General features: G+C 69.0%; 337 protein-coding genes, 3 tRNA genes, 1 other RNA gene and 5 pseudogenes (1 of these 346 cut by a window edge). 166 read left to right on the top strand and 180 right to left on the bottom strand.

Annotation, left to right across the window (positions count from 1 at the left end; translation table 11 throughout):
* Positions 1-523, bottom strand: the 5' end (the start) of a protein-coding gene (locus tag ACSQ2G_RS17945; protein WP_436033182.1) for an acyltransferase family protein. 695 nt of this gene lie to the left of the window's left edge; the window shows 523 of its 1,218 coding nt (coding positions 1-523); it begins with the start codon at positions 521-523; its stop codon lies beyond the left edge, outside the window.
* Positions 524-827: 304 nt separating this feature from the next.
* Positions 828-1,286 carry a hypothetical protein gene (locus tag ACSQ2G_RS17950; protein WP_436033184.1) on the bottom strand — a complete coding sequence of 153 codons (459 nt, stop codon included), beginning with the start codon at positions 1,284-1,286 and terminating at the stop codon, positions 828-830.
* Positions 1,287-1,386: 100 nt separating this feature from the next.
* On the opposite strand from ACSQ2G_RS17950, the gene ACSQ2G_RS17955 reads away from it, so the two are divergent.
* Both ACSQ2G_RS17955 and ACSQ2G_RS17960 read left to right on the top strand, forming a co-directional pair.
* Positions 1,387-2,817: an alpha/beta hydrolase gene (locus ACSQ2G_RS17955; protein ID WP_436033185.1), complete on the top strand. Its 1,431-nt coding sequence runs from the start codon at positions 1,387-1,389 to the stop codon at positions 2,815-2,817.
* 150 nt (positions 2,818-2,967) lie between these two features.
* On the top strand, positions 2,968-3,945 hold the full coding sequence (locus ACSQ2G_RS17960; protein WP_436033186.1) for a sterol desaturase family protein: 978 nt from the start codon (positions 2,968-2,970) through the stop codon (positions 3,943-3,945).
* Here ACSQ2G_RS17960 and ACSQ2G_RS17965 read toward each other — a convergent pair.
* From ACSQ2G_RS17965 to ACSQ2G_RS17975, 3 genes are all read right to left on the bottom strand, one after another.
* Positions 3,942-4,694 (bottom strand): GNAT family N-acetyltransferase, encoded by a 753-nt coding sequence (locus tag ACSQ2G_RS17965; RefSeq protein ID WP_436033187.1) that lies wholly within the window; start codon positions 4,692-4,694, stop codon positions 3,942-3,944. The genes ACSQ2G_RS17960 and ACSQ2G_RS17965 overlap by 4 nt on opposite strands.
* A gap of 99 nt (positions 4,695-4,793) precedes the next feature.
* Positions 4,794-4,997 (bottom strand): cold-shock protein, encoded by a 204-nt coding sequence (locus ACSQ2G_RS17970; protein WP_012287235.1) that lies wholly within the window; start codon positions 4,995-4,997, stop codon positions 4,794-4,796.
* A gap of 189 nt (positions 4,998-5,186) precedes the next feature.
* Complete coding sequence (locus ACSQ2G_RS17975; protein ID WP_310082654.1) at positions 5,187-5,816, bottom strand: TlpA family protein disulfide reductase; 630 nt, start codon at positions 5,814-5,816, stop codon at positions 5,187-5,189.
* On the opposite strand from ACSQ2G_RS17975, the gene argH reads away from it, so the two are divergent.
* The 3 genes from argH to lysA all read left to right on the top strand — a co-directional run bounded on the left by argH (position 5,817) and on the right by lysA (position 8,973).
* Positions 5,817-7,235 carry an argininosuccinate lyase gene (argH, locus tag ACSQ2G_RS17980; RefSeq protein ID WP_436033190.1) on the top strand — a complete coding sequence of 473 codons (1,419 nt, stop codon included), beginning with the start codon at positions 5,817-5,819 and terminating at the stop codon, positions 7,233-7,235. It abuts the gene before it with no gap.
* Positions 7,232-7,543 carry a hypothetical protein gene (locus ACSQ2G_RS17985; protein WP_436033192.1) on the top strand — a complete coding sequence of 104 codons (312 nt, stop codon included), beginning with the start codon at positions 7,232-7,234 and terminating at the stop codon, positions 7,541-7,543. The genes argH and ACSQ2G_RS17985 overlap by 4 nt, the downstream gene beginning before the upstream one ends.
* A 164-nt stretch (positions 7,544-7,707) precedes the next feature.
* On the top strand, positions 7,708-8,973 hold the full coding sequence (gene lysA, locus ACSQ2G_RS17990) for a diaminopimelate decarboxylase (protein WP_436033194.1): 1,266 nt from the start codon (positions 7,708-7,710) through the stop codon (positions 8,971-8,973).
* Positions 8,974-9,101: 128 nt separating this feature from the next.
* On the opposite strand, the gene ACSQ2G_RS17995 is transcribed toward lysA, so the two are convergent.
* Positions 9,102-9,629 carry a phosphoribosyltransferase gene (locus ACSQ2G_RS17995; protein WP_436033196.1) on the bottom strand — a complete coding sequence of 176 codons (528 nt, stop codon included), beginning with the start codon at positions 9,627-9,629 and terminating at the stop codon, positions 9,102-9,104.
* A gap of 15 nt (positions 9,630-9,644) precedes the next feature.
* A complete protein-coding gene (locus ACSQ2G_RS18000) occupies positions 9,645-10,583 on the bottom strand; it encodes an MJ0042-type zinc finger domain-containing protein (protein WP_436033198.1) in 939 nt (312 codons plus the stop codon).
* A gap of 56 nt (positions 10,584-10,639) precedes the next feature.
* On the opposite strand from ACSQ2G_RS18000, the gene ftsE reads away from it, so the two are divergent.
* Genes ftsE through ACSQ2G_RS18020 form a run of 4 tightly spaced genes read left to right on the top strand, consistent with a single transcriptional unit; the run spans position 10,640 to position 13,645 of the window.
* Positions 10,640-11,431 (top strand): cell division ATP-binding protein FtsE, encoded by a 792-nt coding sequence (gene ftsE, locus ACSQ2G_RS18005; RefSeq protein ID WP_436033200.1) that lies wholly within the window; start codon positions 10,640-10,642, stop codon positions 11,429-11,431.
* A complete protein-coding gene (locus ACSQ2G_RS18010; protein ID WP_436033202.1) occupies positions 11,428-12,318 on the top strand; it encodes a cell division protein FtsX in 891 nt (296 codons plus the stop codon). The genes ftsE and ACSQ2G_RS18010 overlap by 4 nt, the downstream gene beginning before the upstream one ends.
* Positions 12,315-12,938, top strand: a complete 624-nt coding sequence (locus ACSQ2G_RS18015) for a YdcF family protein (RefSeq protein ID WP_436033204.1) — start codon at positions 12,315-12,317, stop codon at positions 12,936-12,938. The genes ACSQ2G_RS18010 and ACSQ2G_RS18015 overlap by 4 nt, the downstream gene beginning before the upstream one ends.
* A complete protein-coding gene (locus ACSQ2G_RS18020) occupies positions 12,935-13,645 on the top strand; it encodes a lysophospholipid acyltransferase family protein (protein ID WP_436033206.1) in 711 nt (236 codons plus the stop codon). Before ACSQ2G_RS18015 ends, ACSQ2G_RS18020 begins: the two co-directional genes overlap by 4 nt.
* 167 nt (positions 13,646-13,812) lie before the next feature.
* Here the strand turns inward: ACSQ2G_RS18020 and ACSQ2G_RS18025 are convergent, their stop codons facing one another.
* Positions 13,813-14,394, bottom strand: coding sequence for an aspartyl/asparaginyl beta-hydroxylase domain-containing protein (locus ACSQ2G_RS18025; protein ID WP_436033208.1), 582 nt, complete (start codon positions 14,392-14,394; stop codon positions 13,813-13,815).
* Between the two features lie 77 nt (positions 14,395-14,471).
* Between ACSQ2G_RS18025 and ACSQ2G_RS18030 the strand changes: the two genes are divergently transcribed.
* Positions 14,472-15,629, top strand: a complete 1,158-nt coding sequence (locus ACSQ2G_RS18030; RefSeq protein WP_436033210.1) for an aspartyl beta-hydroxylase — start codon at positions 14,472-14,474, stop codon at positions 15,627-15,629.
* Between the two features lie 16 nt (positions 15,630-15,645).
* Here ACSQ2G_RS18030 and ACSQ2G_RS18035 read toward each other — a convergent pair whose 3' ends face one another.
* Positions 15,646-15,924 carry a type II toxin-antitoxin system YafQ family toxin gene (locus ACSQ2G_RS18035; protein ID WP_436033212.1) on the bottom strand — a complete coding sequence of 93 codons (279 nt, stop codon included), beginning with the start codon at positions 15,922-15,924 and terminating at the stop codon, positions 15,646-15,648.
* Positions 15,925-16,050: 126 nt separating this feature from the next.
* On the opposite strand from ACSQ2G_RS18035, the gene ACSQ2G_RS18040 reads away from it, so the two are divergent.
* Positions 16,051-16,308, top strand: a complete 258-nt coding sequence (locus tag ACSQ2G_RS18040; protein WP_436033214.1) for a type II toxin-antitoxin system RelB/DinJ family antitoxin — start codon at positions 16,051-16,053, stop codon at positions 16,306-16,308.
* Between the two features lie 153 nt (positions 16,309-16,461).
* On the opposite strand, the pseudogene ACSQ2G_RS18045 reads toward ACSQ2G_RS18040, so the two are convergent.
* A pseudogene (locus tag ACSQ2G_RS18045) lies at positions 16,462-16,595 on the bottom strand (hypothetical protein); the annotation flags it as partial.
* 49 nt (positions 16,596-16,644) lie between these two features.
* The gene (locus ACSQ2G_RS18050; RefSeq protein ID WP_436033216.1) at positions 16,645-17,202 is read right to left on the bottom strand and encodes a gamma-glutamylcyclotransferase; all 558 of its coding nucleotides are present in this window, start codon (positions 17,200-17,202) and stop codon (positions 16,645-16,647) included.
* A gap of 28 nt (positions 17,203-17,230) precedes the next feature.
* Here ACSQ2G_RS18050 and ACSQ2G_RS18055 point away from each other — a divergent pair, with 28 nt between their 5' ends.
* Positions 17,231-18,241 (top strand): DUF2125 domain-containing protein, encoded by a 1,011-nt coding sequence (locus tag ACSQ2G_RS18055; RefSeq protein WP_436033218.1) that lies wholly within the window; start codon positions 17,231-17,233, stop codon positions 18,239-18,241.
* Between the two features lie 10 nt (positions 18,242-18,251).
* Here ACSQ2G_RS18055 and ACSQ2G_RS18060 read toward each other — a convergent pair whose 3' ends face one another.
* A complete protein-coding gene (locus tag ACSQ2G_RS18060; protein WP_436033220.1) occupies positions 18,252-18,572 on the bottom strand; it encodes a HigA family addiction module antitoxin in 321 nt (106 codons plus the stop codon).
* 36 nt (positions 18,573-18,608) lie between these two features.
* Positions 18,609-18,896, bottom strand: a complete 288-nt coding sequence (locus ACSQ2G_RS18065) for a type II toxin-antitoxin system RelE/ParE family toxin (protein WP_436033222.1) — start codon at positions 18,894-18,896, stop codon at positions 18,609-18,611.
* A 236-nt stretch (positions 18,897-19,132) separates the two neighbouring features.
* Between ACSQ2G_RS18065 and ACSQ2G_RS18070 the strand changes: the two genes are divergently transcribed.
* The 6 genes from ACSQ2G_RS18070 (at position 19,133) to ACSQ2G_RS18095 (ending at position 23,409) form a co-directional block, all read left to right on the top strand.
* The gene (locus ACSQ2G_RS18070) at positions 19,133-19,933 is read left to right on the top strand and encodes a chorismate mutase (protein WP_310082670.1); all 801 of its coding nucleotides are present in this window, start codon (positions 19,133-19,135) and stop codon (positions 19,931-19,933) included.
* A 32-nt stretch (positions 19,934-19,965) separates the two neighbouring features.
* The gene (hisC, locus tag ACSQ2G_RS18075) at positions 19,966-21,087 is read left to right on the top strand and encodes a histidinol-phosphate transaminase (RefSeq protein WP_436033224.1); all 1,122 of its coding nucleotides are present in this window, start codon (positions 19,966-19,968) and stop codon (positions 21,085-21,087) included.
* On the top strand, positions 21,084-22,022 hold the full coding sequence (locus ACSQ2G_RS18080; RefSeq protein WP_436033226.1) for a prephenate/arogenate dehydrogenase family protein: 939 nt from the start codon (positions 21,084-21,086) through the stop codon (positions 22,020-22,022). The genes hisC and ACSQ2G_RS18080 overlap by 4 nt, the downstream gene beginning before the upstream one ends.
* Positions 22,023-22,025: 3 nt before the next feature.
* Positions 22,026-22,409, top strand: a complete 384-nt coding sequence (locus tag ACSQ2G_RS18085; RefSeq protein WP_436033228.1) for an ExbD/TolR family protein — start codon at positions 22,026-22,028, stop codon at positions 22,407-22,409.
* A gap of 110 nt (positions 22,410-22,519) precedes the next feature.
* A complete protein-coding gene (locus tag ACSQ2G_RS18090; protein ID WP_436033229.1) occupies positions 22,520-22,822 on the top strand; it encodes an EF-hand domain-containing protein in 303 nt (100 codons plus the stop codon).
* Positions 22,823-23,049: 227 nt separating this feature from the next.
* The gene (locus ACSQ2G_RS18095; protein WP_436033230.1) at positions 23,050-23,409 is read left to right on the top strand and encodes a potassium channel family protein; all 360 of its coding nucleotides are present in this window, start codon (positions 23,050-23,052) and stop codon (positions 23,407-23,409) included.
* 42 nt (positions 23,410-23,451) lie between these two features.
* Here the strand turns inward: ACSQ2G_RS18095 and ACSQ2G_RS18100 are convergent, their stop codons facing one another.
* Together ACSQ2G_RS18100 and ACSQ2G_RS18105 are read right to left on the bottom strand one after the other, a co-directional pair.
* Positions 23,452-23,757, bottom strand: a complete 306-nt coding sequence (locus ACSQ2G_RS18100) for a hypothetical protein (protein WP_436033232.1) — start codon at positions 23,755-23,757, stop codon at positions 23,452-23,454.
* A 75-nt stretch (positions 23,758-23,832) separates the two neighbouring features.
* Positions 23,833-24,177: a copper-binding protein gene (locus ACSQ2G_RS18105; protein WP_436033234.1), complete on the bottom strand. Its 345-nt coding sequence runs from the start codon at positions 24,175-24,177 to the stop codon at positions 23,833-23,835.
* Between the two features lie 320 nt (positions 24,178-24,497).
* On the opposite strand from ACSQ2G_RS18105, the gene mdoH reads away from it, so the two are divergent.
* Together mdoH and ACSQ2G_RS18115 are read left to right on the top strand one after the other, a co-directional pair.
* Positions 24,498-26,504, top strand: a complete 2,007-nt coding sequence (gene mdoH / locus ACSQ2G_RS18110; protein WP_436033236.1) for a glucans biosynthesis glucosyltransferase MdoH — start codon at positions 24,498-24,500, stop codon at positions 26,502-26,504.
* Positions 26,505-26,612: 108 nt separating this feature from the next.
* Positions 26,613-27,515: a cobalamin biosynthesis protein CbiG gene (locus tag ACSQ2G_RS18115; protein WP_436033238.1), complete on the top strand. Its 903-nt coding sequence runs from the start codon at positions 26,613-26,615 to the stop codon at positions 27,513-27,515.
* 70 nt (positions 27,516-27,585) lie between these two features.
* Here ACSQ2G_RS18115 and ACSQ2G_RS18120 read toward each other — a convergent pair whose 3' ends face one another.
* Positions 27,586-28,962 (bottom strand): MATE family efflux transporter, encoded by a 1,377-nt coding sequence (locus tag ACSQ2G_RS18120; RefSeq protein WP_436033240.1) that lies wholly within the window; start codon positions 28,960-28,962, stop codon positions 27,586-27,588.
* Between the two features lie 428 nt (positions 28,963-29,390).
* Here ACSQ2G_RS18120 and ACSQ2G_RS18125 point away from each other — a divergent pair, with 428 nt between their 5' ends.
* A complete protein-coding gene (locus tag ACSQ2G_RS18125) occupies positions 29,391-30,224 on the top strand; it encodes a flagellin (protein WP_436033242.1) in 834 nt (277 codons plus the stop codon).
* Positions 30,225-30,330: 106 nt separating this feature from the next.
* On the opposite strand, the gene ACSQ2G_RS18130 is transcribed toward ACSQ2G_RS18125, so the two are convergent.
* Entirely contained in the window at positions 30,331-30,672 is a 342-nt protein-coding gene (locus ACSQ2G_RS18130) for an endonuclease domain-containing protein (protein WP_436029489.1), read from the bottom strand.
* A 260-nt stretch (positions 30,673-30,932) separates the two neighbouring features.
* On the opposite strand from ACSQ2G_RS18130, the gene ACSQ2G_RS18135 reads away from it, so the two are divergent.
* Positions 30,933-32,969: a family 43 glycosylhydrolase gene (locus ACSQ2G_RS18135; RefSeq protein WP_436033244.1), complete on the top strand. Its 2,037-nt coding sequence runs from the start codon at positions 30,933-30,935 to the stop codon at positions 32,967-32,969.
* Positions 32,970-33,978: 1,009 nt separating this feature from the next.
* Here ACSQ2G_RS18135 and ACSQ2G_RS18140 read toward each other — a convergent pair.
* A complete protein-coding gene (locus ACSQ2G_RS18140) occupies positions 33,979-34,521 on the bottom strand; it encodes a hypothetical protein (RefSeq protein WP_436033246.1) in 543 nt (180 codons plus the stop codon).
* Positions 34,522-34,636: 115 nt separating this feature from the next.
* Between ACSQ2G_RS18140 and ACSQ2G_RS18145 the strand changes: the two genes are divergently transcribed.
* From ACSQ2G_RS18145 to ACSQ2G_RS18160, 4 genes are read left to right on the top strand one after another with little or no spacing between them, the layout of a single operon-like run.
* Complete coding sequence (locus ACSQ2G_RS18145) at positions 34,637-34,993, top strand: DUF6152 family protein (protein ID WP_436033247.1); 357 nt, start codon at positions 34,637-34,639, stop codon at positions 34,991-34,993.
* Positions 34,994-35,467, top strand: coding sequence for a hypothetical protein (locus ACSQ2G_RS18150; RefSeq protein WP_436033249.1), 474 nt, complete (start codon positions 34,994-34,996; stop codon positions 35,465-35,467).
* Positions 35,468-35,514: 47 nt separating this feature from the next.
* Positions 35,515-35,910, top strand: coding sequence for a VOC family protein (locus ACSQ2G_RS18155; protein WP_436033251.1), 396 nt, complete (start codon positions 35,515-35,517; stop codon positions 35,908-35,910).
* Positions 35,911-35,916: 6 nt separating this feature from the next.
* Complete coding sequence (locus ACSQ2G_RS18160) at positions 35,917-36,981, top strand: ThuA domain-containing protein (protein ID WP_436033253.1); 1,065 nt, start codon at positions 35,917-35,919, stop codon at positions 36,979-36,981.
* 86 nt (positions 36,982-37,067) lie between these two features.
* Here ACSQ2G_RS18160 and ACSQ2G_RS18165 read toward each other — a convergent pair whose 3' ends face one another.
* Complete coding sequence (locus ACSQ2G_RS18165; RefSeq protein ID WP_436033255.1) at positions 37,068-37,634, bottom strand: DUF2239 family protein; 567 nt, start codon at positions 37,632-37,634, stop codon at positions 37,068-37,070.
* Between the two features lie 8 nt (positions 37,635-37,642).
* Positions 37,643-37,990: a GIY-YIG nuclease family protein gene (locus ACSQ2G_RS18170; protein WP_436033257.1), complete on the bottom strand. Its 348-nt coding sequence runs from the start codon at positions 37,988-37,990 to the stop codon at positions 37,643-37,645.
* A 134-nt stretch (positions 37,991-38,124) separates the two neighbouring features.
* Here ACSQ2G_RS18170 and ACSQ2G_RS18175 point away from each other — a divergent pair, with 134 nt between their 5' ends.
* On the top strand, positions 38,125-38,445 hold the full coding sequence (locus ACSQ2G_RS18175; protein ID WP_436033259.1) for a hypothetical protein: 321 nt from the start codon (positions 38,125-38,127) through the stop codon (positions 38,443-38,445).
* A gap of 3 nt (positions 38,446-38,448) precedes the next feature.
* On the opposite strand, the gene ACSQ2G_RS18180 is transcribed toward ACSQ2G_RS18175, so the two are convergent.
* Complete coding sequence (locus ACSQ2G_RS18180) at positions 38,449-38,895, bottom strand: NUDIX domain-containing protein (RefSeq protein WP_436033261.1); 447 nt, start codon at positions 38,893-38,895, stop codon at positions 38,449-38,451.
* 4 nt (positions 38,896-38,899) lie between these two features.
* Positions 38,900-39,931: a S1/P1 Nuclease gene (locus tag ACSQ2G_RS18185; protein ID WP_436033263.1), complete on the bottom strand. Its 1,032-nt coding sequence runs from the start codon at positions 39,929-39,931 to the stop codon at positions 38,900-38,902.
* Positions 39,932-40,308: 377 nt separating this feature from the next.
* Between ACSQ2G_RS18185 and ACSQ2G_RS18190 the strand changes: the two genes are divergently transcribed.
* Positions 40,309-40,800, top strand: a complete 492-nt coding sequence (locus ACSQ2G_RS18190) for a 3D domain-containing protein (protein WP_436033265.1) — start codon at positions 40,309-40,311, stop codon at positions 40,798-40,800.
* 51 nt (positions 40,801-40,851) lie between these two features.
* Here ACSQ2G_RS18190 and ACSQ2G_RS18195 read toward each other — a convergent pair whose 3' ends face one another.
* The 7 genes from ACSQ2G_RS18195 to cobA all read right to left on the bottom strand — a co-directional run bounded on the left by ACSQ2G_RS18195 (position 40,852) and on the right by cobA (position 46,173).
* A complete protein-coding gene (locus ACSQ2G_RS18195; protein WP_436033267.1) occupies positions 40,852-41,322 on the bottom strand; it encodes a response regulator transcription factor in 471 nt (156 codons plus the stop codon).
* Between the two features lie 34 nt (positions 41,323-41,356).
* A complete protein-coding gene (locus ACSQ2G_RS18200) occupies positions 41,357-41,734 on the bottom strand; it encodes a hypothetical protein (RefSeq protein ID WP_436033746.1) in 378 nt (125 codons plus the stop codon).
* Positions 41,735-41,987: 253 nt separating this feature from the next.
* On the bottom strand, positions 41,988-42,779 hold the full coding sequence (locus ACSQ2G_RS18205) for a phosphoadenylyl-sulfate reductase (protein ID WP_436033269.1): 792 nt from the start codon (positions 42,777-42,779) through the stop codon (positions 41,988-41,990).
* Positions 42,779-43,297, bottom strand: a complete 519-nt coding sequence (locus ACSQ2G_RS18210; protein ID WP_436033271.1) for a DUF934 domain-containing protein — start codon at positions 43,295-43,297, stop codon at positions 42,779-42,781. Before ACSQ2G_RS18210 ends, ACSQ2G_RS18205 begins: the two co-directional genes overlap by 1 nt.
* A complete protein-coding gene (locus tag ACSQ2G_RS18215) occupies positions 43,281-44,939 on the bottom strand; it encodes a nitrite/sulfite reductase (RefSeq protein WP_436033273.1) in 1,659 nt (552 codons plus the stop codon). The genes ACSQ2G_RS18210 and ACSQ2G_RS18215 overlap by 17 nt, the downstream gene beginning before the upstream one ends.
* Positions 44,940-44,944: 5 nt before the next feature.
* Entirely contained in the window at positions 44,945-45,310 is a 366-nt protein-coding gene (locus tag ACSQ2G_RS18220) for a DUF2849 domain-containing protein (protein ID WP_057184028.1), read from the bottom strand.
* Positions 45,307-46,173, bottom strand: coding sequence for a uroporphyrinogen-III C-methyltransferase (cobA, locus tag ACSQ2G_RS18225; RefSeq protein ID WP_436033274.1), 867 nt, complete (start codon positions 46,171-46,173; stop codon positions 45,307-45,309). Before cobA ends, ACSQ2G_RS18220 begins: the two co-directional genes overlap by 4 nt.
* 221 nt (positions 46,174-46,394) lie before the next feature.
* On the opposite strand from cobA, the gene gcvA reads away from it, so the two are divergent.
* A complete protein-coding gene (gene gcvA / locus ACSQ2G_RS18230) occupies positions 46,395-47,351 on the top strand; it encodes a transcriptional regulator GcvA (RefSeq protein WP_310082708.1) in 957 nt (318 codons plus the stop codon).
* 60 nt (positions 47,352-47,411) lie between these two features.
* Positions 47,412-47,744, top strand: a complete 333-nt coding sequence (locus tag ACSQ2G_RS18235; protein ID WP_436033275.1) for a chorismate mutase — start codon at positions 47,412-47,414, stop codon at positions 47,742-47,744.
* A 118-nt stretch (positions 47,745-47,862) separates the two neighbouring features.
* On the opposite strand, the gene ACSQ2G_RS18240 is transcribed toward ACSQ2G_RS18235, so the two are convergent.
* Complete coding sequence (locus ACSQ2G_RS18240) at positions 47,863-48,693, bottom strand: TIGR00266 family protein (RefSeq protein ID WP_436033277.1); 831 nt, start codon at positions 48,691-48,693, stop codon at positions 47,863-47,865.
* Between the two features lie 91 nt (positions 48,694-48,784).
* Complete coding sequence (locus tag ACSQ2G_RS18245) at positions 48,785-49,123, bottom strand: Hpt domain-containing protein (RefSeq protein ID WP_028039954.1); 339 nt, start codon at positions 49,121-49,123, stop codon at positions 48,785-48,787.
* An 81-nt stretch (positions 49,124-49,204) separates the two neighbouring features.
* Here ACSQ2G_RS18245 and ACSQ2G_RS18250 point away from each other — a divergent pair.
* A tRNA-Lys gene (locus ACSQ2G_RS18250) sits at positions 49,205-49,280 on the top strand.
* A gap of 281 nt (positions 49,281-49,561) precedes the next feature.
* On the opposite strand, the gene ACSQ2G_RS18255 is transcribed toward ACSQ2G_RS18250, so the two are convergent.
* On the bottom strand, positions 49,562-49,735 hold the full coding sequence (locus ACSQ2G_RS18255; RefSeq protein ID WP_436033748.1) for a helix-turn-helix domain-containing protein: 174 nt from the start codon (positions 49,733-49,735) through the stop codon (positions 49,562-49,564).
* A gap of 168 nt (positions 49,736-49,903) precedes the next feature.
* Between ACSQ2G_RS18255 and ACSQ2G_RS18260 the strand changes: the two genes are divergently transcribed.
* The 5 genes from ACSQ2G_RS18260 (at position 49,904) to ACSQ2G_RS18280 (ending at position 57,687) form a co-directional block, all read left to right on the top strand.
* Positions 49,904-51,439, top strand: coding sequence for a nucleoside hydrolase-like domain-containing protein (locus ACSQ2G_RS18260; protein WP_436033280.1), 1,536 nt, complete (start codon positions 49,904-49,906; stop codon positions 51,437-51,439).
* Between the two features lie 26 nt (positions 51,440-51,465).
* Positions 51,466-52,854 carry a glycoside hydrolase family 43 protein gene (locus tag ACSQ2G_RS18265; RefSeq protein ID WP_436033282.1) on the top strand — a complete coding sequence of 463 codons (1,389 nt, stop codon included), beginning with the start codon at positions 51,466-51,468 and terminating at the stop codon, positions 52,852-52,854.
* Between the two features lie 304 nt (positions 52,855-53,158).
* Positions 53,159-56,182 carry a TonB-dependent receptor gene (locus tag ACSQ2G_RS18270; protein WP_436033284.1) on the top strand — a complete coding sequence of 1,008 codons (3,024 nt, stop codon included), beginning with the start codon at positions 53,159-53,161 and terminating at the stop codon, positions 56,180-56,182.
* Positions 56,183-56,272: 90 nt separating this feature from the next.
* Positions 56,273-57,208: an alpha/beta fold hydrolase gene (locus ACSQ2G_RS18275; protein WP_436033286.1), complete on the top strand. Its 936-nt coding sequence runs from the start codon at positions 56,273-56,275 to the stop codon at positions 57,206-57,208.
* Entirely contained in the window at positions 57,205-57,687 is a 483-nt protein-coding gene (locus tag ACSQ2G_RS18280) for a cupin domain-containing protein (RefSeq protein ID WP_436033288.1), read from the top strand. The genes ACSQ2G_RS18275 and ACSQ2G_RS18280 overlap by 4 nt, the downstream gene beginning before the upstream one ends.
* 59 nt (positions 57,688-57,746) lie before the next feature.
* Here the strand turns inward: ACSQ2G_RS18280 and ACSQ2G_RS18285 are convergent, their stop codons facing one another.
* The 3 genes from ACSQ2G_RS18285 to ACSQ2G_RS18295 form a co-directional block, all read right to left on the bottom strand.
* On the bottom strand, positions 57,747-58,358 hold the full coding sequence (locus ACSQ2G_RS18285) for a hydrolase (protein ID WP_436033290.1): 612 nt from the start codon (positions 58,356-58,358) through the stop codon (positions 57,747-57,749).
* A gap of 120 nt (positions 58,359-58,478) precedes the next feature.
* On the bottom strand, positions 58,479-59,507 hold the full coding sequence (locus ACSQ2G_RS18290) for a FecR family protein (RefSeq protein WP_436033292.1): 1,029 nt from the start codon (positions 59,505-59,507) through the stop codon (positions 58,479-58,481).
* Positions 59,504-60,031, bottom strand: coding sequence for an RNA polymerase sigma factor (locus ACSQ2G_RS18295; protein ID WP_436033294.1), 528 nt, complete (start codon positions 60,029-60,031; stop codon positions 59,504-59,506). The genes ACSQ2G_RS18290 and ACSQ2G_RS18295 overlap by 4 nt, the downstream gene beginning before the upstream one ends.
* 238 nt (positions 60,032-60,269) lie before the next feature.
* Between ACSQ2G_RS18295 and ACSQ2G_RS18300 the strand changes: the two genes are divergently transcribed.
* The 7 genes from ACSQ2G_RS18300 to ACSQ2G_RS18330 all read left to right on the top strand — a co-directional run bounded on the left by ACSQ2G_RS18300 (position 60,270) and on the right by ACSQ2G_RS18330 (position 65,950).
* Positions 60,270-61,037 (top strand): alpha/beta fold hydrolase, encoded by a 768-nt coding sequence (locus ACSQ2G_RS18300; RefSeq protein ID WP_436033296.1) that lies wholly within the window; start codon positions 60,270-60,272, stop codon positions 61,035-61,037.
* Between the two features lie 264 nt (positions 61,038-61,301).
* A complete protein-coding gene (locus tag ACSQ2G_RS18305) occupies positions 61,302-62,237 on the top strand; it encodes an efflux RND transporter permease subunit (protein ID WP_436033298.1) in 936 nt (311 codons plus the stop codon).
* A complete protein-coding gene (locus tag ACSQ2G_RS18310; RefSeq protein ID WP_436033300.1) occupies positions 62,228-62,401 on the top strand; it encodes a hypothetical protein in 174 nt (57 codons plus the stop codon). Before ACSQ2G_RS18305 ends, ACSQ2G_RS18310 begins: the two co-directional genes overlap by 10 nt.
* 117 nt (positions 62,402-62,518) lie before the next feature.
* Entirely contained in the window at positions 62,519-63,205 is a 687-nt protein-coding gene (locus ACSQ2G_RS18315) for a hypothetical protein (protein WP_436033302.1), read from the top strand.
* Between the two features lie 80 nt (positions 63,206-63,285).
* Positions 63,286-63,918, top strand: coding sequence for a glutathione S-transferase family protein (locus ACSQ2G_RS18320; protein ID WP_436033304.1), 633 nt, complete (start codon positions 63,286-63,288; stop codon positions 63,916-63,918).
* A 41-nt stretch (positions 63,919-63,959) separates the two neighbouring features.
* Complete coding sequence (locus tag ACSQ2G_RS18325; RefSeq protein WP_436033305.1) at positions 63,960-65,411, top strand: acetyl-CoA acetyltransferase; 1,452 nt, start codon at positions 63,960-63,962, stop codon at positions 65,409-65,411.
* Positions 65,412-65,455: 44 nt separating this feature from the next.
* Positions 65,456-65,950, top strand: a complete 495-nt coding sequence (locus ACSQ2G_RS18330; protein ID WP_436033307.1) for a hypothetical protein — start codon at positions 65,456-65,458, stop codon at positions 65,948-65,950.
* A 26-nt stretch (positions 65,951-65,976) separates the two neighbouring features.
* On the opposite strand, the gene ACSQ2G_RS18335 is transcribed toward ACSQ2G_RS18330, so the two are convergent.
* The 7 genes from ACSQ2G_RS18335 to ACSQ2G_RS18365 form a co-directional block, all read right to left on the bottom strand.
* The gene (locus ACSQ2G_RS18335; protein WP_436033309.1) at positions 65,977-66,684 is read right to left on the bottom strand and encodes a glycoside hydrolase family 16 protein; all 708 of its coding nucleotides are present in this window, start codon (positions 66,682-66,684) and stop codon (positions 65,977-65,979) included.
* Between the two features lie 162 nt (positions 66,685-66,846).
* Positions 66,847-68,778, bottom strand: coding sequence for a 1-deoxy-D-xylulose-5-phosphate synthase (dxs, locus tag ACSQ2G_RS18340; protein ID WP_436033311.1), 1,932 nt, complete (start codon positions 68,776-68,778; stop codon positions 66,847-66,849).
* Positions 68,779-68,795: 17 nt separating this feature from the next.
* Positions 68,796-69,680, bottom strand: coding sequence for a polyprenyl synthetase family protein (locus ACSQ2G_RS18345; RefSeq protein WP_028039949.1), 885 nt, complete (start codon positions 69,678-69,680; stop codon positions 68,796-68,798).
* Positions 69,677-70,027: a tRNA-binding protein gene (locus ACSQ2G_RS18350; protein WP_028039948.1), complete on the bottom strand. Its 351-nt coding sequence runs from the start codon at positions 70,025-70,027 to the stop codon at positions 69,677-69,679. Before ACSQ2G_RS18350 ends, ACSQ2G_RS18345 begins: the two co-directional genes overlap by 4 nt.
* The gene (locus tag ACSQ2G_RS18355; RefSeq protein WP_056761797.1) at positions 70,027-70,269 is read right to left on the bottom strand and encodes an exodeoxyribonuclease VII small subunit; all 243 of its coding nucleotides are present in this window, start codon (positions 70,267-70,269) and stop codon (positions 70,027-70,029) included. Before ACSQ2G_RS18355 ends, ACSQ2G_RS18350 begins: the two co-directional genes overlap by 1 nt.
* Positions 70,270-70,390: 121 nt before the next feature.
* Positions 70,391-71,041, bottom strand: a complete 651-nt coding sequence (locus ACSQ2G_RS18360) for a histidine phosphatase family protein (protein WP_436033312.1) — start codon at positions 71,039-71,041, stop codon at positions 70,391-70,393.
* 46 nt (positions 71,042-71,087) lie between these two features.
* The gene (locus ACSQ2G_RS18365) at positions 71,088-72,008 is read right to left on the bottom strand and encodes a histone deacetylase family protein (RefSeq protein WP_436033314.1); all 921 of its coding nucleotides are present in this window, start codon (positions 72,006-72,008) and stop codon (positions 71,088-71,090) included.
* Between ACSQ2G_RS18365 and ACSQ2G_RS18370 the strand changes: the two genes are divergently transcribed.
* The 3 genes from ACSQ2G_RS18370 to ACSQ2G_RS18380 are packed head-to-tail and all read left to right on the top strand — an operon-like array spanning position 72,007 to position 74,553.
* Positions 72,007-72,558 carry an N-acetyltransferase family protein gene (locus tag ACSQ2G_RS18370; protein WP_436033315.1) on the top strand — a complete coding sequence of 184 codons (552 nt, stop codon included), beginning with the start codon at positions 72,007-72,009 and terminating at the stop codon, positions 72,556-72,558. The two genes, ACSQ2G_RS18365 and ACSQ2G_RS18370, sit on opposite strands and share 2 nt — an antisense overlap.
* A 59-nt stretch (positions 72,559-72,617) precedes the next feature.
* Positions 72,618-73,331: a hypothetical protein gene (locus ACSQ2G_RS18375; RefSeq protein ID WP_436033316.1), complete on the top strand. Its 714-nt coding sequence runs from the start codon at positions 72,618-72,620 to the stop codon at positions 73,329-73,331.
* Positions 73,332-73,374: 43 nt separating this feature from the next.
* Complete coding sequence (locus tag ACSQ2G_RS18380; protein ID WP_436033318.1) at positions 73,375-74,553, top strand: vWA domain-containing protein; 1,179 nt, start codon at positions 73,375-73,377, stop codon at positions 74,551-74,553.
* Positions 74,554-74,746: 193 nt separating this feature from the next.
* On the opposite strand, the gene ACSQ2G_RS18385 is transcribed toward ACSQ2G_RS18380, so the two are convergent.
* Positions 74,747-74,890: a hypothetical protein gene (locus ACSQ2G_RS18385; protein ID WP_436033320.1), complete on the bottom strand. Its 144-nt coding sequence runs from the start codon at positions 74,888-74,890 to the stop codon at positions 74,747-74,749.
* A gap of 37 nt (positions 74,891-74,927) precedes the next feature.
* Positions 74,928-75,803: a transglutaminase family protein gene (locus ACSQ2G_RS18390; RefSeq protein ID WP_436033322.1), complete on the bottom strand. Its 876-nt coding sequence runs from the start codon at positions 75,801-75,803 to the stop codon at positions 74,928-74,930.
* A 97-nt stretch (positions 75,804-75,900) separates the two neighbouring features.
* On the opposite strand from ACSQ2G_RS18390, the gene ACSQ2G_RS18395 reads away from it, so the two are divergent.
* Positions 75,901-76,605 carry a UdgX family uracil-DNA binding protein gene (locus ACSQ2G_RS18395; RefSeq protein WP_436033750.1) on the top strand — a complete coding sequence of 235 codons (705 nt, stop codon included), beginning with the start codon at positions 75,901-75,903 and terminating at the stop codon, positions 76,603-76,605.
* Positions 76,606-76,756: 151 nt separating this feature from the next.
* Here the strand turns inward: ACSQ2G_RS18395 and ACSQ2G_RS18400 are convergent, their stop codons facing one another.
* From ACSQ2G_RS18400 to ACSQ2G_RS18415, 4 genes are all read right to left on the bottom strand, one after another.
* On the bottom strand, positions 76,757-78,091 hold the full coding sequence (locus ACSQ2G_RS18400; RefSeq protein ID WP_436033324.1) for a PepSY-associated TM helix domain-containing protein: 1,335 nt from the start codon (positions 78,089-78,091) through the stop codon (positions 76,757-76,759).
* Positions 78,092-78,099: 8 nt separating this feature from the next.
* Entirely contained in the window at positions 78,100-80,193 is a 2,094-nt protein-coding gene (locus tag ACSQ2G_RS18405) for a TonB-dependent siderophore receptor (protein WP_436033326.1), read from the bottom strand.
* A 299-nt stretch (positions 80,194-80,492) separates the two neighbouring features.
* Positions 80,493-81,152, bottom strand: a complete 660-nt coding sequence (locus ACSQ2G_RS18410; protein ID WP_310082868.1) for a TetR/AcrR family transcriptional regulator — start codon at positions 81,150-81,152, stop codon at positions 80,493-80,495.
* Between the two features lie 209 nt (positions 81,153-81,361).
* A complete protein-coding gene (locus ACSQ2G_RS18415; protein WP_310082734.1) occupies positions 81,362-81,565 on the bottom strand; it encodes a UvrB/UvrC motif-containing protein in 204 nt (67 codons plus the stop codon).
* Positions 81,566-81,677: 112 nt separating this feature from the next.
* Between ACSQ2G_RS18415 and ACSQ2G_RS18420 the strand changes: the two genes are divergently transcribed.
* Together ACSQ2G_RS18420 and ACSQ2G_RS18425 are read left to right on the top strand one after the other, a co-directional pair.
* On the top strand, positions 81,678-83,135 hold the full coding sequence (locus ACSQ2G_RS18420) for an MFS transporter (RefSeq protein WP_436033328.1): 1,458 nt from the start codon (positions 81,678-81,680) through the stop codon (positions 83,133-83,135).
* Positions 83,136-83,285: 150 nt separating this feature from the next.
* Positions 83,286-84,518, top strand: coding sequence for a class I SAM-dependent methyltransferase (locus ACSQ2G_RS18425; RefSeq protein ID WP_436033329.1), 1,233 nt, complete (start codon positions 83,286-83,288; stop codon positions 84,516-84,518).
* Positions 84,519-84,595: 77 nt separating this feature from the next.
* Here the strand turns inward: ACSQ2G_RS18425 and ACSQ2G_RS18430 are convergent, their stop codons facing one another.
* The 4 genes from ACSQ2G_RS18430 to ACSQ2G_RS18445 all read right to left on the bottom strand — a co-directional run bounded on the left by ACSQ2G_RS18430 (position 84,596) and on the right by ACSQ2G_RS18445 (position 87,854).
* The gene (locus tag ACSQ2G_RS18430; RefSeq protein WP_436033331.1) at positions 84,596-85,657 is read right to left on the bottom strand and encodes a Leu/Phe/Val dehydrogenase; all 1,062 of its coding nucleotides are present in this window, start codon (positions 85,655-85,657) and stop codon (positions 84,596-84,598) included.
* 221 nt (positions 85,658-85,878) lie between these two features.
* A complete protein-coding gene (locus tag ACSQ2G_RS18435; protein WP_436033333.1) occupies positions 85,879-86,910 on the bottom strand; it encodes a lysophospholipase in 1,032 nt (343 codons plus the stop codon).
* Positions 86,907-87,494, bottom strand: a complete 588-nt coding sequence (locus tag ACSQ2G_RS18440) for a uracil-DNA glycosylase family protein (RefSeq protein ID WP_436033335.1) — start codon at positions 87,492-87,494, stop codon at positions 86,907-86,909. Before ACSQ2G_RS18440 ends, ACSQ2G_RS18435 begins: the two co-directional genes overlap by 4 nt.
* A gap of 51 nt (positions 87,495-87,545) precedes the next feature.
* Positions 87,546-87,854, bottom strand: a complete 309-nt coding sequence (locus ACSQ2G_RS18445) for a DUF3253 domain-containing protein (RefSeq protein ID WP_436033337.1) — start codon at positions 87,852-87,854, stop codon at positions 87,546-87,548.
* A gap of 113 nt (positions 87,855-87,967) precedes the next feature.
* Between ACSQ2G_RS18445 and ACSQ2G_RS18450 the strand changes: the two genes are divergently transcribed.
* On the top strand, positions 87,968-88,417 hold the full coding sequence (locus tag ACSQ2G_RS18450; RefSeq protein ID WP_436033339.1) for a PaaI family thioesterase: 450 nt from the start codon (positions 87,968-87,970) through the stop codon (positions 88,415-88,417).
* A 39-nt stretch (positions 88,418-88,456) separates the two neighbouring features.
* Here the strand turns inward: ACSQ2G_RS18450 and ACSQ2G_RS18455 are convergent, their stop codons facing one another.
* The 3 genes from ACSQ2G_RS18455 to ACSQ2G_RS18465 form a co-directional block, all read right to left on the bottom strand.
* Positions 88,457-89,074, bottom strand: coding sequence for a glutathione S-transferase family protein (locus ACSQ2G_RS18455; protein WP_436033340.1), 618 nt, complete (start codon positions 89,072-89,074; stop codon positions 88,457-88,459).
* A 62-nt stretch (positions 89,075-89,136) separates the two neighbouring features.
* A complete protein-coding gene (locus ACSQ2G_RS18460) occupies positions 89,137-90,417 on the bottom strand; it encodes a NupC/NupG family nucleoside CNT transporter (protein WP_436033752.1) in 1,281 nt (426 codons plus the stop codon).
* A gap of 144 nt (positions 90,418-90,561) precedes the next feature.
* Positions 90,562-91,305 carry an EF-hand domain-containing protein gene (locus ACSQ2G_RS18465; RefSeq protein WP_436033342.1) on the bottom strand — a complete coding sequence of 248 codons (744 nt, stop codon included), beginning with the start codon at positions 91,303-91,305 and terminating at the stop codon, positions 90,562-90,564.
* Between the two features lie 309 nt (positions 91,306-91,614).
* Here ACSQ2G_RS18465 and ACSQ2G_RS18470 point away from each other — a divergent pair, with 309 nt between their 5' ends.
* The 5 genes from ACSQ2G_RS18470 (at position 91,615) to ACSQ2G_RS18490 (ending at position 97,179) form a co-directional block, all read left to right on the top strand.
* Complete coding sequence (locus ACSQ2G_RS18470) at positions 91,615-92,817, top strand: ABC transporter permease (RefSeq protein ID WP_436033343.1); 1,203 nt, start codon at positions 91,615-91,617, stop codon at positions 92,815-92,817.
* Positions 92,814-93,581 (top strand): ABC transporter ATP-binding protein, encoded by a 768-nt coding sequence (locus tag ACSQ2G_RS18475; RefSeq protein ID WP_310082758.1) that lies wholly within the window; start codon positions 92,814-92,816, stop codon positions 93,579-93,581. The genes ACSQ2G_RS18470 and ACSQ2G_RS18475 overlap by 4 nt, the downstream gene beginning before the upstream one ends.
* 19 nt (positions 93,582-93,600) lie before the next feature.
* The gene (locus tag ACSQ2G_RS18480) at positions 93,601-94,605 is read left to right on the top strand and encodes an HlyD family secretion protein (RefSeq protein WP_310082760.1); all 1,005 of its coding nucleotides are present in this window, start codon (positions 93,601-93,603) and stop codon (positions 94,603-94,605) included.
* A 77-nt stretch (positions 94,606-94,682) separates the two neighbouring features.
* Positions 94,683-95,591, top strand: coding sequence for an SDR family NAD(P)-dependent oxidoreductase (locus ACSQ2G_RS18485; protein WP_436033346.1), 909 nt, complete (start codon positions 94,683-94,685; stop codon positions 95,589-95,591).
* Positions 95,592-95,868: 277 nt separating this feature from the next.
* Positions 95,869-97,179 carry an outer membrane protein transport protein gene (locus ACSQ2G_RS18490; RefSeq protein ID WP_436033348.1) on the top strand — a complete coding sequence of 437 codons (1,311 nt, stop codon included), beginning with the start codon at positions 95,869-95,871 and terminating at the stop codon, positions 97,177-97,179.
* Between the two features lie 204 nt (positions 97,180-97,383).
* Here the strand turns inward: ACSQ2G_RS18490 and ACSQ2G_RS18495 are convergent, their stop codons facing one another.
* On the bottom strand, positions 97,384-98,496 hold the full coding sequence (locus ACSQ2G_RS18495; RefSeq protein WP_436033350.1) for an Mrp/NBP35 family ATP-binding protein: 1,113 nt from the start codon (positions 98,494-98,496) through the stop codon (positions 97,384-97,386).
* Between the two features lie 98 nt (positions 98,497-98,594).
* Here ACSQ2G_RS18495 and hflK point away from each other — a divergent pair, with 98 nt between their 5' ends.
* Positions 98,595-99,698 carry an FtsH protease activity modulator HflK gene (gene hflK / locus ACSQ2G_RS18500; protein ID WP_436033352.1) on the top strand — a complete coding sequence of 368 codons (1,104 nt, stop codon included), beginning with the start codon at positions 98,595-98,597 and terminating at the stop codon, positions 99,696-99,698.
* Positions 99,695-100,543: a protease modulator HflC gene (gene hflC / locus ACSQ2G_RS18505; protein ID WP_436033354.1), complete on the top strand. Its 849-nt coding sequence runs from the start codon at positions 99,695-99,697 to the stop codon at positions 100,541-100,543. Before hflK ends, hflC begins: the two co-directional genes overlap by 4 nt.
* Positions 100,544-100,731: 188 nt before the next feature.
* Here hflC and ACSQ2G_RS18510 read toward each other — a convergent pair whose 3' ends face one another.
* From ACSQ2G_RS18510 to ACSQ2G_RS18520, 3 genes are read right to left on the bottom strand one after another with little or no spacing between them, the layout of a single operon-like run.
* Entirely contained in the window at positions 100,732-101,397 is a 666-nt protein-coding gene (locus tag ACSQ2G_RS18510; RefSeq protein WP_436033356.1) for an HAD family hydrolase, read from the bottom strand.
* Complete coding sequence (serB, locus tag ACSQ2G_RS18515) at positions 101,394-102,263, bottom strand: phosphoserine phosphatase SerB (protein ID WP_436033358.1); 870 nt, start codon at positions 102,261-102,263, stop codon at positions 101,394-101,396. The genes ACSQ2G_RS18510 and serB overlap by 4 nt, the downstream gene beginning before the upstream one ends.
* A gap of 56 nt (positions 102,264-102,319) precedes the next feature.
* The gene (locus tag ACSQ2G_RS18520) at positions 102,320-102,793 is read right to left on the bottom strand and encodes a hypothetical protein (protein WP_310082769.1); all 474 of its coding nucleotides are present in this window, start codon (positions 102,791-102,793) and stop codon (positions 102,320-102,322) included.
* A gap of 55 nt (positions 102,794-102,848) precedes the next feature.
* Here ACSQ2G_RS18520 and miaA point away from each other — a divergent pair, with 55 nt between their 5' ends.
* From miaA to ACSQ2G_RS18560, 8 genes are all read left to right on the top strand, one after another.
* Entirely contained in the window at positions 102,849-103,778 is a 930-nt protein-coding gene (gene miaA, locus ACSQ2G_RS18525; RefSeq protein WP_436033360.1) for a tRNA (adenosine(37)-N6)-dimethylallyltransferase MiaA, read from the top strand.
* A gap of 83 nt (positions 103,779-103,861) precedes the next feature.
* Complete coding sequence (locus ACSQ2G_RS18530) at positions 103,862-104,344, top strand: CinA family protein (RefSeq protein WP_436033362.1); 483 nt, start codon at positions 103,862-103,864, stop codon at positions 104,342-104,344.
* A 118-nt stretch (positions 104,345-104,462) separates the two neighbouring features.
* Positions 104,463-104,510, top strand: coding sequence for a hypothetical protein (locus ACSQ2G_RS18535; RefSeq protein WP_369744215.1), 48 nt, complete (start codon positions 104,463-104,465; stop codon positions 104,508-104,510).
* 115 nt (positions 104,511-104,625) lie between these two features.
* Positions 104,626-106,431: an acetolactate synthase 3 large subunit gene (locus ACSQ2G_RS18540; RefSeq protein WP_436033364.1), complete on the top strand. Its 1,806-nt coding sequence runs from the start codon at positions 104,626-104,628 to the stop codon at positions 106,429-106,431.
* A gap of 196 nt (positions 106,432-106,627) precedes the next feature.
* Positions 106,628-106,936 (top strand): GIY-YIG nuclease family protein, encoded by a 309-nt coding sequence (locus ACSQ2G_RS18545; RefSeq protein WP_436033755.1) that lies wholly within the window; start codon positions 106,628-106,630, stop codon positions 106,934-106,936.
* Positions 106,937-107,485, top strand: coding sequence for an acetolactate synthase small subunit (gene ilvN, locus ACSQ2G_RS18550; RefSeq protein WP_056761859.1), 549 nt, complete (start codon positions 106,937-106,939; stop codon positions 107,483-107,485). It begins immediately after the preceding gene.
* A 2-nt stretch (positions 107,486-107,487) separates the two neighbouring features.
* Positions 107,488-108,342, top strand: coding sequence for a hypothetical protein (locus ACSQ2G_RS18555; RefSeq protein ID WP_436033367.1), 855 nt, complete (start codon positions 107,488-107,490; stop codon positions 108,340-108,342).
* Positions 108,343-108,438: 96 nt separating this feature from the next.
* Positions 108,439-108,876: a hypothetical protein gene (locus ACSQ2G_RS18560; RefSeq protein ID WP_436033369.1), complete on the top strand. Its 438-nt coding sequence runs from the start codon at positions 108,439-108,441 to the stop codon at positions 108,874-108,876.
* Positions 108,877-108,926: 50 nt separating this feature from the next.
* Here the strand turns inward: ACSQ2G_RS18560 and ACSQ2G_RS18565 are convergent, their stop codons facing one another.
* Entirely contained in the window at positions 108,927-109,589 is a 663-nt protein-coding gene (locus tag ACSQ2G_RS18565; RefSeq protein ID WP_436033371.1) for an aquaporin, read from the bottom strand.
* A 125-nt stretch (positions 109,590-109,714) separates the two neighbouring features.
* Positions 109,715-110,626 carry an AraC family transcriptional regulator N-terminal domain-containing protein gene (locus ACSQ2G_RS18570; protein WP_436033373.1) on the bottom strand — a complete coding sequence of 304 codons (912 nt, stop codon included), beginning with the start codon at positions 110,624-110,626 and terminating at the stop codon, positions 109,715-109,717.
* Positions 110,627-110,828: 202 nt separating this feature from the next.
* On the opposite strand from ACSQ2G_RS18570, the gene ACSQ2G_RS18575 reads away from it, so the two are divergent.
* The 6 genes from ACSQ2G_RS18575 (at position 110,829) to ACSQ2G_RS18600 (ending at position 115,895) form a co-directional block, all read left to right on the top strand.
* Positions 110,829-111,137 carry an Atu4866 domain-containing protein gene (locus ACSQ2G_RS18575; RefSeq protein WP_436033375.1) on the top strand — a complete coding sequence of 103 codons (309 nt, stop codon included), beginning with the start codon at positions 110,829-110,831 and terminating at the stop codon, positions 111,135-111,137.
* Positions 111,103-111,467: a transfer-messenger RNA gene (gene ssrA, locus ACSQ2G_RS18580) on the top strand. The genes ACSQ2G_RS18575 and ssrA overlap by 35 nt, the downstream gene beginning before the upstream one ends.
* A 319-nt stretch (positions 111,468-111,786) precedes the next feature.
* Positions 111,787-112,272, top strand: a complete 486-nt coding sequence (locus ACSQ2G_RS18585) for an SspB family protein (protein WP_310082780.1) — start codon at positions 111,787-111,789, stop codon at positions 112,270-112,272.
* A 4-nt stretch (positions 112,273-112,276) separates the two neighbouring features.
* Positions 112,277-112,762 carry a PaaI family thioesterase gene (locus ACSQ2G_RS18590; protein ID WP_436033377.1) on the top strand — a complete coding sequence of 162 codons (486 nt, stop codon included), beginning with the start codon at positions 112,277-112,279 and terminating at the stop codon, positions 112,760-112,762.
* Positions 112,763-112,770: 8 nt separating this feature from the next.
* Positions 112,771-113,571 (top strand): C13 family peptidase, encoded by an 801-nt coding sequence (locus ACSQ2G_RS18595; protein ID WP_436033379.1) that lies wholly within the window; start codon positions 112,771-112,773, stop codon positions 113,569-113,571.
* 119 nt (positions 113,572-113,690) lie between these two features.
* On the top strand, positions 113,691-115,895 hold the full coding sequence (locus ACSQ2G_RS18600) for a serine hydrolase domain-containing protein (protein ID WP_436033381.1): 2,205 nt from the start codon (positions 113,691-113,693) through the stop codon (positions 115,893-115,895).
* 45 nt (positions 115,896-115,940) lie between these two features.
* On the opposite strand, the gene ACSQ2G_RS18605 is transcribed toward ACSQ2G_RS18600, so the two are convergent.
* The 4 genes from ACSQ2G_RS18605 to ACSQ2G_RS18620 all read right to left on the bottom strand — a co-directional run bounded on the left by ACSQ2G_RS18605 (position 115,941) and on the right by ACSQ2G_RS18620 (position 118,845).
* Positions 115,941-116,342 (bottom strand): RusA family crossover junction endodeoxyribonuclease, encoded by a 402-nt coding sequence (locus ACSQ2G_RS18605; protein WP_436033383.1) that lies wholly within the window; start codon positions 116,340-116,342, stop codon positions 115,941-115,943.
* Between the two features lie 2 nt (positions 116,343-116,344).
* A complete protein-coding gene (locus ACSQ2G_RS18610) occupies positions 116,345-116,668 on the bottom strand; it encodes a YbjQ family protein (protein ID WP_436033385.1) in 324 nt (107 codons plus the stop codon).
* A 281-nt stretch (positions 116,669-116,949) separates the two neighbouring features.
* Positions 116,950-118,137, bottom strand: a complete 1,188-nt coding sequence (locus ACSQ2G_RS18615) for an acyltransferase family protein (protein WP_436033387.1) — start codon at positions 118,135-118,137, stop codon at positions 116,950-116,952.
* Positions 118,138-118,305: 168 nt separating this feature from the next.
* Positions 118,306-118,845 carry a DUF1697 domain-containing protein gene (locus tag ACSQ2G_RS18620; RefSeq protein WP_436033389.1) on the bottom strand — a complete coding sequence of 180 codons (540 nt, stop codon included), beginning with the start codon at positions 118,843-118,845 and terminating at the stop codon, positions 118,306-118,308.
* A 129-nt stretch (positions 118,846-118,974) separates the two neighbouring features.
* Between ACSQ2G_RS18620 and fumC the strand changes: the two genes are divergently transcribed.
* Positions 118,975-120,366 carry a class II fumarate hydratase gene (gene fumC, locus ACSQ2G_RS18625; RefSeq protein WP_436033391.1) on the top strand — a complete coding sequence of 464 codons (1,392 nt, stop codon included), beginning with the start codon at positions 118,975-118,977 and terminating at the stop codon, positions 120,364-120,366.
* A 68-nt stretch (positions 120,367-120,434) separates the two neighbouring features.
* On the opposite strand, the gene ACSQ2G_RS18630 is transcribed toward fumC, so the two are convergent.
* Positions 120,435-120,680 carry a DUF4926 domain-containing protein gene (locus ACSQ2G_RS18630; protein WP_436033393.1) on the bottom strand — a complete coding sequence of 82 codons (246 nt, stop codon included), beginning with the start codon at positions 120,678-120,680 and terminating at the stop codon, positions 120,435-120,437.
* On the bottom strand, positions 120,677-121,024 hold the full coding sequence (locus ACSQ2G_RS18635) for a DUF6883 domain-containing protein (RefSeq protein WP_436033394.1): 348 nt from the start codon (positions 121,022-121,024) through the stop codon (positions 120,677-120,679). Before ACSQ2G_RS18635 ends, ACSQ2G_RS18630 begins: the two co-directional genes overlap by 4 nt.
* Positions 121,025-121,145: 121 nt before the next feature.
* Between ACSQ2G_RS18635 and ACSQ2G_RS18640 the strand changes: the two genes are divergently transcribed.
* The 3 genes from ACSQ2G_RS18640 to ACSQ2G_RS18650 are packed head-to-tail and all read left to right on the top strand — an operon-like array spanning position 121,146 to position 122,471.
* On the top strand, positions 121,146-121,886 hold the full coding sequence (locus ACSQ2G_RS18640; protein WP_436033396.1) for an AAA family ATPase: 741 nt from the start codon (positions 121,146-121,148) through the stop codon (positions 121,884-121,886).
* A gap of 31 nt (positions 121,887-121,917) precedes the next feature.
* Positions 121,918-122,160 carry a type II toxin-antitoxin system CcdA family antitoxin gene (locus ACSQ2G_RS18645; RefSeq protein WP_436033398.1) on the top strand — a complete coding sequence of 81 codons (243 nt, stop codon included), beginning with the start codon at positions 121,918-121,920 and terminating at the stop codon, positions 122,158-122,160.
* The gene (locus tag ACSQ2G_RS18650) at positions 122,154-122,471 is read left to right on the top strand and encodes a CcdB family protein (protein WP_436033399.1); all 318 of its coding nucleotides are present in this window, start codon (positions 122,154-122,156) and stop codon (positions 122,469-122,471) included. The genes ACSQ2G_RS18645 and ACSQ2G_RS18650 overlap by 7 nt, the downstream gene beginning before the upstream one ends.
* Here ACSQ2G_RS18650 and ACSQ2G_RS18655 read toward each other — a convergent pair.
* Positions 122,468-122,869, bottom strand: coding sequence for a YccF domain-containing protein (locus tag ACSQ2G_RS18655; protein WP_436033400.1), 402 nt, complete (start codon positions 122,867-122,869; stop codon positions 122,468-122,470). The genes ACSQ2G_RS18650 and ACSQ2G_RS18655 overlap by 4 nt on opposite strands.
* Before the next feature lie 166 nt (positions 122,870-123,035).
* Between ACSQ2G_RS18655 and ACSQ2G_RS18660 the strand changes: the two genes are divergently transcribed.
* Positions 123,036-123,887 carry an FkbM family methyltransferase gene (locus ACSQ2G_RS18660; RefSeq protein ID WP_436033402.1) on the top strand — a complete coding sequence of 284 codons (852 nt, stop codon included), beginning with the start codon at positions 123,036-123,038 and terminating at the stop codon, positions 123,885-123,887.
* Between the two features lie 129 nt (positions 123,888-124,016).
* On the opposite strand, the gene ACSQ2G_RS18665 is transcribed toward ACSQ2G_RS18660, so the two are convergent.
* Positions 124,017-124,559 (bottom strand): hypothetical protein, encoded by a 543-nt coding sequence (locus tag ACSQ2G_RS18665; RefSeq protein WP_436033404.1) that lies wholly within the window; start codon positions 124,557-124,559, stop codon positions 124,017-124,019.
* 1 nt (position 124,560) lies between these two features.
* Positions 124,561-125,571 carry a polyprenyl synthetase family protein gene (locus ACSQ2G_RS18670; RefSeq protein WP_436033406.1) on the bottom strand — a complete coding sequence of 337 codons (1,011 nt, stop codon included), beginning with the start codon at positions 125,569-125,571 and terminating at the stop codon, positions 124,561-124,563.
* Between the two features lie 131 nt (positions 125,572-125,702).
* Between ACSQ2G_RS18670 and ACSQ2G_RS18675 the strand changes: the two genes are divergently transcribed.
* Positions 125,703-126,470 (top strand): tRNA1(Val) (adenine(37)-N6)-methyltransferase, encoded by a 768-nt coding sequence (locus ACSQ2G_RS18675; protein WP_436033408.1) that lies wholly within the window; start codon positions 125,703-125,705, stop codon positions 126,468-126,470.
* A 156-nt stretch (positions 126,471-126,626) separates the two neighbouring features.
* Here the strand turns inward: ACSQ2G_RS18675 and ACSQ2G_RS18680 are convergent, their stop codons facing one another.
* A complete protein-coding gene (locus ACSQ2G_RS18680; protein ID WP_436033410.1) occupies positions 126,627-127,190 on the bottom strand; it encodes a nucleoside 2-deoxyribosyltransferase in 564 nt (187 codons plus the stop codon).
* Between the two features lie 140 nt (positions 127,191-127,330).
* Between ACSQ2G_RS18680 and ACSQ2G_RS18685 the strand changes: the two genes are divergently transcribed.
* On the top strand, positions 127,331-128,053 hold the full coding sequence (locus ACSQ2G_RS18685) for a CAP domain-containing protein (protein WP_436033412.1): 723 nt from the start codon (positions 127,331-127,333) through the stop codon (positions 128,051-128,053).
* A gap of 37 nt (positions 128,054-128,090) precedes the next feature.
* Here the strand turns inward: ACSQ2G_RS18685 and ACSQ2G_RS18690 are convergent, their stop codons facing one another.
* Positions 128,091-128,360 (bottom strand): hypothetical protein, encoded by a 270-nt coding sequence (locus ACSQ2G_RS18690; RefSeq protein WP_436033414.1) that lies wholly within the window; start codon positions 128,358-128,360, stop codon positions 128,091-128,093.
* A 147-nt stretch (positions 128,361-128,507) separates the two neighbouring features.
* Entirely contained in the window at positions 128,508-129,527 is a 1,020-nt protein-coding gene (gene ilvC, locus ACSQ2G_RS18695; protein ID WP_028039886.1) for a ketol-acid reductoisomerase, read from the bottom strand.
* Between the two features lie 166 nt (positions 129,528-129,693).
* On the opposite strand from ilvC, the gene ACSQ2G_RS18700 reads away from it, so the two are divergent.
* Positions 129,694-130,629 (top strand): NAD(P)H-dependent oxidoreductase, encoded by a 936-nt coding sequence (locus ACSQ2G_RS18700; RefSeq protein WP_436033416.1) that lies wholly within the window; start codon positions 129,694-129,696, stop codon positions 130,627-130,629.
* 40 nt (positions 130,630-130,669) lie between these two features.
* On the opposite strand, the gene ACSQ2G_RS18705 is transcribed toward ACSQ2G_RS18700, so the two are convergent.
* Positions 130,670-131,560, bottom strand: a complete 891-nt coding sequence (locus ACSQ2G_RS18705; RefSeq protein ID WP_436033417.1) for an RcnB family protein — start codon at positions 131,558-131,560, stop codon at positions 130,670-130,672.
* A gap of 132 nt (positions 131,561-131,692) precedes the next feature.
* Here ACSQ2G_RS18705 and ACSQ2G_RS18710 point away from each other — a divergent pair, with 132 nt between their 5' ends.
* From ACSQ2G_RS18710 to ACSQ2G_RS18745, 8 genes are all read left to right on the top strand, one after another.
* The gene (locus ACSQ2G_RS18710; RefSeq protein ID WP_436033419.1) at positions 131,693-132,247 is read left to right on the top strand and encodes a DUF924 family protein; all 555 of its coding nucleotides are present in this window, start codon (positions 131,693-131,695) and stop codon (positions 132,245-132,247) included.
* Positions 132,248-132,318: 71 nt separating this feature from the next.
* Positions 132,319-133,272, top strand: coding sequence for an SH3 domain-containing protein (locus tag ACSQ2G_RS18715; protein WP_436033420.1), 954 nt, complete (start codon positions 132,319-132,321; stop codon positions 133,270-133,272).
* An 86-nt stretch (positions 133,273-133,358) separates the two neighbouring features.
* On the top strand, positions 133,359-134,201 hold the full coding sequence (locus tag ACSQ2G_RS18720; protein ID WP_436033756.1) for a thymidylate synthase: 843 nt from the start codon (positions 133,359-133,361) through the stop codon (positions 134,199-134,201).
* Entirely contained in the window at positions 134,198-134,626 is a 429-nt protein-coding gene (locus ACSQ2G_RS18725; RefSeq protein ID WP_436033422.1) for a PaaI family thioesterase, read from the top strand. The genes ACSQ2G_RS18720 and ACSQ2G_RS18725 overlap by 4 nt, the downstream gene beginning before the upstream one ends.
* A gap of 70 nt (positions 134,627-134,696) precedes the next feature.
* Positions 134,697-135,212 (top strand): dihydrofolate reductase, encoded by a 516-nt coding sequence (locus ACSQ2G_RS18730; protein ID WP_436033424.1) that lies wholly within the window; start codon positions 134,697-134,699, stop codon positions 135,210-135,212.
* Positions 135,212-135,622 carry a hypothetical protein gene (locus tag ACSQ2G_RS18735; protein WP_436033426.1) on the top strand — a complete coding sequence of 137 codons (411 nt, stop codon included), beginning with the start codon at positions 135,212-135,214 and terminating at the stop codon, positions 135,620-135,622. The genes ACSQ2G_RS18730 and ACSQ2G_RS18735 overlap by 1 nt, the downstream gene beginning before the upstream one ends.
* A 190-nt stretch (positions 135,623-135,812) precedes the next feature.
* Entirely contained in the window at positions 135,813-136,727 is a 915-nt protein-coding gene (locus ACSQ2G_RS18740; protein WP_436033428.1) for an SMP-30/gluconolactonase/LRE family protein, read from the top strand.
* A 113-nt stretch (positions 136,728-136,840) separates the two neighbouring features.
* On the top strand, positions 136,841-137,632 hold the full coding sequence (locus tag ACSQ2G_RS18745; protein ID WP_436033430.1) for an SDR family NAD(P)-dependent oxidoreductase: 792 nt from the start codon (positions 136,841-136,843) through the stop codon (positions 137,630-137,632).
* A 122-nt stretch (positions 137,633-137,754) separates the two neighbouring features.
* On the opposite strand, the gene ACSQ2G_RS18750 is transcribed toward ACSQ2G_RS18745, so the two are convergent.
* From ACSQ2G_RS18750 to ACSQ2G_RS18765, 4 genes are all read right to left on the bottom strand, one after another.
* Positions 137,755-138,846: an NADH:flavin oxidoreductase gene (locus ACSQ2G_RS18750; RefSeq protein ID WP_436033432.1), complete on the bottom strand. Its 1,092-nt coding sequence runs from the start codon at positions 138,844-138,846 to the stop codon at positions 137,755-137,757.
* A gap of 146 nt (positions 138,847-138,992) precedes the next feature.
* A complete protein-coding gene (locus tag ACSQ2G_RS18755) occupies positions 138,993-139,283 on the bottom strand; it encodes a putative quinol monooxygenase (RefSeq protein ID WP_436033434.1) in 291 nt (96 codons plus the stop codon).
* Positions 139,284-139,543: 260 nt separating this feature from the next.
* Complete coding sequence (locus ACSQ2G_RS18760; protein ID WP_028039872.1) at positions 139,544-139,831, bottom strand: hypothetical protein; 288 nt, start codon at positions 139,829-139,831, stop codon at positions 139,544-139,546.
* A 146-nt stretch (positions 139,832-139,977) separates the two neighbouring features.
* Positions 139,978-140,673 (bottom strand): DnaJ family molecular chaperone, encoded by a 696-nt coding sequence (locus ACSQ2G_RS18765; protein ID WP_310082815.1) that lies wholly within the window; start codon positions 140,671-140,673, stop codon positions 139,978-139,980.
* A gap of 370 nt (positions 140,674-141,043) precedes the next feature.
* On the opposite strand from ACSQ2G_RS18765, the gene ACSQ2G_RS18770 reads away from it, so the two are divergent.
* A complete protein-coding gene (locus ACSQ2G_RS18770; protein ID WP_436033437.1) occupies positions 141,044-141,931 on the top strand; it encodes a hypothetical protein in 888 nt (295 codons plus the stop codon).
* Positions 141,932-142,110: 179 nt separating this feature from the next.
* On the opposite strand, the gene ACSQ2G_RS18775 is transcribed toward ACSQ2G_RS18770, so the two are convergent.
* The 4 genes from ACSQ2G_RS18775 to ACSQ2G_RS18790 form a co-directional block, all read right to left on the bottom strand.
* The gene (locus ACSQ2G_RS18775) at positions 142,111-143,559 is read right to left on the bottom strand and encodes a GH1 family beta-glucosidase (RefSeq protein ID WP_436033438.1); all 1,449 of its coding nucleotides are present in this window, start codon (positions 143,557-143,559) and stop codon (positions 142,111-142,113) included.
* Positions 143,560-143,794: 235 nt separating this feature from the next.
* A complete protein-coding gene (locus ACSQ2G_RS18780; RefSeq protein ID WP_436033440.1) occupies positions 143,795-145,627 on the bottom strand; it encodes a DUF885 domain-containing protein in 1,833 nt (610 codons plus the stop codon).
* Positions 145,628-145,704: 77 nt separating this feature from the next.
* Positions 145,705-146,775 carry a YjgN family protein gene (locus tag ACSQ2G_RS18785; protein WP_436033442.1) on the bottom strand — a complete coding sequence of 357 codons (1,071 nt, stop codon included), beginning with the start codon at positions 146,773-146,775 and terminating at the stop codon, positions 145,705-145,707.
* Between the two features lie 159 nt (positions 146,776-146,934).
* Positions 146,935-147,543, bottom strand: coding sequence for an FMN-dependent NADH-azoreductase (locus ACSQ2G_RS18790; RefSeq protein ID WP_436033444.1), 609 nt, complete (start codon positions 147,541-147,543; stop codon positions 146,935-146,937).
* Positions 147,544-147,650: 107 nt separating this feature from the next.
* Between ACSQ2G_RS18790 and ACSQ2G_RS18795 the strand changes: the two genes are divergently transcribed.
* Together ACSQ2G_RS18795 and ACSQ2G_RS18800 are read left to right on the top strand one after the other, a co-directional pair.
* Positions 147,651-148,565: a LysR family transcriptional regulator gene (locus ACSQ2G_RS18795; protein WP_310082821.1), complete on the top strand. Its 915-nt coding sequence runs from the start codon at positions 147,651-147,653 to the stop codon at positions 148,563-148,565.
* A gap of 42 nt (positions 148,566-148,607) precedes the next feature.
* Entirely contained in the window at positions 148,608-149,177 is a 570-nt protein-coding gene (locus ACSQ2G_RS18800; RefSeq protein ID WP_436033446.1) for a Uma2 family endonuclease, read from the top strand.
* A 50-nt stretch (positions 149,178-149,227) separates the two neighbouring features.
* On the opposite strand, the gene metH is transcribed toward ACSQ2G_RS18800, so the two are convergent.
* From metH to ACSQ2G_RS18855, 11 genes are all read right to left on the bottom strand, one after another.
* A complete protein-coding gene (gene metH, locus ACSQ2G_RS18805) occupies positions 149,228-151,897 on the bottom strand; it encodes a methionine synthase (RefSeq protein WP_436033447.1) in 2,670 nt (889 codons plus the stop codon).
* Positions 151,894-152,295, bottom strand: a complete 402-nt coding sequence (locus ACSQ2G_RS18810; RefSeq protein ID WP_436033449.1) for a DUF4259 domain-containing protein — start codon at positions 152,293-152,295, stop codon at positions 151,894-151,896. The genes metH and ACSQ2G_RS18810 overlap by 4 nt, the downstream gene beginning before the upstream one ends.
* Positions 152,296-152,297: 2 nt before the next feature.
* Positions 152,298-153,302, bottom strand: coding sequence for a D-alanine--D-alanine ligase family protein (locus tag ACSQ2G_RS18815; RefSeq protein WP_436033451.1), 1,005 nt, complete (start codon positions 153,300-153,302; stop codon positions 152,298-152,300).
* Positions 153,302-153,751, bottom strand: a complete 450-nt coding sequence (locus ACSQ2G_RS18820; protein ID WP_436033453.1) for a PIN domain-containing protein — start codon at positions 153,749-153,751, stop codon at positions 153,302-153,304. Before ACSQ2G_RS18820 ends, ACSQ2G_RS18815 begins: the two co-directional genes overlap by 1 nt.
* Positions 153,748-154,197, bottom strand: a complete 450-nt coding sequence (locus tag ACSQ2G_RS18825) for a hypothetical protein (protein WP_436033455.1) — start codon at positions 154,195-154,197, stop codon at positions 153,748-153,750. The genes ACSQ2G_RS18820 and ACSQ2G_RS18825 overlap by 4 nt, the downstream gene beginning before the upstream one ends.
* A gap of 65 nt (positions 154,198-154,262) precedes the next feature.
* Positions 154,263-155,339 carry a homocysteine S-methyltransferase family protein gene (locus ACSQ2G_RS18830; protein ID WP_436033457.1) on the bottom strand — a complete coding sequence of 359 codons (1,077 nt, stop codon included), beginning with the start codon at positions 155,337-155,339 and terminating at the stop codon, positions 154,263-154,265.
* A 94-nt stretch (positions 155,340-155,433) separates the two neighbouring features.
* Entirely contained in the window at positions 155,434-156,309 is an 876-nt protein-coding gene (gene blaCAU, locus ACSQ2G_RS18835; RefSeq protein ID WP_436033459.1) for a CAU/MBL1b family subclass B3 metallo-beta-lactamase, read from the bottom strand.
* Positions 156,306-157,262, bottom strand: a complete 957-nt coding sequence (metF, locus tag ACSQ2G_RS18840) for a methylenetetrahydrofolate reductase [NAD(P)H] (protein ID WP_436033461.1) — start codon at positions 157,260-157,262, stop codon at positions 156,306-156,308. Before metF ends, blaCAU begins: the two co-directional genes overlap by 4 nt.
* Entirely contained in the window at positions 157,259-158,248 is a 990-nt protein-coding gene (locus ACSQ2G_RS18845) for an ArsR/SmtB family transcription factor (RefSeq protein WP_436033463.1), read from the bottom strand. The genes metF and ACSQ2G_RS18845 overlap by 4 nt, the downstream gene beginning before the upstream one ends.
* Positions 158,249-158,345: 97 nt before the next feature.
* Complete coding sequence (locus tag ACSQ2G_RS18850) at positions 158,346-158,720, bottom strand: VOC family protein (protein ID WP_436033465.1); 375 nt, start codon at positions 158,718-158,720, stop codon at positions 158,346-158,348.
* Positions 158,721-158,975: 255 nt separating this feature from the next.
* Entirely contained in the window at positions 158,976-159,935 is a 960-nt protein-coding gene (locus ACSQ2G_RS18855; protein WP_436033467.1) for a 2-hydroxyacid dehydrogenase, read from the bottom strand.
* On the opposite strand from ACSQ2G_RS18855, the gene ACSQ2G_RS18860 reads away from it, so the two are divergent.
* Entirely contained in the window at positions 159,934-160,077 is a 144-nt protein-coding gene (locus tag ACSQ2G_RS18860; RefSeq protein ID WP_436033469.1) for a hypothetical protein, read from the top strand. The two genes, ACSQ2G_RS18855 and ACSQ2G_RS18860, sit on opposite strands and share 2 nt — an antisense overlap.
* A gap of 116 nt (positions 160,078-160,193) precedes the next feature.
* On the opposite strand, the gene ACSQ2G_RS18865 is transcribed toward ACSQ2G_RS18860, so the two are convergent.
* Positions 160,194-160,745: a type 1 glutamine amidotransferase domain-containing protein gene (locus ACSQ2G_RS18865; protein ID WP_436033471.1), complete on the bottom strand. Its 552-nt coding sequence runs from the start codon at positions 160,743-160,745 to the stop codon at positions 160,194-160,196.
* 179 nt (positions 160,746-160,924) lie between these two features.
* Between ACSQ2G_RS18865 and ACSQ2G_RS18870 the strand changes: the two genes are divergently transcribed.
* Entirely contained in the window at positions 160,925-161,362 is a 438-nt protein-coding gene (locus ACSQ2G_RS18870) for a hypothetical protein (RefSeq protein ID WP_436033473.1), read from the top strand.
* 75 nt (positions 161,363-161,437) lie between these two features.
* Here the strand turns inward: ACSQ2G_RS18870 and ACSQ2G_RS18875 are convergent, their stop codons facing one another.
* Positions 161,438-165,157 (bottom strand): calcium-binding protein, encoded by a 3,720-nt coding sequence (locus tag ACSQ2G_RS18875; RefSeq protein ID WP_436033475.1) that lies wholly within the window; start codon positions 165,155-165,157, stop codon positions 161,438-161,440.
* Positions 165,158-165,352: 195 nt separating this feature from the next.
* The gene (gene ettA / locus ACSQ2G_RS18880) at positions 165,353-167,020 is read right to left on the bottom strand and encodes an energy-dependent translational throttle protein EttA (protein WP_028039854.1); all 1,668 of its coding nucleotides are present in this window, start codon (positions 167,018-167,020) and stop codon (positions 165,353-165,355) included.
* Positions 167,021-167,115: 95 nt separating this feature from the next.
* Between ettA and ACSQ2G_RS18885 the strand changes: the two are divergent.
* Both ACSQ2G_RS18885 and ACSQ2G_RS18890 read left to right on the top strand, forming a co-directional pair.
* A pseudogene (locus ACSQ2G_RS18885) lies at positions 167,116-167,230 on the top strand (hypothetical protein); the annotation flags it as partial.
* 136 nt (positions 167,231-167,366) lie between these two features.
* Positions 167,367-169,706, top strand: coding sequence for a TonB-dependent receptor (locus ACSQ2G_RS18890; protein ID WP_436033477.1), 2,340 nt, complete (start codon positions 167,367-167,369; stop codon positions 169,704-169,706).
* 301 nt (positions 169,707-170,007) lie between these two features.
* On the opposite strand, the gene ACSQ2G_RS18895 is transcribed toward ACSQ2G_RS18890, so the two are convergent.
* On the bottom strand, positions 170,008-170,286 hold the full coding sequence (locus tag ACSQ2G_RS18895) for a hypothetical protein (protein WP_436033479.1): 279 nt from the start codon (positions 170,284-170,286) through the stop codon (positions 170,008-170,010).
* A gap of 186 nt (positions 170,287-170,472) precedes the next feature.
* On the opposite strand from ACSQ2G_RS18895, the gene ACSQ2G_RS18900 reads away from it, so the two are divergent.
* From ACSQ2G_RS18900 to ACSQ2G_RS18915, 4 genes are all read left to right on the top strand, one after another.
* Entirely contained in the window at positions 170,473-172,701 is a 2,229-nt protein-coding gene (locus ACSQ2G_RS18900; protein ID WP_436033481.1) for a DPP IV N-terminal domain-containing protein, read from the top strand.
* A gap of 1,018 nt (positions 172,702-173,719) precedes the next feature.
* Entirely contained in the window at positions 173,720-174,502 is a 783-nt protein-coding gene (locus ACSQ2G_RS18905; RefSeq protein ID WP_436033483.1) for a thioesterase family protein, read from the top strand.
* Positions 174,503-174,732: 230 nt separating this feature from the next.
* The gene (locus ACSQ2G_RS18910) at positions 174,733-176,148 is read left to right on the top strand and encodes an amidase (protein WP_436033758.1); all 1,416 of its coding nucleotides are present in this window, start codon (positions 174,733-174,735) and stop codon (positions 176,146-176,148) included.
* 98 nt (positions 176,149-176,246) lie between these two features.
* Positions 176,247-178,055 (top strand): vWA domain-containing protein, encoded by a 1,809-nt coding sequence (locus tag ACSQ2G_RS18915; protein WP_436033485.1) that lies wholly within the window; start codon positions 176,247-176,249, stop codon positions 178,053-178,055.
* A gap of 72 nt (positions 178,056-178,127) precedes the next feature.
* Here ACSQ2G_RS18915 and ACSQ2G_RS18920 read toward each other — a convergent pair whose 3' ends face one another.
* Together ACSQ2G_RS18920 and ACSQ2G_RS18925 are read right to left on the bottom strand one after the other, a co-directional pair.
* Positions 178,128-179,351 carry an acyl-CoA dehydrogenase family protein gene (locus tag ACSQ2G_RS18920; RefSeq protein ID WP_436033487.1) on the bottom strand — a complete coding sequence of 408 codons (1,224 nt, stop codon included), beginning with the start codon at positions 179,349-179,351 and terminating at the stop codon, positions 178,128-178,130.
* A gap of 129 nt (positions 179,352-179,480) precedes the next feature.
* The gene (locus ACSQ2G_RS18925) at positions 179,481-180,596 is read right to left on the bottom strand and encodes an acyl-CoA dehydrogenase family protein (protein ID WP_436033489.1); all 1,116 of its coding nucleotides are present in this window, start codon (positions 180,594-180,596) and stop codon (positions 179,481-179,483) included.
* 135 nt (positions 180,597-180,731) lie between these two features.
* Here ACSQ2G_RS18925 and ACSQ2G_RS18930 point away from each other — a divergent pair, with 135 nt between their 5' ends.
* Positions 180,732-181,298: a hypothetical protein gene (locus tag ACSQ2G_RS18930; RefSeq protein WP_436033491.1), complete on the top strand. Its 567-nt coding sequence runs from the start codon at positions 180,732-180,734 to the stop codon at positions 181,296-181,298.
* 4 nt (positions 181,299-181,302) lie between these two features.
* Here ACSQ2G_RS18930 and ACSQ2G_RS18935 read toward each other — a convergent pair whose 3' ends face one another.
* Positions 181,303-182,235 (bottom strand): CPBP family intramembrane glutamic endopeptidase, encoded by a 933-nt coding sequence (locus ACSQ2G_RS18935; RefSeq protein WP_436033493.1) that lies wholly within the window; start codon positions 182,233-182,235, stop codon positions 181,303-181,305.
* Positions 182,236-182,391: 156 nt separating this feature from the next.
* On the opposite strand from ACSQ2G_RS18935, the gene pepN reads away from it, so the two are divergent.
* From pepN to ACSQ2G_RS18950, 3 genes are all read left to right on the top strand, one after another.
* Positions 182,392-184,995, top strand: a complete 2,604-nt coding sequence (gene pepN, locus ACSQ2G_RS18940) for an aminopeptidase N (protein WP_436033495.1) — start codon at positions 182,392-182,394, stop codon at positions 184,993-184,995.
* A 175-nt stretch (positions 184,996-185,170) separates the two neighbouring features.
* Complete coding sequence (pleC, locus tag ACSQ2G_RS18945; protein ID WP_436033497.1) at positions 185,171-187,705, top strand: cell cycle histidine kinase PleC; 2,535 nt, start codon at positions 185,171-185,173, stop codon at positions 187,703-187,705.
* Positions 187,706-187,712: 7 nt separating this feature from the next.
* On the top strand, positions 187,713-188,033 hold the full coding sequence (locus tag ACSQ2G_RS18950) for a low molecular weight protein tyrosine phosphatase family protein (RefSeq protein WP_436033499.1): 321 nt from the start codon (positions 187,713-187,715) through the stop codon (positions 188,031-188,033).
* Here the strand turns inward: ACSQ2G_RS18950 and ACSQ2G_RS18955 are convergent.
* Positions 188,030-188,545 carry a hypothetical protein gene (locus ACSQ2G_RS18955; RefSeq protein ID WP_436033500.1) on the bottom strand — a complete coding sequence of 172 codons (516 nt, stop codon included), beginning with the start codon at positions 188,543-188,545 and terminating at the stop codon, positions 188,030-188,032. The two genes, ACSQ2G_RS18950 and ACSQ2G_RS18955, sit on opposite strands and share 4 nt — an antisense overlap.
* Positions 188,546-188,693: 148 nt before the next feature.
* On the opposite strand from ACSQ2G_RS18955, the gene pelA reads away from it, so the two are divergent.
* From pelA to ACSQ2G_RS18980, 5 genes are all read left to right on the top strand, one after another.
* Positions 188,694-190,010 (top strand): pectate lyase, encoded by a 1,317-nt coding sequence (pelA, locus tag ACSQ2G_RS18960; protein WP_436033502.1) that lies wholly within the window; start codon positions 188,694-188,696, stop codon positions 190,008-190,010.
* Positions 190,011-190,114: 104 nt separating this feature from the next.
* The gene (locus ACSQ2G_RS18965) at positions 190,115-192,535 is read left to right on the top strand and encodes a TonB-dependent receptor (RefSeq protein WP_436033503.1); all 2,421 of its coding nucleotides are present in this window, start codon (positions 190,115-190,117) and stop codon (positions 192,533-192,535) included.
* Between the two features lie 272 nt (positions 192,536-192,807).
* On the top strand, positions 192,808-193,149 hold the full coding sequence (locus ACSQ2G_RS18970; protein ID WP_436033505.1) for an ArsR/SmtB family transcription factor: 342 nt from the start codon (positions 192,808-192,810) through the stop codon (positions 193,147-193,149).
* Between the two features lie 28 nt (positions 193,150-193,177).
* Entirely contained in the window at positions 193,178-193,651 is a 474-nt protein-coding gene (locus tag ACSQ2G_RS18975; RefSeq protein ID WP_436033507.1) for an SRPBCC family protein, read from the top strand.
* A gap of 69 nt (positions 193,652-193,720) precedes the next feature.
* Positions 193,721-194,374, top strand: a complete 654-nt coding sequence (locus ACSQ2G_RS18980) for a glutathione S-transferase family protein (RefSeq protein WP_436033509.1) — start codon at positions 193,721-193,723, stop codon at positions 194,372-194,374.
* Positions 194,375-194,376: 2 nt separating this feature from the next.
* Here the strand turns inward: ACSQ2G_RS18980 and ACSQ2G_RS18985 are convergent, their stop codons facing one another.
* Positions 194,377-195,003, bottom strand: a complete 627-nt coding sequence (locus ACSQ2G_RS18985; RefSeq protein WP_436033511.1) for a glutathione S-transferase family protein — start codon at positions 195,001-195,003, stop codon at positions 194,377-194,379.
* A 93-nt stretch (positions 195,004-195,096) separates the two neighbouring features.
* Entirely contained in the window at positions 195,097-195,276 is a 180-nt protein-coding gene (locus ACSQ2G_RS18990; RefSeq protein WP_436033513.1) for a hypothetical protein, read from the bottom strand.
* Between the two features lie 259 nt (positions 195,277-195,535).
* Here ACSQ2G_RS18990 and ACSQ2G_RS18995 point away from each other — a divergent pair, with 259 nt between their 5' ends.
* The 3 genes from ACSQ2G_RS18995 to ACSQ2G_RS19005 all read left to right on the top strand — a co-directional run bounded on the left by ACSQ2G_RS18995 (position 195,536) and on the right by ACSQ2G_RS19005 (position 199,899).
* The gene (locus ACSQ2G_RS18995) at positions 195,536-197,038 is read left to right on the top strand and encodes a spinster family MFS transporter (protein ID WP_436033760.1); all 1,503 of its coding nucleotides are present in this window, start codon (positions 195,536-195,538) and stop codon (positions 197,036-197,038) included.
* 891 nt (positions 197,039-197,929) lie between these two features.
* The gene (gene purB / locus ACSQ2G_RS19000; protein WP_436033515.1) at positions 197,930-199,240 is read left to right on the top strand and encodes an adenylosuccinate lyase; all 1,311 of its coding nucleotides are present in this window, start codon (positions 197,930-197,932) and stop codon (positions 199,238-199,240) included.
* A gap of 158 nt (positions 199,241-199,398) precedes the next feature.
* Positions 199,399-199,899 (top strand): DNA-deoxyinosine glycosylase, encoded by a 501-nt coding sequence (locus ACSQ2G_RS19005; protein ID WP_436033517.1) that lies wholly within the window; start codon positions 199,399-199,401, stop codon positions 199,897-199,899.
* Here the strand turns inward: ACSQ2G_RS19005 and ACSQ2G_RS19010 are convergent.
* Both ACSQ2G_RS19010 and ACSQ2G_RS19015 read right to left on the bottom strand, forming a co-directional pair.
* The gene (locus ACSQ2G_RS19010) at positions 199,883-200,269 is read right to left on the bottom strand and encodes a type II toxin-antitoxin system VapC family toxin (protein ID WP_436033519.1); all 387 of its coding nucleotides are present in this window, start codon (positions 200,267-200,269) and stop codon (positions 199,883-199,885) included. The genes ACSQ2G_RS19005 and ACSQ2G_RS19010 overlap by 17 nt on opposite strands.
* On the bottom strand, positions 200,266-200,520 hold the full coding sequence (locus ACSQ2G_RS19015; protein ID WP_436033521.1) for a type II toxin-antitoxin system Phd/YefM family antitoxin: 255 nt from the start codon (positions 200,518-200,520) through the stop codon (positions 200,266-200,268). Before ACSQ2G_RS19015 ends, ACSQ2G_RS19010 begins: the two co-directional genes overlap by 4 nt.
* Positions 200,521-200,662: 142 nt before the next feature.
* Here ACSQ2G_RS19015 and ACSQ2G_RS19020 point away from each other — a divergent pair, with 142 nt between their 5' ends.
* Positions 200,663-202,690 (top strand): M13 family metallopeptidase, encoded by a 2,028-nt coding sequence (locus tag ACSQ2G_RS19020; RefSeq protein ID WP_436033523.1) that lies wholly within the window; start codon positions 200,663-200,665, stop codon positions 202,688-202,690.
* A gap of 57 nt (positions 202,691-202,747) precedes the next feature.
* On the opposite strand, the gene ACSQ2G_RS19025 is transcribed toward ACSQ2G_RS19020, so the two are convergent.
* Entirely contained in the window at positions 202,748-203,167 is a 420-nt protein-coding gene (locus ACSQ2G_RS19025) for a DUF1842 domain-containing protein (protein WP_436033525.1), read from the bottom strand.
* Positions 203,168-203,416: 249 nt separating this feature from the next.
* Positions 203,417-203,734: a DUF1476 domain-containing protein gene (locus tag ACSQ2G_RS19030; protein ID WP_028040000.1), complete on the bottom strand. Its 318-nt coding sequence runs from the start codon at positions 203,732-203,734 to the stop codon at positions 203,417-203,419.
* A gap of 290 nt (positions 203,735-204,024) precedes the next feature.
* Here ACSQ2G_RS19030 and purC point away from each other — a divergent pair, with 290 nt between their 5' ends.
* The 4 genes from purC to purQ all read left to right on the top strand — a co-directional run bounded on the left by purC (position 204,025) and on the right by purQ (position 206,685).
* Positions 204,025-204,783, top strand: coding sequence for a phosphoribosylaminoimidazolesuccinocarboxamide synthase (purC, locus tag ACSQ2G_RS19035; protein WP_028040001.1), 759 nt, complete (start codon positions 204,025-204,027; stop codon positions 204,781-204,783).
* Positions 204,784-204,954: 171 nt separating this feature from the next.
* A complete protein-coding gene (gene purS, locus ACSQ2G_RS19040; RefSeq protein WP_056756332.1) occupies positions 204,955-205,194 on the top strand; it encodes a phosphoribosylformylglycinamidine synthase subunit PurS in 240 nt (79 codons plus the stop codon).
* Between the two features lie 153 nt (positions 205,195-205,347).
* Positions 205,348-205,833, top strand: a complete 486-nt coding sequence (locus ACSQ2G_RS19045; RefSeq protein WP_436033527.1) for a DUF3291 domain-containing protein — start codon at positions 205,348-205,350, stop codon at positions 205,831-205,833.
* 189 nt (positions 205,834-206,022) lie between these two features.
* Positions 206,023-206,685 (top strand): phosphoribosylformylglycinamidine synthase subunit PurQ, encoded by a 663-nt coding sequence (purQ, locus tag ACSQ2G_RS19050; protein WP_436033528.1) that lies wholly within the window; start codon positions 206,023-206,025, stop codon positions 206,683-206,685.
* Positions 206,686-206,812: 127 nt separating this feature from the next.
* Here purQ and ACSQ2G_RS19055 read toward each other — a convergent pair whose 3' ends face one another.
* Entirely contained in the window at positions 206,813-207,523 is a 711-nt protein-coding gene (locus ACSQ2G_RS19055) for a hypothetical protein (protein ID WP_436033529.1), read from the bottom strand.
* A 142-nt stretch (positions 207,524-207,665) separates the two neighbouring features.
* On the opposite strand from ACSQ2G_RS19055, the gene ACSQ2G_RS19060 reads away from it, so the two are divergent.
* Positions 207,666-209,576, top strand: a complete 1,911-nt coding sequence (locus ACSQ2G_RS19060) for a CocE/NonD family hydrolase (RefSeq protein ID WP_436033531.1) — start codon at positions 207,666-207,668, stop codon at positions 209,574-209,576.
* Between the two features lie 199 nt (positions 209,577-209,775).
* On the opposite strand, the gene ACSQ2G_RS19065 is transcribed toward ACSQ2G_RS19060, so the two are convergent.
* From ACSQ2G_RS19065 to ACSQ2G_RS19080, 4 genes are all read right to left on the bottom strand, one after another.
* A complete protein-coding gene (locus tag ACSQ2G_RS19065) occupies positions 209,776-209,937 on the bottom strand; it encodes a hypothetical protein (protein ID WP_436033533.1) in 162 nt (53 codons plus the stop codon).
* An 84-nt stretch (positions 209,938-210,021) separates the two neighbouring features.
* Entirely contained in the window at positions 210,022-210,618 is a 597-nt protein-coding gene (locus tag ACSQ2G_RS19070; RefSeq protein WP_436033535.1) for a peptidylprolyl isomerase, read from the bottom strand.
* Complete coding sequence (locus ACSQ2G_RS19075) at positions 210,615-211,010, bottom strand: type II toxin-antitoxin system VapC family toxin (protein ID WP_436033536.1); 396 nt, start codon at positions 211,008-211,010, stop codon at positions 210,615-210,617. Before ACSQ2G_RS19075 ends, ACSQ2G_RS19070 begins: the two co-directional genes overlap by 4 nt.
* A complete protein-coding gene (locus ACSQ2G_RS19080; RefSeq protein WP_436033538.1) occupies positions 211,007-211,279 on the bottom strand; it encodes a type II toxin-antitoxin system VapB family antitoxin in 273 nt (90 codons plus the stop codon). The genes ACSQ2G_RS19075 and ACSQ2G_RS19080 overlap by 4 nt, the downstream gene beginning before the upstream one ends.
* Positions 211,280-211,343: 64 nt before the next feature.
* Here ACSQ2G_RS19080 and purL point away from each other — a divergent pair, with 64 nt between their 5' ends.
* Entirely contained in the window at positions 211,344-213,557 is a 2,214-nt protein-coding gene (gene purL, locus ACSQ2G_RS19085) for a phosphoribosylformylglycinamidine synthase subunit PurL (RefSeq protein WP_436033540.1), read from the top strand.
* A gap of 18 nt (positions 213,558-213,575) precedes the next feature.
* A complete protein-coding gene (locus ACSQ2G_RS19090) occupies positions 213,576-213,923 on the top strand; it encodes a hypothetical protein (RefSeq protein ID WP_436033542.1) in 348 nt (115 codons plus the stop codon).
* 125 nt (positions 213,924-214,048) lie between these two features.
* Here ACSQ2G_RS19090 and ACSQ2G_RS19095 read toward each other — a convergent pair whose 3' ends face one another.
* Complete coding sequence (locus ACSQ2G_RS19095) at positions 214,049-214,189, bottom strand: hypothetical protein (RefSeq protein ID WP_436033544.1); 141 nt, start codon at positions 214,187-214,189, stop codon at positions 214,049-214,051.
* A gap of 102 nt (positions 214,190-214,291) precedes the next feature.
* Complete coding sequence (locus ACSQ2G_RS19100) at positions 214,292-214,795, bottom strand: winged helix-turn-helix transcriptional regulator (RefSeq protein ID WP_436033546.1); 504 nt, start codon at positions 214,793-214,795, stop codon at positions 214,292-214,294.
* Between the two features lie 124 nt (positions 214,796-214,919).
* Between ACSQ2G_RS19100 and ACSQ2G_RS19105 the strand changes: the two genes are divergently transcribed.
* On the top strand, positions 214,920-215,729 hold the full coding sequence (locus ACSQ2G_RS19105) for an SDR family NAD(P)-dependent oxidoreductase (RefSeq protein WP_436033548.1): 810 nt from the start codon (positions 214,920-214,922) through the stop codon (positions 215,727-215,729).
* A 160-nt stretch (positions 215,730-215,889) separates the two neighbouring features.
* Positions 215,890-216,096 carry a hypothetical protein gene (locus ACSQ2G_RS19110; protein ID WP_028040012.1) on the top strand — a complete coding sequence of 69 codons (207 nt, stop codon included), beginning with the start codon at positions 215,890-215,892 and terminating at the stop codon, positions 216,094-216,096.
* A gap of 184 nt (positions 216,097-216,280) precedes the next feature.
* On the opposite strand, the gene ACSQ2G_RS19115 is transcribed toward ACSQ2G_RS19110, so the two are convergent.
* Both ACSQ2G_RS19115 and ACSQ2G_RS19120 read right to left on the bottom strand, forming a co-directional pair.
* Positions 216,281-217,237, bottom strand: a complete 957-nt coding sequence (locus ACSQ2G_RS19115) for a M20/M25/M40 family metallo-hydrolase (RefSeq protein WP_436033550.1) — start codon at positions 217,235-217,237, stop codon at positions 216,281-216,283.
* A 7-nt stretch (positions 217,238-217,244) separates the two neighbouring features.
* Positions 217,245-217,904, bottom strand: a complete 660-nt coding sequence (locus tag ACSQ2G_RS19120) for a hypothetical protein (protein WP_436033552.1) — start codon at positions 217,902-217,904, stop codon at positions 217,245-217,247.
* 185 nt (positions 217,905-218,089) lie between these two features.
* Between ACSQ2G_RS19120 and ACSQ2G_RS19125 the strand changes: the two genes are divergently transcribed.
* From ACSQ2G_RS19125 to ACSQ2G_RS19140, 4 genes are all read left to right on the top strand, one after another.
* On the top strand, positions 218,090-218,326 hold the full coding sequence (locus ACSQ2G_RS19125) for a BolA family transcriptional regulator (RefSeq protein ID WP_310033213.1): 237 nt from the start codon (positions 218,090-218,092) through the stop codon (positions 218,324-218,326).
* A gap of 5 nt (positions 218,327-218,331) precedes the next feature.
* A complete protein-coding gene (locus tag ACSQ2G_RS19130) occupies positions 218,332-219,228 on the top strand; it encodes a hypothetical protein (RefSeq protein ID WP_436033554.1) in 897 nt (298 codons plus the stop codon).
* A 77-nt stretch (positions 219,229-219,305) separates the two neighbouring features.
* Complete coding sequence (gene grxD, locus ACSQ2G_RS19135) at positions 219,306-219,659, top strand: Grx4 family monothiol glutaredoxin (protein WP_436033556.1); 354 nt, start codon at positions 219,306-219,308, stop codon at positions 219,657-219,659.
* Positions 219,656-220,075 carry an acyl-CoA thioesterase gene (locus ACSQ2G_RS19140; protein ID WP_436033558.1) on the top strand — a complete coding sequence of 140 codons (420 nt, stop codon included), beginning with the start codon at positions 219,656-219,658 and terminating at the stop codon, positions 220,073-220,075. Before grxD ends, ACSQ2G_RS19140 begins: the two co-directional genes overlap by 4 nt.
* 12 nt (positions 220,076-220,087) lie before the next feature.
* On the opposite strand, the gene ACSQ2G_RS19145 is transcribed toward ACSQ2G_RS19140, so the two are convergent.
* The 9 genes from ACSQ2G_RS19145 to ACSQ2G_RS19185 form a co-directional block, all read right to left on the bottom strand.
* Complete coding sequence (locus tag ACSQ2G_RS19145; protein ID WP_436033560.1) at positions 220,088-220,453, bottom strand: hypothetical protein; 366 nt, start codon at positions 220,451-220,453, stop codon at positions 220,088-220,090.
* A gap of 115 nt (positions 220,454-220,568) precedes the next feature.
* Positions 220,569-220,913 carry a hypothetical protein gene (locus tag ACSQ2G_RS19150; RefSeq protein ID WP_436033562.1) on the bottom strand — a complete coding sequence of 115 codons (345 nt, stop codon included), beginning with the start codon at positions 220,911-220,913 and terminating at the stop codon, positions 220,569-220,571.
* Between the two features lie 117 nt (positions 220,914-221,030).
* On the bottom strand, positions 221,031-221,972 hold the full coding sequence (gene htpX / locus ACSQ2G_RS19155) for a zinc metalloprotease HtpX (protein WP_436033564.1): 942 nt from the start codon (positions 221,970-221,972) through the stop codon (positions 221,031-221,033).
* 29 nt (positions 221,973-222,001) lie between these two features.
* Positions 222,002-222,304, bottom strand: a complete 303-nt coding sequence (locus ACSQ2G_RS19160; protein ID WP_436033566.1) for a zf-TFIIB domain-containing protein — start codon at positions 222,302-222,304, stop codon at positions 222,002-222,004.
* Between the two features lie 374 nt (positions 222,305-222,678).
* Positions 222,679-223,296, bottom strand: a complete 618-nt coding sequence (rpsD, locus tag ACSQ2G_RS19165) for a 30S ribosomal protein S4 (protein WP_310084743.1) — start codon at positions 223,294-223,296, stop codon at positions 222,679-222,681.
* Positions 223,297-223,460: 164 nt separating this feature from the next.
* Positions 223,461-223,733 carry a type II toxin-antitoxin system RelE/ParE family toxin gene (locus ACSQ2G_RS19170; RefSeq protein ID WP_436033569.1) on the bottom strand — a complete coding sequence of 91 codons (273 nt, stop codon included), beginning with the start codon at positions 223,731-223,733 and terminating at the stop codon, positions 223,461-223,463.
* Positions 223,721-223,900 (bottom strand): antitoxin, encoded by a 180-nt coding sequence (locus tag ACSQ2G_RS19175; protein WP_310084747.1) that lies wholly within the window; start codon positions 223,898-223,900, stop codon positions 223,721-223,723. Before ACSQ2G_RS19175 ends, ACSQ2G_RS19170 begins: the two co-directional genes overlap by 13 nt.
* Before the next feature lie 31 nt (positions 223,901-223,931).
* Positions 223,932-224,774, bottom strand: a complete 843-nt coding sequence (fghA, locus tag ACSQ2G_RS19180; protein ID WP_436033571.1) for an S-formylglutathione hydrolase — start codon at positions 224,772-224,774, stop codon at positions 223,932-223,934.
* 122 nt (positions 224,775-224,896) lie between these two features.
* Positions 224,897-226,021 (bottom strand): S-(hydroxymethyl)glutathione dehydrogenase/class III alcohol dehydrogenase, encoded by a 1,125-nt coding sequence (locus tag ACSQ2G_RS19185; RefSeq protein WP_436033572.1) that lies wholly within the window; start codon positions 226,019-226,021, stop codon positions 224,897-224,899.
* Between the two features lie 89 nt (positions 226,022-226,110).
* Here ACSQ2G_RS19185 and ACSQ2G_RS19190 point away from each other — a divergent pair.
* A pseudogene (locus ACSQ2G_RS19190) lies at positions 226,111-226,239 on the top strand (hypothetical protein); the annotation flags it as partial.
* A 13-nt stretch (positions 226,240-226,252) separates the two neighbouring features.
* Here the strand turns inward: ACSQ2G_RS19190 and ACSQ2G_RS19195 are convergent.
* Together ACSQ2G_RS19195 and ACSQ2G_RS19200 are read right to left on the bottom strand one after the other, a co-directional pair.
* Entirely contained in the window at positions 226,253-227,053 is an 801-nt protein-coding gene (locus ACSQ2G_RS19195; RefSeq protein ID WP_436033574.1) for an RNA methyltransferase, read from the bottom strand.
* Positions 227,054-227,146: 93 nt separating this feature from the next.
* Positions 227,147-229,654, bottom strand: a complete 2,508-nt coding sequence (locus ACSQ2G_RS19200) for an ATP-binding protein (protein WP_436033575.1) — start codon at positions 229,652-229,654, stop codon at positions 227,147-227,149.
* Positions 229,655-229,860: 206 nt separating this feature from the next.
* Here ACSQ2G_RS19200 and ACSQ2G_RS19205 point away from each other — a divergent pair, with 206 nt between their 5' ends.
* Complete coding sequence (locus ACSQ2G_RS19205) at positions 229,861-231,078, top strand: NADP-dependent isocitrate dehydrogenase (RefSeq protein ID WP_436033576.1); 1,218 nt, start codon at positions 229,861-229,863, stop codon at positions 231,076-231,078.
* Positions 231,079-231,253: 175 nt separating this feature from the next.
* Positions 231,254-232,462, top strand: a complete 1,209-nt coding sequence (locus tag ACSQ2G_RS19210; protein WP_436033578.1) for a hypothetical protein — start codon at positions 231,254-231,256, stop codon at positions 232,460-232,462.
* A 98-nt stretch (positions 232,463-232,560) separates the two neighbouring features.
* On the opposite strand, the gene ACSQ2G_RS19215 is transcribed toward ACSQ2G_RS19210, so the two are convergent.
* Complete coding sequence (locus ACSQ2G_RS19215) at positions 232,561-233,520, bottom strand: glucokinase (RefSeq protein WP_436033580.1); 960 nt, start codon at positions 233,518-233,520, stop codon at positions 232,561-232,563.
* A gap of 189 nt (positions 233,521-233,709) precedes the next feature.
* Here ACSQ2G_RS19215 and ACSQ2G_RS19220 point away from each other — a divergent pair, with 189 nt between their 5' ends.
* Both ACSQ2G_RS19220 and ACSQ2G_RS19225 read left to right on the top strand, forming a co-directional pair.
* Positions 233,710-234,282 carry a DUF2939 domain-containing protein gene (locus tag ACSQ2G_RS19220; protein ID WP_436033582.1) on the top strand — a complete coding sequence of 191 codons (573 nt, stop codon included), beginning with the start codon at positions 233,710-233,712 and terminating at the stop codon, positions 234,280-234,282.
* Positions 234,283-234,405: 123 nt separating this feature from the next.
* Positions 234,406-235,389: an AEC family transporter gene (locus ACSQ2G_RS19225; protein WP_436033584.1), complete on the top strand. Its 984-nt coding sequence runs from the start codon at positions 234,406-234,408 to the stop codon at positions 235,387-235,389.
* Here the strand turns inward: ACSQ2G_RS19225 and eutC are convergent.
* Both eutC and ACSQ2G_RS19235 read right to left on the bottom strand, forming a co-directional pair.
* On the bottom strand, positions 235,340-236,146 hold the full coding sequence (gene eutC / locus ACSQ2G_RS19230; protein WP_436033586.1) for an ethanolamine ammonia-lyase subunit EutC: 807 nt from the start codon (positions 236,144-236,146) through the stop codon (positions 235,340-235,342). The two genes, ACSQ2G_RS19225 and eutC, sit on opposite strands and share 50 nt — an antisense overlap.
* Positions 236,147-236,157: 11 nt before the next feature.
* Entirely contained in the window at positions 236,158-237,540 is a 1,383-nt protein-coding gene (locus tag ACSQ2G_RS19235; RefSeq protein ID WP_436033587.1) for an ethanolamine ammonia-lyase subunit EutB, read from the bottom strand.
* Between the two features lie 121 nt (positions 237,541-237,661).
* Here ACSQ2G_RS19235 and ACSQ2G_RS19240 point away from each other — a divergent pair.
* The 3 genes and pseudogenes from ACSQ2G_RS19240 to ACSQ2G_RS19250 all read left to right on the top strand — a co-directional run bounded on the left by ACSQ2G_RS19240 (position 237,662) and on the right by ACSQ2G_RS19250 (position 239,240).
* A pseudogene (locus ACSQ2G_RS19240) lies at positions 237,662-238,615 on the top strand (3-keto-disaccharide hydrolase).
* Between the two features lie 81 nt (positions 238,616-238,696).
* Complete coding sequence (locus tag ACSQ2G_RS19245) at positions 238,697-238,948, top strand: type II toxin-antitoxin system ParD family antitoxin (RefSeq protein WP_436033589.1); 252 nt, start codon at positions 238,697-238,699, stop codon at positions 238,946-238,948.
* Positions 238,938-239,240, top strand: a complete 303-nt coding sequence (locus ACSQ2G_RS19250) for a type II toxin-antitoxin system RelE/ParE family toxin (protein ID WP_436033591.1) — start codon at positions 238,938-238,940, stop codon at positions 239,238-239,240. Before ACSQ2G_RS19245 ends, ACSQ2G_RS19250 begins: the two co-directional genes overlap by 11 nt.
* A 150-nt stretch (positions 239,241-239,390) precedes the next feature.
* Here the strand turns inward: ACSQ2G_RS19250 and ACSQ2G_RS19255 are convergent, their stop codons facing one another.
* Complete coding sequence (locus tag ACSQ2G_RS19255) at positions 239,391-240,092, bottom strand: SHOCT domain-containing protein (protein ID WP_436033593.1); 702 nt, start codon at positions 240,090-240,092, stop codon at positions 239,391-239,393.
* Between the two features lie 183 nt (positions 240,093-240,275).
* Positions 240,276-240,351, bottom strand: a tRNA-Ile gene (locus ACSQ2G_RS19260).
* Positions 240,352-240,553: 202 nt separating this feature from the next.
* On the opposite strand from ACSQ2G_RS19260, the gene ACSQ2G_RS19265 reads away from it, so the two are divergent.
* Positions 240,554-241,309, top strand: a complete 756-nt coding sequence (locus tag ACSQ2G_RS19265) for an SIMPL domain-containing protein (protein WP_436033595.1) — start codon at positions 240,554-240,556, stop codon at positions 241,307-241,309.
* 40 nt (positions 241,310-241,349) lie between these two features.
* Here the strand turns inward: ACSQ2G_RS19265 and ACSQ2G_RS19270 are convergent, their stop codons facing one another.
* The 11 genes from ACSQ2G_RS19270 to glmU all read right to left on the bottom strand — a co-directional run bounded on the left by ACSQ2G_RS19270 (position 241,350) and on the right by glmU (position 253,680).
* On the bottom strand, positions 241,350-241,823 hold the full coding sequence (locus ACSQ2G_RS19270; protein ID WP_436033597.1) for a hypothetical protein: 474 nt from the start codon (positions 241,821-241,823) through the stop codon (positions 241,350-241,352).
* Positions 241,824-241,825: 2 nt separating this feature from the next.
* Entirely contained in the window at positions 241,826-242,182 is a 357-nt protein-coding gene (gene panD / locus ACSQ2G_RS19275) for an aspartate 1-decarboxylase (RefSeq protein ID WP_028040040.1), read from the bottom strand.
* Between the two features lie 174 nt (positions 242,183-242,356).
* Complete coding sequence (locus tag ACSQ2G_RS19280) at positions 242,357-243,052, bottom strand: Hsp20/alpha crystallin family protein (RefSeq protein WP_436033599.1); 696 nt, start codon at positions 243,050-243,052, stop codon at positions 242,357-242,359.
* Positions 243,053-243,221: 169 nt separating this feature from the next.
* Positions 243,222-244,322: a class I SAM-dependent methyltransferase gene (locus tag ACSQ2G_RS19285; RefSeq protein ID WP_436033601.1), complete on the bottom strand. Its 1,101-nt coding sequence runs from the start codon at positions 244,320-244,322 to the stop codon at positions 243,222-243,224.
* A gap of 226 nt (positions 244,323-244,548) precedes the next feature.
* Positions 244,549-246,339 carry a long-chain-acyl-CoA synthetase gene (locus ACSQ2G_RS19290; RefSeq protein WP_436033603.1) on the bottom strand — a complete coding sequence of 597 codons (1,791 nt, stop codon included), beginning with the start codon at positions 246,337-246,339 and terminating at the stop codon, positions 244,549-244,551.
* Positions 246,340-246,385: 46 nt separating this feature from the next.
* The gene (locus ACSQ2G_RS19295) at positions 246,386-247,342 is read right to left on the bottom strand and encodes a retroviral-like aspartic protease family protein (RefSeq protein WP_436033605.1); all 957 of its coding nucleotides are present in this window, start codon (positions 247,340-247,342) and stop codon (positions 246,386-246,388) included.
* Positions 247,343-247,414: 72 nt separating this feature from the next.
* Complete coding sequence (locus ACSQ2G_RS19300) at positions 247,415-248,794, bottom strand: class II 3-deoxy-7-phosphoheptulonate synthase (protein ID WP_310084814.1); 1,380 nt, start codon at positions 248,792-248,794, stop codon at positions 247,415-247,417.
* A gap of 84 nt (positions 248,795-248,878) precedes the next feature.
* The gene (locus ACSQ2G_RS19305) at positions 248,879-250,141 is read right to left on the bottom strand and encodes an O-antigen ligase family protein (RefSeq protein WP_436033607.1); all 1,263 of its coding nucleotides are present in this window, start codon (positions 250,139-250,141) and stop codon (positions 248,879-248,881) included.
* Positions 250,138-251,532 (bottom strand): glutathione-disulfide reductase, encoded by a 1,395-nt coding sequence (gene gor / locus ACSQ2G_RS19310; RefSeq protein WP_436033609.1) that lies wholly within the window; start codon positions 251,530-251,532, stop codon positions 250,138-250,140. Before gor ends, ACSQ2G_RS19305 begins: the two co-directional genes overlap by 4 nt.
* A gap of 73 nt (positions 251,533-251,605) precedes the next feature.
* Complete coding sequence (rpiA, locus tag ACSQ2G_RS19315) at positions 251,606-252,286, bottom strand: ribose-5-phosphate isomerase RpiA (protein ID WP_436033611.1); 681 nt, start codon at positions 252,284-252,286, stop codon at positions 251,606-251,608.
* Positions 252,283-253,680 (bottom strand): bifunctional UDP-N-acetylglucosamine diphosphorylase/glucosamine-1-phosphate N-acetyltransferase GlmU, encoded by a 1,398-nt coding sequence (glmU, locus tag ACSQ2G_RS19320; protein WP_436033613.1) that lies wholly within the window; start codon positions 253,678-253,680, stop codon positions 252,283-252,285. The genes rpiA and glmU overlap by 4 nt, the downstream gene beginning before the upstream one ends.
* A 69-nt stretch (positions 253,681-253,749) precedes the next feature.
* Here glmU and gph point away from each other — a divergent pair, with 69 nt between their 5' ends.
* Entirely contained in the window at positions 253,750-254,481 is a 732-nt protein-coding gene (gene gph, locus ACSQ2G_RS19325; protein WP_436033615.1) for a phosphoglycolate phosphatase, read from the top strand.
* Between the two features lie 69 nt (positions 254,482-254,550).
* On the opposite strand, the gene ACSQ2G_RS19330 is transcribed toward gph, so the two are convergent.
* The gene (locus ACSQ2G_RS19330; RefSeq protein ID WP_436033617.1) at positions 254,551-254,835 is read right to left on the bottom strand and encodes a hypothetical protein; all 285 of its coding nucleotides are present in this window, start codon (positions 254,833-254,835) and stop codon (positions 254,551-254,553) included.
* A gap of 4 nt (positions 254,836-254,839) precedes the next feature.
* Entirely contained in the window at positions 254,840-255,763 is a 924-nt protein-coding gene (locus ACSQ2G_RS19335) for a class I SAM-dependent methyltransferase (RefSeq protein ID WP_436033619.1), read from the bottom strand.
* A gap of 122 nt (positions 255,764-255,885) precedes the next feature.
* Between ACSQ2G_RS19335 and ACSQ2G_RS19340 the strand changes: the two genes are divergently transcribed.
* The 3 genes from ACSQ2G_RS19340 (at position 255,886) to ACSQ2G_RS19350 (ending at position 258,545) form a co-directional block, all read left to right on the top strand.
* Positions 255,886-256,560: a response regulator transcription factor gene (locus tag ACSQ2G_RS19340; protein ID WP_436033621.1), complete on the top strand. Its 675-nt coding sequence runs from the start codon at positions 255,886-255,888 to the stop codon at positions 256,558-256,560.
* Positions 256,557-257,906 carry a sensor histidine kinase gene (locus ACSQ2G_RS19345; protein WP_436033623.1) on the top strand — a complete coding sequence of 450 codons (1,350 nt, stop codon included), beginning with the start codon at positions 256,557-256,559 and terminating at the stop codon, positions 257,904-257,906. The genes ACSQ2G_RS19340 and ACSQ2G_RS19345 overlap by 4 nt, the downstream gene beginning before the upstream one ends.
* Positions 257,907-258,470: 564 nt before the next feature.
* Positions 258,471-258,545: transfer RNA gene (locus ACSQ2G_RS19350), tRNA-Val, on the top strand.
* A gap of 42 nt (positions 258,546-258,587) precedes the next feature.
* Here ACSQ2G_RS19350 and ACSQ2G_RS19355 read toward each other — a convergent pair.
* The 3 genes from ACSQ2G_RS19355 to ACSQ2G_RS19365 form a co-directional block, all read right to left on the bottom strand.
* Positions 258,588-259,061, bottom strand: a complete 474-nt coding sequence (locus ACSQ2G_RS19355) for a mismatch-specific DNA-glycosylase (RefSeq protein ID WP_436033625.1) — start codon at positions 259,059-259,061, stop codon at positions 258,588-258,590.
* 176 nt (positions 259,062-259,237) lie between these two features.
* Positions 259,238-259,639: a helix-turn-helix domain-containing protein gene (locus ACSQ2G_RS19360; RefSeq protein ID WP_310084886.1), complete on the bottom strand. Its 402-nt coding sequence runs from the start codon at positions 259,637-259,639 to the stop codon at positions 259,238-259,240.
* 120 nt (positions 259,640-259,759) lie between these two features.
* Complete coding sequence (locus ACSQ2G_RS19365; RefSeq protein ID WP_436033627.1) at positions 259,760-260,779, bottom strand: saccharopine dehydrogenase family protein; 1,020 nt, start codon at positions 260,777-260,779, stop codon at positions 259,760-259,762.
* A gap of 102 nt (positions 260,780-260,881) precedes the next feature.
* Between ACSQ2G_RS19365 and ACSQ2G_RS19370 the strand changes: the two genes are divergently transcribed.
* Positions 260,882-261,487 carry a TetR/AcrR family transcriptional regulator gene (locus ACSQ2G_RS19370; protein ID WP_436033629.1) on the top strand — a complete coding sequence of 202 codons (606 nt, stop codon included), beginning with the start codon at positions 260,882-260,884 and terminating at the stop codon, positions 261,485-261,487.
* Positions 261,488-261,638: 151 nt separating this feature from the next.
* Positions 261,639-263,597, top strand: a complete 1,959-nt coding sequence (locus ACSQ2G_RS19375) for a PAS domain S-box protein (protein ID WP_436033631.1) — start codon at positions 261,639-261,641, stop codon at positions 263,595-263,597.
* Here the strand turns inward: ACSQ2G_RS19375 and ACSQ2G_RS19380 are convergent.
* The 6 genes from ACSQ2G_RS19380 to ACSQ2G_RS19405 all read right to left on the bottom strand — a co-directional run bounded on the left by ACSQ2G_RS19380 (position 263,585) and on the right by ACSQ2G_RS19405 (position 275,864).
* Entirely contained in the window at positions 263,585-264,826 is a 1,242-nt protein-coding gene (locus ACSQ2G_RS19380; RefSeq protein WP_436033633.1) for a pectate lyase family protein, read from the bottom strand. The genes ACSQ2G_RS19375 and ACSQ2G_RS19380 overlap by 13 nt on opposite strands.
* Before the next feature lie 11 nt (positions 264,827-264,837).
* On the bottom strand, positions 264,838-267,957 hold the full coding sequence (locus ACSQ2G_RS19385) for a sugar-binding domain-containing protein (protein ID WP_436033635.1): 3,120 nt from the start codon (positions 267,955-267,957) through the stop codon (positions 264,838-264,840).
* A gap of 49 nt (positions 267,958-268,006) precedes the next feature.
* Positions 268,007-268,966, bottom strand: coding sequence for a pectinesterase family protein (locus ACSQ2G_RS19390; protein WP_436033636.1), 960 nt, complete (start codon positions 268,964-268,966; stop codon positions 268,007-268,009).
* Entirely contained in the window at positions 268,963-271,335 is a 2,373-nt protein-coding gene (locus ACSQ2G_RS19395; protein WP_436033638.1) for a glycoside hydrolase family 95 protein, read from the bottom strand. The genes ACSQ2G_RS19390 and ACSQ2G_RS19395 overlap by 4 nt, the downstream gene beginning before the upstream one ends.
* A gap of 6 nt (positions 271,336-271,341) precedes the next feature.
* Entirely contained in the window at positions 271,342-272,235 is an 894-nt protein-coding gene (locus tag ACSQ2G_RS19400; protein WP_436033640.1) for a rhamnogalacturonan acetylesterase, read from the bottom strand.
* Positions 272,236-272,381: 146 nt separating this feature from the next.
* Positions 272,382-275,864, bottom strand: coding sequence for a TonB-dependent receptor domain-containing protein (locus ACSQ2G_RS19405; protein WP_436033642.1), 3,483 nt, complete (start codon positions 275,862-275,864; stop codon positions 272,382-272,384).
* Between the two features lie 310 nt (positions 275,865-276,174).
* Here ACSQ2G_RS19405 and ACSQ2G_RS19410 point away from each other — a divergent pair, with 310 nt between their 5' ends.
* The 3 genes from ACSQ2G_RS19410 to ACSQ2G_RS19420 are packed head-to-tail and all read left to right on the top strand — an operon-like array spanning position 276,175 to position 280,889.
* Positions 276,175-276,822, top strand: coding sequence for an RNA polymerase sigma factor (locus ACSQ2G_RS19410; RefSeq protein WP_436033644.1), 648 nt, complete (start codon positions 276,175-276,177; stop codon positions 276,820-276,822).
* Positions 276,800-277,786 carry a FecR family protein gene (locus ACSQ2G_RS19415; protein WP_436033645.1) on the top strand — a complete coding sequence of 329 codons (987 nt, stop codon included), beginning with the start codon at positions 276,800-276,802 and terminating at the stop codon, positions 277,784-277,786. Before ACSQ2G_RS19410 ends, ACSQ2G_RS19415 begins: the two co-directional genes overlap by 23 nt.
* Positions 277,776-280,889 carry a TonB-dependent receptor gene (locus ACSQ2G_RS19420; RefSeq protein ID WP_436033647.1) on the top strand — a complete coding sequence of 1,038 codons (3,114 nt, stop codon included), beginning with the start codon at positions 277,776-277,778 and terminating at the stop codon, positions 280,887-280,889. The genes ACSQ2G_RS19415 and ACSQ2G_RS19420 overlap by 11 nt, the downstream gene beginning before the upstream one ends.
* A gap of 8 nt (positions 280,890-280,897) precedes the next feature.
* Here ACSQ2G_RS19420 and ACSQ2G_RS19425 read toward each other — a convergent pair whose 3' ends face one another.
* The gene (locus ACSQ2G_RS19425; RefSeq protein ID WP_436033649.1) at positions 280,898-281,683 is read right to left on the bottom strand and encodes an IclR family transcriptional regulator; all 786 of its coding nucleotides are present in this window, start codon (positions 281,681-281,683) and stop codon (positions 280,898-280,900) included.
* Between the two features lie 165 nt (positions 281,684-281,848).
* On the opposite strand from ACSQ2G_RS19425, the gene ACSQ2G_RS19430 reads away from it, so the two are divergent.
* Together ACSQ2G_RS19430 and ACSQ2G_RS19435 are read left to right on the top strand one after the other, a co-directional pair.
* Entirely contained in the window at positions 281,849-282,043 is a 195-nt protein-coding gene (locus tag ACSQ2G_RS19430; RefSeq protein ID WP_436033651.1) for a hypothetical protein, read from the top strand.
* A gap of 2 nt (positions 282,044-282,045) precedes the next feature.
* Positions 282,046-282,276 carry a hypothetical protein gene (locus ACSQ2G_RS19435; protein ID WP_436033653.1) on the top strand — a complete coding sequence of 77 codons (231 nt, stop codon included), beginning with the start codon at positions 282,046-282,048 and terminating at the stop codon, positions 282,274-282,276.
* A 55-nt stretch (positions 282,277-282,331) separates the two neighbouring features.
* Here the strand turns inward: ACSQ2G_RS19435 and ACSQ2G_RS19440 are convergent, their stop codons facing one another.
* Positions 282,332-283,057: a glutathione S-transferase family protein gene (locus ACSQ2G_RS19440; RefSeq protein WP_436033655.1), complete on the bottom strand. Its 726-nt coding sequence runs from the start codon at positions 283,055-283,057 to the stop codon at positions 282,332-282,334.
* 118 nt (positions 283,058-283,175) lie between these two features.
* Between ACSQ2G_RS19440 and ACSQ2G_RS19445 the strand changes: the two genes are divergently transcribed.
* The gene (locus tag ACSQ2G_RS19445) at positions 283,176-283,898 is read left to right on the top strand and encodes a helix-turn-helix transcriptional regulator (RefSeq protein WP_436033657.1); all 723 of its coding nucleotides are present in this window, start codon (positions 283,176-283,178) and stop codon (positions 283,896-283,898) included.
* Between the two features lie 48 nt (positions 283,899-283,946).
* Positions 283,947-284,531 carry an arsinothricin resistance N-acetyltransferase ArsN1 family B gene (locus tag ACSQ2G_RS19450; protein ID WP_436033659.1) on the top strand — a complete coding sequence of 195 codons (585 nt, stop codon included), beginning with the start codon at positions 283,947-283,949 and terminating at the stop codon, positions 284,529-284,531.
* A gap of 59 nt (positions 284,532-284,590) precedes the next feature.
* On the opposite strand, the gene ACSQ2G_RS19455 is transcribed toward ACSQ2G_RS19450, so the two are convergent.
* The 3 genes from ACSQ2G_RS19455 to ACSQ2G_RS19465 all read right to left on the bottom strand — a co-directional run bounded on the left by ACSQ2G_RS19455 (position 284,591) and on the right by ACSQ2G_RS19465 (position 287,812).
* Entirely contained in the window at positions 284,591-285,583 is a 993-nt protein-coding gene (locus ACSQ2G_RS19455; RefSeq protein ID WP_436033661.1) for an alpha/beta hydrolase, read from the bottom strand.
* A gap of 79 nt (positions 285,584-285,662) precedes the next feature.
* The gene (locus ACSQ2G_RS19460) at positions 285,663-286,469 is read right to left on the bottom strand and encodes a TrmH family RNA methyltransferase (protein WP_436033663.1); all 807 of its coding nucleotides are present in this window, start codon (positions 286,467-286,469) and stop codon (positions 285,663-285,665) included.
* 71 nt (positions 286,470-286,540) lie between these two features.
* Positions 286,541-287,812 (bottom strand): MFS transporter, encoded by a 1,272-nt coding sequence (locus tag ACSQ2G_RS19465; RefSeq protein WP_436033665.1) that lies wholly within the window; start codon positions 287,810-287,812, stop codon positions 286,541-286,543.
* Here ACSQ2G_RS19465 and ACSQ2G_RS19470 point away from each other — a divergent pair.
* A complete protein-coding gene (locus ACSQ2G_RS19470) occupies positions 287,745-287,984 on the top strand; it encodes a hypothetical protein (protein ID WP_436033764.1) in 240 nt (79 codons plus the stop codon). The genes ACSQ2G_RS19465 and ACSQ2G_RS19470 overlap by 68 nt on opposite strands.
* Positions 287,985-288,027: 43 nt before the next feature.
* On the top strand, positions 288,028-289,083 hold the full coding sequence (locus tag ACSQ2G_RS19475) for a LacI family DNA-binding transcriptional regulator (protein WP_436033667.1): 1,056 nt from the start codon (positions 288,028-288,030) through the stop codon (positions 289,081-289,083).
* Between the two features lie 3 nt (positions 289,084-289,086).
* Here ACSQ2G_RS19475 and ACSQ2G_RS19480 read toward each other — a convergent pair whose 3' ends face one another.
* Positions 289,087-290,547, bottom strand: coding sequence for a TolC family protein (locus tag ACSQ2G_RS19480; RefSeq protein ID WP_436033669.1), 1,461 nt, complete (start codon positions 290,545-290,547; stop codon positions 289,087-289,089).
* 158 nt (positions 290,548-290,705) lie between these two features.
* On the opposite strand from ACSQ2G_RS19480, the gene ACSQ2G_RS19485 reads away from it, so the two are divergent.
* The 3 genes from ACSQ2G_RS19485 (at position 290,706) to ACSQ2G_RS19495 (ending at position 293,976) form a co-directional block, all read left to right on the top strand.
* The gene (locus tag ACSQ2G_RS19485; protein WP_436033671.1) at positions 290,706-291,389 is read left to right on the top strand and encodes an ABC transporter ATP-binding protein; all 684 of its coding nucleotides are present in this window, start codon (positions 290,706-290,708) and stop codon (positions 291,387-291,389) included.
* Positions 291,386-292,597, top strand: a complete 1,212-nt coding sequence (locus ACSQ2G_RS19490; protein WP_436033672.1) for an ABC transporter permease — start codon at positions 291,386-291,388, stop codon at positions 292,595-292,597. The genes ACSQ2G_RS19485 and ACSQ2G_RS19490 overlap by 4 nt, the downstream gene beginning before the upstream one ends.
* A gap of 68 nt (positions 292,598-292,665) precedes the next feature.
* On the top strand, positions 292,666-293,976 hold the full coding sequence (locus ACSQ2G_RS19495) for an HlyD family secretion protein (protein ID WP_436033674.1): 1,311 nt from the start codon (positions 292,666-292,668) through the stop codon (positions 293,974-293,976).
* A gap of 122 nt (positions 293,977-294,098) precedes the next feature.
* Here the strand turns inward: ACSQ2G_RS19495 and ACSQ2G_RS19500 are convergent, their stop codons facing one another.
* From ACSQ2G_RS19500 to ACSQ2G_RS19525, 6 genes and pseudogenes are all read right to left on the bottom strand, one after another.
* Entirely contained in the window at positions 294,099-294,572 is a 474-nt protein-coding gene (locus tag ACSQ2G_RS19500; protein ID WP_436033676.1) for an activator of alkane oxidation, read from the bottom strand.
* 251 nt (positions 294,573-294,823) lie between these two features.
* The gene (locus ACSQ2G_RS19505; RefSeq protein ID WP_436033678.1) at positions 294,824-295,348 is read right to left on the bottom strand and encodes an RNA polymerase sigma factor; all 525 of its coding nucleotides are present in this window, start codon (positions 295,346-295,348) and stop codon (positions 294,824-294,826) included.
* An 80-nt stretch (positions 295,349-295,428) separates the two neighbouring features.
* On the bottom strand, positions 295,429-297,876 hold the full coding sequence (locus tag ACSQ2G_RS19510) for a TonB-dependent receptor domain-containing protein (RefSeq protein ID WP_436033762.1): 2,448 nt from the start codon (positions 297,874-297,876) through the stop codon (positions 295,429-295,431).
* Between the two features lie 26 nt (positions 297,877-297,902).
* Positions 297,903-298,398 (bottom strand): annotated as a pseudogene (locus ACSQ2G_RS19515) (TonB-dependent receptor plug domain-containing protein); the annotation flags it as partial.
* A 155-nt stretch (positions 298,399-298,553) separates the two neighbouring features.
* Positions 298,554-299,090 (bottom strand): TetR/AcrR family transcriptional regulator, encoded by a 537-nt coding sequence (locus tag ACSQ2G_RS19520; RefSeq protein WP_436033680.1) that lies wholly within the window; start codon positions 299,088-299,090, stop codon positions 298,554-298,556.
* A 195-nt stretch (positions 299,091-299,285) separates the two neighbouring features.
* Positions 299,286-299,900, bottom strand: coding sequence for a TetR/AcrR family transcriptional regulator (locus tag ACSQ2G_RS19525; RefSeq protein ID WP_436033682.1), 615 nt, complete (start codon positions 299,898-299,900; stop codon positions 299,286-299,288).
* A gap of 314 nt (positions 299,901-300,214) precedes the next feature.
* Here ACSQ2G_RS19525 and ACSQ2G_RS19530 point away from each other — a divergent pair, with 314 nt between their 5' ends.
* The 6 genes from ACSQ2G_RS19530 (at position 300,215) to ACSQ2G_RS19555 (ending at position 307,509) form a co-directional block, all read left to right on the top strand.
* A complete protein-coding gene (locus tag ACSQ2G_RS19530; protein ID WP_436033684.1) occupies positions 300,215-301,075 on the top strand; it encodes a metal-dependent hydrolase in 861 nt (286 codons plus the stop codon).
* The gene (locus tag ACSQ2G_RS19535) at positions 301,072-301,476 is read left to right on the top strand and encodes a DUF2147 domain-containing protein (protein ID WP_436033686.1); all 405 of its coding nucleotides are present in this window, start codon (positions 301,072-301,074) and stop codon (positions 301,474-301,476) included. Before ACSQ2G_RS19530 ends, ACSQ2G_RS19535 begins: the two co-directional genes overlap by 4 nt.
* 106 nt (positions 301,477-301,582) lie before the next feature.
* Positions 301,583-301,903, top strand: coding sequence for a hypothetical protein (locus ACSQ2G_RS19540; protein WP_436033688.1), 321 nt, complete (start codon positions 301,583-301,585; stop codon positions 301,901-301,903).
* Positions 301,904-301,954: 51 nt separating this feature from the next.
* The gene (locus tag ACSQ2G_RS19545) at positions 301,955-303,193 is read left to right on the top strand and encodes a TolC family protein (protein ID WP_436033690.1); all 1,239 of its coding nucleotides are present in this window, start codon (positions 301,955-301,957) and stop codon (positions 303,191-303,193) included.
* A complete protein-coding gene (locus tag ACSQ2G_RS19550) occupies positions 303,190-304,350 on the top strand; it encodes an efflux RND transporter periplasmic adaptor subunit (protein ID WP_436033692.1) in 1,161 nt (386 codons plus the stop codon). Before ACSQ2G_RS19545 ends, ACSQ2G_RS19550 begins: the two co-directional genes overlap by 4 nt.
* Before the next feature lie 3 nt (positions 304,351-304,353).
* Positions 304,354-307,509 carry an efflux RND transporter permease subunit gene (locus ACSQ2G_RS19555; RefSeq protein ID WP_436033694.1) on the top strand — a complete coding sequence of 1,052 codons (3,156 nt, stop codon included), beginning with the start codon at positions 304,354-304,356 and terminating at the stop codon, positions 307,507-307,509.
* A gap of 58 nt (positions 307,510-307,567) precedes the next feature.
* On the opposite strand, the gene ACSQ2G_RS19560 is transcribed toward ACSQ2G_RS19555, so the two are convergent.
* The 5 genes from ACSQ2G_RS19560 to ACSQ2G_RS19580 all read right to left on the bottom strand — a co-directional run bounded on the left by ACSQ2G_RS19560 (position 307,568) and on the right by ACSQ2G_RS19580 (position 317,373).
* Positions 307,568-310,534 (bottom strand): TonB-dependent receptor, encoded by a 2,967-nt coding sequence (locus ACSQ2G_RS19560; RefSeq protein ID WP_436033696.1) that lies wholly within the window; start codon positions 310,532-310,534, stop codon positions 307,568-307,570.
* Positions 310,535-310,873: 339 nt separating this feature from the next.
* Positions 310,874-312,592, bottom strand: coding sequence for a glycoside hydrolase family 43 protein (locus tag ACSQ2G_RS19565; protein WP_436033698.1), 1,719 nt, complete (start codon positions 312,590-312,592; stop codon positions 310,874-310,876).
* Positions 312,593-312,603: 11 nt separating this feature from the next.
* The gene (locus ACSQ2G_RS19570) at positions 312,604-314,553 is read right to left on the bottom strand and encodes a glycoside hydrolase family 97 catalytic domain-containing protein (RefSeq protein WP_436033700.1); all 1,950 of its coding nucleotides are present in this window, start codon (positions 314,551-314,553) and stop codon (positions 312,604-312,606) included.
* A gap of 222 nt (positions 314,554-314,775) precedes the next feature.
* Positions 314,776-315,807, bottom strand: coding sequence for a LacI family DNA-binding transcriptional regulator (locus tag ACSQ2G_RS19575; protein WP_436033702.1), 1,032 nt, complete (start codon positions 315,805-315,807; stop codon positions 314,776-314,778).
* Positions 315,808-315,915: 108 nt separating this feature from the next.
* The gene (locus ACSQ2G_RS19580) at positions 315,916-317,373 is read right to left on the bottom strand and encodes a glycosyl hydrolase family 28 protein (RefSeq protein WP_436033704.1); all 1,458 of its coding nucleotides are present in this window, start codon (positions 317,371-317,373) and stop codon (positions 315,916-315,918) included.
* Positions 317,374-317,799: 426 nt separating this feature from the next.
* Here ACSQ2G_RS19580 and ACSQ2G_RS19585 point away from each other — a divergent pair, with 426 nt between their 5' ends.
* The 3 genes from ACSQ2G_RS19585 to ACSQ2G_RS19595 all read left to right on the top strand — a co-directional run bounded on the left by ACSQ2G_RS19585 (position 317,800) and on the right by ACSQ2G_RS19595 (position 321,191).
* Positions 317,800-319,056: an oligosaccharide MFS transporter gene (locus tag ACSQ2G_RS19585; protein WP_436033706.1), complete on the top strand. Its 1,257-nt coding sequence runs from the start codon at positions 317,800-317,802 to the stop codon at positions 319,054-319,056.
* A gap of 75 nt (positions 319,057-319,131) precedes the next feature.
* Positions 319,132-320,262: a glycoside hydrolase family 88 protein gene (locus tag ACSQ2G_RS19590; RefSeq protein WP_436033708.1), complete on the top strand. Its 1,131-nt coding sequence runs from the start codon at positions 319,132-319,134 to the stop codon at positions 320,260-320,262.
* Positions 320,259-321,191, top strand: a complete 933-nt coding sequence (locus ACSQ2G_RS19595) for an ROK family protein (RefSeq protein ID WP_436033710.1) — start codon at positions 320,259-320,261, stop codon at positions 321,189-321,191. Before ACSQ2G_RS19590 ends, ACSQ2G_RS19595 begins: the two co-directional genes overlap by 4 nt.
* A gap of 195 nt (positions 321,192-321,386) precedes the next feature.
* On the opposite strand, the gene ACSQ2G_RS19600 is transcribed toward ACSQ2G_RS19595, so the two are convergent.
* The 6 genes from ACSQ2G_RS19600 to ACSQ2G_RS19625 all read right to left on the bottom strand — a co-directional run bounded on the left by ACSQ2G_RS19600 (position 321,387) and on the right by ACSQ2G_RS19625 (position 329,793).
* Positions 321,387-322,505, bottom strand: coding sequence for a LacI family DNA-binding transcriptional regulator (locus tag ACSQ2G_RS19600; RefSeq protein WP_436033712.1), 1,119 nt, complete (start codon positions 322,503-322,505; stop codon positions 321,387-321,389).
* 219 nt (positions 322,506-322,724) lie between these two features.
* On the bottom strand, positions 322,725-325,037 hold the full coding sequence (locus ACSQ2G_RS19605; RefSeq protein WP_436033714.1) for a heparinase II/III domain-containing protein: 2,313 nt from the start codon (positions 325,035-325,037) through the stop codon (positions 322,725-322,727).
* A 55-nt stretch (positions 325,038-325,092) separates the two neighbouring features.
* A complete protein-coding gene (locus ACSQ2G_RS19610) occupies positions 325,093-325,755 on the bottom strand; it encodes a putative 2OG-Fe(II) oxygenase (protein ID WP_436033716.1) in 663 nt (220 codons plus the stop codon).
* A 6-nt stretch (positions 325,756-325,761) separates the two neighbouring features.
* Positions 325,762-328,638: a TonB-dependent receptor plug domain-containing protein gene (locus tag ACSQ2G_RS19615; RefSeq protein ID WP_436033718.1), complete on the bottom strand. Its 2,877-nt coding sequence runs from the start codon at positions 328,636-328,638 to the stop codon at positions 325,762-325,764.
* Between the two features lie 403 nt (positions 328,639-329,041).
* Positions 329,042-329,539, bottom strand: coding sequence for a type II toxin-antitoxin system VapC family toxin (locus ACSQ2G_RS19620; protein WP_310085018.1), 498 nt, complete (start codon positions 329,537-329,539; stop codon positions 329,042-329,044).
* Positions 329,539-329,793 (bottom strand): type II toxin-antitoxin system Phd/YefM family antitoxin, encoded by a 255-nt coding sequence (locus ACSQ2G_RS19625; protein ID WP_436033721.1) that lies wholly within the window; start codon positions 329,791-329,793, stop codon positions 329,539-329,541. Before ACSQ2G_RS19625 ends, ACSQ2G_RS19620 begins: the two co-directional genes overlap by 1 nt.
* Positions 329,794-330,000: 207 nt before the next feature.
* Between ACSQ2G_RS19625 and ACSQ2G_RS19630 the strand changes: the two genes are divergently transcribed.
* Together ACSQ2G_RS19630 and ACSQ2G_RS19635 are read left to right on the top strand one after the other, a co-directional pair.
* Positions 330,001-331,371, top strand: coding sequence for a cation:proton antiporter (locus ACSQ2G_RS19630; RefSeq protein WP_436033722.1), 1,371 nt, complete (start codon positions 330,001-330,003; stop codon positions 331,369-331,371).
* Between the two features lie 151 nt (positions 331,372-331,522).
* Positions 331,523-331,891: a YciI family protein gene (locus ACSQ2G_RS19635; RefSeq protein ID WP_436033724.1), complete on the top strand. Its 369-nt coding sequence runs from the start codon at positions 331,523-331,525 to the stop codon at positions 331,889-331,891.
* Between the two features lie 13 nt (positions 331,892-331,904).
* Here ACSQ2G_RS19635 and ACSQ2G_RS19640 read toward each other — a convergent pair whose 3' ends face one another.
* From ACSQ2G_RS19640 to ACSQ2G_RS19650, 3 genes are all read right to left on the bottom strand, one after another.
* Positions 331,905-333,464, bottom strand: a complete 1,560-nt coding sequence (locus ACSQ2G_RS19640) for a tryptophan halogenase family protein (RefSeq protein WP_436033726.1) — start codon at positions 333,462-333,464, stop codon at positions 331,905-331,907.
* Positions 333,465-333,545: 81 nt separating this feature from the next.
* Complete coding sequence (locus ACSQ2G_RS19645) at positions 333,546-335,066, bottom strand: methyl-accepting chemotaxis protein (protein ID WP_436033728.1); 1,521 nt, start codon at positions 335,064-335,066, stop codon at positions 333,546-333,548.
* Between the two features lie 219 nt (positions 335,067-335,285).
* Entirely contained in the window at positions 335,286-336,854 is a 1,569-nt protein-coding gene (locus ACSQ2G_RS19650) for a glucan biosynthesis protein G (RefSeq protein WP_436033730.1), read from the bottom strand.
* A 225-nt stretch (positions 336,855-337,079) separates the two neighbouring features.
* On the opposite strand from ACSQ2G_RS19650, the gene ACSQ2G_RS19655 reads away from it, so the two are divergent.
* The 4 genes from ACSQ2G_RS19655 to ACSQ2G_RS19670 are packed head-to-tail and all read left to right on the top strand — an operon-like array spanning position 337,080 to position 340,631.
* Positions 337,080-338,195: an MlaE family lipid ABC transporter permease subunit gene (locus ACSQ2G_RS19655; RefSeq protein ID WP_436033732.1), complete on the top strand. Its 1,116-nt coding sequence runs from the start codon at positions 337,080-337,082 to the stop codon at positions 338,193-338,195.
* Complete coding sequence (locus tag ACSQ2G_RS19660; RefSeq protein WP_436033734.1) at positions 338,192-339,058, top strand: ABC transporter ATP-binding protein; 867 nt, start codon at positions 338,192-338,194, stop codon at positions 339,056-339,058. The genes ACSQ2G_RS19655 and ACSQ2G_RS19660 overlap by 4 nt, the downstream gene beginning before the upstream one ends.
* Positions 339,058-339,996, top strand: a complete 939-nt coding sequence (locus ACSQ2G_RS19665; RefSeq protein ID WP_436033736.1) for an MlaD family protein — start codon at positions 339,058-339,060, stop codon at positions 339,994-339,996. Before ACSQ2G_RS19660 ends, ACSQ2G_RS19665 begins: the two co-directional genes overlap by 1 nt.
* On the top strand, positions 339,993-340,631 hold the full coding sequence (locus tag ACSQ2G_RS19670) for an ABC-type transport auxiliary lipoprotein family protein (protein WP_436033738.1): 639 nt from the start codon (positions 339,993-339,995) through the stop codon (positions 340,629-340,631). The genes ACSQ2G_RS19665 and ACSQ2G_RS19670 overlap by 4 nt, the downstream gene beginning before the upstream one ends.
* Positions 340,632-340,935: the final 304 nt, after the last annotated feature.

Here is a 340,935-nt window from a genome sequence, read left to right on the forward strand (position 1 = left end):
CGGCGAAGACCAGCAGCACCCACAGGAACCAGGCCGGGCCGCTGGGCCAGAACGGCAGGTGGGTCCAGGCCTTCGCATAGGCGGCCAGCGACGGCGCGCCGCCCGACTGCAGCCAGGCGGGGTAATAGGCCAGAGGCGCCAGCAGCCCCGCCCCGACCACGAACGGCGCGCCCAGCCGCAGCGCCCGGCCCCGCAGGAACCCGCCCGCGCCCTTGGCCCTCAGGCCGCCGGCGACGAACAGGCCCGAGACCAGGAACATCAGCGACATGAAGAACAGGTCGTTGACCAGGGTCAGCAGGGCGAAGCCCCCGAACTTCTGCGGATCCACGATCGGAAAGGCGGTCCACAGGATCGGCGGGGCGGCGAAGGCCTTCGGGGCCGGCGCGTAGGGGTGGTAGGTCAGCATCGCGTGATGGGCGACGACCAGCAGGGTCAGGAAGGCGCGCACGGCGCCGACCGGCGCGTTGCGGGCCGAGGCGTCCGCCGGGGCGGAGGCTTCGATCGATTTGAGAGGCGCGTGCATGGCCGGGCTCCGTTGCGATGGGCGGACCATGCATCAACTAGTTTGTTTTGTAAACTTGTTGACGAAAACCCCTCCCCCTGTGCAGCGCCACGCGCGACACAGAGCTATCGCCTATGACCCAAACCGGTTGTCATCCCGGACGAGCGCGCAGCGCGAAGATCCGGGACCGGGGCGTGAACTCAGAGCTTCCGGCGGTCCCGGATCTGCGCCCGGCTTCGCCGGGCTTGTCCGGGATGACAGCTTAATTTCGCAGCCAATCCCATAGGCGATAGCCCTGCGCGGCGCGGTCAGGATTGGCCCGTCCCTAGCTGAACTCGGCCAGGATCGCGACCGTCTCGTCGGCGGTCATCAAGCGGATTTCCGGCGGATCGACGCCGACGACGTCGAGGCAATGCCACTCCAGATACAGCCGCCAATGGGTGAGAACGCCCGGATAGTCGTCGGTGGCGAAGGTCGAGGCGCGGACATGGGCGAGGTAGGCCGAGGCGGTCCTCACGGCCAGGGGCGGACCGCCCAGCGCTTCGCCGGGCTCGGCCTGAAAATAGCTCTCGTTCCGAACGTTGTAGGCGACATAGCCGCTCCAGACGATCTCGTAGGCGCGACAGGTCTCGTCGGGCCTGATCGGGGTCGCCAGGCCCAACACCGCCTGGACCGGTTCGCTTGCAGGCTTGGCCTCCATGACCACCACGCGCAGGTCGTTGTTGCGGGGTTCGCCGATGGCGTACATCGACAGGGAGACGTCGTTGGGAAGGCTGTCGCTCATCCAGGCCAGATGCCATGCCGCCCTTCGAACCACAACGCCGCCGCCCTTGCCCCCTTCCCGCCGCCATGCTCACTGCCAGCCTCAGCACCACGGGACTCACATGCGCAAGATGATCTGGGGCGCCGCCCTTTCCGGCGCTTTCGCCGCCTTCGCCCTGGCCGGAACCGCCCAGGCCGCCGAGCCCAAGTTCACGCCTGGCCCGTGCGCCGGCGACTATTCGGGGGTGGCCAACAAGATCCAGTGCGGGACCCTGGTCGTCGACGAGACCCGGGGCGGGCCGAGCACGCGGCGCGTCGCCCTGCCGGTGACCATCGTCAAGGCCAGCGCGCCCAAGCCCGGCGCGGTCCCGGTGATCTTCCTGCACGGCGGTCCCGGCGGCGGGGTGGTCGAGAACCTCGGCCGCAGCCTGCGCGGCGTCTCGGGCCGCGAACTGATCGCCATCGACCAGGACTGGATCTATTTCGACCAGCGCGGCGGCGGGGTGGCCTCGCCGATCCTCGACTGCGGCGAGGCGGCCCTGAACGACGCCGGTCCGCTGAGCGACGCGGCCGCCCAGCAGCTGATCGCCTGCGCCCAGCGCCTGAAGGCCTCCGGCGTCGACCTGTCGCGCTACAACGCCGAGGAGGTGGTCAAGGACATCCAGGACCTGCGCAAGACCCTGGGCCTCAAGCAGGTCGACCTGTTCGGCGTCTCGTACGGCACCCGCATCGCCCTGGCCGTGGTCAAGCACGACCCCTCCGGCGTGCGGGCCGTGGTCCTCGACTCGCCCTGGACGCCGGAGGCCAAGTGGGCGCAGGGCGGGCCGGAGATGATTTCGGACGCGGTCAAGGTGATCTTCAAGCGCTGCGCCGAGGACGCCGCCTGCAACGCCAGATATCCGCATCCGGGCGCCGACCTGGACGGCGTGGCGGTCAAGCTGCTGGCCGGCCCGGTGGTCCAGGACGGCCAGACCTACACCGCCGACCTGCTGGGCGGTTTCCTGATGGACGCCGCCTATAGCGGCCCCGACGCCCGCGCCCTGCCCGCCACGGCGGCCAAGTTCGCGGCCGGCGACCTGTCGGCCCTTGATGGCGCCCGGGCCGGGGCGGGCTATCGCGAGGCCCAGTTCTTCACCCACCTGTGCAAGGAGGAACTGCCGTTCGAGAGCCGGGAGGCGACCCGCAAGGGCGCCCAGCGCGACCCGATCAGCCGTCTGGCTGAGCGGTCGTTCGATCGCCTGTTCCAGGTCTGCCAGGCCTATCCGGTCGGCGCGCCCGATCCCGTCGAGGCCCAGCCGGTCAGCAGCCCGATCCCCACCCTGTTCCTGGCCGCCGAGATCGACCCCGGCTGTCCGCCCGCCGTGGCCAAGGCCGCCGTCGGCCGCTTCCCCAGGGGCCAGCTGAGCATCATCCCCAACACCACCCACGGCGTCTCGCGCGGCAGCGCCTGCGCCCGCAAGATGATCCGCGGCTTCCTGGCCGACCCGACCGCGCCGATCGACCAGAGCTGCCTGCACCCCGAGCACGACCGGTTCGTGTTCGATCTGGACTGACCCGGGCGTCACTGGAGATCAAGCGTTAAAGCCAAATTCACGCGGCTCCGATAGCCAGGAGGCTGGTGATCGGGAGGCGGCCGAATGATCTCTGGCGCGGTGAATCTGTCGGATCTGCCGACCATTGGCGCGAGATTGCTGGCGCCGGTCGTGACGACCCTCCTGTCGCTGGGCTCAAGCTTCTCGCTCGTGGCGCTGCTGAGCGCCCTGGCCATCGGGGCCGCGCACCTCGTCGGGCGGCGACGGGCCAGGGGACGGCGCACGTCCTTGGCGTTGCTCGTACGCCTGCTGTTTCCCAAGTCGATCTGGCGCCACCCTTCCACGAAAGCCGACCTCGGCTTCCTGCTTGTGAATTTCTGGGTGACGGGGATCATCCTGGCCGGCGGCCTATGGTCCGGCTCCAAGATCAGCCTCGTCATCGGAGAGACCCTGCGCCGGTTCCTGGGCGCCGCGCCGCTGAGTGAAACCCCTGCCCTGATCATCGTGGCGGTCGGCACGGTCGCCGGCTATCTCGCCTATGAGCTGGGCTACTGGATCGATCACTATCTCAGCCACAAGGTCCCGGCCTTCTGGGCGATCCACAAGGTCCACCACACCGCCGAAGTCCTGACGCCGCTGACGGTCTTCCGGGTGCATCCGTTGGAAAGCCTGAAGTTCCACAACATCCTGGCGGTCACCGTGGGGACGACCAATGGCGTGGCGCTCTACGTCTTCGGCCCCGGCCCGCACGTCATGATGATCTTCGGCCAGAACGCGATCATGGTCGTCTTCTTCCTGGCGCTGGTGAATCTCCAGCATTCGCACGCCTGGATGACCTTCGGCGGCGGCCTGGGACGCCTGTTCGCCAGCCCGGCCCATCACCAGATCCACCATTCCGCCGACCCTCGCCACTTCGGCAAGAATTTCGGCAGCTTCCTGACGATCTGGGACAAGGTGTTTGGAACCCTGCACACGCCGGACCGCGAGCGGCCGAAGAACCTGAAGTTCGGGGCGCCCGCCCTGGAGCCCCATGGCGTCACCGGCGGGCTGATCACCCCCATGATCGAAGCCCTCGTCGCCCTGAAGCCGTCAGCCCTTCGCCAGGGCGTCGACGCGGGCCCGGCGCGGGACATGACGTCGGCCGCCTAATCCTCCACCGCCCAGTAGCGATATCCATAGGCCGGCAAGAACCCCAGGCCGCTATAGAGCCCGATGGCCGGGGCGTTGTCGGCCTCGACCTGGAGATAGGCCCGGCGGGCGCCCAGTTCCCGGGCCTCGTGCAGCAGGGCCGCCAGGATCCGGCGGGCCAGGCCCTTGCGACGGTGGCCCGGCAGGGTGCGCATGCCGAAGATCCCGGCCCATTCGCCGTCGACCGCCGTCGCGCCCAGGGCCGCGACCTGGCCGCCGACCTCCAGCCGCGCGAATCGAGCCGGCGCGGGGATGCGGCCCAGGGCGTCCAGGCGCTCGCGGGCGTCGGCGGCGTTGCCGGCGGCGCTGGCGGTCAGCACCGCCTCGAAGGCCGGGTCCGGCGCGTCGGACAGGGTGACGGCCGCGTCCGCCGCCCCCGCGACCACGCCCGAGGCCTCGCCCACCATCACCACCGTGCCGTGGGTGGGCCGGTAGCCGCGGGCGCGCAGGTGCTCGGATAGGTTGGCCGGAACCACAGCCCCGTCCGACAGCTTGAAACGGGCGGGCAGGCCGCGGGCGGCGTAGAAGGCCTCGGCCGCGTCGATGGCCTCGTCGATCGGCCGGTCGGGCTCGCCCAGCGGCCAGCAGGCGTTGATCCGCAGCGACCAGCCGTCCGAGGCGTTCAGCCGCCAGCCGCCCAGCGCCCCGCTCTGGCGCGCCGGCCAGGCCCGGTCGGCGACGATTTCGAGAAGGCGGGGATCGACGGTCATGGGTCTTCCATAGCAGACGGGCGCCGGTTCGTTGGAACCGGCGCCCGTCAAATTCGCGCGTCGAGCGAAATCGCCCGAGTTCGCGGGTCGTTCCCGAACCTAGAGCGGCTTGAGATTGTTCGCCGCGATCTTGCCGCGCTCCTCGGCGGTGTCGAAGCTGACCTTCTGGCCTTCGTCCAGGCCGCGCAGGCCCGCGCGTTCGACGGCGCTGATGTGGACGAACACGTCCTTGCCGCCATCATCGGGCTGGATGAAGCCGAAGCCCTTGGTGCCGTTGAACCATTTCACTACGCCGGTCGCCATGGCGTGTCTCCTAGAGATGCCGAGCCAATGCCCGGACAAGCGGGCGGGTAACAATCTCAGTCGTCCGGGTAGCGTTGGCAGCCCAAATCCAGGATTGCAGGCCAGAGTGGACACGCGGTCGTTGAGGGGTCAATTCAAAAAACGGCGATATCCTTAAGCGTGCGTCCCGTTTCTTTTCAGCCGGGGGCGTCAATGCTCGCGCAGCAGGGCCTCGACCAGGGCGCGGGCCTCGGGGCTGGACCAGTCGGCCTCGCCCGACATCCGCGCCCGTTCGCGCCCCTGCTTGTCGTAGATGACCGTGGTCGGATAGCCGGCGGCGCGGGGCTCCAGGTCGAACGACATCTTGTAGTCCTTGTCGCGATAGACCTGCAGCGGCGCGTTGGCGGCCATTTCCGCCTGGACCAGGTTCAGGTCGACGTCCTTGTCGACGCTGATCGGCAGCACCTTCAGCGGCTGGGTCGCGTAGGACGCCTGCAGCTTGGCCAGGGTGGGCATCTCCTTCTTGCAGGGCGCGCACCAGGTGGCCCACAGGTTCATCACCACCACCTGGCCCTTGAAGTCGGCCAGGGTCAGCGCCTTTCCGGCCCCGTCGGCGAACACCGTGGCCGGCGCGGCGCGCGGCTGGGACGGCACGTCCAGCTTCTCTAAGGACGCTTTCTTGAATTCCTTGAGGTCAACGGCGCCTGCGGGTTTGAACGAAGCCTGAGCGATGACGTATAGAACCGCCGCGACGCCGATCAGCAGAACGGCGCCGATCACCCACTTCAGCGGGCCGAGCTTGCGCGCGGCTTCTTCCCTGTCCGACTGGAATTCGCTCATATGACCGACAACGCCTCTGATAAGCCCGCCGCGAACGGCCAGGGCCAAGCCATGTGGGGCGGCAGGTTCTCGGCCAAGCCGGCGGAGCTGATGCAGGCGATCAATGTCAGCATCGGCTTCGACAAGCGCCTGTGGGCGCAGGACTTGGCGGGCTCCCGCGCCCATGCGCGGATGTTGATCAGCCAAGGCGTGATTGCAAGCGGCGACGGCGCGGAAATCCTCAAGGGGCTGGACGTCATCGAGGGCGAGATCACGGCCGGGGCCTTCCCGTTCCGCGACGAATACGAAGACATCCACATGAACATCGAGGCGCGGCTGCGCGAGCTGATCGGCCCGACGGCCGGCCGGCTGCACACCGCCCGCTCGCGCAACGACCAGGTGGCCGTCGACTTCCGCCTGTGGGTGCGCGAGGCCTGCGACCGTTCTGCAACCCAGCTGGAAGCTTTGCAAAAGGCGCTGGTGGCCCAGGCCGAGGCTTACGCCGACGCCCTGATGCCGGGCTTCACCCACCTGCAGCCGGCCCAGCCGGTGACCTTCGGCCACCACCTGATGGCCTATGTCGAGATGTTCGGCCGCGACGCCAGCCGCTTCCGCGACGCCCGCGCCCGGATGAACGAATGCCCGCTGGGCGCGGCGGCCCTGGCCGGCTCGCCCTTCCCGATCGACCGCCACCAGACCGCCGCCAGCCTGGGCTTCGACCGGCCGACCGCCAACTCGCTGGACAGCGTCTCGGCCCGCGACTTCGCCCTGGAGGCCCTGTCGGCCGCCTCGATCGCCGCCACCCACCTGTCGCGCCTGGCCGAGGAGATCGTGCTGTGGACGACGCCGATGTTCGGCTTCGTCAAGCTGACCGACGCCTTCACCACCGGCAGCTCGATCATGCCGCAGAAGAAGAACCCCGACGCCGCCGAGCTGATCCGCGCCAAGGTCGGCCGGATCCTGGGCTCGCTGACCACCCTGACCGTGGTCATGAAGGGCCTGCCGCTGGCCTATTCCAAGGACATGCAGGAGGACAAGGTTCCCACCTTCGAGGCCTTCGACGCCCTGGAGCTTTCCCTGCTGGCCATGGCCGGCATGGTCGCCGACCTGACGCCGAACACCGAAAAGATGGCCGCCGCCGCCGGCGCGGGCTTCTCCACCGCCACGGACCTGGCCGATTGGCTGGTTCGCGAACTGAACATGCCTTTCCGCGACGCCCACCACGTGACAGGCTCGGCCGTGAAGGCGGCGGAGGGCAAGGGCGTGGATCTGGCGGAACTGGCGCTGGCCGACTTGCAAGCGATCGAGCCGCGCATCACTTCTGAAATCTACACCGTGCTCACGCCCGCCGCCTCGGCGGCCAGCCGCATCAGCTATGGCGGGACCGCTCCCGCCCAGGTTCGCGCCCAGATCGCGCGTTGGAAGGAACTGCTCGGATGATCCGCCCCGCCACCCTCTTGACCCTCGCCGCCCTGGCCTTGTCGGGCGCCGGCCTGTCGGCCTGCGGCAAGCAGGCCGAGCTGGAGCGTCCCGCGCCGCTGTGGAACGCCCAGAAGAAGGCCGCCTACGAGGCCGAACGCCGCAAGGGCTCGGCCACCGCCAACCAGCCCGCCCGCGCCAACGGCACGCAAGAGACCATGGACCCGGCGTCGAGCAACCGCACGACCCGCGCCGCGCCGCTGGGCGGCACCCACGACCCGTTCGGCGGCCCCTCCGGCGCCGGCTTCCCCAGCGCGACGGGGAACTGACGGCCGCCGTGCGTCCTTCGAGGCTCGCCCCCAGAAGCAAGCAGGGGCTCGCACCTCAGGATGAGGACTTCAGTACAGCGTTCCTCATCCTGAGGCGCCCTCCGCAGGAGGGCCTCGAAGGACGCAGGGCGCATCGGCGAACAGCCGTCCAGAAAGACACCGACGTGAACCATTTCGAATACGGCCCCGAGGGCCTCGCCTGCGAAGGCGTCCCGCTGGCGCGCATCGCGGCCGAGGTCGGCACGCCGGTCTATGTCTATTCCCGCGCCACCCTGGAGCGGCACTTCACGGTGTTCCACGGCGCCCTGGTCGCCGCCGGGATCGTCGATCCGCTGGTCGCCTATGCGGTCAAGGCCAATTCCAACGTCGCGGTGCTGAAGGTGCTCGGCAACCTCGGGGCCGGGGCCGACACGGTGTCGGAGGGCGAGGTGCGCCGCGCCTTGGCGGCAGGCATCCCCGGCGAGCGCATCGTGTTCTCGGGCGTGGGCAAGAAGCGCGGCGAGATCGCCTTCGCCCTGCGGGCCGGAGTCGCCGAGATCAATGTCGAGTCCGAGCCCGAGCTGAACCTGATCGCGGCCGTCGCCGCCGAGCTGGGCGTCAAGGCCAAGGTCGCGTTCCGGGTCAATCCCGACGTCGCGGCCGGCGGCCACGCCAAGATCGCCACCGGCAAGTCCGAGAACAAGTTCGGGGTGTCGTTCGCCGAGGCCGCCCGCCTCTACGCCAATGCCAGCAACCACGCCCACCTCGAGCCGATCGGCGTGGCCTGCCACATCGGCAGCCAGATCACCGACCTGACGCCGATGCGTCAGGCGTTCGGCAAGATGCGGGGCCTGGTCGAGCAACTGCTGGGCGAGGGCCTGCACGTCGAGCGCCTCGACCTGGGCGGCGGCCTGGGCGTGCCCTATTTCGACATGCCCGAACCGCCCTCGCCGGCCGAGTTCGCGGTGATGGTCGCCGAAGCGGTCCAGGGCCTGCCGGTGAAGCTGGCCTTCGAGCCGGGCCGGGTGATCGCCGCCAACGCCGGGGTGCTGGTCAGCGAGGTGATCCACGTCCACGAGCGGCCGGAGGGCAAGCGCTTCCTGGTCATCGACGCGGCGATGAACGACCTGATCCGCCCGGCCATGTACGACGCCTTCCACGACATCCGCCCGGTGATCCCGCGCGCCGGGGAAACGACCTACGACGTGGTCGGCCCGATCTGCGAGACCGGCGACACGTTTACACGTGAACGTTTGTTGCCGCCGCTGGCGGCAGGCGAGCTGGTGGCCTTCATGTCGGCCGGAGCCTATGGCGCGGCCATGGCCAGCGAGTACAACACCCGGCCTCTGGTCCCCGAGGTGCTGGTCGACGGCGACCGCTTCGCGGTGATCCGGGCGCGGCCGTCTTATGAGGAGATGCTGGGGCGGGATCTGACGCCGGAGTGGGTGTAGCGAACTCAGATCCTCCCCCTGTGGGGGAGGTGTCGGCGCAGCCGACGGAGGGGGAGGTCGCGAGATGGGTCTACTCCCCCCACCGGCGCCTTCGCGCCGCCTCCCCCAAAGGGGGAGGGTCTAAGGTCTTAGTCCAGCGCCCCGATATACGGCAGGCCGCGGCTTTTGCCCTCGTCGTCGAGGCCGTAGCCGACCAGGTAGCGCGCCGGCGCTTCCCAGGCCACGAAGTCGGGCTCGATGCGCGGCTTGTCCCAGGGCTTGCGGGCGAAGACGGCGGTCAGGACTTCGCTGGCGCCGGCGTCCTTGACCAGGCGGGCCGCCTCGCCCAGCGACAGGCCGGTGTCGAGCACGTCGTCCACCACCAGGGCGCGGCGGCCGATCAGCGGGCGCTGCAGGTCGGCGCGGACCTCGCAGCGGCCCGAGCTCTTGCGCTCGTCGTGGTACGAAGCCAGCCACAGGGCGTCGAAGCGCACGTCGCGCCCGGCCCGCCACAGGGCCCGGGTCAGGTCGGCGGCGAACCACAGGCCGCCGGTCAGCAGGCAGACGGCGACGGTGTCGTTGTCGATGCGCGGGGCGATGGCCTTGGCCAGGGCTTCCACCCGCGCGGCGATTTCTTCCTGGGAAATCAGAACTTCGGGGGCGCCGCGATCGGTCATGTCAGGTTTTCTGGGTCAATGATGGTCGGCCGGGGCCGGTTCGACCGCTCCGGTCTCATGACCCGGGGGCTCCTGTCCAGTCTCTTGCGTCTCTTCCACCGCGGGCGCCGCGCCGGCCGCGATCTCGGCCGGCTGGTCCTGGACGCCCCGCAGCGACGGCGCCTCGGGGTTGGAGACCCTGTCGACATGGCCGGCCGGCCCCGCATGCCTGGCCGCGCCCGGTTCCAGGGCAAAGCCGATCTCCAGGGTGTTGGCCGTGCGCGGCGGATCCAGCAGGGTCACCGAGAAGTGCCGGGTCTGGCTGGGCGGGATCAGCGGATCGGCGGCGGCGGCCAGCCTTCCGGCCACCCGCTTCTCATGCTTGTTCAGCAGGGCCACGCGCAGCGGCGGCGTGGTCACGGCGTGGTCGGTGATGTTGCGCAACACGCCGGTGACGGTAATGACGGCGTGGCCGTCCTGCATCGAGGGCTCGGCCTTCAGGTCCTCGACCACCAGGCCGACGGTGTTGACGGGACGGTTTATGAACGCGTAGGCCCCCGCCGTGCCAGGCCACAGCTTGGCGACGTTGATGTTGTTGAGCCACGCCGCGCCCAGCAGCAGAAGCATCACGGCGACCATGCCGCCCCAGACGAGGCCCGTGGTCTTGGCTTCCTTCAGGCGGCGCTCGGCGTCGGCCCGGGCCCGAAACACCTTGGGCAGCTCCTCGCCCGGCAATTGGTCGACGGGCGTCTCGGAATCGTCGGCGGCGGAGTCGGTCGCGCCCCCCAGCGCGGTCAGGTTCGGCTCGCCCGCCAGGTCGGCGGCCGAGGGCTCATCGAACAGGTCCAGGGCGTCTTCGTTGCGGGCCGTCCAGCGCGTCCCGCAGGCCGCGCAACGCACGACACGACCAGCCGCGCCGACCTTGGAGTCATCGACGAAATAGCGGCTGGCGCACTCGGGACAGGTCAGTATCATGGCCGCGAATCGGACGCTCCCCGCTCCTACACACGAGGTCGCCGATTTTGCCAGCCATGTCCACACGACCCAGCGACACACCCTTGCGCACCGATGACGTCCAGGATGGCGGCGCCGTCCCCGTGGTGCGCTTCGAGGGTGTCTCGATGCGGTACGGACGGGGGCCGGAAACGCTCAGCGATCTCAGGTTCACCCTACGCCCAGGGTCTTTCCATTTCCTCACCGGCCCGTCGGGCGCGGGCAAGAGTTCGCTGCTGAAACTGATCTATCTGGCCCACCGTGCGTCACGGGGTCGCGTCGAGCTGTTCGGCCGCGACATCAGCCTGACCCGGCCCGAGGACCTGCCGTTCGTGCGCCGCCGGATCGGGGTGGTGTTCCAGGACTTCCGCCTGCTGGACCACCTGCCGGTGTTCGACAACGCCGCCCTGCCGCTACGCATCGCCGGCCGCAAGCCGGCCAGCTACCGCGAGGACGTGGCCGAGCTGCTGCAGTGGGTGGGGCTGGGCGAGCGCATGCACGCCCTGCCGGCCACCCTGTCGGGCGGCGAGAAGCAGCGCCTGGCCATCGCCCGCGCCGTGGTCGACCGTCCCGACGTGCTGCTGGCCGACGAGCCCACGGGCAATGTCGACCCGGCCATGTCGCTGCGCCTGCTGCGATTGTTCGTCGAGCTGAACCGCCTGGGCACCACGGTGCTGATCGCCACCCACGACGAGGACCTGGTCGCCCGCGCCAACCGCCCGACCCTGCACCTGGAGAACGGCCGCCTGGTCGATGTCGCCGACGCGTCGTCGGACCGGGACTATGGCCCGGGCCATGACGACGAGGACGACGCGGAGGACGAGGCATGAGCGCCTTCTCCGTCGCCCGCTGGAAGCCCGGCCAGCTGCTGCCGCCGCGCGACGCCCGCGACGGCTCGCTGGTGTTCGTCGTCGCGGTGCTGTGCTTCCTGGCCTGCCTGACGGCCCTGGCGGCCCTGGCCTCGACCCGCGCCGCCACCGGCTGGACCGCCCAGCTGACCGGCTCGGCGACGGTGGTCGTCCGCCCCCGCGCCAGCGAAAGCCCCGACAGCGCCGCGGCCCGCGCCGCCGAGACCCTGTCGGGCGTCAAGGGCGTGACCGAGGCCCGCGCCCTGTCCAAGGACAAGGCCGAAGCCCTGCTCGAGCCGTGGATCGGCCGCGAGGCCCTGATCGCCGACCTGCCCGTGCCGCGCCTGGTGACCCTGGACCTGGATCCCAAGGCCCCCGCCACGGCCGCGGTGCTGAACAAGGCCCTCAAGGACGCCAATGTCGACGCCGTGGTCGACGACCACAGCCGCTGGATCGCCGACATCGAGCGCGCGGCGCGCCTGGCCGGCTGGGCCGCCATCGGGGTCTTCGGCCTGATCGCCACGGCGGCGGCGGCCGTGATCGTCTTCGCCACCCGCGCCGCCCTGACCGCCCGCCACGACATCGTCGAGGTGCTGCACCTGTCGGGGGCCGAGGACGGCTTCATCGCCAACCTGTTCCAGAACCGCTTCGCCGGCATGGCCTTCTTCGCCGGCTTGCTGGGCGGGGCGGGCGCGGCCATGATCGGGGCGGCGGCGCGGTTCGTGGGGGGCGGCCAGGGCCTGACGCCGGTCCTGCCGCTGGCCTGGATCGATCTCCTGGCGCCCCTGCCCTGCCCGCTGGTGGCGGCGCTGGTGGCCGGGATCGCGGCCCGCGCCGCGTCCCTGCGCCTGTTGAGAGGCATGCCGTGAAGAGCTTCGCCGCGCTGCTGATCCTGGTGATGGTCTGGTTCGTGGGCCTGCTGGCCTTCACCAGCCGCGTGGACCAGTCCACGCCGGCCCAGGAACCGCCGGTGGCCGACGGGGTGGTGGTGCTGACAGGGGCCTCGAACATCCGGTTGGAGGCGGCGACCAAGCTGCTGGAAGCCGGCAAGGGCAAGCGCCTGCTGATCTCCGGCGTCAACCGCGAGGCGTCCCGGGAAGACGTGCTGGGCGTGACCAAGGCGGTGCGGCCGATCTACGACTGCTGCATCGACCTGGGCTACGCGGCCGCCGACACCATCGGCAACGCCAGCGAAAGCGCCGAGTGGGCCAAGGCCAAGGACTATCACAGCCTGATCGTCGTCACCGCCGACTACCACATGCCCCGCTCGATGCTGGAACTGCACGCGGCCATGCCCGACGTGACCCTGCACCCCTACCCCGTGGTCACCGAGAGCCTGAACGCCCACCGCTGGTGGAAAGGCGGCACGAGCGCCCGGCGGATGATCGTGGAATACTGCAAGTACCTGGCGATCCTGGGCCGTGAGGCGTTCCTCAAGCTGGGTCCGCGGGAAAAGGCCGACCCGAAACCGGCGAAGGAAGCCTCTTGATCTATCTGCGTTCGTTCCTGTTCCAGCTGTTCTTCTGGCCGTGGTCGGTGGTGTGGGCGATCGGCATGATCGTCACCTATCCCCTGCCCCGCCGCGCCAACACATGGTCGCTGTCGACCTGGTCCAAGGGTCTGATCTGGGGCCTGCGCTGGCTGGCCGACATCAAGGTCGAGGTGCGCGGCGAACAGTACCGGCCCACCGGCCCGGCCCTGGTCGCGGCCAAGCACCAGTCGATGTTCGACGTCTTCAGCCAGTTCGCCCTGCTGCCCGACGCCTGCTTCGTGATGAAGAAGGAACTGCTGATGGTGCCGCTGTTCGGCTGGCACGGGCTGAAGGCCCGGATGATCGTCGTCGACCGCCACGGCCATTCGACGGCGCTGAAGAAGCTGGTGCGCGACGCCGTCGACCGCATGAAGGAGACCCGCCAGGTCGTGATCTTCCCGGAGGGCACGCGTGGCGAGGTCGGCGTGCCCGGCGACTACAAGCCCGGCATCGCGGCGCTGTACCGGGAGATGAACCTGCCGGTCACGCCCCTGGCCCTGAACTGCGGCGTCCACTGGCCGCGCGGCTGGCTGCGCCCGCCGGGCACGATCGTGTTCGAATACCTGCCGCCGATCCCCGCCGGCCTGAAGCGCGGCGAGTTCATGCGCGAGCTGCAGACCCGGATCGACAACGCGACCAAGGCGCTGGAGGCCGAGGGGCTGTAGGGCGCGCGCCGTTTGGCTACCCCAACAGTTGTCATCCCGGAAGCCTCGCAGAGGCTGTCCGGGACCCAGGGGACTGGGCGGATGCGGTGCGGCTGTCCTGGGTCCCGGACAAGCGCTGCGCGCTTTCCGGGATGACAACCGTTGGGGATCGAAGCCGAATTCGAGACCTAACTTTCAACAAGCTCGGTCTCGAACACCCCCCGCAGCCAGTCGTCCGCCACCAGGTCCAGCACCAGGTGCACGCGGTCGGTGGTCCCGCGGTTGGCCACCGCGTGCGGGTCGCTGAGGCGCAGGTACCAGGCCTGGCCCGCCGCCATCTCGACGCGCGAGCCGTTGAGCCGGAACTCGACATCGGGGTTGGTGACCACCGGCACGTGGATGCGGGCCGCGCCGGACTCGATGTCCAGGTCCAGGTCCGCGTGCTCCTTGATCACCGAGCCGGCGCCTAGCCGCATCAGGCGCACGCCGCGCACTTCGCAGGCGAAGGCGGCGATGACCTCCCGGAAGGCGGAACAGGCCGCCAGTATCGGCGTGTCGACGAACTGGGTGACGGTCGGATCCGAATAGATCATCCGGATCGGATGGGTCTCGCCCGCCGCGCAGCGCAGCGGGATGACGCTCCAGTCGCCCTCGTAGTTCTGCTGGACGTAGTGGGCGGTCCAGGACGTGGCCGCCAGGGCGTCGAGGTCGCGGGCCAGCCGGGCCGGGTCGAAGCTCAGCGGCAGTTGCAATCTGTCCGGGAACGCCATCCAGTGACGCTATCGGGCCGCGAGCGGCCTCACAAGTCCCGACTGGAGACGCGATGCCAGCCAGACTGGAGACCAGGATGTCCGTTGCGGATCCTCTGACGGCGCTGCGGGCACTGGTCCTGCGCGACGTCGTCCTGCAGGACGCGCTGGGCGAGGTCGAGAACTTCGCGGTGTTCGCCGAGCGCACGGCCGAGGCGGCGCGGGCGCGGGGCGCCGCCATCGACGCCGAGACGGTGCGGAGCCTGCTCTACACGACCTTCCAGCCGCCCCTGATCGACGGGTTCACACCGGGGCCCGGCTGGCTGCCGGCCGAGGTGACGGAGGTGGACGGTCGCGCCGCGATCACCTGGCTGCGCTTCGGCCGGCGGCGGCTGGTCGAGGCTTTCTACGATGACTCGCTGGTCCGCCGGCGCTTCCTGCCGTTCAATCGGCTGTTCGGCGTCCGCACCGCCCTGAGCGATCTGGAGGCCTGGACCGCCGCCCTGCCTGCCCTTCGGCCCGCCGGCCTGATTTTCCACATGTCGCGCTGCGGCTCGACCCTGACGGCCCAGATGCTGGCCGCCTCACCCGCCAACGTGGTGTTGTCCGAGGCCGCGCCGCTCAACGCCGTCACCCGGCGGGGCGACCTGGACGACGGCGCCAAGGTCGCCCTGCTGCGGGCCATGGTCGCCGCCCTGGGCCAGGCGCGGAACGGCGAAAGCCGGCTGTTCCTCAAGCTGGACTGCTGGCACAGCCGCGACCTGCCGCTGTTCCGGCGCGCCTTTCCGGACACGCCCTGGGTGTTCCTCTATCGCGAGCCGATCGAGGTGATGGTCTCGCAGACCCGGCGGCGCGGCGTGCAGATGGTGCCCAGCCTGGTCCCGCCGGCGACCTTCGGCGTCGACCTGGCGGACGGCGTGCCCAACGACGACTACTGCGCGCGGGTGCTGGCGGCGGTGTGCGAAGCCGCCGTGCGGCACTATCCGATCGGCGGCGGCCGACTGGTGAACTATCGCCAGCTGCCCGAGGCGCTGTTCACGGAGATCCTGCCGCACTTCGGGGTGACGCCCTCGGACGTGGAGGCGAGCGCCATGCGCGCCGCCGCGATCCGCGACGCCAAGGCCCCCGAGCAGGCCTTCACGCCCGATGGGCAGGACAAGCGGCAGGCGGCGACACCGGCGCTGCGGGCGATCTGCGAGCGCCGGCTGGACACAGTGTATCGGCGGCTGGAGGCGATGCGGGCGGCGGGAGAGTAGGCGCATCCCTTTGCGCCTAGCCGAACAACTCGCTGTGCGAGCCCAGGCGGACAAGCTCAATAGCGGTGCTGGTCTTGCGATAGATCAGCACCAAGTCCGGCTTTATGTGACAGTCACGATGACCCTTCCACGCGCCCTTGAGCGGGTGGTCCTTATTGACGACAGGCAAGGCCGCTTCGCCTACCAACAGGTCCAAGATCGGCTTCAAGAGATCGTCGAGGTCGTTGGCGTGCCGCCCGGCCTTCTCGCGCTTGTAGTCGCGCTTGAAGATCCCGGTGTAGCTAAGTTCCAACATCACACGATCCCCCGATCGGTCGCGGCGCCTTCGGCAGCGGGCGGCGCGGGCGGCGTCAAAATTTGACCTTGAAAATTTTGTAGCTACATTGTGGCCACAGCCTTCGGGCTCACATAGGAATTCGACATGGCTTCGGTTGAAACAGTGCGGGCGCGGATCGAGCCTGACGTCAAGCGGGATGCGACCGCCGCGCTCGCCGCCATGGGCCTGACCGTCTCTGACGCCATCCGCTTGATGCTTGTCCGGGTCGCTGCGGAAAAGGCGTTGCCTTTCGACGTGCGAACCCCGAACGCGACCACTCGCGCCGCTATGAAGGCCGCCGAGCGAGGCGAAGTGACCAAGGTCGCGAACGTTGACGCGCTCTTTTCGGATCTGAACGACTAGCGCACGCGTGCGCATCCTCTCTGGGGGAACCAGGGGTACTGAGGGCGCTGCATCATGGGCCGGAAGTTCGGTTTCTGGCTGATGCACCGATCCGGCACACTTGCAACGACCTCACCAGGCTCTGTGGACAGTTAGGCGTTTAACGCCGGTGCGCCGCCCTCGTCCTTCGACAGGCTCAGGATGAGGTCTACTGGTCGGGCGGCTCGGTAGAATTCCTCATCCTGAGCCTGTCGAAGGACGAGGAATTCGGCCCAAGAAGTTGAACCGGGCGTCCCCGGTCTGAACAACGAGGCCCGGGATGACGGTGTTTAAAAAGATCCGTCGAGGAACGATCCGCTAGGCCCCTTCCCGCGCCTCAACCATCTTCAGCAGCGTCTCCATGGCGTGGTCGCGCACGCCGTCCTCTCGCAGGTGCATGACCAGGTCGCGCAGATAGTCGATGTTGCGGCCCGACAGGCCCTGGGCGCCGGCGATCAGTTCGGCCTGCTGCTCCAGGGTCAGCGCCCCCGCCCATTGGCCGTGTTTCCTGTCGGAGAGGAACACCAAGGACCTAACCTTGCCGTTCCCATCGATCTTCAGCTCGGACCAGGCCTCGAAATAGGTTTCGGTCGGCTGCTCGCGCTCGCGCAGATAGGCGTAGACCTCGGGCCATTGCGCGGCCGCCACCCGGTAGGCGACGCCACGCACCGCCCCGCCCGGGGCCAGGCCCAGCACCAGGCCCGGCCGCTCGTAGGTGCCCCGGTGGTGGACCGAATAGATGCAGAAGGCGCGCCGGCGCCCATGGAGCACCGCGGTTCTTCGCTCTATGAACGGGAACCCGGGCCGCCACATCAGCGATCCATATCCGAACACCCAGCGGTCTTCGCCGTCCGCCCGCTCGTCCACAACGCTCATCACTGTTCCCGACCGGAGCCGCCCTTTCATGACCCATAACGCCGCCGCTCCGTCCCGCAAGCCCCGGCGTCGCGGTCTGCTGGCGCCTTTCGTCATTCTGGCGATCGTCGCCATCGGCTGGAGCATCGGCTGGCTGTGGCTGCGCGGTCAGGCCGAGCAGCGGATGGACGCCACGGCCCTGTCGCTGAAGTCGCGCGGCTATGACCTGTCGTGGGAGGCCCGCGCCTTCAGCGGCTATCCGTTCCGCATGGACGTGCGGCTGGTCAACGCCCGGGTCGCCGAGCCCTCAGGCTGGGCCCTGCGCGCGCCGGAGCTGAACGGCGAGGCCAACGCCTACGACATCGGCCACTGGGTGATCGTCGCGCCCCGGGGGGTGATCATGACCCGGCCGATCAACGGCGACGTGCAGATCACCGGCCAGGCCCTGCGCGCCAGCTTCGCCGGCTTCAAGCAATATCCGCCGCGCATCTCGGTGGAGGGCGCGAACCTGGTCTTCACGCCCGTGGCCGGCGCCGCGCCGTTCCCGCTGCTGTCGGCGGCGGGCCTGCAGCTGCACTTGCGGCCCGGACCCGACGACCAGGGCGCGATCTTCTTCGAGGCCAAGGGGGCCAAGGCCCGCTTCACCGGCCTGCTGGGCCGCGTCGCCGCCGACCGCACCGCCGACCTGGTCTGGGATTCCAAGATCAGCAAGATCAGCGCCCTGCACGGAGCCAGCTGGGCCGACGCGGTGGGCGACTGGTCCGACGCCGGCGGGACCCTGACCGTCCAGCAAGGCAGGCTGACCGCCGGCGAGGCGCTGCTGGACGCCAAGTCCGGAGCCCTGACCGTCGACGACGACGGCCGCCTGCGGGGCGCGCTGGACGTCACGGTCCGCGAGGTCCCCACGCCCGGCCAGGCGCTGAAGAGCCCGGAAGCCGCCGCCGCCGCGGTCGCCCAGGCCCTGGGCCGCGACCCGACCCTGTCAGCCACGCTGAAGTTCGACAACGGCCGCACGCGCCTGGGCCTGTTCGACACCGGGCCGGCGCCGCGGGTTTACTGAGCCCTCGGCTTCAGGCCGCGGCCTCGATCGGCTCGATCGAGGCGATGTCGTCCGCGAGCGCCCGCTTGGCCGTCTCCAGATCGTAGCGGGTCTGCAGGTTCAGCCAGAACTGGGCGGTCGCGCCGAACAGCTTCTCGAGGCGCAGGGCCGTATCGACCGTCACCGGCGTCTGGCCCCGCACCAACTTCTCGATACGCGGCCGCGCGATGTGCAGACGCCTCGCCGTCTTGCCCGGCGAAAGGCCGAACGGCCTGATGAATTCCTCCAGCAGGATCTCGCCCGGGTGGACCGGGGCGAGCGGATCTGCGGAGGCGGCGATGCTGGCGCTCATCGCGATCTCCTCTCGGTTTGGCTAGGCCGGCGAAGCCTAGTGATAGTCCACGAACTCCACGTCGGCCGGACCGGCCGCCGTCCACCTGAACACCAGCCGGAACTGGTCGTTCACGCGGATCGAATGCTGTCCCGTCCGATCACCCGAAAGGGCCTCCAGCCGGTTGCCCGGCGGAACGCGGAGATCCTCGAGAACGGTCGCCGCCTGCAGCATCTCCAGTTTTCGCTTCGCCGGGCGCAGCAGGTCGGAAGGAAAGCCCTTGCCGGGATTGATACCGTCAAAGATCGCCCTGGCCCGCTGGTCCTTGAAGCTCTGGATCGCCATTCACGTCGTCCGCCCTCGCCGGAGAACGTATCTCGAAGCGACACAGAATTCAATCAAAACGTATCTCGACGCGATACGCGATAAGAAATAGCACGAGCGCCTGATCCAAGCCCCGCCCGCCTGTCCGTCGGGCGCCGACCAATGTTCTTCAAGCGCAACTTTATTCCCACCATCGCGCCCTATTGCGCCCCCGGCGGCAAAGTCTATGGTCCGGCCTCCAATTTCGGGGATAAATCATGGGTAGCGACGCGGGCGATGCGACGCCTTCGCTGGACGAGGTCCGATGGCGTATCGACGCCATCGACGGTGAGCTGCTGGCCCTGCTGGACGAGCGGGCGGGCCTGGCGCGCGCGGTGGCGGCGGCCAAGCAGGCGGCCGGCGACACCGGCTTCGGCCTGCGTCCCGGCCGCGAGGCCCTGATCGTCCGCAAGCTGGTCGAGGCCCCCCGCAAGGCCGCCAGCGACGCCCTGGTCATCCGCGTCTGGCGCGAGCTGATGGCCGACAGCCTGGCCCGCCAGGGTCCCTATCACCTGACCGTCTGGGGCGGCTCCAATCCCGCCCGGGCCGTCGAACTGACCCGCCTGCGGTTCGGCGTCGCCCCGCCGATGACCGTGGCCGCCACCGACAAGGAGGCCCTGGCCGCCGCCAAGACCCCGTGGGGCGTCGGCGTGCTGGGCCTGGTCCCCGACAACGCCTGGTGGGGCCGGCTGCTGGCCGAGCCGCGGCTGAAGATCTTCGCCGCCCTGCCCTGCCTGGAGCGCTGGGGCCCGCAGGTCGCCTTCGCCGTCGCCGAGGTCGAGGTCGAGCCGACCGGCGGCGACCAGACCTTCTGGGTCACCGACAGCCCCAAGGCCGCCGCCGCCATTATCGAAGCCCTGTCCGCCGACGGCGTGGCCGCCGAGCTGGTCGCCGAGGCCGGCGGGCTGAAGCTGTTCGCCCTGCTGGGCTTCTACCAGGCCGACGACGCGCGCCTGGCCCGCGCGCCGGGTTCCCTTACGGGCGTCATCGGGGCTGCGCCCACCCAGTTCGACGTGTAAGAAGACCGCCTCTTCGCTCCCGAGTTCCCTCGATGACCGTTCCGACCACCGACCGCTTCGCCGCGCCGCGCCCCACGCCCAAGCCGGGCATCCTCGACATCGCCGCCTATGTGGGCGGCAAGTCGAAGATCGAGGGCGTCGCCCATCCGGTGAAGCTGTCGAGCAACGAGAACATCCTGGGCAGCAGCGACAAGGCCAAGGCCGCCTATCGCGACGCCGTCGACCGGATGCACATGTACCCGGACGGCAAGGGCTCGGCCCTGCGCGCCGCCATCGCCGCCCACTACCGCCTCGAGGTCGAGCGCATCACCCTGGGCGACGGCTCGGACGAAATCTTCGCCCTGCTGAACCAGGTCTATCTCGAGCCCGGCGACAACATCGTGCAGGGCGAGCACGGCTTCGCCGCCTACGCCATCGGGGCCCGCGCCTGCCAGGGCGAGGTGCGCTTCGCCAAGGAGCCGGGCCAGCGCGTCGCCGTCGACGAGATCGTCAAGTGCGTGGACGAGCGCACCCGCCTGGTGTTCATCGCCAACCCCGCCAATCCGACCGGCACCTGGCTCACGGGCGAGGAGATCCGCGCCCTGCACGCCGCCCTGCCGCCCTCGGTGGTGCTGGTGCTGGACGGGGCCTATGCCGAGTTCTGCACCGACCCGCGCTTCGAGGACGGGCTGGACCTGGCCCGGACGGCCGAGAACGTCATCGTCACCCGCACCTTCTCCAAGCTGCACGGCCTGGCCGCCCTGCGCGTGGGCTGGGGCTATGGCCCGGCCGGGATCATCGAACCGCTGGAGCGCATCCGCCCGCCGTTCAACACCTCGATCCCGGCCCAGGACGCGGCCATCGCCGCCCTGGCCGACCTGGACTTCCAGCAGCGCTCTGTCGCCCTGGTCGAGCAGTGGCGCGCCTGGCTGACCCAGCAGATCGGCGGCCTGGGCCTGGAGGTCACCCCCTCGGCGGCCAATTTCGTGCTGATCAACTTCCCGGCCGCGCCCGGCAAGACCGCGCTTGAGGCCGAGGCGTTCCTGGCCTCGAAGGGCTACCTGGTCCGCGCCGTGGGCAACTACAACCTGCCTAACGCCATCCGCGTCACCGTGGGGCTGGAAGAGCACAACCGGGCCGTGGTCGACCTGCTGCGCGAGTTTGTGTCGCGATGAGCCATCCCGGTATCCTGTACCCCAAGATGACCGTGATCGGCTGCGGCCTGATCGGCGGCTCGATCATCCGCGCGGCCCGCGAGCACGGCGTGGTCGGCCAGGTCACCGTCGTCGACGCCAGTGAGGCCCACCGCGCCCGGGTGGTCGAGCTGGGCATCGCCGACCACGTGACCGGCGACATCGGCGAGGCCGTTCGGGACGCCGACCTGGTGGTCATCGCCACGCCGGTGCTGTCGACGGCCGAGGTCGCCGCCTCCCTGGCCCCGCACCTGAAGCCGGGCGCCACCCTGACCGACGTCGGCTCGACCAAGGCCAATGTCGTCGAGGCGTTCAAGGCGCTCGATCTGTCGAAGGTCTTCGTCATCCCCGGCCACCCGATCGCCGGCACCGAGCAGTCTGGCCCCGACGCCGGCTTCGCCGAGCTGTTCGAGAACCGCTGGACCATCCTGACCCCGGCCGAGAGCGACGACGAGGCCTACGCCGCGGCCGTCGCCCGGCTCAGCGCCTTCTGGCGGGCGTTCGGCGCCCAGGTCGAGCTGATGGACGACAAGCACCACGACCTGGTGCTGGCCGTGGTCAGCCACCTGCCCCACCTGATCGCCTACACCATCGTCGGCAGCGCCGCCGACCTGGAGAACGTCACCGAGAGCGAGGTGATCAAGTTCTCGGCCTCGGGCTTCCGCGACTTCACCCGCATCGCCGCCAGCGACCCGACCATGTGGCGCGACATCTTCGTGGCCAACAAGGACGCGGTGCTGGAGATGCTGGGCCGGTTCACCGAGGACCTGCAGGCCATGAGCCGGGCCATCCGCTGGGGCGACGCCGACACCCTGCACGCCCACTTCACCCGCACCCGCGCCATCCGCCGCGGCATCGTCGCCGCCGGCCAGGAAAGCGCCGAGCCGAACTTCGGCCGCGACCGCGGGAAGCACTAGGCCGTGAGCTGGAAGCGCATCCTGGGCCTGGCGCTGGCGTCGATCGCCCTGGCGCTGGTGGTCTGGGGCCTGTTCCTTCCGTTGACGACGGTGTCGATCAAGGTCGACCTGCCGCCGGCCCGACCGTCCAAACCCGTCGAGCCCAAGGCGGTTGAGATTTTCATCGACGCCAACGGCGCGATCCAGGTCAACGGCCGGCCTTCGAGCCTGGACGCCCTGGCCAGCGATGTCGGCGCCGTCTCCACGGCGCGGGACAAGAACCAGCAGCAGGTGATGATCCGCGCGTCGGAGACCATAAGCTACGATACCTACATGGCGGTGCTTGAACGGCTGCGCGGCGCGGGCTGGCGCAAGGTCGGCCTCATCAACGAGGCCATTGCCAACTGACCTGCCCATCAAGGGCCTGGCAGGCTGCCTCAATGGCGCCCAACGCCGCAATACAGCCGCAACATCCGGCCCTAATGATCGCCACAGGGACGCACCGCCAAGGACACCCCATGCGCCGCAAGATCACCGCCCTCGCCCTGGCCACGCTGGCCGCCTTCGCTGCCGCCGGCTCGGCTCAGGCCCGGATGCCGTCGCCCGAAAAGGTCTTCAAGGCCTGGGACAAGAACGCCGACGGCTCCATCGACAAGGACGAGTGGATCGCCGCCGGCCGCAAGGAAAAGCGCTTCACCCAGGCCGACACGGACGGCGACGGCAAGGTCTCGCTGGAGGAGCTCAGAGCCGGCATGGCCCGCATGAAGACGCACCCGGCCGCGCCGACGACGGGCGAGCAGACCCCGCCCGCCGAACACTAGGCGGATCGATACTCAAGACCGTGCGTGGCCCTCGTCCTTCGACAAGCTCAGGATGAGGACCATTTACAGGCTCAGCAGTCGAAAACCTCATCCTGAACTTGTCGAAGGACGAGGTTTTCGCCCCGAGCCGAAGTTCGATCAGACCCAGGCAAACGACCAGGGATTGAGTTGGCGCTGGACCGGTTCCGGGAGGCTTGGCTAAGGTCGGCCTCTTTCGGGAGGGGTCCATGCTCAAATACGTCGACAGCATCAAGGAACTTCTGGCGCTCTACGCCGTGCTGCTCGTGGCCGGGGCCGGAGCCTACGCCGCCTTCGAGCACAAGCCGTTCGTCGACGCGCTCTGGTGGGCCTGCGTCACCGCCACCACCGTCGGCTACGGCGACATATACCCCGCCACGACCGGCGGCCGCATCGTCGCCGTGGTGCTGATGCACGTGACCCTGCTGTTCATCCTGCCGCTGCTGATCGGCAACATCTGCTCGCGCTGCGTCAAGGACCAGAACGAATTCAGCCACACCGAGCAGGAGGAGCTGAAGGCGGCCCTGCGCCGGCTGGAGGACAAGCTCGACCGGGCGGAACGGGCCTAGGGCGGATCCAAGTTCGGCCTGGAGGCCGCGTTCCGTTCCGCCTCAGGTGATGTGCTTGGCGCTGGGCGGATCGCTGGCCGGGAAGCTTTCCTCCAGGCTCTGGTCGATCAGGGCCTCCTGGCGGTCCTCGGCCTGGTCGACATGCTCGGCCAGGTGGTCGGGCTTCTCGCCCTCCGGCAGCGGCTCGACCTTGCGGCTGGTCGGGGTGTCGGGGGTCTGGAAGGCCTCCTTGACCTCGGTCTCGGAGACGCGATCCTCGGGATGGCCGGGCTGGCCTAGGTCCTGGGCCTGGGAGAAGTCGCCCAGCACCCCGGGGCGCGAGCCTTGCGGCGCGGTGTCGTCAGCCATGGTGATGTCCTTGAAGTTGGACCCGATCAACGGCCGCCTCCGACCGCCGTTCCATGGCTGGGCCGGGGAAACGCCCTAGCGCGCCTTCAATTCGGTCAGTTCCCAGGCGTCGCCGACCTTGTGAAACTTGAAGGCTATCCGCGCCCCGGGCGTCAGCGGCGCCTCGGCCAGGATGTCGCCATAGGCCTGGAAGACGGTGCGCCCCGCCGCCAGTTTCGCCCCGCTCGCGCCCTCGTGATCGAGCGTTACCGCCTGGCCCTCGAGCCCGGCGATAACGCCCGTCGAATCGTATTCCGGGCCCGCCGGAAGCACCGCCGCAACCGTCGCCGGGCCTTCCGACGCGGTTTTCGCCGGCTTGCCCGGACCGCAGGAAGCAAGCGCCACCATCAGGAGGCCGGCCGATATTGCTTTGATTTTCATGGGTTTATCAGTTTTAGAGATTCAGCGGATCAATCCGAACACGTCACTCATACAAGGTTTTTTGCCGCAAGTGCGAAAAGCCCGGCGATTGTGGTAGCGATTTTGTGATCGAAGTTTTACTCTAAGCCCTGCCGACGGCTCTCCACGTCGGCTATCGAGACAGGCCAGACCGTCCGAACCGAGCGCGCCGATCCTAGCGGAGACGATCCCTAGCGACCCCGGCGCGTCCCGTGAAGGCCGGCCTTGCGCCTCTCGAGCCCCCTTCGGAGAGGCCCGGCCCTCGGACCTGTCCGAACCGGACAGCCGAGACGATGGACCTGATGAGCGAACGCGGCGCTTTCTTCGACCTGACCTCCTCGCGGAGCGTCGCCTACGACATGGCGGTCTCCACCAGCGATCGGGTCGAAATCCCCGCCGACGCGCCCCTGGCCATGCCGGTCCAGCCGCTGGCCTTCTGGCAGGGCCAGGCCAAGCCGGTGGCTACGGCTCGCGACAATCTGGTCCTGCGTCGCTGGGGCGTGTTCGTCGCCACCGCGATCATGGCTTTCGCCGGCTGGCGCGCCACCTACGACACCATCGCCCTGGGCGGCGTCACCCGCCTGGAAGCCGTGGTCCTGACCCTGCTGGTCCCGCTGTTCCTGGCCCTGGCCCTGTGGTTCTGCACCGCCGTGGTCGGCTTCGTGGTGCTGCTGGGCAAGCCCCGCGACCCGCTGGGCATCGACGACTCCGCCGCCTCGCCCATGCCGCGGCCCAAGGCCCGCACGGCGATCCTGATGCCGGTGCACAACGAGGACGCCGCCGAGGTGTTCGCCCGCCTGCGCGCCATGGACGCCTCGCTGCACGAGACCGGCGCCAGCCGCGCCTTCGACATCTTCATCCTCAGCGACACCCGCGACGCCGCCGTGGCCCTGGCCGAGCAGGCCTGCTTCGCCCGCTTCCGCCGCGAGGCCAACAGCCACGTCTTCTATCGCAAGCGCACCCAGAACACGGGCCGCAAGGCCGGCAACATCGCCGACTGGGTCGCCCGCTGGGGCGGCGACTACGAGCACATGCTGGTGCTGGACGCCGACAGCCTGATGACCGGCGAGGCCATGGTCCGCCTGGCCGACGCCATGGAGCGCCATCCGCGCGTCGGCCTGATCCAGACCATGCCGATGATCATCAACGGCCAGACGATCTTCGCCCGCACCCTGCAGTTCGCCACCCGCCTTTACGGTAGAGTTGCGTGGACGGGCTTGGCCTGGTGGTCGGGTTCGGAGAGCAGCTTCTGGGGCCACAACGCCATCGTCCGCACCCGCGCCTTCGCCGAGACCTGCGGCCTGCCCAGCCTGGACGGCCCCAAGCCGTTCGGCGGCGAGGTGATGAGCCACGACGCCCTTGAAAGCGCCCTGCTGCGCCGCGGCGGCTGGGGCGTGCACCTGGCCCCCTATCTGGGCGGCTCCTACGAGGAGAGCCCCTCCAACCTGCTGGACTTCGCCACCCGCGACCGCCGCTGGTGCCGGGGCAACGTGCAGCACATCCCGCTGGTCGGCCTGCCCGGCCTGCACTGGATGAGCCGCCTGCACCTGGTGATCGGCGTGCTCAGCTACGTGCTCTCGCCCCTGTGGTTCGTGGCCCTGTCGTCGGGGATCATCTCGCGCATGCTGATGCCCGAGCTGAAGAAGGCCGCCTTCACCATGGCCGATCTGCAGGCCGCGGCCCACGCCCTGATCGACTGGCGCGAGATCCAGGCCACCGCCTGGGCGATGATCATCACCTTCGTCCTGCTGTTCGGCCCCAAGATCCTGGGCTCGATCCTGGTGTTCTCGCGCAAGAACGAGATCAAGGGCTTCGGCGGCCGCCGCAGGATCCTGGCCGGCCTGGGCGTGGAGATGCTGCTCTCGGCCCTGGTCGCTCCGATGCTGATGTTCACGCAGACCCGCGCCCTGGTCGAGATCCTGGCCGGCAAGGTCGGCGGCTGGGCGACCCAGCGCCGCGACGCCGACAAGGTCACCGGCAAGGAGGCCTTCGCGGCCATGGGCTGGATCAGCGTCACCGGCGTGGTGCTGGCCGTGGCCTTCTGGTTCACGCCCGACCTGCTGACCGCCACCCTGCCGATCCTGGCCGGCCTGATCCTGGCCGTGCCGCTGACCATGCTGGGCGCCCACAAGCTGGCCGGCCTGGGCGTCAAGTCCAACGGCCTGTTCATGACCCCGGAGGAGCGCCGCCCGCCGGCCATCGTCCGCGCCGCCCTGGGCCCGGCCTGCGAGCCGCCCGCCCGCTGGTTCAGCCGCCAACCGGCCCCGGTGCTGGTCGCCGAGCCGGCGGCGGAACGGAACGCCGCCTAGGGCCGTATCGGTCCAGCGTCCGATAGCGCCTTTCCCGCCTTAAGGGTGGTCGCCTTCGCCCGACCGGAGTAGAAGCGCGCTTCGTTCAATCCAAACGGAGCGTCCGCCGTGTCGCGCCTCTTCAGCGCCTATGTGATCGTCGACTGGAGCGCGGCGGCCAAGCCGACCACGGGGGCGGATTCCGTGTGGATCGGCGTGATGAAGCGCGACGTGCGCTTCCGCCTGACCTTCGAAAGCTTCAACCCGCCCACCCGCCAGGAGGCCGAGGCCAAGCTGGCGACGATCCTCGACGACCTGAAGAAGCGGGGCGAGCGGGCCCTGGTCGGCTTCGACTTTCCGCTGGGCTTCCCGCGTGGCGTCTCGGCGGCCCTGGCGCTGAAGGGCGACCATCCCTGGCGCGCGGTCTGGGACCAGCTGGCCAAGATGGTCAAGGACAAGGCCGACAACACCAACAATCGCTTCGGCGTCGGTTCGGAGCTGAACCGTCGGCTGACCGGCGGGCCGTTCCCGTTCTGGGGCTGCCCGCCCAAGGACGCCCTGACCACCCTGCAGCCCAAGCGCACCCGCGAGCACGGGCCCGACGACCTGCCGGAGTTCCGCCATGCGGACCTGGCGGCGAAAGGCGCGGCCTCGATCTGGAAGCTCTATTACAACGGCTCGGTCGGCGGCCAGGCGATCGTCGGCATCCCGGCCGCCCGCCGGCTGAAGGACGCCCGCGGCGACGCCGCCCGGGTCTGGCCGTTCGAAACCGGCTTCAAGGCCCTGACCGAGGCCGACCTGGACGGCGTGCAGGTGGTGATCGCCGAGGTCTACCCCTCGCTGGTCAAGGCCACCCCGGCCCCCGGCGAGATCAAGGACGCCGCCCAGGTGCGGGCCCTGGCCGAGCACTTCGCCAAGCTCGACGAGGCCGGCAAGCTGGCCGCCCTGTTCGGGCCGAGCAAGGACGCGCCGGCCGACCTGGTGGTGGACGCGCAGACCGAAGAAGGCTGGATCCTGGGGGCGGCGATCTAAGCCGCGCCCTCCGACGGGGACAGGCACATGTGCCTGTCCCCAGCCGCGCCTGTCCCCAGCCGCGCTGTCGCTACCGCAACTTCAGATCCAGCATCCGATACCGCCCCAGCAGCAGGCCGGCGGCCAGGAAGCTGGTGATGATCACCGACCAGACGATGCCGTTGACCCCCAGCTTCATCGGCAGGGCCAGCCACCAGGCCAGGGGGCCCATGACCAGGGCGTAGCTGATCATGTGGGTGGTGGTCGGGATCCACACCTCGCCCCGCGCCCGCAGGGCCTGGGCGCAGACCACCTGGACGGCGTCGGGGATCAGGAACAGACAGCTCAGCGCCAGGGCCGGCGCGATCAGGGTCAAGGCGGCCGGATCGGTGGTGTAGGCCCCCGCCACCAGGTGACGCAGGGGATAGAGCAGCACCGAGACCAGCAGCGAGAAGGCCGCGGTCACCGCGAACGCGACCCAGCCGGCCCGGCTCATGCCCTTGGAGTCGCGCGCGCCGTAGGCCCGGCCCACCTGCACCGCCGTGGCGGTCGACAGGCCCAGCGGGACCATGAAGATCACCGCCACGACATTGAGCACCACCGCCCAGGCGGCCACCGAATAGCCGCCCAGCCAGCCGGCCACCAGGCTCATGCCGGCGAAGGCCCCGGACTCGAACAGGTTGGAGCCGCCCGCCCCATAGCCGATCCGGCGCTGCTCGCGCGCGGCGGCCAGGTCGGGCGCCGGCCGGTCGAACACGCCCATGGCCCTGGCGTCCTTCAGGCGCACGATGACCACCGCCAGCATCGCCGCGAAGGCCGCCCGCGCCACGAAGGTCGACCAGGCCGCGCCCACCGCGCCTAGGGCCGGCAGGCCGAACGTCCCCGGCACCAGCAGCAGGTTGACGGCCAGGTTGATCAGGTTGGCGATCCACATGGCCACGGTCACCAGGCCCGGCCGCCCCAGGCCCTCGAGCCAGAAGCTCAGCGTCACGCTCAGGGCGAACAGCGGCAGCGACAGGGAAAAGACGACCAGCGGCGCCGTGGCCCCGTTGGCCAGGGCCGTGTCGAGGCCGGCATGGTGCATCAGCGGCGGCCCGGCGATCGCCAGCAAGGCCGCGCCGGCGACGCCCAGCCACAGGGCGTAGACCACGCCGCGCCGCAGCACCGCGCCGGTCTCGTGCGGCTTGCCCGCCCCCGTGGCCCGCGAGGCCATCACCTGCACCCCGACCAGCAGGCCGACCGTCATGGTCACGAACACCGAGGTCGGCGCCCAGGCCATGGCGTGGAAACCCAGCTGCGTCGCCGAGAAGTGGCCGACGACGATGGCGTCGGTCAGGCCCATGACCATGATGCCCAGGCGCGACAGCACCACCGGCCCCGCCAGGCGGAGCAGTTCGATCAGGTCGGAGACAATGACGCCGCCCGGTCCCCCCGAGCGGGGAGTCGGCGCGGCCGCGTCGCGCGGCATGACAGGGCCTTTCAAAGAAGGCCGGGAAAGTGACCGATGGCCGCCGCTTCGGCAACCCCCGGTTTGGCTTGGAACATCTCCGCGCCTGACCGGTTTCGCCGTCTCCAACCCGCAGGTCCGCGAAGGAGACCGCCGTGTCCGACATCGAAAGCCCGGAATTCGAACCCGCCGCCGGTCGCGAAGCCCAGGCCAACCAGACCCTCCCCCGGGAGGCGGTCGCGCAGCGACCGGTGGGAGGAGTTTTCGGAGCGCCCGTCACTCCCCTCCCCGTCGGCTGCGCCGACACCCCTCCCCACAGGGAGGGGACCTCGCGTCCCACCGCCCTTAACCTCGGCCGCTAACGAACGGCTAAGCCTTCTCGCCTAGGTTGACCGTCAGGCGCAAAACGCGCCTTCGGCTTCGCGGCCGATCCTGGAAACGGTCCGTCGATGTCGTTCAACAGCATCAACACCAATGTCGGGGCGATGATCGCCCTGCAGTCGCTGAACGCGATCAACCGCGACCTGTCCGACACCCTGCGCCACATCGCCACCGGCCTGGCGATCTCCAGCCCCAAGGACAATCCCGCCGTCTGGGCCATCGCCCAGAACCAGCGCGCCGAGTCCCACGCCCTGGACGCCGTGCGCGCCTCGCTGCAGCGCGGCCAGTCGATCACCGACGTCGCCCTGGCGGCCGGCGAGACGGTGACCGATCTCCTCACCCAGATGAAGGAGAAGATGCTGGCGGCCTCGGACACCAGCCTCAACACCGCCAGCCGCAAGGCCCTGAACGACGACTACCTGTCGCTGAAGCGGCAGATCGACCGTACCGTGGGCAATGCCGACTTCAACGGAATCAACCTGATCTCCTCGGGCTCGACGGGCCAGGTGCGGGCCCTGGCCAACGCCGACGCCAGCGACACCATCGACGTCGACCATGTGGACCTGTCGACCACCGGCGCGGCCCTGTCGGGGATGCGCGCCGACCTGCTGGGCGCGCCGATCAGCGCCGCCGGGATCAAGGCGATGAGCGGGGCGATCGAGAAGGTCACCTCGGCCCTGTCGAGCCTGGGCACGCGGTCCTACGCCCTCGAAACCCACATGAGCTTCATCGACAAGCTGCAGGACACCCTGGACGCCTCGGTCGGCCGACTGGTCGACGCCGACATGGCCAAGGAGGCCACCAAGCTGCAGGCCCTGCAGATCAAGCAGCAGCTGGCGATCAAGTCGCTGAGCATCGCCAATTCCGCCCCCAGCTACCTGCTGAAGCTGTTCGGCGGCTGACGAACCGGGCGGCTCCGGCGTTCAACCGCGCGCTGAACGCCCGGTTTTCCCTCTCTCTTTGAGAGAGGGAGGGGCCCGCCGCCGCAGGCGGTGGGAGGGTGAGAGGTTACAGCCTCTCGGGTCGAAGCACGGCCAGGATGTCGTCGGCGACCCCGCCCGGATCGGCCAGGACCCGCCCGTTGGGGAACCTCAGGACCATATAGCCAAACAGTTCCAGCACCTGCGTGCGGCGGGCGTCGTAATCCTCCCGTTCCTGGTGAGCGGCGCCGTCCAGTTCGACGATCAGCTTGCCCGCCTCGCAGACGAAGTCGGCGAAATAGCGGTCGATCGAGACCTGTCGCAGAAACTTGAAGCCGCCCAGCCGACGGTTGCGCACCAGCTTCCAGAACGCCTTCTCGGCCAGGGTCTGGTTCTGGCGAAGGCGGCGGGCGTTGGTGGTCGTATCCATGGCGACAGCCTGGAAGCACCGCGAAGACCACGCAACGGAAGGAATCGGGATTTTCCGGCCAGCGGTGAAACCTCTCACCCTCCCACCGCTTCGCGGCGGGCCCCTCCCTCTCTCAAAGAGAGAGGGATTATTTGTCTGACAAAAGTTCTTGTGAACGCCACCTCGGATGCGGTAGCAAAGCGCAAAAGAGGGGAAGCGTCATGCCGCATGGGTCGAAATTACCCGGAGTTATTCTGTCCGGCCTGGCGGCGTGCGCGGTCTTGACGCTGAATCTCGGCGCGACGCCGGCATCCGCGCTGGATCGAGGCGCGGCCAGCGCGTCGAAGGGCCTGTCCACCGCGACCTGGACGCCGGACAACGGCGACGGCACCTTCACCAATCCCTTGTTTTATGACGAATTCTCGGATCCGGACCTGATCCGCGTCGGCGACTGGTTCTACCTGACCGGCACCACCATGCACACCATGCCGGGCCTGCCGATCCTGCGCTCGAAAGACCTGGTCAACTGGGAATTCGTCGCCTACGCCCTGGACAAGCTTGACCTCGGTCCCGCCTACCGGCTGGAGGACGGTCAGAACGTCTATGGTCAGGGTATTTGGGCGCCGTCCTTCCGCTACCATGACGGCAAGTTCTACATCTTCTCGAACGTCAACCACCAGACGACCCAGATGTTCACGGCTGCCGATCCGAAAGGGCCGTGGACGCGCACCTCGATGAAGCGCAGCTTTCACGACCTGTCGGTCCTGTTCGACGACGACGGCAAGGCCTATGTCGTCTGGGATCACCAGGCGATGCATCTGGCCCAGCTGACGGACGACCTGACCGACATCGTTCCGGGCACCGAACGCGTCCTGTTCGCCAAGGACGCCGGGATGGGCGAAGGCGCGCACTTCTACAAGATCGACGGCAAGTACTACATCATCAGCGCCAATTATGCCGGCGGCTTCCGGATGCCGGCGGCGCGGGCGGATCACGTGCTGGGCCCCTACGAGGTCAATCAGGCGATCAGCCTGCACGAGGACTTCGGCATGGCGTCGAGCAAGCGCACGGGCTCGCCCAAGCCGCCGTTCACGTTCTGGGGGCCTAGCCCCGCCGCCAAACATGACCTGGCGCTGCACCAGGGGGGCGTTGTCCAGACGCCGGCGGGTGAATGGTGGGGCTTTTCGATGATGGATTTCAATTCCGTCGGTCGCCTGCTCGGCCTGTCTCCGATCACCTGGAAGGACGGCTGGCCCTATTTCGGCCTGCCGGGCAACCTGACGCGCACGCCGCGGACCTGGGTCAAGCCGAAGACCGCCACGCCGCAGCCGGTGCGCGTCCCCTTCCGGCGCAGCGACGATTTCTCGGCGCCGAAGCTCCAGCCTCTCTGGCAGTGGAACCATGTCCCTGTCGACGGCAAGTGGTCGCTGTCGGAACGGCCGGGTTTCCTGCGGCTTCACGCCCTGCCGGCGACCACGTTCTACGACGCGCGCAACACCCTGACCCAGCGGGCGATCGGGCCGATGTCGACGCCGACCGTCCTGCTCGACGCGTCGAACCTGAAGCCGGGCGACACGGCCGGCCTGGGGCTGCTCAACCTGCCCTATGCGACCCTGGGCGTCGAAAAACGCGCCGACGGGCTCGACGTCGTCCTTTACGACCAGCACCCCGACAAGACGGTACGGGTGAAGATGGCCGGGACGCGCGTCTGGCTGCGGGCCGACTGCAACTTTCTCACCGAGCGGGCGCGCTTCAGCTATTCGTTCGACGGCGTGACCTTCACCCCGATCGGCGACGCGGTCGAGCTGTTCTACCAGACCTTCACCTTCCAGGGCGTTCGCTACGGATTGTTCAACTACAACACGACCGGCGCCGAAGGCGGTTTCGCTGATTTCGACAGTATCGACGTCCATCAGCCCCATACCCACGGCCTGATGCGGCCCATTCCCTATGGCCGCTCGGTCCAGCTGACATCGTTCCACGCGACGACCGGACTGGCGGCCGGCGGTGGAGGCCTGGCTTCGGGCGCCCCGACGCGGTTCGAGGTCGTCGACCGCCGCCTGGGCCGCGTGGCGCTGCGGTCGGGCGGCCGCTATGTCACGGTCGGCAAGGATGGCGCGGTGACGCTTGTGGCCGGCCCGTCGGGCCCGGCGCAGACCTTCCAATGGATTGAAACGCCGACGGGCGAACTGGTGCTGATGTCCTTGGCCACCAACCGCTTCCTGCGCCTCGATCCGAAGACCGGGGACATCCGGGCCGACAGCCCCGGCCCCATGCCGGACAACAGCGACGGCGCACGGTTCATCTGGTCGGAATAGAAGGGGCCGCCTTGAACCCTCTCCCAGAGGGAGAGGGAGGGGCCCGCGCCGCAGGCGTGGGAGGGAGAGGGGTTACACCCTCACAAGTCACACCGACGCCCTGCCGGCACGCCGGCCAGCGGTGAAACCTCTCACCCTCCCACCGCTTCGCGGCGGGCCCATCCCTCTCTCAAAGAGAGAGGGGTTCAGGGGGATAGACGGCGCTCAATCCCCGCTGGCGGCACGAAGAACCCCAGCTTTTTCAACGCCCTGAAAAATAATCAGCGTCACGAACGCGCCAGTCCTCGAACCTCCCGCACAATCAGGGCTGTCCCTATCGCGGGGGAGGGCTCTTGGTACCGGCCCAAGCGGGCGATGGGGATGGAACCGAGCGGGGCCGCCTGGGCCTGGCGATCGGACCGCGGCGGGCGGCGGGGCTCAGAAGGCTCCAAGGCCCGGCGGGGGCGATGGCGGGACAGGCGGGTTGACGGGGCCGGGAGTTCAAACCGGCCTGTTCGAGGATCAGTCGGAGTCGCCGACGGCCCCTTCCGGGCGACCTGATCCTGCCCGTCCGAGGGGGAACGCCGACCGGGATGAAACAAGCCCTCAGTCTGCGTCCCTCGAGACAAACGGTTTCGCGGAGCGGTCAGGTCTAGCCGAAACGCAAACTCTAAACCCACGGTCACCCGGGCCAGGCCCGGACCGCTCCGCGCCTCCCCATCCTCCTCGCCCGCGAAGGGCCGAGGTCGAAGAGCCGTGGCTGGGGACAGGCGCATGCGCCTGTCCCCGTCCGCGATCCAGATCCTCCCCCCGTGGACAGGGCTATTGCATGTGGCCAAAAGCGGTTGTCATCCCGGACGAGCGCGTAGCGCGAAGATCCGGGACCGGGGCGTGAACTCAGCGCTTGCGACGGTCCCGGCTCGGCGCTCGGCTTCGCCAAGCTTGCCCGGGATGACAGGTCTTTTTGAGAGCAAATCCATATGCGATAGCCCCGCCCGCAAGGGGGAAGAGTCTTGGAACGTCGCCCCCCCTAATGCGGCCACGTCTCCGTCAGCACCTTGGCCTTGCCGCCCTTCCAGCTGACCTCCAGGGCCGGGGTCTTGGGCTGGCCCGCGGCGAACAGCTCGTAGATCACCTGGCCGTCGGCCTGGGTGCTCTCGATCACCCGGACAGGCGCGACCTTGGGAGCGGCCTTGACGGCGGCGTCACGCACCGCCTGGGGCGTGGCGGTCCAGGCGATGTCGCGCTGGGTCTCGACGATCTTCCACTTGCCGCCAGCTTCCAGCAGGTCGAACTCAATCTCGCCGCCGTCCGGCAGGGCCCCCTCGACGTCGTAATAGCGGCGGTCCTCGCGGACCTTCAACTCGGCGGCCTTGATCTTCAGGCCCGGCGCGGCGGCGGTGACGACGGCGACCACGGCCGGCGGCAGGTCGGCGGCCTCGACGGGGGTGATCTTGGTCTCGGGGGCCTGGGCCAGGGCCGTCCCGGCCGTCATCAGGGTCAGAGCGAAGGCCGGGGCGAGGGTCGAGCGCAGAAACACGGTGGCGTCCTCCAGGTTCGTCGTCTTTGCCATGGTCGGCATGCCCCAGGCCAATATGCCCCAATCGAAGGGGAAGATTGAACCCATCATGATCTTGGTCTCAAATCGCCGACGGGGTGGGCGCCAACTGCAGGAAGGAGCCATTCCGATGACGCTGCACAAGAGCCTGGCGGGCGCGCTCGCCCTGGCGGTCCTGATCCCCGGCGCGGCCCTGGCCCACCACGGCTGGAGTTCCTACGACGCTGAAAAGACCCTGACGGTCACCGGCCCCCTGACCGACGTCGCCTGGCGCAACCCGCATGGCGAGGCGAAGATCAAGCACGCCGGCAAGACCTGGGCCGTCGTCCTGGCGCCGGTCGCCCGCATGGAGGCCCGCGGCCTGACCCAGGCGATGATCTCGGGCGGCAAGCCAGTCACGCTGGTGGGCTATCCGCGCAAGGACGGCGTGACCGAGATGCGCATCGAGCGGATCACCGTCGACGGCAAGACGGTCGAGCTGCGCTAGGTGGAGGCGCTGGCCGCCGGGCTGGAAGCCTCGCCGCTGGGGACCTGGGCGCGCGGATCTAACCTGGCCTATCCCGTGGCCAACCTGGTCCACCTGCTGGGCCTGGTGATGCTGATCGGCGGGATCGGCGTGCTGGACCTGCGCCTGGCGGGCGCGTTTCGCCGGCTGCCGGTCGAGGCGCTGTGGCGATGCCTGCCGCCGCTGGCGATCGCCGGCCTGGCGCTGCTGGTCCCCGCCGGCCTGGTGATGTTCGCGGCCGACGCCTCCAGCCTGGTGGTCTCGACGGCGTTTCGCTGGAAGGTCGTCCTGATCGTCCTGGCCCTGGCCAACGCCGGGGCCTACCATCTGCTCTGGCGGCGACGGCTGGCGCGATGGGACGTCGATCCGCCGCTGGGCGGGCGCGTCATGGCCGCCGGATCGCTGGCCCTGTGGCTGGTGGTCGCCGGACTGGGCCGATGGATCGCCTACGCCTGACGGGCCGCGCCGCCGTGCTAAGCAGGGACATCACCGAGTGAGTCTCCATGGCCCAGCACCTCGCCCTCCTGTCCCTGCTCGTGCGCGACTACGACGAGGCCCTGGCCTTCTATGTCGGCAAGATGGGGTTTTCCGTCGTCGAGGACAGCGACCTGGGCGGCGGCAAGCGCTGGGTCGTGGTCGCGCCGGGTCCGGCCGGCACGCGCTTCCTGCTGGCCAAGGCCGCCGACGACCAACAGAAGGCCCTGGTCGGCGGCCAGGGCGGCGGCCGGGTCTGGCTGTTCCTGCACACCGACGCCTTCGAGACCGACCATGCCCGGCTTAGCGCGGCGGGCGTGAACTTCCTCGAGGCGCCCCGCCACGAGGTCTATGGCAGCGTGGCCGTGTTCGAAGACCTCTACGGCAACCGCTGGGACCTGCTGAAACCCAAGACCAAGGCCTGATCTCTCATGCTCCCCTCTCTGCGTCGCCGCCTCGCCCCCCTGCTGGTCGTCCCCCTGGTGGCGTTCGCGGCCTTGTTCGCCCTCCCCGCCCTGGCCAAGCCGGCGCCGCTGCGGGTGCTCTATCTGGACCAGTCGGTCGGCTGGAAGCACGCCCCGGTCGCCCGTCCCGACGGCGGCGGCCTAGCCCCGTCCGAGACGGCGATGAAGGCCATCGGCCAGGAGAGCGGGGCCTTCACCGCCGAGGTGACCCAGGACGCCCGCGAGATCACCCCGGAGCGGCTGGCGACCATCGACGTGCTGGTGTTCTACACCACCGGCGCCCTGCCCCTGTCGCCGCAGGCCTGGGCCGCGGTCCAGCAGCGGGTGGCGGCCGGCAAGCTGGGCTTCGTCGGGGTGCACAGCGCCACCGACACCGGCTGGCCCTATGACGGTCCCGGCCAGACCTATACCGGCTTCATCAACGGCAAGTTCGCCGGCCATCCCTGGACCCAGGGCACGCCGATCCGCGTCGAGACCCTGGACCCCGACCTGGCCCTGGTCGGCATGTGGCCGGTCAATTTCGACTATGCCGAAGAGATCTACCAGCACAGCGACTTCGACCCGGCCAAGGTGCGGGTCCTGCAGACGATGGACTTCGCCGGCACGGCCCTGAAGCGGCCCTACGCCGTGCCAATCGCCTGGGCACGGCGGATCGGCCAGGGCCGATTGTTCTTCACCAACCTGGGTCACACCCTGTCGACCTGGGACGACCCGCGGTTCCGCAAGCAGATCGTCGAGGCGGTGAAATGGACGGGCCGGCGCACCGACGGCGGGGCCAGCCCCGACACGCTGCGCCAGTTCCTGTGGCAGGTGAAGGCGCTGCTGGCCTATGAGCCGGCCCCCGGCCGCGACGACCAGGCGATCCTCGGCCGCCTGCTGAAGATGGATCCGACCTGGCAGGCCGCCACCGCCCGACGCATCGCCGACCTGCGGACGGTCTACCCCGCCAAGCCCGACAGCGACCGCGCCTCGTTCGACGCGGCCTACAAGGCGGTGCTGGCGGACGTGCTGGCCCGGGGCGGGGCGAAGTAAGGCGGCGGCGGACGCGATCGGGGGACACGATCGGGGACAGGCACATGTGCCTGTCCCCAGCCGTTACCTGTCCCTGCCGTTGCGCGTCAGGTTTCGAACGCCTCGGCCGCCAGGGCCCGCAAATGCTCGGCGACATCGCTCGGCCAGTCGGCGATCCTGGCCGCGACCCCCTCGGCGTCTCCGGCGAACAGCGCCCGGCTCATGGCCTCGAAGCCCGGCCGGTCGCCGGCCATCACCGACGCGAAGCGGTAGGTCGCATCGCGGGCGGCGCGGCGCCGGTCGGGGCCCTCGCTCTCGCGGCGCGCCGCCTCGACCAGCTTGCGCAGGGCCACCGACGCCCCGCCGGGCTGAGCGGCCAGCCACTCCCAGTGACGCGGCAGCAGGGTCACCTCGCGGGCCGTAACGCCCAGCTTCGGCCGTCCGCGGCCACGTGGGGCGGGATCGTCCTGGCCGCCCTGTTCCTCGCCAAGCCGCAGCGCGATGTCCCAGGGGCCGCCGCGCAGGTCGAAGTCCACCTGGCGGCCCTCGGGGTCGAAGATCAGCAGGCAGGCGTCCGGCGCCTGCGCCAGCCGCGCCTGGGCGGCCACCGCCACATCAAGCTTGGAACCGGCCGCCAGCCGCCGCTCGCCCTCGAACACGACGTAGGCGATCATGGGACCGCTCATCGCCGCAGCCCCTCGGCGTGTAGGCTCGCGCGCCAGTGCTCGCGGCGCTCGACCAGCAGCGAGGCCCGGCCCAGCCGTTCCAAGCCCTTGTCGTCGAGGACCTCCAGCACCTCGAAGCCGAAGGCCGCCTCGCCGTGGGCGTTCCAGGCCTGCTGCAAGGTCGGGCTGGTGTGGCCGCCCGTGCGCAGGGCGAACCAGACGCCGTTCTGCCGCGTGGACAGGTCGGGCGTGCCGCCGATCCAGACCTCGCCGTCCGCTGCAGGGCGACCGGCGTAGATCCCCGCCTGGATCTCGCGGTCCTTGTAGTCGCGCACCAGGGCGCGTCGGTCGTTCGTTGTTTCCATGAGCAGCTTTTTACCCGGGTATTTTGTGGAGTCAATATTATCCGGGTGTATTTGTCCGCAAGCGCCCCGCCTTCGCCCGCTGGCTCGCGGGACCCAAAGGCGGTAGAGACCCCGCTCCTAGTTTGGAGGCCGACATGGTCCGCAATCTCAAGGGCAAGCTGGTCGCTCCAGCCGTCGACCCGATCGCCCAGGCCGACATCGCCTGGTTCGAGGCGCACGAGGGCCGCACGTTCCGCCTGCGCGATCCCGCGCCGCTGGAGTTCAAGGACCCGCTGGGCGATCCCGGCGACGGCTTTTCGTGGCGCGTCCTCGTGGCCAGGCTGGCCGACGGCGGCCGGCTGAAGCTGCCCGTGTCGCTGGCCTGGGACCTGCACAACGACCACGCCAAGGACGCGCACCTGAAGATGATCTTCGACCAGGTCGCGCCGGAAAAAGCCAAGGCGCTGCTGAAGTAGGCCTTAGCCCCGCCGCAGCCAGGCCGCCACCGCCCAGGCGTGGGCGTCGTGCCTCAGGGCCACGACCGCGTCGCGGGGGTCCAGCCAGACCAGGGTGTGGTCGTCCTCGACCTTCAGCTCGGGACGTTGGCCAACAACGCGGACGACATAGATGCCGCCGTTGTTGCACACCGGCTGGCCATTGGACTTCAGGAACGGCTGGCTGACCTCGATCACCCGCCGCCCCACCTCGACGACGAGGCCGGTCTCCTCGCCGAACTCGCGCACGACCGCGGCGTGCTCGTCCTCGTCGCCGTCGACCGCCCCGCCCGGCAAGTCGAAATAGGGCGCGCGGCCCGGTTTGCGGACCTCGACCAGGGCGATCGTCCCGTCGGCGCCCTCGGCGATGCCGAAGGCGGCCCAGCGATGCTTGTACTCCAGGCCCGGCTCGGGCGCGTCGAACGCCTGCACCGGATCAGTCCTTGCCGTACAGGTCGTTCCACGGGTCGGCCTTGCCGGACACGACGTCCTCGACGGTGATCTCCGGACGATAGCCGATCTTGCCCGTGGCGCTGGCCTTCCAGGCATCGACGACCATGTCGCGCAGCTGGGTCGCCCCGGCCGCCAGGCGTTCGTCGACGAAGGCCTTGGCGCGGGGGTCGGTCGCGACCAGTCCGCCCTCCTTCTCCAGCTTGTACAGCGGCTCGACGAAGCCGACCGTGGTGCTCAGATAGGCCACGGTCCGCGCCTCGATCGTGCAGCCGCAGTCCTGATAGGCCGGCACCAGCGCCTTGACGTCGGCGTCGACGGCCACGGCCTTGACCAGCGGCCCCTCGAAATTGCCGTGCGTGGCCCGGCTCTGGGTGTAGCCGTTCGGGTTGGGATAATCGCCCCAGCCGTTGTAGTGCACGCTCAGATGCAGCGGCTGGCTGGCGTCGCCGACATAGTGGGCCCAGACGCCGAGATCGCGGACCAGCAGCTCTTCGCGCCGCTTCAGGTCGGCGACGTAGTAGGCCTTGCGGGTCGCGTCCTTCTCGGTCGCGGAGACCGCCTGCAGGATGCGCCAGTAGGTGAAGTCCTTCACCAGCTGCTGGTAGCCGTCGATGATCGAGTAAGGCAGGTAGCCGGCGTTCCAGCTGTCATGGCCGACCGCGGCCAGGGCCTTCTCGTAGTCGGCGCGGGTGGGCGGCAGGGTTTCCAGCGTGAACTTCGGACCGCCGTACATCCGCCCCTCGTCATCGATGTCGAGGAAGTGGGCGGCGTCGCGGTCGGTGTCGTGGACCTTGCCCGAGCCCTTCCAGCGGTCCGGCTCGCGGGCGTATTCGCCGATCGCGGCCACCGCCTCCGGGGTGCGCAGGAAGGCCGGCAGGTCGCTGGGCAGACTTTCGGCGGCGACGACCCCGACCATGCGGTGCCCCCAGGCGCCCCAGGCCAGGGCCGAGCTGGCCGGAGCGGCCAGGGCGACGACCAGGGCGAGCCCCGTGAACAGGCGAACAGACGGCTTCATGCGCGCTCCAACCAACTGACAGCCCAACGATCTGATAGCCTTTTGGGGCCGGACGATGGCCGCGACTCGGCCGGTCCCCCGGACCCGCCCAAGACGCGTGCACCGCCAAAAAGCCGTGGACGACTCCGGTTTATGCCACCCCGTCGTCGATCGCCAGAGCGCGCCGCGCGAACCGCCAAGCGTCAGCATGCAACTCCTTGCCAGGATTGGATTACCACTCGCCCTGGAACCAAACGCGCGCTCGAACGATGGCGCCGAACGCCACCGTCAAGGGTGCGGCGCGGCATCGGGTCGCCTCCTGGTGGGTTGTCACGCGGCTGTGATCTTAGTAATCAGGCCGCCGACCGACACTCTACGCCGATAAGAGGAACCCCTCGATGCGACGCACGTTTGCGGGATTTCTGGCCGTTGTGGCCATGTCCACCGCCCTCCCCGCCCTTGCCGCCGACTCGGACTCCAAGCCCGATCCGCTGGGCGACCTGATCACCGGCGCCCTGACGGGCACGATGCCTGGGTCGGTCGAATACAAGATGAAGGCCACGCTCTACCACGCCGGCGCCAAGGGCATCCGCGCCCTCGACAGCCTGGGCTGCAAGGTGGTGGCCATGCGCACCCTGGCGGTCGACAAGACCGTGATCCCGCGGCGCACGGTGGTGTTCATCAAGGAAACCGTCGGCCTGCCGATGCCCAATGGCGACAAGCACGACGGCTACTGGTACGCCTCCGACATCGGCGGGGCGATCAAGGGCAACAAGCTGGACCTGTTCAGCGGCCAGGGCGCGTCCTCGATGAAGCCGCTGATGGGCCTCAACCTCTCCACGCTCTCGGTGACCAAGGTCGGCGAGTTCAAGGGCTGCCCGCCGGAATAGGCGCGCCGCCTGTCGGCAAGGCGCCGAGCCGAGCCGCCGCTACAATCCTCTCTAGATGAAGACGTCGCTGGACGACGAAGGCCTGGCCGCTGGCGCGATCCGCGATCCGAACCCATTGGCTGGCGGGCGCTCGGGCGAAACCGGCTTCAGCATCTTGCCCACGCGCTCGACCAGGTCGGCGCCGCTGAACGGCTTGAGCATGCAGGCCCGGACGCCCAGGCTGGCCCCGCGCTTGACCTCCTCGACCCCCAGCCGCTTGCCGACCAGCAGGACTTGTCCGCAGGGATGCGAGACGTCGCGTTGCAGCGCCGCCAGCACGTCGAAGGCGGTCATTTCGGTGATCGCCAGGTCCAGCACCAGCAGGGCCGGACGCATGTTGTGCGCCATTTCCAGCGCCGCCGGACCGCTCCGCGCCGCCAAGGCGTGATAGCCGGCCAGATCCAGGCGGATCTGCAGCATTTCCAGGACCGCGCGATCACTGTCGGCGACCAGAATCCGAGTGCCGGGTTGAACCATGTTCATGGGCGCCCCCGCAGTTTGTGTCGGCGGCGCGTCATCAGAAGAGATCCAGGTCGCCGGCGTCGTCGCCGTCGTTGATGCCGGCTTCGTCGCCGCCGAACGACGAGGTCATCCGATCAGCCAGGGCGCCGAGCGTGACGCTCTGCAGGGCGGCGCCGACCTCGATCTGCTCGGGCGCGGCCACGGTCTGGCTGAGGCTCCGAGCGAAGGTCGACAGGCCGGTCAGGTGCTGGCTGAGCAGGTCCACGGCCTGGATGCCTTCGATCAGCTGTTCGCGCTGCTCGGGCGCCACGGTCCCCAGCAGCTTGCCGATCAGCGTGTCGAGGAAGATGCAGCGGGCGCCGGCCAGCTCCAGTTCCCACGACAGCACGTCGAACGTCGCCGCGACATCCGACCGAAGCTCCCCCGCGACCATCGACAAGATCTTTTCTCCCGAACCCAGGCCGACGCTACGAGGCGAGGCCTAACGGCGATTTAACCTTGGAGATGTGTCCGGCCTGGTCCCCTGCGTCGAAACCGCGCGCCCAGGCGCTGGAAAGTCCGGCCTGGCAAAGGCTACAGGGTCCAGCCAAACCTCCGCCGGCAGGTCCGCCGTGCGGCCGTCGCGCAGGAAGTCGTAGACCTTGGCCGCCGGGCGGCGAGCTCCCGCCGTCAAGCGTTGAGCGGCCCTAGATCCCCTCGCCGACGTTCGGTGCGGCGCCGGGGGCCCGGGCGACATGGATGCCGCACTCGGTCTTGTCCTGGCCCGCCCAGCGGCCGGCGCGGACGTCGGCGTTGGGGTCCTCCACCGGCTTGGTGCAGGGCCAGCAGCCCACCGACGGGAAGCCCTGGGCGACCAGCGGATGGGCCGGCAGGTCATGCTGGGCGACATAGGCGTCCAGCTCGGCTTTGCCCCAGTTGGCCAGGGGATTGAACTTGATCTGGCCCTCGGACTCCTCGACGACCCGCAGACGCAGGCGGTCACCGCCGTGGAAGCGCTTGCGGCCCGTGGTCCAGGCGGCGAACCCACCCAGGGCGCGGTCCAGCGGCAGCACCTTGCGGATGTGGCAGCAGGCGTCGGTGTCGGTGCGCCACAGGTCGGACTTGGGATCGGTGACGGCCAGGTCGGTATAGGCCGGGCGCAGGTCGCGCACATCGGTCAGGCCCAGCCTGGCGGCCAGCGCCTTGCGGTAGTCCAGCGTCTGGCCAAACAGCATGCCGGTGTCGAGGAACAGCACCGGGATGTCCTTCGACACCTGGCTGGCCAGGTGCAGCAGCACCGCCGATTCCGCGCCGAACGAACTGACCAGGGCCAGCTTGTCGCCGAAGGTCTCGTAGGCCTTGCGCAGGACGGTCAGCGGATGGGCGTCGCGCAGCTCGGCGTCCAGCCGCGCCGCCAGGTCGGCGGCCCCGTTTGACGAAACGCGGGAGGGCGTCGCGGCGGTCGGTTTCACCTCGGTCGCGGTCTGGTCGTAGGCCATCAGACAGCCCCTTCCTCGAAGGCTTGGCGTTCCTCAAAGGCGGGTGGGCGGTTGTCCGCGGCCCGCTGATAGACGTGGCGGTAGCGGTGGGCGGCCTTGGTCCAGGCCTCCGGCGTGGCCCCGTCGGCGGGTTCGAAGGCGTCGAAGCCGCAGCGGACCATGAAGCCGGCCTGTTCCTGCAGCACGTCGCCGACCGCCCTCACCTCGCCGGTGAAGCCCAGGCGCTCGCGCAACAGGCGGGCCGAGGTATAGGCGCGGCCGTCGCGGTATTTCGGGAAGGCCAGGGCCACCACCGACAGGCGCGGCAGGTCGTAGGCCAGGGCCTCGACCTCCTGGTCCGCCTCGACGCGCACGCCGACGCGGCGGCTGTTGGACAACAGGATCTCGCCCTCGGCCTGGAAGCGGGCCAGGGACAGGATCACGTCGCCTTCGGGCAGGACGTCGTCGTCGCCGACGTGGGTGAAGATGTCCTCGGCCCACTCGGCCACATCACCGGCCAGCTTAATCAGCTTGGGCATAGACCGCCTCCTTGAAGGGCTCGAGGCCGACGCGGCGATAGGTGTCGAGGAAGCGCTCGTCGCCGGCGCGGATGTTCAGATAGGCGTCGACCAGGGCATCGATGGCCGGGGCGACCTTGTCGGCCGACAGGCCCGGGCCGAGGATCCGGCCGATGCTGGCGTCCTCCGCCCCCGAGCCGCCGAGCGAGAGCTGGTAGAATTCCTCGCCCTTCTTGTCGACGCCCAGGATGCCGATGTGGGCCACGTGGTGGTGGCCGCAGGCGTTGATGCAGCCGCTGATCTTGATCTTCAGCTCGCCGACCTTCTCGGCGCGATCCGGATCGGCGAACTTCCTGGCGATGTCCTGGGCGATCGGAATGGCCCGCGCATTCGCCAGGGCGCAGTAGTCCAGGCCCGGGCAGGCGATGATGTCGCTGGCTAGGTCGATATTGGCGGTGGCTAGGCCCGCGGCCTCCAGCGCCGCGTGCACGGTCGGCAGGTCGTCCAGCCTGACGTGCGGCAGGACCAGATTCTGGGCGTGGGTCACGCGCAGGTCGTCCAGGCTGTAGCGCTCGGCCAGGTCGGCGACGACCTCCAGCTGCTCGGCCGTGGCGTCGCCCGGCGTCTGGCCGATGGCTTTCAGCGACACCTCGACGATGGCGTAGCCGCTCTGCTTGTGCGGCTTGACGTTGTTGCGGACGAAGCGCTGCAGGGTCGGGCTGGCGGCGCGGGCGGCCTCGAAGACGTCGGACACGGCCGGCAGGGTCTCGAAGCGGGTCTGGGCGAAGGCGGCGCGGACGCGGGCCAGTTCGCTGGCCGGCAGGTTGGCGCGCGCGGCGTCGATCTTGCCCCACTCCTCCTCGACCTGGCGGGCGAACTCCTCGGCGCCCAGGGCGGCGACCAGGATCTTGATCCGGGCCTTGTAGATGTTGTCGCGACGGCCATGGCGGTTGTAGACGCGCAGGATCGCCTCGACATAGCTGAGCAGGTGCTCGGCCGGCAGGTACGACCGAATGGTCGGGCCGACATAGGGCGTTCGCCCCTGGCCGCCGCCGACGATCACCTCGAAGCCGATGGCGCCGTCACGACCCTTTCGCAGGATCAGGCCGATGTCGTGCACCTTGACCGCCGCGCGGTCGGTCAGGGCGCCGGTGATGGCGATCTTGAACTTGCGCGGCAGGAAGCTGAACTCGGGATGCAGGGTCGACCACTGGCGCAGGACTTCCGACCACACGCGCGGGTCGTCGATCTCCTCGGCCGTGGCGCCGGCATAGGGGTCGGCGGTGACGTTGCGGATGCAGTTGCCGCTGGTCTGGATGGCGTGCAGGTCCACCTCGGCCAGGGCGTCCAGGATGTCGGGCGCGTCCTTCAACTTGATCCAGTTGAACTGGATGTTCTGGCGCGTGGTGAAGTGGCCGTAGCCCTTGTCATAGGTGCGGGCGATCCAGGCCAGGCGGCGGGCCTGGCGGGCGTTCAGCGAGCCGTACGGAATGGCGATCCGCAGCATGTAGGCGTGCAGCTGCAGGTACAGGCCGTTCATCAGCCGCAGCGGCTTGAACTGGTCCTCGGTCAGCTCGCCGGCCAGGCGGCGCGCCACCTGATGGCGGAACTCGTTGGAGCGGTCGGTCAGGAACTCGCGGTCGATGGGATCGTACAGGTACATGAGGCCTACTTCCTGCGGATCAGGTCGACGCGACCGGTGGAGCGGGCCGCGCCCGCCGCGTGGCGCAGCGCCTCGATCACCTCGCCGCCGACGGCCTGCTTGCCGTGGGTGGGTTCGTTGGTGGGCCCCAGGGCCCGAATGCGTTCGCGATAGCTGATCGGGGCCAGGCCGCCGTCAACCGGGGCCAGGTCGATCGGATAGACGTCGACCACCACCGTCGGCTGGGCCTTGCCGTTGGCCACCACGGCCTCGACCTCGGCGTCCTGGCCCTCGCCGAACAGCTGGGCGTCGCCGAAGCCCTCGACCCAGGCGCCGGCTTTCCAGAACACGACCTCGCCGTCGATCAGGCGATTGGCGGTGATGGCTTTCATTGACCGGGGCTCACGCGTTGGACGTTGGGAACGGCCTCATCCTTGGCAAGGCTGAGATCTTCGGATGTAGCGATTTCCGCCATGGCCATCGCCTCGCCGACCATCAGCAGCGCCGGGCCCTTCAGGCCCTCGGCGGCGAGCGCCAGACCGGCCAGGGTGGTCAGGAGGCGGCGCTCGTCGGCGCGGCTGGCGTTCTCGATGATCAGGGCCGGAGTCGCGCCGGACCGGCCGGCCGCCGTCAGGCGCTCGGCGATCAGGCCGGCGGTCGAGACGCCCATATAGACGACGACGGTCTGGTTCGGACGCGCCAGGGCGGTCCAGTCCAGATCCGGCTCTCCATGCGCGGCGTGGCCGGTGACGAAGGTCACGGCCTGGGCGGCGCCGCGATGGGTCAGGGGCGCGCCGGCGCCGGCCGAAGCGGCCAGGGCGGCGGTGATTCCAGGCACGACGGCGCAGTCGACGCCGGCCTGGCGGCAGGCCGAAAGCTCCTCGCCGCCGCGACCGAACAGGAACGGGTCGCCGCCCTTCAGCCGCACGACGGTCAGGCCCTCCAGGGCCAGGGCGACCAGCAGCTGGTTGATGTCGTCCTGCGGCAGGGTGTGGCGCGACTTGCGCTTGGCGACATTGATCCGCCGCGCCTTAGCCGGCGCCAGGTCGAGGATCTCGTCGGAGACCAGGCCGTCATGGACCACCACCTCGGCGGCCTGCAAAGCCTTCAGCGCCTTGATCGTCAGCAGCTCGGGATCGCCGGGACCCGCGCCCACCAGGGTCACCCGGCCCGGCGCGCGCGCCCGCGTCCCGCCGCCGAGGGCGACAAGACCGGCTTTCGACCGGGAAGCGGATCGGACCGTTGGCCGAGCCATGTGATTCAGGTCCTCTATAAGCCAGCTACCATTGGCGACACGCCGGACCGGCGAGTTCGCCAAACCGGTGCGCTTCAAAGCATTGCGGGGCGAACCCTAGGGTCCGCCCCGCTCGCGTTCACCGAGGAAAAGGGCCATCTCCATCAGCGAACGCTTGCAAATTGGTCGCGACCGGGCCACTTCGCAAACAAGGTCTTCTGCCGGGGCGTTCAGTAAAACTCATGGAAAGACAGTCCGAACGTCGGAGGCTTCCGCCCTTGAACGCCCTGCGCGCGTTCGAGGCGGCCGCGCGTCACCTGAACTTCAGCCGCGCCGCCGACGAGCTGTCGGTGACCCCGGGCGCGGTCAGCCAGCAGATCCAGAACCTGGAGGACTATGTCGGCGCCGCCCTGTTCAAGCGCACGCCCAAGGGCCTGCTGCTGACCGACGCCGCCCAGACCGCCCTGCCCGCCCTGCGCGAAGCCTTCGACCGCCTGGCCGAGGCCGCGTCCCTGCTGACCGCCGCCGTCGACGGCCGCCGCCTGACCCTGACCGCCGCCCCGTCCTTCGCCGCCAAGTGGCTGGTGCCGCGCCTGGGTAAGTTCGAGCAGGCCCAGCCCCAGGTCGACGTCTGGCTGTCGGCCGGCATGGAGGTCGTCGATTTCGCCGCAGGCGAGGTCGACCTGGCCATCCGCTACGGCTCGGGCCGCTATCCGGGGCTGGAAGTGATCCGCCTGCTCAGCGAGACGGTCATCCCGGTCGCCAGCCCCGAGCTTCTGGCCTCCAATCCCCTGGAATCGCCCGAGGACCTGGCCCGCCACATCCTGCTGCACGACGGCTCGCCCGACGCCGACGACAGCTGCCCGGACTGGGCCATGTGGCTGGCCGCCCGGGGCATCAAGTCGGTCGACGGGGCGCGCGGCCCACGCTTCAACCAGTCCAGCCTGGTGATCGAGGCGGCCGCCAACGGCCGCGGCGTCGCCCTGGCCAAGCAGACCCTGGCCCAGGCCGACCTGGACGCCGGCCGGCTGGTGATTCCGTTCGAAATCCCGACCGCCGTCGACTTCGCCTATTACGTCGTCCACCCCAAGGCCAAGGGCCGCCTGCCGCAGGTCAAGGCCTTCGTGGCCTGGCTCAGGGAAGAGGCCGCCGCCCACGAGGCGGCCCTGCTGACCATGGACAACGGCGCGGGCATCTAGACGGCTGTTACGGTCAGGTTTGGGATGGTCCCAGCCACTCAAAACGGCTTAAAGGGGCGCATGATCAAGACGACTCTCAACGTCGACGAGCGCCTCGCCCCCGCCGACTGCCAGACGATGCTCGACGTCCGCCAGGGCGTCGACGCCCTGGACCGGGCGCTGGTGGCGCTGCTGACCGAGCGCCAGGGCTACATGGACGCCGCCGCCCGCATCAAGGCCGACCGCGCCAAGGTGTTCGACCGCGCGCGCATCGAGGACGTGGTCGACAAGGTCAAGGCCGCCGCCCGCGAGTCGGGCCTGTCGGAAGCCATCGCCGAGCCCGTCTGGCGCACGCTGATCGACCGCTGCATCGCCTATGAGTACGACAGCTGGGATCGGACGAAGGGGGCGTAAGACCCCCTCCGGCCCTCCGGGCCACCTCCCCCAGAGGGGGAGGATCTTGGTCGACGCCGCGTTAGATGCTCCCCCTCTGGGGGAGCTGTCGCGAAGCGACTGAGGGGGTTTTCGCCCCCTACCGATTCCCGCCGATCAGGTCCCCAAGCTCCCCCAGGATCGAACCCTCGCCGCGATTGCCGCCCTGGCCGCCGGCCGCCGCCATCATTCGTCCCGCCAGGCGCGAGAACGGCAGGGACTGGATCCACACCTTGCCCGGTCCGCGCAGGCGGGCGAAGAACAGGCCCTCGCCGCCGAACAGCACACTGCGCACGCCGCCGGCCGTGACCAGGTCGAAGTCGACACCCGGCGTGTAGGCGGCCAGGCAGCCGGTATCGACGTGCAGCTCCTCGCCGGCCTTAAGCTCGCGCTCGACCAGCGTGCCGCCCATCTGGACGAACACCCAGCCGTCGCCGTCCAGGCGCTGCATGATGAAGCCCTCGCCGCCGAACAGGCCGGTCATGATCCGCTTCTGGAAATGGACGCCGATCGACACGCCCCGCGCCGCGGCCAGGAAGCTGTCCTTCTGGCAGATCAGGCTCCCGCCCAGCTGGCCCAGGTTCAGCGGCAGGATCGAACCGGGCGTCGGCGAGGCGAAGGCCACGCGCGCCTTGCCCGAACCGGTGTGCGTAAAAACGGTGGTGAACAGGCTCTCGCCGGTGACCAGGCGCTTGCCCGCCCCCAGCAGCTTGCCCATGAAGCCGCCGCCCGTGTCGCCCGAGCCGTCGCCAAACACCGTGGTCATCTGGACACTGGCGTCCTTCCAGACGAACGACCCGGCCTCGGCCACGGCGCTCTCGCCGGGATCGAGCTCGATCTCCAGGAACTGCAGCTCCTGGCCCTTGATCTCGAAATCGACGTCGTCGGCGACGCTGGCGCTGCGCTGGTGCGACCAGGGGCTGTTGGTCATGGTCGAAGGGTCTCCTGTTGAGGCGTCCGCAGCCTAGGCGAGCGCCGCGTGGCAAGCCAATTACAGGTTCGTAAGCTGGCGGCCGAGGCGGCTACCCCTTCAACGACCGCAACGCCCGCTCGTGGGCGTAGGCGGCGATGTCCAGCAGCGCCGCGTCCAGGGCGTTGCGCACCTCGCCCAAGCTCCTGGTCCCGGCCTCGGCCTCGGCGCAGACGTCACCCAAGGCGAAGGCTCCCACGCCCCGCGCCGCGCCCTTCACCGTATGGACCGCGTCCATCCAGCCCGGATGGCTCTTGTCGAGCATCGGCGTCCACAGCGCGGCCTGTTCCCGGAACAGCGCCAGCACCTCGTCGATGACCGTGGAATCATCCAGCGCGAACCCTTCCAGATAGGCGAAATCCACGGCTCCGCTGATATCTCGTCTGGCCAAAAAATAGTCCCTTGCGTTCCAAGATTCTTTGCGTATGTTCCGCGCCTCGCCGCCGAGGCAAACCACCGCTTCGGGCCGCGCGGGCGCATAGCTCAGTTGGTAGAGCAGCTGACTCTTAATCAGCGGGTCGTAGGTTCGAATCCTACTGCGCCCACCATTTCCCAAGTATTTTCAGCAGCTTGCTTTTTTGTAGCTTCTGGAAATGCTCGGTGTGGATTTGCCATCCACAACTCGGCGTTCCCAATGATTTCAGCATCGCTTCGCGGTCTCCGTTTGGCGCCAGTCCGTGGCGTTCGCACCATGGCGCATGAATGGGCACGCGAGCATTCCGCCTGAACTGCCTCCAAAGTTCCCTCGAAACCTAGTTTGCCGAGAATAGAGAGTTCACCTTTTTGACGGGACAGGCGCTCAGGCGATTGGGGACCTGAAGCCCCCTCCCTAAAGCGCGAGCCCATCGACCGCCAACACCTTCGCAAACTTCTCGACCATGGCCAACCTTGGATTGCGTGTCCCACGCTCGATCTGTCCGACATAGGTATGGGCAAGCCAACCTCCTCGCCCAGCGCCTCTAAGGCTCTTCGGCTGGGAAGGTTCACCATGTGCGTCCCGCATTTTGCCCAGCGATGGAATCACGCTTCGCGTTGATCGATGGTTGCGGTACCAATAGTCAGACAAAAGCGATAAGACGTTAGGGGGTTCAATGATTGGCCGCTGCTGCACTCGCGACGCTCGCCAGGCCTCGGTGATCGCCAAATCCAACGACCAGCGCGTAGCGGCCAAATGAAAGGCGCGACGGATCTATTCGCGGTCGGGCGGACGCCTGGCGCCGACGCCCAAGCCGGCCAGGACGGACGACAGGACAAACGCCCTCGCAAACTGACGAGGCTGCTTGCGATCGCCGCCACCCTCGCCGCCTTCGCCTGGCCCGTGGCCGCTCAGGCGCCGCTTCCGGCGCCACCGGAACGCCAGCGCATGATCGTGCTGAGCGACATCGAGGCCGATCCCGACGACACCCAATCCTTCGTGCGGCTCATGCTCTACGCCAACCAGATCGACCTGGAAGGGCTGGTGGCCACGACATCGATCCACATGAAGACCTCGACGCATCCGGAGTCGATCCGCCGCATCATCCAGGCCTATGCCAAGGTCCGCCCGAACCTGGCCAAGCACGAGGCCGGTTTCCCGACGCCCGACCGGCTCGCCGCGCTCGTGAGCGAGGGGCAACCAGGCTACGGCATGGCCGCGGTCGGGACGGGCAAGGACACCGTCGGGTCGCGGCTGATCATCCAGGCGCTGGAGCGCGACGATCCACGCCCGCTCTGGATCTCGGTATGGGGCGGCGTCAACACACTGGCCCAGGCCCTCCACACGATCCGCGAGACGCGCCCGCCCGAAGCGGCCCGCCGCCTGATCGCCAAGCTACGGGTCTATACGATCTCGGACCAGGACGATGGCGGGCCCTGGATCCGGCGGAACTTTCCCGAGATCTTCTATGTCGTCAGCCCCGGCGGCTATGGCGCGGGAACCTGGACCGGCATTCACACGGTCATCGACGGAGCCGACAACCGCACGGTCAGCAACAGTTGGCTGCGCGACAACATCCAGCAGGGCCATGGACCGCTGGGCGCGACCTACCCTGACGTCTCCTATGGCATGGAAGGCGACACGCCGGCCTTCCTGTCGCTGATCCCCAACGGTTTGAGCGATCCCGAACACCCCGATTGGGGCGGATGGGGCGGCCGCTACGAGCTCTATACGCCGGCCGTCGCCACCACCGATCCGAGCGGTTTCAGCGGGGTGACCATCGAGCCGGAGACCCGGCCGATCTGGACCAATGCGATCGATACGTTCGCGCCTCAGGTCGCCCAGGACTTTGGCCGCGCTCACGCGACGGCGGAGCGAGCGAAGGACTTCCGCGCCGGAATCTGGCGCTGGCGCGACGATTTCCAGAACGATTTCGCCGCGCGGATGGATTGGACGACGCAGCCGTTCGCACAGGCCAATCACCCGCCGGAGGTGAGACTCGCGCACCCCGACCGATTGACCGTGAAATCGGGCCAGCGCTTCGTCCTGAGCGCGGTCGACAGCACCGATCCCGATGGCGACAGCCTGAGCTTCCAATGGCTGCACTATCAGGAGGTCGGCCACTGGCAGTCGGTGATCCCCAACGGCATCGCCGCCAACATCCATACGGTCGATTTCACCGCGCCCACCGTCACCGCGCCGCGTGAGGCCCACTTCATCGTTCGGGTCACCGACAAGGGCGCCCCGCCCCTCACGCGCTACAAGCGGGTGATCGTGACCATCACGCCCTGAACCAACGCCAGCCTGGATCACCGTCTATGCTCTTGAGACCTGTCCTTTTCGCGCTTGCCGTGCTGGCGATCGGCCTGCCCGCCGCCAAGGCGCGGGCCGACAATCCGATCATCCAGACGCGCTTTACCGCCGATCCGGCGCCGCTGGTGCATGACGGCGTCGTCTATCTCTACACCAGCCATGACGAGGACGACGCCGAGGGCTTCAAGATGCTCGACTGGCGGCTCTATAGCTCGACGGACATGGTCAACTGGACCGACCGGGGCGCCGTGGCCTCGCTCAAGACCTTCCCCTGGGCGGTGCAGACTAACGACGCCTGGGCGCCGCAGGTGATCGCCCGCGACGGCAAGTTCTATCTCTACGTGCCGATCAGCGTCGCCGGATCGCCCAAGAACGTCATCGCCGTGGCGGTGGCGGACAATCCCGCGGGACCGTTCAAGGACGCGCTCGGCAAGCCGCTGATCGGGCCGGGTCGCGACAACATCGATCCCACCGCGTGGATCGACGACGACGGCCAAGCCTATCTCTACTGGGGCAATCCGAACCTTTGGCACGTCAAGCTGAACAAGGACATGGTGTCCTATTCCGGACCCATCACCAAGATCGAGCCTGGTATCGGCGACTATCAGGAGGGACCGTGGTTCTATAAGCGCCAGGGCCGCTACTACATGGCCTTCGCCTCGGCCTGCTGCCCGGAGGGAATAGGCTATGCGATGCGCGACAAGCCGACAGGGCCCTGGACCTACAAGGGTCCGATCATGGACCATGACCCGCGCGCGACCGGCAATCATCCGGGCGTCATCGACTATAAGGGCGGTTCCTACCTCTTCGGCTTCAGCTACGAGCACAATTTCGCGCTGACGCCGATCCATCACGAGCGCCGATCCGTGTCGGTGGCCAAGTTCGACTACAACGCCGACGGGACCATTCCGAACCTGGGCTGGTGGGACAAGACCAGCGCGCCGCAGGTCGGCACGCTGAACCCCTACAGGCGGGTCGAGGCCGAGACGATCGCCTGGACCTCCCGCCTCAAGCGCGATCGTGACCGGTCGTACGCCTGGGCGCCGGGCGTGACAACGGCGCAGGACGATCGCGCGGGGGTGTATGTCACGCGGATCACCGACCGCACCTACATCAAGGTCGCCGGCGTCGATTTTGGCCAGGCCGGCGCCAAGACCTTTGTCGCCAGCCTGGCCAACGAACGGCCCGGCGGGGCCATCGAGCTAAGGCTCGACAGGGTCGACGGCCCGATGATCGGCACGGTGCAGGTCGGAGCGACCGGCGCGGCGGGCCGATGGCATGAGCGGAGCACCCCCGTCTCGGCGGCGACGGGCGTGCGTGACCTGTTCCTGGTGTTCAAGGGCTCGGGCGACAACGCGATGTTCGATTTCGACTACTGGCGCTTCGAGCAGTGATGACCACGCGACGGCAGGACAGGTGAAGGCGCATTGGACAATTGCAGCGGCGATCGCCCTGTTCGCGGCCGCCCCTGCATTCGCGGGGCAGCCGTCGCGCAATGGTCAAGCTCGAGTCGCCCTTCGGCGTCGCAAAGCCGATAAGGGCACGCCATTGCCGGACGCCGAAAATTGCGCGACCTAGGATCCTTGACCGCGTAGCCTGAAGGAAGGCCCGTCGGCTCCTGCGCCTTTGGGGGAAGGTATGCGCTCGCATCGACATCGACGTCGACACTGGGCGAACGCTGGCGCTTTGCTGGTCGCGATGACGGCATGCGTCGCCCAGGCCGCGCCGATCCTCGTCGATGTTCGCGCCGGCCCCCTGCAGGACGCCCTGGCCGAGCTCGCGCGAGAGAACCACGCGGACGTTCTCTATTCGGCCGACCTGGTCCGGGGCCGGCGGACCCCGGCCGTCAAGGGCAGGCTCACCGCCGAACAGGCCGTCGCGCTCCTGCTGAACGGGTCCGGCGTCGGCTATCGGATCACGCCCGACGGCGTCTTCGTGCTTTTCGAACTGCCCAAGCGCGAGATCGCCGACCCGGGCGATGGCGCGATCTCAGAAGTGCTGGTGATCGGCCGACGCACCCAGAACGCCGATATCCGGCGCACCGAGAACGACATTCAGCCCTACCAAGTCGCGGGGCCACGCGACCTGGCTGTCGCGGTGCAGGACAATGTCGACCAGTATCTGCGGGAGCGTCTGCCGAGCAACGGCCGGGTGGTCTCGCCGGGTCAGCAGGTCAACAACACCGGCGCGCCCAATTCGGCGATCGACCTTCGCGGCGTCGGCTTGCAGAGAACCCTGGTGCTGGTCGACGGGCGGCGCCTGCCCAGCCTGCCGACTCAGATGACCGGGCTGGAACAGAGCGACATCAACGCCATCCCCCTCGGCGCGATCGAACGTATCGAGACCCTGACCGCCACGGCCGGCGGCATCCATGGCCCCACCGCCATCGGCGGGGTCGTCAATGTCGTCCTGAAACGCGACTACCGCGGCGCCGACCTGGCCGTGATCTCAGGCATGTCCAGTCGCGGCGACGCGGCCCGCGGGCGCCTCGAGGCTCGCCTGGGCTTCACGCCCGACCATGGAAGCACGGACGTGATGCTGTCGGCCTCCTACTCGGCGGCCGAGCGGCTCACCGTCGGCCAGCGTGATTACGCCCGGCGATCCCTGGAACTGCAGGCCAGGAACAATCCGGCCGAGTTCCTGCTGCAGACCCGGGCCGTCAACGCGATCACCGTCCGCAGCGCCCAGGGTGAGCCGCTGCGGCTGGACGCCGTCTATGGCGGAGCCGTCCTGGGCGGCAGCTACACCTTCCTGCCGATCGGCTTCCGGGGGACGGACCAGGAGAAGGCGGCCGTCCTGGCCGCCAACGCCGGGCGCCTGCCCACCGACCCAGCCTATGGCGACACCTCGCTGATCGCCGCGCCCGAGACCTATTCCATCCTGTTCAGCGCCCGTCGCCGGATCAGCGACCGGGTCGAAGCGTTCGTGGACGGTTTCGATCTCCACCAGCACGGACGCGTCGTCACGCCGAATCCCTACAATTCTCGAAGCATCAGCGCCGCCGACGCGCCCGGCAACCTGTTCGCCAACCCGGTCAGTTTCTACTTTCCTCTGCCGGACCTGGTCGAAGAAAAGACGACCACCACCGACGTCCGCCGCCTCACTGGAGGCCTGATCGCCACCCTGCCCCGAGGCTGGCGGGCGTCCGCCGACTATACGGTGGGCCGCGCGCTGCTGGACTCCCGGCGCGAGGGCCTGACCATGAGCTTCCGCATCGACGGCGCGCTGCGCAACGGCCTCGCTGGGGCGCGAGGCCAACCCCCGATCGTTCCGCTCGGCGACTTCGCCGCCCTGCAGTCGGCGGCCATGGCCTACACCGTTCCGACCGGCGCCTACGGCCGGTTCACCACCCAGTTCAGCAACGGGGTCGCACGCGCGGCGGGCCCTCTGGTCGCCCTCCCAGGCGGCCCCCTCACGGCCACGCTGCTGGCCGAGGTGCGACGCGAACGCATGCCTCAGACGGAGTATAGGCAGGTCAACGAAGTCTCGACGATCATCAGCGCCTCGCCAGACAGGGTTCAGCGGGTGACGTCCGGCTATGTCGAGCTGCGCGCGCCCTTGCTGTCGCGCGAGACCCCGATCGTCCCGGCGCGCGGCCTGGAGCTGCAGCTGGCCTTGCGGCGAGACGACATCAGGACGACCTTCCCCGACATCACCCAGACCGGCTTCGCCACCGTCCGGGTCATGACCGCCGTTCGCCACGAGGCGGACGTGTTCACCCTGGGCCTGCGCGCCTTTCCGGCCGACTGGCTGATGCTGCGCGCCAGCACGGCGACGGGCGAGTCGCCGCCGGACATGACCCATCTCCAGGAAATGGTCTTCGTGGCCCGAAATCCGGCCATCTATCCCTATACCGATCCCAAGCGCGGCGGGCGGCTGCTGGTGGCCGACGGCCCGTTTCTGTGGGGCCGCAGCGGGTGGCACGACATCGGCCAGGAGAAGGGCCTGACGCGATCGTTCGGGATGGTTTTCAACCCATCCGGCCGGACGGGGCCGCGCCTTTCGGTCGATGTGTCCCGTGTCGAGATCCGCGACGAGATCGGGCTGACCCTCCTCAGCGCCCAGCAGGTGCTCAACGCCGAAGAGCAGTATCCCAACCGCGTCGTCCGCGAACCCCTATCGGCGGCCGACGCCGCCCTCGGCTACACCGCCGGTCGGGTCACCGCCCTCTATACCGGGCTGGGGAACGTCGGGCGGACCGAGGCTGAAACGGTCGACGCGCAGTTGGACTGGACGCTGCCTCCGGTGCTCGACGGCGACACACGGCTTTACGGCGCCGCCACCTGGCAGCCGACGTTGCGAACCCGGCGCAGGCCGGACACGCCCTGGCTGGACCGCGTCGGCTATCGCGACGGTCCTTTGGCGTGGCGCGGCGACGCGGGCGTCCAGTGGGAGCGCGGGCCGCTGCTGGTGGACCTGAACATCCAGTATCTGGGGCGCTCGAGCCCGCTGTGGTCGGCCTATAGCGGGATCATCCAGACGACATCCCGGAACCAGGGACGGACCTATATTCCGTCGCGCGCCTATCTGGACCTCATCGCCCGCCGCCGGTTCGATTTCATGGCCGACCATGGGTTGCGGTCGTTCGATGTCCGCCTCTCCGTGCAGAACCTGTTTGACACCAGTCCGCCGATCGTCGCCGACCCCAATCACATGGGCTACGACTATCGGGGCGACCCACGTCGGCGGCGTTTCGAGCTCAGCCTCGCCGGCCGGTTCTGACATCGACGCTCGATGAGGGTTCTGCGCGAACCTGCGTTCCCCTTTGGTGAAGGCGTTCCACCGGACGCCCGGCACTCCGGAGGACAGCCCGTGTTCAAGTTCGCCCCTGTCGCCTTGGCGGCGTTGTTGCTTTCGACCTCCGTCCCAGTCTCCACGGCTTGGGCGCAGGTCAAACCGTTCCCCGCCGACTTCAGGACCCAGGAGATCGCGACCAACGGCGCAACGATCCATGTTCGGGTCGGCGGCCAGGGACCGGCCGTCGTGCTGCTGCACGGCTATGGCGAGACCGGCGACATGTGGGAGCCGATGGCCGTCGAGCTCGCCAAGGACCACACCGTCGTCGTGCCCGACCTGCGCGGCCTTGGCCTGTCGTCCAAGCCCCCTTCGGGCGGCTACGACAAGAAGACCCAAGGCGAGGACGTGGCTGGCGTGCTCGACGCCTTGAAGATCGCCAAGGTTGACCTGGTCACCCACGACATCGGCAACATGGTCGGCTACGCCTTCGCCGCTGAACACCGCGACCGTGTGAACCGTTTCGTGCTGATCGACGCGCCGCTGCCGGGCGTGGGGCCCTGGGAGGAGATCCTCAAGAACCCGCTGCTGTGGCACTTCCGGTTCGGCGGCCCCGACATGGAGCGCCTGGTGGCCGGCCGTGAGCGCATCTATCTCGACCGCTTCTGGAACGAGTTCTCGGCCACGCCCGCCCGCTTCACAGAAGCTTCGCGCCAACACTACGCCAAGCTCTACGCCCTGCCCGGCGCCATGCATGGCGGCTTCTCGCAGTTCGCCGCCTTCGACCAGGACGCCGTCGACAACAAGGCCTTCGTCGCTCAGGGCAAGCTGAACATGCCCGTCCTGGCCTTGGGCGGCGAGAAGTCGTTCGGGCCGATGATGGCCACGGTGATGCGCTATGCCGCCACCGACGTCACCGAAGGCGTGGTCCCCGATTCCGGCCACTGGATCATGGAAGAAAACCCCAAGGCGACCGTGGCGATGGTCCGCGACTTCCTGGACGCCAAGCCATGAGCCGCCGCCTCGCCTCCGCCGGCGCCGCGCTCCTGCTGATCGCCTGCGCCGGCCTCGCCTCGGCCCAGGAGCGCCTGCTGCGCCTCACCCCGTCGGACATCGAAGGCCTGGTCCAGGGCGGAGCCACGGCCGGAACCTCAGGCGTGGCCGGTATCCGCACGACGGTCCTCTTCGGTAACCCGACGAAGGCTGGTCCCTACACGATCGCGCTGCGGGCGCCGCCCAATGTCCGCATCGCCGCCCACAGCCATCGTGACGAGCGCACCGCCGTAGTCGTCGCGGGCCTCTGGCGGTTCGGCTATGGGCGCAAGGCGGACGAGAGCCTGGTCAAGATCCTCCCGCCCGGCAGCTTCTACAGCGAGCCGGCCGGGGTCGAGCACTTCGCCATGACCGGACCGGAAGGGGCGACGATCTACATCTCGGGCTACGGCCCCACGAGCACCGACTATGTCGAGGCGGCCAACGCGCCCAAGCCCTGACACCTAGCCTCGACGAGACTGGAAGCAAGGCCGCGAAGCCTTGCTCCCCTTCCGTTGGCTCAGTGGCCGACCGCGCGCAGGACGATGTCGGCGAAGCCCTCGGCGGTCGCCTTGCGGTTCCAGTCGCGCTGCAGCTCGCAGGCCACCTGGATCCAGCTGACCGGTTTGCCGCCGGCCTGGACGACGCGATCGAGACCCGCGCGGTGGGCCAGCTCCGAGGTGCCGCCGACCGCGTCCACCACCGCGAAAACCTCGAAGCCCTCGGCCAAGGCGTCCAGGGCCGGGAACGCCAGGCAGACCTCGGTCCAGAGCGCGACCATGATCAGCTTGTTGCGCCCCGTGGCCTTTACGGCCGCCACGAAGTCCTCGTCCTCCCAGGCGTTGATGGCGGTGCGATCGATCGGCCTCGCCTGCGGCAGGACGTCGGTGATGGCGGTGATGGTCGGGGTGTTCAGGCCCGTGGCCACGTTCACCGTGGTGAGCACGACCGGCAGGTCGAAGAGCCTGGCGGTCTTGGCCAGGTTCGTGACGTTGGCGATCAGCAGGCGCTTCTCCATCGTGACGATGGACGACACCTGGACCGGCTGGAAGTCGATGATCACCAGCGCCGCGTTCTGGGGCGTCAGCAGAGGGTCGACCAATGGGTCGCGGATAGTCTGGGGCGATGTCATGTCGGATCCTCGCTCATGGGTTTCGAGCGACGAAAGATGTCGGCGAGGGAGACCCCCAGGCCCGCGGCGCTCTACTAAGGAGAACGCAGCGTTTTCAAAAGTCCCCAGGAGAGACAGCACCTAGCGCCGCATCGAGACCAACTCATAGGTGTCGGCGTCGCGGGCGACCATTCTCACCGGCAGGACCTGCGATACCGAACGCCCGAACCGCTTGATGTCGCCGGTCTTGAAGACGCCGGTGATGCGCAAGGCCGCGACCTTGGGATCCTTGATGACGATCTGGGCCCGCGTGTAGCGATTCAGCACGCCGACCGCCTCGGACAGCGGCTGGTCGCGAAACTCCACCACGCCCTGCTTCCAGGCCAGGGCCTCGTCCAGATTGGCCGGCGTCACCTTGCCCTCCCCGCCCGCCTGGGCGGAGAAGGCTTGGCCGGGCGACAGTTTAGTTGGCGAGCCTCCGGGGGCCGAGCTCACTGATACGCTTCCCTCGGCCAGCACGACCCGCAAGACGCCCGACATCAGCCGCACGTCGAACTGGGTTCCCAGCGCGGTGACCTCCCGGCCGGCGGCCTGCACAGCGAAAGGGTGGGCGCGATCGTGGGCGACGTCGAAGAAGGCGTGGCCCTTCAGCAGGCGCACGTCGCGCCGGCCGCCGGCGAAGGCGACGTCGACCGCGCTGTCGGCGTCCAGGGTGACACGCGTGCCATCCGGCAGGTCGACAATGGATCTCTGTCCCCCGCCGGTGAGGTAGTCGGCGCGGCCGACGGCCGTCAGAGAGGCGGCCTCGTTGACGGCGACCTGGGTCGGCTTGGCGGCGTGGTCGAACCAGCCTTGCTGGGCGCCAAAGAACAAGGTCGCCGACACCGCTGCGACAGCGATCGAGGCCGCGACGAGCCGGGACCAGAACGGCTTGGCGGCGGGCTCGGGCCCGGCCTTCCTGGCCGCCCGCGCCATGGCGGCGATCAGGTCGCTGTCGTCGGCGTCGTCGAAGACGTCCCACATCTCGTCCGCCTGGGTCCAGGCGTCGCGGTTCTCCTGGCTCTCCTCCAGCCAGGCCGCGAACTGCTCGCGCTGGGGCGACTGGTCGAGGTCGTCGCGGGCCAGCCATCGGGCCGCGGCCTGGGCCGGGGTCAGGACTTCGCGGGTCATCGGACGCCTCCCGCATGGGCCATCAGATGCTCGATGGCGCGAACCATGTGCTTTTCGACCGCGCTGACCGACAGCCCAAGCTGGTTGGCGATGGCCTGGTGGCGAAGGCCGTCGATCCGGCGGAGCAGGAAGATTGTCCGCGTGCGTTCGGGCATGGTCATCAGGGCGGCGGCGGCGGCGTTCAAGGCCTGTTTGCCGGCATAGATGCGGGCGGGATCGAAATCCTGCTCGGCCTGAAGGTCGGGGTCCAGCGCCACATGCTGGTCGGCGTGCCTGACCGTGCGGCGGCGATGGCGGTCGGCCAGCACGCTGGCGGCGATCTGGAAGATGTAGGCGCTGGCGTGGTCGGCATGGTCGGGCGTGCCGCGCACCGTCAGGCGCAGAAAGACCTCCTGCACCAGATCCTCCACCTCGCCGGCGTTGCGGATCCGGCGGCGGAAATAGGCGGCCAGGGGGCCGCGCATCGCCGCGGCCTGCCGGGCGAAGGCGTCCGCGCGCGCGGCGGCGTCGGAAACGTCGCTCATGGGCCCCTCTCGCGCCATTCCCATCAGAGACTCCGCCTTCTGTCCAACGACCAAGGGGCATCGGTTGTCGGGAAGGCAGAACGCAGCCCCGGTCGAAGTCCTCACCTTCGCGGCCCTCGGCGGGTGAGGATTTTTCGGCGACCTGCGTTCGACCCAGACAGGACGAGGCCAATACGGCCGTCCGCTGGAGCCGCAACCGCCGACGAGCGCTCTTCCCGCTCTCTCAAGGACATAGCCCATGACCCAGAAAGTGTTCGCCTTCGCCCTGGCCCTCGGCCTGGCGAGCCTCGCCACCGCTCATGCCCAGACCAAGCCGACGGTGGTCCTGGTCCATGGTGCCTTCGCCGACAGCAGCAGTTGGAACGGCGTCGTCGCCGACCTGACCCGCGACGGCTATCCGGTCGTGGCCGCCGCCAATCCCCTGCGCGGTCTTGCCAGCGACGCGGCCGCCGTGCGGACGGTGCTCGACGCAATCCCCGGCCCGGTGATCCTGGTCGGCCATTCCTATGGCGGCGCGGTGATCTCGGCCGCCAGCGACGGCGCGGCCAACGTCAAGGCCCTGGTCTATGTCGCGGCCTTCGCCCCCGAGGTCGGCGAGAGCATCTTCGACCTCTCCGGGAAGTTCCCGGGCGGCACCCTGCCCGATGCGCTGGACAGGCCTGTCGATCTGCCCGGCGGCGCCCACGACCTCTACATCCGGCAAGACAAATTTCCGGTCCAATTCGCCGCCGATGTCCCCCTGGCCCAAGCCAAGCTGATGGCCGTGGCCCAGCGGCCGCTGACCGACGCAGCCGGAGCTGAAAAGGCCGTAGCGACCGGCTGGAAGGCCATCCCTTCGTGGTGGACCTATGGCGAAGCCGACCGCAACATCCCGCCGGCCGCCATGAAATGGATGGCCGAGCGCGCCCGCGCCAAACAGGTCGTCGTCGTGCCCGGAGCCTCGCACGTCGTGATGATCTCCCACCCCCATGAGGTCGCCAGGCTGATCGAAGCGGCTTCGCATTGATCCGACGCGCGTTGGAAGGCGCGCCGCTTGAACGCTGCTGGCGGCATGCATCACCTGACACCAGCCAGTTGGCGGCCGGGCCGTCGCGGCGTCGCTCGCATGGGCGTCGGTGACCGAGGCTGACGGAACGAGCGGCGGCGGCGGTCTGACCAGCTTTGGCCCTGGCGTGGCGATCCGGCGCCTTGCCGGCGTCGCCGTCGCGGCGATGATGGACGCGCGCTCACCTTGGATCGGACTGAAAGGTCCGTGGCAGGTTTATCGCGCATGACGATCACGCCGGGCGCGCATCCTTTCGTCGCGCCGGTCGAGGAGGACCCGATGCGCCATCGCGTCAGAAGCCGGCATGCCGAGGCGTCCCGCCAGGAGGGCGGCGCTTCCCTGCTCTGGCTGTTGTTTCCCTCGGTGATCCTCGTCGTGGCCGCCGTCTTCATGGTCATCCAGCTCTTCGACCCCAACAGGACGGGACTGGCGTTCGCCGAGCACGTGGACCTCGCCCGCCTGGGTCGGGAGGCGAGCGACAACCTGCCCTGGCTTCTCATCCTGATGGGAATGATGATGGTGGGCATTCTGGCGGCGCTGCATCTGGGCTTGTGGCCCCTGCGCCAGATCTCCGAACGCGCCGGCGACATCGGTCCCGCCACGATCAACGAACTCCGGGGTGTCCGCGGCCTGTCGAACGTCACCTCGACGGCGAGCTTGGAGCAGCCGGAAATCGTCATCCGCCCCGACTTCCAGCGCGCCGCCGAACGCGGCGTGACCACCGAAGCTATCGGCGAGGCCGTGCGCATCGCCACGAGCGGCGATTTCGACTCCCAGGTGGCGCGCCTCAACCTCGACAATCGGCAGATCTTCATTCGAACCCGGATCGCCGACGCGACGCGCCGCGACCCATCCGCCATCGGCGCTCTCCGCGTCACCGGCCGTGACGGCCTCGTGCCGTTGGCCAGCGTGGACGATATCGCGTTCGAGAGCGGGCCCTCGCAGATCGATCGCTACGACCGCAGGCGTCACGTCGCGGTGTCCGCGGGACAGGGCGACATGCCGCTCGGCCAGGCCATGGCCAAGGTCCAGGCCCTTGAGGTCATTCGCACCCTGCCGCCAAGCGTCTCGCTGGTTCCCGCCGGCGGCGCCGAAATGGGCGAGGAGTCGGGCGCCGGATTTGTCACGGCGATGATCGCCGGCGTTCTTAGGTGGCGATGATCGCGGGCATGGCGCCGATCGCCCTGGGCCTTGGCGCCGTCGAAGCTTGGCTGGTGACCCACAGACTGACCGGTCGTCGGCCGGGCGAGTTCGACGAACTTGGCCTGGAGCCCGAATTTCCGGAGATTGCACACAGCCCAGCAATCGCGCTAGAGGCGTATTGAACCGCATCCGGGATCGGTATCCGCTCCACGTTCGCCGACACGGAAGACACCTTGCGACACCCTGGTCCCTTCGAACCCCGTCCACGCCTTCGCCCCGAGCGGGCCACGGCCTGGGTTGTGAGCTTCTGGATCCTCGCGCCGCTCAGCTCAGCTGGTTTGGCGGCGACTGTCGGGAGCCTGCCTCTCTCGACATGGTGGCAAGAAGCCATCGTTTGGACCTTCGTCAGCGTCGTGACCGTCGCGGCCCTGGCGCTGTCGATCTGGGGAACGGCGATCATTAAGACCTGGCTGAGGGAGCTGCCGGTATCGGGCTCCATCGTTTTTGGTCTTCCTCTCGTCGCGGTAAGCACTATCGCGACAGCCCAGTACATCGCCAGAACGCTGCCCACCGGCCCTGGCAACGGGATGACGCCCACCAACACGCAGACCGTCTCGACCTTTCTCGGCGTCTGGACCGTTCTGGTCGCCTACCAGGGAAAGTTCTTCTGGGACCGCGCGGTAGAGGCCTGGGAGAAGGATGGCCTGCGCAGCATCATTCCGGGGTTGAAACGCTTCAACCCGTTGTCCAAACACTTGGCGCGCGGGCGGCTAGCCGATCGGCAGGCGCACGCCTGGCTGGCTCTCAGAGCCGCCGGCCCGCTCGATGACGACGAGCGCAAGCGCTATCGGCGTTGGCGACGAGTAGGGCGCAACCGACGGGCGCTCGAAATGCGCGGCGACATGCGCGGCCCCCTAATAAAGGTCGCGATTTGCCTGACCATCCTGGTCGCCATCTGGATCCTGACACGGTTTCGCCACGGCTAAGAGACGGACGTAAGGGCACGATGGCTTCCGCGTCCGATCCGTCGGATGGTTCGCCGAACACGGCTTGGGAGGCAGCCAGGATGATCACCCTCTATCACTGTGTCGGCGCACGCTCGTTCCGGGCGCTGTGGGCCCTGGAAGAACTGGGCCTGCCCTACGCGCTGAAGCTGACGCCCTTCCCGCCGCGGTTCCGCGAGCCGGGCTACCTTGACCTCAACCCGCTGGGCACCACGCCGACCCTGATCGACGGCGACACCCTGATGAGCGAGTCGGCGGCGATCGGCGAGTACCTGGCCCGTCGTCACGGTCCCAGCGACCTGACCGTCGCGCCGGAAGAGCCTGGCTTCGGCGCCTATCTGAACTTCCTGCACATGGGCGAGGCCACCCTCACCTTCCCGCAGACCATCCACCTGCGCTACGCCGTATTCGAGCCTGAGGAACGCCGCCTGCCCCAGGCGGCGGCCGACTACGTGCAGTGGTTCCTGTCGCGGCTGAAGGCGGCCGCCAGGCTGCTGGTCGACAGCGGCTACGTCGCCGCCGGCCGTTTCACCATGGCGGACATCTCGGTGGCCTACGCCCTGAAGCTGGGCGAGCGACTGGGCTTTGCCGAAAGCTTTCCCGAAGCCTTCCGGGCTCACCTGGCGCGGATGAAGACCCGCGACGCCTACCAGCGCGCCCTGGTCGCCGAAAGCGCCGGGGAAGCCGTCCTGTGACACCGGACCGCATCCCTGTCATAGTCGGGGTCGGCGAAGCCTTGGATCGTCCCGCCGACCTGTCGCGGGCCCAGGAGCCCCTGGTCCTGATGGAAGCAGCCCTGCGCGCGGCCGACGCCGACGCGGGCGGCGGCTTCCTGGCCAGGATCGCCTCGCTGGACGTCGTCAACCTGCTGAGCTGGCGCTACGCCGACCCGGCGCGCCAGCTGTGCGCTCGCCTCGACATCGCCCCGACCCGCGCGGTCTACGGCCCGGTCGGCGGCGAGAGCCCGGTGCGGTTTCTGCACGAGGCCGCGATCCGCATCGCCCGGGGCGAGGCCGAGGTCTGCGCCGTGGTGGGGGCCGAGGCGCAGTGGAGCGTCACCAAGGCCCGCGCCGCCGGGGTCGATCTGCCCTGGACGCCCAAGCCGCCGGCCACGGGCGACGGACCGCGCATCGACGTCCATCCGCTGGCCCTGAAGCTGGGCGTCTTCCTGCCGGTCAGCGTCTATCCGTTCTATGAGAACGCCGCCGCCCATCACTGGGGCCAGACGCCGGCCCAGGCCCTGGCCGAGTCGGGCGCTCTGTGGTCGGCCTATGCGGCGGTGGCGGCCCGCCAGCCGAACGCCTGGATCCGGACGGCCTTCACGCCGGACCAGATCACCACCCCGCGCCCCGACAACCGCCCGATCGCCTGGCCCTATACCAAGCTGATGGTCGCCAACATGCAGGTGAACCAGGGGGCGGCGGTGATCCTGACCAGCCTGGCCTCCGCCCGGGCCGCGAGCGTCGCCGACGAGCGGCTGGTGTTCGTCTGGGGCGGGGCGGCGGCGCGCGAGCCCGGCGACTACCTGCAACGCGACCATTACCACGGCTCGGTGGCCCAGGAGGCGGTGCTGGAGGCCGCCGCCGGCATGGCGGCATCCAAGAACTCTGGCGGCTTCGACGCCCTGGAGCTCTACAGCTGCTTTCCCTGCGTGCCCAAGATGGCCCGGCGGACCCTGGGCCTCCCGGCGGAGGTGACGCCGACCGTGACCGGCGGCCTGACCTTCTTCGGGGCGCCGATGAACGACTACATGACCCACGCCGCCGTCGCCATGACCCGGCGGCTGCGCGACGGCGGCGTGGGTTTGCTCTACGGCCAGGGCGAGTTCGTCACCAAGCATCACGGCCTGGTGCTGGCCGACCGCCCCGCCATCGACGGCGGCAGGTCGCTGGAGGATGTTAGCGCCCAGGCCGCCGCCGACGCCCGCCGAGGCCCCGTCCCGGCCTTCGTGGAGGACGCGACGGGCAAGGCCGCGCTGGAGACCCACACGGTGCTCTACGACCGCGACGGCGCGCCGGCCCATGGCGTGGCCATCGTCCGCACGACGGACGGCGCCCGGGCCCTGGCGCGGGTCCCGGCCGCCGACGCCGAGACCCTGGCGGCCCTGACCGATCCCGACGCCTTCGCCGTCGGGCGGACCGGAACCCTACGCGCGGGCGGCGACGAGGTGCTGGACTGGCGGCTCTGAACCCGTGAACGCGGGCGGCGTTTCCTCAGGCGAAGGAACCCACCATGCCCCGCCGCATCCTGTCCAGCCGCCTGCTTCCCAACGCCCTGCACCTGGTTCTGACCCTGGGCGGGCTGACGTTGGGCGCCTGCGCCTATGAGCACCCGCCGCCGCCTGGCTACGCCTGGCGCTACATGCCGCCGAACGACGAGGGGCCCAAGTTGGCCTATGGCCGCCCCGACAGCGACGAAGTGCTGATGATGATGGCCTGCGCCCCCGGCGGCCGCGCCGGCCTGACCTTGACGGCGGCGGACCTGAGCGGGGACGAGATCGCCCTGGCCTCCAACGACACGATCACCCGCCTGAAGGCCCGGGTCGTCGCGTCCGAGGTCGTCGGCGGTATCCTGGAGACGCAGACCTCGGTCGACGCCGCGGCGCTGAGCGCCTTCCGCCGCACGGGCGATCTCGATCTGCTGATCGCCGACGGACGCCACAGCCTCGACGCCGCGCCGAGCGACCACCGGGACGTGAAGGCGTTCTTCAAGGCTTGCGGCGTTTGAACGCGCTGATCGGCTGATCCGGCGCCTCAGCGGCCCCGCTGATAGATCCGCACATAGTCCACCTCGAACCGGGCTGGGAAGGCCGCGTCGTCGATCCCCTGCCGGCCGCCCCAGCCGCCGACCGCGAGGTTCAGGATCAGGTACTGCGGCTTGTCGAATGGCCAGGCGCCGACGTCGCCCGGCTGATCATTGTCGATCCGCACGAAGGCGTGGTCGTCCACGCCGATCAGGATGCGGTCCTTGTTCCAATCCAGCTGGTAGCGGTGGAAGGCGCCGCAGACGTTGGACAGCTTGACCGCCCCGCCGCGTGCCGTGTGGGCCGCGTGATTGTACTTCCCGGTGTGCAGCGTGCCGTGCACCGTGCCTTCGTCCCAGCCGACATGCTCCATGATGTCGATCTCGCCGCCCTGCGGCCAGGGCGCCTTCGGGTCGGCGGGCATCATCCAGATCGCCGGCCAGGTCCCACGGCCGCAGGCCAGCTTCGCCCGCACTTCGACGAAGCCGTAAGTCCAGTCGGCCAAGCCTTGGGTCATCAGCTTGGCCGAACTGTAGCCTTGGCCGCCCCAGTCGGCCGGCTTCGGGTCGGGCAGGTCGGCGCGACGAGCCTCGATGATCAGCCGGCCATCCTCCACGCGCACGTTCTCGCGGCGCCCCTCGGCATAGTATTGCAGCTCGTTGTTCCACCAGCCCAGCTTGTTCCGCGACGTGTCGAACCGCCATTTGCGCGGGTCCACCGCGCCGGGACGGTCAAACTCGTCGGCCCAGACAAGGCGGGCCTCGGCCGGACGTCCGGCCGGCTGGTCGACGGTGTAGCGGGTCTCGCCCGTGGGGTCGGCAAGCGCCGGGCCCGCGGTAAGCAGAAGCAGGCCGGCGATGATCCGCTTCAGCTCCGCCTCCTAAGCCCGCCGCCCCGCCGCGCTGACGTTGTCGATGCCCAGAGCCGACAGAGCCCCGCGCAGGATGCCCTCGGCGTCGAGGCCGGCCTGAGCGTACATCAGGTCGGGCTTGTCCTGGTCCTGGAAGACATCGGGCAGCACCAGGGTGCGGATCTTCAGGCCGCGGTCCAGGGCGCCGTGCTGGGCCAGGGCCTGCAGCACGAAGGCGCCGAAGCCGCCCATGGCGCCCTCCTCCACCGTGATGATCGCCTCATGCTCGCGGGCCAGGCGCAGCAGCAGGTCGATGTCCAGCGGCTTGGCGAAGCGGGCGTCGGCGACGGTGGCCGACAGGCCGCGCGCCGCCAGCAGGTCGGCGGCCTTCAGGCATTCGGTCAGGCGCGTGCCCAGCGAGACGATGGCGACGCTGGTCCCCTCGCGCACGACGCGGCCCTTGCCGATCTCGAGCGGCGCGGCCAGGTCGGGAAGGGTCAGGCCCAGGCCCTCGCCGCGCGGATAGCGGAAGGCGCTGGGGCGGTCGTCGATGGCCACGGCGGTGGCGACCATGTGGGCCAGTTCCAGCTCGTCGGCGGCGGCCATCAGCACCATGCCAGGCAGGGCGCCCATGAAGCCGATGTCGAAGGTGCCGGCGTGGGTCGGACCATCAGCTCCCACCAGGCCGGCGCGGTCCATGGCGAAGCGCACCGGCAGGCGCTGGATGGCCACGTCGTGGACCACTTGGTCGTAGCCGCGCTGCAGGAAGGTCGAATAGATCGCCGCGAACGGCTTCATGCCGTCGGCGGCCAGGCCGGCGGCGAAGGTCACCGCGTGCTGCTCGGCGATGCCGACATCGAAGGTGCGTTGCGGATAGGCCTTGCCGAACAGGTCCAGCCCCGTGCCTGAGGGCATGGCCGCGGTGATGGCCACGATCTTGTCGTCGACCGCCGCGTGCTTGATCAGCTCCTGGGCGAAGACCTTGGTGTAGCTGGGCGGGCCGGCGGCCGGCTTCTGCTGCTGGCCGGTGACCACGTCGAACTTGACCACCGCGTGCAGCTTGTCGGCCGCGCCCTCGGCCGGGGCGTAGCCCTTGCCCTTCTGGGTGACGACGTGGACCAGCACCGGCTTCTCGTCAAAGTGCTTGGCGTTGTTGAGCACCGAGACCAGGGCGTCCATGTCGTGGCCGTCGATCGGGCCGACATAGTGGAAGCCCAACTCCTCGAAGAAGGTGCCGCCGGTGACCATGCCGCGGGCGTATTCCTCGGCCTTGCGGGCCGCGTCGCGGATCGGGGTCGGCAGCTTCTCGACCACGGTCTTGCCCAGCTTGCGGACCTTGCGATAGGCGCCGCCGGATACGAGGTTGGCCAGATAGGCGCTCATGCCGCCCACCGGTGGCGCGATCGACATGTCGTTGTCGTTGAGGATGACGATCAGGCGCCTGGTGGTGTCGACCGCGGCGTTCATCGCCTCGTAGGCCATGCCCGCGCTCATCGAGCCGTCGCCGATCACCGCGACGACGCTGTTGTCCTCGCCCTCCCCCAGAGCAAGACGGGCGTCACGCGCGGCGCAGAAGCCCAGGGCCGCCGAGATCGAGGTGGCCGCGTGGGCCGCGCCGAACGGGTCGTATTCGCTCTCGGCCCGCTTGGTGAAGCCCGACAGCCCGCCGCCCTGGCGCAGGGTGCGGATGCGGTCGCGGCGGCCGGTCAGGATCTTGTGCGGATAGGCCTGGTGGCCGACGTCCCAGATGACGATGTCCCTGGGCGTCTCGAACACGTGGTGCAGGGCGACGGTCAGCTCGACCACGCCCAGGCCCGCGCCCAGGTGGCCGCCGGTCACGGACACGGCGTCGATGGTCTCGGCCCGCACCTCGTTCGCCAGCTGCTTCAGTTCGGCCACGCTGAGGCCGCGCGTGTCGGCCGGTGACGAGATGGTGTCGAGGAGAGGGGTCAAAGCAGGCATGTCCGAAGAAAGCGCGGTCAGTTGCGGCGGTCCAGCACGAAATCCACGCTAAGGCGCAGATGTTCGGCCCGTTCGCCGAAAATATCGAGATGTGACCGAGTCTGAGCGGCCAGAAGGTTGACTCGTTCCTTCGCCGCCTCGAGGCCCAGCAGGGTGACGTAGTTGGCCTTGCCCTTGGCGGCGTCCTTGCCGCCGGCCGCCTTGCCGAGCACCGCTTCGTCGCCCTCGGCGTCGAGGATGTCGTCGACGATCTGGTAGGCCAGACCCAGGTCTTGGGCGAATCCCATCAGGGCCGCGCGCTCTTCGGCCTTGGATCGGGCGATGATCAGCGGGATCTCGAAGGCGAAGGCGATCAGGGCGCCGGTCTTCAGGCGTTGCATGCGGGCCACGGCGCCCAGGTCGTCGCGAACGCCCAGCAGATCGATCATCTGGCCGCCGGCCATGCCCTTGGCCCCCGAGGCGATGGCCAGCTTGCGCACCAGCTCGGCGCGGACGTGGCCGTCGTCGTGGGTGTCGGGGTGGGCCATGATCTCGAAGGCGGCGGTCTGCAGGGCGTCGCCGGCCAGGATCGCGGTGGCCTCGTCGTACTGCACGTGCACGGTGGGACGGCCGCGGCGCATGTCGTCGTCGTCCATGGCCGGCAGGTCGTCGTGCACCAGGCTGTAGGCGTGGATGCATTCCAGGGCGCAGGCGGCGCGCAGGACCGGTCGCTCGGGCAGGTCGAACATCTTGCCTGTCTCCAGGGCGAAGAACGGCCGCAGGCGCTTGCCGGGCCCCAGGGCCGCGTAGCGCATGGCTTCGGTCAGGCGGCTCTCAGGCCCGTCGGCGCGGGGCAACAGCTCGTCGAGCGCCACGGTGACGATGTCGGCGGCCTGGACGATGCGCTTTTCGAGGTCGATCAAAACAGCTTCCCCCCGTTGGGAACGTCGCGGTCGACGTCGACCAGCACCACGCCGCCCTCGGCGTCCGGAAAGCCCAGGCACAGGACCTCGGACTTCATCGGGCCGATCTGGCGCGGCGGAAAATTGACCACGGCGGCCACGCGGCGGCCGATCAGCTCGCCCAGGGCGTAGTGCTTGGTCACCTGGGCCGAGGATTTCTTGACGCCGATCTGAGGGCCGAAATCGATGGTCAGCTTGTAGGCCGGCTTGCGCGCCTCCGGAAACGGCGTGGCCTCGATCACCGTGCCGATGCGGATATCGACCCGTTCGAAGTCCTCGTAGCCGATCTGGGGCGAGGCCTGGCCCATCAGTTGAACTCGGCCGCTTCGGCGGTGACGGCGCCGCCCTGCCCCAGCACGATCTTCTCGACCTTCAGGCGCGCCGCCTCCAGCTTCTTCTCGCAATGGGCCTTGAGGGCCGCGCCGTCCTCGTAGATCTCGATCGAGCGCTCGAGCTCGGCCTTGCCGGACTCCAGTTCGCCGACGATCTGCTCCAGACGGGCCAGGGCCTGCTCGAAGCTCATGCCTTCAAGATCTTGCGGACTGATCATTTCTACTCCGGGGGCGAATGGGCGCACCCTAGTGGCGGGTCGCGGTGCGGGCAACGCCGTTGGCGGGGCTTTTGGTGAACAAGGTCAGGGACCTTGGCGCTGCTGACGTTCGCGGAGGCGCCTAGGGCCGCTCGAAGCGCTTCACGCACCAGTACTGGAATCCCTGGTCCAACGTCTTCTTCAAGCCGCGCTTCTGCAGCGACAGGCCGATCATGGTGTTGAAGAAGCCGTGGGCCACCAGCAGCACCTCCTGTCCGTTCTTCGACAGGTCGATCAGCAGGTCGGCGGCCTGGTCGGCGCGAAGCTCGGCCTGGGCCCGGCTCTCCTGGCCGTCGTGGTGGTCGAAGAACCACCACCAGAACCGGGCGAAGAAGCCCCAGTGCTTGGGCGACATCTTGATCCAGCGCGGCCAGGGCGGCGGCGGCAGGGGCGCCTCGATGAACAGCGGGTCGGTGGCGAAGGCCTTGCCCTCGGCCACGGCGGTGGCGGTCTCGATCGAGCGGCGGCGCGTCGAGGCGATCATCACCCCGGCCCGCCTGGCCGTGGCCTTCAGCGAGTCCGGCGGGGTCTGGCCGGGCAGCAGCCCGCCCTCCTCGTAGCGCGCCCACCATTCGCCATAGGCCGGAGCGTTGAAGCGGACCCTGCGCGACAGGGCCGGCTCGCCGTGACGGGCCAGGGTGATCGCGCCGGGGCGCGACGCCGCCGAGGGAGCGGCGGTCGGCTGTCCAGAAGGTTCCCGGGAGGAAAGGTGGTCGGCGGATTCGTCGGCCATAGATCTTGGAGGTCCGGTCTGCCGCCGTGGCGACCTGTCGAACCTCTCACCCCTCCTGCAACGCCTTGACATGCGCCGCCGCCGAGCGGCCGAGCGCCTCTAGGTCGTAGCCGCCCTCGAGCGAGGAAACAATACGCCCGCCGCAACGCCGGTTGGCGACCGAGGCGATCGCCCGCGTCGCCCAGGCGAAATCATCGGCTTCCAGGCTCTGGGCGGCCAGCGGATCGCGGACGTGGGCGTCGAAACCGGCCGAGACCAGGATCAGTTCCGGCGCGAATCCGTCGACCTTGTCCATCAGGCCCTCGAAGCCCCGGCGCCAGGTCTCGCGGGGCGCGTGCGGGGCGACCGTGGCGTTGGCGACGTTGCCGACCCCGGTCTCGGACGGATCGCCGGTGCCGGGATAGAGCGGCGACTGGTGGATCGAGGCGAAGAACACCGTCGGGTCGTGCTCGAACGCCGCCTGGGTGCCGTTGCCGTGGTGGACATCGAAATCGACGATCGCCACCCGCTTGAGGCCGGACGCCTGGGCGACGCGGGCCGCCACGGCGATGTTGGAGAACACGCAGAACCCCATGGCCACTCCCGGCTCGGCGTGGTGGCCCGGCGGTCGCACGGCGCAGAAGGCCCGCGCGCCCTGCCCGTCCGCGATCGCCCGGGTCGCGGCGACCACCGCCCCAGCGGCCCGCCGGGCGGCGGTGAGGCTGCCCGGCGACAGCACGGTGTCCGGGTCCAGGGCCTGGCGGCCACGGCTGGGCGCAGCGGCCAGCACGCCGTCGATGAAGCCTTGGGGATGCACCCGGGCCAGGTCGGCCAGGTCGACCAGCGGCGCGTCGAAGCGCGGCAGGTCGAGCGTCGCGTCGTCATCCAGCGCGTCGACCACCGCCCGCAAGCGCTCCGGCCGCTCGACGTGGTTGTCTCCGGGCCGGTGGTCGAGCATATCCAGGTGGGTATAGAGCGCGACATCCATGCAAGGATCGTATCCGTTGAACACCGCCGCGACCATCCTTCCAGCGACCCTCAGGCGGGCCACGATCGACGACGCCGACACCGTGTCCAGCCTCGGCGCCCGGACCTTCACCGAGACCTTCGCCCACCTCTATCCCGTCGAGGACCTGGAGACCTTCCTGGCCTACGCCTACGGCCTGGAACGCACGCGCCGCGACCTGGCGGATCCGGACACGGCGACCTGGCTGCTGGAACTGGACGACGAGGCCATCGGCTACGCAACGGCCGGCCCCTGCGGCCTGCCCCATCCCGAGGTGAAGCCCGGCGACGGGGAACTGCACCGGATCTACGTGCTCAAGGCGTTTCAAGGCGGCGGTCGCGGCTCGATCCTGCTGAACACCGCGCTGGACTGGCTGGAGAAGGACGGCCCGCGCCCCGTGTGGATCGGCGTGTGGTCCGAGAACTTCGGCGCCCAGAAGCTTTATGGCCGCCTGGGGTTCGAGAAGGTCGGCGAATACCACTTCCCGGTCGGCGAGACGAAGGACCTGGAGTTCATCCTGCGGCGCGGCTAGGGACTAGCCAAACTCGACCGGAGGCTGCAAACTTTCCCCAATCATCGGGGGAGGATCGGATGCGGCGGTTTCTGACGGGGTGCGGCGCGGCTCTGGCCGCCCTGGCGCTGGCGAGCACGGCCTTGGCGCAGACTCCGGCCCCCGACGCGGCGGCCAAGCGCGCCGCGGCAAAGACCGAGGGCGACGCGATCCTGGCCAAGGCCGGCGCCGCGGCGCTGTTCGACAATATCAGCGACCAGCCCGACCAGGACGGCGCGGTGGTGCTGCAGCACAAGGGATCGGGCCTCTACTGCCTGTTCAATCCGGGGCGGACCGACAGCGAGGTCGTGCTGTTCAACCCCAATGGCGACGACGTCGGCTGCCGTAGCGTGACCAGCTTCGACAGCCGCATGGTCTACGCCACCCGCACCAGCCTCACCCTGGACCAGGAGATCGCCGCGGCCGTCATGGCCCTGAAGGTCAAGTATCCGAAGGTCAAGCCCTACAGGGCTGCGGTCAATCCGATGATCGCCAAGATGCTGAACTCGGACAAGGTTCCGCCCAGCCGCACCGAGCGCTTCCTGGTCGAGGGCAACTACGAAAGCGTGTCGGTCACGGTCATCGACGGCTGGGCGATCAAATATCGCCTGAGCGGCGATGCGGGAATGGCCAAGTTCCTGGCCGATGCTGGCGACGGCATCGGCTGGCTGATGTACGTCTTCAAGGCCGATACCTACCATAAGGCCATGACGCCGGGGTCGCCCGCCACGCCGGCTGGACAGCCCGCCTCCTGACGGCCATCCTGGGCTCGAACACTCGTTCGAAAGCTGCCCGCCCATGTTCCTGCGCTTCTTCTCCGAACTCCGCGCCGCCAAGGTGCCGGTCTCCCTGCGCGAATACCTGCTGCTGATGGAGGCCCTGGACAAGGATGTCATCGACCGGCGGATCGAGGACTTCTACTTCCTGTCGCGCGCCAGCCTGGTGAAGGACGAAAAGAACCTCGACAAGTTCGACCGGGTGTTCGGCCATGTGTTCAAAGGGCTGGAGACGGTCGAGGACGGCCTGACCGCCGATATCCCGGCCGAGTGGCTGAAGGCGCTGACCGAGAAGTTCCTGACCGACGAGGAAAAGGCGCAGATCGAGGCCATGGGCGGCTTCGAGAAGCTGATGGAGACCCTGCAGGAGCGCCTGAAGGAGCAGAAGGAGCGCCACGAAGGCGGCTCCAAGTGGATCGGCACTGGAGGAACGAGCCCGTTTGGCGCCAACGGCTACAATCCCGAAGGCGTCCGCATCGGCCAGGACAAGAGCCGCCACGGCCGGGCCGTGAAGGTCTGGGACAAGCGCGAATACAAGAACCTCGACGACAGCGTCGAACTGGGCACCCGCAACATCAAGGTGGCCCTGCGCCGCCTGCGCAAATTCGCCCGCCAGGGGGCGCTGGACGAACTGGACCTGAAGGGCACGATCCAGGGCACGGCCGAGAAGGGCTACCTGGACATCCAGATGCGCCCCGAGCGGCGCAACACCATCAAGGTGCTGCTGTTCTTCGACATCGGCGGTTCGATGGACGGCCATATCAAGCTCTGCGAGGAGCTGTTCAGCGCCGCCAAGACCGAGTTCAAGCACCTGGAATTCTTCTATTTCCACAACTGCCTGTACGAGGCGGTGTGGAAGGACAACCGCCGCCGCCAGGTCGAGAAGATCCCGACCTTCGAGGTGCTCCACAAGTTCCCCCACGACTACAAGGTTATCTTCGTCGGCGACGCCACGATGAGCCCCTACGAGATCACCTATCCGGGCGGCAGCGTCGAGCACTGGAACGAGGAGGCCGGGGCCATCTGGATGAGCCGGGTCACCGACATCTACCAGAGCGCCGTCTGGCTGAACCCCACGCCCGAGCGGCACTGGGACTACACCCAGTCGATCGGGGTGATGAAGCAGCTGATGAACGACCGGATGTTCCCGTTGACGCTGGAGGGGCTGGACAAGGCGATGCGGGAGCTGGTGCGGGGCTAGTCGGCCAGGTCTCTTGCCCCCTACAGGCCTTCGGCCGTCTTCCCCCAAAGGGGGAAGAGCCTTAAGCGCGAGGGCTCCGCCCCCTCTGGGGGCGGACAGACCGCGAAGCGGTCAGGTGGGGGCAAGTGGGCCGCCCCCTTTTTTTCGCGAGCGTTCAACCGCTGGAGCGGCGGCACCCAGGCGACCGCAAGGGCTAATGCGCCGGACGCGGCTCGAACAAGCGCTTTTCCGGCGTCTTCAGGCACTCGGCGTCGGGCTTCTGGCCATGCTGCGGCTTGGGCTCGGGGTGCGGCAGGTGGCCGGCGCCGAGGGGAGCCTGTTGTTGGAACGCTTTCATCATCGCCTCATCCTCCCGAAATCTTTTGTCGTTCTTGTCACGCCGCCTCATCGAGGGCGTCCAGCAGGCGCACCTCGACGGTGACGCTCAGATGCGCCTCGCCGGGATCGCCGATGATCGTGCCCGACACCGGCCGGGCCTCGCCCGGCGTGCGGGTGGCGGCCACCCGGATCAGGTCAGGCGACTCCGCCAGGCCGTTGGTCGGATCAAACTCGGTCCAGCCCAGGTCGGGCAGGAACACCTCGCACCAGGCGTGGGTCGCTCCCGCGCCACGCACCGTCCCGCCGGGGCTATGGATGTAGCCGGTGGCGAACACCGCTGCATAGCCCAGCCGCCGCAGGGCCTCGACCATCAGCCAGGCGAAGTCCCGGCACGTGCCGTTGCCCAGGGCGATGGTCTCGGCCGGAGACTGGACGCCCGCCTCCTCGCGCGGGTGGTAGCCGAACTGGTCGTGGATCGTGCGGTTCATCCGCAGCAGGAAGTCGACCGCCGGCTCGTCCGGCCGCTCCATCTGGCCGCGCAGCCAGCGCAGCAGCACCCGGTCCTCGTCCTCGGTGGCCGGGGTGATGAAGGGGTTGAGCACCGCCCGGTCCTCGCGGGCGTAGACGATCGGCGAGACGGTGTGCGGGTCGTCGATGCGCAGGCTGGTCAGGGGCGCGGGAAAGCGGTCGATGACCAGGCGGCTGGTGATGGTCAGGCTGTCGGCCTCGCCCCGGGGCGTGAACCAGCAGACGCAGTTGCCGGCGGCGTCGTAGGTCCAGCGCGTCTCGCCCGGCAGCGAGGTCTGCAACGAAGCCTCGCTGATGCGGATGGCGTGACTGTCGCGCGGCCGGATCAGCAGCCTGTGCGCCCCGAAGCCGACCGGCCGGGCGTAGCTGTATCGCGTTTCGTGAAGGATGCCGAGCCGCGCCATGGGGTCAGCATAACCCCATAACATTCGCTTCGTTCCGTCACAGGCGGGTGATCGGTTCGGGCGGAACCTGTCGGAGGCGACATTCATTCCAGACCTGATCGAAGAAGCGCAGAGCCGGACCGAGGCCATGGTCGCCGCCCAACCCGCCAAGCCGTCGGAACGCGCGCCCAAGGCCGCGCTGAAGCACGCGCGCGGAGCGTACGGCGAGCGCGACCTGACCAATCTGGACGCGGTGGCCGCCGGCATCCAGGTCTGCCGCCGCTGCGACCTGTGGCGCCACGCGACCCAGGGAGTTCCTGGCCTTGGTCCGGCCAAGGCGGTCCTGATGATCGTCGGCGAGCAGCCGGGCGACCAGGAGGATCTGCAGGGCGTCCCCTTCGTCGGTCCGGCCGGCCAGCTTCTCGACCGCGCCATGGCCGAGGCCGGCGCGCCGCGCGACCGGGTCTTCGTGACCAACGCCGTCAAGCACTTCAAGCATGAGCCGCGTGGCAAGCGCCGTCTCCACAAGACCCCGGACCGGGGCGAGGTCCAGGCCTGCCGCTGGTGGCTGGACGCCGAACGCCGGCTGGTCCGCCCCAAGGTCGTCCTGGCCCTGGGCGCGACGGCCGTGCAGGCGGTGTTCGGCAAGACCCTGCCGATCGGCAAGACCCGCGGCCAGCAGCTGGCGCTGGACGGAGGCGAACAGGGCTTGGTCAGCTGGCACCCGTCGTTCATGCTGCGCATCCCCGACCGCGACGCCAAGGACCGCGCCTATGCCGAGCTGGTCGCGGACCTGAGGCAGGCGTGGAAGATGGCGGAGTAGATTGTGATCTCCTATTCCTTATCATCCCGGAAGCCTCGCAGAGGCTGTCCGGGACCCAGGTGAACCGCAAGGCCTTCGCCCAGTCCCCTGGATCCCGGACAAGCGCTACGCGCTTTCCGGGATGACAACGCTCAAAGGCGGAGGATGGCGGTCAAGCCGCCCGCGCTCTGCGCCCCACCCTCGCCCGGCGCTTTTTCAACCAGATGACCACGCCGGTCACGCTAAGCGCCGCGACGACCACCCCGGTCAGGGAGATCAGGATCCGTCCCGGAACGCCCAGGATGCGCCCTGAGTGCAAGGGGAACTGGGCCTGGACGAAGATATCGGCGGCCGTGCCCTTCCACGGCTGGCGGGCGCCCAGCAGGGCGCCGGTCTTGCCGTCGTAATAGAGGTAGGGCGGACCGACGCCGGCCGCGCCGTGGTCGCCGCCGGGCTCGTGGAAGGCCACGCCGTAGAGGCCGTATTCCGGCGAGTAGAAGGCGCTGCCCGCCGGCGCGCGCCAGCCGCGCTTGGCCGCCTCGACCCGGGCGCTGTCCAGCACCTGGGCGTAGGTGCGGGTGGCGACGATCGGCGAATGGATGTCGGCCGGCTTGCGCAGGTCGAAGGGGCTCGGCGTCACCTTCGAGACCTTGGACATGACCGGATAGAACACCTCGCTGTAGAGGTTCAGCGAGAAGGCGGTGAAGGCCACGGTGAACAGCACGCCCCACAGCCACAGGCCGAGGGCCCGGTGGACGTCGAAATTGATCCGGTAGGCGCTGGCCGAGGTCTTGATGATCCAGGCCGGCTTCCAGCGCGCCCAGAAGCCCTTGGTCGCCTTGGCGCCGCTCCCGCGCGGCGCGGTCTTCTGGCGCGGCGGCAGGGTCAGGTAGAAGCCGATGAAGCAGTCCAGCGTCCACAGGATCGCCACCCCGCCCAGCAGCCAGACGCCCCAGCGGTCGATGCCCCACATCGCCGGAATGTGCAGGGTGTAGTGCAGCACATAGAGGAACGAGACGAAGGTCTCGCTGGTGATCGGCCAGACCGCGCCCCACTCGCGCCGCCCCTGCTCCGCCCCGGTCGCCGGATCGATGAACACCTGGTTGTAGTGCGGTTCGAACAGCTTGCCGGTGGCCGGGTTGCGCTTGGGCGAGACCCCGAAGGCCAGGGTCCCGCCCGGCTCGGGGGCCAGGGGCACGTAGGTCACCTGCACGCGCGGGTCGCGGACCTCGATCTGCCGGGCCAGGTCCAGCGGCGGCAAGGCCGGACCGCCCTTCGAGCGGGCGAACATCAGGTGCGGATTGAGCACGTCGTCCAGTTCGTGGTCCCACGAGATCACCGCCCCGGTGACGCCGGACACGAACAGGAACCCGGCGATGAACAGCCCCACCCAGCGGTGGAGGAAGGTCAGGGCGGGCCGGAGGCTGGGCGGCGCGAACCGGACAGCGCCCGAACGCGCGGGCGCCGGGCCGGCGTCGGGAACGAGATCCTGGGTTCGCGCGTCCATGGCCATCCTCAGAACGAGTAGGCCAGGCGCAGCGACACGCTGCGCGGCGCGGCGTAGTACGACTGGGTCCACATCAGGCTGGTCAGGTAGGTCTTGTCGGTCGCGTTCTTGACGTTGAGCGTGGCGCGCACCTGGTCGGTCAGGTCGAGGCCGGCCATCAGGTCGACGACGCCGTAGGCCTTCTGCTCGACCGGCGCGATGTCGACCATCGAGACGGCGCTCTGCCACCGCACCGCGCCGCCGATGGTCAGATTGCGCAGCTCGGGGAAGGTGTAGGTGGTGGTAGCCTTGAAGGTCTTGCGCGGCAGGTACTCGCGATCCTGGCCGTCCTGGCCCTCGACCTTCAGCTGGGTCCAGCCGGCGCTGACCGTCCACTGGTCGCTCAGCGCGCCGGTGGCCTCCAGTTCGTAGCCGGTCACCTTGGTGTCGAGGCCCGCATAAACCGTCCGCGTCCCGTTCATGCCGACGGCGAAGGCCAAATCGTCCTGTTGCGACTGGAACACCGCGCCGGTGAGGTAGAGGCGGTGGTCGAACCACTCGCTCTTGACCCCCGCCTCATAGGCCTTGCCATGCGCGGCCGGCAGGTTCCGGTTGTTGATGTCGCGCTCGGACTGCGGATTGAAGATGTCGGTGTAGCTGGCGTAGAGCGAGACGTTGGGGCTGAGGTCGTAGACCGCGCCGACATAGGGGCTGACCTTCTTCTCGTCGCGCGGCGTGTCGGCGCCGTAGGAATAGCCCTTGGACTTCAGCTTCAGGGCGTTGAAGCCTGCCACGACCTTCAAAGCGTCGGTGACGCTGAAATGGGCGGCGGCATAGAAGCGCGACAGGCGGTCAGTCTGGTCCGAGGCCTGGTACGCGCCGGGATAGGTCGGCTCGGCGACCTGCTGCGAGTCCCACAGGCCGACAGCGGGATAGAGGATCGTGTCGCCCGAGAAGTTCTCCCACTCCTTGCCTGTCGACTTGGAGGTCTGGCCGCCGACCACCAGCTGATGCGTGCGCCCGAACAGCTGGAACGGCCCCGAGGCGTAGGCGTCCAGAATGAAGTTCTCGTACTTGGACGGATAGATGCCGCTCATGCCCTTGACGCCCAGGCCGGTGATCGGATCGGGGTTGTCATAGGCGTAGAGCAGCTTGGCGTTCTCGTTGAAGCGCTTGTAGGTGCCGGTGGCCTTGAGCTCCCAGCCGTTGTCGAACCGATAGTCCAGCTCGGTGAAGGCCGTCTGGTCCTTGACGTTCCAGTAGGTCCAGTCGGCCGAGGTGGAGGCCGAGCGCGAATAGTCGACCTTCGTGCCATCCGCATAGAGCAGCGGCAGGGCGCCCCACAGCACGCCGCGCGAGCGGTTGTCCTGCAGCGCATAGCCGGCGGTGGCGGTCAGCTTGGGCGTGACGTCCCAGGCCAGCAGGGCCGAATAGACGTTGCGGTTGACGTGGTAATGATCGAGGTGCGAGCCCCGGTCCTCGTTGGCGTAGATCAGCCGGCCGCGCACCGTGCCCGTCGCGTTCAGCGGCCCCGAGACGTCGGCCTCCAGCCGGTAGTCGTCCCACGAGCCGTACTGCAGGGCCGCGTTGGCCTTGAAGGTGTCGGTCGGACGCTTGCGCACATAGTTGACGGTGGCCGACGGATTGCCGGTGCCGGTCATCATGCTGTTGGCGCCGCGCACCACCTCGACCCGGTCGAACAGCACGGTGTCCAGGTCGCCGAACTGGATGCCCCAGATCAGCGGCAGGCCGATGCCGTCGACCTGGAAATTGGTGATGTCGAAGCCGCGCGAGTTGTAATAGGTGCGGTCGGTCTCGACCTTCTCGACATTGACCCCGGTCACCTGGGCCAGCAGGTCGTTGACGCTGGTCAGGCCGAAGTTCTGGATCCGGGCCTGGTCGAGGATCGTCACCGACTGCGGCGTCTCGCGCAGGCTCATGTCCAGGCCGGTCACCGCCGAGGTGCGGGTGCGCGCCCCGGTGACCACCACGCCGTCCACCTGGTTCTCCACCGCACCGGCGTCGGCGGCGGGCGCGGTCTCTTCAGCCTGGGCGACGGCGGCGGAAGACAGGGCCAGGAGCGCGGCGCCGGCCATCAGCAGGGCGCGCGGGGAGGAAATCATGGACGGTCTCGCTTGCGAACAATAATGAGTCGCAAGTGCAATAGTAGGTAAGGGCGTGACCTGTCAAACCGTCACCCGGCGTTGCACGAGATTTGCGGGGTATTGGGTGCGAGGCGCGGACTCGACGGCCGGACATCGAAAGCCCGGGTTCAGTTCAAGGCGCGTCCAGGCGTCATCCGAAGCGTCGAAGAGGCATCCGCGACCCCGGGCCGGCGCGCTGTGGTAGTTCTGGGTCCCGGCCTTTCGCTTGGCCAGCCGGAACGACGATATCCAGGGGTGTTTCGATCAAGCCCGGAGCGTCAGGCCGAGAACCCCGCCTCGGCGAAGGCCAGCATGCGCTCCAGCAGGGCCTCGACGTCGGCTTCGCTGGTCGCGCCTTCCGACAGCACGTTCAGGCGGTCGAACTCGGCGAAGCGGTTGTTGTGCAGCATGCCCAGGGTGAAGTGCAGCCGCCAATAGATCTCCTCGGACGGCAGGTCCGGGCGGGCCTTGAGCAAGGCGTCGGAGAAGCGGCGCAGGTGGGTGACGTCGGTCTGCAGCACCTTGCGGATCTCGTCGGTGCCCTCGCTGCGGGCCCGGATCAGAAACTGCAGCGAGATGCGGCGTTCGTGGTCCGGCGCCAGCCACTTCAGCGGCGGCGTCAGCAGGGCGGCCAGGATCTCGCGCACCGGCGGACTGCCCTCGTGACGGTCGGTCGCCTCGTGCAGCTTCTTGGCCCGCTCGCGGTTCAGTTCGACCGTGCGCCGACGGAAGATCTCGTACAGCAGCGCGTCCTTGGAGCCGAAGTGATAGTTCACCGACGCCAGGTTCACGCCGGCCGCGGCGGTGATGTCGCGCACCGACACGTTTTGAAAGCCGTGCAGCGCGAACAGGCGCTCGGCGGCGACGAACACCAGGTTCTTGGTGACGGCTTCGTTGTCGGCGCCCTCGACGTCGGTTTCTGGCGCGGTGGTGACGATCGCGCCGTCGCTCTTCGGACTCACTACGGTATCCCCTTTACCTACGGGGAAGTCTTACGACCGTTCGAATTTGGCGCAAGCGTCAAGATGAAACGCCGACGGAGGAATTCTGGGGGCGGCGCCAGGATGGCGGCAAACGCTCTCGATTTCAGCGCCGCGTCCGCGTTTTGCGCGCTGGTCAGGAGTAATCAAGGCCGGCGGCGCGGCGGTCAGCCCGGGCCGGCCTTCTGCGCCTCGCGTTGCCTGAAGTAGGCGGCCTGCGGGCCATCGGCGCCGGGCTGCTCCAGGATCTTCAGATCGCGCCGGATCTGGTCGACCTGGGCGCGCAGGACCGAGGCGGTTTCGAAGTCCTCGGCGGCGACGGCCTGGGCCATCTCCTCCTCCAGTTCGGACAGATGGTTTTCCTGGGTCATCATGGGCTCCGGGCGAGCGCTGGACTCTGAGAACGCGCGAGACGCCGAATCGGAACCGCGGCTTGAGATCGGCGGCTTGAGATCGGCGGCGGGCGAGCGTAAGCCGCCCGTCGTGCCCACCGATCAGCCCGCTCCTTCGCCAGACCCGTCGGTTCTCGGAACCCGACTGATCTCCCTGGCCGTGGCCAGCGCCCTGCTGATGGAATTCATCGACTCCACCGCCCTGTCGACCGCCCTGCCCACCCTGGCGCACGCCTTCCGGGTCGATCCCATCCACCTGAAGCTGGCCCTGACCTCCTACATCCTGGCCCTGGCGGTGTTCACCCCCGCCAGCGGCTGGGCGGCGGAACGGTTCGGGGCGCGGCGGGTGTTCATTACCGCCATGGTCGTGTTCCTGGCCGGCTCGGCGCTGTGCGGACTGTCGCGGAACCTGGAGGCGCTGGTGGCCTCGCGGATCCTTCAGGGGATCGGCGGGGCGATGATGACCCCGGTCGCCCGGCTGATCGTTGTCGGCTCGACGCCCAAGGACAAGCTGATCCGGGCCATGGGCTGGTTCACCATGCCCGCCCTGGTCGGTCCGCTGATCGGCCCGCCCCTCGCCGGCCTGGTGCTCAGCGTCGCCGACTGGCCGTGGATCTTCTACCTGAACCTGCCGATCGGCGTACTGGGCATGACGGCGGTGATGCGCTTCGTGCCCCGGGGCCAGCCGAACAAGGAGATGGGCCGGTTCGACACCCTGGGCTTCCTTCTGTCGGCCCTGGCCATCAGCGGCCTGGTGGTGGTGGCCGAGACGGCGGGCCTATCGCTGCTGCCGTCCTGGGCCCAGGCGAGCGTGCTGGCGCTGTCCGTCGGCGCTGGCTGGCTGTACCTGCGCAAGGCCAAGGTCACGCCCCGGCCGATCCTCGACCTTGGCCTGCTCAAGCACCGCACCTATCGCGCCAGCCTGCTGGGCGGCGCGTTCGTGCGGCTGGGGATCGGGGCCAGTCCGTTCCTGCTGCCCCTGCTGCTGCAGGTCGCCCTGGGCTGGAGTCCCCTGAAAGCCAGCGCCGTCACCCTGGGGACCGGGGTCGGCACCCTGATCGCCCGGCCGTTCGCCGCGGCGGGCCTCAAACGCTTCGGCTTCCGCACCTCGCTGGCGGTGTTCGTGGTCGCCACGGCGATCCTGACCGCGGTTCCCGGCTTCTTCACCCTGGCGACGCCGATGGCGGTGATGGCCGGGGCCCTGTTCCTGGCCGGCTTCGCGCGCTCCAACCAGTTCATCGCCGCCAACACCATCGCCTATGCCGACGTGCCCCAGCCCAGGGTGGCCGCGGCCTCGACCCTGGCGGCTGTGAGCCAGCAGGTGGGCCTGGCCCTGGGGGTCAGCTTCGGCGGCCTGATGCTGCACGTCGCGCGCGGCCACCAGGCCCACCTGACGCCGGACCGGTTCACCTGGCCGTTCGTGGCGATCGGCCTGGTGACGCTGCTGGCCCTGCCGGTCTATCTGCGGCTGGACCGCGACGCGGGGGCGGAGATCTCGGGCCGGGTCCGCGCGACAGACCCCCTCTCCCAAAGGCCTTCAGACCGGTGACATCGGCGACAGGTGTTCTGAGACATCCGTGACGGTCGGGCCCCAGCGCTACTAGACGCGACATCCCGCGAACCTTGGCCACAATCCGGCCGTCATACGGCCGGCTGATGCGACCTTCTCGCCATCGCGCGCCAAGCCGGGAATTGTCTGATGGGGTTAGCCGCCGCCCTCCTGCGCAAGGGACTGGGATCGCTGGTCCGCAGCGGGAACCTGACGCTGGTCCTGCCGGACGGCGAACGCCTGACCTTCGGCGACGGGACAGGCGATCCGGTCGTCGCGCGGCTGACGGACCCGGCCGCGGTCCGCGCCCTGCTGCTGGATCCGGACCTGCGCACCGGCGAGCTCTTCACCGACGGGCGGCTGATCATCGAGACGGGGAACGTCTACGACTTCCTGTCGCTGATCCTGCGCCACGGCGGCGAGACCCCGCCCTCGGCGATCGTCAAGGCCATCGACCGGCTGCGCACCGCCACCCAGCTGTGGCGGCAGAGGAACGATCCGGGCCTAGCCCGTCGTAACGTGTCCCACCACTACGATCTGGGCGACGCGCTCTACGCCCTCTTCCTGGATCCGGACTGGCAGTATTCCTGCGCCTATTTCGAGCACCCAGGCCAGAGCCTGGCCGACGCCCAGTTGGCCAAGAAGCGGCACACCGTCGCCAAGCTGCTGGTCGAGCCGCATCACAAGACCCTGGACATCGGCTGCGGCTGGGGCGGGCTGGCGCTGTACCTGGCCGGCGTCTGCGGCGTGACGGACGTGCTGGGCGTGACGCTCTCCAGCGAGCAGATCGTCCGCGCCCGGCAGCGCGCCTCGACCGCCGAACTGGCCGAGCGCGCCCGCTTCGCCCTGACCGACTATCGCGCCGTGACCGAGACCTTCGACCGCATCGTGTCGGTCGGCATGTTCGAGCACGTGGGCCTGGGCAACTACGACCAGTTCTTCGAGACCTGTTTCGCGCGGCTGGCCGAGGACGGCGTGATGCTGCTGCACACCATCGGCTGCTCGGACGAGCCCAGCGTCACCAATCCCTGGATCACCAAATACATCTTCCCCGGCGGCCACCTGCCCTCGCTGTCCGACATCGCCAAGTCGGCCGAGCGCTCGGGCCTGGTCGTCACCGACATCGAGGTGCTGCGCCTGCACTATGCCGAGACGCTGAAGGCCTGGCGCGAAGCGTTCATGGCCCGCCGCGACGAGGCCGTCCGCCTGTTCGACGAGCGCTTCTGCCGGATGTGGGAATACTACCTGGCCATGTCCGAGACGGCGTTCCGCCACGAGCACGTGGTGGTCTTCCAGCTGCAGCTGGCGCGGCGGCAGGAGAGCGTGCCCCTGACCCGCGACTACATCGCCGCCGCCGAGGCCGCGCTCCGCGCCCGGGAGTAAGCCTGGCGCGGCGTTAGCAGGGGCGATCCCTTAACCTGCCACGCCTCGCGCGGGCCCGTCCTCTCCCAGGGGGCGACTCAGGAACGCGCCGCCGCGATGCGGGCGCGGGCGATCTCGTCGGCGACCAGGTTGGCGGGGCGCTTGTCGACCAGCGAGTGATCCAGCACCTCGCCCAAGGTCTGGGCCAGGCGGTCCAGCTTGGTGGCCACCCAGTCCGGGTCGAAGGCCGCGCCGGCTTCCAGGGCCCGGATCTCGCCGGCCACGTTGATGATGCCGCCGCCGTTGATCACGTAGTCCGGGGCGTAGAGGATGCCGCGCTCGAACACCGCCTCGCCGATGGTCTTGTCGGCCAGCTGGTTGTTGGCTCCGCCGGCGATGACCTTGACCTTCAGGCGCGGCAGGGTCGTGGCCGAGATCGCGCCGCCCAGGGCGCAGGGGGCGAAGACGTCGGCCTCGACGTCGAAGATGGCGTCGGTCGAGACGATCCGGGCGCCGGTCCTGGCCGCCACCTCGTCGAGGGCGTGTTGATTGACGTCGGCGATGACCAGCCTGGCGCCGGCGGCGTGCAGCTTCTCGGCCAGATAGGCCCCGACGTGGCCGACGCCCTGGATGGCGACGGTGACGCCGTTCAGGTCGCGGTTCAGGGCCCGCTGGACGCACAGGCGCACGCCGCGGAACACGCCCTCGGCGGTGACGGGCGACGGGTCGCCCGAGGCGGCCGCGTGGCCTTCCAGGCCGGCGACGTAGCGGGTGGCGCGGCGGGTGGCGACTAGGTCGGCCGGCGAGACACCGACGTCCTCGGCCGTCCAGTAGCGGCCGGCCAGACTGTCGACGGCGCGGCCGAAGGCCTCGAACAGTTCCGGGCTCTTCTGGCTGCGGGCGTCGCCGATGATCACGGCCTTGCCGCCGCCGAAGTCCAGGTCGGCCATGGCGTTCTTGTACGACATGCCCTTCGACAGGCGCAGGGCGTCGGTCACGGCCGCGTCCGCGCTGGCGTAGTCCCACATCCGGCAACCGCCGGCCGCCGGGCCGCGGGCGGTGGAGTGAACGGCGATGATCGACTTAAGGCCGGTTTTTTCGTCAAAGAACGCGTGAACGCCTTCGTGTCCCTCGAAATCCGGGGAATCGAACAAGGTCATGCCGTCAGTCCTGCCCTAGTCAGAAAGTTTGCGCGCGGTGTACGCTGGTGAGGGCTGGGTCACAAGGCCTCAACTCACCACATCCCTAAACCGCTCATCCCGGCGAACGCCGGGACCCAGATCCCAAAGCGGTGTGGAGGATTGGAGGGACTCAGCGTTCCTGGCGTCAACCACGCCGCCATTCCATCTGGGTCCCGGCATTCGCCGGGATGAGCGGATTCTTATTGTCTCGAAGCCTCCGACCGCACCACGTTCGGCGCGGTCGGCGCCCCGGGGATCGGCGGGGCGCCGGACGGCAGGTCGGCCAACGGGTCCTTCAGGAACGAGGCCGCGTCGGTCCACACCACCTGGGCCTGCCGGTCGACCAGCAGCAGGTGCCAGCCGTTGGCGTAATAGGCCGAGCGGTCGTCGGGCTTGAGCCGGCGGGCCGCCTCCATGGTCGGCTCCTTGGGGATGATATGGTCGTTGGCCCCGTAGAAATAGGCGATCGGGACCTGGACCTTGCCCAGCGACGCCCAGGCCTTCTCCATCAGCCCGACCAGGCCGTAGAGGGTGTCGGAGCGCGCGCCCCAGATCATCAACGGGTCGCGGCCCATGCGCCGCAGTTCGTCGATGTTGTCGGTCGGCTGGACGTTCTTGACCAGCCATTCGGGCGGCTTGACCACCCAGCCGCGCGTGGTGTGGGCCGTGATCCACAGGCTGGTCTTGTAGGGCAGCGGCTGGTTCGACCAGCCCCAGACGGCCGGCGCGAACAGCAGCAGGCGGTCGGCGGCCGGCGGCCGGTCCGAGGCCATGGCGACGATGGCCAGCGCCCCGCCCATGCTCTCGCCGGCCAGGGCGACCTTGGCCTCGGGATGGGCCTCGCGGACCAGGGCGACGGCGGTGCGGATATCCTCGATCACCAGGTCCGGCGGCGCCCAGACGCCGCGATCGGGCGAGCGGCCGAAGCCGCGGATGTCGATGGCGTAGGTGGCGATCCCCTGCCCCGCCCAGAATGGCCCGGCCAGGTGGAAGGCGTTCGAATAGTCGTTCATGCCGTGCAGGGCGACGACCACATGGGTGACCGGCTGCCCCTCGGGCGGCAGCCACTTCATCATGCCCAGCTTCTTGCCGTCGAAACTGAACAGGCCGTCTTCGTCCAGCCGGGGCCCGCGATAGCCCAGTTGACCCGGCCCTGGATGCTGGATGACGGGGGCGCAGGCGGCCAGGCCGGCCGCGCAGGTCGCCCCAAGAAGGAGAGTCCGACGGTTCATGTCCCCAGAATGCCCGCCACTCGGCGGCGAAGATAGGGCGTGACCTCGGCCTCGAACCACGGATTGCGCTTGAGCCAGCCGGTGTTGCGCCACGACGGGTGCGGCAGCGGCAGCACGCCCGCCTCGATATGGTCGCGCCAGGCGGCGACGGTGTCGGTCATGTTCGCCTTCATCCGCTCACCCAACGCCCAGGCCTGGGCGTGGCTCCCGACCAGCAGGGTCAGCTCGACCTTGGGCAGGGCCGCCAGCAGCGGCTTGCGCCAGAGCGCGGCGCAGCGCGGCGGCGGCGGATAGTCGCCGCCCTTGGGATTGGTCCCCGGAAAGCAGAAGGCCATGGCCGCCACGCCGATCTCGGGGCGGCCATAGAAGGTCTCGCGGTCGATCCCCATCCAGTCGCGCAGGCGGACGCCGGATGGGTCGTTGAACGGCAGGCCGGTCTCGTGCACCAGCCGCCCCGGCGCCTGGCCGCAGATCAGCAGGCGGGTCTCCGGACTGACCCGCACCACCGGCCTGGGCGTATGCGGCAGGTACGGCGCGCAGGCCCGGCAGGCGGCGATCTCGGCGAGAAGGAGGTCCAGCGGCATGGGGCTCAGGTAGCGCGCTGACGAGGCAAGGCAAGCTTGAGCGCTTGCGGCCTATGCCTCGCCGCCCTCTTCGCTGGCGGCGTCGTCGACGACGTCCTCGAAGCTGGTCGGATCGCCGTCCATCCGCAGGCGCAGCCGGTAGACGCCGCGGAATTTCTCCGGATTCACCGGCTTGTTGTGGCGCAGGATGACGATCTTGCCTTCGCGCGCCAGCTCGATGGCGTTGGTCCGCACATGGCCCAGCACCCGCTGCCAGCGCACGGGCTCGATGGCCTTGGCGACCGACATCGGGTCGATGGACTTGCCGGCGGCCACGGCGGCCAGCTGGGAGAGGATGGTGTCTTGGATCGGGGTGGTCATGGCCGGAGGGATGCCACGAATCCGTCAGCAGCGCGAGGGCGGCCGCTTGCCTCCGGCGCCGCGCCGCCTTAGGCCCTCAAGGACAACGCAAGGCGATGGCGAGGGGACCGACCATGGACGGCGGCAACGAGATCTGGGACGGCCCCAAGCTGGTGACCGACGGCGAGTGGGCCGGCTGGAGCACCTGGGCGGGCATGGACGCCTTCGAGGACCAGACCGGACCCTTCTATTTCAAGGAAGAGAACGGCGTCGTCCGCAGCGCTTTCCGCGCCGAGGCCCGCCACATGAACGGCGGCGGCTTCATGCACGGCGGCTGCATGATGACCTTCGCCGACTATTCGCTGTTCGCCATCTCGTGGGCCCACCTGAAGGACGTGCGGGCCGTCACCGTCAGCTTGAACGGCGAGTTCCTGGGTCCGGCCAGGCCCGGCGACCTGGTGGAGTCGACCGGCGAGGTCACCAAGGCCGGCGGCTCGCTGCTGTTCGTGCGCGGCCTGGTATCGACGGGCGGCGCGCCGATGCTGAACTTCTCAGGCGTGATCAAGAAGATCAGGACGCGATGACAAGATGGGGACAGGCGCATGCGCCTGTCCCCGCCCATACTAAACCCCCGCCTTCGCCGCCGGCCGGGCCATCATGCCCTCCAGCCAGCGCTTGACGTTGACCAGCTCCGGGTCGGGCCGGAAGCGGACCATCCGGGCGAAGTCGAGCGCCGTCGCCGCCAGGATGTCAGCGATAGTCAGCCGCTCGCAGGCGATGAACGGGCTGTCGGCCAGGCGCCGGTCCAGCATCGCCAGACCCTTCTCGGCGGTGGCGCGGCCGTTGGCGGCCAGTTCGGGGATCTGGGTCTCGATGGCCGCCAGGGCCGGATGGGCGTGACGCACCGCCATCATCAGCGGGGTGGCGACCATCATCTCGGCGCGGCGCGACCACATCTCGATGACCGCGACCTCGGCCGGGTCCTCGCCGAACAGGTTGGGCTGGGGATAGCGGCTCTCCAGATAGCGGCAGATGGCCACCGACTCGGTGATGGTCCGGCCGTCGTCCATCTCCAGGGCCGGCACGTTGGGCAGGCCCGCCCTGGCCAGGTATTCGGGCGTGCGGTGCTGGCCGCCGAAGATGTCGACGTCGACGACCTCGATGTCCTCGATCCCCTTCTCGGCCATGAACCAGCGCACGCGGCGGGGATTGGGCGCGCGGCGGCTGTCATAGAGCTTCAAGGCAAATCCTCCCGGCTTGCGACCGGGAGGATGCTTTGGTTCCGCAGAGGAAGGAAAGACCTTTAAAGCCCGAACCAGGCCCGCGGCATCAGGCCGATCAGCGAGCCGGTCAGGCAGGTGGCCAGGAAGCCGGCCATCATCGCCTTCCAGACCAGGCCCAGCACCTCCTGCCGGCGCTGGGGCACCAGCACCGAGAAGCCGGCGACGTTCATGCCCACCGAACCGATGTTGGCGAAGCCGCACAGGGCGTAGGTCATGATGATCCGCGTGCGCGGGTCCAGCAGCTCGGGGCCGGTCTTGGCCATCTGGATGAAGGCGGTGAACTCGGTGAGGATCAGCTTGACCCCCAGCAGGCCGCCGGCGCTGCCGGCTTCCTTCCACGGCACGCCCATGGCCCAGGCCAGGGGCGCGAAGATCACGCCCAGGATGCGGGCGATGCTCAGGTGCTCGCCGCCCACCATCGGCAGGGCGAACAGGATCTTGTCGACCATGGTGGCCAGGGCGATGAACACGATCAGGGTGGCGCCGACGTTCAGGGCGATCTGCAGGCCATCGGTGGTGCCCTTCATGACCGCGTCGATCGAGCTGCCATAGGTCTTGTCCTCCTCGGCCAGGTCCAGGTCGTCGGACTTCTCGCTGGGATCGCCGGGCACCATGATCCGGGCCAGCAGCACGCCGGCCGGGGCCGAGATCAGCGAGGCGGCCAGCACGTGGGCGGCGGCGTTGGGCAGCACGTCGTGCAGGATGGTGGCGTAGGCCACCATGGTCGAGCCGGAGACGCAGGCCATGCCGACCGCGATCAGCATGAACAGCTCCGAGCGGGTCAGGCGCTCCAGATAGGCGCGAATGAAGATCGGCCCTTCGATCTGGCCCATGAAGATGGTGGCGGCGGTGGCCAGGGCCGGCGGGCCGCGCAGGCCCAGGGTCTTCTGGAACAGGAAGCCCAGGCCCTTGGCCAGCCACTTCAGGATGCCCCAGTGCCACAGCAGGGCCGACAGGGCGCAGACCACCAGGATCACCGGCATGACCCGGAAGGCGAACAGGAAGCCGGCCCCCGGATTGGTCTCGGCATAGGGCGGGGTGGTGCCCGACAGGTAGCCGAACACGAAGTTGGTGCCCGCCTGGGTCGACGAGGCCAGGCCCTCGACCGCGCCGTTGACGCCCTGCAGCGCGTCGCGCATGGCTGGCAGCCGGAACAGAACGAAGACCAGGATCAGCTGGATGGCGATCGCGCAGACCGCCAGCACCAGCGGGAAGCGCCTGCGGTTCTCGGACACCAGCCAGCAAAGGCCGAGGATCAGCGCCACGCCCGCCAGGGCCTGGACGTTCTCGGGAAGGAAGATCAAGACGGAAGACCCTAAATGAGCGACGCACCCCCGCGACGCAGCCAAGGGACCAAATGACTATGAATGGGGGGCGCGGCGCAAGCGTAATGCTTGCCAAACCGCGAGGGTCGAGCGATCTGCCCCACCCTCGCGCCAGGCGCTTCACGCCGCCACGTCGACCGACGGCGTCGCCGCGCCGGTGGAACCGGCCAGGCTGCTGGCCAACTGGCTGAGCAGCTTTTGCATCAGGTCCGAAGCGTCGCTGGAGACGTCCGATCCCAATTGGTCCGTCGCCGAGGTCAGGGTCTGGACCAGTTCGTCGGCCGTCACCACCCCGTCGCCGTTCAGGTCGGCCGGGTCGGTCGAGGCGCTGGTGGAGGACCCGCTGGCTTCCGAACCCCCACCGGGCGGCGGGCCGCCAGGTCCGTGCGGACCGCCATGCGGCGGCTTCATCGCCTGGAACTCGTCCAGCGATAGGGTCCCGTCCCCGTCGGCGTCACCACTCGACACCAGGTTGGACGCCATGTCCGCGGCGCTGGGCGCGTCGGTCGGCAGGTCGGACGGGGCGTGGGCGGCCATGGCCGTGGCCAGTTCGTCCTGGGTCACCGTTCCGTCGCCGTCCGCATCGGCGTCGGCGAACATCGAGGCGGCGCGGTCGCTCCGGTCCGTCTGCTGGGCGCCCAGCAGCGACGCCAATGTATCGGCGCCGAAACCCTGGCCGGACGAGGACCAGCCCTGCATCGGCGGCGGCGGACCGTTCCCGCCGCCCGCCGGCACGTTCTGCCCGACCTCGGCGAAAGGGTCATTGGACGCCGACTCGCCGTCCCCGGCCTGGGCCGAAGCGGACGCCCTCGCCTGCAGCAGCTGCTGCAACAGCGAAGAGGACCCAATACTGGAGATGGTCATCTGTCTCTCCTTGGAAGAAGGCGCGTCGGCCCTTGCGCCGACGCCCGCGCCGACAGCCGACGCGACAGGCCAGGTGCGAAAAACATGCCCTGTTTCAGCTTGTTGCGACCTCGACACAGTGAACCAAGCCGGCGAAACCCAGGACGGGATGGGCAAACTTGACCGGACCGCGGAGGACGCCGCGACGGCGAGAAAACAGGCAAGGCGCCGCTTCCGGAGATCGCCGATCGCGCCTTACCCCGATTTAACTTGGCCGCTTGAAGTTCACCGGGCATTGCTGCAACCCTGGATTTGGGGAGCGTTGCGAGCATGTCGTTGGCCTTGGCCACACTGTTGTACGAGTGGCGTCGGTACATGGCGGCCGTGGTCGCGCTGGCCTTCTCGGGTTTGCTGGTGCTGGCCCAGGTCGGCATCTTCGTCGGCATCGGCAAGGGCTTCACCGCCCAGATCGACCGGGCCCGCGCCGACATCATGGTGCTGGGTCCCGGCGCAAAGGCGCTGTTCGGCGGTCCCTCGGGCCTGCCGCGCCGGATGATCCCCCTGGTCTACACCCATCCCGAGGTGCTGCAGGTGGCGCCGCTGGACGGCTCCGGCGGCCGCTTCCAGAACATCCAGTCGCCCGAGGAGCAGGCCAAGGCCGACGCGCGCGCCAAGCAGGCCGGCAAGGGCGGCAAAGGGGGCGGTGGCGGCGGCCGCAAGAGCGAGTTCGTCAACGTCACGGTGATCGACGCGATCCCCGGCTTCGTCACGGTGCCGACCGACTATACGCTGAGCATGGTCGAGGCCCTGCGCCAGCCGTACTCCGTGGCCGTCGACCAGACCGCCCTCAAGCGCCTGGGCGTCAAGAAGGGCGACAAGGCCCTCTACAACGGCAAGACCATCACCATCGGCGTCGTCACCCACGGCTACCCCAACATCATCCAGCCGACCCTGGTGATGTCGCGCGACACCCTGCGGATGCTGGGCGAGGCCGACACCGGCCAGCGCGTCGGGCCGCTGATGGTGCAGATCCGCGATCCGGCTCGCGCCGAGATCGTCGCCGCCCAGCTCAACAAGAAGGGCGACGGCAAGTTCCGCGCCTGGACCCGCCAGGAACTGGCCGACGCCAATTCCGGCGCCATGCTCGACGACCAGATCATCGGCATCATCCTGGGTTTCTCGGCGTTCCTGGGCCTGCTGATCGGCGTAGTGATCACCTGGCAGACCCTGCGCGGCGCGATCATGGCCAACATCAAGGAGTTCGCCAGCCTGCGCGCCCTGGGCGTGTCGATGGGCGACCTGCGCAACATCGTCATGGAGCTCAGCTTCTGGGTCGGGATCGTCGGCGTGATCGCCTCGGCCGCCCTGACCTGGCTGGTCTCGCTGGCGGCCACCGCCGGCGGGGTGCCGATGTCGTTCCCGCCGATGCTGGTGGCCGTGGTCGCCGTGTTCCTGATCGTCATCGCCATGGTGTCGGGTTTCCTGTCGCTGGGCGTCCTCAAGAACAGCCAACCCGCGGATCTCCTGCGATGAACGCTCCCGTCTCGATCAAAAGCCTCCGCAGCTTCACCCATGGCGAAAGCGCCCTCACGGCGAAAGGCCTGGTCAAGCGCTTCAAGACCGGCCGGACGTTCATCGAGGTGCTCAAGGGCGTGGACTTCGACGCCAAGCACGGCGACGTGACCATGGTCATGGGCCCGTCGGGCTCGGGCAAGTCGACCCTGGTGGCGGCCCTGTCGGGGCTGCTCAAGCCCGACGAAGGCAAGGTCAAGGCTCTCGAGGCCGCCGACCTGTGGAAGCTGTCGCCGGGTAAGATCGACAAGTTCCGCCTGGACCACTGCGGCTTCATCTTCCAGGGATTCAACCTGTTCCCGGCCCTGACGGCCAAACAGCAGGTGATGACCGCGCTCAAGTACCAGGGCGTCGGCCCCGGCGAGGCCGGCCGCCGCGCCCAGGCGGCGCTGGAGTCGGTGGGCCTGGGCCCGCGCGTCAACCAGCGCCCGTCCGAGCTGTCGGGCGGCGAGAAGCAGCGCGTGGCCATCGCCCGCGCCCTGGCCAAGAACCCGAACCTGATCTTCGCCGACGAACCGACCTCGGCCCTCGACGGCAAGAGCGGCGAGATCGTCATCCGCCTGCTGCGCCAGGCCGCCACCGAGCGCGGCGCGGCGGTGATCTGCGTGACCCACGACCCGCGGCTGGAGGCCTATGCCGACCGCGTCATCCACATCGAAGACGGTCTGATCCTGGACGACGTGCGCAGGACGCCCGACGCCAATCCGCCGTCGCTCAGCCACTGATTTCTTGGGGAAGTTGTCCATGCCCGCGTTCCTGCGCCGTCCCGCCTTCTGGATCATCATCGCGGTCGTCGTGCTTGGCGGCGGCGGGTTCTTCTTCGTGAAGAGCCAGGCGGCCGAGAAGAAGAAGAAGCTGGAGGCCGCGGCTGTCCAGGAAGAGCCCAGCCCCTACGCGGCCATCGCCAACGGCAAGGCCGACATCGAGGGCGGCATCATCCAGGTGGCCGCGCGCCGCCAGGGCATTGTCCGCGACGTCATGGTCCAGGAGGGGCAGGACGTGGTGACCGGCCAAGCCCTGGCCAAGCAGGAGGACGACGACGCCCGCCTGGCGGCCGAAACCGCCAGCGCCAGCCTGAATTCGGCGCGCGCCCAGCTGGCGCTCTACCAGGTGCAGCTGCGCACCAGCCAGCGCGAGTACAAGCGCCTGCAGAACCTGTCGGCCTCGAACTTCGTGGCCGGCCAGCGCCTCGACGCCGCCCAGGACCAGATCGCCACGGCCACCGCCAACATTCAGGCCCAGCAGGCCGCCATCCAGGTCGCGACCGCCCAGTTGGCCCAGGCGCGCTACAACCAGGAACTGACGGTGATCCGCGCCCCGGCCGACGGCCGCATCGCCCGCCGCTACGCCAATCCCGGCGCCGGCGCCTCGACCCTGAACGTCACCCCGATGTTCGACCTGGAGCCGCGCACCGCCCGCATCGTCCGCGCCGAGATCGTCGAGGCCGACATCCCCAACGTCACCCTCGGCCAGGAAGTCGAGATCCAGCCGGAAGGCGATCCGACCAAGACCTATGTCGGCAAGGTCCTGCGCCGCGCCGCCGTCTACGGCGCCCGCAAGTTGGCTTCGGACGACCCCAGCCAGCGCAGCGACGACCGCGTCGTCGAGGTGGTGGTCAGCGCCGACGGCGCGCCGATCCTGGTGGGCCAGCGCGTGCTGGTGAAGTTCATGAAGCCCGGCCAGAAGGCCGGCGTGAAGCGCGACCAGCCCAAGCCGCCGATCGCGGGCGGCGACAAGAAGAAGGCGTAAGCCTCCTCTCTTGACGCTCCCTCCCCCGCGCCGCACAAACGCGACAAACCAAACGCGCGTTTGAGGGAGATGAGAGCATGGCGGACGAGATCCGGTTCGACGGTCAGGTGGCGATCGTCACGGGGGCCGGCGGCGGCCTGGGCCGGCAGCATGCGCTGGAGCTGGCGCGGCGCGGAGCCAAGGTGGTGGTCAACGACCTGGGCGGCAGCGTCGATGGCTCGGGCGGCTCGTCCGACGCGGCCAAGGCCGTCGTCGCCGAGATCGAAGCCTTCGGCGGCCAGGCCATCGCCCATGGCGCCTCGGTGACCGATGACGCCGGCGTCGCCGACATGGTCAAGACCACGATGGAAAAGTGGGGCCGGATCGACATCCTGGTCGCCAACGCCGGCATCCTGCGCGACCGCACCCTGAGCAAGATGGAGCTGGCCGACTTCGAGGCGGTGATCCAGGTCCACGTGTTCGGCACCTTCAAGCCGATCAAGGCCGTCTGGGACATCATGAAGGCCCAGAACTACGGCCGCATCGTCGTGACGACCTCGTCCTCGGGGATGTACGGCAATTTCGGCCAGAGCAATTACGGCGCGGCCAAGATGGCGGTGCTGGGCCTGATGAACACCCTCAAGCTCGAAGGCGCCAAGAACAACGTCAAGGTCAACGCCATCAGCCCGGTCGCCGCCACGCGCATGACCGAAGGCCTGATGCCGCCGGAGGTGCTGGAGAAGCTGAAGCCGGAATACGTCACCCCGGGCGTGGTCTATCTGGTGTCGGAAGACGCCCCCACCGGAGCCATCCTGACGGCCGGCGCCGGAGCCTTCGCCCTGTCGCGGATCTTCGAGACCGAAGGCGTCTATCTCGGCGAAGGCGGCCTCTCGGCCGAGGAAGTTCGCGACAACTGGGACCGGATCACCGCCGAGCCCGACCAGAAGGCCTATTTCAACGGCGGCGAACAGGGCGCGAAGTTCTTTCGCAAGTTGGCTGGCGGCTAATTTCCCCTGCGAAGCGGAGATCTTGAATTGTGACGCGAAAGAAGGTGGCGTAGATTTCCCTTACGTCAGCTTTTTCGCGTCCTTTTCAGGCAACTTCGAGCGTAACTGACGGAACATCGAAATATAGATCGTGCTCAACGCTGACATTCTTGGACGCTCTGCACAAAATTCACCGTTTTGCGAATAAATAGCAACGGTTTTTGACTGGATGCGTTAGAGCGACGGCAACCGGCGCCACCAAGGGCGCCGGAGCTTCCTCCCCAGAAGGTCGTCTCTCATGTCCATTACGCGTATCTCCCTCGCCGCCGGCGTGGCGCTCGCCGCCCTGGCCGCGGCTTCGCAGGCCTCCGCCGCCGCTTTCTACCTGCAGGAGCAATCGGTGCGCGGCGCCGGCCGGGCCTATTCGGGCGAAGTCGCCGACCGCGGCGCCGCCAGCCTGTGGTGGAACCCCGCCTCGATCGCCGGTCTCGACAAGAACGAGATCTATGGCGGCGTCCACCTGGTCCAGGTCGACTCGCAGGTCAACAACGCCGGCTCGACCCTGACCCGTCCGGTCATCCCGGGCGGCCTGACCACCCCGGTCGGCGGCGAGCCCTATGCCGGCGGCCCGATCAATAACGGCATCGTCCCCAACCTGGCCGGCGCCTTCCGCGTCAACGACAAGCTGGCCGTCGGCCTTTCCGTCGCTGCGCCCTACAACTTCACCACCGACTACAACAGCCGCAGCTGGACGCGCTACGACGCCCTGAAGTCGAACCTGAAGACCATCGACGTCAACGGCGTGGTCGCCTACCGCGTCAACGACATGCTCGACCTGGGCGTGGGCGTTTCGGCCCAGTACACCGACGCCGAACTGTCCTCGGCCCTGCCGAACCTGTCGCCTCTGCTGCCCGACGGCTCCTCTTCGCTGAAGGGCGACGGCAACTGGGACTATGGCTGGAACGTCGGCGCCCAGTTCCACGCCTCGCCGGCCCTGACGATCGGCGCCTCGTACCGCTCGGAGATCAAGCACAAGCTGGACGGCCATGTGGTCGTCTCAGGCCTGCTGGGCCCGCTCGCCGCCGCGAATGTCGATACCGACGGCAAGGCGACGATCACCACCCCGTGGATGGCCAATCTGGGCGCCCGCTGGCAGGTGACGGACAAGACCACCCTGAACGCCTCGGTCTCGCGCATCGGCTGGAGCGAGTTCGAAAAGATCGTCATCACCTATCCGAACGGCGGCACGGTCAGCCAGCAGAACTACAAGGACACAACGACCGTGGCCGTCGGCGTCGACCACGACGTCAACGACAAGCTGACCCTGCGGGCCGGCGTGCAGTACGACCCGACCCCGACCCCCGACATCGGCCGCACCGCTCGCGTGCCGGACGGCGACCGCATGCTCTACGCCGTCGGCTCGACCTGGAAGGCGACCGACAGCATCCAATGGGACGCGGCCCTGTCGTACATCAGCTTCGACGACACCAAGATCAACCGCACCGAGACGATCTATCCCGGCACCGCGGCGGCGACGACCCTGAACCTCAAGGGCGACGTCGGAGGCTCGGCCGTGGTCCTGTCGACGGGCCTGCGCTGGAGCTTCTAAGCTTCGGCATGAGTTGATGAAGAAGAGGCCGTCCGGAGCGATCCGGGCGGCCTTTATTCTGATCCTCCCCCTGTGGGGGAGGTGTCGGCGAAGCCGACGGAGGGGGGACTTATAGGAGAGGGGTCGATCCCGGATCGACGATCCGAAGACTCCCCCCCACCGGCCTTCGGCCGCCTCCCCCACAGGGGGAGGTCCTATGACGAATTACCCCTTCACCCCGCCCCACAGCGCCTTCGCCGCGCCCGTGAACGCCTTGGCCGCGGCGCTGTCCGGCGCGCGCAGCACCACGGGCGTTCCGGCGTCGCCGGCCTCGCGCACGGCGATCTCGATCGGAACCTGGGCCAGGACCGGAACGCCCAGGGCCTGCGCCTCGGCCACCCCGCCGCCTGCCCCGAAGATCGGGATCGGGGCGCCCGTGGCCGGATCGGCGAAGAAGGCCATGTTCTCGATCAGGCCCAGGATCGGGGTCGCCGTCTTGCCGAACATCGCCGCCGCGCGTCGCGCGTCGATCAGGGCGATCTCCTGCGGCGTGGTCACCAGCACCACGCCGTCGATCCGCAGCTTCTGGACCAGGGTCAGCTGGATGTCGCCGGTGCCGGGCGGCAGGTCGACGACCAGCACGTCCAGCGGCGCGGCTTGCGAGCCCCAGGCCACGTCGTGGATCATCTGGCGCACGGCGGACGAGGCCATGGGGCCGCGCCAGATCATCGCCTTGCCTTCGTCGACCAGGAAGCCGATCGACATCAGTTTGATGCCGTGAGCCTCCAGCGGCTGCAGCTTGCCGTCCTCGAAGCTGGGCTCGCCGTCGATCCCCATCATCCGCGGCGCCGAGGGACCGTAGACGTCGGCGTCCAGCAGCCCGACCCGCAGGCCTTGGGCCGCGAAAGCGCAGGCCAGGTTGGTGGCCACTGTGGACTTGCCCACCCCGCCCTTGCCCGAGGCTACGGCGATAACGTGCTTCACATGGGCCGGTTTCTCGGCCTCCGGGGGCGGAACCAGCTTGGCCTGGCCGTCTTCGGAAACCTTGGCCCCCTTACGCACTCGCGTCGCGCCCTCGGCGGCCTGGGCGGTCAGCACCACCTGGGCGACCTCGACGCCCGGCAGGCCGGCCAGCACCTTTTCGGCCGCCTCGCGCACCGGAGCGTACGTCGCGGCCTGGGACGCGGGCACCTCCAGCATGAAGCCGGCGCGGCCGGCGCGCACGACCAGGCCCTGCACTAGGCCGGCCGTCACCAGCCCCTCGCCGGAGACCGGATCGACGACGAGATCCAGCGCCGCGCGGGCGTCGTCCAGGGTGGCGGGGGAAGCTGCGGTCACGGGATTGTCTTGCCTTGTTCTGCGGGGGCTTTCATATCCGCGTGCAGGGGTCGTTTTACAACCCCGCCAATGCTGTGACCGGGAAGACCAAGCCGCCCATGCCCTGGAACGACAACGCCGGCCCCGGACCTTGGGGATCCCCGCCGCCGAACGACGGCAAGAAGGACGGAGATCGGCCAAGAGGCGAGGAGTCGCCCCCCGGCGGTCCCAGCGACCCGCCGCCGGCCCTCGACCTCAACGCCCTGATCGAGCGGCTGTCCAACCGCCTGCGCCAGACCTTCGGCGGCCCCAGCCGGTCGCGCGCGCTCGGTGGCGCCGCCCTGGGCGTGATCGCGCTGTGGGCCCTGTCCGGCTGCTACGTGGTCCAGCCCAAGGAGCAGGCGGTGGTCACCACCTTCGGCGCCTACAGCCGCACCGCCCAGCCCGGCCTGCGCTACCACCTGCCCTGGCCGATCGAGCACGCCGAGCTGGTGCCCGTCACCTCGATCCAGACCCTCGACATCGGCGGCACGGTCAGCCAGCCGCTGCCGGACGAGCGCCTGATGCTGACCGGCGACGAGAACATCGTCGACCTCAGCTTCACCGTGCAGTGGAAGGTGTCCGACGCGGCCAAGTACGCCTTCAACGTCCGCGAACCCGACACCGTGATCAAGGACGTGGCCGAAAGCGCCATGCGCGAGGTGGTCGGCCGCACCGCCCTGACCCCGATCCTGACCACCGGCCGCGGCCAGGTGCAGGACCAGACCGAGCAGCTGATGCAGCGCATCCTCGACCGCTACGATGTCGGGGTGTCGGTCCAGAGCGTCAACATCCAGGCGGCCACCACGCCGGGTCCGGTGCTGGAAGCCTATCGCGACGTGCAGCGCGCCGCCCAGAACGCCGAATCCGCCGCCAACAACGCCCGGGGCGAGGCGGCCCAGATCAAGCAGGCGGCCCTGGGTTATCGCGAGCAGGTCGTGCGCGAGGCGGCCGGCGACGCCGACCGCTTCAACCAGGTCTACGCCCAGTACAAGCTGGCCCCCGCCGTCACCCGCGAGCGTCTCTATATCGAGACCATGCAGCGGGTGCTGGAGCGGTCCAACAAGGTGATCATCGACAACAAGGGCGCCACCGCCCCCGTGATCCTGCCGCCCGACGCGTTCCGGCCCAAGGGCCCGTCCGTGTCGGCCGCCGTTTCCGGCAGCGAGGGAGCCGTCCGATGAACCGCCTCAATCGACCTGTCGTCGCCACGGGCGTCGGCGCGCTGTTCCTGCTGATCCTGGCCAACTTCACGCTGTTCCAGGTGAACCAGCGACAGCAGGCCCTGCTGGTGCGGCTGGGCGATCCGGTGCGCGTGGTCAGCACGCCGGGCCTGCACCTGAAGAGCCCGTTCGACACCGTCATCCGGTTCGACAAGCGCAATATCGAGATGATCAACGCCCAGCCGGAAGAGGTCACCGCCGCCGACCAGGAGCGGCTGGTGGTCGACGCCTTCGTCCGCTACCGCATCACCGACCCGCGCCAGTTCTACCGGACCCTGGGCCAGGAGAGCGTCGCCACCGACCGTCTGGACCGCATCGTCAACGCCGCCCTGCGCGAGGAGATCGGCCGCTCGACGTCGGAAGAGGTGATCGCCGGCAAGCGCGCCCAGGTGATGGCCGCCATCCGCGACCGCGTCGCCCGCCAGGTGGCCGCGTCCAACCTGGGCGTCCAGATCATCGACGTGCGCATCAAGCGCGCCGACCTGCCGCCGACCAACGAGCAGGCCGTGTTCGAGCGGATGCAGACGGCCCGCAAGCAGGAGGCCGCCGAGCTGCGGGCCATCGGCGAGCAGAAGCGCCGCGAGATCGTCGCCACCGCCTATGAGGAGGCCGAGAAGATCCGCGGCGACGCCGACGCCCAGCGCGCCCAACTGTTCGCCGAAAGCTTCGGTCGCGATCCGGGTTTCGCCGCTTTCTACCGCTCGATGTCGGCCTACGAGAAGGCGCTGGGCCAGGGCGACACCACCCTGGTCCTCTCGCCCGACAGCGCCTTCTTCAAGTACTTCGAGAAGGGCCCGGCGGGCTGACCTGAATATGGAAAAGGCCGGCGGAGCGATCCGCCGGCCCTCTCTTTCGCTTTTCGTTGTCATCCCGGACAAGGCCCGAAGGGCCGCCGATCCGGGACCGCCGGAAGTGCTGAGCTCACGCGTCGGTCCCGGATCTTCGCGCTACGCGCTCGTCCGGGATGACAGCGCCGTTTTAGGGGAACGCGCCCCTAAGCCGCCGCCTTCAGCAGGTCCATGACCACGTGCAGGCTCTCGGCGATGTGCACGCACTTGTCGTGCATCTCCTCATTCGGATCGAGAATGTCCGGCACCATGATCGTCATCATCCCCGCCGCATGGGCCGCGCGGACGCCGGGGTGGGAGTCCTCGAGCGCCAGGCATAGGGTCGGGTGCACGTTCAGCCGGCGGGCGGCCTCCAGATAGGGGTCCGGATGCGGCTTGTGGCGGACGACATCGGCGTTGGCGACCACCGCGTGGAAGCGCTTGACCAGGTCGAAGCGGCCCAGATAGCGGTCCACCGCCTGGCGACTGTTGGAGGTGGCGATGGCGCGCGGCACGCCCAGGGCGTCCAGGTAGTCCAGGATCTCCATCACCCCGGTCTTCAGTCGCACCTCGGCCTCAAGGATCGCCTCGACGTCGCTCCAGGTGCGGGCGAAGTAGTCCTCGACGGGGAAGCCGGCGCCATAGAGCTCGCGCAGCATCACGCCGCATTCCGGATTGGTCTTGCCGACCATGGAGCGGTAGGTGGCGGCCGTGAAGTCGACGCCGAACGCCTGGCCGGCCTCGATCATCGCCGCCTGGTAGACCGTCTCGGTGTCCAGCAGCAGGCCGTCCATGTCGAACACCACCGCCTGAACGCCGCGCGGGAAGGTCACGAGACGAATTCCGCGGTGGTGTAGCCCTGGAAGTAGAGCAAGGCCGTGAGGTCGGCGTGGTCGACCTTGGCGTGGGCCTGGGCGGCAACGATCGGCTTGGCGCGGTAGGCGACGCCCAGGCCGGCGACCTCGATCATCGCCAGGTCGTTGGCGCCGTCGCCAACCGCCAGGGCGTCGGCCGGGGTCAGGCCCAGGGCCGCGGTCTCTTCCCGCAGCGCCGCCAGCTTGGCCTCCTTGCCCAGGATCGGCTCGCCGACCGTTCCGGTCAGCCGGCCAGCGTCCTCGATCAGGGTGTTGGCGCGGTTCAGGTGGAAGCCGGCGGCTTCCGCGACCCGCGAGGTGAAGAAGGTGAAGCCGCCCGAGACCAGGGCGCAGCGGGCGCCGTGCGCGGCCATGGTCCGCACCAGGATCCGCGCCCCGGGATTGAGCTTCACGCGGTCGTCATAGCAGGCCTGCAGGGCGTCGACCGATAGGCCCTTGAGCATGCCGACCCGCTCGCGCAGCGCGCCCTCGAAGGCCAGCTCGCCGCGCATCGCCCGTTCGGTGATCTCCGAGACCTTGTCCTTGACCCCGGCGAAGTCGGCCAGCTCGTCCAGGCACTCCACATTGATGATCGTGGAGTCCATGTCGGCGATCAGCAGCCGCTTGCGGCGGTTCTCGATCGGCTGGACCGCGAAGTCGACCGGCAGGTCGCCGACGGCGGCCTTCACCGCCTGGTGGGTCTCGACCGGTGGCAGGTCGGCCAGCAGGTCCAGCGCGCCCTGCCCCAGCGGAACTTCCGACGAGATCGCTAGGACGGCGCGCACGGCGGCAGCGGCCTGCGCCAGGGCGGCAGGGTCGGGCGAGACGAGTGTGATCGCGAGCATGACGGGGCGGCTATTGGAGGAAGCCGCCCGCGTCAACCTTCAAGCGCTGCGGAAGGTCAGGATTGGGGCGCGGCCACCGACATGCAGCGGCTGAACACCGCCATGGCCTGGTCCTTGCCGCCGCCGTCCTGGTTGATCTTGGCCGACAGCGCGGCCACGCCCCGGCGGTACAGGGTCGAGGGCGTCGAGCCCTGGGCCACGCCCTCGGCATAGGCCTTGTCCAGCACCTGGCCGCCGCTGACGCCCAGCAGCTTGAACATCGGGACCATCGCGGCTCCGGCGCCGTTGCCCTGCGAGAACTTCGCCGCCAGTTGCGGATTGCGCTGCAGCACCTCGTCGATCGTCACCAGCATCACGCCGCAGCCCAGGCGCTCATCCAGGGTGGCGGGCCCTTGGGCCTCGGGCGTCGTCTCGGTTGGCGCTTGGACCGGCGCCTTGGCCGGCGTGGTGCGGTCGGCCGAAGCGGCCAGGACCGGCGACGCGGCCAAGACAAGAACGCCGGCCAGGATGGCGCCGAAGGTGGTTTTCATGGTTTGTCCCCGATAACGCGAACCCCTCGAGACCGGAAAAGGACTCGACCCGAGATTGCCTGATACAAAGATCGTCCTTATCGCCGGGCCAACAGCCAGCGGCAAGTCCGCCCTGGCCCTGAAGATGGCGCGCGAGACCGGCGGCGAGATCGTCAACGCCGACTCCATGCAGATCTATGCTGGTCTGCGGGTGCTGACGGCCGGGCCGTCGCCCGACGAACTGGCCGAGGCGCCGCACCACCTGTTCGGCGTCGCCGACGCCGAGGACGGCTGGTCGGTGGGGCGCTGGTTGGCGGCGGCGACGCAAAGCCTGGCCGAGATCGCCGCCCGCGGCCGCCCCGCCATCGTGGTCGGCGGCACGGGCCTCTATTTCCGCGCCCTGACCCACGGCCTGGCCGACGTGCCGCCGGTGCCCGAGACCCAGCGCGAGATCTCGGCCCTGCTCTACGCCGCTCAAGGCGAGCCCGAGTTCCGCGATGTGCTGGCCACGCTCGACCCTCAGGCCGAGGCGCGCATCGAGGTCGGCGACCGCCAGCGCCTGGTTCGCGCCCACGCCGTGGCCGTGGCCACCGGCAAGTCGCTGACCGCCTGGCAGACCGACACCCGCCCGGCCCTGGCCGCGGGGACCTGGCGCGGCGTCGTGCTCGATCCGCCTCGCGCCGAACTCTACGATCGCTGCGACGCTCGTCTGGGTTTGATGGTCGATCACGGCGCGCTGGACGAGGTGGCGGCGATGGAGGCGCGAGGCCTGGATTCGTCCCTGCCCGCGTTGAAGGCTGTCGGCTACCGAGAACTGGCCGCCCACCTGCGGGGCGAGACGTCCCTGGAGCAGGCCTTGGAGGCGGCGCGGCAGGAGACGCGGCGCTACGCCAAGCGCCAGATGACTTGGTTTCGGAACCAGACGCCGGACTGGGAGCGGGTTGAAACACTTGCCCCCTACGGATCGCTTCGCGATCGCCTTCCCCCGGAGGGGGAAGAGCCTTAGAGCGAGCGCTCCGCCCCTATGGGGGCGGACAGGCGGCGAAGTCGCCAGGTGGGGGCAAGGTCCCCGGTATACAGGACGCAACCATGACCGAACTCGCCCGCCTCGCCGCCGCCGTCGCCGCTCGCCTGACCGAGCGGGGTGAAACCCTCGCCGTGGCCGAATCCTCGACCGGCGGCCTGATCTCGGCGGCCCTGCTGGCCGTGCCCGGCGCGTCGAAGTTCTATGTCGGCGGCGCCGTGGTCTACACCGCCCGCGCCCGGCTCACCCTGCTGGACATCCCGCAGAAGGCCATGGACGGCCTGCGCTCGGCCAGCGAGCCCTATGCCGTGCTGCTGGCCCGGGTGGCGGGCAAGAACCTGAAGGCGACCTGGGGCCTGTCGGAAACCGGCGCGGCCGGGCCGGACGGCAACCGCTATGGCGACGCGGCGGGTCACAGCTGCGCCGCCGTGGTCGGGCCGGACACCGAGGTCAGTCTTACCGTCGAGACGGGCCTGGACGACCGCGAGGCGAACATGCGACGCTTCGCCGAGCACGCCCTTGCCCTGTTGCTGCAGCGCCTGGGTTGAATTTCGCCTGACGGAACGCCGTTGCGCCGGCGCAACGGGTTGTTTCTTGCGTCAAAGCGCGCCTTGACGGCCCTCGGCGAGCATGGCATTCCCCGATCATCCATTTGGAGCAACACTCGTGCGCAACACCATGATCGTACTTATGGAGCGGCCGTTCACGGCGTGACCTCGAAGTCACGCTGATAGATCGGTCGCGCGCACAAAAGGTCCTTCGGGGCCTTTTTTCTTTTCCGCTTCCCCGCCTCCCGCCGCCCAGTTTCCCAACCCCAGGGATCACCGCCATGACCGCCCACCAGACCATCGAGAGCTCGACCCCCGTCGACACCGCCTCCCGCGCCATGACCGGCGCCGAGATCGTGGTCCGCGGCCTCGTGGACCAGGGCGTCGAGGTGCTGTTCGGCTATCCGGGCGGCGCGGTCCTGCCGATCTATGACGCCCTGTTCCACGAGCCGCGCCTGCAGCACATCCTGGTCCGCCATGAGCAGGGCGCGACCCACGCCGCCGAGGGCTACGCCCGCAGTTCGGGCAAGCCGGGCGTCGTCCTGGTCACCTCGGGCCCGGGCGCGACCAACGCCATCACCGGCATCATGGACGCCCTGATGGACTCCATCCCGATGGTCGTCATCACCGGCCAGGTCCCCACCCACCTGATCGGCACCGACGCCTTCCAGGAGGCCGACACGGTCGGCATGACCCGCTCGTGCACCAAGCACAATTACCTGGTCAAGGACGTCCGCGACCTGCCGCAGATCATCCACGAGGCGTTCAAGATCGCCACCACCGGCCGCCCCGGCCCGGTGCTGATCGACATTCCCAAGGACGTCCAGTTCGCCAAGGGCGAATATTACGGCCCGACGGAAGTCGCCTCGACCCACGCCTACAATCCGCGGGTCAAGGGCGACCAGAACCGCATCGCCGAGGCCGCCCGGCTGATCGCCGGCGCGCGTCGACCGATCTTCTACACCGGCGGCGGCGTCATCAACGCCGGTCCCAAGGCGGCGCAGGCCCTGCGCGAGTTCGCGGCCTTGACCGGCGCGCCGGTCACCTCGACCCTGATGGGCCTGGGCGCCTTCCCGGCCGCCGACCCGGCCTGGCTGGGCATGCTGGGCATGCACGGCACCTTCGAGGCCAACAACGCCATGCACGACTGCGACGTGATGATCTGCGTCGGGGCGCGGTTCGACGACCGGGTCACCGGGCGCCTCGACGCCTTCTCGCCGGGCAGCAAGAAGATCCACATCGACATCGACGCCTCGTCGATCAACAAGAACGTCCGCGTCGACCTGCCGATCGTCGGCGACGCCGGCAGCGTGCTCGAGGACCTGATCGCCGCCTGGAAGGCCGCCGGCCACCAGGCCAACAAGGCCGCCTTGACCGACTGGTGGGCCCAGATCGACCAGTGGCGCGCCCGCCAGTGCCTGAACTATCGACGCTCCGACACGGTCATCAAGCCGCAGTACGCCATCGAGCGCCTGTACGCCCTGACCCGCGACAGGGACGTCTACATCACGACGGAAGTCGGCCAGCACCAGATGTGGGCCGCGCAGTTCTTCCGGTTCGAGGAACCTAACCGTTGGATGACCTCCGGCGGCCTGGGCACCATGGGCTACGGCCTGCCCGCCGCGATCGGCGTGCAACTGGCCCATCCGGGCAGCCTGGTCGTCGACATCGCCGGCGAGGCCTCGATCCAGATGTGCATCCAGGAACTGTCGACGGCGATCCAGTTCAACCTGCCGGTCAAGATCTTCATCCTCAACAACGAATGGATGGGCATGGTCCGCCAGTGGCAGCAACTGCTGCACGGCGAACGCTACAGCCACTCCTATTCCGACAGCCTGCCCGACTTCGTGAAGCTGGCCGAGGCCTACGGCGCCGTCGGCATCCGCTGCTCGGACCCGGCCGAGCTGGACGGCAAGATCCTGGAGATGATCAACAGCGACAAGGTCGTGGTCTTCGACTGCCGCGTCGAGAAGCACGAAAACTGCCTGCCGATGATCCCCTCGGGCAAGGCCCACAACGAGATGATCATGGGCGACGTCGAGGACATCGGCTCGGTTATCGGCGCGGCGGGCGGCGGGTTGGTTTAGGCGCCGTGCGTCCTTCGAGGCCCTCCTGCGGAGGGCGCCTCAGGATGAGGAAGTCAGTAGAGCCGAGAATTCAGTAAAGCCTCGGTTTTTTGCTTTCGTGTCGTCCGCTTCATTCCTCATCCTGAGGTGCGAACCTGAAGGGTTCGCCTCGAAGGACGCAGGGCCGATGTACGATCTCCACAGCGCGTGGGTTTACATGCTCCAGTACCGCGACGGTTCGTACTACGTTGGCTCACATCGCGGACCCGATGTGGAAGTACGCGTCGCTCAGCATCAAGAGGGCCGCGGCGGCGAGTACACAGTCTGTCGGCTTCCCGTGAAGCTCGTGTGGTGTCAGCCCTTCCAGTACATCATCGACGCTATCGACACCGAGCGTCGGATCAAAGGTTGGTCCCGCGCCAAGAAAGAAGCGATGATACGTGGCGATTGGGATGCACTACCGTCCCTATCGCGTCGTCGCGGCGGCAAACCCAAACAACAAGAGCACAGAGTCAGAGCGCCCTAGATGACCGACCTCCAACCCGCCTCCGCCTACGACATGGCCCCCAACGAACAGGTCGAGCAGACCGCGACCTTCGCCCTGCTGGTCGACAACGAGCCTGGCGTGCTGCACCGGGTGGTCGGGCTGTTCGCCGCGCGGGGCTACAACATCGAGAGCCTCACGGTCGCCGAAACCGACCGCAAGGCCCACACCAGCCGGATCACGGTGGTCACCCGCGGCACCCGTCACGTGCTCGACCAGATCGAGGCCCAGCTGCACAAGGTGGTCAGCGTCCGCCGCGTGCACGACGTGACCCGCGATCCCAACGGCGTCGAGCGCGAACTGGCCCTGGTCAAGGTGCGCGGCCAGGGCGTGGACCGCGTCGAGGCCTTGCGCATCGCCGAGATCTTCCGCGCCAAGCCGGTGGACACCACGCTTGAGAGCTTCGTGTTCGAGATCTCGGGCGCGCCGTCCAAGATCGACAAGTTCCTGGACCTGATGCGGCCGCTGGGCCTGGTGGAACTGTCGCGCACCGGCGTGCTTTCCATCGAACGGGGTGTTGAAGGGATGTAGCGATGAGCGGCGCGATCCTCTTGGCTGGCCTGGCGGCGGGCGTCGCCCTCGCCGGCCAGCAACCCGCGCCGCAAGCCGCCCCGCCGCCGCCCGATCCCGCCATCTGGTGGGCTCCGGAAATCCGCAAGCCGCCGCCCGAGCAGGATCCCTTCCAGGGCCGCCGCCTGCGGCCGGGCGAGACGCTGGTCCCAATCGACAACGGCGTGGATCCCCTGCTCTACCGCCTCTGGGGTCTGCAGCCCCTGCAGAGTCAGCTGATCAAGCGCGGCGAACTGGTGCTGGAGGTGTGGGCCCGGCCCGCCACCGGCGTGCGCCAGGCAGTGATCCGCGTGACGGTGCGCCGCGACGGCCGCGCCTTCGTCCAGGCCCGGGCCGGCCTGGGCTGCTGCTCGCCGGAGATCGGCCGCCGCGTCGATATCGACGCCGAGCTCGCGACCCAGCAGATTCCACCGTTGAAGGCCCTGGTCGGCGCGCCGATGTGGAGCCAGCCCCGCTCGGTGGTCGTCGACTATGGCGGCGGGGCCGTGGAGCCCGTGTGCCTGGAGGGCGTCTCCTGGGACGTCACCCTGCTGGTTCCCGGCCAGGCCCGCCATCTGCGCCGGGCCTGCGACGACGCCGAGGTGGGCTCGATCGCGCCGGCCTTGGCCGCGGCGCTGTCGGCCGCCTCGGGACGCGACGCCCGCTTCGACGCCATGTTCGCGCGCGGCGGCGACTTCTCGCGCCAGCAGCGGGCCTATGACGCGCTGATCGCCTCGGGCGGGCGGTTGAAGCCCGGCGAGAACAATCGCCCTCAGCCGCCGGCCGTGCCGACCCCGGCCGATGAGGAGCCGGAGACGCCGGTCCCAGCCTCGCCTTAGCGTCCTGGACGCGCACCCCGTGCAAACACGCTCCGAAATTGCAATTCCCGGATAACATCGATATCAAACTTGACCATGACTCCGGGAGGGAAAACCATGGTCAAGACCGTCGCCCTAAAATCCATGCTGGCCGCCGCCGGCGTCGCCGCCACGCTCGGCGCGACCGCCGCCCAGGCCCAGGCCGTGCCGAACACGCCTCAGGTCAAGTTCATCCCTTCGGGGGAAGCGCCGTCGATCCCCGCCGGACTGCAGACCGCCTGCATCAATGCACCGGTCGACGGCGCGCCGACCAGCAAGACCTGCCCGGTCATCTACTACGGCTCCGCCAGCACCTGGGTCTTCAGCTACGCCGACAACCGGACGTCGTTCGCCCTGGTCACCTTCGACTCGACCGGCAAGGTGCTGCGGAATGTCGAGCGCCCCGGAGCCCGCTACATCTTCGACGTATTTAGCGACGACAGGGGCCAGAAGCTCACCCTAGTCGGCCAGTCCAAGAACTCGGTCGTGATCAACTGGTCCGACCTGCCGCACTGAGTCCATGGTCCGTTTCGGATGCCCCTCCGAAACGGACCATGGAGCGCGCCTCAGCCCACCTTCAACACGTTGAAACGGTAGAGCAGCGCGCCCAGCACCGCGCCGATCGCCGGGGCCACGAAGAACAGCCACAGCTGCGCCAAGGCCTGGCCGCCGACGAAGATCGCCGGACCGAAGCTGCGGGCCGGATTGACCGAGACGCCGGTCACCTGGATGCCGACGATGTGGATCACCGCCAGGGCGATGCCGATGCCCAGACCCGCGAAGCCGGGCGCGGCGTCGGTGCCGGTCGAACCCAGGATGACGATCACGAACAGGGCGGTCATCACCACCTCGAAGACGAAGGCCGCCTCGACCCCGAAGCCGCCGCCGTAACCCGTGCCCCAGCCGTTCTGGCCCAGGCCATGCGCCGTGCCGCCGGCGATCAGCAGCAGCACCGCCGCCCCGGCCGTCGCGCCGACGAACTGGGCGATCCAGTACAGCCCCATCTCCTTGGCGCTCATCCGCCCGGCCACGAAGGCCGCCAGGCTGACCGCCGGATTGACGTGGCAGCCCGAGACCGGACCGATGCCATAGGCCATGGCGATGATCGCGAAGCCGAACGCCAAGGCTATGCCAAGTTGTCCGACATGGTCGCCGCCCAGAACGGCCGCGCCGCAGCCGAACAACACAAGAGCAAAGGTGCCGATGAACTCGGCAACAATTTTTGACATTTCCCGATCTCCCTCTCCGCGCCCGCACTCCACCTTGAAGACAAGCGTCGCGAGCTTGTCTCTATTTGGCGAGTCCTGGAATAGGGGAAATGCCCCAGGCGGCCGAAGCACCGGTCCCCGGCGCGTCAGGTGTCCAGCAGCATGTCCGGCCGGCTCCTCAGGCGCGCGGCGTCGCGCAGGGGCGGCGCGCCAAACAGCCGGGCATATTCACGGCTGAACTGCGAGGGGCTGTCATAGCCCACCGCATGGCCGGCCGATCCCGCGTCCAGCCGCTGGGCCAGGATCAGCTTGCGCGCCTCCTGCAGGCGGATCTGCTTCTGGTACTGCAGCGGGCTGAGCGCGGTGACCGCCTTGAAGTGGCGATGCAGGGCCGAGGGGCTCATCCGCGCCTCCGCGGCCAGCTCCTCGATGCTGAACGGCTGGTTGAAGTGCTGGGTGATCCAGCCGATCGCCCGCTTGACCTGGCGCATGCGGCCGTCGGCCCGGGCGATCTGGGCCAGGCGCGGCCCCTGGTCGCCCAGCAGCATACGATAGAGGATCTCGCGCTCGATCAGCGGGGCCAGCACGGCGGCGTCGCGCGGCGTGTCGATCAGCCGGACCATCCGCATCACCGCGTCCAGCAGGGGCGGATTGACCTGGCTGACCGCCATGGCTCCGACCAGCGGTCCGGCGTCCTGGGCCAGGGCCGGCTCGCCACCCAGCTGCAGCAGCAGGTCGCCGATCACCGCCGGGTCCAGGGTCATCCGGAAACAGAGGTAGGGCGCCTCGGGCGAGGCGTCGACCACCTGGCCGATCACCGGCAGGTCGACCGAGGCCACCAGATAGTTCAACGCGTCATAGACCAGCACCGCCCCGCCGCTCAGCACCTGTTTGCGCCCCTGGGCCACGACGCAGACCGCGGCGCCGAACACGCCGTGGGTCGGTTCGCTGGGCTGGCTGATCCGGATCACCGACGCACGGTCGCCGCAGATCTCATAGGTTCCATCCGCGGGCGCGTATCGTTCAATCAGAGCGGCGAGTTCGCCTTGCTCGATCATCGACATTTCCTTTTGTTGATAGACGTTGCCTTACGCCTCGTCGGTCGGCCCGTCACGCTTGCCAAAGGTGATGTGCAGGATCGTGCAATCAAGGGGCAGCATCGGTCTATCCCCTGAGGGCTCGGATGCGTCACATTGGCGGGGTCGGTCTCGTCATGCCTCCTGTCCGGTCGTGACGTGGCCGCCCGCCCCCGAGGTTCCCATGAAATACTATCCCAAGATCGCTCGCCGCGTGTCCGGCGTGTGGGCCAGCGCCGACGGCGTCGCCCTCGAACTGCGCATGGACGGTCGGTTCGAAGAACGCCACGACGGCGAGGTCGCCTTCATCGGCCACTACGAAATGGAAGGCGACGACGTGCGCCTGTTCGAGGACAACGGCGGCCTGCTGGTCGGCCGCCTGACCGAAGGCCGCCTGAGCCTGCAGCCGCCGCCCCGCCCGCCGGAAACCGCCCAGTTTCCCCGTCGCCCCCAACGTCGGCCTTCCATCCGCGAGCCCCAGCCCCTATATTGAATCCGTTCGGGTTCGCCCGGACTATGGGGATAAACGCGCACGTAATAAGCGGACTGGACCCGGGTGCGATTCCCGGCGGCTCCACCAAGACCTCCCGAGTTATCACGGGAATGCATGGGGCCGATCAGCATCGACAGACGTGTAAAGGTGTATGCTTTCTCTCGGCGTGGCTCACCGTATCGGGCCGCTAAACTAACTGCGAACGATAACTTCGCTGAAGAGTTCGCCATCGCCGCGTAATGCGGTGCGGGTGATCTCGCCTCTTAAGTCCTAGGGGTTCAGATCCTTAGGCGGGGCCCGGAGGGAGCCTGCCAACAGAATCCCTCCACTTTCCACGACATCGCCGAGGCTCCCTCCTCTTCCTTGCGAAGAGATGCGGGAGCCTGCCAACAGAATCCCTCCACTTTCCACGACATCGCCGAGGCTCCCTCCTCTTCCTTGCGAAGAGATGCGGGAGCCTGCCAACAGAATCCCTCCACTTCCTCCCTCGCGAAGCGGGGGAGGTGGCGCGGCGCAAAGCGCCGCGACGGAGGGGGCCAGCACCGCCGCCCTCTTTCTTCTATTTTCCCCTACGCTCCCACCTTCTCGCCGCCCCCGCGACACGCTACTCTGCGCGCTTCATCCCAGTTCTCGCTTTACGATGGACCGCATGGCCCAGACCAATCCGCCTGAAGACCTGATGCAGTACGAGGCGATGGCCCAGGACGCCCTGCGCGGCGTCGTGAAGGCCGCGCTGAGGAAGGCCGCCGCGCCCGGTGGCCTGCCCGAGCCGCACCATCTGTACATCACCTTCAAGACCCAGGCGGCGGGCGTATCGGGGCCCCAGGACCTGCTGGGCAAGTATCCAGACGAGATGACCATCATCCTGCAGCACCAGTACTGGGACCTGGCGCCGGGCGAGACCTTCTTCTCGGTGACCCTGAAGTTCGGCGGCCAGCCCAAGCGGCTGTCCGTGCCCTATGCGGCCGTGACCCGGTTCTACGACCCATCGGTGCAGTTCGCCCTGCAGTTCGAGGCCCCCGAGATCTCGCCCCAGGAGCCCGAGCCCGAACCGGAACCCGAGGTGGTCGCCACCACCGAGGGCGGCGAGGACGCGCCGAAGATCATCTCGCTCGACCAGTTCCGCAAGAAATAGCCGCGTGAGCGACATCGCCCCAAACGAGGTCGTCTCCGCAACGCCGCAGACCCTGACGGACGAGGCGATCCTCGCGCGGTTCCACGCGTCCCGGAACCCGCCGGGCAGCGCCCGCACGCTGGGCTTCCACATGCTGTCGGTCAGCCAGGCCGAGCGCCGGGTCGAGATCGCCTTCGAGCCCTCGGTCGAGGCGGTCGGCAATCCCATGGGCCAGGTCCAGGGCGGCTTCGTCTGCGCCATGCTGGACGAGTGCATGTCGGTGGCCGGCATGATCGCCTCGGGCATGACCTCGGTCGTCCCGACGCTGGAAATGAAGACCAGCTTCCTGCGCCCGGCCATGCCCGGACCGCTGAAGGGCGTCGGCTGGGTGGTGCGCTGGGGCAAGACCGTCTGCTTCCTGGAAGGCGAGCTCTACGACCCCGAGGGCCGGCTGCTGGCCAAGGCCAGCGCCACGGCGATCCCGACGCCGTTCTCGAAGTTCAAGACGTAGCAGGACCCATGCGGCGGTTCGCGCGCCTGGTCCTGGGTCTGCTGCTTGCGCCCCTGCTCGCCGCCGCGCCCGCCCGGGCCGATGCGCCCTCGTTCGCGAACTGGGCCGCCGTCGTGGTGGCCGGCGACTGGCACGCCCATTCCGGGGGGCCGACCGAGGCCTTCGACAACGCTCGCCGCGACGTGGGCGCGGCCCTGCTCGACTTCGGCTTTTCCCGCGAGGCCGTCCGCCAGTACTCGGTGCGGCCCAGGCGCTATCCGGCGCCCAGGCCGCGCAAGACCGATCTGGGGGCCATCCATGCCGACCTGCGCGACCTGGCGACCAAGAACCCCGGCGGGTGCCTGGTCTATCTGACCAGCCACGGCGCGCCCGAGGGCGCGTTGCTGGGCGAGGACATCCTGCCCCCCAGCCTGCTTGCGGCGGCGGTCGACGACGCCTGCCCGGCCCGCCCGTCCATCATCGTGGTCTCGGCCTGCTTCTCGGGGGTGTTCGTCAAGCCGCTGCAGCGTGAGGACCGAATGATCCTGACGGCGGCGCGGCCGGATCGCGCCTCGTTCGGTTGCAGCGAGGATGACAAGTACCCCTATTTCGACGACTGTTTCCTGTCGTCGGCGTCGACAGCCCACGATTTCGCGGCCCTGGGGCGGGCGGTGCAGGCCTGCGTGGCCCGGCGCGAGCGCGACACGGGCGCGGAGCCGGCGTCGGAGCCGCAGCTGTGGATCGGCGCGGGCCTGCGGCCGCTGCTGCCGCTCTACGCCTTTCCGCCGCGCGCCCCCGTCCGACCCGCCGCGCCGCCCAAGCGGCGCTGACCGGGCAGGCGTCCACGGGAAAGGCGGCCGGACAAGGCCACAGCCCCTTTGATCCCCGGCCAGGGTGCCCTAGAAGTCGGACCACCCTTAGTTTTCCTAGAGCCGGCGAGGTCTTGTTCGTGACGCTGCGTCTTTCGTTCAGGTCCGTTCTTTCGGCGGCGATCATCGGCTGCGGCCTGTTCGGCGCGACGGTGGCGCAGACCCAGGACGCCCCCGCTCGGCGACCGGCGGCGGCGACCGTCGTCCTGCCCTCCAAACCGATCCCCTACACCTCGACGGTGCGCCGCCGCGCGCCGCGCCCACGCCCGGCCGCGCCGGCCGCCGCCCGTACGGCGACCCCGACCCGCGCCAGGACAGCGACGGCCGCGCCAGCGGCGGCGCCCGCAGCGGTCGCGGCGGCGGCCTCGCCGGAGACCGCCGCGCCAGCCCCGTCGCCGGTCGCGGCCAGTTCCGCCGCCCCGCTGCCGCCCGCCAACCTCGAGGCCTATGTCGACGGCGTGGTGCGCGACCGCATGGCTCGCGACCATATCGCCGGCGTAACCATCGCCGTCGTCCAAAACGGCCAGGTGGTGCTGAAGAAGGGCTACGGCGTCGCCAGCCTCACGGACCGCCGCAAGGTCGACCCCGACACGACCCTGTTCCGCCTGGGTTCGATTTCCAAGACCTTCACCTGGATCGCCCTGATGAACGAGGTCGAGGCCGGGCGCATGCGCCTGGACACGCCGATCAACATCTACCTGCCCGAGAAGCTGCAGCTGAAGGACCAGGGCAAGAAGACGCCGGTGCGGCTGCGCGACCTGATGACCCACACGGCCGGGTTCGAGGACCGGGCCCTGGGCCAGCTGTTCGAACGCGATCCGCGCCGCGAACGCTCGCTGGAGCAGTACCTGCGCCAGGAGCGCCCCAACCGGGTGCGCGAGCCGGGCCTGCTGCCGGCCTATTCAAACTACGGCGCGGGCCTGGCCGGCGCGGCCCTGGCCAATGTCACGGGCCAGCCGTTCGAGAAGACGGTCGCCGACCAAGTGATCCTGCCCGCCGGCCTGACCCACACCACCTTCCGCGAGAACCGTCCATGGCGGGACGACCTGCCCGCCCCGATGGCTCCGGCCCTGGCGGCCGGTCTGTCGGACGGCTTCCGCTGGACGTCGCTGGGCTTCCAGACGGAGGCGCCCGAGTTCATCGGCCACGTCGCCCCCGCCGGCGCCGCCTCCAGCACGGCCGGCGACATGGCCCGTTACATGACCCTGCTGCTGAACGGCGGGACGATCGACGGCCGGACGGTGTTCTCGCCCCGGACCAGCGCGATGTTCCGCACCCCGATGTACCGTCCGGCCGAGGGCGCGCCGGGCTGGAACGCCGGCTTCATGGACATCCCCCTGCCCGGCGGCCATCGCGGCTTCGGCCATGCGGGCGCGACCCTGTGGTTCCACTCCAATCTGGTCATGGTCCCCGACCTGGGCCTGGGCGTGTTCGTGGCCGTCAACACCGACACCGGCGCCGACCTGCCCGCCAGCCTGCCCGCGACGATCATCGAGCGCTTCTACGCCCCCCGCCCGGAGATCCCCGCCCCCAGCCGGATCACCCAGGACGAGGCCCGGGCCTACGAAGGCCAGTTCCTGACCACGCGGCGCGCCTATGGCGGGCTGGAGGGCTTCATCGACCGCCTGATCGGCGATGCGACCGTGCGCGCCGCGGCGGACGGCCGCCTGACCCTGACCCTCGACGGCAAGTCCAGCCAGTGGACGGCGACCGACCAGCCCGACACCTTCGCGCCGGCCAGCGGATCGGGCCTGCTGGTGTTCCAGCGCGAGGACGGCAAGGTGACGCGGTTCTTCTCGCCCGCCGGCGCGGCGGCGTTCGAGCGCATCGGCTTCCCGCATCAGCCGGGCCTGCTGACCACCTTCGCCGCGCTCGCCGCCCTCGCCGCCCTGGCCACCCTGGTGGGCGCGGTCACCCGCGACCGCCGCGAGGCGCGCCAGACCCCGACCCAGGCCCGCGCCAGCCTGCTGCAGACCATCCAGGCCATTCTCTGGCTGGTCGCCCTGGTCGGCGTCGGCATGTTCGCCCGCGGCGCCGGCGACCTGGCCAAGGTGTTCTACGGCTGGCCCAGCGGCTGGCTGCTCAGCGCCTCGGCCTGCGCCTTCGTGGCCACCGGCCTGACCATCGCCACCCTGGCCATGCTGCCGGTGGTGTGGCGCGGCGGCCGGCGGGTCGACAGCTGGACCTCGCTGCGCAAGCTGGCCTTCAGCTGCACGACCCTGATCTTTCTGAGCTTCGCCCTGCTGCTGGCGGCCTGGGGCTTCCTGGAGTTCTGGAACGCCTAGAGCAAAGACGGGGACAGGCCCAGGGGCCTGTCCCCAGCCGCTCCCTCAGCCCTCCAGCGTCGCCCGCAGGAACCGCGTCTCCAGCTTGCGGACGACGATGACGATCCGTTCGCGCTCGGCCGGGCGGCGCTCGACCAGCAGCCGGGCGACCTGGGCGTCGTCGTGGAAGGCGTAGCCCTTGATGGCGTCCAGCAGGGCCTTGGCCAGGTTGTCGAGGTCCATCCACGGCGGCTCGCCGACGAACTCCATGCCGATCTCGACCGAGAACTCGCCCCAGGCCGGGCGCGAGCCGCGCCAGACCTTGCGGAAGAACTCGTAGATCAGCGGCTTGTAGTACTTGGCCTGGGTGGTCAGGCCGTCGACCACCAGGGTCAGCTCGCCGCCGTCTTCGCGGGCCCGGACCTTGCCGTGGTGGACCCAGCCGTCACTCTCACCCAAAGGAGGCATCACTAGGCGATCGGCTCAACCTTAACGGCGGTGCCGTAGGCCAGGACCTCGGTAATGCCTTCCATGATCTCGTTGGCGTCGTAGCGCACGGCGATGATGGCGTTGGCCCCCAGTTCGGCGGCGTGGGCCACCAGCAGATCGTAGGCCTCCTGGCGCGCCGCCTCGGCCAGGTTGACATAGATCGACAGCTTGCCGCCGAAGATCGACTGGATCGAGCCGCCGATATTGCCGATCACGCTGCGCGAGCGGACGGTGACCCCGCGCACCAGGCCCAGATGGGCGACGACGCGGTAGCCGGGCAGGTCATTGGTGGTGGCGACGAGCATCGGGTTTCTCCGGAAGAGATTGCGCTCCTATAGCCGAGCGCTCGCGGCTCGACCATGGCTAGAGCGCATCGGCATTCAGCGCTTCGGGGATCAACCTGCCATCCACCCCTTCTGAACCGTCATTCCCGCCCTTGTGGCGGGAACCCCTGGTTCAGCCGACGGTGAAGCGCCTTGGCGCGCTGGCGCGCCACACCTCCGCCTTTGCGGCGGACAGAGGGGTTCCCGCCACAAGGGCGGGAATGACGATGCGTTGGGGGACGGGCCCGAATGTCGATAGGCCGCTAGAGCCGCAGATGGATCCCGCGCCGGTCCAGGGGCGCGATCGCGGCGGTGATCAAGGCCAGGATCGCCAGGGCGCAGAGGAACGAGGCCAGATAGGGGTCGGCGGTCAGGCGCTGGGCCGTCTCGAAGCCGAAGCCCTGCGGCGTCAGGTCCGGAACCCCGGTGCGATGCTGGACGGTCAGGCCGGCGCAGGCGCCCAGGACCTGCGACACCACGAAGGCCAGGATGGCGTTGCCGCCCAGCACCTTCAGCGGCCAGGCCGCCAGCTGCGCCGCCCGGGCCCTCAGAACCAGGTGCAGCCCGATCAGGGCGACCAGGGAGGCGCCGCTGCTGAACAGCGCGAAGCTGGGCGTCCAGATGCGCTTGTTGACCGGCACGATCGGGTCCAGCGCCAGGCCGACGACGATCAAGGCCGCGCCGAGGGCGAACAGCGCGGCCAAGACGCGCCCCTCGGGTCGGTCGCTGGCCCGGGCCAGGAACGCGGCCGCCACGGCCCCCAGCAACACATTGACCGTGGCCGGAAGCGTCGAGAGCAGGCCTTCCGGATCATAGGTCACCCCCACGCCCTCGGTCGTGCCGTAGGGCCAGAGATGAGGGATCGTGAAGACCGCCCGGTCGATGAAGGCCGGCAGCGCGCCTTGCGAGTCCCAGCGATCGGCCCCGAACCCCGGCACGGGCGTGAAGGTCAGCAGCGCCCAGTAACCGACCAGAAGGACCACGACGGCCAGGACGACAGCGCCGAGGTTCAGGCGCAGGGCGCCGCCAGCCTCGGCCTTGGCGGGCAGGATGCAGATCGCGCTGGCCAGGGCGTAGCAGAGGCCGATCCGCTGCAGGACGCCCGGAATGCGCAGGTGCGCCAGGTCGAAGCTCGGCAGGGCGTTGAGCGCCAGGCCCAGCAGGATCAGCAGCGCCGTGCGCCGGGCGACCTTGAGCCACAGGGCGGCGGACGTCGCCTCCCCGGCCCGCAGGCGCGGGACGGACAGGCCGATCGCCATGCCGACGCAGAACAGGAAGGTCGGAAACACCAGGTCGGCGGGCGTCCACCCCCGCCAGGCCGCGTGCTTCAGAGGCGCATAGGCCCGGTCCCACGACCCCGGGCTGGTCACCAGGATCATGCCCGCGACGGCCAATCCTCTCAGAACATCGAGCGCGACGATCCGTCCGCCATCAGCCTTCGCCGAATCCATGGCCCGCCTCCCCTTTTTTGCCGGCGAGACCCTGCCACGAAAGACAGCGCTGTCAAATCTCCATTTCGACGTCACATCCCGGAGCGCCGATTGTCCAGATGGCTCCCTACGACAGCGGCGGCGCGAAAGCGGTGAAACGGCTGGATGTCGCGAAATCCCGTCGCGGAGTCAGAGCCCCACCATCGCCGCCAGCTTCAGCACCGTGTTCCAATTGCGGGCCGTGCCCAGCGGCGCGCGCTTGGTCTTCTTCCAGTCGCGGTCGAGCATCGAATGGCCGACGTCGTCGGGGTAGTCGATATAGAGTTCGCGCGTTCCGACCTTGAAGGTCTCGGGACCGGTGATCGCCGCGCGCAGCGTCGCCTCGTCGCCGTCCGGCAGCGGCGCCTTCATGAAGTGCACCAGCAGGTGGTTGGGATGGCTCCTGGCTTCGTCGGGATAGGGATTGGCGTCGATGATCGCCTTCAGCTCGGCGGGGGTGCGGACGAAGAACTCGGTGCGCAGGCCCATGCGCTTTTCCAGGCCGTCCTCCAGCCGCTTTTCCAGATGGGCGTCAGCCTCGGCCTTGCCCCACAGCACCAGGTTGCCGCTGGCCAGCAGGGTCTTGGCGTCGTCGAAGCCCAGGTCCTTGGCCAGGCCCAGCAGGTCGTCCTTCAGCACCTTGCGGCCGCCGACATTGACGGCCCGCAGCAGGGCGATGTGGGGGCTCATGGGTGGGCTCCGTTCCGTGATTGTTCCCGTCGTAATCATCGCCGGGGTGGTTCGCAAGCCGCGAGCGTTGCCCTTCGCCCGCCTTGGGTCTAGACCCCCGCTCGACCGTTTTTCCGGGAGACCCGCCGCATGACCGCCACGCGCAACGAGACCGACACCTTCGGCCCGATCGCCGTCGAGAACGACAAGTACTGGGGCGCCCAGGCCCAGCGTTCGCTCGGCAACTTCAAGATCGGCTGGGAGAAGCAACCGCTTCCCGTCGTCCGCGCCCTGGGGATCGTCAAGCGCGCCGCCGCCGAGGCCAACCTGGCCTTGGGCAAGCTGGACCCGAAGATCGCCGAAACCATCGTGGCGGCCGCCAACGAAGTCATCGAAGGCAAGCTGAACGAACACTTCCCGCTGGTGGTCTGGCAGACCGGCTCGGGCACCCAGTCGAACATGAACGCCAACGAGGTGATCTCCAACCGCGCCATCGAAATGCTGGGCGGCGAGATGGGCAGCAAGAAGCCCGTCCACCCCAACGACCACGTCAATATGAGCCAGTCGTCGAACGACACCTATCCGACGGCGATGCACGTGGCCTGCGCCGAGCAGATCGTCCATGACCTGCTGCCGGCCCTGAAGCACCTGCACACGGCCCTGAAAGCCAAGTCCGACGCCTGGGCCAAGATCATCAAGATCGGCCGCACCCACACCCAGGACGCCACTCCCCTGACCCTGGGCCAGGAGTTCGGTGGCTACGCCCAGCAGATCGCCAACGGCGTCGAGCGCATCGAGCAGACCCTGCCCAAGCTGATGCAGTTGGCCCAGGGCGGCACCGCGGTCGGCACGGGCCTCAACGCCCCCATCGGCTTCGCCGAGAAGGTGGCCGAGCAGATCGCCGCCATCACCGGCCTGCCCTTCACCACCGCCCCCAACAAGTTCGAGGCCCTGGCCGCCCACGACGCCATGGTCTTCAGCCACGGGGCGATCAACACCGTCGCCGCCAGCCTGTTCAAGATCGCCAACGACATCCGCTTCCTGGGCTCCGGCCCGCGCGCCGGCCTGGGCGAACTGTCGCTGCCGGAGAACGAGCCGGGCTCGTCGATCATGCCGGGCAAGGTCAACCCGACCCAGTGCGAGGCCCTCACCCAGGTCTGCGTCCAGGTGTTCGGCAACCACGCCGCCGTCACCTTCGCCGGCAGCCAGGGCCATTTCGAGCTGAACGTCTTCAACCCGGTGATGGCCTACAACTTCCTGCAGTCGGTGCGCCTGGTCGCCGACGCGGCGATCAGCTTCACCGACAACTGCGTGGTCGGCATCGAGCCGCGCGTCGACAACATCAACAAGGGCGTCGAGAACAGCCTGATGCTGGTAACGGCCCTGAACGGCAAGCTGGGCTACGACCTCTGCGCCAAGATCGCCAAGACCGCCCACAAGAACGGCACCACCCTGCGCGAGGAGGCCGTCGGCGGCGGCTATCTGACCAACGAAGAGTTCGACCAGTATGTCCGGCCCGAGAACATGATCTCGCCGGGCTGAGCGCTGAAGGGCGACCGCTCAGCGGTCGCCCTTCCTGTACGCGCATTCCAACGTCGCGTTATCCAGCCCTATTCCGCCGCCACGGTCCGCGCATGCAGCCGGTCCGTCTCCAGCGCCGGCCGGACAGCGTCGGCCGTTACCGACACTTCGTCCAGAGAGACGCCGTCCAAACTGAACATCTCCAGCATGTAGCCGTCCGGCGTGTCCGCGCCCGGTTTGCGATGGATGTGGATGACCACCCCGACATCGCCCGCCAGGAGTCCATGCTCCGGAATGTCCCGCGTCAGCACCGCATAGGCGTGTTGGGCGATCATGGCCTGGCTCCGATCGGCTTGAGGGTAACAAATCTGGGCCCTGTTTGTCCCGCGTCAACCTGCCAGACCGTTCGCACCCAGACCACGCGCCCGGTGGGAGTCGGCAAGGGGCCATCCACGCGATGCTTTACGCCGAAGGCTGTCACCTCGCTGTCGGCCACATCGTTGTCTCGACCATGTCGCAGCAGCGCTTCGCGAAGGGCCGCCGGATCGGCGCGGTCGAAGCCGTGCAGAATCAGGAAACGCCCCTTGGGCCAGCCCTCCTTGTGATCTGGATTCAAGATGTATTCGGTAAGCTTGCCATCATCGACAATGGCCAGCTCCGCGTTGGGCAGGCGAGGCATGACATCCCGGTTTCGATCTGTGGCGCCAGGCTAGCGCAACGGTGACGATAGTGGCCAATTTCAAGCGGCCGGCGTCAAGCGTTGGACGTTCCGGATTTCAGCCGCCCACGGAGATCAGCCCATGACCGCCCTCGACCACCCCTACTGGATCGAGGCCCGGGTCGAGCGGCGCGAGGGCTGGGACGCGGGGGTCTATCCGTTCAACCTGCCGGTCGTGCGCGATCTCGACGTCCTGGCCTTCCACCCGCGCGTCACCTTCCTGGTCGGCGAGAACGGCTCGGGCAAGTCCACCCTGATCGAGGCCCTGGCCATGGCCTGGGGCTTCAACGCGGAGGGCGGATCGACCAACGTCAATTTCTCGACCCGCGCGTCGCATTCGTCCCTCAGCCAGTACATCCGGCGGGTCCGAGGCGCGCTGCGCCCCATCGACGGCTATTTCCTGCGCGCCGAAAGCTTCTTCAACGTCGCCAGCTATATCGAGGCGGTCGGCGTCAGCGGCTATGGCCGCACGCCCCTGCACGAACAGTCGCACGGCGAGGCCTTCTTCGCCCTGTTCGACAATCGCTTCCGCGGCGACGGCCTCTACATCCTCGACGAACCCGAGGCGGCGCTGTCGCCGCAGCGGCAGCTGTCGTTCCTGGCGCGGCTGCACGAGTTGGTCCTGGCCCGCTCGCAGTTCATCATCGCCACGCACTCGCCGATCCTGCTGGGCTATCCCGACGCCTGGATCTATCAGGCCTCCGAGCGCGGCCTCGAACGCGTTGAGTACGAAGACACCGAGCACTTCCAGGTGACCCGCAACTTCCTCAACCGCCGCCAGACCTTCCTGGACATCCTGCTGGCGCCGGACGACGAGGCCTGACGGTTCGCGGCCGCCGTGCTAGCCTCTACGCATGGGCAAGGTCGAACTGGACATCGGCATCGATCCGGAACTGCTGGCGCAGGCCAAGCGGCTGGGGATTTCCGTCGCCGGCATGAGCGAGACCCAGCTGCGGCTGCACCTCCAGAAAGTGGACCCCGCCGGCGCCGAGGAACGCGCGCGACGGTGGGCGGAAGAGAACGCCGAGGCGATCAAGGCGCTCCACCGGTTCGTCGAGGAACACGGCGCCTTCGGGGACGATCTGCGGACGTGGTGATCCGTCAATACGACGTCTTCGACAATCCGAGCGCGACCACGCGCGCCAAGGTCCCCTATGTCGTCGTTCTGCAATCCCACTTATTCGAGGCTCTGCCGACGCTGGTCATCGCGCCCATGATGCGGCTCGATCAATCGGTGCAAGGCGGCAAGATCCTGGTCGAGGTGAACTTCGCGGATGAACGCTTGGTCGTGAACACGGCGTTCCTGACCAACGTTGAACGTTTGCGGCTGGGCCGCTCGCGCGGCTCGCTTCTCGCCTACGAGGACGACATCCGCCGCGCCGTCGAGCGCCTGTTCACCGGTTTCTAGCGCCGGTCCACCACGGTCCGACCGATCGGGGCCAGGGCGACGACGGCCAGCTGCAGGTCCTTGATCGCGAACGGGATACCGATGATCGTCACAGCCTCGACGACGGCGGCGATCAGATGGGCCAGGGCGATGTACCAGCCGCCCAGGACGAACCAGATCACGTTGAGCACGCAGCCCAGCGGGCCGGTGCCCAGGTCCTCGCGGCCGGTCACCAGGTCGCGCGGGACAATCTCCTTGCCGAAGGGCCAGAAGGCGAAGCCGGCGATGCGCCAGGCCGCGCCCGCATAGGGCAGGCCCACGATGGTGATGGCCAGCAGCGCCCCGCCCAGCAGCCACAGGCAGCCCGAGATGAAGCCGCCGAAGATGAACCACAGGATGTTGAGCAGCAGGCGGATCATGACTGTCTCCGAAGGATGTTCCAGGCGTGCGACGAATCGCGACCGATGTCGAGCTTCGCCTTTCGCGCCGCTCGGACGTGACCTTGCCACAAGCTATCGCTATGTGACGCTCGAGAAACAAAAGGCTCGCCTCCGATTCCAGGCGGCGGGCCGTGACGAGGGCGCGATGGGTCTGTTCCGGAAGAAGAAGAAGCACCAGGCGATCTCGCTGCCCGTCGGCGCGGCCCCGGTCCCCGCTTCAGTCAAGTTCCGCGGCTGCACGTTCCGCATGCCCGACCACTGGGTGATCACCAAACAGCTGCTGGATGGCAAGGACTACGAGCCCTGGGTGCTGGACTACTTCCTGCAGACCCTGAAGCCCGGCATGACCGTGCTGGACGTCGGGGCCAGCTGGGGCGCCTTCGCCCTGCCGGCCGCGCGGAAGGTCGGTCCTGAGGGCCGGGTGATCGCCATCGAGATGAGCCCTGGCAATGGCCGGGTGATCCTGGAGAGCGCCAAGGCCAACGCCATCGACAACATCCGCCTGATCCTGGTGGGCGTGTCCGACACCCTGGAGACCGCCTTCCTGCGCCGCCAGACCATGCACAACAACCACCAGCTGGAACCGGCGGGCCAGGCCGCGCCGGACGACCTGAGCGACTACGACTTCGCCCCCGTCGTGCCGATCGACCTGCTGCGCGGCGAGCTGGGCCGGGTCGACGTGATGAAGATCGACATCGAGGGCATGGAATATCGCGCCTTCATGGGCGCCAAGGCCTTCATGGCCGAGCAGAAGCCGATCACCTTCCTTGAATATTCGCCGCGCTTCCAGGCCGAGACGTCGCGCGCCGAGGGCTCGGCCCTGCTGAGCTTTTTCCTGGACCTGGGCTATGACGTCGAGATCCTGCACCGCAAGAAGAAGCGCGAGGCGGTCAAGGGCGCCGACGCCGCCGAGGTGATCTCCCGGATCGACGCGGCCTGGACGCGCCACGTCGAGGACGACAACGGCACGCACCTGGACCTGTGCCTGAAGGCGTAGGGCTGACGCCTTGCGTCCTTCGAGGCTTGGCTTCGCCTCGCACCTCAGGATGAGGAATTCAGTAGCAACAAAGCTCCTCATCCTGAGGCGCCCGCGCAGCGGGCCTCGAAGGACGCAAGGCGCAACCGCCTACTTGATCAGCTGCCACCGCTTGGCCCACCGCCCCTTGCCGAAGCGGGTGAGGATCAGCAGGTAGAGCCCCGCATAGATCACCGTGCCGGCGCCGACGACCGCCATCGCCCAGGGGCCGGGCACATGCCAGGGCGGCGGAGCCAGCCAGTCGTGCGGCGGGGCGGTCAGCTCCAGCCACAGCCCGCCCACCCAGGCCAGCGAGAACAGCAGCACGGCCGGATAGCGCAGCAGCGGGCTCTTCTGGACCAGCAGCAGGACCTGGAGGAACGCCACCGCCAGGCCGGCGGCGATCGCCGCGCCGGCGGTCAGCCAGCCATTGTGCGCCAGCGCCTTGACCTGCATCGCTGTGGAAACGGCCGCCCACAGCGGCGCCCACAGCACCGGGCCGAACATCAGCAACAGGACGCAAAAACCGATCACCACGCCCAGGCCGCCGCCGATCACCCTGCCGGCCGCCTCGCCGGCGCGGTGCGCGTGGTCGTGGCCGTGCGGTTCGTCGCGGGGTGTTTCGGAGGAGGCCCGCCGCCCCGCCCTCGCCACCTCAGGCCCGCCGGCTGACCGCGAAGTCGGCCAGGCTCTCGAGGCTGGAGCGCCAGTCGTTGGCCGGGAAGCCCTTCAGGGCGGCCTTGGCCTTGTCGGCGTAGTTGGCGGCCAGGTCGAGCGTGGCCTCCAGCGACCCGGTGCCGACGATCAGTTCGCGGGCCCGGCGGAAGTCGGCCTCGGTCTGCTCGCGACGGCCGATGGCCCGTTCCCAGAACTCGGCCTCGCGCGGACCCGAGCGGGCGATGGCCAGCAGCAGCGGCAGGGTGGCCTTGCCTTCACGGAAGTCGTCGCCGGCGTTCTTGCCCAGGGCTTCGGTGGTGCCGCCATAGTCCAGGGCGTCGTCGGCCAGCTGGAAGGCCAGGCCCAGGTTCATGCCGTAGGCGCGCAGAGCGTCCGACTGGGCCGCCGTCACCCCGGCCGAGACGCCGCCGGCTTCCGACGCCGCGGCGAACAGCTCGGCGGTCTTGGCGGCGATGATCTCCAGGTACAGCGCCTGCGACAGGTTCAGGTCGTGGCTGCGGGTGAGCTGCAGCACCTCGCCCTCGGCGATCACGCGGCTGGCCTTGGCCAGGATCTCCAGCGCCTTCATCGAGTTCGTCTCGACCATCAGTTCGAAGGCCCGGGCGAACAGGAAGTCGCCGACCAGGACGCTCTGGGCCGCGCCCCAGATCAGGTGGGCCGCGACCTTGCCGCGCCGCAGCTGGCTGCCGTCGACCACGTCGTCGTGCAGCAGGGTGGCGGTGTGGATGAACTCGACGGCGGCGGCCAGCTTCAGGCAGGTGTCGTTGTCCGACCCGGCCAGGCGCGCGGCGGCCACGGTCAGCAGCGGACGCAGGCGCTTGCCGCCGGCGGCGATCAGGTGCTCGGCCAGGGCGGGGATGACCGGAACCTCGCTCTGCATGCGCGCGGTGATCAGGGCGTCGACCCCGGCCATGTCGGCGGCGGCCAGCCGCACGAGACGATCCACCGATCCCGGCTCCCGGGCGAGGGTCGCTGCAGCTGCGTCCAAAACCATACTCTCCCTGCTGACGCCCGCCGGCGGTCGGCGTACGCCTCGCGTCCCTTGGGCTTGATCAGCCGTTGCGAGCGACAATGGTGGCGGGATAGGTCAGGGTCAAGGCGAGCACAAGGCTTGAAACGTTGCCGAACGAGATACCCGCGGCCGGAAGCCCGCCAAGCGTCACCGAAGACGCCGTCCTCAACGGCCGCGTGCGGCTGCGGCAACCCGTGGCCGGCTACCGGGCGGGCATGGACGCGGCCCTGTTGGCGGCGGCCTGCGACGCGGGACCGGGCGAGCGGGTGATCGAGGCCGGCTGCGGGGTCGGCGGGGCGCTGCTTGCGGCGGCCGTCCGGCGGCCGGACGCCCGATTCGTCGGACTGGAGCGCGATCCGGCCGCCGCCGACCTGGCGCGCGGCAATGTCGTCCTCAACGGCCTTGAGGACCGCGTCGAGATCGTCGGCGGCGACGTCGCGCGCGGTTTCCGGGCCCTGGACCTGCCGGTGTTCGACGCGGCGATCAGCAATCCGCCGTTCTTCGACGACCTCGCCGCCCTGCGCGCGCCCGCCCCGGAGAAGTCCGGCGCCTGGATGGCCGACGGCGGCCTGGCGGCCTGGACCGGCTTTTGCCTGAAGGCCGTGCGCGAGGGCGGGACGATCACCCTGATCCACCGCGCCGACCGGCTGGCCGACCTCCTGGCCCTGCTGGCCCCCAAGGCCGGCTCGTTCAGGATCCGCCCGATCGCGCCCTTCGCCGACGCCCCGGCCAAGCGGGTGATCGTCCGGGCGATCAAGACCGGCAAGGCCCCGCTGGTGCTGCTGCCGCCGCTGGTGCTGCACGAGCGGGAGGGCGTGGGGCATTCGGCGGCGGCCGAGGCGATCCTGCGGGGGGACGCGGCGCTGGGGTGGTGATGGACAAGGTCCTCCCCCCGTGGGGGAGGTGTCGGCGAAGCCGACGGAGGGGGATTGGTCCGCCGATAGCCGAAACTTGGATCGAGGATCCCAAAACTCCCCCCACCGATCGCTACGCGATCGCCTCCCCCACAGGGGGAAGATCGAAACAGCCCCCTACTCCGCGTACAGCGCCAACGCCTCCAGGCACATCTCCAGCCCGGTCAGGTCGTGCAGCGGATTGTCGGTGATGATCACGAACAGCCGCCGGGCCTCGGCCCACAGCATCAGGGTCTCGGGCAGGCCGAAGTCCTCGACCACGCAGCCGTCGCCGTCGCGCCAGACCCCGTGCTCGTCGCGCTGGGCGCCGACATGCACCTCGACGCGGTCGACATATTCGGCCTCGCTCTCGTCGGCGATATTGACATAGGCCATGATCGGCCGCCCCAGCCCGGCCAGCACCCCGGCCTCGAACGCCGCGGCGCTGGCGCAGGAGGGCCCGCGGAACGGGGTCAGGTTAATGATCCCGGCGTCGGCCTGCCGCAGCTTGGCCATCCTCTCGGCGTAGAGTTCGCGGGCCTGGACCTCGACATTGTCGGCCTGGGTCTCGACGATGGCGGGCGCGGTCAGGCCGGTGAAGCCGTTGTCGGCGCACAGGGCGCGCTGGCGCGCGCCTTGCGCCTGCGCGTCGGGAAGCCAGGGCTCGGGGCCGGCCAGCCAAATGGAACGTACGGGTCTCATAGCCCCTTAGAGCTTGCCGAAACGGGACGCTGTCAACCGCCTTGAGGATCATGAACGCTTTAGATCGAAGGACTCTGGTCGCCGCGACCGCCGCCATCCTGACCGCGCCGGGCCTCGCCCCTAGCCCAGCGGGGGCCGCCATGAGCGATCCGTGGCTGGCCTACGACCGCCGCCTGCGCCGGCAACTGGCCGACAGCCGAGGCGACTTCGATCCCGATTTCGAGACCGACCTGCGCGACCTGGGCGACATCTTCCGGCGCGGCCAGGGCCTCTCCGGACTGACGCCGGATCCCGGCCTGACCCTGGCGGCCCGCGCCCACGCCGCCGACATCGCCCGCACCGGCGTCTTCGACCACATGACCCGCGAGGGCTTCGGCCCCGCCGCCCGGGTGGGGCTGCTGGCCCGCGACCTGGTCGGCGCCCCGGCCGAGAACATCGCCGAACGCCTGAACGCCGACGGCGCGGTGCGGCCCGACCAGATCATGGGGCAGTGGAAGGGCAGCGCCGGCCACCGCGCCAACCTGCTGTCGCCGGGCTTCACCCATGTCGGCTACGGGGTGCTGCGGCGGGGTCGCGAGGTGATCGCGGTCGGGGCCTATGCCGAGGTCTCCGCCCGCCTGGCCGCGCCCGCCCCGCTGCGCGTGGCCTCGGTCGCGGCCATCGCCTCGGTCCTGGCCAACGCCACGCCGCGCATCGACCAGTTCTCGGTGTCCGAACCCGGCGCCGAGGCCCTGGTCGAAACCTATGTCGAGGCCCCCGGCGCCCGGACCCTGCCGCCGGGGGCTTGGCAGCTGCGCCCGCACCTGTCGACCGGCGCGCGGAAGTATCAGGTGGCCTGGGGGCCGGTGTTCGTGCTGGGGTGAAACGCCCCGGCGAAGACCTCCGCCGGAGCGGTTCGCGTCAGTTCTCGTTGGAAGTCGGCCACGGGAACGGCGGCGTCGGCGGCTCCACCGGATAGGGGTTGGGCCATTCGGCCAGGCAAAGCGCCTTTTCCTGCGCGAAACAGGCCTGCCATTCTGGCGTGCCGCGGCTGTAGAGCGGGTCACACTGCGACCAGGCATACTGGGTGCAGGGCGGCGGAAGGGCTTGGGCGGCGGGCGTGTAGACGACAGCCGTGGCCAACAACGCCGCGACGGCGGCCAACAAGCGAGACAACTTGGAGCGAGACATACAACCTCCAGGCGAACGCGCGAAATCACGCCCGCTTATGTGACCCAAGATTGCAACAACCGTCAATTGAGTACGAGCGACGCCAAACGAAAAACGGCGGGCCCTTGCGAGCCCGCCGTTCGTCGGTTCAGCGATGAAGCGAAAAGCCTAGTTCTTGGCCACGTCCACCAGCTTGTTCTTGGCGATCCAGGGCATCATGGCGCGCAGGCGGCCGCCGACTTCCTCGATCTGGTGCTCGGCCGAGCGGCGGCGGGTCGCCTTGAAGCTGGGCTGGCCGACCTGGTTTTCCAGCATGAAGTCGCGGACGAACTTGCCCGACTGGATGTCTTCCAGCACGCGCTTCATCTCGGCCTTGGTTTCCGGCGTAATGATGCGCGGGCCGGTGACGTACTCGCCGTACTCGGCCGTGTTGCTGATCGAGTAGTTCATGTTGGCGATGCCGCCTTCATACATCAGGTCGACGATCAGCTTCAGCTCGTGCAGGCATTCGAAATAGGCCATTTCCGGCGCGTAGCCGGCTTCCACCAGCACTTCGAAGCCGGCGCGGACCAGCTCGACCGTGCCGCCGCAGAGGACGGCCTGCTCGCCGAACAGGTCGGTCTCGCATTCTTCGCGGAAGTTGGTCTCGATGATGCCCGAGCGGCCGCCGCCGATGGCGCTGGCATAGGCCAGGCCCAGGTCCAGCGCGTTGCCGGTGGCGTTGTGGTGCACCGCGATCAGGCAGGGCACGCCGCCGCCCTTCTGGTACTCGCCGCGCACGGTGTGGCCGGGGCCCTTGGGGGCGACCATCAGCACGTCGATGGTGTCCTTGGGCTCGATCAGGCCGAAGTGGACGTTCAGGCCGTGGGCGAACAGCAGGGCCGCGCCGTCGCGGATGTTCGGGGCGATGTCGTTCTTGTAGATCGCGGCCTGGTGCTCGTCTGGCGCCAGGATCATCAGCAGGTCGGCCCAAGCGGCGGCCTCGGCCACGGTCATGACCTTCAGGCCTTCGCCCTCGGCCTTCTTGGCGGTCGGCGAACCGGCGCGCAGGGCGACGGCGACGTTGGTCGCGCCGGAGTCCCGAAGGTTGAGGGCATGCGCGTGACCTTGCGAACCATAGCCTACGATCGCGATCTTCTTGTCCAGGATGCGAGCGAGGTCGGCGTCGCGATCATAATAGACGCGCATGTTTTTTCTCCAGGACTGGTCAATATGGCCGCCCCGCGCAACAGCGGAGCGACAAAGGCCGGGCGTTTGAGCGTTTTTTTGCCGTTTCGTCAAGGCGATGACGACAGAACATTGTGACGCTGAAGCCTCTGTGGCGACGTTTTAGACGTTGAGGCGTTCCACCGCCATGGCCAGCCTGCAAGAAGCGCCCGAAGACGCCACGATCGTTTCCCCCCGACCCAGCGAGGATCGCGCCCTGCGGGTGCTGGTGATCGCCGGCTCGCAGCGCCGGCACAACAGCTGTCCGGGCCTGGATTCCAAGGCGCGCGCCCTGATGACGCGGATGGCGGCCCGGCTGCCGGCCGCGTGGCAAATCGACACGGAGGACCTGGGCAACCAGCACGGCAAGCCCAAGATCCAGGCCTGCAACGCCTGCGTCAGCTCCTCGATGGCGCTCTGCGTCTGGCCCTGCAACTGTTACGGCCCGCGCAGCGCGACCCAGCCCGACCTGATGTGGGACCTGGACCTTTACGGCCGCCTGGCCCGGGCCGACGCCTGGGCCTTCATCGGCCCGACCAACTGGTATGGCCCGTCCAGCAACTTCAAGCTGATGTTCGACCGCCTGGTCTGCGCGGCCGGCGGCAATCCGCGTCCCGACCTGATCGACAAGAAGGACACGCTGAAGGCCCAGGCCCTGGAGCGCTCGCCGCAATGGCGGCGGCTGACCCGGAACCACCTGGAGGGTCGCACCGCGGCGTTCTTCACCTATTGCGACGGCGGGGCCAACGAAATGGGCGAGGACGGCCGCCCCCGGCTGGTCAAGCGCAAGGACTGGTTCGATCCGGGCCAGGAGCCGTACCAGGACGAGCGCCTGGCCTATCAGGGCCTGGTCTGGCAGTGCCGCTACAGCGGGGTCGAGGTCCCCGATGGCCTGTGGACCGCCGGTGTGTTCGGCGAGGGCAAGGCCTATGCCGACGACCAGGCCGACGACATGATGGCCGAGACCGACCACATGGCCGAGTTCGACGCCTGGGTCGATCGCTTCATCACCCACGTGGCCCTCAAGGGGATCGTGGCGACCAAGGACGACGAGCGGGCGGCGAAATCGACGACGAACGTCTAGTCATGGACGGGGACGCCCTTTGCAGGGCGTCCCCGTCATGTCACCAGAACAGGTCGTAATAGACGCTCAGGACCTGGCCGCTCCAGACGTCGACCAGCAGGGCGTCGTCGCCGACCCGCACCCACTCGCAGCCGATCGGGGGATACGGCAGGCCGTACCGCCAGGCGTCCAGATAGTAGGACGAGCCGTACCAGCCGCCCGGCAGGTATTCGCCGAACGACCAATGGCGCGCATAGAAGCCGCGCGGGTAGCGGTAGGCCGGAACCCGGTAGCGCTGGGCGGCGCGATAGGAGGGGCGGTAGCGGCGCTGGTCGTAGCGCTGGCGATCGTTGTCGCGGTCGCGCCATTGGCCGTCGTGGCCCGGCCGACCCCAGTCGGGGCGTCCCTGGCCGGGACGGCCCTGGTCGCCACGTCCGGGCCCCCGGTCCCAACCGCCGTTGCGGTCGCCGCGATCGCCGCGATCGTTCCAGTTCCGGTCACCGCGGTTCTGGTCGCCGCGATTTTGATCGCCGCGGTTCTGGTCGCCGCGATCCCAGCCGCCGTCGCGGCCGCCTCGGTCCGGCCAGCCTTCGCGCGGGTTGCGGGGCTGCGGCGCAGGCGCCGGCTGCGGGGGTTGCTGGGCCTCGGGCGCCGGCCGGGCGCCGCCGTTCCAGTCGGGACGACCGCCGCGGTCGCCACGTTCCCCGCGCGATTGACGCCAGGCGCCGCGATCGCCGCCGCCCGAAGGCTGCTGTTGCGGCTGAGCCTGGGGCTGCTGCTGGGGCTGCTGAGCCTGCGGCTGCTGCTGTTGTCGCTGACGCCAGCCGCCGCCGTCGCCGCGTTCGCCGCGGCGATCCGGGCGATCCGGGCGATCCTGCCCGGCGCCGGCGGCTTCCGCCGCGGCCCCGCCCAGCAGCGACAGGATCATCGCCGTCGTGATCAGACGTTTCATGTCTTTCCAAGTGCTCCAAGGGACCTTGTTCCGGCCCCGTCGCTCATCCCTTGTATTGAAGTGTCGGCCTTGCTCCATGAACCTTGTTTGAACGACACCGCCTATCCAAGATTGTCCGAAAGAGGATCCGCCATGACCGCCAAACCACAGGACGTGTTGGGCTTCTGGACCGCCGCCGGTCCCGACAGGTGGTTTTCCAAGTCCGACGCCTTCGACGACGCGATCCGCCTGAAGTTCGAGCCCGTCCACCTGGCCGCCGCCCGGGGCAAGTACGACGCTTGGGCCGCCGAGGCGCAGGGCGCCCTGGCGCTGGTGATCCTGCTGGACCAGTTTCCCCGCAACCTCTACCGCGGCGGCGGTCACGCCTTCGCCACCGACGGCAAGGCCCGCGCCATCGCCGCCGCCGCGGTGGCGGCCGGCCACGACAAGGCCGTCGCCCCCGAACTGCGGCCGTTCTTCTACCTGCCCTACGAGCACTCCGAATCCCTGGCCGACCAGGAGACCAGCATCGCCCTGTTCGAGGGGCTGCTGAAGGACACGGGCGACGCCGACAGCCTCAAATGGGCCATCGCCCATCGGGACATCATCGCCCGCTTCGGCCGCTTTCCCCATCGCAACGCGGCGCTGGGGCGCGCGACGACGGCGGCCGAACAGGCCTTCCTGGACCAGGGCGGTTTCGCGGGCTGAGCCAAGCCTTGGCTGGGGGCCTGCCGCAAGCTAGGGTTGGCTCTCAAGCTTTGAGAACTTAGGGGCACATCATGAAATTGCTGTCGGGATTGGTGGCGGCCAGCGCCACCTTGTCCATTCTCGCGCCTTCGGCGGTGTTCGCCCAGGCCAAGCCCAGCAACGCGCAGAAGCTGCAGACCCAGGCCGTCGCCGAGATCCCCCGCTGCGCCCGCAAGCTGGGCACGCTGTCGATCATCGACGGCGACGACCCCCGGGGCTGGACGCAATACAATCTGGCCTCGCCGCAGAAACTGCTGAAGGCCATGGTCCAGAAATCGGGCTGCTTCAACCTGGTCGACCGGGGCGCGGGCCTCAACGCCGCCCAGATCGAGCGCAACATCGGCGGCAATCTGGGCCTGCAGCGCGGCTCCAACGTCGGCCAGGGCCAGGTCAAGGCCGCGGACTACGTGCTGGTGGCCGAGGTCCAGGCCAGCGACGCCAATTCGGGCGGCGGCGCGGTGGCGGGCCTGCTGGGCGGGGTGATCGGCGGCCGGGCCGGCGGCCTGATCGGCGGCATCAAGACCAAGAAGCTGGAAGCCAACACCGTGCTGTCCCTGACCAACGTGCGCACCACCGAGACGGTGGCCGTGCAGGAAGGCTACGCCGCGAAGAACGACATCGGCTTCGGCCTGGGCGGCGCGATCGGCTTCGGCGGCGCGGTCGGCGGCGGCTATGAGGACACCGAGATCGGCCGGATCATCACCCTGTCGTTCATCAACAGCTACACCAAGCTGGTCACCGACCTGGGCCTGGTGTCGGCCACCACCGCCTCGGCCGCCGCGGCCGCGCCGTCCAAGACCTTCACCGCCATCCGCGTGACCAACATGCGCGCTACGGCCGCGGCCGGCGGCAAGCTGATCCGCGCCCTGCCCGCCGGCGCCATCGTCTATCCCACCGGCGAGAAGAACGGCCTGTGGTGGGAAGTGTCCGACGAGAACGACAATGTCGGCTGGGTGCTGAACACCGGCCTGGAGCCGTCGCGGTAGCAGGACGCTCGTCTGGGGACAGGCGCATGCGCCTGTCCCCGGCCAATACACTGGCGAACATCTCGATTCGGCGGCACTCTGGCGGCATGAACGCCATCGCGCCGGTCCACTCTCAGCCCGCCTCCGCCGACCATCCCGAGCGGCAGTACCTGAACCTGCTCGCCGACATCCTTGCGAACGGCGTCCAGCGCGGCGACCGCACCGGCACCGGCACCCTGGGCGTGTTCGGCCGGCAGATCCGCTTTGACCTGTCGAAGGGCTTTCCGGTCCTGACCACCAAGAAGCTGCACCTGCGCTCGATTATCGTCGAGTTGCTGTGGTTCCTGCGCGGCGACACCAACGTGAAGTACCTGCAGGACAACGGCTGCAAGATCTGGGACGAGTGGGCCGACGAGAACGGCGACCTGGGCCCGGTCTACGGCAAGCAATGGCGCTCGTGGGCCGCGCCTGACGGCCGGTCGATCGACCAGATCGCCAACCTCGTCGAGGGCCTGAAGACCAACCCCAACAGCCGCCGCCACATCGTCAGCGCCTGGAACCCGGCCGATGTCGAGGACATGGCCCTGCCGCCCTGCCACTGCCTGTTCCAGTTCTTCGTCGCCGACGGAAAGCTGAGCTGCCAGCTCTACCAGCGCAGCGCCGACGTCTTCCTGGGCGTGCCGTTCAACATCGCCTCCTACGCCCTGCTGACCCTGATGGTCGCCCAGGTCGTCGGCCTGCAGCCGGGCGAGTTCGTCCACACCTTCGGCGACGCGCACCTGTATCTGAACCACCTGGACCAGGCCCGCGAGCAGATCCAGCGCGAACCCAAGCCCTTCCCCACCCTAAAGATGGCCGACAAGCGCGACCTGTTCGCCTTCGAATACGAGGACTTCCAGCTGGAAGGCTACGAGGCCCACCCGCACATCAAGGCGGCGGTCGCGGTTTGACCTGGGCCACCGATCGGCTCGACCAGATCAAGGGCGGCGACACGCCCTTTCCGCCGGTGGTCCAGACCCTCCAGTTGGGCGGCCTGGATGACTGGGGCGAGGGCTGGGCGCGCAAGACCTGGACGCCGGCCCCGGAACTGCTCAACAGCGACGGCTCGCTGTTCGGGGGCTATATCGCCGCCCTCGCCGACCAGATCCTGGCCTTCGCGGCCATGACCGTCGCCCCCGCCGACGCCGTGTTCCGCACCAGCAACCTGAAGGTCGACTTCATCCGCGTGGGCAAGGCCGAGGTTCTCGCGCTCGAAGGCCGCGTGGTCGCCCGGACCCGGGGCATGATCCACGTCGAGGCCGACTTCCGCCGCCCCGACGGCGAGCTGATCGCCCGCGCCAGCGCTCAGCAGATCATCGTCCCCTTCGGCGGCTGATCCGTCCACCAAGGTCGCAAGCCCGACAGACCGGGTGGCCGCGACGGCCGACGCAGGGTAAACATGTCGCATGTCCGTTATCCTCACCGTCGGCCCGGTGGCCCGTTCCCTTAACGGCGTCATCGGCCGCGACAACGACCTGCCGTGGCGGCTGAAGTCCGACCTGGCGATCTTCAAGGCCTGTACGATGGGCAAGCCGGTGATCATGGGACGCAAGACCTGGGACAGCCTGCCGCGTAAGCCGCTGCCCGGGCGGATGAACATCGTGCTGTCGCGCGACGGCTCGTTCGAGCCGCCCCAGGCCGTGGTCTGCGAGAGCTTCCTGGAGGCCGTGCAGATGGCCAAGGAACAAGCGGCCGAGGACGGCGTCGACGAGGTCTGCGTAATTGGCGGCCGCGCCCTGTTCGAGACCGCCCTGCCCAAGGCCAGGCGGCTGTACCTGACCGAGGTGCAGGCCGAGGTCGAGGGCGACGTCAGCTTTCCCGCCTTTGACGAAGCGGCCTGGACCGAGGTGCGCCGTGAGGCGCATCCTGCCGGTCCCGACGACGACCACGCCTTCGTCTTCCGTGTCCTGGAGCGCCGCTGATGCGTCCCCCTCCCCGCGCCCTGGCCGTCCTTCTCAGCGTCCTGGCCCTGACCGCCGGGGTGACCGACGTGGCCCTGGCCGACATCGGACTGGGCCAGGGCGACAGCCTGGCGCGGGCGGCGGCCACCGACGTGGTGGTGTTCAACGTGGTCAAGGTGCGGCCGCTGGACGGCGGCGAGGTCGCCAGCTGCCGGGTGTTCGGCCGGGCGATCCGGGCCGAGCGCGGCAAGCGCTACAGGCCTCGCCAGTCGGTGCGCCTGACCGTCCCCTGCGCGACCCAGGGCGCCGACGCCTCGGACGCCACGCCCAAGTGGGTGGATCGCGAGGCCCTGGTGCGCTCGGCCCACGGCCGCGCCTTCCTGGGCAGCGATGGCGGGCTGATCGCCTACGAGCTCTATGACCTGAACTGAGGCGCCGTGCGTCCTTCGAGGCTCGGCTGCGCCTCGCGCCTCAGGATGAGGAATTCAGTGCGAAAAGAGTCCTCATCCTGAGGCGCCCGCGTCAGCGGACCTCGGAGGACGCAAGGTGCTTGCCGCGTCGTTCAAACGAACGTTTACTCCCTGAACGCGCCCGGTAGAGGCGTCATCCAGGGAGAGACGCATGGAACTGGAACTCGTCGCCGAGGGCCTGCGGTTTCCGGAAGGCCCGATCGCCATGGCCGACGGATCGGTGATCCTCGTCGAGATGCAGGGCCAGGTCCTGACCCGGGTGCATGCCGACGGACGCAAGGAAACGGTGGCCGAGGTCCCTGGCGGCCCCAACGGCGCGGCCATCGGGCCCGACGGGGCGATCTATGTCGCCAACAACGGCGGCAGCTTCCAGTTCATCGACATGGGCGGCCTCAACGTGCCCGGCCCCACCCCGCCCACGCACACGGGCGGTTCGATCCAGCGGGTCGACCTCGTCACCGGCGCAGTGACCACCCTCTACACCGAATGCGACGGCAAGGCGCTGGTGGGCCCCAATGACCTGGTCTTCGATCGGCAGGGCGGCTTCTGGTTCACCGACCACGGCTGCAGCACCCCCGACGGCCGCAAGTACGGGGCGCTGTACCACGCCCTGGCCGACGGCTCGAAGATCACCCGCTGGCGCGACCACTTCATCTCGCCCAACGGCGTGGGCCTCTCGCCCGACGAGAAGACCGTCTACATGGCCGACACCCTGCTGGGACGGCTGTGGTCGTTCGACGTGGCCGAGCCGGGCGTGCTGGCCGATCCCCCCGCGCCGCTGCAGCCGGGCAACGTGGTCTGCAACCTGCCGGGCTACCAGTTGCTGGACAGCCTGGCGGTCGAGGCCGACGGCCGAGTCTGCGTGGCGACGATCATCAACGGCGGGATCACCGCCTTCTCGCCGGACGGGACCACCGAGCACGTCGTCGTGCCCGACGCGATCGTCACCAACATCTGCTTCGGCGGCGCCGAAATGCGCGACGCCTGGATCACGGCCTCGGGAACGGGCAGGCTCTACAAGGCCCGGTGGCCGCGTCCGGGGTTGAGACTGAACTTCAACGCCTGATCGGCGCGACCTGTGAACTGAAGTCACAGGCCATGTGCCGTCCCAGGGCATGGTCCAGCTCGGCTTGCGCCCCATCTTTGGCGTCGCAAAGCAAAGCAAAGAGGAGTCCTTCGATGGATCTCGAACTCGGAAACAAGACCGCCCTGGTGACCGGCTCGACCGCCGGCATCGGCCTGGAGATCGCCCGCACCCTGGCCGTCGAGGGCGCGACGGTGTTCGTCACCGGCCGCGACCAGGCCAAGCTCGACGCGGCGGTAAGCGACATCCGCGCCTCGGGCGGCGCGAACGTCTCGGGCGTCCTGGCCGATGCGGCCACCGCCGAGGGCGCCGCGACGTTGCTGGCCGCCGTTCCCGAGGTCGACATCCTGGTCAACAACCTGGGCATCTATGAGATGAAGGCCTTCGCCGACATCCCGGACGAGGACTGGCGGCGCCTGTTCGAGGTCAATGTGATGAGCGGCGTGCGGCTGTCGCGCGGCTATTTCCCCGGCATGCTGGAGCGCGACTGGGGCCGGGTGATCTTCATCTCCAGCGAGTCCGGTCTCGCGATCCCGGGCGAGATGGTCCACTACGGCATGACCAAGAGCGCCCAGCTGGCGGTCGCCCGCGGCATGGCCCAGCAGACCAAGGGCACGGGCGTGACGGTCAATTCGGTCCTGCCCGGACCGACCCGCGCGGCGGCCATCGCCGACTTCCTGAAGAGCGTATCCAGCAATCCTGAAGGCGCTCCGGAGGAGCACGAGGCCGAGTTCTTCACCAAGCACCGCTCGGCCTCGCTGCTGCAGCGGATGATCGAGCCGCAGGAAATCGCCAGCCTGGTCGCCTACGTCGCCAGCCCGCTTTCGGCGGCCACCAACGGCGCGTCGCTGAAGGCCGAGGGCGGACTGGTCACGACGATCGCTTAGTCGCTCCTCCCCCTGTGGGGGAGGCGGCGCGAAGGCGCCGGTGGGGGGAGTAGACCCACCTCGGCCAACTCCCCCCTCCGTCGGCTGCGCCGACACCTCCCCCACAGGGGGAGGACCTTGTTCTAGTACAGCACGCCCAGCGCCGAGCGCTCGAAGTTCTTCAGTTCGTCCTCGCGGCCGTCGCGGATCTTCGCCACCCATTCGGGGTCCTGCAGGATGGCGCGGCCGACGCCGACCAGGTCGAACTCGTCGCGCTCCAGGCGTTCGAGCAGGCCGTCGATCGAGGCGGGCTGGCTGCCCTCGCCGCCGAACGCCGCGATGAACTCGCCCGACAGGCCCACCGAACCGACGGTGATGGTCGGGGCGCCGGTCAGCTTCTTGGCCCAGCCGGCGAAGTTCAGGTCGCTGCCCTCGAACTCCGGCTCCCAGAACCGCCGTTGCGAGCAGTGGAAGATGTCGGCGCCGGCGTCGGCCAGCGGCTGCAGCCAGGCCTCCAGCAGCTGCGGCGTCTCGGCGTTCTTGACCGCGTAGTCCTGTTGCTTCCACTGCGACAGGCGGATGATCACCGGATAGTCCGGGCCGACGGCGGCGCGGACGGCCCTCAGGATCTCGGCGGCGAACTTGCTGCGCTCGGCGATGCCGGGGCCGCCGAAGGCGTCGTCGCGGACGTTGGTGCCGTTCCAGAAAAACTGGTCGATCAGGTAGCCGTGGGCGCCGTGCAGTTCGATGGCGTCGAAGCCCAGTTTCTTGGCGTTGGCGGCGGCGCTGGCGAAGGCGGCGATGGTGTCGGCCACGTCCTCGTCGGTCATCGGTTCGGTGAACGGGTTGCCGCCCGGCTTGGACAGGCCCGAGGGGCTGTCGATCTTGCCCAGCACGTCCTTGCCCTTGGCCGAGCCCACATGCCACAGCTGCGGGGCGATCAGGCCGCCGGCGGCGTGCACCTCGTCGACCACCTTCTTCCAGGCCGCCAACTCCTTCTCGCCGTGGAAGCGCGGGATGTTGGCGTCGTTCAGCGAGGCCGGCCGGGCCACGCCCGTGCCCTCGGTGACGATCAGCCCGACCTGGTTCTCGGCGCGCCGGCGGTAATAGGCGGCGACGTCGTCGGTGGCCACCCCGCCGGGCGAGAACGACCGGGTCATCGGCGCCATCACCACCCGGTTCGGCAGCTTCAGCGACTTGAATTCGAACGGCTTGAACAGGGCGTCGAGGGCCATGGGAGCTCCGCGGGAGGGCTAGGTCAGCAGCGGTTATAAGGGTAAGTTGCGTTTAAAGACTATAGAGAAAAACTGAGTCCTGTTTGGGAAGGCGAACGTGCGGCGATCGATGGGCGCCGTTGCGCGATCGACGATCCCGGCGGTCCCTACTCCACCGCGTCGAGATATTCGATCTCGGGCCGGCCAGCCATGAACGGCCCCATGGCCGCGCCGGCGGCCTTGAAGTAGTCGCTGGAACCGTGGGCCTTCAGGGCGTCTTCCGAGGCGTAGAGCTCCAGCACCTTGTAGGTCCCGGCCTCGGTCTTGCTACGGGTCAGCTGATAGACGAGGCAGCCCGGCTCGTTGGCCTTCACCCTGTTCTGCAGGTCGAGGAAGACCTTTTCGAAGTCCGCCGTCTTGTCCGGCTGCACCTTCAGCACCGCCACCACGCCGATCATGTCGTCCTCCCGAGGCCTTGGCGGCCAAACAGTTGTTTGAAGGCAGTGTCGGGGAAGCTGCGACGGAGGGCAAGGGGTCTCGTCCCCTTCCGTTACGACCGTCATCCCGGGCCTTGTGCCCGGGACCCCTGGTTCAACCGACGGTGAAGTGCAAACGCGCGCCAACGCGCCACACCTCTGCCGTTGCAACGGACAAAGGGGTCCCGGGCACAAGGCCCGGGATGACGGTATTTAGATGAGATGAAGAGCCGGAAGCGACGTCAGCGCCGCTCGTTCCAGCCGTAGGCCACCCACGAATGGCCGCCCATGTGGCGGGCTTCGATCAGGCCGGGATCACCCGTAGGCGCGGCGGCGGGCGCGGTGCGGCCGCGGAAGGCGAAGGCGGCGAGGCCGAGCAAGGCGGTGGCCATGAAGCCGATCACCACCAGGGTGGCAGCGAACACCACCGCGATCACCGCGGCGGCGGCGACGGCGATCGAGGTCGCCACGGCGCCGGCGAGCGTCACCAGGCTGCGCCAAGCGATACCGGTAGCCTTGCCTGTCTCCATGGTCGTCCTCGCAGGCGTGCCCCGCCCTATGAATCAAGATGGGGCGCCAGTCCTGAACGTCAACTGAACACCCAGCGGATCGTTCCGTAAAATGAATTCGACGCTAACCATGGCGAATTGGCGGCCTTGGTGAACCGCCCGACGCCCTAGTTCGCGCCGAGACCGGCCAATTCGCGCCGTTCGCGCATCACCGTGCTGAAGGCGGCGTTGATGGCGGCCGACTTGGCCTCGGCCACCTCGATGAACTCCAACGGCAGGCCGCGGGCCCGGGCTCGGTCGGGGTGGGCTTCCGACATCGCCGCGCGCCAAGCCGAGTGCACCACCGCGTCGTCGGCGTCAGCCGGCACGTCGAGGATGCGGTAGGGGTCGTCCGGGCCCGTGCCGACGTGAGTCGCCGTCAGGCGGCGGAACGACAGCGGCGACATGCCGAACAGGTCGGCCACCCGCTCCAGATAGCTCAGTTCGTCCTGGGTCACCGCCCCGTCGGCCTTGGCGATGTGGAACAGGCCGTCCAGCACGTCCTCGAGGATCTGCGGGCAGGTGCGGTAGCGCTTGGCCAGCCGCTTGGCGTAGCTCTCGAAGCCGTGCGTCGTCTGGCGCGCCAGGTCGTACAGGCGGTGGATGTTGTTCTCCGACTCGGGGTCGGGGTGGAACACCTCGGCGAAGGCGGCGTATTCGTCGCCGTCGGCCGAACCGTCGGCCTTGGCCAGCTTCGCGCCCAGCGCCGTGACCGCCGTCGAGAAGGCCGGATCCTGCCCGGGCAGCCCGGGCGGACATTCCTGGCACTCGGCCATGTCCAGCCGGCGCGCGGCAAGGGTTGCGATGTTACGCCAGAAGGTCATGGCCGTGACGAAAGTCCAGAAGCGTGGCGGAGTAATGACGGCGGAGACCGTCCCCCGCCTCTCAACGGATCACGCTCCCGTTTTGCCTTCTAGCACAAAAACGTCACGCCCCCACCCGCTGCTTGCTGCGGCGCACATTGAAACTTTGTAACGTGCGGAAGCTGTGGCGACTCACGCAACGCTAGGCTGCGCACAGGAATCTTTGCCGCGAACGGGAGCGTTTTGGCCCGTTCAGCCGTTATGGCGCCGCTTGGTCGACGGCGGTGCAAAACACGCCGGCGCCACGCTCTGGTCTCAAACGGGCCGGAAATGCTCTATTCGAACGCGACCGACTCTCTGAGCGACGCCCTACAAGAGGACCTCCGCCCGCATGGCGACCGCCTTCCTTCTCGCCCTGGCCCTGCTGGCCCAGGACGCTCCAGTGTCCACCGCGCCGACCGCTTCGGCTCCCCCGCCCCGCACCCAGCCCGTCGCCACGGCCCCGACCGACGACTACGGCTATGTCGGCTGGTGCTATGGCGCGCTGGGCGGCTATGTCGAGCTGTACGACAAGGTGATGCCGGAGGTGACCCGCATCGAGAAGACCTTCCCCGGCCCCGACGGCTTCAAGGCGGCCATGAAGGAATATCCGGCGATGCGCGACCAGGCCAAGAAGGACCTGGCCGTCTACCGCTCGGCCATCGTCGCGGCCGAAAAGGCCAGCCCTCGCCCGATCTCGGAATATGGCGCGGCGGCCATCAAGAAGGGCCATTCGGTCTGGACCGGAGCCGACCAGATCGACAAGGCCCGCCTAGCCCAGGTGTGGATGAGCTGGAGCCCGCCCGGCGACTGCGACACCCGCGCCAAGACGCTGGAGACCAAGTCCAACCTGTTCGGCCAGGCCCTGAACTACAACGTCAAGAAAAGCGCCGTTCCGGCCGCCGAGACCGCGACGCCGGAGCCGGCCTCCAGCCCGGCCGAGACCGCCGCGCCCGCGGCCGAACCCGAGGCGCCGGCGCCGGTGGCGGAGGCCCCTGTGGCCGAGACGCCCGTGGCCCCGGCTCCGGTGAAGACGCCCGCCGCCGCGAAGCCCAAGGCCCAGTCCGCCGCCAGGAAGACCGCCGCGGCCCTGCCGCCGATCGGCGCCAAGCCGGCCGCCATGCCGATCGCCGCCAAGGGCGAGATCATCATCGACCCGAACGATCCCAAGCCCTGCGCCGGCAGCCTGGTCCCCGCCAAGCGCGGCGGCAAGAACGTGCTGATCTGCAAGGCGGATTAGAGACAAAGAACCCTCTCCCAGCGGGAGAGGGCGGGGCCCGCCGCGAAGCGGTGGGAGGGTGAGGGGTTACACCCTCGCCGTTTTCGCTCGAGCGCCTTGCCGGCACGCCGGTTCGCTCAGAACCCCCTCACCCTCCCAAGCTTCGCTTGGGTCCCTCCCTCTCCCCATGGGAGAGGGCGCTAGGAGGTCGGCAACATCCCCGTCGTCGCCACGCCCTTGAACCACCCGTACGAGGTCTTGGGCGTCCGCGCGCCGGTCGCGCGGTCCATGGCCACCAGGCCGAACTTCGACGTGTAGCCGATGTCCCATTCCCAGTTGTCGACCAGGGTCCAGGTGAAATAGCCGCCGATCCGCGAGCCGGCCTCCATGGCGCTCTTCACCGCCTCCAGATGGCGGCGCAGGTATTGGCAGCGGAAGCCGTCGTCGATCACCGCCGGGCCGTCGCCGAAGGGGTCCGAGCAGCCGTTCTCGGTGATCAGCACCGGCGGATTGCCGTAGTCGCGGCGGACCATCTCCAGCACCTCGACCAGGCCCGAGGGGTCGATCTGCCGGCCGAAGGCGTCCAGTTCCGCGCCCTTTGGCGGCGCGCCCACGGCGATGTGGCTGGGGCTGGCCAGGTCCAGCTTCACATAGGCTGGCGCGTAATAGTTGACCCCCAGGAAATCGATCGGCTGGCGAATGGTCGCCAGATCCCCGTCACGGACGTGGCCGTCGAGGAAGTCGTCCATCAGCGCCGGATAGGTCCCCTTCAGCAGCGGATCCAGCCAGGCCCGGTTCCAAAGCCCGTCCAGGCCGTCGGCCGCCGGCCGGTTCCAGAACGCCAGCGGCCCGCCCGAGGCGCGGCAAGGTTGCAAGGCCTGGGTCGTGCCGATCTTCAGGTCGCTCCGCGCCGCGCGCAGGGCCTGGATCGCCAAGCCCTGGCCGAGGTTCATGTGGTGAGTGGTCGGCCCCAGCAGGGCGATGTCCTTGAGCCCCGGCGCGTGCTCGCCCAGCACATGGCCGAACACCGTGTGCACGGCCGGCTCGTTCAGGGTGATGACATGCTTGAGCCGGTCGCCGAGCCGCGCGGCCACCGCGGCGGCGTAGTCGGCGAAGCTCTTGGCCGTGTCGCGCGCGCTCCAGCCGCCCTTGTCCTGCAGGGCCTGGGGCAGGTCCCAGTGGAACAGGGTGGCGTAGGGCGTGATCCCCTTGGCCAGGCACGCGTCGACCAGGCGCTCGTAGTGGTCCAGACCCGCGGCGTTGACCGTCCCCGCGCCCGTGGGCAGCACCCGCGACCAGGCGATCGAGAACCGGAAGGCCTTCAGCCCGGCCCCAGCGATCAGGTCGATATCCTCGGCATAGCGGCGGTAGCTGTCGGTGGCGACGTCGGCGTTCGAACCGTCCTTGATCCGACCCGGCTGCTTTTCGAAGGTGTCCCAGATGCTGGAGCCGCGGCCATCGGCGGTGGGCGAGCCCTCGGTCTGGAAGGCCGCCGTCGCCACGCCCCAGACGAAGTCCTTCGGAAACTGGCGCGACCGGATCGTCGCCTCGGTCGGCCCGACGCGGTCGCAGCCGCCCAAGGCCGCGCTCGCCGCGCCCCCGACCGCCAGCGCGCCAAGCGCCCGGCGGCTGATGCCCGTATCGCCCACGTTCGCCCCCTATGCTCCGCCAGGGATCGAACGTCCCCGTGCGCGGTCAGGTGACGGGAAATTTCGGCGTTTGGCTAGGGGACGACCTCAGCCTCCCCACGACCGCTCTTCCCGGCGAAGGCCGGGATCCAGATCCCATGGCGGTGTGGTTGATTGGAGATGCTCAGAGCTTGTGGCGTCAGCCTCAAGGCCATTCCATCTGGATACCGGCCTTCGCCGGGAAGAGCGGACTTATCTAGGCTTTGCGCCCCTTCACATACGCGTCGATCACCCCCTCCAGCTCGGTCAGCGGGACGTTGCCACCCATCACCACCGCGTCGTCAAAGGTGCGCAGGTCAAAGCGGGCGCCCAGAGCGACCTGGGCCTTGCCCCGCAGGCGGACGATCTCGCTGTGGCCGACCTTGTAGCCGCAGGCCTGGCCCGGCCAGGCGCAGTAGCGGTCCACCTCGCCCTGCACCTCCTGGCGGGTCGAGCCGTTGGTGGCCACGAACCAGTCGATCGCCTGGTCCCGGGTCCAGCGCTTGGCGTGGATGCCGGTGTCGACCACCAGGCGGCAGGCGCGGAAGGCGATGGATTGCAGATAGCCCAGCTGGCCCAGCGGATCGCCGTCATAGGCGCCCAGCTCGTCGGCCAGCTGTTCCGCATAGAGGGCCCAGCCTTCCGAATAGGCGTTGAAGGCCAGCAGCGAGCGGACCAGCGGCAGCTTGTAGGTGTATTCGCCCTGCCAGATGTGGCCCGGCAGGCCCTCGTGATAGGTCAGGGTCGGCAGGCCGTAGCGCGGCCACATGCCGGTGTCGCGAAGGTTGATGTAGTAGTTGCCCGGCACGGTTCCGTCGATCGAGCCCGCCGCCGCATAGCCGCCGGGCGCGCCGTCCTGGATCTCGACCGGCACGCGCTTGATCAGCAGGTTGCCCGGAACCAGCGTGGCGAAGGCGCGCGGCAGGCGGGTGCGGATGTCGGCCACCCGGCCGTTCAGATAGGCCAGGATCTGGGTTCGGCCTTCATCGGTGTTGGGGAACAGGTTCCTGGGATCCTCGCCCAGCGCCTTCATCCGTGCGCCGACGCTGCCCTGGGTCAGACCCTGGGCCTTCAGCAGCGTGTCCATGCGCGCGAACAGCGCCTTCAGCTGCTCTTCGCCCATCTGGTGGACCTCGTCGGGCGTCAGGCGGCTGGTGGTGCCGGCCCGCAGCGCCCAGGCGTAATAGGCCTCGCCGTCCGGCAGCTTCCACGCCCCCGCGTCGGAGGTCGCCTTGGCGCGATGGGCGGTCAGTTCGGCGATCTGTCGGTCCATGGCCGGGGCGATCTTGCCCTCCACGATGGCGGCGGCGCGGCGCGCGTGGTCGCCGGGAAGGTCCTTGGCCTTGCGGGCCAGCGAGGTGACTAGGCCCCAGTCGGCGACGGGCTGGGCGCGGGCGCCCTTCTGCTGCTTCAGCGTCTTGTCCAGCAGGAAGTCGGGGGCGATCACCCCCATCGCGCCGTCGTGCCTCAGCCGCGCCGTCTCGCCGTCCAGCTGGGCGGCGTAGAGCTCCAGACGGTGCAGGTAGGACTCGACGTCCGCCGCATTGGCCACGCCGTGCAGGCTGTCCAGGAAGTCCGGCGTCTCGACGAAGGCCCCGGTGTTCTGGGCCACCACATAGGGCGCGTTGCGATAGGACCATTGCGACGACAGACCGATCGCGTCGCCATAGGGGAAGTCGAAGCCCTCGATCGCCAGCTCGTGGGCCGTCTGGACGACGCCGAGGTCGAGGGCGGCCGCGGGGCTCAGGCTCTTGCGGTCGGCCGCCTTCATCCGGGCGACGCGGGCCCTGGCGGCGGCCGCCAGCCTGCCCCGGCCCTCCAGCGAGCGGTCGGTCAGGCTGGATTTCAGGGCCGCGCGCTCGCCCTTGTCCAGACCCAGGGCCGAGGCGTTCTCGGGATATTCCCGCATCAGGTCCTCAGCGACCTGGGCCAGCAGCGCCTCGGCGGCGGCGTCGCCGGGCGCGGCGGCCGCCGCGGCCTTGCCAGCCGTCGCCACGGCCAGTGTCGCGGCGCTCAGCGCCAGGACGTCACGTCGATTGAACTGGCTCACGCTGGCCTCCCGGATTCGTCGGGAAACCTAGCCGAGTTCGCCGGGGACGCCCACGCCCTCGCGCCGAGTCCGCCGGATCAGAACGTGCTGATGCCGAAGGCGTCCGCCAGGCCCTCGTCGGCGCCGGAGCTGGCCGGCGCCTGCCGGACGTTCGACAGGTCGACCGTGCCCGTGCTGGACAGGCGCGACAGCACGAAGCGCGCCGAACGCGCCTCGACCACCGGCAGCAGGAAACCCAGCGAGAAGATCAGGATCAGCGCGTTGGTCAGGCTGAGAACGATCAGGTCGACGGCCTTCACCGCGATGGAGAACTGCACCTCGTCGATGCGGATCGCCGCGATCACGGCCCGCATCAGCGCCGCGTGATAGGCGGCGGAAGCCACCACGACGACGAGGATGTAGACCAGCAGATAGGCGTAGAGCTTGCCGACCAGGGCGACGTCCGGCGCGCCGCCGGCCTGGGCGCTGGCCATCATCGCCGGCGCCATCAGGGCGATGAAGCCGATATAGCCGAAGAAGCCGACCAGCCAGGCCAGGGTGAACGGGCCATAGAGGCCTTCCTTGGCCGAACGCCGCCAATCCAGCTTCTTGTCGCCGAACGCCAGGCCGCCCCACAGCTTGCCCGACAGCCGCATGGTCATGGCCGGCGAGAACCAGCCCAGCGTCACGCAGAACAGCAGGAAATAGCCCAGATAGGACCAGCCGAACTTGGCCGGCGAGCCCGCCAGCTTGAACCGCGTGCCTCGCCAGACGGTGCGGCCGGCGACATAGCGGAACGCCATGAACGTCGCCGCCCCCAGCGCCACGATCAGGGCGACGTAGAACGGGATGATCAACAGCATGAACAGTGGGTTGACCACGGTCAGGATGACCAGCGCCACGTAAGGCACGAACAGGATCGCCATGCCCAACAGGAAGCCCAGGAACAGTTCCAGCCCCTTGCCGGTGTAGCTGAAGGCCTCGCCGTTCAGGCTGACCTTCTCCCAGATGCTTCGCCGCGTCGCGGTCTTGGCCCAGAAGCTGTAGACGCCGAGCGTCACCATGTTCAGCAGGCCGTTCTTGATCCCCAACCCGACGAAGTCCGACGACTTCAGCGTCTGGCCAAACGTCAGCGTCTCGCCCGAGGTGGGCGCGGTCGCGTCGGTCATCAAATTCCCCCGTAGGTCCTAAAGCGCCACTGTGCGCGGGACAAAGCAGTGGGGGCATCGCAACTTCAGGTCAAGCTCTGGCCCGCGACGCCGACGGGCGGAAAGGCGCACGAGCCTTCCCGCCCTGGCCGGATCGCGCCACGCGTTGGGCGCCGTGGGTCAGGCCGCCAGCTTCAGGATCTCGCCCTGGGCCGCTTCCAGCGACTTGCCGCGGGCTTCTTCGCCCAGGGCCACGCCCTCGGCGCGGATGAAACGCAGGTCGTTGACCCCCAGGAAGCCGAACAGGCCTTTCAGGTAGGTCTCCTGGTGGTCCAGACCGGCGGCGGGCGCGCCCTCGCCGTAGTGGCCGCCCCGCGACGAGGCGATGATCACCGTCTTGTCGCCGGCCAAGCCCTCGGGGCCGTTCTCGGTGTAGCGGAAGGTGCGGCCGGCGACGGCGATCCGGTCGATCCAGGCCTTCAGCTGGGTGGAGATCGAGAAGTTGTACATCGGCGCGCCGATCACCACGATGTCGGCGGCCAGGAACTCGTCGAGAGCGGCCTGGCCCGAGGCGATGTCGGCCGCCACGGCGGCGTTCTCCGGCGTCGCGCCTTGGCCGGCGGCCAGGTGGGCGCCCGTCAAGTGGTCCAGCGGCTGGGCGGCCAGGTCCCGGCGGACGATCTCCAGGCCGGGATGCTGTGCGGTCTGGGCGGCGACGATCGCGGCCGACAGCGTGCGGCTTACCGAGCCGGCGCCCAGGATGCTGGAATCGATGTGAAGCAGTTTCATGACCTTGGAACTCCGAAGCGCCCTCTGGCGCGACGAACGATCTAGGCTTTCCCCAACCAGAGCAGCAGCCTATATGATTAGATGACATCCATCGCCAGGACCGATACATGCTGGACGGCGTCACGCTCGATCAGATGCGCACCTTCCTCGCCGCCGCCGACGAGGGCAGCTTCTCGGCGGCCGGCCGCCGGCTGGGGCGCGCCCAGTCGGTGGTCAGCCAGACCCTCGCCAACCTGGAAGGCCAGCTGGGCGTGCGCCTGTTCGACCGGGCCGCCCGCCTGCCGGTGCTGACCGAAGCCGGCCGGGCCCTGGTCGTCGAGGCCCGCGAAGTGGCCGGCCGCATGGACGCCTTCAAGGCCCGGGCCGCCAGCCTGGCCGGGGGGCTGGAGCCGGAGGTCTCGATCGTCGTCGACGTGATGTTCCCGATGCACGTCCTGACCCACGCGATCGGCGACTTCCAGGCCCACTTCCCCGACACGGCGCTGCGCGTGCACGTCGAGGCCCTGGGCGCGGTGATGCAGCCCGTCCTGGACGGCCGCTGCGCCTTCGCGGTGATGAGCGCCCTGCCCGACATGCCCGTCACCCTGGTGCGCGAGCAGCTCCAATCGTTGCGCCTGATCCATGTCGCCGCCTCGGACCATCCGTTGGCCGCCTTCAAGGGCCCGGTTCCGACCGAGGAACTGGCGCGCCACGTGCAGTTGGTGTTGACCGATCGCTCGTCCCTGACCCAGGGCCGCGAGTATGGGGTGTTCTCGCCCCGCACCTGGCGCCTGGCCGACCTGGGCGCCAAGCACGCCTTCCTGCTGGCCGGCCTGGGCTGGGGCGGCATGCCGTCGGATCGGGTCGAAGCCGACCTGAAGTCGGGCGCTCTGGTGGAGATCAAGCTGAGCGACGCGCCCGCCGCGGGCTTCATCATGCCCTGGTACGCCGCCCACCGCCCCGACGCCCCGCCCGGACCGGCGGGACGCTGGCTGATCGAGCGGCTGAAGGAGACGGCGGAGCGGTGTCCGCCTCAGGTATGAGCGCTGGGTGCGCGGCCTGGTCCACCGTGTTAATCTCGCCTCATGAACGCGCCCGTTCGCCCCTCAGCTGACCTGCCCCGCCGGCTGTTCACCACGCAGGACGTGTTCCGCATGGTCGAAGCCGGCGTGATGCAGGAGGACGAGAATGTCGAGCTGATCGGGGGGGAGCTCGTGGTCATGGCCGCCAAGAAGAACGACCACGAAATTGCCAAGAGCGCCCTGCTCCGCTGGCTGGCGCGCAAGGCCTCCGACGACCTGATCCTTGGCGTCGAGACCACGCTCTACCTGGCCGAAATGCTGTTCGTAGAACCCGACCTGATGCTCTATCCGCGAGCCTTCAAGCCGCAGGAACTGTCGGGCGGCGATGTCACCTTGTTGATCGAGGTCAGCGACGACAGCCTGTCGCGCGACCTGGGCCTGAAGGCGGCGATCTACGCCGACCATGGCGTGCGCGACTACTGGGTGGTCGATGTCGAAGCGCGACGGGTGATCGTCCATCGCGATCCAACGGACGAGGGCTATCGGTCGATCGAGACCTTCGAGGCCGACGCGGAGGTGGCCGCGCTGCTGGCGCCGGCGTTGGCGATACGGCTGGCTGATCTGCTGGACTGACGGCCCGAAACGGGGACAGGCACATGTGCCTGTCCCCAGCCGTGGCGACGCTAAGCCGCCTCGCCCCGCGCCCTCGCGCCGGGATCGTAGTTGAGGATCGGCGACAGCCATTTCTCGGCATAGGCCACGTCCCAGCCCTTGCGGCGGGCATAGTCCTCGACCTGGTCGAGATCGACCTTGCCGACGCCGAAATAGTGCGACTGCGGGTGGCTGAAATAGAAGCCCGACACCGCCGCTCCGGGGCTCATGGCGTAGCTCTCGGTCAGGATCATGCCGGTGGCCGCCTCGGCGTCCAGCAGCTTGAACAGCGTGCCCTTCTCGGTGTGGTCGGGCTGGGCCGGATAGCCGGGCGCGGGGCGGATGCCCTGGTACTTCTCGGCGATCATCACGTCGACGTCGCGCGACTCGTCCGGCGCGTAGCCCCACAGCTCGACGCGGGCCTTGTAGTGCAGCCACTCGGCGAAGGCCTCGGCCAGACGGTCGGCCAGGGCCGAGGCCATGATGGCGCTGTAGTCGTCGCCGGCGTCCTTGAAACGCTTGACGATCTCGTCCTCGCCGTGGCCGGCGGTGACGGCGAAACCGCCCATGTAGTCGGGGCCTTGCCCGATCGGCGCGACGAAATCGGCCAGGGCCAGGTTGGCCTTGCCCTCGGACTTGTCCATCTGCTGGCGCAGGGTGAACAGGCGGGCCAGCTCGGTCGTGCGGGCTTCGTCCGTATAGAGAACGATGTCGTCGCCGTCGGCCTGGGCGGGCCAGAAGCCGACCACGCCCTTGGCCCCGAACCACTTCTCGGCCACCACCTTGTCGAGCATGGCGCGGGCGTCGCGATAGAGGTCGGTGGCGGCCTGGCCGACCACATCGTCCTCCAGGATCTGCGGGAAGCGGCCGATCAGTTCCCAGCTGGCGAAGAACGGCGACCAGTCGATGAACGGGACCAGCTCTTCCAGCGACGGCTCGAAGGTCCGCGCGCCGACGAAGGCCGGCTTGGGCGGCGTGTAGCCGTTCCAGCCGATGGCGAACTTGCGCTTGCGGGCGTCGGCGATCCTGGTGCGGGCCTTGGCCGTCTGGCCGCGGGCGTATTGCTCGCGGATGCGGACGTATTCGGCCCGGGTCTCGGCCTGCAGCCGGTCGCGCTCGCTGGCCGACAGCAGACCCGAGACCACGCCCACCGCCCGGCTGGCGTCCAGCACATAGGTCGTCGAGCCGCTGCGATAGGCCGGCTCGATCTTGACCGCGGTGTGGGTGCGGCTGGTGGTGGCCCCGCCGATCAGCAGCGGCATGGTGAAGCCCTGGCGCTCCATCTCCGAGGCCACGAACACCATCTCGTCCAGCGACGGGGTGATCAGGCCCGACAGGCCGATCATGTCGACGTTGTGCTTGCGCGCTTCGTCGAGGATGCGGTCGGCCGGCACCATCACGCCCAGGTCGATGACCTCGTAGTTGTTGCACTGCAAGACCACGCCGACGATGTTCTTGCCGATGTCGTGGACGTCGCCCTTGACCGTGGCCATCAGGATGCGGCCGGCCTGTTCTCGCGGCTTGCCGGCCTTTTCGGCCTCCATGAACGGCTCCAGCCAGGCCACGGCCTGCTTCATCACGCGGGCGGACTTGACGACCTGGGGCAGGAACATCTTGCCCGAGCCGAACAGGTCGCCGACGACGTTCATGCCGTCCATCAGGTGGCCTTCGATGACGTGCAGCGGCCGCTCGACCGACAGGCGGGCTTCTTCCGTGTCCTCGTTGATGAACTCGGTGATGCCGTTGACCAGGGCGTGGGTGATGCGCTCGTTCACCGTGCCCTTGCGCCATTCCAGGTTGGCGGTCTGGACCTGGCTCTTGTCGCCCTTGTAGCGCGGGGCCATGTCGACCAGCCGCTCGGTGTTGGAGACATTGGTGCGCTGGGGACGGTTGAGGATCACGTCCTCGACGGCCTCGCGCAGTTCGGGGTCCAGGGCGTCATAGACCGGCAGGTCGCCGGCGTTGACGATGCCCATGTCCATGCCCGCCGCGATGGCGTGGTACAGGAACACCGAGTGGATGGCCCGCCGCACCGGCTCGTTGCCGCGGAAGCTGAACGACACGTTCGACACCCCGCCCGAGATTCGGGCGTAGGGGCAGCGTTTCTTGATCTCGCGCGTGCCCTCGATGAAGTCGACGGCGTAGTTGTCGTGCTCCTCGATCCCGGTCGCCACCGCGAAGATGTTGGGGTCGAAGATGATGTCTTCCGGCGGGAAGCCCACCTTGTCGACCAGGATGCGGTAGGCCTTCTCGCAGATCTCGATCTTGCGGGCGGCGGTGTCGGCCTGGCCGACCTCGTCGAAGGCCATGACCACCACGGCCGCGCCGTAGCGTAGGCACAGCTTGGCCTGCTCGATGAACTTGGCCTCGCCCTCCTTCATGGAGATCGAGTTGACGATCGCCTTTCCCTGCACGCACTTCAGGCCGGCCTCGATCACCTCCCACTTGGAGCTGTCGATCATCACCGGCACCCGGGCGATGTCGGGCTCGGCCGCCATCAGGTTCAGGAAGGTGACCATGGCCTGCTTGGAGTCCAGCAGGCCCTCGTCCATGTTGACGTCGATGACCTGGGCGCCGGCCTCGACCTGCTGGCGGGCCACCGACAGCGCGGCCGAATAGTCGCCCTCGACGACCAGCTTCTTGAACTTGGCCGATCCGGTGACGTTGGTGCGCTCACCGATGTTGACGAAGACGGGTCTCATGGGCGTGTACTCAAGGTCGTTTGCAGGGCGGCGATCTGGGCGAGCCACGCGTCGTGGTCGTCACCTTCTTGCCAGAGTTCGTCGAGTTCGGAGGCTGGAGCCACAACGCGCGCCAAGGCCGATCGGGCCAGGGCGACCGCGCCATCCGGCGGCGCGCCGAGGGCGGCTTTCAGCTCTCGATGGTTGTCGGGCAGGATCGTCACGTCGCCGACGGCGGCCGCGACGATGGCGGCGGCCGCGACAGCGATCGAGCCCTCGGGCGCTTCCAGATAGCCCGGCGTCCTGGTGACGTAGTCGAGCGCCTGCAGCACCGTGCGCCACTCCGGCGCCTCGGCCAGATCGTCGATGAAGTCCAAGGCGTCGTCGTTGTCGAAAGGTCCGTTGGCCCAGGCTTCCATGGTCAGGCCGCCCCTTCGCTGACACGTCCGGCGCGGGCGACCGCCAGGGCGATCTGGCCGTCGAGAAAGTCCTTGAACCCAATGCCTTGGGCCTTCAGCGACTTGGGATACAGCGAGGCCGCCGTCATGCCCGGCAAGGTGTTGATCTCCAGGAAGATCGGGCCGTCCGGCGTGACGATGAAGTCGCTGCGCGAATAGCCGCCAGCGCCCACGGTCTTGTGGGCCAGCAGCGCGGCGTCCTGCATGGCGGCATTGACCTCGGCCGCGAAGGTGGCCGGGCAGATCTCTTCCGTCGTCTTGGCCAGGTACTTGCCGACATAGTCGAACGCGCCGTCGGCGGGGCGGATCTCGACCGGCGGCAGGGCGAAGACCTTGCCGTCCTGCTCCAGCACGCCGCAGGTGGCCTCGGCCCCGGCCACGAACGGCTCGATGACATAGGCCTCGCGGGCGGCGGCGGCCTTCAGGGTGTCCAGGTCGGCGGCCGCATTGACGAAGATCAGGCCGTAGCTGGAGCCGTCGGCCACCGGCTTGGCGACCAGCTTGCCGTACCGGGCAAGCGCGGCTTCGGCGTCGGCCAGGGCGACGGTCGAGGGCGCGACGACGCCGGCCTTGGCCACGGCGGCCTTGGTGGCGATCTTGTCGAAGGCCAGGCGGCTGGACTTGCTGTCCGACCCCGTGAAGGCCACGCCCCGCGCCTCGCACAGCGCCGCCAGGTCGCCGTTCTCGGCGGCGCCGCCGTGCATGCCCAGCACCAGCACCCGATCCTCGGCCTTAGCCTTGTCCAGAGCCGCCGCGATGCCGCCGATCGGCGCGCCCTCGGTCGGCAGGTCGATCTCGAACGGCCGCTCATGGGCCTGCAGCACCGTGTCGCTGGCCACATAGACCTGGTCGTCGGGCGCCCAGAACCACAGGTCGGCGTCCGGCAGGGCCGTGGCCAATGCCTTGGCGCTGGCCACCGAGACCAGGCGCTCGCGGCTCATGCCGCCGAACAGGAGGGTGGTGCGCATCAGGCTTCCAGAAGTTCGCGGGCGCGGGCGCTGAGCTCGCCTCCCGGCGCGAAGGGGTTGACGATTTCGACATTGCCCAGCCGTTCGCCGCTGCCCATATCCTCGCTCAGCAAGGCCGTACAACCGGCTTCGTCGGCCGAGGCCAGCAACAGGGCGTCCCAATAGGAACGATGACCGGCGGAAAGCTGTCCGAGGGCGCGATCTACCGCGTCGCGCGAATAGGCGAAGGTTTCAAAGGTCTGGAGCAGATTATAGCCGACTTGAGCCGCCTTCCAGTTCGGTATCTTGAACTTGCGCCGCAGCACGTTCTGCACCTCGCCGACGACCTGGAGCGCCACCGCGCTCCTACGCTCCGCGAGCGCCCGCACGACGAACTCGGCCGTCGCGCGTTTTTCGGGCGCCAGATCGTCGTACAGATAGACGAAGACGTTGCTATCGGCGGTGATCACAAGCCCTCGCGATCCAGTTCGCGATCGTGCATGTCGTCCCTTGAGATAACGGCGCCGTTGTTGCGATAGCCGGCGTCCTTCAGGCTCAGAAGCGCGTCGAGCGCCGACTTTCGCGCCTCTTGCGTGCGCGCGAGCCGTGCGAAGGTCAGGTTTGAGCGATCGGGCGCGCCCTCCTCTTCCGTCTGGGGCAATTCAAGGGTGACGACGTCGCCGCGACGGCTGGAATAGAGCTCCCGCCAGAAGTCCTGCATGCGGCCGATAGGACGAATGCCCGTCGTAGGACGGCCGTCACGGCCATCGTCCATCTTGCGCCACGCGCCGCGAACCCCGTCCACGACAAGGTCAAGCGTTTCGCCGCCTTGCAGGCCGAGGACGCGCTGGCTGACGTCTTCACCGTGAATGTGCTTCACCCAGATCACAACATCCCGAATGGCCGTGCGCGCCATAACCGACTCTCCACAAGAACGGCAGGGGCCCTGCCGATACCCCACCATACCCCCATAGACCCCCCTCACGCCAGTTCGAACGGTTCCAGGCCCGCCAGCCGCATGGCCTTCGGGCGCTCGGGGATGGCGCGGGGCGTCAGGCCGCGCACCTCGTCGGCCACGTGCCGGATGTGGTCCGGCGTCGTGCCGCAACAGCCGCCGAGGATATTGACGATGCCGTCCTTGGCCCATTCGTGCAGTTGGTGGCCGGTCTGGTGCGGCTCCTCGTCGTACTCGCCCATGGCGTTGGGCAGGCCGGCGTTGGGATAGGCGGCGACCAGGGTGTCGGCGATGCGGGCCATCTCGGCGATGTGCGGGCGCATCAGGTCGGCGCCCAGGGCGCAGTTGAAGCCCACCGCGAACGGCTTGCAGTGCTTGATCGAGTTCCAGAACGCCTCGGCCGTCTGGCCCGACAGGGTGCGACCCGAGCGGTCGGTGATCGTGCCGCTGATCCAGATCGGCAGCTCTTCGTGGCCCTCGTCGCGCAGGTCCATGATCGCCTTGATCGCGGCCTTGCAATTGAGGGTGTCGGTGATGGTCTCGATCAGGAACAGGTCGACCCCGCCCTCGTAGAGCGCCGCCACCTGCTCGCGATAGGCCTGGTAGACCTGATCGAAGGTCACCTTGCGCGCGCCCGGGTCGTTGACGTCCGACGACATCGACAGCATGACGTTCAGCGGCCCGATCGAGCCGGCGATGAAGCGCGGCTTGTCCGGATACTCGGCCAGCCAGCGGTCGGCGACCTGGCGGCCGATCCGCGCGCCCTCGTAGTTGATGTCGCGCACGACGGCCGCGTCCAGGCCGTAGTCGGCCTGGGCGATGGTGGTGCCCGAGAAGGTGTTGGTCTCGGAGATGTCGGCGCCGGCGGCGAAATAGGCGTCGTGCAGCTCCGCCACCAGGTCGGGCCGCGTCAGGCACAGGATGTCGTTGTTGCCCTTCATCTGGCCGTCGTAGTCGGCGAAGCGCTCGGCGCGATAGTCGGCCTCGGTCAGCTTCTTCTTCTGGAACATCACGCCCCACGAGCCGTCGAGGATCAGGATGCGTTGCTTGGCGGCGGCCTTGAGCGCGGCGATGCGGCCAGCTCGGGTGGTGAGATCGGTCATGGTCGGCTCCTGCCGGAGGTGGGGCTCCGGCCGTTCGGGTCTTTCTAGCGCTTCGCGAGGAAGCGGGACTCAATTTCGCGCCTTCGCGCACGTGTCACGGCTTGCGGGCGCTCTGCTGGCGGGCCAGCTCCTTGTCGAACGCCTCTTCCGAGGTCGCCGCATAGCGCGCCAGCTCGGTCGGGTCGATGAAGGCGTTGACGTCGCCGGCCAGCATCTTCCTGCGCTTGTCCAGCAGATGGCCCTGCTCCTCGTGGGCGGGCAGCATCACGTCGGTCGGCAGCGCCTTCAGCGTGGCGAAGGTGGCGCGATAGTCGGCGACGATGGTCCTGTAGGTCTTGTTGCCCACCAGCACGTTGCCGGCCACCGAGGCCGAACAGGGGAAGGTGACGTTCAGCGGCCGGTCCCGGTCGACCACCTGGGTGGTCCAGGTGGTGCAGCCGATCGTATGGCCCGGCGTCAGGTGGGCGACCAGGGTGGTCTCGCCCAGCTTCAGCTTCTGGCCGTCGCCGAACCCCTTGTCGACCTTGACCGGCGCGAACGCCGTCAGCCCGTTGTCGTTGTCGCCGAAGTGCTGGCCCTTCTTCAGGGCCGGCTCGTCCGGGCGCGAGGCCCAGACCTTGGCGCCGGTGTCGGCCTTCAGCTGGGCCAGGCCGCCGGCGTGGTCGAAATGGGCGTGGGAGTTGATCAGGACCTTCACGTCCGAGAGCTTGAAGCCCAGGGCCTGGATGTTGGCCTCGATCAGCTTGGCGCCCGCCGGGGACGGGCCGCTGTCCAGCAGCACGTGGCCTTCCGACGACGAGATCAGCCAGGCCGACAGCCCTTCGGACCCGACGTAATAGATGTTGCCGACCACCCGGTAGGGCCGGATCGGCTTGGACCAGTTGGCCGGATCGGCGGCGAACGCCGTCGCTCCCGGCGCGAAGGCCGCCAGGGCGACGATCGCCAGCAGGATCGACGCCGCGCGTTTCACGCCGCGGCCTCCGCCGAGATCGGCGACGGCGCCGGCGCGGTCTCGCGCACGCCCAGCACGCGGCAGATCGCATAGACCAGGTCGGCCCGGTTCAGGGTGTAGAAGTGGAAGTCGGAAAAGCCCTGCTCCTGCAGCTTGGCGCACATCTCCGAGGCCACCGAGCAGGCGATCAGCCGGCGGGTGTCGGCGTCCTCGTCCAGGCCGTCGAACAGGTTGGCCAGCCAGCCGGGCACCGCCGTCTGGCAGGCGGCCGACATCTTCACCAGGCCCTTGAAATTGGTCACCGGCATGATGCCCGGCACGATCGGGATGGTGATCCCGGCCTTGCGCACCTTGTCGACGAACCGAAGGAAGGCGTCGGTGTCGAAGAAGAACTGGCTGATGGCCAGGGTGGCGCCGGCGTCGACCTTGGCCTTCAGCACCTCGATGTCGTGCTCGATCGACGGGCTCTCGGGATGCTTTTCGGGATAGACCCCGACCAGCACGTTGAACGGCGCGATCGCGGTCAGGGCCGAGGTCAGTTCGGTGGCGTTCCTGTAGCCGTCCTCGCGCGGCACATAGACGCCGCCGATGCCGCCTTCGCCAGGAGGCGGGTCGCCGCGCAGCGACACGACGTGGCGCACGCCGGTCTCCCAGTATTCGCGGATCACCTCGTCGACCTCGGCGCGGCTGGCGCCGACGCAGGTGAGGTGGGCGGCGGGCTTGAGGCTGGTCTCGTCCAGAATGCGCTTGACCGTGCGGTGGGTGCGCTCGCGCGTCGAACCGCCGGCTCCGTAGGTCACCGACACGAAGGCCGGGTCCAGCGGGGCCAGGCGCTTGATCGCCGCCCACAGGTTCTCTTCCATCTGTTCGGTCTTGGGCGGGAAGAACTCGAACGAGACGCGCGGGCGGTCGGTGCGCTCGCCGGCGCGGGCGACGGGACCGAGAACGCGACGAGGAGGAGGAACGGTCATGCGGCGCTTCTTTCAGCGTTTTGAATGGCCGGCCGGTCGCTCGGGCGACGCGCCGTCCAGATCTTGACGGTGAGCCCCTCGTCCGAGGTCGGCGGCAGGGCGATGTTGGCGTCCAGGATCAGGCCGGCGGCCTCGATCCAGGCGGCGATCTCGGCGTCGGCGAAGCCGAGGCGGCGATGCTGGTGGTTCTCGCGCAGGAACTCGTGGTCGTGGGGCGCGAAGTCGGCGATCAGCAGCAGGCCGCCGTCGGCCACCAGCCGCGCGGCCTCGGCCACGGCGGCGGCGGGATCGCCCAGATAGTGCAGCACCTGGTGCACGGTCACCAGATCGGCGCAGCCGCCCGGCAGGCCGGTGGCGAAGATGTCGCCGTGGCGCAGCTCGCACTGGACCAGCCCCGCCTTGGCCACCTCGTCGCGGGCGATGTTGAGCATCTGCTGCGACAGGTCCAACCCCAGGGCCGCACCGGCGCGGCGGCCCAGAAGCGTCAGCATGCGACCGGCGCCCGCGCCCAGGTCGACCATCTCGTCGAACGGCCCCTCGCCCGCTGCGGCCAGGATGGCGTCCTCGACCTCGGCCTCGTCGACGTACAGCGAGCGGATCTCGTTCCAGCGCGCGGCGTTGCGGGCGAAATAGGCCTGGGCGCCGGCCGCGCGCTCGGCGCGCACCAGGGCCAGTCGCTCTGCGTCGCCCCGGGTGACGGGATCCTGCGGATCGATCAGGTCCAGGGCTTGCTCGATCACGGCGCGGCCCGGCGACTTCAGGGCCAGGCGGTAGAACACCCAGGCGCCGTCCGGGAACCGCTCGACCAGGCCGGCCTCGGCCAGCAGCTTCAGGTGCCGCGAGACGCGAGGCTGGCTCTGGTCCAGGATCCGGCCCAGTTCCAGCACCGAAAGCTCCTCGGCCGCCAGCAGGGCCAGCACCCGCAGGCGGGTCGACTCGCCCGCCGCGCGCAGCAGATCCACCACCTGTTCGGAAGACACCTTCATAGAGACATAAAGATATCTTTATGTCCGATTTGGCAAGCGAAATCCGACCAGGCCGCGACCGCGAACGACCGAAATCCCGACGGCCCGGCGCGGCAAACTATGCCTCTGGAGACGGCTTCGACGGCTCCCAGAGCTCGATCTTGACCCCGGCCGGGTCGATCAGCCAGGCGAACTTCCCCATGTCCTCGTCCTGCCGCCCGGTCGGCTCCACACCCTCGGCCGCCGCCTTGGCCAGCACGCCGTCCAGGTCGTCGACGATGAAGTTGATCATGAACGGCGCCTGGGACGGTTCGAAATAGCGGGTGTCGGCGGCGAACGGCGACCAGTTGGCGAAGCCGGTCTTGAGAGACTTGAACATGACCCCGCCCCAGTCCTGCACCTCGAACCCCAGCACCCGGGCGTACCAGTCCCGCACGGCGGCGGGGTCCTCCGCCTTGAAGAACACCCCGCCCAACCCCAGCACCTTGGCCATCCGGACCTCCCTCGGCGTTGCGGATATCCCGCGCGCCCAATCCTTGGCCCAAGTGTGTGACCAGGCCGGCGGCGGCGCAAGCGCGTCAATGGACCGTGGGCGGATGCGGGGCGACGTTGAGCCAGATCTGTCATCCCGGACGAAGCGCAGCGAAGATCCGGGACCGCCGGAAACGCTTGCGTTCACGCATCGGTCCCGGATCTGCGCGCTTCGCGCTCGTCCGGGATGACAATCGTCTTGCCTTCGAGAGAAGCCCTAGCCATCCACCGGCGAGGCCAGGGCCTCGCCCTTGAAGAACCGGCGCAGGTTCTCGACCGTCAGCCCGACCATGGCCGGGATGCTGTCCAGGGTCGCCCCGGCTGTGTGGGGGGTCAGCACCGTGTGCGGCACGCCGGCCCAGCGCGAGGCCGGGGTCGGTTCGTGGTCGAACACATCCAGCCCGGCCATGCCCAGCCGGCCGTCCTTCAGCGCGGCGATCAGGGCGTCCTCGTCGACCAGCGAACCGCGGGCGATGTTGACCAGCAGGCCCTGGGCCCCCAGGGCCTCGATGACCGCCTGGTTGATCAGGTGGCGGTTGTTGGCGTCGGGGCGCGCGCAGACCACCAGAATGTCGCTGTCGCGGGCCAGGTCCAGCAGGCTCCTGGCGCGGGGCCGGTCAGTGTCCTTCGGACGCGGCGCCCACCACGAGACCTTCAGCTCGAAGGCCTCCAGCCGCCGGGCGACGGCCTCGCCGATATGGCCCAGGCCGACGATGCCGGCCTTGCGGCCGCGCAGGCCGTGGCGAGGGCTCATCCGCTCCATGCTGGTCCAGTGGCCGCTGCGCAGCTTCTGATCGCCCTCGACAATGCCGCGCCAGGCGGCCAGGACCAGGCCCACGGCGTGGTCGGCGACGTCGGCGGCGTTGAGGCCGGTCGAATGGGTGACGGCGATGCCGTGCTGCTTGCACCACGGCACGTCGACGCCGTCATAGCCGACGCTGACGCAGGCGATCAGGCCCAGTCGCGGCATCTCCGACAGCAGGTCCTTGGCCAGCACCAGCTCGCCGGCGTGGACGATGGCCCTCACCTGTCGCCCCGGCCCATCCAGGAACGCCAGGCGGTCGGGATAGTCCCACAGGCGATGCACCTGGTACGCGCCCTCGAGCAGCGGCTGAAGCGGCATCAGCATCTCGTGCGAAAGGACAATGTGGGGCTTCTCGGCGGGCGTTTGGGGCATGCTGTTCTCCATCCCGGATAACGCGCGCGACCGACACGGGCCGCGCCTCCGCGATCTGTTCCAGAAAGATCGGGATCAGTTTCGCCAGATCAAGCTACTCCAGTTCCTGGCGAACGCTATTGGCCGCCAGGTCCCGGAATAGTGATCGCCCAAGGCCTAGAGCATCGCGCGGAAAAGTGGATACCGGTTTTCCGCAAACGCGATGCGCAGACAAAAATCTAGAGCAAGCCATGCGATTCCTGTATCGCACGGCTTGCTCTAGTGACGGCCTTCGGCGAATTCCTCGATCATCTTGGCGCAGAAGGCCGGAAGGTCGTCGGGCTTGCGCGAGGTGACCAGTCCGTGGTCGACCACGACCTCGCGATCCACCCAGCGGGCGCCGGCGTTCTTCAGGTCGGCCTCCAGCGACGGCCACGAGGTCATCTCCCGGCCCAAGACCCCGCCCGCGTTGATCAGGGTCCAGGGCCCATGGCAGATCGCCGCCACCGGCTTCTTCTCGGTGACGAAATGGCGGATGAAGTCGATGGCTTTCGGCTCAAGCCTCAGGGCGTCGGGGTTCATCACCCCGCCCGGCAGGACGATGGCGTCGTAGTCGGCGGGCCGGGCCGAGGCCAGGTCGCGATCGACGGTCACAGGGCGACCCTTGTCCTGGTGCTCCCAGCCCTGGATCTGACCGGGCTTGGGCGAGACGACCTCGACCCGAGCGCCGGCCGCCTTCAGCGCCTCGACCGGCTTTTCCAGTTCGGACTGTTCGAAGCCGTCGGTGGCGAGGACGGCGACCTTGCGGCCGGCGAGCTTGGAATCGGACATGGTGGGGCTCCTGGAACGAACGGCGACCAGCCAGCCAAACCCGTCGCGCCGGCCGGAGTTCCGCCCGGCGATGGCGGATTCACGACACGCGAAAGGCCAAGCTGTGAACCCCTTGCCCCGCTTGCGGGTTCTGTTGCCGACGCGCCCTGTCGGCGCGCCCAGGCCTGGAGAACAGTCTCATGATGATCAAAACGCTCGCCGCCGGCGTCGCGCTAGCCGTGCTCGTCGCCGGAGCCGCCTCGGCCGCGCCCCAGTCCAAGAGCTCGGCCGCCGCGGCCAGCCCCCCGCAGCCGATCCCCTACAGCCAGCTGGACGCCTATCTGAAGGCCTCGCCCAAGGTCCGGGCCAGCAAGGACTGGTGGAGCGGCTCGGCCTCGACGGGCATGTCCACCGACACCTCGGCGACCATGCCGCCGGCCGCCAGTTCGACGGGAACGGACATGTCGGTGAATCCGTCGGCGACCACGCCGCCGGCGTCCTCGACCACCATGCCGGACTCGTCGACGTCCATGCCGTCCACGCCGCCGATCTCGCCCGACGCGACCACGACGCCGCCCGCCTCGTCGAGCACGCCCGATGCGACGACGACGCCGCAGACCCCGACCGAGCCGAAGTAGGACTTCAAAACGACGACGGGGCGGCCTTCGCGGGCCGCCCCGTCTCACGTTTCGATGGACTGTCGCGCGTCCAGGCTAGAACAGCACGTCTCCAGTGACGATGCCCGCCGTCCCGTTCAGCTGGATGGTCATGTCGCCGACGCCGTCGCCGTGCAGGTCGACGAAGATGAAGGTCGAACCGCCCGAGTTGAGGAAGCCATAGACGTCGCTCGCGCCGGTGCGCAAGGCCGTCAGATCCAGCTTGTCCACTCCCGACTGGAAGTCGAAGATGGTGTCGGTTCCGGCGCTGTTGCTGTCGGTGGCGGCCAGGTAGGTGAACACGTCCGCCCCCGCTCCGCCCCAGATGGCGTCGCCGCCGCCGCCGCCGATGATGATGTCGTTGCCGTCGTTGGCCTGGATGACGTCGCCGGTCGAGCCGCCGATCAAGGTGTCGGCGTTGCTGTCGCCGATCATGTAGAAGCCATGGCCGTCGCCGGTGATGATGTCGCGGCCGTTGAGGTCGTAGCCGACCGTGGCCAGTTGCATAGGCCCTGTCGGGGTGCTGGCGAACAGGAAGGTCGAGCCGCCCGAGCGGATCAGGCTGACTTCGCTGGGATGCACCGCTGTCAGGTCGACCTTGTCGACGCCAGTCTCGAACACGAACAGGCCGTCCGAGCCGGCCGCGTTGGAGTCGCTGGCCGTAAGGTACTTGAACGTATCGGCCCCGGCCTGGCCGAAGATCACGTCGCCGCCCCCGCCGCCGATGATCACGTCATCGCCCGCGCCGCTCTGGATCACGTCGCCGTCGCCCCCGCCGACCAGGGTGTTGGCGGCCCCGTCGCCGATCATGTAGAAGCCGTGGGTGTTATGGACCAGCATGTCCGACCCGTTGACCTGGCCGTTGGCGGCGATGGTCATCTGGCCGTTGGGGGTGTTGACGAACACGAAGGTCGCCGCGCCGGAGGTGACCAGCGACACCTCGATCGGCGTCACCGCGGCTAGGTCCAGGATGTCCGAACCGGTCGTGAAGTCGGTGATGAAGTCGTAGGCGTTCGGCGCGCTGTCGGTGGCCGCCAGGTAGCGGAAGGTGTCCGCCCCCGCGCCGCCGGTCAGGCTGTCACCGCCGCCGCCGCCCGTCAGAATGTCGGCGCCGTCACGGCCGAGCAGAGCATCGGCGCCGTCGCCACCGGTCAAGACGTTGCCGCCTGCGTCGCCGATCAGGGTCGAGCCGTGATCGCCCGCGATGACATCCTCGATCTGGTAGAGCAGGAAGTTGCCCATGCCGGTCTGCTGGCCGGTGGTCAGGCTCAGATCAACCGTCACCGCCCCGGCGGCGTGGCTGAGGTCCAGCACGTCGTGGCCGTTATAGACGTCCGAGCTATAGCCGCCTGGGCCGCCGTTTAAATTCAGGACGGCGGCGGCGCCCAGGTCGGTCAGGATGACGAACCGATCGTTGCCGTAGTCGCCGTTGACATAGACGCCCGGCGTCGAGCCGAGGATCGCGGTCTCGCCAGAACGTAGTCCGTCGATCAGGACCACGTCGTCGCCGTCCCCGCTCCAGACGGTGGCATCGCCCAGATCGACGCGCAGAACGTCGTTGCCGGAGCCGCCCTGGAACGTATCGGCGCCCGCGCCGCCATCCAGGACGTCATCATAGAAACCGCCAGTCAGGCTGTCATTGCCGGCCCCGCCCAGGAGCGTGCTGGCCAAAGCAGCGGTGAGACGGTCGTCGCCATTCTCCCCATACAAGAAGCCGCTCGCATAGATCTGATCGTTGCCGTCGCCGCCATAGACCTCGTCATAGGTACCGCCGCCGGAAATCTGATCGTCGCCGCCTTCGCCATAGATCAGGTTGATGTCGGTGGCGGCGTCCTGATCACCGGGCGCGGTCCCCGAGCCGGAGAGCATGTCCGCACCCTCCCCGCCGTGGATGACGTCCGAACCCCCGCCGCCCCAGATCTGGTCGGCGTCCGCGCCACCCTCGAGTTGATCATTGCCCAGCCCGCCGCTGAGGCTGTCATTGCCGTCGTCGCCCCAGATCTGGTCGGCGCCGGTGTTGCCGTACAGCGTATCCCCGCTCGCGCCGCCGTGCAGCTGATCGTCGCCACCGACGCCGTAATAGGTGTCGGTGTCGGCGCCGCCGTTGAAGGTGTCGGCCGCGCTGGTTCCGTTGACGCCCGTGAACAGGAAGTTGGGTGGAAACGCCCCGGCGTCCAGGCCGACGGGGCCGTCGAACTTCAGGACATAGTCGGGCCCGGCGACGCCGTACTGCAGAACGCCGTCATTGTTGGTGTCGACGATCAGGTAGGTCGCACCGCCTTGTGTCCAGGTCCAGATCTGGAAGAAGCCCGGACCGTAGTCGCTGGTGGAGAAGGTGTCGCCGTTGGTAAGCGAGAACGCAGGATTATCGAGCGCGCCGCGCCATACCACCGGCAGCTGGTAGTGGTACGATTGGCTGAAGTCCAGTCGGTCGCCTTCCGCCGCGTTGAAGTCCGTGATTGTCGCATAGCCGTCCGGATTGGTCGGACTGAAGCTGTTGGGCATGAACTTCAGGCTGAAACGATCCGCGCCGGTCCCGCCGGTCGCGATTTGCGTGGCGCTCAGAGCGATCAGGTCGTCGCCGGCCCCACCGTCGAGCGTGCCGGCGGCGGCGGCGGTCGTCCCGGCGTCGATGCGGAGATTGTCGACGCCATCCCCGCCGTACAGCTTGTCGCCCGCGCCACCGCTCAGGATGTCGTCGCCGGCCCCGCCGTACATCGTGTCCTGGCCGGTGCTGCCCGCCAGGAAGTCATTGCCGTCGTCGCCGTACAGGACATTGACGCTGCCCTGGGAGTCGTCCTGCCCATTGTAGCGACCACCGGCGTAGAGCATGTCGTTCCCGGCGCCGCCATGCAGCGTGTCGTCGCCGAACTCGCCCAGCAGGACGTCGTCGCCGTCGTCGCCGTTGAGCGTGTCGTCGCCGTCGTCGCCATGCAGTTCGTCATTGCCACCGGCGCCCGACAGCGTATCCGCGCCAGCCCCGCCGTATTTGACGTCGCCCGCCGCGCCGCCCGTCCAGACATCGTTATTGGGCGTGCCGACGCTGCTGTTGAAGGTGCCTGTCACGAACGACGCAGCGTCGAGGGTGATCGCACCGTCGAAGGCGAGCACGAAGTCGGCGTAGTCGATCTGCTGATTGTCGTCGATGTCGATGATCAGATAGGTCGTGCTGGCATTGGTCCAGGTCCAGACCTGGGCGAAACCTTTGCCGATGCCGGCGTCGAGAGATTGGCCGATCGCTACCGTGAAGTCCGGACGCGTGATCGCGCCGCTCCAGACCAGATACTTGCCGCCATAGGTCGAGACGCCGCCTGGCGCGAGGAGATCGATCCGGTCTCCCTCCACCGCCGAGAAATCCACGATGTGGTCGATGGAGGAGGCGGAACTGCCGGCGCCGTAGTGCTCGACCACGAACCGATCCGCGCCAGCCCCGCCTGTCAGGCGGTCGATATTGTTGGTGCCCGGAACGCCGTTCCCGGCGTCGTAATAAAGGGACAGGATGTCATCGCCATCCCCCCCGTTGAGTATGTCGGCGCCGCCGCCGCCGTTCAGGCGATCCGATCCGGCTCCGCCCAGCAGTTGGTCGTCGCCCCCGTCGCCGTCCAGAATGTCGTCGCCGTCGCCGCCGTCGAGGACGTCGGCGCCCGTGTAGCCGATCAGGTGGTCCGCGCCGCCCAGGCCGATCAGCGTATCGTTCCCGCCGTTGCCCACGATGTAGTCGTCGTCGGCGCTTCCGGTCAGGGTTTCGCTTGCCGAGGTGCCTAGTTGATACGCCATGGAGTCTCCGGGGAACGAATGCCCCGACACCCTATGGCAGGATAAAAACGATCCGCAATGTAAAGCTGCACCATGGGTTCCGGAAACCCGCGCGGCCACGCCGCGCCACGGCGCGACATTACTTCAGGGCCCGGAAAAAGACCAAAACGGCCGCCGCTTCGAGGAGCGGCGGCCGTCACGCGGGCGCTAGATACCCTACCGCGCGAACTTCTGGAACTTGATGCGCTTGGGGATCAGGCTGTCGGCGCCCAGGCGGCGCTTCTTGTCTTCCTCGTACATCTCGAAATTGCCCTCGAACCATTCGACGTGGCTGTCGCCCTCGAAGGCCAGGATGTGGGTCGCCAGGCGGTCCAGGAACCAGCGATCGTGGCTGATGACCACGGCGCAGCCGGCGAACTCTTCCAGCGCCTCTTCCAGGGCCTGCAAGGTCTCGATGTCCAGGTCGTTGGTCGGTTCGTCGAGCAGCAGCAGGTTGCCGCCGGTGGCCAGGGTCTTGGCCAAGTGGACGCGGTTGCGCTCACCGCCCGACAGCAGGCCGACCTTTTTCTGCTGGTCGGCGCCCTTGAAGTTGAAGCTGCCGACATAGGCGCGGCTGTTGATCTCGCGCTTGCCGACGACCATCACGTCGGTGCCGCCCGAAACTTCCTGCCAGATGGTCTTGTTCGGATCCAGGGCGTCGCGGCTCTGGTCGACGTAGGACAGCTTGACCGTCTCGCCGACCTTGACCGTGCCCTGGTCGGGCTGTTCGCGACCGGTGATCAGCTTGAACAGCGTCGACTTGCCGGCCCCGTTCGGACCGATGACGCCGACGATGCCGTTGGGCGGCAGCTTGAACGACAGGTCCTTGAACAGCACCTTGTCGCCGTATTCCTTCTCCAGGCCGGTGACTTCCAGCACCAGGTTGCCCAGGCGCGGGCCGGGCGGGATCTGGATGTGCGCCTGGGTCTGGGCGGCGCGGGCGTTCTCCTGCGCCGAGACCATTTCCTCGTAGCTCGCCAGGCGGGCCTTGGACTTGGACTGGCGGGCCTTGGGCGAGCTGCGCACCCATTCCAGTTCGCGGGTCAGCGCGCGTTGGCGGCTGTCGGACTCCGACTGCTCCTGCACGACGCGCTTGGTCTTCTGCTCCAGCCAGCCGGAATAGTTGCCCTCGTAGGGGATGCCCTTGCCGCGATCCAGCTCCAGCGTCCACTTGGTGACCTGGTCCAGGAAGTAGCGATCGTGGGTGACCAGGATCACGCAGCCCGGGAAGTTTTCCAGGTGATGCTGCAGCCAGGCCACCGACTCGGCGTCCAGGTGGTTGGTCGGTTCGTCCAGCAGCATGATGTCGGGCTTGCTGAGCAGCAGGCGCGCCAGGGCGATGCGGCGCTTCTCGCCGCCCGACAGGTTTTCGATATTGGCGTCGTTGGGCGGACAGCGCAGGGCGTCGATGGCCATCTCGACCTTGGAGTCGATGTCCCACAGGTCGCGGGCGTCGATGATCTCCTGGAGCTTGGTCATCTCCTCCATCAGCTCGTCGGAATATTCCTCGCCGAGCTTGTTGGCGGCCGCGTTGTAGCGGTCGAAGATCTGCTTGTCCTCGCAATCGGCGATGACGTTGCCCCAGACGTCGAGCGTCGGGTCCAGCACCGGCTCCTGCGGGAGGTAGCCGCGGCGGATGCCCTCGGCGGCCTTGGCCTCGCCCGAGAACTCCTTGTCGATCCCGGCCATCACCTTCAGCAGGGTCGACTTGCCCGAGCCGTTGACGCCCACGACGCCGATCTTGGCGTCGGAATAGAACGACAGCCAGATGTTCTCGAAGACCTTCTTGCCGCCGGGATAGGCCTTGGTCAGGCCTTGCATCTGGAAAATATATTGCTGAGCCATGGGGGGCGTCGGCCTCTTCGGTATCGGGATCGGGGGGTCGGGCGCTCAGATAGCCTCCGGGGCGGGATTCCGCAATGTTCCCGGCGGGTTTCGGCATGGGCCGTGCGTCCTTCGAGGCTCGGCTCCGCCTCGCACCTCAGGATGAGGAAGTCAGAAGCCACAAGGCCCCTCATCCTGAGGCGCCCGCGAACGCGGGCCTCGAAGGACGCACAGCCGCTGTCATTTGGCCGTCGCCGTTCCGTCGGAAACCCGACACGGAACTGTCGGCGCGCTGTCGTCGAGCGCTGTTACCGCACCTCCCCAAGCCGGCGCCGCTCCCCTTGAGCGCCGGCGTGGGGATACAAGCATGAAACGACACCTGATGCTGGGCGGGGCCCTCTGCGCCTTGCTGCTGGCCGCGCCGCACCTGGCCCTGGCCGCCGAACCCGCCGCCGTCGCGGCCCCCGCCGACGCCGCCGCGGCCGACGCCACCGAAGTCGACGCCGTCGTCGTGCTGGGCCAGGGCCAGAGCCGCTCGGTCCAGATGCTGAACTCGCAGGCCCTGTCGCTGGAAGCGGCCGGGACCAGCCCGATCAAGGCCGTCGCCAAGCTGCCCGGCGTCAACTTCCAGTCGGCCGACGCCTTTGGCGCCTACGAATGGTCGACCCGCATCTCGATCCGCAGCTTCAACCAGAACCAGCTGGGCTTCACCCTGGACGGCGTGCCGCTGGGCGACATGAGCTACGGCAACTACAACGGCCTGCACATCAGCCGCGCCATCGGGTCGGAGAACATCGGCACGGTCGAACTGGCCCAGGGCTCGGGCGCCCTCGACACCGCCTCGACCTCGAACCTTGGCGGGGCGCTGAAGTTCACCTCGCGCAAGCCGTCGGAGACGTTCGGCGTGCTGGCCGCGGCCACCGGCGGGTCCGACAACACCTGGCGCGGCTTCGTGCGCCTGGACACCGGCGTCCTGCCCAGCGGAGCCACCGCCTATCTCAGCTATTCCAAGCAGGAAGGCGACAAGTGGAAGGGCGAGGGCCAGCAGAACCAGGAGCAGGTCAATTTCAAGATCGTCCAGCCGGCCGGCCCGCTGACGATCACCGCCTGGGCCAACGGCTCCAAGCGTCGCGAGAACGACTACCAGGACCTGTCGCTGGGCATGATCAAGCGCCTCGGCTACGGCTGGGACAACATCTCGGGCGACTGGGCCAAGGCGGTGCGGGTGGCCGATGTCGGCAACAACCGCGGCGACTCCGGCGCGCCGCCGACCAACCCGGCGGCCGGCACGGCCTATCCGTCGCCGATCGCCACCCTGGATGACGCCTATTACGACGCCGCCGGCCTACGGGACGACGTGATCGGCGCGGTGACCATCGACGCTGACGTCAACGAACACCTGAGCCTGTCGGGCACGGCCTACGGCCACAGCAACAACGGCCAGGGCCTGTGGTACACGCCCTACGTCCCCTCGCCCAACGCCTACACGCCCGGCGCGACCACCAACAACGCGCCGATCTCGGTCCGCACCACCGAGTACGACATCAACCGCGCGGGCCTGATCGGCGCGGCGACCCTGACCCTGGGCGACCACAAGGTCGAAGGCGGCTGGTGGTACGAGGACAACGACTTCAACCAGGCCCGCCGCTTCTACGGCCTGGACCGCGCCGCCCCGCAGCGCGACAGCCTGAAGTTCCAGTCCAACCCGTTCGCCACCCAATGGGCCTACCGGTTCCAGACCCTGACCAGCCAGTTCCACCTGCAGGACACCTGGTCGGTGACCGACGTCTTCACGGTCAACGCCGGCTTCAAGTCGCTGCGGGTCAAGAACGCGGCCACCACCAGCGTCGCCCCCGCCAGCGGCGCGATCATGGGCTCCATCGTCTCCAAGGACAGCTTCCTGCCGCAGGTGGGCGCGACCTGGCGGATGAACGACAACCACGAGTTCTTCGGCTCCTATTCCGAGAACATTCGCGCCTTCGTGGCCGCGGCCACCAGCGGACCGTTCTCGACCACCCAGGCCGGGTTCAACGCCATCCGAGGCACCCTGAAGCCTGAATCGTCCAAGACTGTCGAACTGGGCTGGCGCTTCCACAACGAGACGCTGCAGGCCGTGGTCGACGTCTACCATGTCGACTTCGAGAACCGTCTGCTGGCCACCCAGGCCGGCGCCGGCATCGTCGGCAACCCGTCGGTGCTGGCCAATGTCGGCAGCGTCGAGAGCCAGGGCTTCGAGGTCGCCGGCACGTGGCGCTTCCTGCCCGACTGGTCGCTGTTCGCGTCCTACGCCTACAACGACTCGACCTACAGCGACGACGTCTTCAACGGCGCCGGCGCCCTGGTGGCCCGCACCGCCGGCAAGAACACGGTCGACACGCCCAAGACCCTGCTGAAGACCGAGCTGTCGTACGAGCACGCCGGCTTCTTCGCCAAGGTTTCGGCCAACTACACCGACAAGCGGTTCTTCACCTACACCAACGACCAGAGCGTGCCGTCCTACACCCTGGTCGACCTGACGGCCGGCTATCGCTTCCAGGGCGAGGGTTGGACCAAGGGCCTGGAGATCCAAGCCAACATCACCAACCTGACCGACGAGGACTATGTCTCGACCATCGGCTCGAACGGCTTCGGCAATTCGGGCGACAACCAGACCCTGCTGGCCGGCGCGCCCCGCCAGGCGTTCGTGACCGTCAAGAAGCAGTTCTAGGACGGCGACATCGCCACCGGGACGAAAGGGTCGGAGGGCAACCTCCGGCCCTTTTGCTTTGCCGCCGGGCGCGGGGCGCTCCCCCCGTGACGCTTCGGCGTCGCGCGCAAAAAGAAAGCCCGGCCAAAAGACCGGGCTGAAAGTTATTAGGGAGGAAACGCCCAGGAAGGGCAGAGGCGCTCGGCGCCTCACGAGCCCCTGTTAGCGCTAACAGATGCGTCATGGCAAGCGTTTCCTGCCCAGCGCGGCGAGCTGACGCACCTCGCGCCCTTTCGAGCGAAACCGCCCGTCCGTCGCCGCATCAGAGCTTGCGGTGCTCGCCCTCGACCGTCTTGGGCCGCTCCACGACCACTTGGGTCAGACGATCGGCCTTCACCGGCGCGGCCGACGCCTTGCACAGGCCGATCCCGAACTTCTGCTCGCAATCATAGGCGCACAGATCGTATTGCGGCGTGCCCTCCGTGTAGAGCTTGGCGCACCGGACCAGGCAGTCGCACAGGAATTGATCGGCCTTGACCGGAGTCGCGGCCAGACCTGACAGCAGGACAAACGCGATCGAGGCCTTCAAGATGATCTTCATGAGGGAACCCTTGCTTCGACACGCCCGCATGGCGCGCAAATCCATCCAAGCTCCTCCACCAGAAGAGTTCAGCCCAAAGCTGCGCGTTCCGCGGAGTTTGACCGCAAATCACACAGACCATGATCGCGTGGGGACGCGTCGTTTCCCTGCTGACAACGGCGACGCTCGCCTCTAGCGTCCCGCGCCATGATCAGACCCTCGCTCCTGGCCATCACGGCCTGCCTCTCCCTGTCGTCGCCGGTCCTGGCGGAAAAACTCACCCCCGAACGGATCTTCGCCGACCCGGCCCTGGGCGGCCCCACGGCCAAGGGCGTGGCCCTGTCGCCGGACGGCAAGCGCGTCACCTATCTGAAAGGCAAGCCCGAGGCGGCCAACGTCCAGGACCTGTGGGCGGCCGACGTCAAGGGCGGCGAGCCCTACCGCCTGATCGACTCGGCGGCCCTGTCGTCGGGCGGCAAGGCGCTGTCGGAGGCCGAGAAGGCCCGCCGCGAACGGGCCCGCGTCTCGGCCCGCGGCATCGTCGAATACAGCTGGGACGAGGAAGGCCGCTTCATCCTGGTGCCGCTGGACGGCGATCTCTATCTGGACAGCGTCGCCGACGGCAAGGTCACCCGCCTGACCGAGACCCCCGGCGACGAGGTCGACGCCAAGGTCTCGCCCAAGGGCGGCTTCGTCTCCTATGTCCGCGACCAGAACCTCTACATCAAGCTCCTCAAGGCGGGGACGTCCGGCGGGGCCGAGAGGGCCCTGACGACGCAAGGCAAGGACGCCCTGTCGTTCGGCACGGCCGAGTTCGTGGCCCAGGAAGAGATGGACCGCTTCACCGGCTACTGGTGGAACCCCGGCGAGACCAGCATCGCCTACACCCGCGTCGACGAGAGCGGCGTCGACGTGATCCCCCGCGCCGACATCGGTCCGGGCGGCGCCACCGTGGTCGAGCAGCGCTACCCGCGGGCCGGCCGCCCCAACGCCGTGGTCGACCTGTTCGTCCAGGACCTGGCGACGGGCAAGGTCGTCCAGATCGATCTGGGCCCCAACAAGGACATCTATGTCGCCCGCGTCGACTGGTCGGCCGACGGCAAGACCCTGTACGTCCAACGCCAGACCCGCGACCAGAAGACCCTCGACCTGATCGCCTATGACCCCGCCACTGGCCAGGGCAGGACGATCGTCACCGACACCGACGCCCACTGGATCGAGCTCAGCGACGACTTCCGTCCGCTGAAGGACGGCAGCTTCCTGTGGTCGTCGGAGAAGTCCGGTTACAAGCATCTCTACCGCTACGCCGCCGACGGCAAGCTGATCGCCCAGGTCACCCAGGGCGAGTGGCCGGTCGCCGACCTGGAAGGGGTCGACGAAGCCCGCAAGGTGGCGATCTTCTCGGCCTCGATCGACACCCCGCTGGAGCGGCGGATCTACGAGGTCAGCTACACTAAGCCGGGCAAGCCCAAGGCCCTGACCCCGGCCGGCGGCTGGTGGACCGCCAAGGTCGCCGAGACCGGCGGCGCCTTCACCGCCGGCTACAGCGATCCCAGGACCCCGCCGCAGACGGCGCTCTATGACGCCGCCGGCAAGCGGGTGCGCTGGATCGAGGAGAACCGGCTCGACGCCAGCCATCCCTACTGGCCCTACGCCGCCACCCTGCCCGTTCCCGAGTTCGGGACGCTGACGGCGTCGGACGGCGAGGTGCTGCACTACGAGATCCTCAAGCCTGTCGGCTTCGACCCGGCCAAGAAATACCCGGCCATCGTCTCGGTCTATGGCGGCCCCCACGCCCAGACCGTCAGCCGCTCCTGGCAGAAGGTCGGCGAGCGGCCCTATCTTGAGGACGGCTACGTCATCTTCAAGCTGGACAACCGCGGCAGCACCAACCGCTCGGCCAAGTTCAAGCGGGCCTTGGACCGCCGCATGGGCACGGTCGAGGTCGAGGACCAGCTGGCCGGCGCCAGGTTCCTGGCCGGCCTGCCCTATGTTGATCCCGACAAGCTGGGCGTCATGGGTTGGTCGTACGGCGGGTTCATGACCCTGATGCTGATGACCGCGCCCGACACGCCGTTCAAGGCGGGCGCGGCCGGCGCGCCGCCCACCGAATGGGGTCTCTACGACACCCACTATACCGAACAGTTCATGGGCAAGCCGGACGAGAACAAGGACGGCTACGCCCGGTCCGACGTGCTCGACCGCCTGAAGGACCTCAAGCCGAACAGCCTGCTGCTGCTGCACGGCATGGCCGACGACAACGTCATCTTCGAGAACAGCACCCGCCTGATCGCGGCGCTGCAGAAGAACGCCATCCCGTTCGAGATGATGCTCTATCCCGGCGAGCGCCACAGCGCGCCCGGCAGCAAGACCAAGGGCCTGCACGTGCTCAAGACCCACCTGGAGTTCTTCGACCGCCAGCTGAAGGGTCGGTGATCAGCGGCGTCGTCCGTCGCTCTGAATCTGAACAAGGCTGTCATCCCGGACAAGGCCCGGAGGACGCGCTCTCACGGCGAGGCGTCCGCCGGTTTGCAGGGCGCTGGTCGTGAGTGCGTGTCCCCAATGGATCCCCCAATGGATCCGCTGAGTCCGGCGCTGAAGTCTCACGACGCCGTGGATGCGGTTGGGGACATGCACTCACCCTCTTTGCCGTGGATCGATCCGCGACGCCTTGCCGTGAGAGCACGTCCCCGGCTGTGCTCGGCGGATAGCGAACAAACTCTCAGGATTTCAATACCCTGGACTTTCTCGACCCGTTTTGATCCTCACCCTTCCAGACCGCCCGTATCCTGACCTCACCTCGTTGCAGGGAAAGGGCGCATGGCCAGCGACCGATGCGGCGGCGGGGGGCGATCGAACGGGAAGCTCCGTCGGCGGTCCCTTGGGACCAAACCTCGCGTCTCTGGTGCCGGCTGGGCTCGGAACACGGATACAGCGTGGCGCGAGGGCTGATTGAGCAATAGGCGGGCGGTGACGCGCTCGCGGTCCGGGACCGGGGTTCGTTGACCTGGCCCGCCCGTCGGAGGCTTCAAGGCGGCGAGGCTCGAATAGGGTTCAGCGCCGCGGGCTTCCGGATAACGACCGCGCGGAGCGATCGGGCTTCGTCGAAACGGTATTCCTTATTTAACCCCGGACGGTGTCCGGCGCTCCGCAGCCCTTTCCATACCTTCAGCGGCCAGCCGCGTGAGGCGGTGAAGTCGTGCATCCAAGATCCTCCCCCCGTGGGGGAGGTGTCGCCCAAGGGGCGACGGAGGGGGGAGTAATGGGCCGATGGCCACAACCCGGATCGACAACCCCAAAAACTCCCCCCACCGATCGCTGCGCGATCGCCTCCCCCACGGGGGGAGGGGCATCGAAAGCCGGTCCGTAGGGGGCAAGTGGTCGGTGCACGGCGTTTGACTTCCGTAGCGAAAGAAGACGAACCTTCGGGCACGAAACAACCAAAGGCCCCCGCGTGACGTCCTACACCGACCTGATCGCCGCCATGGACCGGACCGAGGCCGGCTTCACCGCCCACGTCCCCGACGACTGGCGCCAGGGCCGCACCACCTATGGCGGCCTGTCGGCGGCCCTGTGCCTGGAGGCGGCGCTGAGGGCGGTTCCCGACGCCCCGCCCCTGCGCTCGGGCCAGTTCGCCTTCATCGGGCCGGCGGCCGGCGAACTGGCGATCCGCGCCGAGGTCCTGCGGCGCGGCAAGTCGACCCTGTTCATGGGCGTCGACCTGGTTGGTGAGCAGGGCCTGGCGACCCGGGCGATCCTGACCTTCGGCGCGGCGCGCAAGTCGCGGCTGGATCACCTGGACCTGCCCATGCCGGCCACGATCGCCCCAGACGCCGCGCCCGACTTCTTCCCGGAGGGCCGAGGCCCCAACTTCACCCAGCAGTTCGAGTTCAAGACCGCCGGCGGCACGCCGATCGGGAGGCCCGGGCCGCCCGACTTCCTCGTCTGGATCCGCCACAAGGACCCGGCCGCCCGCTCCCTGGCCGCCCTGGTCGCCCTGGCCGACGCCTTGCCGCCGCCGGCCATGACCCTGTTCCCCGAACGCGCCCCGATCTCGACCATGACCTGGTCGCTGGACGTGCTGGCTGAGCCAGTTCCCAGCGACGACGGCTGGCGCCTGATGAAAAGCCGGGCCGACACCGTGCGCGAGGGCTACTCCGCCCAGGACATGGCGATCTGGGACCGGGCCGGCGCGCCGTTGATCGTTGCGCGGCAGAACGTGGCGGTGTTCATCTGAGGGCCACGCATGTTCGGGGGTGAGACGTGATCCGGAAGACCTTGTTGATCGGCGCCGCGACCGCCTGCCTCGCGATCATCCCGTGCCAGCCCGTCCTGGCCGCCCCGGCGAAGACCAAGGCCGCGCCCAAGCCCTATCTGGTCGAGCAGACCGTGATCACCGCCACGCGGCGGGAAGGTCCGCCGCCGCCCAGTGACCTGTGGCTCGATACAGACAGGTCGCACTCCGAGATGGAAACCGAGATCCGTCTCGAATTCATCAAACTGCGCAACCCCCAACTCCACGCCGTCATCGCCCTGAACCCCCACGCCCTGGCCGACGCCCGGGCGCTGGACGCCGAGCGCAAGGCCGGCAAGGTCCGGGGACCTCTGCACGGCGTGCCGATCCTGCTGAAGGACAATATCGAGAGCGCCGACGACACGGCCACCACCGCCGGCTCCCTGGCCCTGAAGGACAACGTCACCGGTCGCGACGCGCCGCTGGTCCGGCGGCTGACCGACGCCGGCATGGTGATCCTGGGCAAGGCCAACCTGTCGGAATGGGCCAACATCCGCTCCAGTCACTCGATCAGCGGCTGGAGCGCCGTGGGCGGCACTGTGCGCAATCCCTATGTGCTGGACCGCAGCGCCTGCGGCTCGTCCAGCGGCTCGGGGGCGGCGGTGGCGGCGGGCCTGGCCCCGGCGGCGATCGGCACCGAGACCGACGGCTCGATCACCTGCCCGGCGGCGATCAACGGCCTGGTCGGCCTCAAGCCCACGGTCGGCCTGGTGTCGCGCACCCACATCGTGCCGATCAGCCACAGCCAGGACACCGCCGGGCCGATGACCCGCACGGTCACCGACGCGGCCATGATCCTGACCGTCCTCGCAGGGTCCGACCCCGCCGACGTGGCGACGAAGGAGGCCGACGCCCGCAAGACCGACTACGCCAAGGGCCTGTCCAAGGACGCGCTGAAGGGCGTGACCCTGGCCGTCGCCCGCTTCTACACCGGCTATTCGCCCGGCACGGACGCGGTGTTCGAGCAGGCGCTGAGCGACCTGAAGGCCCAGGGCGCGACCCTGGTCGAGGTCAAGGCCTTCGACGAGGGCCCGATCGGCAAGGCCGAGGGCGTGGTGCTCTATACCGAGCTGAAGGTCGACCTGGACGCCTACCTGGCCTCGACCGATCCGGCCAAGGTCAAGACCCGCACCCTGGCGGACCTGATCGCCTTCAACAAGGCCACCCCCAAGGAACTGGAATGGTTCGGCCAGGAGAGCTTCGAGAAAGCGCAGGCCACCAAGGGCTATGACGATCCGGAGTACATCAAGGCCGTCGCCGACGGGAAGCGGCTGGCGGGACCGGAAGGCATCGACAAGATCCTCAAGGACACGGGCGCGGTCGCCATCGTCGCCCCGACCACCGGCCCGGCCTGGACCATCGACCCGCTGAACGGCGACCACTACGGCGGCTCGTCCACCACCCTGCCCGCCGTGGCCGGCTATCCGCACCTGACCGTGCCGATGGGCCAGGTCGGCGGCCTGCCGGTGGGGCTCAGCTTCATCGGCCCGGCCTGGAGCGAGGCGCGACTGCTGAACCTGGGCTACGCCTACGAGCAGGCCACCCATCGACGGGTCGAGCCGAAGTTCCTGCCGACGGTGGCGCCATAGACACGGGGCTTGCGAAACGACGATTGGGCTTCGGCGATCACTGGCGCGATTGTTTTACACGTGTAATCATTCCTCGTCATCGGGAGAGGAACAAGATCATGGTCACACGCCTCCTTCGCGCCGCCGGGGTCAGCCTGCTGGCCCTGGCCGTCGCCGCCCCCGCCGCCACCCCGGGCCTGGCCGCCGCGCCGCAGGACGGGCCGGTCACCCCCGAAGCCTGCGCGGCCCTCGGCTTCAGCGCCCCGGCCCAGGAGCAGCTGACGGTCTCGGCCAAGCGACGCCCCTCGACGGCCGGCGTCCAGGCCCGCCCAGCCTTTATGCCGCCGGCCAACGTGACAGCGCCGCCGCCCCTGCCGATCCCGCCGGTCCGCGAACGCTTCGAAAGCCCGCCCCCACCTCCCCCGCCCCCGCCGCCACCGCCACCGCCCAGCGTGGCGTACCGAATGGCGTCGCCGGTGATCTCCGGCCTGCCTCCGATCCCCGGCGACCGCGATACCGAGCGCTATCCGAACGCCGTCGCCAATCCCGTCAAGCGCGTCGCGGACGAGCCGGTCTCGACCTTCTCGATCGACGTCGACACCGCCGCCTACGCCAATGTCCGCCGCTTCCTCAACGAGGGCGCCGCCCCGCCGCGCGACGCCGTGCGGGTCGAGGAGCTGGTCAACTATTTCGACTACGGCTACGCCCGCCCGACCGCCCAGGAGCCGCCGTTCAGGCCGACCGTGACGGTCGTGCCCTCCCCCTGGTCCAAGGACCGCCAGCTGCTGCACATCGGCGTCCAGGGCTACGCCGCGCCACGCGCCGGCCAGCCGCCGCTGAACCTGGTCTTCCTGGTCGACACTTCCGGCTCGATGTCCGGGCCCGACCGCCTGCCCCTGGCCCAGAAGGCGCTGAACGTGCTGATCGACCAGCTGCGGCCGCAGGACCGGGTGGCGATCGTGGCCTATGCCGGCTCGGCCGGCGCGGTGCTGGCGCCCACCGACGGACGCTCGAAGCTGAAGATGCGCTGCGCCCTGACCGCGCTGCATTCGGGCGGTTCGACGGCCGGCGGCCAGGGGCTGAAGCTGGCCTACGACCTGGCCCGGCAGAACTTCGACCGCAAGGCCGTCAATCGGGTGATCCTGATGACCGACGGCGACTTCAACGTGGGCATCGCCGAGCCTGCGCGCCTGAAGGACTTCGTGTCCGACCAGCGCAAGAGCGGCGTCTACCTGTCGGTCTACGGCTTCGGCCGCGGCAACTACAACGACACGATGATGCAGGCCCTGGCCCAGAACGGCAACGGCACGGCCGCCTATGTCGACAGCCTGCAGGAGGCCCGCAAGCTGCTGCGCGACGACTTCGACAGCGCCCTCTTCCCGATCGCCGACGACGTCAAGATCCAGGTCGAGTTCAACCCGGCCCAGGTCAGCGAGTACCGGCTGATCGGCTACGAGACCCGGCTGCTCAATCGCGAGGACTTCAACAACGACCAGGTCGACGCCGGCGAGGTCGGTTCGGGCGCGGCGGTGACGGCGATCTACGAGATTACGCCGGTCGGGGCCAGGCCGTCGTCCGACCCGCTGCGCTACGGCGCCAAGCCGCCGCCGGCGACGGGTGGGCGCGAGCTGGCCTTCCTGAAGATCCGCTACAAGCCGCCGGGCGGCGCGACCTCCAAGCTGATCGAGCGTCCGATCGGGGCCGGCGACCTGCGCGCCAGCCTGGCCGCCGCGCCGGAGGCCACCCGCTTCGCCGTGGCCGTGGCCGCCTACGGCCAGAAGCTGCGCGGCGATCCCCGGATCGACGCCGGCTTCGACTGGAGCGCGGTCACCGACCTGGCCCAAGGCGCGCGGGGCGAGGACCCCTACGGCCTGCGGGCCGAGTTCGTGCAGCTGACGCGCGCGGCCAAGGACGTGAAGGGGAGCTGAGGCTTGCCCCGTCGCGCCGTGCGCCGGACGGGGACAGGCCCATGGGCCTGTCCCCAGCTCCAACAGCCAGCCTCACCTTCCCGTCGGCATGTCCTTGAACGCCACGTCCTTGTCAACCCGCACCTCGCCGGGCAGGCCCAGGACGCGTTCGGCGATGATGTTCTTGAGGATCTCGTCGGTGCCGCCGGCGATCCGCAGCCCCGGGGCCCACATCAGGCTCTGCTGGAACGCCGCCTCCATCGGGGCCAGGGACGGATCGGTCAGGATGCCGTATTCGCCCTGGGCCTCGACGGCGGTGTTGGCCAGGTCCTGCAGCTGGTTGGCGGCGATGATCTTGCCGATCGAGCTTTCCGGCCCCGGCGTCTGGCCGCGCGACAGGGCGGTCATGGTCCGGAAGCGGGTGAACTTCAGCCCCTGGGAATTGACGTACCAGTCGGCCAGCTTCTCGCGGAAGGCGGCGTCCTTCAGGGCCGGGCCGTTGGCGCCCGACAGGCCGCGGGCCAATTCCATCACCTGCCGATAGTCCGGGCCGGCCGAGCCGCCGACCGCCAGGCGCTCGTTCATCAGGGTGACCAGGGCCACCTTCCATCCCTCGCCCACCGCGCCCAGCCGCTGGCTGTCCTTGACCCGCAGGTCGGTGAAATAGACCTCGTTGAACTCGCGTCCGCCCGACATCTGGTGGATCGGCCGGCACTCGACCGCCGGGTCGCGCATGTCGATCCAGAACATGGTCAGGCCCTTGTGCTTGGGCGCGTCGGGATCGGTGCGGACCAGGACGATGCCGTAGTCGCAATAGTGGGCGCCGGTGGTCCAGACCTTCTGGCCGTTGACGACCCAGTCGTCTCCGTCCCTGACGGCCCGGGTGCGCAGGGCCGCCACGTCGGAGCCGCCGGCGGGTTCGGAGAACAGCTGGCACCAGATCTCCTCGCCCTTCACGGCCGGCGAGACGAAGCGCTGCTTGGTGGCGTCGTCGGCGAAGGCCATCACCGTGGGCACGCACATGCCCAGGCCGATGGTGAAATAGCCGTACGAGACGCCGGCCTTGGCCTCTTCCTGGCCGAAGATCACCGACTGGATCGCCGTGCCGCCGCCCCCGCCGACGGCCCCGGGCCAGGTGATGCAGGCGTAGCCGGCGGCGGCCTTGAGCGCCTGCCAGGCCTTGGCCGCGGCCATGTGCTCGGGCGTGGTCGGCTTGGGCTGGCCATGCTCGGCGCGATGGGCGGCGGCGTTCTCGGCAAGCCAGGCGCGGGCCGTCTCGCGATAGGCGGCTTCCTCGGGGGAGTCGTTGAAGTCCATCTTGCGTCTTCTTCCGTGGGACCGCCCTCGTCCTTCGACAAGCTCAAGATGAGGGCTGTGGCGGGCTCGGCGATCGCATTCGAAATCCTCATCCTGAGCCTGTCGAAGGACGAGGATTTCGCGCACCGCCTAGGCCGCGTTCTTCTTCTCGAGCTCGCTCACCAGCCGCTCCTTCCAGAGCTTGGGCGCTCCGGCCACCAGGCTCAGCTGCCGCGAGCGGCGGTAATAGAGGTGGCAGTCGACGTCCCAGGTGAAGCCCATGCCGCCGTGCACTTGGACACTCTCCTTGCTGGCGAACCAGAAGGCCTCGGAGGCGGCGATGCGGGCGGCGGCGGCGGCGGTCGGCAGTTCCGGCGCGTCGACGTTCAGGGCCCAGGCTCCGTAATAGGCGTTGGAGCGCGCGACCTCGTTCTTGACGTACATGTCGGCCATCTTGTGCTTCATCGCCTGGTAGCCGGCGATCACGCGGCCGAAGGCGTAGCGGCCCAGGGCGTATTCGCGGGCCATCTCCAGGCAGCGGTCGGCGCCGCCCAGCTGCTCGAAGGCCAGCAGCACGGCGGCGCGGTCGAGGATCGCCTGCACCAGTTCGAAGCCACGCCCCGTCTCGCCCAGCCGTTCGGCCGCCGCGCCGTCGAAGGTCAGGCGCGCCACGCCGCGGGTGGGGTCCAAACTCTCCAGCGTCTCCACATGGACGCCGCTTGCCGTGAGGTCGGCCAGGAACAGGCAGGGCCGCCCGCCCTCGCTGGCCAGCACGATGGCCAGGCCGGCCGCGTCGCCGTCGGTGACCGGGATCTTGACGCCGGTCAGCTTGCCGCCCTCGACCTTGGCCGAAAGCGCCGACGGCGTGATCGTCCCAGGCCCTTCCGACACCGCCAGGCAGCCGATCAGCTCGCCCGTCGCGATGCGCGGCAGGATCGCGGTCTTCTGGGCGTCGGTTCCATGGGCCATCACCGCCTCGGCCAGGACATAGACCGTCGAGGCGAATGGGATCGGCGCGACGGCCCGGCCCAGCTCCTCGGCGATGGCGCACAGCTCCACGCGACCCAGGCCAAGCCCGCCGTGCTCCTCGGGAATGGCCGCGCCCAGCCAACCCTGTTCGGCCACAGCGCGCCAAAGCCCGGCGTCGTAGCTGCGGGCCGGGTCGTCGAGCACGCCGCGCACCACGGAGGACGGGCAGCGGGCGGCGAGGAACTTGCGCGCCTCGTCCTTCAGGAACTTCTGGTCATCGGAATAGTCGAAATCCACCTGGGCTTCCTCCCTGGCCGCTCTGGTGGCGACGTCGCAGGCACGATGAACGATCGTTCGTCCGAGGGAAAGATTGACCTCGCGTCAAGGATTTCCGGTTCTTATGGCCGCCCCGAACTCAGTGAGAACGCGTGCGTGGCCAAGACCGTCTTCCAGCGGAACCAGAAGGTGTGGGTCGAGAGCGTCGGCGCCTGGGCGACGATCGAGAAGATCGTGCCGATCTGGGCCAAGGGCTTCGACGAGCCGGTGCGCGTCACCTACGACGTCGGGCTGGGGCGCGAGTTCCAGGCCCACGAGCTTAAGGCGGAAGACCGCGTCGACGGCGACACCGATACGGCGACAGCGAACTGGCGCATCCTGCGGGCCCGCAACAAGTGGCAGCAAGAGAGCGACTGCCTGCACCACCCCTATCCCGGCACTTATCCGGTCGTGGTCACCGATCCCAACGACTGGGGCGGCTGGCGGACTCCGGGGGCCGAATACGACCGCGATCCGCGCAAGATCGAGTTCCAGGCACGTCTGATCGCCGCCGCGCCGCAATTTCACGCCCTGGCCCGCCAGTTGGTCGAGCTGGCCGCCGACCATCCCGAGGACGCGCCGCCGGCCCTGGTCGCCCTGGCCCAGCGCGCCTCGGCGATCGAGCGAAGCCTGCACGAAGTGCCGGCCGCCGACGCCGCGCCCGGCTTGGTCGAGGCCGGCTGACCCTTTAGCCGAAGACGTCGTCGACCAGCGAGGCTGACTCCGAACGCGTCTTCAAGTTCCCCTTCTTCCAGGCTTGATAGAGCACCGCCACCGCCACGCCCGTGCCGATCACCATGGCCGGGACCGAAGCCTCCGGGCCGAAGGTCCCGCCGCTGAGCCAATCGGGCGCGCCGGCCTTGGGCGTGCTCCGATAAAAGCTCTCCTGCACCGGAATACCCGAGACTCGCGCGCCCCAGATCCAGCCCTGGGTGAAGTTCCAGGCCGCGTGCGCGCCGATCGACACCCACAGGCGGCCGGTCAGCAGGTAGAACGAGGCCAGCATAAGGCCCGCCTCCACCGCGATGGCGATCGCGGCCACGGGCGTGGCGTTGGGATTGGCCAGGTGCAGGGCGCCGAACAGGGCCGCCGACAGGCCCAGCGCCGGCCAGGCCCCGAAGGCCCGCATCAGCAGCCGCAGGACGATCGCCCGGAAGATCAGCTCCTCGAAGACCCCCGAGGCGAGGCCGACATTGATCATCGCCAGCGGCGAGGAGGCCCGCGGTCCCGAAATGTCGTAGAGGCCGAACGCCAGCAGGGCCACGACCACGGCGCTGAGCATCGCCGCGCCGACCACGACGCCGATCACCAATTCGGGCGCGGCCAGCTTCAAGTCCAGTTCGCCAGGCCACCGCCCCTCGGCCAGCTTCACCGCCACGGCGTACAGTCCCAGCCCCACGGCGCTGAGCACCGCGACCAGGACGAGGCTGAGCGGCGTGGCGCTTTCGCCTTGGGCCGGCTCCCCGGCCCGGCTGGCCACGGCGTAGAAAACCATGAAGACCACGAACAGCACCCCGCCCCAGCCCAGCGCCCGCAGCCAGCGCAACGGACCCGGATGCAGGACACGGCGCGAGCCGACGTCCAGGCCAGCCGCCGTTGGTGAAACTTCCGTACGCGACATGAACCAGGTCCCCGAACGCAAGCGGACCTTTGGCGGGTTCGCGCCGGGGTTCAAGTGACGAACAGTTTAGGTGCGACCGCCCGCCCGTCCGGACAAATCGACGATCGGGTCAAGTGCGCCCTCGCCCCGGTCCCCGTCCTTGCCTACATTGCGACCATGCGCACAGACACGCCCCAGCCGGTCCGGCTCTCGGACTATCGCCCGTTTCCGTTCCTGATCGAGACGACCAGCCTGGAGTTCCAGCTGGAGCCCGCCGCGACGCGGGTCAAGGCGACCCTGAGCGTCAAACGAAGCGGCGCGACCGACGAGCCGCTGTTCCTGAACGGCGAGCGTCTGAAGCTGATCTCGGTGGCCATCGACGGCCAGGCGTTGAGCGCCAACCAATACAGCCTCGACGGCGAAGGCCTGACGATCCACCAGGTTCCCGACGCCTTCGACCTGACCACTGAGGTCGAGATCGATCCCTCGGCCAACAAGGCCCTGATGGGCCTCTACATGTCCGGCGGCCGGTTCTGCACCCAGTGCGAGGCCGAGGGCTTCCGGACCATCACCTTCTTCCCCGACCGCCCCGACGTGCTGAGCCGCTTCACCGTGCGGATCGAGGCCGATGCGGCGTTCCCCTACCTGCTGAGCAACGGCAACCTGTGGGAGGGCGGCGAGGTGGACTCCAGCCAGCCTGACGGTCGCCACTACGCCGTCTGGAACGACCCCTTCCCCAAGCCCGCCTATCTGTTCGCCCTGGTGGCCGGCGAGTTGGACGTTCTGGAGGACAGCTTCGTCACCATGAGCGGCCGCACCGTGGCGTTGAAGGTGTTCGTCGACCCCGGCCAGGCTCCGCGCGCCGCCTACGCCCTGGACGCCCTCAAGCGCTCGATGAAGTGGGACGAGGAGGCGTTCGGCCGCGAGTACGACCTGGACCTGTTCATGATCGTCGCCGTCCGCGACTTCAACTTCGGAGCCATGGAGAACAAGGGGCTGAACATCTTCAACAGCTCCCTGCTGCTGGCCGCGCCCGAAACCGCCACGGACATGGACTACGAGCGCATCGAGAGCGTCGTGGCCCACGAATATTTCCACAACTGGACCGGCAACCGCATCACCTGCCGCGACTGGTTCCAGCTGTGCCTGAAGGAAGGCCTGACGGTCTTCCGCGACCAGAGCTTTTCCGCCGACATGCGCGGCGAGGCCGTCCAGCGGATCAAGGACGTCAAGGCCCTGCGCGCCCGGCAGTTCGCCGAGGACGCCGGCCCGCTGGCCCACCCCGTGCGGCCGTCCAGCTACCTGAAGATCGACAACTTCTACACCGCGACGATCTACGAGAAGGGCGCCGAGCTGATCCGGATGCTCAAGACGATCCTGGGCGCCGAGACCTTCCGCAAGAGCCTGGACCTCTACTTCGAGCGCCACGACGGCGAGGCGACCACGGTGGAGGCCTTCATCGCCTGCTTCGCCGACGCCTCGGGCCGCGACATGAGCGACTTCTTCACCTGGTACGAACAGGCCGGCACCCCGGCGGTGTCGCTGACCCACGTCTATGACGAAACCGCCAAGGCGCTGGAGATCGCCCTGACGCAATCGACCGCGCCGACCAACGGCCAGCCGGTCAAGCGCGCCCTGCCCGTGCCGGTGACCATCGGCCTGCTCGACGGCGAGGGCGAGGTGCTGCGTGACAGCGAGGTGGTCCTGCTGGACGCGCCCGCCACGACCGTTCGCTGGGAGGGCGTGGAACGCGCGCCCGTGATCTCGGCCCTGCGCGGCTTCTCGGCGCCGGTCAACCTGACCACCGACACCCGGCCCGTCGACCGCTACGTGCAGTTCGCCGCCGACCCGGATCTGTTCAACCGCTGGGAGGCCGGCCAGACCCTGGCCCGGGAGCTGATCCTCGGCCGCGCCGCCGACGCGGCCAACGAGGTGGGCGAGGAGCGCTATGCCGACGCCCTGGGCAAGGCCCTGGTCGACGAGGCCTCGGATCCAGCCTTCAAGGCGCTGTTGCTGGCCCTGCCCACCGAGGGCGACCTCAGCCTGGCGGTCGATCCGGTCGATCCCGCCGCGATCCATGCGGCCCGCGGCCACCTGAAGACCATCATCGCCGTCCACCTGGGCGACCTGCTGCGGCGGCTGCACGGCGACCTGCAGAGCGGTGGCGAGTTCTCGGTCGACGCCCGAGCCGCGGGCAAGCGCGCCCTGCGCAACGCCTGCTGCGACCTGTTGGCGGCCGACCCGCACGCGGTGAATGTCGAGCGCGTGGTCGGCCACTTCGAGAGCGCCGCCAACATGACCGACGCCATGGGCGGGCTGTCGGCCCTGGTGGCGATCGGCGGCGCGCCGGCCGAGAAGGCCCTGGCCGCCTTCCACGCCCAGTGGCGGCGCGAGCCGCTGGTGCTGGACAAGTGGTTCGCCGCCCAGGCCCGCGACCCGGGCGAGGGCGCGATCGGCCGGATCCTGGCCCTGACCGCCCATCCCGACTTCGACGCCGGCAACCCCAATCGCCTGCGGGCCCTGGTCCAGGGCTTCGCCAGCGGCAATCCGGCCCGCTTCCACGACGAGACCGGGGCCGGCTATCGCTTCCTGGCCGACCAGATCCTGGCGGTGGACGGCTTCAACCCGATGACCGCCGCCCGACTGGTCGAACCGCTGGGCGCCTGGCGGCGCTACGTGCCCGAACTGGGCGCCCTGATGCGGGAGCAACTGGAGCGCATTCGCGACCACGTCGGCCTGTCGAAGAACGTCCTGGAGCTGGTTTCCCGCGCCTTGGATTGATGATCCGGCTCCCGCTGGCGCCGAGCTTGAGATGATTCTTCGGCGCCACAGTTGCGACTAAAGGGCTCATCTCCGGCCAAAACCACGGTTCGGCGGTGACGCGGCCCTTTGGCGTGCGGTAGATTCACCATGTCGGCGAAGTGACTCGCCAAGCGTTTCTCGGGAGCATTGGGCGTTGGAGCGTGGCGGGGCGAGAACCGGGAGGCTGGCGGGGGCCGGTCTTTCGGCGGCGGGCGCGGCCCGCTCGCGCGCCGCGCGGTCGCCGTCCCAGGCCTATGTGCGCCTAGCGATTCTGGCCGCCCTGCTGCTGCTGGCCGTCTACACCGCCTTCGGGATCAGCCGGCTCAAGGACGAGGCCAATGCGCCACCTGGCGGCGTGGGTCTGTCCGCCCAGGCCAAGCTGGTCGCCGCCGCCGCCGAAACCAACCTGGCGGCCCAGCGGGCCGGTCTCTCGGCCGCTTCCGACCTGCTGCAGCGAGACGCCAGCGCGCCCATTGATGCGGCCGAGACCGCCCTGCGCGCCGCCGGGGGAGAGGCCATGGCCGTGGCGGTGGTCAGCCCCACGGACGTGCTGGCGGTCGCCGGCCGCGACCCTTCCGCCGACTGGAAGGCCGCCGCCCGCGCGGCCGGCGCCTCGGGCCGCAGCCTGTGGATCGGCGGCGGGACCACCGGCCGCCTCTACGTCGTGATGGCCACGCCGGTGGCCGGCGGCCGCGGCTTCGTCATCGCCTCCAGCGATCCGGTTCGCCTGGTCGCCGAACCGGTCAAGGGCGCGGTCAGCGCGCTGATGCTGGCTGACGGCCGGATCCTGGCCTCCAGCGGTCGGTCGATCCAGGGCGCGACCAACCTGCACGAAGCCTTCTCGCTGTCCCTCGACGATCTGGGACCAGGCCCGTCGGCCCTGCGCGGCCAGTCGGTCGACGGCCAGACCCTCGACGTGGCGATCCAGCCGCTGGCCCAGGGCGACCTGCTGGCCGCCGCCGGCGCTCGGCCGCGCACCGTGGCCAATATCGACCGCCAGATCATGGAAGGCGCGTTCTCGCTGCTGGCCCCCTTGGCCGTCGGCATCGCCCTGGCCCTGATGCTGATGCTGCAGAGCCGCCGGGTCGAAACCGCCCAGAAGGAGTTCGTCGACAGCGAGCAGCGCTTCCGCCTCGCCGTCGAGGCCGCCCGCTGCGGCATCTGGGAATGGGAGCTGGGCGCCGACCAGGTGTTCATGTCCGACGTCACCGGCGCGATGTTCGGCTGGGGCGGGGGCGGCGTGGTGCCCGGCCAGGAACTGCTGGACCGCGTCTCGGTCGACCATCGCGACAAGGTCCGCCAAGCCCTGGCCAACGCCGCGACCTATGGGGCCTTCGACGTTTCGTTCCGGGTGCCGGCCCGCGACGGCGGTCGCGCCATCTGGATCGACGCCCGCGGCCAGGGCTTCGGCAAGCCCGGCGAGGACGGCTATTCGCGGATCATCGGCGTGGCGCTGGACGTCACCGAGGAACGCCTGGCCCAGGCCCGCGCCCAGGCCGCCGAGAACCGCCTGCGCGACGCCATCGAAAGCGTGTCCGAGGCCTTCGTGCTCTGGGACCGCCAGGGCCGGTTGTTGATGTGCAACCGCAACTACCGCAACGTCTTCAACCTCGAGCCCAAGCTGCTCAAGCCCGGCGCGCCGCGCAACGAGGTCAATCGGTTCGCGGCCCTGGCGATCAAGCAGGACCAGCCCGCCCCCGACGGCGCCAAGGGCGTGCGCGAGGCCGAGCTGAACGACGGCCGCTGGATCCAGATCAGCGAACGGCGCACGGCCGAGGGCGGACTGGTGATGACCGCCGCCGACATCACCGCCATCAAGAACCAGGAAGAGGCCCGCCGCCTCAACGAGGAGCAGCTGCAATACGCCGTCGCCGGCCTGGAGCGTTCGCAGGAACAGCTGGCCGAGCTGGCCCGCAAGTACGAGATGGAGAAGGTCAAGGCCGAGGGCGCCAACAAGGCCAAGAGCGAGTTCCTGGCCAACATGTCGCACGAGCTGCGCACGCCGCTGAACGCCATCAACGGCTTCTCCGAGATCATGATGAACGAGATGTTCGGGCCGCTCGGCGACCAGCGCTACAAGGGCTACAGCCTCGACATCCACAATTCCGGCCAGCACCTGCTGGCCCTGATCAACGACATCCTCGACATGTCCAAGATCGAGGCCGGCAAGATGAACCTGAAATTCGAGCCGCTGAATCTGGAAGATGTCACCGAGGACGCCGTGCGCCTGGTGCGCAACCGCGCCGAGGCCGCCGGCCTGAAGCTGGAGATCGACTTCCCCGTCCTGCCCGAGGTCGAGGCCGACTATCGCGCCGTCAAGCAGGTGCTGCTGAACCTGCTGTCCAACGCCATCAAGTTCACCCCGCGGGCCGGCCGGGTCACCGTCCGGGCCGAGGTGCGCCGCGATCCGCTGGGCGAGCGCGTGCGGGTCTCGGTCACCGACACCGGCATCGGCATCGCCGCCGAGGATCTGACCCGCCTGGCCAAGCCGTTCGAGCAGGTCGAGAGCCAGCACGCCAAGACCACCCAGGGCACGGGCCTGGGCCTGGCCCTGACCAAGTCCCTGGTCGAGATGCACGACGGCGCGCTGGAGATGACCTCCTCCCCGGGCGAAGGCACCACGGTCAGCTTCATCCTGCCGATCAACCAGAGCGGCCTGACGTCCCTGCGCGACTTCGCGGCGGCCTGACCTTCGCGTGAAGAGGGTCCTGTTCGTCTGCAGCCAGAACAAGCTGCGCAGCCCCACCGCCGAGCAGGTCTTTTCGACCTGGCCCGGCGTCGAGGCGACCTCGGCCGGGACCAACCACGACGCGGAAGAGCCCTTGACCGGGGAACTCGTCGAATGGGCCGACCTGATCTTCGTGATGGAACGCGCCCATCGCAACAAACTGTCCAAGCGCTTCAAACGGCACATCAAGGGGCGGGTGATCTGCCTGAACATCCCCGACGACTACGCCTTCATGGACCCGGCGCTGGTAACCCTGCTCAAGGCCCGGGTCACCCCGCACCTACCCTAGGTTCGTCGCCAGGCCAGCATTTGCGGATAGGCCGGCGCGCCCATCGCCTTGGCGCGATGCGGCTCATGGGTCAGGCCCCACATCGCCAGCATCGGCGCCCCGACATAGCCGCCTCGGCTGAAAGTCTCGGCCAGCCACGCGCCTTCGCCGTGGTAGCCGCCCTCGTGGAACGGCACTGACGGGTCCAAGCCCAGGTGGGTCGCGGCGGCGAAGGACCAGGCCAGGGCCGCCATCTCCTCGCCGGGATCGTCGGACACGCCCTCGTCCCGGCGCGCGGGATCACCGCAGGCGACATGCCCGGCCTCGTGCAGCAGGTCGCCGGGCCAGGCCAGGCGCGACGGATCGACTCGCAAGCCGCCGTCCACCACCGCTATGCCTGGCAGGAAGGTCCCGTCCTCCAGCGTGGCGCCCTCGACCGGGATCCCGATCGAACGCAAAAACGCGGCGATCCGAGCGACCAGCGGATCGGCGAAATCGTCGGCCAAGAGCGTCGTCCCGTCTGGCGTCGCCATCGCGTCCTTCCCGTGCGGTACGATGAAAGCCGGTTCGGGACCATCCGTAAACTCGACTGTCGCTGGACTGAAAAATGGGGTGCGTTCCGGCGCCTTTGGACGGACGTTCCGCATACGGTCGAGCTCGGCCGAATGTCGGACGCCACGCATGACCTTCCGCCCCTTCTCCACCGCCCTCGCTCTTGGCGTCGTCCTGCTGTGCGGCGCCAGCCACGCCGCCGTGATCGGGACCAACACCCCCGCCCAGGCGATCAGCGCCGCGCGGATCGACGCCTTGCCCGCCCAGGATCGAGACGCCTGGAAGGCCTATCTGGCGCGCTCCGAAAGGCAGAACCTGGCCGACCGCGCCGCCCTGGCCGCCGAGCTGAAGCCGGGCCAGCCGGCGCCGCCGCCGCCCGCGGAAGGTCCCGGCGGCCGCAAGGCCATGCCGCTTGACCGCGACGCGGCCTGGTACGCCACACCCGAGGCCCGCCACATCGCCGACGTCATCGTCAGCTTCCAGACCCCGGCCGGCGGATGGAGCAAGAACCAGCCGCGCACCGGCGCCCTGCGCCAGCCGGGCCAGCCCTACGCCGCCGACAACGTCTCCAAGCACCTGGGTGTGGACGACTTCGACACGCCGCGCGATCCGCGCTGGAACTATGTCGGCACGCTGGACAACGACGCCACCATCACCGAACTGCGCTTCCTGGCCCGCGTCGCCGGCCAGGCGCCGGGCGCGGAAGGCGAGGCCTGGCGGGCCAGCTTCCTGCGCGGCGTCCGCTACCTGCTGGCGGCCCAGTTCCCGAACGGCGGCTGGCCCCAGGTCTGGCCGCTGGAGGGCGGCTATCACGACGCCATCACCTATAACGACGACGCCGTCACCGAGGCCGCCGAGCTGCTGACCGACGTGGCCAACGGCCAGGGCGACTACGCCTTCGCCCCGGCCGACCTGCGACGGCAGGCCGCCTCGGCGGCCGACCGCGCGGTGGCCTGCGTCCTGGCCACCCAGGTCGTCGTCGACGGCAAGCGCACGATCTGGGCCCAGCAGCACGACGCCCTGACTCTGGAGCCGGTCGCGGGCCGCAACTTCGAACCGGCCGAACTCTCGACCGAGGAAAGCGCCGACCTGCTGCTCTATCTGATGAGCCTGCCGAACCCGTCGCCGGACCTGGTGGCGGCGGTTCACGCCGGCGCCGACTACCTGGCCGCCCACGCCCTCTATAGCCAGGCCTGGACCGGCGGTCGCGACACCGAGGGCGGCCGCCGCCTGACGCCGAAGCCCGGGGCCGGCCCGCTCTGGGCCCGCTACTACGCCCGGGCCACCAACACCCCGGTGTTCGGCGACCGCGACAAGACCCTCCATGACGACGTCAACGAGCTGAGCCTGGAGCGTCGAAATGGCTACGCCTGGTTCAACACCAGCCCAAAAAAGGCGCTGGACGCCTACGCCGTCTGGAAAAAAGCCCATCCGACGGCCGGCTGAGGCGGCGTCACGAACCCGTCGCCAAACCCTCGCCGAAGCGTCGCAGGCTTGCCCTAACACCCCGGACCTTGAACGCCCGACAGGGGCGGAGGTCGGAGGGTTCCATGCTCATCAAATCTGCTCGCCACGTCCTGCTGGCGGCGAGCGCGCTCGGCGTGCTGGCGATCGCTTCGGTCGCCCAGGCGGCGGACGCCCCGCCCCCGGCCGCGGTCGAGCCGGCCGCCGAACCCGCCGACGCCGTCGACCAGCTGCTGGTCACCAGCCTGTCGACCACCCGCTCGGCCGTGCAGCTCAGCGGTTCGGAAATGCAGAAGATCCTGCCCGGCCTGTCGCCGCTGAAGGCCATCCAGACCCTGCCGGGCGTGCTGTACGTCACCGCCGATCCGTGGGGTAACAACGAGCAGAACACCTCGCTGTTCATCCATGGCTTCAACGGCCAGCAGCTGGGCTACACCCTGGACGGCGTGCCGCTGGGCGACCAGAGCTACGGCAACTACAACGGCCTGTCGCCACAGCGCGCGGTGATCAGCGAAGCGGTCGGCAAGGTCATCCTGTCGTCGGGGGCCGGCTCGCTGGGCACCGCCTCGACCAGCAATCTCGGCGGCGCCGTCGAGACCTTCACCAGCGACCCGCGCGCCCAGTTCGGCGGCCAGCTGAACGAGACGGTCGGCAGCTACGCCACCACCCGCACCTTCCTGCGCGTCGACACCGGCACGTTCGGCGGCAACAACACCGCCTACTTCGCCTACGCCCACCAGGACGCCCGGGCCTGGGACTTCCGCGGCCACCAGGGCGGCGATCAGGCCAACCTGAAATATGTGCGCGACGGCGAGGCCGGCAAGCTGACCTTCTATCTGTCCTATTCCGACAAGATCGAGCCGAACGAGGACGGCACCACCCGCTACATCCCGGGCCGCGCCGGCAAACCTTACGACAGCTATCAGCCCTACACCCGGCCGTTCTTCTATCCCGATTTCCACGCGGCGCTGGACTATCTGGACGCCGCCGGCAACTACCCCGCCTCGGAAGGCGAGAATTACCGCAACTATTTCAGCGCCGCCCAGCGCACCGACTATCTGAGCTACCTGAAGTACGACGCCAAGCTGTCCGACAACGTCACCTGGTCCAACCAGGTCTATTATCACGACGACCATGGCCGCGGCATCGTCGCCGGCCCGATCCGGGTGGCGGGCCTGCCGGCCCTGTTCAACTTCTACTTCCCGGGCCAGGACCTGAAGAAGGTGTTCGGCAATTCAGGCTACGCCACCCGCACCACCGAGTACCAGATCGACCGGCTGGGCGGGATCTCGACCCTGAACGCCACGGTCGGCGACCACCAGATCGAGGCCGGCTTCTGGTACGAGCACAACAAGTCGTCGGCCTATCGCCGCTGGTACCCGTTCGACATCAACCACCCGACCACGCCCTACGACGTGCCGACCGGCTGGCTGATCACCCAGTACGGCAGCGAGATCGACAACAAGGTCTACCAGTTCTACGTCCAGGACCAATGGCGCATCCGCGAGAACCTGGTGCTGCAGGGCGGCTTCAAGAGCAGCGTGCAGGACGCCACCGGCGCGGTGCCGGTGCAGCCGATCGTCGGCTCTCTGGTCAACTCCACCGGCCTGCCGGTCGGCAACATCAAGACCAAGGAATGGTTCCTGCCGCAGCTGGGCGCGGTCTGGACCCTGGACGGCGGCATGGAAGCCTTCGTCAACGTCCAGAAGAACCTGCGCCACTTCCAGACCTATGGCGGCGGCGGCCTGTCGCCGTTCAGCCTGGGCAGCCAGGCGGCCTTCGACCAGTTCAAGCGGACCGCCGAACCTGAAACCGCCTGGACCTACGAGGCCGGGGTACGGGGCAAGCGCGAGATCGCCCTGGGCCCGATCACCGGGATCGACGGCCAGCTGAGCGTCTATCACACCGACTTCAGCAACCGCCTGCTGGGCGTGGCCCCATCGGCGGCGGCGATCTCGATCATCGGCGGCGCGGCCATCGTCCAGAACGTCGGCGCGGTGAAGACCGATGGCGTCGACCTGGCCCTGACCCTGCAGCTGGGCGACCACTTCTCGTTCTACGACGCGGTCTCCTACAACCGCTCGGTCTATCAGGACGACTATACCAGCGGCTCGACCACGGTCGGCGGCGTGGTGACCCCGACGGTCGTGCACATCGCCGGCAAGAAGGTTCCCGGTAGCCCCGAATGGATGAACAAGTTCGTGGCCAGCGCCAATTTCGGCGCGTTCGAGGCCCAGCTGATCGGCGACTATGTCGGCGAGCGCTTCGCGACCTACACCAACGACCTGAAGGTCGACAGCTACATGCTGCTGAGCCTGCAGGTCAGCTACGACTTCCAGACCCCGGCCAACTGGCCGATCGATAACCTGAAGCTCAGCGCCAACATCACCAATCTCGGCCAGAAGAAGGGCGACCTGAACGTCACGGTTTCGCAGCCGGCCGGCAGCTACTCGACCTTCCCGATCCCGCCGCGCCAGGGGTTCGTCACCCTGTCCACGCGGTTCTAGGGCAAGTCGCGCGATAGGGAAATCGCGCGACTTGCCCTAGACTTTTGTTTTCGCATCGCTTTTGCGGAAAACCGGTGTCCACTTTTCCGCGCGATGCTCTAGCGTCGAGCGGCCCGCCGCCCCGATCCTCCCCTTCGGCCGGCGGGCCAGGCTCGCGTCGAACGCCCCGGACCTTGCGTCCGGGGCGTTTTTTTCGTCGAGCGAACCACGATACTTAGGCAATCGACAAACTATCTCTTGACGCCGAACGCGACCCGACGATACTTAGGCACATGACTAACCAACAACCCTCGCTCGACCTGATGTTCCAGGCGCTGGCCGATCCCAGCCGGCGCAGCATCGTCGAGCGGCTCTGCGCCGGCCCGGCCTCGGTCAGCGAACTGGCCCAGCCCCTGGCCATGTCCCTGCCCTCGGTGATGCAGCACCTGCAGCTGCTGGAGGGCAGCGGCCTGATCCGCTCGGAGAAGGTCGGACGGGTGCGGACCTGCCGCCTGGAACCGGAGGCGCTCAGCGCCGCCGAGACCTGGATCAACGAACGCCGCGTGCTCATGGAACGCAAGCTCGACCGCCTGGGGGAGTATCTGCGCGCCACGGCCGGCGACGAAGAAGACTGACCTTCAACACACGCAAGAGGATACGACCATGACCGAACGCTCCGTCGTCCACGCCACCTTCGTCATCAACCGGGTCTACGACGCCTCGCCGGCCCGGGTGTTCAAGGCGTTCTCCAATTCCGAGGCGCGCGACCGCTGGTTCGTGAAGTCCGAGGGCTGGCCGGTGGCCGAATATACCTACGACTTCCGGGTCGGCGGCCAGGAGCACGGCCGCTTCAGCCCCGACGGCAAGATGACCATTCTCAACGAGACCACCTACTGGGACATCGTCCCGGACCAGCGGATCATCAGCGCCTACGCCATGGACATCGAGGGAAACCGCATCTCGGTGTCGGTCGCCACGATCGAGCTGAAGCCCGAGGGCAAGGGCACGCGCCTGACCTACACCGAGCAGGGCGCGTTCCTGGACGGCTACGACATCCCCGCCCAGCGCGAGGCCGGATGCCGCGACCTCTACGAAAAGCTGGCGGCCGAGCTGGAGCGCCAGGGCGAAGACGCCTGACGCCCTACCCGCGCCAATGACCGGGGGCACGTCCAAGGGCGTGTCCCCGACCCGATCCCCGGAGATCCCATGTCCCTGACGCTGCACATGCACCCACTGGCCTCGTACTGCTGGAAGGTGCTGATCGCCCTTTACGAGAACGACACGCCGTTCGAGGCCCATCTGGTCGACCTGAGCGACCCCGCGGTGGTCGCCGCGTTCAAGGCGCTGTGGCCGACGGCCAAGATGCCGCTGCTGGTCGACAAGGCTCGCGACCGCACGGTTCCGGAAACCTCGATCATCATCGAATACCTGCAGGCCGCCTATCCCGGCCCAGTGCGGTTCATCCCCGACGAGCCGGAAGCCGCCCTGCGGGTGCGGCTGCTGGACCGCCTGTTCGACAACTATGTCCAGGAGTCGATGCAGAAGATCGTCGGCGACCGGATCCGGCCGGCCGAGGCCAAGGACCCGCACGGCGTCGCCCACGCCCGGGCCCAGTTGGCCATGGCCTACGACCTGCTGGAGACCCAGCTGGCGGGGCGGCCCTGGGCGGCGGGCGAGGCGTTCAGCCTGGCCGACTGCGCGGCGGCCCCGGCCCTGTTCTACGCCAACAAGGTGGCGCCGCTGGGCGAGGCCCATCCCGTCGTCTCGGCCTATCTCGACCGCCTGCTGGCCCGCCCGTCGTTCGCGCGGGTGCTGCAGGAGGCCGAGCCCTATTTCGCGATGTTCCCGGCGCAGGACTGAGTTCAGGCCAGGCTGTCGGCTTCCCAGGCCAGGAACTCCGGCGTTTCCAGCAGGCGCTCGGCATAGGCGCCGGCCGGACCGGTGTCGCCGTAGTCCGACAGGTGGACGCCATAGGTGCGGAACCGGGTCGCCACCGGGGTGTAGAAGGCGTCGGCGATCGACCAGTCGCCCAGCAGGAACGGTCCGCCCGAGCGCTTGAGCAGCTGGTTCCAGCGCTCGACGATCTTGCGCACGTCCTTCTGGGTGGCCTCGGAGATCGCCACGACCCGCGGCGTTTCCTCCAGCGCCATCGGGCATTCGCCGCGCAGCGAGGTGAAGCCTGAATGCATCTCGGCCGCCGCCGACCGGCCCAGGGCCCGCGACGCGGTGTCGTCGGGCCACAGCTTGGCGGCCGGGAACGTCTCGGCCAGGTATTCGCAGATCGCCAGGGAATCCCAGATCGCCAGGTCGCCGTCCTTGAGCACCGGCACCAGGTGGCTGGGCGAATGCCTGGCGATCTCGGTCTCGGAGGTCCCGGCCTGGCGCAGCTCGACCACGGTCTCCTTGAACGGCTGCCCGGTGCGCTTCAGCGCCAACCAGGGACGCAGCGACCAGGTGGACCACTTCTTGGTGCCGACGACGAGTTCCATGGCGAATCTCCTTGGCGAGCGACCATTGGGCGAGCGAGCGTTGGCCAGGGCTTAGCCTGACCGCCAGCCCGGGACAACGCCGCGCGCCCTCGCCTAGTCGTTTTCGCCGGCCGGCGCTCGCGGAAAGACATAGGCCCAGGGGTGCGGTTCGGCGGGCGGGCCGGGGTCGCGGGCCAGGGCGCGGAGCGTTCGGGCGCGGTTCAGCTCCTCGAACGGAACGATCTCGGCGGACCGGGCGACCGGCGCGGGACGTGGGCGGGGCAAGGCGTGCATGGCGGACCTCGTGCAAGACCGTCTGTCGCGGCCATGGGCCCATTGAAGACCTTCGCGCCTGAACGGACCTGGGCGCTCTCGTTGTCCAGCGTTCATCAACGCGCCGCCAAACCGCCGCGATTTCCCCTCTGGCCTTGGCGCTTCCGTTACGTCTACAGTCGGCCCAACGATTAGAACAAATGTTTGAAGGGAGAGGCCGAGGATGGCGCAGGCGAAGACGCCGGGCGGCGCGAAGCCGCCATTGTCGCAAGCCGGCGCGATGCCGCCAGTTTCGCAAGCCGGCGCACAGCCGCTGTATTCGAAGGGCTACAAGGCCGCGGTGCTGGGGCTCCTGCTCGCCACCTACACCTTCAACTTCATCGACCGCACGATCATCGCCACCATCGGCCAGGCCATCAAGGTCGACCTCAAGCTGACCGACACCCAGCTGGGCCTGCTGGGCGGCCTGTACTTCGCCCTGCTCTACACCCTGCTGGGCATTCCGATCGCCCGGATGGCCGAGCGCTGGAACCGGGTGACGATCATCTCGATCTCGCTGGTCATCTGGTCGGGCTTCACGGCCCTGTGCGGCAGCGCCTCCAGCTTCGCCCAGCTGGCCCTCTACCGCTTCGGCGTCGGGGTCGGCGAGGCCGGCTGCTCGCCGCCCAGCCACTCGCTGATCAGCGACTATTACGCGCCCAAGCAGCGCGCCTCGGCCCTGTCGATCTATTCGTTCGGCATTCCCCTGGGCACGATGTTCGGGGCGGTGGCCGGCGGCTGGCTGGCCCAGGAGTTCAGCTGGCGCGTGGCCTTCGTGATCGTCGGCCTGCCCGGCATCCTGCTGGCCGTGCTGGTCAAGCTGATCGTCAAGGAGCCGCCGCGCGGCCATTCGGAGGTCAAGGAACGGCCGCTGGAGGCCGAGGACGTGGTTGTCGAGCCGGCCAAGCCGCCGTTCTCGCTGGTCAATGAGTTCAGGGAACTGGGCGCGGTGATGGCCGTGCTGTTCGGCAAGTGGCCGGTGCTGCACATGATGCTGGGCGTGACCATCGCCTCGTTCGGCTCGTACGGCTCCGGAGCGTTCGTACCGCCCTACTTCGTCCGCACCTACGGGCTGGGCCTGGCCCAGGTGGGCCTGATCGTCGGCCTGATCGGCGGCTTCTCGGCCGGGGTCGGCACCCTGGTCGGCGGCTTCCTGACCGACTGGTCGGGCAAGCGCAGCGCCAAGTGGTACGCCCTGGTGCCGGCCCTGGGCCTGCTGATCTGCACCCCGATCTACATCACCGCCTACCTGCAGACCAACTGGCAGACCACCGCCCTGATCCTGCTGGTCCCGGGCATCTTCCACTATACCTATCTGGCCCCGACCTTCGGCGTGGTCCAAAACTCGGTCGAGCCGCGCCGCCGGGCGACGGCCACGGCCCTGCTGTTCTTCTTCCTCAATTTGATCGCCCTTGGCGGCGGGCCGGTGTTCACCGGCTGGCTGATCGACCACCTGGCGCGGTTCCACTTCAACCATCCGGAGGCCTCCTCGATCTTCCACGCCCTGGGCGGGTCGTTCACCGACCCCGGCGCGGCCAGCTTCACCGCCCAGTGCCCGGGCGGCCTGGCTCCCAAGGGCTCGCCCGCCGACCTGGCCAAGGCCTGTCACGGCGCCATGGCCCGGGCGACCCAGCAGGGCATCATCGTCTCGCTGTGCTTCTACGCCTGGGCCGCCCTGCACTACGCGCTGGCGGCGATCGGCATGGTCAAGCACATGCGGGAGCGGGCGGCGGCGCAGGCCTAAATTCCTCCCCCTGTGGGGGAGGCGGCCGAAGGCCGGTGGGGGGAGTGCTAGGATCGTCGAGCCGGGCTGTGGCCATCGGCCGATCACTCCCCCCACCGTCGGCTGCGCCGACACCTCCCCCAGAGGGGGAGGATCTTGAGTGCACGGCTTCGCCGCCTCACGCGGAAACCCGCTGAGCTTGATGGGAAGGGTGCGAAGCGCCCGGGCCTCGCCCGGAGTAGCTTTGATGTTTTGTACCGTTTCGACGAAGACGAGCGCTTCGCGCGGCCGTTATCCGGAAGCCTTCGGGTCGCGGATTTTTAACCCGCTCCGATGGAGGCCCCCGACGGGCGGAGCATTGGCGTGCTCCGGACCGCATGGGCGATTTCAGCCCGTGCCTGTTGCGCTTGCCGATCCTCCGCCGCCTGGGTTTCGTCCCGACTAAGGGGAACCTGCCCAGGCCGTCGCGAAAGGTTGTCACTGAAGACCACCGACAAACGCTTCCCGCTCGACCACCCCCGAAAGCCGCATCGGTCGCCGTACGTGCGCCCTCCCCGTGCCTTCAGGTGGGATCAGGATAAGGGCGGTCTGAAGGGGTGGGGATCAAATCAGGTCGAGAAAGTTCAAGGCATTGAAATTTCTAGACTTTGATTCCTGAGCGCCGAGCATAGAGCCCTTCCCTCCCCCTCGTGGGGAGGGTGGCCCCGGCAGCGCCAGGGTCGGGTGGGGGCCTGCTGAGTCAGCCAGCAAACCCATCAAACGCCCTGCACCGCTCCCCACCCGACCCGCTACGCGGGCCACCCTCCCCGCAAGGGGGAGGGAAGCGCCCTTCTGGAAACGCTCAGGCCTTCATCCCAAGTAATAATCCCCTTCCCTTGACTCCCCCGGCGGACGGGACCAAACGCCCGCCTCATGATCAGCCGCTATTCCCGCCCCGAAGCCGCCGCCATCTGGTCCAGCCAGACCAAGTACAAGATCTGGTTCGAGATCGAGGCCCACGCCGCCGACGCCATGGCCGAGATCGGGGTGATCCCCAAGCTCGCCGCCCAGACGATCTGGGAAAAGGGCCGCGACGCGGTCTGGGACAGCGACCGCATCGACGAGATCGAGCGGGTCACCAAGCATGACGTCATCGCCTTCCTGACCCACGTGTCGGAAATCGTCGGCCCCGAGGCCCGGTTCCTGCACCAGGGCATGACCAGCAGCGACGTGCTGGACACCTGCTTCGCCGTGCAGCTTTCCAAGGCCACCGATCTGCTGATCGAGGACGTCGACCTGCTGCTGGCCGCCCTGAAGCGGCGGGCCCTGGAACACAAGATGACGGTGTGCGTGGGCCGCAGCCACGGCATCCACGCCGAACCCATCACCTTCGGCCTGAAGCTGGCCGGCTACTACGCCGAGTTCCAGCGCGCCAAGGAGCGGCTGGCGATGGCCAGGTTCGAGATCGCCACCTGCGCGATCAGCGGCGCGGTCGGCACCTTCGCCAATGTCGATCCGCGGGTCGAGCAGCACGTGGCCGACAAGATGGGCCTGACGGTCGAGCCGGTCTCGACCCAGGTGATCCCCCGCGACCGCCACGCGGCCTATTTCTGCGCCCTGGGCGTGGTCGCCTCGTCGGTCGAGCGCCTGGCGACCGAGATCCGCCACCTGCAGCGAACGGAGGTGCTGGAGGCCGAGGAGCCGTTCGAGGTCGGTCAGAAGGGCAGCTCGGCGATGCCGCACAAGCGCAACCCGATCCTGACCGAGAACCTGACGGGCCTGGCCCGGCTGGTCCGCTCGGCGGTGACCCCGGCCCTGGAGAACGTCGCCCTCTGGCACGAGCGCGACATCAGCCACTCGTCGGTCGAGCGCGGCATCGGGCCGGACGCCACCATCCACCTGGACTTCGCCCTGCGCCGCCTGGCCGGGGTGATCGAGCGCTTCAACATCTATCCCGACAACATGGCCAGGAACCTGGACAAGCTGGGGGGCCTGGTGTTCTCGCAACGGGTGATGCTGGCCCTGACCCAGAAGGGCGTGTCGCGCGAGGACGCCTATGCCGCCGTGCAGGGCAATTCGATGAAGGTGTGGCGCGGCGAAGGCCGGTTCATCGACTTCCTGAAGGCTGATCCGGTCGTGTCGAAGGCCTTGTCAGACGCCGAACTGGAAGAGCTGTTCGACTACGGCTACCACACCAAGAACGTCGACGTGATCTTCAAGCGGGTGTTCGGCGAGCAGGGCTGAGCGCGCCTTCCTGTCGTCCCGGACAAGGCCCGAAGGGCCGCCGATCCGGGACCGCCGCAAGCGCTGAGTTCACGCGTCGGTCCCGGATCTTCGCGCTGCGCGCTCGTCCGGGATGACAGGCTTTGAGAATGTTCGACGATGGTGCAAGAGCGTCGAACATGATCCGAAAGTCCGGCTTTCCACCCGTCGTCGACGCAAGCACCCGCGTCCTGATCCTGGGCAGCCTGCCGGGCGAGGCCTCACTGGCCGCGGGGCAGTATTACGGCAACCCCCGGAACGCCTTCTGGCGGCTGATGGAGGGCGTGCTCGACACGCCGCTGGTCGCGCTGGCCTATGAAACGCGCTTGGCCGCCTTGCTCGCGCGGGGCGTGGGCCTGTGGGACGTGATCGCCGAGGCCGAGCGGCCCGGCAGCCTCGACGCCGCCATCCGCGATCCGGCCGCCAACGACCTGGTCGCCCTGATCGACACCCTGCCCGCCCTGCGCGCCGTGGCCTTCAACGGCGGGACGGCGGCGAAGCTGGGCGACAAGCTGATCTTGGGCCGCCTCCCCACCCTGGCCCTGCCCTCCTCCAGCCCGGCCCACGCGGCGCGGTCGTTCGAGCAGAAGGCCGCGCTCTGGAACAGGCTGCGGGCCTTCCTGCCTACCAGAGCCGGCTGACGCCGTAGCCGTCGAAGACCGCCTCGTTCGAGACCAGCAACATGCCCTCGACGATCGCCTGGGCGATCAGCAGCCGGTCGAAGGGGTCCTTGTGCGGGATCGTCAGCGAACCGGCGAACCGGGCGTGGGTCAAGGTCACCGACAAGGGATGGAAGCCCAGCGCTTCGATCTCGCTCTCGAACCGCGCCGCCAGCACGGCGGCCTCGGGGAGCTTGCCGATGCGGTGCTTGGTGGTGATTTCCATGGCCGATGCGGCGCTGACGAAGACCGTCGAGCCTTCGGCGGCGATGGCGGCCATCGCCGCCGCGCCAAGCCGCGGATCCTGGTGTCCCCACCAGATCAGCGCGTGCGTGTCCAGCAGCAGCCTCAATCGCCCTCGCCGTTCCACAGGGCGAGTTCATCATCAGGCAGCGGATCGAAGAAGCTCTCCGTGAGGCCGAAACCTTCCCGTCCCTTCCACATCCCAGCCTGACGCTTGGGCTTGGGCGTTTCGACCGGCTCCGGCACCAACCGCGCTACCGGCGTCTTGCCGCGGGCGATCACGACCTCGCCGCCGGCCTCGACCTCGGCCAGCAGACGGGAAAGATTGGTCTTGGCGTAGTGGATGGTGACGACGGTCATCCGGGGCCTCCGCTTAGCTAAGCATGTTAGCTAAGTCGTGCGAAAAGGCAAATCACGACGGCGGCGGGACATTACAGCATTTTCATCTGCGCCCCGCCCGGAACTAGGGCAGCATCGCCGGCCTCGAGGGGAGACCTTTCCTATGCGCCTGTTCCTGCTGGCCGCCGTTTCGGCGGCCGCCCTGTCCACGACCATCTTGGCCACGACCCTGCCCGCCGCGGCCCTGGCGGCCGATCCGCCGACCAAGGCGATGTACGGCGACTGGGGCGTCGACCTGACCGCCGGCGACCGCTCGGTGTCGCCGGGCGCCGACTTCGACAAGTACGCCAACGGCGCCTGGGCGGCGCGCACCCAGATTCCCGACGACCAGGCCTCGGCCGGCGTCGGCTACGACGTCTACAACCGCTCGCAGGATCAGCTGCGCACCCTGATCGAGACGGCCGATCCGTCCACCCCGATCGGCGCGCTCTACAAGAGCTTCATCGACGAGGCCAAGGTCGAGGCGGTCGACGACAAGCCGCTGAAGGCGGACCTGGCCAGGATCGCCGCGATCAGGACCAAGGCCGACTTCGCCGTCGCCATGGGCCAGGCCCAGGGCGGCTTCGGCAGCGGCGTCTTCTCGCTGGACATCTATCCGGACGCCAAGAACCCGGAGGTCAACACCCTCTATGTCGGCCAGGCGGGCCTGGGCCTGCCCGACCGCGACTACTACCTGACCGACGACTTCAAGCCGCAGCTGGCGGCCTATACCGCCTTCGTCGAGCGGGCCCTGAAGATGGCCGGCTATCCGGACCCGGCCAAGAACGCCGCCGATGTCGTGGCCTTCGAGACCCGGATCGCCCAGGCCAGCTGGCCGGTCGCCGACCGCCGCGACATCGACAAGACCTACAACCCGGCCACCGCGGCCGAGCTGGCGACCTTCGCGCCCTTTCCCTGGACGCCGTACCTGGCCGCGGCCGGCATGCCGGGCCTGACCAAGGTGGTGCTGGGCGAGAAGACCGCCGTGCGCGACATCGCCAAGATCTATGACGAGACGCCGCTGGAGACGTTGAAGGCCTGGCAGACCTTCAACATCGTCGCCGAGACCTCGCCCTACCTGTCCAAGCGCTTCGTCGACAGCCGCTTTGCGTACACCAAGGTCCTGAGCGGCCAGTCGGCCCTGCGGCCCCGCTGGAAGCGCGGCGTGCAGCTGGTCGACGGCAGCCTGGGCGAGGTGGTTGGCCAGACCTATGTCGCCAAATATTTCCCGCCCAGCTCCAAGGCCCAGATGGTCGATCTGATCGCCAATCTGAAGACGGCCATGGCGGCGCGGATCCAGAAGGCGCCGTGGATGAGTCCGGCGACCAAGGCCGAGGCCCTGACCAAGCTGAGCAAGATGCAGGTGATGGTCGGCTATCCCGACAAGTGGCGCGACTATTCGGGCCTGAAGCTGGACGCCAATGATCTGTACGGCAATGTCGCGGCCAGCCGGCGCTTCGAGTGGGCCTATACGCTGAGCGACCTGGGCAAGCCGGTCGACCACGGCAAGTGGGGCATGACCCCGCAGACCGTCAACGCCTATAACGGCGGGCTGGAGAACAAGATCGTCTTCCCGGCCGGCATCCTGCAGGCGCCCTATTTCGATCCGGCGGCCGACCCGGCGGTGAACTACGGGGCGATCGGCGCGGTGATCGGCCACGAGATCAGCCACGGCTTCGACGACCAGGGCCGCAAGATCGACGCCACCGGCAAGCTGCGCGACTGGTGGACCGCCGAGGACGCCAAGCGCTTCGACGCCCAGGCCGACGTGCTGGGCAAGCAGTACGACGCCTATGAGCCGGTCCCCGGCGCCCACATCAACGGCAAGCTGACCATGGGCGAGAACATCGCCGACCTGGCCGGCCTGCAGGTGGCCCTGGACGCCTACCACGCCTCGCTGGGCGGCAAGCCGGCCCCGGTGATCGGCGGGCTGACCGGCGACCAGCGCCTGTTCCTGGCCTTCGCCCAGTCGTGGCAGGACAAGTCGCGCCCCGACTCGCTGAAGCAACAGATGGCCTCCGACCCGCACGCCCCGTCGTCGTTCCGCGTGGTCGGCCCCACCCGCAATGTCGACGCCTGGTACGACGCCTTCGGGGTCAAGCCGGGCGACGCCTACTACCTGGCGCCCGGGGCCCGCTCGCGGGTCTGGTGACGTGAAAAGGCCCGCGCCGCATCATACGGCGCGGGCCTTCGCTTCGGGTCGTCGGGATCAGGTGATGTGCTTGACCGGCACATGCTCGACGTGGGTGTTGAGATAGTTGAACCCGCCCGAGCCGTTCCAGGCCTGGTCGACCGTCAGGGCCGCCGTGAACTTGGCCAGGAACGAACCGATGGCGGGCGGCGGCACGCTGTAGACGAACTCGCCGCTCAACGAGACCAGTTGGTGGTTGGGACCGAAACCGGTCTGGTAGATCTGGCCGGTGACCGGGAAGCGGTGATTGCCGCCCAGCACCGCCTGGTTGACCTCGGCGATGCCGCTGACATGGCCCGAGGCGGCCTGGACGGTGAGGGCCAGGTTGACGATCGGGGCGCCGGGCGTGCCGACGTTGCCGACCACCGCCTTGACGAAATAGAGCCCGACCTTGTCGCCGGCCTTCTGGGTGTGAAGCGTACCGATATCGTCGGCCATGATGCATCCTCCTGGCATTGAACGACCCTTCAGGATCGCCTTATGCGAGCGTGATACATCCTGCCGTTGGCGACGCCCAAGAAAACCTTTGCGTGTCACCTTGTTTTCTAACAACCAAAAGGCGTAATTGGTCCGTGGGCGTCGCGCCCCAACCGTCCGACCGCGCAAACGACAAGGCCCGGCGGCGACGGGTGTCGCGGCCGGGCCTTGCTGCGGTGTTAGATTATTTCGCGAAAGACCGCGGCGATCCTATTCGCCGGCGGCGATCTGGCCGCGGGCCAGGGCCAGCAGCTCGTCCATCTTCCGGCGGACCTCGCCCTCGCCGACATTGACGCCCGAGCCCTTCAGGTCGCCGGCGACCTTGCGCAGCACATCCTCGTCGCCGGGCTGCTCGAAATCGGACTTCACCACGGCGCGGGCGTACTCCTCGACCGTCGCCAGGCCCATCAGTTCTGCCGCCCATTCGCCCAGCAGGCGGTTACGGCGGGCGGTCGCCTTGAATTCCTGTTCCTGCTCCAGCGCGAACTTGCGTTCGAAACCCTGTTCGCGTTCGTCGAAGGTGGTCATGAAAGCCCCAATAGTCTCTGAGCCGGCTGCATATCCTCTGGCGAGCCGCCGAGCAATCGGAAGCAACGCCGCAGCGTCACCGATCCGCTCACAATCCCGTCGATCCGGCTAGGGCTGTTTGCGCCGGGGGCCGCCTTCAGCTAGTTTCGGGACGACATTTTTCGTGAGCGGCCTTGAGTCGAACGCCGCGCGCAGCTATCCGCCGCGCGCGCTTTTCGTTTCTCCGGAGATTTCCGGACCGGTTTCCGGACAGGGGGCGCGCCGCAACCAGAAGGGCCTCGACGAGAGCCATGACCACCCGCCGCAAGAAGATCTACGAAGGCAAGGCCAAGATCCTGTACGAGGGCCCCGAGCCGGGCACACTCATCCAGTACTTCAAGGACGACGCCACCGCCTTCAACGCCCAGAAGAAGGCAGTCCTCGAAGGCAAGGGCGTGATCAACAACCGTATCAGCGAGTACATCATGACTCGCCTGAACGGCATCGGCGTGCAGAACCACTTCATCCGCCGCCTCAGCCTGCGCGAGCAACTGATCAAGGAAGTCGAGATCATTCCGCTCGAGGTGGTGGTGCGCAACATCGCCGCCGGCTCGATCGCCACGCGCCTGGGCCTGGCCGAGGGCACGCCGCTGCCGCGCTCGATCATCGAGTTCTACTACAAGGACGACAAGCTGGGCGACCCGATGGTCTCCGAGGAGCACATCACCGCGTTCAACTGGGCCGCCACCCAGGAGATCGACGACATGATGGCCATGGCCCTGCGGGTGAACGACTATCTGTCGGGCCTGTTCAGCGGCGTCGGCATCACCCTGGTGGACTTCAAGATCGAGTTCGGCCGCGTCTACGAAGGCGACTTCAGCCGGGTGATCCTGGCCGACGAGATCAGCCCCGACAGCTGCCGCCTGTGGGACTCGACCACCAACGAGAAGATGGACAAGGACCGGTTCCGCCGCGACCTGGGCAATGTCATCGAAAGCTACACCGAGGTGGCCCGCCGCCTCGGCATCATGAAGGAAATGCCCACCGTCATCCAAGGCGGCGTGCACTAGCGGATTGAACCTTCTCCCAGAGGGAGAAGGAGGGGCCCGCGCGCCGCTCGGCGCGTGGGAGGATGAGGGGGTAAACCCCGTCCGCCAGGCCCCGTAACCCCTCACCCTCCCATGCTGCGCATGGGCCCCTCCCTCTCCCTCTGGGAGAGGGCGCTAAAGGTTGGAAGCGCGATGAAAGCCAAGGTTCAAGTGTTCCTCAAGCCCGGCGTGCTCGACGTCCAGGGCAAGGCCGTCGAAGCCGCCCTGCACGGGCTGGGCTGGGCCGACGTCTCGGGCGTGCGGGTGGGCCGCACCATCGAGTTCGACCTGACGCAGACCGACGCCGCCAAGGCCGAGGCCGAGGTCAAGGCCATGTGCGACAAGCTGCTGGCCAACACGGTCATCGAGAGCTACCGGGTCGAGATCGCCTAAGGCGAAGTCGAGACAACGATCGGGGACATGCGCATGCGCATGTCCCCAGCAGTATCCAAAAGCGCCCTCCTCCGGGAGCGGCGCTTTTTCTTCGCGCGGCGCCTTCCGCTCCCGCCTGGCCGCCCCATGTTCGGTGAACACGGAGGGATCCCCATGAGCGCGAAGTTTCACCTGGCCCAGGTCAATATCGGTCGCCTGCGCGCGCCGATCGACCACCCGATGATCAAGGACTTCGCCGACAACCTCGACCCGATCAACGCCCTGGCCGAGGCCTCGCCCGGCTTCGTCTGGCGGCTGACCGGCGAGGGCAACAACGCCACCGACCTGCAGCCGTTCGACGACGTGCTGATCGCTATCAACATGTCGGTCTGGACCGACATCCCGTCGCTGGGGGCCTATGTCTATCGCAGCGGCCACGTGCAGTTCATGCGCCGCCGCCGCGAATGGTTCGAGCACATGGACCTCTACATGGTTCTGTGGTGGGTCCCCGCCGGCCATCGGCCAACCATCGACGAAGCCAAGGAAAGGCTGGCCCTGCTGGAGGCCCACGGCCCGACGCCGCAGGCCTTCACGTTCAAGATCCCGTTCCCCGCGCCGGACGAGGCGACGGTGGAGCCGGTGCTGGACGAGTGCGCGTAGCCAACTCGAACTGTCATCCCGGACGAGCGCGCAGCGCGAAGATCCGGGACCAGGGCGTGAGCTCAGAGCTTCCGGCGGTCCCGGATCTGCGCCCGGCTTCGCCGGACTTGTCCGGGATGACAATCTATTCGCGCGATCAGACCTCCCGCCCCCTGACAACCCTCGCGAACGGTGCTACAGGCCCGCGCCATGAAAGCCGCCGTCGTCGTCTTCCCCGGTTCCAATTGCGATCGTGACTGCAAGGTCGCCATCGAGCGCTCCGCCGGAGCCCGCGTCGAGATGGTCTGGCACCAGGAGACGGCCCTGCCGGACGACCTGGACCTGATCGTCCTGCCCGGCGGCTTCTCCTACGGCGACTACCTGCGCTGCGGGGCCATGGCCGCCCAGAGCCCGGTGATGCGCGAAGTGATCAAGGCCGCCGACGACGGGGTCGCGGTGGTCGGGATCTGCAACGGTTTCCAGGTGCTGTGCGAGGCGGGCCTGCTGCCCGGCGCCCTGCTGCGCAACGAGAAGCTGAAATACATCTGCAAGCCGGTGGTCCTGGACGTGGTCAATAGCCAGACCCGCTTCACCGCCGGCTTCGGCGAGCAGCGCTCGGCCGTGATGACCGTCGGCAACGGCGAGGGCAACTTCTTCGCCGACGAACAGACCCTGGACCGCATCGAGGGCGAAGGCCAGGTGGTGTTCCGCTACCAGGACAATCCCAACGGCTCGGCCCGCGACATCGCCGGCATCATGAACGCCAAGGGCAACGTGCTGGGCCTGATGCCCCACCCCGACCGCTCGTTCGACCCGGACCTGGGCTCGGAAGACGGCGCCCTGCTGTTCCGCAGCATCTTCGCCTCGGCCTGATCCTCTCCTCCCCTGCGTAGCGGGGGAGGTGGCGCGGCGCCATCGGCGACGTGACGGAGGGGGCGTTCCCTCCGCTAGACGCCCCCTCCGTCAAGATGCGTATTCGCATCGCGCCACCTCCCCCGTTTCACGGGTGAGGAGCAATAAGCGTCCACTCGCCGTTCTTGCGCACGACCTTCGTTGTCCGCCAAGCCGACAGCGGCAGTTCGCCAGCCAGCAGTTCGCCGTTCCTGTCGCGGTACTTCGGCGACAGCACCTTCAGCTGCAGCACCTCGTCGCTGAGCCAGACCGGGTCGCAGGCGTAGTCGGCGTCGATCGCCTGGCTTTCGAACCGGCCGTCCTTGTAGTCGACGATCTCTATGCCGTTGAACTCGTTGATCAGGCTGTCGTCGCCCACCGCCGCGATCGCCTTGCCGCCGGGCGAGGCCAACGGCGGGCCGCCCATCTCGACCGACTGGCCGCTGCGCGGGTCGATCAGGCGCCAGGCCAGGTCCTCGTAGCGCAGCACGAACACCACCTCGAGGCCAGACCGCGCCCAGCCGCCCAGATATTCGAACTCCTCGCCGCCGTCGCCTTCGCCGTCGACCATCCGGGTCTTCAGCCGGACCTTGCCCAGCGTCAGCATCTTGCCGCTGCGCTTGACCCGTCCTTGCGACGCCGCGATGGCCTTGGTCTCCTGCCCGGGCACGCCGACCGTGAGCCCTTCCCCGGTGTTCTCGCCGCCGTGGCAGCGCCGATGGGCGTAGTTGTCGCGAAGGTCCAGGTCCGGCGCGGCGAAGGCAGGCTGGGCGGCCAGGCCCGACGCCAGGGCGACGCTCGCCAGGAAAACTCTACGCATGAAGCACCCACCGACTCGCCGATTGGCGGGCAAGGGAGCACGCGGCCGCCGCCGGCTCAAGCCGCCGCGCCGACCGGTGTTATACTATAGCGCCCCTCGAAGACCGCTCTTAAGGTGCGCTCAACCCTTGGGGAGCTTTTCGATGAGTCTCGCATCCGCCTTCCGCGCCGGCCTGCTGGCCGCCGCCGCCCTGACCGCCTTCGCCACCGCCGCTCACGCCCAGACTCCGGCGCTGACCCCGGACATCGACGGCAAGTACGTCGCACCCACCGCCGGCTACGACTACGACAAGCGCGTGGTCATGATCCCGATGCGCGACGGGACCAAGCTCTACACCGTGATCGTCGTGCCCAAGGGGGCGAAGAACGCCCCGATCCTGCTGACCCGCACGCCCTACAACGCCGCCAAGCGCACGGCGCGCAACGACAGCCCGTCGATGCTGGCCACCCTGTCCCAGGGCGACGAGGTGTTCGTCAAGGACGGCTATATCCGCGTCATCCAGGACATCCGCGGCAAGTACGGCTCGGAGGGCGACTATGTGATGACCCGGCCGCTGAAGGGGCCGCTGAACAACAGCGAGGTCGACCACTCGACCGACGCCTACGACACCATCGAGTGGCTGACCAAGAACGTGCCCGAGAGCAACGGCAAGGTCGGCATGCTGGGGTCGTCCTACGAGGGCTTCACCGTGGTCATGGCCCTGGTGAACCCGCACCCGGCCCTGAAGGTGGCCGCGCCGATGAGCCCGATGGTCGACGGCTGGATGGGCGACGACTGGTTCCACTTCGGCGCCTTCCGGCAGGTGAACTTCGACTACTTCACCGGCCAGACCACCAAGCGCGGGGCCGGCGACGACATCGTGCGCCGCAGCCCCGACGACTACGAGAACTTCCGCCGGGCCGGCTCGGCCGGCGACTACGCCAAGGCCAACGGGCTGGACGTGCTGCCCTGGTGGAAGAAGCTGACCGAGAACGCCGCCTATACGCCGTTCTGGAGCCAGCAGGCGCTGGACAAGACCATGGCCGAGCAGCCGCTCAAGGTGCCGACCATGTGGATCCAGGGCCTGTGGGACCAGGAGGACATGTGGGGCGCGGTGCACGCCTACGCCGCCACCGAGCCCAAGGACGCGGCCAACGACAAGAGCTACCTGGTGCTGGGTCCCTGGCGGCACAGCCAGGTGAACTATGACGGCTCCAGCCTGGGCGCGTTCAAGTGGGACGGCGACACCGCCCTGCAGTTCCGCCGCGACGTGCTGCTGCCGTTCTTCGACCAGTACCTGAAGGACGGCGCGCCCAAGGCCGACACCCCGCCGGTGCTGATCTACGATCCGGGCCAGAACCGCTGGGATCGCTACAAGTCCTGGCCCCAGGGTGGCGACAAGCCCTTGTACCTGACCGAGAAGGGCGGCCTGTCGTTCAGCGCCCCCGCCCCGGCCAAGGGCGCGGCCGCCTATGACGAATATGTCTCCGACCCGGCCAAGCCGGTGCCCTACATCCCGCGGCCGATGAAGTTCGGCGACCGCGACCGCTGGACGCCCTGGCTGCTGACCGACCAGCGCGCCGTGGCCGACCGCACCGACGTGCTGAGCTACGTCTCCGAGCCCCTGACCGCGCCGCTGAAAATCGCCGGCGTGCCCAAGGTCAACCTGACCGCCTCGACCAGCGGCACGGACAGCGACTGGGTGGTCAAGCTGATCGACGTCTTCCCCGACGAGGTTCCCAGCCAGCCCGAGCTGGGCGGCTACCAGCTGGCCGTCGGCATGGACATCTTCCGCGGCCGCTACCGCGAGAGCTTCAGCGCCCCCAAGGCGCTCAAGCCGAATACGCCGCTGAAGTACCAGTTCATCCTGCCGACCGCGAACTACACCTTCCAGCCGGGCCACCGGATCATGGTGCAGGTGCAGTCCAGCTGGTTCCCGCTGTACGACCGCAACCCGCAGACCTTCACGCCCAACATCTTCTTCGCCAAGCCGGCGGACTATGTGAAGGCGACGCAGCGGGTCTATCACGCGGGCGACACGGCCAGCTTCATCGAGCTGCCGGTGGTGCGGTAACGCAAGACCCTCCCCCTGTGGGGGAGGCGGCCGAAGGCCGGTGGGGGGAGTTTGGGATTGAAGATCCTGGGTGCGGCGACCTGCCGATCACTCCCCCCTCCGTCGGCTTCGCCGACACCTCCCCCACAGGGGGAGGACCAACGAAAAGGGGCCGGCGGACACCGCCGGCCCCTCCTTCACATTCACGGAGCGGTCTTCGTCAGCGCTGCTGCTGATCCTTCTGGTTGGCCTGGCCGCCGGGATTGCGGCCCGGCTCGTTCTGGCGGTTGCGGTCGCCCTGCTGCTGCTGCTGCTGGCCCGGGGACTGTCGCTGCGGGTCGTTCTGCTGCTGCTGCGGGCCGCGGGTCTTGTTGTCGCCCATGAGATTTCTCCTTGCACAGCGCGCCGATCGCGCACGAACAGGAAAACGGCTCGGGAGTCGCCTCGTTCCCAGGGCCAAGCTGCCTTAATTCCGGCTTAGCTTTTGAATCTTCACCGGATTTTCGAGAATCTGGCCCTTCATATAGGGGTCGTCAGCCTTGGTGAGCGTGGGCGCGTCGTGGATCTTGCGGACCACGTCCATCCCCTGGACCACCTTGCCGAAGGCCGCGAAGCCCTGGCCGTCCTTGTTGCGGGCCCCGCCGAAGTCCAGGGCCGGGTTGTCGCCCAGGCAGATGAAGAACTCCGACCCCGCCGTGCCCGGCTTGTCCCGCGCCATCGAGATCACGCCGTCGGTGTGCCGGATCCCCGTGACCTTGGTGGTCTCGTGGGCGATGGCGGGCAACGGGCTGTCGTCGCGGTTCAAGCCGCCCTGGATGACGCTGATGGTGGCCGGATTGTTGTCGTTCTTCGGCGAGACCGTCCGGTAGAAGGTCCCGCCGTCCAGCAGATGCTGGTCCGCATAGGCCAGGAAATTGGCCACGGTGACCGGCGCCTTGTCGGGATAGAGCTCGATGACGATCGGACCCAGGTCCGTGACCATCCGCACCCGGACAGGCGCGGCCCCGGCGGCGGTCAGCGGCAGGGCGGCGGCGAGCGCCAGCAGGTGGCGACGGGAGATCATGCAAGGACGCTTTCGATGTCTGTCTGCGAAAAATCGTTGCCTTTGAAGAGCAACGGCTCACCCAGCACTTTCGCCAAGGCATAGGAAAAGCTGTCACCATAATTTAGGGCGGCCGGGTGCCGGCCCTTGCCGTAAGCCCGTCGCGCTTCCGCCGCGACGAAGGCCTGCTCGGCGGTTACAGCCACGATGGTGACGCCCAGATCGATGAGATCTTCGTCGAGCATCGCTTGCCCATGTTCGGCGTGAAGCTTGCGGAAATAGACCTCGGCGCATTCCACGTAGGATGCGGCCGACATCTTCCGAACCCAGGCGCTGTCGATCGCCGAATAGAGCGCCGCGCGCTCGGGTTCATCCAGAGCGATGGCCATCAAGGCGGAGCTGTCGATGATCATCCGAACGGTTGGCCGAATTCGTCGTAGAGTTCTTCCTGTTCGATCTCCCGCCAAGACCGCGTGTCCTGCGTCCTGGGTCGAGCATCCAGCTTAGCGAAGAAAGCCTTCCTTCGGGCTTCCCGCTCCTGGGGTGTAAGGTTGACGCCGGACAGGCGCTCCTTCCGCTCCAAAAGCGCCTGCCGGTAGACTTCGATTAGGCTTTCACCCGTGGCGTCGGAAATTTCGCGCGCCAGGTTCTCGATTTCATCGGTGAGGAGCTGGATACCCATTTCGATCCCCGTCTTCGTCCTGAAATGTAGCGGAATCTCCCGGGTCACGCTAGAAGGCCCGCCCATGAGCACCTCGCCCTCCCCCGCCAAGTCCATGGCCGACACGGCCGCCGAATTCGGTCTCAAGCCGGAGGAGTACGCCGTCGTCCTCGACCGCCTGGGCCGGGAGCCCAACCTGGTCGAGTTGGGGGTGTTCTCGGTGATGTGGTCCGAGCACTGCTCGTACAAGTCGTCGAAGAACCAGCTGAAGAAGTTTCCGATCACCGGTCCGCGGGTAATCTGCGGCCCCGGCGAGAACGCCGGCGTGATCGACATCGACGACGGCGACGCCATCATCTTCAAGATGGAGAGCCACAACCACCCTTCCTACATCGAGCCCTACCAGGGCGCGGCGACGGGCGTGGGCGGCATCATGCGCGACGTGTTCACCATGGGCGCGCGGCCGATCGCCCTGCTGAACGCCCTGCGCTTCGGCGAGCCCGACCACCCCAAGACCAAGCGCCTGGTCGACGGCGTGGTGGCGGGCATCGCCGGCTACGGCAACTGCGTGGGCGTGCCCACGGTCGCCGGCGAGACCAACTTCCACAGGGGCTACAACGGCAACATCCTGGTCAACGCCATGTGCGTGGGCCTGGCCGACGCCGACAAGATCTTCTACTCGGCCGCCCCCGGCGCGGGTCTGGCGGTGGTCTATTTCGGCTCCAAGACCGGCCGCGACGGCATCCACGGCGCGACCATGTCGTCGGCCGAGTTCTCGGAGGACTCCGAGGAGAAGCGCCCCACCGTCCAGGTCGGCGACCCCTTCGCCGAGAAGCTGCTGATCGAGGCCACGCTGGAGCTGATGGCCACCGGCGCGGTCGCCGCCATCCAGGACATGGGCGCGGCGGGCCTGACCTCGTCGTCGGTCGAGATGGCCGGCAAGGGCGGGGTCGGCATCGAGCTGAACATGGACATGGTGCCGCAGCGCGAGACGGGCATGAGCGCCTACGAGATGATGCTGTCGGAAAGCCAGGAGCGCATGTTGGCGGTGTTGAAGCCCGGCCGCGAGCAGGAAGGCCACGCCATCTTCGAGAAGTGGGGCCTGGACGCCGCCGTCATCGGCTACACCACCGACACCGGCCGCCTGGTGCTCAAGCATCACGGCGAGACCGTCTGCGACGTGCCGCTGGCCCCGCTGTTCGACGACGCGCCGCTGTATGACCGGCCCTGGGTCCAGCCGACGCTGCACCCGCACCTCGACCCGGGCAAGATCCCCGCACCGGCCGACTGGAACGCCGCCGTGCTGAAGGTGGTCGGCAGCCCTGACATGGCCTCCAAGCGCTGGCTGTGGGAGCAGTACGACCGCCACGTGATGGCCGACACCCTGGAAGACAGCGCCACGGGCTGCGACGCCGGCATCGTGCGCATCCACGGCAAGGGCAAGGCCATCGCCGTGACCAGCGACGTCACCCCGCGCTACGTGCAGAACGACCCCTACGAGGGCGGCAAGCAGGCCGTGGCCGAGGCCTGGCGCAACCTGACCGCCGCCGGCTCCACGCCGATCGCCATCACCGACAACCTCAACTTCGGCAGCCCCGAAAAGCCGGAGACCATGGGCCAGATCGTCCGCGCCACCGACGGCATGGCCGAGGCCTGCCGGGCGCTGGACTTCCCGGTCGTGTCGGGCAATGTCAGCCTCTACAACGAGACCAACGGCGTCGCCATTCCGCCGACCCCGACCGTCGGCGCGGTGGGCTTGCTCTCCGACTACGACCTGCGCATGGGCTTCGGCAACGTGGCCGAGGGGGATGCCCTGGTGCTGATCGGCGAGACCCATGGCGAGCTGGGCGCCTCGATCTATCTGCGCGAGATCCTCGGTCGCGAGGACGGCGCGCCGCCGCCGGTCGATCTGGCCGTCGAGCGCAAGAACGGTGACTTCGTGCGCGGCCTGATCCCGACCGCCCTGGTCGCCGGCCTGCACGACCTGTCGGACGGCGGCCTGCTGATCGCCGCGGCCGACATCGCCCTGGCCAGCAAGGTGGGCGTCACCCTGAACGCCACCAGCCACGCCCACGCCCATCCCTACCTGTTCGGCGAGGACCAGGCCCGCTACCTGCTGGCCACCCCCGATCCGGACGCGGTGCTGGCCGCCGCCAAGGAAGCCGGCGTCCACGCCATCGTGGCCGGCGTGGCCGGCGGCGACGCCTTCGCCTCGACCGGCCTGTTCAGCCTCCCGCTGGAAACCCTGCGCACGGCCCACGAGGCCTGGCTGCCGGGCTTCATGGGCGCCGTCGCCTAAAGGACCTTGAGTATGCGTATGACCTCCCTCCTGGCGAGCGCCAGCCTGGCCCTGTCGCTGCTGGCCGCCTGCGCGCCCGCGCCGGCCCCGCAACCGGCCGCCCAGAGCGCCGACGCCTCGTGCGCGGCGCGGGGCGGGACGATGCAGCCGGTCGGCCGCCTGCAGCGCCAAACCTGCGTCGTGCCCTATGCTGACGCCGGCAAGACCTGCTCGGACAAGGCCGACTGCCAGGGCGCCTGCATCGCCAAGGGCAACCTGGAGGCCCAGGGCGCCACGACCGGCCAGTGCCAGAAGACCAACGTCCAGTTCGGCTGCTACGCCAAGATCGTCGGCGGCAAGTCGACCGGCGCGATCTGCATCGACTAGAGCAACCCGCGCGATATAGGAATCGCTCGGCTTGCTCTAGATTTTTGTTTTCGCATCGCTTTTGCGGAAAGCCGGCATCCACTTTTCCGCGCGATGCTCTAGGACGCCCCGGACCTCCTCGCGACTCACGCCGCTGGCTGAGGTCCGTCGCTCCTGTCGTCGGATCGGTTGTGGGCGTCGAGGGCCGCTTCGCCGTCCGGGGCGGGGACTGGATGGGCGTCCCGCCACAGGTCGCGCAGCCATTTCCACAGCAGGGTCAAGATCATCGCTCCCTCCCAGGGCGGGTCTTCGCCTCTTTGGATCGCGCCGGATCGCCCCCGCGACCCGGCCCGCCGAGCCGAAACCCTACACCCGAAGGCCGAGCGGACCTAGACTGGAGCCCGCCGAGTCCGCTCGACCTGGGCGACGCGCTCCAGCACGATCGGGCCGGCGGCGGGACCGGCGACGTAGACGAAGTCAGGGCTGTCGATCGGCTTGCCGGTGCGGCGATCCACCAGCACCGGCTCGGCCGGCAGGCCGGTGGCCGCCTCGACCATGTGGCTGGCGATTCCCTCGACCGCATAGTGGCGGTTGCCGAACGCCATCAGCGCCGTCATCACCGGCGCGAAATCGCGCGCCAGGTCGGTCAGCAGGTATTCGTGGCGCACCGGGCGCTCCTGGTAGGGCCGGCGCTCCAGGAAGCCGGCCTCGACCAGGGCCGCCAGCCGCCGGGTCAGAATGTTGGGGGCCACGCCCAGGCTCTTCTCGAACTGGTCGAAGCGGGTCAGGCCTTGGAAGGCGTCCCGCAGGATCATCAGGCTCCAGGTGTCGCCCACGCGTTGCAGCGTGCGGCCCACGGGGCATTGTCCAGGATCGAAGGCGCGTCGGGTCATGGGCTCAATATAGGCGATCACTAGCAAATCGAAAGTAAGTCACTTGCGTTTTGAAAGTTGCTCACCACTTCAGCTCCACGACCGGGCCATGGGGCCTTGGCCAACCCCCTACGGGATGAAGACGATGAGCAAGCAAGACCTCCGCGGCGCGGCCCTGATCACCGGCGCCTCCACCGGCATCGGCGCCACCTATGCCGACCGCCTGGCCCGCGCCGGCCACGATCTGGTGCTGGTGGCCCGCGACACCGCCCGGCTTGAGGCCCTGGCCGCCAAGCTGACCGCCGCCACGGGCGTCAAGATCGACATCCTCACCGCCGACCTGACCAACAAGGCCGACCTGGCCAAGGTCGAGGCCCGGCTGGCCGACGACGCCACAATCGACATCCTGATCAACAACGCCGGCGTCGCCCTGGCCGGAGCCTTCGTCGACCAGGACCTTGAGCGGATCGACAGCATGATCCAGCTGAACGTCGTCTCGGTCACCCGCCTGGCCCACGCCGCTGCCAAGGCCTTTGCCGCCCGCGACCGCGGCGCGATCGTCAACATCTCGTCCGTGGTCGGCCTGGCCCAGGAGCTGCAGATGGCCGTCTACGGCGCGACCAAGGCCTATGTGACCTACTTCACCCAGACCCTGCGCCTGCAGCTCTCGCCCAACATCCAGATCCAGGCCGTGCTGCCGGGCGCGACCCGCACCGAGATCTGGGACCGCTCGGGCAGCGGCGGCGCCGAGGCGCTGGATCCCAATGGTTTGATGGAGGTCGACGACCTGGTGGATGCGGCCCTGGCCGGCTTCCATCAGGGCGAGCTGATCACCATCCCGTCCCTGCCCGACCCGGCCGACTTCGCCGCCTATGATCTGGCCCGGACCAAGCTGCTGCCGAACCTGTCGCGCAACCGCTCGGCCGCCCGCTACAAGGTCGGCGAGCCGGCCTGATCGGCGAACCGGGGCTGGGACCGTTCGCGGTCCCGGCCTGGACCTTGTCGGCCGTCACGACACTGGCGCATCGCGACACTATCTATCTTCCGACCGCAAAAGGCCGGCCCGGGAACGAACGTCGCGCCCATCCGCTTGCCCGGCAGCCAAGGAGACCGACATGGCCGTCATTCCCAACCTGGACGAGTTCATTCTCGAGGAAACCGCCGACGGGATCTTCCTGACCGTCACCGGCGACGACGAACAGACCCTGAAGCTGAAGGTCACGCTGGATGACCTGGAGGAGATCGTCGAGGTCATCGACGAAGTGTTCGGACTGGAAGAGGACGACGGTGAGGCCGAGGAGGTCGACGAGAGCGCGGGGTGATTTGGGGGTTTCGGAAGATACTTTGGGACTAGAGATAAGTTGTCATCCCGGAAGCCTCGCAGAGGCTGTCCGGGATCCAGGGGCCGGCGCAGTGCGGTGGTCCTGGATCCCGGCTCTTCGCTTCGCTCCGGCCGGGATGACAACAGTTGGGCGTGTTTGTTGAGTCTCGGCCCGAGCCTGAAACCTACCGCCCCGCCGCCCTGCTGATCCCGTCAAGATCGTCGTCCAGCGCCCGGGTCGCGGTGACCACTGTGGCCACCGACCGCTTGAAGAAGTCCTGCGGCACCGTGGCGAAGTCGTCGGTGGGCTGGTGGTATTCGGGGTGGTCCTCGACGCCGAAATAGACCCAGGGCACGCCCTTCTCGGCGAAGGCGCCCTGGTCCGACTGCGCCGTCCAGTTGTTCTCCTTGCCCTGGGCGTCGGTGTCGTGGCCCAGCAGCAGCTTGACCGGCGCGGCCTTGGCCGCGCCCGCCAGCACCGGCTTCAGATAGGGCTGGGGACCGGCGCCGCTGACATAGAGCTCGCCCTTGGCGTTCTTGCTGATCATGTCGAAATTGACGTTCAGGCCGATGCTGGCCAGCGGCACGGGCGGGTCGGCGACGAAGGCCTTGGCGCCCCTCAGCCCGCTCTCCTCGCCGTCGAACGCCACGATCAGCACGGTGTGGCGCGGCGGCCGGGCCCGGAACGCCTCGGCCACGGCCAGCAGGCCGGCGATCCCCGAGGCGTTGTCGTCGGCCCCGTTATAGACCTGCCCCTTGCGGACTCCCAGGTGGTCGTAGTGGGCCGAGACCACCAGCACCTTGTCCGAACTGGACGTGCCCTCGATCCGCGCCACCAGGTTCACGCCGGTGATCTCCCGGCCGAAGCGGGGCTTGAAGGTGAACGGCCGCTCGAACGTCACGCCCCGAAGCGAAGTCTTGGCGGGCCGCAGCCCGATCTGCCCGAAGCGCTGGACGATATAGGCTCGCGCCTTGGCCCCGCCCGGCGTGCCGACGCCCCGACCTTCCATGTTGTCGGCCGACAGGACACGGACGTCGTCCAGCGCATGGGCGCCGGGCTTGAGCGCGGCGTGGGCTTGGCCGGTCAGGGCGACGAGAACGGCCGAGGCTGCGACGGCGTGACGGAAGGCGCGAAGGGTCATGCCTCCTTCAATGCGTCCGGATTCCCTGGTCGGCAAGCCAGTCCGCCTCGCCTTGGTCGCCGGGACGCCAATCACGCAGCCATCGCAGGGTCGGCGCGTCGGTGTCCAGGGCGCGACTGCGTTCGGCCGCCCTGCGCAGCGCCGTGGCGTCGCGGGCGACACAGCCGCCTTCGCGCTTCACGCTCAGCCCTGGCCAGGGACGGCGGGTGACCGCGGCGGGGCGGTCACGACGCGGCGGTCCGCAGAGCGTGGGCCAGTAGCGCAGGACCACGGCGCGGCCTTCGGCATCTCGCTCCAGCGCGGCGACGCCAAAGTAGAGATAGGCGTGTTGCGACGGCACGGCGGCGGTTTCCGATGTCTGGAACTCGTACTGCGCGATCATCGGGTCGCCGCCCGTGAGCATGTGCTCGGTCCCGTCCAGCGCCCACAGGACGCCCTTCCACGCCGAGGGCGCGAGCACGGTTTTCGCACAGTCCGGCCATGCCGTGTTTGGGGCATCCAGGTCGACCCGACACCCGGGCGCGTCTTCCATCCACCAGCCAGGCCGCACCGCTCGCGTCCCGACCGCCTGTTCGGCGGAGAACCAGGGCTTCTCCGAGACTACGAAGTTCTCGCAGCCGCCCAGGAAGAGCGCGGCCGCCACGGCCAGCATCGAAATCCGTCGCATCGGCCAGCCCCTTGCGCACTCACGTGGCGATCACGTGAATATCACAGCGACGTGATCATCACGTGATATCCCGTTATCGCGCAAGCAGAGAAAGCAACATTTCAGCCCGAACGGGCATTTTCCCGTATGCCCGTTCTTAAGGTTTACGCCGCATACCGAGGTTGAGAGATTCGGAGTCTTCGCCCGTGCCCATGTCCTTCCCAGACCTCGAAGCCCGCCTGCACGACGCCTTTCCGGACGCCGAGATCGTGCTGACCGACCTGGCCGGCGATGGCGACCACTACAAGGCGCGGATCGTCTCGCCGGCCTTCCGTGGCCTGAACCGGGTCAAGCAGCATCAGATGGTCAACCGCGCCCTGGCCGACGTTCTGGGCGGCGCGCTGCACGCTCTGGCGCTCGAAACCGCCGCGCCGGCGGAGTAGAGGCCGTGCGCTATCGCCCCTTCGGAAGCGCGGGCGTGGCCGTCTCGGCGATCACGCTGAAGCTGGAGGACCAGCCGCGCCTGCGCGCCGCCGATTGGCGCAAGCTGATCTTCGCGGCGCTGGAAAGCGGCATCAACAGCTTCGAGATCGACGGCGTCTCGCCGGCCCTGATCGAGGGCGCGGCCGAGGCCTTCTCCACCGTCGAACGCCGCCTGCTGTTCATCGGCTGGCGGCTGCGGGGCGCGCTGGACCGGGCGCTGAAGGCGCAAGCCGTGCACGACATGATCGACCAGGCCCTGGACCGCACGGGCCTGGGCCACCTGGACCTGGCCACCCTCGACGACCCGGACGCCAACGCCTTTCCCGCCGAGACCCTGGAGCAGCTGAAGGCCCTGCGCGGCGCGCGGCTGGTCCGCCTGCTGGGCGTGGCCGGGGCCGGCGACAAGTTCGACGCCTATGTCGCCTCGGGCCAGTTCGAGGCCATGGCCACGCCGTTCAACCTGGCCTCGGGCTGGATTGAGCGCAACCGGGTGCGGTCGGCCGTCGGCCGCGAGATGGCGGTGATCGGCCTGGACTACTGGCCCGAAGCGCTGCGCGAGGAGCCCAAGCACAGCTTCCTACCCAAGCCGTCGCTGTGGCGGCGCCGGACCGATCCCCTGGCCGATGTCGGCGGCTACGACTTCCTGCGCAACACGCCCGGCTGGAACGCCCAGCAGATCTGCCTGGCCTACGCCCTGACCGAGCCGTCCCTGGCCAGCGTCCAGGTCACGGCCAGCTCGCCCGCCGAGGTCGAGGCCCTGGCCGCGATCGCCGAACGCGACCTGCCCACCGGCTGCGCCGCCCAGATCGAGATGGCCCGCTTCTCGGCCCAGGAAGCGGCGAAGGCAAAGCGTCGCGCCTGAGGCCTTCGGCCGCGCCAAGACTTGACCCGGAGGGGCGCGGCGCCTAGCTGAGAGCCTACGCCCAAGGATCTTGTTCCATGACCGCCACCACCACCGACGTCGCCTCTTCTCCCGCCCTCGACTTCATCGCCAAGACCGTGGCCGAAAACCCCGTGGTCCTGTTCATGAAGGGCGTGCCGGACCAACCGCGCTGCGGCTTCTCGTCGATCACCGTCCAGATCCTCGACCATCTGGGCGTGTCGTTCGTCGGCGTCGACGTGCTGCAGGACGACGAACTGCGCCAGGGCGTCAAGACCTTCACCGACTGGCCGACCATTCCCCAGCTCTACGTCAAGGGCGAGTTCGTCGGCGGCAGCGACATCGTCCGCGAGATGTTCCAGTCCGGTGAACTGAAGACCCTGCTGGCGGAGCAAGGCCTGATCGAGGCTTGAGTCGACTCTTCGTCCCGCCCGATGACGCGTTCAAGCTGACCTTCGAACCGAAGGCGTCGGAGATCGACGCCAACGGCCACGTCAACAACGTGGTCTATCTGGCCTGGGGTCAGGACCTGGCCATCGAACATTGGGAAGCTTGGGCTTCGCCTGAAGAGCGGGCTGGATGGAGCTGGGTGGCCCGCCGCCACGAGATCGACTACCGCCGCGAGCTGCTGCCGCACGAGATCGCCACCGGCTACACCTGGGTGGGCGAGCTGAAGGGGCCGCGCTTCGAGCGCTTCTTCCGCATCGACGGTCCCGACGGCGAGATGTGCGCCCAGAGCCGCACCGACTGGGTGCTGATCGACGTCGCCGCCAAGCGCCCGGCGCGGGTTCTGCCCTGGATGGTCGAGCGCTTCACGCCGAAGGGGTAGGACCTCTCATCCTCAGTTTACGGGGTTGAGGAGCCGAACCGACCCAGCGCCCGCGAGACCCAGTTCGTCATAGCTGAAGCTGACCTCCGTCACGCTCGGCGCCGTCTTGCAGACGTCGAGGCGCTTGCGGGCGAAGGAAACCGTCTTCTCACGACCGTCGTGGCCCACGTAAAAGGCGAAGTCGGCCTTGGTCGTGCAGCCGGTCGATTCGACCTTCAAGACGAGCCCTGCGGGGCCAGCCACGGCTCCATGCAAGGTCTCGAGTTCGCCCGTCTCCTGCCCCGGCCGCACGACCAGCGCCACGCCCCCGCGCCCCGCGCAGCCGCCCAGGGTCAGCAACAGCCCGGCGGCCAGAAGTCGGCGTCGGTCGAGAGCCATGGACAACCTTGGCCAGAACGGAAAACTGAGCCTAGTTTGCCCACGGCTTGGCCGCGCGCAACCGGCCAGGCCGCGTGCTCCGTAAATTCACTTCGATGGCCTGGACGGCGGCGGGTCAGGCCGCCTTGGCGTCCAGGGTCTCGCGCAGGCGCGCGGCCACCTCGCCCAGGGTGATGCGCGACAAGGCGCCGTCGACGTCAGGCGCACCCTCGGCGGCTATAGAACTGGCCAAGCCGGCGGTGAAGTCGGTGATGGCGGTGATGTGCTGGGCCAGCATGTCGACCATGTGCAGTTCCTGCATCACCTTCAGCCGGCTCTCCAGCGGCACGGCCTCGAGCAGTTGCCCCAGGGCGCTGTCCAGGTGGCCGCACGAGACGGCGGCGATCGACATCTCGGCCGACAGCGCTTCCAGCAGGCCGGCGATACCGGCGGTCTTCTGGACTTCGAGCGTCATGGTCATGGCTTTCCCCCAAGCGTTTCAAACCGATAGCGCCTGGGGCCTTGTCGCATAGTTAAGGCTGGCGGAAACCCGGCCCCGGGCGAACCGGGCCCAGGGGGCGACAGATTGTCGCGGATCTCAGCTCCAGGGGCCGATCCGGCGCCCGTCGCCGGCTGGCACGGCTGTCCCGACCCGGCCGCGCGTGGCCTGGCTGACGCCCAGCCGCAGCAGGGCCTCGACCCGGTTGTGGGTGGCCGGGTGGGTCGAGAACAGGTTGTCGGCGCCCCCATTCGCCCTTGGGCCCGACAACGGGTTGATGATGAACAGGTGCGCCGTGGCCGGGTTGCGCTCGGCCTCGACATTGACCGCGCCGCCGCGGGCATAGGCCTCGATCTTCTCCAGCGCCCGGGCCAGCGCCCGGCCGTCGCCGGCGATCTGGGCGCCGACCCGGTCGGCCTCGTATTCACGCGAGCGGCTGATGGCCATCTGCACCAGCATGGCGGCGATCGGCGCCAGGATCGCCAGGGCGATGGTCCCGATCAGGCCGCCCGGCCGCTCGTCGTCCTCGCGCGAGCCGCCGAAGAAGAAGGCGAAATTGGCCAGGGCCGAGATCGCGCCGGCGATGGTGGCCGTCACGGTCATGGTCAGGGTGTCGCGGTTCTTCACGTGGGCCAGTTCGTGGGCCATGACGCCGCGGATCTCGTCGCGGTCCAGCAGGCCCAGAAGGCCGGTGCTGGCGGCCACCGCTGCGTGGTCGGGGTCGCGGCCGGTGGCGAAGGCGTTGGGCTGCTCGCTGTCGATGATCGTGATGCGCGGACGCGGCAGGCCGGCCCGGCGGGCCAGGTCCTCGATGTCGGCGACATAGGCGCGGACCAGCGGCTCGGGGTGGCTGGCGTCGACCTCGACCGCGCCGTACATCCGCAGCACGATCTTGTCGGCGTTCCAGTAGCTGAACAGGTTCATGCCCAGGGCGAACACCAGGGCGATCAGCATGCCGGTCGGGCCGCCGATCATATAGCCGGCCCCGACGAACAGCGCCGTCAGGCCGGCCAGCAGGACGAAGGTCTTGATGTGGTTCATGGCTTTGGATCGTGAGGTCTGGTCGTGGATCAGTCGAAGATGTCGAACAGGTCGAAACGCTTCTTCTTGTGGCCATGGTGGCGGCGCTCGTCATCGTGACGATAGTCCGGGCGGCGATCGGAACGCGGGCCGGAACGCTCACGGGGCCGATCGTAGTCAGGCAGGCGCGGCGTCGCGGCCTGGGGCTCGCCCCGCTCCATGGCCATCAGCTTCTCCAGCTCGCCGCGGTCCAGCCATACGCCCCGGCACTGGGGGCACATGTCGAACTCGACGCTGGCGCGTTGCACGGCCTGCATGGAGGCGTCGCAGTTGGGGCACATCAGAAGCGGCATTTCGGATCCCTGTCCTGTTGATGGACGGGTGTCCTCGAAGCTGGAGCCGGTGGCGGAGGGGGGAGGGACAACCGGACCCAGACATCGAGAACACCCGATGCGGTCCGACATCACGAGTGCTTGCATCACTCGCCAGAGGGGCCCGGCCCGCTCTTCAAACTTAGGAGGCTGCCGGGGCGGTTCAAGGTCCGCGGTGCGGAAAAAGATCCTCCCCTTCGGGGGAGGTGGCCCGGAGGGCCGGAGGGGTAGCTCGGCCTGGGCGGAAAGCCCCCTCAGTCGCTACGCGACAGCTCCCCCAAAGGGGGAGCAGCAACAACAACGAAAAAGGCCCCGGGTTTCCCCGGGGCCTTTCCGATCGTCTTCGAGGTCGACGCTTACGAAGCGTAGAATTCGACGACGAGGTTCGGTTCCATCTTCACCGGGTACGGCACTTCGGCCAACTCCGGGGCGCGGACGAAGGTGGCGGTCATCGCCTTGGCTTCGACCGTGATGTAGTCGCAGAAGTCGCGTTCCGACGAGGCCAGGGCCTCGATCACCAGCGCCATGTTGCGCGACTTTTCACGGACGCTGACCACGTCGCCGGCCTTCACGCGGTAGGAGGCGATGTTGACGCGCTTGCCGTTCACCAGCACGTGGCCGTGGTTGACGAACTGACGGGCCGCGAACGGGGTCGGCACGAACTTGGCGCGGTAGACGACGGCGTCCAGGCGCGATTCCAGCAGGCCGACCAGGTTTTCAGCCGTGTTGCCCTTGCGGCGCGCGGCTTCTTCATAGGTGCGGCTGAACTGCTTTTCGGTCAGGTTGCCGTAGTAGCCCTTCAGCTTCTGCTTGGCGCGCAGCTGCAGGCCGAAGTCAGAAACCTTCTGCTTGCGGCGCTGGCCGTGCTGGCCGGGGCCGTAGGACCGCTGGTTCACCGGCGACTTGGGCCGGCCCCAGAGGTTTTCGCCCATGCGGCGATCGATCTTGTACTTGGCGCTATGGCGCTTGGACATAAGTCACTCTTTTAGTTCGATCCGGGCCGGCGCCCTCGAGAGGGTGCGATCTCAACGGCGGCTTCGGGTCATTCCGTCATGCGGTTTTCGCGCCGTCCGGCGAGCCGGCGGCGAGAAGGGGCGGTTTATGACCGAGGGGCGGCGGGGAGTCAACGGCGGGAGACTCAGTCCGTTTGCTGAGCGCCATGGCGTATACGCACGATGACCACCGCGTCGGGCGTTATGCGGTAGCGCAGAATGTAGGGCGGGATCGCCGTCAGCTCCCGCAAACCCGGTCCTGCGGACCGTGTCCGTTCCGGGTGCTCGCCGAGGCTCTCACCGGCTCGCTTGAGCCGCATGGCCATGCGCTGCGCGGTGAGCGGACTGAATTGACCGATATAGGCTCGAATGGCCGCCAGATCCGACAGCGCGCGGCGAGTCCAGACTACTTGAACCACGAGGCGGGCGCGGGCTTTTCATCAGGTGTTCCCCAGGTCTCGAGCCAGGCGGCGACCTCGGCGTGAGGAACGACCCGTCCAGCTTCAAGATCCGCCAAGCCTTCGGCGTCGGCGGCGGCTTCCGCCTCGTCATCGACCTGATCAAAGATGGAAGGTTCGGGGGTCATGGCGTTGAACCTACCACAGGCGCCAAGCGCCTTAAAGCCGGCCGCCGAGCCTCTCCGCGTGCCAGGCCACGTGGTCGCCGATGAAGGTGGCGATGAAGAAGTAGCTGTGGTCGTAGCCCTCCCGCCGACGAACCGTGACCTTGCGGCCGGCCTTGGCGGCGGCGGCTTCGATCAGCTGCGGCTTCAGCTGGCTCTCTAGGAAACTGTCGGCCAGGCCCTGGTCGATCAGGATTTCGTCGAAGGCTGCCCCTGCCCCGTCCTCGATCAGGGCGGTGGCGTCGTGGGCCCGCCAGGCGGCGCGGTCCTGGCCAAGATAGGCGGTCATCGCCTTGTCGCCCCACGGGCAGTTCAGCGGCGAGACGATCGGCGAAAAGGCGCTGACCGACCTGAACAGGTCCGGGTTGCGCAGGGCGATGGTCAGCGCCCCGTGGCCGCCCATCGAATGGCCGAAGATCCCTCGCCGGCCCGCGTCCAGCGGGAAGGCGCCGTCGATGGCCTCCAGCAGGTCCCTGGTGATGTAGGAGTACATCTTGAAATGCGGCGTCCACGGCGCCTGCGTGGCGTCGACATAGAACCCCGCCCCCTGCCCCAGGTCATAGGCCGGATCGTCGGCGACGCCTTCTCCGCGCGGCGAGGTGTCGGGCGCGACGACGGCGATCCCATGCCGCGCCGCGTGCGCGTAAACGCCCGACTTGGTGGTGAAGTTGTCCTCGGTGCAGGTCAGGCCCGACAGCCAGACGAGGTACGGGAACGGCCCTTCGCCATCCGGGGTCCAGACCGTGAACCGCATCGGCGTGCCGGTGCTGGCGCTGTCGTGCCGGCAGTAGCGCAGGGTCCCGCCCTGGGTGCGGTGGGTGGCGAGGGTTTCGACCATTTCAAGCTCCTCCCCTCCCCCTTGCGGGGAGGGGCTGGGGGTGGGGGAGCCAGCGTCGAGCCGACACCCCCTATCCGACCGCTTCGCGGCCACCTTTCCCCGCAAGGGGGGAAAGGATCAAATCAGAACGTCACCACCGTCCGGATGCTCTCGCCCTTGTGCATCAAATCGAACGCTTCGTTGATGCGGTCCAGCGGCAGGACGTGGGTGATCATCGGGTCGATCTGGATCTTGCCGTCCATGTACCAGTCGACGATCTTGGGGGTGTCGGTGCGGCCGCGGGCGCCGCCGAACGCCGTGCCGCGCCAGACCCGGCCGGTGACCAGCTGGAACGGCCGCGTGGCGATCTCCTTGCCGGCCTCGGCCACGCCGATGATGATGCTTTCGCCCCAGCCGCGATGGCAGGCCTCCAGCGCCTGGCGCATGACCGTGGTGTTGCCGGTGGCGTCGAAGGTGTAGTCCGCGCCGCCGTCGGTCAGGGCCACTAGGTGGGCGACGAGGTCGCCGTCGATGGTCTTGGGCCCAAGATTGCGGGGATTGACGAAGTGGGTCATGCCGAACTGGCGGCCCCAGGCCTCGCGGTCCGGATTGAGGTCGACCCCGACGATCATGTTGGCGCCGACCAGCTTCAGGCCCTGGATGACGTTCAGGCCGATGCCGCCCAGGCCGAACACCACCGCGTTGGCGCCCGGCTCGACCTTGGCGGTGTTGACCACCGCCCCGACGCCCGTGGTCACGCCGCAGCCGCAATAGCAGGCGCTCTTGAACGGCGCGTCCTTGCGGATCCGCGCCACGGCGATCTCGGGCAGCACCGTGAAGTTCGAGAAGGTCGAACAGCCCATGTAGTGGTGGATGGTCTGGCCCTTGTAGGAGAAGCGGCTGGTGCCGTCCGGCATCAGCCCCTTGCCCTGGGTGGCGCGGATGGCCGTGCAGAGGTTGGTCTTGCCGCTGAGGCAGCTTTTGCACTGCCGGCATTCGGGCGTGTAGAGCGGGATCACGTGGTCGCCGACCGCCAGGCTGGTGACGCCGGGGCCGACCTCGACCACCACGCCCGCGCCCTCGTGACCCAGGATCGAGGGGAACAGGCCTTCGCTGTCCAGGCCGTCCAGGGTGTAGGCGTCGGTGTGGCAGACGCCCGTGGCCTTGATCTCGATCAGCACCTCGCCGGCCTTGGGGCCTTCCAGGTCGACCTCGACGATCTCCAGCGGCTTCTTGGCCTCGAAGGCGACGGCGGCGCGGGTCTTCATCGTTCAGGTCTCCGGAAGTCGAGTCGGCGGCACCTTGCCTTTGAGGCGCGGCGGGGTCGAGCCCTTACGGCTAGCCTGGCGGAAGACGTCTGGCTCAACGGCGGCGCGGCCGTGCGTCCTTCGAGGCTCGGCTATGCCTCGCACCTCAGGATGAGGAATTCAGCAGCAACAAAGCTCCTCATCCTGAGGCGCCCGCGCAGCGGGCCTCGAAGGACGCAAGACCTCGAAGCGCTAGCCTCCGGCGTCGGGGGTCTCGCCCTTGGCGGCCTTCTGGGCCGCCAGCTTGGCCAGCACCCGGCCTCGGCCGCGCGACAGGGCGGTGACCACGCCGCGGAAGGTGCGCACCTCCTGCTCGGTCAGCCGGGCCCGGGCCAGCGGAGCGCGCAGGTTGCGGACCATCGACGGCTTCTTCTCGGGCGGATGGTAGAAGCCGGCCTTGTCCAGCTCGTCCTCCAGCTGGCCGTACAGGCCCAACAGGCTGGACTGGTCGGCCGGCTCGGCGACGTTGTACTCGAACCTCGACCACGGCCGGTCGTCGACCGTCATCTTCCATTCGTAGGCGTTGATCGACACGGCTTGGGCCAGGTTCAACGAGCGGAAGCGCTCGTCGATCGGGATCGAGACGATGGCCTGGCACAGGGCGATGTCGTCGGTCTCCAGCCCCGCCCGCTCGCCGCCGAACAGCAGGCCCACCGCGCGGCCCTGGGCGACGTCGGCCGACAGGTGGGCGGCGGCCTCGCGCGGGGTGTAGACCGGCAGGCGGGTCTCGCGCGGGCGGGCCGTGGTGGCGAACACCAGCTTCAGGTCGGCGATGGCGTCTTCCAGGCGGTCGAACACCTTGGCGTTGTCCAGCGGCCAGTCGGCGCCCGAGGCGCTGGCCCAAGCGCGCTCCTGCGGCCAGCCGTCGCGCGGCTTGACCAGGCGCAGGTCCGACAGGCCGAAATTGGCCATCACCCGGGCGACCGCGCCGATGTTCTCGGCCAGTTGCGGCTGGTTCAGGATCACGCAGGGCGGAGGGTTCGTGGCGCTCATCGCCTCCCTTTGCCGCCGGACCGCCGCGCGGTGCAAGTCCCATGATGATGTTTCGCGCCTCCGGCGACGTCCGGCCGGCGGGATGATCCAGGCTTAATCCGCCACGCTGAGCTCGCCCGCCGCGCGCGTCGTCCGCGCCCGCGCCAGGGCCTCCAGCAGTTGGGCCGGGCGCACCGGCTTGGCCAGGTGGAGGTCGGCGCCGGCGGCCTTGGCGGCCGAGACGTGCTCCTCCATGGCGTTGGCGGTCAGCATGACCAGCAGCACCGGCGCGGCGCCGGCGGCGGCTTCGCGCTCGCGGATCAGGCGGGTGGCGGTCAGGCCGTCCATGACCGGCATCTGCATGTCCATGAGGATGGCGTCGAAGGCCCCGGGCTGGAAGGCGTCCAGCGCCGCCTGGCCGTCCTCGACCATGGTCAGGGCCACGTCGAACGGCTGGAGAATGATCTCCACCACCTTCTGGTTGGTGGGATGGTCCTCCGCGACCAGCACCCGCAGGCCTTCGAGCGAGACCTCTTCGTCGTCGTCCGGCGCGGCGTCCTCCACGGCCCGGATGCGGGTCAGGGGCAGGTCGACCCGGAAGGTCGCCCCGCGGCCCAGCACGGCGCGCGCGTCGATGCGCCCGCCCATCATCTCGGCCAGGGCGGCGCAGATCGACAGGCCCAGGCCCGAGCCGCCGAACTGGCGGGTGATCGACTGGTCGGCCTGGACGAACCGCTTGAACAGCCGCCGGCGCACGGTGTCGTCGAAGCCGACGCCGGTGTCGCTGACGATGAAGCTCAGGCCCTCGCCGGCCTGTTCGACGCTCAGCGCCACCTCGCCGAGGGCGGTGAACTTGACGGCGTTGGCCAGCAGGTTGTTGAGGATCTGGCTGATCCGTCCGGCGTCGCCCAGATAGCCGCCCTCCAGGCCCGGCTGGATCGACCACCGGAAGTCCAGCCCCTTGGCCTGCGCCGACGCCCGGTGCAGTTCGGCGACGCCGCCGACCAGGGCGGCCAGGTCGAACGGCGCGGGGGTCAGCTGGAACTGGCCGGCCTCGATCTTGGAGACGTCGAGGATGTCGCTGAGCACCTGCTCCAGCAGCCGGCCCGACGAGGTGACCAGTGCGGCCAGCTCGCGACGGCGCTCGGGATCGACCTCCTCGCCCAGGCGGTCGCCGATGGCGATCACCCCGTTCAGCGGCGTGCGCAGCTCGTGAGACATGTTGGCCAGGAACACCGACTTGGCCTGGTTGGCGCGCTCCAGCTCGGCGGTGCGCTCGGCGACGCGTTCCTCCAACGAGCGCAGCAGCTCGATATTGCGGTCGCGCTGGTCGCGCAGGGTGCGGGCCAGGGCGCCGATCTCGTCGGTGCGAGCCTCGATCGGCTCGGCCTCGACCACCGCGCCGGTGCGATGGGCGTCAGCCAGGACCCGCAGCGGCCGCTCGACCATCAGGCGCATCACCCGATAGAGCAGCGCCACCTGAATGATCACTCCCAGCACGCCGAACAGCAGCACCCACGAGGCCGTCTTGACCGCCGACCACACCAGGTCGCCGGACGGGAAGCTCATCAGGAAGTACCAGTCGGGCTCCTTGAGCCGGCCATAGGCGATCACCCGGTCGCCATGGCGAATGGCGCCCACGTCGGCGCCGAGGGCGCGGATCTGGCGAACGACGTCGGCGACGCCCTCCTGAGCCTGGACCCGGACCAGGGCCCGGGCGTCGACGACGCCGTTCTTGGCCAGGCCGGGCGCGGCGATCAGCTCGCCGTCGGACGAGACGATCATGTTGCGCCCGCCGGGCAAGGCGTCCTCGACGGCCCGCAGCAGGTAGGAGTCCAGCGACAGGCTGGTGCCCCAGGCCCCCAGCTGCTTGCCGTGATAGTCGAAGGGGGTCATGCAGGCCGAGTTCAGGCCCCGGCCGCTGGGGTCCGACAGCAGCTTGCGCAGCTTGGTGCACTTCATCACCCGCTCGCTGTTCTGCTGGGGCAGGGTCAGCAGGGTCATCTCCTCGCCGCTGACGTCGAAGGTCGGCGGGGCCTTGTGACGGTAGTACATCAGCCGATCGGGACGCCGCGGCCCGAACATCACCAGCCGGGTGTCCGGCGTGAAGAAGTAGAAGTTGTCGTAGCGGTTCAGCTCGGCCTCGCCGGTGTGCGAGACCACCTGGGTCGCCGCCAGGAACAACGCCTTCTGCTGCGGGGTCAGCTTGTCGGCGTCGCGCAGGTAGCCGCCGACGCCGTAGGTGTAGTCGCCGTCGATCGTCTCGCCGTCATAGAGGGCGTCGGCCGTGCGGCGGGTGCCGTCGCCGCGCCTGGGGAACTGGGCGTCGAACTCGCGCTCCACCGTGCGGGGGTCCAGAGCCTGCAGCCGCCGCGCCAGGGAGTCGGAGGCCGCCTCGTGCACCTTGACCAGGTCGGAGAACAACCGGTCCTCGGTCTTGACCCGCTCGGCGGCATATTCGGTCAGGTGGCGCACCTGGGCGTCGGCGGCCGATCGCTGCACGAAGACGAAGGTCACGGCCGTGGCCACCCCCGTCACCGCGATGGACAGGATGGCGACGATCGCCAGCAGCCGCCGCGCGAGCGGCGAAGTGACGTCGGCTATGGCGGTCCGCTTCTCCACGCCTGGTTCGTACCCCAAGAAGCCTCAACAAGGATTTACACGCGGATCAAACACTTAGCGCGCGAAAATGGCTTCGTCGCGGGATCGCGGCGGCCTCGGCTTTCCCCCCGGCCCGCAACAGTCTATAGGCACGCCGTCCGCGCCGCTCCTTGGCCCTGTGCGCCAAAGAGTCACAGGCGCGCCACCGCGAGAGGAAAGACCCCGCAATGGCCAAGATCAAAGTCGCCAACCCCGTCGTCGACATGGACGGCGATGAAATGACCCGGATCATCTGGAAGCTCATCAAGGATAAGCTGATCTTCCCGTACCTGGACCTGGAGCTCGATTACTTCGACCTCAGCGTCGAGAACCGCGACGCCACCAATGACCAGGTCACGATCGACGCGGCCGAGGCGACCAAGAAGCACGGCGTGGCCGTCAAGTGCGCCACCATCACCCCCGACGAACAGCGCGTCACCGAGTTCAATCTCAAGAAGATGTGGAAGTCGCCGAACGGCACCATCCGCAACATCCTGGGCGGGGTGATCTTCCGCGAGCCGATCATCTGCCAGAACGTGCCGCGCCTGGTGCCCGGCTGGACCCAGCCGATCATCGTCGGCCGCCACGCGTTCGGCGACCAGTACAAGGCCACCGACTTCCTGTTCCCGGGCAAGGGCACGCTGTCGATCAAGTTCGTCGGCGAAGACGGCGCCACCATCGAGCACGAGGTCTACAAGGCCCCATCGGCCGGCGTGGCCATGGGCATGTACAATCTCGACGAGTCGATCCGCGACTTCGCCCACGCCTCGTTCGCTTACGGCCTGGGCCGCGGCTATCCGGTCTATCTCTCCACGAAGAACACGATCCTCAAGGCCTATGACGGCCGCTTCAAGGACATCTTCCAGGAGATCTACGACGCCGAATACGCCGACAAGTTCAAGGCGGCCGGCATCCATTACGAGCACCGCCTGATCGACGACATGGTGGCCTCGGCGCTGAAGTGGTCGGGCGGCTACGTCTGGGCCTGCAAGAACTACGACGGCGACGTGCAGTCCGACATCGTCGCCCAGGGCTTCGGCTCGCTGGGCCTGATGACCTCGGTGCTGATGACCCCGGACGGCAAGACGGTGGAAGCCGAGGCCGCCCACGGCACCGTCACCCGCCACTACCGCCAGCACCAGAAGGGCGAGAGCACCTCGACCAACTCGATCGCCTCGATCTTCGCCTGGACCCGCGGCCTGGCGCACCGCGCCAAGCTGGACGACAACGCCGACCTGGCCGCCTTCGCCCACACCCTGGAGAAGGTCTGCGTCGACACCGTCGAGAGCGGCTTCATGACCAAGGACCTGGCCCTGCTGGTCGGCGACAAGCAGTCGTGGCTGACCACCGAGGGCTTCCTCGACAAGATCGACGAGAACCTGAAGAAGGCGATGGCCACGGCCTAGGCTTCAGGGTCCTCGACCTTCGCGACGCCTCTCCCTCCGAGGGAGAGGCGTTTTGCGTTTCAGGGCCCCGGCCCCTACAACTAAGGCGGGGTCTTTGGGCGCCGCGACCTCGCGCCGCGCGTTCCATGACCTCGAGGCGGCCGCCTGATCGAGAGGTTTGTCCCATGGTCCGCGTATGACGGCGATCGCTTGTCTGAAGATCTTCGTGGGCGAGGAACTGGTCTTCGCCGACGCCGAAACCATGGCCGGAGTCGTCGCCAAGGTGGCGTCCGCCTACCTGGAGACCCACTGGACCTGGCCGCGCCGGTACGGTCTGGTGGCCCCCTTCTCCTTCGTGCTCGCCGATCCCAGGGCGACCAGCCTGGACGCCGAGGAACTGTGCCGGATGTCCCGGGAGCTGCAGCACAAGCTGTTCGGCGACCAGGGCGCGGGCGAGGTCACGCTGCTGATGCTGGAGGGCGACCAGGCCGAGGTCATGCGGTTCGCGGGCACGCCGGCCATGGCGCTGAAGACCCTGCTGGACGGCCTCGACAAGGGCGGCTTCGCCGGCCGGGTCTGCAAGATCACGCCGGACGGCGCGGTCAGCCTCACGCCGCCGGACGGTCCGACGGCCGGAGCCCCGCCGGCCGAGGAACTGGCGGCGCTCTCGCCGGCGGCGGGCGACATCGACGACTTCCTGCAGGTGGACGCGCCGCGCACCGGCTGGTGGGGCATCTACTACCTGCCCAAGGAACGGTTCGTCGGCGGCGGCGTGGGCTGGGGCGCCGAGATCGACGGCGCGCCGGCCATCGACCTGGTCGAGGCCGTCGAGCGCGACCAGGCCTGCCTCGACGCCGCGCTGGTGGCGGCCGACTCTGGACCGTCAGGCTACCTGTTCGTGCCGTTCTGCTTTTCCGCCCTGATCAAGCCCAGCCTGCAGCGCGCCTACGAGCCCGCCCTCCAGAAGCTGCCGCGCGCTCTGCGGCCCAGGCTGGCGGCCAACATCTACGACGTGCCCCGCGAACCCAGCTATGGCGCGATCAGCAAGGTCCGCTCGCTGTTGACCGACCGCTTCTCGCTGCTCGACCTGCACGTCTCCGACCCGGGCTTCCGGATCGAGAGCCTGCAGGCCGGCGCGGTGAACAGCGTGACCTTGGTGCTGAGCGGCGAGGACGAGCGGCAGCGCGCCGCGGCGATCACCCGTTTCCTGCGCGACTCCGCCATCTACCGCACCAAGCGGGTCTGGCAGGGCATCGCCGGGGTCAAGAGCCTGCGCGAACTCGACCTCTGCCGTCGGCTGAAGGCCCCCTTCCTCAGCGGCCCGATCGTCGCGCCGATTTCGTCCAGGTTCACCGGCGAGGCGGCCTGCCCCTCGCTGAACCTCCCCTATCGCCACACCGCCTAGAGCGAACCGCGCGATGCAGGAATCGCGTGGTTCGCTCTAGATTTTTGTTTTCGCATCGCTTTTGCGGAAAACCGGCGTCCACTTTTCCGCGCGATGCTCTAGAAGAGGCTCCGTTCGGCATAGAGCGCCGAAAGGCCCAGCAAGCCGCAGTCGGCTTCCAGGACCAGATAAAGGGGAATGTCCTTCATATAGACGTCCATCCGCCCCTTGGCCTCGAAGCGGGCCCGGCACAGGTCGCGGTCGAACAGGTCGGTCCAGCCCAGCATCATCGGGCTGAAGATGTAGACGCCGCTGCGGGCCCCGGCCACCAGCGCCAGGTCGCCCGAGACCGCCCCCAGCCAGCTGGAGAACAGCGCGAAAGCCTCGCGGGCGATCGGGTCCTGGGCGCGCGCCGCCGCGACCAGCTGCGCGAAATCCCCCGTCCGCGGTCCATGGCCATCCAGCTCGGAGATGGCGGCGGCGACCTCGAGCAGGCCGCCGTCGGACAGCACCCGATCAGCCGAGACGTAAGGATTGGCCAGCCTCAGGTGTTCGATGATCGCGCATTCGCGGGCGGTGCCCGCCGCCAGGGCGGCGTGCCCGCCTTCGCTGGCCGTGGCCACCCAGCCCACGAAGCCGTCCGGGTTCAGGATCGACACGCCCAGGCCGGTGCTCGGCCCCAAGGCTGCGGCTGGCGCCTGGCCCTTGGGCGGCGCCCCGCCGATCTGTTCCAGGGCTTCCGGCCCCAGCAGCGGCATGGCCATGGCGCGGGCGGTGAAGTCGTTGACCAGGCGGACGTCGGCGACGCCCAGCCTCTCGGAAAGCACCTCCCCGTCCAGCTTCAGGTTGGCGTGGGTCACCTGCAGGGTCTTGCCGAAGATCGGCCCCGGCGCCGAGAACGCCGCGCCGCGCAGGCGCGGGCCGCCCCGCTTCGACAGTTCTTCGCCCAGTTTCTCGATCAGTTCGTCCAGCGAGGCGGCCGGTATCACCTCGGTCGTCGCGGGCGGCTCGCCGGCCTCGACCACCGCGAAACGCGCATACGCCCCGTCCGCATCGACCAACAGGAACTTATCGGACACGGGCACCTCACTGGTCGCGGCGGTCTTGCGTCCTAAGAAACGCGCGTTTCCCCTGACTAGGCAAGGAAGTTCGTCCTCAGACCCGTCCCGGGGCAAGGCGCGTAAGGTCGCATCGTGCGCCCCGCGAGGCGCCTTGCCCGGACCGGGGGAATAGGCTGTCCTGTGGTCTCACCCTCGCGCGGAGCGCCGATGACCCTTCAGAAGCGGCTTTGGGACCTGGTGGTCCTGGCGATCGTGATCTTCGCCGCCGTCTTCGCCACGGCGCCGTGGTTCGCCTTCCGCGCCCTCAAGGCCGCCGCCCAGTACGAGGACGTGCAGGCGATCGCCGAACTGGTCGACTTCCCGGCGGTGCGCGGCGGCCTGACCGCCGAGCTGAAGGAGACCCCGGCCGCGGCGCCGGCCGAGCCGCCGTCGATCTGGCGCGATCCCCTGGGCGTCTTCAAGCGGGCCATGGGGCCGATCGCTCCGCCCGAGCCCAGGGTCGATCGCTACCTGACCGTCCCGGGCTTGGCGGCCCTGACCCGGGGCTATGCGCCCGGCGCCGCGCCGGCCGTCGCGTCCCAGCCCGCCTCCGCCTTCGACAAGGCCAAGACCGCCGTCGCCGGTCCGCACCCGACCATCGTCTACTGGGATCCCAACCGCGTGCGCATCTCGGTCAAGCGGCCGGGCCAGCCGTCCAAGGCGACGGTCTTCACCTTCCGCCGCGACGAGCTGTTCACCTGGCGGCTGGTGCACATCCGCCTGCCGACGGACGAGCGGTAGCGGCCGCCGCGCTGCGGGATCCGGAAAACGGCCGAACTTTGACCGCCGCCCGCGACCGATGCTATCGACGGACGGCCCCTTCGGGCGGAGACCGCCACGCTTGCGCCCTTTGCCGGTGACCCTGTGATCGACCTGTTGCTCGACGTGCCGCAGCGGGTCGTGCCGTTCTTCCTGCTGGTGGCCTGCGGGGTGACCCTGGCCCGGCTGCGCTTGTTCGACGCCCGGATGTCGGCGGGGCTGTCGACCTATGTCTACTGGATCGGCTTTCCGGCCCTGCTGGTGCATTCGCTGTCGCGCGTGGGCGTTCCCGACCGCGCCCTGACCCTGGGCCTGCTGGCCTATGGGGCCTGCGCCCTTCTGGTGGTGCTCCTGATCGTGGCGATCGGCATCGCCCTGCGCTGGACACGCGAGGAGCGGGCCGGCGGAGCCCTGTCGGCCAGCCTGGGCAACAGCGCCTTCCTGGGCCTGCCCATCGCCCTGGCGGTGCTCGGCCCGGAGGCCGCGCGGGTCTCGGCCGGCGTGGTGGCGGTGGACTTCGTGGTCGTGGCGGCCATCGGCGTGGGCCTGCTGGGCTGGGCCGGCGGCCGCTCGACCTGGCGCTCGCTGATGCAGGCCCTGCGCAATCCGATCGTGCTGGCGGCGATCACCGGTTCGGCCATGGCCCTGGCCGGCCTGTCCCTGCCCGGCGTGCTGGACCGCGCCGTGGCCGCGGCGGCCGCCTCGGGCAGCCCCGTCGCCCTGGTCGCTCTCGGTGTCGCCCTGGGCCTGACCGGCCTGCCGGCGGCCGGCGTGCCCTGCGAGCCCACCGACGAGGAGCCCTCGCCGATCCCGCGCTGGGGCCCGATCGTCGTCGCCGCCGTCGGCAAGCTGATGGTCATGCCGACCCTGGCCTGGTTCGCCACCGGCCTGGTCGACGCGCCCCTGCCCTTCCGCCTGGGCGCGACCCTGCTGGCCGCCACCCCGACCGCGGTCAACGTCTTCATCCAGACCAAGGCCTACAGCGTGTTCGAGCGTGGTGGAGCCCGGATCGTGGCCCTGACCACCGCCGTCTCCTGCGTCAGCCTGTCGGCGCTGGCGATCCTTCTGGAGCGATACGCGGGAGCGTGACCGCCGTCAGGGCGGCCGTGTCGCTCTCGTCCTTCAGCCCCACGCCGGTCAAGCCCAGCCGCAGGGCCTCGCGGGCGTGCCAGGCCAGCTTGAAGGCCGCCGCTTCGTAGCCCAGCCCCTCGGACCTGATGTTGGACACGCAGTTGCGCTCGGCGTCGGTGCGGCCGACCCGGGGCGAGAAGGTGATATAGGCCCCCAGACTGTCGGGCGACGACAGGCCCGGCCGCTCGCCGACCAGCAGGATGACCAGCCGCGCGCCCAGCAGCTCGCCCACCGCGTCGCCCAGGGCCACCCGGGCTTGGCGGGCGACGACAACCGGCCCCAGCCGCCAGCCGGCCTCGCGGACCGCCGGCAGCAGGGCCTCGACCAGCGGCGCGGCATGGGCGTGGACGGCGGTGCTGGACAGGCCGTCGGCGACGACGATCGCCAGGTCGCAGGCCCCGCGCGATCGCGCCGCGAGCGCTGCGCGGCCGACCTCCGACAGGGTGCGCCCCAGGTCCGGCCGGCGCAGGTAGGACGCCCGGTCCGGGGCGGCGCTGTCGACGATCAGGGTTTCCAGGCCGAGGGCCTGGATCGCCGCCGCCGTCGCCTCGGCCTCGAACGGGGCGTGGACCGCGTCGCGGGCCTGGGCGTGGGCCAGGGCGAAGCCCAGAACCTCGGCGGTCGGCAGGCTGGAGCCCGTCCGTCCCAGGGCGATGCGGGCGGGGGTGTGGCGGCGCAGGGCGGTCCAGGGATCGGACGTGACTCCCTCAGGCAAGGTTGGCGCGCTCATCCCGCGACGCCCGCGGCCAGCAGCGGATGGCCGGCGGCGCGCGGCGCCAGGCGCCCGTCCGCCCCGACGATCCGCGCCCGCTGCAGCCAGGCCTCGAACTCCGGCGCCCGCTTCAGGCCCAGAAGCTCGCGCACATAGAGCGCGTCGTGGAACGAGGTGGACTGGTAGTTCAGCATCACGTCGTCGGCGCCCGGCACGCCCATCACGAAGGTGACGCCGGCCGTGGCCAGCAGGGTCAGCAGGCTGTCCATGTCGTCCTGGTCGGCCTCGGCGTGGTTGGTGTAGCAGACGTCCACCCCCAGCGGCGCGCCCAGCAGCTTGCCGCAGAAATGGTCCTCCAGCCCGGCCCGGATGATCTGCTTGCCGTCATAGAGGTATTCGGGGCCGATGAAGCCGACCACGCTGTTGACCAGCAGCGGCTCGAAGACGCGGGCCACGCCGTAGGCGCGGGCCTCCAGCGTCTGCTGGTCGACGCCGTGGTGCGCGCCCGCCGACAGGGCCGAGCCCTGGCCGGTCTCGAAATACATGACGTTGTCGCCCACCGTCCCACGGCCCAGCGAACGGCCGGCGTCCAGGCCCTCGCGCAGCAGATCCAGGGTGACGCCGAAGCTGGCGTTGGCGGCCTCCGTGCCCGCGATCGACTGGAACACCAGGTCGACCGGCGCGCCGCGCTCGATCAGCTGGATCGCCGTGGTGACGTGGGTCAGCACGCAGGACTGGGTCGGGATCTCGAAGCGCCGGATCAGGTCGTCCATCAGCCGCGTCAGGTCGCCCAGCACGTTCAGGCTGTCGCTGGCCGGGTTGATGCCGATTACCGCGTCGCCACAGCCGTACAGCAGGCCGTCGAGAATTGAGGCGGTGACCCCGGCCGGATCGTCGGTCGGATGGTTGGGCTGCAGCCGCACGGCCATGGTCCCGGGCAGGCCGATGGTGTTGCGGAAGCGGGTCGTGACCTTGCACTTGGACGCCGCCAGGATCAGGTCCTGGTTGCGCATCAGCTTGCTGACCGCCGCGGCCATCTCCGGCGTCAGGCCCGGCGCCAGGCGGGCCAGGGCGGCGGGCGTGGCCAGCTCCGACAGCAGCCAGTCGCGGAACTCTCCCACCGTCAGCGAGGCCACGGGCGCGAAGGCCGCCGCGTCGTGGCCGTCGAGGATCAGGCGAGTGACCTCGTCGGCCTCGTAAGGGACCAGGGCCTCGGACAGGAAGGTCTTCAGCGGCAAGTCGGCCAGGGCCGTCTTGGCGGCGACGTTCTGCTGGGCGCTGGCGGCGGCGATCCCGGCCAGGGCGTCGCCCGAGCGCGGCGGCGAGGCCTTGGCCATCAGCTCGGCCAGGGTCTCGAAGGTCCAGGTGGCGCCGCCCAGGGTCATACGATAGGCCATGACGGCCAAGGTGGCGCCGATGGCGGCGGCTGGGAAGCGACGGCTCGGGACCGGGACGTCACAAGGCCGACCTGCCGGTTTGGCGGGCGCCGCCGTGGTGAGGGCGGGCCTGTCTACGACCATGCGAGCCTTGCACCGACAACGCTGTCAGCTACCTTGCCGCCAACCTACGCGCGCGGGAGGACGCATGCTCAAGATCCTGGCCTTCACCCTGGCGCTGGCCGCCGCCGCGCCCGCCCTCGCCGCGCCCGCCCTGGCCGCCCCGGCGCCGCCCTTGGCCCTGGCCGAGGTCCCGAAAGCCGCCGGGCCGTCGGTCTCGCTGTTCAACGGTAAGGATCTCAGCAGCTGGGACGCCTGGCTCGGCTATGCCGACCCGGCCCTGACCTACAAGCGTCCGCCCATCGCGCCGATCGGCGCCGGCCCCAGGAGCGCCGAGATCTTCAAGGCGGTGGTCGAGGACGGTCGCCCTGCCATCTATGTCAACGGCAGGATCTGGGGCAGCCTGGTCCACCGGGGCGACTTCCGCGACTACCATCTGCGGCTTCAATACAAGTGGGGCAAGGGCCGCTGGCCGCCGCGCGAGACCCAGGCGCCCAACAACGGCCTGCTCTACCACTCGCACGGTGCGCCCGGCGCGGTCTGGGGCGCCTGGAGCCAGGCGGTGGAGTTCGAGATCATGACCGGCTCGATCGGCATGGTCGTGCCGGTGGGCGAGGCGATCAGCGCCACCGCGACCGCCGTCGACGACCCGACCCTGATCGATCCCAAGCTGCGGTTCTCGCCCGCCGGCCGCGCCACCACGGCCAAGGGCGGCACGGCGCAATGGAACATCGAGGCCTACAGCGACGCCGAAAAGCCGGCCGGCGAATGAAACACCCTGGACCTCTACGTGCTGGGCGACCGCGCCGTCCACGTGGTCAATGGCGTGCCGGTCATGGAGGTCCGCGACCTCAAGGCCGACGGCGCCCCCCTGACCCACGGCGCGATCCAGCTGCAGTCGGAAGGCGCCGAGACCTTCTTCCGCGACATCGTGCTGGAGCCGATCACCAGCCTGCCGAAGGTGGTGGCGAAGTAGGCGGCGCCTTCATCATGCTGGAAGCCGGTTCCGTATTGACAATCTTTGCCAAAATATCACCCTCCGCGGGAGAGGTGTGAAATGGCCACCATGAATGTTTCCCTGCCCGACGCCATGAAGGACTGGGTCGAGAGCCGCGCCCAAACCGGGCGCTACAGCAACGCCAGCGACTATGTGCGCGACCTGATCCGCCGGGACCAGGAACGCGCCGCCAAGCTCGTCGCCCTGCAGCGCTTGGTCGACGAAGCCGAGGCAAGCGGCGTGAGCCCCAATTCCATGAGCGACATCCTCCAGGCCGCGCGACGTCGGGCCGGCGCGGACCATGGGCTATAGGCTCAGCCGCAAGGCCGAGGAGGACATCCTGCAAATCTACCTCGCGCGCGGGGGGGGGGGGGGGGGCGAATTCGGCGTGAGCCAGGCCGAGCGCTATCACGCGGGGCTGGAGCAGGCCTTCATGTTCCTGTCCGACTTCCCACGCGCCGCGCCGGAACGACTCGAACTGAGCCCGCCGTCACGCGTCCATCCGTACAAGAGCCACATCATCCTCTACCGGCTCGACGGGCCGGATATTTTCATTCAGCGCGTGCGTCACGGACGTGAGGACTGGATAGACCCGCCGCGATGAGCGCCCGCCGGACCTGGCGGAGGCGTACTCATGGCTCAGGCAGGGGAGTTAAAGAGTGCGCGTCCCTCTTTCCAGGCGGGAACTTCGCATTTTCATCGTTCCCCCACGTGGGTCCGCTGACGACGAGCGACCTGCCCGTGCGAATTGTGCTCAGAACGCCGCGAGAATTTTGGACTTCATTTCCTGAAACTCGGCGTCGCTGATGACACCCTGATCCAGCAAGACCTTGGCCTTCTGGATGTCGTCCATCATCGAATTCTTCTGGGTGGCCGAAGCGGTCGGAGCCATCGGCTGGGCGGCATGCACGGTCACCCCGCCAGCGGCGGCGCGCACTTCCTCCATCGCCCGAATGCGCCGCTTCTCTTCCCACGACTGCTCTTCCTTTTGAGCGCGGGTGTACATCTTCCGAGCCATTTCGCTTTCGATGCCGAAAACGACGAGGGTCGGCAGATGCGTGGCCAGGTGGCGGAACGCGAGGTTGGAACCGCACACCGAGTCCAGCACGTTCTGCTGGATGATGGCGTCCTTCAGGTCTTTCCACTGGATGTCGAGCATGTTGTAGCCGCCAAACAGCCCGCGTTTGAAAATCATGACGCGACTATTGGTGATCCCGAGCACCTCCCGACGCTTCCACAAGGCGAAGATCCGCTTCTGGACCGCGCCAGCGATCAACACCTCTTCGTCCATGAGCGTCATAGAGACGAGGCTCTTCGCCTTTTGCTCGCGGTCGTCCGCGCCGACGTACGTCAGCACGAGCAGAACACCGAGCGGGATGATCCCCAGCCCGAACGAAAACAAGATGATGACCAGCCACGCCAGCACAAAGCCGGCCGCGCTCACGATACCCTTCATGGAATCCCCCAACCCCGACAATCAACCAACAGTAGCCTACACCGTTTGCGATAGCCAAGGCCGCAAACAACCGGCGTCGCGCGCCGTCAGGCGCCGGGTCAATTGCCTCGGACGCCATCGGGTTGGCCTGGCCGCGCCATTGTCCGGAATGGCCATCAGATTGTGAGCGCCTTACGGGAAAGGTGGTAGGCCTGGAGGGACTCGAACCCCCAACCAGACCGTTATGAGCGGTCGGCTCTAACCATTGAGCTACAGGCCCCCGAGACCCAGCGCGAGCGCGAGGCGCGATCCCTTCGGGAGGACGGGTCGATTAGCATGGGCTGCACGCGGCTTAAAGGTCCGGTTCAGGTTGAGCCTGTCAGGAATGCCACCGTCCGTCGTCGGTCCCGCTTGCCGGGGCCGGCGGACGGGACGATCAAGGTCGCGGCGCCTGTCCCCCAGCCGCATGGAGAACGACCATCATGACCGCCCTGACTGCCGCCCGCCCCGCGATTCCCCTGGCGGCTTCCTTCGCCCTGGCGGCCGCCCTGCTGGCGACCGCGGCCGCCCTGCCCGCCAAGGCCCAGACGGCCGACGCGGCCTTCCGCGCCACGACGCTGAACCTGTCGGCCTTCGGCGAGAGCAAGGTCACCCCCGACCTGGCGACCATCACCCTGGGCGTCCAGACCGACGGCCCGACCGCCGCCCAGGCCCTGTCGGCCAACGCCGCCCAGATGACCAAGGTCGTGGCCGCGCTGAAGAAGGCCGGGATCGCCGAGCGCGACATCCAGACCTCGACCCTCAACGTCAATCCGCAGTACGTCTATGTGGAGAACAAGCCGCCCCGGCTGAACGGCTACCAGGCCAGCAACCAGGTGACGATCCAGGTGCGCGACCTGGCCAAGCTGGGTCAGACGGTGGACGCCACGGTCAACGCCGGGGCCACCAACGTCGGCGGCATCAGCTTCGGCCTGCAGGACCCGCAGGCGGCCGAGGACGCGGCGCGGCTCGATGCGGTCAAGGCCCTGCAGGCCAAGGCCGACCTCTACGCCCGGGCCACCGGCTACAGGATCGTCCGCCTGGTCAGCCTGGGCGAAGGCGGCGGCTACACCCCCGCCCCGCCGATGCCGATGTACGCCATGGCCAAGATGGAACGCGCCGCCGACAGCAGCCCGGTCTCGGCCGGCGAGCTGAAGGTGCGGATCGACGTGTCGGCGACCTACGAACTGGTGAAGTAGTCGTGGCTGGGGACAGGCCTATAGGCCTGTCCCCGATCGTTCAGAGCCCCGCCTTGGCGAACGCCTCTTCCACCCGTTCCTGGACCTCGCGGCCCGGCAGGGCGCGTTCGCCCTCCATCACCGCGACATAGGACAGGCCCAGGTCCGGCTTGCCCGCGCCGACCGGCACCGGACCCATGGCCCAGCCGACGGTGTTGACGCCGGGCCCCGACGGACAGCTGGCGAAGCGGGCCGGCTTGCCGACCGCGCCCTCCAGCACGGTCTGAGCCGTGGTGGTCGCCCCGCCGCAGGTCGGCAGGTTGCGGGCGCAGGTGATGTAGCCGCCGCCGGTCCAGACCACCTTGCCGGCCTTGTTTCCCAGCAGCACGCAGGTGTTGGGCCCGCCGATGGCGCGGCCGACGGCTTCCGACAGCTGCTGCTCGTCGACGCCCTTGGGCAGCTTGGGCGAGCAGGCGGTCAGGGAGCCGACCAGGACCAGCCCCGCCGCGACCAGCCGAACGGCGGAGGCGCGCACGTTCAGGCGGCCTTCTTGATGCGGTTGCCGTCTTCCAGCAGCACCACGGTCGGGGCGTAGTTGCGGGCCTCCTCGGCCGGCAACTGGCAGTAGGCGACGACGATCACCGTGTCGTTCTTCTGCACCAGGCGGGCGGCCGCGCCGTTGACGCCGATCACCTTCGAGCCGCGCGGCGCGGCGATGGCGTAGGTGGTGAAGCGCGCGCCCGTGGTGATGTTCAGCACGTCGACTTGCTCGTTGGGCAGGATGTTGGCGGCCTCGAGCAGGTCGGTGTCGATGGCGATCGAGCCCTCGTAGTCGAGGTCGGCCTGGGTGACGGTGGCCCGGTGAAGCTTGGCCTTCATCATCGTCAGCAGCATGGCGATATCCCCTTATCTTTTTGAAACGTTTCGGGATTTCCCGGGTCGCCACACACATGACCCGCGATCAGTCCCGGCCATATAGCCAGGAAGCGGACGGCGTTCAATCGCGGTGCGCCTCGGGGGCGGCGAAGCGCCCGCCGCGAGCGATGACGAACAGCGGCGTTTGGGCCTTCAGTGGCGCACGCCGGTTCGGGGCGGCTCGGGCTCCGGCGCGTCGGCCTTGGGCAGGACGATCTCCAGGACGCCATTGCGCATCGACATCGTCATCCGGTCCCGGGCCACGCCGGGCGGCAGCGTGAAGCTCCGCTCGAACTGCCCGAACCAGCGCTCGCTACGCCGATAGCCTTGGGTCGCCTCGCCCTCCTCCCGTTTCTTCTGGCCCTGGATCCGGAGCATGTCGCCGTCGGTCGAGACGCTGACATCGCGGTCGGTAAGACCCGGCAGTTCGACCGACACGAGATAGGCGCCGACCTGTTCCTTCACATCGACCGACGGCAGGTCCAGGAACGCCGCCGGTCCCAGGAACCGCGGGAGCATCGCGGGGCGCAGGCCGCTGGCCGCCTCACGCCAGAACTCGTCGCTCCATCGCGTCATGCTGGACAGGAACGCCTGGAAGGGCTCGAACGCATGCTCCCACAGGCGCGTCGAGGCCAGCATCGCCTCACGGCTGGCGGCGGCCAGCTCTCCGCCTTCCTGGGTGAGGTCGATGTCGCCTTCCCTGGCCTCGGCCGCTGGCCGGCCCGGAGGCGCTCTGCCTGTCTCGCCGGCCAACTGGAACGACGCCGGTTCGGCCGGCGGGGACCGAGAAGTCTCGGCTGAGGGTTTCGCGGAAGGACTGGGCGTGGTGTCGTGTCGAGGATCGGCCATGGCGGCGCTCCGAAGGTTCTCCTCCCGGCTAAGCCCGATAACTTACACCTCACGCCGTCCGCGAAACAGCCCGACGCCGATCACAACATCGTCCCGGGACTTGACGATCGGGGGCGCCCCGGGATCGCCGGAACGCCACGAGCAACCGCGTCTTCGCCTCTGCCCAAGGTCAGGGCCGGACCTCGAACACCAGGTTGAACGGGGTCTGGGCCACGCGGCGGAAGCGGGTGAAGCCGGCCTCCTGGCAGACCCCCCGCAGGCGCGCCTCACCGGCTTGAGCGCCCAGGCCCAGGCCTACCTCCTGGCTCAAGGACGCCGGCGTGCAGAGCATGGTCGAGGCGGCGTAGAACATCCGGCCGACCGGATTGAGGTTGTCAGTCAGGTCGTCGTTGGCGAACGGCTCCACCAGCATCCACGTGCCATCGGGGCTGAGGGAGGCGCGGATATGGGCGGCCGCTCCGACCGGATCGCCCATGTCGTGCAGCGCGTCGAAGATGCAGATCAGGTCGTAGTGATCGCCGGGGAAGGTCTTGGCCATGGCGGTCTGGAATACCGCTCGATCTCCCAGGCCGGCGGCGACGGCGGTCTCGCGCGCCCGGTCGACGGACGCGGCGTGGTAGTCGAAGCCGAAGAACCGCGAGTTCGGGAAGGCCTGGGCCATCAGAAGGGTCGACGCCCCGTGGCCGCAGCCCACGTCGGCGACCACCGCGCCCTGCTTCAGCTTGGCTTCCACCCCCTCCAGGGCCGGTATCCAGCTCGAGAGCAGGTTGGCGTTGTAGCCCGGCCGGAAGAACCGTTCGGTCCCCCTGAAAAGGCAGGCGTTGTGCTCGTGCCACCCGACGCCGTCGCCCGACTTGAAGGCGTCGGCGATCTTCGGCTCGTCGCGGAACATGGCGGCGATCACGTCGAAGCCGCCGGCCAGGAACACGGGCCCGCCCTCGTCGGCGAACACCATGGTCTGCACCGGATCCAGGAAGAACAGGCGCTCCTCCTCGTCATAGGTCACGTAGCCGGCGGCGGCCTGGCCCGCCAGCCATTCGCGCACGTACCGCTCGGTCGTGCCTGTGCGGGCCGCCAGTTGCGCCGAGGTCGCCGCCCCCCCGTCGGCAAGGGCGCGATAGAGCCCCAGATGATCGCCCAGCAGCACCAGGGCGGCCGACATCGCCGCCCCCATGTCGCCGACCATCTTGCCCATGAAATCGTCGAGCGCGCCCGGACTGGGCTGAGGAAGCGGCCCCGCGGGGTCGGTGGGTGGGGATTGTCCAAGCATGATGACCTCCGATCATCGGCGCATAGCGCGGCCGGGCCGTGGTCACACCTGTTCGGCCCTGAGACGCGAAAGGACCCCGATCCTACGCCTGGCGACCGGAACGCCCAAGGTTAATCACACCATGGACGAGCCCCTGAGGCGCCTTTCGTGTCGTTGCCCCGCAGCCCTGGATAGGCGCCCGCCGGGGATCGCCGGAAAGTGGCGACCAGGCCTTCCCGAAGAGGCTCTACAGCCGGTAGTCGCCGGCCAGGATCTTGGCGTGAACCGCCTTGGTCAGCTTCACATAGCCCTTGGCCGGATCGCGGAAATACAGCGGATCCTTGATCCGGGCCGGGTCGAAACCTTCCTGGACCAGATCGATCTTGCGGTACTTGAAGGTGCCGGTCGTCTCGATCTCGGGCTGCAGGCGCACGAAGATCGGCCGGGCGTAGGCCGGCAGCTCGCGGTCGACATAGTCGGCCAGGGCGGCGATCTCGAATTCGGGACCGACCACCAGCGAGGCCATGCCTGCCTTGCCGTCCAGCTCGCCGACGGGCACGCCGTAGACATTGACCTCCTTGACGCCGGCCACCGCCGACAGACGCTCGGACACCTCGCTGGTGGCGACGTTCTCGCCCTTCCAGCGGAAAGTGTCGCCGATGCGGTCGACGAAATACAGATAGCCGTCACCGTCGCTCCGCATCAGGTCGCCGGTGCGGAACCAGGCGTCGCCCTTGGCGAACACGTCGTGCAGGATCTTCTTCTCGGTGGCGGCCTTGTCGGCGTAGCCGGTGAAGTTGGAGCGGGCGTCGCTGGCGATGTGGCCGATGCATTCGCCGACCTCGCCGGGCGCGGCCTCGATGCAGCAGCCGTTGGGGCCGCGCACCGGGGTTTCGGTCTCGACATCGAACTTGACGATGCGGATGTTGAACTTCTTGCGCAGGTAGCGGGGGACGCGGCCGATGGCCCCGCGCCGGCCGTCGAAATTGAACAGCGAGACATTGCCCTCGGTCGCGCCGTAGAACTCCAGCACGCCGCCGACCCTGAAGCGGTCCAGCATCACGTCCCAGACGTCCGGACGCAGGCCGTTGCCGAAGATCAGCCGGATCTTGTGGGCGTGCTCGTTCGGCGTTTCGGGGTGGTTGGCCAGGTAGCGGCACAGCTCGCCGATATAGACGAACATCGTGCAGTTCTCGGCGACCACGTCGTCCCAGAAGGCGCTGACCGAGAACTTCTTGCGCAGCACCACCGCCCCGCCGTTCAGCAGGGCCGCGCCCATGGCGCACAGGCCGCCGGTGGCGTGGTAGAGCGGCAGGGTCACATAGATGCGGTCCGTGGCCTTCGCGTCGGTCGAGCCGGCGAAGCCGCGCATGTAGAGCTGGGCCCGCATGTGGGTGATGCGCGCGGCCTTGGGCAGGCCCGTGGTGCCGCTGGTGAAGATGTAAAGCGCGGTGTCCTTGGCGACTAGGCCGTTGCGCGCGGTCAGGCGGTCGGGGCGCAGCTGGCTGCAGCTCTTGAGCGCATTGGCCAGGTCGCGCTGATCGCCATGCGCCGGGCCCAGCACCCATTGCTGGACGTGGCGCTCCAGTCCGCCCTTGACCTGCTCGAAGCAGGGCGAGGTCTCGGGGTCGACGATGCAGTGCAGGGCCTGGGAGATGTTCAGGCAGTGGGCCAGGGCCGGCCCGGTCAGCTGGTTGTTGATCAGGGCGGTGGCCACGCCCACCTTCGACAGGCCGTACCAGATCGCCAGATATTCCAGGCGGTTGGGCATGAACAGCGCCACGGTCTGGCCGCGGGTGAGCCCCTGCCCCTTGGCCCAGTGGGCGTAGCGATTGGCGATGGCGTCCAGCTCGCCATAGGTCACCGACTTGCCTTCGAAGACGATGGCCTGGCTGTCGCGCCATCGATCGACGGCGGCTTCCAGATCGTCGCAGATCAGGTTGGGGCTGTCCGGCGCGATGGACTTCACGCGCTTGAGCGTGCGCGAGAGCCCCTTCAGGAACTTCAACTCGCGTTTCAACCTGGCCGGCAAACTCATCGACGCACTCCGTTCAAACAACCATTGGAGAGCGGCGAGCGACCGGTCAAGACATGGCCGCGGCTCGATTTGCCGAAGTCGACGACAATCGGAAATGCACCTGGCCGCGGGTGAAATCCAGGGCCACCGATTCGAAGGCGTTGAGCACGTCGATTCCGATCAGGATCGCCGGCTGGTCCGACAGCCCCCAATAGTCGAACGTATGCACTGGACCGAACACGACCGGCAGGTTTCGAAGATTGACCTTGCCCAGGCTGACGGTCTTCAGGGCCGCCAGGCGGCCGGTCATCGACTGGCCCGTCAGGCTCTGCAGCTCGATGTCGGCCCAGTCGCTGCTGACCGCCTTCTGGCGGATCGCCTCCCGCATCAGCGCCATGTTGCCCACGGTGGTGGTCGAGCCCGTATCCAGGAACGCCAGCGTCCTGGCGCCCGAGACAGAGGCGTCGATCAGGTGCAGGCCGTTGCGCCTGGCCTTGATCGGCACCGACACCGTCAGTTCGTCCGTCCGGGGCGCGATCGAGCCCAGCCGCATCTCGTCTCGGGAGAAATCTAACACCAGGCCCTGGGCGCCCAGCCAGTCCAGGCCCAGGATGCCCGGGGCCTGGACGTAGCGCCCGGGCAGGACGGAGAGGGTCAGGTCCTTGCGGATTCGCCGTCCCACCGCGATCGAGGCCGCGCTCACCGTACCGACCATTTCGGAGCCGGCTATGCCGTGCAGATTGACCGGCAGACCGGCCGGCAGGCGCAGCAGGGTCGCCAGCTCGCTGGAGATCACCGAGGCGTTGGCGCCGGTGTCGACCAGGAAGGGATAGGGCCCCTGGTCGTTGATCCGGACCTGCACCGTGAGGCGGCGCACATAGCCCAGCGGCGTGGTCTTCGCCGTCAGGGAAGGGTCGAGCGGCGGAGGATCGGGAAGCGAACGCGCCAAAGCCGGCGCGATCGGAGCGGCGACCAGAGCCAGCATGCCGGCCAGGGCGCGCCGGCGAACGACGGGACTGTCCACGGGATCAGCCTCCTTCCTGGAAAGGAGGCTATACCCCTGACGGGAACCCCGCCAGCAAATCAGAGACCTGCGTTATCCGGTCGCAAGGCGACGCTGGTCGTCGCGCGCCGACTTCAGCTTCTCGGCCACCAGGAACGCCAGTTCCAGCGCCTGTTCGCCATTGAGGCGCGGGTCGCAATGGGTGTGATAGCGGTCGGCCAGATCGCCTTCCGACACCGCCCGCGCGCCGCCCAGGCACTCGGTGACGTTCTGACCGGTCATCTCCAGGTGGACGCCGCCGGGGTGGACGCCTTCGGCATGGGCCACCTCGACGAAGGTCTTCACCTCCGACAGGATCCGGTCGAACGGCCGGGTCTTGTAGCCGGTCGAGGCCTTCAGCGTGTTGCCGTGCATCGGATCGGTGGCCCAGACCACCGAGCGGCCGGCCGCCTTGGTGGCCTTCATCAGCCGCGGCAGGCGGTCGGCGATCTTGTCGGAGCCGAAGCGGCCGTACAGGGTCAGGCGACCCGGCTCGTTGTTCGGGTTCAGGACGTCGATCAGGCGCAGGAGGTCGTCGCCCTCCATGGTCGGGCCGCACTTCAGGCCGATCGGGTTCTTGACGCCGCGCATGAACTCGATGTGGGCGCCGTCCAGCTGGCGGGTGCGTTCGCCGATCCACAGCAGGTGGGCGCTGGTGTCGTACCAGTCGCCCGAGGTGCTATCGACCCGGGTCATGGCCTCCTCGAAGCCCAGCAGCAGGGCCTCGTGGCTGGTGAAGAACTCCACCCGGCGCAGGTCGGGCTGGGTTTCCGGCGTGACGCCGACCGCCGCCATGAAGGTCAGGGCTTCGCTGATCTTCTCCGACAGTTCGCGATAGCGCGCGCCCTGCGGGCTGTCGCCCACGAACCCCAGCGTCCAGCGATGGATGTTGTAGAGGTCGGCATAGCCGCCGCTGGCGAAGGCGCGCAGCAGGTTCAGGGTCGCGGCCGACTGGCCGTAGGCCTTCAGCAGGCGGTCCGGATCGGGCACGCGCTCTTCAGCGGTGAAGTCCATGCCGTTGATGTTGTCGCCGCGATAGGACGGCAGGGTGACGCCGTCGATCGTCTCGATGGGTTCCGAGCGCGGCTTGGCGAACTGGCCGGCGATGCGGCCCACCTTCACCACCGGCTTGCCGCCGGCGAAGGTCAGCACCACCGCCATCTGCAGGATCAGGCGGAAGGTGTCGCGGATGTTGTCGGCGTGGAACTCCTTGAAGCTCTCGGCGCAGTCTCCGCCCTGCAGCAGGAACGCGCGGCCTTCCGCCACCTCGCCCAGGGCCGACTTCAGGCGGCGCGCCTCGCCCGCGAAGACCAGCGGCGGCATCTGCCGCAGGGTCTGCTCGACGCGCTCGACCGCCGCCATGTCCGGATAGTCGGTCGGGACGTGTTTCGCGGGCAGGGCTCTCCACGACGACGGGGTCCAGCGGCTGGTCATGACGGTCTCGAACTTCTCAAAAGGGAGCGGCTTTTATCCCAACCACGACCCAAAGGCAAAAACGTTGCGACGAAAACGGAAAAATCAGCTCAGCGGGGTAAGTTCGTCCAAGCTGGTCCATTGCGGTTCGTCGAACGCGCGGGCCAGACCGCAGGCGATCAGCGTCAGGGCGCCCAGACCCAGCCACCATTCCTGCCAGACACCGAAGCTCAGTCCGCCGATCACCAGATAGCCGACCAGGGCCGCGGCGGCCATCGCCGCCTCCGTCCGGGAACGCTGGCTCAACCGCACGACGCCATAGGCCAGCCAGCAGAAAAACACCCCCGCCAGGGCGGCGCCGATCGCGCCCAGCTCCAGCCACAGTTGCAGCTGCGCGTTATGGGTATGCAGCGGGATCGCCGGGCCGAAGGTGCGGCTGGCGTCCAGCCCCCAGCCTCGGAACGGGTGGGCCTGGATATGGTCGGCGGCGAAGGTCCAGATGTTCAGCCGAGCGTCCCAGGACGCTGGAACCAGCCGGTGCAGCCAGGCGACGACGCCGGTCTGGACGCCCACCAGCACGGCCAGGGGCGCCAGCACGAAGGGCGCGGCCACCAGCCCGACCAGGACCTTGGCCCCCGTCTGTCCGGCGAAGTATACGAGCAGCCAGACCAGCCCGCCCGCCGCCAGGGCGACGATGCAAGCGTCCGAACTGCAGACCGCCGAGGTGACGAGCGTCCCGACGGCCATCAGCCAGATCAGGCCCGAACGCCACAGCCGCGACAGGACCAGGGCCGCCGGCCAGAACAGCAAGGCCAGGATGTAGGTCGACAGCGAGACCTTGACCATCGCCACGTCCGGTCGGATCGCCTGGCCGGTCGCCAGGTGCAGTTTCTGGTAGATCGCCGCGCCGGTCAGCGAGTCCAGCGCGGCGACCGCCGCCAGCGCCGTCATGCCGTAGGCCAGCACCGTCCCCGCGCGCCGGGCGCCGGCGTCGGACAGGCCGCGCAAGGCCACCACGGCCGCGCCGTAGGTCGCCAGTTGCAGGAACAGCTTCAGCGCCGTCACGCTCTCGATGTCGCCGTAGCCCTTGAGCTTGGACAACTCGGCCGCGAAGGGACTCCAGCTCATGCTGACCGCCGCCCACAGGGCCAGGGCCACCAGGATCAGCAGGGGCGGCGCGGCGGCGCGCGTCAGCCTCAGGCCCGGCAGGGCCAGCAGACCCGCCAAGGCCAGCAGCGGCGCGAAGCCCAGCGGCGCCAGATAGGCCAGCAGCGGCGTCATCACCACCACGAAGATCGCCACGCCGCTCAGCCACGGCGTGCGGCGGGCCGGCGCTTCGTTCGGCTCGAGCGAGGCGGTCGCGGTCATACGGTCCCCATTTCCGACGGCATGTACTTCTCGCGCATCGTCACCAGTTCCTCGGCCAGGGTCGGGTGGACGGCGCAGGTGGAATCCCACTGCGGCTTGGTCACGCCCATCTTCACCGCGATGGCCGCCATCTGGATGATTTCCGGCGAGTCGGGCCCCACCACGTGCACCCCGACCACCCGCTGATCGTCCTGCTTGACGACCAGCTTCATCAGGCAGCGGTCCTGGCCGCCGTAAAAGGTGCTCTTCATGGGCCGAAAGACCGCGCGATAGATGTCGACCTTGCCGAACGCCTGGCGGGCCTGCGCCTCGCTCATGCCCACCGCGCCGACCGGCGGCTGGGAGAAGACCGCTGAGGCGACCATGTCGTGGTCGAAGGTGGTGGGATTGTCGTGGAACTCGGTCTGGGCGAAGGCCGCGCCCTCGCGGATCGCCACGGGGGTCAGGTTGATGCGGTCGGTCACGTCGCCCACCGCCCAGATGTTGTCGGCGGTCGTCTTGGAATAGTCGTCGACCACGATCGCGCCGCGGTCGTTGAGCTCCACGCCCACCTTTTCCAGGCCCAGGCCGGCGACATAGGGGTCGCGGCCGGTGGCGAACATCACCGCGTCGGTCTCGAAGGTCAGGTCATTGTTGAACGTGCTGAGCAGGCCGGTCTCGGTCTTCTCCAGCCGTTCGTGCGAGCAGCCCAGCACCACCTTGATCCCGCGCTTCTCCAGCTCGTCGGCCAGATGGGCGCGGACGTCGTCGTCGAAGCCGCGCAGGATGTTGGCCCCGCGGTAACAGAGCGTGGTCTGAACGCCCAGGCCGTTGAAGATGCTGGCGAACTCCACGGCGATATAGCCCCCGCCGACCACCATCACCCGCTTGGGCAGCTCCGGCAGGTGGAAGGCCTCGTCCGAGGTGATGCCCAGCTCCGCGCCGGGGAAGTCCGGACGCCAGGGCCGGCCGCCGGTGGCGATCAGGATCTTGCGGGCGGTGTAGCGGCCCGCGTCCTTGGATCCCGACTTCGGCAGCACTTCGACGGTGTGGGCGTCGACGATCTCGGCCCGGCCGTGCAGCAGGTGGGCGCCGGCCTTCTGCAGGTTGGTGACGTAGATCCCCGACAGGCGGGCGATCTCGACGTCCTTGTCGTGCAGGAAGCCCTTCCAGTCGAAGCTGGCCTCGCCGATCGTCCAGCCATAGCCCTTGGCGGTCTTCAGCTGGGCCTTCACCTCGCTGGCGTAGACCATGAACTTCTTGGGCACGCAGCCGCGGATCACGCAGGTGCCGCCCACCCGATACTCCTCGGCCACGGCGACCTTGGCGCCGCTCATGGCGGCCACGCGCGCCGCGCGCACGCCGCCCGAACCGGCGCCGATGACGAAGAGGTCGAAGTCGTACTCAGCCATCGGGCGCTCCGGGCTCACTTGGACGGGATCGGGTCAGGCTTGGCCATGGACCAGCAAGAGGGCGGATATGGGCCTAGGGGACCAGCTTGACCACCCCCTGGTCGGTTCCCAGCAAGGCCTCGTCCGCCAGGTCGAGGAACAGGCCGTGGTCGACGACGCCGGTGACGGTCTTGAGCGCGGCGCCCAGGGCTGCCGGTTCGGCGATCACGCCGGACGGCAGGTCGTAGATCACGTTGCCGCCGTCGGTGACCACGACGCCGCGCTCGGCCATGCGCAGGCGCGGCGGCAGCAGCTCGAACTCGGCGGCGATGTCGGCTAGGCGGTGGCCGGTGTGGACGTGGCCGAAGCGCACGACCTCGATCGGCAGCGGGAACTTGCCCAGGTGATCGACCTTCTTGGCGGCGTCGGCGATCACGACGCAGCGCTTGGAGGCCTCCCAGACCAGCTTCTCACGCAGCAGGGCCGCGCCGCCGCCCTTGATCAGGGACAGGCCCGGCCCGACCTCGTCGGCGCCATCGACGGTCAGGTCGATCGACTTGACGTCGTCCAGCGTCGCCAGGGCGATGCCCAGCTCGCGGGCCAGGTTGGCGGTGGCTTCTGACGTCGGCACGCCCCGGACGTCCAGCTTGCGCGCCGCCAGGGCCTTGACGAACCAGGCCGCGGTCGAGCCGGTGCCCAGGCCCACCACCATGCCGGCCTCCACGAGCTCGGCTGCCGCCTCGCCCGAAATCCGCTTCTGATCGTCCGCGCTCATTGATTGTCCTTCCTGGCCTTCTGGGCCGCCTTCATGGCCCGAAACCGGGTCGCCCAGCCCGGCTTGTCGCTCTGCACGCCGCGCCCGAGCGCAAGCGCGCCGTCCTCGACGTCGCGGGTGATCACCGAGCCCGAACCGGTCATCGCCCCCTCCCCGACCCGCACCGGGGCCACCAGGGCGCTGTTGGAGCCGATGAAGGCGTTCGCGCCCACGTGGGTCTCGAACTTGTCGAAGCCGTCGTAGTTACAGAAGATCGTACCGGCCCCGATATTGGCTTTCGGGCCTACCGAGCCGTCGCCCAGATAGGACAGGTGGTTGGCCTTGGCGCCGGCCCCGACCTTGACCTTCTTGACCTCGACGAAGTTGCCGATGTGGGCGTCCGGACCGATCTCGGCCCCCGGCCGCAGGCGGGTGTAGGGGCCAATCAGGGCCCCCTCGCCAACCGCCGCGCCTTCCAGGTGGCTGAAGGCCTTGATCACCGCCCCGGCCGCGACGCTGACGCCGGGTCCGAACACCACGAACGGCTCGATCGTGACGCCGGCGGCCAATTGGGTGTCCCAGCTCAGATGCACGGTGTCTGGCGCCGGCATGGTCACGCCCTCGACCAGAAAGGCGGACCGGCGGGCGGCCTGCCAGACGGCCTCTGCGGCGGCCAGCTCGGCCTGGGAATTGACGCCCTGCACCGAGGCTTCCGGCGCGAAGGCCGCGCGGGTCGACAGCGACCGAGCGTGCGCCAGCCCGACCACGTCGGTCAGGTAGTATTCGCGGTTGGCGTTGTCGTTGCCGACATTGGCCAGCAGGTCGAACAGCAGGGCGCGGTCGGCCGCCAGGACGCCGGAATTGCAGTGCCTGACCTGCTTGACCGTGTCGTCGGCGTCCTTGGCCTCGACGATCCGCAGCAGCACGTGGCCCGGCGCCAGGATCAGCCGGCCGTAGGCGCCGGGGTTGGCCGCCTCGAAGCCTAGCACCGCCACGTCGGCGCCCCCCTCACGCGAAGAACCGGCCCGCAGGTCGAACAACGGCTCGATCACCGGGGCGCTCAGCAGCGGGCAGTCGGCGAAGGTCACCACCACGTCGCCGTCGAAGTCGACCAGGGCCTCGCGGGCGGCCAACACGGCGTGGCCGGTGCCTTGGGGCGGATCCTGCAACACGGTCGCGCCCTCGCCCAGGCGTTTCCTGGCATGTTCGCCGACCTGCGGGCTGTGGGCCCCGACCACCACGATGATGCGCTCGCAGTCCAGGGCCTGGGCGGTGTCGATGGCGTGGTCCAGCAGGGTCCGGCCGCCGATCCGGTGCAGCACCTTGGGGGTCGGCGACTTCATCCGCGTGCCCTGGCCGGCGGCCAGGATGACGGCGGCGCGAGAGCGGGCCGGCGACGGAACGGCGTTGGTCATGGGCGAAGCGACTCCCGAAGCGCGGACCAAAGTTGCATTAGCCGCGCGTTTAGCCGAAAGGCCAGAGCCATGCATGCCCAGAACGACATTCCCAAGGCCGAGATTCTTCAAGGCGCGACGATCGTCTTCGATCTGGACGGCACCCTGGTCGACACCGCCCCGGACCTGGTGGCCTCGCTGAACCTCATCCTCGCCGAGGAGGGCCTGCCGGCCCTGCCGTTCGACGACGTGCGCAAGATGGTCGGCCGTGGGGCCAAGGCCCTGCTGGAGCGCGGCTTCGCCGCCGCCGGCGCGCCGCTGGACGCCGACCAGGCGCCCAAGCTGGTTGAGCGCTTCATCGCCCTCTATCTGGGCCGCATCGCCCACGAGAGCGGCCCGTTCCCCGGCGTCGTCGAGGCCCTGGTCGCCCTGCGCGCGGCCGGCGCCCGGCTGGCGGTCTGCACCAACAAGCTGACCCACCTGTCGGTCGCCCTGCTGGACGCCCTGGACCTGACCCAATATTTCGACGCCGTGGTCGGCGCCGACAGCGCCCCGGCCGCCAAGCCGGACCCGCGCCACCTGCTGGCCACGATCGCGACGGCGGGCGGCGATCCCGCCCGGGCGGTGATGGTCGGCGACAGCATCAACGACACCCTGGCCGCCAAGGCCGCCAACGTGCCGACCCTGCTGGTCACGTTCGGCTACACCGAGGCCCCGGTCGAGACCCTGGGCGGAGATCTGTTGATCGACGCCTTCTCCGACGCGCCGGCGGCCTGCGTCACGCTTCTGGCCTCCCGCAACGCCCGAAACGCCGAGCTTTAGCATCGAAGGGCGCGCCGGGCCCGGCAAGGGCTTCCAGGCCGCAGCACATGCTGAACGGCGCGATGATCCTCAAGGTAAAGAGACCAGCCAGATCACGAAATCCTGGCCGTAGACCTGCCGTGGGGCCTCGCGGCCTTCAAGTCGCGTCAAATGGATCCGCGCGGCGCACTCCTGCGCCCAGGCCCGACGCAACCGCATTTCAGCCGCCTCGCGCAGGCTGAGATCGGCGGGCGCAAGGCCGGCGGCGTAGAAGTCGGCCAGCGCCATGACGGCGCGGCGACGCACCTGTACGATCGTCTGCTCAAGATCTCGGGCGGGCGGCGTCGTCAGAGGGTTGGCGAGGACAGGCCGCACGAACCTATCTCGCCGCCTGCGACGCGGGCGCCAACCCGCGTTCGGCCTTGGGCGCGGCCGCGCGCGCTGGCGTCTTGAAGGCGCAGGCGGTGACATAGCGTCGCCGTCCATCGGCGAAGGCCTGAAACTTGGCGCTGCCTTCCACGGCGGCGTAGCTGAGCATCTCATCGCGCAGCAGCGCGCGGTAGAACCAGGGCGCACGCGCGTCGATCAGGGCTCGGCGCCGGTCGCTGTCGAGGCGGCAGGCCTGCAGAACGTTTTCGGTGATGTCGACAAAGCGCCCGCGCAGTCCGGCGGCCGCCATCGCCTCGGGGACGCGGATCGCGTCTTCGGGCTTGCGGCTGTCGCAATAGAGCAGCGCCCCGCCTGGCCTTAGCACCCTGGCGACCTCCGCGAAGAAGCGCGGGAAATCGCCGTAGTCGTTGGAGGCCTCGACATTGATGACGATGTCGAAGCTTTCGTCGGCGAACGGCAGGTCGAGCGCGGAGCCTTCGACGAAGCAAAGGCGATCGCGATCGCAAAAACGCGCCCGGCAAGCCGCTATCGCATGGGCCGACAAGTCCAGGCCGACGGCTTCGATGTCGCCCGGCCATGCCTCGAGCAGGTGGGCCAGGCCGCCGCCGCGGCCGCAGCTGACCTCCAGCACCCGCGCGCGGGCGGGATCGCCGCCACTGGCGAGGAACGCCTTCAGGTGTTCGCGATACATCTGAAGCTGGAAACGCTCGGGCGAGGCTCCTTCGGCGGGCGCGAAGCCATAGTTGTTGGTGGCGGCCTCACCCCAGTCGAGGCTGTAGAAGTGGTTCCACAACTTCGACCGGCTGGCGCCGCGCCGGGCCTTGGCGCGCTTGAAGCCCAGGCGAGCCAGGGCGCGCAGGCCGACGCCAAGTCCAACGGCGCCGGCGCCGAGGATCCAGGGGTTAAGGGTCATGTCGCGTCTCGCCGTTGCTGTCGCCCAGCGATAAGACGAGAGGGTTCAGTGGCGGCGCCGCACCGCCATGGCGCCTTGGCGGCGCCTAGAGGCGCGACATTGACGGCGAGAACGAGAGCGACATGCCCCGCATCCTGTTGGTCGAAGATGAACCCGAAATGGCGCGGCTGGTCGCGTCCAACCTGGCGCGCGCCGGCCTGTTGGTAGATCGCGCGGGCGACGCGGCCACCGCCCGGGAAATGATCGCCCTGACCCGCTACGGCCTCGTCCTGCTGGATCGTGGCCTGCCCGACGCGGACGGCCTCACCCTCTTGCCGTTCATACGCAAGGCCGCGCCCGGCGCGCCGGTCCTGATGCTCACCGCCCTGGACCGGGTCGATCACAAGGTCGCGGGCCTCGACGCGGGCGCCGACGACTACCTGACCAAGCCCTTCTTCACCGATGAGCTCCTGGCCAGGATCCGGGCGGCCTTGCGTCGGCCAGGCGCGGCGCCCGCCCAGCCGACGACCTGTGGCGCGGTGTCATTCGATCCGGATACGCGCGAGGTGAAGGTCGGCGGCCGGGCCGTAGCGTTCAACCGTCGGGAGCTGCTCGCCCTGGAGGTGCTGGTGCTCAGGGCCGGCCGCGTCGTCCAGCGGCATGCGCTGTCGGAGGCGGTGTTCGGGATGGACGACGATGTTCAGCCCAAGGCCCTGGACGGCCACGTATCTCGACTGCGCAAGCGCTTGGCCGACTTGGACGCCGGCGTCGTCATCCACGCGATCCGCAATGTCGGCTACCTGCTCAAGGCGCGATGAAACCGCGCGGCTCCTCCCTGGCCTGGCGGCTCGTCGTCTGGTTCGTCGCGGTGGCGGCCGTGGCCTCCGTGCTCGCCACGGCCATGTCGCTCCTTTTCTGGCGCCAGGCGGGGGACGAATATGCGTTCGCCCAAATGAACCTGGAACGGGTCGCGGTCGGGGCGCTGCGCGAGGACCCGGACGGCGGGGTGCGACTGGCCGACACCGGGGCGCTCAGCAGGTTTCGCCAGGCGCGGCCGAGAGCGCAGGTGGCGGTCATCTGGCGCGGACGGGTCCTGGAGGGATCCTCGCCGATGCTGGCCCAGGCGCTGACACGCTTGAAGGGCATTGGCTTCCTTGACGCCAGCTTCGTCTTCGGCCAGGGACCGCTCGCTGGAGAGACCGCCGTGGCGACCCTCGTCGAAAGCCGCTTTGGTCCAGTCACCGTCGTCGGCGCGCGAAATCCAATGCGGCCCGGCGACTTGCCGGCCCTGGCGCTCTACATGGGCGGCTATCTGATTCGCATCGTCGGGTTGGCGGCCCTCGCCGCGGCGCTGGTCACGCCTTGGGTGATCGGCCGCGCCCTGGCGCCCCTGAAGGCGGCCAGCATACAGGCGGCCGCCATCGACGTACGGCGTCGCGACGTACGCCTGCCGCTGAACAACACTGTTCCGACCGAGGTGGCGGGTCTGGTTAGGGCCATCAACCTGGCGCTCGACCGCCTGGACGAAGGGGTCAGCCGGCAACAGCGTTTCGCCGCCGAAGCCGCCCATGAGCTGCGTACGCCCCTGGCCATCCTCGCCGCGCGCATCGACAACCTGCCGCCAGGCGATCAGGTCGCGGGCATGCGGCGCGATATCGAGCGCATGCCCGCGATGGTCGATCAGTTGCTGATGGTGGCGCGGCTGGAGGCTGGCGCCGCAAGGGGCGAGGACCTTATCGATCTGGTCGACTTGACGCGCGATGTCGTCGCCGACTGCAGCCCGCTGGCCCTGGCCCAGCATCGCCGGCTGGCGCTTCTGCCCCATTGCCAGACGCTCCTGGTTCGAGGCGATCCGCGCTTGCTGCAAAGCGCGTTGCGCAACCTGGTCGAAAACGCCATTCGCGCCGAACCGGCCGGCGGCCGGATCGACATCACGGTCGGTCCGGAACCGGTGGTTTGCGTGATCGACCATGGCCCGGGCGTGCCCGAGGAGGATCGCGAACGTGTTTTCGAGCCCTTCTGGCGCCGCCGGGACGGCCATCCCGGCGCGGGCCTGGGCCTGGCGATCGTGCGCGAGGTGGCGCGCACGCACGGCGGTCACGTGGCGGTCACGGTCACTCCTGGCGGCGGCGCGACATTCCGCTTCAGCTGCGCGGGGCCTTAGCACGTGTCGGCGGAAGGCCGGCCGGTTCCGAGGACCGGAGCCTTTCACGCCTTCGGCCGACGGGCGGGTGGAGATCGCCATCGTCGTGTCCTCCGACGCCGGGGCGGCGCTCAAGACCTTGCAGGACAAGGGGCTGAACGGTTCCAACGTGGCCTTCATCAGGGTCATCCGGCCAGCGCCCCCCCTGGGCGCGAAGCCTCTTGAACGGTCACGCCCAGGTCCTTGTTCAGGCGAATCCCGACGCCCCTGAGGTCGTGTTAACCGCCACGACCCCCGACCTTCCACCCGCGCGGCTGGGCGCATGCCCTTCACAGAAACCCCGCCGAACGCCGTGAACAGAACGTGATCGAAGCAGATCAACCGATACGCGGCTAAAACCGCTTCCGCGGCGCGAGACGGCGACCAGGAACGGCAATTGCGCCAGGCGGACGGGCGCGAACCCGATCGTGTTCGGGCCGATCAACGACTTGCCGGACAACGGAATTTCACCTCTTGCGCGCCCCCAAACGCCGGGCTATACGCCCCTCCTCTCGCGACGAAGTCCGTTTTTGGGACGCGCGATTGGGATGCTTAGCTCAGCGGGAGAGCACCTCGTTCACACCGAGGGGGTCGCAGGTTCAATCCCTGCAGCATCCACCATTCCCTTCTCTCCCAGCGACAGACGCAGCTCGCTATAGGCTGTCACCAGGGCGTCCTGGCCGAAGGCAAGATTGCGGCCGCTGGGATTGGGCAGCACCCACGCGACGGCGCCGCCGAAGGGGCTGCGCCTGCCGGCCCCAGGGCACGGCCCGGCGCCCGATCATCGCCGCGTAGGCCGCCCTTGCCCAGAAAGGCCACGCAGCGCGGCGCCCAGCGGCGGACCCACGGCTCGAACCTCGCCGCGGCGGCCACGAACTCCGACCGCGCCAGGTCGTCAACCCCAGCGGTCGGCCGCTCGACCACGCTGGTGATTCCCAGGCCATGGGCCAGCAGGCGGGCGGCCTGCTTGGGATCGATTTGGTCCGGGGTGAATCCGGCCAGGTGCAGGACGCGCCAGAACCGGTTGCCACGACCGACGAAATGATGCCCCGCCGACGCGGCGGAGAGCCCTGGGTTCAGCCCGCAGAAAACCACGTCCAGGCCCGGGGCGACGATGTCGGGCAGCGGCTTTTCCATGAAGGCGGACCTAGCAGGCTGTTGAAGAAGTCGCTCCCACAGGCTGATTTTCGCGGTTTGACTCGTTTTGAAGTGAACCGAGCCAAATCCACCTACTGAAAACATTGGCTTTTTTGATTTCACCCTGGTGGCTTCGGCCTCTTCCAGGGGGTCAAAAATCGAATTTCAACAGCCTGCTAGGCCTCGTCGTCGGTGTTGGCCATGGCCTTGGCCAGCGCGACCAGACGGCGGCGCAGCTTCGGATTCATCGCCTTGAAGGCGACGACCAGATCCTGCGAACCGCTTTCCCCGAGGAAGTCGATCAGCCCGCTCGCGGGGGTGTCGCCGCTGATCCCCGGGTGGTCCAGCCCCTCGAAGAAGTCGGCCAGCGGGGTGTTCAGCTTCTGGGCGATCTCGTAGAGCTTGGAAGAGCTGACCCGGTTGGCGCCGCGCTCGTATTTCTGGATCTGTTGGAAGGTGATGCCCAGCGCCTCGGCCAATTCGGTCTGCGACATGCCCATGGCCTTGCGCTTGGCCCGGATCAAGGCGCCGACGTGCCTGTCCACATGATGCGGCTCGGAAACGGACGTGACTTGCATGATCTTCACCTTCCCTAAAACGCCTGACGCCAAAGCCTCCAGACAAGCGTCACTGTCGCTACTACTATAAAGCCAAGGTTGCGGCTTGGTTGCAGGCGGATCGTCGCAGGCGAGAGTCGGCTAGGCGTTGACCGTCAGGGTTTCGAACGGCAGCGCCCGCAGGAAATCCACGGCGTCGAAAACCTGGCCGGGCGCCAGCGCGCCGGCGATCTGTCCGTCGCTCGCCAGCAGGCGCCGGACGGCCTCGCAGACCAGCGGCGCGGTGAACCCGTAGATGTCGCGCCCCGTCGCGATCGCCCGCCGCGTCTGGCCCGCGCGGCGCACGATCGCCTCGACGACGAACCTCTGGGCCGACCGTCCGCTGTCATCTGCGGCTTCCGGCGGCGGGGTCGCGGCGTCCCGGACGTCCTTCAGGGCCGTCTCGCTGAGGAAGGTGTCCAGCTTGGCGGTCTTCAGGTGGCGGGCGATGACCACGATCTCGGAAAACGGCACCTCGACCATCTCTTGGGCGCCGAACGGTTCAGGGAAGGCCCAGTCCATGCGCGGGGCCGGATTGGCCAACGGCGTCAGGCGTCCCGAGGCGATCACCTGGCGCGGCGCGGTGTTGCGAGCCCCCGTGACGCGCGTGCCCTCGGTCGGCCACCAGCGGTCCAGGCCGATGCCGATCTGGATGTCGTCGGCCTCGCTCCAGTCGCCCAGGGCCGCCGTGACCAGGAGGTCGGCCAGCCCGCCGTAGAATCCCATCGCCGGCAGCGCGACTAGGCCCGCCGCCCGGGCCGGTTCGTCGAACCGGTCGAACACCGCCTGGGCGCTGGACTGCTCGGCCGAGACGTCGACATAGTGGGCGCCTGCCCTCAGCGCGGCCGCGGCTACCGCCTCCGCGGTGTCCAGGAACGGCCCCGCGCAGTTGATCACCGCCGCCACGCCGGCGAACGCGCGATCGAGGGCGCCGGCGTCCTCGACCGTCGCGGTCCGGATCTCCACGCCGCCAGGAAAGGCCGCCCGCAGCGCCTCGATCCGTCGCCCCACCGCCACCGGTGCCAGGCCACGCCGCAGCAGGTCCTCGACCACGAACCGTCCGGTGTGACCCGACGCGCCGAACACCGCCACCCGACGGACGGAACTCTCGAAACCAGTCATTGCATTTCCTCGCTACAGACCTGTCTGTTGCCAGAGCTACAAACAGGTCTGTAGCATGTCAAGCCGCGGTCTGCTAGGAACGGCGCACCGGAGGTTTTCGTGATGCAGCAGGAGTCGGGGCGTTCGACGCCCAACAGCAAGGCCGGTGAGGCGACAGACGTGCGCGAACGCATTCTCGAGACCGCCTCGGGGCTGTTCTACCGCGAGGGCGTGCGCGCGGTCGGGGTCGACCTGGTGGTCGCGGCGGCCGGCGTGGCCAAGACCAGCCTCTACCGCTACTTCCGCACCAAGGACGACCTGATCGCCGCCTTCCTGCAGCGCGAGGACGAGGACTTCTGGCGCACCTGGGACGAGGTGGCGGGGAGGTATCGCGATGATCCGGCGGGCGAGCTTCAGGCCCATATGGACTGGATCGGCGAGCGGGTGGGCCGACCGAACTATCGCGGCTGCCCGCAACTGAACGTCGCCGCCGAGTTTCCCCAGGCCGACCACCCGGCCCGCCAGGTCGCAACGGCCCACAAGCTGGAGCTGAGGCGTCGGCTCTTCGACATCGCCGAGCGACTGGGCGTCGCCCGCGCCGAGATCCTGGCGGGACAGCTGGCGGTGCTGATCAACGGGGCCTTCGTCAGTTCGCCGATCCTGTCGGCCGCCGAGGCGAAGGACCTGCTGCAACAGGCGGCCAGCGCCCTGGTCCAGGCGGCGCGCTAAACGGGGGGCTTCTCGCCATCGGCCGTCGGCCAGCGCCCCGCGAGCCTTGACCGATGCCGGCGGCAGCCGGCGATATCGGCGCCCCACGGAACTCATCGGAAGCGGTGGGGTTCCACTTGCAACACCAGCGCTTCCGGGTATGTCCGACTTAATGCCTTCTCGTCGCGTGACCGACCTGGCGCAAGCCGACCGCTTCCAGTTGCTGGTCGACGCGGTCAGGGACTACGCGATCTATCTTCTCGACGTCGACGGTCGCGTCGCGACCTGGAACACGGGCGCGCAGCTGTTCAAGGGCTACACCGCCGAAGAGATCATCGGCCGGCATTTCTCGACCTTCTACACCGAAGAGGACCGCGCGGCCGGCCTGCCCGAGCGCGCCTTGCGGACCGCCGCCGAGACCGGCCGGTTCGAATCCGAGGGATGGCGCGTGCGCAAGGATGGCACGCGCTTCTGGACCCACGTGGTGATCGACCCGGTGATCGAGGCGGGCGAGGTGATCGGCTACGCCAAGATCACCCGAGATGTCTCCGAGCAGCGCGCGGCCGACCGGGCGCTGTATGAAAGCGAGCAGCGCTTTCGGCTCCTGGTGCAGGGCGTCAAGGACTACGCCATCTACATGCTCGACCCAGAGGGCAACATCACCAACTGGAACGCCGGCGCCGAAGCCATCAAGGGCTACGCCGCCGATGAGATCATCGGCCAACACTTTTCGCTGTTCTATACGCCGGAGGATCGTGAGGCCGGCGCACCGGCCAGGGCCCTGGCCACGGCGCTTCGCGAGGGCAAGTTCTCCGGCGAGGCCCAGCGGGTCCGCAAGAACGGCGAGCGGTTCTGGGCCAGCGTCCTGATCGATCCGATCCGCGACGACGCCGGCCAGTTGCTGGGCTTCGCCAAGGTGACCCGCGACATCACCGAGAAGCGCCGGGCCGAGGAGGAGCTGGAGCGCTCGCGCGAGGCCCTGGTCCAGGCCCAGAAGATGGAGGCGATCGGCCGGCTGACCGGCGGCGTCGCCCACGACTTCAACAACCTGCTGACGGTGATCCGCGCCTCGGCCGACTTCCTGCGGCGACCGGACGTGCCCGAGGAAAAGCGGGCTCGTTACGTCGAGGCGATCGCCGAGACCGCCGAGCGGGCCGCGACCTTGACCGGGCAGCTTCTGGCCTTCGCCCGTCGCCAGCCGCTTCAGCCCGAGGTGTTCGACGTCTGCTCGCGCCTGAGAGGCCTGCACCGGATCATCGGCAGCATGATCGGCTCGTCGGTGACCATCCAGAACGACCTGCCCGAGACCGAGCATGTCGTCGAGGCCGACCCCACCCAGTTCGACACCGCGGTCCTCAACATGGTCATCAACGCCCGGGATGCGATGCCGCGTGGCGGGACGATCCGGATCGGCGCGAGGATCGTCGGCGGCGTCCCCGCCGTGCGAGGCCACGCCGCCGCCAGCGGGGCCTTCGTCGCCGTCGACATCTCCGACGACGGCAGCGGCATGTCGCCCGAGACGCTCCGGAAGATCTTCGAGCCGTTCTTCACCACCAAGCCTGTCGACAAGGGCACCGGCCTGGGCCTCAGCCAGGTCTACGGCTTCGCCAAGCAGTCGCGGGGCGAAATCGACGTCGCCAGCCAGTTGCACGTCGGCACGACCTTCACGCTGTACCTGCCCAGCGCCGCCGGACAGGTCACGACCGTTTCGGCCTCCGCCGCCCAGCCGGCGGACATGTCGAACGCCCCGCGTCGCCGGGTGCTGCTGGTCGAGGACAACGAGGGCGTCGGCAAGTTCGCGGCTGGTCTGCTTAAGGAGCTGGGCCAGGCGGTCACCTGGGTCGGCGACGGGCAGGCCGCGCTCAAGGCGCTGAACAACGATCCCGAAGGCTTCGACCTGGTGTTCACCGACGTGGTGATGCCCGGGATCAACGGGCTGGAGTTGGCCCAGCTGATCCAGAAGCAGCGTCCCGACCTGCAGATCGTGCTGACCAGCGGCTACAGTCACGTGATCGCCGAACAGGGCGCCCAAGGCTTCCCCCTGGTGCGCAAGCCCTATTCGATCGACAGCCTGCTGGCGATCCTGGCTTCGGGGCGGGACTCGGGGAGGGTCGAACCCTACCGCGGATAGCCGCCGACCTCCTTTTCGTCATCGATCACCCGGCCGGTCCCGCGGCGCACCTCCTGGACGATGCGGCGATCGACGGCGTCGCGGTCCCACGGTCGGGCGCCGGCGTCGGCCAGCACCCTGGCCTCGACCCGCCGCGCTTCGATGACCTTCAGGCCCTCGGGCCAGATCGGCGGCTTATCGAGCAGCCGGATCTTCGGCCGGGGCTCGGTGGGCAGGACCCGGGCCGGCGGCATCTCTCGGCCGTCGGCATAGGTCGCCAGGTTGTCGCGCGCATAGAGATCCAGGTCGCCCTGCCCCTCGACGATCAGGAACGGCAGCGTCTGGTCGGTCGAGGCCCCGCCCTTGACCACGTTGCCGACCAGGGCCAGGCGGCCGGTCCGCCAGTCATGGCCTGCCCACTCAGAGGCGTTCAGCGCATAATGCATGGCCCGTGTGCCCGGATCGTAGACCAGGTTGTTGACCGACACGGCCTCGACCGCGCCCTTGAACAGTTGGTTGCGCTCGCGGTTGTGGGCGTAGAGGTTGCCGACGATCAGCACCTGCGTGGCGTTGTCGTGGATCAGGCTGCCCTTGGAGTGCTCGCCCTTCACGTGGCTGGCGTTCGACAGGCCCTCGGCGACGATGTTGTTGCCGAAGGTGATGCGGTGCGAGGTCCCTTCCCGCCAGCCCTTCGGATCCTCGCCGCCGGTGAAGCGCGGGCCCGAGGCCGAGAGGTTCTCGTCGGTGGCCCAGCTGATCGAGCAGTGGTCGACGATCACGTCGTGGGCCTTCCAGCAGGTGATGCCGTCGACCTCCCAGCCGCTGCGCGAGGCCGCGCCGTCGCGACCGGCCCGCACCCGCAGGTGTCGAACGATGACGTCGTGGGCCTCGATGGCCAGGCCGCCCTTGATCAGGGTGACGCCCGGCGAGGGCGCGGTCTCCCCGGCGATCGTCAGGAAGGGCTCGGTGACCTTGAGACTATGCCGCCCCAGGTCGATGACGCCGGCGACGTCGAACACCACGGTGCGCGGCCCCTTGGCCGTCACCGCCGCACGGAAGGACCCCGGCCCGCCGCCGGCCAGGGTGGTCACGCGAATGACCCTGCCGCCGTCGCCGCCGGGCGTGCCGCCCGCCCAGCCCAGGCGCTCGAACATCCTGGACTTGGGTGCGGCCACGGCGCTGAAAGCCGGAAGCGCCAGGGCGCCGCCCAGCAGGATCGCCCGCCGCCCGATCATCGTCGTATCCGTCATCCCAGCCCCCCTCAAGATCCGCGCGCCAGCCAGTCGACGGCGTTGGCCAGCCAGCGTCGCTGCAGCGGGCCGGCCATGTCCGGCAGCCAATGGACCAGCGCCCGCATGCCGTTTCGGCGGGCGATGAAGCTGGCCGCGCCGTTCCTGCGGTCGTGGTCGCGGCTGTAGGCGGCGATGACCTCGAGGCCCTCACCCTCCACGACCAGTCCGTTGGACGGCTGGCCCTCGACCTGGTGCAGCACGCTCAGGCCCATGTCCACGGGCAGGCCGGCGAAGGTGGAATGGGCGCGCACATAGTTCCAGTTGCCCATCCAGGGCGCGCGCAGGCCGCCGACCTGGCCGGCGTAGGCGAACAGGCCCAGGCCCGACAGCTGCCGGGCCACGCCCTCGGCCAGGCCGTCTTCCTGCACCATGGCCAGCAGCGGGACCCCCGCCTTGACCGCCGCCAGCACCTCGGGCGGCAGCTCGCCCAGCACGACGACGGACTTGTCGCCCTTCCTGGGCTGGGCCTCCAGGCCGGTCTGCTCGCCGACCTGCCGCCGGACGATCTCGCCGCTCTTCAGGCCGGAGGCGATGATCCCGTCGTAGTGGCCGTCCGGCTTGAAGTCCTCAAGGACGACGCCCGGGACAGCCGCCAGCTGGTCGCGCAGGCTGCGGGCGATCCCTGAGACGCCGAGACGCGCCGTCCTAGCCGGCGTCGGCGCCGGTCCGGTCACCCAGATCTCGCGGTCGGAAACGATGTCGCCGAGGGCGACGCGGATCAGGTTCGAGCCCTTGCGACGCAGCGGCGGGGTGCGGACGCTCTCGGCCACCAGATAGCTGAAGCGGTCGGGCGACTGGGCCGGAACTGGCCAACGGCCGAGGGGCTCGACGCCGCCATCCGGCCCGACCAGGCTGAGCACCAGTTCGCCCGTGACCGCCTTGCCGGCGTCGTTCAGCAGATAGAGGTCCAGCTCCGCGCTGTCGCCGGCCGCATAGGCCAGGGCGTGGGGCTTGGCGATGGCCAGCACCGGCCGCAGGCTCTGGCTGAGCAGGGCCGGATCGGCCTTGAAGCCGCGCAGGTTGTCGACGATCCCCGAATGGTTCTCGATCGCCGTGCTCTCCCAGCCCGAGATGGCGGCGATATCGACGGTGTCGCCGATCCGGATGTTCTCCAGATACTCGCGCCACGCCTCGTAGGCCTTGCGGCCGACCGACAGGAACAGGTCCTCGCTGGTCGGGAAGGCCTTCTGGAACCCCCAGCGCTCAAGATAGCCGTTGGTGGCCGCGACCACCGCCCTGTGATCCTCCAGGTCGTAGCTCTTGCCGCCCTTGGCCAGGATCTCGACCAGCATGGCCTCATGATTGTCGGCGACGGCGCAGCCCTGCATCTCGCCGAACTCGACGATGAACGGCTTGCCGGTCTGGCGATGGATGTAGTCGTCCTTGCCCTTGTAGAAGCGGTCGTACCACTGATCGCCGGCCCCCTGGTGGTTGACCCACCAGCCGCCCCACGCGTCCTTGTCCGAGCGCCAGTAGCGATCGTCATACGGCAGGTACATGGCTTGGGCCGCGCCCCGCGCCACGAAGCCGTCGTTGAGGATCACCGTCCGGCTGGGATCCAGGTCGTGGATCGCCTTCAGCACCGCCTGGACGTCGAGACTGGCCAGGTTGGCGCCGATCTCGTTCTGCAGGGTGTACTGAACCAGCGAGGGGTGCGAGCGGAAGGCCCGGGCCATGGCCTTGCACTTCTCGACCATGAAGTCGCGGCTGAAGGCGTCGGCGGGCGACAGGGTCTCGCCGGGCTTGAGGTCCTTGCCGATCGCGTGGCGGCCGCCGCCGGGCTCCATCACCCGCAGCAGGCCCATCTCGTCCATCGCCGCGAACACCTCGGGCTTGCCGATGTTGCGATGGAAGTGGAGCGTGTTCAGCCCCAGGGTCCTGGCCGCCGTCACCTCGCGCCGCGCCAGTTCCGGCGTCGGCCACAGGCCGTTGAAGCCCCAATAGCCCCAGGAGATCGCCGAATAGAGCCTTATCCGCCGGCCGTTCAGGCGCAGCATCGCGTCGGACCCCAGGCCCTCGGGCGCGAACCAGCGGAAGCCGAAGCGGACCTCTCGCGCGTCCACCGCACCCTTCCCCTCGGTCCAGCGGAACCGCAGGCGATACAGGTTCGGCGTGTCCAGGTCCCAGAGCGCGGCGTCGGGCGCGTGGACGGCGAACCGGGCGCGCAGGCGATGGTCGTCCAGCCGCTCCAGCGCTTCCAGCCGGATGTCGGCGGCGACCGGCCGGCCCGTGTCGTCGACCAGGCTCGCCGAGGCCTTGGCCTTGAGACGGTCGAGCCCGGCGTCGGTCACCCCCCGCTTCAGCACCATCTCCATGAAGGCGGTCACCCGGCGCGGATCAGGGGTGTTCAGCACCCAGGCGTCGTCGATGCGGGCCGCCAACGGATGAACGCTCAGCGTCAGCCCCCGGTCCAGCCCGCCGAAACCGTGCGAGGCGAACAGCTTGGCCTTGCCCCACATCATGGTCGTGCTGTCGCGCCAGTCGAACCGGCCGCCGGGATTGGTGATGCGAATCGACAGGCGGTTGGCCTGGCCCGGCCGCATGGCGGCGGTCAGGTCGCAGGCGATCGGCAGCTCCGACATGATCGAGTAGCCGACCAGCTGCTCGTTCAGGAACACCTCGGCCCGCAGGCGCGCGCCGCGGATGTTCAGCATCACCCGCTTGCCGCTGGCGGACGCGGGAATGTCGATCGTCCTGGACCACCACGACACGCCCGTATAGGCGCCGTAGCGCGGCACGTCGTCGTCCTCCGCGTAGCGGTACTCGTCGGCGCCGTAGGGCCGCGTCCCGAACTTTCCCCAGAAGTGCTGCTCGACCGTGGTCGGCAAGGTCACCGTCACCGCCTCGGATGAGCCCAATGAGCCCCAGCCGCCGGTCGGCGGATTGACCGGCAGCGTCGCCAGGTCGAACTGGCCCGGCAGGTGGATAGCGTCGTCCTTCCAGGGGGCGGCCTGGTCGATCCAGAGGCTCCAGCCTTCGTCGGGAACGGCCAACGGATCGGCCTCGGCGGCGTGGGCCAGGGCCGGCGCCAGGCTGGCGGCCACGCCCAGGCCGCCGGCGGCCAGGAAGCTTCGTCGGTCCAGCGGCATCGTCCGGCTCATCGCGCTTGACCTTCGATCAGGTCGTGAAACGGGCCGCTCAAGGCCGCCACCCGTCCGGGCCGGCCAGGAACACGTCGCGGCTCCAGGCCTTGGCCTGGTCGGCGGTCAGCTGGCGGCTACGGGGCTCGCGGGTCGTGGGGCTGGCCCCCTGCCCCGTCGAGGCGAACTCGGCATAGGTGGCCGTGCCCAGGGTGTCGGTCTTGCCTGGCGTCCATTCGCGCCAGCCTTCCGGATGCAGGGCCGCGTCGATGCGGGTGCGCAGGAAGATGACCGTGGCGTAGGGCCGCCAGGCGCGGCCGAACCAGAGCTCGCCCACCTTCGGGTCGGCGGTGATCCGACAGCGATCGAAGACATAGGCGCTGTCCTGGTCGGGCCTGGACTTGCTCTGGGCCGTGATCATCACCGTCTCGTGGGCGATCCCGTGGATGTGGCAGCGGTCGAAGAACGCCTTGGCGTCGCCGAAGATGAAGTCGACATGGCCCTCTATGTAGCAGTCGCGGAAATACTGCCGGCTGGGGGCGGACTTCTTGCTGGCGGCGTAGAGGGTGTCCTGGGCGCCCAGCAGACGCACCTTTTCCAGCACCGCGCGGTCGGCGGTGATGGCCAGGGCCACGGCCTGTGAGGGACGGGCGTCCTTCAGGTGGTAGTCGTTCTGGATGGTCAGGTTGCGGGCCCGGAAGCCATCGCCCGAGACGTTGACCGAGGCCGACTTGAACGTGCCGCCGGCGGTGATCGCCCCGTCGCTCCAGACCAGCACCACGTCCTGCGGCCGCCTGCCCTTGCCGATCAGGCGGACGTTGGGCTTGGCGATCTCGAGCTTCTCGCGATACTCGCCGGGCGCAAGCTCCAAGGTCCCGCCGTCGGCCGGCAGGGCGTTGACGGCGGCCTGGACGCTGGCATAGGCGCCGGCCTTGCCGACGCGCAAGGTCGTGGCTCGGGCGTCGAGGCCGACCATCAGGGCGGCCAGCCCGCAAACGATCGCGATCAGCCGGGTCACGCCTGGGTTCTCCGCAGCACGCCATCGCGCGCCGTCAGGCGGACGCGCTGGCCCGTCTTCAGGTCGAGATCGATCGCCGAGCCGCCGTAGCGCACCTGGTGGCGACCGTCGGCGGCGGCGGTCAGCACGGCGGTCTCCAGCTTGCCGCGCGTCCAGCTCAGGTCGACGCCGACCGCGCCGCGGGCTCGCAGGCCGGTGGCATGGCCGGTCGGCCAGGCCGACGGCAGGGCCGGCAGCAGGTAGATCCGGTCGTTGCGGCTTTGCAGGATCATCTCGGTCATGCCCGAGGTCCCGCCGAAATTGCCGTCGATCTGGAACGGCGGATGGGCGTCGAACATGTTCGGATAGGTCCGCTCAGGCCCCAGCAGCAGCGACAGGATCCTGTGGGCCCGGTCGCCGTCGCCCAGGCGCGACCACAGGTTCAGCCGCCAGGCGATGGCCCAGCCGGTGGAGATGTCGCCCCGGGTGTTCAATGAGACCTTGGCGGCCTGGGCCAGCTTCGGCGTGGTGTCGAGGGCGATCTGGTCGCTGGGGAAGACGCCGTACAGGTGCGAAACGTGGCGGTGGTGGATGTCGGTCGCGTCGGCGTCCCAGTCCTCCTGCCACTCCTGAAGCTGGCCGTCCTTGCCGATCTTGTAGGGCGCCAGCCTGTCGCGCGCGGCCGCCAGCTCGGCGCTGAAGTCGGCGTCCGTCCCCAGGATGGCGGCGGCCTTGATGCAGGCGGTGAATAGGTCGCGGATGATCGCCTGGTCCATGGTCGGGCCGGCCACCAGGGACGAGCCGTGGCCATGGCTGTTCTCCGGCGAGATCGACGGATTGGTCACCAGCTTGCCGGACCTGGGATCGACCACCAGGGCGTCGAGGAAGAACAGGGCCGCGCCGCGCATCAGCGGATAGACCTCGGTCAGGTAGGCGCGGTCGCGGCCGTAGTCGTAGTGGTCCCACAGGTGCTTGCAGAGCCAAGCCCCGCCTGTCGGCCAGACCCCGAACTTGGCGCCGTCGATCGGGCCGCTGGCCCGCCACAGGTCGGTGTTGTGGTGGGTCACCCAGCCGCGAGCGCCGTACATCACCTTGGCCGTCCGGGCGCCGGTGACCGACAGGTCGCGGACCATGGCGATCAGCGGCTGAACGCACTCGACCAGGCCCGTCGGCTCGGCCGGCCAATAGTTCATCTCGGTGTTGATGTTGATCGTGTACTTGCCGCCCCAGGGCGGCGAGGTCTTGTCGTTCCAGACCCCCTGCAGATTGGCGGCCTGACCACCGGGACGCGAGCAGGCGACCAGCAGATAGCGGCCGTACTGGTAGTACAGCGCCGCCAGGGCGGGGTCGTCCGTGGTCTGCGAGACCTTGATCCGCTCGTCGGTGGGCTTCAGCGCCGCCGTGGTGGTTCCAAAGTCGATATCGACCCGTCGGAACAGCGCCCGATGGTCGGCCTGGTGAGTGGCCAGCAGCGCCGGCCAGGGCTTGGCCGAGGCCTTGGCCAGCACCGCGCGGTTGATGGCGACCGGATCGCCGCCGACGTCGTCGAAGCGGCGATAGCTGGTGGCGGCGGCGATCAGCAGCAGCACCTCGTCGGCGCCGGCGACCGACAGCGCGCCATCCCTGGCGCTCAGGGTCCCGCCCCTGTTGAGCACCTGCACGCGGCATTCGAACTTCAGCTGAGCGGCGATCCCCTGCTGGCTGTCGTTGGCCCCGGCCAGCACCAGGGTGTCGCGGCCCTCGACGCTGGAGACCGGCCTGGACTTCAGCGGGCTCTCGAAGCTCAGGTCGACCGAGATCGCCCCGCCCCTGTCGGCGCTCAGGCGCACGGCGATCACCCGGTCCGGATAGCTGCCGATGACCTGGCGGGTGTAGCGCGTTCCGCCCACCTTGAAGCGTGTAGTGGCGATGGCGCCGTCCAGGTCGAGATCTCGGACGTAGTCGGCGGGTTGGCCTTCCAGGCCCGGGAAGATCAGCTTCAGGTCGCCGATTGTCTGGTACGACATCTGCCGCTTGGGCGTGGCCATGAAGCGGGCGTCGGCCACCTCGGTGGCCTTGGCGTAGTCGCCCGCGTCGATCAGCGCCCGGATCTCCGGCAGGGCCTTCAGCGCCTCGGGATTGGCCGGGTCATAGGGCCCGCCGGCCCACAGGGTGTCCTCGTTCAACTGCAGCCGCTCGGCCGCCACGCCGCCGAACACCATCGCCCCCATCCGCCCCGAACCGACCGGCAAAGCCTCGACCCATTCCTTGGCCGGCTGGCGATACCAGAGGCGCAGGGGCGAGGCCGGGGCGGCCTTCGCCGGCTTGAACGCCAGGCCGCCGGTCGCGGCGCCGGCCGCCAGGGCCAGGGTGGTTCTACGGGTCAGCCGCACGGCGGGGTCCTTCGTCACGCGAAACTAGGGGATCAGGAACCGGCGCACGGCCGGAACGGCCTTGGCCAGGTCGGCGGCGACGAGGGCCGCGAAATAGTCGGCGCCCGCCTCGCCCAGGTGGGTGTAGTCGAACGACAGCTTGGCCTGGCCCATGGGCTCGACGGCGGCGTTGTTCTGGGCGGTCGGCGGAGCGGTCCCGGTGGGTGCGCCGACCGCGCCGGGCGTGGGCGTGCCGGCCGCGATCGTCGTGCCCGTCCTGGCCGCTTCCAGCACATGGGCGGGCGGCGGGCTCTGGGCGAAGCGCGTGGCCTCCGCCGCGCCCATGGCCTGGACCGCCGCGGAGCTGTCGGCGTGCAGGTCGACCAGCGGCGCCCCCGTCTCGGCCGCGACCTTGCGCGTCGCCTCGGCCCACGGACCCAGGTCGTTGACCAGCTTACCGTCCTTGAACTGCCGCCGGGTCAGCGGGGTCACCAGCACCGGCTTGCCGCCGGCGGCGCGGATCTCGGCGACATAGGCCTTCAGGTTGGCCGGGAACTCGGTGGCCAGGTCCGTGGACCGGCCCGGCTTGCCCGGCTGATCGTTGTGGCCGAACTGGACCAGGACATAGGTGTCGTTGAACCCGCCCGACTTGATCTCGCTCAGCGCCAGGGCCCACGACCCTTCCGTCCGGTAGTTGCCGCTGCTGCGGCCGCCGCGCGCCAGGTTGATGCAGGCGGCGAACGAGGTCACGTGCTTGGCGCAGAAGCTGGGGCCCCAGCCGCCCTGCACGGCGGTGGTCGAGTCGCCGACCAGCACGATCTTAATGGCGTTGAAATGCGGCGGCGGGTCGGGGACCGGCGTTTGCGCCCGGGCGCCGCCGGCGGCGATCAGCGACCCGGCCGCCAGCCAGGACGCGAGGAGAAGGGCCTTGAAACGCATCCGTCGTCTCCGGACTGCCGACTGAACAAAGGAGGCGGACGGCCGGGGAAGGCCGGCCATCCGCCGAAGTGGCCGCGGGAGGCGGCTTGGCGACCGCAGATCAATCGACCCGCGGGTCGGCTGGCGACCGCCAGCCGAAAAAGGGGTCAGTACTTGTAGCGGACGCCGATCCGGTAGTTCGGACCCGTGCCGCCGTAGGACTGGACGACCGGGTCCGCATAGCTGAACCGCTCGGCCATCTCGTTGGTGATGTTCAGCGCCTCGAAGGTGATGCTGACCTGCTTGAGCGGCTGGTAGCGCATCGAGAAATCGACGTTGGTGGTCGCCTTGGCTCCGCTGAACTCGTTGATCAGCGGACTGTCGCAGGCCGAGCCATTGGCCTGCAGGCCCGGATCGCAGTTGCCGGCCGTGATCGGATAGGTGGTGTAGTACCGGCTGCGATGGGCCACCGAGACCCGGGCGTTGAACTTGTCGGTCTCATAGTAGAGCGTGAAGTTCAGGCCCTTCGGCGACGCGCCCAGCCAAGGCCCCTTGCCATGGACCGGCGCCTTGGTGACCGCGCCGGTGGCGGCGTTCACCGAGCCCGGATCGAGGATGTAGGTCAGCTCGGTGTCCAGCTTGGTCATGTTGAACTGGACGCCCAGGTTCTTGAAGTACCAGGGCAGGAAGGTCAGGTCCTGCTGGTAGTTGAACTCCCAGCCCTGCAGGATCCCGCCGGGCGCGTCGCGGACCTGGCGGGCCAGCACCGGGTTGTTGGCGTCGATGTAGGCGCGGCGGAACACGTCACCGCCGGTCGCGCCCGGGAACTGCGCCTTCAGCTGTTCGATCGCCGCGGGGTCGAGGAAGTCCGACAGCGGCGCCTCGTAGAAGATCGTCTGCGGGTACGAGGCGATGTCCTTGCGGAAATAGGCCAGGCTGATCAGGCCGCCGGGCGTGAAGTACCATTCGCCGGCGATGTCGTAGGCCTCGCCGCGGAACGGCGAGAGCTTGGGATTGCCCACGGTCAGCGTCGCCCCGGTGCTCGAGCCGTCGCTGGGGATGCTGATGCCGGTCACCGCCGGCGACAGGTTGCCCAACAGCGGCCGGGCCATGACCTTGGCCGCCGCGGCCCGGACGTAGAAGTTATGGAAGGCCTCGAACGTCACGTTGCCGGCCGGCAGCGTGTCGTCATAGCTGTTCTTGCCATAGATCGCCCGGCCGGCGGTGGTTTCGCCCTGGGAGTCGACGGCCGTGTGGGCCTGGCGGATCCCGACGTTGCCCGATAGCCGGCGACCGTCCAGGACGTCGTAGCTGAAGTTGAACTGGGCGTAGTAGGCCAGGTTCTCCTCGGTCACGCCGAACGAGGCCGAGCGGTTGCGCTTCCGGGTGATGCGGAAGTCGCCGTACTTGTTGATGCAGTTGCAGGTGAAGCCGAAGACGTTGTCGAAGGCTTCCAGGCTGGGCGCGAAGAAGCTGGTGGTCGTGCCCTCGGGAACCTCCAGGCCCTGGCCAAAATCGATGACCTGGCCCAGCGACGCGATGCTGACGCCGGCCTCGCGCTCGGTCGGGTTCAGGAGGTCGCTATTCCTTTCGAACTGGTTGGTGGTGAACTTGAACCTGCGCCCCGTGCCGCCGAACTTGATCGTCCAGTGGTCGTCCACCTCGTAGGTGAAGTCGGCCTTCAGGCCCTTGTAGGTGTTGACCGTCTCGCGCTCGTAGTTGCGCATGGCCGAGAAGCCCTTGACGATCCCCCACTTGTTGGGATCGGCGGCGTTGAAGCCGGCGTCGAACCTGGGCATGCCGGCCGCGCCGCGCTCGTCGAAGATGAACGGCTCGGGCGCGTCCATGTAGTTGAACTCGACCAGGGTGCCCGTGTTCTTGTTGGTGGACTCCGACAGACCGGCGCTGAACTGGCCGCTGAACCGGTCGCTGAACTCGTGGGTCAGGTCCGCCGACACCTGACGGAAGTCGGTGGTGTAGGCGCCGCGGTCGGCGGCCGAGCGCCAGTCGACATTGCCCAGCTTCAGATATTCGGCGTTCTGGCCCACCACCTCGGCGTCGAGCAGCTTGACCGACGGGCGGCCGATCAGGTCGCCGCGGAACGGCAGGGTCGAGCCGGGGCCGGCGTAACCGGGCGAGGCGGGGTTGGTGTAGTACTCGTACGGGTCCAGGTTGTTTGGATTGTAGCTGAACGTGTAGCCGCTGACCGGCGCGGTCCCGTTGAGCGACTGGCCGCAGTCCTGGCCGGGGTTCAGCTCGGTTTCCTCGGCGAAGGTGCAGCTGCCGGGATAGAGCCCCCGGCGCTGGGCCTCGGTCAGGGTCGAGCCGTTGCGGGCCGTCGCCGTGGGCACGTTGCCGCCGTAGGCGTAGCTGGCGTTGGTGTTGTTGCGGTTCAGGCCGACCGGCGACAGGCCGTAGTTGGTGGTCACGCTCTTGAAGCGCGAATAGAGCGCGTCGACCGTCAGCCGGGTGCGGTCGCTGATCTGCACCTGGAAGGCTCCGGTCAGGCCCAGGCGCTCGGTGTCGACGTCCTTTTGGTTCAGCGTCGGCAGGGCCGGGAAGCGGATCAGCGAGTCGTTGCAGCCCCCTGTGGTGGGGGTCAGCGACGCCACGGGCTGGGCCGCCGCCGCCGCGCAATTCGGATAGAGCTTGGCGTAGGCGGCCGGGTCGGAGCCCGTCATCTCGGCGTAGGCGGCCGGATTGGCCATCGGGTTGTAGTAGTTGGCCGGATTGGCCTTGTAGGTGTCGAGCGCGGCCCCGGTCAGGGTGGTGGGGATCAGGGCGCGGAACACCGTGCCGGTCGGCGCCGCGAAGCCCGCGCGGCCAGGCAGTTCGTCGCCGGTCCAGGTCGAGCCGCGATAGGTGTAGTCGGACGAGCCGGCGCCCCGGCCGTAGTTGTCGTCGACCGACTTGCGCTTGGCGTAGGCGCCCGACAGCAGCAGGCCCACCTTGCCGTCGAACCAGCGGTCCGAAGCCAGCACCGTGAAGCGCGGGCTGTGGGTCTTGCCGTTCTCGTAATAGGAATCCTCGGCCGAGGCTGCGAAGGCGGTCTTCTTGTAGTCGAACGGCTTGCCGGTGATCAGGTCGACCGTGGCGCCCAGCGAGCCTTCGTCGGCTTCGGCCGATGACGACTTGCGCACCCGCACCGAGCTGAACAGCTCCGAGGCGAAGGCGTTGAAGTCGAAGGCCCGCGAGCGGTTGGGGCTGGCCCCGGCGTCGTTGTTGGCGCCGGTGGACAGCGCCTCCATGTTGTTGATCCGCACGCGGCTGAAGTCGCCGCTCAGGCCGCGAACGCTGATCGTGCGGCCCTCGCCGTTGTCTCGATCGATCGAGATGCCCGGCAGGCGCTGCAGGGATTCGGCGAGGTTCGAATCCGGGAAATCGGCGATGTCCTCGGCATTGATGGCGTCGAGCATGACGTCCGAGGTCTTCTTGGTCTCCATGGCGCTGCGCAGCGAGGCGCGATAGCCGGTGACGACGACCTCCTCGACGACGCTGGCGTCCAAATTGGCCGCCGCCTGGGTCGTCTGGGCCTGGGCGGCCGTGGCCGCCAATCCGATCGAGAAGCCGGCCGTCAGCGCCGCCGTCAGCGCCCGGCGGGACGAATGGCGAAGCAGGGCGCGGGTGCGCGGGTGCGTGGACGTGGTCATGGACTTTTCCTCCCCAGTCAGTCCCGGGCGGTTCGCGACCGCCTTTCTCTTTCCGGCCTCTTTGTCACCGGTGTCATAAGCATAGACATGGCAAGAACCGCGAGAAAAGAGGAAAAGTTAGCGGTATCACATGGAAAATTATGAATATTCTTCCCTTCGGGAGAGCGGTGCAAAACGACGATTTCCGCGCGTTGATCCGCACAAGAAAAGTTCGCCCGCCCCCATTTTTTTCGCTTTCGGTTGATCGCCGGCCCGTTCCCTCCCATCGTCGCCGCCTCAAGAAAAAGACCGACGTGACTGGGGAGCACCGGTGTTCGAGGCGAAGACGCCCAAGCTTCGAATCGTCAGGCCGAGCCCTGTCGCGCCCGAGGTCGCCGGGCCAAGGGACGGCCAAGGCGGCCGGTGGCGTGATCGCCCGTCCTATTCGGCGACCTACGCCCGCGAATGGCGCGACGTGTGCGCGTTCCTGCGCGCGCGGTTCGGTCCCGGACCGCCCGACCCCGAGGATGTCGCCCAGCAGGCCTTCTTCAAGCTGGGCGAATTGCAAGGCGCCGAGCGGATCGAAAGCCCCCGGGCCTTCGTGTTCCGCGTGGCGATCAACCTGATGCTGGACGAGCGCCGCAGCCAGGCCCGCGCCAGCCGCACCCTGGACGCTTCGGCGCCGCTGCTGGCGTTCGACAGCGAGGAGACGCCTGACCTGGAGCGCAGCCTGATCGCCAAGCAGCAGATGGGCCTGCTGGAGAAGGTCGTGCAGGGCCTGCCCGACCGGCATCGCCAGTATCTGCTGGCCAACCGCCTGGAGGGCCAGAGCTTCGTGGCGATCGCCGAGCGCTTCGGCGTCTCGCCATCGCTCGTCCGCAAGACCGTCGAGGAGGCGCTGGCCGTCTGCCAGCGCGCCCTGATCCATGGAACCGCCGATTATCGAGGACTGTCGCGTGAACGAAGCCGTCGATCCTGACTCGCCGATCGGCCAGACCGCCCGCGCCTGGGCCTTGGCGGTCGTCGGCGAGGATTTCCCGCCCGAGCGCTCGCGGCAGTTCGGCGCCTGGCTGGACGCCGACCCGGCGCATCGCCGCGCCTACGAGCAGGCCGAGACCGTCGTCATGATGCTGGGCGGCCTGCGGACGCAGACGGCCGTCGCTCCTGCTCGACCTCCGACAGCGCGGTGGCGCGTCCCGGTCATGGCGGCGGCCGGCGGCCTGCTGGCGGCCTGCCTGGCCCTGGCCGTCCTCGCCACCCTCCCCGGCCCGACCTACGAGACACGACCGGGCCAGAGCCGCCAGGTCGCGCTGAGCGACGGCAGCCAGGTCACCCTCGCCCCGGCCTCGCGGCTGCGCGCGGCCTCGCGCTGGCGACCGCGCGCCTTGGCGCTGGAGCGCGGCGAGGCCTTCTTCGTCGTCGCCCACCAGCCGAGCGGCCAGCCGTTCACGGTCCAGGCGGCGAACGCCCTGGTCCGCGTGGTCGGCACCCGTTTCAACGTCCATCGCGGCGCCGACAGCGCCGTGCGGGTCGAGGTCGAGCAGGGCGTGGTCCAGGTCTCCAACCATCCGGACGGCCAGGATCGCGCGGTCACCCTGCGCGCCGGCCAGACGGCGATTGCCGACGCGCACGGCCTGGCGGTGGGCGTGCTGGCCCCGTCGAGCCTGGCGGGCGGCTGGCGCCAGGGTCGCCTGGCCTATGACGACGCCCCCCTGTCCGAAGTGGTGGCCGACCTCAACCGCTACAGCCGGCGTCCGCTGACGATCGGATCTCCCGCCGCGGCCCGGCTGAAGGTGACCGCCGCCTTCGACATCGCCCAGGCCGACCGCTTCGTCGCCGAACTGCCGCGCGCGCTGCCCGTTCGCCTGATCCCGGACGGTCGCGGCGGCCGGGTCCTGGTCGCCGCCGATCCGGGACGGGCGCCGGAGCCCCATGCCCCGTGAGGTCCGCGCCGGCGGGCGTGGCCTTCGGCTGACCTGCCTCGCGGCGATGCTGGCCGGGGGCCTCGCGCCGACGGCGGCGCTGGCCGCCGAGGCGCGGCCCGTGGACATTCCCACCCAGCCGCTGTCGACCGCCCTGCTGGCCCTGTCGCGCCAGACCGGGACAATCATCATCGCGCCGGCCGGCCTGGTCCGGGACCGCACGGCGCCGGGCGTGCGCGGCCGCCTTGAGCCGGCCGAGGCGGTGCGACGCCTCCTGCGCGGCTCGGGCCTGGGCCTGTCGGTCAGCGCCGACGGGGTGGTCAGCATTAGGGCGGCCGCGCCGGCGCCCGCCGTCGCCCCTTCCCGCCCCCGGCTGCTGCCGCCGGAGGACAGCGAACCCGCCGCCCTCAGCACAGTACAGGTCGTGGCCCGCGACGCCGGCGCCGAGGCCCTGCGGATGAAACGCCTGTCCGCCGACAGCAGCGACATCCTGCTGGGCGACGACCTGCGCAGCCTGGCCGAGCCGGGCCTGGGCGGCGCCATGCAACTGCTGCCCGGCGTGGCCGTGACCAACGACGGCGGCGAGGGCCGGCAGGTCAGCGTGCGCGGGGTGGGCAGCGAGTTCACCCGCGTGCGCATCAACGGCATGGAGACCCTGGCGACGTTCGGCGGAGCCAACGCGGGTGGCGGCACCAATCGCGGACGGGCCTTCGACTTCAACGTCTTCGCCGCCGACCTGTTCGACCAGATCCGCGTGCGCAAGACGCCGTCGGCCGATGTCGACGAGGGCTCGCTGGGGGCGACCGTTGACCTGCAGACCCGCTCGCCCCTCGACGGGCCAAGCTCCCGGATCCAGCTGACGGTCGAGGGCGCGTACAATTTCGGCGCCGACAAGGCGGTCCCGCGCCTGTCGGCCATCGTCTCGCGCCGCAGCCGGGACGACCGGTTCGGCGTCCTGGTCTCGGCCGCCTACGCCAAGCGGACCGTCGAGGACGTCGGCGCCAACGCCGGGCAATGGCAGGCCGGCGACACGGCCTATCCGGGCTTTGGCGAAGCCGCGCCGGGCGCGCCGGACCTGGCCTTGCTGAACGCCGCCCTGCATCCGCGTATTCCCCGCCTCGAGGCCTTCCGGATCGAGCAGGAACGCCTGGGCCTGACCGGCAGCTTCCAGTGGCGGCCGTCCGACCGCACCCAGGTCGCCCTGGACGTCCTCTATTCCGAGCTGTCGTCGGAGCGGCGCGAGGACCTGCTGGAGACCTTCACGCTGCGCACGGCGGGCACCTGCCTCACGCCGCTGAATCCCGACTGCGGCATCGCCGCCGTCCGGGTGCGGGACGCCACGGTCACCACACCGCGACCGGGCCTGCCGGTGCTGATCGCCGGGACGTTCGACAACATCGACGTTCGCGCCGAGTCGCGGCTGGACCGGCTCAAAACCTTGTTCCGCCAGACCACCCTGTCGGTCAGCCATCGCCTCTCGGATCGGCTGACTCTGAACGCCCTGGCCGGCTACAGCCGCTCCGACTTCGGCAATCCGCTGCAGGCCACGGTCCAGCTCGACCAGTACGACGTCCAAGGCTTCGCCTACGATTTTCGCGACCGCCGACGGCCGCTGATCGACTTCGGCTCGACCGACCTGACGACGCCGGCGAACTGGACGCTGGCCGAGCTTCGGTCCGATCCCAACTGGGTCGACAACAGCTTCAAGACCCTCGGCGCCGACCTGGAATGGACGCTCCGCGACGGCCTGACGTTGCGGGGCGGGCTGCAGCACAAGACCTACGTCACCGACGCGACGGCCAAGGGGCGATCGAACGGCACGATCGCCAACCTCAACGCCGACATCCCACCGGAACTCGCGGCAATCCCGCCGTCAGCCTACCTGCGGCAAGCCTGGTCTGACCGCTTCGCCACCGCCGCCGGCACGCCGGACGCCTGGCTGGCCCCGGACGTCGCCAAGGCCTTCGCGCTCTTCCAGGCCGCCTGCGCTTCCAGCGCCTGCGACACACTGGCGCTGGGCCCCGAACCGCTCATGGGCCTGAACTATGGGGTCGAGGAGCACGACAGCTCCGCCTACCTGCAGGCCGCCTTCACGATCCCCTGGGCCTGGTCGCCGCGCGGCGACCTGGGTCTGCGCTACGCCCACACCCGCCAGACCTCCTGCGGCTACACCATCGACGCCGACGCGGCCGGCTTCGTGGCCCCGGTCGCCGCGACGCGGATCTATGACGACCTGCTGCCGTCGTTCAACCTGGCCCTCGAGCCGCGCGAGGACTTGTTGCTGCGGTTCGCGGCCGCCCGGGTGATGGCGCGGCCGGACCTGCGCAGCCTGCGCCCGGGGCTCAATGTCGCGACGGGCGGCCTGCGGTCGGTCTCGGCCGGCGACCCGTCCCTGCGCCCCGTGCGGGCCGACACCCTGGACGCCGCCGCCGAGTGGTACTTCGCGCCCGGCGCGGTGCTGTCGGCGGCCTTCTTCCACAAGGCGATCCGCTCCAACGTCCTGACCTCGGCGACGGCCCCGACGGTGTTCGCCGACAACCCGTTCGGCCTGCCCGACAGCCTGGCGGTGATCGCCTGCGGACGGCTGCCCGGTTGCGCGCCGGAACTGCCGATCTGGCAATTCCTGACCCGGACCGACCGCGGCGGCGGTCATCTGGACGGGGTGGAACTGGCGCTTCAGGCCCCGCTTGACCTGGCCGCGCCGGCCCTGCGCGGCTGGAGCGTCCGCGCCGGCCTGACCTACACCCGCGCGCGTATGCGGTTCTGGGGCCTCGACGGCGCGCCGTTCAACGCCCACGACAGCCTGGGCTCGCCGCGGCTGGTGGGGACGGTCACCATCGCCTACCGCCGCGAGCGTCTGGACCTGCGGGCCACCCTGTCCCACCGCGGCCGCTACCTGACCGCCATTCCCGCCCCGACCGGGGCCGATGTCGACGGGGTCAACGCCTATACCAGCCTGGATCTGTCGGCGCGCTACCGGATCGCTGCGGGGTGGTGGCTGACGGCGGCCGGCGGCAACCTGCTGAACGCAGCCCAGCGGCAGTTCTCAGACACCAGCGGCCTGGCCAACTACCAGCACCACACCGGCCGCGAGGTCCGCCTGGGGGTGGAGATGCGCTACTAGGTCGCCCGCTATCCCGCCGCGTTCAGCCGGGCGGGATTGAAGCCCAGGGCCGTGCCGATCTCCAGGGCGGCGGCCTTCACGCGCGGCGTCAGCTCGGCCATCCGCGCCTCGTCCATATACTGCGGCACGCTGGACAGGCTGACGGCGGCGACGATCGCGCCGCTGGCGTCGCGGATCGGGGCGGCGATGCAGCGGATGCTGTCCAGGCCGTCGTCCAGGTGCAGCGCGTGGCCGAGCTGGCGCGCCGCCTCCATCTCGCGGAAGAACGCCGCCGCCGCCGGTGACCCCGGATCGTCGGCGAACAGCCGCGACCAGCGCTCGGGCGGCGCGTCGATCAGCAGCGCCCGGCCCAGGGCGGTGTCGCGGACGCGGTTGCGATCGCCGACCCGGTGGCGGACCTCCAGCCGGCGGCGCCCCGGCGCCTGGCCGACATAGAGCACCTCGTCGCCGGCGATCGTGCCGAGGTTCGTGGCGTCCTGGGTCTCGGCGGACAGGGCGGCCAGGACGGGCCTGGCGACCTCGGCCAGGCCCAGCCGCTCGCGGGCCTGATGGCCCAGTTGCACCAGCCGCCCGCCGAGGCGGTAGTCCCGCCCCACCGACGACAGCAGGCCGCGATCGACAAGCGCCGAGGCCAGGCGATGGGTGGTGCTGCGGGTCAGGCCGACCCGCGCCTCGAACGCCTTGAGACTATGGGCGCCCTCGGCGACCGCCTCCAGGATGTCCAGCGCCCGATGCAAGGTCTGGCTGGCGCGATCCGAGGCGGCGGAGGCTTGAGGCGCGACTGTATCTGACAAGGCGGCATCCTATCCCGAACACGCTCCTAGATAGCACCGGAACGCCGATTCCGAAGATGCTCGTGGGCGGTGAAGGACCGAAATCTTCGAGCCGCCGGGCAAGCTGGACGCTGGGAACGCCCGCCTCTCCGAGCGGTTTGAAAAGGGCAGACATGGAGGAAACCAATGCCCAAAGCCCCGCCCATTCCACCCGAGCAGCGCGCCTTCAAGGGTCAGAAGCCGGCGATCGAAGGCCAAGGCGGTCGCGACGACCTGCAGTCTCCCGATCCGGGCAACGCCGACGTGAACCTCAAGGCGCAGGGTCGCCACGGCAATCTGACCCAGAACACTTCTCGCTCCGGCAACGTACAGGATCGCTGACCATGCCCGACAAGAACCCCGCCGCCGATCGCTGGGGCGGTCCCGGCTCGAGCCACGAGAACGCCAAGCAGCCGCGCCCCGACCCTGTCGTCAAGGATCTGGACGATCCCGACCGCTACAGCCGCCACAGCAAGGTGTCGGGCGGCGGCGGCGAGTCCGACGTCCATCACGCCCACGCCGCCAATCGCAAGGACGACTTCGAGGCCAACGACGCCCAGAAGAAGAAGCACTGAGTCTCGAGAAGCGCCGCCCGTCCCGGCGAACAGGGGATGAGCGGCGCGCTTCGGCCTAGGCCGCGCGGCTCATCTCCGGCGCGAATTCCGGATAGTACCCGGCCATCATTCGCTCGGCGTAGCCCACCAGGTTGGGCAGGCTCTCGGCGCGGCGGCGCAGGGGCGAGTCGAAGAACGGCGTCAGGATCTGGGCCAGCATGGCGAAGACGATGGCGTCTACGCTGGTGGGCCGGTGGCCCATCATGAACGACTTGTCGCCCAGCATCTCCGACAGGGCCGTCAGCGACCAGGCGCCCAGCTCCACGATCTCGTCGGGCGAGTGGCGGCCGATGCCGACCGCCTTGAGGCTGGACTGCACCCCACCCAGCAGGCCGTCGATGGCGTCGGCGCGCGCCTCGCCCGGCAGGCCGTCGAACCAGCGGGCCGGCCCCTTGGCGAAGTTGTCGTCATCGAAGAACCGGAAATGGCAGCTGGCCCAGCCCAGGTGGTTCTCGACCATCCGCTCGATCGCCCAGGCCTGGCCGCGCTGGGCCTTGCTGAGGCCAGCGTCCAGGTCGACGCCGTAGCTGCGCTCGATATAGGCGCGGATGAAGGTGGAGTCGGCGACCTTGACGCCGTCGTCGTCGATCCACGGCAGTTGGCCCTTGGGCGAGGTCTCCGGATGGGCCGGGACCTTCTGGTACCAGAGGCCGGCCATCTTCAGGTGGATCTCGGTCTTGGTGACATAGGGGCTGCCCTCGGGCAGGCCGAAGGCGGGTCCGGCGGCGTAGAGCGTGATCATGGTGGTCTCTCCCTGCTGCGCCCGTCCGCGGGGCCGGCGGCGCTGTGTTGCGACATTCGGACGCTACCGCCATGCTGCTGCCAGCATGCTGTCAGCATCGATCCCGCAGAGTGATTTCATGAGACGCGCCGAACGCCTTTTCCAGATCATCCAGATCCTCCGCCGCAGCCGCCAGCCGGTGACGGCCGACGCCATGGCGGTCGAGCTGGAGACCTCCAAACGCAGCGTTTATCGCGACATCGCCGCCTTGATCGGCCAGAGGGCGCCCATCCGCGGCGAGGCGGGCGTCGGCTATGTGCTGGAGGCCGGATACGACATGCCGCCCCTGATGCTGACACCCGACGAAATCGAGGCCGCCGTCCTGGGGGCCCAGTGGGTCGCCGGGCGCGGCGATCCCGTCCTGGCCACCGCCGCCAACGACCTGATCGCCAAGATCGCCGCCGCCGTGCCCGAACAGCTGCGCCCTTACGTGCTGCAGCCCGCCACCGGCGCCGCGCCGGCCTGGAACCAATTGCCCGACGGCATCGACATCGCCCAGACCCGGGCCTGGATCCACGCCGGCCGCAAGATCCGCCTGGACTATCGCGACGAGAAGGGCGCGGTCAGCCAGCGCGTCGTCTGGCCGGTGACGGTCGGCTATCGCGAGACCGTCCGTATGCTGATCGCCTGGTGCGAGCTGCGAAACGACTTCCGCAACTTCCGCACCGACCGGATCGAGGGGGCCGAATTCCTCGACGAGCGCCACGGCCAGCGGCCGGGCGTGCTGCGGAGCCGCTGGCAGCGGGCGCTGGAGGAGGAACGCAAGCGCTGGGCGGCGAAGGGTGAGGGCTGCGGGCCGTAGGATACGGATGTCCGCTCACGATCCATAGGCGACCTTCGACTCTGGCCGATGTCTTCTGCCAAGGTTGTTGTTAAGCTCACCACAAAGAGGGGGAGAAACATGCCCGGAGCAGTGAGGGCCGCCAGCTCGGACGATGGCCCTGCCATTGCAGAGATTTACAGGCCGTATGTACTCGAAACGGCGATTTCGTTCGAAGACGCACCGCCCTCAGCGGCTGAGATGAGCCGCCGGATTGTGGAAGGCCTGGTCGCCTATCCCTTCCTCGTGTTCGAAGAACGCGGCGAGGTCGTCGGATATGCCTACGGAAGCGCCCATAGAGCGCGTGCTGCCTACCGCTGGTCAGTCGACGTGACCGTCTACACCGCACGACAGGTCCACAGGCGCGGAATCGGCCGCAAGCTCTATTTTGAACTTCTCGACCGCCTGACACGCCAGGGTTTTCACTCGGCCTTTGCCGGCATCGCGCTTCCAAACGAGAAGAGCGTCGGATTGCACGAGGCGATGGGATTTCGACACCTAGGCACCTATCAGGAGGTGGGCTTCAAGTTTGGGCGATGGCACGACGTGGGTTGGTGGCGCCTTTCCCTCAACGAGGGAACGCCGGCCACCCCTCCTCTACCGCCTCATCTCTGACGTCCGTTCCCCACCCATAGCGGACGTCCGGAGCGTCACCTCAGGAGCGGCGTCGCCGTTCAAACCCCATGCCGCTTGGCGAAGGTCTCGAACAGGCCGGGCCACGCCGCCACCGGCTTGCCGGCGATCGAGCGCAGGCCGAAGCCGTGGCCGCCCTCCTCGAAGACGTGCAGCTCGGCCGGGACCGCCTTGGCCTTCAGGGCGGTGAACATCATCAGGCTGTTGACCACCGGCACGGTCGTGTCGTCGGCGGCGTGCAGCAGGAACACCGGCGGGACGCGGTCGGTGACGTTCTGGTCGGGCGAATAGAGCGCCACCTGCTCGGGCGTCGGCGACGGGCCCAGCAGCTGCTTGCGTGAGCCGGCGTGGGCGGGCCCCTCGGCCATCGACACCACCGGATAGATCAGGGCCGACAGGTCGGGCCGCGCCGACAGGTCGTCGGCGGCGTCGATCCGGTCATAGACCTTGGCGTCGAACCGAGTGGTCAGGCTGGCGGCCAGGTGTCCGCCGGCCGAAAAGCCCATGATCGACACCCGGGCCGGGTCGAACCTCATCGCCGTCGCCTTCGAGCGGGCCAGGCGCACGGCGCGCTGGGCGTCCTGCAGCGGCGTGTCGGGGCCCGCGCCCCAGTGGTCGCCGGGCAGGCGGTAGAGCAGGACGAAGCAGGTGTAGCCGCGGTCGGCCAGCCAGCGGGCCGTCTCGAAGCCTTCCTTGTCGCTGACCACGCGCTCGTAGCCGCCGCCGGGCATCAGCACCACCGCCGCGCCGTTGGCCAGGGCCGGGCGGAACACGGTCAGGGTCGGTTTGCGGGTGTGGGTCGTGGCGCGGTCGCGCAGGCCGCCGGCGACGGTGCGGTCGATCTGGGTCTCGACGGCGGTAACGCCGGCCGAGCCGGGCGGGTCGCCGGGCCAAAGGGGGAGAACTTCGGTCGGATCCATCGGAGCCTTCGCGGGCTGGGCGGGCTCGGCGTCGGCCAGGGCGGCGGCCCCGCCCAGCAGCGATGTCAGCAGGCCGCCCGTCAGGCTGGCCAGGGTTCCCCGGCGATTGAACATGCGACCTCCCTAAGCGACGCGAACGGACCCTAGGGCGGGGCTCCGATCCCGGCAAGTCACCGGTGTCATCCCTGACAGCTCAAGCCTTCGCGAACCTCAGGTGATGCAGCACGATCCCGCTGGTGGTGGCCACGTTCAGCGAGTCGAAACCGTTGGCCATCGGGATGCCGACGGTCCGCACGCGGTCCAGGACGGCGCGCGACAGCCCCGGCCCTTCGGCCCCCAGCAGCACCGCCGCCCGGGCGGGCGGGGTCAGATCCGCCAGGGTCTCTCCGGCGGCCGGACTCAGGGCCAGGCCCTGGAAGCCGTGGCGGGCCAGCAGGGCGACCACGTCCTCGCCGCGCCCCAGCCAGGCGGTCGGCACGCTCAGCGTCGCGCCGATCGAGACCCGGATAGCCTTGCGGTAGAACGGATCGCAGCAGTCGCCGTCCAGGATCACGCCATCGACGCCGAACGCGGCGGCGTTGCGGAAGATGCCGCCCAGATTGTCGTGATTGGCGACGCCCATCAGCACCAGCACCACCGCCCGGGGCCCCGTTCGCGCCACCAGGGCCTGGGCCGACGGCGGCTCGGGCTTGGCCCCGACCGCCAGCACGCCGCGATGCAGATGGAAGCCGGCGATGGCGTCGATCACCGCCTGGCCGGCCACGTGCACCGGGACCTCGGGCGCCAAACCCGCCAACACCTCGCCCAGCTTGTCGATCCGCTTGCCGTCGATCAACAGCGACCGGACCCGCTGGGGCGCGTCGCGGACGAAGGCCCGCAGCACGGTCTCGCCCTCGGCGATGAACAGTCCCTGGCGACCGACTAGGTCGCGTTCCTTGATGTCGCGATAGGCCGCGACGCGCGGATCGTTCGGGTCATCGATGGGGATCAGGTCGGGCACGAGGCTCTCGGCGAGGGTTTTCACGAAGCGGCGACCGGTTCACGCGAAGAAGTCGCGCTGACCAAAACCCGCTACCGCACGCCCCGTATCGGAAGGATGGCCAGACCGCCAGCCGCCGCCAGCCCCGCCGCCACCAGATAGAGGGCGTGATAGTTGACATGGGTCGGGCCCAGCACCCACATCGCCAGGATCGGCGCCATCGCCTGGGGCAGGGTGTTGGCCAGGTTGATCACCCCCAGGTCCTTGCCGGCGTCCTTCTGCGAAGGCAGCACCTGGCTGACCAGGGCGATGTCGACGGCGTAGTAGCAGCCGACCGCGCAGCCGAAGATCACGAAGCCCGCCACCACGACCGGCCAGCCCGGCACCAGCGAGAACACCAGCATCGCCGCCGCCAGGCCCATGGCCGCGCCGGCCGCGAACAGCTTGCGGCGCTTGAGGCGGTCCGACAGCATGCCGCCCAGCATACCGCAGGCGACGTTGGCGCAGGTGGCCACGGTGGTCAGCAGGGCCATGCCCTGCTCGGCGCGCTGTCCGGGGAACAGCTGCGTGTAGTGCAGCGCGTCCTGCAGGTAGAACAGCATGTAGCACTGGGTCAGCGTGATCGCGACCAGCACCATGAACCGGCTGACCCAGGCCAGGGCGAAGTCCGGATGGGCGCGCGGATCGATCCAGAACCCCGCCAGGAAGCTGCGCCAGTCGAACGGCGGCCGCTCGCCCGGCGGCAGGGGCGGGTCGTCGAGGGCGAGCGCGAACGGGGCGATGGCCACCAGCAGCACCACGCCGATGGCCACATAGCGCGAGGCCTCGCCGACCAGCAGGCCGCCGACCAGGATCGCCCCGGCCATGGCGCCGATCGGGTGTCCCAGGCTGAGGAAAGCCGCCACCCTGCCCTTCTGGGCGTCGGGCACCCGGTCGGGCAGCACCGCCAGCAGGGCGGCGAACAGCAGGTTGAAGGCCAGCTGGAAGCAGACGACGCCCGCCATCAGCTGCACCGCGCTGTGGGCCATCATGATCAGGAAATAAGACGCCACCGTGCCCAGCGCGCCGACCACCATCCAGGGGCGACGCCGGCCGAAGCGCGAGGTGGTGCGGTCGCTGATGGCGCCGGCCAGCAGGTTGGCCAGGCTGGCGCTGATCGAGCCCAGGATGGCCACCTGACTCAGGACCACCGCCTTGCCGGCCGAATCGATGGCCTCGGCCTTCAGCGGCAACAGCACCTGGAACAGGGGCATGAAACTGACATAGGCCCCGATCTGGGCCAGGGTGAAGGCGGCGATGAAGCTGGGCTTCACCGGTAGTGTCGGCCTTGCCCTGTCGATTCCCACCGCCTCCGCCACTGTCATCATCATCCCCCGACGCGCGATCTCCGTCGCGATTGGCTCGGACACTGGCCTTCCGCGCCGGGCGACACAAGGCGCGAGCGGCGACAAAGCCGACATCGCGGCGCTCGATCGCGCTTTTTTGGATTCCGAGCGTCGCCTTATGCCGCGCAGTTGCTCTAGGCTGGCGCCATGAAGATGAGTCCACCCCATCAGGACCTCGGCGAGCGGGCAGGCCCATGGCGTCGGTGACGATCTATGACGTGGCGGCGCGCGCCGACGTGTCCATCAAGACCGTCTCGCGCGTCATGAACAACGAGCCCAATGTTCGGCCGCAGATGCGCGAGCGCGTGCTCGAGGCCGCCGGGGCCCTGGGCTACGCGCCCAACCTGTCGGCCCGCAGCCTGGCCGGCTCGCGCTCGTTCGTGATCGCCGTCTTCGTCGACGCCTCCCTGACCCTGGACCACTGGCGCAGCGAGCGCGGCTCGGACTACCTGCAGCGCATCCAGCTGGGGGCCACGGTCGAGACCCGGGGCGCGGGTTACCACCTGCTGGTTGAGCTGGTCGACCACGACGGCCCGCGCGTGCGCCAGGAGGTCGGCGCCCTGTTGGCGGCCCTCAAGCCCGACGGGGTGATCCTGACCCCGCCTTCCTGCGACAACGACGTGGTGCTGGAACTGCTGGACAAGGCCGGCACGCCCTATGTGCGGCTGGGTCCGGAAAAGCCCGAGGGGCTGGGGCCTCGCGTGCACATGGACGACGTCGCCGCCGCCCGCGAGATGACCGACCACCTGATCGGCCTGGGCCACACGCGGATCGGCTTCATCACCGGCGACCAACGCTACGGGGCCAGCCAGGCTCGGCGCGAGGGCTATGTCGCCGCCATGAAGGCGCGGGGCCTGAAGGTCGACAAGGCCTGGATCCAGCCCGGCGACTTCACCTTCGAGTCCGCTCACAAGGCCGCCACGACCCTGCTGGCCCTGGACCAGCGGCCGACGGCGATCTTCGCCAGCTCCGACGAAATGGCCCTGGGCGCCCTGGCGGCGGCGGCCGAAGCCGAGCTTTCGTGCCCGGCCGACCTGTCGGTGGCCGGCTTCGACGACAGCCCCGTCTCGCGCCTCAGCCGCCCGCAGTTGACCACCATCCGCCAGCCGCTGGTGGAGATGTCGACCCTGGCCACCAAGATGCTGATCAACGGCGTGGCCCGCAACGCCGAGGCCGGGACCCGCCCCCGAGACGAGCTCCTGCCCTTCACCTTGATCCACCGGGCCTCGACCGCGCCGCCGAAGGGGTGAGCCTCACGGCTGGAGGTCGATCTTCCAAGTGTCGATCGTCGCGCCCAGCTGCTGGTCCAGGGTGGTCAGGGCGTTGAGGTAGTTGATCGAGGCGCTCAGCGCCTGCAGGTCGGCCGAGCGCAGGTTCGCCTCGAAGGTCAGCAGTTCGAAATTCGAGGCCCGGCCGGCGCTCAGCTTTTCGCGTTCCAGCTCCAGGGTCTTGGCCGCTAGGTCGCGGGACAGGCGCGTGGCCTCCACCTGGCGCCAGGCCAGCTCCACGCCCTGGACGGCGTCGCGCACCTGGGCCTCGACGGCCTGGCGCAGGTCGTCCAGCCGCAGCTCCTGGGTCCGCACCAGCGTCTGCGCCTGGATCTCGGCCTGGCGTGGGCGGTAGTCGCCCAGTGGGATGCGGAACTGCACCCCCAACCCGGTGCTGGTGCGCGGCAGACCGGTCCCGGCCAACGGCGCGCCGGTGATCGGGTCGTCGAACAGGTCGCCGCGCTCGGTCTGGCGTTGCAGCGACCCATAGACTGAGACGTCCCAAAGCCGGTTGTTGCGGGCCAGGATCAGGCCCTGGCGCGCCTGTTCGACGGCCCGCTTCTGCGACAGGAAGTCGGGGCGGTTGTCCAGGGCCGCGGCGATCGCCCGGTCCAGGTCGACCGCCAGGGGCTTGGCGTCCAGGGCGTCGGCGGCGACCACGTCGGTGTGCAGGTCGACGGCCAGCAGGGCCAGCAGGGCGATCTGGGCGCTGTTGCGCTGCTGCTCGGCCTGCAGCAGGGCCACCTGCTGGGCCGCGATGTCGGCCTGGGTCTGGACGATATCGGCCGCCGCCATCCGTCCGGCGTCGATCAGCGCCTGGTTGGTGGCCAGTTGGGCGCGGGAGCGCTCCAGCGACTGGCGGGCGATCACCAGCTGCTGCTGGCTCTGGACCAGGTTGCGATAGGCCAGAATGATCCGACTGACCGTGTCCGACACCGTCGCCCTCAAGGACAGGCGGTTGATGGCGTCCTGGAGCCGGGCCAGGCGCACGGGGGCGGCGTTGACGGCCAAGCCGGCGCCGCGCAGCAGGGGCTGGCTGACGCCGAGGGTCGCCACCTCGGTCGTCAAATCGTTCCCGCCGCTGCGGACGGTCTGGCGCGCCCAGCCGAAGTCGAACTGCGCCCCGGTCGGGACCAGCCACGAGGCGCTCGGGTTCAGTTGCAGGGTCGAGCCGCGCAGATCGCCGGCCCGCGTGGCCTCGGCCGAGCCGATGATCGCCCCGATCGGACGAAAGCGGGTCTCGGCGACGAACAGGTCGTACTTCTCGGCCGCCCGGACGACATAGGCCGACTTGATCGTGCGGTTGTCGCGCAGGCCCAGGAACACCGCGTCGGCCAGGCTGAGCGTCAGGCGCGGGCCGACCGCCGCGGGTGGCGGCCGAGCGGGCGAAGCGACGGGCGCCTGGGCCCAGGTCGGCGACGCCACGGCCAGGACCAATGCCGCCACGACCGGCGGCCATCCCGCGAGGCGCTGTGAGGAGCGAGGCTCGGCCACCCGATACGCAGACATCCTCGCGTCACCCGACGAACGATATTGACACTGAAGTCAACAAAACACGCCCAGGGCTCTTGTTCAAGTTGCGTCGCCGCGCGCAAGATGGTCGGGTGCTGGAAGTCCTCGACCTGACCAAGACCTACGGCCCGCCCGATCAGGCCACGCCCGTGCTGCGCGGCGTCAGCTTCGCGGTCGAGGCGGGGTCGTTCTGCGCGGTCGTCGGCCCGTCGGGCTCGGGCAAGAGCACCCTGATGAACATCGTCGGCCTGCTGGACCGGCCCACAAGCGGCGTCCTGCGGCTGGACGGCCGCGACGTGGCGTTCGGCGACCGCGCGCAAGAGGCGCGCTTCCGCGGCGCGACGATCGGCTTCGTCTTCCAGTCGTTCAACCTGCTGCCACGCCTGAACGCCTGGGAGAACGTGGCCCTGCCCCTGGTCTATGCCGGTGCCTCGGTCCGCGAGCGCGAGCAGAGCGCCCTGGCCATGCTGGACCGGGTGGGCCTGTCGCATCGCGCCCAGGCCCGTCCGGCCGAGCTGTCCGGCGGCCAGCGCCAGCGCGTGGCCCTGGCCCGCGCCCTGATCCGCCAGCCTCGCCTGATCCTGGCCGACGAGCCGACCGGCAGCCTCGACAGCGTCACCGCCGGCGAGGTCATGGCCCTGCTGCGCGACCTCAACCAGCGCCTGGGCGTGACCGTGCTGATGGTCACCCACGACAAGGATCTGGCCGCGCGCTGCGAGCGGCGGATCGAGGTGCTGGACGGCCGGATCCTGGCCGACACGGCGACGACGGCATGACCCCTCCGGCCTCCCCTTCGTCCCGCACGGCCCTCCGGATCTGGACCCAGTCGGGCGCCGAGGCCCTGGCCAACCTCCTGGCCCAGCGGCAGCGCTCGGCCCTGGCCCTGCTGGGCATCCTGATCGGCGCCGCCTCGATCGTGGCCATGCTGACCATCGGACACATGGCGCAGCGCGAGACGCTGAAGCTGTTCGCCCACATGGGCGTGGATATGCTGCAGATTCACGCCAATCCGGTCGGGCCCTTTCCCGCGATCATGGACCGGGCGGCGATCGAGGCCTTGCCTCGTACCGATCTGGACGTCGAGGCCGCCCTGCCGATGGCGATCGATCGGGCGACGGTGGCGATCGGTCCCGCCAGCCAGGACGTCGGAATCATCGCGGTGGCGCCCAACCTGCCCGACCTGGTCCGGTTGTCGCCGGCCAGCGGGCGGCTGTTCGCTCCCGCCGACGAAGGCAATCTGGCAGCCGTGCTCGGCGCCGACACGGCCGCGGCGCTCTCCGCCCCCGGCGCGCCGGCGGCGCCGGGCTCGAAGATCCGCATTCGGGGCTATGTATTCACGGTGGTCGGCGTGCTTGATCACGTGGCGTTCACAGCCATGGACCCAACCGACTACAACACCGCCGTGCTGATCCCGCTGGGCGACGCGGCCCGGATCATGGCCACGCCAGAGCCCAGCACGGCGTTGTTACGACTGCGCCCGGGGGCCGACGCCAAGGCCGTGGGCGAGCGCCTGGTCGTGCGGCTCGCCAACCCGACCTCGGCCCCGCAGGCCCTGAGCGCCCAGGAGCTGATCCAGAGCCTGAACGCCCAGAAGGCCATCCACAGCCGCCTGCTGACGGCGATCGGCGCGATCTCGCTGCTGGTCGGCGGTATCGGGGTGATGAACGTCATGATGATGGGGGTGATGGAACGGCGGCGCGAGATCGGGCTGCGGGCGGCCCTGGGCGCGACCCCGCGCGACATCCAGGCGATGTTCCTGATCGAGGCGGGGATCCTGGCCCTGGCCGGCGGTCTGGTCGGCCTGGCGTTCGGCCTGCTGGCCGCCTTCGCGGCCGCCAAGGCCTCGGGCTGGACGTTCAGCCTGTCGGCCTATGTCCTGCCCCTGGGACCAGGCTTGGCCGCAGTGGTGGGGATGATCTTCGGCTTCTATCCGGCCCTCAGGGCCTCGCGCCAGGATCCGATCGTGGCGTTGCGCGAAGAATAGCGGCCGGTGTTAGCCAGCTACTGACATTGTTGTAGACCGCGGCGCGGCGTCGATCCTAAGGTTGAGCCATGGCGGCGCGCGTACAGGCCCTGGCGATCTGGCGGTCCCGGAGATGGACGGTGGTGGCGGCCGTGTCCGGGGTCGCGATCCTGGGGCTGTGCGTGGCCCTGGCCCCGCGGCGCGCCGCCGCCCCCGATCCCGGCGCGGCCCAGACCCAGACGCTTTCCCCCCGTCCCTTCGTCGCCACGCTCGGCCTGGTCGGTTCGGTGATCCCCGGCGACAGTGTCGACATCGTCGCCCCGTTCGACGGCGTCGTGCGGCGCCTCGGCTTTGAGTACGGGACCAGCGTCACCGCGGGCCAGGTCCTGGTCGAACTGGATCCCGCCGAGATCGGCCAGCGTCGCAACGAGGCCGAGGCGGCCTATCTGAAGGCGGCGAAGGCGTCCGAGACCCTGGCCAACTGGTCCGAGGGGACCGAGGTTTCGCGCGCCCGCCGGGCGGTGGACGCCGCGGTCCTCGACCTCGCGGACCTCGAGCGCAAGTCGGCCGAGACGAAAGGCCTGCTCGATCGGGGACTGGTGGCGCGCGGCGAGTATGACGGCCTGGTCCAGCAAAGGCGGAGCCAGGAGATGGTGCTGGCGAGCGCTCGCCAGGACCTGGCCGCCGTGCTCGCCCAGGGCGCCGGTTCCAATCGCCGCGTGGCGGCTCTCGAGCTCGGCAACGCACGCGCCCAGCTGGCCCGCCTGGACGGCCAGGCGGCCGGGGCGGTCGTTCAGGCCCCCGCGGCGGGCGTCATCGTCCGGCCCGTCGGCAAGGGCGAGGACGCCGAGCCCCTTCACGCCGGCCAGACGGTGACCCGGGGCCAGCTGATCGGCTCGATCGCCCGGGCGGGCGGCTTGGCCATCGCCTTTCAACTCAGCGAGACCGACGCCAACCGGGTGCAGCCGGGCATGGCCGTGACGGTCACGGGTCCGGGCTTCGGCGGCCTGACGGTCGCCGGCCATGTGGCCTCGGTGGCCGGCCAAGCCACCGCGCCGACGGCGCCGGGCGGTCCGCTGGCCAGCTTCCCGGCCGTGGCGCGCCTCGACGCCCTCACGCCCGAACAGGCCAAGGCGATCCGCATCGGCATGACGGCCAACGTCACGGTGGACCTCTACCGCAATCCGGCCGCCCTGGTGGCGCCGCCGGCCGCGATCCAGGGCGCGGCGCCGGCCGCCTGGGTCAAGGTCCGGGATCCGCGCGGCGGCCCGCCGCGGACCGTTCCGGTCAAGCTGGGCCGGATCGCGCCGGACGGGGTCGAGATCGTCTCGGGGGTGAAGGCCGGCGACGTGCTGGTGTGGTCGACGCCCACGGCCGAGGCCGCGCCTCCCGCATCGTGAACCGCGCCGATCGTCGCGGGCCGTCGGACGAAGAAACGCCCTGGCGACGGAGTCGCCAGGGCAGGACCGGTCGTGCGTCGCTTGGGTAGGGGAAGGCGACGTCTCCGGGGAGAGGGCTTGGATCAGGGGACGATGTGGAGCTGCGGGCTGGTCTGGACGGAGCCGTTGATCGCGCAGTCCGGGCTCAGGGTCTGGTTGTTGAAGGTGATCAAGCCCGTGTCGTTCAGCGAGATGGCCACGGTGCTCGGGCCGCAGGTGCCGAACAGCGAGGCCGTCACCGCCACACCGGTGATGGAGGCCGTGCCGCCGCCGGTTCCGTTCGCCGTGGCGGCCGTGGCGGTCCAGGTGCCGGTCTTGTGGATCAGGCCGCACAGGCCGCCGCCGCCGCTGAACGTGGCGGTGTCGATGAAGCCGATGCCGCCCGCGGTGTGGCCCGTGAAGTTGGCCGTGCAGGGGATGGTCAGCGTGCCCTTGGTCAGGCTGGTCGTGCCCGTGCCGGTGAAGTTGCCGTTGGCCGGGCTGAACGACGCGGCCGAGGCCGAGGCGGCGAAGGCTGCCGTGGCCAGCAAGGCGACGGCGGAAGCGAAGATTTTCATGGCGTTTCCCTAGTATTCTGAGGCGCTAAAGCACCGTTCTGACGATTACCTCGTCTGCTGAACTAGACGTGCCAGAATAGAATTAGGGGGGGTGCGCCTCTCAAAAATATTCACTCATAGGTTACGAAATTTATGCTTTGCAATTCAACTGAAATCGAGGCGTAAAAAGACACCGCGAGGCCATGAAAGCCTCTCGGAGTGAACTCAACATACTCCCCTCGCAAATATCGTCTTCCCGCGAACGACGCGGGCTACGCCCCCCTCAAGGCCTGGTCGAGATGGGCGTGGGCGCGGCGCAGGAGCTCCTTGACGGAGTCCTTCGAGATTCCCATGCGCTCGGCGACCGCGCCGTAACTGAGATCCTCCATGCGGTTGAGGCGAAAGGCCATGCGGGTGCGGGGCGGCAGGCGCTCGATGACGGCCATGGCGCGGGCGTAGTCCTGCCGCGCGCCCACGATTCGCTCGGGCGACAGGTCCTCGGCGGCCTCGGACCATTCGGCGAACGAGCGCTGCAGCTCGGCCGCGCGCACGCCCAGCCGCCGGATCCGGCTGACCAGGACGTTGTGGGCGACGGTGAACAGATAGCGCTCGACCTCGACGATCGGCGTTTCAAGCTGGGCCGCCTGGACGCGCAGGAACACGTCCTGCACCAGGTCCTCGGCGTCGGCGCGCGGCGCCCGGCGCGCGAAGTAGCGACGAAGGCGGGGCCCGTGGACGGCCATCCAGGCGCCCAGGTCGGGCCGGGCCGGTGCGGGGTCCGCCGGGGGCGCGGACATGCGGGGTGACGCCATCGTACGAACTCCGGCACAAGGGCGGCGCCCGCCCCGCGGCCGGGACGGGCGCCGCGGGGTTTGGATCAGAATCGCTTGCGGATGCTGGCGCCGATCATTCGCGGATCGAGCGTGAAGACGTTGGTGGTCAGGGCGGTGTCGTCGCTGTTGATGAAGGCCCCGGTGATGGGCGTGTCGTTCAGCAGGTTCTTGGCGTAGAGCTCGAACTCCAGGCCGTCGTCGGGCTTGGCCAGGGTCAGGCGCAGGTTGACGTTGTACCAGCCGTGCAGCTTGTCGATCGCGTCCTCGTAGACGCGGGCCCAGGACTGCGACTGGTGGTAGACGTCGCCGTGCATGCCGCCAACCCAGCCGCCCGACAGCGGCAGGGCGTAGTCGACGCTGATCGACTGGGTCCACTTGGGCTGGTTGGGCAGGCTGTGGCCCGACACGTCGGCATAGAAGCCGCGGCCGCCGTTGGGCAGGTCGGCCTCGGTCGGGGCCGGGAACAGGAACAGGCCCAGGATCGAGCCGGGGCAGACGGCGCTGAGGCTGGCGTAGTCGGGCAGGCCGAAGGCGGCGTTGGTGGCCAGCAGGCTGGCGACATAGCTCTTGGAGACGACGCAGTTGGACGGCAGGAACGGGCTGCCCTTCATCACCGTGAAGTCGGTGTTGCCCTGGGTGCGGTTCTCGACGTCGATCGATCGGGAGCCGTCGGCCAGCTTGCTGCCCTGGTAGCCCAGGTTCACGGTCAGGCGCAGGTCGCGGGTCGGTCGCCAGGCGGATTCCAGCTCCAGCCCCCAGATCCTGGCGTCGAAGTTCTCGTTGATCGCGGTGCGATCCTGGATCTGCGAGACCTGGTAGCCCCTGTAGTCGTAGTAGAAGGCCGCGCCGTTCAGCGTCAGCGCCCCGCCCAGCAGGGTGTTCTTCGCGCCCAGCTCGAAGGCGTTGACGTATTCGGGCTTGAAGGTGTCGGGATAGGAGGTCAGCTGCACCAGCGGCGGCAGGCCCGGCAGGAACGGCTCGTCGCTGTAGCCGATGGCCGGCGGGTTGGCGCCGCCGCCCTTGTAGCCGCGGTTGTAGAACGCATAGACCAGGGTCTGGTCGGTGAACGACAGCTTCGGCGACCAGTCCAGGCCCAGCCGCCCGGTCACCGCGCCCCACTTCTGCTTGATGTCGTCGCCGACCGGATAGCCGCCGTCGACCGTGCCGCCGTTCAAGGACGACAGCAGCACCTGGGTCGGCACCGGCGTGAAGGTCTTGCGGTCGCGGGTGTAGCGCAGGCCGGCCGTCAGCTTCAGGTCGTGGGCGAACTCGTAATAGAGCTCGCCGAACACCGCGGCCGACTTGACCTTGTAGATGTTCTTGCTGCGGAAATAGTTGTGGCCCAGGCCGTCGATCTGGTCCAGCGGATGGGGATCGATATAGATGCAGCCTGTCGTCCCATCGGGCGTGATCGTCGGCGTCGAGCCGTCGAAGGCGGTCCCGCACTTGGTCGGGTCGAGGCTGTTGTTGCCGTAGCCGCTGCTCTGGGCGATGGCCGAGACGATGTTGAAGAAGACGTAGTAGTCCTCGGTTGTGCGATAGTCGGTGTAGTTGCCGCCGAGGCTGAAATTGACCGGCCCGTCAAAGGCCGACGACAGGCGCAGTTCCTGCGAAAACTGGCGGCTCTTGGCGCGCACCTGGTCCAGGCCGGCGATCGTGCTGGAACAGCCCAGCTGCGGGTCGCAATAGACGCCGCCCGGGGTCAGGTTGGGGGCCGGAGCGCCGGGCACGATGCTATTGTCCAGGCCCGTGGAGTCGTTGAACACCCCGGGCAGGGTGTTGAAGCGGTTGTAGTCCTCGCTCGAGAAGTAGCGGTCGCGGTTGTAGGCGGTCTGCGAGGTCAGGGTCAGGTTCGGCGACAGGTCGATGTCGACGTTCAGCTCCAGCACGTCGGCCTTGGCGCGGTATTTCGGATCGAAGATCGACGAGATGCGCCGCAGGTCCTTGGACTGCATCATGCCGCCATAGGGGTCGGCCACCTTCATCAGGTTGACGGGGCCCGACACGCCGTCGGGATTGAGGCCCAGCACGGCGGTGTTGGTCACCGAGGCCAGGACGAACGGGATCGACAAGCCGTTGGGCGTGCCATAGGCGGCGTCGTCATAGAGCGAGGCGTTCTGGCAGCCCTGGCTGAAGAAGGCGCTGGCCTGCGGGCTGAGCGTGAAGCCGCCCATGGTCTGGGGACCGGGATCGCGGGTGCACAGCTGCTTGGTGCTGCGGGCCCGGCTGTCGTTCTCGCTGAAATGCTCCCAGATCAGGGCGCCGCGCACCGTCTCGACAGGCTTGAAGCCCAGGGTGACGCGGGTGGAATAGAGGTCGCGTCCGTCGATCTTGTTGCCGGTGACGTCGTTCTCGGCGAATCCATCGCGGGTGGTCGAGGCGCCGGCCAGCCGCAGGTCCAGCTTGTCGCCGGCCAGCGGGATATTGACGAAGCCGCTGAGCCGGCGGCTGTCATAGTCGCCGACCTCGCCCTTGATTTCGCCTTCGAACATGTCGGTGGGACGCGCCGAGATGATGTTCACGGCGCCGGCCGTGGCGTTGCGGCCGTACAGCGTGCCCTGCGGGCCGCGCAGCACCTCCACCCGCTCGACGTCGAAGAATTCCTGCTCGAAGAAGCGGTTGCGGATGAAGGCCGTGCCGTTGAAGTTGATCGATACGCCGGGGTCGGTCGAGACCGACACCGCCTGGGTGCCGATGCCGCGGATCGTCAGGTTCACGCCGCTGAAGTTGGTCTTGGTGAAGCTGACGTTCGGGATCGCCTTCAGCAGGTCGGGTCCGCCCTCGATCTTCGCGGCGTCGAGGGCCTCCTGCGAGAAGGCCGAAATGGCGATCGGCACGTCCTGCGCCGCTTCTTCCTTGCGCTGGGCTGTGACGACCACCTCGTCGACAAGGTTGGACCTGGCCGACGCCGCCGGTCCCTGGGCCTGAGCCTGGGCCAACCCGGCCGACAGGACGACGGCCACGGCGGAGACTCCGGCGATCCAACTGGCGCGCGCGCGGATGCGTTGAGACATATCCCCTCCCAAGGGTCCTCTCCCCCGGGCGGGGCGGACATCAAAAGCGTTTCCTCGCCGCGCTTTTTTGCCGGAGTCGCCTGCGGCGGGACGCTCCTCAGCCTAAGGATGCGTCTATTCACCTAGGTGTCAATACTTATTGACGCTCGTGTTGATTATTCGATCAGGGCCGGGAGCAGATTGGCGGCCAGGCGGCGCACGGCGTCGCGGTCGCGACCGAGCATTCCGCGCAAGGGTCCCCCAATCACCGCATCGCCGAACGCGCACAGGGTGATCAGCAGCAGGGCCGAGGGGATGTGCCTGGGCGGGTCGTCGCCGGAGGTCAGGACCTTCTCGCTCAGCGCCGCGACCAGGTCGACCACCGCTTCGCGCACGGGCTCCAGGTGCTCGAAGCGATTGGACAGGGCGATCCAGGCCGCCAACTGCCCCGCTCCACCTTCGTCGAAGGCCGTGAACACGATGTCCACAACGGTTCTGGGGGCCCGCTCGTCTGAGCGGACATGGGCCACGGCCGACTCCAGCGCTACGGCCAGGTCGCGGACCATGGCGCCCATCAGGGCCGATTGCAGCTCGGCCGCCGAGCCGAAATGATGGATCAGGGTGCCATGGGTGACGCCGATGTCCTGGGCCACCGCCTGCAGGGTCAGGCCGTTAGGGCCATGGGCGATCAACAGCTTGCGAGCGCTGACCAAGGCCTGAGCGCGGGCTTCGTCGGGAGAGCGCCGCCGCCTGACGGCCGTTTCGACCTTCGCCTTGCCCGCCTCCGCCATGACCGTCACTATTTATATTGGAGTCAACGAGAGCATGAGCGACATCCGCATAGGATGTAAACCCGTCGCGGTTGACCCCGCGTCAGGCGCCTCTCGACCAGACCAAAGCAGGCCGGATCAGAACAGGAAGGTCGGCAGCAGCCGGGCCACGATCTTGCGGCCGGCGTCGTCCTCGCGATCGAGCATGTCGCGCAGGGGCGCGCCGATCACCGCGTCGCCGAACGCGTACAGCGCGATGAACAGCACCGCCGAGGTGACGCGGTGATGGGTCTGCTCGCCCTCGGCGGCGAAGGTCTCGCAGATGGCGTCGACCAGGTCGCGCACCGCGGCCCGGACCGGCTGCAGGTGCTGGAGGTCGCCGGACAGGGCGATCCAGGCGGCCAGGCGCCCCGCCCCGCCCTGGTCGAAGGCGTCGAACACCGCGTCGACCAGGGCCCGGGGCGCGCCGGGATTCGAGCGAAGTTGCTCCACGGCCGCGCCGAGAGCGTCGGTCAGGTCGCGGACCATCGATTCCATCAGCGCCGACTGCAGGCCGGCCGCCGACCCGAAGTGATGGATCAGGTTGGCGTGGGTCACGCCGATCTCGTCGCCCACCGCCTTCAAGGTGACGGCCGTCGGCCCCGATGTGATCAGCAGTTGCCGCGCCGAGGCCAGGGCCTCGCGGCGCGCGACCTCGGGCACCCGGCGTCGACGCTTGGCGGTCGTCCCGATTTCAGGACCCTCTATTGACATCGATGTAACTTACATGCATGTAGATATCGTCGAGCGTCGATATATTCCGCGGTCCGACAGCGATCTGGGCGATCCAGAATCGTCGCCTTATTGACAGGCAGTTTAGGAGAAGTTGCCGCCATGGCCCAGGCCTTTCCATGCCATGCCGCCGCGACCACGGGGACGAGGCCGGGAAACCGGACGGTCCACGACGCCCCCGAGGCCGCCTGTCCCGTCCCTTTCATCCCGCGCGGAGCCCCGTCGCGCCCGGCGCGTGACGCTCCCTGCCCCGCAAACCCCGCCGCCGTCGACGACGGCGCGCCAGGAGCCCCCTCATGAGCAAGCTGGACAAGACCCCGTCGGATCTCGACATCCGCGCCCGCGACATGGCCTTCGGCCGCGACACGCACGCCAGCCGCTGGTGGCTGGGCGGCGACCCGGTGGGCACGGCGTTCTACAACGCCCTGTCGGTGACCTTCCCCCAGGGCGAACGGTTCTTCATGGATGCGGTCCGCCACTACCGCAACGTGGCGCCGCCCGAACTGCGCCAGCAGATCGCCGGCTTCCTGGCCCAGGAAGCGATGCACACCCGCGAGCACCTGTTCTTCAACAAGCAGGTCGCCGACCACGGCTTCGACGTCGCGGCGATGGAGCGGCGCACCCGCGACCGCCTGGCCTTCGCCCGCAGCCGCCCGCCGCTGCAACAGCTGGGCGCGACCGTGGCGCTGGAGCACTTCACCGCCATCCTGGCCCACGCCCTGCTGGCCGACCCGCGCCACCTGGACGGCGCTTCCGACGAAGCCAAGGCCATGTGGCGCTGGCACGCCATCGAGGAGGTCGAGCACAAGGCCGTCGCCTACGACACCTTCATGCTGGCCGCCGCGCGGCTGCCAGCCTGGCGGCGCTGGACCCTGCGGACCATGACCATGATCGCCGCCACCCGCCTGCTGTTCGCGACAGTCGGCAGCAATATCGGCGACATCTTCACCGCCGACGGCATAAACAACGCCCGCAGCTGGCGACAGCTGTTGCGCTTCATGCTGGTCAAGCCGGGCATGCTGAGACAGGTGCTATGGGCCTACCTCGCCTACTTCCGGCCGGGCTTCCATCCCTGGCAGCATGACGACCGGGCGCTGATGCGCCAGGCCGAGCGGGACCTGTCGGCCGCCTATGCGCCGGCGGAGGCGGTGGCGTGATCGCCGCCCTGGCCCTGGCCGCGGGGCTGAGCCCGCAGGCGGCCGACGTGACAGGCCTGTGGAACGCCCCCGGCGACGGCGGCTCGACGGTCCGGCTGGAGCGCTGCGACGATGGCCTGTGCGGCTATATCGTCACCTCGCCGCACATCCAGGCCGATCCCCGCCAGAAGGACATCCGCAACCGCGACGCGGCCCAGCGCGGCCGCCCCCTGCGCAACCTGATGTTCATGAAGGTCCGGTCGACCGGTCCGGGCCGCTGGGGCGACGGCTGGGTCTACAACCCCGAGGACGGCGGCACCTACAAGGGCGTCATGACCCTGCGCCCGGACGGCCTGCTGAGCCTGAAGGGCTGCGTCGTCGCGCCCTTCTGCAAGACCCAGACCTGGCGCCGCGCGAGCTGAAGCCGCCGGCGGTGTAATCATGTAACGCGTTCTCAATTTGGGCGGCCGAAGCTATAGGACGGCCATGCGGCGAACGATGACATGGTGGCGGAACCTGGGGGGCCTGATGGCCGCCTGCGTCCTGGCGCTGCTCGTCGTCGCGCCCTCGGTCAGCCTGGCGGCCTGCATCTGCGACGACGCCGCGCCCGTCGCCGAGGCGAGCCTGACCGGCGCCCAGGCCGTCCAGGGCGACCTGCAGGACCACGGCGCGCCCTGCGAAGCCGCCTGCTGCGTGGGCGGCCATTGCCACCATGGCGGCGCCATGCTCGACTCGCCTGTCGCGGCGGTTTCCGCGCCAATCCTCGTCGCCGCCGCGCACGTCGGGACGTCCGCCCCGGCGCTCGCCTCGCGCACCCTCTCCGGCCCCGACCGACCGCCTCGCGGCTGACGGCCCGCGCGCCTTCCGCGCGCCGTCGTCCAACCATCGCGAGGAATTCTCATGCCGTCGAACCGATGGCCGCTGCCTGCGGCCTTGGCCTGCGTCGTGTCCGGGGTGCTCTGCACGTCGGCCGCGGCCCAGACCGCCCCGCCCTTCCCGATCCTGCTGAAGCAGGCCCAGGCCTCGGCGCCCCGCCTGGCGCTGGGGATCGCCGAGACCCGCGCGGCCGAGGGCCAAGCGGTCCAGGCCGCCGCCCGTCCCAACCCGACCCTCGGCCTGGTGGTCGAGAACGCCGCCGGCTCGGGCCCCTACAGGGACTTCGGCGCCGCCGAGACCACCCTGTCGATCGAGCAGCCGCTGGAGCTGGGCGGCAAGCGCGCGGCGCGGATCTCTGCGGCCAGAGCCGACCTCGCCGCCGCCCAGGCCCGCGCCGCCCTGGGCCAGGTCGACTTCGCCCGCGACCTCGTGCTGGCCTACGCCAACGCCGAGGCGGCGCAGCAGCGCCTGGTCATCGCCCGCGACAGCGTCGACCTGGCCCAGGCCGACGCCAGGGCCGCCCGGCTGCTGGTCGACAACGGCAAGGAGGCCCAGGTCCGGGCGGTCCAGGCCGACGCCGGCCTGGCGACCGCCCGCGCCGAACTGGGCGTGGCCCGGGCCGAGGCCGAGACCGCCCTGGCCCGCCTGAACGCACTGACCGGTTCGCCGGAGCGCTACGCCGCCGTGGCCGGCGGCCTGCTCGACGCTGCTTTGCCTCCCACGCCGCCGGAGCCGGCCTTCAGCCCCGCCATCGCCGTCGCGCGGGCCGAACGCGAGGCCGCCGAGCGCCGCGTCGCCGTGGAGCGCGCCCGCCGCACGCCCGACCTCGCCGTCAGCTTCGGCGTTCGCCGGTTCCAGGACGAGGACGCCACGGCGGCGGTCTTCGGGATCTCCGCGCCCCTGCCGCTGTTCGACCGCAACCGGGGCGCGGTCGCGGCGGCCACGGCCAACGCCCAGGCCTCCGAGGCCCGTCTGGCCATGGCCCAGGCCGAGCAGGACGGCGACCGCCGCGCGGCCGCCGCCCAGGCCGCCGCCGCCGACCAGACTCTGGACGCGTCGCAACAGGCGGAAGCGGCCGAGGCCTATCGCCTGGCCAGGATCGGATACGACGCCGGTCGCCTGCCGCTGTCCGAACTGCTGGCCGCCCGCCGCGACCTGATCGCCGCGCGAGGACGCGCCGTCGACACCAAGCTGGCCCGCGTCAAGGCGCTGGCCGACCTCGCCCGCGCCCAGGGCCATGTTCCGTTCGGAGATCAGCCGTGATCGCTCATCGTTCCCTCATCGCCTCCGTAGCAGCCCTGGTCGTCGCCGCCGGACTGGGCTTCGGCGCCGCCCAATTGCCCCAGGGCCGTCCGGCCACGCCCGCCCCCGCTCCCGAGGAGGAAGGCGCCGAGCATGGCGGCCATGGCGAGACCGGCCTGGTGCCGCTCAAACCCGCCGACGCGGCGGCGGCCGGCGTCTCGGTCGTCACGCCCGGACGCGGCGGCGGGGCCGACATCCTGCTGCCCGGCCGGGTGACCCTGGCCGCCAACGCCCTGGCCGCCCTGGGTGCGCCGGTGTCGGGGGCGGTGGAGCGCGTCCACGTCTCGGCCGGCGCGGCGGTCGCCATCGGATCGCCCATAGCCACCTTGCGCAGCGCCGACGCCGCCTCGGGCCGCGCCAGCCTGGACGCCGCCGCGGCCGGAGCCCGGGCCGCCCGGGCCGCCGCCAGCCGCGACCGCCGCCTGTTCGAAGCCGGCGTGGTCGCCCGCCAGGACTGGGAAGCCAGCCAGGCCGCCGCCGAGAAGGCCCAGGCCGACCACCGCGCCGCCCAGGCCCAGGTCCGCGCCATGGGCGGGCCCGGCGCCAACGGCGTCGCGATCCTGCGCAGCCCGATCAACGGCGTGGTGACGCGGATCGAGACCCAGGTCGGCGTTTTCCTGACCCAGGGCGCGCTGGTCGCCGAGATCGCCGACCAGAGCCGCGCCGAATACGTCTTCGACGCGCCCGCCGCCGCCGCCGGCTCCATCCGGCTCGGCCAGGTGATCCACGTGCAGACCCCGGACGGTCAAGAGGCCCCGGCCACGATCAGCGCCGTGGCGCCCGGCGCCTCCGGAGGCAACACCGCCGTCGTTCGCGCCACCCCCTCGGGCAAGACCGCCCCCGTGGGATCGGTCGTCTCGGCCCGGGTGATGACGGGCGCGAACGCCGGCGGCGCGATCATCGTGCCCAGCGAGGCGGTCCAGACCGTCGAGGGCCGGCCGGTCGTCTTCGTGGTCGAGGCCGGCGGCTTCCGCGCCACGCCCGTGACCCCCGGACGGGTCGCCGCCGGCTCCACCGAGATCCTGCGCGGCTTGGCCGGAACCGAAAGCATCGCCGGCAAGGGCGCCTTCCTGCTCAAGGCCGAACTCGGCAAGGGCGAAGCCGGACATGAGGACTAGGCCATGCTCGCACGCCTGATCGACCTTTCCGTCCGCTTCCGCTGGATCGTCGCCCTGCTGGCCGTGGCCTTGCTGGCCTATGGCGGAAGCCAGCTGGCCGGCCTGCCCATCGACGCGGTCCCCGACATCACCAACCGCCAGGTGCAGATCAACACCATCGCCCCGGCCCTCGGCCCCGAAGAGGTCGAGCGCCAGGTCACCTTCCCGGTCGAGACGGCCCTGGCCGGCATTCCGGGGCTGGTCGAGACCCGCTCGCTGTCGCGGCACGGCTTCTCGCAGATCACCGCCGTCTTCACCGACGCCACCGACCTCTATTTCGCCCGCAACCTGATCAACGAGCGGCTGCAGGCCGCCCGCGCCGACCTGCCCGACGGGCTGGAGCCCGCCATGGGGCCGCCGGTCACGGGGCTGGGCGAGGTCTATATCTGGACGGTCGAGCTGTCGGGCGCGGCGGCGCGGCCCGGCGCGGCCTATGTCACCCCCGAAGGCGACCGCCTGATCACCGACATCGAGAAGGCCACCTACCTGCGCACGGTCCAGGACTGGATCGTCGCGCCGCAGCTGAAGACCTTGAAGGGCGTGGCGGGCGTCGACGTGCTGGGCGGCTACGTCAAGCAGTACGTGGTCCAGCCCGACCCGGCCAAGCTGTCGGCCTTCGGCATCAGCCTGCCGCAGTTGATCGAGGCCCTGGAACACGCCAACCGGGTCGAGGGCGCGGGCTATGTCCAGCGCGGCGGCGAGGCCTATATCGTGCGCGCCGACGCCCGGGTGAAGACCCTGGCCGAGCTGGCCGAGACCCCCGTCGGGCGGCGCGGCCCGGCGGTGGTCCGCGTCTCGGACGTCGCCACCGTCGTGGTCGGCCAGGCCCCGCGCCTGGGCTCGGCCAGCGAGGCGGGACGCGAGGTGGTGATCGGCACCGCCCTGATGCTGGCCGGCGAGAACAGCCGGACCGTCGCCGCGCGGGTCGGCGAACGGCTGAAGGAGATCCAGGCCAGCCTGCCGGCCGGGGTGGTGGTCAAGCCGGCACTGGACCGCACCGACCTGGTCGACGCCACGATCGCCACCGTCGAGCACAACTTGGCCTTCGGCGCCCTGCTGGTCATCGCCGTGCTGTTCGTGGCCTTGGGCAATATCCGGGCGGCGATCATCACCGCCCTGGTCATCCCGCTGTCGTTCCTGTTCGCGGCCATCGCCATGCGGCGGTTCGGGATCAGCGGCAACCTGATGAGCCTGGGGGCCCTGGACTTCGGCCTGATCGTCGACGGGGCGGTGGTGGTGATCGAGAACACCCTGGGCCGGCTGGCGCTCCGCCGGCAGCAGCTGGGCCGGCCGCTGGACGCCGGCGAGCGGATCGGGATCGCCGCGTCCTCGGCCCGAGAGATGGCGCGGCCCGCCGCCTTCGGCCAGGCCATCATCCTGATGGTCTATGCGCCGTTGCTGGCCTTCGAGGGCGTGGAGGGCAAGATGTTCGGCCCGATGGCGGCGACCGTGATGTTCGCGCTGGCCGGGGCGTTCCTGCTGTCCTTGACCTTCGTGCCGGCCATGGCCGCCCTGCTGATCGGCGAGCCCAAGGGACACGGCGAGACCCGGGTCATGACCGCCGCCCGCGCGCGGTTCGAGCCCGTGCTGCGCCGCCTGGTGGCCCGGCCGGTCGCTGTCGCCGCCGGCGCGGGCGTGGCCATGCTAATCGGGGTCGTCGCCTTCCTGAGCCTGGGCCGCGAGTTCATCCCGACGCTCGACGAGGGCGACCTGATGGTCCAGGCCTCGCGCGTGCCGTCGATCTCGCTGGAACAGAGCCAGGCCATGCAGTTCCGGGTCGAGAAGACCCTGGCGGCCATGCCGGAGGTCGCCCTGGTGTTCACCCGCACGGGCACGGCAGAGATCGCTTCGGACCCGATGCCGCCCAGCGCCTCGGACACCTTCGTGATCCTCAAGCCGCGCAAGGACTGGCCCGATCCGCGCCTGCCCAAGGCGCAGCTGGTCGCGCGCATGGAGAGGGCGCTGAGCAAGCACCTGGGCAACGCCTACGAGTTCACCCAGCCGATCCAGATGCGGTTCAACGAACTGATCGCCGGGGTCCGCTCGGATGTCGCCGTCAGCGTCCATGGCGACGACTTCGCGGTGATGGACCAGACCGCCCAGAAGGTCGCCAAGGCGCTGCGCGGCGTGCGGGGCGCGGCCGATGTCAAGGTCGAGCAGGTCTCGGGCCAGCCGACGATCACCGCCACGATGGACCGCACGGCCGCCGCCGCCCTGGGCGTCCACGCCAGCGACGCCGCCGACGCCCTGGCCATCGGCCTGGGCGGGCGCGAGGCCGGGCATATCCTCGAAGGCGACCGGCGGTTCGACGTCGTCGTGCGCCTGGACGAGGAGCGCCGCAACGATCCGGCCGTGATGGGCCAACTGCCGGTCATGCCGGAAGGCGCGCCGCCCGGCACGGCGGCGATCCCGCTCTCGACCGTGGCCCGCTTCGACGCCGCCGAGGGTCCCAACCAGATCAGCCGCGAGAACGGCAAGCGCCGGATCGTCGTCCAGGCCAATGTCCGGGGCCGCGACCTGGGCGGCTTCGTCGCCGAGGCCAAGGCCGCCGTGCGCGACGAGGTTCCGCTTCCCGCCGGCTCGTGGCTGGACTGGGGCGGCCAGTTCGAGAACCTGGAGCGGGCCTCGGCGCGCCTGACGGTGATCGTGCCGGCCGTCTTCCTGGTGATCGCGGTCCTGCTGTACTTCGCCCTGGGCTCGGCGACGGAGGCGGCGCTGGTCTTCGCCTGCGTGCCCCTGGCCCTGGTCGGCGGGGCGATAGCCCTGGCGCTGCGCGGCACGCCGTTCTCGATCTCGGCCGCCATCGGCTTCATCGCCGTGTCGGGCGTCGCGACGCTGAACGGGCTGGTGCTGATCCAGAGCATCAAGCAGCAGCTGGCCGCCGGGCTCGAGCCGGTCGAGGCGGTGGTCACCGGCACGGCGGGCCGCCTTCGGGCGGTGCTGACCACCGCCCTGGTCGCCATGCTGGGCTTCCTGCCCATGGCCGTCGCCATCGGCCCCGGGGCGGAGGTGCAGAAGCCGCTGGCCACGGTGGTCATCGGCGGCCTGCTGACCTCCACCGCCCTGACCCTGCTGGCCCTGCCCGTCTTCGCCGCCTGGCTGGCGTCGCGACGCGCATGACCTGACAAAAAAGCGCCGCCCCGAGGGGCGGCGCAGCAGGGGAGGATGGGTGATCGGGTTAGCCGCCGAACTTGTAGCGGAGGCTCACCCCGTAGATGCGGCCATTGGCGTAGGCCTGACGCAGGATGTCGGTGTCGTAGCCGTTGCCCGGCTCGCCCACATAACGCTGCGGCGCCTTATTGGTAAGGTTCGACGCGGTCAGCGACAGGGTCAGGTCCTTGCGCAGGTTGAAGTTCACCGAGGCGTCGAGCAGGCCGTAGCCCTTCAGATAGCGCCCGTCGATCGGGTTGGCCGAGATTCCGAACAGCACGTAGTCGGAGCGATAGGTGTAGACGATCCGCGCCGACATGAAGCCGTTCTCGTAGAGGCCGGCGATGCTGTAGTTGTCGTCGGACTGGAAGGGCTGGCGGACGATGGTCGTCGGAGCGCTCGGGCCGGTCAACTTCACCGGCAGCTCGGTCTTGACGTGGGTATAGGAGCCCTGGACGCCGAAGTTCTTCAACACGTCCGGCAGGAACGCGTAGTCGAAGAAGGTCTGGAACGCCAACTCGATGCCCTTGGCCGTTCCCGGATCGGCGTTGACCGGCGTGGTGATGCGATATTGGCCCGTCGCGCAGCCGTTGGGCGTGGTCCCCGCATAGGCCGGGGAGGTCGCGACGGTCTGGCAATCGTCCACGCCAAGAACGAAGCCATCGATCTTCTTGTAGAACACCGCTGCCGAAACATAGCTGGTGTTGTTGAAGTACTTCTCGAACGACAGATCGTAGCTGTCGGCGCGGAACGGCGCCAGATTGGCGTTGCCTCGAGATCCCGTGCCGTTGGCGGTGTTGACCGAAATGCTCGGGTTGATGTCGCCGACGCTGGGCCGGGTCAGGCCCTGGCCATAGCCGAACCGCACCAGGGTGTCGGGGGTGATGTAGCCGGTGACGTTGAAGGTCGGCAGGACGTCCGTATAGGCGTTGCTGCTCTTGTTGGGGACGATGACCGGCGTGCCGCTGCTGGAGTCGGTGATCCGGGCCTCGGCGTCGAGATTGGTGCGCACGACCCGCACGCCCAGATTGCCGCGGATCTTGTCGTCGAGGAAACTGAAGTCGGCCAGGCCGTAGCCAGCGAAGGTCTCCTCGGTCGCCACCCGACGCGAGATCACGACTTCCGGCAGCGAGTCCTCGGCGGGGATGCCGGCCTGCGGGAAGCGGTTGCGGACATTGTCGCCCAGCAGGGCGTCGGGATTGAAGGTCAGGAAGCCGCCGCCATAGCCGGCGTCGCCGCCAAGCCAGTTGGTGTGGGAGCCGTTGACCAGGTCCTGGACGGTGGCGGCGGAAATCGCATTGGAATAATCCGCTGCCAAGACCAGGCCGTTGGTTGTCAGGAATTTGTTGTCGAACGAGTAATTATAGAATTTTGACTTCTTTCGATAGTAGCGAGTTCCGAACTTGATGTCTTCGATGAAGCTGTCGTGCAGCTTGTATTTGCCATCGAATTGAGCGGCAAGGCCGGCGTCGTCATAGACGTTGTTGGTGCCGTTGGCGTATTTTTGGAACACCCAAGTATTCGGGTTGGCCAGATCCGGACCCGAGATCGAGACCTGTTGCGGCGTGCCAATGGTGCGGGTGACGTCCCAGGTCGTCGTGGCCGACTTCCGACCCATGATGACCGAGCGGTTGTCCTGATGCTGGTCGGCCTTGACGTAGGAGAGGTCGAACTTCAGGTCGAGGTCGTCCGTCGGGCTCCACTTGGCGCCGCCGGCCACGATCCAGGTCTTGTAGATCCGGTGCTCATCGCCGCCGGTGCTGGTGAAGTTTGAACCGACAAACGTGCCGCTGGCGAAGCGCTGGCCGGCCAGGACCGCGTCCTCGCCGCCGTTGGCGTTGCGGCTGGCCAGGCCCTCGGTGGTGCTGAACGGCGTGGTCGTCAGGTTCTGGACGTAGCGGCTGTCGATCGAGTTCAGGAACCGGTAGCTCTGGTGATAGAGATAGGAGTTGTAGTTGCCGTCGACATAGAATTCGAGGTTCGACTTCGGCTTCCAGTGGAAGGCCCCGTTGACGCCCTTGCGGGTGCGCTGGATGTCTTCCTCGTTCTCGTTGACCTGCACGCCGGCGAAATTGATCAGGTTGGCGCGTTCGGCCGGGCTCATGGCCAATGCAGCCCCGTTTGTGACAGAGATCAGACAGCTGAGGTCCGACCGACCCGCCAAGGCCGCTTGATAGTCGCCCCCAAGAGCGCCGGCGCCGCAGTCGCTGCTGTTCGCCGCGGCCGCCTTGCGAAGGTTGGCGCCGCCGGGGCCGGGGGCGTTGTCCGATCGGTTCCAGCTCTTCTGGTAGTTGGCGGCCAGCAGCAGGCCCATCTCGCCGTCCCCGACGTTCCAGCGGTCGGAGACCAGGCCGAAATATTCCGGCTGCCAGCTCTTGACCATGTCGTTGTACTTGCCGGAGATCGCGGCGCTGGCGGTGAAGCCCTTCAAGTCCAGCGGCCGGCGGGTGCGCACGTCGACCAGGCCGCCGATGGCGCCTTCGATGTGCTCGGCCGAGGGGTTCTTATAGACGTCGAGCCCGGCGACCATGCCGGGGATAGCGGCTTCGATGTTGAACTCGCTGCCGCCGGCGGTGAAGTAGGACCGGCCGTCGACCCGCGACGCCGTCTGGCCCGAGAGGCCGCGGATGGTCAGGCCCGAGCCGACGCCGACCGGCGAGGCGCCTTCACCGCCGTAGCGGTAGCCCTGCACGCCCGGCACCCGGGTCAGGGTCTCGGCGACGTTGGGATCGGGCAGCTTGCCGATGTCCTCGGCGCGGATGGAGTCGACCACCTCCATGGTGTTCTTCTTCATCGCCACCGACGACTGCAGGCTTTGGCGGATGCCGGTGACGACCACTTCGGCGACGGCGGTGTCGTTGGCGGGCGCTGCGGCCGTCTGGGCGTTGGCCGCCGTCCAGCCGGCCGCCAGCAGGGCGGTCATCGACGCGGTGGCCAGGAGTCGCCCGTTGGCCGAACGCTTATGGGCCGAGCGGTTGTGGGTTGGCTTCGACATGGTGTCCCCTCCGGATGATCTCGTTGCGCCGCCCGGTCAGGGCGACGGTAGCGCACGACGCGCCCGGCTTTGCCGTGACGCTCCGACGCAGTTGCGGTTGGCCTCTTCGTTTCGCTCCTGAACGGCCCGCGGCGACGCCGAGGCCATTTCATTTTCGTCTTGGCGGTCGTATCCGCCGCTGACGTACTGTTATCGATATCAAGATAAATGGCAATACGCCAATTGTCCTACTATTACAGATTATCGACCCAAAAGAGGCCTATCGGCCCTGAAAACCGGCTCGGCACACGCGAGAGTAGTTATCGATATCATTCCCGCCGCAGGTCCGCCTCGTGGGCTCTAGGGCGCGACCTCGAACGACTCGACGTCGGTCCATCCGACCCGCGTGGCGGTATAGGCCGGCCGGCCCGAGGCGGCCTGGCTGAACACCCCCATCTGCGCGCCGACCCATCGCCCCGGCTTGCTGACGAACGGATCGCCGAGCGGCGTGTAGGTCCCCCCGTCCAGGCTGTAGCTGAACACCACCCGGGCGTGGGTCGAGCGCAGCATCGACGGCGCATAGTGGGCGAAACTCGGCGGCGGGTCGGCGACGGTGACCGGCGAGGCGCTGAGCCTGAGGTAGACGCCGGCCGGCGCCGAGGTCAGGCCCACCGTGACCCGTTCGGGCTGGAAGGCGTCGGCGCCGACCCGATCCACGCGCACCAGGCGCACGCCGTCGGCCGTCTTCTCCAGGCCGATCCAGGCGTAGTCGGCGCCGAACATCACCAGGCCGGCGCGCTCGCCCACGGCCTTGGGCGCGAAATCGATCCTGGTGGTCGCGCTGAAGCTCGGTCCGGGCAGCTTCTGGGTCAGCAGCGCCCCGGCTTCCCACAGGTTCTCCGGCGAGGAAATGGACTTCAGGCGCAGGGCTCCGGGCCGCGCCGTCAGGCTGCTCCAGTCCTCGCTCGGATTGGCGTTCCACTGCCAGGCCAGGGACAGCGCGCCGTCGAACGTGTCGCCAGCCTGGACCGCAGTCGGCGCGGCCGGCCTGTCGACCTTGGGCTTGCGCCATTTCAGCACCGGCTCGCCCCGGCCGTCGCCGTCGAGGTCCTGGCCGATCACCGGCCAGCCGCCCTTCCAGGCCATGGGCTCCAGCCAGACCCGCCGGCCGTAGGAGTCGGTGTCCTGGAAATGCAGGAACCAGTCCTCGCCCTTGGGCGTGGTCACCCAGGCGCCCTGGTGGGGCCCGTTGATCTGGGTCCTGCCCTGATCGAGGACGTTGCGGCCTTCGTAGGGGCCCAGCAGGGCGCGCGACCGGAAGACCCCTTGCCAGCCGCCCTTCACGCTGCCGGCCGGGGCGAAGATGTAGTACCAGCCGTCGCGCTTGTAGAGCTTGGGGCCCTCGGTGGTGAACCAGGGCGACGGGCCGAACGTGGTGGCGACCTCCGGCAGCTTGGCGCCGTCGATCAGGGTGACCGGCTCGCCCACCGTCCTATCGCCCGCCGCGTTCAGGCGCCGCGCGGTGATGACGTTGCTGAACCCCGCCCGGCTGCCGGCCCAGGCGTGCACCAGCCAGCCCTGGCCGTCGTCGTCCCAGAACGGCGCCGGGTCGATGGCGCCCTTGCTGTCGTCGACCAGCACCGGCGGGCTCCAGGGTCCGGCCGGATCGGTGGCCGTGACCCGGAAGATCCCGAAATCCGGATCGGGATAGTAGATCACGAACTTGCCGTCGTGTTGGCGGATGGCCGGCGCCCAGACGCCGCCGCCGCGCCGCGGCGTCGCGTGATGGGCCACCGGCGTGATCCGCGGCAGGGCGTGGCCGATCAGCGTCCAGTTGACCAGGTCGGTCGACTTCAGGATCGGCAGGCCTGGCACGTTGGTGAACGACGAGGCGGTCAGGTAGTAGGCCTCGCCCACCCGGACCACGTCCGGATCGGAATAGTCGCCGGCCAGAACCGGGTTGCGGTAGGTCCCGTCCCCCTGGTCGGCGGCGAAGGGCGGCGTCCCGGCCTGGGCCAGGACCGAGGTGCTCGCGGCGCAGGCCAGGAGCGCGCCCAGGATCGATTTGGCCAAGGGCACGGGCGTCTCCGCTACAGGGGTTCGAACAGGATGGCCTGGCCGCCGCCGGGCGCCAACGCCAGCGACAGCACCGTGGCGGCGGTAACCGGGACCTTGCGGATGACCACGGGCGTCTCGAACGCCCTGGCCGCGGCGGGACCGTCGGCGAACACGGTCGCCATCCATCGCCCCCGCCCCAGAAAGGCCAGCGGCGCCTTCAGGACGCGTGGCGACTCGTTGGTCATCGCGCCCAGGAACCAGCGCTGGCCATGACGTCGCGCGACCACGACGTGCTCGCCGATCGCGCCCGACAGGGCCCGGGTCTCGTCCCAGGTGGTCGGGCATTCGTCGAACCACCGAAGGTCGGGCCACGCCCGGCCGGCGTACTTGTCCGGCGTGTCGTACCAATAGAGGAAGGTCAGCGGATTGTAGTAGACCGCCGCCATCGCCAGCTGGTGGGCGTTGGTCGTCTGGTTCTTCGGGTTGGCGTAGCAGATCGTGTAGTCGATCGGGCCAGCCGCGGCCCGCGTGAACGGCAGGGTGACGTTGTGGCGGGCGGTCGGGAACTGCTCGTTGCCGCGCACCCCTTCCAGGGCGACATAGTTGGGCAGGGTCCGCTCCAGGCCGGCCGGGCGCAGGTTGTCGTGCAGATTGACCAGCAGGCGATGCTCGCCGCAGGCCTTGACCAGGTCGAAGATGAAGTCGTTGTCGGCCTGGCGGCCTTCCCAGACGAAGCCGAACTTGATCCCCGCCACGCCCCAGCGCCGGTAGGTCTCCAGGATCGCGTCCCGCTGGCGCATGGCCGGCACGCGATCGACATAGAGGATCATGCCGATCCCCTGGGCGCGGGCCGTGTCGATGATGCGCTGCAGGTCCAGGCCGGCGATTGGGACGGTGGCGTCGCCCGGATCGGTGCCGTCGCCGTACCAGTGGGCGTCGAACTCGACATAGTCGAGCTTCCGCGCGGCCGCGAACGCGACGACCTTCAGGGCCGCTTCGGTGCTGTAGGGCTTGCGGATCCGCACCGCCCTGCCCGGCTTCACCCAGCTGACGTCGCCCAGCAGGTTGGGCGTGGCCAGGGTCGGGATCAGGTCGGCGCGCTCGATCAGGCCGGCGACATTGTCGGCGAGGATCAGGACCCGCCACGGCGTGGCCTGGCCCGCGTCGAGCGCGAAGGTCGGGGCCGGCGGCGTGTCGCCCGGACCCGACCAGCCGGTGGCGCGGCCGGGATAGTGCATCAGGTGGACCGCCAGCCCCTCGGCCGGATCGACCGCCGGCCGCAGCATGGCGCGCGGATAGTGCAGGCGATCGGACTCGGCGATCAGCAGGGCGCTTCCGTTCGCCAGCACCACCGTCACCGGCAGGTCGGCCAGCGGACCGACGTCGGAGCTGCCCGTCAGGTCCGGATGGGCGACCGGAGCCAGGGCGGCGGGCGTCGAGCGCTGGTACTCGCCCTCGTCGCGGCTGGAATAGACCTCGACGCCGGGCGGCAGGTTGAACCCCGTGGCCTCGCCGCCCAGGGTCACGCCCTGGCGAAGGCGATAGCGGACGGCGCAGCCGGCGTCATAGGCCCGCGCCACGACGGCGAAGGCGATGCCGGTCGCGGGGTCCCGCAGGTCGACGGTGATCTCCTCGCAGGCCTGGTCATAGGCGTCCCTGATCCCGAAGGTCGGCGTCCAGGTTCCCGTCAGTCGGCGCCGCGACACCGAGACGACCGTCGCCCCCGCGCCCAACGGGCGGCCGTCGGCCAGGACCAGCCCCAGCCGGCTGGGACCAAGCACCGCGCGGCCGTCGCGAAGGACGCTCCAGGCCAGGGCGCCGGCCCGCGCGTCCAGCTCCAGCCGCACCCGGCCGTCAGGCGAGACCACCCGCAGTGGCGCTGCGGCCGGCCTCGGCTTGGCCAGGGTGGCGCTCGCCACGCTGAACGGCGCGGCCGCGGCGGCGGCCAGCAGTATGAAGCGGCGGCGATCGACGGGGACCATCAGCGCGCTCCGGCCCGATGCGGAGCGGGGGCGCGAACGCGCTTGCGGAGCGGGCTGATCATCGACGCCTCCCAGACACCTTGGGCCTTCGGCATTTGAGCCGTGGCCTGTTTTCTCATGATCGACGCCCGATGGTGCGACGATTGATATCGATATCATCGCTCCTTCCAAGCCGTCAATCAGGGGTGGACGTTCAGGTCGATCAGGCTCTCCCCCGGCGCGTCAGCCGGCGGGCGCCGCCGTCGATTGGCGGACCACCAGGGTCAGTTCGGCCAGGACGTGCTTGCGCGCCTGATCCTCGTCGGCGTCACGCCGCGCCAGGCCGGCCGCCAGCTCCACGGCGGTGGCGGCCATGTCGGCGATCGGTTGGTGGATGGTCGTCAGCTGCGGCCAGATGGTCGAGGCCACCGGCGTATCGTCGAAGCCCGCGATGCTCAGCTCGGTCGGCACGGCGATTCCCATGCCGTGGGCGACGGCGCTGACGGCGGCGGCCATGTCGTCGTTGCTGGCGAAGATCGCCGACGGCCGGCGGCGCAGGCCCAGCAACTGGCTGGCCGCCGTCAGGCCCGAGCGATAGGTGTAGAGGCCCTGGACGACATGGGCGTCGGGCACGGCCAGGCCGGCCTGGGCCATGGTCGCCCGAAAGCCCTCCTCGCGCCGCGAGGCCGTGGAGTGCGACGGATCGCCCTGGATGAAGGCGATGTCGACATGGCCCAACGCGATCAGGTGCCGGGTCATCATCGCCGCGCCCTCGAAGTCGTCGATCGCCACCGAGGTCACGCCCGACGATGGTTTGGCCGTGGCGAAGCTGACTGGCCCGACGCCGGCGGCGGTCAGCAGCTTGAGGATCTTGGCGTCGTCGCACAGCGGCGGCGGCAGGACCACCGCCCCGACCCCGGCCTCGATCAGCTTGACCACCGCCCGGGCTGGCGTGGGATGGGCCGCCGAGGGTTCGATCAGCAGCTGGCAGCCGATCTCGCCGGCCTTGCGGAAGGCGCCCATCAGGAAGGCGCTCAGGTTGGACGAGTTGGGATTGGAATAGAGTACCCCGACCTGGGCCACGCCCGTGCGCGTGGCGCGCGCCACGGCGTTGGGCCGGTAGCCGAGCGCCTCGATCGACTTCAGCACCTTGGCCCGCGCCGCCTCGCTGATGAAGGCGTAGTCGTTGATCACCCGCGAGACGGTCATCGAGGAGACGCCAGCGTGCCTGGCCACGTCGTGCAGGGTCACGCTGGGGCGTCGTTTTCCGCTCAAGAGGCTCTCCCGCCTGTCGCCGCGCCCGCGCACGGTTCCTGGCCCGCATTCTAGCCAAGATTTGCCGTCGGCCGGCTAGGCTAAATCGACGAGAGGGGCGCCCATGGACTACTTGAACGAAAGCCCGCTGACATAGGGGCCGACCTCGAGAACCTCCGGCGCCGGGCCCGTCAGCTTGCGGCCGGCGATCGTGACGTTGTCGAAGGTGACGTTGCGCACCGGCCGGTCCGGCGCGTAGCCGCCGATGATCGACGGCCCCGCCCAGCCCGATCCGGAATAGCTGACGTTCCTGAAGTGGACGCCGTCGATCAGCAGGCCCGGGCTGGTGTTGTACTTGGCGTTATAGACCACCCGCAGATTGATCAGCTTGCCTTCCTCGACATGGTCCACGCGGATGTTGCTGAACGTGACGTCGCGGACGGTGTTGGTGTCGCCGGCGCTGATGGCCATCGCGCCCTCGTATTCCGGATCGTCCTCGTCGAGGTTGAGGACGTCGATGTCGTTGAAGACGATGTCCTCAAGCGTGTTCGGTTTGACGCTGTCGCCGTGCAGGCCGACGAACATGGCGTGAGCCACGTCGGGCCAGAAGATCGAGCGGCTGACCCGCACGCGCCGGGTGTCGCCCACGCCGTTCTTGCGGGTGGCGTAGATCGCGACGCTGTCGTCCGAGGTGCGGATGAAGGCCCTGTCGATGTCGACGTCCTGGCAGGCGAAGACGTTGATCCCGTCGGACCAGGCGCCCTTGCCGAACGCCTTGACGTCGTGGAACCGCACCTGGCGCGACGAACTGCACGCCATCGACCCGTGCACGGGATTGAGGAAGGTCGGCCCCTCGATCAGGACGTTGGCGGAGTCCTGGACGACCAGCTGGTCGGATTCCAGGAACATCCCGTGGCCGATGATCTTGAGGTTCTCGACCTTGGCCGGCTGGAACACGCCCTGCATCAGCGCGCCGCCGGCGATGTAGATGGTCTGGTTCGACGAGGCCGGGAAGGCGGTCGCGCCATCGGGCGGCACATGCAGACCGGGACCGTAGACGACGACGCCGGGGCCCGGGGCCGGCGGGGCGATCGGCTCGCCCGCCAGGATGTGCAGGTTGCCCAGCCGGTCGCCGTCGAACTCCACCGAAAGGTTCTGTGGCCGATCCAGGGTGAAGTAGACGACCCCGCCCTTCACCGTCGTCTTGACGGCGTCACGCCGAGGCCGGACCTCGACCCTGCGGAAGTCGCCATTGTTCTTCTGGACGGCGACCTCGACGGTTCCTCGGAAATCGAACTGGACGAGCGAGGCGTCGTGCGGGCGGTCCTGGTCCACCTTGATGACGTATTCGTAGAGATCGCGCCAAAGGCCGCCCGGCCGTCGCACCCGCACGGTGAAGTCGTCGTTGTGCAGACTGTAGACCAGCTTCGCCGGAGGCGCGGGGTAGATCTGCAGGTCAGGATCGACCTGCGCCGCGCCGCTCGGGTCGGCGTCGCTCTGGGCGACGGCCGTGCTCGACAGCCCCAGGATCAGGGACCCTAGAAGCGCCCCGGCCGCCGTCGATCGGAAAATCCCGTGTCTGCGCATGACGTCTCTCCCCGGGGGACGGCTGGAACGCCGCCACTTGATATCGATATCACATAGTCTTAGCCCAACTCGCCGGCGCGTGTCACTACCCGCCACGACCATCTGGCCGTCGAATGGACTGTCTTCGGAGGATCCGGTCGCGAACCGGGGTCGCGGCGCGACCGAAAAAACTCGGGGCGCCGGCCAGGCCAGGCGCCCCGCTCTCGGAGTCAGGAGGAATCCACCCGAGAAATTCGCAGGACAGGGCTTACGGCCCATCGAAACTGATATCGATATCACTTCACGTTGGCAAGCGTTTCCCATTCCGCATCGGCGCGACGGAATTTGTTTGGTATCGATATCTCTTTCGATTATCACAGGATGACCCGTGCGGCCCAGAGCCGCGTCGCCGCTTGGCGTCAAACGGGGGGAGGAGTCGCCTGGGCCATGAACAAGAAGAACTACACGCTGCTCAGCGCCTTCCTGTTCCTCTACTTCTTCGCCCAGGCGATGAGCATTTCGCTGCTGGCCCTGTGGCTCAAGCGGACCCTCGGCCTGACCGGCGCCCAGACCGGCGTGGTGTTCTCGGCCAACTTCATCTTCGCCATGGCCTCGCAGCCGATCTACGGTTTCCTGTCGGACAAGGTCGGCTTCCGCAAGACCATCCTGTGGGTCATCGCCGCCCTGGTGATGCTGTCCGGCGCCTTCTTCGCCTTCGTCTACGGCCCGCTGCTGAAGACCAACATCCTGCTGGGCGCGACGCTGGGCGGGCTCTATCTGGGCGTCACCTTCATCGCCGGCAGCTACGCCCTGGAATCCTACGTCGACCGCGTCGGCCGCAAGGACGGGTTCGAATACAGCCGCGCGCGACTGTGGGGCTCGCTGGGCTTCGCCTTCGCGGCGTTCTTCTCGGGCCGGCTCTACAACATCGACCCGCTGATCAACTTCTCCCTGGCCTCGCTGGCGGGCCTGCTGCTGCTGCCGATCCTGGCCATGACCCGGATCGAGGGCGCCGCCGACGAGCAGGCCCGCTCGGAAAGCCTCAAGCCGCTGGACGCCCTGGCGATCCTGAAGCTGCCGAAGTTCTGGGGCTTCATGGTCCTGATCCTGGGGGTGACCAACCTCTACCTGGTCTTCGACCAGCAGTTTCCCGCCTACTACGCCTCGCAGTTCGCCGATCCCAAGCACGGCGCGGCGATGTTCGGCTACCTGAACTCGGCCCAGATCTTCGTCGAGGCGGGGATGCTGTTCGTGGCCCCGTTCATCGTCAATCGCACCGGCGCGAAGAACGGCCTGTTGCTGGCGGCCGGGATCATGATCTTCCGCATCACCGGATCGGGCCTGGTCGAGGGGCCAGTGGCGATCTCGGCGATGAAGATGCTGCACTCATTGGAGCTGCCGATCCTGGCGGTGTCGATCTTCCGCTACATCGCCGGCCATTTCGAGGCCCGCCTGGCCTCGACCCTCTATCTGGTGGGGGTCAGCTTCGGCCATTCCCTGGGCCTGGCCATCCTGTCGCCGATCGTCGGCAAGTCCTACGACCTGATCGGCTTCCCGCACACCTATCTGCTGATCGCCCTGGGCGCGGCGCTGTTCTGGACCGCCTCGCTGTTCGCCCTGTCGCCGACGCCGGCCGTCGCGAACAGGGCCGATCCCGCGCTGAAGACCGCCCTCCCCGACGCCGATCTAGCCAAGGTCGACTGATCCATGCCGCCGATGCCCCTTCCACCGACCTCTGACCGCGAACCGCTTAAGCTGCGCGACGCCCTGGAAGGCCGCATGCCCGACCGCGCCGCCCTGGACGCGATCCTGGCCGCCGTGCTGGCGCGCATCGACGCCAACCTGGCGGTGTTCACCGACGCCTTCCCCGCGCCGTCCAGCGTCGGCGGGGTCTATCCCGCCATGGACAATGTCGAATGGACCAACGGTTTCTGGACCGGCATGCTGTGGCTGGCCTACGAGGTCAGCGGCGAGGCGCGCTACCGGCAGGCCGCCGAGCGGCAGGTTCAAAGCTTCAAGGACCGGGTCGATCGCCGGATCAACGTGGACCACCACGACCTGGGCTTCCTCTATTCGCTGTCCTGCGTGGCGGCCTACAAGCTGACCGGCGACACAGGCGCGCGTGACGCGGCGCTGGAGGCCGCCCGCCTGCTGCTGGCCCGCTACCTGCCGCAGGCCGGCATCATCCAGGCCTGGGGCGACCTGAACGATCCCGCCCAGGCGGGCCGGATGATCATCGACTGCAACCTCAACCTGCCCCTGCTGTATTGGGCCAGCGCGGTGACCGGCGACCGCGCCTTCGCCGACGCCGCCGACCGCCATATCGAACAGGCCGCGCGCCATATCGTGCGGCCCGACGGCTCGACCTTCCACACCTTCTTCATGGACCCGGTGACCGGCGCCCCGCGGATGGGCAAGACCCACCAGGGCCATAGCGACAACTCGTGCTGGGCGCGCGGCCAGGCCTGGGGGATCAGCGGCTTCCCGCTGGTCCACCGCTACAAGGCCGACCCGTCGCTGCTGGCGCTCAGCGCCCGTCTGGCCAACTACTATCTCAACCGCCTGCCCTCGGACCTGATCTGCTGCTGGGACCTGGTGTTCACCGGCCCGCCGCACGAACGCGACAGCTCGGCGGCGGCGATCGCCGCCTGCGGCCTGCTGGAACTGGCCCGCGGACTGCCGCTGACCGACCCCGATCGCGCCGCCTACGAGGGCGCGGCCCTGGCGACCGTCCAGACCCTGGGGACCCGCTACCTGCTGCCGCCGGGTCCACCGGGCACCGGCGTCCTGGCCCATGCGGTCTACCACATGCCCAACGGCGTGGGCGTGGATGAGGCCTGCATCTGGGGCGACTACTTCTTCCTCGAGGCCCTGGTCCGGCTGACCCGTCCCTGGGAGCCCTACTGGTGATCCAGGTCGGTATCGATTTCGGCGGGACCAAGGTCGAGGCCGCCGCCCTGGACGCCCAGGGCAATTATCTGGCGCGGGTGCGGGCTCCCAATCCCGGCGCCTACGACGCGGCGATCGCGACCGTGCGCGACCTGATCGCCCAGGTCGAGCAGCAAGCCGGCGGCCGGGGCACGATCGGCGTCGGCGCGCCCGGCTCGATCTCGCCGACCACCGGCGTGATGCGCAATTCCAACTCGGTCTATCTGAACGGCCGCACCTTTCGCGAGGACCTGACCGCCGCCCTGGGCCGCCCGGTGCGCCTGGCCAACGACGCCAACTGCCTGGCGCTGTCCGAGGCGGTCGACGGCGCCGCGGCCGGGGCGCGCGTGGCCTTCGCCATCATCCTGGGCACCGGCTGCGGCGGCGGCCTGGCCGTGAACGGCCGCCTGGTCGAGGGCCCCAACGGCGTCGCCGGCGAGTGGGGGCACATCCCCCTGCCCTGGCCGACGCCGGAGGAGACGCCCGGCCCGCGCTGCTGGTGCGGCCAGCATGGCTGCCTGGAGATGTGGATTTCCGGCACCGGCCTGCAGCACGACTTCGCCGCCGCCACCGGCGTCCAGGCCACGGGCGAGGCGATCATCGCCGGCTTCCGCCAGGGCGAGCCGGCGGCCGTCGCCGCCTTCGACCGCTATGTCGACCGGCTGGGCCGAGCCATCGCCGTGCTCGTCAACATCGCCGACCCGGACGTGCTGGTGATCGGCGGCGGGCTGTCGAACGTCGGCGAGATCTACGAGCGCCTGCCGGCCCTGATCGCCCCCCGGGTGTTCTCCGACCGCTGGTCGGCCCGCATCGCGCCGGCCCGCTGGGGCGACGCCTCGGGCGTGCGCGGGGCCGCCCGGCTCTGGAACGACCTGGCCGACGCCCAGGCGGCCGTCCTGGCGTCGGCCTAGATCCGTAGAGGATCGAAAAGGCCCCCAGATGTTATCATCCCGGCTGTAGCGAAGCGAAAGGCCGGGACCCAGGACCACCGCACCGCGTCAGCCCAGTCCCCTGGGTCCCGGACAGCCTCTTCGAGGCTTCCGGGATGACAACCGTTGTTGGGCTTTTGCTATTTTCCGATGGTCCGCGGGCGCCCTGTCGTCGGCCTAGGTTCCGGCCTTGGCGGGCCGGCGGCGCGGCGGGGCCTTGGCCGGCGCCGGGCCTGACGAGCCCCGCTTGACCAGGGTGAACTTCATCAGCTGATGGGTCGGCGACGGCGCGTTTCCGGCCCGCTCGGCCTTGATCTCGTCGACGATCAGCGACACCGCCGCCCGCCCCATGGCGCTGATCGGCTGGTGGATGGTCGTCAGCTCGGGCCAGACTGTGCTGGCGATCGGCGTGTCGTCGAAGCCGACGACGGTCAGCGCCTCGGGAACGGCGATCTGCAGGCCATGGGCCACGGCCAGGGCGGCGGCGGCCATGTCATCGTTGCTGGCGAAGATGGCGGTCGGGCGCTCGTCGGCGCTGAGCAGCAACTCGGCCGCCGCCAGGCCCGAGCGATAGGTGAACTGGCCCTGGACCACCCAGTCGGGATCGACTGGCAGGCCGGCGGCGGTCATGGCATCGACGAAGCCTTCATAGCGCAGCTGGGTAGGGGTGTGCTGCGGGTCGCCCTTGATGAAGCCGATCCTAGAATGACCCAGCTCGATCAGGTGCCGGGTCATGGCCGCCGCGCCCTGGTAGTCGTCGATGCGCACCGACGAGACGTCGTGCATCGGCCGGGCCGTGGCCAGGGCCAGGACCTTCACGCCGGCGGCGTGCAGCATATTGATGGTCGGGCGGGAGTCGCACAGCGGCGGCGGCAGGATGACGCCGTCCACGCCCTGGTCCAGCAGGCGACGCACGGCGGCCTTCTGGCTGGCCAGGCCGGTCGACCGTTCCAGGACCAGTTGGGTGCCCAGCTTGGAACTCTGCTCGATGCCGCCCAGCATGACCTCGCTGAGGTAGGAGGCGCTGGGGTTGCTGTAGAGCACGCCGATTCGCGGCCCGGTGCTGCCGGCCCGGGTGTTGCGCGCCGCCAGGTTGGGCGAATAGTTCAGCGCCTTGACCGCCGCCCGCACCCGCTCGCGCATGGCGTCGCTGACATAGCTGTTGCCGTTGACGACGCGCGACACGGTCATCGAGGCGACGCCGGCGTAGCGCGCCACGTCGTGGATGGTCACCGCCCGCCCCGACTCCGGGACCGAGGCTGGGGGCGTTTCGACTTTGGTCTTGCCCTTGGCCAAGTGCGGGCTCCTTGAGCGTGATGGACGAAGGGATCGCTGCCGGGGCCCCGGCCAGATCGCGCCGTCTCGGCGGTGATCCAGGTCCCGCCAGGGCGAACGGTCAGCCGCGCCAGGCCGCCGACCGATTCTGGCGCCGCTCGTCCGTTATCGATAACTTCTCAGTCCTGGAAGGCGTTGGCAAGGTTTCGTCGTGCATCGGGACGGCTCCTGGAAGGCGCTTCAGCGCGTCGCCGCGCCGGTTCGGCGCGCGAGCGCGACGTCGCGCTCGCAGACCCTGGCCGCGCCGTCCACAGTGATCGACCGCGCGCCGTCGCAGGCCAGGCGGATCGCGTAGACGGGCTGGCCGTCGATGCTGGCCGCCACGCCATCCTTGCCGACGGTCTTGACGACGAAGGCCTTGGACAGCGAGTCCAGCTCGACTCGGCCGTCGCGCCGCAGATAGCTGCCGTCGGCCACGAACCACCGCCGCGGCTTCCGCGCCTCGCCGCCCTCCGGATAGGTCAGCGCCAGGATGTAGGCGTCGGTTTGCCAGCCGCCGAGCTCGGCGTTGGCGTTGCGGTGGCGGATGCGCCCGTCGGCCAGCAGGTTGAAATAGACGTCCGTGACCTCTCCCCCCTGATGGACCCTGACGAGCAGGTAGTCCTTGGTCTCGAAGCGCTCGAGCCTCGGCGCCTTGGCCGCGCCGTTCGGGGTCAGGGCGACGATGAACTTCATGCGGTCGGACACGCCCGGCGCCTGCAGGCGCAGATAGGGCTGGGCCACGTCCGGCGCGTGGTCCTTCAGCCCCTCGCCTTCGGCCATCCGCAGCAGTTCCGGATAGTCGGTGAACAGGCCGCCGTCGGGCAGGGTCTGGGGAAACAGCGGCTGGACCGCCACTTCGGCCTCGCCATTGCGGACCGTGATCACCTGGCCCTGCCGCTTGGCCTCGCCCTCGTAGTGCAGCAGCCATTCGAACTGGCCCGGCTGCCAGCCCTTCAGGTCGTCGATCACCAGGATGACGTCGCCCAGCCAAAGGAAGCTGCGGTACTTACGCTCGAAGACGCTGGCGTTGGGTCCGGTGGCGTCGGCCCAGACGAAGCGCAGGTCGCCTGCGTCGACCAGGTGGTCGACCCGCCCGGGGAAGTGGGACCCGTCATAGGTGTTGCTGGTCGGCTCGGCCTTGCCGTCCAGGGTCACCACGTTGTGGGCCACGCTCTGGCGGTAGTAGCCGTCGTATTCGGGCCGGGCGTAGCTGCTGTTGCCGGAATCGATCAGCAGCTGCTTGCCCCGGTGCCACAGGATGAAGCTGCCCGCGTCGGCGTGGTTGTGGTTCCAGGTGAAGCCCGAGCGGACCGCCAGGTAGGTCGCGTCCGGCGCCCAGGACGAGCGCATCGTCGCCGAGCCCAGGTCGCGGTCGATCCAGCTGGTCGGCAGCCCCGGCCCGGCCCCCACGCTCGCCCGCGCCTTGGCCGACGGCCACTGCACCATGTTCTCGGGCTCGTTCCAGACGTCCTGGCCGGGATTGGAGCGGACCTTGTCGAGGTACCAAAGATAGCGCGGCTGCTGGTCGCCGCTGGCCCACAGGTTGACCAGGGCGTGAGCCCCGCTGGCCGTGGGATTGCCGTCGCCGAAGTTGGACGACAGCGCGCCCGAACCGGTCGGATAGAGGTTGTGCAGGAACAGGTCGCCGATCCCGGCCAGGCGCGGCGTCGGGGCGGGCTTTTCGACGAAGGCGTCGAGCCAGGCCCGCTTGAACCTCAGATAGCCCTCCACGGCGAAGTCGGCGTAGTTGATGCTTTCGACGAAGGCGCCATTGGCGGCGAAATGCTGGGGCTTGGTCTCGATCGCGCTGCCGTCGTAGGCGGCCCATTCCTCGGCGGCCTCGTCGATCCGCCGGATCCAGGCGTCGGCCCGGGGCTCCTCGGTCTTGACCGCTATGGCCGCGACGCCCGCGCCGAACACGATGTGGCTGAACCAGTTGTGGCCCATGGTGTCGAGGCTGTGGATCCGCTCGGCGCCGTCGACCCAGTCGTTCAGGGTCGGCTTGATGGCGCCCCGGACCAGGGCCTTGGCCAGGCGGTCGCGCTCGGCCGGGGTCAGGGCGTCATGAATCGCGTCGAACGCCAGGCCATAGACATAGGCGCTGGTCCCCATGCCCAGGTCGGAGTTCCAGACCGGGGTGCGAGCCAGCAGCGGCTTGTCGGTGACCCAGTTGGGCCGCGCCGCATAGACGTCCAGCAGGGCCTTGGCCCGGTCGGCGTAGCGGCGCTCGCCCGTCATGCGATAGGCCAGGGCCAGGTCCATCAGGGCGGCGTTGAGCTCGCGGTCGTTGGCCGGCTTGCGCGTCAGGGCCTCGTCGGCCCTGCCGTGCGCGCGGGTCCAGGCGGCCTTGGCGTCTGGGTCCTCGGCCACGCGCGACCGGAACTGCGCGACGTGGCGGTCGCTGAAGGCCAGGTAGGGATGGCCCGACCGCAGAGTCTGGGCCTGGGCCGCCCCGCCGACCAGGCACGCCGCCAGGACCAGGCCGGAAACCCGTCGCACCACGTCACGCACCCCGTGTCTCCTCCCCGTCGCTGTCATCGTGTTCTTCGGGTCCAATGATGATCGCCTAGGCCAGGGACAGGTTGACCGCGAAGCTGCGGCGCACGCCCGGGCTCCGGAACGGGTAGACGCAGTGCAGCATCCAGGACGGCCACAGATAGAACTCGCCCACCACCGGCTTGACGACGAACAGGTTGCGCACGCCCACGGCGCTGCGGCTGTCGATGAACTGCAGGCACCCGGCGGTGTTCTGCCGCGCCTTGTCGGCCCGGAACTCGTCCTCGTAGGCCGGCGGCACGCGCAGATAGCCGACGCTGCTGAACAGGCAGCCCTGGTGGAAGTGGGCGGGGTTGTAGTCGCCGGCGACCATGTCGTTGATCCAGCCTTCCTTGATCTGGATCTGAAGCTTCTTGTCGGCCAGCTCCTCGGTCCGCTCGTAGTCACCGTAGTGCATGAGCGCGTTCTCGCAGCGATAGGCGTAGGTGCGCGCCACGTCGTAGAGGAAATCGGCGACCTGCGGCGTCTGCCGGAGCACGTCGGTGACCCGCATCTCGGTGCTGACCACGCCGGCCAGGTGCGCGGACCAGTCGCGGGCGGCGACCTCGTCCCGCCGCCCCAGCAGGTCGTCGATACGGGCGTTCAGCCGCCCGACCATCCCGTCCGGCATCGTCGCCTTGAGGATGGTCGGGCTGAACGGCGCGACAAGCTTCAGGTCGTGGTCGCTGGTCACGGTCGCCTAGAACTCCCTGCGGACGGTCAGCCAGACCGACCGCGGCGCGTTGCGCTTGAGCAGGAACCCCGACTCCGGCAGCTGGGCGACCACATCGTAGACCTGGACGTTGGCGGGAAGGTTGCTGCTGATCATCGGGTCGTAGGCCGAGACATATTGCGTGTTCAGCAGGTTGCGGACGTCGACGGTGACCTTCGTCCTGGCCAGGCCCTCGTACTGCACCGAGACGTCCACATTGTCCTGCTTGGGCAGGAAGCGGTGGTCCAGGGCGTTGGTGTTGAGCTTGCGCTCGTCCATCCAGCGGTGGCGGACGTTGAAGCGGAAGTCCTTGTAGCGATAGGAGACGGTGTTGCTCACCGTCCACTTCGGAGACCGGGCCAGGATGCCCGCATCGACGCGCAGGACATCGTCGGCCGCGCCCAGGCCGTTGGCGCCCGTATTCAGCCAGTTGTAGGCCGCGGTCGTCTTGCCGTTCAGGTAGGTCACGGACGGAGACCACTCGAGGTTCCGGGTGATCCGCCACTTCGCCCACGATTCAATCCCGCGCGTGAAATACGTGTTGAAGTTTTCCGGCAGCAGGTAGGTCGAGACGTTGTCCGTATCGACGGCCGTCGGATAATCGTTCACCGCGAAGCTCTGGTAGAAGGCGGTGACCTGGCCGTTGAACTTGCGATCGCCGAACGTGTAGGCCAGTTCGTGACCCTTGATAAACGCGGTCGGACCGAGCGGACGTACCAGGGCGGCCACGGTCGAGTAGCGATTGATCACGCCCGCCGCCGGCTGCTTGGCGTCGGTGTAGCGGTAGTAGATCTTGTGCTTGTCGTTGAAATTGTAGCCGACCGAGACGCTGTAATCGACGACGCCCAGGGCCCGGTCGGCGCGGATGACCTTCGACGCCGTCTGGGTCATGGTCACGTTGTCGTAGACGGTCAGCGGGTCGCCATCGAGCCCGCCATTGGCCAGCGAGCCGGCGGCGGCGTTGCGGGTGTCCCAGGTCTCGGAATAGGTCTTGGCGTTGAAGTGCTGGTACTTGATGCTTCCGTTGAAGTCCCAGTGGCCCGGCGACCAGTTGAAGCCGGCATAGGGCGAGGCCTCCAGGATCCTGGCCCGTTGCGACACGGTGGTGAACAGGCCGCTGCCGTACGAGCCCCAGCCGCCGGCGTCGGTCAGCTGATAGGTCGTTCCTGATGCGGTGACGTATCGGACGCCCAGGTTCCGCACCTGTCCGTCGGCCCAGGCCGACACGCCCAGGCCGTTGGCCCAGTTGTCGTTGGCCTGGTGGGAGCGGGCCACGTAGATCCCGAAATTGAGGTTGTAGGACTCGCCGTGATAGCTGGCGGTGAAGTTGCCCATGACGTCCTTGGACCCACGGTCGTTGTCCTCCGCCCGGGTCAGCAGCACCAGGTCCTGCGAGGCGCTGGCGACCGGCACGACGCCGGAATTGAAGGTCCCGTTGGCGTTCGGGATCGTGGCGGTGACCAGGCCGCCGCGCATGTCGATGTCGCGATTGGGCAGGCTGTTGCCGACGATGCAGAGGCTGTTGGTCTGCCAGGTGGTCGCCGTGACCCGCGGACAGGCCGCGCCGGTGCGGTAGTTGGTCCCCAGCTGCGAGCCGGCCACGTTGTTGGCGATCCGGGCGACCATGGCGCCGGCGGCATCGTAGAACTCGTAATAGCCGGGCGTGCGATCGAGATTGTTGATGTTCAGGCCGAAGCGCTCGCGCGTCGCCGCCGCCGAGGCCAGGGAGGCCAGGCCCTGGGGCTTGTAGGACTGGCCCCGATAGTCGGACTTCTGCACGCGCAGCGCGCCCGTGAAACCCCAGGGGCCGTCGGTGTCGTGGCGCCAATTCAGCGAAATGGCGTCCTGCCGGTAGCGATAACCGGCCGACGGGTCCAGCGTGTGGCTGCCGGGCTTGAAATAGTTCGGAACGATCTGCTCGCCGCCGTTCATGAACAGGTTCACATCCCGCCCGAAGCCCGGGATCTCCTGCGCGTCCCGGTAGCCGTAGGTCGGCTGCTGGAAGGTGGTCAGCTCGGCGTTGGTGTCGTCCAGGTGCTTGAGGATGACGTTGAAGGAGCCGGACCCGCCGGCGCCCCGGTACTCCTTGTAGAGGTTCACCTTGAACTGGCCGCCGTGGTTCAGGTCCCACCCCGGATCCACCTGGCCGTTGGACCGGCGATAGAAGCCGCTGACCCCGACGCCCGCGTCGCCGGCCTTGTTCACCCAGCCATAGGATCCGTCGACCTGCTTCCACGACAGGTGCAGGTCGTCGCCCTCGAAGCCCAGGCGGGTCTGGATGACCCCGCCCGGCTTCACCGCCCCGGTGATGTAGTTGAACGTGGAGCCGACGGAGGTCGTCACACCGGTCGCCGACGAGCCGCCCCGGACCGACTCGACCCGACTGGTCGAGATGTCGGCGCGGTAGAAATAGCCGTCCTGGAAGCCGCTGAACTTGAACGGCACGACCGGTAGGCCGTCCTCGAGAATGGTCGTCCAGAAATAGCCCGAGGTGTTGGCCCCGGTGCCGATGGTCATGCCGCGGGTGAACACCTCGTTGCGCGCCACGCCGTCGTTGGATTCGACCACCACGCCGGGCATGTCGCGCAGCATGTCGTCGGCGCTGATCGGCGTGAACTTGGACATGTCGTCCTCGTTCAGCACCGAGAACGAGACATTGGCCTTCTTGGCCTGGGTGTTGGCCATGACGCCGGTGACGATCACCTCGTCGACGGCGCTGACCTCGCTGTCGGCCTGGACGGGCGCCGATCTCGGCGCGGCCGCCTTTCGTGGCGCCGCCGATTGCGCCTGGGCCGCGGTCGCCGCCAGGACGCTCGCGCCGGCGGCCAGGACCAGCGCCATGTGCGAAACCTGCAAGGCGCGCATACAGACGCGCCGGGGCTGTTGAGCACCCATTCTTTCCTCCCCTTCGGGCTTTGGCCCGACCCTGTTTGGCGCGAGATTCAGAGCTCGCTTGGCTGACCGCGTCGTCGGAACCGAAAGGGCTCAGGACGTCCCGATCAGCCTATTGTTATCGATATCAATGCAACTTGAAGGCTGTCAACGTCTTTCGACAGCCGTGCTTCCATGCCCATCGCTCCGCGCCACCAGTCGCTGAAGTCCAGATGTCAGGCTTTATGCCGGATGAAACGCCCCGCCGGCGGCGGGTTGATCCAGCCCGCGAAACGCTTCGGGTCCGTCTCGCGACTGTTTACGATATCATCCTGGAATAGCGTGGCTGACCTCGCCCATCCGGCTTCCGCGACCGGGCTCGCCCACCCAGCTCGGGTTAGCCCCGCACGAAGATGTTCCGCAGCCATTGCGACCCGGCCTTGGCGGCCTGGCCCCAGTCCTCGCTGTCGTCCAGCGCCTCGGGCTTGTAGCCCCAGGGGTTGAACAGCTTCAGCCGGTTGACCTTGAAGGCCGCCCCGTTACGGGTGACCAGGGTCAGGCCATGCTCCAGGGCGGTGGCCGCCAGCAGGGCGTCGCGGGCGTCGGTCAGCGGCAGGCGACCCCGCGCCCGGACGACGGCGGCGTCGACCGGCAGCACCCGCCCCTCGAAGGCGCCGGCCACCTGGCCGTCCAGCCAGGTCCGCAGGGCCGCGCCCGCCGCCTTGTCCTTGCGCTCGACCCGCGCCACGCCGGTCTCCAGTTCCAGCAGGGTGATCGCCGAGATGAACAGGCTGGAGCGGGCGACCCCGGCGGCCCAGCCGGCCAGGCCCGGATCGGTCCCGCCGGCCTTGGCGTTGCGCAGCTCGAAGACGATGTCGGTGTCGAGCAGGTACATCAGCCGCGCCAGTTCACGGGGTTGTCCCAGGTCTCGTCCGACCGCGTCTCGGCGACGTCCAGGGCGACCGGCGCGCTCATGGCCAGCAGGTCGACGATCGTCTCGGTCTGGCCCGACAGCTTGCGATAGGCCTCGATGCTCATCAGCACATGGGTGGTCCGACCCCGGTCGGTCACGAACACCGGCTCGATCCGCGCGGCGCGCTTGGCCTGGCTGACATCCTGGTTGAAGTCGCGGCTGGAGATGACCTTCATGTGCCTACGTACCTACATTGACAAGGCTGTCTTGTAGGCACGTTACTACATTGTGGCGTTCGAGCAACAGGAAATTCCCCAGCAAAAACAATCTTCTGAACAACGGCGTCCAAAACGTGATTTCGGCTTGCGGCCAAAAGCCAAGTCTGCGCGGCTTGGCCTCAACGGCGGGGAAACGCCGAGAAGGATTCACCAAGGGGGGACGCTTTGTCCGACGTCATATCCAGTCTCATCAGCACCGTGGCCGGCATATTGGGCCCGCACGGCCCGGCCACCGCGGCCGCCGCGCACAGCTATGCGCCCGCCGATTTCAGCGTTCACTTCTTCCTGCAGCTGGCCGCGATCGTGCTGGCCTGCCGCGTCGTCGGCTGGCTGGGCCAGAAGGTGGGCCAGCCCCAGGTGGTGGGCGAGATGGTCGCCGGCGTGATCCTGGGCCCGTCCCTGCTGGGCCTGCTGTTCCCGCACTTCCAGGGGATGCTGTTCCCCAAGGAAACCAAGAACGTGCTGTATGTCGGCGCCCAGCTGGGCGTGGGCCTCTACATGTTCATGGTCGGCACCAGCTTCCAGGCCGATCACTTCAAGGCCAAGGCCAAGAGCGCCATGAGCGTGTCGTTCGCCGGCATCGCCGCGCCGTTCGTCATCGCCGCCATCATCACGCCGTTCCTGCTGAAGGTGCCGGGCCTGTTCGCCGCCGGCATCGGCCAGGGCGCCGCCACCCTGTTCATGGGCGCCTGCATCGCCCTGACCGCCTTCCCGATGCTGGCCCGGATCATCAATGAGCGCGGCCTGGCCAAGACCTCGCTGGGCACGCTGTCGCTGACCGCCGGCGCCTTCGACGACGCCGTCTCCTGGTGCGTGCTGGCCGTGGTGCTGGCCACCTTCGGCGGCGGTCCCGGCGTGGCGGTGCTCGCCATCGGCGGCGGCTTGGCCTGGGTCGCGTTCGTCACCATCCTCGGCCCGAAGATCCTGGCTCCGCTGGGCCGCATGGTCGAGCGCGAGGGCCAGATGAGCACCTCGGTCCTGGCCATGATCATGCTGGCCTTCTGCCTTTCGGCCTTCCTGATGGACGCCGTCGGCATCCACGCGATCTTCGGCGGCTTCATCCTCGGCGTGGTCATGCCGCGCGGCCTGCTAGTGCAGGAGCTGAAGAAGAAGGTCGAGCCAATCGCCGTCGTGCTGCTGTTGCCGATGTTCTTCACCTATTCGGGCCTGAACACCCGGATGGACATGGTCAACTCGCCCCAACTCCTGCTGATAGCCCTGGGCGTCCTGGCCGCCTCTGTCCTGGCCAAGTGGGGCGCCTGCTACGTCGCCGCCCGCGCCTCGGGCGAGAACCACCACACCGCCATGGGCATCGGCGCCTTGATGAACTCCCGCGGCCTGATGGAGCTGATCATCATCAACATCGGCCTGCAGAAGGGCATCATCGGCCCGACCCTGTTCTCGATGCTGGTGCTGATGGCCATCGTCACCACCGTCATGGCCAGCCCGCTGTTCGAGGTGGTCTACGGCAAGAAGGCCCGCGAGACGGGCGAACTGGACGCCATCGAAGGCGCGCCCGTGAAGGCCGCCGCCTGACCTTTCAAAAGTCGCTTCCCTGGGCCCTCGCTCTCCTGCCGGAGCGAGGGCTTTTTTTGCCAAAAGTCGCGCAACGATGTCGGCTTCCGAAAGCCCCATTCGTCATTTCGAGACAAGGCCGACGAGGCCGGCTCGAACAGGGAGACAGGCGATGCGTGTGATGGTGCTCGTTAAGGCGACCGAAGACAGTGAAAAGGGCTTTGTCCCCACGCCGGAGACGATGGCGATGATGGAGGCGATGGGTCGGTTCAACGACGAGCTGGTCAAGGCCGGGATCATGCGCGACGGCGACGGTCTCAAGCCCTCCTCCCAGGGCAAGCGGGTCGCCTTCGACGGCGCCGGCCGTACGATCATTGACGGCCCCTTCGCCGCGACGCGCGAACTGGTCGCCGGCTTCTGGCTCTGGGACGTCAAGGACATGGACGAGGCGGTCGCCTGGGTGAAGCGCTGTCCCAACCCCATGCTGGGCCCGAGCGAAATCGAGATCCGGCCGCTGTACGAGATGGCCGACTTCGCCTGACGCCGTACCAGCCTCAGGCCGACTCCAGCGACCGGTCGAAGCCGAAGCGGTTGATCTGGGCGATCAGGTCGCGGTGGCTGGGCAGGTCGTGGGTGGCGCGCTCGCCGAAATTGCGGATCTTGGCGAACAGCTTTTCGGCGCCCGCCACGTCGGGGAATTCGCTGCGCCCCGGCGACAGGTCGGTTTTGAAGCCCATGCCGTACAGGATGTACTGGTAGTTGAAGAAGGCGAAGGTCTCCAGATCCAGGATGAAGTCGTAGCGGGTGGGCGGCCGCCAGCGCCACTGTTCCAGGAGGTCGACCAATCGCTCGGGCATCGAGGCCGGATCGGCGTTCTGGCGCCAGAACGGCTCGGTGCGCTGGCTCAGGCAGTAGTGCAGCTTCAGGAAGGTGATGATGTTGTCGAAACGGGCGGTCATCAGCTCGTTGAAGCGGAAGGCCGGCGCGCTGATCGGGCCGTTGTGCGGGAACAGCTCGGCGATGATCGCCACCGCCGCCTCGATCAGCACCACCCCGGTCGACTCCAGCGGCTCCAGGAACCCCGCCGACAGGCCCACGGCCACGCAGTTCTTGACCCATTGCTTGGTGCGATAGCCGGCCTCGAAGGCCAGGGTGCGCGGCGCGATCTCGACGTCCTGGCCGACATAGCCGCGCAGGATCGCCTCGGCCCGGCCGTCGTCGATGTGGTCGCTGGAATAGACGCAGCCGACGCCGCGCGCGCCGTTCAGGCCGATGTCCCAGGTCCAGCCGGCCTCGTGGGCGGTGGCGACCGTGAAGCTCTGGATCGGGGCGTCGGGACGCTCATAGGGGATCTTGCAGGCCAGGGCCCGGTCGGTGAACAGGATCGGCCGCGCCGACTTGAACGGGGCCTTCAGGGCCTGGCCGATCAGCTCGGCGTGGAAGCCCGTGCAGTCGACATAGAGCTCGGCCTCCAGCCGCCCGTGCTCGGCGCAGACCACGTGGTCGATGGCCCCGGCCGCGTCCAGCTCCACCTCCGTCAGCCGTCCCTGCAGGTGGCGCACGCCCAGCTCGCGGGCCCGCTCGGCCAGCACCTGGGCCAGCTTGGCGGCGTCGAAGTGGTAGGCGTAGTTCAGCGGGCCGGAGAAGTTGCCCTCGTGCGGGCGCTTGGGCGCGCGCTGGGCGTCGGCGACCCGCGCCTGGATGGTCATGGCCTCGGCGAACGGCGCGCGGGTCGCCTCGTCCTGCAGCAGCCAGTAGGGCGCCAGACTCGTGCCGTCGGTCGAGAACGGGGCCTCGAATGGATGGAAGTACTGGTGGCGCTCGCCGTCGTCCCGCGGCGCCCAGGCCCAGTCGTTGAAGCGGATGCCCTGCTTGAAGGTGGCCGAGGTCTCGCGGATGAACCGCGCCTCGTCGATGCCCAGGAACCGCAGGGTCGTGCGGATGGTCGGGAACGTGGCCTCGCCGACGCCGATGATGCCGACGTCGGGCGACTCCAGCAGGGTGATCTCCAGATGCGCCTGCTCGGCGATCCGCAGCGACTTGGCCAGGTAGGCGGCCGTCAGCCACCCGGCCGTGCCGCCCCCGACGATCAGGATTCTGCGTCTACGATCCATGCCGCCTTGATAGCGCCCTCCAGCCGACGGGGACAGGCACATGTGCCTGTCCCCAACCGTGCCCCAACCGTGCTCAGCGGATTACCGCCCGGACCGGGCGAAAGCCGCCACGCGTTCACGGGCCTGATGCACCGCGTGGTCGCCCGACGCCGCACCCGTCCGGAAGCCGCCCACATGGTTGGACAGGTCCGCGGCCTCGGCGCGCAGGGCGTGGGTGGCCTCGGTCGACTGCTGGACCATGGCCGTGTTCCGCTGGGTCACCTGGTCCAGCTGGTTGACCGCCACATTGACCTGGCCCAGCGCCGAGGCCTGCTCGTTGGCCGAGGCGGCGATCTCGTCGACCAGGGTGTCGATCACGCCCACCTTGTCGACGATGCCGCGCAGGGCCTGGTTGGTCTGGGCGACCAGATCGACGCCCTCGCCCACCTGGCGGCTGGAATCGGCGATCAGGGTCTTGATCTCCTTGGCCGCGTCGGCCGAGCGCTGGGCAAGGGCGCGGACTTCCTGAGCGACGACCGCGAAACCGCGGCCGGCGTCACCGGCGCGGGCCGCCTCGACCCCGGCGTTCAGGGCCAGCAGGTTGGTCTGGAAGGCGATCTCGTCGATCACGCCCAGGATCTGCGAGACCTTGGCCGAGGAGGTCTCGATCTGGGTCATGGCCTCGGCGGCGCGGGTGACGATCGCCCCCGAGCGCTGGGCGTCGGCGGCGGCTTCGCTGACCTGGGCCGAGACGGCCTTGGCGCTCCTGGCGGTGCGCTCGACCGTGGCGGTCAGTTCCTCGACCGCGGCGGCCGTCTGCTCCAGGGTCGCGGCCTGCTGCTCGGTGCGCTGGGCCAGGTCGTCGGCGGCGTGGGCGATGTCGTCGGCGCCCGAGCGGATGCCCGAGGTGGCGCGCTCGACGGCCCTGATGGTGTCGGCCAGGGCGGCGGCGGCGTGGTCGAAATCGGCCTTCAGGCCCAGGAACTCGGGCGACAGGGCGCCGTCGACCCGGGCCGACAGGTCGCCCGCCGCCAGTCGCGACAGGGCCTGCCCCACGGCGGCCACGGCGGCGGCCTGGCGCTGCTCGGCGGCCTGGCGCTCGGCGGCCATCCGCTCGCGCTCTTCCTGCAGGATGTCGAGATAGCTGGAGATCGCCAGGTCCATGTCCAGGAAGGTGGCCTTGATCAGCGCCACGACCTGGTCGGAGACCTCGCCCTCGCCCTTGCCGCCGAACAGGCCGCCCTTGGCCCGCTTGGCCAGCACCGCGCGGATCAGGTGCTCGGCGACCAGGGCGTAGCCGCCGATGTACCAGCGCGGCTCCAGCCCGGCGCGGACGTGGGCCTGGCCCACGCGCTGGACGCCGGCGGCGTAGTCCGGGCCGTACTCGGCCGTCGCCAGCTTGCGCCAGTGGTCGCCCTGGCGCGCCTGGGCCCCGTCCATCTGGGCGCGGCTGGCGAACAGCGCGCGCATCTCGGGATAGGCGCGGACCTGGTCGTAGAAACTGTCGAGGGCGGCGTGGATCTCGGCGTCGACCACCGGCTTGGCGGCCTGCAGCGCCGATCGCGCGCGTTGGTCGAACCGCATGAAGGCCATGCGTTGGTCGAGTTGCTGATTGACGCTCATGCCGCTGCCCCGAGTTCCGAAATCCGTAGGATCCAAAGGGGTGACCCGATTTCATTAACCGAGCTTGAAATCAGGCTCCCTTAAGGGCTCGGCGGAGGAGCGACCATCGGCTTCAGCGACGGTCGATCCCGTCAAGCCGCCGTTCGGCGGCGCCCCTCGCCTAGCGGCAAGTCCTTCCCCGAAATCGTCCGGGGCGGCTAGGCGGACATCCGCGACCGCCTACGCCGTCCAGAGATACCGCCAGGTCTCCGAGATCGCCCGGTCGCCCCGCGTCAGGCGCAGCGACAGGTCGATGTCGGTCGCCTTGGGGCGGACGCCGAACGCGACGCGGGCCGCCGCCTCGTCGGGATAGGGCGACAGGTCGCGCCAGACGATCTCGCCGCCCTCGGCCTGGAGGTCCATCGCCACCCCGTCCAGCCCCTCGGCCAGGGCCCCGCCCTGCAGGTCGACCGTGAACAGCCGCAGCCCGGCCTGGGCGTCGGCCCCGGTTCGGGTGCGGAACACCCGGGCGTCGGGACTGGCGAAGCGTTCCTGACCCCAGTGCAGGCGATAGCGCAGGTCGACCTGCGACCCGGCCGTCCACGGGGCCTTGGGCCGCCAGAAGACGGCGATGTTGTCGTCGGTCTCCTTGGTGGTGGCCAGCTCGGCTAGGTGCACCGCGCCCTCGCCCCAGGCGTCCAGCGGCTCGACCCACAGGCTGGGCCGCAGGTCGTAGCGGGCCTGCAGGTCGCCGAAGTCCTCCAGGGCCCGCGCCCGCTGCACCAGGCCGAAACCCCTGGGGTTCTCGTCCGGAAAGCTGCTGAGGCGGTGGGCCTGGGGGTTCTGCAGCGGCCGCCAGACGTGCTCGCCCTTCCCGGTCCAGATCGCCAGGCCGTCGCTGTCGTGCACGGCGGTGCGGTAGTCCTGGACCGGCGACGGGTCGGCGACGTTGAACAGGAACATGCTGCTCATGGCCGCGACCCCGACCTTGGTCATGGCGGCGCGCGGGAAGATGCTGGCGGCGACGTCGAAGGTCACGTTGTCGCCCGGCCGGATCGTGAAGCTGTAGACGCCGGCGCAGCTGGGACTATCCATCAGGGCGTGGACGACCACGGCGTCGCCGCCGGCCGCCGGGTCGCCGGCCTCGGGCCGCTCCAGCCAGAAGGCGACGAAGTCAGGGAACTCCTCGTTCGGCTCGCCGGCCCCGATCGCCAGGCCCCGCGCCGACAGGCCGTAGCGCTGGCCGCGGCCCAGGCTGCGGAAGTAGCTGGCGCCCTGGAACACGGCGATCTCGTCCAGCTTGCCCGCCTCGTTCAGCGGCCACAGCAGGCGGAAGCCGGAAAAGCCGTTCCAGCCCTTGGCGACGTCGGCGTGCTCGCCGGGGATCTCGAACATCGCCGGGTCGAAGGCGATCGGCCGCGCCAGGCCTGCGGCGACCTCGTAGATCGGCAGCGGGCGCGGATACAGCCAGGCCGGCGGGAAGAACTCGGCCCGGAACGCCGGCTGGCGGTCCTTCCAGAGGTCGGCTTCGGAGCGGAAGCGGATGCGGAAATAGTCGTCGTACGTCAGGCCGGTTATCGTGGGCGGCGCGGGCGGCTTGGCGTAGGGCGCGGCCGCCAGGGCGCGGGCCTTGTCGCGCAGCGCCTCGACCGAGAACGGCTGGCTGGCGGCGTCGACGGCGGGGACCTGGACGGCGGGAGCCTGGGCGGCGGGAATCTGGGCGGCGACCAGGCGCGGCGCCATGGCCAGGACCGCCGACAGCGAAAGCCGGCCGAGCGCGGCGCGGCGGTTGAGCGAGCTGGGAAACATTCGGGCCTTTTAGAGCAACGCCCCCGTTGCAGGCCATACAACGCACCTTTAGCGACAAAGGTTCGACCATTCGCCCGGATCACGGCATGGTCGCTGGCGCGAGGCCGCGCACCCGCCTATTCCTAGCGCAGTAAGCGTTGCAACAAGCCTGGCCTTGGCACGTTTGGGCTTGGTCGAGCGTCTTGGTAAGCTTCGACGGCGGATTACAGGGACCGACGAGACTTCATGGGCGCTCCGGCTGATTTCACCCTCAAGGAGACCGCCGGTCACAAGACGGCCGTGCTCTCGGGGGACTGGACCGCGCGCGGCATGGTCGACGCCGGCGAGCGCCTGGTCCAGGCCATGGAAGGCTCCCAGGCCGTCAACCTGGACCTCAGCGACATCAGCCGCTGCGACACGGCCGGCGCCTACGCCATCATTCGCGCCGCCGACGGCCGGCTCGACACGGGCCGGATCAAGGCCGGTCCGCGCACCCTGCGCCTGCTGCAGCTGGTCGACGACGCCATCCAGGTCGAGCCCGAGGCCGCGCCGCCGCGCAAGGGCTTCCTGGCCCTGCTGGAGCGCATCGGCCGGGGCGTCTACGGCCTGGGCGACGACCTCTACAGCACCCTGGCCTTCCTCGGACACCTGCTGGTCGCCATCGGCCGCTGCATCGCCAAACCCAGCCGCATCCGCTGGGCGCCGGTGGTGGCCTTGGCCGAGCGCGCGGGCCTGGACGCCATCCCGATCGTGGCCGTCACCACCTTCTTCATCGGCGCGGTCGTGGCCCTGCTGGGCGCCAATCTCTTGACCCAGTTCGGGGCCCAGGTGTTCGCGGTCGAGCTGATCGGCGTCTCGGTGCTGCGCGAATTCAACATCCTGATCACCGCCATCCTGCTGGCCGGCCGCTCGGCCTCCAGCTTCGCGGCCGAGATCGGCTCGATGAAGATGAACCAGGAGATCGACGCCATGCAGGTGATGGGGGTCGACCCCTACGAGGCCCTGGTTCTGCCGCGCTTCGCCGCCCTGCTGATCACCATCCCTCTGCTGACCTTCGTGGCCACCCTGGCCGGCCTGGCCGGCGGCATGCTGGTCACCTGGACGGCCCTGGACCTGTCGCCGACCTTCTTCCTGCAGCGGATGCAGGACTCGATCGGCGTGCAGCACTTCTGGATCGGCCTGTCGAAGGCCCCGGTGATGGCCATGGTCATCGCCGCCATCGGCTGCCGCCAGGGCATGGAGGTCGGCAACGACGTCGAGTCCCTGGGCCGCCGCGTCACCGCCGCCGTGGTCCACGCCATCTTCGCGATCATCGCCATCGATGCGGTGTTCGCCCTGATCTACATGGAGCTCGACCTTTGAGCCCGGCGAACACGTCCGAGACGGCCGAGGACGAGGCCCCGTCGACCGCCGAGGCCCCGCCGATCCGGGTCACCGGCCTGGTCTCGCGGTTCGGCGACAACGTCATCCACGACGGCCTGGACCTGACCGCCAACCGCGGCGAGGTGCTGGGCGTGGTCGGCGGCTCGGGGGCCGGCAAGTCGGTGCTGCTCAACACCATCATCGGCCTGAAGGTCCCCGACGGCGGTTCGGTCAAGCTGTTCGGCCAGGACATGGCCGACGCCTCGCGCCGCCGCTGGAACGTGATCGAGCGCCGCTGGGGCGTGCTGTTCCAGCAGGGGGCGCTGTTCTCGAACCTGACCGTGCGCGAGAACGTCGCCGCGCCGCTGCACGAACACACCCGCCTGCCCAAGGGCGAGATCGAGCATCTGGCCGACCTGAAGATCGCCCTGGTCGGCCTGCCCGCCCGGGCCGGCAACCTCAAGCCCGCCGAACTGTCGGGCGGCATGCGCAAGCGCGCCGGCCTGGCCCGCGCCCTGGCCATGGACCCCGAGCTGCTGTTCCTGGACGAGCCCACCGCGGGCCTGGACCCGATCAGCGCCGCGGCCTTCGACACCCTGATCAAGGACCTGTCCGACAGCCTGGACCTGACGGTGTTCATGATCACCCACGACCTGGACACCCTCTACGAGATCACCGACCGCATCGCGGTGATCGCCGATAAGCGCGTGGTCGCCACCGGTTCCGTCGAGGAGCTGGAGAAGAACGACCACCCCTGGATCCAGGAGTATTTCATGGGACCGCGAGGCCGCGCGGCCGCCGACCAGGCGGCGGCCCAGGTGGCGCCCCAAATGGCTCCCCAGACCACACCGAGGACGAGCTGATGGAAAGAAACGCCAACTACGCCTTGGTGGGCGCCGCCACGCTGATCCTGTTCATGGGTCTGCTGGTCTTCGCCGTCTGGCTGGCCAAGCTGAGCTTCAACCAGGAATACGACCTGTACGATGTGCTGTTCGTCGGTCCGGTGCGCGGCCTGTCGGACGGCGGCGAGGTGCACTTCAACGGCATCAAGGTCGGCGAGGTCACCAAGATCGCCCTGGACAAGTCCGACCCCAACCGCGTGATCGCCCGCGTGCGCGTCACCTCGGACGTGCCGATCAAGACCGACAGCTTCGCCACCCTGGAGCCCCAGGGCATCACCGGCGTCAACTATGTGCAGATCACCGCCGGCGCGCCGTCCAAGCCGCTGTTGAAGACCACGGTCAAGAGCGGCGAGGTGCCGGTGATCCGCAGCCAGCGCAGCGCCCTGTCCGACCTGCTGGAAGGCGGCGGCACGGTGCTGACCCGCACCATCGAGGCCCTGGACCGCGTCAACCGCGTGCTGTCGGACGACAACGTCAAGACCTTCAGCGCCTCGCTCAACGACGTCCAGGTGGTCACCGCCGAGCTGCGCGAGCGCAAGGCGATCATCGCCGACGCCCAGAAGGCCCTGCAGAGCATCGACACCACCTCGACCAAGATCGGCCAGCTGTCGGACTCGGTCAACGGCCTGGCCGACGGCGACGCCAAGCGCACCCTGAAGAACCTGGGCGACGCCGCCGACGAGCTGAAGGCCACGGCCAAGGACGTGCGCGGCATGGTCGGCAAGCTGGACGGCCCGACCAGCGACTTCGCCGCCACCGGCCTGCCGCAGCTGTCATCGGCCGTCGTCACCCTGCAGTCGGCCGCCGAGTCCCTGGACCGGCTGGTCAGCGAAGTCGAACAGAACCCGCGCGCCCTGGTCGGGAAGGCGCCGGCCAAGGAACTGGAGGTCAAGCCGTGAGCATCCTGCGCACCACCCTGCGGTCGGCGACGATCGCCGTCGCGGCCGTCGCCCTCACCGGCTGCATCAGCCTGTTCCCCAAGACCAAGCCCGCCGGGCTTTACCGCTTCGGCCACGCGGCGGTGGAAAGCTCGCGGCCGGTCACGGACAAGAACTTCGGGGTCTTCAAGACGCCGACGGTGTTCACCCGCGCGGCGATGAGCGACCGCCTGCTGTCGGTGACCAACGGCCAGGCGGCCTACATCTCTGACGCCCGCTGGGTCTCGCCGGCCATCGTGCTGTTCGACGAGGCCGTGGCCCGGGCCTTCGAGGCCGAAGGCAGCCAGGCCCGGCTGGTCACCCGGGGCGAGGCCCTGAAGGCGGCCATGGCCCTGCGTCTGGAGGTCCGTTCGTTCGAGACCGACTATGTCGACGGCCCCAAGGCGCCGCCGCAGGTCCTGGTCGAGATCCGCGCCGTCACCACCCGCAGCAACGACCGCGCCCTGCTCGGCGACAAGGTGTTCGTCGCCCGGGTCAAGGCCGCCGACAACCGCCTGTCGGCGATCATCCCGGCCTATGACCAGGCTGTCGGCCAGGCGCTGTCGGAGATCGTCGACTGGGTCGGCGAGACGGGGGCGAAGCTGCCGGCGAGCTAGGGCGGGTCGGCTTTCAAGGCCTTGCGTCCTTCGAGGCGCGCTCTCGAGCGCGCACCTCAGGATGAGGAATTCAGCACAAAGTCCCTCACCCTGAGACGCCCGCGCAGCGAGCCTCGAAGGACGCACCGCATGGCTGAAAGCGGCCCAGTCCGCCGATTTCCATGTCCGGACCGGCGGTAATGGCGGATGTCCGCTTTCTGGCGTGGCGCGACGGGCTGCTTTCGACCCTGAGCGGACGTTAGGCTCAGGACTCATTGCTCATGGCCAGAACCACGATTGCGGCGCGGGCCTATTCCGCCCCAAT

The sequence above is a fragment of the Caulobacter sp. LjRoot300 genome (assembly GCF_964253875.1).
In the GTDB taxonomy this organism is placed as follows: domain Bacteria; phylum Pseudomonadota; class Alphaproteobacteria; order Caulobacterales; family Caulobacteraceae; genus Caulobacter.

Excerpts from the sequence above, each read along its gene's own strand:
- ACSQ2G_RS17950 (WP_436033184.1), bottom strand. The coding sequence starts at position 1,286 with ATGAGCGACAGCCTTCCCAACGACGTCTCCCTGTCGATGTACGCCATC.
- ACSQ2G_RS17955 (WP_436033185.1), top strand. The coding sequence starts at position 1,387 with ATGCGCAAGATGATCTGGGGCGCCGCCCTTTCCGGCGCTTTCGCCGCC.
- ACSQ2G_RS17965 (WP_436033187.1), bottom strand. The coding sequence starts at position 4,694 with ATGACCGTCGATCCCCGCCTTCTCGAAATCGTCGCCGACCGGGCCTGG.
- ACSQ2G_RS17970 (WP_012287235.1), bottom strand. The coding sequence starts at position 4,997 with ATGGCGACCGGCGTAGTGAAATGGTTCAACGGCACCAAGGGCTTCGGC.
- ACSQ2G_RS17975 (WP_310082654.1), bottom strand. The coding sequence starts at position 5,816 with ATGAGCGAATTCCAGTCGGACAGGGAAGAAGCCGCGCGCAAGCTCGGC.
- argH (WP_436033190.1), top strand. The coding sequence starts at position 5,817 with ATGACCGACAACGCCTCTGATAAGCCCGCCGCGAACGGCCAGGGCCAA.
- ACSQ2G_RS17985 (WP_436033192.1), top strand. The coding sequence starts at position 7,232 with ATGATCCGCCCCGCCACCCTCTTGACCCTCGCCGCCCTGGCCTTGTCG.
- ACSQ2G_RS17995 (WP_436033196.1), bottom strand. The coding sequence starts at position 9,629 with ATGACCGATCGCGGCGCCCCCGAAGTTCTGATTTCCCAGGAAGAAATC.
- ACSQ2G_RS18000 (WP_436033198.1), bottom strand. The coding sequence starts at position 10,583 with ATGATACTGACCTGTCCCGAGTGCGCCAGCCGCTATTTCGTCGATGAC.
- ftsE (WP_436033200.1), top strand. The coding sequence starts at position 10,640 with ATGTCCACACGACCCAGCGACACACCCTTGCGCACCGATGACGTCCAG.
- ACSQ2G_RS18010 (WP_436033202.1), top strand. The coding sequence starts at position 11,428 with ATGAGCGCCTTCTCCGTCGCCCGCTGGAAGCCCGGCCAGCTGCTGCCG.
- ACSQ2G_RS18025 (WP_436033208.1), bottom strand. The coding sequence starts at position 14,394 with ATGGCGTTCCCGGACAGATTGCAACTGCCGCTGAGCTTCGACCCGGCC.
- ACSQ2G_RS18030 (WP_436033210.1), top strand. The coding sequence starts at position 14,472 with ATGTCCGTTGCGGATCCTCTGACGGCGCTGCGGGCACTGGTCCTGCGC.
- ACSQ2G_RS18035 (WP_436033212.1), bottom strand. The coding sequence starts at position 15,924 with ATGTTGGAACTTAGCTACACCGGGATCTTCAAGCGCGACTACAAGCGC.
- ACSQ2G_RS18040 (WP_436033214.1), top strand. The coding sequence starts at position 16,051 with ATGGCTTCGGTTGAAACAGTGCGGGCGCGGATCGAGCCTGACGTCAAG.
- ACSQ2G_RS18050 (WP_436033216.1), bottom strand. The coding sequence starts at position 17,202 with ATGAGCGTTGTGGACGAGCGGGCGGACGGCGAAGACCGCTGGGTGTTC.
- ACSQ2G_RS18055 (WP_436033218.1), top strand. The coding sequence starts at position 17,231 with ATGACCCATAACGCCGCCGCTCCGTCCCGCAAGCCCCGGCGTCGCGGT.
- ACSQ2G_RS18060 (WP_436033220.1), bottom strand. The coding sequence starts at position 18,572 with ATGAGCGCCAGCATCGCCGCCTCCGCAGATCCGCTCGCCCCGGTCCAC.
- ACSQ2G_RS18065 (WP_436033222.1), bottom strand. The coding sequence starts at position 18,896 with ATGGCGATCCAGAGCTTCAAGGACCAGCGGGCCAGGGCGATCTTTGAC.
- ACSQ2G_RS18070 (WP_310082670.1), top strand. The coding sequence starts at position 19,133 with ATGGGTAGCGACGCGGGCGATGCGACGCCTTCGCTGGACGAGGTCCGA.
- hisC (WP_436033224.1), top strand. The coding sequence starts at position 19,966 with ATGACCGTTCCGACCACCGACCGCTTCGCCGCGCCGCGCCCCACGCCC.
- ACSQ2G_RS18080 (WP_436033226.1), top strand. The coding sequence starts at position 21,084 with ATGAGCCATCCCGGTATCCTGTACCCCAAGATGACCGTGATCGGCTGC.
- ACSQ2G_RS18090 (WP_436033229.1), top strand. The coding sequence starts at position 22,520 with ATGCGCCGCAAGATCACCGCCCTCGCCCTGGCCACGCTGGCCGCCTTC.
- ACSQ2G_RS18095 (WP_436033230.1), top strand. The coding sequence starts at position 23,050 with ATGCTCAAATACGTCGACAGCATCAAGGAACTTCTGGCGCTCTACGCC.
- ACSQ2G_RS18100 (WP_436033232.1), bottom strand. The coding sequence starts at position 23,757 with ATGGCTGACGACACCGCGCCGCAAGGCTCGCGCCCCGGGGTGCTGGGC.
- ACSQ2G_RS18105 (WP_436033234.1), bottom strand. The coding sequence starts at position 24,177 with ATGAAAATCAAAGCAATATCGGCCGGCCTCCTGATGGTGGCGCTTGCT.
- mdoH (WP_436033236.1), top strand. The coding sequence starts at position 24,498 with ATGAGCGAACGCGGCGCTTTCTTCGACCTGACCTCCTCGCGGAGCGTC.
- ACSQ2G_RS18120 (WP_436033240.1), bottom strand. The coding sequence starts at position 28,962 with ATGCCGCGCGACGCGGCCGCGCCGACTCCCCGCTCGGGGGGACCGGGC.
- ACSQ2G_RS18125 (WP_436033242.1), top strand. The coding sequence starts at position 29,391 with ATGTCGTTCAACAGCATCAACACCAATGTCGGGGCGATGATCGCCCTG.
- ACSQ2G_RS18130 (WP_436029489.1), bottom strand. The coding sequence starts at position 30,672 with ATGGATACGACCACCAACGCCCGCCGCCTTCGCCAGAACCAGACCCTG.
- ACSQ2G_RS18140 (WP_436033246.1), bottom strand. The coding sequence starts at position 34,521 with ATGGCAAAGACGACGAACCTGGAGGACGCCACCGTGTTTCTGCGCTCG.
- ACSQ2G_RS18145 (WP_436033247.1), top strand. The coding sequence starts at position 34,637 with ATGACGCTGCACAAGAGCCTGGCGGGCGCGCTCGCCCTGGCGGTCCTG.
- ACSQ2G_RS18155 (WP_436033251.1), top strand. The coding sequence starts at position 35,515 with ATGGCCCAGCACCTCGCCCTCCTGTCCCTGCTCGTGCGCGACTACGAC.
- ACSQ2G_RS18160 (WP_436033253.1), top strand. The coding sequence starts at position 35,917 with ATGCTCCCCTCTCTGCGTCGCCGCCTCGCCCCCCTGCTGGTCGTCCCC.
- ACSQ2G_RS18165 (WP_436033255.1), bottom strand. The coding sequence starts at position 37,634 with ATGATCGCCTACGTCGTGTTCGAGGGCGAGCGGCGGCTGGCGGCCGGT.
- ACSQ2G_RS18170 (WP_436033257.1), bottom strand. The coding sequence starts at position 37,990 with ATGGAAACAACGAACGACCGACGCGCCCTGGTGCGCGACTACAAGGAC.
- ACSQ2G_RS18175 (WP_436033259.1), top strand. The coding sequence starts at position 38,125 with ATGGTCCGCAATCTCAAGGGCAAGCTGGTCGCTCCAGCCGTCGACCCG.
- ACSQ2G_RS18185 (WP_436033263.1), bottom strand. The coding sequence starts at position 39,931 with ATGAAGCCGTCTGTTCGCCTGTTCACGGGGCTCGCCCTGGTCGTCGCC.
- ACSQ2G_RS18190 (WP_436033265.1), top strand. The coding sequence starts at position 40,309 with ATGCGACGCACGTTTGCGGGATTTCTGGCCGTTGTGGCCATGTCCACC.
- ACSQ2G_RS18195 (WP_436033267.1), bottom strand. The coding sequence starts at position 41,322 with ATGAACATGGTTCAACCCGGCACTCGGATTCTGGTCGCCGACAGTGAT.
- ACSQ2G_RS18200 (WP_436033746.1), bottom strand. The coding sequence starts at position 41,734 with ATGGTCGCGGGGGAGCTTCGGTCGGATGTCGCGGCGACGTTCGACGTG.
- ACSQ2G_RS18205 (WP_436033269.1), bottom strand. The coding sequence starts at position 42,779 with ATGGCCTACGACCAGACCGCGACCGAGGTGAAACCGACCGCCGCGACG.
- ACSQ2G_RS18210 (WP_436033271.1), bottom strand. The coding sequence starts at position 43,297 with ATGCCCAAGCTGATTAAGCTGGCCGGTGATGTGGCCGAGTGGGCCGAG.
- ACSQ2G_RS18215 (WP_436033273.1), bottom strand. The coding sequence starts at position 44,939 with ATGTACCTGTACGATCCCATCGACCGCGAGTTCCTGACCGACCGCTCC.
- ACSQ2G_RS18220 (WP_057184028.1), bottom strand. The coding sequence starts at position 45,310 with ATGAAAGCCATCACCGCCAATCGCCTGATCGACGGCGAGGTCGTGTTC.
- cobA (WP_436033274.1), bottom strand. The coding sequence starts at position 46,173 with ATGGCTCGGCCAACGGTCCGATCCGCTTCCCGGTCGAAAGCCGGTCTT.
- gcvA (WP_310082708.1), top strand. The coding sequence starts at position 46,395 with ATGGAAAGACAGTCCGAACGTCGGAGGCTTCCGCCCTTGAACGCCCTG.
- ACSQ2G_RS18235 (WP_436033275.1), top strand. The coding sequence starts at position 47,412 with ATGATCAAGACGACTCTCAACGTCGACGAGCGCCTCGCCCCCGCCGAC.
- ACSQ2G_RS18240 (WP_436033277.1), bottom strand. The coding sequence starts at position 48,693 with ATGACCAACAGCCCCTGGTCGCACCAGCGCAGCGCCAGCGTCGCCGAC.
- ACSQ2G_RS18255 (WP_436033748.1), bottom strand. The coding sequence starts at position 49,735 with ATGCGGGACGCACATGGTGAACCTTCCCAGCCGAAGAGCCTTAGAGGC.
- ACSQ2G_RS18260 (WP_436033280.1), top strand. The coding sequence starts at position 49,904 with ATGAAAGGCGCGACGGATCTATTCGCGGTCGGGCGGACGCCTGGCGCC.
- ACSQ2G_RS18265 (WP_436033282.1), top strand. The coding sequence starts at position 51,466 with ATGCTCTTGAGACCTGTCCTTTTCGCGCTTGCCGTGCTGGCGATCGGC.
- ACSQ2G_RS18270 (WP_436033284.1), top strand. The coding sequence starts at position 53,159 with ATGACGGCATGCGTCGCCCAGGCCGCGCCGATCCTCGTCGATGTTCGC.
- ACSQ2G_RS18280 (WP_436033288.1), top strand. The coding sequence starts at position 57,205 with ATGAGCCGCCGCCTCGCCTCCGCCGGCGCCGCGCTCCTGCTGATCGCC.
- ACSQ2G_RS18285 (WP_436033290.1), bottom strand. The coding sequence starts at position 58,358 with ATGACATCGCCCCAGACTATCCGCGACCCATTGGTCGACCCTCTGCTG.
- ACSQ2G_RS18290 (WP_436033292.1), bottom strand. The coding sequence starts at position 59,507 with ATGACCCGCGAAGTCCTGACCCCGGCCCAGGCCGCGGCCCGATGGCTG.
- ACSQ2G_RS18295 (WP_436033294.1), bottom strand. The coding sequence starts at position 60,031 with ATGAGCGACGTTTCCGACGCCGCCGCGCGCGCGGACGCCTTCGCCCGG.
- ACSQ2G_RS18300 (WP_436033296.1), top strand. The coding sequence starts at position 60,270 with ATGACCCAGAAAGTGTTCGCCTTCGCCCTGGCCCTCGGCCTGGCGAGC.
- ACSQ2G_RS18305 (WP_436033298.1), top strand. The coding sequence starts at position 61,302 with ATGACGATCACGCCGGGCGCGCATCCTTTCGTCGCGCCGGTCGAGGAG.
- ACSQ2G_RS18320 (WP_436033304.1), top strand. The coding sequence starts at position 63,286 with ATGATCACCCTCTATCACTGTGTCGGCGCACGCTCGTTCCGGGCGCTG.
- ACSQ2G_RS18330 (WP_436033307.1), top strand. The coding sequence starts at position 65,456 with ATGCCCCGCCGCATCCTGTCCAGCCGCCTGCTTCCCAACGCCCTGCAC.
- dxs (WP_436033311.1), bottom strand. The coding sequence starts at position 68,778 with ATGCCTGCTTTGACCCCTCTCCTCGACACCATCTCGTCACCGGCCGAC.
- ACSQ2G_RS18350 (WP_028039948.1), bottom strand. The coding sequence starts at position 70,027 with ATGGGCCAGGCCTCGCCCCAGATCGGCTACGAGGACTTCGAACGGGTC.
- ACSQ2G_RS18355 (WP_056761797.1), bottom strand. The coding sequence starts at position 70,269 with ATGATCAGTCCGCAAGATCTTGAAGGCATGAGCTTCGAGCAGGCCCTG.
- ACSQ2G_RS18360 (WP_436033312.1), bottom strand. The coding sequence starts at position 71,041 with ATGGCCGACGAATCCGCCGACCACCTTTCCTCCCGGGAACCTTCTGGA.
- ACSQ2G_RS18370 (WP_436033315.1), top strand. The coding sequence starts at position 72,007 with ATGCAAGGATCGTATCCGTTGAACACCGCCGCGACCATCCTTCCAGCG.
- ACSQ2G_RS18365 (WP_436033314.1), bottom strand. The coding sequence starts at position 72,008 with ATGGATGTCGCGCTCTATACCCACCTGGATATGCTCGACCACCGGCCC.
- ACSQ2G_RS18375 (WP_436033316.1), top strand. The coding sequence starts at position 72,618 with ATGCGGCGGTTTCTGACGGGGTGCGGCGCGGCTCTGGCCGCCCTGGCG.
- ACSQ2G_RS18380 (WP_436033318.1), top strand. The coding sequence starts at position 73,375 with ATGTTCCTGCGCTTCTTCTCCGAACTCCGCGCCGCCAAGGTGCCGGTC.
- ACSQ2G_RS18385 (WP_436033320.1), bottom strand. The coding sequence starts at position 74,890 with ATGAAAGCGTTCCAACAACAGGCTCCCCTCGGCGCCGGCCACCTGCCG.
- ACSQ2G_RS18390 (WP_436033322.1), bottom strand. The coding sequence starts at position 75,803 with ATGGCGCGGCTCGGCATCCTTCACGAAACGCGATACAGCTACGCCCGG.
- ACSQ2G_RS18400 (WP_436033324.1), bottom strand. The coding sequence starts at position 78,091 with ATGGACGCGCGAACCCAGGATCTCGTTCCCGACGCCGGCCCGGCGCCC.
- ACSQ2G_RS18405 (WP_436033326.1), bottom strand. The coding sequence starts at position 80,193 with ATGATTTCCTCCCCGCGCGCCCTGCTGATGGCCGGCGCCGCGCTCCTG.
- ACSQ2G_RS18415 (WP_310082734.1), bottom strand. The coding sequence starts at position 81,565 with ATGACCCAGGAAAACCATCTGTCCGAACTGGAGGAGGAGATGGCCCAG.
- ACSQ2G_RS18425 (WP_436033329.1), top strand. The coding sequence starts at position 83,286 with ATGGGGTTAGCCGCCGCCCTCCTGCGCAAGGGACTGGGATCGCTGGTC.
- ACSQ2G_RS18430 (WP_436033331.1), bottom strand. The coding sequence starts at position 85,657 with ATGACCTTGTTCGATTCCCCGGATTTCGAGGGACACGAAGGCGTTCAC.
- ACSQ2G_RS18435 (WP_436033333.1), bottom strand. The coding sequence starts at position 86,910 with ATGAACCGTCGGACTCTCCTTCTTGGGGCGACCTGCGCGGCCGGCCTG.
- ACSQ2G_RS18440 (WP_436033335.1), bottom strand. The coding sequence starts at position 87,494 with ATGCCGCTGGACCTCCTTCTCGCCGAGATCGCCGCCTGCCGGGCCTGC.
- ACSQ2G_RS18445 (WP_436033337.1), bottom strand. The coding sequence starts at position 87,854 with ATGACCACCCCGATCCAAGACACCATCCTCTCCCAGCTGGCCGCCGTG.
- ACSQ2G_RS18450 (WP_436033339.1), top strand. The coding sequence starts at position 87,968 with ATGGACGGCGGCAACGAGATCTGGGACGGCCCCAAGCTGGTGACCGAC.
- ACSQ2G_RS18465 (WP_436033342.1), bottom strand. The coding sequence starts at position 91,305 with ATGACCATCTCCAGTATTGGGTCCTCTTCGCTGTTGCAGCAGCTGCTG.
- ACSQ2G_RS18470 (WP_436033343.1), top strand. The coding sequence starts at position 91,615 with ATGTCGTTGGCCTTGGCCACACTGTTGTACGAGTGGCGTCGGTACATG.
- ACSQ2G_RS18475 (WP_310082758.1), top strand. The coding sequence starts at position 92,814 with ATGAACGCTCCCGTCTCGATCAAAAGCCTCCGCAGCTTCACCCATGGC.
- ACSQ2G_RS18480 (WP_310082760.1), top strand. The coding sequence starts at position 93,601 with ATGCCCGCGTTCCTGCGCCGTCCCGCCTTCTGGATCATCATCGCGGTC.
- ACSQ2G_RS18485 (WP_436033346.1), top strand. The coding sequence starts at position 94,683 with ATGGCGGACGAGATCCGGTTCGACGGTCAGGTGGCGATCGTCACGGGG.
- ACSQ2G_RS18490 (WP_436033348.1), top strand. The coding sequence starts at position 95,869 with ATGTCCATTACGCGTATCTCCCTCGCCGCCGGCGTGGCGCTCGCCGCC.
- hflK (WP_436033352.1), top strand. The coding sequence starts at position 98,595 with ATGCCCTGGAACGACAACGCCGGCCCCGGACCTTGGGGATCCCCGCCG.
- hflC (WP_436033354.1), top strand. The coding sequence starts at position 99,695 with ATGAACCGCCTCAATCGACCTGTCGTCGCCACGGGCGTCGGCGCGCTG.
- serB (WP_436033358.1), bottom strand. The coding sequence starts at position 102,263 with ATGCTCGCGATCACACTCGTCTCGCCCGACCCTGCCGCCCTGGCGCAG.
- ACSQ2G_RS18520 (WP_310082769.1), bottom strand. The coding sequence starts at position 102,793 with ATGAAAACCACCTTCGGCGCCATCCTGGCCGGCGTTCTTGTCTTGGCC.
- ACSQ2G_RS18530 (WP_436033362.1), top strand. The coding sequence starts at position 103,862 with ATGACCGAACTCGCCCGCCTCGCCGCCGCCGTCGCCGCTCGCCTGACC.
- ACSQ2G_RS18540 (WP_436033364.1), top strand. The coding sequence starts at position 104,626 with ATGACCGCCCACCAGACCATCGAGAGCTCGACCCCCGTCGACACCGCC.
- ACSQ2G_RS18545 (WP_436033755.1), top strand. The coding sequence starts at position 106,628 with ATGCTCCAGTACCGCGACGGTTCGTACTACGTTGGCTCACATCGCGGA.
- ilvN (WP_056761859.1), top strand. The coding sequence starts at position 106,937 with ATGACCGACCTCCAACCCGCCTCCGCCTACGACATGGCCCCCAACGAA.
- ACSQ2G_RS18555 (WP_436033367.1), top strand. The coding sequence starts at position 107,488 with ATGAGCGGCGCGATCCTCTTGGCTGGCCTGGCGGCGGGCGTCGCCCTC.
- ACSQ2G_RS18560 (WP_436033369.1), top strand. The coding sequence starts at position 108,439 with ATGGTCAAGACCGTCGCCCTAAAATCCATGCTGGCCGCCGCCGGCGTC.
- ACSQ2G_RS18565 (WP_436033371.1), bottom strand. The coding sequence starts at position 109,589 with ATGTCAAAAATTGTTGCCGAGTTCATCGGCACCTTTGCTCTTGTGTTG.
- ACSQ2G_RS18570 (WP_436033373.1), bottom strand. The coding sequence starts at position 110,626 with ATGATCGAGCAAGGCGAACTCGCCGCTCTGATTGAACGATACGCGCCC.
- ACSQ2G_RS18575 (WP_436033375.1), top strand. The coding sequence starts at position 110,829 with ATGAAATACTATCCCAAGATCGCTCGCCGCGTGTCCGGCGTGTGGGCC.
- ACSQ2G_RS18585 (WP_310082780.1), top strand. The coding sequence starts at position 111,787 with ATGGCCCAGACCAATCCGCCTGAAGACCTGATGCAGTACGAGGCGATG.
- ACSQ2G_RS18595 (WP_436033379.1), top strand. The coding sequence starts at position 112,771 with ATGCGGCGGTTCGCGCGCCTGGTCCTGGGTCTGCTGCTTGCGCCCCTG.
- ACSQ2G_RS18605 (WP_436033383.1), bottom strand. The coding sequence starts at position 116,342 with ATGCCTCCTTTGGGTGAGAGTGACGGCTGGGTCCACCACGGCAAGGTC.
- ACSQ2G_RS18610 (WP_436033385.1), bottom strand. The coding sequence starts at position 116,668 with ATGCTCGTCGCCACCACCAATGACCTGCCCGGCTACCGCGTCGTCGCC.
- ACSQ2G_RS18615 (WP_436033387.1), bottom strand. The coding sequence starts at position 118,137 with ATGGATTCGGCGAAGGCTGATGGCGGACGGATCGTCGCGCTCGATGTT.
- ACSQ2G_RS18620 (WP_436033389.1), bottom strand. The coding sequence starts at position 118,845 with ATGAGCCCCCACATCGCCCTGCTGCGGGCCGTCAATGTCGGCGGCCGC.
- fumC (WP_436033391.1), top strand. The coding sequence starts at position 118,975 with ATGACCGCCACGCGCAACGAGACCGACACCTTCGGCCCGATCGCCGTC.
- ACSQ2G_RS18630 (WP_436033393.1), bottom strand. The coding sequence starts at position 120,680 with ATGATCGCCCAACACGCCTATGCGGTGCTGACGCGGGACATTCCGGAG.
- ACSQ2G_RS18635 (WP_436033394.1), bottom strand. The coding sequence starts at position 121,024 with ATGCCTCGCCTGCCCAACGCGGAGCTGGCCATTGTCGATGATGGCAAG.
- ACSQ2G_RS18640 (WP_436033396.1), top strand. The coding sequence starts at position 121,146 with ATGACCGCCCTCGACCACCCCTACTGGATCGAGGCCCGGGTCGAGCGG.
- ACSQ2G_RS18645 (WP_436033398.1), top strand. The coding sequence starts at position 121,918 with ATGGGCAAGGTCGAACTGGACATCGGCATCGATCCGGAACTGCTGGCG.
- ACSQ2G_RS18655 (WP_436033400.1), bottom strand. The coding sequence starts at position 122,869 with ATGATCCGCCTGCTGCTCAACATCCTGTGGTTCATCTTCGGCGGCTTC.
- ACSQ2G_RS18660 (WP_436033402.1), top strand. The coding sequence starts at position 123,036 with ATGGGTCTGTTCCGGAAGAAGAAGAAGCACCAGGCGATCTCGCTGCCC.
- ACSQ2G_RS18680 (WP_436033410.1), bottom strand. The coding sequence starts at position 127,190 with ATGAGACCCGTACGTTCCATTTGGCTGGCCGGCCCCGAGCCCTGGCTT.
- ACSQ2G_RS18685 (WP_436033412.1), top strand. The coding sequence starts at position 127,331 with ATGAGCGATCCGTGGCTGGCCTACGACCGCCGCCTGCGCCGGCAACTG.
- ACSQ2G_RS18690 (WP_436033414.1), bottom strand. The coding sequence starts at position 128,360 with ATGTCTCGCTCCAAGTTGTCTCGCTTGTTGGCCGCCGTCGCGGCGTTG.
- ilvC (WP_028039886.1), bottom strand. The coding sequence starts at position 129,527 with ATGCGCGTCTATTATGATCGCGACGCCGACCTCGCTCGCATCCTGGAC.
- ACSQ2G_RS18700 (WP_436033416.1), top strand. The coding sequence starts at position 129,694 with ATGGCCAGCCTGCAAGAAGCGCCCGAAGACGCCACGATCGTTTCCCCC.
- ACSQ2G_RS18705 (WP_436033417.1), bottom strand. The coding sequence starts at position 131,560 with ATGAAACGTCTGATCACGACGGCGATGATCCTGTCGCTGCTGGGCGGG.
- ACSQ2G_RS18710 (WP_436033419.1), top strand. The coding sequence starts at position 131,693 with ATGACCGCCAAACCACAGGACGTGTTGGGCTTCTGGACCGCCGCCGGT.
- ACSQ2G_RS18715 (WP_436033420.1), top strand. The coding sequence starts at position 132,319 with ATGAAATTGCTGTCGGGATTGGTGGCGGCCAGCGCCACCTTGTCCATT.
- ACSQ2G_RS18720 (WP_436033756.1), top strand. The coding sequence starts at position 133,359 with ATGAACGCCATCGCGCCGGTCCACTCTCAGCCCGCCTCCGCCGACCAT.
- ACSQ2G_RS18730 (WP_436033424.1), top strand. The coding sequence starts at position 134,697 with ATGTCCGTTATCCTCACCGTCGGCCCGGTGGCCCGTTCCCTTAACGGC.
- ACSQ2G_RS18735 (WP_436033426.1), top strand. The coding sequence starts at position 135,212 with ATGCGTCCCCCTCCCCGCGCCCTGGCCGTCCTTCTCAGCGTCCTGGCC.
- ACSQ2G_RS18740 (WP_436033428.1), top strand. The coding sequence starts at position 135,813 with ATGGAACTGGAACTCGTCGCCGAGGGCCTGCGGTTTCCGGAAGGCCCG.
- ACSQ2G_RS18745 (WP_436033430.1), top strand. The coding sequence starts at position 136,841 with ATGGATCTCGAACTCGGAAACAAGACCGCCCTGGTGACCGGCTCGACC.
- ACSQ2G_RS18750 (WP_436033432.1), bottom strand. The coding sequence starts at position 138,846 with ATGGCCCTCGACGCCCTGTTCAAGCCGTTCGAATTCAAGTCGCTGAAG.
- ACSQ2G_RS18755 (WP_436033434.1), bottom strand. The coding sequence starts at position 139,283 with ATGATCGGCGTGGTGGCGGTGCTGAAGGTGCAGCCGGACAAGACGGCG.
- ACSQ2G_RS18760 (WP_028039872.1), bottom strand. The coding sequence starts at position 139,831 with ATGGAGACAGGCAAGGCTACCGGTATCGCTTGGCGCAGCCTGGTGACG.
- ACSQ2G_RS18765 (WP_310082815.1), bottom strand. The coding sequence starts at position 140,673 with ATGACCTTCTGGCGTAACATCGCAACCCTTGCCGCGCGCCGGCTGGAC.
- ACSQ2G_RS18770 (WP_436033437.1), top strand. The coding sequence starts at position 141,044 with ATGGCGACCGCCTTCCTTCTCGCCCTGGCCCTGCTGGCCCAGGACGCT.
- ACSQ2G_RS18785 (WP_436033442.1), bottom strand. The coding sequence starts at position 146,775 with ATGACCGACGCGACCGCGCCCACCTCGGGCGAGACGCTGACGTTTGGC.
- ACSQ2G_RS18790 (WP_436033444.1), bottom strand. The coding sequence starts at position 147,543 with ATGAAACTGCTTCACATCGATTCCAGCATCCTGGGCGCCGGCTCGGTA.
- ACSQ2G_RS18795 (WP_310082821.1), top strand. The coding sequence starts at position 147,651 with ATGCTGGACGGCGTCACGCTCGATCAGATGCGCACCTTCCTCGCCGCC.
- ACSQ2G_RS18800 (WP_436033446.1), top strand. The coding sequence starts at position 148,608 with ATGAACGCGCCCGTTCGCCCCTCAGCTGACCTGCCCCGCCGGCTGTTC.
- metH (WP_436033447.1), bottom strand. The coding sequence starts at position 151,897 with ATGAGACCCGTCTTCGTCAACATCGGTGAGCGCACCAACGTCACCGGA.
- ACSQ2G_RS18810 (WP_436033449.1), bottom strand. The coding sequence starts at position 152,295 with ATGGAAGCCTGGGCCAACGGACCTTTCGACAACGACGACGCCTTGGAC.
- ACSQ2G_RS18815 (WP_436033451.1), bottom strand. The coding sequence starts at position 153,302 with ATGCGCACCACCCTCCTGTTCGGCGGCATGAGCCGCGAGCGCCTGGTC.
- ACSQ2G_RS18825 (WP_436033455.1), bottom strand. The coding sequence starts at position 154,197 with ATGGCGCGCACGGCCATTCGGGATGTTGTGATCTGGGTGAAGCACATT.
- ACSQ2G_RS18830 (WP_436033457.1), bottom strand. The coding sequence starts at position 155,339 with ATGACCGATCTCACCACCCGAGCTGGCCGCATCGCCGCGCTCAAGGCC.
- metF (WP_436033461.1), bottom strand. The coding sequence starts at position 157,262 with ATGACCGTTCCTCCTCCTCGTCGCGTTCTCGGTCCCGTCGCCCGCGCC.
- ACSQ2G_RS18845 (WP_436033463.1), bottom strand. The coding sequence starts at position 158,248 with ATGAAGGTGTCTTCCGAACAGGTGGTGGATCTGCTGCGCGCGGCGGGC.
- ACSQ2G_RS18850 (WP_436033465.1), bottom strand. The coding sequence starts at position 158,720 with ATGGCCAAGGTGCTGGGGTTGGGCGGGGTGTTCTTCAAGGCGGAGGAC.
- ACSQ2G_RS18860 (WP_436033469.1), top strand. The coding sequence starts at position 159,934 with ATGCTGTTCTCCATCCCGGATAACGCGCGCGACCGACACGGGCCGCGC.
- ACSQ2G_RS18855 (WP_436033467.1), bottom strand. The coding sequence starts at position 159,935 with ATGCCCCAAACGCCCGCCGAGAAGCCCCACATTGTCCTTTCGCACGAG.
- ACSQ2G_RS18865 (WP_436033471.1), bottom strand. The coding sequence starts at position 160,745 with ATGTCCGATTCCAAGCTCGCCGGCCGCAAGGTCGCCGTCCTCGCCACC.
- ACSQ2G_RS18870 (WP_436033473.1), top strand. The coding sequence starts at position 160,925 with ATGATGATCAAAACGCTCGCCGCCGGCGTCGCGCTAGCCGTGCTCGTC.
- ACSQ2G_RS18875 (WP_436033475.1), bottom strand. The coding sequence starts at position 165,157 with ATGGCGTATCAACTAGGCACCTCGGCAAGCGAAACCCTGACCGGAAGC.
- ettA (WP_028039854.1), bottom strand. The coding sequence starts at position 167,020 with ATGGCTCAGCAATATATTTTCCAGATGCAAGGCCTGACCAAGGCCTAT.
- ACSQ2G_RS18890 (WP_436033477.1), top strand. The coding sequence starts at position 167,367 with ATGAAACGACACCTGATGCTGGGCGGGGCCCTCTGCGCCTTGCTGCTG.
- ACSQ2G_RS18895 (WP_436033479.1), bottom strand. The coding sequence starts at position 170,286 with ATGAAGATCATCTTGAAGGCCTCGATCGCGTTTGTCCTGCTGTCAGGT.
- ACSQ2G_RS18900 (WP_436033481.1), top strand. The coding sequence starts at position 170,473 with ATGATCAGACCCTCGCTCCTGGCCATCACGGCCTGCCTCTCCCTGTCG.
- ACSQ2G_RS18910 (WP_436033758.1), top strand. The coding sequence starts at position 174,733 with ATGGAAACCGAGATCCGTCTCGAATTCATCAAACTGCGCAACCCCCAA.
- ACSQ2G_RS18915 (WP_436033485.1), top strand. The coding sequence starts at position 176,247 with ATGGTCACACGCCTCCTTCGCGCCGCCGGGGTCAGCCTGCTGGCCCTG.
- ACSQ2G_RS18920 (WP_436033487.1), bottom strand. The coding sequence starts at position 179,351 with ATGGACTTCAACGACTCCCCCGAGGAAGCCGCCTATCGCGAGACGGCC.
- ACSQ2G_RS18935 (WP_436033493.1), bottom strand. The coding sequence starts at position 182,235 with ATGTCGCGTACGGAAGTTTCACCAACGGCGGCTGGCCTGGACGTCGGC.
- pepN (WP_436033495.1), top strand. The coding sequence starts at position 182,392 with ATGCGCACAGACACGCCCCAGCCGGTCCGGCTCTCGGACTATCGCCCG.
- ACSQ2G_RS18955 (WP_436033500.1), bottom strand. The coding sequence starts at position 188,545 with ATGGCGACGCCAGACGGGACGACGCTCTTGGCCGACGATTTCGCCGAT.
- pelA (WP_436033502.1), top strand. The coding sequence starts at position 188,694 with ATGACCTTCCGCCCCTTCTCCACCGCCCTCGCTCTTGGCGTCGTCCTG.
- ACSQ2G_RS18965 (WP_436033503.1), top strand. The coding sequence starts at position 190,115 with ATGCTCATCAAATCTGCTCGCCACGTCCTGCTGGCGGCGAGCGCGCTC.
- ACSQ2G_RS18970 (WP_436033505.1), top strand. The coding sequence starts at position 192,808 with ATGACTAACCAACAACCCTCGCTCGACCTGATGTTCCAGGCGCTGGCC.
- ACSQ2G_RS18975 (WP_436033507.1), top strand. The coding sequence starts at position 193,178 with ATGACCGAACGCTCCGTCGTCCACGCCACCTTCGTCATCAACCGGGTC.
- ACSQ2G_RS18980 (WP_436033509.1), top strand. The coding sequence starts at position 193,721 with ATGTCCCTGACGCTGCACATGCACCCACTGGCCTCGTACTGCTGGAAG.
- ACSQ2G_RS18985 (WP_436033511.1), bottom strand. The coding sequence starts at position 195,003 with ATGGAACTCGTCGTCGGCACCAAGAAGTGGTCCACCTGGTCGCTGCGT.
- ACSQ2G_RS18990 (WP_436033513.1), bottom strand. The coding sequence starts at position 195,276 with ATGCACGCCTTGCCCCGCCCACGTCCCGCGCCGGTCGCCCGGTCCGCC.
- ACSQ2G_RS18995 (WP_436033760.1), top strand. The coding sequence starts at position 195,536 with ATGCCGCCAGTTTCGCAAGCCGGCGCACAGCCGCTGTATTCGAAGGGC.
- purB (WP_436033515.1), top strand. The coding sequence starts at position 197,930 with ATGATCAGCCGCTATTCCCGCCCCGAAGCCGCCGCCATCTGGTCCAGC.
- ACSQ2G_RS19005 (WP_436033517.1), top strand. The coding sequence starts at position 199,399 with ATGATCCGAAAGTCCGGCTTTCCACCCGTCGTCGACGCAAGCACCCGC.
- ACSQ2G_RS19015 (WP_436033521.1), bottom strand. The coding sequence starts at position 200,520 with ATGACCGTCGTCACCATCCACTACGCCAAGACCAATCTTTCCCGTCTG.
- ACSQ2G_RS19020 (WP_436033523.1), top strand. The coding sequence starts at position 200,663 with ATGCGCCTGTTCCTGCTGGCCGCCGTTTCGGCGGCCGCCCTGTCCACG.
- ACSQ2G_RS19025 (WP_436033525.1), bottom strand. The coding sequence starts at position 203,167 with ATGGCCGACGATATCGGTACGCTTCACACCCAGAAGGCCGGCGACAAG.
- ACSQ2G_RS19030 (WP_028040000.1), bottom strand. The coding sequence starts at position 203,734 with ATGACCACCTTCGACGAACGCGAACAGGGTTTCGAACGCAAGTTCGCG.
- purC (WP_028040001.1), top strand. The coding sequence starts at position 204,025 with ATGACCACCCGCCGCAAGAAGATCTACGAAGGCAAGGCCAAGATCCTG.
- purS (WP_056756332.1), top strand. The coding sequence starts at position 204,955 with ATGAAAGCCAAGGTTCAAGTGTTCCTCAAGCCCGGCGTGCTCGACGTC.
- ACSQ2G_RS19045 (WP_436033527.1), top strand. The coding sequence starts at position 205,348 with ATGAGCGCGAAGTTTCACCTGGCCCAGGTCAATATCGGTCGCCTGCGC.
- purQ (WP_436033528.1), top strand. The coding sequence starts at position 206,023 with ATGAAAGCCGCCGTCGTCGTCTTCCCCGGTTCCAATTGCGATCGTGAC.
- ACSQ2G_RS19055 (WP_436033529.1), bottom strand. The coding sequence starts at position 207,523 with ATGCGTAGAGTTTTCCTGGCGAGCGTCGCCCTGGCGTCGGGCCTGGCC.
- ACSQ2G_RS19060 (WP_436033531.1), top strand. The coding sequence starts at position 207,666 with ATGAGTCTCGCATCCGCCTTCCGCGCCGGCCTGCTGGCCGCCGCCGCC.
- ACSQ2G_RS19065 (WP_436033533.1), bottom strand. The coding sequence starts at position 209,937 with ATGGGCGACAACAAGACCCGCGGCCCGCAGCAGCAGCAGAACGACCCG.
- ACSQ2G_RS19070 (WP_436033535.1), bottom strand. The coding sequence starts at position 210,618 with ATGATCTCCCGTCGCCACCTGCTGGCGCTCGCCGCCGCCCTGCCGCTG.
- ACSQ2G_RS19075 (WP_436033536.1), bottom strand. The coding sequence starts at position 211,010 with ATGATCATCGACAGCTCCGCCTTGATGGCCATCGCTCTGGATGAACCC.
- ACSQ2G_RS19080 (WP_436033538.1), bottom strand. The coding sequence starts at position 211,279 with ATGGGTATCCAGCTCCTCACCGATGAAATCGAGAACCTGGCGCGCGAA.
- purL (WP_436033540.1), top strand. The coding sequence starts at position 211,344 with ATGAGCACCTCGCCCTCCCCCGCCAAGTCCATGGCCGACACGGCCGCC.
- ACSQ2G_RS19090 (WP_436033542.1), top strand. The coding sequence starts at position 213,576 with ATGACCTCCCTCCTGGCGAGCGCCAGCCTGGCCCTGTCGCTGCTGGCC.
- ACSQ2G_RS19095 (WP_436033544.1), bottom strand. The coding sequence starts at position 214,189 with ATGATCTTGACCCTGCTGTGGAAATGGCTGCGCGACCTGTGGCGGGAC.
- ACSQ2G_RS19100 (WP_436033546.1), bottom strand. The coding sequence starts at position 214,795 with ATGACCCGACGCGCCTTCGATCCTGGACAATGCCCCGTGGGCCGCACG.
- ACSQ2G_RS19105 (WP_436033548.1), top strand. The coding sequence starts at position 214,920 with ATGAGCAAGCAAGACCTCCGCGGCGCGGCCCTGATCACCGGCGCCTCC.
- ACSQ2G_RS19110 (WP_028040012.1), top strand. The coding sequence starts at position 215,890 with ATGGCCGTCATTCCCAACCTGGACGAGTTCATTCTCGAGGAAACCGCC.
- ACSQ2G_RS19115 (WP_436033550.1), bottom strand. The coding sequence starts at position 217,237 with ATGACCCTTCGCGCCTTCCGTCACGCCGTCGCAGCCTCGGCCGTTCTC.
- ACSQ2G_RS19120 (WP_436033552.1), bottom strand. The coding sequence starts at position 217,904 with ATGCGACGGATTTCGATGCTGGCCGTGGCGGCCGCGCTCTTCCTGGGC.
- grxD (WP_436033556.1), top strand. The coding sequence starts at position 219,306 with ATGACCGCCACCACCACCGACGTCGCCTCTTCTCCCGCCCTCGACTTC.
- ACSQ2G_RS19145 (WP_436033560.1), bottom strand. The coding sequence starts at position 220,453 with ATGGCTCTCGACCGACGCCGACTTCTGGCCGCCGGGCTGTTGCTGACC.
- ACSQ2G_RS19150 (WP_436033562.1), bottom strand. The coding sequence starts at position 220,913 with ATGACCATGACGCTCGAAGTCCAGAAGACCGCCGGTATCGCCGGCCTG.
- htpX (WP_436033564.1), bottom strand. The coding sequence starts at position 221,972 with ATGAACCACATCAAGACCTTCGTCCTGCTGGCCGGCCTGACGGCGCTG.
- ACSQ2G_RS19160 (WP_436033566.1), bottom strand. The coding sequence starts at position 222,304 with ATGCCGCTTCTGATGTGCCCCAACTGCGACGCCTCCATGCAGGCCGTG.
- rpsD (WP_310084743.1), bottom strand. The coding sequence starts at position 223,296 with ATGTCCAAGCGCCATAGCGCCAAGTACAAGATCGATCGCCGCATGGGC.
- ACSQ2G_RS19175 (WP_310084747.1), bottom strand. The coding sequence starts at position 223,900 with ATGACCCCCGAACCTTCCATCTTTGATCAGGTCGATGACGAGGCGGAA.
- fghA (WP_436033571.1), bottom strand. The coding sequence starts at position 224,774 with ATGGTCGAAACCCTCGCCACCCACCGCACCCAGGGCGGGACCCTGCGC.
- ACSQ2G_RS19185 (WP_436033572.1), bottom strand. The coding sequence starts at position 226,021 with ATGAAGACCCGCGCCGCCGTCGCCTTCGAGGCCAAGAAGCCGCTGGAG.
- ACSQ2G_RS19195 (WP_436033574.1), bottom strand. The coding sequence starts at position 227,053 with ATGAGCGCCACGAACCCTCCGCCCTGCGTGATCCTGAACCAGCCGCAA.
- ACSQ2G_RS19205 (WP_436033576.1), top strand. The coding sequence starts at position 229,861 with ATGGCCAAGATCAAAGTCGCCAACCCCGTCGTCGACATGGACGGCGAT.
- ACSQ2G_RS19210 (WP_436033578.1), top strand. The coding sequence starts at position 231,254 with ATGACGGCGATCGCTTGTCTGAAGATCTTCGTGGGCGAGGAACTGGTC.
- ACSQ2G_RS19220 (WP_436033582.1), top strand. The coding sequence starts at position 233,710 with ATGACCCTTCAGAAGCGGCTTTGGGACCTGGTGGTCCTGGCGATCGTG.
- ACSQ2G_RS19235 (WP_436033587.1), bottom strand. The coding sequence starts at position 237,540 with ATGGCCTATCGTATGACCCTGGGCGGCGCCACCTGGACCTTCGAGACC.
- ACSQ2G_RS19245 (WP_436033589.1), top strand. The coding sequence starts at position 238,697 with ATGGCCACCATGAATGTTTCCCTGCCCGACGCCATGAAGGACTGGGTC.
- ACSQ2G_RS19250 (WP_436033591.1), top strand. The coding sequence starts at position 238,938 with ATGGGCTATAGGCTCAGCCGCAAGGCCGAGGAGGACATCCTGCAAATC.
- ACSQ2G_RS19255 (WP_436033593.1), bottom strand. The coding sequence starts at position 240,092 with ATGAAGGGTATCGTGAGCGCGGCCGGCTTTGTGCTGGCGTGGCTGGTC.
- ACSQ2G_RS19265 (WP_436033595.1), top strand. The coding sequence starts at position 240,554 with ATGACCGCCCTGACTGCCGCCCGCCCCGCGATTCCCCTGGCGGCTTCC.
- panD (WP_028040040.1), bottom strand. The coding sequence starts at position 242,182 with ATGCTGCTGACGATGATGAAGGCCAAGCTTCACCGGGCCACCGTCACC.
- ACSQ2G_RS19280 (WP_436033599.1), bottom strand. The coding sequence starts at position 243,052 with ATGGCCGATCCTCGACACGACACCACGCCCAGTCCTTCCGCGAAACCC.
- ACSQ2G_RS19285 (WP_436033601.1), bottom strand. The coding sequence starts at position 244,322 with ATGCTTGGACAATCCCCACCCACCGACCCCGCGGGGCCGCTTCCTCAG.
- ACSQ2G_RS19290 (WP_436033603.1), bottom strand. The coding sequence starts at position 246,339 with ATGAGTTTGCCGGCCAGGTTGAAACGCGAGTTGAAGTTCCTGAAGGGG.
- ACSQ2G_RS19300 (WP_310084814.1), bottom strand. The coding sequence starts at position 248,794 with ATGACCAGCCGCTGGACCCCGTCGTCGTGGAGAGCCCTGCCCGCGAAA.
- ACSQ2G_RS19305 (WP_436033607.1), bottom strand. The coding sequence starts at position 250,141 with ATGACCGCGACCGCCTCGCTCGAGCCGAACGAAGCGCCGGCCCGCCGC.
- gor (WP_436033609.1), bottom strand. The coding sequence starts at position 251,532 with ATGGCTGAGTACGACTTCGACCTCTTCGTCATCGGCGCCGGTTCGGGC.
- rpiA (WP_436033611.1), bottom strand. The coding sequence starts at position 252,286 with ATGAGCGCGGACGATCAGAAGCGGATTTCGGGCGAGGCGGCAGCCGAG.
- glmU (WP_436033613.1), bottom strand. The coding sequence starts at position 253,680 with ATGACCAACGCCGTTCCGTCGCCGGCCCGCTCTCGCGCCGCCGTCATC.
- gph (WP_436033615.1), top strand. The coding sequence starts at position 253,750 with ATGCATGCCCAGAACGACATTCCCAAGGCCGAGATTCTTCAAGGCGCG.
- ACSQ2G_RS19335 (WP_436033619.1), bottom strand. The coding sequence starts at position 255,763 with ATGACCCTTAACCCCTGGATCCTCGGCGCCGGCGCCGTTGGACTTGGC.
- ACSQ2G_RS19340 (WP_436033621.1), top strand. The coding sequence starts at position 255,886 with ATGCCCCGCATCCTGTTGGTCGAAGATGAACCCGAAATGGCGCGGCTG.
- ACSQ2G_RS19345 (WP_436033623.1), top strand. The coding sequence starts at position 256,557 with ATGAAACCGCGCGGCTCCTCCCTGGCCTGGCGGCTCGTCGTCTGGTTC.
- ACSQ2G_RS19355 (WP_436033625.1), bottom strand. The coding sequence starts at position 259,061 with ATGGAAAAGCCGCTGCCCGACATCGTCGCCCCGGGCCTGGACGTGGTT.
- ACSQ2G_RS19360 (WP_310084886.1), bottom strand. The coding sequence starts at position 259,639 with ATGCAAGTCACGTCCGTTTCCGAGCCGCATCATGTGGACAGGCACGTC.
- ACSQ2G_RS19365 (WP_436033627.1), bottom strand. The coding sequence starts at position 260,779 with ATGACTGGTTTCGAGAGTTCCGTCCGTCGGGTGGCGGTGTTCGGCGCG.
- ACSQ2G_RS19370 (WP_436033629.1), top strand. The coding sequence starts at position 260,882 with ATGCAGCAGGAGTCGGGGCGTTCGACGCCCAACAGCAAGGCCGGTGAG.
- ACSQ2G_RS19375 (WP_436033631.1), top strand. The coding sequence starts at position 261,639 with ATGCCTTCTCGTCGCGTGACCGACCTGGCGCAAGCCGACCGCTTCCAG.
- ACSQ2G_RS19380 (WP_436033633.1), bottom strand. The coding sequence starts at position 264,826 with ATGACGGATACGACGATGATCGGGCGGCGGGCGATCCTGCTGGGCGGC.
- ACSQ2G_RS19385 (WP_436033635.1), bottom strand. The coding sequence starts at position 267,957 with ATGCCGCTGGACCGACGAAGCTTCCTGGCCGCCGGCGGCCTGGGCGTG.
- ACSQ2G_RS19400 (WP_436033640.1), bottom strand. The coding sequence starts at position 272,235 with ATGCGTTTCAAGGCCCTTCTCCTCGCGTCCTGGCTGGCGGCCGGGTCG.
- ACSQ2G_RS19405 (WP_436033642.1), bottom strand. The coding sequence starts at position 275,864 with ATGACCACGTCCACGCACCCGCGCACCCGCGCCCTGCTTCGCCATTCG.
- ACSQ2G_RS19420 (WP_436033647.1), top strand. The coding sequence starts at position 277,776 with ATGCCCCGTGAGGTCCGCGCCGGCGGGCGTGGCCTTCGGCTGACCTGC.
- ACSQ2G_RS19430 (WP_436033651.1), top strand. The coding sequence starts at position 281,849 with ATGCCCAAAGCCCCGCCCATTCCACCCGAGCAGCGCGCCTTCAAGGGT.
- ACSQ2G_RS19435 (WP_436033653.1), top strand. The coding sequence starts at position 282,046 with ATGCCCGACAAGAACCCCGCCGCCGATCGCTGGGGCGGTCCCGGCTCG.
- ACSQ2G_RS19440 (WP_436033655.1), bottom strand. The coding sequence starts at position 283,057 with ATGATCACGCTCTACGCCGCCGGACCCGCCTTCGGCCTGCCCGAGGGC.
- ACSQ2G_RS19445 (WP_436033657.1), top strand. The coding sequence starts at position 283,176 with ATGAGACGCGCCGAACGCCTTTTCCAGATCATCCAGATCCTCCGCCGC.
- ACSQ2G_RS19450 (WP_436033659.1), top strand. The coding sequence starts at position 283,947 with ATGTCTTCTGCCAAGGTTGTTGTTAAGCTCACCACAAAGAGGGGGAGA.
- ACSQ2G_RS19455 (WP_436033661.1), bottom strand. The coding sequence starts at position 285,583 with ATGTTCAATCGCCGGGGAACCCTGGCCAGCCTGACGGGCGGCCTGCTG.
- ACSQ2G_RS19470 (WP_436033764.1), top strand. The coding sequence starts at position 287,745 with ATGAAGCTGGGCTTCACCGGTAGTGTCGGCCTTGCCCTGTCGATTCCC.
- ACSQ2G_RS19465 (WP_436033665.1), bottom strand. The coding sequence starts at position 287,812 with ATGACAGTGGCGGAGGCGGTGGGAATCGACAGGGCAAGGCCGACACTA.
- ACSQ2G_RS19475 (WP_436033667.1), top strand. The coding sequence starts at position 288,028 with ATGGCGTCGGTGACGATCTATGACGTGGCGGCGCGCGCCGACGTGTCC.
- ACSQ2G_RS19490 (WP_436033672.1), top strand. The coding sequence starts at position 291,386 with ATGACCCCTCCGGCCTCCCCTTCGTCCCGCACGGCCCTCCGGATCTGG.
- ACSQ2G_RS19495 (WP_436033674.1), top strand. The coding sequence starts at position 292,666 with ATGGCGGCGCGCGTACAGGCCCTGGCGATCTGGCGGTCCCGGAGATGG.
- ACSQ2G_RS19500 (WP_436033676.1), bottom strand. The coding sequence starts at position 294,572 with ATGAAAATCTTCGCTTCCGCCGTCGCCTTGCTGGCCACGGCAGCCTTC.
- ACSQ2G_RS19505 (WP_436033678.1), bottom strand. The coding sequence starts at position 295,348 with ATGTCCGCGCCCCCGGCGGACCCCGCACCGGCCCGGCCCGACCTGGGC.
- ACSQ2G_RS19510 (WP_436033762.1), bottom strand. The coding sequence starts at position 297,876 with ATGTTCGAAGGCGAAATCAAGGGCGAGGTCGGCGACTATGACAGCCGC.
- ACSQ2G_RS19525 (WP_436033682.1), bottom strand. The coding sequence starts at position 299,900 with ATGTCAATAGAGGGTCCTGAAATCGGGACGACCGCCAAGCGTCGACGC.
- ACSQ2G_RS19530 (WP_436033684.1), top strand. The coding sequence starts at position 300,215 with ATGAGCAAGCTGGACAAGACCCCGTCGGATCTCGACATCCGCGCCCGC.
- ACSQ2G_RS19540 (WP_436033688.1), top strand. The coding sequence starts at position 301,583 with ATGGCCGCCTGCGTCCTGGCGCTGCTCGTCGTCGCGCCCTCGGTCAGC.
- ACSQ2G_RS19545 (WP_436033690.1), top strand. The coding sequence starts at position 301,955 with ATGCCGTCGAACCGATGGCCGCTGCCTGCGGCCTTGGCCTGCGTCGTG.
- ACSQ2G_RS19555 (WP_436033694.1), top strand. The coding sequence starts at position 304,354 with ATGCTCGCACGCCTGATCGACCTTTCCGTCCGCTTCCGCTGGATCGTC.
- ACSQ2G_RS19560 (WP_436033696.1), bottom strand. The coding sequence starts at position 310,534 with ATGTCGAAGCCAACCCACAACCGCTCGGCCCATAAGCGTTCGGCCAAC.
- ACSQ2G_RS19570 (WP_436033700.1), bottom strand. The coding sequence starts at position 314,553 with ATGGTCCCCGTCGATCGCCGCCGCTTCATACTGCTGGCCGCCGCCGCG.
- ACSQ2G_RS19580 (WP_436033704.1), bottom strand. The coding sequence starts at position 317,373 with ATGCGCAGACACGGGATTTTCCGATCGACGGCGGCCGGGGCGCTTCTA.
- ACSQ2G_RS19585 (WP_436033706.1), top strand. The coding sequence starts at position 317,800 with ATGAACAAGAAGAACTACACGCTGCTCAGCGCCTTCCTGTTCCTCTAC.
- ACSQ2G_RS19590 (WP_436033708.1), top strand. The coding sequence starts at position 319,132 with ATGCCCGACCGCGCCGCCCTGGACGCGATCCTGGCCGCCGTGCTGGCG.
- ACSQ2G_RS19615 (WP_436033718.1), bottom strand. The coding sequence starts at position 328,638 with ATGCGCGCCTTGCAGGTTTCGCACATGGCGCTGGTCCTGGCCGCCGGC.
- ACSQ2G_RS19620 (WP_310085018.1), bottom strand. The coding sequence starts at position 329,539 with ATGTACCTGCTCGACACCGACATCGTCTTCGAGCTGCGCAACGCCAAG.
- ACSQ2G_RS19625 (WP_436033721.1), bottom strand. The coding sequence starts at position 329,793 with ATGAAGGTCATCTCCAGCCGCGACTTCAACCAGGATGTCAGCCAGGCC.
- ACSQ2G_RS19635 (WP_436033724.1), top strand. The coding sequence starts at position 331,523 with ATGCGTGTGATGGTGCTCGTTAAGGCGACCGAAGACAGTGAAAAGGGC.
- ACSQ2G_RS19640 (WP_436033726.1), bottom strand. The coding sequence starts at position 333,464 with ATGGATCGTAGACGCAGAATCCTGATCGTCGGGGGCGGCACGGCCGGG.
- ACSQ2G_RS19645 (WP_436033728.1), bottom strand. The coding sequence starts at position 335,066 with ATGAGCGTCAATCAGCAACTCGACCAACGCATGGCCTTCATGCGGTTC.
- ACSQ2G_RS19650 (WP_436033730.1), bottom strand. The coding sequence starts at position 336,854 with ATGTTTCCCAGCTCGCTCAACCGCCGCGCCGCGCTCGGCCGGCTTTCG.
- ACSQ2G_RS19655 (WP_436033732.1), top strand. The coding sequence starts at position 337,080 with ATGGGCGCTCCGGCTGATTTCACCCTCAAGGAGACCGCCGGTCACAAG.
- ACSQ2G_RS19665 (WP_436033736.1), top strand. The coding sequence starts at position 339,058 with ATGGAAAGAAACGCCAACTACGCCTTGGTGGGCGCCGCCACGCTGATC.